Source organism: Paenibacillus sp. SAF-068, assembly GCF_051967555.1.
GTDB lineage: Bacteria > Bacillota > Bacilli > Paenibacillales > Paenibacillaceae > Paenibacillus.
In genome coordinates, this window is sequence record NZ_JBQCJX010000001.1 from 1,815,643 (window position 1) to 2,277,015 (window position 461,373).

Annotated in this window: 365 protein-coding genes, 2 pseudogenes, 2 riboswitches and 1 other annotated feature (2 of these 370 cut by a window edge); of the genes and pseudogenes, 298 read left to right on the forward strand and 69 right to left on the reverse strand. The window is 45.3% G+C overall.

Features of this window, described 5'->3' with window-relative positions; all coding sequences use genetic code 11:
• The 5 genes from ACTHPG_RS08110 to ACTHPG_RS08130 form a co-directional block, all read left to right on the forward strand.
• Positions 1-569: the 3' portion of a 4-hydroxyphenylacetate 3-hydroxylase family protein gene (locus ACTHPG_RS08110; RefSeq protein WP_440388608.1), read on the forward strand. It extends 877 nt beyond the left edge of the window; only the last 569 of its 1,446 coding nucleotides appear in the window; its start codon lies beyond the left edge, outside the window; it ends in the stop codon at positions 567-569.
• Between the two features lie 231 nt (positions 570-800).
• Positions 801-1,508, forward strand: a complete 708-nt coding sequence (locus tag ACTHPG_RS08115; protein WP_440388610.1) for a response regulator transcription factor — start codon at positions 801-803, stop codon at positions 1,506-1,508.
• On the forward strand, positions 1,486-2,943 hold the full coding sequence (locus tag ACTHPG_RS08120) for a sensor histidine kinase (protein ID WP_440388611.1): 1,458 nt from the start codon (positions 1,486-1,488) through the stop codon (positions 2,941-2,943). The genes ACTHPG_RS08115 and ACTHPG_RS08120 overlap by 23 nt, the downstream gene beginning before the upstream one ends.
• A gap of 60 nt (positions 2,944-3,003) precedes the next feature.
• Positions 3,004-4,083, forward strand: coding sequence for an AI-2E family transporter (locus ACTHPG_RS08125; RefSeq protein WP_440388612.1), 1,080 nt, complete (start codon positions 3,004-3,006; stop codon positions 4,081-4,083).
• A 29-nt stretch (positions 4,084-4,112) separates the two neighbouring features.
• Positions 4,113-4,511 carry an Asp23/Gls24 family envelope stress response protein gene (locus ACTHPG_RS08130; RefSeq protein WP_440388613.1) on the forward strand — a complete coding sequence of 133 codons (399 nt, stop codon included), beginning with the start codon at positions 4,113-4,115 and terminating at the stop codon, positions 4,509-4,511.
• Between the two features lie 93 nt (positions 4,512-4,604).
• Here ACTHPG_RS08130 and ACTHPG_RS08135 read toward each other — a convergent pair whose 3' ends face one another.
• Positions 4,605-5,450, reverse strand: coding sequence for an AraC family ligand binding domain-containing protein (locus ACTHPG_RS08135; protein WP_440388615.1), 846 nt, complete (start codon positions 5,448-5,450; stop codon positions 4,605-4,607).
• A gap of 202 nt (positions 5,451-5,652) precedes the next feature.
• On the opposite strand from ACTHPG_RS08135, the gene ACTHPG_RS08140 reads away from it, so the two are divergent.
• The 3 genes and pseudogenes from ACTHPG_RS08140 to ACTHPG_RS08150 all read left to right on the forward strand — a co-directional run bounded on the left by ACTHPG_RS08140 (position 5,653) and on the right by ACTHPG_RS08150 (position 9,779).
• The gene (locus ACTHPG_RS08140) at positions 5,653-6,657 is read left to right on the forward strand and encodes an aldo/keto reductase (protein WP_440388616.1); all 1,005 of its coding nucleotides are present in this window, start codon (positions 5,653-5,655) and stop codon (positions 6,655-6,657) included.
• Between the two features lie 301 nt (positions 6,658-6,958).
• Positions 6,959-8,499: pseudogene (locus tag ACTHPG_RS08145) on the forward strand (acyl-CoA synthetase).
• A 35-nt stretch (positions 8,500-8,534) separates the two neighbouring features.
• Entirely contained in the window at positions 8,535-9,779 is a 1,245-nt protein-coding gene (locus ACTHPG_RS08150; protein WP_440388617.1) for an aminopeptidase, read from the forward strand.
• A gap of 269 nt (positions 9,780-10,048) precedes the next feature.
• On the opposite strand, the gene ACTHPG_RS08155 is transcribed toward ACTHPG_RS08150, so the two are convergent.
• Positions 10,049-10,507, reverse strand: a complete 459-nt coding sequence (locus ACTHPG_RS08155) for an AraC family transcriptional regulator (RefSeq protein WP_440388619.1) — start codon at positions 10,505-10,507, stop codon at positions 10,049-10,051.
• A 164-nt stretch (positions 10,508-10,671) separates the two neighbouring features.
• On the opposite strand from ACTHPG_RS08155, the gene ACTHPG_RS08160 reads away from it, so the two are divergent.
• Positions 10,672-11,832: a leucine-rich repeat domain-containing protein gene (locus ACTHPG_RS08160; RefSeq protein WP_440388620.1), complete on the forward strand. Its 1,161-nt coding sequence runs from the start codon at positions 10,672-10,674 to the stop codon at positions 11,830-11,832.
• 81 nt (positions 11,833-11,913) lie between these two features.
• Here the strand turns inward: ACTHPG_RS08160 and ACTHPG_RS08165 are convergent, their stop codons facing one another.
• A complete protein-coding gene (locus ACTHPG_RS08165) occupies positions 11,914-12,546 on the reverse strand; it encodes a nitroreductase family protein (RefSeq protein WP_440388621.1) in 633 nt (210 codons plus the stop codon).
• 130 nt (positions 12,547-12,676) lie between these two features.
• On the opposite strand from ACTHPG_RS08165, the gene ACTHPG_RS08170 reads away from it, so the two are divergent.
• A complete protein-coding gene (locus tag ACTHPG_RS08170; protein ID WP_440388622.1) occupies positions 12,677-12,916 on the forward strand; it encodes a hypothetical protein in 240 nt (79 codons plus the stop codon).
• Positions 12,917-13,052: 136 nt separating this feature from the next.
• Here the strand turns inward: ACTHPG_RS08170 and ACTHPG_RS08175 are convergent, their stop codons facing one another.
• Entirely contained in the window at positions 13,053-13,826 is a 774-nt protein-coding gene (locus ACTHPG_RS08175; RefSeq protein ID WP_440388623.1) for a M15 family metallopeptidase, read from the reverse strand.
• A gap of 425 nt (positions 13,827-14,251) precedes the next feature.
• Positions 14,252-14,614: an iron-sulfur cluster biosynthesis family protein gene (locus ACTHPG_RS08180; RefSeq protein WP_017688778.1), complete on the reverse strand. Its 363-nt coding sequence runs from the start codon at positions 14,612-14,614 to the stop codon at positions 14,252-14,254.
• Positions 14,615-14,781: 167 nt separating this feature from the next.
• On the opposite strand from ACTHPG_RS08180, the gene ACTHPG_RS08185 reads away from it, so the two are divergent.
• The 6 genes from ACTHPG_RS08185 (at position 14,782) to ACTHPG_RS08210 (ending at position 21,214) form a co-directional block, all read left to right on the forward strand.
• Positions 14,782-15,366 carry a TetR/AcrR family transcriptional regulator gene (locus tag ACTHPG_RS08185; protein ID WP_440388624.1) on the forward strand — a complete coding sequence of 195 codons (585 nt, stop codon included), beginning with the start codon at positions 14,782-14,784 and terminating at the stop codon, positions 15,364-15,366.
• Positions 15,367-15,594: 228 nt separating this feature from the next.
• Positions 15,595-16,455 carry an NmrA family NAD(P)-binding protein gene (locus ACTHPG_RS08190; protein ID WP_440388625.1) on the forward strand — a complete coding sequence of 287 codons (861 nt, stop codon included), beginning with the start codon at positions 15,595-15,597 and terminating at the stop codon, positions 16,453-16,455.
• 222 nt (positions 16,456-16,677) lie between these two features.
• A complete protein-coding gene (locus ACTHPG_RS08195; RefSeq protein ID WP_440388626.1) occupies positions 16,678-17,652 on the forward strand; it encodes an ABC transporter ATP-binding protein in 975 nt (324 codons plus the stop codon).
• Positions 17,645-19,159, forward strand: a complete 1,515-nt coding sequence (gene opuFB / locus ACTHPG_RS08200) for an osmoprotectant update ABC transporter permease/substrate-binding subunit OpuFB (RefSeq protein ID WP_440388627.1) — start codon at positions 17,645-17,647, stop codon at positions 19,157-19,159. The genes ACTHPG_RS08195 and opuFB overlap by 8 nt, the downstream gene beginning before the upstream one ends.
• A gap of 50 nt (positions 19,160-19,209) precedes the next feature.
• The gene (locus ACTHPG_RS08205) at positions 19,210-20,556 is read left to right on the forward strand and encodes a dihydrolipoyl dehydrogenase family protein (RefSeq protein ID WP_440388628.1); all 1,347 of its coding nucleotides are present in this window, start codon (positions 19,210-19,212) and stop codon (positions 20,554-20,556) included.
• Positions 20,557-20,605: 49 nt separating this feature from the next.
• Complete coding sequence (locus ACTHPG_RS08210) at positions 20,606-21,214, forward strand: DUF1349 domain-containing protein (RefSeq protein ID WP_440388630.1); 609 nt, start codon at positions 20,606-20,608, stop codon at positions 21,212-21,214.
• Between the two features lie 228 nt (positions 21,215-21,442).
• On the opposite strand, the gene ACTHPG_RS08215 is transcribed toward ACTHPG_RS08210, so the two are convergent.
• The gene (locus tag ACTHPG_RS08215; protein WP_440388631.1) at positions 21,443-21,922 is read right to left on the reverse strand and encodes an SET domain-containing protein; all 480 of its coding nucleotides are present in this window, start codon (positions 21,920-21,922) and stop codon (positions 21,443-21,445) included.
• A gap of 197 nt (positions 21,923-22,119) precedes the next feature.
• Here ACTHPG_RS08215 and ACTHPG_RS08220 point away from each other — a divergent pair, with 197 nt between their 5' ends.
• Both ACTHPG_RS08220 and ACTHPG_RS08225 read left to right on the forward strand, forming a co-directional pair.
• Positions 22,120-23,676, forward strand: a complete 1,557-nt coding sequence (locus ACTHPG_RS08220) for an ABC-F family ATP-binding cassette domain-containing protein (RefSeq protein WP_315935147.1) — start codon at positions 22,120-22,122, stop codon at positions 23,674-23,676.
• 446 nt (positions 23,677-24,122) lie between these two features.
• Positions 24,123-29,348 (forward strand): S-layer homology domain-containing protein, encoded by a 5,226-nt coding sequence (locus tag ACTHPG_RS08225; protein ID WP_440388632.1) that lies wholly within the window; start codon positions 24,123-24,125, stop codon positions 29,346-29,348.
• Between the two features lie 166 nt (positions 29,349-29,514).
• Here ACTHPG_RS08225 and ACTHPG_RS08230 read toward each other — a convergent pair whose 3' ends face one another.
• Positions 29,515-30,075, reverse strand: coding sequence for an NAD(P)H oxidoreductase (locus ACTHPG_RS08230; protein WP_342572809.1), 561 nt, complete (start codon positions 30,073-30,075; stop codon positions 29,515-29,517).
• A 187-nt stretch (positions 30,076-30,262) separates the two neighbouring features.
• On the opposite strand from ACTHPG_RS08230, the gene ACTHPG_RS08235 reads away from it, so the two are divergent.
• The 4 genes from ACTHPG_RS08235 to ACTHPG_RS08250 all read left to right on the forward strand — a co-directional run bounded on the left by ACTHPG_RS08235 (position 30,263) and on the right by ACTHPG_RS08250 (position 35,467).
• Positions 30,263-30,640, forward strand: a complete 378-nt coding sequence (locus ACTHPG_RS08235; RefSeq protein WP_440390177.1) for a winged helix-turn-helix transcriptional regulator — start codon at positions 30,263-30,265, stop codon at positions 30,638-30,640.
• A gap of 218 nt (positions 30,641-30,858) precedes the next feature.
• Positions 30,859-32,694 (forward strand): assimilatory sulfite reductase (NADPH) flavoprotein subunit, encoded by a 1,836-nt coding sequence (locus ACTHPG_RS08240; RefSeq protein WP_440388633.1) that lies wholly within the window; start codon positions 30,859-30,861, stop codon positions 32,692-32,694.
• Positions 32,695-32,747: 53 nt separating this feature from the next.
• Positions 32,748-34,469: an assimilatory sulfite reductase (NADPH) hemoprotein subunit gene (cysI, locus tag ACTHPG_RS08245; RefSeq protein ID WP_440388634.1), complete on the forward strand. Its 1,722-nt coding sequence runs from the start codon at positions 32,748-32,750 to the stop codon at positions 34,467-34,469.
• 278 nt (positions 34,470-34,747) lie between these two features.
• A complete protein-coding gene (locus ACTHPG_RS08250; protein WP_440390179.1) occupies positions 34,748-35,467 on the forward strand; it encodes a YebC/PmpR family DNA-binding transcriptional regulator in 720 nt (239 codons plus the stop codon).
• A gap of 76 nt (positions 35,468-35,543) precedes the next feature.
• On the opposite strand, the gene ACTHPG_RS08255 is transcribed toward ACTHPG_RS08250, so the two are convergent.
• The 4 genes from ACTHPG_RS08255 to ACTHPG_RS08270 form a co-directional block, all read right to left on the reverse strand.
• Positions 35,544-36,050 carry a DMT family transporter gene (locus tag ACTHPG_RS08255; RefSeq protein ID WP_440388635.1) on the reverse strand — a complete coding sequence of 169 codons (507 nt, stop codon included), beginning with the start codon at positions 36,048-36,050 and terminating at the stop codon, positions 35,544-35,546.
• Positions 36,051-36,064: 14 nt separating this feature from the next.
• Positions 36,065-36,763: a Crp/Fnr family transcriptional regulator gene (locus tag ACTHPG_RS08260; protein WP_440388636.1), complete on the reverse strand. Its 699-nt coding sequence runs from the start codon at positions 36,761-36,763 to the stop codon at positions 36,065-36,067.
• Positions 36,764-36,806: 43 nt separating this feature from the next.
• Positions 36,807-37,232 carry a DMT family transporter gene (locus tag ACTHPG_RS08265; protein ID WP_017688761.1) on the reverse strand — a complete coding sequence of 142 codons (426 nt, stop codon included), beginning with the start codon at positions 37,230-37,232 and terminating at the stop codon, positions 36,807-36,809.
• Between the two features lie 487 nt (positions 37,233-37,719).
• Positions 37,720-38,517 (reverse strand): Nif3-like dinuclear metal center hexameric protein, encoded by a 798-nt coding sequence (locus ACTHPG_RS08270; RefSeq protein ID WP_440388637.1) that lies wholly within the window; start codon positions 38,515-38,517, stop codon positions 37,720-37,722.
• Positions 38,518-38,919: 402 nt separating this feature from the next.
• Between ACTHPG_RS08270 and ACTHPG_RS08275 the strand changes: the two genes are divergently transcribed.
• The 19 genes and pseudogenes from ACTHPG_RS08275 to ACTHPG_RS08365 all read left to right on the forward strand — a co-directional run bounded on the left by ACTHPG_RS08275 (position 38,920) and on the right by ACTHPG_RS08365 (position 76,996).
• Positions 38,920-39,516, forward strand: coding sequence for a biliverdin-producing heme oxygenase (locus ACTHPG_RS08275; RefSeq protein WP_440388639.1), 597 nt, complete (start codon positions 38,920-38,922; stop codon positions 39,514-39,516).
• A 229-nt stretch (positions 39,517-39,745) separates the two neighbouring features.
• Positions 39,746-42,286 (forward strand): diguanylate cyclase domain-containing protein, encoded by a 2,541-nt coding sequence (locus ACTHPG_RS08280; protein WP_440388640.1) that lies wholly within the window; start codon positions 39,746-39,748, stop codon positions 42,284-42,286.
• 201 nt (positions 42,287-42,487) lie between these two features.
• Entirely contained in the window at positions 42,488-44,065 is a 1,578-nt protein-coding gene (locus tag ACTHPG_RS08285) for a TerB N-terminal domain-containing protein (protein WP_440388641.1), read from the forward strand.
• 6 nt (positions 44,066-44,071) lie between these two features.
• Complete coding sequence (locus ACTHPG_RS08290; protein WP_440388642.1) at positions 44,072-45,415, forward strand: ATP-binding protein; 1,344 nt, start codon at positions 44,072-44,074, stop codon at positions 45,413-45,415.
• Positions 45,412-47,631, forward strand: a complete 2,220-nt coding sequence (locus tag ACTHPG_RS08295) for a DEAD/DEAH box helicase (RefSeq protein ID WP_440388643.1) — start codon at positions 45,412-45,414, stop codon at positions 47,629-47,631. The genes ACTHPG_RS08290 and ACTHPG_RS08295 overlap by 4 nt, the downstream gene beginning before the upstream one ends.
• A 76-nt stretch (positions 47,632-47,707) precedes the next feature.
• A riboswitch (purine riboswitch) is annotated at positions 47,708-47,818 on the forward strand.
• A gap of 106 nt (positions 47,819-47,924) precedes the next feature.
• Positions 47,925-48,884 (forward strand): EamA family transporter, encoded by a 960-nt coding sequence (locus ACTHPG_RS08300; RefSeq protein ID WP_440388645.1) that lies wholly within the window; start codon positions 47,925-47,927, stop codon positions 48,882-48,884.
• Between the two features lie 437 nt (positions 48,885-49,321).
• Positions 49,322-49,747, forward strand: coding sequence for a cupredoxin domain-containing protein (locus tag ACTHPG_RS08305; protein WP_017688751.1), 426 nt, complete (start codon positions 49,322-49,324; stop codon positions 49,745-49,747).
• Positions 49,748-49,843: 96 nt separating this feature from the next.
• The gene (locus ACTHPG_RS08310) at positions 49,844-50,866 is read left to right on the forward strand and encodes an SDR family oxidoreductase (protein ID WP_440388647.1); all 1,023 of its coding nucleotides are present in this window, start codon (positions 49,844-49,846) and stop codon (positions 50,864-50,866) included.
• A gap of 155 nt (positions 50,867-51,021) precedes the next feature.
• On the forward strand, positions 51,022-58,524 hold the full coding sequence (locus ACTHPG_RS08315; protein ID WP_440388649.1) for a fibronectin type III domain-containing protein: 7,503 nt from the start codon (positions 51,022-51,024) through the stop codon (positions 58,522-58,524).
• 127 nt (positions 58,525-58,651) lie between these two features.
• The gene (treR, locus tag ACTHPG_RS08320; protein WP_440388651.1) at positions 58,652-59,362 is read left to right on the forward strand and encodes a trehalose operon repressor; all 711 of its coding nucleotides are present in this window, start codon (positions 58,652-58,654) and stop codon (positions 59,360-59,362) included.
• A 182-nt stretch (positions 59,363-59,544) separates the two neighbouring features.
• On the forward strand, positions 59,545-62,874 hold the full coding sequence (locus ACTHPG_RS08325; protein ID WP_440390181.1) for a DUF5107 domain-containing protein: 3,330 nt from the start codon (positions 59,545-59,547) through the stop codon (positions 62,872-62,874).
• Positions 62,875-62,926: 52 nt separating this feature from the next.
• Positions 62,927-65,263: a beta-galactosidase gene (locus ACTHPG_RS08330; protein ID WP_440388652.1), complete on the forward strand. Its 2,337-nt coding sequence runs from the start codon at positions 62,927-62,929 to the stop codon at positions 65,261-65,263.
• A gap of 378 nt (positions 65,264-65,641) precedes the next feature.
• Positions 65,642-66,574 carry a glycoside hydrolase family 5 protein gene (locus ACTHPG_RS08335; RefSeq protein ID WP_440390183.1) on the forward strand — a complete coding sequence of 311 codons (933 nt, stop codon included), beginning with the start codon at positions 65,642-65,644 and terminating at the stop codon, positions 66,572-66,574.
• 179 nt (positions 66,575-66,753) lie between these two features.
• A complete protein-coding gene (locus ACTHPG_RS08340; RefSeq protein ID WP_440388653.1) occupies positions 66,754-68,823 on the forward strand; it encodes a bifunctional aldolase/short-chain dehydrogenase in 2,070 nt (689 codons plus the stop codon).
• A gap of 19 nt (positions 68,824-68,842) precedes the next feature.
• Positions 68,843-70,114 carry an L-rhamnose isomerase gene (gene rhaA, locus ACTHPG_RS08345; RefSeq protein ID WP_433753317.1) on the forward strand — a complete coding sequence of 424 codons (1,272 nt, stop codon included), beginning with the start codon at positions 68,843-68,845 and terminating at the stop codon, positions 70,112-70,114.
• A gap of 149 nt (positions 70,115-70,263) precedes the next feature.
• Complete coding sequence (locus ACTHPG_RS08350; RefSeq protein WP_440388654.1) at positions 70,264-71,937, forward strand: ribonuclease J; 1,674 nt, start codon at positions 70,264-70,266, stop codon at positions 71,935-71,937.
• A 185-nt stretch (positions 71,938-72,122) separates the two neighbouring features.
• Positions 72,123-73,127 (forward strand): annotated as a pseudogene (locus ACTHPG_RS08355) (LacI family DNA-binding transcriptional regulator); the annotation flags it as partial.
• A gap of 384 nt (positions 73,128-73,511) precedes the next feature.
• Positions 73,512-74,987, forward strand: coding sequence for a glycoside hydrolase family 32 protein (locus ACTHPG_RS08360; protein ID WP_440388655.1), 1,476 nt, complete (start codon positions 73,512-73,514; stop codon positions 74,985-74,987).
• 26 nt (positions 74,988-75,013) lie between these two features.
• Complete coding sequence (locus tag ACTHPG_RS08365) at positions 75,014-76,996, forward strand: sucrose-specific PTS transporter subunit IIBC (protein ID WP_440388656.1); 1,983 nt, start codon at positions 75,014-75,016, stop codon at positions 76,994-76,996.
• Between the two features lie 185 nt (positions 76,997-77,181).
• Here the strand turns inward: ACTHPG_RS08365 and ACTHPG_RS08370 are convergent, their stop codons facing one another.
• Together ACTHPG_RS08370 and ACTHPG_RS08375 are read right to left on the reverse strand one after the other, a co-directional pair.
• The gene (locus tag ACTHPG_RS08370) at positions 77,182-78,081 is read right to left on the reverse strand and encodes a manganese catalase family protein (protein WP_440388657.1); all 900 of its coding nucleotides are present in this window, start codon (positions 78,079-78,081) and stop codon (positions 77,182-77,184) included.
• 127 nt (positions 78,082-78,208) lie between these two features.
• Positions 78,209-79,936, reverse strand: coding sequence for a cellulase family glycosylhydrolase (locus ACTHPG_RS08375; protein ID WP_440388658.1), 1,728 nt, complete (start codon positions 79,934-79,936; stop codon positions 78,209-78,211).
• 323 nt (positions 79,937-80,259) lie between these two features.
• Here ACTHPG_RS08375 and ACTHPG_RS08380 point away from each other — a divergent pair, with 323 nt between their 5' ends.
• From ACTHPG_RS08380 to ACTHPG_RS08400, 5 genes are all read left to right on the forward strand, one after another.
• Positions 80,260-81,090: an amidohydrolase family protein gene (locus tag ACTHPG_RS08380; protein WP_440388659.1), complete on the forward strand. Its 831-nt coding sequence runs from the start codon at positions 80,260-80,262 to the stop codon at positions 81,088-81,090.
• A gap of 427 nt (positions 81,091-81,517) precedes the next feature.
• The gene (locus tag ACTHPG_RS08385) at positions 81,518-82,960 is read left to right on the forward strand and encodes a 6-phospho-beta-glucosidase (protein ID WP_440388660.1); all 1,443 of its coding nucleotides are present in this window, start codon (positions 81,518-81,520) and stop codon (positions 82,958-82,960) included.
• 292 nt (positions 82,961-83,252) lie between these two features.
• Entirely contained in the window at positions 83,253-84,083 is an 831-nt protein-coding gene (gene licT / locus ACTHPG_RS08390; RefSeq protein ID WP_440388661.1) for a BglG family transcription antiterminator LicT, read from the forward strand.
• Between the two features lie 216 nt (positions 84,084-84,299).
• A complete protein-coding gene (locus ACTHPG_RS08395; RefSeq protein ID WP_440388662.1) occupies positions 84,300-86,180 on the forward strand; it encodes a beta-glucoside-specific PTS transporter subunit IIABC in 1,881 nt (626 codons plus the stop codon).
• A 482-nt stretch (positions 86,181-86,662) separates the two neighbouring features.
• Positions 86,663-88,132 (forward strand): Msr family ABC-F type ribosomal protection protein, encoded by a 1,470-nt coding sequence (locus ACTHPG_RS08400; protein ID WP_440388664.1) that lies wholly within the window; start codon positions 86,663-86,665, stop codon positions 88,130-88,132.
• A 318-nt stretch (positions 88,133-88,450) separates the two neighbouring features.
• On the opposite strand, the gene ACTHPG_RS08405 is transcribed toward ACTHPG_RS08400, so the two are convergent.
• Positions 88,451-89,041: a biotin transporter BioY gene (locus ACTHPG_RS08405; protein WP_440388665.1), complete on the reverse strand. Its 591-nt coding sequence runs from the start codon at positions 89,039-89,041 to the stop codon at positions 88,451-88,453.
• A gap of 112 nt (positions 89,042-89,153) precedes the next feature.
• Between ACTHPG_RS08405 and ACTHPG_RS08410 the strand changes: the two genes are divergently transcribed.
• From ACTHPG_RS08410 to ACTHPG_RS08430, 5 genes are all read left to right on the forward strand, one after another.
• On the forward strand, positions 89,154-90,008 hold the full coding sequence (locus tag ACTHPG_RS08410; RefSeq protein ID WP_440388666.1) for an ATP-binding cassette domain-containing protein: 855 nt from the start codon (positions 89,154-89,156) through the stop codon (positions 90,006-90,008).
• Positions 89,993-91,735: an ATP-binding cassette domain-containing protein gene (locus tag ACTHPG_RS08415; RefSeq protein ID WP_440388667.1), complete on the forward strand. Its 1,743-nt coding sequence runs from the start codon at positions 89,993-89,995 to the stop codon at positions 91,733-91,735. Before ACTHPG_RS08410 ends, ACTHPG_RS08415 begins: the two co-directional genes overlap by 16 nt.
• 74 nt (positions 91,736-91,809) lie before the next feature.
• Entirely contained in the window at positions 91,810-92,109 is a 300-nt protein-coding gene (locus ACTHPG_RS08420) for a hypothetical protein (protein ID WP_440388668.1), read from the forward strand.
• Between the two features lie 165 nt (positions 92,110-92,274).
• Complete coding sequence (locus ACTHPG_RS08425) at positions 92,275-92,850, forward strand: GNAT family N-acetyltransferase (RefSeq protein ID WP_440388669.1); 576 nt, start codon at positions 92,275-92,277, stop codon at positions 92,848-92,850.
• 45 nt (positions 92,851-92,895) lie between these two features.
• A complete protein-coding gene (locus tag ACTHPG_RS08430) occupies positions 92,896-93,477 on the forward strand; it encodes a GNAT family N-acetyltransferase (RefSeq protein WP_440388670.1) in 582 nt (193 codons plus the stop codon).
• 159 nt (positions 93,478-93,636) lie between these two features.
• Here ACTHPG_RS08430 and ACTHPG_RS08435 read toward each other — a convergent pair whose 3' ends face one another.
• A complete protein-coding gene (locus ACTHPG_RS08435) occupies positions 93,637-93,996 on the reverse strand; it encodes a MerR family transcriptional regulator (protein WP_440388671.1) in 360 nt (119 codons plus the stop codon).
• Positions 93,997-94,096: 100 nt separating this feature from the next.
• Between ACTHPG_RS08435 and ACTHPG_RS08440 the strand changes: the two genes are divergently transcribed.
• Complete coding sequence (locus ACTHPG_RS08440; protein WP_440388672.1) at positions 94,097-94,807, forward strand: SDR family NAD(P)-dependent oxidoreductase; 711 nt, start codon at positions 94,097-94,099, stop codon at positions 94,805-94,807.
• 278 nt (positions 94,808-95,085) lie between these two features.
• Positions 95,086-95,556, forward strand: a complete 471-nt coding sequence (locus ACTHPG_RS08445) for a GNAT family N-acetyltransferase (protein WP_440388673.1) — start codon at positions 95,086-95,088, stop codon at positions 95,554-95,556.
• Between the two features lie 308 nt (positions 95,557-95,864).
• On the opposite strand, the gene ACTHPG_RS08450 is transcribed toward ACTHPG_RS08445, so the two are convergent.
• Both ACTHPG_RS08450 and ACTHPG_RS08455 read right to left on the reverse strand, forming a co-directional pair.
• The gene (locus ACTHPG_RS08450; protein ID WP_440388674.1) at positions 95,865-97,382 is read right to left on the reverse strand and encodes a sensor histidine kinase; all 1,518 of its coding nucleotides are present in this window, start codon (positions 97,380-97,382) and stop codon (positions 95,865-95,867) included.
• Complete coding sequence (locus ACTHPG_RS08455) at positions 97,382-98,065, reverse strand: response regulator transcription factor (protein ID WP_440388675.1); 684 nt, start codon at positions 98,063-98,065, stop codon at positions 97,382-97,384. Before ACTHPG_RS08455 ends, ACTHPG_RS08450 begins: the two co-directional genes overlap by 1 nt.
• A gap of 224 nt (positions 98,066-98,289) precedes the next feature.
• Between ACTHPG_RS08455 and ACTHPG_RS08460 the strand changes: the two genes are divergently transcribed.
• From ACTHPG_RS08460 to asd, 6 genes are all read left to right on the forward strand, one after another.
• Positions 98,290-100,464 carry a glycosyltransferase family 39 protein gene (locus tag ACTHPG_RS08460; protein WP_440390185.1) on the forward strand — a complete coding sequence of 725 codons (2,175 nt, stop codon included), beginning with the start codon at positions 98,290-98,292 and terminating at the stop codon, positions 100,462-100,464.
• A 51-nt stretch (positions 100,465-100,515) separates the two neighbouring features.
• Complete coding sequence (locus tag ACTHPG_RS08465) at positions 100,516-101,502, forward strand: glycosyltransferase family 2 protein (RefSeq protein ID WP_440388676.1); 987 nt, start codon at positions 100,516-100,518, stop codon at positions 101,500-101,502.
• Entirely contained in the window at positions 101,495-101,887 is a 393-nt protein-coding gene (locus tag ACTHPG_RS08470; RefSeq protein ID WP_440388677.1) for a GtrA family protein, read from the forward strand. Before ACTHPG_RS08465 ends, ACTHPG_RS08470 begins: the two co-directional genes overlap by 8 nt.
• Before the next feature lie 57 nt (positions 101,888-101,944).
• The gene (gene galU / locus ACTHPG_RS08475) at positions 101,945-102,811 is read left to right on the forward strand and encodes a UTP--glucose-1-phosphate uridylyltransferase GalU (RefSeq protein ID WP_440388678.1); all 867 of its coding nucleotides are present in this window, start codon (positions 101,945-101,947) and stop codon (positions 102,809-102,811) included.
• A gap of 156 nt (positions 102,812-102,967) precedes the next feature.
• On the forward strand, positions 102,968-103,813 hold the full coding sequence (locus ACTHPG_RS08480; protein ID WP_440388679.1) for a class I SAM-dependent methyltransferase: 846 nt from the start codon (positions 102,968-102,970) through the stop codon (positions 103,811-103,813).
• A gap of 78 nt (positions 103,814-103,891) precedes the next feature.
• Positions 103,892-104,167, forward strand: a binding site (T-box leader).
• Between the two features lie 117 nt (positions 104,168-104,284).
• Positions 104,285-105,370, forward strand: coding sequence for an aspartate-semialdehyde dehydrogenase (asd, locus tag ACTHPG_RS08485; protein WP_074094892.1), 1,086 nt, complete (start codon positions 104,285-104,287; stop codon positions 105,368-105,370).
• A gap of 96 nt (positions 105,371-105,466) precedes the next feature.
• Here asd and ACTHPG_RS08490 read toward each other — a convergent pair whose 3' ends face one another.
• On the reverse strand, positions 105,467-105,985 hold the full coding sequence (locus ACTHPG_RS08490) for a MerR family transcriptional regulator (protein WP_440388681.1): 519 nt from the start codon (positions 105,983-105,985) through the stop codon (positions 105,467-105,469).
• Between the two features lie 173 nt (positions 105,986-106,158).
• Between ACTHPG_RS08490 and ACTHPG_RS08495 the strand changes: the two genes are divergently transcribed.
• The gene (locus ACTHPG_RS08495) at positions 106,159-107,010 is read left to right on the forward strand and encodes an aldo/keto reductase (protein ID WP_440388682.1); all 852 of its coding nucleotides are present in this window, start codon (positions 106,159-106,161) and stop codon (positions 107,008-107,010) included.
• Positions 107,011-107,132: 122 nt separating this feature from the next.
• Here the strand turns inward: ACTHPG_RS08495 and ACTHPG_RS08500 are convergent, their stop codons facing one another.
• Positions 107,133-108,101 (reverse strand): bile acid:sodium symporter family protein, encoded by a 969-nt coding sequence (locus ACTHPG_RS08500; RefSeq protein WP_440388683.1) that lies wholly within the window; start codon positions 108,099-108,101, stop codon positions 107,133-107,135.
• A gap of 141 nt (positions 108,102-108,242) precedes the next feature.
• Here ACTHPG_RS08500 and ACTHPG_RS08505 point away from each other — a divergent pair, with 141 nt between their 5' ends.
• The 5 genes from ACTHPG_RS08505 (at position 108,243) to ACTHPG_RS08525 (ending at position 116,549) form a co-directional block, all read left to right on the forward strand.
• Complete coding sequence (locus ACTHPG_RS08505; RefSeq protein WP_440388684.1) at positions 108,243-108,713, forward strand: DUF6376 family protein; 471 nt, start codon at positions 108,243-108,245, stop codon at positions 108,711-108,713.
• A 324-nt stretch (positions 108,714-109,037) separates the two neighbouring features.
• On the forward strand, positions 109,038-109,793 hold the full coding sequence (locus tag ACTHPG_RS08510; RefSeq protein ID WP_440388685.1) for an SDR family NAD(P)-dependent oxidoreductase: 756 nt from the start codon (positions 109,038-109,040) through the stop codon (positions 109,791-109,793).
• A 490-nt stretch (positions 109,794-110,283) separates the two neighbouring features.
• Positions 110,284-111,081, forward strand: a complete 798-nt coding sequence (locus tag ACTHPG_RS08515) for a sulfite exporter TauE/SafE family protein (protein ID WP_440388686.1) — start codon at positions 110,284-110,286, stop codon at positions 111,079-111,081.
• 188 nt (positions 111,082-111,269) lie between these two features.
• A complete protein-coding gene (locus tag ACTHPG_RS08520) occupies positions 111,270-113,651 on the forward strand; it encodes a polyprenyl synthetase family protein (protein ID WP_440388687.1) in 2,382 nt (793 codons plus the stop codon).
• Between the two features lie 270 nt (positions 113,652-113,921).
• Complete coding sequence (locus ACTHPG_RS08525) at positions 113,922-116,549, forward strand: PAS domain S-box protein (RefSeq protein ID WP_440388688.1); 2,628 nt, start codon at positions 113,922-113,924, stop codon at positions 116,547-116,549.
• 119 nt (positions 116,550-116,668) lie between these two features.
• Here the strand turns inward: ACTHPG_RS08525 and ACTHPG_RS08530 are convergent, their stop codons facing one another.
• Entirely contained in the window at positions 116,669-118,435 is a 1,767-nt protein-coding gene (locus tag ACTHPG_RS08530; protein WP_440388690.1) for an ABC transporter substrate-binding protein, read from the reverse strand.
• Between the two features lie 192 nt (positions 118,436-118,627).
• Between ACTHPG_RS08530 and ACTHPG_RS08535 the strand changes: the two genes are divergently transcribed.
• The 4 genes from ACTHPG_RS08535 (at position 118,628) to ACTHPG_RS08550 (ending at position 124,690) form a co-directional block, all read left to right on the forward strand.
• Positions 118,628-119,863 (forward strand): MDR family MFS transporter, encoded by a 1,236-nt coding sequence (locus ACTHPG_RS08535; protein WP_440388691.1) that lies wholly within the window; start codon positions 118,628-118,630, stop codon positions 119,861-119,863.
• A gap of 448 nt (positions 119,864-120,311) precedes the next feature.
• Entirely contained in the window at positions 120,312-121,043 is a 732-nt protein-coding gene (locus ACTHPG_RS08540; protein ID WP_440388692.1) for a Stf0 family sulfotransferase, read from the forward strand.
• 135 nt (positions 121,044-121,178) lie between these two features.
• A complete protein-coding gene (locus ACTHPG_RS08545) occupies positions 121,179-122,924 on the forward strand; it encodes an ABC transporter ATP-binding protein (protein WP_440388693.1) in 1,746 nt (581 codons plus the stop codon).
• Positions 122,921-124,690 (forward strand): ABC transporter ATP-binding protein, encoded by a 1,770-nt coding sequence (locus tag ACTHPG_RS08550; protein ID WP_440388694.1) that lies wholly within the window; start codon positions 122,921-122,923, stop codon positions 124,688-124,690. Before ACTHPG_RS08545 ends, ACTHPG_RS08550 begins: the two co-directional genes overlap by 4 nt.
• 131 nt (positions 124,691-124,821) lie before the next feature.
• Here the strand turns inward: ACTHPG_RS08550 and cyoE are convergent, their stop codons facing one another.
• On the reverse strand, positions 124,822-125,751 hold the full coding sequence (gene cyoE, locus ACTHPG_RS08555; protein WP_440388695.1) for a heme o synthase: 930 nt from the start codon (positions 125,749-125,751) through the stop codon (positions 124,822-124,824).
• A gap of 463 nt (positions 125,752-126,214) precedes the next feature.
• On the opposite strand from cyoE, the gene ACTHPG_RS08560 reads away from it, so the two are divergent.
• The 5 genes from ACTHPG_RS08560 (at position 126,215) to ACTHPG_RS08580 (ending at position 134,041) form a co-directional block, all read left to right on the forward strand.
• Complete coding sequence (locus ACTHPG_RS08560) at positions 126,215-127,135, forward strand: NAD(P)/FAD-dependent oxidoreductase (RefSeq protein WP_440390187.1); 921 nt, start codon at positions 126,215-126,217, stop codon at positions 127,133-127,135.
• 297 nt (positions 127,136-127,432) lie between these two features.
• Positions 127,433-130,684 carry a bifunctional cytochrome P450/NADPH--P450 reductase gene (locus ACTHPG_RS08565; RefSeq protein ID WP_440388696.1) on the forward strand — a complete coding sequence of 1,084 codons (3,252 nt, stop codon included), beginning with the start codon at positions 127,433-127,435 and terminating at the stop codon, positions 130,682-130,684.
• Between the two features lie 262 nt (positions 130,685-130,946).
• Positions 130,947-131,534 carry a TetR/AcrR family transcriptional regulator gene (locus ACTHPG_RS08570; RefSeq protein ID WP_440388698.1) on the forward strand — a complete coding sequence of 196 codons (588 nt, stop codon included), beginning with the start codon at positions 130,947-130,949 and terminating at the stop codon, positions 131,532-131,534.
• Between the two features lie 99 nt (positions 131,535-131,633).
• A complete protein-coding gene (locus tag ACTHPG_RS08575; RefSeq protein ID WP_440390189.1) occupies positions 131,634-133,082 on the forward strand; it encodes a DHA2 family efflux MFS transporter permease subunit in 1,449 nt (482 codons plus the stop codon).
• A 311-nt stretch (positions 133,083-133,393) separates the two neighbouring features.
• Positions 133,394-134,041 (forward strand): hypothetical protein, encoded by a 648-nt coding sequence (locus tag ACTHPG_RS08580; RefSeq protein ID WP_440388699.1) that lies wholly within the window; start codon positions 133,394-133,396, stop codon positions 134,039-134,041.
• An 84-nt stretch (positions 134,042-134,125) separates the two neighbouring features.
• On the opposite strand, the gene ACTHPG_RS08585 is transcribed toward ACTHPG_RS08580, so the two are convergent.
• A complete protein-coding gene (locus ACTHPG_RS08585; RefSeq protein ID WP_440388700.1) occupies positions 134,126-135,103 on the reverse strand; it encodes an alpha/beta fold hydrolase in 978 nt (325 codons plus the stop codon).
• 202 nt (positions 135,104-135,305) lie between these two features.
• Here ACTHPG_RS08585 and ACTHPG_RS08590 point away from each other — a divergent pair, with 202 nt between their 5' ends.
• Complete coding sequence (locus ACTHPG_RS08590; RefSeq protein ID WP_440388702.1) at positions 135,306-136,283, forward strand: MBL fold metallo-hydrolase; 978 nt, start codon at positions 135,306-135,308, stop codon at positions 136,281-136,283.
• Positions 136,284-136,334: 51 nt separating this feature from the next.
• On the opposite strand, the gene ACTHPG_RS08595 is transcribed toward ACTHPG_RS08590, so the two are convergent.
• Positions 136,335-136,916 carry a LysE family transporter gene (locus tag ACTHPG_RS08595; protein WP_440388704.1) on the reverse strand — a complete coding sequence of 194 codons (582 nt, stop codon included), beginning with the start codon at positions 136,914-136,916 and terminating at the stop codon, positions 136,335-136,337.
• A 132-nt stretch (positions 136,917-137,048) separates the two neighbouring features.
• Here ACTHPG_RS08595 and ACTHPG_RS08600 point away from each other — a divergent pair, with 132 nt between their 5' ends.
• Positions 137,049-137,603, forward strand: a complete 555-nt coding sequence (locus ACTHPG_RS08600) for a helix-turn-helix domain-containing protein (protein ID WP_440388706.1) — start codon at positions 137,049-137,051, stop codon at positions 137,601-137,603.
• A 195-nt stretch (positions 137,604-137,798) separates the two neighbouring features.
• On the opposite strand, the gene ACTHPG_RS08605 is transcribed toward ACTHPG_RS08600, so the two are convergent.
• Positions 137,799-140,216 carry a family 43 glycosylhydrolase gene (locus ACTHPG_RS08605; RefSeq protein ID WP_440388708.1) on the reverse strand — a complete coding sequence of 806 codons (2,418 nt, stop codon included), beginning with the start codon at positions 140,214-140,216 and terminating at the stop codon, positions 137,799-137,801.
• Positions 140,217-140,602: 386 nt separating this feature from the next.
• On the opposite strand from ACTHPG_RS08605, the gene ACTHPG_RS08610 reads away from it, so the two are divergent.
• The 6 genes from ACTHPG_RS08610 to ACTHPG_RS08635 all read left to right on the forward strand — a co-directional run bounded on the left by ACTHPG_RS08610 (position 140,603) and on the right by ACTHPG_RS08635 (position 151,594).
• Entirely contained in the window at positions 140,603-144,343 is a 3,741-nt protein-coding gene (locus ACTHPG_RS08610) for an alpha-L-arabinofuranosidase C-terminal domain-containing protein (protein WP_440388709.1), read from the forward strand.
• 148 nt (positions 144,344-144,491) lie between these two features.
• Positions 144,492-145,397 carry an ABC transporter permease gene (locus tag ACTHPG_RS08615; RefSeq protein WP_047842804.1) on the forward strand — a complete coding sequence of 302 codons (906 nt, stop codon included), beginning with the start codon at positions 144,492-144,494 and terminating at the stop codon, positions 145,395-145,397.
• 15 nt (positions 145,398-145,412) lie between these two features.
• Positions 145,413-146,303 (forward strand): carbohydrate ABC transporter permease, encoded by an 891-nt coding sequence (locus ACTHPG_RS08620; RefSeq protein WP_440388711.1) that lies wholly within the window; start codon positions 145,413-145,415, stop codon positions 146,301-146,303.
• Positions 146,304-146,399: 96 nt separating this feature from the next.
• Positions 146,400-148,148, forward strand: coding sequence for a sensor histidine kinase (locus ACTHPG_RS08625; RefSeq protein WP_440388713.1), 1,749 nt, complete (start codon positions 146,400-146,402; stop codon positions 148,146-148,148).
• Between the two features lie 4 nt (positions 148,149-148,152).
• Positions 148,153-149,832: a response regulator transcription factor gene (locus ACTHPG_RS08630; RefSeq protein WP_440388714.1), complete on the forward strand. Its 1,680-nt coding sequence runs from the start codon at positions 148,153-148,155 to the stop codon at positions 149,830-149,832.
• A gap of 118 nt (positions 149,833-149,950) precedes the next feature.
• Positions 149,951-151,594, forward strand: a complete 1,644-nt coding sequence (locus tag ACTHPG_RS08635; protein ID WP_440388715.1) for an extracellular solute-binding protein — start codon at positions 149,951-149,953, stop codon at positions 151,592-151,594.
• Between the two features lie 80 nt (positions 151,595-151,674).
• Here the strand turns inward: ACTHPG_RS08635 and ACTHPG_RS08640 are convergent, their stop codons facing one another.
• Together ACTHPG_RS08640 and ACTHPG_RS08645 are read right to left on the reverse strand one after the other, a co-directional pair.
• A complete protein-coding gene (locus ACTHPG_RS08640; RefSeq protein ID WP_440388717.1) occupies positions 151,675-151,935 on the reverse strand; it encodes a hypothetical protein in 261 nt (86 codons plus the stop codon).
• A gap of 92 nt (positions 151,936-152,027) precedes the next feature.
• On the reverse strand, positions 152,028-152,156 hold the full coding sequence (locus ACTHPG_RS08645) for a DUF4023 family protein (RefSeq protein ID WP_124114522.1): 129 nt from the start codon (positions 152,154-152,156) through the stop codon (positions 152,028-152,030).
• A 204-nt stretch (positions 152,157-152,360) separates the two neighbouring features.
• Between ACTHPG_RS08645 and ACTHPG_RS08650 the strand changes: the two genes are divergently transcribed.
• The 4 genes from ACTHPG_RS08650 (at position 152,361) to ACTHPG_RS08665 (ending at position 155,822) form a co-directional block, all read left to right on the forward strand.
• The gene (locus tag ACTHPG_RS08650) at positions 152,361-153,113 is read left to right on the forward strand and encodes a TrmB family transcriptional regulator (protein WP_440388718.1); all 753 of its coding nucleotides are present in this window, start codon (positions 152,361-152,363) and stop codon (positions 153,111-153,113) included.
• Between the two features lie 125 nt (positions 153,114-153,238).
• The gene (locus tag ACTHPG_RS08655; RefSeq protein ID WP_440388720.1) at positions 153,239-154,402 is read left to right on the forward strand and encodes an MFS transporter; all 1,164 of its coding nucleotides are present in this window, start codon (positions 153,239-153,241) and stop codon (positions 154,400-154,402) included.
• 218 nt (positions 154,403-154,620) lie between these two features.
• Positions 154,621-155,187 carry a sugar O-acetyltransferase gene (locus ACTHPG_RS08660; RefSeq protein WP_440388721.1) on the forward strand — a complete coding sequence of 189 codons (567 nt, stop codon included), beginning with the start codon at positions 154,621-154,623 and terminating at the stop codon, positions 155,185-155,187.
• A 38-nt stretch (positions 155,188-155,225) separates the two neighbouring features.
• Positions 155,226-155,822 (forward strand): sugar O-acetyltransferase, encoded by a 597-nt coding sequence (locus ACTHPG_RS08665; RefSeq protein WP_440390191.1) that lies wholly within the window; start codon positions 155,226-155,228, stop codon positions 155,820-155,822.
• 195 nt (positions 155,823-156,017) lie between these two features.
• Here ACTHPG_RS08665 and ACTHPG_RS08670 read toward each other — a convergent pair whose 3' ends face one another.
• A complete protein-coding gene (locus ACTHPG_RS08670) occupies positions 156,018-157,448 on the reverse strand; it encodes a glycoside hydrolase family 1 protein (protein WP_440388723.1) in 1,431 nt (476 codons plus the stop codon).
• A 160-nt stretch (positions 157,449-157,608) separates the two neighbouring features.
• Between ACTHPG_RS08670 and ACTHPG_RS08675 the strand changes: the two genes are divergently transcribed.
• Entirely contained in the window at positions 157,609-158,577 is a 969-nt protein-coding gene (locus tag ACTHPG_RS08675) for a LacI family DNA-binding transcriptional regulator (protein ID WP_440388724.1), read from the forward strand.
• 205 nt (positions 158,578-158,782) lie between these two features.
• Complete coding sequence (locus ACTHPG_RS08680) at positions 158,783-159,076, forward strand: DUF3817 domain-containing protein (RefSeq protein WP_440388726.1); 294 nt, start codon at positions 158,783-158,785, stop codon at positions 159,074-159,076.
• A 99-nt stretch (positions 159,077-159,175) separates the two neighbouring features.
• On the opposite strand, the gene ACTHPG_RS08685 is transcribed toward ACTHPG_RS08680, so the two are convergent.
• Complete coding sequence (locus ACTHPG_RS08685) at positions 159,176-159,313, reverse strand: hypothetical protein (protein ID WP_440388727.1); 138 nt, start codon at positions 159,311-159,313, stop codon at positions 159,176-159,178.
• 118 nt (positions 159,314-159,431) lie between these two features.
• On the opposite strand from ACTHPG_RS08685, the gene ACTHPG_RS08690 reads away from it, so the two are divergent.
• The 6 genes from ACTHPG_RS08690 (at position 159,432) to ACTHPG_RS08715 (ending at position 165,936) form a co-directional block, all read left to right on the forward strand.
• Positions 159,432-159,758: a thioredoxin family protein gene (locus tag ACTHPG_RS08690; protein ID WP_440388728.1), complete on the forward strand. Its 327-nt coding sequence runs from the start codon at positions 159,432-159,434 to the stop codon at positions 159,756-159,758.
• Positions 159,759-159,852: 94 nt separating this feature from the next.
• The gene (locus tag ACTHPG_RS08695) at positions 159,853-160,875 is read left to right on the forward strand and encodes a LacI family DNA-binding transcriptional regulator (RefSeq protein WP_440388729.1); all 1,023 of its coding nucleotides are present in this window, start codon (positions 159,853-159,855) and stop codon (positions 160,873-160,875) included.
• A gap of 115 nt (positions 160,876-160,990) precedes the next feature.
• Complete coding sequence (locus ACTHPG_RS08700; RefSeq protein WP_440388730.1) at positions 160,991-161,980, forward strand: ABC transporter permease; 990 nt, start codon at positions 160,991-160,993, stop codon at positions 161,978-161,980.
• A gap of 16 nt (positions 161,981-161,996) precedes the next feature.
• The gene (locus ACTHPG_RS08705; protein WP_440388731.1) at positions 161,997-162,884 is read left to right on the forward strand and encodes a carbohydrate ABC transporter permease; all 888 of its coding nucleotides are present in this window, start codon (positions 161,997-161,999) and stop codon (positions 162,882-162,884) included.
• 36 nt (positions 162,885-162,920) lie between these two features.
• Positions 162,921-164,564 (forward strand): sugar ABC transporter substrate-binding protein, encoded by a 1,644-nt coding sequence (locus ACTHPG_RS08710; protein WP_440388732.1) that lies wholly within the window; start codon positions 162,921-162,923, stop codon positions 164,562-164,564.
• A 22-nt stretch (positions 164,565-164,586) separates the two neighbouring features.
• A complete protein-coding gene (locus ACTHPG_RS08715) occupies positions 164,587-165,936 on the forward strand; it encodes a glycoside hydrolase family 30 protein (RefSeq protein WP_440388733.1) in 1,350 nt (449 codons plus the stop codon).
• A 113-nt stretch (positions 165,937-166,049) separates the two neighbouring features.
• Here ACTHPG_RS08715 and ACTHPG_RS08720 read toward each other — a convergent pair whose 3' ends face one another.
• Positions 166,050-166,454, reverse strand: a complete 405-nt coding sequence (locus tag ACTHPG_RS08720) for a hypothetical protein (RefSeq protein ID WP_440388734.1) — start codon at positions 166,452-166,454, stop codon at positions 166,050-166,052.
• A gap of 311 nt (positions 166,455-166,765) precedes the next feature.
• Here ACTHPG_RS08720 and ACTHPG_RS08725 point away from each other — a divergent pair, with 311 nt between their 5' ends.
• Together ACTHPG_RS08725 and ACTHPG_RS08730 are read left to right on the forward strand one after the other, a co-directional pair.
• Positions 166,766-167,758, forward strand: coding sequence for a hypothetical protein (locus ACTHPG_RS08725; RefSeq protein ID WP_440388735.1), 993 nt, complete (start codon positions 166,766-166,768; stop codon positions 167,756-167,758).
• Between the two features lie 59 nt (positions 167,759-167,817).
• Complete coding sequence (locus tag ACTHPG_RS08730; RefSeq protein ID WP_440388736.1) at positions 167,818-168,924, forward strand: glycosyltransferase WbsX family protein; 1,107 nt, start codon at positions 167,818-167,820, stop codon at positions 168,922-168,924.
• Between the two features lie 40 nt (positions 168,925-168,964).
• On the opposite strand, the gene ACTHPG_RS08735 is transcribed toward ACTHPG_RS08730, so the two are convergent.
• Complete coding sequence (locus tag ACTHPG_RS08735) at positions 168,965-169,810, reverse strand: AraC family transcriptional regulator (protein ID WP_440388737.1); 846 nt, start codon at positions 169,808-169,810, stop codon at positions 168,965-168,967.
• A 122-nt stretch (positions 169,811-169,932) separates the two neighbouring features.
• Between ACTHPG_RS08735 and ACTHPG_RS08740 the strand changes: the two genes are divergently transcribed.
• Both ACTHPG_RS08740 and ACTHPG_RS08745 read left to right on the forward strand, forming a co-directional pair.
• A complete protein-coding gene (locus tag ACTHPG_RS08740) occupies positions 169,933-171,390 on the forward strand; it encodes an alpha-L-fucosidase (RefSeq protein WP_440388738.1) in 1,458 nt (485 codons plus the stop codon).
• 302 nt (positions 171,391-171,692) lie between these two features.
• Positions 171,693-173,066 carry an exosporium glycoprotein BclB-related protein gene (locus ACTHPG_RS08745; protein ID WP_440388739.1) on the forward strand — a complete coding sequence of 458 codons (1,374 nt, stop codon included), beginning with the start codon at positions 171,693-171,695 and terminating at the stop codon, positions 173,064-173,066.
• Between the two features lie 130 nt (positions 173,067-173,196).
• Here the strand turns inward: ACTHPG_RS08745 and ACTHPG_RS08750 are convergent, their stop codons facing one another.
• Entirely contained in the window at positions 173,197-173,643 is a 447-nt protein-coding gene (locus ACTHPG_RS08750; protein ID WP_440388740.1) for a hypothetical protein, read from the reverse strand.
• 982 nt (positions 173,644-174,625) lie between these two features.
• On the opposite strand from ACTHPG_RS08750, the gene ACTHPG_RS08755 reads away from it, so the two are divergent.
• From ACTHPG_RS08755 to ACTHPG_RS08910, 32 genes are all read left to right on the forward strand, one after another.
• Positions 174,626-179,872, forward strand: a complete 5,247-nt coding sequence (locus ACTHPG_RS08755; RefSeq protein ID WP_440388742.1) for a S8 family serine peptidase — start codon at positions 174,626-174,628, stop codon at positions 179,870-179,872.
• 199 nt (positions 179,873-180,071) lie between these two features.
• Positions 180,072-180,833: a YheC/YheD family protein gene (locus ACTHPG_RS08760; protein WP_440388743.1), complete on the forward strand. Its 762-nt coding sequence runs from the start codon at positions 180,072-180,074 to the stop codon at positions 180,831-180,833.
• A 143-nt stretch (positions 180,834-180,976) separates the two neighbouring features.
• A complete protein-coding gene (locus ACTHPG_RS08765) occupies positions 180,977-181,159 on the forward strand; it encodes a sporulation protein Cse60 (RefSeq protein WP_440388744.1) in 183 nt (60 codons plus the stop codon).
• 155 nt (positions 181,160-181,314) lie between these two features.
• The gene (locus tag ACTHPG_RS08770) at positions 181,315-182,487 is read left to right on the forward strand and encodes a GntR family transcriptional regulator (protein ID WP_440390192.1); all 1,173 of its coding nucleotides are present in this window, start codon (positions 181,315-181,317) and stop codon (positions 182,485-182,487) included.
• 223 nt (positions 182,488-182,710) lie between these two features.
• Positions 182,711-184,012: a glycoside hydrolase family 125 protein gene (locus ACTHPG_RS08775; protein WP_440388745.1), complete on the forward strand. Its 1,302-nt coding sequence runs from the start codon at positions 182,711-182,713 to the stop codon at positions 184,010-184,012.
• 96 nt (positions 184,013-184,108) lie between these two features.
• Positions 184,109-185,488 (forward strand): extracellular solute-binding protein, encoded by a 1,380-nt coding sequence (locus ACTHPG_RS08780; protein WP_440388746.1) that lies wholly within the window; start codon positions 184,109-184,111, stop codon positions 185,486-185,488.
• 67 nt (positions 185,489-185,555) lie between these two features.
• The gene (locus ACTHPG_RS08785; RefSeq protein ID WP_091016580.1) at positions 185,556-186,422 is read left to right on the forward strand and encodes a carbohydrate ABC transporter permease; all 867 of its coding nucleotides are present in this window, start codon (positions 185,556-185,558) and stop codon (positions 186,420-186,422) included.
• A gap of 22 nt (positions 186,423-186,444) precedes the next feature.
• Complete coding sequence (locus tag ACTHPG_RS08790) at positions 186,445-187,269, forward strand: carbohydrate ABC transporter permease (RefSeq protein ID WP_076211825.1); 825 nt, start codon at positions 186,445-186,447, stop codon at positions 187,267-187,269.
• Between the two features lie 18 nt (positions 187,270-187,287).
• Positions 187,288-190,095 (forward strand): alpha-mannosidase, encoded by a 2,808-nt coding sequence (locus ACTHPG_RS08795; protein ID WP_440388748.1) that lies wholly within the window; start codon positions 187,288-187,290, stop codon positions 190,093-190,095.
• A 245-nt stretch (positions 190,096-190,340) separates the two neighbouring features.
• On the forward strand, positions 190,341-191,345 hold the full coding sequence (locus tag ACTHPG_RS08800; RefSeq protein ID WP_440388749.1) for a Gfo/Idh/MocA family protein: 1,005 nt from the start codon (positions 190,341-190,343) through the stop codon (positions 191,343-191,345).
• A 24-nt stretch (positions 191,346-191,369) separates the two neighbouring features.
• Entirely contained in the window at positions 191,370-192,293 is a 924-nt protein-coding gene (locus ACTHPG_RS08805) for an AraC family transcriptional regulator (protein ID WP_440388750.1), read from the forward strand.
• Positions 192,294-192,305: 12 nt separating this feature from the next.
• Complete coding sequence (locus ACTHPG_RS08810; protein ID WP_440388751.1) at positions 192,306-193,403, forward strand: Gfo/Idh/MocA family protein; 1,098 nt, start codon at positions 192,306-192,308, stop codon at positions 193,401-193,403.
• Positions 193,404-193,555: 152 nt separating this feature from the next.
• Complete coding sequence (locus ACTHPG_RS08815; RefSeq protein ID WP_440388752.1) at positions 193,556-194,269, forward strand: glycosyltransferase; 714 nt, start codon at positions 193,556-193,558, stop codon at positions 194,267-194,269.
• Positions 194,270-194,617: 348 nt separating this feature from the next.
• Positions 194,618-195,370: a FadR/GntR family transcriptional regulator gene (locus ACTHPG_RS08820; RefSeq protein ID WP_440388753.1), complete on the forward strand. Its 753-nt coding sequence runs from the start codon at positions 194,618-194,620 to the stop codon at positions 195,368-195,370.
• Positions 195,367-196,578 (forward strand): M20 metallopeptidase family protein, encoded by a 1,212-nt coding sequence (locus ACTHPG_RS08825; protein WP_440388754.1) that lies wholly within the window; start codon positions 195,367-195,369, stop codon positions 196,576-196,578. The genes ACTHPG_RS08820 and ACTHPG_RS08825 overlap by 4 nt, the downstream gene beginning before the upstream one ends.
• Positions 196,575-198,140, forward strand: a complete 1,566-nt coding sequence (locus ACTHPG_RS08830; RefSeq protein ID WP_440388755.1) for an ABC transporter substrate-binding protein — start codon at positions 196,575-196,577, stop codon at positions 198,138-198,140. Before ACTHPG_RS08825 ends, ACTHPG_RS08830 begins: the two co-directional genes overlap by 4 nt.
• 106 nt (positions 198,141-198,246) lie before the next feature.
• Entirely contained in the window at positions 198,247-199,164 is a 918-nt protein-coding gene (locus ACTHPG_RS08835) for an ABC transporter permease (RefSeq protein ID WP_339169946.1), read from the forward strand.
• Between the two features lie 16 nt (positions 199,165-199,180).
• Positions 199,181-200,110: an ABC transporter permease gene (locus ACTHPG_RS08840; protein WP_440388757.1), complete on the forward strand. Its 930-nt coding sequence runs from the start codon at positions 199,181-199,183 to the stop codon at positions 200,108-200,110.
• Positions 200,111-200,131: 21 nt separating this feature from the next.
• The gene (locus ACTHPG_RS08845; RefSeq protein ID WP_440388758.1) at positions 200,132-202,150 is read left to right on the forward strand and encodes a prolyl oligopeptidase family serine peptidase; all 2,019 of its coding nucleotides are present in this window, start codon (positions 200,132-200,134) and stop codon (positions 202,148-202,150) included.
• Positions 202,147-202,629, forward strand: coding sequence for a hypothetical protein (locus ACTHPG_RS08850; RefSeq protein ID WP_440388760.1), 483 nt, complete (start codon positions 202,147-202,149; stop codon positions 202,627-202,629). The genes ACTHPG_RS08845 and ACTHPG_RS08850 overlap by 4 nt, the downstream gene beginning before the upstream one ends.
• Positions 202,630-202,792: 163 nt before the next feature.
• Positions 202,793-203,155 (forward strand): Asp23/Gls24 family envelope stress response protein, encoded by a 363-nt coding sequence (locus tag ACTHPG_RS08855; RefSeq protein ID WP_440388761.1) that lies wholly within the window; start codon positions 202,793-202,795, stop codon positions 203,153-203,155.
• A 32-nt stretch (positions 203,156-203,187) separates the two neighbouring features.
• Positions 203,188-203,796 carry a GNAT family N-acetyltransferase gene (locus ACTHPG_RS08860; RefSeq protein WP_440388762.1) on the forward strand — a complete coding sequence of 203 codons (609 nt, stop codon included), beginning with the start codon at positions 203,188-203,190 and terminating at the stop codon, positions 203,794-203,796.
• 213 nt (positions 203,797-204,009) lie between these two features.
• The gene (locus ACTHPG_RS08865; RefSeq protein ID WP_440388763.1) at positions 204,010-204,615 is read left to right on the forward strand and encodes a pentapeptide repeat-containing protein; all 606 of its coding nucleotides are present in this window, start codon (positions 204,010-204,012) and stop codon (positions 204,613-204,615) included.
• A 58-nt stretch (positions 204,616-204,673) separates the two neighbouring features.
• Positions 204,674-205,210: a GNAT family N-acetyltransferase gene (locus ACTHPG_RS08870; protein ID WP_440388765.1), complete on the forward strand. Its 537-nt coding sequence runs from the start codon at positions 204,674-204,676 to the stop codon at positions 205,208-205,210.
• Between the two features lie 385 nt (positions 205,211-205,595).
• Positions 205,596-207,074 carry an Lsa family ABC-F type ribosomal protection protein gene (locus ACTHPG_RS08875; RefSeq protein ID WP_440388766.1) on the forward strand — a complete coding sequence of 493 codons (1,479 nt, stop codon included), beginning with the start codon at positions 205,596-205,598 and terminating at the stop codon, positions 207,072-207,074.
• 209 nt (positions 207,075-207,283) lie between these two features.
• Positions 207,284-207,850, forward strand: a complete 567-nt coding sequence (locus ACTHPG_RS08880) for a TetR/AcrR family transcriptional regulator (RefSeq protein ID WP_440388767.1) — start codon at positions 207,284-207,286, stop codon at positions 207,848-207,850.
• Positions 207,851-208,203: 353 nt separating this feature from the next.
• On the forward strand, positions 208,204-209,358 hold the full coding sequence (locus tag ACTHPG_RS08885) for a glycosyltransferase family 2 protein (protein ID WP_150367354.1): 1,155 nt from the start codon (positions 208,204-208,206) through the stop codon (positions 209,356-209,358).
• Positions 209,359-209,395: 37 nt separating this feature from the next.
• Positions 209,396-210,703, forward strand: coding sequence for an aminotransferase class III-fold pyridoxal phosphate-dependent enzyme (locus ACTHPG_RS08890; RefSeq protein ID WP_440388768.1), 1,308 nt, complete (start codon positions 209,396-209,398; stop codon positions 210,701-210,703).
• A gap of 43 nt (positions 210,704-210,746) precedes the next feature.
• Positions 210,747-211,778 carry a zinc-dependent alcohol dehydrogenase gene (locus tag ACTHPG_RS08895; protein WP_440388769.1) on the forward strand — a complete coding sequence of 344 codons (1,032 nt, stop codon included), beginning with the start codon at positions 210,747-210,749 and terminating at the stop codon, positions 211,776-211,778.
• Positions 211,779-211,870: 92 nt separating this feature from the next.
• Positions 211,871-213,115 carry an MFS transporter gene (locus tag ACTHPG_RS08900; RefSeq protein ID WP_440388770.1) on the forward strand — a complete coding sequence of 415 codons (1,245 nt, stop codon included), beginning with the start codon at positions 211,871-211,873 and terminating at the stop codon, positions 213,113-213,115.
• Between the two features lie 84 nt (positions 213,116-213,199).
• Positions 213,200-213,793, forward strand: a complete 594-nt coding sequence (locus ACTHPG_RS08905; RefSeq protein ID WP_440388772.1) for a DUF1349 domain-containing protein — start codon at positions 213,200-213,202, stop codon at positions 213,791-213,793.
• Positions 213,794-213,832: 39 nt separating this feature from the next.
• Positions 213,833-214,474 carry an HAD family hydrolase gene (locus tag ACTHPG_RS08910; protein ID WP_440388773.1) on the forward strand — a complete coding sequence of 214 codons (642 nt, stop codon included), beginning with the start codon at positions 213,833-213,835 and terminating at the stop codon, positions 214,472-214,474.
• Here ACTHPG_RS08910 and ACTHPG_RS08915 read toward each other — a convergent pair.
• Positions 214,471-215,286 (reverse strand): AraC family transcriptional regulator, encoded by an 816-nt coding sequence (locus tag ACTHPG_RS08915; protein WP_440388774.1) that lies wholly within the window; start codon positions 215,284-215,286, stop codon positions 214,471-214,473. The genes ACTHPG_RS08910 and ACTHPG_RS08915 overlap by 4 nt on opposite strands.
• Positions 215,287-215,579: 293 nt before the next feature.
• On the opposite strand from ACTHPG_RS08915, the gene ACTHPG_RS08920 reads away from it, so the two are divergent.
• The 3 genes from ACTHPG_RS08920 (at position 215,580) to ACTHPG_RS08930 (ending at position 218,461) form a co-directional block, all read left to right on the forward strand.
• Positions 215,580-216,722 (forward strand): NAD(P)/FAD-dependent oxidoreductase, encoded by a 1,143-nt coding sequence (locus ACTHPG_RS08920; RefSeq protein WP_440388775.1) that lies wholly within the window; start codon positions 215,580-215,582, stop codon positions 216,720-216,722.
• A complete protein-coding gene (locus tag ACTHPG_RS08925) occupies positions 216,719-217,006 on the forward strand; it encodes a hypothetical protein (protein ID WP_440388777.1) in 288 nt (95 codons plus the stop codon). The genes ACTHPG_RS08920 and ACTHPG_RS08925 overlap by 4 nt, the downstream gene beginning before the upstream one ends.
• 222 nt (positions 217,007-217,228) lie before the next feature.
• Positions 217,229-218,461: a cytochrome P450 gene (locus ACTHPG_RS08930; RefSeq protein ID WP_440388778.1), complete on the forward strand. Its 1,233-nt coding sequence runs from the start codon at positions 217,229-217,231 to the stop codon at positions 218,459-218,461.
• A gap of 100 nt (positions 218,462-218,561) precedes the next feature.
• On the opposite strand, the gene ACTHPG_RS08935 is transcribed toward ACTHPG_RS08930, so the two are convergent.
• A complete protein-coding gene (locus tag ACTHPG_RS08935; RefSeq protein WP_440390194.1) occupies positions 218,562-220,001 on the reverse strand; it encodes a DHA2 family efflux MFS transporter permease subunit in 1,440 nt (479 codons plus the stop codon).
• 281 nt (positions 220,002-220,282) lie between these two features.
• Here ACTHPG_RS08935 and ACTHPG_RS08940 point away from each other — a divergent pair, with 281 nt between their 5' ends.
• The 20 genes from ACTHPG_RS08940 (at position 220,283) to ACTHPG_RS09035 (ending at position 241,399) form a co-directional block, all read left to right on the forward strand.
• On the forward strand, positions 220,283-220,888 hold the full coding sequence (locus ACTHPG_RS08940) for a TetR/AcrR family transcriptional regulator (RefSeq protein WP_339242450.1): 606 nt from the start codon (positions 220,283-220,285) through the stop codon (positions 220,886-220,888).
• Between the two features lie 86 nt (positions 220,889-220,974).
• On the forward strand, positions 220,975-221,508 hold the full coding sequence (locus ACTHPG_RS08945) for a GNAT family N-acetyltransferase (RefSeq protein ID WP_440388780.1): 534 nt from the start codon (positions 220,975-220,977) through the stop codon (positions 221,506-221,508).
• Between the two features lie 65 nt (positions 221,509-221,573).
• Positions 221,574-222,248 carry a response regulator transcription factor gene (locus tag ACTHPG_RS08950; protein WP_124114570.1) on the forward strand — a complete coding sequence of 225 codons (675 nt, stop codon included), beginning with the start codon at positions 221,574-221,576 and terminating at the stop codon, positions 222,246-222,248.
• A complete protein-coding gene (locus ACTHPG_RS08955) occupies positions 222,245-223,615 on the forward strand; it encodes a sensor histidine kinase (RefSeq protein WP_440388782.1) in 1,371 nt (456 codons plus the stop codon). Before ACTHPG_RS08950 ends, ACTHPG_RS08955 begins: the two co-directional genes overlap by 4 nt.
• A 218-nt stretch (positions 223,616-223,833) precedes the next feature.
• Positions 223,834-224,817 carry an alpha/beta fold hydrolase gene (locus ACTHPG_RS08960; RefSeq protein ID WP_440388783.1) on the forward strand — a complete coding sequence of 328 codons (984 nt, stop codon included), beginning with the start codon at positions 223,834-223,836 and terminating at the stop codon, positions 224,815-224,817.
• Between the two features lie 86 nt (positions 224,818-224,903).
• Complete coding sequence (locus ACTHPG_RS08965; protein ID WP_440388785.1) at positions 224,904-225,878, forward strand: alpha/beta fold hydrolase; 975 nt, start codon at positions 224,904-224,906, stop codon at positions 225,876-225,878.
• A 141-nt stretch (positions 225,879-226,019) separates the two neighbouring features.
• On the forward strand, positions 226,020-227,411 hold the full coding sequence (locus tag ACTHPG_RS08970) for an alpha/beta hydrolase family protein (protein WP_440388786.1): 1,392 nt from the start codon (positions 226,020-226,022) through the stop codon (positions 227,409-227,411).
• Between the two features lie 34 nt (positions 227,412-227,445).
• Positions 227,446-229,536, forward strand: a complete 2,091-nt coding sequence (locus ACTHPG_RS08975; RefSeq protein WP_440388787.1) for a serine hydrolase domain-containing protein — start codon at positions 227,446-227,448, stop codon at positions 229,534-229,536.
• Positions 229,537-229,751: 215 nt separating this feature from the next.
• Complete coding sequence (locus ACTHPG_RS08980) at positions 229,752-231,875, forward strand: serine hydrolase domain-containing protein (RefSeq protein ID WP_440388788.1); 2,124 nt, start codon at positions 229,752-229,754, stop codon at positions 231,873-231,875.
• A gap of 36 nt (positions 231,876-231,911) precedes the next feature.
• Entirely contained in the window at positions 231,912-232,841 is a 930-nt protein-coding gene (locus tag ACTHPG_RS08985; RefSeq protein ID WP_440390196.1) for an alpha/beta fold hydrolase, read from the forward strand.
• A gap of 176 nt (positions 232,842-233,017) precedes the next feature.
• Positions 233,018-233,392 carry a hypothetical protein gene (locus ACTHPG_RS08990; protein WP_440388790.1) on the forward strand — a complete coding sequence of 125 codons (375 nt, stop codon included), beginning with the start codon at positions 233,018-233,020 and terminating at the stop codon, positions 233,390-233,392.
• A gap of 2 nt (positions 233,393-233,394) precedes the next feature.
• Complete coding sequence (locus ACTHPG_RS08995; protein WP_440388791.1) at positions 233,395-235,113, forward strand: ABC transporter ATP-binding protein; 1,719 nt, start codon at positions 233,395-233,397, stop codon at positions 235,111-235,113.
• A gap of 260 nt (positions 235,114-235,373) precedes the next feature.
• Positions 235,374-235,796, forward strand: a complete 423-nt coding sequence (locus ACTHPG_RS09000) for a MarR family winged helix-turn-helix transcriptional regulator (protein ID WP_440388792.1) — start codon at positions 235,374-235,376, stop codon at positions 235,794-235,796.
• Positions 235,793-236,872, forward strand: coding sequence for a threonine aldolase family protein (locus ACTHPG_RS09005; RefSeq protein ID WP_440388794.1), 1,080 nt, complete (start codon positions 235,793-235,795; stop codon positions 236,870-236,872). The genes ACTHPG_RS09000 and ACTHPG_RS09005 overlap by 4 nt, the downstream gene beginning before the upstream one ends.
• Before the next feature lie 170 nt (positions 236,873-237,042).
• On the forward strand, positions 237,043-237,822 hold the full coding sequence (locus ACTHPG_RS09010) for a class I SAM-dependent methyltransferase (RefSeq protein WP_440388795.1): 780 nt from the start codon (positions 237,043-237,045) through the stop codon (positions 237,820-237,822).
• The gene (locus tag ACTHPG_RS09015) at positions 237,819-238,448 is read left to right on the forward strand and encodes a pentapeptide repeat-containing protein (protein WP_440388796.1); all 630 of its coding nucleotides are present in this window, start codon (positions 237,819-237,821) and stop codon (positions 238,446-238,448) included. The genes ACTHPG_RS09010 and ACTHPG_RS09015 overlap by 4 nt, the downstream gene beginning before the upstream one ends.
• A 69-nt stretch (positions 238,449-238,517) precedes the next feature.
• Positions 238,518-238,621, forward strand: a riboswitch (guanidine-I (ykkC/yxkD leader).
• A 100-nt stretch (positions 238,622-238,721) separates the two neighbouring features.
• On the forward strand, positions 238,722-239,060 hold the full coding sequence (locus ACTHPG_RS09020; RefSeq protein WP_440388797.1) for a DMT family transporter: 339 nt from the start codon (positions 238,722-238,724) through the stop codon (positions 239,058-239,060).
• On the forward strand, positions 239,060-239,374 hold the full coding sequence (locus ACTHPG_RS09025; RefSeq protein ID WP_440388798.1) for a DMT family transporter: 315 nt from the start codon (positions 239,060-239,062) through the stop codon (positions 239,372-239,374). The genes ACTHPG_RS09020 and ACTHPG_RS09025 overlap by 1 nt, the downstream gene beginning before the upstream one ends.
• Before the next feature lie 116 nt (positions 239,375-239,490).
• Complete coding sequence (locus ACTHPG_RS09030) at positions 239,491-240,912, forward strand: DEAD/DEAH box helicase (RefSeq protein WP_440388800.1); 1,422 nt, start codon at positions 239,491-239,493, stop codon at positions 240,910-240,912.
• Between the two features lie 130 nt (positions 240,913-241,042).
• On the forward strand, positions 241,043-241,399 hold the full coding sequence (locus ACTHPG_RS09035; RefSeq protein ID WP_440388802.1) for an MmcQ/YjbR family DNA-binding protein: 357 nt from the start codon (positions 241,043-241,045) through the stop codon (positions 241,397-241,399).
• 30 nt (positions 241,400-241,429) lie between these two features.
• On the opposite strand, the gene ACTHPG_RS09040 is transcribed toward ACTHPG_RS09035, so the two are convergent.
• Positions 241,430-242,299, reverse strand: a complete 870-nt coding sequence (locus tag ACTHPG_RS09040) for a MurR/RpiR family transcriptional regulator (RefSeq protein WP_440388804.1) — start codon at positions 242,297-242,299, stop codon at positions 241,430-241,432.
• Between the two features lie 180 nt (positions 242,300-242,479).
• Between ACTHPG_RS09040 and ACTHPG_RS09045 the strand changes: the two genes are divergently transcribed.
• From ACTHPG_RS09045 to ACTHPG_RS09070, 6 genes are all read left to right on the forward strand, one after another.
• Complete coding sequence (locus ACTHPG_RS09045) at positions 242,480-243,499, forward strand: Gfo/Idh/MocA family oxidoreductase (RefSeq protein ID WP_440388805.1); 1,020 nt, start codon at positions 242,480-242,482, stop codon at positions 243,497-243,499.
• A 276-nt stretch (positions 243,500-243,775) separates the two neighbouring features.
• Positions 243,776-244,660 (forward strand): alpha/beta hydrolase, encoded by an 885-nt coding sequence (locus ACTHPG_RS09050; RefSeq protein ID WP_440388807.1) that lies wholly within the window; start codon positions 243,776-243,778, stop codon positions 244,658-244,660.
• A gap of 255 nt (positions 244,661-244,915) precedes the next feature.
• Complete coding sequence (locus tag ACTHPG_RS09055) at positions 244,916-246,073, forward strand: type III polyketide synthase (protein WP_440388808.1); 1,158 nt, start codon at positions 244,916-244,918, stop codon at positions 246,071-246,073.
• Positions 246,060-246,779, forward strand: coding sequence for a methyltransferase domain-containing protein (locus ACTHPG_RS09060; protein ID WP_440388809.1), 720 nt, complete (start codon positions 246,060-246,062; stop codon positions 246,777-246,779). The genes ACTHPG_RS09055 and ACTHPG_RS09060 overlap by 14 nt, the downstream gene beginning before the upstream one ends.
• Positions 246,780-246,785: 6 nt before the next feature.
• On the forward strand, positions 246,786-247,934 hold the full coding sequence (locus ACTHPG_RS09065; protein ID WP_440388811.1) for an NAD(P)/FAD-dependent oxidoreductase: 1,149 nt from the start codon (positions 246,786-246,788) through the stop codon (positions 247,932-247,934).
• Between the two features lie 178 nt (positions 247,935-248,112).
• Complete coding sequence (locus tag ACTHPG_RS09070) at positions 248,113-249,303, forward strand: PLP-dependent aminotransferase family protein (RefSeq protein ID WP_440388813.1); 1,191 nt, start codon at positions 248,113-248,115, stop codon at positions 249,301-249,303.
• Between the two features lie 80 nt (positions 249,304-249,383).
• On the opposite strand, the gene ACTHPG_RS09075 is transcribed toward ACTHPG_RS09070, so the two are convergent.
• The gene (locus tag ACTHPG_RS09075) at positions 249,384-249,809 is read right to left on the reverse strand and encodes a MaoC family dehydratase (RefSeq protein ID WP_440388814.1); all 426 of its coding nucleotides are present in this window, start codon (positions 249,807-249,809) and stop codon (positions 249,384-249,386) included.
• 163 nt (positions 249,810-249,972) lie between these two features.
• On the opposite strand from ACTHPG_RS09075, the gene ACTHPG_RS09080 reads away from it, so the two are divergent.
• The 9 genes from ACTHPG_RS09080 (at position 249,973) to ACTHPG_RS09120 (ending at position 259,371) form a co-directional block, all read left to right on the forward strand.
• Complete coding sequence (locus ACTHPG_RS09080; RefSeq protein ID WP_440388815.1) at positions 249,973-250,968, forward strand: LacI family DNA-binding transcriptional regulator; 996 nt, start codon at positions 249,973-249,975, stop codon at positions 250,966-250,968.
• Positions 250,969-251,085: 117 nt separating this feature from the next.
• A complete protein-coding gene (locus tag ACTHPG_RS09085; RefSeq protein ID WP_440388817.1) occupies positions 251,086-251,967 on the forward strand; it encodes an AraC family transcriptional regulator in 882 nt (293 codons plus the stop codon).
• 85 nt (positions 251,968-252,052) lie between these two features.
• Positions 252,053-253,318, forward strand: a complete 1,266-nt coding sequence (locus tag ACTHPG_RS09090; RefSeq protein ID WP_440388818.1) for an ABC transporter substrate-binding protein — start codon at positions 252,053-252,055, stop codon at positions 253,316-253,318.
• Between the two features lie 54 nt (positions 253,319-253,372).
• Positions 253,373-254,263 carry a carbohydrate ABC transporter permease gene (locus tag ACTHPG_RS09095; RefSeq protein ID WP_440388820.1) on the forward strand — a complete coding sequence of 297 codons (891 nt, stop codon included), beginning with the start codon at positions 253,373-253,375 and terminating at the stop codon, positions 254,261-254,263.
• Between the two features lie 15 nt (positions 254,264-254,278).
• Entirely contained in the window at positions 254,279-255,160 is an 882-nt protein-coding gene (locus ACTHPG_RS09100; protein WP_440388822.1) for a carbohydrate ABC transporter permease, read from the forward strand.
• 188 nt (positions 255,161-255,348) lie between these two features.
• Complete coding sequence (locus ACTHPG_RS09105; protein WP_440388824.1) at positions 255,349-256,758, forward strand: spore germination protein; 1,410 nt, start codon at positions 255,349-255,351, stop codon at positions 256,756-256,758.
• Between the two features lie 40 nt (positions 256,759-256,798).
• Complete coding sequence (locus ACTHPG_RS09110) at positions 256,799-257,914, forward strand: GerAB/ArcD/ProY family transporter (RefSeq protein ID WP_440388825.1); 1,116 nt, start codon at positions 256,799-256,801, stop codon at positions 257,912-257,914.
• 19 nt (positions 257,915-257,933) lie between these two features.
• On the forward strand, positions 257,934-259,109 hold the full coding sequence (locus ACTHPG_RS09115) for a Ger(x)C family spore germination protein (protein ID WP_440388827.1): 1,176 nt from the start codon (positions 257,934-257,936) through the stop codon (positions 259,107-259,109).
• A 43-nt stretch (positions 259,110-259,152) separates the two neighbouring features.
• Complete coding sequence (locus tag ACTHPG_RS09120) at positions 259,153-259,371, forward strand: hypothetical protein (RefSeq protein ID WP_440388829.1); 219 nt, start codon at positions 259,153-259,155, stop codon at positions 259,369-259,371.
• Positions 259,372-259,459: 88 nt separating this feature from the next.
• On the opposite strand, the gene ACTHPG_RS09125 is transcribed toward ACTHPG_RS09120, so the two are convergent.
• Positions 259,460-260,734 (reverse strand): stalk domain-containing protein, encoded by a 1,275-nt coding sequence (locus ACTHPG_RS09125; RefSeq protein ID WP_440388830.1) that lies wholly within the window; start codon positions 260,732-260,734, stop codon positions 259,460-259,462.
• A 180-nt stretch (positions 260,735-260,914) separates the two neighbouring features.
• On the opposite strand from ACTHPG_RS09125, the gene ACTHPG_RS09130 reads away from it, so the two are divergent.
• Together ACTHPG_RS09130 and ACTHPG_RS09135 are read left to right on the forward strand one after the other, a co-directional pair.
• Positions 260,915-261,283 carry a hypothetical protein gene (locus ACTHPG_RS09130; protein ID WP_440388831.1) on the forward strand — a complete coding sequence of 123 codons (369 nt, stop codon included), beginning with the start codon at positions 260,915-260,917 and terminating at the stop codon, positions 261,281-261,283.
• Between the two features lie 18 nt (positions 261,284-261,301).
• Positions 261,302-262,534 carry an exo-alpha-sialidase gene (locus ACTHPG_RS09135; protein WP_440388833.1) on the forward strand — a complete coding sequence of 411 codons (1,233 nt, stop codon included), beginning with the start codon at positions 261,302-261,304 and terminating at the stop codon, positions 262,532-262,534.
• Between the two features lie 83 nt (positions 262,535-262,617).
• Here the strand turns inward: ACTHPG_RS09135 and ACTHPG_RS09140 are convergent, their stop codons facing one another.
• Together ACTHPG_RS09140 and ACTHPG_RS09145 are read right to left on the reverse strand one after the other, a co-directional pair.
• Complete coding sequence (locus tag ACTHPG_RS09140; protein WP_440388834.1) at positions 262,618-263,043, reverse strand: hypothetical protein; 426 nt, start codon at positions 263,041-263,043, stop codon at positions 262,618-262,620.
• A gap of 42 nt (positions 263,044-263,085) precedes the next feature.
• Positions 263,086-264,321, reverse strand: coding sequence for an ATP-binding protein (locus ACTHPG_RS09145; RefSeq protein WP_440388835.1), 1,236 nt, complete (start codon positions 264,319-264,321; stop codon positions 263,086-263,088).
• Between the two features lie 162 nt (positions 264,322-264,483).
• On the opposite strand from ACTHPG_RS09145, the gene ACTHPG_RS09150 reads away from it, so the two are divergent.
• The 9 genes from ACTHPG_RS09150 (at position 264,484) to ACTHPG_RS09190 (ending at position 276,814) form a co-directional block, all read left to right on the forward strand.
• Positions 264,484-264,792, forward strand: coding sequence for a hypothetical protein (locus ACTHPG_RS09150; protein ID WP_440388836.1), 309 nt, complete (start codon positions 264,484-264,486; stop codon positions 264,790-264,792).
• A gap of 189 nt (positions 264,793-264,981) precedes the next feature.
• A complete protein-coding gene (locus ACTHPG_RS09155; RefSeq protein ID WP_440390198.1) occupies positions 264,982-265,554 on the forward strand; it encodes an esterase/lipase family protein in 573 nt (190 codons plus the stop codon).
• A 289-nt stretch (positions 265,555-265,843) separates the two neighbouring features.
• Positions 265,844-266,842 (forward strand): helix-turn-helix domain-containing protein, encoded by a 999-nt coding sequence (locus tag ACTHPG_RS09160; RefSeq protein ID WP_440388837.1) that lies wholly within the window; start codon positions 265,844-265,846, stop codon positions 266,840-266,842.
• 130 nt (positions 266,843-266,972) lie between these two features.
• Positions 266,973-267,767, forward strand: a complete 795-nt coding sequence (locus ACTHPG_RS09165) for an SDR family NAD(P)-dependent oxidoreductase (RefSeq protein WP_440388838.1) — start codon at positions 266,973-266,975, stop codon at positions 267,765-267,767.
• A gap of 191 nt (positions 267,768-267,958) precedes the next feature.
• Positions 267,959-270,778, forward strand: a complete 2,820-nt coding sequence (locus ACTHPG_RS09170) for a glycoside hydrolase family 2 TIM barrel-domain containing protein (protein WP_440388839.1) — start codon at positions 267,959-267,961, stop codon at positions 270,776-270,778.
• Between the two features lie 230 nt (positions 270,779-271,008).
• Positions 271,009-271,749: a LytR/AlgR family response regulator transcription factor gene (locus ACTHPG_RS09175; protein WP_440388840.1), complete on the forward strand. Its 741-nt coding sequence runs from the start codon at positions 271,009-271,011 to the stop codon at positions 271,747-271,749.
• 1 nt (position 271,750) lies between these two features.
• The gene (locus ACTHPG_RS09180) at positions 271,751-273,052 is read left to right on the forward strand and encodes a GHKL domain-containing protein (protein WP_440388842.1); all 1,302 of its coding nucleotides are present in this window, start codon (positions 271,751-271,753) and stop codon (positions 273,050-273,052) included.
• A gap of 111 nt (positions 273,053-273,163) precedes the next feature.
• On the forward strand, positions 273,164-275,215 hold the full coding sequence (locus tag ACTHPG_RS09185; protein ID WP_440388843.1) for a serine hydrolase domain-containing protein: 2,052 nt from the start codon (positions 273,164-273,166) through the stop codon (positions 275,213-275,215).
• A gap of 195 nt (positions 275,216-275,410) precedes the next feature.
• On the forward strand, positions 275,411-276,814 hold the full coding sequence (locus ACTHPG_RS09190; protein WP_440388844.1) for an outer membrane protein assembly factor BamB family protein: 1,404 nt from the start codon (positions 275,411-275,413) through the stop codon (positions 276,812-276,814).
• 186 nt (positions 276,815-277,000) lie between these two features.
• On the opposite strand, the gene ACTHPG_RS09195 is transcribed toward ACTHPG_RS09190, so the two are convergent.
• Positions 277,001-277,147, reverse strand: coding sequence for a hypothetical protein (locus ACTHPG_RS09195; RefSeq protein WP_440388846.1), 147 nt, complete (start codon positions 277,145-277,147; stop codon positions 277,001-277,003).
• Positions 277,148-277,391: 244 nt separating this feature from the next.
• Between ACTHPG_RS09195 and ACTHPG_RS09200 the strand changes: the two genes are divergently transcribed.
• The 12 genes from ACTHPG_RS09200 to ACTHPG_RS09255 all read left to right on the forward strand — a co-directional run bounded on the left by ACTHPG_RS09200 (position 277,392) and on the right by ACTHPG_RS09255 (position 295,826).
• Positions 277,392-278,372, forward strand: coding sequence for an SDR family NAD(P)-dependent oxidoreductase (locus ACTHPG_RS09200; protein WP_440388847.1), 981 nt, complete (start codon positions 277,392-277,394; stop codon positions 278,370-278,372).
• Positions 278,373-278,638: 266 nt separating this feature from the next.
• Positions 278,639-279,529: a UDP-N-acetylmuramate dehydrogenase gene (gene murB / locus ACTHPG_RS09205; protein WP_440388848.1), complete on the forward strand. Its 891-nt coding sequence runs from the start codon at positions 278,639-278,641 to the stop codon at positions 279,527-279,529.
• A 146-nt stretch (positions 279,530-279,675) separates the two neighbouring features.
• Positions 279,676-280,371, forward strand: coding sequence for a hypothetical protein (locus ACTHPG_RS09210; protein WP_440388850.1), 696 nt, complete (start codon positions 279,676-279,678; stop codon positions 280,369-280,371).
• A 267-nt stretch (positions 280,372-280,638) separates the two neighbouring features.
• Entirely contained in the window at positions 280,639-281,598 is a 960-nt protein-coding gene (locus ACTHPG_RS09215) for an ABC transporter permease (protein ID WP_091016421.1), read from the forward strand.
• Between the two features lie 2 nt (positions 281,599-281,600).
• Positions 281,601-282,470: a carbohydrate ABC transporter permease gene (locus ACTHPG_RS09220; protein WP_440390200.1), complete on the forward strand. Its 870-nt coding sequence runs from the start codon at positions 281,601-281,603 to the stop codon at positions 282,468-282,470.
• A 23-nt stretch (positions 282,471-282,493) separates the two neighbouring features.
• Positions 282,494-284,032, forward strand: coding sequence for an extracellular solute-binding protein (locus tag ACTHPG_RS09225; protein ID WP_440388852.1), 1,539 nt, complete (start codon positions 282,494-282,496; stop codon positions 284,030-284,032).
• Positions 284,029-285,363, forward strand: coding sequence for a Gfo/Idh/MocA family protein (locus ACTHPG_RS09230; protein ID WP_440388854.1), 1,335 nt, complete (start codon positions 284,029-284,031; stop codon positions 285,361-285,363). The genes ACTHPG_RS09225 and ACTHPG_RS09230 overlap by 4 nt, the downstream gene beginning before the upstream one ends.
• Positions 285,360-287,591 (forward strand): glycoside hydrolase family 88/105 protein, encoded by a 2,232-nt coding sequence (locus tag ACTHPG_RS09235; protein ID WP_440388855.1) that lies wholly within the window; start codon positions 285,360-285,362, stop codon positions 287,589-287,591. The genes ACTHPG_RS09230 and ACTHPG_RS09235 overlap by 4 nt, the downstream gene beginning before the upstream one ends.
• Before the next feature lie 87 nt (positions 287,592-287,678).
• Positions 287,679-289,973 carry an AraC family transcriptional regulator gene (locus ACTHPG_RS09240; RefSeq protein WP_440388857.1) on the forward strand — a complete coding sequence of 765 codons (2,295 nt, stop codon included), beginning with the start codon at positions 287,679-287,681 and terminating at the stop codon, positions 289,971-289,973.
• A gap of 44 nt (positions 289,974-290,017) precedes the next feature.
• Positions 290,018-292,075 (forward strand): glycoside hydrolase family 65, encoded by a 2,058-nt coding sequence (locus ACTHPG_RS09245; protein WP_440388859.1) that lies wholly within the window; start codon positions 290,018-290,020, stop codon positions 292,073-292,075.
• A gap of 68 nt (positions 292,076-292,143) precedes the next feature.
• Entirely contained in the window at positions 292,144-293,289 is a 1,146-nt protein-coding gene (locus ACTHPG_RS09250; protein ID WP_440388860.1) for a glycoside hydrolase family 88/105 protein, read from the forward strand.
• Positions 293,286-295,826 (forward strand): glycosyl hydrolase family 95 catalytic domain-containing protein, encoded by a 2,541-nt coding sequence (locus tag ACTHPG_RS09255; protein WP_440388862.1) that lies wholly within the window; start codon positions 293,286-293,288, stop codon positions 295,824-295,826. Before ACTHPG_RS09250 ends, ACTHPG_RS09255 begins: the two co-directional genes overlap by 4 nt.
• Before the next feature lie 164 nt (positions 295,827-295,990).
• On the opposite strand, the gene ACTHPG_RS09260 is transcribed toward ACTHPG_RS09255, so the two are convergent.
• Positions 295,991-296,803, reverse strand: coding sequence for a DUF817 domain-containing protein (locus ACTHPG_RS09260; RefSeq protein WP_440388864.1), 813 nt, complete (start codon positions 296,801-296,803; stop codon positions 295,991-295,993).
• A gap of 235 nt (positions 296,804-297,038) precedes the next feature.
• Here ACTHPG_RS09260 and ACTHPG_RS09265 point away from each other — a divergent pair, with 235 nt between their 5' ends.
• From ACTHPG_RS09265 to ACTHPG_RS09300, 8 genes are all read left to right on the forward strand, one after another.
• Positions 297,039-297,374, forward strand: a complete 336-nt coding sequence (locus tag ACTHPG_RS09265) for an antibiotic biosynthesis monooxygenase (RefSeq protein ID WP_440388865.1) — start codon at positions 297,039-297,041, stop codon at positions 297,372-297,374.
• A gap of 133 nt (positions 297,375-297,507) precedes the next feature.
• The gene (locus tag ACTHPG_RS09270) at positions 297,508-297,852 is read left to right on the forward strand and encodes a YojF family protein (RefSeq protein ID WP_440388867.1); all 345 of its coding nucleotides are present in this window, start codon (positions 297,508-297,510) and stop codon (positions 297,850-297,852) included.
• A 23-nt stretch (positions 297,853-297,875) separates the two neighbouring features.
• The gene (bshB2, locus tag ACTHPG_RS09275) at positions 297,876-298,550 is read left to right on the forward strand and encodes a bacillithiol biosynthesis deacetylase BshB2 (RefSeq protein ID WP_440388868.1); all 675 of its coding nucleotides are present in this window, start codon (positions 297,876-297,878) and stop codon (positions 298,548-298,550) included.
• 316 nt (positions 298,551-298,866) lie between these two features.
• Entirely contained in the window at positions 298,867-300,255 is a 1,389-nt protein-coding gene (locus ACTHPG_RS09280) for a right-handed parallel beta-helix repeat-containing protein (RefSeq protein ID WP_440388870.1), read from the forward strand.
• Positions 300,252-300,833: a nitrous oxide reductase accessory protein NosL gene (locus ACTHPG_RS09285; RefSeq protein WP_440388872.1), complete on the forward strand. Its 582-nt coding sequence runs from the start codon at positions 300,252-300,254 to the stop codon at positions 300,831-300,833. The genes ACTHPG_RS09280 and ACTHPG_RS09285 overlap by 4 nt, the downstream gene beginning before the upstream one ends.
• Before the next feature lie 28 nt (positions 300,834-300,861).
• Positions 300,862-301,683 carry an ABC transporter permease gene (locus tag ACTHPG_RS09290; protein ID WP_440388874.1) on the forward strand — a complete coding sequence of 274 codons (822 nt, stop codon included), beginning with the start codon at positions 300,862-300,864 and terminating at the stop codon, positions 301,681-301,683.
• On the forward strand, positions 301,676-302,389 hold the full coding sequence (ccmA, locus tag ACTHPG_RS09295; protein ID WP_440388876.1) for a heme ABC exporter ATP-binding protein CcmA: 714 nt from the start codon (positions 301,676-301,678) through the stop codon (positions 302,387-302,389). Before ACTHPG_RS09290 ends, ccmA begins: the two co-directional genes overlap by 8 nt.
• 2 nt (positions 302,390-302,391) lie before the next feature.
• Positions 302,392-302,943: a TlpA family protein disulfide reductase gene (locus tag ACTHPG_RS09300; protein ID WP_440388877.1), complete on the forward strand. Its 552-nt coding sequence runs from the start codon at positions 302,392-302,394 to the stop codon at positions 302,941-302,943.
• Positions 302,944-303,112: 169 nt separating this feature from the next.
• On the opposite strand, the gene metE is transcribed toward ACTHPG_RS09300, so the two are convergent.
• Complete coding sequence (gene metE / locus ACTHPG_RS09305; protein WP_440388878.1) at positions 303,113-305,407, reverse strand: 5-methyltetrahydropteroyltriglutamate--homocysteine S-methyltransferase; 2,295 nt, start codon at positions 305,405-305,407, stop codon at positions 303,113-303,115.
• 170 nt (positions 305,408-305,577) lie between these two features.
• On the opposite strand from metE, the gene ACTHPG_RS09310 reads away from it, so the two are divergent.
• The 3 genes from ACTHPG_RS09310 to ACTHPG_RS09320 all read left to right on the forward strand — a co-directional run bounded on the left by ACTHPG_RS09310 (position 305,578) and on the right by ACTHPG_RS09320 (position 307,249).
• A complete protein-coding gene (locus tag ACTHPG_RS09310; protein ID WP_440388879.1) occupies positions 305,578-305,976 on the forward strand; it encodes a DUF3888 domain-containing protein in 399 nt (132 codons plus the stop codon).
• Between the two features lie 16 nt (positions 305,977-305,992).
• Positions 305,993-306,616, forward strand: coding sequence for a hypothetical protein (locus ACTHPG_RS09315; protein WP_440388880.1), 624 nt, complete (start codon positions 305,993-305,995; stop codon positions 306,614-306,616).
• 162 nt (positions 306,617-306,778) lie between these two features.
• Entirely contained in the window at positions 306,779-307,249 is a 471-nt protein-coding gene (locus ACTHPG_RS09320; RefSeq protein ID WP_440388882.1) for a GNAT family N-acetyltransferase, read from the forward strand.
• Positions 307,250-307,354: 105 nt separating this feature from the next.
• On the opposite strand, the gene ACTHPG_RS09325 is transcribed toward ACTHPG_RS09320, so the two are convergent.
• On the reverse strand, positions 307,355-307,720 hold the full coding sequence (locus ACTHPG_RS09325; RefSeq protein ID WP_440388884.1) for a winged helix-turn-helix transcriptional regulator: 366 nt from the start codon (positions 307,718-307,720) through the stop codon (positions 307,355-307,357).
• A 200-nt stretch (positions 307,721-307,920) separates the two neighbouring features.
• Positions 307,921-308,733, reverse strand: a complete 813-nt coding sequence (locus ACTHPG_RS09330; RefSeq protein WP_440388886.1) for an undecaprenyl-diphosphate phosphatase — start codon at positions 308,731-308,733, stop codon at positions 307,921-307,923.
• Between the two features lie 211 nt (positions 308,734-308,944).
• Here ACTHPG_RS09330 and ACTHPG_RS09335 point away from each other — a divergent pair, with 211 nt between their 5' ends.
• Complete coding sequence (locus ACTHPG_RS09335; protein WP_440388888.1) at positions 308,945-309,973, forward strand: ABC transporter substrate-binding protein; 1,029 nt, start codon at positions 308,945-308,947, stop codon at positions 309,971-309,973.
• Between the two features lie 128 nt (positions 309,974-310,101).
• Here ACTHPG_RS09335 and ACTHPG_RS09340 read toward each other — a convergent pair whose 3' ends face one another.
• Positions 310,102-311,007, reverse strand: coding sequence for an AraC family transcriptional regulator N-terminal domain-containing protein (locus ACTHPG_RS09340; protein ID WP_440388890.1), 906 nt, complete (start codon positions 311,005-311,007; stop codon positions 310,102-310,104).
• 216 nt (positions 311,008-311,223) lie between these two features.
• Here ACTHPG_RS09340 and ACTHPG_RS09345 point away from each other — a divergent pair, with 216 nt between their 5' ends.
• Complete coding sequence (locus ACTHPG_RS09345) at positions 311,224-311,805, forward strand: TetR/AcrR family transcriptional regulator (RefSeq protein WP_440388892.1); 582 nt, start codon at positions 311,224-311,226, stop codon at positions 311,803-311,805.
• A 93-nt stretch (positions 311,806-311,898) separates the two neighbouring features.
• Here the strand turns inward: ACTHPG_RS09345 and ACTHPG_RS09350 are convergent, their stop codons facing one another.
• Positions 311,899-312,312, reverse strand: a complete 414-nt coding sequence (locus ACTHPG_RS09350; protein ID WP_440388893.1) for a MerR family transcriptional regulator — start codon at positions 312,310-312,312, stop codon at positions 311,899-311,901.
• A gap of 193 nt (positions 312,313-312,505) precedes the next feature.
• Here ACTHPG_RS09350 and ACTHPG_RS09355 point away from each other — a divergent pair, with 193 nt between their 5' ends.
• Complete coding sequence (locus tag ACTHPG_RS09355) at positions 312,506-313,546, forward strand: NAD(P)-dependent alcohol dehydrogenase (protein WP_440388895.1); 1,041 nt, start codon at positions 312,506-312,508, stop codon at positions 313,544-313,546.
• A 103-nt stretch (positions 313,547-313,649) separates the two neighbouring features.
• Here the strand turns inward: ACTHPG_RS09355 and ACTHPG_RS09360 are convergent, their stop codons facing one another.
• Complete coding sequence (locus ACTHPG_RS09360; protein ID WP_440388897.1) at positions 313,650-314,168, reverse strand: hypothetical protein; 519 nt, start codon at positions 314,166-314,168, stop codon at positions 313,650-313,652.
• Between the two features lie 209 nt (positions 314,169-314,377).
• On the opposite strand from ACTHPG_RS09360, the gene ACTHPG_RS09365 reads away from it, so the two are divergent.
• Positions 314,378-314,851 (forward strand): HIT family protein, encoded by a 474-nt coding sequence (locus ACTHPG_RS09365; protein WP_440388898.1) that lies wholly within the window; start codon positions 314,378-314,380, stop codon positions 314,849-314,851.
• Between the two features lie 125 nt (positions 314,852-314,976).
• A complete protein-coding gene (locus ACTHPG_RS09370) occupies positions 314,977-315,348 on the forward strand; it encodes an iron chaperone (protein ID WP_440388899.1) in 372 nt (123 codons plus the stop codon).
• Between the two features lie 76 nt (positions 315,349-315,424).
• Here the strand turns inward: ACTHPG_RS09370 and ACTHPG_RS09375 are convergent, their stop codons facing one another.
• Entirely contained in the window at positions 315,425-316,405 is a 981-nt protein-coding gene (locus ACTHPG_RS09375; RefSeq protein WP_440388901.1) for an aldo/keto reductase, read from the reverse strand.
• 410 nt (positions 316,406-316,815) lie between these two features.
• Between ACTHPG_RS09375 and helD the strand changes: the two genes are divergently transcribed.
• Both helD and ACTHPG_RS09385 read left to right on the forward strand, forming a co-directional pair.
• A complete protein-coding gene (helD, locus tag ACTHPG_RS09380; protein ID WP_440388902.1) occupies positions 316,816-319,233 on the forward strand; it encodes an RNA polymerase recycling motor HelD in 2,418 nt (805 codons plus the stop codon).
• 259 nt (positions 319,234-319,492) lie between these two features.
• On the forward strand, positions 319,493-320,191 hold the full coding sequence (locus tag ACTHPG_RS09385) for an SDR family oxidoreductase (RefSeq protein WP_440388903.1): 699 nt from the start codon (positions 319,493-319,495) through the stop codon (positions 320,189-320,191).
• A gap of 131 nt (positions 320,192-320,322) precedes the next feature.
• Here ACTHPG_RS09385 and ACTHPG_RS09390 read toward each other — a convergent pair whose 3' ends face one another.
• The 3 genes from ACTHPG_RS09390 to ACTHPG_RS09400 form a co-directional block, all read right to left on the reverse strand.
• Positions 320,323-321,153, reverse strand: a complete 831-nt coding sequence (locus tag ACTHPG_RS09390; protein WP_440388904.1) for a carbohydrate ABC transporter permease — start codon at positions 321,151-321,153, stop codon at positions 320,323-320,325.
• A gap of 1 nt (position 321,154) precedes the next feature.
• A complete protein-coding gene (locus ACTHPG_RS09395; RefSeq protein WP_036670879.1) occupies positions 321,155-322,027 on the reverse strand; it encodes a carbohydrate ABC transporter permease in 873 nt (290 codons plus the stop codon).
• Between the two features lie 68 nt (positions 322,028-322,095).
• Positions 322,096-323,409 (reverse strand): ABC transporter substrate-binding protein, encoded by a 1,314-nt coding sequence (locus ACTHPG_RS09400; protein ID WP_440388905.1) that lies wholly within the window; start codon positions 323,407-323,409, stop codon positions 322,096-322,098.
• Positions 323,410-323,616: 207 nt separating this feature from the next.
• On the opposite strand from ACTHPG_RS09400, the gene ACTHPG_RS09405 reads away from it, so the two are divergent.
• The 3 genes from ACTHPG_RS09405 (at position 323,617) to ACTHPG_RS09415 (ending at position 329,153) form a co-directional block, all read left to right on the forward strand.
• Complete coding sequence (locus ACTHPG_RS09405; protein ID WP_440388906.1) at positions 323,617-325,380, forward strand: sensor histidine kinase; 1,764 nt, start codon at positions 323,617-323,619, stop codon at positions 325,378-325,380.
• Between the two features lie 17 nt (positions 325,381-325,397).
• Positions 325,398-326,924, forward strand: a complete 1,527-nt coding sequence (locus ACTHPG_RS09410; protein ID WP_440388907.1) for a response regulator transcription factor — start codon at positions 325,398-325,400, stop codon at positions 326,922-326,924.
• 243 nt (positions 326,925-327,167) lie between these two features.
• Positions 327,168-329,153, forward strand: coding sequence for a methyl-accepting chemotaxis protein (locus ACTHPG_RS09415; protein ID WP_440388908.1), 1,986 nt, complete (start codon positions 327,168-327,170; stop codon positions 329,151-329,153).
• 89 nt (positions 329,154-329,242) lie between these two features.
• Here ACTHPG_RS09415 and ACTHPG_RS09420 read toward each other — a convergent pair whose 3' ends face one another.
• On the reverse strand, positions 329,243-330,115 hold the full coding sequence (locus ACTHPG_RS09420) for an AraC family transcriptional regulator (RefSeq protein WP_440388909.1): 873 nt from the start codon (positions 330,113-330,115) through the stop codon (positions 329,243-329,245).
• A gap of 244 nt (positions 330,116-330,359) precedes the next feature.
• Between ACTHPG_RS09420 and ACTHPG_RS09425 the strand changes: the two genes are divergently transcribed.
• Positions 330,360-331,562, forward strand: coding sequence for an MFS transporter (locus ACTHPG_RS09425; protein ID WP_440388910.1), 1,203 nt, complete (start codon positions 330,360-330,362; stop codon positions 331,560-331,562).
• Between the two features lie 213 nt (positions 331,563-331,775).
• Positions 331,776-332,531, forward strand: coding sequence for a gamma-glutamyl-gamma-aminobutyrate hydrolase family protein (locus tag ACTHPG_RS09430; RefSeq protein ID WP_440388911.1), 756 nt, complete (start codon positions 331,776-331,778; stop codon positions 332,529-332,531).
• Between the two features lie 115 nt (positions 332,532-332,646).
• On the opposite strand, the gene ACTHPG_RS09435 is transcribed toward ACTHPG_RS09430, so the two are convergent.
• Positions 332,647-334,974: an MMPL family transporter gene (locus ACTHPG_RS09435; RefSeq protein ID WP_440388912.1), complete on the reverse strand. Its 2,328-nt coding sequence runs from the start codon at positions 334,972-334,974 to the stop codon at positions 332,647-332,649.
• 19 nt (positions 334,975-334,993) lie between these two features.
• Entirely contained in the window at positions 334,994-335,641 is a 648-nt protein-coding gene (locus ACTHPG_RS09440) for a TetR/AcrR family transcriptional regulator (protein WP_440388915.1), read from the reverse strand.
• A gap of 240 nt (positions 335,642-335,881) precedes the next feature.
• Here ACTHPG_RS09440 and ACTHPG_RS09445 point away from each other — a divergent pair, with 240 nt between their 5' ends.
• The 4 genes from ACTHPG_RS09445 to nspC all read left to right on the forward strand — a co-directional run bounded on the left by ACTHPG_RS09445 (position 335,882) and on the right by nspC (position 341,348).
• Positions 335,882-336,775: a TetR/AcrR family transcriptional regulator gene (locus ACTHPG_RS09445; protein ID WP_440388919.1), complete on the forward strand. Its 894-nt coding sequence runs from the start codon at positions 335,882-335,884 to the stop codon at positions 336,773-336,775.
• 226 nt (positions 336,776-337,001) lie between these two features.
• Positions 337,002-338,261 carry a cytochrome P450 family protein gene (locus ACTHPG_RS09450; protein WP_440388920.1) on the forward strand — a complete coding sequence of 420 codons (1,260 nt, stop codon included), beginning with the start codon at positions 337,002-337,004 and terminating at the stop codon, positions 338,259-338,261.
• Positions 338,262-338,980: 719 nt separating this feature from the next.
• Positions 338,981-340,219, forward strand: a complete 1,239-nt coding sequence (locus tag ACTHPG_RS09455; protein ID WP_017688530.1) for a saccharopine dehydrogenase family protein — start codon at positions 338,981-338,983, stop codon at positions 340,217-340,219.
• A gap of 1 nt (position 340,220) precedes the next feature.
• Positions 340,221-341,348, forward strand: a complete 1,128-nt coding sequence (gene nspC / locus ACTHPG_RS09460; RefSeq protein ID WP_440388922.1) for a carboxynorspermidine decarboxylase — start codon at positions 340,221-340,223, stop codon at positions 341,346-341,348.
• Positions 341,349-341,528: 180 nt separating this feature from the next.
• Here the strand turns inward: nspC and ACTHPG_RS09465 are convergent, their stop codons facing one another.
• On the reverse strand, positions 341,529-342,302 hold the full coding sequence (locus tag ACTHPG_RS09465) for an SDR family NAD(P)-dependent oxidoreductase (protein WP_440388923.1): 774 nt from the start codon (positions 342,300-342,302) through the stop codon (positions 341,529-341,531).
• Positions 342,303-342,413: 111 nt separating this feature from the next.
• On the opposite strand from ACTHPG_RS09465, the gene ACTHPG_RS09470 reads away from it, so the two are divergent.
• Positions 342,414-342,770: a MerR family transcriptional regulator gene (locus ACTHPG_RS09470; RefSeq protein WP_440388924.1), complete on the forward strand. Its 357-nt coding sequence runs from the start codon at positions 342,414-342,416 to the stop codon at positions 342,768-342,770.
• A 92-nt stretch (positions 342,771-342,862) separates the two neighbouring features.
• Entirely contained in the window at positions 342,863-343,735 is an 873-nt protein-coding gene (locus ACTHPG_RS09475) for a YitT family protein (protein WP_253435530.1), read from the forward strand.
• Between the two features lie 66 nt (positions 343,736-343,801).
• On the opposite strand, the gene ACTHPG_RS09480 is transcribed toward ACTHPG_RS09475, so the two are convergent.
• Positions 343,802-344,473, reverse strand: a complete 672-nt coding sequence (locus ACTHPG_RS09480; RefSeq protein WP_440388925.1) for a cyclase family protein — start codon at positions 344,471-344,473, stop codon at positions 343,802-343,804.
• A gap of 161 nt (positions 344,474-344,634) precedes the next feature.
• Between ACTHPG_RS09480 and ACTHPG_RS09485 the strand changes: the two genes are divergently transcribed.
• The 8 genes from ACTHPG_RS09485 (at position 344,635) to ACTHPG_RS09520 (ending at position 354,198) form a co-directional block, all read left to right on the forward strand.
• Positions 344,635-344,829 (forward strand): hypothetical protein, encoded by a 195-nt coding sequence (locus ACTHPG_RS09485; protein WP_440388926.1) that lies wholly within the window; start codon positions 344,635-344,637, stop codon positions 344,827-344,829.
• Positions 344,830-345,032: 203 nt separating this feature from the next.
• Complete coding sequence (locus ACTHPG_RS09490) at positions 345,033-345,209, forward strand: hypothetical protein (protein WP_440388928.1); 177 nt, start codon at positions 345,033-345,035, stop codon at positions 345,207-345,209.
• 246 nt (positions 345,210-345,455) lie between these two features.
• Positions 345,456-346,151, forward strand: a complete 696-nt coding sequence (locus ACTHPG_RS09495; protein ID WP_440388929.1) for a response regulator transcription factor — start codon at positions 345,456-345,458, stop codon at positions 346,149-346,151.
• 2 nt (positions 346,152-346,153) lie between these two features.
• Positions 346,154-347,428 carry a HAMP domain-containing sensor histidine kinase gene (locus tag ACTHPG_RS09500; RefSeq protein ID WP_440388930.1) on the forward strand — a complete coding sequence of 425 codons (1,275 nt, stop codon included), beginning with the start codon at positions 346,154-346,156 and terminating at the stop codon, positions 347,426-347,428.
• Between the two features lie 80 nt (positions 347,429-347,508).
• Positions 347,509-348,198 (forward strand): ABC transporter ATP-binding protein, encoded by a 690-nt coding sequence (locus tag ACTHPG_RS09505; RefSeq protein WP_440388931.1) that lies wholly within the window; start codon positions 347,509-347,511, stop codon positions 348,196-348,198.
• Positions 348,191-350,845, forward strand: coding sequence for an ABC transporter permease (locus ACTHPG_RS09510; RefSeq protein ID WP_440388933.1), 2,655 nt, complete (start codon positions 348,191-348,193; stop codon positions 350,843-350,845). Before ACTHPG_RS09505 ends, ACTHPG_RS09510 begins: the two co-directional genes overlap by 8 nt.
• A 294-nt stretch (positions 350,846-351,139) precedes the next feature.
• Positions 351,140-352,273 carry a serine hydrolase domain-containing protein gene (locus ACTHPG_RS09515; protein ID WP_440388934.1) on the forward strand — a complete coding sequence of 378 codons (1,134 nt, stop codon included), beginning with the start codon at positions 351,140-351,142 and terminating at the stop codon, positions 352,271-352,273.
• 782 nt (positions 352,274-353,055) lie between these two features.
• Complete coding sequence (locus tag ACTHPG_RS09520; RefSeq protein WP_440388935.1) at positions 353,056-354,198, forward strand: DUF4309 domain-containing protein; 1,143 nt, start codon at positions 353,056-353,058, stop codon at positions 354,196-354,198.
• A gap of 114 nt (positions 354,199-354,312) precedes the next feature.
• On the opposite strand, the gene ACTHPG_RS09525 is transcribed toward ACTHPG_RS09520, so the two are convergent.
• Entirely contained in the window at positions 354,313-355,287 is a 975-nt protein-coding gene (locus ACTHPG_RS09525) for a DMT family transporter (protein ID WP_440388936.1), read from the reverse strand.
• A gap of 269 nt (positions 355,288-355,556) precedes the next feature.
• On the opposite strand from ACTHPG_RS09525, the gene ACTHPG_RS09530 reads away from it, so the two are divergent.
• From ACTHPG_RS09530 to glyA, 9 genes are all read left to right on the forward strand, one after another.
• Positions 355,557-356,546, forward strand: coding sequence for a LacI family DNA-binding transcriptional regulator (locus tag ACTHPG_RS09530; RefSeq protein ID WP_440388937.1), 990 nt, complete (start codon positions 355,557-355,559; stop codon positions 356,544-356,546).
• A complete protein-coding gene (gene rbsK, locus ACTHPG_RS09535; protein WP_440388939.1) occupies positions 356,539-357,417 on the forward strand; it encodes a ribokinase in 879 nt (292 codons plus the stop codon). The genes ACTHPG_RS09530 and rbsK overlap by 8 nt, the downstream gene beginning before the upstream one ends.
• On the forward strand, positions 357,417-357,818 hold the full coding sequence (rbsD, locus tag ACTHPG_RS09540; RefSeq protein WP_440388940.1) for a D-ribose pyranase: 402 nt from the start codon (positions 357,417-357,419) through the stop codon (positions 357,816-357,818). The genes rbsK and rbsD overlap by 1 nt, the downstream gene beginning before the upstream one ends.
• Positions 357,819-357,832: 14 nt before the next feature.
• Positions 357,833-359,314, forward strand: a complete 1,482-nt coding sequence (locus ACTHPG_RS09545) for a sugar ABC transporter ATP-binding protein (protein WP_440388941.1) — start codon at positions 357,833-357,835, stop codon at positions 359,312-359,314.
• Positions 359,315-359,324: 10 nt separating this feature from the next.
• Positions 359,325-360,287, forward strand: coding sequence for an ABC transporter permease subunit (locus tag ACTHPG_RS09550; protein WP_440390202.1), 963 nt, complete (start codon positions 359,325-359,327; stop codon positions 360,285-360,287).
• Positions 360,288-360,300: 13 nt separating this feature from the next.
• The gene (gene rbsB / locus ACTHPG_RS09555; RefSeq protein ID WP_440388943.1) at positions 360,301-361,233 is read left to right on the forward strand and encodes a ribose ABC transporter substrate-binding protein RbsB; all 933 of its coding nucleotides are present in this window, start codon (positions 360,301-360,303) and stop codon (positions 361,231-361,233) included.
• Between the two features lie 318 nt (positions 361,234-361,551).
• Positions 361,552-362,295 (forward strand): YggS family pyridoxal phosphate-dependent enzyme, encoded by a 744-nt coding sequence (locus ACTHPG_RS09560; RefSeq protein WP_440388944.1) that lies wholly within the window; start codon positions 361,552-361,554, stop codon positions 362,293-362,295.
• 19 nt (positions 362,296-362,314) lie between these two features.
• Positions 362,315-363,520 carry a benzoate/H(+) symporter BenE family transporter gene (locus ACTHPG_RS09565; protein WP_440388946.1) on the forward strand — a complete coding sequence of 402 codons (1,206 nt, stop codon included), beginning with the start codon at positions 362,315-362,317 and terminating at the stop codon, positions 363,518-363,520.
• 25 nt (positions 363,521-363,545) lie between these two features.
• Entirely contained in the window at positions 363,546-364,790 is a 1,245-nt protein-coding gene (glyA, locus tag ACTHPG_RS09570; protein WP_440388948.1) for a serine hydroxymethyltransferase, read from the forward strand.
• 135 nt (positions 364,791-364,925) lie between these two features.
• Here glyA and ACTHPG_RS09575 read toward each other — a convergent pair whose 3' ends face one another.
• On the reverse strand, positions 364,926-365,546 hold the full coding sequence (locus ACTHPG_RS09575; RefSeq protein WP_440388949.1) for an NAD(P)-dependent oxidoreductase: 621 nt from the start codon (positions 365,544-365,546) through the stop codon (positions 364,926-364,928).
• Between the two features lie 44 nt (positions 365,547-365,590).
• Positions 365,591-367,021, reverse strand: a complete 1,431-nt coding sequence (gene pdxR / locus ACTHPG_RS09580) for a MocR-like pyridoxine biosynthesis transcription factor PdxR (protein WP_440388950.1) — start codon at positions 367,019-367,021, stop codon at positions 365,591-365,593.
• Between the two features lie 285 nt (positions 367,022-367,306).
• Here pdxR and ACTHPG_RS09585 point away from each other — a divergent pair, with 285 nt between their 5' ends.
• The 7 genes from ACTHPG_RS09585 (at position 367,307) to ACTHPG_RS09615 (ending at position 375,815) form a co-directional block, all read left to right on the forward strand.
• Complete coding sequence (locus tag ACTHPG_RS09585) at positions 367,307-369,412, forward strand: serine hydrolase domain-containing protein (RefSeq protein WP_440388951.1); 2,106 nt, start codon at positions 367,307-367,309, stop codon at positions 369,410-369,412.
• A 345-nt stretch (positions 369,413-369,757) separates the two neighbouring features.
• Positions 369,758-371,206, forward strand: coding sequence for an amino acid ABC transporter substrate-binding protein/permease (locus ACTHPG_RS09590; RefSeq protein WP_440388953.1), 1,449 nt, complete (start codon positions 369,758-369,760; stop codon positions 371,204-371,206).
• Positions 371,199-371,927 (forward strand): amino acid ABC transporter ATP-binding protein, encoded by a 729-nt coding sequence (locus ACTHPG_RS09595; RefSeq protein ID WP_440388954.1) that lies wholly within the window; start codon positions 371,199-371,201, stop codon positions 371,925-371,927. Before ACTHPG_RS09590 ends, ACTHPG_RS09595 begins: the two co-directional genes overlap by 8 nt.
• A 131-nt stretch (positions 371,928-372,058) precedes the next feature.
• Positions 372,059-372,421, forward strand: a complete 363-nt coding sequence (locus tag ACTHPG_RS09600; protein WP_440388956.1) for a hypothetical protein — start codon at positions 372,059-372,061, stop codon at positions 372,419-372,421.
• Between the two features lie 129 nt (positions 372,422-372,550).
• Entirely contained in the window at positions 372,551-373,579 is a 1,029-nt protein-coding gene (locus tag ACTHPG_RS09605) for an NAD(P)-dependent alcohol dehydrogenase (protein ID WP_440388957.1), read from the forward strand.
• A 203-nt stretch (positions 373,580-373,782) separates the two neighbouring features.
• Positions 373,783-374,373, forward strand: a complete 591-nt coding sequence (locus ACTHPG_RS09610; RefSeq protein ID WP_440388958.1) for a TetR/AcrR family transcriptional regulator — start codon at positions 373,783-373,785, stop codon at positions 374,371-374,373.
• Positions 374,374-374,444: 71 nt separating this feature from the next.
• A complete protein-coding gene (locus ACTHPG_RS09615) occupies positions 374,445-375,815 on the forward strand; it encodes an MFS transporter (RefSeq protein WP_440388959.1) in 1,371 nt (456 codons plus the stop codon).
• A 67-nt stretch (positions 375,816-375,882) separates the two neighbouring features.
• Here the strand turns inward: ACTHPG_RS09615 and ACTHPG_RS09620 are convergent, their stop codons facing one another.
• From ACTHPG_RS09620 to ACTHPG_RS09630, 3 genes are all read right to left on the reverse strand, one after another.
• Complete coding sequence (locus ACTHPG_RS09620; RefSeq protein ID WP_440388960.1) at positions 375,883-377,163, reverse strand: glycoside hydrolase family 27 protein; 1,281 nt, start codon at positions 377,161-377,163, stop codon at positions 375,883-375,885.
• A 108-nt stretch (positions 377,164-377,271) separates the two neighbouring features.
• A complete protein-coding gene (locus ACTHPG_RS09625; protein WP_440388961.1) occupies positions 377,272-378,153 on the reverse strand; it encodes a helix-turn-helix domain-containing protein in 882 nt (293 codons plus the stop codon).
• Positions 378,154-378,179: 26 nt separating this feature from the next.
• Complete coding sequence (locus tag ACTHPG_RS09630; protein WP_440388963.1) at positions 378,180-378,791, reverse strand: TetR/AcrR family transcriptional regulator; 612 nt, start codon at positions 378,789-378,791, stop codon at positions 378,180-378,182.
• Between the two features lie 137 nt (positions 378,792-378,928).
• Between ACTHPG_RS09630 and ACTHPG_RS09635 the strand changes: the two genes are divergently transcribed.
• The 4 genes from ACTHPG_RS09635 (at position 378,929) to ACTHPG_RS09650 (ending at position 382,581) form a co-directional block, all read left to right on the forward strand.
• Positions 378,929-379,690 carry an alpha/beta hydrolase gene (locus ACTHPG_RS09635; protein WP_440388964.1) on the forward strand — a complete coding sequence of 254 codons (762 nt, stop codon included), beginning with the start codon at positions 378,929-378,931 and terminating at the stop codon, positions 379,688-379,690.
• Between the two features lie 197 nt (positions 379,691-379,887).
• Complete coding sequence (locus ACTHPG_RS09640) at positions 379,888-380,322, forward strand: ribonuclease domain-containing protein (RefSeq protein WP_440388965.1); 435 nt, start codon at positions 379,888-379,890, stop codon at positions 380,320-380,322.
• A 14-nt stretch (positions 380,323-380,336) separates the two neighbouring features.
• Entirely contained in the window at positions 380,337-380,612 is a 276-nt protein-coding gene (locus ACTHPG_RS09645) for a barstar family protein (protein WP_440388967.1), read from the forward strand.
• 274 nt (positions 380,613-380,886) lie between these two features.
• Positions 380,887-382,581 (forward strand): ABC transporter substrate-binding protein, encoded by a 1,695-nt coding sequence (locus tag ACTHPG_RS09650; RefSeq protein WP_440388968.1) that lies wholly within the window; start codon positions 380,887-380,889, stop codon positions 382,579-382,581.
• Positions 382,582-382,715: 134 nt separating this feature from the next.
• Here the strand turns inward: ACTHPG_RS09650 and ACTHPG_RS09655 are convergent, their stop codons facing one another.
• On the reverse strand, positions 382,716-383,576 hold the full coding sequence (locus ACTHPG_RS09655; protein WP_440388969.1) for a helix-turn-helix domain-containing protein: 861 nt from the start codon (positions 383,574-383,576) through the stop codon (positions 382,716-382,718).
• A gap of 164 nt (positions 383,577-383,740) precedes the next feature.
• On the opposite strand from ACTHPG_RS09655, the gene ACTHPG_RS09660 reads away from it, so the two are divergent.
• The 5 genes from ACTHPG_RS09660 to ACTHPG_RS09680 all read left to right on the forward strand — a co-directional run bounded on the left by ACTHPG_RS09660 (position 383,741) and on the right by ACTHPG_RS09680 (position 392,048).
• On the forward strand, positions 383,741-385,258 hold the full coding sequence (locus tag ACTHPG_RS09660) for a glycoside hydrolase family 43 protein (protein ID WP_440388970.1): 1,518 nt from the start codon (positions 383,741-383,743) through the stop codon (positions 385,256-385,258).
• Between the two features lie 7 nt (positions 385,259-385,265).
• Entirely contained in the window at positions 385,266-386,816 is a 1,551-nt protein-coding gene (locus ACTHPG_RS09665) for a glycoside hydrolase family 43 protein (protein WP_440388971.1), read from the forward strand.
• A 127-nt stretch (positions 386,817-386,943) separates the two neighbouring features.
• Complete coding sequence (locus tag ACTHPG_RS09670; RefSeq protein WP_440388972.1) at positions 386,944-388,623, forward strand: extracellular solute-binding protein; 1,680 nt, start codon at positions 386,944-386,946, stop codon at positions 388,621-388,623.
• Positions 388,624-388,680: 57 nt separating this feature from the next.
• Positions 388,681-390,438: a sensor histidine kinase gene (locus tag ACTHPG_RS09675; protein ID WP_440388973.1), complete on the forward strand. Its 1,758-nt coding sequence runs from the start codon at positions 388,681-388,683 to the stop codon at positions 390,436-390,438.
• Positions 390,423-392,048 carry a response regulator transcription factor gene (locus ACTHPG_RS09680; protein ID WP_440388974.1) on the forward strand — a complete coding sequence of 542 codons (1,626 nt, stop codon included), beginning with the start codon at positions 390,423-390,425 and terminating at the stop codon, positions 392,046-392,048. Before ACTHPG_RS09675 ends, ACTHPG_RS09680 begins: the two co-directional genes overlap by 16 nt.
• A 113-nt stretch (positions 392,049-392,161) precedes the next feature.
• Here the strand turns inward: ACTHPG_RS09680 and ACTHPG_RS09685 are convergent, their stop codons facing one another.
• Positions 392,162-392,929 (reverse strand): helix-turn-helix domain-containing protein, encoded by a 768-nt coding sequence (locus ACTHPG_RS09685; RefSeq protein ID WP_440388975.1) that lies wholly within the window; start codon positions 392,927-392,929, stop codon positions 392,162-392,164.
• A 274-nt stretch (positions 392,930-393,203) separates the two neighbouring features.
• Between ACTHPG_RS09685 and ACTHPG_RS09690 the strand changes: the two genes are divergently transcribed.
• From ACTHPG_RS09690 to ACTHPG_RS09755, 14 genes are all read left to right on the forward strand, one after another.
• Positions 393,204-394,559, forward strand: a complete 1,356-nt coding sequence (locus ACTHPG_RS09690) for an extracellular solute-binding protein (RefSeq protein WP_440388976.1) — start codon at positions 393,204-393,206, stop codon at positions 394,557-394,559.
• A 105-nt stretch (positions 394,560-394,664) separates the two neighbouring features.
• A complete protein-coding gene (locus ACTHPG_RS09695; RefSeq protein WP_440388977.1) occupies positions 394,665-397,562 on the forward strand; it encodes an extracellular solute-binding protein in 2,898 nt (965 codons plus the stop codon).
• Between the two features lie 19 nt (positions 397,563-397,581).
• Positions 397,582-398,538: a carbohydrate ABC transporter permease gene (locus tag ACTHPG_RS09700; protein ID WP_440388978.1), complete on the forward strand. Its 957-nt coding sequence runs from the start codon at positions 397,582-397,584 to the stop codon at positions 398,536-398,538.
• Positions 398,539-398,540: 2 nt separating this feature from the next.
• Positions 398,541-399,416 (forward strand): carbohydrate ABC transporter permease, encoded by an 876-nt coding sequence (locus ACTHPG_RS09705; RefSeq protein ID WP_440388980.1) that lies wholly within the window; start codon positions 398,541-398,543, stop codon positions 399,414-399,416.
• Between the two features lie 15 nt (positions 399,417-399,431).
• A complete protein-coding gene (locus ACTHPG_RS09710; protein WP_440388981.1) occupies positions 399,432-400,895 on the forward strand; it encodes a hypothetical protein in 1,464 nt (487 codons plus the stop codon).
• Positions 400,879-401,514: a YIP1 family protein gene (locus tag ACTHPG_RS09715; protein WP_440388982.1), complete on the forward strand. Its 636-nt coding sequence runs from the start codon at positions 400,879-400,881 to the stop codon at positions 401,512-401,514. Before ACTHPG_RS09710 ends, ACTHPG_RS09715 begins: the two co-directional genes overlap by 17 nt.
• A 17-nt stretch (positions 401,515-401,531) precedes the next feature.
• Positions 401,532-404,108 carry a DUF5696 domain-containing protein gene (locus tag ACTHPG_RS09720; RefSeq protein WP_440388983.1) on the forward strand — a complete coding sequence of 859 codons (2,577 nt, stop codon included), beginning with the start codon at positions 401,532-401,534 and terminating at the stop codon, positions 404,106-404,108.
• Between the two features lie 53 nt (positions 404,109-404,161).
• On the forward strand, positions 404,162-405,007 hold the full coding sequence (locus ACTHPG_RS09725; protein ID WP_440388985.1) for a carbohydrate ABC transporter permease: 846 nt from the start codon (positions 404,162-404,164) through the stop codon (positions 405,005-405,007).
• A gap of 17 nt (positions 405,008-405,024) precedes the next feature.
• Positions 405,025-405,972: a carbohydrate ABC transporter permease gene (locus ACTHPG_RS09730; protein WP_440388986.1), complete on the forward strand. Its 948-nt coding sequence runs from the start codon at positions 405,025-405,027 to the stop codon at positions 405,970-405,972.
• Positions 405,973-406,256: 284 nt separating this feature from the next.
• The gene (locus tag ACTHPG_RS09735) at positions 406,257-407,960 is read left to right on the forward strand and encodes an RICIN domain-containing protein (RefSeq protein ID WP_440388987.1); all 1,704 of its coding nucleotides are present in this window, start codon (positions 406,257-406,259) and stop codon (positions 407,958-407,960) included.
• 296 nt (positions 407,961-408,256) lie between these two features.
• Entirely contained in the window at positions 408,257-410,611 is a 2,355-nt protein-coding gene (locus ACTHPG_RS09740; RefSeq protein ID WP_440388988.1) for a helix-turn-helix domain-containing protein, read from the forward strand.
• Between the two features lie 156 nt (positions 410,612-410,767).
• Positions 410,768-411,742, forward strand: coding sequence for an ABC transporter permease (locus ACTHPG_RS09745; protein ID WP_440388989.1), 975 nt, complete (start codon positions 410,768-410,770; stop codon positions 411,740-411,742).
• Between the two features lie 27 nt (positions 411,743-411,769).
• Entirely contained in the window at positions 411,770-412,699 is a 930-nt protein-coding gene (locus ACTHPG_RS09750) for a carbohydrate ABC transporter permease (RefSeq protein WP_440388990.1), read from the forward strand.
• A 68-nt stretch (positions 412,700-412,767) separates the two neighbouring features.
• Positions 412,768-414,375, forward strand: coding sequence for an ABC transporter substrate-binding protein (locus ACTHPG_RS09755; protein WP_440390204.1), 1,608 nt, complete (start codon positions 412,768-412,770; stop codon positions 414,373-414,375).
• 175 nt (positions 414,376-414,550) lie between these two features.
• Here the strand turns inward: ACTHPG_RS09755 and ACTHPG_RS09760 are convergent, their stop codons facing one another.
• On the reverse strand, positions 414,551-415,693 hold the full coding sequence (locus tag ACTHPG_RS09760; protein ID WP_440388991.1) for a glycosyl hydrolase family 8: 1,143 nt from the start codon (positions 415,691-415,693) through the stop codon (positions 414,551-414,553).
• A 290-nt stretch (positions 415,694-415,983) separates the two neighbouring features.
• Between ACTHPG_RS09760 and ACTHPG_RS09765 the strand changes: the two genes are divergently transcribed.
• The 13 genes from ACTHPG_RS09765 to ACTHPG_RS09825 all read left to right on the forward strand — a co-directional run bounded on the left by ACTHPG_RS09765 (position 415,984) and on the right by ACTHPG_RS09825 (position 430,536).
• A complete protein-coding gene (locus ACTHPG_RS09765; protein WP_440388992.1) occupies positions 415,984-417,267 on the forward strand; it encodes an SGNH/GDSL hydrolase family protein in 1,284 nt (427 codons plus the stop codon).
• 41 nt (positions 417,268-417,308) lie between these two features.
• Positions 417,309-418,082 (forward strand): alpha/beta hydrolase, encoded by a 774-nt coding sequence (locus ACTHPG_RS09770; protein WP_440388993.1) that lies wholly within the window; start codon positions 417,309-417,311, stop codon positions 418,080-418,082.
• 78 nt (positions 418,083-418,160) lie between these two features.
• A complete protein-coding gene (locus ACTHPG_RS09775) occupies positions 418,161-418,796 on the forward strand; it encodes a glycoside hydrolase family 11 protein (RefSeq protein WP_440388994.1) in 636 nt (211 codons plus the stop codon).
• 130 nt (positions 418,797-418,926) lie between these two features.
• Positions 418,927-419,766: a formylglycine-generating enzyme family protein gene (locus ACTHPG_RS09780; RefSeq protein WP_440388995.1), complete on the forward strand. Its 840-nt coding sequence runs from the start codon at positions 418,927-418,929 to the stop codon at positions 419,764-419,766.
• Between the two features lie 284 nt (positions 419,767-420,050).
• On the forward strand, positions 420,051-421,166 hold the full coding sequence (locus tag ACTHPG_RS09785; protein WP_440388997.1) for a response regulator transcription factor: 1,116 nt from the start codon (positions 420,051-420,053) through the stop codon (positions 421,164-421,166).
• Positions 421,167-421,170: 4 nt separating this feature from the next.
• Positions 421,171-422,952, forward strand: a complete 1,782-nt coding sequence (locus ACTHPG_RS09790) for a sensor histidine kinase (protein ID WP_440388999.1) — start codon at positions 421,171-421,173, stop codon at positions 422,950-422,952.
• Between the two features lie 13 nt (positions 422,953-422,965).
• Positions 422,966-424,507 carry a response regulator transcription factor gene (locus tag ACTHPG_RS09795; protein ID WP_440389000.1) on the forward strand — a complete coding sequence of 514 codons (1,542 nt, stop codon included), beginning with the start codon at positions 422,966-422,968 and terminating at the stop codon, positions 424,505-424,507.
• A 138-nt stretch (positions 424,508-424,645) separates the two neighbouring features.
• The gene (locus tag ACTHPG_RS09800) at positions 424,646-426,301 is read left to right on the forward strand and encodes an ABC transporter substrate-binding protein (protein WP_440389002.1); all 1,656 of its coding nucleotides are present in this window, start codon (positions 424,646-424,648) and stop codon (positions 426,299-426,301) included.
• 110 nt (positions 426,302-426,411) lie between these two features.
• Positions 426,412-427,377: an ABC transporter permease gene (locus ACTHPG_RS09805; RefSeq protein ID WP_421889614.1), complete on the forward strand. Its 966-nt coding sequence runs from the start codon at positions 426,412-426,414 to the stop codon at positions 427,375-427,377.
• 12 nt (positions 427,378-427,389) lie between these two features.
• Complete coding sequence (locus ACTHPG_RS09810; RefSeq protein ID WP_278295159.1) at positions 427,390-428,292, forward strand: carbohydrate ABC transporter permease; 903 nt, start codon at positions 427,390-427,392, stop codon at positions 428,290-428,292.
• 283 nt (positions 428,293-428,575) lie between these two features.
• Positions 428,576-428,950: a response regulator transcription factor gene (locus ACTHPG_RS09815; protein WP_440389003.1), complete on the forward strand. Its 375-nt coding sequence runs from the start codon at positions 428,576-428,578 to the stop codon at positions 428,948-428,950.
• Entirely contained in the window at positions 428,940-429,575 is a 636-nt protein-coding gene (locus ACTHPG_RS09820; protein WP_440389004.1) for a chemotaxis protein CheC, read from the forward strand. The genes ACTHPG_RS09815 and ACTHPG_RS09820 overlap by 11 nt, the downstream gene beginning before the upstream one ends.
• On the forward strand, positions 429,568-430,536 hold the full coding sequence (locus ACTHPG_RS09825) for a diguanylate cyclase domain-containing protein (protein WP_440389005.1): 969 nt from the start codon (positions 429,568-429,570) through the stop codon (positions 430,534-430,536). The genes ACTHPG_RS09820 and ACTHPG_RS09825 overlap by 8 nt, the downstream gene beginning before the upstream one ends.
• Before the next feature lie 157 nt (positions 430,537-430,693).
• Here ACTHPG_RS09825 and ACTHPG_RS09830 read toward each other — a convergent pair whose 3' ends face one another.
• Positions 430,694-433,222 carry a tetratricopeptide repeat protein gene (locus ACTHPG_RS09830; protein WP_440389006.1) on the reverse strand — a complete coding sequence of 843 codons (2,529 nt, stop codon included), beginning with the start codon at positions 433,220-433,222 and terminating at the stop codon, positions 430,694-430,696.
• Positions 433,223-433,351: 129 nt separating this feature from the next.
• Here ACTHPG_RS09830 and ACTHPG_RS09835 point away from each other — a divergent pair, with 129 nt between their 5' ends.
• From ACTHPG_RS09835 to ACTHPG_RS09885, 11 genes are all read left to right on the forward strand, one after another.
• The gene (locus ACTHPG_RS09835; RefSeq protein WP_440389008.1) at positions 433,352-433,735 is read left to right on the forward strand and encodes a tautomerase family protein; all 384 of its coding nucleotides are present in this window, start codon (positions 433,352-433,354) and stop codon (positions 433,733-433,735) included.
• Positions 433,736-433,794: 59 nt separating this feature from the next.
• Positions 433,795-434,430, forward strand: a complete 636-nt coding sequence (locus ACTHPG_RS09840; protein WP_440389009.1) for an FMN-dependent NADH-azoreductase — start codon at positions 433,795-433,797, stop codon at positions 434,428-434,430.
• Between the two features lie 74 nt (positions 434,431-434,504).
• Positions 434,505-435,188, forward strand: coding sequence for a metal-dependent hydrolase (locus tag ACTHPG_RS09845; RefSeq protein ID WP_440389010.1), 684 nt, complete (start codon positions 434,505-434,507; stop codon positions 435,186-435,188).
• A 243-nt stretch (positions 435,189-435,431) separates the two neighbouring features.
• Positions 435,432-437,747 (forward strand): glycoside hydrolase family 95 protein, encoded by a 2,316-nt coding sequence (locus ACTHPG_RS09850; RefSeq protein ID WP_440389012.1) that lies wholly within the window; start codon positions 435,432-435,434, stop codon positions 437,745-437,747.
• Between the two features lie 378 nt (positions 437,748-438,125).
• On the forward strand, positions 438,126-439,712 hold the full coding sequence (locus tag ACTHPG_RS09855) for a response regulator (protein WP_440389013.1): 1,587 nt from the start codon (positions 438,126-438,128) through the stop codon (positions 439,710-439,712).
• Complete coding sequence (locus ACTHPG_RS09860) at positions 439,694-441,433, forward strand: sensor histidine kinase (protein ID WP_440389014.1); 1,740 nt, start codon at positions 439,694-439,696, stop codon at positions 441,431-441,433. The genes ACTHPG_RS09855 and ACTHPG_RS09860 overlap by 19 nt, the downstream gene beginning before the upstream one ends.
• A 121-nt stretch (positions 441,434-441,554) precedes the next feature.
• Entirely contained in the window at positions 441,555-443,216 is a 1,662-nt protein-coding gene (locus ACTHPG_RS09865) for an ABC transporter substrate-binding protein (protein ID WP_440389015.1), read from the forward strand.
• 41 nt (positions 443,217-443,257) lie between these two features.
• On the forward strand, positions 443,258-444,934 hold the full coding sequence (locus ACTHPG_RS09870; RefSeq protein WP_440389016.1) for an ABC transporter substrate-binding protein: 1,677 nt from the start codon (positions 443,258-443,260) through the stop codon (positions 444,932-444,934).
• Positions 444,935-444,989: 55 nt separating this feature from the next.
• Positions 444,990-445,931: an ABC transporter permease gene (locus tag ACTHPG_RS09875; RefSeq protein ID WP_440390205.1), complete on the forward strand. Its 942-nt coding sequence runs from the start codon at positions 444,990-444,992 to the stop codon at positions 445,929-445,931.
• 15 nt (positions 445,932-445,946) lie between these two features.
• Complete coding sequence (locus ACTHPG_RS09880) at positions 445,947-446,867, forward strand: carbohydrate ABC transporter permease (RefSeq protein WP_440389017.1); 921 nt, start codon at positions 445,947-445,949, stop codon at positions 446,865-446,867.
• Positions 446,868-446,965: 98 nt separating this feature from the next.
• Complete coding sequence (locus ACTHPG_RS09885) at positions 446,966-449,227, forward strand: glycoside hydrolase family 3 N-terminal domain-containing protein (RefSeq protein WP_440389019.1); 2,262 nt, start codon at positions 446,966-446,968, stop codon at positions 449,225-449,227.
• A gap of 101 nt (positions 449,228-449,328) precedes the next feature.
• Here the strand turns inward: ACTHPG_RS09885 and ACTHPG_RS09890 are convergent, their stop codons facing one another.
• Complete coding sequence (locus ACTHPG_RS09890; RefSeq protein WP_440389021.1) at positions 449,329-449,979, reverse strand: TetR/AcrR family transcriptional regulator; 651 nt, start codon at positions 449,977-449,979, stop codon at positions 449,329-449,331.
• Entirely contained in the window at positions 449,966-451,168 is a 1,203-nt protein-coding gene (locus tag ACTHPG_RS09895) for an MFS transporter (RefSeq protein WP_440389022.1), read from the reverse strand. Before ACTHPG_RS09895 ends, ACTHPG_RS09890 begins: the two co-directional genes overlap by 14 nt.
• A gap of 193 nt (positions 451,169-451,361) precedes the next feature.
• Between ACTHPG_RS09895 and ACTHPG_RS09900 the strand changes: the two genes are divergently transcribed.
• The 5 genes from ACTHPG_RS09900 to ACTHPG_RS09920 all read left to right on the forward strand — a co-directional run bounded on the left by ACTHPG_RS09900 (position 451,362) and on the right by ACTHPG_RS09920 (position 457,240).
• Positions 451,362-453,365 (forward strand): glycoside hydrolase family 2 protein, encoded by a 2,004-nt coding sequence (locus ACTHPG_RS09900; protein ID WP_440389024.1) that lies wholly within the window; start codon positions 451,362-451,364, stop codon positions 453,363-453,365.
• Positions 453,362-453,781, forward strand: coding sequence for a DUF3237 family protein (locus ACTHPG_RS09905; protein WP_440389025.1), 420 nt, complete (start codon positions 453,362-453,364; stop codon positions 453,779-453,781). The genes ACTHPG_RS09900 and ACTHPG_RS09905 overlap by 4 nt, the downstream gene beginning before the upstream one ends.
• A 231-nt stretch (positions 453,782-454,012) precedes the next feature.
• Positions 454,013-455,593, forward strand: a complete 1,581-nt coding sequence (locus ACTHPG_RS09910) for a histidine-type phosphatase (RefSeq protein ID WP_440389027.1) — start codon at positions 454,013-454,015, stop codon at positions 455,591-455,593.
• A 184-nt stretch (positions 455,594-455,777) separates the two neighbouring features.
• Positions 455,778-456,272: an RNA polymerase sigma factor gene (locus ACTHPG_RS09915; protein WP_440389028.1), complete on the forward strand. Its 495-nt coding sequence runs from the start codon at positions 455,778-455,780 to the stop codon at positions 456,270-456,272.
• A complete protein-coding gene (locus tag ACTHPG_RS09920) occupies positions 456,269-457,240 on the forward strand; it encodes a hypothetical protein (protein ID WP_440389029.1) in 972 nt (323 codons plus the stop codon). The genes ACTHPG_RS09915 and ACTHPG_RS09920 overlap by 4 nt, the downstream gene beginning before the upstream one ends.
• 90 nt (positions 457,241-457,330) lie before the next feature.
• On the opposite strand, the gene ACTHPG_RS09925 is transcribed toward ACTHPG_RS09920, so the two are convergent.
• Positions 457,331-457,897, reverse strand: coding sequence for a GNAT family N-acetyltransferase (locus ACTHPG_RS09925; RefSeq protein WP_440389030.1), 567 nt, complete (start codon positions 457,895-457,897; stop codon positions 457,331-457,333).
• 34 nt (positions 457,898-457,931) lie between these two features.
• Positions 457,932-458,807, reverse strand: coding sequence for a LysR family transcriptional regulator (locus ACTHPG_RS09930; protein WP_440390207.1), 876 nt, complete (start codon positions 458,805-458,807; stop codon positions 457,932-457,934).
• Between the two features lie 108 nt (positions 458,808-458,915).
• Here ACTHPG_RS09930 and ACTHPG_RS09935 point away from each other — a divergent pair, with 108 nt between their 5' ends.
• Both ACTHPG_RS09935 and ACTHPG_RS09940 read left to right on the forward strand, forming a co-directional pair.
• Positions 458,916-460,310 carry an MFS transporter gene (locus ACTHPG_RS09935; RefSeq protein WP_440389032.1) on the forward strand — a complete coding sequence of 465 codons (1,395 nt, stop codon included), beginning with the start codon at positions 458,916-458,918 and terminating at the stop codon, positions 460,308-460,310.
• Between the two features lie 399 nt (positions 460,311-460,709).
• Positions 460,710-461,373 carry the 5' portion of a cytochrome ubiquinol oxidase subunit I gene (locus tag ACTHPG_RS09940; protein ID WP_440389034.1) on the forward strand. The gene runs 701 nt beyond the window's last position, so 664 of the gene's 1,365 nt are visible here — the first part of the coding sequence; its start codon is at positions 460,710-460,712; its stop codon lies beyond the right edge, outside the window.

Here is a 461,373-nt window from a genome sequence, read left to right on the forward strand (position 1 = left end):
AGAGCGTCATTCGATTACACTCGAAACTGGAGTTTATTACATCCGTGACCTCAGCCATTGCCAAGGAGATCGGGGTGGATTCTTTCTTGAATGTGCAGGAACAACTCGGAGAGCTAATCAGTCAGATGCAGACCATTGAGGGACTGATTATTGCTGCTGAAGCGCAATCCAAGCCGGATACATTTGGCAACTGGCTGCCGGAATTCAAATATATTGAAACGGCACGTAATCTGGGCAATCGTTATTATCCCCGCGCGGTGGAGATTTTGAAGACGATTGCTGCAGGTGGTCTGATTCAGATTCCCTCAGGTACGTTGGAAATGAATGAAGCGATGGGCTCTATGATGGGCCAATATCTTGGTGGAGTAACGATGCAAGCCCCGGAGAAGATTCGACTTTTTCAACTGGCATGGGAGTTGACCGGAAGTCCGCTCGGAGCAAGGCATGATCTATACGAACGTTTCTACGCGGGTGATCCTGTGCGTAACCGGGCCAGTCAATATGTGCAATATGACAAGGAACGTTTATGGGACAAAGTTGAACCGTGGCTTCGGTCAGATAAGAGATGACTTCATGTGAATAGTCTGAAAGAAGAATGAACAGTTTGAATCAACAACTTGGATCAAGAATGAAAACAGTCCTACTATATTTGAATTATTCTTAAAGCCTTGGCCTGTGCCGGGGCTCTATTTTTTATTTATTTAGATTATCTTTAGAAATGGTTTAGGTTGAATTAAGAGACGTAGTATATAGTAATAAGGTATAGATAGGCATAGAGTATAGGAAATGAGAGGAATAACATGAGATACACCATATTGATTGCAGATGACGAACCAGAGATTGTGGAACTGCTTCAGCTCTATCTGGAGAAGGACTATAGCATTAAGACTGCGGTGAATGGAGCCGAGGCGTTACAATGCATACGTTCAACACAGATCGATCTGGTCATACTGGACATTATGATGCCCGTACTGGACGGATTGCAGTTAATCAAACAGATCAGAGCTACACATCACATGCCTGTACTGTTCCTATCCGCCAAAAGTCAGGATCACGATAAAATCCTTGGACTCGGACTTGGGGCAGATGATTATATAGCGAAGCCATTCAACCCGCTTGAGATTGTCGCCAGAGTAGAGGCATTGCTCAGAAGAGTGAATCAATTTGATGCAGCAGAGATCCCGGCAGCGAAAGAACAAAATCTGATATTGGGTGATCTGACGCTGGATCGATCCCAATGTATCCTTTTTCGTTCAGGGACACCTGTAACATTGACCTCCACAGAGTATAAAATTATGGAATTATTGCTGGATCAACCTGGCCGAGTATTCACCCGCAAAAAAATATACGAAGCCGTCTGGGGCGATTATTATGCGCACGAGGACAGCACGATTATGGTACATATCAGCAATATTCGGGAGAAGATCGAGCGTGATTCCAGACAGCCGGAATATCTCAAAACGATAAGGGGACTGGGATACAAAATTGAAGCGCCCATGGAAAGCTAGAGAAAAACGACTGTTGCAGACATCCCTGACACTGGATTTCTTGCTGTTCAACTTCTTTTTACTGTTACTGGTATTGATCGTGTACCTCATGGTGTCACTGGATGTCGTTGATTTTCGCATTTCGGATCAGGTGGTTGATCCGGATCTGAATGTTGAAGCCCACGTGTATGTGGCAGAGCTGGAGAACGAATTATACTCCGGTGGAGGTTCAGTGTCGAAAGGGAAAGACACAGAGATCCAACGTCTCAAGGACAGCGGCGGCTGGATCGAGATTCTGGATGCGAATCGCAACGTCATTCAGCATGTGGGAGACAAGCAAGATTCGTTCACACGATACAGTGAAGCGGATCTGTACGCAGGATTGGAGAACCGAAGCGACCAGCCGTATTATTACTCCATTACTCCGTTTAAGGCGGAAGGAGCGGCAACGTATGTGTTGCTGAAGATCCCGCGTGATCTGGTCAGCGTAAGGATTAATGATAATCAGTTGATTACCAATCTGAAGCACCCGTTATCCTTTTACATTATGATTGGCATCGGTTTGGTTTTGTTGTTGATCTTTGTATATAGCTATTGGGTCGCACGGAGAATCAAAAAACCACTCAGTATACTCTCCTCGGGTCTTACGCAGATGATCCAGGGAAATTATAATACACGGATGTCGATCTCCGCCGAGAGAGAGTTTGTCCAGATTGGTGAGACCTTTAACTACATGGCAGACGTCATTGAGAATACCTCGGCGGAGAAACGTTATGCCGAAGAGAGCAAACAGCGACTGATTGTAGACTTGTCACATGATCTGAAGACACCGATAACATCTATACAAGGATATGCTCAGGCTTTGGTGGAAGGGCGCGGAGAGGACAAGGACAGGCAGCAAAGATACCTGGGATACATCTATAACAAGTCCGTTCAGGTTGCACGCATGATACAGAATATGCTGGAGCTGCTCAAGGTGGATTCGCCTGATTTCCGCATGCATATTCAGAGAAGAGAAATTGGAGAATTCGTGCGCGAGATTATGGCAGATACGTATGGGGAGATTGAGCAGAAACAGTTTGTCCTGCATGTGCTTGTTCCTGATGAGGAGATTTACGCAAGGTATGATCCGGAGCTGCTATCCAGAGTCATCCAGAATCTGATCACGAATGCGCTTGCTTACAATCCGATCGGAACAGAACTGCGTGTGGAACTCATTCCGCTGGATACCCATGTGGTGATTGAAGTAGCAGACACCGGAGTGGGCATACCACAAGAACTGTGGTCAACGATCTTTGACCCGTTTGTACGAGGGGATGAGGCGCGGACAGCGACTGGAGGCACCGGACTTGGTTTGTCCATCGCACGGCGTAATACGGAGAAAATGGGCGGGCGGTTGATCCTTTCCGGGCGTGGTCGGGAGACCACCGTATTTACCATTCAGATTCCGAACTAAAGACCAGACCAAGCATTAAATGATTCAACGTAAAGAAAAGGTTATGTGGAGGGAAACGACTTGTTAAAAACAAATTCATTTGTCCGGTTCAGTATCGCACTGGCGCTGATATTGGTTAATATCTATTTATTATCACGTGTGAGCTTCATCTTTCAGCCGCTTGTTACTATGCTTACGGTGATCACCGTGCCGATGATGTTATCGGTATTCTTTTATTATCTGCTGAGGCCGCTTGTGAATTATATGGAGAAAAAGAAAATCAATCGCACACTAAGTATTTTGCTAATCTATCTGGTTATTGCTATTCTGGGTGTGTTCTTCATCATCGGATTATGGCCATCATTACGTGAGCAGCTGATCAATCTGGTTGATAACGCACCGAATCTACTGAATTCATTAAGTGAACAGCTGAGAGAGCTGGAGCAGAATGGAGCCATTCAAGCATTATTCCCTGAAGGCTCGACACCTTTCTCTCAGATCACGGAGTATATCAACAAAGGGTTTAACTTTGTAACCAACTACGTAAGTGGATTTATCTCACTCGTTTCCAGTTTTGCAATCATCTTGTTTACATTACCAATTCTCTTGTTCTATATGCTGTTACAAGGTGAGAAATTTGGTCGTAAACTGGCACATATCGCTCCCAAGCGTTTTCAAAATGACAGCCGTGAAGTCGTAATTGAGATTGATCAGGCGTTGAGTGGTTTTATTGTGGGAAGAGTTTTGGTCAATCTGGCATTGGGTGTACTGATGTATATCGGTTTCTTGATTATTGGACTGCCGTACGCATTACTGCTTACGGTGATCGCGGTCATCATGAACTTTGTTCCGTTTATCGGAGCAATTGTGTCGTCTGTACCCATTGTCATCATGGGCCTCGTGGTATCCCCATCGGTTGCCATCTGGTCTCTGATTATTATTCTTGTCGCTCAGCAGATTCAGGACAACCTGGTGGCACCCTACGTATTCGGCAAGAAGCTCGATATTCACCCGCTCACGACGATTATTCTGGTCTTGGGTGCAGGGGACCTGGGTGGAATTATTGCCATCCTGATTATTATCCCGGTCTATATGATCGTTAAAATTCTTTTGGTTCGAATCTATAACATGTTCTTCAAGGACAAATGGCAGAATGCATAAAATCTAAATTATTCGAAGGAGTGGAGTACATGTCTGAAATTATCGAAAAACCATACAACGAACCCGAATATATTGCACCTCAATCTGTTCAAATGGGTACCATTCACATCTCGAACGATGTGTTGTCCAAGATCGTGGGCATGGCCGCTCAATCAACGGCTGGGGTATCCTCCATGTCTGTTGGTCTGACTGAAGGCATTGCCAAAAGCATTAGCGGCAAGAGTCTGCAGAAAGGAATCGATGTGCACGTCAAAGACGATCAGGCCACCATTCAATTGCGCATCAACATTCAGTATGGCAACAAGATGCATGAGGTCTGCCGTGAACTTCAACATAATGTTCAACAGGCTGTAGAGCAATTAGCCGGCGTTATGGTCAATGAAATTAAAGTGCAAGTTGTCGGCATATCCATGCCAGAGACCGTATAAACAAACGTAAGTAACGAACGAATGTAAATAATAAAGGAATGTAAGTTTGAACAAATGTAAGTGATATGGATTGGCAAAAACAGCACCTTCCCATTAACAACTTAACTGGGAGGGTGCTGTTTTATGTTTGCGGTAGTAGGTGGGGGCTTCGCCCATCACTTTTTTGAACATTTTGGAGAAAAGTAATTGATCCGTGTAACCCACCGAGCGGGCAATATCACCGATAGTCAGAGCCGGATCAAGGGTCAATTCGGCTGCTCTGCGCATCCGGTAATGGACCAGATACGACTGAATGCTGCTTCCCATCTGATCCTTGAAGAGAGAGCACAGGTAACTGCGCTGCAAACCGACATGGGCGGCTATGGATTGAACTGTAATGGCATTCGCGTAGTTCATTTCAATGAAGTCCATGACCTGTGTCACATACGTTTCCTTTGAGTAATCGTGCACGGGTTGTAGCTGCTCTGGATTAGCCTGATCAATTAAAATCGAGAAGAATTGATACAGCAACCCCGTCATGCTTATTTCCCAGCCTTTAAGAGTATTGCGCGAATTGACCATTCGGTGTAAACAGGACCGCATCTCGTCATCCTCATTGCCCAGCTCAAAGATGGGGTGATGCTCCGACAGACAAGCCTGCTGTAGAAAGGATGAACTATTACTGCCTTGAAATGCAACCCAACTGTATTCCCATGGGTCATCCTGATCGGCTTCGTAATGAACAACAGAATGCGGAACGATGAGAAAACCTTGCCCTTTGTGCAGGGTGTACGTTTTACCTCCCACTTCGAAGGTGCCTTTGCCATACAAAATATAATGAATTTTGTAATAGTCTCTCATGGCAGGCCCAAAGTGGTGACCTGGTGTACAGGCTTCGGTGCCATAATGAAGGAGCTGAAGCTCCTGAAAATGATTGTTCTTGAACATATACGTAATCAAGGGTATTCACTCCTGTATGATTTCGTCTCATCTTGCATTTTAACATATTAATTGGTATGAAAGATAAATAAATTAAGATTACTTCAAGTGTATAACAATCATTTTTCCATATGGTTATAGTGAAATGCCATATCGTTTTGGCTGGAAAATGGCTAAGATGAAAAGGAATTCAACAAACCTTTACAGGAAAGCGAGAATAACGATGCCCTATACTGCGAGTGAACAACGATATGATGAGATGAAATATGTACGTTCCGGCAAATCCGGAATTAGACTGCCGCAAATTGCGCTGGGTTTATGGCAGAACTTTGGTGGTAACCGTACATTGGATATTCAGGAAGAGATGATTTTGCGTGCGTTTGACCTCGGAATTAACCATTTCGACTTGGCCAATAACTATGGTCCACCTCCAGGTTCTGCGGAAGAAAACTTTGGTGTGATCTACAAAAAACATCTGCGCCCTTACCGGGATGAATTGCTCATCTCCTCGAAGGCAGGCTACCATATGTGGAATGGACCTTATGGCGAATGGGGTTCCCGCAAAAATCTGGTTGCAAGTCTCGATCAAAGTCTTGGCCGGATGGGACTGGACTATGTGGACATTTTCTATCATCACCGCCCAGATCCGGATACGCCATTGGAAGAAACGATGACGGCGCTGGATCATATCGTGCGGCAAGGTAAAGCTCTATATGTGGGCTTATCCAATTATAATGCAGAACAGACGCAAGAAGCGGTAACCATTCTTCGTCGTCTGGGAACGCCATGTCTGGTTCATCAGCCAAACTACTCGATGCTCAATCGCTGGATCGAAGACGGTTTGCAGGACGTTCTGGATGAGCAAGGCGTAGGTTCAATTGCATTCTGTCCACTCGGCCGCGGTCAGTTGACGAATAAATATGTCGACAAGATCAAGGAAGAACGAGCCAATCCAACAGGCAATTTGAAAAAAGAAGCATACGCGGACGCACGGATTGCCAAGTTCGATGCGCTTCAGGCGGTTGCGGAAAGAAGAGGTCAAACGATCTCCCAACTGGCTTTGAACTGGATTTTGCGTGGTAACCGTGTTACTTCTGCACTGATTGGTGCAAGCCGTGTGTCCCAGATTGAAGAAAACGTAGCTGCGCTCCAAGCTCCTGATCTGACAACGGAAGAGTTGAATGAGATCGAAAGCATTTTGGACGGCATGGGCAATTATCCGTGGTAATCGAAAAGTTAAGTTAGAAAAAGTGATGATAATATAAAAATTAAACTGAAATGGCACCTTCCTGATGCACAGGAAGGTGCCATTTTTTTATATGTCATTTTCTTTATAGGAAAAGATCTATTATAATAGTTAACATTAATTGACCTATGTTTATTTTTTCAGAATGAGCCTAGTTCATAGCACCTGGTCCTAGGATTTAGGGTATAATATATAGAAGCTTTACATTTGAACTATAAAGGAGAGGCTCCATTTGAACTTTGAACAGTGGATTTCGCCTGAAAGCTATAACCTGACATCCGAGATGGAGAATCACCCATCAGACCGGATTGCACTTAGATGGCTCAGCGATCATCGAGAATTGGAAGAGATCACATATGGTGATTTATTCAAGCAGGCGAATCGTCTTGCAGGAGGTTTGCGTGAACTTGGACTGGAGAAGGGTGATCGGGTGTTGGTCATGGTACCACGCCGTATCATTGCCTATGTCATTTACATTGCTTGTCTGAAACTGGGGATTGCCGTTATTCCTTCCTCCGAGATGTTACGGGCAAAAGATCTGGAATATCGTCTGCGTCACTCCGAGGCACGAGCTGTTATTGTATGGTCCGAGACGACTTCGGAAGTGGAAAAGATGGACGCGGATCTCCCGTCACTGGCACATCGCATCGTGGCATCACCCAATGGTGAAGTGGGCGTACCTGCCGATGGCTGGGTCAATGTGCATCAGTTAATGCAAGATCAACCTGAGGAGATGGCTGCGGTGGAAACTCACCGTGATGATACAGCTATTCTTGCCTATACATCGGGCACCACAGGTAATCCCAAAGGAGTTGTACATAGCCATGGTTGGGGATATGCCCACCTGCGGATCGCTTCTACATTATGGTTGGATATTCAGCCATCTGATACGGTATGGGCAACAGCGGCACCTGGATGGCAAAAATGGATCTGGAGTCCGTTCCTGTCGGTACTCGGAAGAGGTGCGACAGGCCTGGTCTATAATGGCTCATTCCAGCCCAAACGTTATCTGGAGCTGATGCAGGAACATCAAATTAATGTTCTTTGCTGTACACCAACCGAATATCGATTGATGGCCAAAGCCGATGATCTTGGACATTATGACCTGTCCCATCTGCGCAGTGCTGTTTCAGCGGGTGAACCGCTCAATCAGGAAGTCATTGAAATCTTCCAGCGTCACTTCGACCTCACTATTCGGACGGATATGGACAGACCGAGAGCACGTTGTTAATCGGCAGCCTCAAAGATGCGCCTGTACGCATTGGTTCGATGGGTCAGTCCATTACACCTGGATTGATTGAAATTATTGACGAAGAGGGACAACCTGTTCCTGCGGGTAAAGTAGGAGATATCGCGGTGCACAAAGAGATGCCAGCTCTGTTCCGGTCCTATTATCAGGATGAGGGACGGAAGGAAGCGAGTCAGCGTGGCGATTATTTTGTAACCGGGGACCGCGCACGTAAAGATGAAGAAGGTTACTTCTGGTTTGAAGGCCGCAGTGACGATATCATCATCAGTTCGGGTTATACGATTGGACCCTTTGAAGTGGAAGAAGCACTTATGAAACACGCCAGTGTGAAGGAATGTGCGGTGGTTGCAAGTCCGGATGAGATCCGTGGCAATGTGGTGAAAGCATTTGTCGTACTGCGAGATGATTCACTGGCTTCACCAGAACTGATGCGTGAATTGCAGCACCATGTCAAGGAAATCACAGCACCTTATAAATATCCGCGCAAGATCGAATTTGTTACGGATCTGCCGAAGACCAACTCAGGTAAAATCCGCCGGATCGAACTGCGTGAACAAGAAAAACGAAATGGTTAAGGCCATTAATATATGAAACGGGAGTGAACACAACCATGAGTCAATTTGAACAAACCTTTGAAAAGTCATTGGAACAATACGCAGAACTGGTTGTCAAAGTCGGCGTAAATATTCAAAAAGGACAGGACTTGCTCGTTACCGCACCGATCGAAACGCTTGAATTCACACGTCTGATTGTACAAAAAGCCTATGCGGCTGGTGCAAACTATGTGCAGGTGGACTTCGATGATGACAACATCACCCGCAGTCGTTTTGAACATGGCTCCAATGACAGTTTTGACTACTATCCAGCCTGGAAAGCGGATATGATGGAGAAATTTGCAGAAGCAGGCGGCGCTACTCTGACGATCAAAGTCCCAGATCCTGAACTGTATAACGGAATTGACTCAGACAGCGTTTCCCGGGCTACGAAGGCAGCTGCACATGCACGTCGCGGATATGCCAAATATACACGCAACCATGAAATTAGCTGGTGTCTGATCAAAGCACCGACCAAAGCTTGGGCCAACAAAGTGTTTGCAGACATCCCGGAAGAAGATCGAATCAACGTGATGTGGGAAACCATCTTCAAAATGAACCGTGTCGATGGCGGAGATGCCGTACAAAATTGGAGAAAACATCTGGATACTTTGACTACCATGAGTGATCTCCTGAACAAGAAAAATTATAAGAGCCTGCATTACCGTGCGCCAGGTACAGACCTGAAAATCGAACTGGTTAATAATCATATCTGGGGCGGCGGTGGCAGCGAAAATAAACAAGGCGTATACACCGTTGCGAATATGCCGACTGAAGAAGTATTCACCATGCCCAAGCGCAGCGGAGTGAGCGGGTATGTTAGCAGCACCATGCCTTTGAACCTGAACGGGCAGCTGGTAGACCAGATGAGAATCACATTTAAGGACGGGCAGGTTGTAGCGTTTACGGCAGCATCCGGTGAAGAGCATCTGAAGAACCTCTTTGCCACCGATGAAGGCGCACGTTATCTGGGTGAAGTCGCACTCGTACCGCATGACTCCCCAATCTCCAACCTGAATCGCATATTCTACAATACGGGTATTGACGAGAATGCATCCTGCCATTTGGCCGTGGGAAGTGCGTACCCTTTCAATATGAAAGATGGTACAACGATGTCTAACGAAGAATTGCTGAAGCATGAGTGCAATGTGAGCCTGACTCACGTTGATTTCATGATCGGTTCCGCAGAGCTGGATATCGATGGTGAGTTACAGGATGGCACAATTGAGCCGGTGTTCCGCAAAGGCAACTGGGCATTTTAATTTAGTTTTATAAGTTGAACTAAAGGTTATTTACACTGACACTACGATGACAGAATAACCTTCCAATCGCTGTTATCCCCAGATTTTTTTGATTCCTTTTCTAAAGGGGAAAATCCGGGGATAAAGGCGAACGCTTCGCTTTTTCAGGTTTTTTCTGTCCTCTCCGTTATCGTGTAAATGATTAGTTCAATTTATTAGTAGCAGTAGTAGTGTTTAACGAGAAAGTGACTTCAACATGAAGTCACTTTTTTGTTTCCTCGTAACGCGGATTACACAGGTCTCACAGGCACACATATTTCGCACCAATGCTGCTGGAGCAGTTTCCAACGATACCGCTCTATAACTGGTTTGTTGTCCATCATATAACCACTTGCATGCAAATGGGGGATGAGCACATTCCAAGCCTGCTGAATATCTTCTGCCGTATGTCTCACCTTACAGATGAGATAATCTCCACCTGATAACTGACCAATCTCAATGGGGTCATCTAGCCGACGTTCAGATTCAGTAATCACAATACAGGCATCATATCTGCAATTCTCAGGCGGTGTGATAGTCGGATCATCTTGAGGAATACCGAGTAATGTTGCTGATTCATTCAACAGTTGCTTGTTATCTGCCCATTGCTTCAGCGTATTCATCGCTTGGGCATTGGCTGGCCCGTATGGACCGACTTGTCGAACATAAGCTATACGATATGACGGGAGGTTTTCAATAACCAGTTTCATGAAAATCATCCTCTCTGTACGATTTCTCTTACATGTTGGATGCTAACATGGTATAAAAAAAATTGCATAGGTAATATTGATTCCCTGCGATGTAACTCATAGAATAGGAATAATATGTTGGAAGACTGTTCCAAAAGAAGAAAACGAGAGAGGAGGAATTGAATATGGATATTACTTATGCCTTCAAGGATGAACGTTTCAGGCAAGTTGTGTTGGAACGTTATTGTAATCAGCGCGGGTTCATTCAGGAGAGTGACATTTATGAGGTTGAGACATTGCAACTTTCCAATCAAAATATTAGCAATCTTGATGGAATCGAGTATTTCAGGAGTCTTCACGAACTGGATTGTGCCTATAATCAATTGACAGATCTGGATCTGACTCAGAACCACAAGCTCAGCACGTTAAGATGTAGAGAAAATCAGCTTCTTACACTGGACCTTACCTCCAATTCCGAATTGCAGGTGCTGGATTGCAGCTTTAATCGACTTCGTCAATTGGATATTTCTCATAATTCCAAGCTTGTCACGGTGGAGTGTCATTGGAATATGTTGTCGAAGCTGGCTTTGGAGCGTCTTGAGCAGTTGGAGGAACTCAGTTGCAGTTATAACGCTCTATTCTCTCTTGATCTTGAATACAATATACACCTGCGGCGACTAGATTGTGCGAACAATTACATGATGGAACTTGATGTAACCGGTTGTCCAGCCTTGCTTGAAATTCGGTGTAATCACAACCATATCAAGCAGTTGGATCTTCGTTCGAATCTGGTTTTGGAAAGTGCCCGGTGTTTTAACAATCATATTAGTGAGCTGGATATCCGCCACAACGTGCAACTAAGAGAGCTGTACTGTTCCGAGAACAAATTAACCGGGTTGGATTACAGTCATAATCTGATACTGGAAAAGTTGGAGTATGCCGACAATCTAATATTTGAATCCAATCATGAAATTCAGGGCATGGGTGTATTTCAGTATGATACATCCATGTCCAATTATCAGTTATACTTGCTTATTCAGGATAAAGAGCTCGTAGTTACTGCACAGGTTTCAACTAAGGCTGAGATGGAAAGCTTATCTCCATACATGGAAGAGACTTGGAAACGGTGGGACATGCTTCAGGAGCAGGCCCTTAAAACCATTGCCGAGGCCCATCCGGACGAGGATATCAGTGAATTGGTTTTGGCTGATGCAGAATTTCAGGGAGATCAGTATTTCCGGTTGGGTTATGATGCGGGGGATACACCTGCTGGCCGACTGTACATATACGCTGAGTTTGACAATGAATTTCAAATGTTGGACACATTAATCTATGAAACGTATTAAAGCCACGATATCGTGGCTTTTTTGCTTAATTAGTTTATCATTGTATTAATTTATCATTAAACTAGTTTGTCATGTTATATGTTATTCAGCGTGCATTTTGTTGAAGCTAACATATTCATGGATTGGTTTGCGGTAACCGCGTGGGCGCTGTTTGGCTTCCGACTTTTTGCCGATCGTGATCATCATGACCGGTACGTAATGGTTAGGAATTTCCAAGCTTTGCTGTAGTTCTTCGGCGTCAAAGCCGATCATTGGACAGGTGTCCCAACCCCGATCCTGAGCGATTAGCATCAATTGCATGGCAGACAGGCTGGCATTGCGAATGGCATCCTCACGTTGGAAGAATCTGCCGCGAGACTCGTAAAATTCGGTGACACTTTGGGATTCATGCTCATATTGAAACGGAGTGAGAGCGCCCAGGTTCAGCAATCCTTCGTTAATGGTGCGGATGTGATGATGTGCGTTGACGTCACCCAATACGATAATGACTGCAGAAGCTGTTTTTACTTTGTATTGCTGGGAAGCTTCATAGACTTTCTCTTTCTGTTCTTCATCTCTAATCACAAGATAATGTGTATGCTGCAAGTTGAAGGCAGAAGGGGCGAATTTGTTCAGGGCAAACATCTCTTGCAGCTCAGACTCTGAAATCTCAATTCCTTCTTCAAAAATAACGGCCGATCTGCGGTTTTTAACCAGGTTCTCAAACTCACTCATGATGGTTTCCCTCGCTTATGTATGATTTATAAACTGACTATAACACACTTAGTTACTTTATGTAAGTATTATTTTTGAATAAGACAAGGTTCGCTTGCCATACGCTAGAATAAAACACTAGAGGTGATTCATGAAAGCTCTCATCACAAGATTTAAGGGAGGACATGACCCGCATGAATTTCGGGTATATGTGATCCAATCTTCGACGTTAAAACGTTTTGTCGTTATGGAGATTATTTTGGGTTCCATCGTGTACAATGTTGCACTATATTTGTGCCATAATGCACTACTTGCTGGCGCAGGCTCTTGGGCTGGAACCGAAAGTCTGAAGAGATTACCTCTTGTCTTTAGGAGAATCGTCGGGACGTGATGATGTGTTCAAATGAAAAAGATTGAAGCAGAAGAGGGGGCGTTGCGGCCCCATATTCAATTTCAGCCTTGATATCTATAGTTATCCTTCTTTTATCTGATCGGATAGCTGACTACGGATGAGGTAGATACCTTCCTTATTTGGCACGTTCCAAATATTGCTCCAGTGTAAGTTTCTGATTGGTAATTTCACCTGCAATATATACTCCGACATAACGTACATGCCAAGGCTCATAGGAGTAACCCGTCAATTTCTCTTGGTCTTTGCCATAACGAATGATGAATCCGTACTTGTGGGCATTGGCTTTCAGCCATTTGCCCTCTTTGGTGTTTCCGAAGCTTTGTTCTAGACCATAACCGGCCGAGGCACTGGAGATATCCATTGCAAGACCTGTTTGATGTTCACTTTGTCCTGGACGAGCACTTGTTTTGTTAGCAACAGCTTCACCTTTAATACTGGCATTGCGGTCAAAGATTGATTTCTGAGTCGCATAAGAGCGATAGCCTGACACGGCTTTGATATCAATGCCGTCTTTTTTGGCAGCGGCAAATAATTTCTCTATAGCTGTTGCAGCGACTTTACGCATCTGCTTCTTCGGACTGGAGCCTGAGAAGCTAAAAGGAATGTTTGGTACAACCAAATCCTGAGGTGCATAAGTCGAAGGCAGATTTCTCTTTTTATTGACAAGTACAACTGTACTGGACACATTGGTCACGGTTGCCACATTTTTGATGGTTTTAATCGTACGACCAGGTGCATTATCATGCAGAAATTGAGTGAAGCTGGAGCTTGCAGCAGATGCGACGGGATTCAGGCTTGAAGTGATGGGGAGCGTAGTAAAAGCAGAACCTGCTACAACAGAACCTATGAGCATTGTAGATATGATGGATTTACGAGTAAAAGGTTTCATGATGTGTGTTCCTCCTCGGAATATATGAATCTATATACCGAGTATACTAGAGGATTATATCCATAGGTTCTCCAATTGTTTCCGAGTTGTAAACAAAGTTTGCTATAAAATCTAACTAGAGGGTATTTACCCTGCCACTTTGATGACAGAACAACCTTCCGATCGCTGTTATCCCCTGATTGTTTGATCAATTTATAATGGTGAAAATCCGGGGATAAAGGCGAGCGTTACGCTTCTTCAGGTTTTTTCTGTCCTCTCCGTTTCGTGTAAATGTTTAGTTTATCTATCTTTTATAGAGTCTTTTTTGCAACTCTGATAAGAGGTATATAAAGAAAAGAACATTAAAAGCCGTTGCATTAGTAGATGCAACGGCTTTTGTTGTGAAGAGATAATGCTAGATTACTGCAATTATGCTGGAGACTGTGTTACAACATGCAGGCGTCAGATCCACCGGAGCTTCCCACAGTTACGGCCCGTGTATCACGAACGCGAACGTTGGCGCTGAGCACTCCGGAATCACTGCTTAATTTGAAAGAAGGATAATTCTCTTCTGTATCCAGTTTCATGTGTTGTTCGAGATTCAACTGTTGCTTCGGATCAACATAGAACGGAACCAGATTGGTTTCAATCTGAGCATCAAGAGCCGCGAGTTCATCGACAATGATGATCGCGATAACTCCGTTACATCCGCAACCTTCCAGATCATAGATTACTTTGAAGTATCCAGGTTGATCATTCAGGCTTTCCGTCAATCGTTTTGCAGCCAGGTCAGTAATTTGAATATACATATGGGTACACTCCTTTATATGTGGTCATGGTTGTAAATGGTAAAAGAATTCATTCAGCTTCTATTCTCATTATACCACTTTGTCCAAAATCAAAGCATTTATTTTCTTGACTGATCAGTCTGGAAAAGGTATTCTTTATTTAATGAATAGGGAGGTGAGGTCTGAAATTGGGAAGAATTAAGGAATTTGACACGGAGGCTGTTCTAAGAAAAGCAACGTCTGTATTCGGAACGTACGGTTATGAAGGTACATCATTAAGTCTACTGCTGAGTGAACTTGGCATTGCACGACAAAGCTTGTATGACACCTACGGCACCAAACATGATCTGTTTGTCTCAGCGCTTAAATTCTATATACAGCAGAAGACAGAGGCAGGCATCACATTATTAAACGAATGCACAAGTGTGAGGCAAGGCGTGGCACAGTTGTTCAACGAAGTGGTTAACGTGCTTACAGACGATGAACGTCGTAATGAATGTTTCATCATTAATAGTGCGGTGGAGCAGGCACCACAAAATCACGAAATCGCAGCCTTTATTCAAACCACTAATCAACAAATGGAAGATGTTATTCATACTGCGCTGTTACGGGGCCAGAGGAGTGGCGAATTGAAGCACCCAGAGGAAGAATTGCCCGGTCTTGCCCGTTTTCTGAATTATTCCCGACTCTCATTGACCTTTACGGCGAAGAGCGGTGCAAGTGCAGAAGCGCTGAGAGATTTTGTACAGATGACTTTAAGGGCTATGGATTAACGTTTTACATGATGAATTCTATAATGGTTTTTTGAAAATGAACGCATAGGCGTTTATTTTTTGACTATTTTAGACTGATTGGTCTGGAAAAAGAACGCCAAACAAAACTGAAGGAGGAAGTAGGATGACACAATCTCAGCAGTGAGCCATAAGAATGAAAAATTACACATTATAAAGACTATTGGAATCCGATGATCGTACTTGAATCGAACCTAGGAGGAAGTAAACATGAATAATGATAAACCGGTGACACTGATTACAGGGGCTAATGGAAAGACAGGAAGCCGTGTTGCGGCTCTACTTCAAAAACAGCAATATCCAGTGCGTTTGGCAGGAAGAAGCAAACCCTTTCTTTCTGATTCTGGTGATAACTATGTCTATTTCGATTGGTATGATTCCGGGACATATGCTCAGGCACTGAAAAATGTAAACCAGGTGTACCTTGTCGTGCCAGTTATGGACACGAATCCGGGAGGCGTCATGATTCCGTTTATGAAGGAAGCATTGTGGAGCGGCGTTAAGCGATTTGTCTTGCTTGGCAGTGCTTCAGTTAATGAAGATGGTCCTATATTTGGCGAAGTACATCAGTATTTAAAAGCGCATGCTCCCGAGTGGGCTGTACTCCAACCATCTTATTTTATGGAGAACTTTACAGAGGGACCGCATCGGGAGACGACGAAGCAACTCGGTAAAATCTATAGTGCTGCGGGGGAAGGTAAAATCGGTTTTGTCAGCGCAGATGATATTGCAACTGTTGCCTTCCGAGCACTGACAGATGTTATTCCTCATAATACAGAGCATATTATTACAGGGCCGGAGACGTTGTCCTATGGGCAGGTTTCCAACATCATTAGTCGTATACTGGGTCAATCCATCCAGCATGAATCGTTGTCCGATGATGAATTGAGGAACAGCATGATTCAAGCAGGGATGCCCGAAGATTATGCAACAGCTCTGGCAGGGTTGGATATTGCCATCCGTGAAGAAGGCCGGGAAGATCAAGTAACGGATACCGTGCTGAAATTGACGGGGAATGGCCCAATCTCAATGGAGCAATTTGTTCAAAATCATATGGCAGTATGGAAATAGTGGAAGAAACATATTGTATTTAATGAGAAGACGGTGCCTGGTGCCCGTCTTTTTGCCTGTCTACCAGTATGTTGACATCGTTGATTTGGTATATGGATCTCTGCTTAACCTTAGGCACTACGGACGGCAGTGATTATACGAACACACTTTTGGGGAAATAGATGAGAATGATGTTAGGGCGATTTTTGAGACACGCCTTAGATAAAGGAGCGAAGAGAGCGGATGATTCAGTTCGAAAATGTATCAAAACAATATCCTGATGGAACTACGGCTTTGCGTCAGGTTAACCTCAACATTAACAAGGGTGAATTATTCGTCATGATTGGTCCGAGTGGATGTGGCAAAACCACCATGCTCAAAATGATCAATCGCCTGATTGAGCGAACAGATGGAACAGTCCGCATCAATGGACGCCCAATTGATGAATACAACATTCACGAATTGCGCTGGAATATTGGGTATGTACTACAACAGATTGCACTATTTCCACATATGACGATTGCCGAGAATATTGCGGTTGTTCCTGAACTGCGAAAATGGAAGTCAGATCAGATCAAGCAGCGCGTACATACGCTACTGGACATGGTTGGTTTGCACGGAGATACGTACAGTGAGCGCAAACCTGCCGAACTATCAGGTGGACAACAGCAGCGAATTGGTGTGTTGCGTGCACTCGCTGCCGATCCCGAGATTGTATTGATGGATGAACCGTTCAGTGCACTTGATCCTATGAGCCGCGAGAAATTGCAGGACGATATACTGGATATCCAGCGTCAGATGAAGAAAACAATTGTGTTTGTCACCCATGATATCCAGGAAGCGATGAAGCTGGGCGATCGCATCTGCATTATGAAGGATGGAGAAGTATTGCAGGTAGGTACTCCGGAAGAATTGATCCAGCAACCAGCTAATGACTTCGTACGTGAGTTTGTCGGGAGTCCTGATGCGGACTCGATCTCACCATTCGTATTTGATCTTGAATCCATCATGACACCACTCTCACCTGGTCATGTGCCCAAATCTGCGAAAACTGCCGTTCCTGTATCAACTTCGCTACCGGAGTTGGTTGAGATTATGAGTGCTCACGACCATTTGCTGGTTGAACGTAACCGACAGATTATTGGCGAGATCGATCGGGCCGACCTGATGAAATACTGGTCTGATCAGTTACAGGAACGAGGTGAGGGACATGAGTAGATTCACGGAGGTGTTCAGCGAGCGCAAAGGCCAGTTATTGTCTGCTCTCCTGGAACATATGCAGATATCTTTCATCGCATTGTTCTTTGCTGTCCTCATCGCTATTCCGCTTGGTATATACCTTACACGCAAACCTAGAGTGGCTGAACCGATTATCGGGATTACGGCTGTGTTGCAAACTATTCCGTCCCTGGCGCTTCTCGGCTTACTCATTCCGTTATTCGGCATAGGAACACTTCCAGCAATTATTGCACTGGTTGTGTATGCGCTGCTTCCTGTGCTCCGCAACACGTACACAGGCATATCCGAAGTTGATCCTTCCATGGTCGAAGCGGCGAATGCGATGGGCATGAATAGTAGACAACGTCTAATTAAAGTGGAATTGCCACTGGCGATGCCTGTCATCATGGCCGGAATTCGAACTGCTATGGTCCTGATTGTAGGAACCGCGACACTTGCTGCCTTGATCGGCGCAGGAGGTTTGGGTGCATTAATCTTGCTGGGTATTGATCGGAATGATACGGCACTGATCATCCTGGGAGCCATTCCAGCCGCCTTGCTGGCTATTTTGTTTGATGTACTATTACGTCAGTTCCAACGGTTATCCTTCAAGAAAACACTGGTCACCCTTGGTTCGCTGGCTCTAATCGCAATACTTGTGATTACCATTCCCTTTTTGGCACGTGGAGGGCAGAAGGATCTCGTTATTTCCGGGAAACTGGGGGCGGAACCCGAAATTCTCATTAATATGTACAAGTTATTAATTGAAAAAGATACAGACTTAACGGTTGAATTGAAGCCCGGATTAGGCAAAACGCCATTTCTTTTCAACGCACTCAACTCAGGTGATATTGACATCTATCCCGAATTCACAGGGACCGCGATCTCTGAATTCATGAAGGAAACAGCTGTTAGCACCGATCGGACGGAGGTGTACGAACAGGCAAGAGAAGGAATGCTGAACCAGTTCAACATGATGCTTCTTAAACCTATGGATTACAACAACACGTATACGTTAGCCGTTCCACAGAGCACCGCAGATCAATACAATCTCAAGACCATTTCGGATCTCAAGCCAGTGGAACAGCAGATGAAGGCAGGATTCACGCTGGAGTTCTCGGATCGGGAAGACGGTTACCTTGGCATTCAGAAGAAGTATGGGATTAAATTTCCGAACGTTGCAACCATGGAACCGAAGCTTCGCTATGGAGCTGTTCAACGTGGCGATATCAATCTCGTAGATGCGTACTCCACCGATAGTGAGCTGAGACAATATGAACTGGTTGTGTTGGAAGATGATCAGGAATTGTTCCCGCCGTATCAAGGTGCGCCGATGCTTCGTCAAGAAACGGCAGATCAATATCCACAACTGGTTGAGGTGCTGAATCAGCTTGCTGGAAAGATTACGGATGACGAGATGCGTCAGATGAACTACGACGTGAACGTAGAAGGAGCCAATCCTGAGCAGGTGGCTATGGAGTACCTTAAACAAGCTGGATTACTGTAACTTTAGGCGTCTCTACAACAGATGTACCAAGAAGACGAGGAGGAACCGTAATGACACAAGAAACCTATGACTTGATTTCGATTGGCACAGGAAGCGCTGCAAGCTCTGTCATCACCCGTTGCGCTGAAGCTGGCTGGAAAATCGCTGTGATTGATGAACGTGAATTCGGAGGAACCTGTGCACTGCGCGGCTGTGATCCCAAGAAGGTGCTGGCAGGAGCGGCTGAACTGATCGACTGGAACGAAAGGATGCAAGGGAAAGGAATTCAGGGACAGGCGACCATCAACTGGTCTGAACTTATGGCCTTTAAGCGCACTTTTACCGAGAGCATACCTAGAGCAAGTGAAGATAAATTCAAGCAAGCCGGAATGGACACGTTCCATGGTAAAGCTTCATTTGTCGATGAAAATCATATTCAAGTTGGAGAAGAAGTCCTTCATGGCAAACACATCCTGATTGCAACCGGTGCAAGACCTGCGCCACTTGAAATTGAGGGCTCAGAGCATCTTATATATAGTGATGAATTTCTGGAACTGGAACAGCTGCCGAATCGATTAGTGCTGGTAGGCGGTGGATATATTGCATTTGAATTTGCACATATTGCGGCCAGAGCCGGGACGGAGGTCCATATCCTGCATCGGAGTGAACAGCCGCTAAAATCATTTGATGCGGAGCTGGTGGAATCTTTGTTGCAAAAGTCGAAAGAGATTGGCATCCATGTTCACTTGAACGCGGAGGTGAAGTCCATACGGCAAGAGGGGAACACCTATGTTGTTCATGGCACACGCAACGGTGCAGATCACCAGTGGCAGTGCGGACTTGTCGTGCATGGAGCGGGGCGGGTTCCCAATGTGGATGGGCTGGAATTGGAGAAAGGCAACGTCAGCTACAGCAAAAAGGGTATTACGGTCAATGAGTACATGCAGAGTGAAAGTAATCCGGGAGTATATGCTGCTGGCGATGTAACGGACACCCGAGGGTTGCCTTTAACCCCGTTAGCAGGTCAGGAATCCCGGGCTGTATCGTTCAATTTGTTGGAGGGAAATCAACACAAACCCAATTATAAAGTGATGCCTTCCATTGTGTTCACTGTCCCTGCACTTGGTGCTGTAGGTATGAGCACGGAACAAGCCAAAAAAGAGGGCTACGAGGTGCAGGTAAATGATATGTCGAAATGGTATACTTACAAGAGAACTCATGAAAAATTTGCCATGGCCAAAGTGGTAATCGACAAGTCAACCGGTCGCATTCTGGGTGCGCATGTGCTCGGGAGCAAAACAGAAGAACTGATTAACCTTATTGCAATGGCGATTCAGTTCGATCTGACCATCGATCAGTTAAACATCATGAATTTTGCATATCCTACTGCTGCATCGGACCTGGGTTCTCTATTGTAAAAGTGATGATTAACGTCCCTTGGGACGGAAGGAAGGATGGAAATTAACGATGTCATCGGATTTTATAGGACTTCTTGAAGGCAAGTGGACGAAGGAACCTGTTGCTGCACGGATGGATGGGGATCGTTTCATTGTGGAAGCTCGGGAAGGCAGTGACTTCTGGGAGAAAACATTCTATGGGTTCTGTCATCGGGATGGACACGCCATACTTGCTCCATGGGACGGAACGGAAGCGATCGAGGTATCGTTTGATCTAAGTTCATTCACCGAACTATATGATCAGGCGGGCTTAATGTTATGGTACGGAGAAGACCAATGGATCAAGGCCGGAGTTGAGGTTAACGATGGTGTGGCACATGTTGGAGCCGTCGTGACGGATATGTATTCGGATTGGTCGCTCTCTCCGGTGCCAGAGTGGGGTGGACGAATTGTAACGATCAGAGCCTCCTACGACAACGAGGCCGTTATCATTCGTGCGCGCACAGATGAGCATGCTTGGCGTACGATTCGCGTTGCACGGTTTGCCCATCCGACGAACAAACACGCAGGCCCATTTCTGTGTGCACCGAAGCGTGCTGGGTTCGAGGTCGCTTTTACCAAGTGGAGAACCACGGAACCCGATGCTGATCTGCATACAGATCCACCGATTACAGATTAAAATAATTTGAGATGCACGATAAACAATGAATATGGACAAGCATATTTGGCTTAGAAAGAAAGACAACACACAAAAAGCAAGTCTTCCGTTAACGGAGAGCTTGCTTTTTGTGTTTAAACTTTTACCCATGAAGAGTTCTCTGGGTATTCATTTCATAATTTATCGCGGACAACGCGAAATTTTTTTATCCATAGCGAAGGTTTTTGCAAAATTTCTTGTGTGTAACGTTTATTTACTCGTGTCCGTATCCGAGGAGTGGATTTCGTTCTCTTGTTCAACATCATCCTCATCCTCATTGGACTTATTGAACTCACGCATACGCTCCTCATAATCATCCAGGAACCATAACGGGTCCATGCTGTCTTCTTCACCGTTGTAATTAATCACGATTTCTTCGCCAGCCTTGATGTCTGTATACGCGTAGAAGTCAAAGGTGTGGTTGTCAAAATTAATATCATAGGTAGCGTTAGGTTCATAGGAGTGGTTGATCAGACTGCCGTAGCCGAGCAGAATGGCAGTATGATTCGCCCCATATTCGAACACGTAATCTTCCAAAATCGTTTTTTCGACATGTTCATGATCTTCATTCGGGTAAGGCACAACGGGTGCCTGATGGATAAGCGTTCCTTTGGCAATGTCAACGGTAGCAAATACCCCACGGTTAAATTCACCGCCGTCACCCAACTTGGATTGTTTCACTTCAATCATATTGTTCACCTGATGCTCTTCAAAGAGCTCCGTTCTATATAGTAGTAATTCGTTAAGGCAAAATTTTAACCCATACTTTCATATAAGGCAAATTTCAGCCCGAAAGGTGCAATAATTTTGAATATGGCGTTGAGTTGTAAAGGAGATAACGCTTATAATATACAAAGAATTAAGTCTATATAGAAAAGGTGTCATGAATGAGCATATTAAATGTAGAAAAATTAAGTCACGGTTTTGGTGACCGTGCTATCTTTAACGACGTATCATTCCGCCTGTTGAAGGGCGAACATATTGGTCTGATTGGGGCCAATGGTGAAGGTAAATCAACCTTCATGAACATTATTACAGGCAAACTTCAGCCAGATGAAGGCAAGGTAGAGTGGTCCAAACGGATGCGTGTTGGTTATCTGGATCAGCATGCTGTATTGAACAAAGGCCAATCCATCCGTGACGTGCTTCGCGGCGCGTTCCAGTATTTGTTCGACATGGAACAGGAAATGAATGATATGTACGGCAAAATGGGCGATGTGACTCCTGAGGAGCTTGAACAACTTCTTGAAGACGTGGGTACGATCCAGGATACACTGACAAACCAGGACTTCTACATGATCGACGCCAAAGTGGATGAAACCGCACGTGGTCTTGGTCTGACGGATATCGGTCTGGATAAAGACGTCAATGACCTGAGTGGTGGACAGCGTACCAAAGTACTGCTCGCCAAGCTATTGCTGGAAAAACCCGATATTTTGCTGCTCGATGAGCCTACAAACTATCTGGATGAATTGCATATCGAATGGTTGAAACGTTATTTGCAGGAATATGAGAATGCTTTTATCCTGATCTCTCACGATATTCCGTTCCTTAACAGTGTGATCAACTTGATCTATCACATGGAGAATCAGGATCTGACCCGCTATGTGGGGGATTATGATCACTTCCAGGAAGTACATGAGATGAGAAAACAGCAGCTGGAGTCGGCGTACAAACGCCAACAACAAGAGATTGCTGACCTCAAGGACTTTGTAGCGCGTAACAAAGCAAGCGTAGCTACACGCAACATGGCAATGTCCAGACAGAAGAAGCTCGATAAGATGGATGTTATCGAACTCGCGAAAGAGAAACCGAAACCGCAATTCAATTTCCGTGATGCAAGAACATCCGGCAAGCTGATTTTCGAAACCAAAGGTCTTGTGATTGGTTACAACGAACCGTTGTCCAGACCACTGGATCTGCGTATGGAGCGTGGACAGAAGATTGCCCTCGTTGGTGCGAACGGAATCGGTAAAACAACCCTGATGCGCAGTATTCTGGGTGAAATTCAGGCTCTGGAAGGAACCGTTCAACGCGGTGAACATCTGGAGATCGGTTACTTCCAGCAAGAGATGAAGGATGCAAACTATAATACCTGCATTGAAGAGATCTGGCAGGAGTTCCCTTCCTATACCCAATTCGAAGTGCGAGCTGCACTTGCAAAATGTGGTTTGACTACAAAACACATTGAGAGCAAGGTAGCTGTACTGAGTGGTGGCGAGAAAGCCAAAGTACGTCTCTGTAAATTGATCAATAACGAAACCAACCTGCTTGTACTCGATGAGCCGACGAACCATCTGGACGTTGATGCCAAGGAAGAGTTGAAACGTGCGCTCAAGGCTTACAAAGGCAGTATTCTTCTGATCTCCCATGAACCGGAATTCTACCGTGATGTAGTTACGGAGACGTGGAACTGTGAGTCATGGACAACGAAAGTATTCTAAACAGAGGTTGTTCAAAAGTCACTCACTAATAATTCGAGCGAGCTGGCAAACAAGCTCGAACGGTGAAAAAAGGCGCGAATTTTGCTTGCAAAACAGGCAGAACTCGCGCCTTTTTTGCGTGGTTTTAACGAAAAATGTTTGCACCCAATTCACAGTTGACAGCTTGAATAAGGCAATAATATAATTCAGGAAAGCGATTACATTTATATAATAGAAACCTGTTTCACTGTATAGGGGCAAGGAAGAGACGGTATTCCGTATGGGTATCATTGCACTTAGAAGGGAAGACAGGTCTTTTTTTGCACTCCAATGAAACCGGTTTCATTAAAATGAGGAGGTGGAAAACGCTCTGTACTGACCGCCGGCTGCTGAGGATAGGCTGATCAACACCACCGCGCCTTCAGGAACCATGCTTTCATCTTTCACGCCAAAGGAGAGAATGAACATTGGATAAACTCAGAAAACCCATGATATTCATGTTATCTGCAACACTTGCGCTGTCTTCGGGACCGTTAATGCTGCCGAGTAAGGCGTATGCCAATCTGGGTAGTGTACCCGTCACGTTGCTGCAGGACGATTTTTCGGATGGGGAATATACGGAAGCACCTGCGTGGAATGTAAGTTCAGGCAACTGGGAAGTGATCGCGGACCCGACAGACGCGTCCAACTTCACGCTGTTCCAAAGCGATACCAATGAAGGCATTATCTCTACAGGAGACTCCATATCGGACATGACCGTGTCCATGCGCTTTTATACGGGAGCCAGTCAAGGATATCCGGGAATATTGCCGCGGTTTCAGGATAAGAGCAATTTTTACTATTTTCAAATGCAGGTTCCCAATAATAAACTCGTTTTCTCAAAAAGGATGAACGGTTCAGATACCACTTTGAAAACGGTGGACTATGCATTTGCCAAAAATACATGGTATACCCTCAAAGTGGTGTTATCAGGTAGCACCATTCGAGGGTATATCGTGGAAAACGGCTCCGACCGGTTGGTATTCGATCTGGTTGATACTACATATGAATCAGGTACCGTGGGCATTCGGAATAAGTGGCAGTCGGTCCATGCAGATGACGTGACCATTGCCGAGCGACCGCCAGAGAACGATATTCAGCTCTCTATTGCCGAGCAGACGGCGTCTTCGGTTTCCTTACAATGGTCTGAACTCGCGGGTGCATCAGGTTATCGCCTGTACCGTTCCTACACGCCTGAAGGGGGCTATTCCCTGGTAACCAACACCGGAACTTTGGGACACACAGATGAAGGATTAAGCGGGGATACGGTCTACTATTACAAGCTCGCCTATGAATATGGAGGATTAACTGAATCATTATGGACTGCTCCACTGGAAGTTCGAACGACTGTGGCGGCACCACAGGCTCCGGCTGAATTAAAGGCTACAGCACTTAACGCGACCAGCGTTCAGCTGACTTGGCCCGCTGTGGATAAGGCGACTGGTTATCGCGTGGTTCGTGCCGAGATTGGCAGTGACCAATACGAGCAGGTTTACGAAGGTAAAGGACTAACTTTCACGGATAAGGCACTTGAGCCTGGGAGCAGCTACAGCTATCGCGTAACGGCCTTCAATACAGCTGGTGAGTCAGCAGCCACTGTTGCAGAAGCCACGACATACGCCATTGACTCTCCTGCAACATTTGCTGCGACGGCCGTGACGGATACATCAATCTCTCTGGAGTGGGATGCCCTTACTGGATCTGATGTAACATATAAGCTTTCCAGATCCACGAGTGCTACGGGCACGTATCAGCAGGTCTATAGTGGAAATGAAAGCATGTTTAATGATAGTGGTCTGACGATGGGCACAGGATATTTTTACACCATTCAGGCGACCGTGGACGGCGTAACTTCTCCAGCATCCGCACCATTGAGCGTTGCCACAGTTCGCACAAGCATTACACCAGGACAATTGTGGCCAGATCTGGACGGGAAGCCGATTGATGCGCATGGGGCTGGTTTCTTCTACGATGAACAGACGGAGACCTATTACTGGTATGGCGAATATCATAAGGGTGGCTGGCCAGCTGTTGGTGTGCGTGTGTATTCTTCCAAGGATCTGATGAACTGGACAGACGAAGGCATGGCTCTATCGACACTTCAATCCATGGATGATTTTGACAATGACCCGTTGATCTCCAAACTGTATGCGGGGCGTGATGACCGCGTGGATATCTGGGCAGATATCCGAAAAGGACGGATCATTGAACGACCGAAGGTCATCTACAACGACAAAACAAAGAAATACGTGATGTGGGCCCACATGGACGGTGATAAGGACCCGTATAACGATAATGCGAACTACGGTAAAGCGCGGGCCGGTTATGCGATCAGCGACTCACCAACTGGACCTTTTGTGTATCAGAAGAGTTACCGAATGGACAGAGCTCCGGAAGGGGAGAAAGATTACTTCCCAAGTGATAAGGGCATGGCACGTGACATGACATTGTTCAAGGATGATGACGGCACCGGTTATCTGATCTACTCCAGCGAAGAGAACCTGACGCTCTATATCTCCAAACTGAATGAAGACTACAGTGATGTAACAGGTTGGCATAAGGAAGGACGAACGGATGACAAAGGCAATCCGGAACGTGATTCCACCTATCAGGCCGAGTACGGCGTAGATTACGTGCGGGTGTTCCCTGGAGGGCAACGCGAAGCACCGGCAATGTTCAAGTATCAGGGTAAATATTATATTTTGACTTCCGGAGCTTCCGGCTGGGCCCCTAACGAAAACAAAGTGACGGTGGCGGATAACATTTTTGGCCCCTGGTCAACGCAAACCAATCCGTTCGTACGCACGTTGCCGAGTGATCCCGATCCAGGCAAGGCTTTCGGCACTCAGACCACATCCGTCCTTCCGGTCGATCCGGAAAAAGGAAAATTCATTTACGTGGGGGATACGTGGAATGGTGGCAATTTCTCGAATGATGCTGCAAAATACGTGTTCTTGCCCATTGAGTTCGGTATAGGCTCCGACATCGCGATCAAGTGGTATAACAGTTGGACACCGGATCTGCTGGATTCGATGGGCAAGGTGGATATCGCTGATCCGTTGCCAGAAGCGGTGGCGCTTGGCAAAGTGCCATCTCTGCCAACGATATTGAATGTGCGCGACGGTGGTGAATTGGTGTCAACGCCAGCAGTATGGACAATTGACAACCGGGCCATGATGGCAGAAGATTTTGCTAAGCCAGGACCACTCACGTTACAGGTAACAACACCGGAATATAACAACAAAAAACAGGCGGTTCGTGTAAACGTCATTCCAGAGAATGCCTTATATTTTGTGAATAGCGGAGGGTACGAAACAGCTGATTACAATCTTATGGGTGCATATATGAAAGGAACACTGGCTAACCCGGGTACGGCTGACCAGATGTATGCGGCGGCAGAGGGTCGCCATTGGGGGTATACCAGCGTAGATGCTCTGTCATCCGGTTCGAATGGCGGAGATATATTCTCGACCGTACGTTATCTGAACGGTGGCAATGTCAGCAATTCACCTAAAGGCACGGACTTAACCTATAGATTTGATGTGCCAAACGGGACGTATGATGTGTATGCAGGATTCAACGATCCGTGGACGAATACATCGCGCAGAGCCAATTTCATCATCAATGGCACGAATACCGGTGCTGTCACTTTTACACCTGCCAGTGTGAGAGCACATCAAGGTATTAACGTGTCTGATAACAAGTTGGAACTGACCGTGCGCAATACGGCATCACAGGACCCGATGATTAGCTGGATTATGATCGTTAAGCCAGATGCTACGCCACCTGTTAATGACAGTGCTGGTCTCAATGCGGATACAGTGGATTCAACGAGTGCAACGCTTCACTGGGATGCTCATCTTGGTGCAGCAAGCTACAAGCTCTACCGCGCAGATCGTGAGCAAGGTGAGTACAAGGTGGTTTATAGCGGCAATGGACGAGAGTACAGGGACAGTGAACTGAATCCCGGCACGGCATATTATTACAGAGTGGAAGCTTTGGACGCGACGGGGCAATCTGTGAGAGATGTATCTTCTGCATATCAGGTACACACGGCTCAGCAGAGCGCTGCAGATGTAGCTACAGGCATTACGGCACTGGAACAGCCTTCCGCAGGAGCGAAAAAACTGAAGTTACCATCCGTGCCGCAAGGTTTCACAGTGAAGATTGCTTCCAGTTCGGTACCGTCCGTCATTCAAACCGATGGAACGATTGTTCCACCATCGAAGGAAACAACAGTACTCCTTGCGTTGGAAATTACTCGAACTTCTGACGACACAAGAGCCTTGACTGTACCTTTGACAGTGAAGGTGCCTGCGTCTGTTTCTTCCCCCGGAGGATCGGACCCTGGTTCGGGTAGCAACCCAGGCGGCAATTCCGGTGGCAATTCAGGGAATAGTTCTGGTTCAAACAACAATGGCGGACAATCAGGAGGTGTTAGCCCAGGTGCAGGGAATGCTATACCACAACCTAAACCGGAGAAAGACCGTTCCGTTCTGGAGTTGCAGGCACAGCCTGACCAGAAGGGGGTAGTGCAGTCCAACGTGGATGCTTCAACGATTAAAGAGGCTTTTAAAGTTGCCCCTGTAACAGATGCGGGTCGGCGCTTGGTCGAACTACGGTTGAAGCCGGTTTCGGGAGCAACGGCATATGAAGTATCTCTGCCTGCCTCTGCGTTGATAGCTCAGGGAGAGTCCCGTGTGTTCAGCATGGTTACAGAGCTGGGCATGTTGGAGCTTCCTGCGATACTGTTAACGAAGGATATCGTTGGTGATGGGATTGCATCCATCCGATTGGTCAGAACGGAGTTACCAAAAACAGTCGCAGATCAGCTCGGCACGAAATATGGAGTCCAGCTTGAACTTCAACTGGATGGTCAACCATGGCCATCGGAAAGCAAGTTGAACCTTCGTCTGCCTTTCCAATCATCCCATAATGCTCAGCAGGATCGGATTGTAGCATTTGCCCTTGGCGCGAACGGTGTGGCAACCCCATTGCCGCAAAGTTACTACGAACCAAAGAGCGGGCAGCTTGTATTTTCCCTAACGTCACTCACAGGAAATTATGCTGTTGTGTCTGTGGAGCAGGCATTCGCAGATCTTGCAGAAGTGCAGTGGGCCAAGAAAGCGATGGAGGCTTTGGCTGTCAGAGGTGTAATTGATGCAGAGGCAAAGGGTGATTCCACGCAGTTACATCCAAAACAGGAGATGACCCGCGGCCAATACATGCAATGGTTGATGACTGCGCTCGGCTTGAATGCTTCTTCCGGGAATGCGTTCTCTGATGTAAACGAAAAGGCTCCGTACTACGAAGCAGTTACAGCTGCGCGTTCACTAGGTATCACCAGTGGTACTGGTGACGGGCGCTTCCTGCCAGAGTCCACGATCAGTCGTCAGGAGATGATGACGTTGACAGTGAGGGCACTTGCAGCGGCTGGACTGATTGACTCCGAGAAGGCTCCTACAGATGAACTTACTCGCTTCCGAGATGCTTCCGAGATTCGCTCCTATGCCAGGGAAAGTGTGGCATTACTTGTGGATTTGGGTATCGCACAAGGGTACAACGGTGAGGTGAAACCACTTGCCGAAGCGACCCGAGCCGAATCGGCTACGATGCTGTATGCGATGATGAGCAAGCTGGTATGGAAGAAATGATGATACGCCCGGATTACAGCGTGTGAAAAAGAAGGCTTACTTTGACCTGGAACTTAGGTTGGAGTAAGTCTTCTTGATTGTGCGCCCTTCATGTGCGAAAAGTCGGATACTCAACGCACGAACTTCCTATCGTATTGCAGTTGTCATGTGTAATGTCTACGAATTGTTAATTGTAATGTTTGCCGATTTGATAGGCTTGCTCCAACAAGCCTTCGATATGTTCTTTGGATTCTGAAATGGTTTCATAGAGGAATTCGACTCGGGATTCCTGCATTCTTGCATAGCCTGCAATCCCGTTATTCAGATAATTGGAGATCATGTTGTAATAGTCGTATTTATGGAATGAAGCCTCCGTTCCTCCAGCTAGTGCAATCCACAGTGCCTTTTTGGAGTTAGCCTTGTTCAGCAGCCCCATGTTCCATACCTTGTCCAGATAAGCTTTGAGCATGGAGGGGACGTTGTACCACCAGATCGGGAAAACAAATACAATGGCATCAGCCGCAAGCACACGATCCAGCTCTTTGCGAATCACAGGGGCATGCTGTTTATCAGGATTTTGCCAGTCTCGCTCATCTTCTACACCATATAATGGATCGAATCCGTCATGATATAGATCGAGGATATCGATCTCATGTGAATTCTCCTGCATACCTTCTATAAAACGATTCATCACGGCAAATGTTAAGGAATCCTGTCTTGGGTGAGTAACGACAAGTTTAACTTTCATGTAGGAGTAACCATCCTTTTTTCTTTTTTTTGGTTAAACATTCTGACCAATGTTATTATAAGTTTCATGACATCTTATTGAGAAGTACGCACCTTCGAGTGCTGTAGATACCTTGAGGTTCTTCGGTTACTTTTAATAATAGGTATACATATATGTGAATTATGGGGGAGTACACGTGGAACCAGAAATGAAAAAATATGAGAGTGGTGTGCAGGCGATGCTGGAACTGATCGGTGGAAAATGGAGAATTCTTATTCTGCATCAGCTGATATCAGGTAAAAAACGAACAAGTGAACTTCGCAGGGCCATTCCTGGCATAACCCAGAAGGTCCTTACCCAGCAGCTTCGTGATTTGGAAAAGAATGAAATCATCCGTCGAATTATTCATCCTGAGATTCCGCCCAAGGTAGAGTATGAGCTGACCGAATATGGCCTGACACTACAGGACATCATTGATCGCATATGTCTGTGGGGAGAAAATCATTTGGACAGAGTATACGGAGATAAAAGCAGCGTGCTGGGAGATCATTTTAGTGACTATATTCCACTTTCAACTTCAACTTGAGCTGACCGTGCAGTTAAAAATAAATCAAAACCGTCCTTGATTTGTAAAGGAGGGTTTTTGTTGTTTTTTGTCCTTTATCAGTGAAACTGATAAATGCTATAAAATCATTGAAATTGACCCTCAACACCCGGTGTGTTAGGTTTTAGAGAGAAGAAATTAAATTAATATGATAATTTTAGTCGGAATTAAAATCGAAGCAATGCGCGAGGTGGCAAACAGTGGAACTTCAAGTGACAAACAGCCCTTTTAATCAAGAACAAGTTGAACTGCTTAATCGTCTTATTCCCACATTAACCGATGGACAACGGACTTGGTTGAGCGGATATATTGCAGCAATTCAGGCAAGCGCAACAATAGCGGCTCCAGCGAACCTGGTACAGGCTGCATCAACTACAGGTATTGCACCAGTCAGTGCTGCGCCAGTATCTCGTGAAGTTACCGTGCTCTTCGGTTCACAAACTGGGAATTCCAGCGGCCTATCGAAGAAGCTGGCCAAGAAACTTGAAGAGCAAGGCCTTCAGGTAACGTTGTCATCGATGGGAGATTTCAAACCGAACGGACTCAAGAAAATTGAAAATCTCCTCATCATCGTCAGTACGCATGGCGAAGGCGAACCACCGGATAATGCGATTCCGTTGCATGAATTCCTGAACAGCAAACGGGCTCCGAAGCTCGAAGGGCTTCGTTACTCGGTGTTGGCTCTGGGAGATACCTCCTACGAGTTCTTTTGTCAGACAGGTAAGGACTTTGATAAACGATTGCAGGAATTGGGGGGTACAGCTCTTGTACCGCGCGTGGACTGTGATGTTGATTTTGATGAACCGGCTGCGGAGTGGATGAATGAAGTATTGGCATCCCTAAGCAGTACATCTGCCGCTGCGAGCACGGTAACTACTGAGGCTGTTACAGCTGCGGTGAGCGGCGGGGAATCCGAATATGATCGCACGAACCCGTTCAAGGCTGAAGTATTGGAGAATCTCAATCTGAATGGCAGAGGATCGGACCGTGAAACACGCCACATTGAATTGTCTTTGGAAGGCTCCAGCCTGGACTACGAGCCCGGTGACAGCCTTGGGGTATTCCCTGAGAATCACCCGCGCCTTGTCGATGAATTGATTGCGGCCATGGGATGGAATGCTGATGAGCGCGTGACCGTAAATAAAAACGGGGACCAGGCATCTGTGTACGAAGCGTTGCTGCGTTATTTCGAGATTACAGCGGTGACGAAACCGGTCGTGGAGCAACTTGCGAAACTGAATCCTGGGAGTGGCCTGACAGCGTTACTCGCCGATGATTCCGAATTCCGTACGGTCATGAATAGCTGTGATCTGCTGGATCTGGTTCAGGATTATAACCTGAAAGGAATTCCTGCTGCAGAATTCGTAGCTGTTCTTCGCAAAATTCCGGCACGTCTGTATTCGATAGCAAGTAGTTCGAAGTCTTTCCCGGATGAAGTTCATCTTACCGTTCGCTCGGTTCGTTATGAAGCACGTGGCAGAGAACGTTACGGAGTTTGCTCGGTACATCTCGCTGAACGTATCGAGGCTGGCGACACCTTGCCTGTATATATACAGCATAACCCGAATTTCAAGCTGCCTGAGAATCCAGATACGCCGATCATTATGGTTGGGCCAGGTACAGGTGTAGCGCCGTTCAGATCTTTCCTTGGTGAGCGTGAAGAAACAGAAGCAGAGGGCAAGACATGGCTGTTCTACGGAGATCAGCATTTCTCCACCGACTTCTTGTACCAGACAGAATGGCAGCGCTGGCTCAAAGATGGTGTGCTCACGAAGATGGATGTAGCCTTCTCACGTGATACGGAACAGAAAGTATATGTACAACATCGTATGCTGGAACACAGCAAAGAAGTGTACCAGTGGCTTCAGGAAGGTGCAAGCGTATATATCTGTGGTGACGAGAAAAAAATGGCACATGATGTGCATGCTGCGCTCATCACGATTCTTGAACAAGAAGGCGGCTTATCGCCTGAGCAGGCATCGGAATATCTGACACGGTTGCAGCAGGAGAAACGTTATCAGCGGGACGTCTATTGATTACCGGTTAAGCCGGATTGTATCATCCCGCAGAGACGAGAGGAGAAAGCAGCATGGTTTATAATAACTTACTTAACCCGCAGCGCACGAATAGCGATGTGGAAGATATAAAGATCAAAAGTGATTACTTGCGCGGAAGTCTGACCGAAACGTTGGCTGATCGCATCACGGGTGCAATTCCAGAGGACGACAATCGTCTGATGAAACACCACGGCAGTTATATGCAGGATGATCGTGACCTGCGTAATGAGCGTCACAAATCCAAGCTGGAGCCTGCATATCAATTCATGTTGCGTGTACGTGCTTCCGGTGGGATTGTAACTCCTGAGCAGTGGTTGATGATGGACAGAGTGGCACATAAATATGCGAATCAGACCATTCGTCTGACCACACGTCAGTCTTTTCAACTGCATGGTGTACTGAAGTGGGATCTTAAGAACACAATCCGTGAAGTGAACGATTCGTTGCTAAGCACACTGGCTGCATGTGGTGACGTAAACCGTAACGTGATGTGTAACCCGAATCCAAATCAATCTGATGTGCATGCTGAAGTGTATGAGTGGGCATGTCAGGTGAGCAATCATTTGGACCCTCGCACGCGGGCTTATCATGAGCTGTGGCTGGATGGCGAGAAAGTGATCGATTCCCAGGACTCTGACGAAGAAGTTGAACCAATCTATGGCAAAGTGTATTTGCCGCGGAAGTTCAAGATCGGTATTGCTGTACCACCATCGAATGATGTGGATGTCTATTCACAGGATCTTGGCTTCATTGCTATTGTGGAGAACGGCAAGCTGCAAGGCTTCAATGTTTCCGTTGGCGGCGGCATGGGGATGTCTCATGGTGACGCCAAAACCTATCCTCAGGTGTCCAAAGTCATTGGTTTCTGTACTCCGGAGCAAATGATTGATGTCGCAGAGAAAACAGTTATGATTCAGCGTGATTATGGAGATCGTGCCGTTCGTAAACACGCTCGTTTCAAATATACGCTGGATGATCGCGGTGTGGAGTGGTTTGTCGAAGAACTGACCAGCCGTCTGGGATGGAAACTGGATGCGGCACGTCCGTATCATTTTGAGACGAACGGAGACCGGTATGGTTGGGTAAAAGGCAATAATGGCAGATGGCACTACACGCTGTTCATTCAAAATGGACGTGTCAAGGATGTTGATGGATATCCTCTCATGACGGGTTTACGTGAAATTGCCAAAGTGCATACGGGTGATTTCCGTCTGACTGCCAATCAAAATCTGATCATTGGTAACGTTAGCAGCCAGAAGAAGAAAAAGATTGAAGCACTCATTCAGCAGTATAACCTGACCGATGGGGCACATTACTCTGCCCTGCGCAGAAGTTCGATGGCGTGTGTTGCGCTACCGACCTGTGGCCTTGCGATGGCTGAATCCGAACGTTACTTGCCGTCCCTGATCGACAAACTGGAGCCAGTACTGGATGAAGCCGGGCTGAGAGACGAAGAGATTGTCATTCGCATGACAGGCTGCCCGAACGGATGTGCAAGACCGATGCTAGCCGAGATTTCATTTATCGGTAAAGCACCAGGCAAATACAATATGTATCTTGGTGGCAGCTTCACTGGCCATCGACTGAATAAGCTGTACAAAGAAAACATTGGTGAAACCGAGATTCTGGACACGTTAACGCCAATGGTGAACCAGTATGCCAGAGAGCGCAATGAAGGTGAACATTTCGGAGACTTTGTCATTCGTGCGGGATATGTTCCTGAAGTGTTGGATGGTCGACAATTTCACGCTTAATGGACCGGGTAAGATGAATTGAAGTTAGGACTGATTCAGGGACGGAAGCATTCCTTATGGGGTGCTTCTTGTTTGTTATATGTGGAGTAAGTAGAGCTAAGTTAGTTGCTGCTGAGAGATTTATGAGAGGATAAACTGAGGCTAATCTTCGAATGGGGTTGAATAATCACCGCAGTTACTCCCATTATTTCGTGGGTATTAACTTGTTGAAGTACGTACAACAAGATATAATGACATAGTAGAAAGCAGATTACATGTTGAAAGTGAGCGGAAACGATATGGGTCGTAAGTGGAATAATATCAAGGAAAAGAAAGCTTCAAAAGATGCAAACACGAGCCGGGTCTATGCTAAATTCGGCGTTGAGATCTATGTGGCTGCCAAGAAGGGCGAACCGGACCCGGAAGCGAACCGTGCACTGAAAGTCGTGCTGGAACGTGCCAAAACGTATAATGTACCCAAAGCCATTATTGATCGTGCAATGGAAAAAGCAAAAGGCAGCGGGGATGAGAACTATGAAGAGCTGCGTTACGAAGGCTTCGGACCGAACGGTGCGATGGTCATCGTTGATGCACTTACCAACAACGTCAATCGTACAGCACCGGAAGTACGTTCTGCGTTTAACAAAAACGCTGGTAACATGGGTGTCAGCGGTTCTGTTGCTTACATGTTTGATCCTACAGCGGTTATCGGTGTAGAAGGCAAGAACTCCGAAGAAGTACTGGAAATTCTGCTTGAAGCTGACGTAGATGTACGAGATATTGTGGATGAAGACGAAGCTGTGATTGTATATGCAGAACCGGATCAATTCCACGCTGTACAGGAAGCATTCAAAGCTGCCGGAGTTACCGAGTTCACTGTAGCCGAGCTGACGATGCTTGCACAGAACCATATTGAACTTCCAGAGGATTCACAAGCTCAGTTCGAGAAACTGATTGATGCGCTTGAAGACCTTGAAGATGTTCAACAGGTCTACCATAACGTAGAGTTTGCAGAGTAAGCTGTACGTTACGTGGCTTGAAAAAAAGAGTGTCTATCCAATCAGCGGGATTGGAAGACACTCTTTTTTTGTTATTTTAGGAGTTGGATTGCAGGGAGCGGGGAGACTTGTCAGATGTATCTGACGGATCTGATTTATCCGATTTAGCCCCACCGAACTTGAATAACACAATTCCGCCGACAATAACAAGCACACCAAGCAGTTGATTCCACGAGAAAGGAATTTGCTCCAGACCCAGCCACCCCATGGAATCGAATAGGAGTGCAAAGCTCAGTTGGGATGTCAGCACGATCGAGATGGCATATGTGGGGCCAAGCAGCTTCATGCCTTGTACGAGACAGAAGACTACACCAACGCCGATGGCTCCACTGAGCCAATACCAGGGTTGCATATGATGGAAACTAAATGTATTTTTTCCCTCCACGAGCAGAGAGATGAGGAATGAAGCAATGAATCCAGTGAACAGCACCAGTGTTGTTGTGGACCATGAACCGGTGCGCTCATTGACTTTGCTATTAAAAATCGTTTGCAGACTGACCAGTGCACCTGCCAAGAGTGCAAGCGAAATGCCTGTGATTAACATGGTTGTCGGACTCCTTATTCATAAATGTTGTGACCTGCTATTTCGCGTAGACCCGCACGGTCCTTAATCATAATCAATCCCTGATGTCGTTCAATCAATTCGTCTGCACACAGTTTCTGGATCACCCGGTTGAGATGCCGATAACTGGTGCCGATCAGATTCGCGATGTCGGTCAGATTGAACGCGTCCAGTTCTTCATGAACCACATTGCCTGCCTCTTCTGTCGAGATGGAGAGCAGGTAGCTGGCCAGACGAACCTCTACCGGGTACATGAGGTTGAAATTGGAGAAGTTCGAGTCAATATAGAATTTGTGTGAGATAATTTTGAGCAAAAACTTAAGTAAAGGTGCATAATCGCCGGCAAGCTCAGCGAGCCATTGATAGTGAATGCGAAGCATAATAACAGGCGATACAGCCTGAACCGTATTGACAATATCGCTTTCACGGACATACTCTATGTCTCCGACGACTTCAAGCGGTGTTTTAAAGCAAAGCACCAGCGTTTTATCCTGAGCGGAGGTGGTAAAAATCTTGATTTTACCCTCGACCAGCACGTATAAATATTCGGAGACTTCCCCTTCACGACAGATCAGTTCACACTTTTCGAAGTGGCATATCGACATATGTGGGCGAAGGGGCTCATAAAATACCTTTTCGAGTTGATATTGTTTCAGATAATGTAATAATTGTTGCTCATCATGAATTTCTTCCACGTGGTTGTTCACCCCCGAAAATGTGTCCCAATCGTTCTCATAACTATAGTTTCATAATGATGACACCTGTGATCATCAAGGCAATGCCAAGAAATTGTGGCAGTTTCATCTTTTGTTTCACCACGCCGAACCATCCATTACTATCCACCAGAAAAGTCAGGAACAGCTGAGCAATGAGCAGGGCCGAGATCGTGAACGTAACCCCAATTTGCTGGATGGCCGTCACTTCACTGAAAATAATGACAGCGCCAAAAGCACCTCCAGCCAGGTACATGGGTTTTACTTGTTTGAGTCCTTGAAGGTTGGTGTCTCTAACGAACATGAGGATCAGCGCAGCTAATATGAATCCTGTCAGTTGTGTAATCGTAGCGGCCTGCCATGTGCCCATGTCGGTGCTAATCCGAGTATTGGCAACACCTTGGAGCGTGATACACGCGCCGCCCAGTAATGCAAAAATAATTCCTCTCATATGTACGCTCCTTATTCAATCACTTCGACTTCTATTTAATGATAAACTCGCCCCAAACGCCAAGGACAAATGTCCTGAGCTTTGAAGTCACAGCATTTAGAGTACAACAAAGAACCCTGAAAAACCAGATGGGGCGTGAAGAAATGCGCGGCAAATGTGCTCAGTACACTTTTTACATAATCTCTAACGAACCCGTAAGACCTTATTGTATTGATTTGTCTGAATTGAGAGCTCTAACGAACCTTAGCAACGTTAATTGGGCTCAGGCAGGTAGGAATGGGGGGAAAGGTGGGAAAACGAAGGAATAGTGTGTCTACAATTCGTTACTTTTGAAAATCGGTAAATATGAAGCGAGAGTCTGCCGACTCGACCCCGGAACATAGAACAGATGTACAGCTCCAGGGTACGCTGGGCAATGAGATTTTGAATTAATTAGCTAGATTCCTCTCGATACCAATTCAGTCCATACTAACCATCAATAGTATGCTCAGATCACAGTGTACACAGGCCGCTCGCCTACAAAATGAACGGACAGTTCTGTAAATTGTTTTGCCAACCTGTCTGCCAAAAGCTTCATCCCTGATGCCTCGCTTTCGGCATGTCCCAACATGATGAGTGCTTTGGACTTGCCTTGTTGCACGGCATCACGGATATATTCCGGTGTCTCCCATTCAAATCCTTCTCCGGCTATAATGAGATCCAATTGTTTGTTCTGAATCAGGGGAATCGTCACAGGGCCATTGCCACGAAAACCTACCAATACCGCTGCACGTTTACAGACTAAATCGGCATTACCTGCGACGCGTACATAATCGATCCCAAGGCAGTTTTTCACATGGTGAGCAATAGCTTGCACACTCTGTCCTTCCGGCAATGTAATGATGTCTGCTTCCGGTTGTTGTTGCTCCACATAAGAGGACCACCCCAAGGCCTGTATCAGTCCTTCGGTAATACCATCCGGTTGGAAGCGATGGATGATATCATGACAGCGATAGATGGAAATGCCTGCTTCGTCAATTAACTTCCTTTTGTCCATGTAAACAGGATCACTTGCGAGCCAGTCCGTATGGCTATGATGATTATAAAAGGGAGATTCATGCGCAATAATCAGATTGGCGCCATGTTTGATGGCTTGTTCAATGACATAATGTGTCGGCATAAAAGCAAGGATAATACCTGTGACCTTACGATCAAGTGAGCCCGTAATAAGCTGATCAACCGTATTTTCCGGCAATTCAATGTGATCTGTGAGATGAAGTACGATGTCTTGAACAGTAATGTTCATAGGGGGCATTCCTCCAATAACAGGATATAACGCTAGTGTACCATGTTGACATCTCAAAGACAGATTCAACCATGAAAACAATTTCCAAGGAAAAAATGATTAGGGTTAAACTTATGCATTCGGATGTAAAGTGAGGTCATTTTACGTTTTTCGGTTAATATTGGTAGATAGAGCCACCAAGTTAGTTAAGATAACAACGAAAGTGTGTAATGACTGTATACAGATGTTGGATTCATGTAGTTTTCTCTAACAAGAATAAGTATACTTACGTAGAGTCTTTGTCTGCGTTAAATGGAGCTGATTGCAGCGCAAGTCGTTTCTATTTTATAAAAACAGGAGATTCAATTGCGGATAAGCATGAATTTGCATATACAGAACAGATTATGAAAGGGGATAACTACGATGACAGCAACAACGATTATGGAACGTCTGAAGAGCGAGACAGCTCACTACCACAGACAAGTAGAACAGAACCCTTATGCGAAAGCCATTATGAATCAAACTGTGACTATAGAAGAATATAGAACATATTTAGAGAAATTTTATGGATTCCTCAAACCGCTGGAAGACCAGGCTGTACAGCAGCCTTTCTGGGGGAGTACGGGATTGGATATCGAGATTAGAGGCAAGGCTGGACTGCTGGAGAAAGATCTGCACAATCTGGGTGCAAGTGAAGAGAAAATTAGCCAACTTCCGCTCTGTAAAGAACTGCCGGATATTACGACACCTGCCCGTTTGTTTGGATACCTGTATGTCATTGAGGGGTCCACGAACGGTGGACAGATTATGACTAAACGTTTGTCGCAGTTCCTGCCGATTGAAGCGGATCGTGGATTGGAATATTTCAACGCCTATGGCTCAGAGACAAGAACCAGATGGAGCGAGTTTATGACTTTGCTGCAACAGTCCATCAGCAGTCCAGAAGATCATGACAACATGGTGCACAGTGCATCAGAGACATTCCGACTGCTGGATCAATGGATTAATACGGACAAGTAATTAAAAGAAATCTATATAAGTTGAACTAATCATTTACACCTAACGGAGAGGACAGAAAAAACCTGGAAAAGCGAAGCGTTCGCCTTTATAACCGGATTTTTCCTTTAGAAAAGGGAATCGATAAAATCTGGGGATAACAGCGATTGGAAGGTTATTCTGTCATCGTAGTGCAATGTAAATAATCATTATTTCAACTTATATAACATCATGAGAGGGGATTTTTCTGGCCATGGCCGAACCGAAGTCCAAGAAAGAACAAAATATGTTGAACCGCACATTGCTTCATCAGGGAACATACACAAATGATCCGATAGATTTGAATAACTGTGATAAAGAACCGATTCATATCCCCGGCTTTATTCAACCTCATGGTGTTCTTTTGGCCATCAATACCAGTCTTACGCCAACCATTGTTCAGTGTAGTCAAAATACGGAGGACCATCTGGGCATTGCCTATGAGGATGTTCTGGACATGCCTTTGGAGAACCTGATTGGCGAGCAAGAAGTAAGCAAACTGTTGGGCAGCAGTTTCAATGCGGATGTAACTTCTGATTTGCATTATATGAATCTAACTATTCGAGTGTCCGGCGAAGACCGGATTTTCTCCTCTGTTCTTCATGAAAGTGAAGGTCTGCTTATTCTGGAGATCGAGCCTTATTATGAAAAGGAAGATATGGAGACCACTGACTTTGAGTGGATATCCAGATTCTTTGGCCGGATCAAAAGTACAGACAGTCGCGTGGAAGCGAGTCAGATCGCTGCTGAACAGGTGAAGGAAATGCTCGGTTATGACCGGGTTATGATCTACGAGTTTGACGAGCAATGGAATGGTAAAGTAATTGCTGAAGCGCGTGAACAAGAACTCGAACCATTCCTGGGACATCACTACCCTGCTTCCGATATTCCCAAGCAGGCTCGCGAATTATATCTTCGTAATTGGTTGCGCACCATTGTGAATGTCAATTATAAACCTGTGGAAATTGTGCCTACATTACAACCGCTCACTAACAAACCGCTAAATTTGAGTCTTTCGGTTCTGCGTAGCGTATCTCCTCTTCACATTGAATATTTGCAGAATATGGGTGTAGGTGCGACCGTTACAATCTCGCTCATTCATAATAATCAACTGTGGGGACTCATTACATGCCATCATTATTCGGCAAGATATGTACCCCATCGTGTTCGAAATCTCTGTAATTTCCTTGGAGCTTTTTTCTCCAATGAATTGTTCCAGCGCCAGCAGTTGGATGATTATCAATCGGAGATACAGTCCCGTGAAGCCGCTTCACGAATCGCCAACATTTTTATCGGAAACACAAGCCCTGCACGTGTCCTCGAGGAATTGCAGGAAGAAGGAGAGACCGTATTAAAACTGATGGGTGCTACAGGAGCGGCAATCTGTTACCAGGACAAGCTGTTATTGTATGGTGAAACCCCGAACAGCGGACAGATTCGTGAACTGGCAGGTTGGCTTGCCGGAAAGGCAGAGGATTACAGTTATTATACTTCCAAACTGAGTTTGGAGTATGAAAGTTCCAAAGCTTATCAGGATAAGGCTTCCGGGGTTATTTATGTCGCCATTTCGCCTGGACAGCATAACTACATGCTCTGGTTCCGACCAGAGGTCGTCAAGATTGTGGATTGGGCGGGTGACCCAGCCAAAGCGGTGCTCAAGACGGATGACGGCATGCGAATGTCCCCTCGTAAATCATTTGAAAAATGGCGTGAGGTTGTGAAGGGAAGTTCATACCCTTGGACTACCAAAGAGCTGAGTGTGTTACCTTTACTCAAAACCATTGTACGTCGGCAGACAGAAAACCAACTGGCTCAGGCAGAGGAGCAGGCGTTGCAGAACGCACGTATTTTGCGACAAAATGAACAGCGTTATCTGCAATTAATGGATTACTCGCCCGTGGCATTCTTTACTCTGACAGACAGTCAGATCATCTATTGTAATACGAAGGCTGCTGAATTGCTTGGATTTGAAAGTTCCAAAAACCTGATGGGTAAAGACTTCCAAGAATTAATACCAGACCAAACGAGAGTTACGTTGCAACAGAGCTTTGAGGAATTGGAGCACAACAACACGAGTTTGATTACCAGCCAGTCCTATTTCACAACAGCGGGGGGCTCCTCATTGTTGCTTGAGATAACACTTGCTTCTGTTACACATGCAGGTAAACCTTCTGTAATGGTGCTACTGCACAGTGGAGCTTCTCACCATGAGCAAAACCATTACTCTGAAACGGCAAGTCAACTGCAGAACTATCTAACCACAGATCCATTAACGGATATGCCGATTCAGACGGTATTCAAGTCGCAGCTCCAGGATGACTGGGATGACTGTATGCAGAATGAATGCACGCTGGGATTGCTTATCATAGATATTGATGATTTCCGTTCGTATAATGCAGCATACGGTCTTCAGGGTGGCGACTTGTGTCTGCAATGGATCGGTGAAGTGCTTACCGTAGTTAGCGAACAACATGAAGCCCAGATTTCCCGTCTTCGTGGTGGAACATTCATGCTGAAGCTGAAGAGCACAACATCTGAATATGCTGCAGAACTTGCGGAAGAGATTCGACAGCATGTTCTGGCACTTCAGATTCAACGGGAATTATTAGGCCAAAGTGGAGTCGTTACGGTTAGTGTTGGAGCTGCAGTGTTGGTACCAGATGAACGGAATGATGTGTCCGACCTGATTGAAGAAGCGAGTCGCGCGCTCGCTCAAGCGAAAAGTGAAGGGAAGAATCGTGCAGTTGTTGGTTGATTAAGCCTAAGCAGCGTTCGTTTGACCAAGATTTGATGAATAGCAGTTAATAGACTGGATGAAAGAGGGCAGCGATGCCTTCTTTTTTTGTGCTCAGGAATGTCTAAATTTCGTCACCGCGGACACAGGACAAGTGATATAATGATCCCTATGGATACACCTGTTCGTATTCTGTCTTGGAGGAGGATGAGATAACGTTTTATGAAAGACGATTCAAGACAACTGGAATTTATGGAGATAGATCTGAGTGAAAAAGCGGAGGCAGCTGCAGTTCCTGTTCCTGATCGTTCAACCATTGCGCAGTCTGCTCATAATACAATGCAGCATCGTGGAGGCGTATTGTCCTCGGAGGCGAGTTTTGTGGAGGAAGCAAAGCGGTGGGCAGATGTGGAGGGGGAAGTCTCTCCCTGGATACCCTTCATGAGTTATTGGCCAACGTATGGTGTGATGAGCGAAGCCCAGCGCAAGTGGTATTTGTATTGGAGGAAGGAAGTACGGCAGGGGAGATACCCGGATACCGATCTGTCCTATCTATTTGTTCATATCTATGAGTTAATTAACGGCATTGGCTGGCAGAATTCTCAGGAGGGGTATGATCAATTAAAACAGCTATGGGTGAACTACCGTGAACGGCTCCCTCAATTAAATATATATATGCAAGAGTGGATGGTCGATTATGTGTTGGTCCATGAGATGGAGAGGTCATTATCCGAGATTATGGACCTTTCGGGCGGATATTTGCCAGCAGAGATGCTGGATATGGAGCTGCAACGTATTTTACAGAATAAAGTCTCGGAAATTTCACTGAATATGCTGCAAAGATACTATGATTACGATATTACACTCAGTAAGTTCTATAGAGATGGCGGCAAAGAAGTGATGGAGCAATATATCCCACGGGTCATGGCCTTGGTTCAATCGTACCTGGAACGTACGCGGCAAGTTGGACTGTTGCCAGAGTTTCAACCCAACGAAGAACGTACGGTGGAGCGCGTCCTGTTTCGCAAAGCAGTCTACGATGATTCCATCTATGGAAGATCGGTATCGTTCAGATATATGCCTGTAGGTGAACAGGCTGAATTTGTGCAGATGGTTACCCGGATCTATCGATGTACTGAAAATAAACTTCGTGAACTGCTTGGATTCAGAGGCCGATTGCGAGGACAGACACTTGAACCCGAACTTGCCAATCTGATTGAACGTTACCTGGACAAAGCCTATGCAGTCGAGCAGGCTGAGACTGTGGAACAACCGATGATCCGTATTGATACGGAGAAATTGGCATCGTTACAGCTGGAAAGTGAGTATGTGCGCTTGGCACTTACAATTGAGGAGAATTACGTTTCTGAAGTGAAGGATGACGAGGTTAACAACGCAGATATTACAAGTAATCCAGTAGATGCGCTACATGCCAGGGATGAGAGCACTACAACTGGGGTTTCCATGGATACAGATCCATCCATAGTAGAGATTGCAACATCAGCACCACCAGGATTGATAAGTTTGCAGTGGGACGAGATTGCTGAGGCTGATTTGGATGCGGAATGGCTACTTTTTGCCAAGGAACTATCCCCTCAGCAGGTGCAAGCGATTCATGCTCTTCTTGGAGAAAATCCTGATACTGAGCTGATACGTCTGGCTGAACAATATGGAACGATGCCTGCACTTCTGCTGGATGAGATTAATGATGTAGCTATGGAAACGATCGGTGATCTTCTGATTGATGGTGACCGGATTGTTCCTGATTATATAGATGTGTTCGAACATGTGAAGAGGTGATACGCAGTGACAGAACTTAAAATACCGAAGCGGCTGACCACCGCACTTGTAAATTCATTGACAGCTGGTGTTGTCCCGCGCATAGGACTGGAGCAGATTGCAGTTGGTAGGAAACCGGAAGTGGAAGCCATCTTGCGGGATATGGACAATATCGCTGAGGGAGGCGCAGCGTTTAAACTCATTACGGGTCGTTACGGCAGCGGTAAAAGCTTTCTTTTGCAGATGATTCGTAACTATGCGATGGATCGGGATTTTGTTGTGGCAGATGCCGATCTTTCACCAGAGCGTCGATTGGTGGGAACCAAAGGCCAGGGACTTGCCACTTACCGCGAACTGATGACTCGTCTGTCTACACGCACACGCCCGGATGGGGGAGCGTTGGAGCCGATTTTGCAAAAATGGATCGCAGGGCTGCAACAATCCACGATGCAGAGTCAGAACTTGCGCCCGGATGATCCCGCTCTGCCGCTTGAGGTAGAGAAACAGATTTATGCGGTGACGGGGGAAATGCAGAATCTGGTTCACGGCTTTGATTTTGCCAAAGTACTGGCGTCATACTGGAACGGGTACAAGCTCGCTGATGATGATCGCAAACAGGCGGCTCTACGCTGGCTTCGAGGAGAATTTGCTACCAAAACGGAAGCGAAAAAAGAACTGGCTGTTGGCGTTATCATTGACGATGACAACTGGTATGACTACTTCAAATTGTGGTCTGAATTCACAGCGCGCATTGGTTACAAAGGATTGCTGTTGTTCATTGATGAGGCGGTGAATCTGTACAAAATTACAAACAGTGTCTCCCGTCAAAGCAACTATGAGAAATTGCTGACCATGTTTAATGATACAATGCAGGGCAAGGCAGAGCATCTGGGCATATTTGTAGGTGGTACGCCGCAATTTGTGGAGGATGAACGGCGCGGACTATACAGCTATGAAGCGCTTCGCTCCAGGCTTATTGATGGTCGTTATGCAGCCAAAGCGTATGCAAATTATACGGGTCCGATCCTGAAGCTTGCGATGTTATCGCATGAAGAGATTCTGATACTGCTTCAGAAGCTGCGGCAGATTCATGCATTGCATTTTGGATACAGCGCAAGTCTGACGGATGAACAATTGGTTGATTTTATGCAAACGGCGGTGAACCGACTGGGTGCGGATGAGTTGCTGACCACGCGTGAAGTGGTACGAGACTTTATGGATGTACTGCATACGCTCCACCAGAATCCCGAAGTGACTTATACTCAATTACTTGGTGAGCGGGCTGCCAAACCTCAGGAAACGGGCAAAGGGGCGGATGCTTCCGCAAATTCGGATGATCTGGACGACTTTCTGGCCGAGTTTGAATTATGAGTGATAATCCATTCTATCGGCTGGCGCCATTCGTGCAGGAATTTATTTATAAAAAAAGATGGGAATCGCTTCGGCCTGCTCAGATCGAGGCCTGCAATATCTGTTTTCATACCCCGCATCATATGCTGATTGCGGCAGGCACGGCCTCCGGCAAAACGGAGGCGGCTTTTTTTCCTGCATTGACCGAGCTGCATGAACGGCCTTCCAAATCAGTGGGCATTTTGTACATCGGACCTCTGAAAGCCCTGATTAACGACCAATTCGAACGTCTTAAGGATCTGTTAACCGAAGGAAATATTCCGGTTTGGCATTGGCATGGGGATGTGCCTCAGGCGGAGAAAACAAAACTGATGAAAAATCCGTCCGGTGTGCTTCAGATTACGCCAGAATCGCTGGAAGGTCTGCTCATGAATCGACCGAATGCGATCCCGGCGCTGTTTCATGATCTGCGCTATGTCATCATTGATGAGGTACATGCCTTCATGGGAGCGGATCGGGGGATTCAAGTACTCAGCGAGCTTGCCAGAATCGAGCGTATGGCTGGCTGTGCACCTCGAAGAGTTGGCTTATCCGCTACACTGAGTGACTATGATGCAGCTACATCCTGGCTTGCTGCCGGAACACAGCAGGGAGTGGATGTGGTCTCTTCTCCGGGTGGTCGCAAGCTGCGACTGCGGGTGGAACATTTCTCTTTTCCAGATGCGCAGGATGAGGAGCAGGCGGAGCAGCTTCATAACGCACGCAAAGCGTACTACGACTTCATTTATGAGAGCACACATCGTAAAAAAGCGTTAATCTTCACCAACAGCCGTACCGACGCCGAGGTCACTATACTTGAGATGCGGCGGGTCGCGGCTCGCAGGCAAGAGCGTGATGTGTTCCATGTGCATCATGGAAGTATCTCCGCCATGCTGAGGGAGGAAACGGAAGCTGCCCTGCGCACCGGATCAGGTCCCGCGGTTGCTGCGGCAACGGTCACGCTTGAACTGGGTATCGATCTGGGCGAACTGGAGCGTGTGGTTCAGCTCGGTGCACCGTATAGTGCGTCCAGTTTTGTACAGCGTCTGGGACGTTCGGGGAGACGAGAGGACATGGCATCGGAGATGCTTTTTGTATGTCCGGAGGAAGAGGATGAGGAAGCCCAATTGCCAGCACGTATGCCGTGGACGTTGATGCGTGCGATTGCTGTTATCGAACTATATGTAAAAACAAAGTGGGTCGAGCCGCTTGAAGCTCGTAAAATGCCCATAGGTGTGCTCTACCATCAGACGATGAGTATGTTGAAAAGTATGGGGGAGGCTGAGCCGAGAGAACTTGCGGAAGCTATCCTTTCGATAGCCCCCTTTGCGTTGATTAGACCTGATCAATATCAGGTTTTCCTGAATTACCTCATTGAGACGGATCATCTGCAATGGACAGAGGATCGAACATTGATCATCGGTCTGACTGGTGAGAAAATCGTGAATAATTATCGCTTCTACGCGGTGTTTAAGGACGATGAGGAACATAAAGTGCTGAACGGTTCCGAAGAAATTGGTTCGATTACAACCGTTCCCCCGCCTGGCTATTGCTTCTCGCTTGCAGGCAAACTGTGGAAAGTGGAAGAGGTCGATCACAAGCACAAGGCTGTGTATGTGAAATCTGCGAAAGGTAAAGTGGATACGTTATGGCTTGGAGCGGGCGGAGACATTCACACAACGGTGGTACAGAAGATGCGTGAGGTATTATCCGATTCGGTCATTTATCCGTATCTGTCTCCACAGGCCGTCAATCGACTTGAACGGGCGCGCCGCCTAGCTCGTGAAAGCGGACTGTTGAAGCAGGTTGTCATTCCGGCAGGGGGAGATTCGATGTATGTTCTTCCTTGGGTGGGAAGTAAATCATTCCGTACATTGGAGCGCCTGATGAAGCATAATCTGTCCAAGAAACTTGCCTTGCGGTCCGTTGTGCCCATGGAGCCATATTATTTTGTAGTGTCTGGAAAGGTCGATGAACGAACCTTGTTAGCCGAGATTATGAGTGAGTGTCGCACGGCTGAAGATGCATCTGCGCTACTGGCTGAAGAGGAAGCACCTTATCTGGGCAAGTATGATGAATTTGTCGCGCCGCCTTTGATCCGTGAAGCTTTTGCTGTGGATGGGCTGGATCTGGAAGGGTTGAAAGCAGGTTTGCGGCAAACATTGGAGTGGGATTCCTCGGGCTCTAATCATACATGACGTTTTTTATGCGGAATAGGGTTGACACCATCTCACCTCCCATGTAATATATGAAAAGTCGTCACACACGAATTACATCAAATTGCATATATCATTTCGTATAACCTCGCAGGCCGAAAGTGTACACAGGGCGAGGGTCTCTACGGGAAGCCTATACTTCCTAACTACGATGCCAAGGAATTCATTTATTCCTTGCTCGTAGTTAGGATTTTTTGCATTTGTATGGTGTCTGTGACCTTGGCATGATCAAATATGCAGGCTTATTTTTCTTATCATCAGGAGGTTTATTCACAATGAAATATTATCTGTCCGTTCTCGCGGGAGCGATGAGCTATGGCATATTATCCACGATTGTGGTTCTGGCGTACGGCGAAGGCTATAAACTTGGAGAGGTTGTGGGAACACAGCTGATCACGGGTTTTCTTCTATCCTGGATGCTGGCGCTATACACAAGATTTAGAACTAAACGCCAGTCACAGGCAAATGGCAAAGCGTCAGGAGCCGTGGCACAGGTATTCAAGAGATTGACGTGGAAACAACGTCTGTTATTGATGGCTGCCGGAACACCAACGGTAATTACAGGTCTCGTGTATTATCAGTCTTTGCGTTACATCCCGGCTTCACTTGCCATTATCCTGCTGTTCCAGTTCACATGGATTAGCGTATTGATACAGGCGATAAGCAAACGTCAACGTCCAGACAAAGTCACGTTCCTGACGTTGATCATTCTGTTTGGCGGAACCTTGCTGGCAGCAGGTTTCCTGGAACAAGGATTGGGTGAGTTTAACGGTCTGGGTATCGCTCTTGGACTAATGGCAGCCGTAAGTTACTCGCTGTTTGTATTGTTCAGCGGCAAAGCGGTTCCTTCAGCCCATCCGGCCTTCCGCAGTGCTTGGATGGTTACAGGCGGATTGATCCTGCTGTGCATTCTGTTCCCGCCAACATTCCTCTTTAACGGCTTGATCTGGAGCCAGTTGCTCGTATTTGGATTACTACTTGGATTCTTCGGAGCATTTATTCCACCGGTGCTGTTCGCTATCGGCGTTCCGCATATTGGAGGCGACATGGCCGGAATTCTGGGTGCAGTGGAGCTTCCAATTGCAGTACTGCTATCCTCTATCGTGCTTCATGAGCATGTCAGCGGATTGCAATGGATTGGAGTTATCATTGTACTTATCGGTGTAGCCCTGCCAGAGTTGTATAAATTACGCATGAGACGAAGTCGAAGTCGAAGTAAACCAATCTATTCCTGATCCAGACGAAAAGGGATATGGCGGAGCATGAACGGGAATAACCGAAGTAAAGCCTGAGAAATCAGGCTTTTTTTATTGAAATATTCTAGATAAATTGAACTAAACATTTACACGAACGGAGAGGACAGAAATAACCTGAAGAAGCGAAGCTAAAAGCTTTCTGAAAGAAAGCTGCATCGGAAGCATATACTGCGCCTTTATTCCCGGATTTTACCATTTGAAAATGGAAATCAAAAAATCTGGGGATAGCAGTGATCGGAAGGTTGTTCTGTCATCGGAGTGTCCAGTGTAAATATTTTTTAGTTCAATTTATATTGCTCAACCACAATAGCCCAGAGGGGTCATTTTCATTGTCATGCGAATCAGGTATGCTTATAGAATACATCCATCCGTCTGTTGATTGAATATGGATGGGACATCGAATGAGGAGTGTTTAGATGAAAAGCTGGTTTGGAAAGACATGGCCCTGGTTGACGCTGGGTCTGACCGTTGTTGTATTGCTTGGATCATTTTTAGTTTATTTTATGGGCAAAGATGTATCCCCGGGATCGGGAAGTGCGGTAACTGCACAAGCCGAGACTCCGGAGGATCTGAAGGGATATGAAGTCATTGATGTGGACGTAAGCAACGATGGTTTTGGACCAGACGTTATTGAGGTGAAAGCTGGCGTACCGACCAAAATCAACTTTATTCTGACACGGTCGGTGACACATGTGAAATCAGTCGGATCACAGAAGCTGGGTATGGATCTATACATGCAAAAGGGACCCAATTATTATACGGTCGACAAAGATCTGCCCAAGGGAGAATACGAAATTCACTGTGGTATGTACATGATATACGCAACGATTAAGGTCGTATAAGCAGAAGGAGCATGGTTTCGGTTTACCGAGCTTTGCTCCTTTATTTGGTGCGTGATATCATGGGAAAGTGGGTAAATTCGATCAGGAGGTGGCGACATGAAAGCGTTATTTATTGGAGGGACAGGCACCATCAGTACGGCCATTACGGAGATGCTTGCGCAGCAAGGCTGTGAACTGTATTTGATTAATCGAGGCAATCATAACCATGACTTACCTAAGGAAATCAACGTACTTCAAGCGGACATTAATGACGAGGCACGTGTAGCGGAACTGATCGCTGATCTGGAATTTGACGTTGTTGCAGACTTTATCGCCTTTGTACCGTCTCAATTGGAGAGAGATTACCGTTTATTTAAGAATAAAACGAAGCAGTTTATTTTTATAAGTTCAGCATCAGCGTATCAGACACCTTTGGCTGATTACCGGATCACGGAAGGAACGCCATTATCGAATCCATTCTGGGAGTATTCGCGCAACAAGATTGCCTGTGAAGACTATCTGATGAAACAATATCGTGAACATGGATTTCCGGTGACCATTGTGCGTCCGAGCCATACGTATGGCGACAAATCGGTACCTCTCGGTGTTCATGGTGCTCAAGGCAGCTGGCAGGTTCTCAAACGCATACGTGAAGGCAAACCCGTTATCATCCATGGAGATGGTACCTCACTGTGGACCATTACTCACAATACTGATTTTGCCAAAGGTTTTATCGGGCTTATGGGCAACATCCATGCAATTGGTGAATCTGTACATATCACCTCGGACGAATCCGTCACCTGGAATCAGATTCATGAGATTATTGCCAGCGTGTTGGGAGTTAAGCTTCACGCCGTACATGTACCCTCCGAGTTCTTGGCAGCATGCAGTGACCAGGATCTTCGCGGCGGATTGCTGGGAGACAAAGCCAATACGGTGGTGTTTGACAACAGCAAGCTGAAACGGCTTGTTCCGGAATTTGTAGCAACGACAAGAGCCGATCAGGGCATACGAAGTACGATTGAGTACATTCTGGCGCATCCTGAATTACAGACCGAAGATCCGGAATTTGATGGTTGGTGTGACAAGGTCGTTGGCGCATTGGACGAAGCGTTATTAAAGATCAGAGATGAGAAATGAGAAGTAAGGCGTTCGTGATCAAGTGTTTACATTTATGAGCTGAATCGTTATAATCAAGAAAAAATGACACTTGTTAGGGGAGGCACCCCAACTTAGGACATCGTTCCTTTGTTGGGGTGCCTCCCTTTTTTGTGTGCCAAAAAGGAGAGCAGACGTTGAAGAAATCAGGAAAACGTGTGAAGAAACAAGCGGAACAGCTAACCAAGGTGGTACTGGCATTTGCGTTATTATCGCCTCAAGCCCTGTTGCTTGAATGGAGCGCAACCCCGGTAATGGCGGAAACGCTTGAAACGATCGGGATTGTATCCGATACGTCCAGTATGAAGGCGGTACAGTCTTCCAAGGTGAAAGTGGAGATGAACAGTGACGGTAAATACAGAATTGTGTTATTGCCAAACACGAATGTATTTTACGGCGGCGATACCGGGAACGTGTCCACCATTATAGACCACAACGGTTCTCCCGTGAATTTCAAATCATTGCCACTTAATTATTACCGAATTAACAATAATGTGATTGAAATGTCCCGGCAAAAGGACAATGTGGAATATATTTTGCGTGTATCTATCGTTAATGCTACCTCACAAGGCGGGTACATGAAGGTTGAGCTTGAAGCCATCAACCGTAGCGGAACGGAACTGAATTTGGGTGGAACATTTTATTGGGATACGATGGTGAATGGCAATGATGCTTCTCCGTTTGAAGTCATCGAGAATGGATGGCGTAATTACAGCGGCGGTGTTCAGGTCACAGCTTTTTATGCCAATACCTACAACGTAGTAAATGCAGATCGCATATATATGGGGCAGTACAGCAGTCCAGATAGCGCCCAACTCACAGGAGGGTCTTCACCTTCAGCGTTTACTCCAGGCCAGACCGTTACGGCGAGTGATACAGCTGCACAATTTTGGTGGGACGCCAAGGCAACAGCGAATCAGGCTTCACGCAAATTTTCAACCATTGTGGGGATTGGCCCCAAAAATGCGCCACCTTCATTTACTTTAACAGCCCCCTCTTCGGGTCAAACCTATTACAAAGGCGAGCAACTTCAGATCTCTGGTACTACACGAGATACGGATGTAGGTGACCTGCTGACTGTGAAATGGTCCATTGATGGTGGGGCCGAGAATATTCTGACACAGATGACCGCAACGGGTTCTAATCAGTCTTTCAATACCAATTACACCTTGCCTGACACCCTGCCAGATGGCACACACGCATTGCAAGTATGGGTCATGGATGATAAAGGTGGGGTTTCCTCAGCAGGGACCGTTAACTTTACGGTAAGAAGTTTTGTTGTGCCCGGAACGCCGACATATACATTGGTTAATTCTAATAACTTGACGGTGAATTGGGATAAGAAGGCGAATGACGCATCCGTTACGTATGAACTGAAGAACATGACGACGAATCAGATTGTGGACACAGGGACATCAAACAGTCGGCAGGTGACTGGACTCACACCGAATACCAGTTATACTTTTGCCGTACGGGCCAAAAACTCAAGTGGTTCCTATACGGGTTACTCCAGTCCAGCTTCCAAGTATACACTGGCTAATCCACCTGCTGCTGCGGCTGTGACACAATCAGGCAACTCTGTTACAGCGAGCTGGAATAATAACAGCAACCCTGCGGGCACCCAATACAAAACGGAAATACGCAATCAAGGAGGTCAAGTCCTTGCAACGGGAACAACAACTTCGACACGTACAGCGTTTGCCCTGACCGGACTCGCGGACGGAAAATATGAAGTATTTGTGGCAGCACTGAATGGAGAAGGAATACAGACTCCATATATATCCGCTGGAGAGATGATGAAAGATACGACGGGCCCAACTGCTCCTTCTGTTACACTCACGCCATCCTCATGGACCAAGGAAGATGTTCTCGTCACGGTTGAAGAGGGAAAGGATACCTTGAGCGGAACTCAAAAGACGGAAGTGAAAGTCGGTCAGGCAGGAGAATGGCGTGAATACAATACTCCGTTTACCGTAAGCAGTGAAGGCAACACAACGGTTATGTCACGCAGTATTGATGCGTTTGGTAATACAGGACAGGAAACGGCTGTGACAGCCAGGGTAGATCGGACGGCACCAACGCCACCTGTTATCTCGATGAATCCGCCCGAGTGGACAAAAGCGGCAGTAATCGTGACATTAACGGAAGGTACGGACGCAGCAAGTGGTATTGGTCTGACGCAATATAAGCTGGGAGGCGAGGGTGAATGGATCGACTACAGAACCCCTTTTACACTCAGTGAGGAAGGGGTAACCAAGATTTATGCACGAAGTATAGATCAGGCTGCCAATGTCAGTGCTTCGACTTCGGCAACAGCAAGAATTGATAAGACTGGGCCTGAGCAACCAACGATTACATTAGGTGAAGAGAATTGGACGAATCAGGATGTAACTTTTGTAATAACCAGTGGTGAAGATGCAGGCAGCGGGCTTGCCAAAAGCCAATATCGACTGAGCGAAGAAGGTCCCTGGATCGATTACACGGGCGAAGTGAAGGTTACCAATGAGGGAGAAACAATCGTATATGCACGCTCACTTGACCATGTAGGCAATAAAAGCACGGTCGCTCAGGCTACGGTTCGAATCGACACGACAGCGCCAACCGAGCCAGTAATTAGTTTAAGTTCTGCTGGATGGAGTAAAGAACATGTGGAATTCACAATCGCTGGTAGTGTAGATGAACGAGCGATATCCTATGAATACAGCATGAATGATGGTCCGTATATGACAGGAAATAAAGGTACAGTAAGTAGAAATGGAGCTACCATCATTCGGGCCCGAGCAAGGGATACTGTTGGCAATGTGAGCAAGGAAGTCAGTCGAATCGCCTATGTGGATCAGATGGAGCCAACCATTACATTTGCTCCGAACGGACATGACTGGACAGACATGGACATGTCCACTACCATCCAATATGCCGATGCTCACTCAGGCATTCAGGAACGGGAACGATTCTATCAAGTTACGAATAGTGCAGAATCACCGGATCATTGGCTTGAGGCTCGCTCTGACGAGCATAAAATATCCATCGAATCGGAAGGCATATGGTACATCCATGCCAAAACTATGGACATAGCAGGTAATACATATGAGACAACATCATCACCTTACCGTATTCAACGCAAGCCTGAGCAACCGAGTCATGTGAGAATGTCACAGATCAGTGAGACATCAGCTGAACTTACAGTGGATTTGCCAACGGGGGAAAGGTACACCGATGGATATCAGTATGAGATAACGAATAAAACAACAGGACAGTCATGGGCACTCGATTATCCTACCCACACTATAATCGATCACTCCCTGAGCGGTGGTCAGGTTTATGAATATGAAGTTAGAGTGAGAAACCATACCGGAGTAAGTGATGCAGTAATCGCTCAAGTATTAACGATCCCGGCAGCTCCCGGAACGTTGCACGTTCGGAAAGTAGATTCACAGCCCGATTTGGCCGAAATTCAGTTTGATTCAGTAAGGGGAGCCGATGCTTACCGCATCATTGCGACAACTTCAGATGGTGCCACCGTGTTTGATCAGACGGTAACTGATCCTGGTAGCCTTCCCTATGTCAGCAATCTCGTTCCAGGAACCATTCATAACATCTCGGTAACGGCAATGAATGAAAGCGGATCAGGTGGTAGCAGTAGAACCGGATTCCTCACACTGCCTGCAATGCCCGGGGAGTTTATGGCCGTTCAAATTAAGGAGCATGATATTTCGTTAAAATGGGAGACAGTGACTTCTGCAACGTATTATGGTCTTTCACGTGATGGAACAGCCATATATGAAGGAGAGCAGACGGAGTATCTGGATTCGGGTCTGGATAGCGGAACGGAGTACAGTTATGCGTTAATTGCCGGTAATGAGACAGGACCAGGGCCGTTGGCAGAAATACCTCAGCTCAAGACTTTACCTGGGCAAGTGTTCGGCTTACAGGTATCAGATGCTTCCACAGCGAGCCTTCATCTGAATTGGGAAGCAGTCCGGGGAGCTGATCGCTATGAGTTATGGTTGAATGGAGAGAAGACTGGAACGGTTCCTGCCGGAACCCAAGAATGGGTCTTTGCGGGACTGAGTTCAGGAACCTCTTATCAACTGGATGTACAAGCAGTGAACGGGAGTGGACAAGGTATACGAAGCTCAGTATCAGGAACAACACTACCAGAGAGCCCGTCGGGACTTCACGTTGTTCAAGTCACTGAACAGGGAGCGATCTTGAGCTGGGAACCTGTTAATGGGGCAACGAAATATCAGGTGGTTATTGATGGACAGAGCCATGAGATATCAGATACACAACTCATCGTGCAGCATCTGTCAAGCAGTCGTGAGTATACCTATGAAGTACAGGCAGGCAATGCCGCCGGGTACGGTGCATCCACCAATAGTACGATTCTTACGCTACCCAGCAGTCCGGAAGGATTGAATGTGACATGGACTGGTGAAACAAGCATGGGGCTTGCATGGCAAGCTGTAGATACGGCGAATCTTTATATTGTGAAAATCAATGGAACAGAAGTGGGCAGAACATCAGGACTGACCTATACGGCGGAGGGATTGTTGCCAGGTACAGAGTACACGTTGGAAGTTCAGGCTGGGAATACTTCTGGTTCAGGTGGGAGAGCGCAACTCATCCAATTGTCCAAACCTATGTCGCCTGATGAAGTATTCGTTGATTCAGAAGTACATCGTGCATACGTTTCCTGGTCTGTTGTGGAGGGGGCCGCTGAATATGTGATTGAGCAGAATGGCAAGGAGATCTATAGAGGCATGGAGAATGAAGCAACAATTACAGGGCTTCAGGATGGGACGTGGCATCACTATCAACTATTGGCGGTCAACAGACAGGGGACTCGTTCTGAAGTGACGGATGTATCCCTGCTGACTTTGCCTGAGAAACCCGTTAAGGTTGTAGTATATGATGTGGCAAAAAACAGCCTGGGTCTGGATTTCAGTAACACTGGTGTCCAAGGAGCGGATCATTACGTCATTGAACGGGATAGAAGAGAGATCGCTCAGATGGATTCAAGTGAAACCCAATTCGTAGACAAGGGTCTGTCACCAGGAACGAAATACACTTATGTAATTCGGGCAGTCAATGCGAGTGGAACGAGTGGACCGCTTACTTTCAGTGTAATGACTCAAACGTTGCCATTGATTGCAGAAAGTATAACAGTGAAAGCCGGAACACATGCGGTGGATCTGGCTTGGGATGTTGTTAAGGGAGCGGCTGCATATGAGATTCGTAATCCGGTAATGGGAGATGTACAGAGCGTCTCTGAACCGTCTGTACATCTCAATAGCATGCTGGATGGCACAGCGTATGAATTCGAACTCGTCGCGATTAATGAAGATGGTCATCGGTCAGAGTCTATTCAGATTCAGGTTTTAACGAAACCTGTATCACCTCAGACGGCAGGCATAACATACATCACAGATCAGACTGCGGTGTTGGATCTGACTGGAAGCTCTACACGGGGAGCAGAGCAATTGATCATTATGCGGGATGGTGTTGAAGTTGCTAGGATTCCAACAGATCAAACTTCATTTGAAGATCACGGACTCACACCGGGAGAGTATTACACCTATACCATCAAAACCTCGAACGCAACGGGTCAGAGTGATTCCGGTTTCGAAGTTTATTTGCGGACGTTGCCTGCGACCATGAATGAACCTTTACATGCAAGCATGATTGGGGAAAAAGAGGGGACGATCTCTTGGCCGAAAGTACAAGGTGCGGAGGGATTTACCATACGTATTGGCGATCAAATCTTCGCCACGATTGAGGATGGTGATATCACAGAGGTGAAGTTAACTCACCTGGAGAGTGCAACCCGATTTGATCAGGTACAGATTATTCCTTATAATACGGCTGGCTCAGGAAGCCCGATGACTGTGACTCCTTTTTACACCTTGCCACATGTTGATTCACTGGAAATGAAAATAGTTCCGGAGACAGATCATGCCAAACTGGAATGGGACTTCCCTTATGTGAACGAAACTTTCGTTATATTGCTGGATGGTATAGAAGTATACCTCGGCACACAAAAAGAGTTTATCGTTGATCAACTGGATGCCGGCAAGCAGTACGGGATTGAGATCTACACAGAGAATGATCAGGGAGATGCATCGGAGAAGCTGGCGTATGCTGTCCTGACCAAGCCAGTAGCTCCTGTAAAAGTGGAATATCATTCGGCGAAGGACCACATTCGTCTTTTGTTGGAAGAGAGCCGAGTCGTAGGTGCCGAGCAGTTCATCATTGAGCGGGACGGTGTGGAGGTTGCTCGTGTTCCTGCAGACGAATTGTTCTATGACGACAAGGAACTTGAACCGGGTGTGAACTATATCTATACAGTCAAGACCATGAACGCCTCGGGCAGTAGTGATGGTGGTTATTACCTTCATGCAATGACTTTGCCAGGTAATGCTGCTTCACTTCCTGTAGTCGAGGGACGTTCAATATATGGTGCGGACATTATATGGGAACTGATTCCAGGTGCTGCGGGTTATCGAGTCTATCGAAATGAAGAGCTTGTGGGAACGACCACGGAGACATCCATACATGTGTCTGAATTGAATAGTGCAGAGCGCTATACTGACTTTGCCATCATCCCATTCAATGACGCAGGGGAGGGTGAGGCTCTACAGGTTCCGGAATTCGAGACATTACCTTCCGGTGATCTGACAGTTGCAGCTGTAGTGCAAGGCACAAGTACGATTAAACTAACTTGGGAACTGGATTCAATGAATGAAGTGTTTGTGATCACGCATAAAGATCGGGAGATCTATCGTGGCACACAGCGCAGTTATGTATGGACAGGACTAAACGCCGAGCAGCATTATGAGGTGGAAGTATGGACGGAGAATTCAGAGGGTGAAAAAAGCGAAAGCAAACGGGCAGCCGCCATGACTTTTCCGTATCCATCCACCGCCTGGAGCGGTGGCGGTGCAACCCCGAGTCCAAACGGTACATCGGAACAAGGCGATGAGTTGAGTTCACAACCTGAACCGACCAAGCAACCTGATTTACCTGCGAAAAAAAATATCAAATTTATTGATATCAGCCAAACATTCAATAAGGACCAGATTACCTGGCTGGCGGAACAAAATATTATTCAAGGTGTAAGTGAAACTCACTTCGAACCACGCCGTCCGATCACACGTGCAGAGTTTACCGCATTGATCGTGCGTTTGATGGGGGTGGACACAACGGTTAATCAACAGCATGGATTCCAGGATGTGAACGATGAAGATTGGTTCGCTCCTGAGATTAAGGCAGCCGTTCATCATGAGATGGTTCAGGGTATGGGGCACGGGAAATTCGCTCCACATGCGCTAGTGACAAGGGAACAGGCGTCCAAAATTATAGCGAATGTGGTCCGTAAAATACGACCGGAACCGCTGACTTCCCCAAAAGCGTTTACCGACCAGACTGATGTATCCGATTGGGCCAAAGAAGAAGTGCAGGAACTTGCGGGTTTGTACATGATTACAGGATATGAAGACGGCAGTTTCCGCCCCATGCAGCACTTAAGCAGATCCGAAGCTGCAGCGCTGATCTTCCGCTTAAATAAGCTCATTCAAGTCATGGATGAGAACCGTACAGACCAAATGGATAGAGTCTCGGCGTTTGATCGTCATATCTAGACTGATTCGAATCTTGCATGTGGTACTTCAATCATGCCCAGTAATGAAATTACCGCCCGAATGGTTTTTAATGCTATAATAGGTTGCCAATATGATAAAAAAGGGTAATGAACAATGGTGATGAATAATGAATAATAAATTTATCCGGATATATGAAGATATTGCAGATCGTATTCGGACCGGAGAGATTGAGGCAGGGACGCTACTTCAATCGGAACTGGATCTATCGGAAAGTTATCAAACGTCTCGAGAGACTATTCGCAAAGCACTGAAAATGTTGTACGAAGAAGGTTATATTCAGAAGATTCAAGGCAAGGGATCGATTGTACTGGACATACGCAAGATCGATTTTCCCATCTCAGGTCTGGTTAGCTTCAAGGAATTAGCCAAAAAAATGGGTCATCGCGCTCAAACGTATGTGAAGATTTTCGAGGAGCAACAGGTCGATCAGACGTTGCACAAGAAAATTAACTTTGGTCTGAATGAACAGGTCTGGGAGATCAGACGTGTACGCAAAGTGGATGGAGAGCATGTCATACTGGACAAAGATTACATTAGCCAGCGGCTTGTTCCTGGGCTCAGCAAAGAGATCTGTAATGATTCCATCTATGAGTACATTGAGCAAGAGCTGGGGCTTTCCATTTCGTTTGCCAAAAAAGAGATTTTGGTGGAAGAACCTACCGCTGAGGACAGGGAACTGCTTGACCTTGATGGGTTCCATAATGTAGTTGTGGTGAGAAGCCAGGTGTATCTGGAGGATGCCAGCCAATTTCAGTATACGGAGTCGAGGCATCGACCGGACAAGTTCAGATTTGTGGATTTTGCACGCCGTAGATGAGTTAATCAAGATTGATCAGAGAGTACCTTTCACTGTATTATTCGGTGGAAAGGTACTCTCTTTGGTTATGGGGTAATCCGAAGATCGTCCATCAAGAACCGCTTAATGTCAATGTTCTTCCTGCATTTCGGAGCGTATGATCATAATATATACGAGGCCAAGGAGTGAGGGAATTGAATCACATGTCAGCGACATCAGATGTTCGCATATGGGAAGAAACCAGAGATATTCCAACCTATGGTACAGGTAAACCTGACCAAAATCCGATGTTTCTTGAAAAGAGAATCTATCAGGGAAGTTCGGGGAAAGTATACCCGCATCCCGTGATCGACAGCATTGAAGATGAAGCAAAAATGAAGTCCTATCGATTAATTATTCTCGAAAATGAATATGTGCGTATCGAGATGATGCCAGAACTGGGTGGACGGATCTATCGTGCGCTGGATCGGACCAACGAGTATGATTTTGTATATTATAACCGGGTGATTAAACCTGCACTAGTGGGTCTGGCAGGCCCATGGATTTCCGGAGGAATTGAATTCAACTGGCCACAGCATCATCGGCCCAACACGTTTGGTCCAGTCGACTATACATTTGACAGTAACGAAGATGGAAGCGCTACCGTGTGGGTGGGTGAGATTGATCGCATGTATGGCACCAAAATGACCGCTGGCTTCACATTACATCCCGGCAAAGCCTATCTGGAAATCCACGCCGAGGTATACAATCGCACCAGCGCCCCTCAAACTTTTCTATGGTGGGCTAATCCGGCTGTGGCCGTCAACGATCATACGCAATCCGTGTTTCCACCTGATGTAACGGCTGTGCTGGACCATGGAAAACGGGACGTATCCCGCTTTCCCATCGCAACCGGCACCTATTACAAAATGGACTACTCCGAAGGTGTGGATATTTCGCGATACAAAAACATACCGGTTCCAACATCCTATATGGCGTATAAGTCGGATTATAATTTTGTAGGGGGTTATGACCACGGGGTTGAGGCAGGTTTGTTGCACGTAGCCAATCATCACATTTCTCCGGGCAAGAAGCAATGGACCTGGGGGAACGGAGAATTCGGGCAAGCCTGGGATCGCCAGTTAACGGACGAGGATGGACCTTATATTGAATTAATGACTGGGATCTATACCGATAATCAGCCTGATTTTACGTGGCTACAGCCCTATGAAGCCAAATCATTTTCACAGTATTTTATGCCGTATAAAGGAATTGGTATGGTCAAAAATGCAACGATTGATGCAGCGGTTAATCTGGAAATGGATGAAACGACCGGAGCGGTAACCGTGATGGTGTATGCAACATCGGTTTTTGAACAAGTGACTGTTGAAGTAATAGGACCATCCACGATATATCTCCATGAGACATGTAATATCTCACCTACGCAACTATTTAAGTCTTCATTCCCGTGGAGCGGACAAGATGAATGGCATCAGTTGAAGTTAAGTGTTCGAACTGCGGAAGGAAAAGTACTTGTGGCCTATCAGCCTGAACGTACGGAGATTCAGGAAGTTCCAGACGCGGCCAAACCACTCCCGCTGCCATCCGAGATTCGTACGAATGAACAACTATATCTGGCTGGTCTTCATTTGGAACAATATCGCCATGCCACGTATGAACCAGAACCTTATTATCTGGAAGGCTTGACGCGTGATGCAACGGATATTCGTCTAAATATTGCGTATGGCACATTGCTGCTGCGCAGAGGATTGTTTCAAGATGCAGAGAAGCATTTCAGACAGGCTGTACAATCGCTGACGTGGAAAAATACGAATCCATATGATACTGAAGCTTTTTACCAACTCGGTCTGAGTTTGAAGCTACAGGGGAAGCAGGAAGAAGCCTACGCAGCACTATATAAAGCCGTATGGTCCGCACAATTTCAGGATACGGGATATTACATGCTTGCTCAGATTGATACAGCGTTGCATCGGGACACGGAAGCGCTGGATCACATCGAACGTTCGCTGATCCGTAACACTCGAAACTACAAGGCTCGGCATCTGAAGGTGGCTCTGTTGCGCAGATTGGGTCAGGATAAACGGGCCATCCAATATGCGTATGAAACGTTGGACCTGGACCCGGTTGAATTTGGAGCCGCACATGAATTAGTCCTGATCTACAACCGAACGACTGCATCTTCAGAGAGCGAGCAAGCGGAGCAAGCGCGTGAGCATTTCCATCGTCTGATGCGAGGAGACGTTCATAATTATCTAAACCTGGCCGCAGATTACGCGGATTGTGGGTTGTGGGAAGAAGCACTGACGGTACTATCGTATGTTGAATCCGAGAATTCACAGCTGTATCCCATGGTTGGTTATGCTCAAGCCTACTTGCTTCGTCAACTGGGGGATATGGAACAGGCCCGGGCATTTCAAAAGCAGGGGAAAGCTGCTCCAACAGATTATTGCTTCCCTAATACGATATTTGAATTCATGGTGCTTCAGGATGCATTGGCGGTGGATTCGAATGATGCGCGTGCTCACTATTACCTGGGAAATTGGTTGTATGATCATAAACGCTACGAGGAAGCAATCACCCATTGGGAAACTTCGCGCGAGGCGAATGCGTCATATTCAACTGTACATCGGAATCTGGGACTGGCTTATTATAACAAGCTGAATCGCCCTGATCTTGCACAGGCTTCATTAGAAGAAGCTTTCCGGTTGGATTCAAAGGATGCCCGAATCTTCTACGAGTTGGATCAATTACACAAGAAGATAGGGCACTCTGGCGAGCGTCGAATCAAATTGCTGGAACAGCATATGGAGTTGGTTCACCACCGTGATGATCTGTATATCGAGTGGGTAACTCTATTGAATATGCAGGGTAGTCATCAGGAAGCATGGGATGCTCTTCAGGCACGGCGGTTTCATCCCTGGGAGGGCGGAGAAGGCAAGGTTACAGGACAATATGTTACAGCACTGACGGAACTTGCGAAGCAACATTTGGAGAAACAACAACCTGAGCTAGCATTGGAGTTGTTGCAGAAGGCTTTGGTTTATCCGGAGAACTTAGGTGAAGGGAAGCTAGAGGGAGCCGGAGACAACCCCGTTTATTTTTATCTTGGCTGTGTCTACCAGCAATTGAAGAATAATCAGGCTGCAGAGGAGAGCTTTCATAGAGCTTCAATCGGTCTTGACGAACCGGCAAGCGCGATGTTTTATAATGATCAACCGCCGGAATCCATCTATTATCAGGGTCTGGCCTGGCAGAAACTTGGCAATGTGAAGGAAGCCAACCGACGCTTTAACAAACTCATTGACTATGCGGAAAGAAATATGCATGATCACATCCGAATGGATTATTTTGCGGTATCTCTGCCCGATTTCCTGGTGTTTGACGACGATCTCAACCAGCGTAATGAAGAACATTGCCGATATATGCGGGCATTAGGTCTTCTTGGCCTTGGTCGGACAAATGAAGCCGAACTTGAGTTGGAGCGGGTTCTGAAGAAGAACCCCAATCATCAAGGGGCAATCATTCATCGATAATTGATCATCGATTCAACCCTATCCCATCTATACCTAAGGAGTGATATAAGCCATGAACGATAGTATAGCAGGAAGCCAGATTCGTTTCGTACTGGATGCAGAAGATAAAGAGATTCGTGCGGGTCGCATGACTGGCAGTGGAGGCAAAAACCCACGAGGAGAATCGTATGATTTTACTAACTATTATATGACTCGTAATGCTAAACCCCATATTCCCGTGGTAGGTGAATTTCACTTCTCCAGATTCGCTTACTTGCAGTGGGAAGAAGAATTACTGAAGATGAAGGCAGGCGGAGTGAACATCGTCGCTTCGTATGTTTTCTGGAATTTTCACGAGGAGCAGGAAGGGGAATTTAATTGGTCAGGGAACCTGAACTTGCGGCACTTTGTGGATCTGTGCGGCAAACATCAGCTGCCATTGATCGTGCGGATTGGTCCATTCTGTCATGGGGAAGTTCGTAATGGAGGGATGCCAGATTGGTTATTCAGTTATCCATTTGAAGTAAGATCGAATGATGAAGGATATCTGTATTGCGCCAAGCGATTATATCGGGAGATTGCCCGTCAGCTCAACGGCTGTTTTTATCAGGAGGGTGGCCCTATTATCGGGGTACAGTTGGAAAATGAGTATATGCACGCTGGCGCACCCATGGATGCCTGGGGGTATACCCGCGAAAAATACATTTCATCTGGCAGGGATGGACGAGAACATCTGAAGATGCTGCGCCGTATTGCCGAAGAAGTCGGCATGCACCCCATGTTCTATACTGCCACGGCCTGGGGTAATGCTGCGGTGCCTGAAGAAGGAACGTTACCCATGCTCGCAGGGTATGCGTATACCCCCTGGATTCCTAATCAGCCCCCAAGCCGAGAGTATTTATTCCGGGATCTGCATATGAATCCTGTTGAAGAAGTGGATTATGCCAGTCTGGAGTACCCTGCTGCGTATTGCGAACTCGCTGGCGGCATGCAGGTCAGTTATCATGCCCGGCCAGTTGTAGATGCGGACAGTGTTGAAGCGATGACCATTGTGAAGCTGGCGAATGGCAGCAATCTGGTCGGATATTACATGTATCACGGGGGTACCAATCCGGTAGGGCAAAAATCATATATGAACGAACAGGCATTGCCGAAAATGACGTATGATTACCAAGCCCCGCTGGGGGAATTCGGACGTATTGGTGAATCGTATGACCGCATTCGAACCTTGTCCATGTTCCTGGAAGCCTACGGTGAGATGCTTGCACCAATGGGCAGTGTTATACCGGAAGATCAACATGCGATAACACCGGAGAACATGATGGATCTGCGCTGGTCTGTTCGACAACGAGAAGGCTCGGGATTCCTGTTCATGAATAACTATCAGGATCATATGGCGTTGCCTGATCGAGATATACAATTGGAGTTGCATACCAGCAAAGGAACTGCTTTTTATCCAAGAGAAGGCACGATGGAGTTGAGATCCGACATGGCGGCGATTATGCCTTTCCATATGAATTTGAATGGCATGAAGATCATTAGTGCCACCGTTCAACCGCTTACTCGATTCACAGTGAATAATGAGCTTACGGCTGTCTTTTATGCTCATGAAGGCATGAAACCTGAGTATGTTATGGATACATCGTCTGTTACGAACGTGGATATGTCCGAAGGTACAGTATCTGACCATGGTAATGAAGTTGTGATTCATCCGATTGCAGGCAAGGAGCATCATATGCAAATCACAACATCGGACGGTACAGTCATACGTATCATTACATTGACTCGTGAAGAGGCATTGCATGCCTATCGTTTCCAAGTGGGCGGAGAAGAGAGGCTTGTGATTAGCAGCAGTCATCTTTATGTACAGAATGAGGTGCTCATGTGCACATCCGTAGAGCAACCAGAGATGGAGATATCTATCTATCCAGCCCCAGAGCATGTTTCAGCTTCTAAATATGCTGTGTCGTCCCAATCAAAGCAGGGCATATTCGGTACGTACACATTGCAAGTTTCGCCTTACGAGCCTGTAGTAGAGGTGGATTATCCCCAAGCGTATGCAGCAACATTGAGATTGGATACAGCTTGGCCGGAACAAGTAGATGACGTGTGGATTGAGATTGATTATGAAGGAGACGTTGCAGCAGCACATATTCATAATCAGATGTTAACAGATCATATTCACTATGGGCATAGCTGGATGCTTGGTTTGAAGCAATCCCGTCATTTGCTGGCCGATCACGCGCTCCGTCTGTCCATAACCCCAATTCGAAGAGGAACGATCGAGAGTTATGTGAATCAGGCTTATGTGGAGCGGTTTGAGGGTGTGGAGATCGGAAAGTTCAATGAGGTTCGGGTGATACCCCATTACCGGGTTGGGTTGGTGCTAGCAGGTAGAGAAGATGTTTAGTTCGCATCAAGCAATGATCAAGAGTTAACTTATTTTAGGATGCAGAAGGTTCTTTCTCCGAACAGTTGTGAGGGGAAAGAGCCTTTTTGATGCGTGTAAAAAGAAAAGATACATAATCATGGTAAAAAGGACTTGATTAGTAAGCGTTTTCATTTTATTATGAATTCATAACCTTATCGATAAAGTTTATTTTAACTAAAAATTAATAATTACTAAGGTTATTATGTGGGTTTGTCACCAAACATCTTTACTAATGATTTTAGTTAACTTATTGCCTAGAGCAGGGTTAATTGAAATAAAAAAAATTAAAACTCAGGAGGTTCCAAACGAATGGTTAATCTGAAAAAGTGTACCATCTTCACGGTTATTGCTGCTCTCATGTTCATGGCATTGGGGAGTGCAGCCCCCAAAGCATCTGCTGCCACAGGATTTTATGTAAACGGAAACAAGTTATATGATTCCACAGGCAAGGCTTTTGTCATGAGAGGTGTTAATCACGGACATTCCTGGTACAAGAATGATTTGAATACCGCTATCCCTGCCATCGCCAAAACAGGTGCCAATACGGTACGCATTGTTCTTTCGAATGGTAGCCTGTACACCAAAGATGATCTGAATGCGGTCAAAAATATTATTAATGTGGTTAACCAAAATAAAATGATTGCTGTACTCGAAGTACATGATGCCACAGGAAAAGATGACTATAATTCACTGGATGCGGCAGTGAACTACTGGATTAGCATAAAGGAAGCTCTGATTGGCAAAGAAGACCGGGTAATCGTCAATATCGCCAATGAATGGTATGGTACGTGGAATGGAAGTGCGTGGGCTGATGGATACAAAAAAGCCATTCCAAAACTAAGAAATGCCGGAATCAAAAATACGCTCATTGTAGATGCAGCCGGATGGGGACAGTTCCCTCAATCCATTGTGGACTATGGACAAAGTGTTTTTGCAGCCGATGCCCAGAAAAATACTGTCTTCTCGATTCATATGTATGAGTATGCCGGCAAGGATGCTGCAACAGTTAAAGCCAATATGGAGAATGTGCTGAATAAAGGATTGGCTCTGATCATTGGTGAATTCGGGGGATACCACACGAATGGTGACGTGGACGAGTATGCCATCATGAGATATGGTCAGGAAAAAGGGGTAGGCTGGCTTGCCTGGTCATGGTACGGAAATAGTTCAGGTCTGAACTATCTGGACATGGCTACAGGTCCGAACGGAAGCTTGACGAGCTTTGGCAACACCGTAGTTAATGATACCTACGGTATTAAAAACACTTCTCAAAAAGCAGGGATTTTCTAATCCCCCCGATGAATCGGAACACTCTGACGTTCACGTCAGGGTGTTTTTTTAATAAAAAAGCTTAATCTATGATGGCTTTTGAATATTTCCGTTTGGTTTTAAAATATTTTGTTTTCAAAATAAAACAAAGATGTTAAACTCGGATTAGGAATAAAACAAACATTATCGGAGGGAAACAAATGGTACAGAGTTTATGGAATGCATCGCGGGCATCTGAGAAAACGACAGGACTTGAGCAGTTGGTTTACCGATCCAATCTGATTGGATCTGATCGCAGTGTATGTAACATCTACGGTGGTAATACGTCTACCAAAACGACAGTGAAGGATTTTCGTGGTCGTGATGTAGAAGTAATGTATGTGAAGGGAAGCGGCTCTGATCTGGGTTCCATGGAAGCGAAACATTTTACCGGACTTGGGCTTGAAGACATTCGACCATTAATTGAACGTGAATTCATGTCGGATGAAGAGATGGTTGAATATCTGGGACATTGCATGATTGATGCCAAGCACCCGCGTGCCTCCATCGAGACTCTGCTGCATGCGTTCCTTCCATATAAACATGTGGATCATACACACCCGGATGCGATTATCAGCCTGTGTTGTGCGCATAACGGCAAGGAATTGGCGAAAGAGATCTACGGTGATCGATTTGTATGGGTGCCTTACGTACGTCCAGGGTTTACGTTATCTAAAATGATTGCTGAAAGCGTATTCTCGAACCCCAATGCCGAACTCGTACTGATGGAAAAACACGGACTTGTCACTTGGGGTGAAACATCCGAGGAATGTTACGCTCAAACGATCAAGATTATCAATGAAGCAGAAGCTTTCATCGAAGCACGAGTGAACGAAGAAAGTTTGTTTGGTGGTGTGAAGCACCCGGCACTTGCCGCTGATGTTCGTCGTCAGATCGTATCACGTGTGATGCCAACGATTCGTGGAGCAGTATCGGATAGAAAAAAAATGATTTTGTCCTTTGATGATCAAGAGGACGTACTTGCTTTTGTGGGCGGAGCAAATTCTCCGGAATTGTCTCAGGTGGGTGCAGCTTGCCCGGATCATCTGGTACATACCAAAGTGGTACCTCTGTTCATCGATTGGACACCGGATGCGGAAGATATCGAAGGCTTAAAATCCAAGCTGGTAGAAGGTGTGGCTGCTTACAAAGAGCAATATCAACAGTATTTTGAGAGCAACAAAAACGAAGGTGATGTCATGTTCGAAGCGGCACCACGCGTTATCCTCATTCCAGGTGTGGGTATGATCAATACAGGCAAGAGCTGGGCGCTTTCCCAAGTAAGCGGAGCGTTGTATCACAGAGCGATTGCTGTTATGCGTGGAGCTACTAGCTTGGGTCAATTTGTATCACTCAGCGCAAACGAATCTTACAATGTGGAGTACTGGCCGCTGGAATTGTATAAATTGTCTTTGGCTCCGGCCGAAACCGAATTCTCCCGTAAAGTGGCGTTTATCACAGGCGGCGCAGGTGGTATCGGAAGTGAAACAGCGCGGAGATTGGTATCTGAAGGCGCACATGTGGTGCTTGCTGATCTCAATCTGGAGGGCGCACAGAAGGTAGCACAGGAAATCAATGATCAGTACGGTGCGAATCGTGCTTATGCGCTGAAAATGGACGTAACCGATGAGGAAGCCGTTCAATCTGCGTATGCAGATGTTGCGGTGCAATATGGCGGAGTGGATATCATCGTGAACAATGCTGGACTAGCGACATCAAGCCCGTTTGACGAAACGTCCCTGAAGGAATGGAACCTGAACATGAATGTACTGGGTACAGGGTATTTCCTCGTGGCTCGTGAAGCGTTCAAGCTGATGAAACAGCAGGGTATTGGGGGAAGCATGGTATTTATCGGGTCCAAAAACTCGGTGTATGCGGGTAAAAGTGCTTCCGCTTACAGTTCAGCGAAAGCGCTGGAAGCGCATCTGGCACGCTGCATTGCAGCAGAAGGTGGAGAGTATGGCATTCGTGTCAACACGATTCTCCCGGATGCCATTCTACAGGGGTCGGCCATCTGGAATGGTTCCTGGAGAAATGAACGAGCAGCTGCATATGGAATTGAACCGGATCAATTGGAAGAGTATTATCGCAAACGGACGACATTGCTTGTGAATATCTATCCAAGAGATATTGCGGAAGGAATTGCATTCTTTGCTTCTTCGAAATCCGAAAAAACAACCGGTTGCATGATGACCATTGATGGCGGTGTACCGGCAGCATTTACACGTTAAAATAGGAGGGTTCTTGCGGATGGATAACCAAGTCAAGCAAGCGTATGAAGCAGCCAAGGCATTGTATGCCCAACACGGAATAGATACGGACGAGGTGCTGAATAAACTCGCGGAGATCAAAGTATCCGTACACTGCTGGCAAGGCGATGATGTCAAAGGTTTTCTGAATAAAGATGGGGAGTTAACAGGGGGCATTTCAGTTACAGGTCAATATCCGGGGGCTGCGACCACACCTGCAGAACTTCGTAACGATCTGGAGCAAGCCTTTGCTCTGATTCCCGGCAAACATAAGGTTAATCTGCATGCGATTTATACGGATACTGACGAGCAGGTTGAACTGGATCAGATTGAGCCGAAGCATTATGAGAACTGGGTGAAATGGGCCAAAGAACAAGGACTCGGTCTGGACTTCAACCCAACATGTTTTTCCCATGAAAAATCAAGTGACGGCTTCACGCTTAGTCATCCGGACCCTGAGATTCGCAAATTCTGGATTGATCACTGCAAGGCATCCCGCCGGATTGGCGCTTACTTCGGTGAACAGCTTGGTCAGACTTGTGTAACCAATGTATGGGTACCGGACGGATTCAAGGATAATCCGGTTGATCGGCTGACACCACGTAAACGTCTCAAGGCATCACTGGACGAGGTATTCGCCGAAGCGCTTAACCCGGAGCATAACCTGGACGCGGTAGAGAGCAAGCTGTTTGGTCTGGGTTCGGAAGCCTATGTGGTGGGTTCTCATGAATTTTATATGGGTTACGGTTTGCAAAATGATACGTTAATCTGCCTGGATGCGGGCCATTTTCATCCAACAGAGGTTATTTCCAATAAACTGTCGTCCTTATCTTTGTTTACAAGTGGCATTCTGCTTCATGTGAGCCGCCCGATGCGCTGGGACAGTGACCATGTAGTGATCATGGACGATGAGTTGCTGGAAATCGCACGTGAACTGGTTCGACATGATCTGCTTGGGACCACACATATTGGACTGGATTTCTTCGATGCGAGCATTAACCGTGTTGCTGCATGGGTTGTGGGGACTCGCAACACGATCAAAGCCCTTCTCCGTGCGATGCTGGAACCAGTGGATGCTCTGAAACAAGCCGAGTTGGACGGAGATTACACCCTGCGTCTTGCGTTAACGGAAGAGTTCAAATCCTATCCGTTTGGTGCAATCTGGGACTACTATTGTGCTCAGCAAGGCGTTCCCGTTCGTGAAAAGTGGATCACAGATATCAAAACCTATGAACAAGACGTACTCCTACAACGTGATAAATCTCTAGTGTAGGGCTAACCACTGCGGAATGAAAGTTCCGTGGTGGTTTTTCCTTTTTTGGCATCAAGCACATTGAAATGCATAAGTGAGGTGATTCTTTCCATACTAGGGATATAGATCCGTGTCGCATACGATGGCCACGCAGAGGAGGAAGAGCAGAGTTGAATCTAGCCCATAACAAACTGTATATCGCTGCACTTGGCGGCGTGAATGAGATAGGGAAAAATATGTATTTCATCCAGTATAATCAGGATATCATCGTCATTGACTGTGGTTCGAAGTTTCCCGATGAGACTTTGCCTGGTATTGATCTGATCATTCCGGATGTCGCGTATCTGCTGGAGAATCTGGATAAAGTAAGAGGTCTTGTGGTTACCCATGGCCATGAAGATCACATCGGTGGCATTCCCTATTTGTTAAAAAAAATGAACATCCCGGTGTATGCATCCAGGCTCACACGTGGGTTGATTGAACTAAAACTGAAAGAGCATGGGCTGCTGCGCAAGGCGGACCTGCATACGATCGATGCTCATTCCAGCATTACGCTGGGAGGAATTGAGGTTTCTTTCTTCGCAACCAGTCATAGTATACCGGATTGTCTTGGTATTTTCTTTCAGACCCCAGCGGGTAATGTCGTGCATACAGGAGATTTCAAATTTGATATGTCACCTGTACATGGACCTTTCCCTGATCTGCACCGCATGGCCGAGATTGGTAAACAGGGCGTACATATTTTGCTCTCCGAGAGTACCAATGCAGAAAGACCCGGATTCACACCTTCCGAGCGTGTTGTAGGAGATCACATTCTGGATGCCTTTATCCGTGCAAAACAAAAAGTATTTATCTCTACTTTTGCATCAAATGTCAGCAGGGTACAGCAGATAATTAATGCAGCATTCGAGACGGGGCGCAAACTGGCATTGTTAGGCAGAAGTATGGTGAATGTAGTATCGGTGGCCAGTGAATTGGGGTATTTGCAAGTTCCTGACGGATTGTTGATTGAAGCCATCGACTCGGATCAGTTTCCACCCGAACAAGTCGTTGTGTTATGTACCGGTAGCCAGGGAGAAGCGATGGCGGCATTATCACGTCTGGCATCCGGTAAACATCCTCACGTAAGAATTAACGCCGGGGATACGGTGATCATTGCCGCCGGAGCTATTCCGGGCAATGAGAGGAATCTTGCACATGTGATTGATAACCTGTATGTTCTCGGAGCACGTGTGATATATGGTTCAAGTGGTGCAGCAGGAATGCATGTATCGGGACACGGGAGTCAGGAAGAACTTAAATTGATGTTAACCTTGATGAAACCGGATTATCTGATTCCAATCCATGGTGAGTTCCGCATGTTGTATCAGCACAGACTGCTCGCCGAGTCCGTAGGTATGGAGCGTGATCATGTGTTTATCGTGAACAATGGGGATATGATCCAATACAAAGATGGTGCAGCCTCGCTCGGTCCGAAAATTACTTCAGGAAACAGTCTCGTAGACGGTCTGATCATGGGTGATGTTGGCAATATTGTACTGCGTGATCGCAGACAGCTATCATCCGATGGCATGTTGGTGATTGTAACAACACTTAGCAAAACGGAGAAACAAATGGTCACGTCACCCGAAATCATCTCCAGAGGGTTCATATTTGTCAAGGACTCGGAGGAATTCATGCACGAGATTCATGAGCTGGTTCTGAACCGGATGGGTGAGTTGACTGGGGCTGGTGTGAATCAATGGAATGTGATCAAAAGAAAGCTGAAAGACGAGATTGGTCACTACATTTACGCTCAAACCAAGAGAAGACCTATGATCTTGCCTATTATTATCGAAGTCTGAGATGTAGGGAAATAGCGAGCGTTCTTGTGTCAGCAATCGAAGCTAACGTGTATATGAAAGTTTAACAGCCTGATGAATGTGGAGTCATACTTTGGTATGAACATCACATGGATATCGGGCTTTTACTTTTTCATCTAATTCGCCATAGCTTTGCGATTCGAAGTATAATATAAGGTAAACTAGTTAAAGAAACAAGAGGAGTCTCTATGAATAAAACGATTTCTGATATCGCTCAGATGGCAGGTGTGGCAAAAAGCACGGTCTCTCGCTACCTGAATGGCGGATCGGTTAGTGAGGATACACGCCAGAAGATTGAGCGTATTATCAAACAATACAATTATGTTCCCAACACGTTTGCACAGAGTCTGAAGGCGAAGAAGACCAGCATCATCGGTACGGTTGTGCCACGACTTGATTCTTTTGCGACATCCCAGACATTGATCGGAATTGATGAAGAACTGCGAAGTAATCAGTATCAGATGCTGATCGCGAATACGAGTCAGGACATGCAGCGCGAGATTGATGCCATCTATGATTTTGCACGACAGAAGGTATCGGGTATTATTCTGCTGGCTGCTGAGGTGACCGAAGCACATCTGAAGGCCATTGAGGATATACGGCTTCCGGTGTTATTGGTGGGGCAGCAGCATGAGCAACTACATAGTCTGGTTCACAATGATGATCAGGCTGGCTATGAGATGGGCAAATATGTTGTCGAACAGGGTCACCGCAAGATCGTATATATGGGAGTTAGCGAGAAGGATCGGGCGGTAGGGATCTATCGCAAACAGGGGTTCCAGCGAGCAATCGCCGAGTGTGCAGGATGTGAAGTGAAGTATTATGAAACTAGTTTCAAGATGTCTGAAGCCATCGTTACCGCTGAAGCTATCCTGAAAGAGATTACCCCAACGATCATTGTAGGGGCCACGGATAATATCGCACTGGGTGTGATGAAGATTGCATTCTCCAATAAAATCCGCATACCGCAAGATTTGTCCGTTACCGGATTTGGCGGATATGATATTACGGAGATGATTCACCCCACGCTGACGACTGTGAAATATCATTATTTGCAGGCTGGTCAAGTAGCAGCGAATCACATTATTCGTCTCGTCAAAGGCGAGTCAGTGGAGGAACGAACAACACTGGACGTAGAACTAATTCCTCGAGAAAGCGTTGACAAATTATAAAAACATCCTTTATGATAATTCCATCGAACCGGTTCCATTCCGAATGTGAAATTCGGGTATGCCAACTTGGTCAGGCATTTTATGCCATATGGAATTATTTTTTTGTGTCCGTTGGAACCGGTTCCTATAATTGATTTTCGTATAAGTTAAATTAGAAATAAACATTTACGGAGAGGACAGAAAAAATCTGAAGAAACGTAGTGTTGGCTTAAAGCTTTCTGTAAGAAAAGCTGCTTCGGAAGCATAGGCTATCACCGGATTTCACCCTTTTGAAAAGGGATCAGGAAATCTGGGGATAACAGCGATCGGAGGATTGTTCTGCCATCGTAGTCCCAGTGTGAAATTTCTTGGTCTAACTTATATAAGCAAGAATGGAGAACAGCTATGAAAATGACTAGAGAGCAACGCTACAGACGAATTGAGCAAGCTGAGCCTGGTGAGATTGCGAAGCTTGAAGCACAGATATCCGAGTGTCCATGGAGACAGAGTTACCACATTCAGCCGATAACAGGTCTGCTTAATGATCCTAACGGCTTTGCATATTATCAAGGCTATTATCATCTCTTCTATCAGTGGTTTCCGCTTGGAACAGAACACGGCATGAAATACTGGTATCATACCCGCTCGAAGAATCTGGTGAACTGGGAAAATGTCGGGATTGGAATCGAACCAGGTAGCAGGTATGACTCACACGGAGCTTATTCAGGCAGTGCAATTGAAAAAGACGGCAAGCTGCACTTGCTGTACACGGGCAATACGAGGGATGAGGCTTGGGTCAGACATCCGTATCAATGCTTGGCAGTCATGGGTGAAAGCGGTTCAGTAACCAAACTGACTCAACCGGTGATCTCGTCTGTGCCAGTCGGATACACCGAACACTTTAGAGATCCCAAGGTGTGGCAACAAGAAGACACGTATTATTGTGTCATTGGTGCACAGAGAACAGACAAGACGGGATGTACGGTGCTATATCGCTCAATTGATCTGAAAAACTGGGAGTTCCTTGGTGAGATTCGTACACAATTAATTTCCTTCGGTTATATGTGGGAGTGCCCGGATTATATGGAGATAGACGGGAAAGGTATGCTTGTCTTTTCCCCACAAGGATTAGATGCTGCGGGAGATCAATATCAGAATATTTTTCAGTCCGGTTATCTGATTGGTGAGCCGCTTAATCTCCAGACGAGAGAGTTAACACATGGTGAATTCCAGGAGTTGGATCGTGGATTCGACTTCTATGCTCCGCAAACCATGCAGGGTCCGGACGGAAGACGTATGCTGGTTGGTTGGATGGGACTCCCCGATCTGGCGTATCCGACAGATGATAGCGGTTGGGCTCATTGCCTGACCATTCCTCGACAGTTGTCACTCCGAGACGGGAAGTTAATTCAACAACCAGTTGCAGAAATGGAGCAATTGCGCAAGCGAGAGGAAGGAACTCATTTTCGTGCAACAATCGATAGTGAAAGTCGTTCTTTCGCTGGTTTCAATGGAATTGCCTATGAGCTGATATGTGAGATAAGTCATGTAGATGCAGAGATTGTAGGCATCGAGTTCAGAGCAAGTGAAACGGAGAAAACGGTTCTTCTGTATGATCGCATCCAAGAGAAAGTTATTCTGGATCGGACGATGTCTGGTGCCCAGCTGTCAGAACAAAATGGCACGATACGGCGGTGCACGCTTACTGCGGAAGTGATGAAGTTCCATCTGTTCGTAGATGCATCTTCCGTCGAGGTTTTTGTGAACGACGGGGAAGAGGTCTTTACCAGCCGGATTTTCCCAAGTCGGGACAGCGTGGATATTCGGTTCTTTGCACGCGGAGGCAGAGCTGATTTTGAAGCAACACAATGGCATTATTAAGGATTACGTGAGAGGAATGAGATAACATGTCGGAGAATCAACGCATTGCCCAGGAAGTCATTCATGCCATAGGGGGCAAAGAGAATATTGCATCATTTGCACATTGTGCAACACGTCTTCGCATCATGGTGAAAGATAAAGAGAAGATTGATCAGAAAACGGTCGAGAACATCGAGAAGGTGAAAGGCGCTTTTTTCAACTCGGGTCAATATCAGATTATCTTTGGTACAGGAACGGTGAATCGAATTTTTGAAGAGGTTGAGAAGCTGGGAATCGAAGGATCGTCCAAGGAGGACGTGAAGAGTCAGGGGAAAAAGGAAGGAAACGCTTTTCAGCGGGCTATCCGCACATTTGGTGACGTATTCGTTCCCATCATTCCCGTACTGGTAGCTACAGGTTTGTTCATGGGATTGCGCGGATTACTTACCCAGAATGAGATTTTGGCGTTGTTCGGTGCAACACCTGAGGATATCTCGGCCAATTTCCTGTTATTCACTCAGATTCTGACGGATACGGCATTTGCATTTCTGCCTGCACTTGTAGCGTGGTCTGCATTCCGCGTATTCGGTGGAAGTCCGGTACTTGGTATCGTGCTAGGGCTGATGCTGGTCAATCCGGCATTACCCAATGCTTACTCGGTGGCAGATGGATCAGCACAGCCGCTGCATATGTTCGGTTTTATACCTGTCGTGGGTTATCAGGGATCGGTTCTGCCTGCGTTCTTTGTAGGTTTGATTGGAGCCAAGTTTGAAAAGGTATTAAGAAGACGGGTGCCTGAGGCACTGGACTTAATTCTGACTCCTTTTATTACGTTAACGGTCATGATTACGCTTGGACTATTTGCGATTGGTCCCGTGTTCCATTCCCTGGAAGAGTGGGTACTGCATGGAACAACTGCCGTATTGGATCTTCCGTTTGGCATCGCAGGTATTATCATTGGATTCTTCCATCAGATTATTGTCGTTACTGGTGTACATCACATCTTTAATTTCCTGGAGATTCAGCTACTGGAAAAAACGGGATTCAATCCGTTCAACGCCATCATTACCTGCGCCATGGCAGCACAAGGAGCGGCTTGTCTCGCAGTCGGTCTCAAGACCAAAAATATGAAACTAAAAGCACTCGCATTACCTTCTTCCTTGTCCGCATTTCTAGGCATTACTGAGCCAGCCATCTTCGGAGTTAACTTGCGTTACATGAAACCATTTATTATGGGACTGGTTGGTGGTGGTGTAGGTGGTTTCATCGCTTCCCTGTTCCATCTGCAAGGTACAGGCATGGCAGTAACGGTTATTCCGGGAACATTACTCTATTTGAACAGCCAACTGCCGTTGTATATCTTGTCCAACGTGGTTGCCATGGCCATTGCTTTTGCACTTACCTGGTTCTTCGGATATAGGGACCAACCGGTTGCAGAGGAATCGGTGAGCGATGAAAACAGTGGAGTAACATCAACTGAAGTTAAAGCAGAGGAATCTAATCCGCTTATTAATTCAGTTACCGATGCCGTTACAAGCAATCGTCCTAAAGTAGATTTGCTCGAAATAGCTTCGCCAATGAACGGTACCGTCGTTGCTCTGGAGCAGGTTCCTGACCCGGCGTTCTCGGAAAAACACATGGGTGAGGGCATTGCCATTGAGCCAACAGAAGGAAAAGTGTATGCACCATTTGATGGTGTCATCGCACATGTGATGCACAAGAGTAAACATGCGGTGATTCTGGAGCATGAAACAGGTGTACAGATGTTGGTTCATATCGGAATTAATACGGTTGGACTCAAAGGAGAGGGTTTTACCGCACATGTGAATAGCGGAGATCGTGTAACTGCAGGACAGTTGTTGATTGAATTTGACATGGACGTCATTCAGTCTGCGGGTCTGCCGGTGATTACACCTGTCTTGATCCCAAGTGGAAACGAAGCGATAGCAACTGTTACAGCAACCTCAACCGGTCGTGTGCAAGCCAATGGGGAAGCGGTACTTGTAGTGAATTTTACTGAGCCACAATAGAGGCGTGTAAAGTGGGAAGCGGAGAGAGATTCATCTCACCCGTTTCCCTTTTTGTGTGCGCCATAAGAAATCAAAGAAACAGATCATCGGTGATCTAAGTAATCCAAGTGAGTTAGTATGCAAGAGAGCACCAGTTTACAGTGATCCAATCGACGGCCTATGAAAAACAAACGTTAATCGTGATCCTACAGACCAGCGTGACGTTTCAGTCGCTCTGCAATCTGCATTAGATCTTCTGCGGATATCCCTGGCGCAAATTCTTCCGGCAGATCAGGCAGCTCAGGTACTGGCCCTCCATACCCCGGCAAGCCTGCAAAAGCCTCCAGTTTACCGCCATCGGTTGGGTGTGTCCCTTTCCAAATCTGAGCAATCCCCTGATAATCCTTGTCACTGAACGTGTACAGCCTGCGATGTTCTCCCATCGCTTCCCACTTACGTGTCGTTTCAAAAGCTTTGTTATCCAGCCTTGGAATAGGGAACATCTTCGTTACATCCACACCCGTTGCAATCTCCAATGCCTTGGCATAAGCAAGAACATGCACACCTCCGCGTACAAGCAGGTAACCTGTCATTTCTCGGGCTGTCTTGTTGTCCGTCATTTCGTATACTCTCATTTTGTGGGTTCTGGCCCCGCATTCCAGAAAGAAATTATGCAGAAGATCGAAGATCAGATTGCCACTGCTCACGACATATGAACCATTCCAGGGTCTTCCCATGGAGTCATAAGGAAGCGCTGTCTGGGCCGATTCAATAAAATGTGAAGTCATACGTGCATCTTTGCCTACCCGCAGAGGAGTGGAGTCCGGGTCACCTGGCGAAGTCGAACCTTCAAGCATCAGGTTAATCGTATTGGCAACAAGTTCGACGTGGCCGAATTCTTCAGCAGTTATACTGGCGACGATATCGTAGAATGGACGTAGCTTGGACCTGCCTCTGAAATTGAAAGATTGAAACATGTAGTTGTTCAAGGTGGACATTTCTCCGAATTTTCCACCCATCAACTCTTGAACAGCGCTGGCTCCATTGGGATCCGGATTATTCGATATGGGTAGTTCGATGGCAAGACGGTCTACACGTTTAAACATGACATTTCCCCCTCAGTCCTAGTTAGTGTAAAGGTATGAAGGGTTACTTGTACGTTATTCGGTTGTTTACAAAACAAAACGTTCTGCCAGAGCTTTGGCTCTGAACAGAACGTTAGTTAAAACAGTATTATAAAGTTACGCCAACAACGTTGGTTCCATTTTTCGTGATTTTGTACGTCAGCACATCTCCGTTCCAGAAGTGGAACTTGAGTGTGACTTCGCCATCATTGGTTTCATTGAAGAAGTTAGGTTTCAGCTCAATCACATTACGTTCGTAATCTGGGCTAAATGTGTAGGAGAATTCTTTGAACGAAGTCCAGTTCTGTGGACCGGCGTTTTCTCCGTTTGCATATGTTGCTTCCATCGTTGCCAGTTGGTTGCCGTTAAACGTAGTTGGAATGGCAAATGCACTGGTTGTACCCGTTGCATCGTTTAACTTAGGCGTGTCATATTTAATGATGTTAAAGTTCCAGTCGGCTCCTTGGTTGAATCCTGCTGTGAGTGTGGCATTTACGCCTAAATCACCAGAGGCTGTCAATTTGGTTAACAGATTGGATTTTAACGTAAGCACATCTTTTCTGATTGTATAGTCTTTACCTCTAACAAGAGGGGTAGTGCCATTTTTCAACGAATTGAATTTGTTCCCATTCAGATTGAGTTTTACTTTTTTATCTTGAATGGTTTCATTTTGTTTAAGGTATACGAGGTCCGTTTCAGCTGTGGATGAGCGACCAGTCCAGCTGGCTTGCATGGTATTGAATAGTTCCTGATCAGACCAAGTAAAGTTTGTGCGCCCGAAGTGCTGTCCGTTGTCCCACAACATCGTTGTCATCTGTTTTTGACGCAGATATTGTCCAACAAATTCGAAGAATTTCAGTTTTTCGCCTTGCTCAATGACACCTGTGTGCTGGTCAAAACCAAGCAAGCCATACTCACCGACGATAACCGGAATGCCTTTGGCTGTAAAAGCATTGTATACCCGATCGAATGTATCGGTAATGTCTTTCTGGACTTCCTCGTTATACTTGGTGTAACCTGCAATATTCACACTGAATGGCCAGAACCCGTAGTAGTGAACGGTTGCAATAATATTGCTGTCATTCAATTTTTGAATGGTCTTATTCAGTTCATCCAGATCAGGTTGAGCGGAAGAGGTATGCATCGTTGGAAGCACAAGTGGACGGGTATTGTTGTTTCCACCCGAAGTTCTTACAATCTTGTGAAAAGAAGTATTTAACTCGTCCAGCATGCGATATCCAATAGCCGCATCTGTTGTGCCGCCTTCGGAGAAGCGGGGTTCGTTAACACTTTCGAACATGAGCTTGTCGGATGCATCTTTGAACTTGTCGGCAATCTGAGTCCAGGCAGCGTTGTAACGTGCAAGTACGTTGTCATGATCTTTCTCCATGTAACTAATCCAGCGCCAAGAATCATGGTGAAGATTGATCATGACATAGAGATCGGCATCGAGGGCCCAGTTTACCACTTCTTGAACCCGATTCATGTAAGCGGCATCAATTATATAGTCGGGTGCGTCACCGATGTGGGCTTCCCAGGTTACAGGGATACGGATACTGTTGTAGCCTTCACTCGCGATAGATTGAATCAGTTCCTTTGTAATGCGCGGGTTGCCCCAGGCTGTCTCATCTTCACCAACGGCATCGAGAGAGTTACCCAGATTCCAGCCAGGCTCCATGGCGTTCACGTATGCCTGCATTTTGCTTGGCGCGGCTGAGGTAATGGCCTGTTCACTGTTGTCTGTTGCAGCGGAAGCCATAGCCGAAGAGAACAGGGACAGAATCATGGCCGTTACAAGGGTAAGAGAGAGGACCGCTTTACGGTTTTTTTTCATCAACGTAATCTCCTTATCAGATAGAATGATTGAACTTGAATAGAAGTCAAGCAATAGTGAGAACGGAGCTCAACTCGAACCAAATTATGACTTGTTCAATACTGGGATCACCACCGAATTATGTATTGAAAGCGTTTTCGGAATTTAATATATCATGATTACAAATAGGGGGATACCCGCACAATTGAAATAAAATTCATGTGATAATTAGTGATTTGCTTTATCTATCGTTTGTGAGAAGATCATGATTGATTGTACTTCGAATGAAGATGATATAATTGCATCTAAACAATAATTAGATTCAACTACCCTTGGAGGGATATAAAATGAAGCTGGATGCACATCAACATTTCTGGGAATACAATATCGCCGAGTATGGATGGATTGGAGAAGAAATGAAAGCCATTCGTCAGTCTTTTCTTCCACAAGATCTGGAACCTATATTAGTGCAATCGGGAATGGACGGATGTATTGCAGTACAAGCCAGACAATCACTGACAGAAACCGAGTGGCTTCTGCAGCTGGCAGATCGACATGAATGTATCAAAGGTGTTGTCGGATGGGTAGATCTTTGTTCAAATGAAGTTCGGGATCAGCTTGAACTGTTCGCGTCCAATCCATATCTGAAGGGCGTACGTCATGTCATACAGGATGAACCTGATCTTCAGTATGTATTGAGAGAAGATTTTCAGCGGGGGATCTCATTGCTCAAAGAGTATGATTTGGCCTATGATCTATTGGTATCCAAGGAGCAGCTGCCCTATGCCGTTGAACTGGTTAAGGCGTTTCCTGAACAGCGATTCGTACTTGATCATCTAGCCAAACCCGACATAAAATCAGGTATGCTCTCACCATGGCAAGAAGCACTGGAGTCATTGGCCGCACAACCAAATGCGTACTGCAAACTTTCAGGGATGGTGACAGAAGCAGACTGGGCAAATTGGACTACAAAGGACTTTACACCCTATCTGGATATCGCCATAAAAGCCTTTGGTGCGGAACGATTAATGTTCGGGTCCGACTGGCCCGTAAGCAACGTTTCAGCTGCGTATGCTGATGTATACGGTATCATTGTGGCCCACATTCATTCCTTCTCTGTGGAAGATCAACAGATGATTCTTGGCGGTACCTGTGCTGCGTTCTATCAAATATCGTAGTGGGCAATCCGAAGCTAAACTGGTTTCAAGAAGTTGACAACGGTTCTGATTCTTGCTAAAGTTTTATCCAATCCGCATAATCATGATCTGGGAATGTTACCGATATGGGCATAACCTGAGCTGGCTTGTTTACACGTAATCGTGTACCCAGGCTGGTTCGGGTTTTTTCTATTTAAGTTGAACAACCGATTTACACGTGACGACTGCGCGGCCAGAACAATCTTCCAATCGCTGTTATCCCCAGATTTTTTGATCCCTTTTTTAAAGGGGAAATTGGGTGATAAAGGCGAACGCTTCGCTTCTCCAGATTTTTTCTGTCCTCTCCGTTTATGTGTAATTGTGTAGTTCAATTTAAATATTTTGTCTTATTAATGTTTCTTACGATTGGAGCGGTTAGCTTAATTACATATTTGGAAGGAGAATGATGATGACGAATTTTAAATTTCCTACAGATTTTCTATGGGGTGGAGCCATTGCTGCGAATCAGGCGGAGGGCGCCTATCTGGAAGATGGCAAAGGACTGAGTATCGTTGACTTGCTGCCAACAGGAGAGAACCGCAGAAGCATTATGAAAGGTCATGTCCCGGCTTTTAAGCCACTCGCTAACGAGTTCTATCCTTCACATGAAGCGATCGATTTCTATCACCGTTACCCTGAAGATATTGCGCTGTTTGCCGAAATGGGATTCAAGGCACTGCGTGTCTCCATTGCCTGGGCACGGATTTTCCCGACAGGAGAAGATGCACAGCCGAATGAAGCCGGATTGCAATTTTACGATAACCTGTTTGATGAATTGCTGGAGCACGGTATTGAACCTGTAGTTACATTAGCCCACTTCGATGTGCCTGTGCACCTGATCGAGAAGTATGGGAGCTGGAGAAGTCGTGAACTGGTAACCTTATTCGAGAAGTACGCTAGAACGGTATTCACACGGTACCAAGACAAGGTGAAATACTGGATGACATTCAATGAGATCAACATGCTGCTTCATCTTCCGTTCCTTGGAGCGGGGCTCGCGTTCAATGAAGGGGATAACATCAAGGAAATTCAATATCAGGCTGCTCACCACCAACTGGTTGCAAGTGCACTGGCAGTCAAAGCATGTCATGAGATTATCCCTGGTGCCATGATTGGCTGTATGCTTGCGGCAGGAAGCTTCTATCCGTATACCTGTAATCCGGAAGATGTATTCCAAGGTATGGAGAAAGATAGAGAATCCTATTTCTTTATCGATGTGCAGTCACGTGGGGAATATCCAGGTTACGCCAAACGTTTCTTCAAGGATCACGAATTGAACATTGTAATGCAGCCGGGTGATGTAGAAATCTTGAAGAATCATACTGTAGATTATATCGGTTTCAGCTACTATTCAAGTCGTACAACGAGTACCGATCCCGAAGTTATTAAAAATATGACAAGCGGTAATGTATTTGGCTCGGTAGCGAATCCATATCTGGCGAAGTCTGAATGGGGTTGGACGATTGATCCGAAAGGGTTCCGTATTACCGCCAATCAACTACATGACCGTTATCAGAAACCGCTGTTTGTCGTAGAGAACGGATTTGGTGCCAATGACGTGGTTACGCCAGAAGGTGAAGTGGATGATGCGTACCGGATTGACTACTTGAAGCGGCATGTAGCTGAAATGGGTGAGGCCATTCAGGATGGGGTGAACATCATCGGTTATACCAGCTGGGGACCTATTGATATTGTAAGTGCATCCTCCGGTGAGATGAGAAAACGCTATGGCTATATTTACGTGGATCGTAATAACGAAGGACATGGTGAGCTGACACGACTGAAGAAGAAGAGTTTTGAGTGGTACAAAAATGTGATTGCATCCAACGGAACAAACCTGGGTGACGAGTAGTCAAAAAGGTAAATCGTTTAGTTCTGACATCAAACAAACGGAAGAAACATGAACTCATGGAACTTCCGTTTGTCCCCGCATTGAAAGCGTTGACATATCGTCGGGTTCGCGCTATACTTGACGCAATTATATCGTTTCTGGGATTGTTACTACTTGAAGTAGGCAAAACCTAAGCACCAAAAAAAGCAGACCACCATGTCTTGTTTATTTTGTGATGCTTCAGGTTTTTTTTGTATGCCCGAAAAGACGATGTAAAACTGCCAAGAGAGTGGAACGTGACGGGGGGATTGAAGTGAAAATAGCAAAGGTTATCAACAATAACGTCATTAGCATCTATCAGGCGGATGGAGCAGAGCTTGTGGTGATGGGACGTGGGATTGCCTTTAAGAAAAAGCCGGGGGACAAAGTAGACGAGACCCGCATCCAGAAAGTATTTGCATTGAAAAACAAACAAACATCCGATAATTTCAAAATGTTGCTGCGCGAAGTTCCGATGGAACTGATTGAAATTGTGGAAGAGATCATCACGTATGCGCGTGAGAACTTGGGACGCAAACTGAATGAGAACATCTATGTTTCCCTTACGGATCATATTAACTTCGCGATCGAGCGTTATCGGGAAGGCGTGGAGATCAAGAACGCATTAATGTGGGAGATCAAGCAGTTGTACAAGCCTGAATTTGAACTGGGCATGAGGACGCTGGAACAGATCAATACTCGAATGAATATTGAGCTTCCACCAGATGAAGCCGCTTTTATAGCTCTTCATATAGTCAACGCAGAGATGAACGAAGAAGTCATTACAACGATGAATATTACGAAGTTTATCCAGCAAATTATTAATATAGCGAAATATCATTTCAAAATGGAATTTGATGAGGACTCTCTCAGTTATTTCCGCTTCATTACACATTTGAAGTTCTTCTCCCAGCGAGTGCTCAGTGGTACGCATTATGACAACAACTATGATCATTTCTACGACATGATTAAGGAGAAGCATCCGGATGCCGCAGCGTGTACGGAGAAAATTGAGTTGTTTGTCAAAAAAGAGTACAACCATGAGCTGACCAATGAAGAAAAGTTGTATTTGACGGTTCATATTGAACGGGTGGTTAATCGTTAACATTTAAATGTTGACAAATATGGATTAATTATAATAATATGTGATTAACAGGAATTGAATACGATTTAACTGGGATTGTTACTGGTTATGCAGGCAAAACCTAAGTCATGAGAAGGTCAGGACTATTGTGTCACTGTCCCCTTACTCAAGACTTAGGTTTTTTGCGTGCAAAAAATCGGTAAAGGGCCTGTTTGAGAAAAAGTGGGGGTGCAGATTATGAGTCAAGAGAAACTGGCCAAAGAGATTGTAGAACTCGTCGGCGGTGAGAAAAATGTGGAATCGCTTGTTCATTGTGCAACACGGTTACGGTTTGTATTGAAGGACGATGCCAAGGCAGACAAGGTTAAGCTGGAGAAAACAGAAGGCATCATCGCAGTCAAAGAAAATGGAGGCCAGTTCCAGGTTGTTGTTGGTAACAAGGTGCCTGAAGTCTATAGTGCCATTGGACAGATCAGTAACATTCTGGATGATTCGTCAGGTAAAGAAAAACCTCGCAAAGCAGCCAAAGGCCTTGGAGGTATTATCGATATCATATCCAGTATCTTTGCACCACTTCTGGGTGTTATGGCGGGAGCCGGTATTCTAAAAGGATTATTGTTGATTGCAAGCAATATCGGATGGCTGGAAACGACAGAAACAACATATACAATCCTGTATGCAGCAGCAGATAGTCTCTTCTATTTCCTGCCTTTGTTGTTAGCGGTTACAACAGCGCGTAAATTCCAGGGTAATATGTTTGTAGCGATGACGATTGCAGGAGCATTGATCTATCCATCCATCGTCACGTTGAAAGCAGAGGGTACACCGACGGATTTCTTCGGTATCCCTGTGATTCTGATGAATTATTCATCGACGGTTATTCCTATCATTTTAGCTGTCATAGTCATGAGCAAGTTGGAAAAGTTCTTTAATAAGACACTTCACGATAGTGTGAAAAACTTTGTTACACCCTTATTTTTGCTAGTGATTATGGTACCGCTGACACTATTGGTATTCGGACCATTTGGTGTGTACGTTGGTAATGCAATTGCAGCTGGACTCGTTGCTGCATTTGGATTCAGTCCATTGCTTGCTGGAGCCGTTATGGGTGCAAGCTGGCAGTTGCTCGTGATCTTCGGAATACACTGGGGTCTTATTCCGGTATTTATCAATAACGTTGCCGTGTATGGACAGGATGGCGTTAAACCGGCTGCGACAGCTTCGATCTTTGCTCAAACGGGTGCAGCTTTTGGGGTTATGCTGAAAACCAAGAACAAAAAACTGAAAACGCTGGCTGGATCATCCACGCTGACCGCATTATTCGGTATTACGGAACCTGCCATCTATGGGGTGACATTACCATTAAAACGTCCGTTCATCGCAGGGGTAATCGGTGGTGCAGTGGGTGGAGCGATCATCGGTCAAGCGGGCACATTAGCATTCGCGTCCGGTGCACCGGGATTGCTGACTTTGCCAATTTTCTACGGACCAGGTGGACAAGGCTTCCCCGGATTGATTTTGGGTATCGTAGTATCCTTTGTCGTTTCGGCTGTACTGACGTACATCATGGGCTTCAAAGATCCGGTCGAAGAAGAAACAAAGACGGAATCTACGTCATCCGCCGAGCAATCTGACCGTACAATGAATGCTTCAGACGAAGAAGTATTTAGCCCAATTCAGGGAACGATTGTGGAATTGTCGGAAGTTCCAGATCCGGCATTTGCATCGGGAGCAATGGGCAAAGGGATTGCGATTGAGCCAGCTGTGGGCAGAGTGGTAGCGCCATTCGACGGTACAGTTACCGTTGCATTCAAGAAAAAACATGCTTTGGCTGTTGTATCAGACACCGGTGCTGAAATATTGGTTCACGTCGGAGTGGATACGGTTAAATTGGATGGGGAGCATTTTGTCTCTCATATCAAAGAAGGGGACAGGGTCAAAGCGGGAGATCTGCTGCTTGAGTTCGATATTGCACAGATTAAGGCTGCGGGGTACCACACGGTAACGCCGATTATAGTTACGAATTCCGCCAACTACGAGGAAGTCATTCCGCAGGCGAGAGGTCAGGTTCATAGCCAGGAGCTTCTAATGAAGTTGAACAGTGGAAAGGGAGCGTAATAAAATAGAATCATTACCTATTCAATGATTTAGAGTTTTGTTGCTTTCGTTGACATGGTGGAATTGGAAAATTATAATTATAAATGTACATCTATTACATGATAATGAAAGGTGGATTATTGAACATGACACATGCGATGAGACTGCGTTTCCTTCCTTTGAATCGGTAATTGAATACGTTCAAAGGCTCTGACGGTTCGTTCAGAGTAAACGGGATCAGTCTGTCATTTTCAATTATTCTGACCTTATATACATGGTTTAACGTGTTTTCCCGTTTACATTGAATCACAGGCCTTGGCCTGTGATTTTTTGTTTTGCCTATCACTCGTCTGATCAGACCTGATGTTCAGTTGAGACTACAGGAGGTACACCGCTATGATGACGTTACTGTTCTATTGATACGAGCTGGCACGATAAGCTCGTATCGATAGAAGTGTCTTCGCTATCGATACGAAATAAATCTTATTTCGGAGGTAGCGAATATGAAAAAGATATGTTTTGAATTAGAGCAGGTTGAGATGACCTATATGGATAAAGATGTATTGAACATTGAACGACTGGCCGTGCATCAACTGGATTGCATTGGTATAGTGGGTGGGAATGGTCAGGGTAAAAGTACGTTGTTGAAACTCATTGCGGGACAGATCCAGCCGACAGCCGGAAGGGTAAAATGTTACGCAGAGTTTGGTTATTTGGAACAAGTGGAACCACCGCAACCTAACGGAAATCTGGAAGTTGATGGCACTTTACTCAGCAAATTAGCGATTCCTCAACATGATAGAACATGGAGTGGCGGTGAACAGACCCGTCTAAAACTGGCTCAAATGTTCACGCATTACCACGAAGTATTGTTGCTGGATGAACCAACAACCCATCTGGACCATGAGGGGATTACATTTTTACTGGATGAATTACGTTATTACTATGGCGCAATTGTGCTGATCAGTCATGACCGTGCGGTTCTGGATGAACTGGTGACCACGATCTGGGAAGTTCATCAGGGAGAAGTAAAGGTTTATTCCGGCAACTATAGCGATTATCAGGCACAGAAGAGGTTAGAGCGTGAAAAGCAAAACCAGGCCCATGAACAATTCTCGAAAGAGAAAAGAAGATTGGAACTGGCTGCCCGGGACAAGATGAAGAAAGCCGAGAAAATAACGCAGGCCGGAAGCATGTCCAAAAAAGAATCCAAGGCGAAAGCAAATCGTATGTTTGAGACGAAATCCAAAGGCACCAGCCAGAAAGCGGTGTACCGCGCTGCCAAAGCAATTGAACAGCGGGTGCAACAGCTTCATGAGGTAAAAGCGGTACAAGAGGATCGGCCGATTATTATACGTCAACCGAAAACATTGAAGCTGCACAACCGATTTCCAATTATGGCAGATCGCCTTACGCTTGAGTTGGATGGAAACATATTGTTGCAGGATGTAAGTTTTCAAATTCCATTAAATCAAAAGATAGCCATAACCGGAGCCAATGGTAGCGGGAAAAGCACATTGCTTAACCATGTTTTCCATGCTGGAGATCATATCACCATGTCTCCAAAAGCGAAGCTCGGTTATTTTCAGCAAATGAGCTATCGTTTCACGACAACAGAGACCGTATTACAATTCCTGAAAGATCGTTCGGAATATGAGGAATCAGAGCTGAGAAGTGCGTTGCACGCGATGCAGTTTACAGGGAATGACTTGCTCAAGAATGTTGGGACATTAAGTGGGGGAGAAGCGATTCGTCTTCAATTATGTCATTTGTTTCTTGGACAATATAATATTCTGTTGTTGGATGAGCCGACGAATTTTCTGGATATGCATGCGTTGGAAGCGCTGGAGCGTTTTATCAAGGCGTATGAGGGGACCATTCTGTATGTATCTCATGATCAGAGGTTTATTGAAAATACAGCGGATCAACAATTTCAGATTACGGAGCGTCAATTAATTCAGGTGAATATATAAGTTGAACTAAAGAATATTTACACTGGACACTACGATGACAGAACAACCATCCGATCGCTGTTATCCCCAGATTATTTTGATTCCTTTTATAAAGGAGTAAATCCGGTGAAAGCGTATGCTTCCGATGTAGCTTTCTTGCAGAAAGCTTGTAGGCGAACGCTTCGCTTCTTCAGGCTCTTTCTGTCCTCTCCGTTTCGTGTAAATGTTTATTTCAATTTATATAGAATATAAATTTATAGGGGAAGAAAAGTAACGAAAACCGCCAAGTGATTTTGGCGGTTTTGTCGTTTTCAAATCGGATACCTAATGGAGCTTCTATTAAGACTCCGCTTTTACAACCGTTGAATGCATGTTACCTGTGAGACGTTGAGGTGGGAATACCATGCGCACAGGTGCAATGATGATCGTGGCAAATACAGCTTTGATCAGATCCCCAATAATATATGGATAGAATCCTTGAATCATAGCCTCGGGCAGGTCCATTTTGTAAGCATACGCAAGCCAAGGAACCCCTGAGACATAGACCATCAATGAACCAAATACCTCAAATATGATGAAAGCGAGAACAAATCCTGTGACACCTTTGATGTTAAATCGTGCAAGCAGCAGTCCAATCAATAATGCGGAGATTGGCCACATCATCACATATCCTCCGGTAGGTCCAAGAAGCACCGCAAGTCCTCCTGTCCCGTGCAGTAAAGGGAATCCAAGCGCAGTGAGCAGAACAACCATCGTTACACTAAGGAAACCATAGAGTGGGCCAAGCAATCCTCCCGCCAACATGACAGCCAAGGTTTGTAATGTTATCGGTACAGGGGAGAAGCCAATAGGAATGCTTATGTAACCAAAAAGTACTAATATTGCGGCCATAAGTGCACTGAATACAATGCCTCGCAAAGATAATTTCATGATTGAACAATCCTCTCCATTTTGTTAATATGATTGTTAACCTAGTTGGTAAATGTGGTTAACGATTAGGATCTTACCACATAGAAATAGAAAGGGAAAGGACTAAATTACGATGCAAGGCAACCTGCCCATAATTACATTAGAAGATGTCCGGGTGCATTATGCTTTGGAAGATGGTCAAGTGAGAAAAGCGCTGGATGGTGTCTCACTTAAGCTGCATCAAGGAGAGTGGATTAGTATTGTTGGAGCGAATGGCAGTGGGAAAAGTACGCTCGCCGGGCTACTCATCGGATTCATTCCACTATCGGGAGGGGTACGGAATATCTCAGATGAACTTACCGTTCGGGGGGTATTGCAGCAACCGGATGCACAGGTATTGGGGGACACGATTGAAGAGGAATTTCATTATGCATTGTCACCATTCATGAATACTGTAGAAGAACAATTGGAGCACAGGCAGGACGCATTACATACAGTAGGACTTCAATATCCCCCGGATATGGCCATCTCACAGTTATCGGGTGGACAGAAACAACTGCTTAACATTGCCGTAGCGCTCGCGTCCAAACCAGACGTATTAATTCTGGATGAGCCAACAGCCATGCTTGATCCCGGAGCAAGAGACCGCATCGAGGCCATAGTTCAGAAGATCACCCAGCGAGGTACAACGGTAATCTGGATTACACATCATCTGGAAGAAGCGACCTTGTGTGATCGAATGATTGCTATTGACCGAGGGCGTTGTGTGTACGACGGGCAGCCTGAGTCTTTTTTCTATGAGACAGAGACGAATGAGAAGACTATTCTGAAAAATGAGCAGCTATCCCCCTGTGAACGGTTAGGGTTGGACCCTCCGTTTACTGTTAAGACTGCGTTATTGCTTAAGCACAAAGGCTTGAGTCCAGAAGCCGTGCCACTGCGGCCCGAGCAACTGGCTAAGGAGGTCGCACGTTGGAGATCGAATTAACCAGTATACGCATTGAAGCATCGGAATTGAGCAGACGAGCACTGCTTGAAGATATAAATATTCAGTTGAACAATGGGGAAATCACTCTGTTGCTGGGCTGTACGGGTTCGGGAAAAACAACTTTACTACAGACCCTGGCGGGTCTGAGGCCTCCCGATGCAGGCAGTATTAAGATAGATGGCATCCCTTTCTGGAAAGAAGGAAAAGTGCCGCAGTCCATTTTATTGCAAATGGGGCTGATGTTTCAATTTCCGGAACAACAACTGTTTGCCCGAAGTATTCAACGTGAATTCGCATATTCTCTGCGTCCATATCAACTTACAGAGAAACAACAACAAGAGCAGATCACAAAAGCACTGAACCAATGGGACCCACCATTAGCCTCGGACGTGCAACGACGTTTTCATCTGGACAGGTCACCATTTGCTCTGAGTGGGGGAGAGAAGCGCAGACTCGGTCTTGCTCTCGGCATGGCAACTAACCCAAACTGGTTGCTGCTGGATGAGCCGAGCGCCGGGTTGGAAGCACAAAGTGTCGGGCTACTGCTGGATGTATTGGAGCAACATCGTCAGGCAGGTGGCGGGGTCGTCGTAGCAACCCATGATCTGGATACATTCTTGCCTTGTGCGGATCGGGTATTGTTGTTGCAGGAAGGTCGACTAATCGCCGATCTTACTCCGAGAGAACTTCACGATAGGCCTGAGTTGCTGGAGGAGACAGGGATCGGACTGCCACCTTCGATGCAATTAGCGCTGCAGTTTAGGGCTGCGGGTCTTGATCTGCCTATTACCGCGATGACGCCGGAAGAGATGGCTGAAAGTATAATTCAGTCTACGTTAGTAGAGGTGGGAGTAGGGAACGAATCAAAAGCGGCATTGGGAGCAGCAATTACGGTGGCAGAGAGCGACGATTTGGCTGCGAATATAGAAGGGTCCAATCCGAAGCTTCTTCCAAACACATGGACTCATTCAGGCGGACTATATGGCGTCATGGACCCGCGTCTAAAATGGATTTTGTATATTTTGCTGGTCACCGCAGCGATGCTTCAACAGCGCTGGCTAGGATTGACGTTAACACTGGTGCCGGTAGTGGCCTCACTTGCTGTGCTGCCCCGTCAGACTTTGGCTGGATGCATGAAGTTAATGAAACCCCTGTTATTCTTTTTCATCATATCAACGGCGCTATCGGGGACAACCCTTTCAACAGAGGGAGGAGGCCTTCACTTTGGCTTTTCCTTTATGCAGGCAGAGGGTACGTTGCTGAATGTGTATCGATTGTTTATCGTCACGTTGGCAAGTCTTTGGTTTTCACTGACGACGCCTTATGGGCGAATGGTAGAAGGGCTGAACTGGGTACTCGGTATCGGTAAAAAGTTCAGGTTGCCTGTCGCTTCGTTTGCTCTGGCTGTATCGTTAATCTTTCGGTTTATCCCGATGATCTGGAGTGAGTGGCAGCGGTTCTCACTCATTGTACGGGCACGTGGAAAGGTAGCATTAAGACCAAATACCGTTCGGATTCGCGACTTGGGTCCGATGGTGATTCCCTTGTTAATGGCGCTGTTTCAACGTGCAGAGGATATGACCATTGCGATGGAAATGCGTAAAGTTAGAGAACATTCTTTGCTTGGAGCACGTTCTTCGTTATTGGTATGGTCCAAGCGTGATACCTGGATTAGCATGGCTGGCCTCATTGGTTTTGTACTATTAGTATGGATTCGCGAATGGTGATGCATAATTTTGTGAGTGCTCGTTCACAATAAGTGTGCGTGGTTTATCTGGAAGCCGATCAGGAGGGACGAACGATGAAAGATAAGTTTTTGCGTGAAGAACGGCAAGAATATACCGATGTGTCAACGGTGGAGTCGCAGCGAAACGATATCACACTCGAAGAATTCCCTGAGGGTCCTTACGGTTCATCTCTGTTATCCGAGTCTCTCGGAAAGAGTTCTCCGTGGCGGGTGGATCAGAGGTCTGCACATCGTTTCGATTATGAAAATCATGAGCTTCATGAAGGACAAATACGGGATTATCCGGGTCAGGATGTTTTTGACGAAACGGTACCGGATAATGTGTCCAAGCCTCAATACCCGGAAGAATCGTAATGAGATATGGATATAAAATAGAGCGTAACCTCCAACAGGTTTGGTCCTGTTCGGGGGTTATTTTCGTTGTGTCTAATGAAAAACAAATCTCCTCCAATTCCACATTATGGGTTATTATAATTGTAGATCGGAGTAAAATTTGGTTGAATAGGCGGAGGACTCGGAATGAGAGAGATCGATTATAGTCAATATTTCTGGCAGGATGATAAGGTCAGATTGCGCGCTTTGCGTGAGGATGATTGGGAAGACCATTATTATAACCGCTTTGATACACCTGCCCGTCGGTTATTGGAGTGTGCAGTAGAGTTACCGCCAACTCAAGTTGAGGCTAAGAATTTCACGGAAAACTTCTCTGATTTTTCATTAGCCAATGGACGGATCATGTTTACGATTGTAAATATGGATAGTGAGAATGTCGGAGCCGTGAATCTGAACAGCATTGATGAGAGAAACGGTACCTTTAGCATTGGAATTCAAATTGACAGGGATCATCGGGGAAAAGGATATGGAACCAGGGCCGTTCGAATCTTGCTGAACTATGCCTTCTTCGAGCGCAGGCTCAACAAATTTAATGATTATGTACTTCAAGGAAATGAACCTTCCGCAGCCATGATGAGAAAGCTTGGATGTATTCAGGAAGGTGTGCGTCGTCAGGTGATCTATACCGATGGGAAATATCAGGATCTGATCCTCTTTGGATTAACCAAAGACGAGTTTATGGTTAAAGAGGGGCTTGTTTGAAATATAAGCGAAAAAGCTGAAATGAAGTGTGTAGTAGGAGGAACTATGAACCAACCCATACTAACCGATGAATTAATCATCGACTGCAAGGATATTTATTTGCGCGAGTATCGACTCGAGGATTTGGAGAAACTGCAAGAAATCACTTGGCAACCCGAGGTGTATGAATTCCTGCCAGGATGGAACGCTACGATTGAAGAGAGGACCCTGTGGCTCGCCGAATATGAAATCCCTGAGAATCAGCGTTTTAAACAAGCTGTATTGGCGGGAGGGGATATCGGAGATTTATATCTACGTATGGCTATCGTACTCAAAGAAAATGATGAGTTCATCGGATGGTGCTGCTCAGGGATCAAGGACGAACTGCCAGCACCCAATCGGGAGATTATGTACGGTATATCAAAAAAATTCAGGAACCGTGGTTATACAACGCAGGCAGTAAAAGGAATGGCAGAGTATTTGTTTGAACATACCAACGTGGAAATATTAAATGCCATCGCTTTGATTGCCAATCAAGCATCCAACAAGGTCATACAGAAATGTGATTTTGAACCGTTAACGTTAATCGAGATTGAAAATGAATCATATAACCATTATCGATTAAGTAAGTGCCAAGGTCATATTTGATGCATTTGTCTCAAGATGAATGTGTTGACGTAATCACGTCAGGGCTAGAACATCGTTTCATTGGATATCGCTATAACATCAATTTTTCGGATCAGGTTAGACAGTGATTACTGGCTGCCTGATTTTTTTCTGTCTTTTAATCTGTAAGAGAGGACTATATTAATAATTTTCTCCGCGATAATAGCGCTCCAGTTTGTTATCCAAATGAACAAGCTGCGCTTTTTTCTCCTCGATATCATTCAACAACTTCTGCTTCTGATCCTCAATCAGCTTGGTTCTTTCCTGCAGAGTGGAGGTTCCTTCATTGACCTGATTATAATACGTTTTGATGTCTTCCACACTCATGCCGGTTTCGCGGAGACATTTGATAAAGACCAGCCAGTTCAGATCATCCTCCGAATATAGACGGTTATTCTGTTCACTTCGTACAGCGGGTTTCAACAATCCCTTTCTTTCGTAAAAGCGGATCGCTCCGATTGAGACCTCAACTTTTTTTGCTACTTCTCCAATGGTTAACATGTTAATCCCCTTCTATAAAAAAAGATTTGACCTACACTAAGTGTAGCATAGTAACTTATACATTGTTACATATAAATCAATCAGGGAAAGAAGGATGACTATGAAAAGGACAGTCTTTGTAACCGGAGCCAATAAAGGAATTGGATATGAAATCGTCAAGCAGTTGGGTGAAGCAGGTTGGAAAGTTATCCTTGGGGCACGCAGTGCCGAACGGGGGGAAGCGACTGTTTCCGAGTTAACTTCCAGAGGATTAGATGTAGAATTTGTACAGATCGACATGTGCGATCTGAAGAGCATCGAGCAGGCAGCAGAAACAATTTACAAGACTTATCCCGCAATAAACCTTCTGATCAATAACGCGGGGATGCCTGGTGCATTCTCTCATTCCTTCACGGATACGAAAGAGGAAGATCTGCGGAATGCCTTCGAAGTGAACTTTTTCGGCACGTTCCGTTTGAATCAACGCTTGTTCCCGTTAATCAAAGATAATGAAGGTACAATCATTAATGTATCGACCGACATGGCTTCTCTGGACCATATGCAAAATGCGGAATTCACTCTAAATGCCTTTGACTATAACTCATCCAAAACGGCCAACAGTGCCATGACACTTTCGATGGCTTATGAAGTCAGAAACACCAGGGCTCAAGTCTTTGCAGTAACGCCCGGATTCACATCAACGGATCTTAACGGCAATGCCGAAGGCGGTAAATCAAAAGAAGCCGGTGCTGCAATCATCGTGCGCTATGCGACAGACGGTAAACGTCATAATGGAGAATTTCTAGATGAAAATGGCGTGTACCCTTGGTAATCGACCGTTGCCAGAAGCAGCCATAGAGCGAAATAAATTCTAGCGTATATTTGACAAGCTCAAGCCTCGGCTCAAACTCAGGAAATCGAAGTTAGATAAAGATATTGGCGTGGTTACGTTACTTAGAAAGCAAGGAATATGAGAATATAACGTCGAATAGGAAAATAAGTTAGTTCTAACTTGTTTATCTGCTGTAAATGAAACAAACACCAAAGGTCGACGAACATTTTTCTTGTACTAAGTTAACAGAGCCTGTATTAGTCGGAGGTATATATTTAATGGAGGTTTCATTATATAAAGCAGACTTAAAAGATGCAGTGGATGTTCATGAAATGAAAGTCAAAGCATTTATGCCTTTGTTGGCAAAATATCAGGATTTTGAAACAAGCCCCGCCAATGAAACCGTAGAAAGAATTATTACTCAAATTAATCAATCTTTTACAGATTATTTCATCATTCATCATCTTGAGATAGCTGTTGGTGGAATTAGAATCGTGAAAAAAGATAATCAAATCTATAGTATTAGTCCCATTTTTATACTCCCAGAACATCAAGGAAAAGGAATTGCTCAAAAAGTTTTTGCAATGGTTGAGCAGATATATGATGATGCAAAGTCATGGAAATTAGGTACCATCTTACAAGAGAAGGGAAACTGTTACTTGTATGAAAAGATAGGCTACAAAAAAACGGGTGCAACAAAAGCAATTAACGACAAAATGACAATGGTATTTTATGAGAAGCATTTATAAGCGTCAAAGCCTTACACGTCAGATTCTTTAGACTGAAAGCCTCAAACCAATTGTACTGCAACTCTACACACTATCCATCAGATACCAAAAAAAATCCTCATTCGTTTCATAACCGAAATGAATGGGGGATTCTTCATGCAATGAAATGCCGGAATTGAGATAAAGGAGAGCAGCATTTCATTTGGAGAGCTTGCCTATAGCTTCGATAAGCTATAAGTAGATATTACGTAGGGCTACGTACAACTAACTTTTAACCTTCGTATAGCCAACTTTTCGCTTTCGTAGAGCGATCAATCAATTAGCTCAGCCTAGACATCTGCCTTATACAGCGGTATCAAAACCATAAATTCCGTTCCCGATCCTACCTGACTTCGTACCGTAATTTTCCCACCATATGACTCGACAATCGAACGGGTAATGGCTAAACCCAGACCTGCGCCCCCCTGTTTGCGCGAACGAGAACTGCTTGTGCGGTAAAATCGTTCAAAGATATGGGGAAGATGTGCAGGTTCAATGCCTGTGCCATTATCCTTCACCGATAATTCAGCCTGATGGTGCGTGGCATACAACGTTATGGAGATGGCTCCATGCTCGGGATCGGTGTGCTGCACCGCATTATGGAACAGATTTAGCACAACCTGCTTTAGCTTGTAAGGGTCAGCCAGCACATATACTTCAGCCGTCAGATCGAGATGAATGCATCTTTGCTGAGCCATTATGGCAAGTTGTGGTTGCATGTTGAGCAGCAGACTGTCCAGCTGAATGACCTCCCGTTCCTGCTTCGGAGCTTGATCCAGCTTGGTCAGGAGCAGTAAATCTTCAACCAGCTTGTTAATTCGTACGGATTCGCCGTGCATGCTGTCCAGTGCTTTATACAATTGATCTTGGTTGGTCGCTGCACCCCTCTGTAGAACCTCAATGAAGCCGTGAATGGAGGTAAGCGGGGTACGGAGCTCATGAGAAGCATCGGACAAGAAACGCTGCATGCGCTCTTTCGATTCCCGCTCCGCTTCAAACGAGTTTTCCAGCCTTTCAAGCATGCCATTAAATGAAACTGCGAGCTGATCCACTTCCTCTTGTCCCTGAATGACGGGAAGACGTTCTGCGAGGCTGCCTGCATCGATCTGCTGTACTTTATTCACCATATTGGACAGGGGAACCAGCGTCTGGCGTAATACCTTGGTGTATAGAATAAGCCCGGCTATCATGGCTAATAGCGATAACATGATGAAGATCAGAAGTTGTTTAATAATCAAGTCTCTCAGTGGCTTCGTAGCTGTGCCCATCTGGACCATCGGTAAGCCGCGGTTGCGAGGACCCGGTGAGGCGAATACAATCAATTGCTCATTCCCATGGCTATCCGTTACGATCCGGTAGGGAATATGTTTTTGTTCTTTTAACTCATCTGTAATGTCTTGATATTCAACGGTTGACAGATGAGGGGCTTTCAGACCGTCTTCCCCAAAAACATCCTCGAACGTACCTTGGTTATCAAACAGGGCCAGAGAACGGTCCGGAATAAACAGCACACGATTGCCAGCCCCGTTTCCTGCCTGTCCACCGAAAGGATTGTTGGAAGAACCGCTGCGTGACTGGATTCCGAGCCAGACCGGGGGCATGGACATAAGCTGTTCTTCCATGGTTTTTGCCTGATTCCGGTAGAGAAAGCTCTCCATGATCCAGAATTGCAGGATACCGATTAACAATAGTAGCCCCGCCAGCACGAACAGCGAACGTGAGAGCAATTGAGAACGCAATGAACGAGGCCAAATCCATTGGCGAAGACGTCCTAAACGAAGTTTATTTTTCTTAGGCGCCGAGTTCATCAGAGGTCCACCCTGTACCCGACACCCCGAAGCGTGCGAATAAGTCTATGCTCTTTATCCCCGAGTTTGTCGCGCAACGAGCGAACGTATACTTCCACAATATTTTCTTCTCCGCCAAAGTCATACCCCCACACCCGGCTTAGAATAGTCGCTTTGCTAAGTACAATCCCATGATTTAACACGATAAATTTTAATAGTTCGTATTCGGTTGGAGATAACTCCAGGACCTGATTCTGATAGGTGATTTCTTTGCGCTGATCATCAATTCGGAAAGGACCGTGGGTGACGGCTCCTATTAATAAAGGAAACTGATTACGTAATCTGGCCTGAATCCGGGCGAGCAGCTCGTCGAAGGCAAAGGGCTTGATCATATAATCGTCAGCACCAAGCCAAAGGCCCTTAACCCGATTCTCGACCTCATCCTTCGCTGTCAGCATAATCACGCCAACTTGGGCTCCATTCTTACGCAGACGTTCGACCACTTCGAATCCATCCATCTCTGGCATCATGACATCCAGAATAGCCATATGTGGCTTGAATTCAAGCGCCAACTCAAGTGCGGCTGCTCCATCGGGGGCGGTGCGTACATCGAAACCTTCATTGCTTAATCCCAGCTCAAGAAATTGTAAAATATGCGGTTCATCATCAGCCAAAAGTATTTTAATTCCGCTGCTAAGCTTCATAATATGCTGTCTCTCCTTACTTCATCTATCTAAATTCTCCCTCCATTTGGAGGGACGGTATGTAGTATTATCGCTTGCCAAACTGAAATTTAGCTGAAAGGAATGTGAATTTTCCTCAGACAACATTCAGCGGGCACTCATCCCAGCTTTATTTTGGCATGTCACAATACTAGACATGAAGAATGAATAAGGAGTGAATAACATTGATTAATACCAAAAGAAGGATGGACCTTGTTCTTCTGCCGATTGTATTACTGGCGGCATTTCTGAATGGGTACGGCATCTGGAACGATCATTATGCCAATTCCTACTATACGACTGCTGTGGGGAGTATGCTTAGTAATTTCCATAACTTTTTCTATGCTTCTCTCGACTCGGCAGGCTCGGTGACTGTGGACAAACCACCGGTTGTCTTCTGGATTCAGACGGCCTTTGCCTATGTCTTCGGATTGCACGGATGGAGCGTTATTTTGCCACAGGTATTAGCGGGAATCGGTTCGGTGCTTCTGATCTATTTCATGGTGAAACCTACATATGGTCTTGCAGCAGCACGAATCTCTGCACTTGCGATGGCAACTGTGCCAGTCGTGGCGGCGGTCAGCCGGACCAATAATATTGACAGCATGCTGGTGTTTACACTGCTGCTGGGTTCATGGTTTTTGTTCAAAGGCAGCAAACAGGGCAGTGCTTGGTGCATTCTGGTTGCCTTTGGGTTGATCGGCTTAGCCTTTAATATGAAAATGCTTCAAGCTTACATGATTCTGCCAGCCTTCTACTTGTTCTATCTGCTCGCATTTCAGGCGAAGTGGAGAAGAAAGATCCTAATTCTGATCAGCAGTACAGCAGTTCTGGTGGTGGTTTCCTTATCCTGGGCGGTCACTGTGGATTCCATACCCGAAGACGAGCGGCCTTATATCGGAAGCAGTGAAACGAACTCGGTCATGGAACTGGCATTTGGATACAACGGCCTGGCACGGTTAACCGGTCAGCAGAATACTTCAGGTGACTCGGGTATGCCGAATGGTATCGGACAGGGAAATAATCGTGGCAGTCGTGGGGATTCGACCTCTGCGCCTAATCAGACGGATAGTGGTTCTCCAGGCTCTGGGCAAGCTGCCAATGCACCGGATAACGATAATCCAAATGCTTCTGGCACAAACACCATGGGTGGCATGAATGGGCCGAATGGTAATTTCCCGAACGGACAGATGCCAAATGATATGGAAATGCCAAACGGAAGAAATTTTGGCGGTAATGGTGGCGGAGGCATGGGCGGAATGTTTGGTACAGGGGAGAAAGGTCCTTTGCGTCTGTTCCAGACTGAACTGTCAGGTCAGGCAAGTTGGCTATTGCCAGTTGTGCTGCTTGGGTGCATTGCCATATTTGCAGGGTTAAGAAGGAGAAATATAACCATTAAGCACAAGGAGGCCTTATTCTGGTTGGCCTGGCTGCTGCCGGTTGCTGCCTTTTTCAGTGTGGCAGGATTCTTCCATCAATATTATCTGATCATGCTTGCACCTCCAATTGCTGCGCTGACTGGTGCAGGATTTGTAGCGATGTGGAAGTCATATCGTGATCGCAATGGCTGGCAGGCTTGGTTGCTACCGGTGTCCGTACTGCTGACGACTCTGTTCGGCTGGTATATTATGCAGGTGTATAACGATACGATCGGTGCAGGCTGGTCCATTAGTGAATTAATCGCAGGCATTCTGATCACGGTTATCCTGGTCGTTATGCTTCGTCGCACACATCGATGGAAACAGGGTTTCATTGTCGCGGGATTCGTGGTCATGCTGATCGGTCCGATCTACTGGGCATTCACCCCGATTACTTATGGTGGTAACAGCATGATTCCGGCAGCAGGACCTACAGGTTCCAATAGCATGTTTGGAGGAGCCGGAATGGGCATGCCAATGGGTAACGGTCCAGGAGACGCAGACATGCCGACGACGGGTGGACGTGGCGGAATGGGTAACCGTAACGAAGAGGTGGATACAGCCACGTTAAATTATCTGAATGAGCACAATACAGGCGAAACGTATCTCTTCGCCACTACAGACTATAATCAGGCAGCACCTTATATCATTGATGCGAGAGCAGCTGTGATTACGCTTGGAGGTTTCTCCGGCTCAGACCCAGTGTACACAACTGAGGAACTGGAGCAACTCGTCAAGAGCGGGCAAGTGAAATACTTCATGGTTGGTGGCATGGGTGGCCGCGGAGGAAACTCAGAAGTTACCGATTGGATCAAAGAGCATGGAACCGAGATTCCAACGTCAGAATGGAAGACAGGCACGGACACCGGGTCCATGAATAATGGAGATACAGAGAATGAAGCTGGACTCGGATTTGGATTCGGGTTCAGTGGACAGACCACCTTGTACGAAGTGAAATTGTAAACTTTAATGAAAATCTCGAACGAAGTCCATTGGAAAAAGGAGGGGACGAATATGGCTCACGCGTACCGATACAGCATTATTATTCCCATGTATAACGAGGAAGCGGTGATTGAGGAGACTTATCGGCGTTTGAAGAAAGTCATGGGCAGCACAGGAGAGAGCTATGAACTGTTGTTTGTCAATGACGGCAGCGTGGATCGAAGCGCACAGATGATACGTGATTACGCCCGTTGGGACGAGAGTGTGAAACTGATTGATTTCGCCCGTAACTTCGGACATCAGATTGCGATAACAGCGGGTATGGATTATGCAGTGGGGGATGCGGTGGTGATTATTGATGCGGATCTGCAGGACCCTCCCGAACTGATACTGGATATGATCAGCAAGTGGAAAGAGGGCTATGAAGTCGTATATGCCCGCCGTACCAGACGAAGTGGGGAAACTCGCTTCAAGAAATGGTCGGCCAGTCTGTTCTACCGTGTACTTCGTGCCTCAACGGATACGGATATCCCGGTAGACACCGGAGATTTTCGCCTGATTGACCGCAAAGTATGTGATGAGATGAAACGTCTTCCGGAGAAAAACCGGTTTGTGCGCGGATTGGTTAGTTGGGTCGGATTTCGTCAGACTGCTATTGAATATGAACGCGATGAACGTCTGGCAGGCGAAACAAAGTATCCGCTGAAGCGCATGCTGAAGCTAAGCCTGGATGGCATTACTTCATTTTCGTATAAACCACTCAAGCTTGCAGGTTATGTTGGTGCGATCCTGTCGTTAGGTGGATTCATCTACATGTTAACGGTTATTGGTTCAGCCATCTTTACGGATTCAACGATTAAAGGATGGCCATCCATTGTGAGTATCATGCTGATGTTTAACGGATTCATCCTGATCATGCTGGGCATTCTGGGCGAGTACGTTGGCCGAATCTATGATGAGACCAAGGCGCGTCCGCTATACATTGTGAGAGATGTGGTTCAAGCCGAGGGCCAGCAAGCGCAATCCCGATTGACAGCACGAGTTGCTCATCATGACTAAACGTCTGGCTACACTCTTCAAGTTCGGTGTTGTGGGTATTGCGAATACGGCAGTGGATGCTGTGGTATTTGCTATACTCGCTGTGGTCGGTGTGCCGGTTCTGATAGCTCAAGTAATCTCGTACAGCTGCGGAGTTGCGAACAGTTATTGGATGAACGGCAGGTGGACTTTTCAAGATACGGCGCGAGGGAGCAGTGATAGAGCCAAACTTATTCGTTTTCTCATCACCAATCTCGTCGTTCTCGGGTTATCCGCACTAATTCTGATGACTTTGCACGATATGCTGGGTTGGAGTCTCGTGATGAGTAAGATCCTGGCGACCTTGATGGGGATGGTTCTGAACTATATGGCCAGCAGATATTGGGTGTTTCGTATAGCAACTTAGCTGCCCGCAGCGTGCAATATGGGTTATATGAAGCGAAGGAAAGGATTGTATGATGAAATGCAAATTAAAAAAGCAGTTATTCCGGCAGCGGGTCTCGGAACCCGTTTCCTGCCAGCAACCAAAGCGCAACCGAAAGAGATGTTACCCATCGTGGATAAACCGGCTATCCAATATATTGTTGAAGAAGCAGTGCAGTCAGGCATTGAGAATATCCTCATTGTGACCGGACGCAACAAAAAATCCATAGAGGATCATTTTGATAAATCAGTTGAACTTGAACATTCGTTATACGCCAAGGGCAAACAGTCTTTGTTGGAAGAGGTGCAGGCGATCAGCGAGATGGCCAATATTCATTTTATTCGTCAAAAAGAACCGCTGGGTCTGGGGCATGCTATTGGATGTGCACGGCAGTTTGTAGGCGATGATGCCTTCGCTGTACTGCTCGGCGATGACATTATGGTATCTGATCCGCCTGCTCTTGCCCAGATGGTTCATCTCTATGAAAAGACAGGCAATCAGATCATCGGTGTCCGTCAAGTAGACGCGGCAAATGTGAGCAAATATGGCATCATTGATTCGAATGGTCTAGAGGACCGGGTTCACCAAGTCACCAATCTGGTCGAAAAACCTTCCCTTGCAGAAGCACCATCCCGAACAGCTGTAATGGGAAGATACATTCTGAAACCTTCCATTTTTCCAATCCTGGATCAGATTGAGAGAGGGGCTGGAGGGGAATATCAGTTAACGGATGCCTTGAAAGTAGTGAGTCAAGTGGAGGAACTGTTGGCCCTTGAATTGGAGGGACGCCGCTACGATATTGGTGATCAATTCGGATATATTCAGGCGATCTTGGAGATCGGACTGATGCGCAAGGAATTACAGCCCATGCTGACACCCTATCTTCAGAAGCTTGCAACCCAATGAGCATAGGCATTGATATGTAGCAGAAGCCACATCTGCTACTGTAAGAAAGCTTCTCCTTCGTACATGGTTCTTTCGTAGAATCCAGCATTGTACAATGTTTCCAGTAACGTTACAATGAGCAAGAAGTTCAAGTTGCTCTTTGAGGGGTGAGGAAACATGAATGAAACTATCATCAGAGACCTTATTAAGTATATGGACGTGGAGGAGAACGCCGCCATTCAATACATTCAGACCGAACATCGGATGAAATTGGGACTCTTTTGGGGAATACAGAAAGGCAGCCGCGTGCTGGAGATCGGGTGTGGTCAAGGAGATACAACAGCCGTGCTTGCACATCTGGTGGGGGAGCATGGGTACGTTCATGGTGTAGATATTGCTCCAGAGGATTATGGTTCACCGCTGACCGTAGGCGAAGCGGCTGCCAAGTTGCAGAGATCTCCGCTGGGTGATCGAATTCGAATGGATTATGATTTTGACATTTTAAGCGATCAAGCCCAATTTGCCGAGAATGAGTTTGATGTGATCGTACTTTCCCATTGTTCCTGGTACTTGAAATCGTTTGACGAACTCGCCCGGATTCTTAGCAAGGTCAGGACATGGGGACATCAGTTATGTTTTGCCGAATGGGATGCACGCGTTACAGATGTGAGCCAGCTCACGCACGGGTTATCTGTTCTGATTCAGTCCCAGGTCGAATGTTACAAGGAGAACAGTTTCTCCAATGTGCGTACGCTTTTTACACCGGAGGATATACAAGAACTTGTCACTTCGGCAGGTTGGAGGATCAAGGAAGAGGCTTCAATCCATTCTCCTGAGCTGCAAGACGGCCGATGGGAAACTGAAATGACACTGGCAGAAGCACCTGTGGAACTGAAACTGCTTCCGATCCCGGACAAAGTAAAAACACTTCTTCTTTCCGAACTGAAATTACTCAGAACATATCATGCGTTGGGCCCTGGGAGTCCACTGGGGACGTATGCAATTGTTGCCAACAAACAGTAAGGAAATCACGTATTAATTTCAATATCCAAAAAAATGTGTTTACTTCATCACGGTAATTTTGATATTATAATCGCAATATCAAATGCGACGAAGAGACGAGTAGATAAAAACCATTCTTTCAAAGAGAGCTCCGGTAGCTGAAAAGGAGTAAAGAATCTTTTATTGAATAAAGACTCAGAGCAGCACATCGGAACTTAGCATTAAGGGATGGTGTGACAGGCGCTCCTGTTACAGAGCTAGAGTATGGATGGTCTACAGTATGCAACATGGTTGTAAACCTTTACTTGAAGAGGCGAATATGGTGACATATTGGCGAATCTGGGTGGTACCACGGAGTTCAATCTCGTCCCTGAGACTATTGTCTTGGGGATGGGATTTTTTGGTTTTTCCGGGATGTTGGCTACACGCTTTGGAAACGCCTGAATAGTGTTTAATAAGAGGAAACTCACACCGAAAGGAAATGATGATTAAATGTCAGCAAAATTGAAAGTTGGTATCGTCGGAGGAACGGGAATGGTAGGTCAGCGTTTTGTGGACCTGCTCGATCAACATCCATGGTTTGAAGTGACAGCTATTTCTGCAAGCGCCAATTCGGCAGGTAAAACATATGAAGAATCCGTACAAGGCAGATGGAAACTCGCAGTTCCTATTCCGGAAGCTGTGAAAAAAATCGTTGTTCAGGATGCTTCCCAGGTCGAAGCTTTTGCCAGTCAGGTTGACTTTATTTTCTGCGCGGTTGATATGAAAAAGAATGAGATTCAAGCGCTCGAAGAGGCTTATGCCAAAACAGGAACACCTGTCGTGTCCAACAACTCGGCTCACCGATGGACAGCAGATGTACCTATGGTAATCCCTGAGATTAACCCGGGACATCTGGATGTGATTGAAGCTCAACGCAAACGTCTGGGTACCAAAACCGGATTCATCGCCGTAAAACCAAACTGCTCCATTCAGAGCTATGTGCCAGCACTGCACGCCTTGCGTGAGTTCAACCCTACTCAGGTCGTTGCTTCCACATATCAAGCCATCTCGGGAGCAGGTAAAAACTTTACGGACTGGCCAGATATGCTCGATAACGTCATTCCATACATCGGTGGCGAGGAGGAGAAGAGTGAGCAGGAACCACTACGCATCTGGGGCAGCATCGAGAACAATCAGATCGTCAAAGCTTCTGCTCCATTAATTACAACACAGTGTATTCGTGTACCGGTAACGGACGGACATCTGGCTACCGTGTTTGTAAACTTTGAGAAAAAACCAAGCAAAGACGAAATTTTGGAGCGTTGGTTGCAGTTCAAAGGCCGTCCACAGGAGTTGGCTCTGCCAAGTGCACCAAAACAATTCATTACGTATTTTGAAGAAGAGAACAGACCACAGACGAAACTGGATCGTGACATCGAACGCGGAATGGGTGTATCCACAGGCCGACTGCGCGAAGATTCACTCTATGATTACAAATTCGTTGGATTGTCCCACAACACGCTCCGCGGAGCGGCAGGTGGAGCGGTTCTGATTGCAGAACTGCTCAAAGCTGAAGGGTATATTCAACCGAAATAATTTAAATGATTTATGGGCAGCAACCGATTTTTGAAAAGAAGATTGAGATGAAACCATCACTAGTTGATGGTTTTTTCTATTGTTGGCGTTTTGGGATTAAGAAACTATGCCCGTTTGTTGTTTCATAGCAGCTGCAGGGCATTGAGCCATGGTTTCGGTTTCAGGAAGGCTGCGACTTTTTAACCGAGAAGCTGGACAACTGCCTTCTTCGTCACGTTTGGTTTCCCAATTAACAGGATTGGTCATATCCGGGATACGTTGCTCCAAGATGGCCTGATATTGACGCGCTTTCTCTTCCAAATGAGCAACACGGCTCTTGGCTTCTTCGAGCTGTATCAGTGCTGCTTCCTTGTACTCCATCATAAGTGCGAAGCGCTGTGCAACGGTTGAATCCCCTTCAAGACAGAGATCGACGTACGTTTTAATGTTCTCAATCGGTAAGCCAGTCTGTTTGAGGCATTTGACGCCATGTAGCCAGTTGATGGACTCCTCATCAAACACCCGAATGTTATTTTTATTGCGTTGAATGCTTGGAACCAAACCTTTATCTGTGTAAAAGCGTACCGCGTGCTCTGTGAGTCCCGTAAGCTGGGCAGCATCCTGAACCGTATACATATGTATTCCTCCTTGTAAAAAATATATTGGAGACCGCTTGACTTCGTGTAACACGAAGGAGCTAGGGTTATTGTAACGCAAGTCGGACGGAAGTGGAATAACTGCTTTTTTTGCTGGATTTCAGCAATTCGTGAAGACTTGCGATTCACAATTGAACCCTAGGAGGCGTTAATATGCAAACTGTAACTTTAAATAATGGAGTGAAAATGCCGATCATCGGCTTTGGTGTCTATCAAGTTCCCGATGCTGATGAATGCGAGAACACGGTATATGAAGCATTGAAGGCAGGTTACCGCTTAATTGATACGGCCGCCGGATACCTGAACGAAGAAGCGGTTGGACGCGCAATCAAGCGCAGTGGTATTCTGCGGGAAGAACTGTTTATCACGACCAAGCTATGGATTCAGGATGCCGGATATGAAAGTACGAAGCTGGCGTTTGCCAAATCGTTAAATAAGCTGCAGCTCGATTATCTGGATATGTACCTCATTCACATGCCCTTTGGTGATTACTACGGCGCGTGGCGTGCGATGGAAGAACTGTACCGGGAGGGCAAGATCAAGGCAATCGGCGTCAGCAACTTCCTGCCAGACCGCCTGATGGACCTGATCGTTCATAACGAAATTGTGCCTGCCATCAATCAGATCGAAACACATCCGTTTCAACAACAGATCGACAGTGCTGCTTTCATGAAAGAACAGGGCATACAACACCAGTCATGGTCACCGTTCGCTGAAGGTCGCTATAGTCTGTTCAGCAACGAATTGCTGGCCTCCATTGCGGTCAAACATAACAAATCCATCGCCCAGGTTGTACTGCGCTGGCTTGTGCAGCGGGACATCGTGGTTATTCCCAAATCGGTACGCAAAGTGCGGCTTATAGAGAACTTTGATATTTTCGATTTTGAACTGAGTCCAGAAGAGATGGCAACCATTTCCGCACTGGATACCAAGGAGAGTCTATTTATGAAGATTGACGACCCTGAAGTTGCCAAGATGCTAGGTAATATGAAAGTGAATTTGTAAAAACAGAAACGAATGACTAGATTTACGAAACGGAGCACTATCGTAGCGACATTGTAATCATAGCAACAATAATCAAAACGCCGACAATCATGTCGGCGTTTTTGGAACACTCCAGTATGTTGTTAAGCTGCAGACGTTTTATCCGACTTTTGCAGAAGTTGCGAGCGACGGCCGAGCAGGTAACCTGCCAGGGAAGCAAGCATCTGTTGGAATACCATGCCGAGCACGACAGGGACGGCAACAGGTGGCGGAAAATATGATACAGCGAGTACTGCGCCTGCGCTGATATTGCGCATGCCTCCATTGAACACGAGAGCTACCTGATCGGCCTCATTCCAGCCCAACAATCGAGCAATGAGGTAACTTAGTGCATAACCGAAGGATGCCAGAAAAATAATGATGACCGCAAGACCAGCCAATTTCCAGTTGAAATCGGCCAAGTAGGGTGCAACGACAGATCCGTTAATTGCGACCACAGATGCCATGAACAATTTGGATAATGGATTCAATCTCGGTCCCCAGACCGGGACAATGCCGCCTTTGGTCCACTCATTCAAAAGCATACCTAGCAGGGATGGGACAACAATCATCCAGAACAGACTGCTCATCATGGATGCCGTATCCAGTGTGACACTGGTGCCAATTAACATGGATAACACTCCGGGCACTACGAAAGGAGCAAGCATCGTATCAATCAGGATGATGGAAAGCGTAAGTGCGATATTGCCCCGATAGATGCTGACCCAGATGAAGCTGCTGATTCCTGTCGGAATCACGGCTGCCAGAACCAGGCCGGTTATAGTGTACGCATCTGTGGGGAAAACCAGATGACCCATACCGAGAGCAATTAGAGGCATTGCCAAATGCAAAATAAACAGACATACAAACAAGGGGAACGGCTTCTTCAGCACGTTTACAAAATCCCGTATCCCCAGACTGATGCTTCCAGCGAACGTCATGAACGCAAAGAGCCAGGGAGATAAAAAAGTATAAGAAGAAAGAAAACTCCCGCATAACACGCCAATAATAATGCTGATTGGGGTAATCAGTGGCATGATGCGGTTCAAGCGTTGGTTTAAGGCTTGAAGCATAATCATGACATCCCTTTACCGTGTGATTTTACTATTATACATGTTAATCAGGCTGGCTGCAGACCCATTTGCAATGAAGCAGTCGGAACAGGTATCATGGACTTGGAACAAGGATTCCGAATAGGAGAAGGGGAGATGATCATGTTCATAAGAAAAAGAAAGCACACATTAATGATGACAGGCCTTATGGCATCAAGTATTCTTTTGATCTCGGCCTGTTCTGTCGTAGAACAAGCCAACCAAAGTTTAAATTATGTGAGTGGGGCTACTGATTATATAGAACAGGTATCGAACGCCGGGTCTGATCTGCAAGAGCTGGCATCGGGTGCGGTGAACAATCCGGAGATAACCACTCAGATTCAGGAGAAAATCGATCTGATCCAAGCAGAAGCAAGCGAATTTTCTCAACTGGCTGCTCCTGCAATAGGAGAGAGCATTCATGAAAATCTGGTCAGCTACAATACGCAATTAACGGAAGTTGTGGACCATTTCGAGAACACCATTGCGGAGCAAGGTTTTACGGTAGAAAATTGGGAGAAGACAGGCATTCCTGAGTTGATCACCAACATTAATAATCTGAAAGATCCGCTTAGCGGACTTCAGGGTGAATAAGTTGAATTAATTTCAATATGGAAGACAAAACAGTTTGAAATTCTCATATTTTATAAGGGCGAGATATCGGAATGATTGAATTACCGTTATGCTCGCTTTTTTATTTTCCTAAAACTCATGCATATTTAATATCCCAGGAGCTAGACTATATCGTGTAAATAGGAGATGTATATGACATTTATCTCATATTTATGTGAAGATGATCTATGGTTTGACAAGGTTGGGACAGAGGCGTATGATAAGTATATAAGTTAATAAAATATAGTTACTTACTATAAGTTTTGAACTGCGCTTAAATATATTTTGCCAAAGGAGAACTGAGTCATGACTGAACACAATGGAAAAGTAATCATTATTACAGGTGGAGCCAGTGGTATTGGTAAAGAAACAGCACTACAACTTTCGGATCAAGGTGCGACTATTGTGGTCGCTGACTATAATGAAGACGGAGCGAAGAAGCTTGCGGCAGAGATTGAAGCAGCAGGCGGAACAGCGGGCGCGTACAAAGTGGATGTATCCAAAGGGGACGAGATCAAAGCCCTCATCGACTGGACAGTTGAGCAATATGGTACATTAAGCGGTATTTTCAATAATGCGGGCATTGGACTTGTGAAGCCATTTCTGGAGATGGACCCGGAATCCTATCACAGAGTCATTGATGTAGACCAGCACAGTGTGTACTACGGCATGTATTATGGCGCGAAAAAAATGGTTGAATTAAATGTTCAAGGTACCATTGTTAATACGGCTTCGATCTATGGAAGTGTTGCTGCAGTAGGTAGCTTCAACTACAATGCAGCCAAGGCTGCTGTTGTTATGATGTCCAAATCCGGTGCACTGGAACTTGCTGAGCATGGAATTCGTGTCGTTGGTGTTGCACCTGGCTTTATCGAAACGCCGATTCTGGGTGACGACCAAGCCATGAAAGATGCGCTTGCTACTCAACATATGCGTGGAAAGCTTATTCAACCAGAAAAAGTAGCCAGTGTGGTTACATTCCTGTTCAGTGATGCAGCCAGTGCAGTGAATGGGACAACCGTAGCGGTAGATGATGGTTTCCTCAGCTTCAAAACCAAATAAGTACTCTTTCTTGAATGAAGGGGAGTCATCCTCAAAAAAACAGAAAAAACGGTGCAGAACGATTGATTCGTTTTGCACCGTTTTTTTATTTTCATACATACAGTAATCGTGGCATATGAGATGGGAAGAAGTTTGTCGAATTATCCCGAAAATATTGAGATCGTGATACAATTAACAAGGCTATAGCTTTTTTATCATTTTGTGGTGTCATACACAATACGTACTCCGAGAGAGCCATAGCTCTCTTCTTTGTAATGACATTGAGAACAGGATTTGGTCGAGCATAAAGCATCATTATGAACGTGCAATTTTTCGTTGCACTGTGGACATTTATTTTCAAAAAGAGTCTTCAACACGTTAAACATGCTTAATCACTCATTTCGGATTAATTTACTTGGTTTTTATTATAGCGGATCATATTCGCTTTGTATAGCACTTTTGATTGATATTGAAATGAGATTTATATTGCACGAAAGGGAGCGTATAACCGATGGATCTTCTGCTTTTTGTCATCATGTTTATACTGGGTCTGGTCGGTTCATTCTTCTCAGGTTTGTTGGGTATCGGTGGGGCCATTATCAATTATCCGTTACTGTTATATGTTCCATCCTGGATGGGACTGGAGCCATTCTCGGCACATGAGGTATCGTCGATTAGCATGTTTCAAGTATTTTTCGCTTCACTTGCCGGTGTGATTGCATTCCGGAGAAAAGTAAAAATGGGTAGAAGTGGTGGGGCGATTGTTCACCGCGGATTAGTGCTGTACATGGGCTCCAGCATTCTTGCTGGCAGTCTGATTGGCGGGTTCATCTCCGGTCATTTGGATGGAAAGGTTATTAATCTGATCTATGGTATTTTGGCAATTCTGGCGATTGTGCTCATGCTGATTCCGGGAAAGGGGAAACTTGATACCTCAGCTCCTCTGGTGTTTAACCGATGGATTGCAGCAGGCACTGCTTTTGCAGTAGGTATTGTATCAGGAATTGTTGGTGCGGGTGGTGCCTTTATCCTTATTCCCATCATGCTGACGATTCTCAACATCCCGGTGCGAACGACGATTGCTTCTTCACTGGCGATTGTATTCATCTCTGCCATTGGAGGCGTTATAGGGAAAATTACCGGTGGAGACATTCCTATGGAACCCATCATCTATACGGTCATCGGCAGTCTGCTGGGGGCATCCCTTGGTTCAAAGGTTAGTTCGATGATCAATGTAAGGGTGCTTCGGTATGCATTAATTGTACTTATTGCCATCACAGCGGTTAAAGTCTGGTCTTCCATTCTGTAAAATCACGTACGTAGGAATAGAACAGTGACGATTTCGTAACCAAACGGTCGAATCACCGTATTAAGGTTATGAACATGAGCTGACGCGTTGAATACACCTTCAAATGAGTTCAGTTTTCGTCCATGGAGTACCTCATCTCCTTTCATGGATACATGTTTAACATTACTAGAAGTTGAGGTATCCACCCTATGAATAACGTACTTACAGAACAGGCTGATGCAGGATATCGGCTAGCTGAGAAGAAAGCCTCTCAGTATTTTACTTCTCTTAGACAGCAACTTATGGATCATAGTTATACAACAGCACTTACCCAAGATATTCATGTGTGGCAAAAAAAACATATTCATCGTTTTTCCTGGCTTTCTCTTTTGTCACCAAGCAAACGAAAACCCGATCCCAGGGATGTTCATAGGTATATCCATTGGCTGAATACAACGGGTAAGCTGGATGATTACCTGGATCGGAGTATCTCATATATTTATATGCGAGATCTGGGGCAAGCCCTTGACTCTCCAGATACGCAGGGTCGAATTCAGCACGTTGTCCAGAATACCAAAAAATATTTTATGGGTTCTGCCGATGGGCGCAAAAGACAGCCCGATTATATCAGTCTCGCTGCGTTGTACCGGTGGGGCCGGAAGGAGCACATTGAAACGGCTGTCATCTGGGTGATGAACAAATTAAAGAACGTAGCATCCAACATCCCTAAGGAGCTGGATGCAGAGCAGGCGCAGCGCAAGCTCATCAAAATTATTCTCGGCGTGGTCCTTCATGTGGACGATGAGATGAACGAGCAGACACCGCCTGAAGAGCGGGCCCGGAGATTTGATGCGGCAATCCGACTGGGTTATTCGTACGGGTTGACGTATCCATTTGTGGATGACCTCCTGGATTCTCAAGCCTTGACTGCTCAGGAAAAGGAACAATATTCCCTAATGATACGCGAAGCACTCCTTACTGGAGTTGTTCCTGATCTGGGGGAGTGGAAAGGCAGCAATCTCGAAGTGATTAAATATGTACATTCCGAGCTTCGGGAAGCATTTGAGTACATCAAGAACTATCAGCATCCAGATAAACAGCGCACCTTTTTAGAGCAATCGTATGTGTTCTTTCAGTCGCAGGAGATGGATCGCAGCAAGAAATTAGCGAATGCGAATTATACCAATGAAGAACTGTACATTCCCATTATTATTAAATCTTCCTCCTCCCGATTAATTGTTCGATCTGTTCTCAGTGCGCCAGTGGATGAAGGGTTCGATCTGCGGACGTTCTATTACGGGATATATAATCAGTTGGCAGATGACTTTGCCGATATGTTTGACGATATGGAAGAAGGGGCAGTAACTCCATATACGTACTATTTGAAGTATCGAGACTTGCGCCCTGATCTGATTAATCCATATGAATTGTATTGGACAGTAATCTCTCACCTAATCCATGATGTATATAACTCGGACGCCAAGACTCGTGAAGTCATACTTGATCGTGCTATCAACGGTCTGAAGCGTTGTAAAGAACGGTTGGGGCAGCAGAAATATGATGAAGTGATGGCGATCTTTGCCTCGGGGCAGCCTGAATTCAATCAACTGGTGCAACAGATGGTACGAAAGGCAGATGACGTTGATTTCCTAGATAAATTGTTACGGGACCAGGTCGTACTTCAATTGAAAAATGACAAGCAGGAGAAAGAGGAGTTCAAGCAAACCATTCGTATGGTTCGTGAACAGATTAATGTGGAGTTGCAGATTGCCAAACCTGGTGGACTTCATGAGATGAAAGAAACGCTGATCGATGCAGCCAATTACAGCTTGCAGGGAGACGGAAAAAGGCTACGTCCCATATTGACTTGGGTGATGGGTGTACGCGAGTATGGTTTACCTGAATCCTCCATTGTTCCGCTGCTTAGGTCGCTGGAGTACATGCATACCGCTTCCCTGATCTTTGATGATCTGCCTACGCAGGATAATGCTTCCACAAGGCGTGGACGTTCCACGCTGCACCAGGTACACAATAGCGCGACAGCAGAGCTTACAGGTCTGTTTCTCATTCAGAAGGCGATTGGAGAGCAATCTTCACTGAATCGCTTTGATGCGGCAACCGTACTCACGCTTATTCAATATTCGGCTGAAAAAGCAGAGGACATGTGTATGGGGCAGGCGATGGATCTGAACTCCAAAGGCAAGGCATTAACGCTGGAGCAGTTGAACATGATTTGTTTTTACAAAACAGGCATTGCATTCGAAGCTGCCCTGGTCATGCCAGCCATACTTGCCCAAGTGAAGGAGCCAGAGATCGCTAAGCTCAAAAAGTTCGCTTATCATGCGGGGATCGCCTTTCAGATCAAAGATGACTTGCTCGATTTCGAGGGGAATCACCTCATTCTAGGGAAACCTGCCGGTCAGGATGAGCGTAACAACAATTCAACCTTTGTGTCCATTCTTGGTGACGAAGGCGCGAAGAAAGAGATGTGGGAGCATTATTGTCTTGCTACAGATGCATTGAACGAGATGACGAAATTGATTCCATTCTTGAGACATTTATTGGATTATCTTGTTGGTCGTGAGCGTTAAACCAATTTTCTCGCGATTCCTGCCTGCATATGACTTATAATGATAGATAACGACAAGGGTCGGGACTCCATAGTGGTGGATTCCAGACCTTGTTTGACGTTATAGACACAAATTTCTTAAAAAGTTTTGTTTCAACCATTGAATTTCTGGGTATTAAGCAGGTACTGTTGTTTTAAAACTGACTAATTCTATGCAACATTTTTTATCCGGAAAAACTGTAGATTTTGACAATGTTTACATGGACTCTATATGCCAAAAGGAGAACTTACAATGCAGGTTCAAAAGGTCGATCATCATGAATTGTTTGAGCAGATCTACAACCAGGCGCCTATTGGGATTGCACTCGTTGCTCCAGCAGGGCAATGGATGAAAGTGAATCCTGCCTTTTGCTGTATGTTAGGTTATACAAGTGATGAATTAATGGATCTCACGTATCAGGATATTACACATCCAGGTGATTCGCCACAAGATATGATCTGTAGTTACGAGTTATTTGAAGGTAAATCAAAAGAAAATCAATATGAAAAGCGTTACATTCATAAAAATGGTGACATCTTATGGTGTTCAATACATGTTTCCTTGGTTCGAAGCGAGTTTGACAATGAACCTCTTTATTTTATTTGCCATATTGTTGATATTTCCAATCGTAAATTGTCTGAACAAAAACTTCTACATAGTGAAGAAGTGTTCAAACTGATTACAGATCATGCCCAGGAGATCATTTACATTTCCAATTTAGAGGGAGTTTGTCGGTTCTGCTCACCGTCAGTTCAACAAATACTGGGTTATTCCCCGGAAGAAATAATTGGCCAAAACAATAATGCTTCATTTCATCCACAAGATCTGGAGCGGATCTCACAGATGGATTTGACGCAAGGTAATCTGTTGAATATTAGAGTCCGCCATAAAGATGGTCATTATCTTTGGTTTGAAACCACATACAAGATCATTGGTGATGCGGAGCATGAACAACAGATTCTTACGATTGGACGAGACATATCAGAGCGAAAAAAACAAAAGGATATCAGTGCTGAGGCTGAACGTATTGCCTTAATTGGTAGTTGGGAATGGGATATGGTTAAAGATCATATTACATTTTCAGATCAGATCTTTGAGATTTTTGAACTTGAACGCACCTGCAAACCATATCGTATAAGTGATGTTTTTAATGTTATGGATTCCGAAGATATCATCTCTTTTCAAAAACATATTACGGGCGTAAAACAAGGGGAAGCGCTCGATTTTGAGTACAAACATATCAGCTCTGATGGTAATGAGAAGTATCTTCACTTACGCGGGTTGATTACGCTTGATGAGCATCGTCAGCCAGTTCAGCTAAACGGAACACTACAGGATATTACTGAACGTAAACGCATCGAATTTAAATTGCAGGAATCGGTGGAGCGATACACTTCACTTAAGAAATACAATCATGACGCCATTATCTCATTTAACATGGATGGTAATATTATGAATGCGAATCCAGTAGCGGTGAACATGACGGGCTGTCCCGTGGCTGAAATGATTGGCACAAGCATAAGCCGATTTATTGGAGCCAACAATCTGGGTCTGATTCTGGGCAGTAATTATGAGATGGCCGAGAAGGAGATTAACGCTGTTTGGCACACGGATGGATCTGAGACAGAAGTTTTGGCTACGCTTGCTCCAATCATTGTTAATCAATCCAATGTCGGGTTTTACCTGATTGCCAAGGATATTACGGAGCAGAAGAAACTGCTTGTAGCCAAAGAGACAGCGGAGAGAATGAATAAGGCCAAAAGTGAATTTTTGGCGATGATGAGTCACGAAATCCGCACACCTATGAACGGTGTAATTGGGATGACGGATTTGCTTTTGGATACTCCTGGACTTAGCGGGGAACAAAAGGAATATATCGAAATCATCCAGAAGAGTGGAGATTCCTTGCTCGCCATCATTAATGATATTCTTGATTTTTCCAAAATCGAATCAGGCAAAACCGATCTGGTAGAAGATCCTTTTGATCTCGTAGAGATCGTGACCGAGACGGTGCAAATAGTAAAACCACTCGTTCGTGATAAGAAGCTGGATATTCGCATGTGCGTAGAAGATGCTATTCCAACTCCGGTGTATGGTGATGCTTATCGTCTTAAACAGGTACTTACCAATATCATCGGCAACGCGGTCAAATTCACTTCAGAAGGCGGCGTGGAAGTCAAAGTGGGAGTTAAGGAGCATAGCGCTAATCGTGTGCAACTTTATTTTCAGGTTAAGGATTCGGGCATTGGCATTCCGGCTGAGAGGAAACAACAATTATTTGAACCTTTCTACCAACTTGAGAATTTTATGACCCGCAAACCTCAAGGTACCGGTCTTGGTCTTGCCATTAGCAAGAAACTGGTGGAGCTTATGCAGGGAGAAATCTGGATCGAGGAGTCGGATGAACCGGGTACAACATTTATATTTACCGCCCAATTCAAGTTAGATAGCGGTGAAGAGAGCAACAGGTTAGATCAACAACAGAAGAAGAGCAGAACATCAGCCTTGCGAATATTAATCGCAGAAGACAATGAGGTGAATCAGCTCGTCCTTAGCAGAATCGTTGAGAAAAAAGGGCACTTCGTGGATCGTGTGGCGGATGGTGTTGAGGCTGTCGAGGCGGTCAAACACCATTCATATGATATTGTCTTCATGGATGTGCATATGCCAAGACTTAATGGATTCGAAGCGACGAAATTGATTAAAAATTCTTTGAACCCTGAGAGTTGTCCATACATTATTGCGGTAACAGCAAATGCCGTAAGAGGAGATATGGACAACTGCTTAAGGGCAGGCATGGATGCATATGTCAGCAAACCGATTAAAATCGAGTCCATTATGCAAGTATTGGAGACCTATTACGTCAAAAATAATCTCTGATTGCGCTAAAAATGGATCGGCAATAGAGCCGCTAGCTTATCGTGATAGGCTGGCGGCTTTTTGCTGTTTTATGATGTTGTCCAGCCCTGTATCCCACGGATGTTACTCTGCACCAAAGCTTAAGGGTTTTTGATCCACAATTTGGAGATATCCAGATAACCGAATTCTGCGATCTGCATGCCGAAGATGCTCTGATCCAGTTCAGCCTGTTTGTTCATGTGACAGCCATGCAAGATCCAGCAGTGATCACGCAGCAAGGCTTCGGCTTCATCCAGAAGCGCAGTACGGTCTGCCCGATGAAGGCTTGCGAAATGATCCAGCTTGTTATCCAGCAGAGACTGGAATGTAGGAGACATGCACATATGAAAATGATTGGACAGGTTTTTGAAAAAATGAATCATGCCGTACTGCCAATCTTCTTCCAGGATTTCTTCAGCGAGGATCAATTGCGCGTTCGTGGTTTCCTCTGAGTTGAAATAATCCACAACGGCCTGCATGCTGATGTTCAGACCGATGGACTCTGCGCGACACTGGAACCATTCTGCAACGTCTGCATCTTTATTATGCTTATAGGATAAAGTTATGGTCTCTCCCTGGTATCCACAGTTATGAAGCAATTCACGAGCATCTTCAAGAGAGGCAGCTGTCCAGTCTTGGGCCGCACTTCTCCAGGGAAGGAAGCTGCTGGCTGGTGTAATCCGATTCCCGCCGAGATCTCTGACAAGCGCGACCGAATCATAGACCATACGCAGCGCTTGCCGAAATAGGGGATGATGATGAATTCCTTCTTTGTGAAAATTAAACAGCATATACTGACAACCCAGCGCCGGATAATTGATGCTGTTGGTATGATCACATCCTGTTGCCAGACTTAATCGATCTGTACCCGGTAGCTCATAATAACGATCATTCGGACTCAGGTCAGGTACAAACCAGAAATGGACTTGATCCAGATGAGGCCGGATGCCGTAGTACGCTTCAAAAGCGGCAAGCTCCAGCACATCTTCATTCTGCTGTGTGATCTGAAAAGGGCCGGTGCCGATCAAGGTATTGGCTACATTGTAATCATGGGGCAGGATGGTCATCCGAATACAGCTGAACAGATGCAAGAAAAAGCGACTAGGACGATGTAGAACAAACTTGATGCAGTAATCACCAGCTACTTCAGCACGTTCAATATCCCGATACAACCAGATGGACGGACTATGCACATCAACCAACCGTTGCAACGTTGCTTGCACATCCCGGGATGTCATGACACGGCCGTTGTGGAAACGTACACCTTTCCGGAGATAGAAGGTCCATAAGCGATGATCCTCACTGCACTCCCACATGTGAGCCAACGCGGGCAGGAATGATTCCGTCTTGGCATCATAAGTGATTAATGTATTACAGACCTGGCTGAGCAGGTAGGTTTCAAATGCTGTATAGACAAAGGCTGGATCCAGATCACCTAACTGGCGTGACCTCATGATACGCAAAATATCCTGACCTGATGCAGTTTCATCATGGCTGTGAAATCCCATCTGTTGATGAAGGGAGAGCATGAGCTGTTCTCGAAGTGAGTCATGCATCTGAATGGTTCCGATGAGTTCAATGGCATCTTTCATTTTTCCTTTAGCCAAAAGTTCGCTAAAACTCGCTTCCAGCGCTCCATGCATGCTACGCAGCAACGTTAGCTCTGAGTGGTGTCCACGTCCACGACCGGGTTGCCAGTGGATGAAGCCTTGTTCCTCCAATTTCCTAAGAATGAATTTCACATTGCGAGGGGTGCAACACAAGGCAGCGGACAGGCTATCGATCGTTACCGCTACAGGTTCATGAAGCTTGAATGCAAGTTGTTCGGCCCCGGCGAGCCTTATAAAGTGTGTATGTAGAGTATCCATGTTCGTAACTCCTCTATTAAAGGTGAAAAGTGTGCTTATATGTTTACACTTTTACTTCCCCCTTTTATCCTTACAATTATACATGAGCAGAGGTAGTTCAAAAAGTACTGAAAACCGGACTTTTTGAACACTCAATAGAAGAGGTTGGTAAATCAGCCCGCATTGGAGCATTTCAGAATAGGAGAAGTTTACATGAAGCAATATTTAAGGCAAATTCATCCTTTGGCATGGACTATCATTATCGGAACCATGTTTGGACGTCTTGTGACGTCAATGAGTATCCCGTTTTTATCTATTTATCTGACTCGTGTACTAGAGGCTACACCGACCCAGACCGGTATTACTGTGGCTGTTAGCTCGCTGGCAGGTGTCATGGTCAGTTTTTATGGAGGTTACATTTCGGACCGAATCGGTCGCAAAATTGTGATGTTAATTTCAGTATTTAGCTGGGCAGGTGTGTTTTTCATCTTCTCAACAGCAGAGCATCTATGGGTGTTTTTTGTAGCCAATACGTTAAACGGTTTATGCCGCGCGGTATTTGAACCTACCTCCAGAGCACTGTTATCGGATATTACGTCTCCGCAAAACAAATTGCTGGTGTTCAACCTCAGATATGCTGCCATTAATCTTGGCGTGGTCTTTGGGCCAATTATCGGATTTCAGCTGGGATCATCTGAGTCAACGTTTCCATTTGTGATTTCCGGCTTGGTATACATAGCATATGGACTTGTATTATTTCTTCAATTCAAGCTACAGCATGCCAATCTGCCAGAGCGTCTTCAGGCAACCGCACCACGTTTGCGTGAAGCACTCATGACCACCGGTCGCGATCGGGTGTTTCTGCCGGTATTAATTGGTACTACCTTTTGTGTTCTGGGTTACGGGCACTTTAGTTCTACGTTGGCACAGTACTTGGCGAGGAGTCCGATCTTTGAAAATGGAAGCCAGATGTTCTCGTACATGCTTTCCCTGAATGCCGTAACGGTATTGATTATTCAGTATCCGCTTGTGCGAACATTCCGAAACTTTGCACCGCTTGTTCCTCTGATTGTGGGTAACCTGCTGGTCGCAACCAGTCTGATGATGGTTGGAATCGCTGAAGGTGTACTCATGATGATGATGAGTGTCATACTATTTACCATTGGGGAAGTATTGTTGTTCACGATGATGGATATGCTCATCGACCGGATTGCAAAGCCGGAATGGAAAGGGACGTATTTCGGTACCATCGGCTTCAATAATATCGGCAGTGTCATCGCTCCTGTAATGGGAGGGGTGCTGTTAAGTCAATTTGGGGCGGAGAACGGGCTCGCTGTCTTTGTACCGATTGCACTGACAACAGCACTGGGAGTACCTTTTCTTCTGATCGCACATAGACGTCTTGTAGTTAGAGAGAAGAGAATGGATCCCACATCATTGAGTATGTAGCAGAAATGGAAAAGATTAATGACATGAATTAAATAACAATTCAGTTAAAATTATCTTGACGGATGTTAATCCAGCGAATACAATAAACAACAAATATGTGAAACGGGTGGGATGATGAATATGTTTATGCCGAACCAGATTTTGAATCAATAACTGAATACGCATAAGCATAGTGACATTAATCCAATTTTTTGCAATGATCGCGTTGGGACAGTCATGTTTGTGCACCCTGTCGTGGACGCTCATCATTATTGCGATGCAGAGGAGATAAGGGAAATGCTTTGCATTTCATCCGGTCTCTTTTGGTTACAAGCTGTAGATGAACTTTAGTTCATCTATGGCTTTTTTGCATGCATTCCACCAATTTGTTCGCATGGAAAGGAGCGTTTACTTTGCTTTTTGCAATGAAAATATCCTTAAGTCAAGAAAGAGAAAGAGAGGTTATCCTATGAAACAACCTGCGCAAAGTTATACCATCTGGTTCTCCCAACGTACGGGAAGTACGCTGTTGGGCGAAGCTTTAAGTTCTACAGGTGTAGCTGGTTATCCGAGAGAATGGCTGCATTATCAGTTTAAAAGTCCAGATAATCTGAAGATTGAAGATCTGGAGCAGATTTGGAGCCACGGGACAACGTCGAACGGTGTATTTGGCATAAAGATTAATTTTGAACAACAATGGGTTGACGCGTTCCGTAATCTCTATCATCTGCCGACAGAGTTATCGCGAGCTGAGGTATGGAGTAAGGGTTTTCCGAATTGTAACAAGCATATATACATGACACGTCGCAACAAAGTCAGATTGGCGGTGTCGTGGTGGAGAGCCATTGTTTCGGGGGAGTGGCATCGCAAGCATAGAGATCGCCCTCACCTACAAGATATTGCAGATCAATATAACTTTGATGCGATTAAACATCTGCTTGTCGAGAGTAACATGTGCGAAGCTGCAATCGAAGATTTCCTGTCCGAATCAGGCATTGAACCGTTGACAATTGTTTATGAGGATTTTATACAAGATTACGAGGGGACCGTCATGGATGTGTTAGCATTTTTGGGCGTTCAATCCGACGGCGTTACGGTATCAGCCCCTTCCTTTGACCCGATTGCAGATGAGATCTCAGAACAATGGGTACAACGTTTTCGGGAAGAATGCCAGAGAGAATGGGAGAATGTAAGATGGTAAACACACTTGGAAAGATTAATCCACGGGTCGGAAATGTTGCATTTATTGTTATTATGTATGATTCATCATAGGAACTAAGTTGATTTGAAATCACTAAAAACGGAAAAGAATTGTTAAGCGAAGGGGTGAGGGGTTATGCCCAAAACAGAGAAACGCTCCATGTCATGGCTGCTGCGTTACCTAAAACCAGTCAAAGGACGGCTGGCCTTACTATTGATCATGTTGCTCACATCAACAGGGCTTCAGCTTTTGAATCCACAGATTATCAAACGATTTATTGATACAGCAGCGAGTGGGGGGATCCTCACCAATCTTGTTCAGCTTGCAGGGCTGTTCCTGGTGATCGCAGTGTTTAATCAACTCATCACAGTCGCGGTCAGTTATTTGGGGAATGATGTAGCCTGGCGGGCCACGAATCAACTGCGCGGGGATCTGCTGAAGCACTGTCTGCGTCTCGATATGCATTTTCATAATGTGAAAACACCTGGTGAGATGATTGAACGCGTGGATGGTGATGTAACGAGTATTTCCAATTTTTTTGCGATGTTCATTGTGCAGGTGATCGGGAGTTTTGTTCTGCTGGCCGGAATTCTCGGGTTCATGTTCAGTGTAAATGTGCCTATTGCTTTGGTCATGACCGTGTTCACACTGTTATCCATCCTGTTCATGGTCTTCATTCGAAATCTGGGCGTAGACTCTTCCAAAAATGAGCGGGCGGCAAGTGCCTCTCTGTTTGGATTAATTGAAGAACGTATTGCCGGGATTGAAGATGTACAAGCGAATGGTCATGTGCCCTATGTGATGAACCGCTTTTATCGTACAATGCGCACGGTATTCCTTAAGGGGAGAAAAGCCTGGCTGCTTCGGGTTATTCCCTGGAATACCACTGTAGTTCTGTTCGCTCTGGCAGTCACTGCAGTGCTCTTGCTGGGTGTTCATTACTATATGGAAGGTCTAATTAGTATCGGAACATTATTTCTGATCTACCAATACACGCAGATGCTGAATGATCCCATTGAGATGCTTGGCGATCAGGTACAGGAGTTTCAAAAGGCAAAATCCGGCATGCTCCGTTCCAGAGAGCTGTTGTCCATGCAAAGCGTGATTGAAGATGGCAAAGAGGAGCACTTGCCAGAAGGACCGCTTGGTCTGGAATTCAGTCAGGTTCACTTCAGTTATAACCAGGATAAACCCGTATTGCAGGATATTAATTTTGCCATTAATCCTGGAGAACGTCTGGGAATCATCGGTCGCACAGGTAGCGGAAAGTCGAGTCTTAGTCGTGTTCTTCTCCGATTGTACAATCTGGATCGGGGAACGATCCGTGTAGGTGGAACGGATATCACGAAGCTTTCATTACAAGCGCTCTATCGCCGGGTGGGTATGGTAACCCAGGATGTACAGCTGTTTGATGGCACACTGCGTGACAATCTGACCCTGTTCAATGGGGATGTATCGGATCATATGATCAAGGAAACGACGGATCGGCTTGGACTTAGCCAATGGATTAATTCACAACCAGAAGGACTTGATACGTATCTGGCAGCAGGTGGAGCTTCGTTGTCGGCGGGGGAAGCACAGTTATTTGCCCTAACCCGCGTATTCCTGACCGAACCAAGTCTGGTCATTCTGGATGAGCCTTCGTCACGTCTGGATGCTGCGACTGAAGGCATACTGCAATCTGCGATTGACCAGTTAATGAAACAATCCACAGGAGTTATCATTGCTCACCGACTGGCTACACTGGAAAAAGTTTACCGGATTATGGTGCTGGGGGATGGCAAGGTACTGGAATTTGGAGCGAGAGAAGAACTTGCCAGTAACCCGGCATCTCATTATGCCAGACTGCTCATTACAGGCCGAGAGGAGGAATTGGCATGACTGTAGCAGGATTTATAGGCCGTTTGTTTCGATTTAGGCCATTCTTGTTTGTAATCAACGGATTGTTATGGTGTATATTTCATTCCTTGCCGTTAGCCATTGGTATTGGGATGCAGTGGTTTTTTGATCGCACAACAGTGGGGTCAAATGACTATATGTGGCTTGCTGTTCCGCTTATCTTTATTGCTTTGGTCCGAATGGCTCGGGTGGGCACATTTTTTGTAGCTTTCTATGCATGGGTTACGTATCTGTATCATGTGCAGGCGATTCTGCGAACCAACATGCTCGCAGCGATCATGCGCTGGCCGGGCCGTAATCTGCCCGCTTCACCAGGGGAAGCGATGAGTCGCTTTCGGGATGATGTGGATGAAGTCGTCGAGTATGTAGAATCATGGGTGGACTTCTGGGGGCGGCTTGTGTTTGCTGTCGTGTCCATTGTCATTATGGCAAACATTAATTGGCAGATTACATTCGTTGCCGTACTGCCATTGGTCGTCGTGACCTTGCTCAACAACCTGTCCGGAAATCGGGCTCGGAAGTATGCACAGGTTAATCGCGAAGCGACCGGGCGAATTACCAGTTTTATTGCGGAAACGTTTGGAGCTGTGCAAGCCCTGAAACTGGGTCAGGCCGAAGAGAATGTCTCTTCACGTTTTAACCAGTTGAATGAAGATCGTCGCCAGGCTGCACTCCGAGACAATCTGTTCAAGCAGTGGATGAGATCAATGAATCAGCATGTGCTCAGTATCTGTACCGGACTGATTTTACTGATGTGTGCAGCTGAGATGAAAGCCGGGAAGTTTACCGTAGGTGATTTTGCCCTCTTCACCAGTTATCTGGCTAATATCGGATTTAGCATTTCACTGTTTGGTTATATGGTGTTTCAGCACAAAAGGCTTAAGGTATCCTATGATCGTATGCGCAAGCTATTTCGCCCAGGAGAAGAAGATCAAATCATGGATTCGAGAGAAATCTACCTGTATGAAGATCCGCCAGAGCTTGTAAGTGAACAGAGAGACCCCAAGGAGAAACTGCAATCGCTTGAGGTTAAGAATCTGACTTATCAATATCCGAATTCTGCAAATGGCATAGAAGAGATCAGTTTCCGTCTGAATCGCGGACAATTTCTTGTCATTACGGGACGGATCGGATCAGGCAAATCAACGCTCGTACGAACACTACTGGGACTGTTACCCAAGCAAAAAGGGGACATTCGCTGGAATGGAGCAGCTGTTGATCCAGCTACGTTCCTGATGCCGCCTAGAGCAGCATATACCCCGCAAGTACCCCGATTGTTCAGTGATACGTTGAAAGAAAATATCGTCCAGGGCAAGCAGGGTAATATCGAGCAAGCCCTTGAAAAAGCCATTCGTCTGGCTGTGATGGAGAAAGATATCAAACATCTGGATCAGGGGCTTGAGACCCCGGTTGGTCCAAGAGGGGTGATGCTGTCAGGCGGGCAGATTCAACGGGCGGCCACAGGGCGCATGCTGATGACTGAGGCAGACCTGTTTATCTTTGATGATCTGTCCAGCGCACTGGATGTGGAGACAGAACAACAAGTGTGGGAAGGGCTCTTCCAAGAGCCGGATGTCACCTGCATCGCGGTTTCTCACCGCAGGGCTGCACTTTCCAAAGCAGATCATATTATCGTGATGAAAGATGGACGCATTGAAGCCGAGGGCAGCTTGACCGAATTGCTTGCCACCAATGAAGAGATGCAGTTGCTGTGGCAAGGAGAACAGACCCCCGCCAAAGTCGGGTAGCGTTGGAGGTTTAGAAAAGGTATACAATAAAAAAAACATGTAAAACGAAAAAAAGCCTTACAGACCACTCCTTGAAAGAGTACAGTCTGTAAGGCTTTTTTCGTTATAACGAGTGGAACGATGGAATATGTTTATCTCATCATTTGAGCAATCAAGGAATACGCAATGATCACCAAGAAGATAATAGTGATATGGTTGATGGAGAAGATAAACATCCGTTTGGACCATTTCTCTGTTTCTTTTTTATCAAAGGTAGCCACACTAAGAATGAGCCAAGCCAAGGTAACCAAAAATGCTACAATAGCAATAAATGGGCTCATCGGCCAGAATAAAAAGCTGGAGATCAATAACAGTACCAGATACACATTCGTCTGAATATATGTCCGTCTAAGACCTTTAACGACAGGCAACATAGGAACGCCAGCAGCCTTGTACTCTTCAAAACGACGAATCGCAATTCCGTAGAAGTGAGGCATTTGCCATAAGAGCATCGTAACGACCAATGCCCAGATCTCAAAATGACCCAGTTCCGGTGAAATGGCTGCCCAACCGATGAGCGGAGGCACAGCACCCGAAAGACTTCCCACTTCGGTGTTGTAGATCGTGGTACGTTTGGTCCACATCGTGTAAGGGAACACGTATAGCAACAGACCCAAAATACCAAATACAGCAGCGGACGGGGAAGCGATGTACAGCATGATGCCCCCGATGATGGTGATTGCAATCCCGAGAATCAGACCCGACTTGGTATCTACGCGTCCCGTAACTGTAGGACGTTTCTTCGTACGTTCCATGATCGCATCGATATCACGATCATACAGATTGTTGAACACCCCTGCAGCTCCGATAATGAGAGAAGACCCAATAAAGGAAAGGATGATTGGTACAATATTAGCTAAGATTGAAGCATCAAATACATATAAAGCCAAACTTAAACCCGCAAACATGGCGATCAGGTTGGACTTGATGATTCCGATTTTGATTGTATCGAAGAAAACTTTCGGAATCGAGCTATACTCCAGGCTGATATTGGTCTGTGAACCATTATTCAATGTTTTCAAGAACTCACTTCCTATATCTATACTTGTATATTATGTCGCTATTATACCATTCAATACACTATGTGATTTAATTAACGTTTTAGTATTTAAAATAATGTCATTTGATTGTGAACAATTTAAAAACAAGGTTCTTTTTAATTGTTAAATCATTATTTCTGTGCTACAGGAGAAAATCAGAAAATCCGTGGATAAGAGTAATTTAAGGTTTGTTCTATCGTTGTAGTGTAAGTGTAAATCATCTTTTGTTCAACTCACATAGGCTGGATTGAAAAAGGTAGTTAAAGATATATGTTGCAAATTGCTTAGCTTTTGTATATTGTAGATATAAGATATCTTTAATAGTTTTGTTTAAGTGGGTTCTTGTAAATCTCCGAATGACTTTCCTTAAGAGAGAATGGGAAGTATTTTTTAAAGCAGAATTAGAGATATTAAATATCTTGAAAGGGTGAATAATATGAGTAATATGAATCAACTCCTGGATGTACTTATTGTTGGTGGAGGACCAGCGGGGCTTAATGCAGCACTTGTACTCGGCAGGGCCCGTAAGAACGTTGTCGTCATCGATGATGAGACACCGCGTAACTGGGTCACAAGGGAGACCCATGGGTTTTTGACAAGAGACGGGGCTAGTCCACGTGAATTCCGCAAAGCCGCCAAAGAGCAGATGGCAGCATACCCTTCCATTCAATTCGCATCCGATACGGCAACAACGATAACAGGTCAGGATGGCGATTTTAAAGTAACGACTTCTCTGGGCACAAGCTATCGCACGAAAAAGATTTTGTTTGCAGTGGGTAAGAAAGATCTGCCTCTGGAGATTAACGGATTAACAGAAGTTTACGGCAAAAGTGCGTTTGTGTGTCCATATTGTGATGGTTGGGAGTTAAGAGACCAGTCGCTGGTCATCATCGTTAGCGGAGATAAGGCATTACATATGGCAAAAGTCATATCCGGATGGACAGAACGTTATACGATCTGTACAAATGGATCAGATTCCTTAACAGATGAGCATCGTGAAGAGCTGGAAAAGCATAAGGTTACTGTTTTCGATGCACCGGTTCAATCCATTGATTCGGAAGAAGGAATGGTAAAGCAAGTTGTATTGAGTGACGGTACAGCGATTCCATGCACAGGCGTCTTCTTCCAACCGAAACTGTTTACCGGATCAGAACTGCCAAAGGCCATCGGTTGTGAAATTACAGAGTCCGGAACGGTTATCGTTGATGCGTCTGGCAAAACATCCGTAGCCGGTGTATACAGTGCTGGTGATGCAGCATCCGAGTTGTATCAGGCAATTACGGCTGCTTCTCTGGGGGCATTATCTGCGGTAAGTATTAATACTGAATTGAATTTTGAGAAGTGGGATGAGCCAAGTCATCATTAGATTAAACAGAAGCACCATAGAACCATAGCGTCATCGCTTCATACAGTAGGGGATTGCACATGCAATCCTCTATTTGCAGTGTTTCAACCCAAACGTTGAACGATGCAAATGAAAGTAGTATAGCCGGAATAAAATTTGATATTAAGTTTATTTTGGTTTATTGTATTATCAAATGATACATTTAACTATCAATTATATTATCGTCGAAGGAGAGATCACTTATGAATGAAAGCATTACAGCCATCTATTGGCTAAAGAACAATTTGCTCCAAGGCGTACAGATAAGAGGTGATCATCATGAGTGATGCAACTTACATTCCACAACCCAAAATGTATGGGCCACTTGGCAATCTGCCTTTGATCGATAAAAATAAACCAACGTTATCGCTAGGTGTCCTGGCTGAACAGCACGGACCGATTTATCGACTTACGGTACCCGGTTATTCCGGTTTAATTGTATCTGGGCCAAATCTTGTCGCTGAATTATGCGATGTTTCACGTTTTGACAAGTTTGTATACAATGAACTCGAAAATGTACGTGCCTTTGGAGGCGATGGTCTTTTCACGAGCAGAACATCAGAGCCCAACTGGAAAAAGGCCCATAACATTCTGCTTCCGACCTTTAGCAAGCAGGCCATGAAAGGCTATCATCCGATGATGGTGGATATTGCCGATCAGTTGATCAATAAGTGGGCGCGCCTCAATTCTAATGATACGATTGATGTTGCGGACGATATGACACGCCTTACGTTGGATACCATCGGGCTATGTGGATTCAATTATCGGTTTAACAGCTTTTACAGACAGGACCACAGTCCCTTTATCGAAAGCATGGTTCGGGCATTAAATGAAGCTATGCAGAAGAGTTCGCGTTTGAAAATTCAGAATCTGCTAATGGTCCAAACCAAACGACAGTTCCAGAAGGATATTCAGACAATGTTCTCTCTGGTAGATCGGATCATAGAAGAACGTAAAGCGAGTTCAGCACCAGAAGAGGTCGACTTGCTCACACGTATGCTGAATGGCAAAGATCCGGAGACTGGAGAAATGCTGGATGATGAGAACATCCGTTATCAGATTATTACGTTTCTTATTGCCGGACACGAAACGACGAGTGGTTTGTTATCTTTTGCGCTATATTTTTTACTGAAAAATCCTGAATCGCTTCAAAAAGCTTATGACGAGGTGGATCAAATATTGGTCAATGACTCACCACAGTACGAGGAAGTTCTTCAGCTTTCCTATATTCGCATGATTCTTAGTGAATCGCTACGTCTCTGGCCAACCGCTCCTGGATTTGATGTATATGCGAAAGAAGATACGGTCATAGGAGGCAAATATCCTTTGAAGAAAGGGGAAAGTTGCAGTATTCTTCTGCCGCAGCTTCACCGTGACAGAGAGGCTTGGGGAGAGGATGCGGAGCTGTTCCGACCAGAGAGATTTGAAGATACGACGAAAGTGCCTCATCATGCATATAAACCTTTTGGTAATGGAGAGAGAGCGTGTATCGGCATGCAGTTTGCTTTATATGAAGCAACACTTGTGCTTGGCATGGTCCTCAAACAATTTGAGCTGATCGATTATGGCAATTATGAATTGGATGTTAAACAGACGCTGACGTTGAAGCCGGGAGACTTCCGGATCCAGGTGAAAGCGCGCGCGGCTTCGCAAACGATGAATAAGGCTACTGTGTATGCAAAAGAGAAACCTGCTGTTGTTCATAAGAATGTAGCAAGTGACAGTCAGATGAGAGAAGATGTGGTCGTTGAAGCAGGTGGTGACCCATCACTCCTGGTGTTGTATGGTTCCAATCTGGGAACAGCAGAAGGCATTGCGAGAGAGCTTGTGGAGAAAGGCCGTTCGTATGGCATCCCAAGTGAAGCAGCCACTCTGAATGAGTGGGTGGGGCACTTACCCCGTCAGGGGGTGGTTCTCATTGTCACTGCTTCGTATAATGGTAAACCGCCGCAAAATGCTGCGGCATTTGTAGACTGGCTGAGGGAAGCGGAATCAGAGGAAGCACGGGATGTGAACTATGCCGTTCTGGGCTGTGGCGATCGGAGCTGGTCCGGGACGTACCAGAGTATTCCGCGATTGATGGATGAGAAGCTTGAAGAATTGGGAGGTAAAAGAGTGATATCCCGCGGAGAAGCCGATGCCGGAGGTCATATGGAGAAGCAAGTCGAAGTGTGGCAGCACATGTTGTGGCCCCAAGTATTGAATGCCCTGGGGATCAACGGGGAAGTAGTGAAGCCAATCCTGCCAAGCACAAGCGGACTTCAAATGGAAATTGTCCATGAGAAAGCAGAGATGCCACTCGCACAAACATATAATGCTAGCCATGCCACGGTAATCGTTAATAAAGAACTTCAGGCGCTGGAAAGTGGGAGAAGCACACGTCACATCGAGGTGATACTGCCTGAAGGCATGAGTTATAGAGAAGGCGACCATCTCGGTGTGTTGCCTAACAATCAGAGCCGGAACGTGGATCGGATACTCAGTCGATTCGGACTAAGTGGAGATGTTCATATCCAATTAACTTCGGACACGACACATCTTTTGCATCTTCCACTGAACCGTCCTGTCAAGGTGCAGGATCTGCTCCGTCATTGTGTTGAAGTACAGACACCTGTGACCAGATCACAGTTGCAGGAGTTAGCTCATCATACAGTATGCCCCCCTCATAAGCGTGAACTGGAAGGCTTGTTGGATGAAAACAGCTACAGGGATGATATTCTCGCGAATCGAATCACCATGTTGGACCTGCTGGAAAAATATGAGGCGTGTGAACTGCCATTCGAAAGGTTCCTTGAACTGTTGCCGCCGCTCAAGCCCAGATATTATTCAATATCCAGCTCGCCAAGACTGAATCCCGAGCAAGCGAGCATAACTGTATCAGTAGTAAGAGAGCCTGCATGGAGTGGCCGGGGTGAATACCTTGGAGTGGCTTCATCTTATCTCGCTGGTTGTCCAGCGGGCGAACGTATTCTGATGTTTGTCGGTACACCCGAATCCGAGTTTCATCTATCGGAAGCCGCTGACGTTCCAGTGATCATGGTGGGACCGGGGACGGGGGTTGCACCGTTCAGAGGATTCCTTCAGGCCAGGGCTGTCATGAAACAGAGAGGTTTGCCACTAAGTGAGGCACATTTGTTCTTTGGGTGCCGGAATGATTCAGATTTCATCTATCGTCAAGAACTTGAACAATACGAACGAGAGGGGATCGTAAAGCTACACACTGCTTTTTCTCGTGAGGATGGCAAGCCCAAAACCTATGTACAGCATCTAATGAAGGAGGATTCCGAGCAATTGCTTCACATGCTGATGAACAAAGGAAAACTCTACGTATGCGGGGACGGAAGCCAGATGGCTTCTGCGGTGGAAGAGACTTTGCAGCACGCGTATCAGGAGCTGCAGGGAGCAACGAGACAGCAAGCGAAAGACTGGCTCATCCAGCTTCAGGCTGAAGGACGATATGTGCAGGACGTGTGGGCAGGTAATAAACGAACGGTTGGATCTCCACAAATAATGCATCAGGAGATTCATTAAGACGGGGAAGACTACGATGTCCACGATATCCTGGACTACAAAATCTCCTTCCAATCAAACAGTCGCTAATCTGGAGTCATGTATCCGGATTAAGCGACTGTTTTAATAGTCCAAATACTGCAATTGTTTGGTTTGTTTTTCTCACTTTCGAACTGGTAGCGTTTACATTAAAATTTGAAATAAAAATGATTGACAGCACCGATCTGAGCGAGTTTAATTATATAGACCGATTGTTATAATTATTTGAAGGAAGTGGCTTTCGTTGAGTGAAAAGTCTAATGCTAGGGAGTCCATTGTCAGCACAGCAGCGAGACTGTTTTTTTCACAAGGATATCATGCGACTGGTCTGAATCAGATCATCAAAGAGAGTAGTACGCCGAAAGGATCGTTATATCACTATTTCCCGCACGGCAAGGAAGAGCTCGCGCACGAGTGTATTCAAAAGGCCAATGAACATATTCTGCAGACATTTGAGAGAACATTTGCAGCCCATGACAATACGGGGGACGCCATTCAGCAATTTATTCATGATTTGGCTCATGAGACAGAAGCAGCCGGGTTTACCGGATTTCTGCCATTCAGCTTCTGGGCAGCTGTGGAGACATCATGTATTAGTCAGCAGTTGCGTATTGCATGTCAGGGTGTATTTGCAGATTGGCAGAATGTCATTAAGAAACATCTGATTCTGGATGGCGTTGGCGAAGAGAAGGCGCGGGAGACGGCACTTCTGATCATTTCTTTGATGGAGGGAGCACTGATTATCAGCCTGACGAATCAGGATAAACAGCCTCTGCTGACGGCTGCTGAGTATTTGTCGGTTGTGACGAAGAACGCCAAACAGCTTCAATAAGTTATACCAAGAGACAGAGAAAGAAAGTTTGATACGTTTGAGGAGGATGGGATCGTGGAGGTTTCCATGAAGGCTGATTCTGCACAGAATCAACAAGAAATGAAGCAATACAAGGTATTTCCGATTTTGTTCGCAATGCTGCTGAGCGGCTTTATTGGCCTGTTTGGGGAAACGGCATTAAACGTGGCTTTGACACCACTTATGGGTCTGCTTGAAGTAGGACCTACAACGATTCAATGGTTAACCACAGGCTACTTGCTTGTGTTGGGAATCCTGGTGCCGGTATCCGGTATGCTGTTGCAATGGTTTACAACCAGACAGCTGTTCACAACGTCCCTGATTTTCTCGATTGCAGGCACATTTGTTGCTGCGCTTGCACCTAGCTTCGAAATTCTGTTGGTGGCCCGGGTACTTCAGGCTGTAGGTACAGCGCTGTTGCTGCCACTGATGTTTAATACCATATTGGTTATTTTCCCGATTGAGAAACGTGGTGCTGCCATGGGATTAATCGGTTTGGTTATTATGTTTGCGCCAGCAAGTGGTCCGAGTATCTCCGGTCTGATCCTGGCTAATCTGAGCTGGCATTGGATTTTCTGGATTTCCTTGCCGTTCTTCCTGATCTCACTGGTATGTGGCTTGCTCTTCTTGCCAAATATTTCGAAATTGACCAAGCCCAAAATTGACGTATTATCCATTATCCTTTCTACCTTGGGTTTTGGTGGTATCGTGTACGGCTTCAGTAGCGCAGGGGGACACGGAGAAACTGGCGGAGGCTGGACGAGTCCGGTCGTTGTTGCCACTCTCGTTATTGGTGTGTTGTCCTTGCTGTTATTCAGTATCCGTCAGCTAAGAATGAAGCAGCCAATGATGGATCTGCGTGCATTCCGATATCCGATGTTTACGATTGGTTTGATCCTGATCTTCATCTCGATGATGATGATGTTGTCTTCGATGTTGATTCTGCCGATGTACCTGCAACAAGGTATGGCAGTTACAGCATTGACTGCCGGACTAGTCTTGTTGCCAGGTAGCTTGCTGAATGGATTCTTGTCTCCAATCATGGGACGTCTGTTCGACAAGTTTGGTCCAAAATGGCTTGTTATTATCGGGATGGCTATCGTATCCGTTGTTTTGTTCCTGTATACAGGCATTGAAGCAACAACTTCCCTTGGCACGATCATTACGTTGCACGTGTTCATGATGGTCGGTATTTCGATGATCATGATGCCTGCACAAACGAACGGTTTGAACCAGTTGCCTCCTGAGTTTTACCCTCACGGCACTGCGATCATGAATACACTGCAACAAGTCTCCGGAGCTATTGGTACGGCTGTGGCAGTAAGTATTCTGAGCGCAGGACAGACTCGCTTCCTGAGCAATGTGACGGATCCGGAGAGCCCTGAGAATCAGTTGGCTGGTTTCACGTCAGGTGTACAAAATGCGTTTGTCTTTGCATTGGTTCTTGCCGTAATCGGACTGATCATTTCACTCTTTGTGAAACGGGTCAAAGTTGGAGCTCAAGCTGGACAACAAGGTCCAATGCATTAATTCATTAACTAACATAAACAAGTCAGTATGGTATCAGAGCGATGTGTTCCTTAACCTTAAGGAAGCATCGCTTTTTTTGCGTATGTATTCTATCTTTTTTAGGGTTGACGTGAAACGGGTTACAGCTATTAAAGTAATAAAATAACCGGAATACGGCGGTTCGAAGAATAAATTTCAGAGCAAATACTTCATGTTCCGGCAAAATTGTATATGTTCATACTAATATAAAAGGGTAATATAGAATGTAATAGTGCAATTTTTAACGAATTCGAAAACGGTTTATATTTTATTTTACGCAAGGAGACATCGTTATGATCATCATCAATCCCATTGGCAATACCATTGAAAAGATGCTGTTGCACTACGAAAAAAACGGCCATCTCACTCTACAGGCTTCGCTTGTTAGTAATAACTCGGTTGTATATAGATTGCAAGACTATTGTCTCAAGGTATACGCTTCACGTGCAAGATTGGATGGAGAGATGGAAAGTGAAGCACTTAGTTCATTGCAGAGATATCCTTACGCACCTAAATTGTATGCGTATTCACCCGGTGAGTACACCCTGACGGAATGGATTGAAGCGTTCAATCTGAAACAGTACCGTGAGAGATATGGACACATTCCTCCCAACTTGATATACGATATGTTTACGACGGAACTTCAGCAGATTCACGCTGGATATTGGGACTGGGATGTTATCCGATATGAGAATTTGCTCTGGACGGAGACAGCTGATGTAAAAAGAACGAACTTCTGGCTGTGTGAACCTGCGCAATCCAGATGTGAGTGCTTCTATAACCAGGTCATTCGGAAAATTGATAACATTTACAATGGGGATCGCACTGAAATGGAGGCGATGGAGCAGTATTTTTATCGTCACCAGTTGACGTCATCAGAGATTGAACAAGCCTTCAGCGATTTCAGATCCCAACGGCCAAGACTGGCGATAGCACAATAAATTCATAGCCAAAACCCCAAAGAGTTCGAGAATCTTTGGGGTTTCTTTCGTGTTATAAAGTTGCCTATTTTAATCGAGTGAAAGTTACTTCTTCACCAAGGCCAATATTTCATCGGCAACGAGATCAGGACGAAATTGATGGATATAATGATCGGTATCTTTAATGGTTATTTGTTTGGATTCATTAGACCAGGATTTGAATTCTACTTGTGATTTATCCCAGTCGGGTTCACTGGCACCAAGGTAGTCAGCCGTCAGTATCGTGAGTGGAAACGAAAACGGTTGCTTGTGATCTGCGACCACTTTGGCATTTTCAGCTATTTCACGTAATTCATCCAACGTATTTGCATTTCCATAGTTGTGCAACAGAGCAGTTGTATCGATTTTCTTCAGTGCGTCGGGTACAAGTTTCAATTTGTTACGATTGGCATTGGATGTCTCGACAACAAGGTCTGATTGCATGGAGAGGCGGAACAGTCCGGTTTGGATGCGGAATTTATTCGCAAAACCACCAATTGTATCTGCCAAAGAGTCATCGTCTTTCGCATAATATTCGGGGCTTCCGCCATCAATCATGACGATACCCTTGACGAGTTCCGGGTATTTTTGTGCAAAACGAATGGTTTCCAGCGAGCCGAGTGAATGTCCAACCAATACATAAGGTGGTTTCTGGCCGGACACTTGTAATAACTCATGCAATTCCTCAGCGACGGTATCGACATCACGTTTGTGGTCGGTTCGATCGCTATATCCATAGCCAAACCGGTCATATACTGCGAATTTCGTATTGGGAGCAAGTTTTTCATATAACGGATAATAGTCTACATAGGGATTAGCGGTACCCCAGCCGGAGGCGAGCACTACGGTTACATCGCCTTCTCCACCCGTATATAAATGCATATTTTCACCATGTACTTTGTACAATTTCCCAGGGGGGACGAGTACTTTGGCATCCTGCCTTGCACCCACTTGTTGATAGATTACACCAGTACCCAAAAGTAAAATAACTAACGCGAGGTCGAATATCAAAAACTTAACCAATCTTTTGCGCCATTTCTTCATGTTTTCTCACACACTCTCTCGATGTATTTTCTCTATCATATATGCCCAATCTTATACGAGAGAAAACACAGTCTTAATTCTGTCTTAATTAACCGAAAATTGAATATCAACGGTCAATGAATTAATATATAGCTACGATATGAATATATTTTATCCAAATGTTGAATCACAGATTGATAATATAGAACAGAAGGTATGTACAATGACAAAATACGAAAATCAGCTCCCTACTTCAGCCGGCATGAACTTCAAGTCCTTGATCAGTATATTGAGAGATTCCATGCGTGGAGATGTAGAGCGGAGGCCATCAGGCACGATGCCCGTGGAGAGTTGTGAACCTGCAGACTCATTCAGTGCATCCGATAATCCCCAGGTTACATGGTTTGGCCATTCTGCCTTTTTGCTTGAAATCGAGGGTCACAGGTTACTCTTTGATCCAATGCTGGGCAATCGTCCATCCCCCGTATCCTGGGTGGGTACCAAACGTTACAGCACGAATCTACCGATTCATCCGGAGGATTTTCCGGCTCTGGATGCAATCATTATATCGCATGACCATTATGATCATCTGGACTATGACTCCATTCGCAGATTGAAGGACAAAACAAAACGATTTATCGTGCCGCTTGGGGTACGTCGTCGACTGATTCAACTGGGTGTGCCTTCGGAGCAGATTACCGAGCATAACTGGTGGGATGAGTTGTCGTTCAAAGGTCTAACATTGGCTTGTACGCCAGCACGTCATTTCTCAGGCAGGGGGTTGTTTGACCGTAATTCTACGTTATGGTGTTCGTGGGTCATCGCGGGACAAGATACGAAGGTGTTCTTTAGTGGTGACAGCGGTTATGGCCCTCATTTCAAGGAAATTGGCACTAAATACGGGCCATTTGACCTCACCTTGATGGAATGTGGGCAATATGACGAGCGGTGGTCCAACATTCACATGATGCCGGAAGAGACGGTTCAAGCGCATCTGGATGTAGGTGGCAAGTTGCTTATCCCGATTCATTGGGCCGCATTTACGCTGGCCTATCATGCCTGGAATGAACCGGTTGAGCGAATTACGAAGGCTGCACTTGCTTTGAATGTGAAGATTGCAACTCCCAAAATCGGTGAGAAGGTTGTACTTCATACGGAGCATTATCCTACACATGCATGGTGGAGACCCGAATTAGGATAAAAATAAAAGCGTTCAGCTCATCCAATGAGTGGACGCTTTTTCTATTAGATTTTACATCAGGATCGAGAGTGCACTGTAAATTAACAACATCCCCATTACGATATTAACAGGACGCTCGTATCTTAATAGAAAGCTCTGAAATAACAGACCACCGAACGCCCAGGTCATATTGGCACTAATACCGATGAAGGTGAGTAGTAAGGAGTAGGCGATGAGTTGAACATGGGATTGTCCAAGAGGCAGGACAAAAACGGATATGGCCGTAAGCCCGTACAGAATGACTTTGGGATTGATGAATTGTAAAGTGAACCCGAATAGAAATGAATAATGATTGACCTTGTTCTCTTCCGTCTCGGCAGGTGTACTTCGCATAATTTTTAGTGCCAGATAGAGCATGTACACACATCCCAACACGTTCAAGACGGGTGTAATCCTAGGAATATACTGATGAAGAATAAGGTTGAAATAACAGGACAGAAACATAATGAGCAGGCAGCCGGCTACAACTCCGCCAATAAACGGAAGGGTCTTGCGGAAGCCTTTATTCCTAGCATGCGTCATGGAAATGATATTGTTGGGTCCGGGTGTAAATGATGCGATGATAGCGTATGTTACCAAAGGTGTGATGTTCATGAATCCTCCACGTCTTCTCAAGGTGTGTGATATAATAACCTAAAGTGTGCGCTATAGAGCACACTCTTTATCATTGTACAATATGTGCGTTATAAAGCACAATATGTTTATAAACATGAGGAGGATCGGATTTTGCAAAACATTAACAGTATTCTTGCTCAAAACTTGAAACAGCTTAGGGAACAAAGAAAGCTTAGTCTGGACAAGGTTGCCGAAATGTCCGGCATTAGCAAGACCATGCTTGGTCAGATTGAACGTGGCGAATCCAACCCATCAATTGGTACCGTATGGAAGATTGCCAACGGCCTGAAAATTTCCTTTACCAGGTTAATCCACGAGCCGAAATCAGATACTACTGTTGTAACGGGCAGTGATATTCAAGTATTGATGGAGGATGAGGGAAGGGTTCGAATATATCCGCATTTTCCCTATGAAGAGGGTCGTCGTTTTGAAATATATATGATGGAGATGGACCCGCAGTCCGCGTTGAATGCTGAACCTCATATCGAAGGTGCGGAAGAATTCATTACGGTCTTTGAGGGCGAAGTTACGATTCGGGTAGGGAACGAAGAACATACGTTGAATCAGGGGGAGTCGATCCGTTTTGGAGCGGACAAACCTCACGCCTATGTTAACTCCGGGGTTAAGACGAACCGATTAAACATGGTTATTCATTATTCGAAGTGAACTCGAAGAGCCAATGTTAATGTAACGAACGATGAATGTATGCATACATGAATGGAATGACAATAAAGCGGCCTGGTAATGGAACGGCATCCTCATTGTTAGACGTGTCTGACAAATGAGGATGCCGTTCAAACCATTGGCTGTTTTATTGTTGAATGTGCTACTGGAGCCCAGCGCCTAAGATATGACTATGAGTTAAGGCTTTTCTTTGGCCTGACGCTGTATTTCCTTCGCTGTTAATGCTTTATCATATACTCTTACATTATCCAAGCTGCCTTTGTAGAATGGATCAGCCGTATAACGACTCTTGCCCACATAAGCTTCCGTCGCATGCAGATCTTTTGGATTAAAAGTAATATCAGAGCTGCTCGCAACCGATGTGCCATTCACATATAGAGTGCCCACATCACCCTGTAGGGTTACAGCCACGTGAACCCATGCTTTGGAAGGCAGTGGATCTGCGGCAATGATGCTCTGATCCCGTCCCTCATTATGAATGGTGAATTGTAACGCACCATTATGCTGGGATGGAGTAAGGAACATATGTCTCGTCAATCCATTTCCAAAGTCGAAAATACGCTGCCAGGACCCGCCGCCATCCCAATTGACCCAAGCGCTAAACGTGAAATCCGTGGTATCTGTAAGGAGTCCAGGCAACTGGATGTAACTGTCGGTTCCGTTAAATGTGGCAGCCTGATTTTTGCCACCTGCAGCAGAACTCACCACATTATAGGCTTGTCCATGATATTTGTTCTTACTGTAATCCTGTGCGATTTTGGCAATTTTCTTGTGTTCAAACGTATACTCTCCGAGCAATGGGCTTACCGCTTGCTGTGGGATGATAACGTTGAACGTTTTGGAGTTTACTGCAGCTCCTTTACGAATCGTAGCGGTTAATTTCACTTTGGCATCCCCCTTGCCAGCGCGTGGTCGCTGCACTACGCCTGTAGTGGATAGAGCCGATGTGTTGGAGCTTTTCCATGTAATGTCTGCATCACTTGATCCCTTTCCAGGCAAAGACAGATTGAAGAATACATGATCCGTATTACCAATACTCAGATCTTTTTTCACCGCATCTACAATGGCCTGATCACTCCGTTCAACACCTTGACTTCCCCAGATGGCAATCCCGGAGGAGGAGAGGACGCTAAAGGTCAGAACTGCACTTTGAGAATCCGAATTCCACTCATGTGTGAAAACGCCGTTGTACACAACGTTATTCGATGTAATCTGAACTTGGTTGTCTGTGCCAAGACTCCATGTTCCTGTCACGGCACCATTAATCTGCCCATCTGCTGTGAACTGAACAGTCTGTGAGGACTTGATGTCCGCCGTGATGTCCTTACCATGATTCACCCACTGGTACTGACCGGCGATATCCTGAGCTGTTAGTTGGGCTGTATCCTCTCCCAAGGCAGCATAGCGATACGGAGAAACGACGGGCCAACCGTCTGCATTCATATGCATCTCGTGTACGCGGACTTCATGTTCTTCACCACGTCCCGGAAAACGGGAATGGAAGATCAGATATTGTTTGCCTGTCTCCGCATCAAAATAAGCTGAGTTGTGTCCCGGTGATACATAGCCGGTTCCGAGGCCTGTGCCCGGATCACCAATCTGTCTCTCAAACAGGAAGTTCCCCATTAATTTGACTCCAAAAGGCTCAATGGAACGATCGTCAAATAAAGGTTTATCCTTGTCCGCTTTAACGTTGATCATATCGTTTCCTTCGGCATCAAGGAAAGGCCCATCCGGTGTTTGGGAGCGAGCAACACGTATATTGTATCCTCCGTCAGCACCCAATCCGCCGTAAGACAGGTACAGATAATAATAGTCGGTTTCGGGACTGTAGAGCATATAAGGAGCCTCAATACGACTATGGTTGCCTCCCGTCAGCTTTTTGCCATAACCTTGATTGGGCAGCGGTTTGCCTGTTGTCTCATCCATCTCCAGAATGAAAATCCCCCCGGAGTAGGAGCCATACACCATCCATAACTTGCCGTTTTTATCATAAAAGACATCAGGATCGACCACATTGGGATGAATCGTTGCATCGTAGATGGTACCATCCTCACTGATCTGGTCCCACATGCCGGATTTCAACAGAATACCTTGATCCTTATAAGGCCCTTCGATGTTGTCTGCAACAGCGATGCCAAGGGCTGATCGGGGAGAGTCCCCTTTACAAGCATTGTAGTACATATAGAATTTGCCATCTGCGAGCTGAATGACATCTGCCGCCCATAACGTGTCTGTCTGCGCCCATTCCAGCGCTTCAGCGAATTCCTTGGTTACATTCGGGACCACAGGATTATTATCCGTAACACCGGAGGCGACGAGATCCCAGTTCAGAAAATCTTTGGACTTGGCCACTTGCAGATGAGATCCAAAAATATAAAAGGTATCATCCACCTTAATGACAGAAGGGTCATGAACGGAAACATTTTTGAATGATGGAGCCGGATTAGCGATAGGTGTGATGGAAGTCTGCGAGTTACCCGCGGTTGCCCCTGAACCATTGGCGAACACCGAGACTGGCGTCAAAGTTGTTGCCGTAAGTAATGCGGTGCTTAGTACAGAAATGTTAAGTGCGTTTATCCAATAACGTTTCATACGTTTCCCCTTTCCTAATCCCCTGAATGAAAAATAAACCGATACTTGGCAATACACGATATAAGGTTCGGCAGACCTCCTTTGGATATTTTATATTATCAAGCGCTTTCATTTGATATATTATCAATTGGTTTATATGTTTGTAAACCATAAATGTAAAGGTTTTATAGAAAAATGACAGATTGTAAGAGAGGGAGAAAAGACTGCTAAAGCTTTTTGTATTCAAATAAAAGACAAATAAAACAGGAGTCATTCTCAAATTTAGGATTGAAATTGGACTCTGTAATGCGATAGTATTACGTTTAGATCATCTATTTAACTATTTATCAATCATTTTATGTTTATGCGAATCAAACGATCATTCAGACTACATAGGAGGTAAGAACATGACTACATATCAAAAGCAATTGATCGCACAATACACGTTCGAAGAGGCCAATCAGATCGGGAAAGACAGATCCGGGAACGGGCATGACAGTTTGGTAAAAGGCGAGTTACCCCCTATAATATCCAAGTTAAAAGGCAGGTCGGCGGTCACTTTTAACGGGGGAGTGAATGGAACTTCTTATCTGCAATTACCTTCGGATTTGCTTCAGGATGTAAGCGATAACACTGGCGTTACTGTTGCAACTTGGGTGTTTCTGGGCAAAGGCTCCAATGTGTGGGAACGCATTTTTGACTTTGGCAAAGGGGAGAAGGGACCGTATATGTTTCTGACCCGTCAGCTCCTGGGTACGTTATATGCCGGAGATAATCTGGTTGTTCACCCAAGTGGAGGCGTTGCAAGTGGAGAATGGATCCATATTGCACTTTCTGTGTCAGGCAGCCAAGGTGGGACGCTCAGCAGTGCGGGTCCGATTGTGTATGTGAACGGGGAGATGGCCGCAGACGGTTCGATCAGTCAGACGTCCAGTGGCAATTATGCCAAACTGCGTGAATGGTTTGATACCTTCAAGGACCCTGAGAATTATAACCAAAATTATATTGGACGCTCCCAATACGCAGCAGATGTGGATTTTGAGGGTTCGTTATCCGATTTTCGCATTTATGGGGCAGCACTTACCATGGATGAAGTCATTGAAGTGATGTGTGAGTCACTGACAGATGAAGCGATTGTGAAACTTGCAGCAGACAAGTATCTTTCCTTCCCCAACCGAATTATCACCAAAGATGTATCACTGCCTACAGATGTGTTGGGTGGTAAAGTAATGGTGAATTGGAGTTCCAGTCAGCCGGAAGTCTTGTCGGAGAACGGAGTACTTCAGGGAATCACATCGCCACAAGAAGTTACGCTCCGTGCGCTGCTGACCAGAGGTGAAAGCAAATTGAGTCAAAGCTTTGACGTATCTGTTGTGCCAGCGCATGTCCCGCCTTATACGGTCACCATCCATGGAGATCAGAAGGTGGCTGACATCAGTGAAGTCATGTACGGGCTGTTCTACGAGGATATTAATAACGCGGCAGATGGCGGGATCTATGCGGAGCTTGTTCAGAATCGATCCTTTGAATCCTTTGCATTCGATACCTATTCACATGACTCTGGGGAATGTGGTTGTTCGACAGGTCGAAATCGTGAACCTTTGTTTGCCTGGTCAGGCGATACGGGGAGAATGCTCGTGCAGCATACGGATGGATTGAACGCTCACTTTAACGTGCAAGATCCTGAAGTGAATGCTTATTATGTGACAGTTCAGGATGGGGCAACGATTCGAAATCGCGGATTCTCTGACTCCAATCAGCATTGTGCCATGTCCATCAGGCAGGGCGAAACGTATGATTTTACCGTATGGGCAAAAGCAGAATCGGCAGGAACGATCACGGTTCAATTGCAGGATGGAGAAGACTCTTCCCTCAGCGATCCGGTAACGTTACATATTGAAAGCGGGAACACATGGAAGAAATACGGCTTGTCTCTGATTGGAACGGAGACTGTACCTGGTCAATTGGCACTTACCTTTGCAGGCGACATCTCCGTCGATATGGTGTCCTTAGTGCCTCAGAATGTATGGGGAGCTGATCCGGAAGAAGAAGGGATATCCGCTACAGCACATGCCAACTACACAGGTAATCCGAATTATCGATTGAGAAAAGATCTAATTCAGGCACTCGCTGATCTGCATCCCAAGTTCCTGCGTTTTCCAGGGGGATGTATCTCTGAGGGGTCTTTTATATGGGATAACGTGTATGACTGGAAGGATTCTGTCGGACCCGTTGAGCTTCGCAAAGAGAATTATAATGTCTGGGGTTACATGATGACGATGGGGCTTGGTTATATGGAGTACTTCCAGTTGGCGGAAGATCTGAATGCTGCTCCGGTTCCAGTCATGGCTTGCGGTGTGTTATGTCAGGCACGCTCGGATTATGCTCACCCTGCGGGTGGAGCTTTGAGGGATTATTATATCCGCAACTTCACAGATCTGATCGACTTTGCGCTCAGTACAGATACGGAACACAACGAATGGGCGGCGGTACGAAGCCAGATGGGGCATCCTGAACCGTTCGATCTTCGTTATTTGGGCGTAGGCAATGAGAACTGGGGCACTGAATTTTTTGCCAACTTCGAAGTATTCAAACGTTCGATTGATGAGTATATGAAACGGAACTATCCGGATCATGAGCTGCACATAATCTCAACGGTTGGTGCTCAGGCCGATGATGATGCGTACCAGGAGGGATGGAAGTTCCTAAGTGGAAACCTCACGGGATCAGCTCAAGTTGCTTTTGCTGATGGTACAGAGGTGATTGAAGAGACCGTAAACTGGTATGAGAATCAGGACAATTACATGGACACCATCGCAGATGAGCACTACTACCGATCCAATGAATATCTGTTGAACAACGTGGATCGTTACAATTACTATGATCGGGCCTATCGGGAAGACGGAAGTATCGATTGGAAAGAGACATCCAAAGTATTTGTGGGTGAATATGCGTCCACGGACAAAAACACATTGGCAGGGGCAGTTGCGGAAGCCGCGATCATGACCGGATTTGAAAACAACGCGGACGTTGTTCGTTTGGCTGCCTATGCACCATTATTCAACAAGGTATTGACGGATGGAACCTACCGGTGGACGCCGGACTGCATTTGGTTTGATGATGAAACGGTGTGGTATACACCCAATTATTATGTACAGCAGCTTTTTGCAAAACATGTAGGGAATCAGGTACTTGCGACTTCGTTCTCCACCTATAGCAAAGGCAAACCATTGGAGCTCATTCCGCGTGGCGGAATTGAAATTGCGACAGGAAATGCAGATATTGTGGTAAAAAAAGTAACCGTTACCTCCAATGCCGATGACAGCGTCCTCTTTGAAGAAGATTTTAGGGAACGTACAGAGCTTAGTGAGGCATGGAATCCGATTCCTGGATCGGAAGGATACACGGTAACCGTAGGGAAGGGACTCGTCCTGACTGCCCAAACAAGCGGCCGGAATGGACTGTATCTGTTGAATGACGAATGGACTAATTACAAGGTTCAAGTTGAGGCTGAACGAATTTCAGGTGAAGATGGTTTTTACATCGGTGTGGGACTGACGGATATCTCGCCCGAGAACAAGGATGTCATCGAGTACGCAATTAGTTACGGCGGAGACGCAACGGGAGTAAAGGTGTACAAACAGGGTATTGAGGGTTACACCTTGGGTGACTATTCATCCAGTTCGGCAGCAGGTAACCTGAGGGCGGCCAACTATGAACCACTGGAGAACGGGACCCATTATACGATCACGGTTAACTTCGGTGGAGATACAGGTAAGCATCTTGTTTGCTCCTATACGGACGGGCAAAATACTAGCAAAATCTTGGATTACAAGCTCGAAGCTTACAATAGGGAAGTATTCCATTCCGTTACAAGAGATACACAACATGTCTATGTGAAACTGGTGAATGCAGATAGTGCGGATAAAGCAACACGCATTTGCCTTCAGGACCTGAAGGTCGATTCTTCAGCGAGACTGATCACGCTTACGGGAGAAGATCATCTAGTGCACACCCCAAATGTGAATCAGAAGAATGATGAGAAAGTAATTCCCCATGAACAGGAGATAACACTGTCCGATACATCAGTAGTGGTTAACCTAACTGCTCATTCAGTGAATGTATTAGTTATGGATATCCAAAATTAAATCCTTGACGTGAACAAGAAACCGCGGATATCGCGGTTTTTTGACGTTCCAGGGAAGAGGGTCAACAAAAGATACCCAAAGTAAATACCCCACACTATTGTGGGGATCAGCCAGCTCCTATAATTAACGTTGAAGGAGGAGTCAGCTTATGCGTTCCAACTACAAACAATTTATACGAAATGTTCCGCTTCATCTTATGATTCTGCCTGGACTGCTGATTATTATTGTATTCGGTTACATTCCGATGGCGGGTCTATCCATTGCCTTTCAGAATTTCTCTCCCATTGCCGGATTCAAAAATATGAACTGGGTGGGCCTAGACAATTTCAGGTATCTGTTCGATCTACCGGGGTTCTCGCAGGTTGTATGGAATACGGTATTTATATCGACGATGAAAATTGTTTCGGGCTTGGTCATTCCGGTGCTCGTGGCCTTATTGCTTAATGAGGTTCGCAAGACAGGATTTAAACGAACGATCCAGACCGTAATCTATATGCCTCACTTTTTCTCATGGGTTATTCTGGCGGGAATCATCGTGGATGTGTTATCTCCAAGCACAGGGATCGTTAATATGTTGTTGAAAGCCGTGGGAATTGACCCGATTCAATTCCTGGCCAGTAATGAGTGGTTCCCTTACATACTTGTCATCACGGACCAATGGAAAGAATTCGGATTCGGGACCATTATCTATCTGGCTGCCCTCACTAATATTGATAAGTCTCTCTACGAGGCATCTGTTATGGATGGAGCGGGAAGATGGAAGCAGACATGGCATATCACACTGCCAGGTATTCGCCCGATCGTAATTTTGATGGTAACGCTTAGTCTGGGTAACGTACTTAACGGTGGCTTTGACCAAGTGTTCAACCTCTATAATCCATTGGTGTACGAATCAGGAGATATTTTGGATACGATGATCTATCGGATCGGATTGCAAGATGCACAGTATTCTGTATCGACAGCATTGGGTCTAATCAAATCCGTCGTTTCCTTCATTTTTATCGGACTCGGTTATTTCTTGGCCTATCGGTTCGCGAATTATCGGATATTCTAGAAAGGAGGCAGAATCATGCACCACGCTTCAAGAGCCTATCGGTGGTTCCTAGGGTTTAACTACGTCATCCTGACGATTCTTGCCTTGTTATGCCTGTTCCCGATTGTGAATATATTAGCGATTTCATTTAGTTCGAGCGATGCGGTAAAAGCGGGAAGCGTCACATTCTGGCCTGTGGATTTTACGTTGTCCTCATACCAATACATTCTGGAAAATCAGCAGTTCCTCAACTCATTCGGCACAAGCCTTCTTCGTGTCGTGCTGGGGGTTGCAACCAATCTGATCTTCACAATTCTGGTAGCTTATCCGCTCTCCAAAGAGGCTGCCAAATTCCGTTCAAGAACGTTCTATGCCTGGATCTTCGTATTCACCATGTTATTCAGTGGAGGGTTGATCCCGGGTTATCTGGTGGTTAAGGAAGCAGGCTTGTTGGATTCGATCTGGGCATTGATTCTGCCAGGCGCAGTTCCAATCTTTAATGTGCTATTGATGCTTAATTTCTTCCGGGGATTGCCGAAGGAACTTGAAGAAGCCTCCTGGATGGATGGGGCAGGACATTTCCGCACCTTATGCAGTATCTATCTTCCTATTTCACTTCCTAGTATTGCGACCATTACGCTGTTCGCCATGGTGGGACACTGGAATGCTTGGTTCGATGGCATGATCTACATGAAGAACCCGGAAGGCTATCCGCTTGCTACATATCTTCAGTCGATGTTACAGCAAGTGACGATGATTCAGAGTGAGATGATGACCCTTGAGGATGCGACGCTCTTAAGTCAGGTATCGGATAGAACAACCCAAGCTTCCCAGATCTTTTTGTCTGTTATTCCGATTCTGCTTGTGTATCCATTCCTGCAGAGGTATTTCGTCCATGGGCTTGTCGTCGGAAGTGTAAAGGGATAAGATCGATAGAAGGAAAACCGATCGATGGAAGGAGCCGATTTCTGGCTCCTTTTTTGCTATTAAGGTGAGAAGAAAGAGGAGAGGGGAGATGGAAATTTGAGATTCATCCGGGGGAGCTGGAGAGAGTCATCGATTGTTGTCAAACTGATGATTGCTTTTGTACTGGTCATTCTGCCCCTTTACGGGATAAGCATTATGATTACGCAAGTCAGCTCCAAGCAAATGCAGACGGAGGTGGAGAAGGCACACGAGTCCAAATTGCACTTCTACCATAACCATCTGCAATTCGAATTGGAGCGAATGAGTGCGCTGGTAACCGAATTTTCATTTGATGAACCCATGTCCACGCTAAGTACACGAGCCGCAATTATGAGCAGGTATGAAGTCACGTCCAGTCTGAACAACATTCACAACAAGCTGGGTCAGATTATGGTGACGAGTCCCTACATTAGTGATGTTGTGTATTATGTTCCCGCTCTGCATAAACGAGTCAGTGCGGCGGACGGGATTCGGGACGTAGAGGATGCCGAGTGGAAGAGTCTGCTCGCCACAATGGGGAATCTGAATGGCGAATTATCGCATTCCAATAACGATCTCTATTTCCTGAAAAGTAACCCGTACAACATGAACCATGAGGAGCCGCCCAATTTCATATTAGGGATACGCTTGTCTGCTGAAGAACTTAAAAAGCGTTTGCAGCAGCTGTCGGAAACGGGTGAAAGTGAGATTACACTGAGTTTTGGTGAACAGCATCATGTTGTGATCTCTTCTTCTGAGCAGCCCGCACCTGTTAAACCCATTCAAACGGTTTCTGCAGAACCAACCGAGTCCATGCAGGTTACAAAGTTCCAATCTGATCCATATCTCTACTTTTCGTTACATGATAAGGATCACGCGTTCACGCTGACAGCTACTATACCGCAGGATGTGCTGAGGGCACCGCTGGAACAATACAACGTATGGTTATGGATGGTAACCTTTATGTCCGTTGTGATCATCATTGTCTTCTCGTTGTCAATCTACAGATCGATTCACCAACCCTTAGGGGTACTTATTCGAGGATTCAGAATGGCAGAGCAGGGCCAGACAAGCGTACATATTCCTTCATCCAGAAGGGATGAATTCGGTTATTTGTACTCCCGCTTCAACCATATGATAGAGCGCTTACATATCTTGATCGATGAGAATTATGTAGCACGGATTCGAACAAGTGAGGCGGAACTCAAACATCTGCAATCCCAGATTCAACCTCACTTTCTATACAACAGTCTGTTCAGCATCAAGCAAATGGCTGAAGTGGAGAATGTGGAGCTCATTCAGGAATTTACCGACTACCTGGGTCAATATTTCAAATACATGTCTCGGGATTCTCATACAGAGGTATCGTTGGGGGCTGAGATTGACCATGCCCTGGTCTATGCATCCATTCAGAAAATTCGATTTGGTTCGAGGATTCGATTGGAATTGCAAGATTTGGATGCAAGATACAGAGTTATTTCCGTTCCCAGAGTCATGATTCAACCGATTGTAGAGAATGTGTTTGAGCATGCACTAGCCAAACGTAGTCAGGGAGGTATTCTACAGATATCGTACCAACAGGATCAGGATAATCTATCCATTCGCATTGAGGATGATGGGGATCAATTAAACGACGAGACATTGAATTACCTGCAATCTGCCTTTGCGGAAACAGAGCGAAAATATGGAAACGAAGAGATAACCGGGCTTATGAATGTCAACCAACGACTGAGAATCAAGTTCGGGGCTGCCTATGGTCTTACAGCGCAGCGAAGTGAGCTCGGCGGGTTGTGCATGATAGTGAAGATTCCATGGAGAGGGGAGTAGTGTTATGCAACGGATGCTTATTGTAGATGATGAACCCGTTATTCTGGACGGGCTGTATGCGTTCTTCCAAAAAGCAAATCTTCAGGATATGGAGATTATCAAGGCATACTCTGCCTATGAAGCTATCGATTGGTTGAACTCGGTGAAGATTGATATTGTGCTCAGCGACATCTGTATGCCTGGCATGGATGGTATGCAGTTGATTGAGCAGATTATGGATCGATGGCCAAGATGCAAAGTTCTTTTGCTGACGGGTCATAACGAATTCGATTATGCGCACCAAGCTATTCGAAATCCTTGCGTTGTTGATTACCTGTTAAAGACAGAGGGTATGAATCACATTCGAGCTGCGGTAGAACGGGCGTTAACACAGATCTTGGAGGAAAATGATTTTCGCTACCAAGCGGCCTGGTTTCGCGGCAAATTGCCACGAGCGCTGCCCCAGTTGCAGCGTCAATTGCTGCTGGATGTGCTGAAGCGAACGGATAGACCTGATATCGCTTCACTTCAGGAAGAGCTGGATGCCGTGCAGCTCCCCTTCCAATCAGATCAACTTGTTATTCCTGTGATTATAAGGGTGGAGGAGTGGAACAACTACCAGTCTCAGGCGGATCGCAGTCTCATCCGGTATGCCGTTGCCAATGTTGCGGAGGAGTTGCTGCAGGACAAGGCCAAGGTGAAGGCAATTGATCTGGATGCTCAGGTCATCGCGTGCTTTATTCAATCCCAGGAGAGGCCTCCGTCCAATGGATCCAATACGCAAGAGGAGCGAGGGAGTCAGCCGGATAGCTGGAAACAGACCCTTCGTTTTGTCTATGGCACATTGGAGTCTGTGCAGCAATCCTGTGCGGACTGCCTGAACCTCTCGGTATCGATCATGGTTAGTGAGCAGGCGGTAGAGTGGAGCAGGATTAATCAGGCGATCGCGCAGTTACGCCTGTCGATTCATGAGAGTCCCGGGCTTGGGATGGAGAAGCTCCTGCGTGTAAATATTCAGGATGAATTGCCTTACACCCCAAGCATTATGAATCAACAGGGTGTTGTCGCGCTGCATCTGGATCAGATCAAACAGCGAATAACCGCTGGGGATCGGGAGTGGATGGAGTCCTTCCGTAAATGGACCGAGGCTGCGAAGGAGGGACTTCAAGATCCATTCTTTCGCATGAGAACGTATATGGGTGCAGCAAGTGTGCTCATTGAAGTCCTGCACGAACTGGGGTTATATGAATCGGCAATGGAAGAGATATCACTGCCACGAATGCTGAATTTTGACATCCATACGGCGTGGACGGATCTGGTCCTATTTTATCAATCTGCATATGAATGGATGATCTCGAAACGTAGTGATGCCCACCTGAACGATCAATCACAGATTCTGATCACGATCCATCTCTACATTAAGCATCATCTGGAAGATGACCTCTCGCTCACACGAATTGCACAGGAAGTCTCTCTTAATCCGTCTTATCTGTCACGGTGGTACAAACGAGTTACAGGTAAAGGCATATCTGACTATATCCATGATCGCAGAGTGGAGCGAAGCAAGGAGTTGCTTCTGGGTTCGACCTGCAAGATGCATGAAATATCCGCGAAGGTTGGATTCAGTGACCAGCATTATTTTTATCGTTTTTTCAAAAAAGCAACAGGCTGTACCCCTCAAGAGTATCGGGATCAGAAAAGTTAATCGCAGTCTCAAATGGTAAATCAAAGATACCAGATGTCAACGGGGTACACTCGAATTGATAACGCTTTCTTAATAAAATGAAATTATACCTCACGGGAGGATTAAAAGGGGGATTCGCATGAATATATCGTTCAAGAAGTTCTCATTGTTAACGTTAACCATGGTACTGGCCACTACGCTTGCAGCCTGTTCGTCCGGTGCGGGAAATACCGAGAATGAAGCAGAACCGAACACTCAGCAGGATGCGGGAGGACCACTTACGAAATATGACCCACCCATTAAATTGACTTCCACCATGAATGAAACGGGGAAAGAATCGCTCGCCCAAGGAGATACCCATGCCAATAACATCTGGACCAGAGGGTACAAAGATGAGCTTGGTATTGATGTAACGTACGAATGGATTGTTCCCGATGCCAATTATAACGATAAGATGAATGTTACGCTGGCGAGTGGTGATCTGCCGGATGTTCTGAAAGTGAGTGCTGTTCAATTCGAACAACTTCATGAAGCGGGAATGCTGGAGGATCTGACCGAAGTATATGACAAGTATGCATCCGAATTGGTTAAGGAGTTCATGTCTGCTGAAGATGGAGCCGGCTTGAAACCCGTAACGAAGGATGGGAAAGTATATGCTATGGTTAGCTTCCCAGGCTCGCTGGATTCTTCGGATATGATCTGGATCCGTCAGGATTGGCTGAAAAAGGTTGGTCTTGAGGCACCGAAGTCCATGCAGGATGTTATCCGGATTGCAGAAGCCTTTACCTTCGAAGATCCTGACGGAAATGGTAAAGATGACACGTACGGCATTGCCTTAAACAAGGATTTGCCTATCAACGCGTTTTTGCTCGGCTATCATGGTTATCTCGAAACCTGGATTAAGGATACTTCTGGTCAAGTTGTGAATGGAACGATTCAGCCGGAAGTCAAAGAAGGCTTGCGAGAGCTTCAAAATCTGTATCAGAAGGGTGTTCTCGATCCCGAGTTTGGGGTGAAGGATTTTGCTAAAATGATGGAGGATGTCAATGCAGGCAAGTCAGGCATGTTCTTTCTGCCACAATGGGCACCTTTTCAGGTTAGCAGTATGATTAAGAAAGATAAGAACATTGACTGGATGCCTTATCCGGTTCAATCGATTGATGATCAGCCAGCCAAAACTCAGAATCATCTTAGTCTGGGAGGCATATTTGCCGTTCGCAAAGGATACGAGCATCCGGAAGCGTTAATCAAGTTGCTTAATTTTCAGGCTGAAAAAATGTTCGGTGAGTCTGCCAAGGAAGAACGTGCTGCTTATTTGAATGGACTGACTGGTCTTGGTTTTCATAATGCAACGGTCTCCAACCTGCCAGCCAACAAAAATGTGAAGGCACAGGATGAAGTGGAGCAGGCGCTCAAAACAGGAGATACGTCCGGATTGGAACTCGAAGCGAAGCTGTTCTATGATGATATTATGGATTATCGGAATGGAAATCTCGACAAGTGGCATATGGAGCGAATCTTTGGCCCAGAGAGTTCACAAGCTGTGATTAAACATTACCGGGATAATGATCTGATTGTCATGAATGAATTCATCTATGCACCAACGAGAACGATGAATACTAAGCAGGCAACACTGGATAAACTGAGAGCCGAGACGTTTTTGAAAATCATCTATGGTAACTTGTCGATTGACGAGTTCGATAACTTTGTAGCCAATTGGAAGAAACTTGGCGGGGATCAGATTACACAAGAAGTGAACGATACCATCGCAGCTAATCAATAGAAAGATTGATTGATTCATGTAATCAAAGAATGAAAAATGGTGCACTCCTTAAGGAGCAGCACCATTTTTCATAGTATTGTTTATTTACGCTTCAATAACAGAATTCCGCTAATTTCTGACGTTTTGTAGCGGTATACCACTCTGAATCCAATGTCATTGTCCAGCAAGCAGTTCAGTGCATCAATCAGACGTGCACCAGGAACCAGGGTGAATGTGCACGGAGAAGTATTGCCAATCACACGTACACTTTGGATTCTGCGCGCAGAACCGGGAACGAGCGGATTTCTGGACCAATAGATTAATACCAGATCCGGTTGTGGAACAGCATTGACACGAGCCATCCTCATCATCTCTTTTCTATTAAAGGTTCTTAATAGTAGATGAAAAGTAGATGAAAAGGTGTTAGACGGAAGACATGCATTCAATAAATAGTCTATTTATTCGTAGAGTGCTGTTTTGATGGCAACTTGTCCCCTGGCGTTCCCTTGCCGTTGTTTTTGTTCTGACGGGCTTTTTCGGCATTTTCATTCACTTTCTTCACAAAATCTTGCGTGCTCTCCACTTCAGATTACATCTCCTTTCACAAGTGAAATGTGTATTCCCGATTGTTAATATAACCATTGGAAGGTCATTTTATTTTTGGTGATCGTTAAATTGAATTAGAGTCCACCTTTTCAGGTTAGTATGGGACATACTGGACAGGGAAAGTGTAGCCGTCTAAACTAGATAGACCAGACATAATAAGAAGGGATGCGCCGATCCAAATATGTTGCAGAAATTCGGTTTTACACAATATGAGAGCCAGGTATACGAGGCTATATTTGCACAAGATGAACCGCTTGATGCCACATCCATTGTTAATTACTCCAACGTTCCCAAAGCTAAAATTTATGAAGTACTTAATCGCCTGATCGACAAGGGAACGGTGCTGACAACGATGGATGGGAAGAAAAAACTATATATGGCTGTGGATCTTCAGTCCATTATTCATAAGATCAAGGCTGATTTTGAGAAAGATATTGAGGAATTGAAAAGTTACAAAATCAAACGTACATTTACGGATGAGCATATTTGGACGTTAAAAGATGAGTCGTCCATCGGATCAAATATTGAACAGCTCATCGAGGAAGCTGACTCATCGATTCTTTTTCTGGCCTGGAATGAGCGAATGGAGAAATATAGAGAACTGCTGGAGCAGAAGGAAAAGCAGGGCGTGTACGTTGAAGTGCTTGCCGTTGGGGGAATGGAGACATCCTTAAATCGGATATACTCGTTGATTCCATTGCTTGATGCCCCGGAACCTTCACAACTGCTCATTGTGGATCACGCGTATCTGCTGTTTGCCGGTGTAGAGCACGATTCATGGCGAGCCATTAAGACGATGTCCAAACCGATTGTCAAAGCGATGACCGATTACTTCTATCATGATGTTGCACTTACTCAAATCACCAAAAAATACGGTGACCAACTGTTACAGGATGCTGAGATCGAGCGATTGCTCACCAGGTTGATCTATTGAAACTATTCTCTTGGAGAATAGTTTTTTTGTTGTATCTTCGTATGAAAACGATTATGAAAATAAGTATTGAAACTTTCAAATTTATAGGTTACTATCGTAGTTGTAACTTTTGAGGAGGATTCAGAATGAATAAAAAAGTATATGTGCTTGCTATCGCAGCATTTGTGGTCGGAACCGTTGAACTGATCTTGGGCGGAATTCTGGACCTGATTGCTACGGATCTTCATTTAACCCTGGCGAAGGCCGGATATTTAATTTCTATTTTCTCACTTGTCTATGCGTTATCTGCGCCCATTTTGTTAAATGTAACAGCCAGATTTGAACGTAAAAAGGTATATATGTGTACGCTATTTGTTTTTCTGATCAGTAATCTGATCTCCGCGTTCAGTACCAGCTTCTACATGCTGATGGCGGGTAGAGCGCTCGGAGCCGCGACTGGCTCACTTATTTTTGTGCTCTCCTTGACCCTTGCAGCGCGCATTGTGGAACCACAGTATAAAGGACGCGCCGTGGGGACCATTACCATGGGAGGCAGTGCATCACTTATCCTGGGTGTACCACTTGGAATCTTTGTAGGTAACTTGGCAGGTTGGCGTGAGGTGTTTATGCTGATTGCTATTCTGACTGCAGTGGTGATGGTAGCCATATGGTTTGCAATGGATCGTGTGCAGCCTATTCCGGCGGTATCCCTGAAGAAACAGCTTACGGCTCTGTGGAATCCCAAAATGTTGGCGATCCATGCTACAACTTTGTTTGTTCTGGCGGGTCACCTGACTTTGTATGCGTATTTCACACCATTTCTGCAGGAAACGCTGGGAGCCAGCGCCACGATGGTGACCTTTATCTACATGATGTTCGGTATTGCCGCTGTCGCAGGGGGAGGCATCGGGGGCATGTTATCCGACCGTTTGCACCCCGCTAAAGCCATTGTTATTGTGCTCATTCCCTTTATTGTGAGTATGGCTGTCATTCCGTTCAGCGCAGGATTACCTCTGATCGCCTTCTTGCTGTTGTTAAGCATATGGAGTGCATTGAGCTGGACCGTTACGCCTGTGCAGAATAGCCTCATTATCAAAACCTCGCCGGAAACAGCAGAAACGCTGATTAGCACCAATTCCGGTATTGCACATGCCGGTATTGCACTGGGTACCTATATCGGTGGTATGGTGATTGATCGTTCATCAATTCTGAATACCGGATGGGTTGGTTCTGTATTGATTTTGCTTGGTTTGGTGTCTGCCATTTACGCCATTAGTGTTAAGGAAAAAACCGTTCAGGCGGTTGCTTAGGATAAAGAAATTAGCCAAATAGCTTGAACCTCTGCATTCCAATATTTAATTGGATATAGAGGTTTTTTTGTTATCTACGAGAGTTCGCGAGAGTAGTAGAAAGCATTTTTATAAAGAGCAAGACTTGCTTTATTCATGGTTATCTATATAATTAAAAGAGTTTTAAAAAGTGTTATCTAATGTTGGGATATATGATGTTTTTCAAGGGAGCGATGATCATGACCACAAAGACGGAGAAACAAAAGATGCTGGATGGCGAGCTGTATATGGCTTCGGATCTTGAATTGTCCGAGGACAGAGAATACGCAAGAAAAATGACGCGGACATTCAATCAAACGACGGAAACGGACGGTGAACTTCGCCTCAAGTTATTGAAGGAATTGTTGGGGTCCACTGGGGAACACTTGAGCATGGAACCTAATATCCATGTGGATTATGGATATAACATTCATGTAGGTAACCATTTTTATGCCAATTTTAACTGTACGATATTAGATGTGTGTGAAGTTCGTATTGGAGATTATTGCTTAATGGGGCCAGATGTACATATCTATACGGCTACTCATCCACTTCATCCGCATGAACGTAATACGGGTGCAGAGTACGGCAAGCCTGTCGCGATAGGAAATAATGTGTGGATTGGTGGTAGGGCCGTTATTAACCCAGGAGTTACGATTGGGGATAACGTCGTTATTGCTTCCGGGTCGGTGGTTACGAAGGACGTACCGGATAATATGATCGTGGGCGGTAATCCTGCTAGAATCATCAGAGAGATAGAGCTTTAACTTATTAATAGCTAGAAGACGGGAAGTGCTGAACAATGATGACTGAAAAAGAGAAATCGCAATTAGGGCTCTTATATAATGCCAATTATGATCAAGAGTTAATTGAAGAGCGTTTGTATGCCAAAGGACTTTGTTACGACTATAACCAGCTCCATCCAGGCAAGATCAATGAAAGAGAAGCGTTAATTAAGAAACTGCTCGGGAAAACGGGTGATCGTTTCCTGATGGAACAGCCATTTGTATGTGATTATGGTTATAATATTGAAATTGGTGAGAACTTCTATAGCAATCATAATATTGTCATGCTGGATGGAGGCAAAATTAGTTTTGGAGATAACGTTTTTATTGCTCCCAATTGCGGATTCTACACTGCAGGCCACCCTTTTGATGTGGAGCAGCGCAATGAAGGTCTGGAGATTGTTGGACCGATCACGGTGGGGAATAATGTGTGGATCGGCGGCAGTGTGACTGTTCTTGCCGGTGTGACGATTGGAGACAATACGATCATTGGAGCAGGGAGTGTCGTAACCAAAAGTATCCCTTCTGGTGTGATTGCTGCGGGGAACCCATGCAGGGTCATTCGCAAGATAACGGAAGAAGACAAAACAAAGTACAGCAGGGATGTAGTAAAGTAAAACATATAGTGAGGAATAAATAGTGAACAACGTGATAGTAGCCAATGATAATACCCGATGTATATCATCGGGTATCGTTATTAAAAATCCCCCACACAGAACACATGCCAAGGTATCGTATAATCGACACTTTCTCATGTGATATGCTGGGGGATTGACGGACGTATCTGTTACAAGTTTATTTGCTGAAAAACTTTAACGCTGCAAGCTTTTTCCGTTACTGCTGATTACTTCTTTGTACCAATGGAAGGATTTCTTGCGGTAACGTTCGAGTGTGCCAGATCCATCATCATGACGGTCAACATAGATATAACCATAACGTTTTTTCAACTGGGCAGTAGACGCACTGACTACATCAATACAACCCCATGAAGTATAACCCATGATCTCCACACCATCTTCAATGGCTTCGCCAACCTGAACCAGATGATCGTTCAAATACTTGATCCGGTAGTCATCCTCAACCGTTTTCTCGCCGTCTGCACCTGTGATTAATTCATCCACTGCTCCAAGGCCATTTTCCACAATGAACAGGGGCTTCTGGTACCGGTCATAGAACATATTGAGTACATAACGCAATCCTTGCGGATCAATCTGCCAACCCCACTCACTTGCATCCAGATATGGATTAGGGTAACCACCAAGCAAGTTCCCTTCACCGGCAATCTGTTTAGCTGGATCAGCAGTCTGACATAGGCTCATATAGTAGCTGAAGGAGATAAAGTCTACCGTATGAAGCAGCATTTCTTCGTCGCCATCTTCCATATGAATCTGAATTCCGTTCTCACGGAAGTAGCGTTTCATGTATCCTGGATAGCGGCCTCTTACATGCACATCACCGAAGAAATAGTTGCTATGTTCGAATTCCATTACCTGGATCATGTCGTCTGGATGCGGCGTCAGCGGATACGTTGGCATGCTGAGCATCATACAACCAATCTGAGCATCGGGAATAATCTCATGACAGAGCTTAACGGCAGAAGCACTGGCTACAAATTCATGGTGAATGGCTTGATATAGGTCCTGCTTGCTCAGTTTCTCTTTGGGTGTGTATATACCTCCGCTCATGAATGGTTCTTCAAGAATGGAATTAATTTCATTGAAAGTGAGCCAGTATTTCACCTTGTTCTTATACCGGTTAAAGACAGTAGTTGCGTAGCGCTCATAAAATCCAATCATCTTGCGGTTCACCCAGCCGTCGTATTCTTTGGACAGATGAAGAGGGGTCTCGTAATGGGATAACGTAACCAATGGCTCAATTCCATATTTATGGCATTCGTCAAAGAGATTGTCGTAGAATTGCAAGCCTTCTTCATTCGGTTCGGGCTCGTCACCTTTCGGGAAGATTCGGGACCATGCAATGGACGTACGGAAAACTTTGAAGCCCATCTCGGCAAACAGTTTCACATCTTCCTTGTAACGGTTGTACAAATCAATACCAATCAGTTTCATATTATCTTCAGTCGGCTCTTCCGTAATGGGACCCTTGATGCCTTGGGGAGCTACATCCTGAGTAGAAAGACCTTTGCCACCTTGATTGTATGCACCTTCAGCCTGGTTGGCTGCAATTGCGCCACCCCACAGGAAGTTTTCCGGGAATTGATATTGATTCAGAGCTTTGCTCATGTGTATCGCTCCATTCGTCATAAATTTTAATTTTTCTATTCATTATGCTTGGCATAAAAAAAGCTTAATCGTTGTAACGGGTTACACGTCAAGTTTTACTTTTGACCCACGTTTGAGGCATACTATTATTCGAAGTAAGTTAGCAAGAAGGGAGTCTCCGATGTCCAAGTTTGATGAAATTATGAAGCGGTCCGGTTACTCAAAAGCGACAGTGTCACGCGTGATTAATCATTCTCCACATGTTAGTGACGAAGCTAGACAGATCATAACGGATATTATGAAACAGTTGAATTATATTCCGAACCGGAATGCTGTATCATTATCTACAGGCAAGACCAAACAAATTGGCATCATAACGTCAACCATTGACGATCTCAGTCTCACCTTCATGAATCAGTTTATGGAAACAGCGATGGATTTCGGGTTTCAGACGATCGTCTATACTTCCCGTGGAAATAAGGAAATAGAGTTACAAGGATTTGAAGACCTGCGTAGCAAGCGGGTGGACGGAATCCTAATTGTTACTTGTGTTAACGATCCTCGAAAATTAAAAGCGTATATGGAATACGGACCTATTGTCTCCTGGCAGCGAATGGGGAACGACGAGATTCCATCTGTTGCGATGGATCAGGCGGAAGGGTATAAGTTAGCTTTGGAGCATCTGGTATCAAGAGGATACACCCGAATTGCAAATGCATTTGGAAGGGCTGAAAGTCTGAATACACAGAGCCGCCGTGAAGCCTATGAAACTTTTATGAAGAGTAGAGGGTTACCTGTGTGGACTGAAGCATATCAATATTCCGTATTTAGCTCCTCTGATGGTGAAGAGGCTATGCGAAGAATGGCAGATAAAGCAGAACTTCCACAGGCCGTATTATGTTCGAATGACTATGCAGCCATCGGCATTCTGAGTGAAGCACGCAGACGGAATATTCAGGTACCTGAGCAACTTGCCATTGTGGGGTTTGATAATATCGAACTTTCCCGTGTTCTCGGGATTACGACCATACACAATCCGATCGCGGAGCAGGCGACCCAGGCATTCCATCAATTGTGGGCTGTATTGGGTAAAACAGCGTTGAAGACAGAGCAGCTGACATACCAGCTGATTGAGCGTGAGACGACTTGAATCCATAAGACCTGAAGTGGGAATCGGGTTATATGGATTCAATAATTATTCAAATTTGAAGCATTTACGAATCAAACTCATACGTTATACTGTAGATGAGCTTCAGCATGACATAGCTTTACAGAGAAGTGGCGTGAAGTTCCGGTATCATGTTACAAGTTACATATTTCACAAACGATTAGCGGGAAAGGTGAGAATGGACGTTATGAAGACAGTGACAGGGCGATTCAGAATTGCAGGCATATGGGAGGGTGTATCCTTACTTCTGTTGATTTTTATTGCTATGCCTCTGAAATATTTTGCAGATATTTCTTCTGCTGTAGCTGTAATGGGCATGATTCATGGTGTTTTGTTTCCTTTATACCTGATTGCGCTAGTGCATTTGGCTGTGGTCAAAAAGTGGAAGATTACGCGCTGGCTAATGGGTGGAGTGGCCGGTCTTCTGCCATTTGGAACTTTCGTTTTTGAGTCCTATCTTCGGAAGAGAGATTGGAAGTAATCATTCATTAAAAAAGGAAAATTCAATAGAATACGAATCAAAGCAGGCGACTCAGTACGGATGTTATCCGAACAGGTCGCCTGCTGAGTTCTAGCGCTTTTATTTCACTACGCCTGTTTGACGATCGGACAACAGGCTGACTCCAATATCGGCAGAGGCATTTGACACAGGTGCATACGCCGAGAAGGACGTTACAACAACCAGGGCAGTGAACAGAAACAAGAATGATTTCTTCATACCATAACCTCTTTCATATGGGGATATATTCCATTTAATCTTAACGCACTTAGGCTATACTTGAAAAGAAAAATTTTAAATGAACACACCATCGAGTGACGGAAAGGACTGAGTTTCAGTGAAAGATATTCATGAGTTAACATCGATAGAAATGGTTGAAGAGGCGATTCAACAACATGAATTGGTTTTTTTGTATGTATCTCGGCCAGAGTGCAGTGTATGTCACGCTTTATTCCCCAAGATTAGTGCGTTGCTTGAACCTTATCCCTCAATATACCTGGGTCACATAAATGCTAACGAAGTGGAAGAGGTTGCGTCCAAGTTTCTTATTTTTACTGTTCCAACCATGCTTATGATAGTGGAGCAGAAGGAATATATTCGAGAGGATCGTTTTGTTCGCTTGGAACGTCTGGAAGAGCAATTGCAACAGATTCACTCGATGTGATGTCTGAACTGATAAATTAAAGTGTTGCCATGAAAACGGTTTTATGGTAATTTAAACATTATAAAAACGTTTTTATAGCAAAGGAACAAAACTTATGGCAAAGATAACGATTAAAGATGTGGCAAGGGAAGCTGGTGTATCGATATCTACCGTCTCCAACGCTTTAAATGGTGTAGATGTCTTGAACCCGGAGACGAAATCACATGTTCTCAAAGTGGCGGAGCGATTAAATTATGTACCCAATCTGAATGGCAAGCTGTTGAAGTCCGGTCAAACCAAAATGCTTGGTTTTTTCACCACAAGTGTATCGGGGCCATATTTCTATAAGCTGGTCGAGTCGATGTCTCGCGAATGTGATCGTCTGGGGTATGGTTTGAATGTATTTGTGACCAAGGATAAACACGTTATTATGAGTAATATTCTGGGTCGGCGGGTGGACGGTGTCATTATCTACGAAGAGCTTCGGATCGATGAGCAAGATATTGTCGCCATGGAGAAAGACAAGATCAAGGCAGTTTTTCTGGATCGGGTCTATCAGAGCGATACGATGGGAAGTGTTATTTTCGACTCGTATGTTGCGTCTTATGAAGCAACCAAGTATTTAATTGGACTGGGCCACAAGAAAATTGCTTATATTTCGGGTGTGGACACGATGTTTGACAGTGTGCAGCGTAGAGATGGCTATTTGGCTGCGTTGCGTGAATACCAGCTTCCAATGGATGATGATTACATCATACAGGGGTATTTTGAGGAGGAAAGCACGTATAGTGCGATCAAATCTTTTCTTCACTTACACCCTGGCAAGCGACCTGATGCATTTCTTGCAGGGAATGACTTGAGTGCAATTGGCTGTATGCATGCGTTGAAGTCTGAGGGTTTTGAAGTTCCTCAAGATGTGAGTGTCGTGGGTTTTGACGATATTGATATCGCACAGTATTTTTCTCCACCGCTCACAACGGTAAGAAATCAAATTGCAAGACAGGGTATCCTGGCCATCAATCAACTGGTGGGCATGATCAAGGAAAAAGAACAAGGGGCTGCACAGAAATTGGCGGGTGAGCTCGTAGTTAGGGGTTCAAGTCATGTGAAGATCGACCGGAAAGACTATCGTACATAAGTTGAATCAGCTGTTTCTCCGGTCTTTTTTTACATAAATACAAACAGAGGGGGTTTTTTGTCAAAAAATAAAAACGTTTTTATAATCGATACAAGATGGAGGAGAGCAAAAGAACGTGGATAAATTAGCCGTAGAACCATCAACCGGTAAAAATACGATAAATCCCAATGGAAAAAAAACCGTCGGTCAGCGGGTCAAAGAATTCGTAGTGGATTATCGAAGACAATGGGAGATTCAATCAATGATTATCCCTGGCATTATCTTTATGATTATTTTCTGTTATATCCCGATCTACGGTTTGACGATTGCTTTCAAAAACTACACGGTCATTGATACGTTGGCCACGGCTCCATGGGTAGGACTGGATAATTTCAGAATCATATTGTCAGACAAATACTTCTGGGATGCAGTCGTGAATACACTTGGGATCAGCTTTTTGAAACTGGGTATTGGCTTCGTCATCCCCATTATTCTGGCGATCATGATCTATGAGTTAAACAGCGGACGATTCAAGAAGTTTGTGCAAACGGTTTCATATTTACCCCACTTTTTGTCCTGGATCGTACTTGGGGGAATGCTGATTACCTGGTTTTCAACAACGGGGTTATTTAATCAGTTGTTGCTTAGCCTGGGAGTGATCTCGCAACCACAGAACATTTTGCTCGATGCAGGGAAGTACTGGTGGATTGCTACGTTATCGGATATTTGGAAGGAGGCAGGTTGGGGAACCATTCTGTATCTGGCGATCATGGCGAAGATAGACCCTACGTATTATGAAGCTGCCAAAATCGATGGCGCAAGCCGTCTCAGACAAATCTGGAATATCACGTTGCCTAACATGAGATCCATCATCAGCCTAAATCTGATTCTAACTGTAAGCGGTTTATTGGGGTCGAATCTGGATCAGACTCTGGTTCTCATGAATTCCCAAAACCGCGATAAAGCGGAAGTCATTAACTCGTACGTCTATCGTATGGGGATGTCTCAGGGTGATTTTTCATATGCTACGGCCGTTGGTTTGGGTGTCTCAATCATCTCTGTCATTCTGCTCGTCACAGCGAACAAAATCACAAGCAAATTAAACGATAATCAATCTGTGTTGTAAGAAGGAGGCATCCCGCGTGAATGGAAAGGTGGCAAGAGAAGATCTGGATAGTCGGATCTTTGATACCTTAAACATGATTTTGTTAATCATCTGTACGGTCGTTATTCTGGTTCCTCTTTGGAATGTCATCATCTCTTCCTTTAGTTCGGGGAAAGCGCTGGCGGAAGGTGGCTTCATCTTCTGGTCACCGGAATTCTCGCTGGAGAATTACAGAGCGGTATTCAATGATCAGGGCATCTGGCAGGCCTTCTTCATATCGGTTTCCAAAACAACAATTGGTGTTGTTACACATGTATTCTTTTGTGCCATGGTGGGCTATGGTCTGAGCAAAAAGTACATAAGAGGCCGCAAATTATACGTTGCCATGGGTGTTATTACAATGTTCTTCTCGGGAGGCATGATTCCGACCTATCTGTTGATCAAATCACTTGGCCTGCTTAACAGCTTCTGGGTGTACATTATTCCAGCGTTGTTCAGCTTCTATGATGTCGTGATTCTGATGAATTTCTTCCGTAATGTACCGGATTCTCTCGAAGAGTCGGCGAAGATTGACGGCGCAGGAGATTGGCATATTTTCCTGAAAATCTTCATTCCACTCTCCATGCCTGCCATGGCCACTATTGCGCTATTTAATGGGGTGGGGCAATGGAACGATTTTATGACAACCAAGTTATACATTACGGATCAATCACTGTATCCACTTCAGATGATGCTGTATGAGATTATCGTGCAGTCCCAGACCCAATCCATGCAAAATGTTGGGGGTTCGGCTGTGATCGAAACAACGACGAAAGGTGTGCAATTGGCCACCATTGTCATTACAACACTACCTATCGTACTGATCTATCCCATCGTTCAGAGATACTTTATCTCGGGAATGATGCTCGGAGCAGTCAAGGAATAGGAGCAACAATCACCCCAATATGAGGAGGAACAAAACATGTTGAAGTTGAACAAGGCATCAGGAAAAAAAGGGATTACATTGTTCGCGACATTGCTTGCAGCCGTGATTATGATAACAGGTTGCAGCGGTGGATCCGGGGGCTCCAGTGAAGGGAACTGGGTGTCCATTGAAGATCGTTATACGGTTGATCCGGAAAAGCCGGCTTGGCAGCTGGATAAAAAAGAAGAGGCGACCGACCTGACCTGGTATGTCAATGCAGACTGGTGGAACACCGATTTTGGCAAGGACATCGTCACCAAGAAAATCAAAGAGGATCTGAATATCAATATTAAATTCATCACGGGTGATGACACGAAGTTAAATACCTTTTTCGCGGGTGGAGATATGCCTGACTTGCTGACCGTATTTGACTCCAATTCTCCTGTGGTACAAAAAGCGGCAACCTGGGCGATGCCGCTGAACGATCTGGCTGAAAAATATGATCCTTACTTCAATAAAGTTGCGGCTGCAGATACATTGAACTGGTTCCAGTTGGCGGATGGTAAAACCTATGGTTACCCGAACTATTCCAATACACAGGAAGATTATGATAGCGGTAACATTCCTGCCAAAACGGCATTTATCATTCGTAAGGATGTGTATGAAGCTCTGGGTAGTCCGGTCATTGGAACGCCAGAAGAATTCCAGAGTGTAATGAAACGAATTAAGCAAGAGTTCCCTGCGCTGATTCCGTTTGGATTCAACTCTATTGGTGAAGGAACAGGGTCACTCGGGGATACATTGCAAGATTTCATCGGCGTTCCGCTGGAGACCGAATCGGGAGAATTCTACGATCGTAATCTGGATGAAGATTATCTTACGTGGCTGAAAACACTGAACACCGTGTACAGAGACGGCAATATCAGTGATGACAGTTTTGCCGATGATGGAACGGCTTTTGAGGAAAAAGTAAAGTCCGGCAAATACGCGACCATGTTGCTGGACGGGACACCACAACAAGGCGGGAACCTGCAAATCTACATGAGTGCCAATCCGGGCAAAGAATATGTCGCTATTGATGGACCGCAGAGCACCAAAGGCAATGCACCAACATTGAATCAATCGGGGATAACGGGGTGGATGATCAATTACATCTCCAAGGATTGTAAAGATCCAGCCAAGGCTATTCAGATATTCACTTATTTATTAAGTGAAGAAGGCCAGACACTCATGAATTACGGGATTGAAGGCGAAACCTACCAAACCAAGTCGGACGGTAGTGTAGAGTTGCTGCCGGCGGTGAAAGACCTGCAACTGAATAACGCAGATCAATTCAAAAAGGATTATCGGATGGGTGAGTTTATGTTCTTCGGTCATGATCGTCACAAAGCACTCAGTGCCGATGCATTTCCGGAAGCGATTAAACAGATGCAGGAGTGGGGCAAAGGCAAGCTGAAACCACATTTCATTCTGGAGAATATTAGCCCGGATCAAGGTACACCTGAAGCTCGTGCGTTGTCAGCAATCAATACGAAATGGAATACTACGCTGGTCAGTATGGTACGGTCCAAGGATGATGCCTCATATGACAATGCATTAGCTGCCTACAAATCATTTTTAGGTGAAAATCGCTGGGAAGAGATTGTGAAGGTACGCAGTGAAAAGATGAAACTGAACAAAGAGAAACTGGGCATTCAATAATTGAAATATGAAGGAGAATCCTATGACTACATTCAAAGTGTACAAATCAACAGGAGAAGATGAATTATTCGTATCCGTGTCCCTGGATCAATTGCAACCGCACGCCCCTGATCTGGAGACAACGACCATTCTTCTGGATGATCAGCTAACGTATCAGGAGATGGACGGATTTGGTGCTTCTTTTACCGATTCTTCTGCTTATCTGATCAATCATATCTTGAATGAGGAGCAGCGGGATGAGCTCATGTCCCGGCTGTTCCATCCGGAGAAAGGGATTGGGCTCTCGGTCATTCGCAATCCGATGGGGGCTTCGGACTACGCCCGAACAGTATACAGTTATAACGATATGCCAGAACAGCAAACAGACGCAGAACTAGCTCAATTCAGCATTGCGCATGATGAAGAGGACGTTATTCCTTTAACCCAACAAGCATTAGCATTGAATCCTGAATTGAAACTGTTCGCTTCACCATGGAGTGCACCCGGCTGGATGAAAACGAGTGGCTCCATGATTACCGGACAATTGAAGACGGAGTGGTATCCCGTATATGCCGAATATTTTGTGAAATACATTCAAGCATATAGAGAACATGGATTACCAATCCATGCCATCACACCCCAGAATGAGGCGCTATATGAACCGGGGCATTATCCCGGTATGTTGATGCCGGCCGAAGCACAAGCAGACTTTATCCAAAACCATCTCAAACCAGCCTTTATTAAAAACGACATTCTAACCAAAATTCTCTGTTACGATCACAACTGGGATCAACCGGACTATCCACTCACCGTGCTGGAACAAGCGGGAGAGGAAGTTGACGGCGTGGCCTGGCACTGGTACGGGGGCGATGCATCTGCTCAAACGAAAGTATACGAAGCCTTTGCGGGCAAAGAAGTGCACTTCACCGAAGGCTCGGGCGGCGAGTGGATCCCGCCATTCGAACAGGCCTTCTCGAATGTGATACGAACGGGAATTCAGATTCTTCGTAATTACAGCAAGTCGTTTGTACTATGGAATATGGCACTTGATGAAAACAACGGGCCAACCGTTCCGGGATTTGGCCGCAGTACGTGTCGCGGGATCGTTCAGGTAAATCAGCAAACCAAGGAACTTACGTATACACTTGATTATTATGCCCTGGCACATTTTAGTGCTTTGATTCGTCCCAAGGCTGTTCGGATTGAATCGACGTCCAGTGATGATGGAATTTATTCTGTGGCTTTTAAAAATGTCGATGGTTCCATAGCAGTAGTCCTCTTCAATGATGGGGAGGAGACGGGCAACGTACAGGTTAAGCTGCGCAACGATGTGTTGATGAAGTTCGAGCTGGTAAGCAAGAGCGTCTTGTCCGTATTAATCACAGATGTATAGATAGATGAATTTATACTAGGCTATTATCATTAGAGAAGAAACCAAAAGAAGCGATATCCGGAGTATAGACGGATATCGCTTCTTTTGCTGACATTGTCTGTGGATGGTTCATTTTATAACGGTTGAATGGCCAGATGGGGTGTTCCACTACTCTCATCAACGAACAGAATATATTGGTTGCCAGCGGTTCCGGTTAAGACCAGACCGGGTTGACCCGCAACACCAGGATTGTAATATCTGAACTGTTGTAGAGTTGGTAGAGACACGGGAAGAGAAGGCTGATTGAGTGCCATTAATTGTGTAGCAGCCTTAACGCTATCTCCAGCTTGGATTACTCCGCCTACACCCAAATGATTGACAATTGAAGAGCTGGCGTTGATTTGCAGGCTGCCTGCTATGGTCTGGCTGCCATTGACATGTAGATCAACACCAACGGTTTGATTACCATTAACCTGCAAATTCTGATTAATCGTCTGATTGCCGGTGACAAGGATACTATCAAATGTTGGCAATGACATCATCTCCTATATAGTATTCTTATATTCTATGAGGACAAGATTTGAACCGACCCGGGTGACCACACATTATATGTACGAGTTAAGGCCCGTTTTGCGAGGAAGAGCGAGTGAAGCGGTCAACAGAAGAAACCATGCCACTAACTTGTGCATATTGTAGGCAGAGAATGTTTTCGTATGGAACGGGAGGGTTTGTTATCCGAAAGAAGTCAAAAATGCAAGTTAAGGCGATCAAAAAGAATCGTTCAGTTCACGATGCAAACCAGTTATTTCTGAGACAAATGCATGCAGTGCTAAACAGAAAACTCAAATCCATGCGCAAACATATGGCAGTACAGCAGTTGGATCTCAAGCAACAATGGTTGAAAATGATGCAGGAGGAACATGCATCTAGCCGAGTAAAATCCAAAGTGATCTATAAGGAGTTAAATGTGCTTCTGATTACACCGTGTAATGACCGGGAAATGTCATCACATTGTGTACTGATTGAACAAAGCCTTAAACATCTCGTGAGGCATGTAAATGAGATTAAATATATAGAATCCGTTTCGGCCAGTCTGTCTGCGATGGAGGTTGACCTGATTCTGATCGTGGGAAGTGATGAACATTTGCCAAATGAGAATATCACTGCATTAAAAGCATCAACCGCCAAAAAAGCAATCTGGTTGTCTCCGAATCAAGATGGAAGTCAAAGTGATGCGATGTTGCCGTGGTTAGATCACGTGTTTGTGCAGAGTTCATGGTCAATGAGCGACCATCAGCAGCATCTGGCCGGTTCTGCTCTTAATGAACTGTTCATGCCGCCTGATCCCCATATATTTTGTCCGCAAGTTGTTCCCCCGGAGTACGAATCGGATGTTTATATCATCGGAGATGTGGAACCGGATGATATCTTTACGACGTTTGCCACATCCGGCATTTTGAATGACAAAATAGTTCGGGTGGATGGGAAGGGCTGGTCACACCTTGGTGAGTTCTATCCAGTTCTCAAACATGAAGCTCGTCAGATGTTGTATAACGGAAGCAAAATTGTTATTCATAGTGGAGCATCGATCAAACACATGATGGAAATTGCCGCCTGCGGGACGTTTCAACTCATAGGACCATCGGCGAATCAGAGTAACCTGGTAGATCTTAGCATCTTCCAACAATTCGCCTCCTGCGAAGAACTCATTCAGAAGTTTGAACATTACTGGCAGAGTATTGATGCAAGAAGACTGGCAGCTAGTCACGCCTTGGCATACATGAAATACAATCAATCCCATCTGCAAAAAACACTGCGACTGTTGGATATCATTTTCATATAAACCATCAAGAATCGCAGGAGTGTAGGCTGCATCATGTTGCTGCATTGGAGGCGTTCAAATTGAAGGTTATTGCTCTGCATCTACCCCAATTTCATCGGATTGAGGAGAATGACCGTTGGTGGGGAGACGGTTTTACGGAATGGACCAATGTAAAAAAAGCTACTCCTTTATATTCAGGTCACCATCAGCCTAACCGGCCATTTCAGGGGAGATATTATGATCTTTCCGATCCAGATGTACGAAAGTGGCAAGCAGAAACTGCGAAACAACATGGCATTTATGGATTTTGTTATTATCATTACTGGTTCAAAGGCAAGCGTTTGCTGGAAAAACCGGTTAATGAAATATTGAATAGCGGGGAGCCTGATTTTCCATTTTGTTTGTCCTGGGCCAATGAAACATGGACCAGAAAATGGGATGGGCAGGAATCGGATATTCTGATGGCGCAGAACTATGGGGATCGGGATGATTGGGAAGAACATTTTAATTATCTGGTAAAGGTATTTAAAGACAACCGATATATTCGAGTGAAAGGCAAACCATTATTTCTGATCTATCGGCCAGCCAGCATTCCTCGATGTGATGAAATGATACAGTTTTGGCGAGAATTGGCTCTGGAACACGGTCTGGAAGGCATCCATTTTGTGCAGACTATTGGCGGATTTCCTACATTTAATCACCAGACTTTTGATGCAAGCATGGAATTTGAACCTCATTATACCTTTGCACATGGACATATGAATGGAATCTGGATCGAAATGAACATCAAGGGCCAGCAGCATATTGCTGTAAATTACGATAAGGTATGGTCCTCCATTCTCGAACGAACACCGCACCGTAACGGAGAAATTGTCTATCCAGGCGCTTTTGTCAATTGGGACAATACACCGCGGAGAGGCGTTGACGGACAGAGTACGCTCGGTTCTACTCCAGAGAAATTTGGGCTGTATCTATCAAGACAGATGGAGAGAGCAAGGACACTGTACAAAAGTGAATATCTTTTTGTTAACGCATGGAATGAGTGGGCGGAAGGGGCGTATCTAGAGCCGGATCAAAACTATGGTTATGCTTATTTGAGAGAACTCAAAAAAGTAACTCTGCATGAATTGGGAAATATAAACAGGTCTGCAGATATAAACAGGACTTTAGGAGGGAGTTCCGAATGAGGGAACTCTCTCTCTCTCTCTCTCTCTGATATGAGCTTATTTATAAACCATGTTTCGTTGTGACTATCGTTTTTTGTCTGCGGTAATCTGTGGGCGTGAGTCCTGTATGCTTTTTGAACTGTCTGGAGAAATAGTACAAATCACTAAAACCGAGATGCTCGGCGATGGCGGTGATTGTGTTCGGGGTGCAGGTCAGCAGCTCCTTGGCTTTATCGATTTTTTTGCCAGCAATGTAGAGGATCGGAGGAAGGCCAATCTGCTGCTTGAAGAATCGAATGAAATAATTGGGATGCATGTAAGCAATCTGGGCCAGATCCTGTACTGAAATATTCTCCTCGATATTGGAATCAATGTAAGCCAGAATGGCAGATAATTTCTCCATGACAGGCACGTTGATAAAAGAAATCTGTTCCAGATCCAGATTCATAAGATAGTGGGACAGTAACTCGGTCAATTTGCTCTTGGCCATCATATGAGCATAGACTTCACCGGATTTTGCATATGTAAGGATACTGCTGAAAATCTCTTGGATCAACTCAGGTTGATCTATCGTGCAGATGTGAGGGAATTTCAGAATTTGGAATAGATTGATTCCCCCAACCTTCGCGCTAAAGTGACACCAATATTTGAGAAAAGGGCGGTCATTAATGGCAGAGTAGGATTGTTTGATTCCCTCAGGCATTAAAATAAGCTGATTAGGCGCAGGGTAATATTCCTCATCCCCAATCTTGAGCCAACCTTCACCTTCACATATGAAATAAAACTTGCTGTAATCGGGCGTGTAATCCAGATCCCGCCAATCCGTATCGCAACGATTGTAATTGACCATAAATAATTCGACTTGGAGATTAGACAGGTAGTTCGTAAGCAAAGTTTGGTGATTCATACTTTTCATCTCCATACAAGGTTATTATTGTCCATCTAAAAGTTAGTGTTCTGCATGTTTATCCTTCGGCCGGAGCACTACAATACAACTACAGACGATATCAGAAGGGATGAGAACATTTCATGGACAAACACGAATATATGCAACAGATTGAAGCAACGATTGCGAACGGTAAATTCAAGGACAATTGGAGTTCACTGAGCGCTTTTCAAGTTCCCGAATGGTATCCCAAAGCAAAGTTTGGCATATTCATTCACTGGGGACTGTATTCTGTACCCGCTTTTGATAGCGAATGGTATTCGCGAAATATGTACATACAAGGCACCAAAGCTTATGAGCATCACCTTGCGGTGTATGGACCTCATAAAGAATTTGGATATAAAGATTTCATACCGATGTTTCGTGCAGAGAAGTTCGATGCAGACGAATGGGCAACGTTATTCAAAAAGGCCGGAGCCAAATATGTTATGCCAGTGGCTGAGCATCATGATGGATTTCAGATGTACAAGAGCTCTATCTCTCACTATAACACATATGAAATGGGCCCCAAACGGGATCTTCTGGGTGAGATGAAGACTGCGTATGAGAAGCAGGGGCTGACCTTATGTGTGTCGTCTCACCGCGCCGAACACTGGTTCTTCATGTCTCACGGGAAGGAGTTTGATTCCGATATTAAGGAACCCCTGGAGCGCGGGGATTTCTATTGGCCAGCCATGCCTGAGCCGGATCATCATGATCTGTATGGTTCGCCTCCAACCGAGGAGTATCTGGAAGACTGGTTGATTCGATGCTGTGAACTGGTGGATCAATATCAGCCGAAGGTCTTCTATTTCGATTGGTGGATTCAAACGGTTGCGTTCAAACCCTATCTTAAGAAATTTGCAGCTTATTATTATAACAAAGGTGAAGAATGGGGCGTGCCTGTAGCTATCAATTACAAACATGAGGCTTATATGTTTGGAAGTGCCGTTCCGGATGTGGAGCGGGGACAGTTCGCCGAGCTCAAGCCCTATTTTTGGCAAACCGATACGGCTGTCGCTAAAAACTCATGGTGTTACACCGAAAATAATAACTATAAAACGGCTGAGGAGATCATTCGGGATCTCGTCGATATTGTAAGCAAAAACGGAAATTTGCTGCTGAACATTGGACCCAAAGCAGACGGCAGTATACCGGATGAAGATCGCGACATTCTGCTCAGCATCGGCAAGTGGCTGGAAGTGAACGGGGAAGCGATCTATGACACGTCTTTCTGGCGCACGTTTGGCGAGGGACCGACAGAGGTGAAGGAAGGTCAGTTCACAGATGGAGATACGAAGATATTTACAAGTGAAGATATACGGTTTACGGTAAAAGAGAGCAATCTGTATGCCACCGTTCTTGCCTACCCGGATAACGGAGTGATTCACATTAAATCGCTGAAGGAAGGTTCTCATCATTTTCAAGGTGTTATTCAAGACATTCAGGTACTTGGATACGAAGAAAAACCGCAATGGGAGAGAACTGCGGACGCACTGACAATCACAACGACAAATGTGAGTAGTAATGCACCGATTGTTTTCAAAATTGAATTGGACTAATCAACAAAGATCATTTTCAATACGGTTATATAAAGAGGGCGCATTCAGGAGTTTCGTACTCATCGGATGCGCTCTTTGGGTTGCTCTTCAACGATTTACTCTCGTTTCCGAGTTTGAACTGTTGATGGGTGAGACTTGCGCTTTATTCCGAATTCGGGGTGAAAGCGAGATGTGTATGTTCACACGCGGTTAGAAATATTCAGTTTATATTGCGAATATAATTTGTGTAAGTGCTGTCAGTATGGCTCGACCGACTTCGTATTAAGTAGTAAATTGACTCACTAAGGAGGAGGAACCGACAGATGAAGCCAAAGAAACGTATACGATTTGGTGGAAACATATTTAAGAAAAATAGGGGAGAAGAACCACACAAGTGCTTTGAAGTCAATGCTGAATTACTCTTCAAGCTGATTGGTGAGTTGAAAGGAGCCATTGTACAGGTTTTTGCCAATCCCACTCCGCACAATGTTTCACTTCTGATCGAGGTATTGCGTAAATTACTTGCCCTGATTCATCATTCGGACTTGAAAAAGGGAACCCGGGCAGACCTCGAAGCAGTCTTGGAACTTACAATTGTATCTGCAGAGGCCGTTCCACTTTCTCCAATCAGTGTGGGAACCAATTTGCAGCAATTGCTGGATGTGCTACTCTCTGTCGTTTTACAGGGAAATATCGAATCGGATGAGAAAGATCAACTGGTTATTTTGATCCGGGCGACCGAATTAGCTATCACAACAGGGCTTAGAAACGTAGGGAGTCAAGGTCTGGCAGGACCTGCAGGACCTGCGGGTCCTCAGGGCGTACCTGGTCCACAAGGCCCGGCTGGCGCTGCAGGATCTCAAGGGAGTGTAGGTCCTGCTGGTACACCGGGATCAGCAGGGGCCACGGGAACTACCGGAGCAACGGGTGCGGCAGGCTCGGCGGGTGGAGCAACAGGAGCGACAGGTGCAACGGGGAGTACTGGAGCTGTTGGGGCAGCAGGTGTTACAGGAGCAACAGGTGATCCAGGCATAGCAGGAACCGCGGGGGTCACAGGCAATACGGGCGCAGCCGGAATCGCAGGGATAACCGGAGCTACCGGGGTGACTGGCGCACCCGGAATTACGGGAATTACGGGAGTGACTGGCAGCACTGGCGTAACAGGCGCTACGGGTTCGGGAGCTATCATACCGTTTGCTTCCGGCGGACCTGCCATATTGACAACAATTGCTGGTGGATTGGTAGGAACGACAAGTCTCATTGGTTTCGGAAACTCGGCAACCGGAGTCAGCATTCTGGGTGGCACGATTGATTTGACGGGGACGGTTGTTGGCCCACTCATTAACTTTGCGTTCTCAACCCCACGTGATGGCGTTATTACTTCCATCGCTGCCTATTTTAGTACCACAGCATCCTTGGCCTTGGTCGGTTCAACGGTGACCATCACCGCGCAATTATTCAGTTCACCTACTCCGGATAATGCATTCACTGCGGTACCAGGGGCCATCGTTACACTGGCGCCGCCACTCACTGGTATTATTGCTTTGGGTAGCATCTCCAATGGCATAACAACCGGATTGGCCATACCGGTGACAGCAGAGACGCGTCTTCTGCTCGTTTTCTCCGCAACGGCAGCTGGACTTACCCTTGTGAATACTGTTGTTGGTTATGCAAGTGGTGGCGTGAACATTACATGATGAGATATACATGTTGATTTGGGGCCGAATCAATCGTTTCTTTCAAAATCATAAAGTAACCCCATGACTCATGAGAGCCATGGGGTTTGAACTTTTTATAAATAGCTGTGATATCTGTTACTATCAAGCATTAGTAGTAAATGTCATAGCTTCCACCATAACTATTTGGTGAGTAAGCTACAATTTTATGATAACCATACAAGTTACCAAGTGTAATGCTTTTCGTTCCAAAATCAGACACGATTACTCTTCCACTTCCCTTCAGATTTCCACTCATATCTTCAACATTAAACACATATTCCCCTGTTGTAAGCGGAGTAAACATAAAGGTGACATTTCCACTCAAGTATATATCGGTACTGTATCCTCCATTGAAATACTCTCTTAAGGGATTTTGGGCAAAAATATTAATTTCATGTGCTTGGGACTGCGGTTGTGTCTGAATTTGTGTCTGAACTTCCTGGGAGGAAGGGTTAGTTACCGTAAGAGCTTCATCCGCGAACACTGCTGGAACAGATGCCAATAGCATCGCCATGGAAGAAAGAGCTGCAATTGTTGTTTTTTGATATTTTTTCACAATCAAACATCTCCTTATGGTATATAAAATTTAAATTAAAGTAGAGTTCGTACTTTTCACAAAAAGACAAAAGATCAGTAGAGCAGTAGCTTTCCTCACAGTCATTTCCTAGGATGAGAGTGAGGTTGATCTGGCGCCAAATGTATGATGCAAGATAATCCTACATTTAATTCCAGATATATACAATACAGTTTACAGGATTTTCTATACTATTTTTGTTAAATATATACTTTATTCATATATAGTTCACAAATTAACATTTATAAGATCAGACAATTAAGAGGGGATACAAGATTCGAACACGCTATTAAAACGAAAAAGGACACGGCAGGATAAATCTCTGTGGCTCTTTTCTGGAAAAGTAATCTTGAACATCAGATCGTAGTTTCATAGAACTACTATTAAACAAAGCGGGATGCATAAATGCGAAATGAGGGTGTAAATGCTTAAGCGACATGAGACACATAAAAGCATTAAATAGGCTTATTTTCTAAAATTTTCAATAAAAGTGCTTGTATATATCGAATAATGATTCTATACTATACCAATAAAATCCAATTAAATTCCTAATTGACTATTATATGTAATTTAAAGTGTCTCTAACTCACTCGAAACACAATCCAAATTCATATTCACTACTCCTTGGCAAGCGTTCTGCTAACGCTCCAGATCACCCTTCCACATGAATGCTTATAGACATTCACACTCGTTTGCACAACTCAAACACTCAAATCTTTTACTTTCTTGGCTTAACTCGACTTATTCAATCTCCTAAACTTCCAAGTGAAAAATCATAGACTGATCCGTTATCTCTTCTGACCCCTATAGTTCCCTAACCAGACCTGTAAAGGAGGTGAGGCTTTATGTGAGATCCAGGGCGCTTATTCCGTCCACAATAAAGGATAGTTTACCGTTTTATTCTGCAGAGAAGGGCATAGGTACCAGACTAAATTACAAAACCGGGTAAAGGGAGTGGAAAAGTTTGATAAAGATTAATCGGTTACGCAAGCCCATCTCCATGGGGCTCTCGCTTCTCCTTGCATTTTCGATCATTCATCCGGTTTCAGCTGAAAACTCCACGTCATCCAAATTGGATATGAAATCTGGACTCGCCAAAGTTTCGGAGTCTAAAGTAAACGCCAAGTTGACAAAAGAATTTGAGGGTAGTGAATATGTTACCTATTTGGTGAAAATGAAGGAACAGGTGGATACAGCGGCAGTCTCCAAGCAGGCCCTCGAAAAGGCGACTATCGCCAAACAAACGGCTTCAGCCACAAAGCTGTCCGTTCGGAATTCGGTCGTCAGCTCTCTGCGGGAAACGGCCTCACGTACACAATATCCATTGGAAACTTATCTGGAAAAGGAAGTTGACCAGGGCAAGGTCAAAGAATATAAAAGCTATTTTATTGTCAATTCACTGGCAGTGACGAGTACCAAAGAAGTCATGGAACAGATTGCGCTGCTGCCTGAGGTAGAGAAGATTCTACCGAATGAGACACGATACTTACAGAAAGCCGAAGTGAGCAAAGAATCAGCGAATGCGGCATCAGCCAAAGAGGCTGTCCAAACGCCAGCCAAAGACTCTTCAGTTGGAGTCAAAGACAATGAGCCTGCTGCCAAGGACAAGCTTGCAACAGAGAACGTGGAATGGAACCTGGACTACATCAATGCACCAGCCGTGTGGGATCGGGGCATCGATGGAACAGGGATTGTCGTTGCAAATCTGGACAGCGGTGTGGACTATACCCACCCTGCGCTTCGCAGCAAATGGCGGGGACTGGATGCTTCAGGCAATATCGTTGATCCCGAACTGAGCTGGTATGATCCGCACAGTAATGCTTCTCTCCCTGCGGACGAAGACGGACATGGTACGCACACTATGGGTACAATGGTTGGCTCGGAAGCAGATGGCACCAACCAGATCGGGGTTGCCCCCGGTGCAAAATGGATTGGTGTACGGATATTCAATCCGGAGACAACAGATGCCATTATTCTGGATGGCGGACAATGGTTGATTGCTCCGGTGGACGCGGAAGGCAATCTTCATCCTGAACTTGCACCAGATGTCGTGAACAACTCATGGGGCGGAGGCGCAGGACTGGATGAATGGTTCCGGCCCATGGTTCAAGCCTGGCGTGATGCGCAGATCTTCCCCGAGTTCTCCGCAGGGAATGTAAGATTGACAAATCCGGGTGGCCCCGGCTCTGTTGCGAACCCTGCCAACTACCCCGAAAGCTTCGCCACGGGAGCCACAGATATTAATGGTAACCTGGCTTCCTTCTCGCTGTTGGGTCCATCTCCTTATGGTGAGATCAAACCGGAAGTATCTGCTCCTGGTGTGAATATTCGCTCAGCAGTTCCTGGTGGTGTATATGAGGGAGGATGGAACGGAACGTCCATGGCAGGCCCCCATACAACTGCGCTTGCTGCACTCCTGCTTCAGGCCAATCATTCCCTTACGGTGGACCAGCTGGAGCAGATCATTACAGATACGGCCACGCCAAGAACAGATAGCCAGTATCCGACATCACCTAATAACGGCTACGGTCACGGCATTATTAATGCTCTTGATGCTGTGGGATCTGTACTCGAAGGGATCGGCACAGTATCCGGCAGAGTCGTTACAGCCGGAGATGATCTGGAAGAGCCGGTACTGGAACACACCCCTGTCAATTCAGCCTTTACTGGTATTGATATACCCCTAACGGCTCATGTGACAGATAACGTCGCGGTAGTCTCCGTTGAGGCATTTGCCAAAACGACAGGTACTAATCAATATGTCTATCTGCCGATGAATCGGATTGCCGGAGATAACAAAGATGGTACGTATACAGCGACCATTCCAGCATTTCTTATTGAGCTACAAGGTGTAGAATATTATATCCGCGTGAATGACTATGGCAATAACGGATTCGATAGTCAGGTATACAAGGTGTCTGTCTCCAATGGTGTTCAGCCAGGATATCTTCAGGATTTTGAAGAAGATCAGCTAGGCTTCACCACAGGCGGCATCGGAAGTACATGGGTATGGGGAGCACCAAGCAGTGGTCCTGGAAGTGCATACTCCGGTGACAAGGTGATAGCAACCAACTTGCAAGGCACTTATCTGGCGAATAGCAATGCATATCTGCTTGCGCCACCAATTGATCTTACTGAGAGTCCGGAAGGTGCGTTATTATCTTTCAAACACTGGTATGATCTGGAGAATAACATCGACTTTGGCAAGGTATATATCGCTTCCGAGGATAGCGATTATGTGTTCGAAGAGTTGTTAAGCTTCACCGGTACGGGGGGGGACTGGAAGAAACAATATGTGGACCTTCGCGCATACGCGGGACAGCAGGTATTTGTCAAATTCAATCTGACCAGTGATAACTCGGTCCAAAAGGCTGGTTGGTATGTTGATGATTTTGCAGTTGAAGAATTGGATGATCTTGCACCGGGAGCTCCTGCGGGAGTGACTGCAACTGCTGATATTCTGGGCAACGTAGCCTTGAGCTGGACTGGACCGAGTGATGAGGATCTCGAATCCTATGTCGTATATCGTTCCACAACCGCAGGTACAGGGTATGAATCCATTGGAAGTACAACAGGAACAACGTTTACGGATACGGCTACAGTTACGAATTCGACCTATTACTATGCCGTTGCCGCACTAGATTATAGTGGCAATGAAAGTGACAAGTCGAATGAGGTCTCCATTACCGTGGAGGTGCCTGAAGATATCTACATCGATCATTTCGACGGCAGTGATGATAATGGCTGGACTCATTCGGGAACCAAAGATGAGTGGGAACGCGGCATTCCGGTAACGGGACCTGCCAGCGCCGTTTCTCCGCCGAATGTCTGGGCAACTGATCTCGACAATACGTACGAGAATGGCTCCAATTATTCGCTCGTATCCCCGGTCATTGATTTGACGGATGTATCCGAAGGAACACTTACGTTTAATCATTGGTACGAGATTGAGAGCGGATACGATTACGGATATGTGGAAGTTACCAAAGATGGTGGAACAACATGGTCAGAACTGGGCAAATTCTCACATAGTACAAACGGTAAACAATGGACACCGGTATTTTATGACCTGGATGCACTTACAGGCAATGAAGTACAATTCCGGTTCCGTCTGACTTCAGACAACAGTGTTGTGAAGACAGGTTGGTTCATTGATGATTTCCGCGTACTGGGTGTTGCGGCGGAGACGGTTACAGAGGACAATGCGGTTGTGCTTAACAGTGACAAACCAAAACCGTCCTATGATAACCCATGGTACAAAATTACGCGGACAGACAAAGCGGAATTCAACAAAACGAAACAGCAACAACCGGAAGTCGAAAAACCAGGCACAAGTTCGGTTAATCCACAAAGCCTGCCTGCAAGTGCAACGGTTACCGTACTGGAAACCGGACGTTCGGTGAAGACGGATTCGGCTACAGGCAAGTACAGCTTCACACACGTAGCAGGTGATTACACGTTAAAAGCTGAGGCATATGGATATTATCCTCGTACCCAGCAGGTGACGATCACCGATGGCAGTGGAGCCAAAGCCAACTTTAATCTGGAGGCAATCCCGCATGGACAGATTGAAGGTGTAGTAACGGATGAGCGGACAGGACAACCACTGGCTGATGCTTCCGTTCTCGTGGTCGAAGATGCCAATGTAGGTGAAGTTCGCACAGGTTCAGATGGCAGCTTCGTTATTCAGGTATTGGAAGGAAGCTATACTCTATCCATCCGGGCGGCTGATTATTACAGTAAAACCGTCACTGTGACTGTAACTGGTAATGGTACGGCAGAGGCGAATGTTGCCTTGAAACCATTCATCGGTTTCCCAGGGGAAATTGCTTATGATGATGGAACAGCAGAGAACGCACGAGCTTTTAACGCTGCGGATAACGCTTGGGCAGTTCGAATGACACCAGAGCTGGAGACCGCTCAACTGACAGGTGCATCATTCCGTTTCTGGAACACCGAGTGGCCTGTACCTGGAGGCACAGCGTTCCAATATGCCGTATATGATGCATCGGGTGCGGGCGGAGCTCCGGGACGACAGCTGGCTGGACCATTTGACGGTACTGCACTTCGTAACGATCAATGGACAACTGTTGAATTCCCGGAACCGGTTATTGTAACGGGTGATTTCTATATCGTGTATGTACAAAGTGTAGCTGGAACTGGCGCTCCGGGACTCGCTACCGATGAGGATGGTACGAATGCAGGTCGAAGCTGGCAGCGAGTAGGCGGGGCGTGGAGCACTTCACCTGCAGAAGAAGGTAACTACATGATTCGTGCAGTTGTGAGATATCCGGTAAATGCACCTGTGCTCACAACACCTGCCAACACGTATACGAATCAATCAACCTTCACCGTGTCGGGAACGTCTCCGGCATCCGGCGCTCAAATCAAGATCTACAACGGCAAAGATCTGGCTGGTACGACAACTGTGGCAAATGGGAAGTTCTCACACGGTGTGAAACTCCGTTCTGGTATCAATGCGATTACTGCCGAGGCAGTGGTGGACGGAAAAACAACCGACCGTTCACTACCCGTTGTCATCATTTTGGATCAGACCAAACCGCAGTTGACGATTGTGACGCCAGCTCAGGGGGATCGCATTAATGCAGAAGTTGTTCACGTAACGGGGAATGTCGTGGAACAATTCCTCGATAAGGTAACCGTCAACGGACAAACCGTACAAGTGGGCAAAGACAGAAGCTTCAGTCACCGCGTATTGGTTAATGAAGGCGAGAACACGATTACCATTACAGCAACCGATATTGCTGGTAACAAAACGACCGCAACCCGAACCGTCTATGTGGAAACGGCGTTGCCAGAACTTACGAATATTACTCCGGCTGAGGATGTTCGAATCACATCAGGGGAGAGTGTTACCGTTTCATTTGACAGTAAACCTGGTCTGCAAGCCTCTTTCCGTATTCAATTACCTTTGAATCTGAATGCCCAAGGGGCAGGAGAGATTCCATTGGTAGAGACTGAACCCGGTCGTTACACGGGTGCGTACACAACACCTTCATCCCTTGTTCTGGATGGTGGAATCATTGTGATTCGTGCTCAGGATGCAGCTGGCAACAAAGTAGAAGCTGAAGCAGCTGGACGATTGTTCATCAGCACAGCACAAGAACAATCCGTTCCAGAACCAGATTCCAGCCCTGAAGAAACTGAAACGGAAGTGGGTCCACCGACCGCTGAGGGTCTGCAACCTTAATTACTCAAAGTGTGTCATAGATGATAACTGCATTTTGACGATCTGAATAAGAAGCCGATGAGCCGAGATACCCGGGCTTGTCGGCTTTTTGTTGCGTCCCGATTCATATCTGACGCCTAAGATTCGTTCGGGACGATTGCATATACTACATGGTTCGGAGCATCAGGATTAACTAATACGTTAACAGGAGGAATGAACTGTGGGAGTTGATGCATTACAACGATCCCAACCGTTACGAAGCAAATGGCTCAAAACCAAAATGTTGCTGAATAACGCATCTATCACGCCGTGTATCCCTGACACGCAGCGATTTAACCAATCCAACCTGAAGTCCATGCTGGATAAATATGGAATGGTGTATATCAAACCCGAGATAGGCACCTTTGGAATGGGAGTCATTAAGGCTGAGATGGACAATCATCAGCATTTTGCCTACCAGATTCATCAAAAGCGTCTAACGTTCAACAGCTTTGAATCGTTCAGTCGAAGTTTGACCCACCTGGTGAAGCAGAAAAGCTATCTTATTCAGCGAGGTATTCATCTCTTGAAACATAACAACAGGCGCTTTGACATAAGGGTAATGGTCCAGTTGAATCCAGGGCAGAAATGGGAAGCGACAGGGGTCATCGGCCGACTGGGTCACCCGAAGAAAATCGTCACAAACTATCATAGCGGTGCCAAGCCAATGAGCATTCACACCTTGTTGAAATCACATGCTTCAGATAAACGGGTTCAAGAATTGATCCAAGAGATGAACCGCTTGGGTGTTGATATAGCTCGACACATGAGTAAGAAATACACACGTTTAAAGAGCATTGGCGTGGACATCGGGCTGGATCGAAGTTTAACGCCATGGATTATTGAGGTAAATGCCAAGCCAGACCCCTATATTTTCAATCAGTTAAAGGACAAGACGATGTATCGCAAGGTGATGCGATATTATAGCCAGAGCCGACTATAATGGATGGCGGTGTCAAAAAGAAGTTAGAAAATATAAGGTTTTGCAAGGGGCAGATGGGAGTGCAATAGTTTGATATGCGACCTAAATGCCTAAAAGACGTATAATACCCCTAAGTCATTATCAAATGGATAGGGAGATGAACGATGAGAACACAAGTGAAAATATTTGAAAATGCAAGTACTTTAGAGTTGGAGAAAGAACTGAATGAATTTTTAAATGGGATCAATACTGTAAATGTAGTGGATATAAAGTATTCTCAAGTAGCCGTTTCTAACGGTGGTTATGTTATAAATCATTTCTCGGCTATGGTTATGTACGCCAAATAAATTTAATCATGAACTTAAGAAAATGAAGCATTCCATTGGGATGCTTTTTCTTTTGCTCTCATATGACAGCAGGGGAGTAGCCTTCTTTCTTCACATTAATGATATAACATGATATATTAGGATGTAGAACATGAGAAGTATGGGTATTTATGGAGGTGCTTGTATTGGGGAAAGACTCGGCATCCAAGCCGATGTATGAACAGATCTTTGAATCCTTGCGCGAACGGATACAGCTTCATGAATATCAAGTGGGTGAGCGTGTTCCATCGGAGAAGGAATTATGTGATGAATTCGGAGTTAGCCGGATTACAACAAAAAAGGCACTTGAGATGCTGGCGAGTGAACAATTAATTGTTCGTCAGCCGGGACGGGGTTCTTTTGTAGCCGACACAGCAGATGTGTTACAAGAAAGACCTAACAGGCCCGCCCCGCGTGCTGCGGTTAAAGATCCGGATAAGAAGCTGCTCATTGGTCTGGTCATGACCAACTTCAGTGACATGTATGGCACGGAACTGTTATATGGCATGGAAGAAGCTTCGCGAGAACATGATTGTTTTCTCGTACTTAGACGCTCCTTCGGGATTCCCGAGCAGGAGGAACAGAGCATTCAGGAATTGCTGGAACTGGGTGTGGATGGATTGATTATCTTCCCCGCACAGGGAGAATATTTCAGCGATGAGATTCTTAAACTGGTCGTTAACAAGTTCCCGTTTGTCCTGATTGACCGGTACCTGAAAGGTATTCCGGCTTCATCTGTCAGTACGGATAACGTAGGCGCGGCAAGAGAAGGGATGAATTATCTGTTCGATCTCGGTCATCGAAACATCGCTTTTCTGACACAGCCTCCGGCGAACACCACACCGATTGAAGAACGAATTGAAGGCATTATTGAGGCACATCAGGATCAAGGTGTACTGGTGAACAGGGAATTGTGGTTGGAATCTTTTCTTTCGACACTGCCTAGCGTGTTCGACCCTCAAGTTGAGGTTCGTGATGTGGAGACGCTGGTGGAGCATCTACAGAAATACCCGCAGATTACCGCACTCTTTGCCGCGGAGTACCATATTGCTTTACTTGCAGAACAGGCAGCCGATCGACTTGGTCTGAGAATCCCGGAAGATTTGTCCATCATTTGCTTTGACAGTCCGAACGCTGCCGAAGGAAGCCGTGTAACACATATGAGACAAAGCCAGTTTGATATGGGGAAACAAGCATTCGAGATGGTGCTTCAAAGTATGCAGAACAATGAAATGGCAGTGAACAGAGTTGTTTTGCCTGCCCGCTTGGTGAAGGGGAAATCAACAAGTTCGCTGAAACAAAAAGGTTAATTTTAGCGGCTATATCATTATTGGGTTCAGACAGGGACTTCGTGGAAACGAGGTCTCTTTTTGGCGTGGATTAAAAAAGGAGGATTATCTCAATTGGTATACTATTTAGTGACGAAAAATAAGAATAACATGCTAATATACAAATAAATATATTGACATAACATTATATTCGTTTTAGGATGATGAAAGCGGTTAACAAACTGGATTACATAAGGAGGACAACATGCTGACACCCAGAGATGATCAAGACATTTCCCTCTCGATCTACGACATGATTGATCGGGTTAACACACGTATGCCGGATTATTCGGAACTTAACCAAATGTTCAAAAATTGTTTTACCAATACGATGGCGACCACAATTCAGCGCAAAGAAGATGGAACGACTTTTGTGATTACGGGAGATATCCCTGCCATGTGGTTGCGTGATTCTGCTGCTCAGGTCAGACCTTATCTGGTTCTCGCTTCAGAGGATGAAGATATCGCAGACATGATCGCTGGACTGGTTGAGCGTCAGCTGAATTATATTCTCCTGGACCCTTATGCAAACGCTTTTAATGAGACGGAGAGTGGAAAAGGACATCAGGAAGACCTGACGCAGATGAATGATTGGATCTGGGAACGGAAGTATGAGATCGACTCACTGGCTTATCCGATTCAGCTCAGTTATCTCTTGTGGAAGAACACGGGCAGAACAAGTCAATTCAATAATACGTTCCGTAAAGCAGCCCAGATTATCATGCAGTTGTGGCAAGTGGAACAGCATCATGAGACGAAATCACCCTACACGTTCCAACGTCTAGATGCTCCCGAAACCGATACGCTCAGTCGTGAAGGACGAGGTACTGAAACAGTCTATACCGGCATGACCTGGTCGGGATTCCGTCCCAGCGACGATCGCTGTGAATATGGTTATCTGATTCCATCCAATATGTTTGCCGTTGTAGCGCTTCGATATCTGCAGGAAATTGCTGAAACTGTGTTCGAGGATGAAACGATGGCTGCCACTGCTAAGGAGCTGGAGGAACAGATCAACAAAGGTATTCAGGATTATGGCATCGTGGAGCATCCGGAATACGGAACCATATATGCATACGAAACAGACGGGAAAGGCAATTACAATCTGATGGATGATGCCAATGTGCCGAGCCTGCTGTCTTTACCGTATCTCGGGTATGTGGATGAGAACAACGAGGTGTATCAGAATACGCGCCGTTTTATTCTATCCTCGCAGAACCCGTATTTTTATGAGGGTACAGCAGCTGCTGGAATCGGAAGCCCACATACACCAGAAGGGTACATCTGGCATATCTCTTTATCCATGCAGGGGCTGACTACAGAGGATCGTAACGAAAAACTGCGATTGCTCCAGCTTATTCAGAAGACGGATGCGGGCACCGGATTGACCCATGAAGGCTTTTCGGCTAACGATCCACATGAGTATACCCGCCCATGGTTTTCATGGTCCAACATGCTCTTTAGTGAGCTGATGATGGATTATTGCGGATTCCGCGTACAGAAATAGGATTGCCTTCAGGAATAGATAGGCAAGCAAGAGATAACCTGCGAGTACATCATAACGTTTGGAGTTCATTGAATTCCGACAAGAGGAGAGCGAATCATGAGAAAAATATCATTGAAAATGCCGGTAGCAGCAGTTATGACATCCTTGCTCATTCTTACTACTGCCTGTTCAGGCGGAAGTTCAAGTACAGGCACAACCAGTGATGGCAAGAAGGAAGTAACCGTTTCGTTCCGTTCTTCAGGATCTGAAGATACACTTACGAAATTCTTCCAATCCGGTTTGGTGGATCAATTCGAGAAAGAAAATCCGGATATCAAAATCAATATTGCGCCTGTACTGGCTAGTGAGGGAGATTATACGTCCAAAATGGTTTTGCAGATGAAATCCCCGGATACGGCGCCTGATGTCATTGCCGAAGATACATCCATCATCAAATCGGATGCTGCTGCGGGATATCTGGAGCCGCTGGATACACAGGTTCAGGGATGGTCTGATTGGGAAGATCACATCATTGACAACCTGAAGGCAGGGGTTACAGGTGAAGATGGCAAGGTATATGGCGTTCCGGCTACCTCGGATACACGGGGAATTTGGTACAACAAGGAGCTTTTTCAACAGGCGGGACTTGAAGTTCCATTCAAACCTGCAAGCTGGGCAGAAGTTCTCGAAGCAGCACGTACCATCAAGCAAAAGCTTCCGGGTGTGACGCCACTTAATATGATCGTGGGCAAAGCAAACGGTGAAGGTGTCACCATGCAAACGCTGGAAATGCTGCTCTATGGTACGGCGGATACGCTGTATAACGACACGGGCAAGAAATGGGTCGTTAACAGCCCGGGCCTGCTGGATTCTTTCAAATTCATAGATCAAGTGTTTAACACGGATAAAACAGGCCCGACCATGCAGGTCGCTTTGAATGGACAAGCTGGCAGTATTGCATTCCAGCAACAGTTCCCGCAAGACAAACTGGCGATGGCTGTAGATGGTAGTTGGGCAGGTTCGACATGGGCCGAGAATGGTGCTGCTCCAATTGCCAACGTTGAAGAGAAAATAGGCTTTGCACCATTCCCAACACAAAATGGCGAAGAACCTGGGGCAACGACGATGTCTGGAGGATGGGCTTGGTCTGTTCCTGCACAAGCGAAAAATAAGGAAGCAGCTTGGAAATTTATCGAGTTCCTGATGAATAAGGAAAATGCGACTGCTCGTGTAGTGGCGGAAGGCAGCCTCAGCCCACGTAATGATTCCACGGAAGTTGAAGGTTATACGGATCGTCCATATACCAAAGAAGCACAGGAACTCTTGAATGTGGCCCACTTCCGTCCAGCGAACGATCAATATGCAACGGTATCCGCGCAATTGCAAAGCATTGTTGAGAGTATTGCATCTGGCAAGCTGACGCCGGAAGAGGGAATTACACAATTAAAGGACAACGTATCCCGTTCCCTTGGCGCGGACAGCATCGAAGAGAAATAAGGATATCGATATATTCGGAGGGGGAGGCACAATCTCCCCTTTTTCCGGTTCGAATGGAGAGTGACTTATGAAAAGGAAAGCACCAGGCTCATTTCTGTTTCTAATGCCTTCCGTACTGTTATTACTTGTGTTTTTCATTGTTCCCATCATTCTGACGATCTGTTTTGCCTTTACGAATATGGCTCTGACCGGGGCGGCAGCCAAGAGTTTGGAGTTTGTCGGATTCCAGAATTTCATTAATATGTTCCATGATCCGGACTTTCGGATTAGTGTCTGGCGCACACTGGTCTTTCTCATCTTCTCCGCAGTGATTGGGCAGGTACTGCTTGGATTCATTCTGGCTCTTCTAATGAAAGAAAAAAATGTGACGTTCCGCCGGGTCATCGGCATCATCGTTATTGCCGGTTGGGTGACACCCGAGATTGTTGTGGCATTCTGTATGGTTGCCTTTTTCAGTGACAATGGTTCATTGAATCAGATTCTCGGCTGGTTTGGGGCGAATCCGATCTCCTGGTTGTTCAGTTTCCCTATGGTGAGTGTCATTATCGCGAATATCTGGCATGGCACAGCCTTTTCGATGATGGTCTATCAATCGGCTCTGGATGATATTCCGAAGGAAGTCGAAGAAGCTGCCATTATTGACAGTGCTACGGGGTTCCAGATCGTCAGACACATTACGATTCCAATGGTAAAGGGGTCCATCGTGACCAATATGATGTTGGTTACCCTGCAGACACTGGGTGTGTTCACGCTGATCTATACGATGACCGGTGGTGGCCCGGGTACTTCAACACAAACCTTGCCGATCTTCATGTATAACCAGGCCTTTGTGAACTATCAATTTGGGTATGGCACAGCCATATCGCTGGTCCTGCTGTTTATTGGTATTATCGCCAGCCTGTTTTACATGCGATCCATGAAAGTGAAAGTGTAACCATGAAGGAGGTTCGATCCCTATGGTCAAACATGGGCTTCAACGTAAAATCCAGTACGGGATTCTAGTCTTTCTAGGGCTCTGTTTTTTGTTGCCGCTGCTCTGGATCATTCTGGCTTCATTTGATCCGAACGCACAACAGGGTATCAAAATGCCCAGTACCTGGACCATTCAAAATTTCAAGGATGTACTCGGGGATTCGAGCAATCTTCGTTCATTCGGTGTCGGCCTGATTCTGTCGGGTGGGCAAGCGATATTGGTTGTTCTGGTATCGGTTCTTGCCGCGTATCCTCTATCCCGTTATGAAATGAGATTCAAGAAGAGCTTCCTGTTATCGATTCTGTTCATGACAGCTCTTCCGATTACCGCCGTGATGGTTCCGGTATTCCAGATGTTTCTGTTCTTCAAAATGCAAAATAGCATCATTGCCACGATGCTGTTCCTGACTGCATCCTCACTTCCTTACGGCATCTGGATGATGAAAAATTTCATGGATTCAGTGCCGATTGATCTGGAAGAATCGGCTTGGATTGACGGCGCGTCCGTATGGAATGGATTAAGACGAATTGTGGCTCCGCTAATGTTGCCAGGTATTGCAACCATAGCGATATTTACCTTTTCGGGAAGTTGGGGCAACTTCTTCGTGCCCTATATCTTGCTCCAGACACCGGAGAAACTTCCGGCATCGGTCACGATTTATCAATTCTTCGGCAGCCACGGTATGGTTGAATACGGCAGATTGGCTGCATTTTCACTACTTTATACGATGCCTTCGGTTGTGCTGTACATCTTCTCCCAGCGTTACATGTCCAAGGGCTTCAGTATGGGCGGGGCAACCAAAGGTTAATGACAGGAGGTACGTAACATGACAACCAAAAAGACGGCACATCTTATCTCGCATACCCATTGGGACCGCGAATGGTATATGCCTTATGAACACCATCATGTCCTGCTCATTGAGCTGATGGATAAACTGCTGGACACGCTCGATCAGGACCCGGAATATCGTTATTTCCATCTGGATGGACAGACGATTATTCGTGAAGATTATTTGCAGGTTCGACCCGAACAACAGGAGAGACTTGACCGCTATATTCGTGAAGGGCGCATCCATTTTGGTCCATGGTATGTGTTACAGGATGAGTTTCTGACCAGCAGCGAGGCTAATTTGCGTAATCTGCTGATCGGTCATCGTGATGCTCGACCTTTCGGTGTGATATCCAAGACGGGTTACTTCCCGGATTCGTTCGGGAATATGGGACAGGCACCACAGATTCTGCAACAGGCGGACATTCAGAACGCGATCTTTGGGCGTGGGGTGAAGCCTACGGGATTCAACAATGCCGTGGTTGATGCCGACAGTTACGAATCTCCCTATTCCGAGATGATCTGGCGTTCACCGGATGGTTCGGAAGTGCTCGGTATTCTGTTCGCGAACTGGTACTGTAATGGGATGGAAGTTCCGGTTGATCCGGAGAAAGCCAAAGTATACTGGGATAAAAATCTGGAGGATGCCGAGAAATTCGCCTCGACCCCACATCTGTTGTTCATGAATGGTTGTGATCACCAGCCGATCCAGACGGATCTGCCAGAGGCTTTACGTACGGCAGCTGCCCTGTATCCGGATGTGGAATTTATCCACTCCAATTTTGACGATTACATTGAGGCGGTTACGAAAGATGTCCCTGAAAATCTGGCGACCATCGAAGGCGAACTTCGCAGTCAGCACACGGATGGTTGGGGAACACTGGTGAACACGGCATCCGCACGGGTTTATCTAAAACAGTTGAATCAGCAGGGGCAGACGTTGCTCGAAAAAGTAGCTGAACCACTGGCCGCCATGGCCCATGTAGCCGGAGTTAAAGATTATCCGCATCATCTGTTGACGCATGCATGGAAGATGCTGATGCAGAATCATCCGCATGATAGCATTTGCGGATGCAGTGTGGATGAGGTTCACCGTGAGATGGTGACCCGCTTCGCCAAGAGCAGACAGCTTGCAGAGAAATTGGTTTCCCAGAGCGCGCAGGCGATTGCTGAGTCCATTCATGTGCAACCTGCTGAGGTTTGGGGAGAAGAAGCGGTACTGTTCACTGTATTCAACACGAGTGGATGGAATCGAAATGGCATCATGGAGATGGATCTCATTGTGGACAAAGCCTTTTTCCCGGAAGGGCCTAATCCTCAGGCGCTTGCACAGAAGGTGGAGAAAGATGCACTTCCAGCGTATCAACTGGTCGATTCGGATGGACACACGTACTCGGCAGAAATCAAGGATTTGGGTGCACATTTTGGCTATGAACTTCCGAAAGATCGCTTCCGACAGCCTTATATGGCTCGTAAAGTAAGAGTGATCTTTCAGGCGGTGGATGTACCTTCGCTGGGTTATAAGACGTATGCTCTCATTCCAGTTCAGAAGCAAACAGAGAGTGCTGAGATTGTTGAAGCGCCCGGTACGAGCGAACTGATTCAGGTGCAGGGCATGATGATGGAGAATGGTCATTTACGTGTGACAATCGAAGAGAATGGTACGGCAACGATTGAAGACAAGGTCTCCGGTGCTGTATACAGGGGATTGAATTCATATGAAAATACCGGTGATATCGGCAATGAATACGTCTATCGTCAGCCTGACGGAGAGATAACGCTGACCACGAAGCATCTGAAGGCAGACCTGCGGATCGTGGAGCAGTCACCGTATCGGGCAGTCATGGAAAGTGTATTACGCTGGGATATTCCGGCTGGAGCAGATGAACTGTTCGAGCTGGAGAAGCGTCAAATGGTTCCTTTTACAGAACGGAAGGCACAGCGAGTCAAGAACACTATTCCGCTTGTGATTACGACAACGTATACGCTGGAAGCGGGCAGTAATATAGTCAAGGTAAAATCTGACTTTAACAATCAGGCCAAGGATCATCGACTGCGCGCGCTCTTCCCATCAGGAATCGTGACAGAGGATCATTATGCAGATTCCATCTTTGAAATTGCCAAACGTTCCAATACACCGGCCAAAGAATGGGTGAATCCGAGTAATGCGCAGCATCAGCAGGCATTGGTACATGTGACCGATGGTGATCATGGCTTGATGATTGCGAATAAAGGGCTGAATGAATACGAAATTTTACAGCAAGAAGAGGGCAGTACTACGATTGCGGTTACGCTACTGCGTGCCTCCTCGGAACTGGGAGATTGGGGTGTGTTTGAAACACCGGAAGCCCAATGTCTGGGACCACAGAGCGTGGAATATGCGATTATTCCATTTGCAGGTGATGCTGCACAGTCAGGAGCATGTGCATCTGCGTATGTGTATCCCATTCCGTGGACGACAGTGCAGTTAGGGGCATTAGCACGCACGTTTGAGCAAGAAGGTCATGCCGGAGGAGCTGATGGGCAAAAGGTTGAACTACCTTTGTCGAAGCAATGGCTTGCATGGAATGCACAAGGTTCGACTCTGGCGTTCTCCACACTGAAGATCGCAGAGGAAACCGGAGATGTAATTGCTCGCTGGTACAATCTGAACTCTGGACCTAGTGAGTTGACCGTGCAAACTGGATTCGAATGTGCTTCCGTCTATGAGAGCGATGTGCTGGAGCGGGTTAAGGATACGTTCGAGGGGCGTAGCCAGACGGTATCTGGATACAAAATCGTTACGCAAGGGTATGCGTTAGGTTGAGTCGATTCTGAACATCATAACTTTTAGAACCCTCCTGTTCACGGTAGTGTGGACAGGAGGGTTTGTCATTTGCCCGTTAAGTGCACCTACACTAAAGTGTTATGGGAAAATGCATACATGCCTAATGATACTCATGTCGTGATTTTATACATTAATTGTCGTGAGTTTCTATTAAAAATACATTAAGTCTGTGATAACTTATAGATAAATGTCAGAATATTATATAGTATGGAGGTAAAACAACAGTGACCATTCGAATTGGTAAAATTAGCTTGTGGCATGTTCATGCATGGGATTACATCAAGCAGGCACAGGAACATGAGGATACAGTCATCGCCGCTGTGTGGGATGAAGATGCCAAGCGTGGACAGGAAGCCGCTGAACGTTTAAATGTACCCTTCTATGCTTCACTCGAAGATATGCTGGCCAAGGATGACATCGATGCCGTCATTGTAGATGCGCCAACCCGCATTCATGAAGAGGTGATCACCGCTGCTGCAAAAGCGGGCAAACACATCTTCACCGAGAAAGTGATTGCTTCGACTCAGGCGGAATCCAACAGAATGCTTCATGAGGTAAAGGCAAACAAAGTCAAGATGACAGTCTCCTTACCACGTCTGAATGCGGGGTATACACTCACGATTCAGGATGTGCTTAACCAAGGATTGCTTGGCAAAGTGACTTATGTTAGAGCGCGTTTATCACATGATGGAGCGATATCCAACTGGTTGCCTGAACACTTCTATGATCTGAAGGATTGTCAGGGCGGTGCGCTGATTGATCTGGGCTGCCATCCAATGTATCTGGCCAAACTGTTTTTGGGTCAGGAAGTAACAGCAGTTAACGCGAACTTCGGATATATTACAGGCAAAGAAGTGGAAGATAATGCAGTCGCAACCTTGTTCACGGATTCGGGAGCAGTCGGCGTTGTTGAAGCTGGTTTTGTGAACAGCCATTCTCCATTTACGATTGAGGTTCATGGTACGGAAGGTACCCTTCTGTACGGGACACCTGATGATAAGCTGTTGATTCGTACAAAAGCAGCACAGGGACAGTATGAAGAGTGGACTGAGCTTCCTTTGGCAGACCAAAGAGAAAGCGCATTCAATCAGTGGGTTGCACATATACAAAATGATACGGATGCAACTGAAAACGTGCAAATTGCTATGGAGCTGACCCGTTTGATGGAAGCAGCGAATCTCTCTGCCAAAGAAGGGCGCAGAATCACTCTGAATGAATTGAAGGGTTAGGTTTTATTAAGGAGGTGTGCAATCTTGAGCCTGTATCCTTATGAGAAAATGCTTGAACGGCAGGATCTCCTGGAGAGACTGGATATTCTAATGGTTTGGGGACATTATGAGATTCGTGTGATGCGATTTCATCTGACTTCTTTTCCAGCGGGCCGAGTTGTGGATTTCCATAATCATGCGGAGTTTGAGTTTCATTTTATCCCGAGAGGTAAAGGTAAAGTTATTCTGGATGATCAGACACATGCACTCTCGGAAGGTATGCTGTATTTGACTGGTCCGGGTGTCGTTCATTATCAGGAAGCGGACGCCAAAGAGGATATGGATGAACTCTGTCTTCATGTGGATATCGTTCACAAGCCAAGAGAGCATGTCGATCCTTGGGAAGCCGCTGAATCCGAGGAGACGATTGAAAAGCTGAGAACGCTTCCGCATACTCCGGTGAATGATTATCATCGCGCGATGCAGTGTTTTTTGGAAGCTTATGAGGCATGTGATCAGAAATTGTTAGGTTATTATACATCGATCAAGCAACTGGTCATCAGCATATTACTCAAAACCGTGCGAGCATATGACACCGGAGGCAACCGGCCGGAAGCCCCAGTCCGGGACATGTCGGCGTATCGGTATGAGTATGCAGTACAGTATATGGAGGCAAATCATCCTACCGTGGTCACGCTGGAGCATGTAGCTGAGAAACTCCATATCAGCAGCAGACAATTGCAGCGAATCTTCTATCAAGTACAGCCGGAGATGCCGTTCAGCCGTGTACTGGAGGATATTCGTCTGCGCGCCGTGTGCCGCAATCTGGAGGAAAGCAACGTATCCATTGAACAGATCGCTCTCGCTTCAGGCTTCAATAATGCCAACTATCTGCATGCTGTATTTCGCAAACGTCTGGGGATGACCCCGTCGGCTTTTCGTAAAATGAGACAACCAATACTTAAGTGAGGGTGAATATATATGAGTAAAGTATATCGTATCGGAATTATCGGTTGTGGTGGAATAGCGAATGGTAAGCATCTACCGAGTCTGAGTAAACTGGATAATGTTGAACTGGTGGCTTTCTGTGACATTGTGGAGGAACGTGCCACCGAAGCTCAGCAGAAATATGGTTCTACGGATGCTGAAGTCTATACCGATTATCAGGAATTGCTCAAGGATAAGTCTCTGGACATTGTGCACGTACTTACACCGAATATTTCTCATGCCGAGATTTCCATTGCTGCCCTGGAAGCAGGTAAACATGTCATGTGTGAGAAGCCAATGGCGAAGACATCTGCTGAAGCACAGCTCATGCTGGAAGCGGCAGAACGTACCGGTAAGAAACTGACGATCGGATACAACAACCGTTTCAGAGAAGACAGTCAGTATTTGAAGAAGGTGTGCGAAGCGGGAGATCTGGGGAATATCTATTTTGCCAAAGCACATGCGATTAGACGTAGAGCAGTACCAACCTGGGGTGTTTTCCTGGATGAGGAGAAGCAAGGCGGCGGTCCACTGATTGATATCGGTACGCACGCACTCGATCTGACACTCTGGATGATGGATAACTATCAACCAAAGGTTGTTCTCGGCACGACCTATCATGAGCTTTCGCAACGTGAAAATGCAGCTAATGCCTGGGGTCCGTGGGACCCAAAACAATTCTCCGTAGAGGACTCGGCCTTCGGCATGATTGTGATGGAGAATGGAGCAACGATCATGCTGGAATCCAGCTGGGCGCTTAACTCCCTGGACGTGGATGAGGCCAAATGCAGCTTGAGCGGTAGCGAAGCGGGGGCTGATATGAAGAACGGACTGCGCATTAATGGCGAGAAATTCAGCCGTCTGTATACCAATGAGATTGAACTGAGTGCAGGCGGGGTAGCTTTCTATGATGGCAAGAGCGAGAGCGCACCAGATGTGGAGATGAGAAAGTGGATTGAAGCGATTGAGAACGATCAGGAGCCGGTGGTCACACCTAAACAAGCACTGGTTGTATCTCAGATCCTGGAAGCACTCTATGAATCTGCTCGCACAGGCAAGGCTGTATATTTGAATAATAATAACGAAGCATAGAATTGACATAAACCAACAGATTACAAAACCCTTTGTCCCGTTAATGGAGACAGAGGGTTTTTTTGGTGTTATGGCTACTAGCTATTGGTCCATACCAGACTCTATTTCGGCACATATGATGAGAGAAAAATGAGCTGAAAAGAGGTTGTGTCTTGACTAAACACAAAACGGGTCACGGTGTTTCCATTGTTGTATGTACCAATCGTCCGCAATTTTTTGAAAATATACTGCAAAATTACAATCGACAGCTTTATCAAAGCAAAGAGTTGATCATTGTTCTGAATCATGACCGTATGAATCTGGCATTATATCAAAAGCGTGTTCGAAACCTTGCCAATGTCCATGTATATCAGGTTCCGGAGAGCATTTCATTAGGACAAAGCCTGAACGCCGGGATCACTAGGACTCGCTTTTCGTTGATTGCCAAATTTGATGATGATGACTACTATTCGCCGTATTATTTGACAGAACAGGTGAGAGAACTTAAACGTACCAAAAGTGATATAGTGGGTAAACACTCGTGCCTGGTTTACTTGGGTGCGTCGAAGACACTGTTGGTCAGATCTCCCGCTGAAAAAAATAAACCGGTTGAATTTGTACAAGGGGGCACGATTTTATTCAAAAGGGAGGTCTTGAAAAAAGTCCGCTTCACGGACCGTTCCATAGGGGAAGATGTGACCTTCCTGAGACAATGCAGGAAAAGAGGATTCAAAGCGTACGCGACCTCTCCTTATAATTATGTCTATCACCGCAGACAGAACAAAAAGAGTCATACGTGGAGAGCGGATGACAACTTCTACCTAGAGGGAAGCACCAAACTTGCGGTTACGGACGATTTCAGACCCTTTGCTAATAAGAAGTTATAGAGGACAGGAACTAAACATTTACACAAAACGGAGAGGACAGAAAGAACCTGAAGAAGCGGAGCGTTCGCCTTTATCCCTGGATTTCCCCCTTTCAAAAGTGCTTCAAAGAAATCCGGGGATAACAGCGATCGGAAGGTTGTTCTGTCATCGTAGTGAACAGTGTAAATAAACTAAGGGGAAGATGCATTTGCTGCGTGCAGATGCGTCTTTTTTGTGCCCGAATGGTTCAAATTGGAGGTGGCAAGAAAAAAAATATGAATATACTTGAAAAAAAGTATTGCATATAAGTTTAGTCGGAATTATATTAATGGTATAAGGTCTAGACCATATACAGATCGGAGTGTTTGGATGTCCAGTACGTTTTCATTTCGTTTTGAGAAAGTATCTACCAAAAAGGTTAGTGAGTTCATTAGAGAACAACTGGAAGAAGCCATTATTCTGAAGGAATTAATGAGTGAAGAACAACTTCCAGCCGAGCGAGATCTGGCAGAAATTTTTAATGTAAGTCGCATTACCGTTCGAGAGGCACTCTCTTCACTGGAAGAGAAAGGTTTGATTGAGAAAAGGGTGGGTGCCAAAGGTGGAACGTTTGTACTGCCTCTGACAGCCAATTCGCATAAACGGACCAGAGAAGAAATCAAACGGGATTGGGCACAGATGCTGAAGGTGTTTGAATATCGAACCATCATCGAGCCGGAGGGAGCTTTTCTGGCTGCTGAGCGGATCACCGCAGGCGAACTGGAGCTGCTTGAGGGCTATATGCAACAAAGTATAGAGCCAGACTGTACAAGGGAATGGTTCAGGGCACTGGATGTGAAGTTTCATCTGACTATCGCCAAAGCCTCGGGGAATCCATATTGCGAGAGAGCCGTCAGACAGATCCGGACCAAAATTAATCCGGCGCTCGACTTAATGCCTTATGATGACCGGATACGTACCGTCAACCACGGTGTACATATGGAGATTCTTGAAGCACTGAAGGCACATGACCAATCCAAGTCCCGGGAGACGATGAAAAGACATATTGAATTCTCGGCTGACGCGATCTATGCCCGTTTGGTATCTGAATCGGACAAAAATGAAGGGGATGACAGCAAATGAATCGTTCAGAACTAATACAGCTGGCTCAGCCACTACAAGCCCAGTTAAGCGCCTGGCGCAGAGATTTGCATCGCCATCCGGAAATTGGCTACGAAGAGCATCGCACATCTGCTATTGTAGCTGAGCATCTGGAGAGCCTGGGGCTGGAAGTTACACGCCATGTCGGACAGACGGGGGTTACAGGCCTGCTGCGCGGAGAGACTGATGGACCGACTTTTGCTTTGCGTGCAGATATGGATGCCTTGCCCATCCAGGATCAGAAAGCGGTGGAATACCGCTCGCAAGTGGAAGGCAAAGCGCATCTGTGCGGACATGATGCCCACACCTCCATCCTGATGGGAACCGCCCAGCTGCTTACTGGTCTGGGAAAACCGAAATCAGGCAACATCAAATTCATTTTCCAGCCAGCGGAAGAGGGACTTGCAGGGGCAAGAGCCATGATCCAGGACGGTGTTCTGGAGAATCCGAAGGTTGATGCGATCGCAGGGTTACACATGACTCCTGGACAGGACACGGGAACTTTGGGTGTAAGTCAGGGCGTTGCATTTGCTTCAGCTGATCCCTTGATTATCAAGGTGTTTGGCAAGGGTGGACATGCAGCTCGTCCGCATGAAGGCATTGACGCGATTGCGGTATCTGCTCAGGTCATCACCGCCTTGCAAAATATCGTCAGTCGCATGGTCGATCCGCTTGAACCCGCTGTAGTCACCATTGGCAAAATCACTGGAGGTTACATGGGAACAGCCATTGCCCCAGAGGTGGAGATGATTGGTACGGTTCGTACACTCTCACCTGCCATTCGTGAGCGGATGCCAGCTTTGATCGAGCAGGTTGTTAAAGGGGTCTGTGATTCTTTTGGAGCAGGATGCGAAGTTGTCTACGGCGATGGATACCCTGTTGTCGTGAATGATCTCGGCATGGTTGACCTGCTAACAGAGACTTGTGATCAGGTTAATACGGAGAAGGGATGGAGCTATATCAAACCCTCCACAGGGGGCGAGGACTTTGCGTTTTATTGTGAGCAGATTCCGGGTGTGTTTTTCAGACTAGGATCTGGTAATGATGAGGAACGTACTCGCTATCCACTCCACCATCCCATGTTTGATCTCGATGAGACAGCGATGCCTTATGGTGTGGGCATGTTGTCAGCAGTAGCTCTTGAATTTTTGGCAAGGAATACAACTTCTGAGGGGGAGCAATCACAATGAAAAAAAGACAATGGACAGGCTTGTGGATCACGTTACTGGCAGTCGTCATGGTACTCAGCGCTTGCGGAGGAAAAACGACAAGCACGAATGATAGTTCCGCAACAGAAGGAACGGGCAGTGGAAGCGCAAGTACAACACTGACCGTTGCTGCAGCAACAGATATTGAGAGTTTCGATCCGCACAACAACAACAACACCTCCAGTGAGGCAGTTCTGGTCAACGTTTTTGATTATCTGATCAAAAATGACAGTGAACAGAAAAAAGTGGCGGGACTTGCGACATCATGGGATCAGGTTGATGATACAACATGGAGATTTAAGTTGCGGGAAGGTGTAACCTTCCACAACGGCGATCCTTTCACTTCAGCAGATGTAAAATACACGCTGGAGCGCGTAGCCAAGGATGAGACACTGAAACAAAACAGTTATTTCAAAAATATCGTAGAAGTTAAAGCGGTGGATGACTATACCGTAGACATCATCACGGATGGTCCAGATCCGTTGCTCCTGAATCGTTTGTCCAAGATGGGTGCTGGCATTCTGCCGGCAAAATATATTGCAGACAACGGATTGGATGCTTTCCTGAAACAACCAGTAGGAACCGGTCCTTACAAGTTCAGTAAATGGACCAAAGACGATCGTGTGGAACTGGTGAAAAACGAGAACTACTTCGATGGTGAACCAAAATGGAATGAAGTGGTATTCCGCGTTATTCCTGAAGCATCCACACGTGTATCCGAATTGCTTGCAGGTGGTGTAGATGTTGCGTCTTCCATTCCGTCCACTGACATTGCCCGGATTGAAGGTGAAGCAGACAAGAAGATTGTCAAAGCGCCGATCCAGCGTGTGCTTCAGTTGATCTTCCGTCAGACAGAAGGCAGCATCACGGCTGATCCGAAAGTCCGTGAAGCGATTGACCTGGCTATCGACAAACAAGGTATTGTAGACAGCATTGCCGGCGGAGCGGGTATCGTAACCCGCACATCCGTAACGCCAGGCAACTTCGGTGCTGATCCCTCTTTGTACAAAACTTCACTCTATGATCAAGAAAAAGCGAAACAGCTCCTGCAAGAAGCTGGCTATGCAGAAGGTGAAGCCGAGATGACCATCTCCGTTTCATCACAGTACAAAGAACAGGCTGAAGTTGTTGCAGCGATGCTGGAACAAGCCGGATTCAAAATCAATCTGGATGTCCTTGAAGCAAGTGCATTCAGTGAACGTTACAGCTCCAAATCATTCAAAGAAATCTTCATGATCGGTATTGGTAACTCCTTGTTCGACGCTTCGAATAACTACAATCGTTATATGTTGGAAGAAGCAAAAGGCGAATCGGATTATAACAATCCTGAAGTAGAAAAACTGCTTCAATCGGCATTGGTGAACATGGACCCTGCAGCTCGTGAGAAAGAGTATCAGCAAGTACAGCAAATTTTCTCTGAAGAGCGCCCAGCCGTATATCTGTACCAAATGGAAGGTGTTTACGGAACAAATGCTAAAGTGAACTTCGCGCCGCGCAGTGACGAGATGTTCTATGCTGACGAGATTACACCTGTTGCACAGTAACATCGGGTATAGTAACCGGTCATTGAGAAGATAAGGCCGTGAACGGCAGGGACTGGATAACCATGTTCCTGCCGTTCTTTTTCTTAATAAGGGAGGTGAACAAGGAATGGGCAAATACGTACTTAAGTCATTACTACAGATCATTCCGGTGCTGTTCATTGTTTCATTAATTGTGTTCATTTTGGTTCGAGTTACCGGTGATCCGGTTGCGCTAATGTTGCCTGAAACGGCTACCGCTGAAGATCGTGCTGTCTTGACTCAGGCACTCGGTTTGGACCAGCCTTTATATACGCAATACGTGAAGTTTCTGGGCAGTGCAATACAGGGAGACTTTGGACAGTCTTTTCGCTACAATCAGCCTGCATTAGAGCTTGTGCTGGAGAGATTGCCTGCCAGCTTTGAATTGGCGGTAGCCGCCATGTTCTTTGCCGTGCTAATGGCTGTTCCACTTGGGGTCATTTCAGCTGTCAAACGCAATACGTTTACCGATCTCATTATTTCTGGAATATCCGTCATTGGTAAGGCAATGCCAAACTTCTGGATGGGGATCATGCTGATCCTCTTGTTCTCCGTCATGCTGGGTGTATTACCCGTATCTGGCCGCGGAGGATTTTCACATCTGATCTTGCCGGCATTCACACTTGGCGTTGGACTGGCTGCTCAGATGACCCGACTGATTCGCTCCAGCATGCTGGAGATTCTGAATCAGGACTATATTCGAACAGCCCGCAGCAAGGGGCTTGGCCGGATGGTCGTCATCGTTAAGCATGCGTTTCGGAATGGGTTGATCCCGGTCGTGACGATTATGAGTTTGCAGTTTACAAGTCTGATCGGGGGAACCTTGATTACGGAAACGGTATTCTCCTGGCCGGGACTGGGTCAATTGCTGGTCGTTGCAGTCAACACACATGATATGGCGATTGTACAGGCCGCGGTGTTCGTCATTGCCGTTATCGTTGTAGTAACCAATATCTTGACGGATGTAGCCTACAGGCTGCTTGATCCGCGCATCAAATACGACTAGAAGGAGGTGCAATCATATGACAGGCAGCAATGAAATGCCAATTCCCGGTACAGAACAGGAACAAGACAATGGGCGTGCACCGACGGGATTTCGTTATATCTGGCAACAACTGATCATCAGCAAGACCGGAATGTTTGGTGCGGTGCTTGTATTGTTGGTTGTGTTAATTGCCATAGGTGCACCTCTATTGACGAGTCATGATCCGGCGGCGGTGAATCCGCTGGGCCGTCTGAAACCACCAGTATGGCTTGAGGGCGGCACGGCCGAATACTGGCTGGGTACCGATAATCTGGGCAGAGACATGTGGAGTCGAATTGTATATGGTGCCCGAGTTTCCTTAATTGTGGGTATGGGTGCCGTGATTGTATCGGGAATCATTGGCGCCATTCTGGGATTGGTATCCGGTTTCTATGGTAAATGGCTGGATGCTGTCATCATGCGTGTAGGTGATGCATTCATGGCGATTCCAACCATTCTGTTCATGCTCGTTGTGATGGCGATTGTTGGTCCGGGTATTACGACGCTGATCTTGGTCATCGGTGTGACCAACTGGGTTCCATTCACACGTGTGGTCAGAAGTGAGGTGCTTAGTATCAAGGAGCGGGATTTTGTTCACGCGGCCAGATCGATTGGTGCCAAGAATGGGAGATTGATTCTAAGACACATTCTGCCGAATATCCTTTCATCTTTTATCGTGATCTGCGGTATGAATGTGGGCACGACGATTATTATGGAAGCTTCACTCAGTTTCCTTGGTCTGGGTATCAAACCACCCGATGTATCCTGGGGGGGTATGCTCAGTGATGGAAGACAATACGTTGCAACAAGCTGGTGGGTCGCTACATTCCCGGGACTAGCCATTACATTTACCGTACTCGGTGTTATTTTCCTTGGGGATTGGCTGCGTGACGTGCTTGATCCACGTACGGAGACAACCCATAAATAAACGGAGAAGGGAGCCATGAATATGAATCAAAGACCAATTATGCCGGAGGATCTGCTTCACTATCGTTGGATCAGTCAGCCAGTGATTAGTTCGAACGGACAAGTGGCATATGTGGAACAGACCATAGATCAGGATAGAAACGAATATAACACGCAGATTCGAGGAATCTCCCTCGATGGTGATGATGACATTGCACTTTCGGATGGTACGAAAGATTCTTTGCCTGCTTGGTCGCCAGATGGCACACAGCTCACCTTCATTCGCTCAGTGGATGGGGGGAAGGGACTATGGGTACTCGATTCGGATAAAAAAGAACCTGTCATGCTGATATCTCCCGCACGTAAAATATTGAATTATATCTGGTCGCCGAACGGGCAGTACATTGCGTTTACCAGCAAAGTGCAACCGGAGGATCAACAGAAGACAGCTGAGGTCCAACAAGAGCCTGCACCTGTACTGCGAGGCAAGGTGTTTGAGCGTACAACGCCGAAGGCGGAAGGGGCTGGCTGGTGGGATGGTCAATACAGCCATTTGTTTGTATATGAGATCGCAAACGGGGAGATCACGCAGGTGACATCCGGGCAGTGGAATATCAGTGCTCCGGCATGGTCGCCAGATAGCCAATACCTTTCCTTCATATCCAAGCAGGTGAAAGATGAGGAACTCGATGCGGATCTGCTGTACTATACAGATGTATACAGCCTTCGATGGGGAGAGCGTGATCTCTTCAAAGTGACGGATTCCAGTCTGACAATAAGCCAGTTTTCTTATTCACCTGACGGACAGCAACTGATCCTGATCGCCAGTGATCGCGAATACGGGAGCGGGAGTCACAACAGTTTATATGCTGTCCCTGTTCATCGGGGGGAACCCAGGATAATTGCACCGCAGTTAGATATGCAGATCGGTAATGCAGCACTGGGAGATATGAAGTCAGCAGGTGCATCACCTTCTCCGGTCTCGGATGTCCATCATCCGGAACGCGGTGTGTATGTACTCGGAACGTATAACGGGAATGTGGACGTGTACCGCATTCAAGAAGATGGAGCTTGTCAAATGGTGACGGGTGCTGGTGAAAAGGATGTGTATCAGTATACCTTAACGCCAGATGGCACGTCGCTGGTTATCGCTGCGTTGACTGACGGACATCCAGGAGAGTTATATCGCGTGAATATCGACAGTGGTGAAATGTTCAGGCTTACCCGGCGGAATGATGAATTCATGGCTGAATTAGAGGTGAATGTACCTGTTCGTTTAGAGTTTAAATCTTCTGATGGTTGGCCGATTCAAGGATGGTTAGCGACACCGGCTGCACGTGCATCCAATGGAAAACTGCCGCTGATTCTGCAGATTCATGGTGGACCTCACGCGATGTATACGGGAACATTCAGTCATGAAATGCAGACACTGGCTGCGCAAGGTTACGCTGTGCTGTGGATCAATCCTCGCGGAAGTATGGGATACGGTCAGGAGTTTGCCAGAGCTTGCCGTGGTGACTTTGCCGGAGGCGATTACCGGGATCTGATGGAAGCTGTTGATTATGCCCTGGCTACCTATGATTTCCTTGATGCATCACGTCTGGGAGTAGCAGGTGGCAGTTATGGAGGAGTGATGACAAACTGGATCGTAGCACATACGCACCGATTCAAGGCAGCTGTAACCCAGCGTTGCATCTCCAATTGGTTGTCCATGTATGGAACCAGTGATATCGGAATTTCCTATGTCGAGGGTGTCATTGGTGGCAATCCTGCGGCAAACGCTGAGTTCCTGTGGTCCCGTTCACCTCTTGCTCATGCACACCATATTGAAACGCCACTTCTGATCATGCACGGAGAGAAGGACTATCGCACACCGATTGCACAAGCCGAGGAATTATATACCACGCTGAAACGATATGGTAAAAAGACCAAGCTGATTCGTTATCCGGGCTCCAACCACAGTTTGCTCAAAAGCGGTAAACCTTCACTTCGGATCGATAGCTTCGAACAGGTGAATGCCTGGTTCAATCAGTATCTCGGGAATGAGGAGGGAGAGCAATGAGTCGAGCTCAGCTGTCCATTCCAGTAGGACTCCTTGTAGAGAATGTGCTGACAAGTGGGTTACCGGGGGACGAGATTATAGAATGGTTACAACATCGGGACTATTCCCAGTTGTTGCCTTTGGTTAAGGAGTCCGCGATGGATTTCGATGAAAGACTACAGACAGCAGCGGATATCGGAGACGATTGGGAAAAGGCGATACGTCAAGGTTATGAGTTCAAGTTTTTGCATATTAACGGGTTGAAGCGATTACTCGATTTTCGGTTTGATCGTAAGATGGATCGGGATTATATTCAAGACGAATTGACACTTAGGCATATTCATCTGACTACACATGAGATGGAATTGCTTCAATCCATAATAGGCAGACAGTGGATCGTGCAAGCAGAAGTAACAGAGGTATCAGAGGATGGCAAAACAGAGAGCAAGATCAAGTCATCCTCTCACATTCCTGTCCGTATTCAATTGAAATTTCCATAAGATAACCACTAGGAAAACCGCGATGCTCGCGGTTTTTTTGCCATGTTCAGGTAGGAATGTGGACGACAGAATTCAAAAGTTGAAATGGCGCTTTGGATGATTTATATTTATATTAAATGATATTATTATCTATCAAAAAACAATTGAAAAGAGGAGATAGGGGATGTCCATTCAACATGTTCTGGGTAAAATTCAAATATCGGATGATGTGATCTCCAAAATTGTCGGCAAGATCGCGAATACTTCCAATGAGATTTCCTCCATGTCGACAGGGTTTGTAGAAGGACTTACCAAAAAGTGGAGTGGGAAAAGTCTGCAAAATGGCATAGCCGTCCGTAACGTAGAATCCAGACTGGAGATTAACTTAAAGGTTGTCGTGCGTTATGGATCAAAAGTGCATGAAGTCTGCAGGGAACTGCAGAACAATGTGAGAGTGCATGTGGAACAGCTGACCGGATTAACGATTGATACCGTGAATGTGATCGTTGAGGGCATATCATTCACCCAACCTGATGTAAGAACTTAATCCAATTTCAGCTACTTAGAGGAGTGACAGCGATGAATAAGATTTCCATATTAAAAGCCAGCCCGCAATCTTTGGTCGGTGGGCAATTGAATCAGATGGCACTTGAATATATGGCCTATTCGCTTGCAGGTACCAAAGATAAAGGCATTATAGAGAAAACATTCAACAAGTTATGGCGTTCAAATCGAAACCGATTCAGTCACCAATACGCTTATGAAGCCAAAATGGGGGGCCAAACGCTGGGCATGATTGTATGTTATCCGACCACCTTGATGAACAAACTCGCTTTGCCAACGTTCACCAAGCTGTTTGAACTTCGTCAATGGAGTCTGATTAAGTATAATCTTCAACATTGGAAAGAGTTCTACTCCATGGTGACATTAAAAGAAGCGCAGAATGACGAGTACCACATCGGAACATTGGCTACCTTGCCAGAAAGCAGAGGACTTGGCGTGGGGACGCAGCTTATTCAATTTGCTGAACAGCAGGCTATTGCACAAGGTCTGTCCAAATCTTCGCTCACGGTTAAAAAGGAAAATCTATTAGCGATTAAACTATATAAACGTTTGGGTTACCAGCGAGTGGGGGAAATCAACAAACCTTCGCTGTCCCTGTACCGAATGTCCAAAATACTGGTGTAATACACGTACATAAGCTCACTTTGTGATATGCAAAGGTGTAGGTTGGAGGGACGCAAATTGCGTTCCTTTTGTAGTTTTAAGATCTATTTTTTACAAAAAAAGATACTTGACTTTCAATGGTGTTTAAGCAGGTACTTGACAGGGGTGTGGTATAGTATAAAAAGTTCTTTTAATGAAGAAAGACGGAGAAATATACAATGTGGGGTGTAACCAGTGTATCAATATAAGGATCAGGAATATGAAGCAGTACATTTTGAGGGACGTGATCTGCGCTATGGAGAACTCATAAGCTGTGTTTTCAAGCAGTGTACATTTATGAACGCTTCTATGGAAGAAATCGAAACGAGTAACTGTCGTTTTATCGAGTGTGACTTCAAAGGGGCTTCCATGAATGGTTCGATTCATACGGAATCGGCTTTTGAGAACTGCACCTTCGGGGGTGCGAATCTCTTTGCTTCCAAATTCAGCACCTGCAAGATGACAGGTTCGGACTTTTCAGGTGCCCAAATGGATGGCATTACCCTGAGTCATGGGGATTGGTCTTATACCAATCTGAGACATACCCGATTAGGCAAACAGGATTTGCGAGGAATTCGTTTCTTTGAGGCTGACTTTACGGACACGGATTTCACCAAAGCGGATTTGAGAGACTGTGATCTGACAAGAGCCGTTATGAGCAGAGCCAAGCTGCAAGGGGCTGATCTTAGAGGAGCTAATCTGGAAGGGATCGATCTAAAGTCACTGGATATCAAAGGCGTACGTTTGGATCGCGAACAAGCCGTTCTGTTTGTACGCTCGTATGGTGCGAAAGTAGATTGAGTTGAACATACACAGCAGCAAGCCGCCCTTAAGGCGGCTTTTTGGTAGGAGGATTTTATTGAAAATAATTAAAACAAATGATGTGGATCTAAGTGAAGAATGGTCAACTCTTCTTCAAGAATTACTGTTTGCCAGTTTTCCAGAGGTGTATCCGAAAGATCGATTGTTTTTTAAGCAAATACCACAGGGCAGAGTATTGGCTTTTACCCCTGATAACCAATTCGTTGGGCATGTGGGACTGGATTACAGGATGATGAATTTAAATGGTAAACCCATAAGAGTGTTGGGGATCATCGATTTGTGTGTTTCTCCGGCTGCTCGCTCTCAAGGAATCGCTTCATTGTTAATTTCCGAAGTGGAGAGGATGGCTAAAAAGCGTGTTGATTTTGTCCTTTTATTTGCGGATCATGAGGAATTGTATCGCAAAAATGGATTCAAAACGGTAAGCAACACATGTACGTGGTTGAAAATTGATCATGAAACCTTAACTACGGTTGGAGTCGGGACTCAGAAGGTGGAGGGATTAATGATCAAAGCAGTTGGAAGCCAGCCATGGGAAGAAGGAGAACTCGATTTCTTAGGATATTTATATTAATCAGGGAGGGTTATATGGAGAGGTTTTATCTGATTTCTCGCCTTGACCCGTGTTGTTGTTCCATGTTAAGTTTTCTGTATTAAATTTTAAGCTTCGAAGGGGTGATAAAGTGATGACAGAATTAGAGGTTGTAGATGTTTATGTGGACCTGTCAACGAACTTGAACAATGGCATGGTTCACAATATTACTAATCAGAATCCGACACTTTATCCTCCTATGCATAGATCTACTTGGCGCTGAAGGTTTTATCGCCAGTTTCATGATCGCATAAGCGAATCTAAATTCTGATTATGTCCAAATATTAAAGTGAGGGAATCCATGCCGTGTTCAGTGGTGAAATCCCGTCAGTTTACTTTTATATTTCACATAAAAAGGATGATCTGCATGTCTTTAATTAACGTTACCAACCTGACATTTGCCTATGAAGGCAGTTACGATAATATATTTGAAAATGTAAGTTTTCAGTTGGACTCCGATTGGAAATTGGGTTTTACGGGAAGGAACGGCAGAGGCAAAACAACCTTCCTCCAATTGTTACTCGGCAAGTATGATTATAGTGGGCATATCTCTGCGAATGTCAGCTTTGAATACTTTCCTTTCCCGGTAGAGGATAAGGGAGCCATGACCGTCGATGTCATCGGCGAGATTCATCCTGAATATCTGCATTGGCAAGTAGTGCGCGAGCTTAATCTGTTGAAGGTGTCGGAAGATGTACTGTACCGGCCTTACGATACGTTATCCAACGGAGAACAAACAAAGGTGATGCTGGCTGCCTTGTTCCTGAAGGATAATCGGTTTCTGCTTATTGATGAGCCTACCAACCATCTTGATCTTCATGCGAGACAGATTGTAGGTGATTATCTCCGCAGCAAGAGTGGATTTATTTTGGTGTCTCATGATCGATCCTTTCTTGATCAAAGTGTAGACCACATCCTTTCCATCAATAAGAGTAACATCGAGATTCAGAAAGGCAATTTCTCCGCTTGGTGGGAAAATAAACGAAGACAAGATCAGTTTGAACTTGCGAGTAATGAGAAATTAAAGAAGGACATCAAGCGTTTATCCGATTCAGCCAAACGGACCGGTGGATGGTCGCATGAAGTAGAAAAGACCAAAAACGGCACGAGAAATTCCGGTTCCAAGGTGGATAAAGGATATATTGGGCACAAGGCTGCCAAGATGATGAAACGTTCCAAAAATATTGAACAAAGACAGCAATCTGCGATTCAGGAAAAGTCCAAACTTCTCAAAAATATTGAATCTGCAGAATCTCTGCAGATTCATCAGCTGGACTTTCACAAGCATGAACTTGTCGAATTGGAACATGTATCGATAGCCTATGGCTCCAATACGGTGTGTAAGGATATCCGTTTTACGGTTGGAAAAGGGGATCGAATTGCCCTATATGGTAAAAATGGTTCGGGCAAATCAAGCATTCTTAAACTGATCTGTGGTGAAGATATCGCTTATACAGGTCTTCTGCGTAAGGATCATCAGCTTAAAATCTCGTATGTGTCGCAGGACACGTCCGATCTCGGAGGACATTTATCTGAGTATGCAGCCACACACGGTATTGATGAGAGCCTGTTCAAATCGATACTCCGAAAGTTGGATTTCTCCAGACAGCAATTGGAGAAAGATATCTCGACATTTAGTGCAGGTCAAAAAAAGAAAGTGCTTATTGCCAAAAGTCTTAGTGAGAAGGCTCATCTGCATATATGGGATGAACCACTGAATTTTGTGGATGTCATCTCACGTATGCAGATCGAAGACCTGCTGCTGGAATATTCGCCGACCCTGCTTTTTGTAGAGCATGACAGTGAATTTTGTGCCAATATTGCAACAAGAATCATTGAACTATAAGCAACAGGCTGCGTTAAAAGATAACGATGCTAAGAGCCGCCGAATGGCGGCTTTTAAGCTTTATATGTACAACACGAGTTTAGCAGGTAGCATGTAACGTTCAAACTGCGATATGGTGAGAATCTATGCTATAATTTTATGAACTTATCCAATCATATGATGGATGAATCGATCATTTGTAGACTAATTCGCCAAGAGGTGTAATACCGATGAAAAAGGAAATGACAACAATTAAACAAACCAGGCTTCATTCCATTTTGGACGAGGCTACCAAGTTGCTGATTGAAAAGCCGAATGCTTCCATGAATGAAATTGCTGAATCTGCCAAAATCGGGATCGCTACATTACATCGTTATGTGGAAAGCCGCGAACAGCTCATGGTTCATCTGGGATTACGCGCAATCGAGGTGGTCAGTGAGACCATGCAACACATCCAACTGGATGAGGAGCACTGCGAAAAGTACATACCTGAGCTGATCGAAGCGCTGATTCCATTAGGCGACAAAATATATTTTTTGGCTCATGACACGACCATTAACTATAATCCTGAGATTGAGGGAGCAGATCTGAAACTGAGAGAACCGGTGCTTCATGCGGTCGGTCTGTTACAACAGAAAGGTTATTTTCGCTCCGATCTCGATAAAACCTGGATTGTAGATGTGCTGTATTCCATCATGTTCCTGACGTGGCAGCAGGTTGTTAGTGGTCATATCGCGAGAAAAGCAGCTCCTGCGCTTGTGGTAGACACGTTTTATCATGGGTTTAAGCTGCGTTAGGTCAGGTCCAATTCAACGGAAAATAATCCATTTTTAGTACAAAAGCACTCTTAAACAGTCAATCGTATCGCTAGATACGCAGACGCTTTGAGGGTGTTTTTTTGCGTTCCCAACAACGTTTCTCAGTACAGAGGCATCATGGACTTGATTTTTGCTGATATTCAAATATTAACAGGGTTCAGAATTTAAGATTTCAAGTTTACAAAAAATGATATAAATTTCTAGTAGATTCAAATCATTACCAAATAAAGACAAAATATTCAAGCGAGGGGGACGGACTGAACGACCTGCAATGGTGCAGTTTAAAATCAGCTCAAGTACTCATTCCATCAACCCAAATCAGGAGGGATTCCATGCTTTACACCATTATTGTGCCAGTCAACCAGGACTATAACATTTTGAACCTGTTCACAGATTCGTTGCTCCGGACGGTAAGTCCATCCACTCAGATTATTTTCATCAACGATGGTTCAGGCTCAGCAGTCTTTCAACATCTGGATAAACTGAAGCAAGAAGTAAGAGAAGGTGTGACCATCGAGATTCTTCAGCATGATTTTCCACTCGGTTGCGCCGTGTCGATTAATAGCGCACTGAGTCTAGCCAAGGGAGAGTACATTTTCTTCCTGGATTCCGACACCATTCTTCAACCGAACTGGCAACCGATGATGAAAGAGACACTGGATAGCGATATTACGATCGGCATGATTGGAGGGGTTCTGTTGTATCCGCAAACAGGCGGGGTGCAGCATTGCGGCATTGCTTTTGCGGACACCATCGGCCGACACCTGTTCCTGAATGCATCTCCTGATGATATCCCGAAAGAAACGTTCTCCGTTCAACTGGTGGTATTCGCCATGTTCGGCATGAAGCGAGAAGTATACGAAACGATTGGCAACCTCGATGAGAAATTCTTTAACGGGTACGAGGATTTTGATTATCAGATGCGAGCACGAGCTGCCGGATACGATACGGTCATTAACCCGAATATTCAAGCCTATCACTGGGAACGCAGCAGCGGTATTCACCGCAATTTCAACCGCAAGAACAATCTGGCACGTTTTTGGAAAAAGTGGGGCGGTCAAATCGAGGCCGATGTGTGGCCTTTCGTTTTCAGTCATCTGAAAGCGCAGCTGGAAAGCCAAGGGGAATATCAGCATCTTCCTATTGTCGGCATTGATCTGGCGGAAGTTCGAAGTGATGCCGATACGTTCTGGACCAAGTTGGAAGAAGCCGAATTTGCTAATGTAGCCGAAGTACGTGACTATTCCAACCGCTTCAATTCCAACGGAGCCATCTGGCTGCCACAGGTACTGGGCAAGGAACTGATCCATAGTGAGAATCGGTTACTGTTTTTGGTGGACAATTTCGCCCGTTTGCTGGAGAACCGCTACTGGATTGAGATGAGACACGCTCATCGGGCCAAGGATCTGATCATCGATCTGTATGGCAATGTAATCACGATGGATCGCATCTACGATGGATGCTGGCCTGGAACCAAAGTTCGGTAATTCACTCACAACGTAAATAAACAGGGAGGTACTTAAGGTGAAAGAAAAAGAGAGCACGCTCGATCGTGCCGTACGATTTAGCCGTAATCTGGAGTGGTTGGAGCAAGTCGAAAAGGTAATACCGAGCGGATGCAGCACTTTAGCCAAAGCACCTGAACGTTTATTTCCAGGGCATACACCTGTATGTTGTGCAGAGGCTTACAAATCCCGATTTACAGATATTGACGGTAATGAATGGCTGGATTGCGAAATGGCTATGGGTACGGCATCCTGGGGCCATGCGAGACATGAAGTTCAACTAACCGTCATTCACCAGCTCAAAAAAGGGACAAGCTTTTCGGTTCCGGCCGACATCGAGCTTGAATGTGCCGAGTTGATTCTGGAGCGGTTCGAGGGTCGTTATCCGTCGCTGCGCTTCACCAAAAGTGGTGCGGATGCAGTGAGTGGGGCTGTACGACTTGCCCGTGCTGCAAGTGGCAAAAGCAAGGTGATTGCGACGGCTTATCACGGGTGGCATGATTGGTCCGCATACGGATATTACGGTGGCCAGACAAAAGAACGGGGCATTCCTGTAGATATTGAGCGTTCAACGATCTGGGTTAACAAACCGACTGCGGAGCGAATTGAGGCCCAGATTACCTCATCTCCCGAGGATATCGCATGTATTGTTTTATGTCCCAATGAGTGGAAACGGGATGCGCTGGATGAAGTTGTCAATCTATGCCGGTCTCTGGACATCATTATCATATTCGATGAGGTCACTTCCGGTATTCGAATGGGCAAACAGGCTACAGCAGGAGAATATGACATCTGGCCTGATCTGCTCTGTATCTCCAAAGGTATGGCAAACGGGTTGCCGCTCGCAGCAGTTTTGGGACCAGAGCACTTGATGTCTCTGTCAGGACAGGTTCGATTCAGCAATGCGCATTCCAGCGAAACAACAGCGCTTGCGGCAGCCATTGCCTGTGAACGATTAATGAAGAATGCGAAAGTATGGCCGTCCTGGCGTGATCCGGCAACCCGGATCATGGATCGTCTGGAATCTGAGCTTGTGTTGCTCGGTTTAACGGATCAATTGGAATTGAAGGGGACGTATGCAAGCTTCTGCATTCAATCCTTGGCCGAGGATAACTTCCAAACGGACCCTTTCCGCGAGTTCATGGTGAAGAGAATGGCTCACTTCGGCATTTTCACCAAAGGTTACTTTATTTTCTCGGATGCCCATACACGGGAAGAATTGCTGTGGGTCGAGGAAGCTCTGTTGCAGATCCTGTCAGACTGGAAAGAGATTCAGAAGCAGGAACATCTTCATTCGATGCAACTTTCGAAAACGTTGAAAGCTTAATCCATAAATTAGAAATCGACAATCGACTAGGAGGAATTATTCAATGAAAGCACTCGTATATCAGGATCTCAAACAGGTGACGTACCAGGAGATTGAGGAGCCAACCATTCAGAAGCCAAACCAGGTAAAAATTAAAATCTATGGTTCAGGTATCTGCGGGACAGACCTGAATATTGTCAAAGGCAAAGTACCTGCGAATAAAGGAACGATCATTGGTCATGAAGGCGTAGGCACCGTGGTTGAGGTGGGCGAAGAAGTACGTGGTTTCAAGATCGGCGATCGGGTACTGGTTGATCCCACACAATCTTGCGGTACCTGCTCTTATTGCCGCGAAGGTCTGTTCATCTACTGCGAGAATTTTGATGACTATCAGGTGGGGATGACGACGCACGGAACCTTTGCCGAGTATTTTGTAGGGGACGAAAAGTATATCTATGCCATCCCGGATTCCATGAGCTGGGAAACAGCCATGATGATTGAACCACTGGGATGTGTGCTTCAGACATTCATGAAAGCAGGCACTAAGCCAAGTGACTCTGTACTGGTCCTCGGTTCGGGTGCAATCGGTTCCTTGTGTCAGCTTGTGAGCAAACGATTGGCAAGGCTTACTGTAGGCACGGAAGTTGATCCATACCGCAAAGAGTTTGCTTCCGGAATCGCGGATCATGTGTTCTATCCTCAGGACCTGACGCTTGATAAAGTATACGAGATTAATAATAACAAGAAGTTTGATATTGTAGTGGACGCGGTGGGTAACCAGCTTCATGTAGGGTTTGAGATGATTGCCAAAGGCGGCAAAATCATCCCTATGGGATATGACGACAGCTATGAGGTGACGTTCAAATCAACTGCCGTGATTAATGATGGTATTAGTATCATTGGTGCAGTTGCTAATCACTCCATGATCAGTACGGCATTGAAATTTGCCCAAAGCATTCCGGAACTGGAACAGATGGTGACAGCGAAGGAACTGCTGAGTGATTATGAACAGGCCTTTAATGGAACGATTGGTTATGACTTGCATACTGGAGCGAAGTTACCGATGAATTCGGTCAAAACAGCTCTTATCCTATAAGAGGTACTATAAGCATGTAGACATTAGCAGGTTTGCCGCTGCGAGAAGTTGGAATTCGCAGCGGTGAAAACTGCAGAAGGAAGGGATATCGATTGAAATTGCTTCAAGATTTGCCGAAGAATCCACGCTACTCCATTTTACTCGAACCGGTATGGGCAATTCCGGGCACGATCGTTCTCTTCTACGCTCCTTTATATATGAAGGAAGCCGGACTTTCGGACATCGAAATCGGTTTAATCAATTCGGTAAATCTCTATTTTGCCTTTATCTTTCAATTGTTTGCGGGTTCCATTACGAATAAGCTGGGTCGGAAGCGAACAACGCTGATCTTTGATCTGCTTGCCTGGAGTGTTCCCATGTTCATCTGGGCATTCTCACAGAACTTCTGGCTGTTTTTGATCGCCTACTTGCTGAATGCAACTTCGAAGTTTGTAACGGTCGCATTTAACTGTCTGATTATTGAGGATGTGGAGGAACACAAACGATCGAAAGTGTTTGCCATTCTCAACATGATTATTACAGGTGCCGGGGTATTAACCCCCATTGCCGGGGTGGTCATTGCTGATTTTGGTATTGTGCCAACACTGGCCAGCATTTACTTTGTGGGGGGCATCCTCATGACGGCCATGTTCTTCATTCGGAACCGATACACGGATGAGACTGAAGTCGGCAAGGAACTTATGGGGTTGCATAGTAAAACCCGTGTACTTCAGAGCTTGGGTGCCAGTCTGCGTCTGTTCGGCAAATCGTTTTACAAACGGCGACTTTTTCCGATTATTTTGATCACAGTGTTATCCAATCTGATTTTGCAGCTGAATTTCTTTCAGGTTATTTTCTTCAAAGAACAGTTGAAATTCGATGACCGTGTCATTTCGTTTATCCCGGTAGTGACAGCGTTAACCGTCATGCTGCTCTATCTGGTGATCATTCCGAGACTGAAACGGCGTTCAGAGGAAAAGTATGTTGGTTTTTCCATCGTGCTTAGTACGGCCGGGGCCATCCTGTTTCTATTGATCCCCGTGGGGAATATAGGGATGTTGTTTCTCACGCTGATCGTGCTTGCTGCGGGTAACTTCATCCTACAGACGTACCGGGATTCCTTGCTGATGAACCGATTGGGTACGCATGAGAAAGCCGACATGTTCTCCGCTGTGCAGACGGTTATGACGCTTACAGCCATTCCATCGGGTTACCTGACGGGCTTGCTCTACCATCACAATCCAACACTGTTGTTCAGTGTCATTCTTGGTCTGTACGTCGTACTTATGGTCATCATGTTCTTCCTGCCAGATCCGCAAAAGCACTCCCAAGTGCTGGAAGCTTACAAAAATATGTAGAAAAAGGGGTTTACTGTATCTGGAGCGAATATGTAGTACAGAAAAAAAACTAGATTAAATTTTAACTTGGGAGGCTACTTACAAATGACTAACGTTATGACAACAGAAGCGCGGAAGCAATGGACATGGATGAACGAGCCTAAGATCTGGTCTTATACGGATCAGGGAGGTGTACGGGTGGAAGCACAGGCGGATACGGACTTTTTCCAAGATCCAGCGGGGAAGCACATTCGTGCAACTGCGCCGTTCTTGTCCATGCCCGTGCCTGGAGACTTCGAAATTACGACCCAATTAACGGTGGATATGAAAAATCAATATGACTCCGGTTGTCTGATGATAATGGCGGATGATCGCAACTGGTGCAAAATCTGTTTTGAATATGATGGGAAAGCACCTACGATCGTGTCGGTGGTCACTCGTGATGGTTCATCTGATGATTGTAATTCGGTTGAAGTCTCCGTACCTAATCCCTATCTGCGTATACGCAAAGTAGAGGGCTGCATATCATTCTTTTATTCACCCGATGGGGATGAGTGGAAACTAATTCGTTATTTCGGGATGCCGACACAGGGGGAACTTCGAGCTGGATTAGTCGTTCAGTCGCCGACGGGAACGGGCTGTACGTGTCACTTTTTATCAGTGGACGTTACTCATCCGGACTTGACCGCACGCTTCTAAACCGCTTCCCTGGCCGATCAATGGAGGGAGAACAGGATCATGGTAAAAGCATTTATATTTGATTTTGATGGACTCATTGTCGATACAGAGACACCTTGGTACTATGCGTTTCGCGATATTTATGAAGAGCACGGGGTTGAACTTGGCCTGGAGCTATGGTCGAAAAATGTAGGGACATCCTTTGAGGAATTTCATCCATTCCTGTATCTGGAGCAAGCGCTCCAACAAAAGATAGATCATGATCATATCAAACTGCTTTCTGAACAGAAATACGAAGCCTATCTGGGACAGGCGGCTATTCTGCCAGGCGTGTATGAATTGCTTCAGTCTGCGAGGGAACAGGGGATTCAGCTTGCCGTTGCTTCCAGCTCCACACGGGACTGGGTTCATGGTTATTTGAAGAAACTAGGCATTTTTGATTATTTCACCGTTGTTCATACTTCGGAAGATGTGAAGCGTGTCAAGCCTGATCCTGAACTGTATCTTCTTGCTCTCCAGAGTCTGGGAGTCGAGGCTTCCGAAGCGATTGTGTTCGAAGACTCACCTAACGGACTGAAGGCAGCCAATGCCGCAGGGATTCGTTGTATCATCGTGCCTAACGAGGTAACGCGTGGTCTGGAATTCACCATACATGAACTGCGGTTATCCTCGCTGGCCGAGATTGATATGAAGGCTCTTTAACCCAGATACTGCTTGCGCAGCTCGATAGGAGAGATGCCTTCGTATTTTTTGAACACTGATCCAAAGTAACTGGCACTGTTAAAACCAACTGCTTTGGCTATTTCATGAGCCGTAGTTGCATTGTTTTCAATGAGCATTTCCTTGGCTTTCAACAACCGGTATCGCATGAGATACTCCAGTGGCGTCATTTGAAATTCTTTTTTGAATATCCGGTTCAGGTGTTGTTCGGTTACGTCCATCTGCTCAGCCAACATGGGGAGAGAGATATCCTGATGATAATTTTGTTTGATAAAAGTAATGAGTTCATCCAATCTTAATCGAGCATCCGAACGTTCATAAGCACTATAGCGTTCACCTTCAATGGTTAATCGGACCAAAAGCATGTACAGTAATGCGGATACGTGCCAGATCTGATCCTTGTGCCGGGACTGCAGCGCCAACGTAATTTCATGCAACAGGATATGAAGCATTCCGTCCGGCTTGAAGGCGCGCAGCTCCCCGATCTGCAAGGTATGCAAGAAACGTGGCAATAAATAGCCATTGAAAGACAGACAATCAAATCGTAATGAATCACTCAGATTGTGGTAATGGTAGGTTACCTCCGGGAACAAAATAAGAGCGGTTCCTTTTTTGATCGAAAATTCATGATTCTTAGCTGCGATTCGCCCTGTTCCTCCGATGCACTGTACAATGCTGTAATCCCGTGAATGGTCGCTCCAATTCATCAATTCATCAACGGTCAACTGGTTTTGCCCTGTAATCATGAGCGGCATATCGGCATCCAGTGGATTCCCCATGCTAGGTTTCGGCATCGTCGTGTTATTCCTCTTTTCGTTAAAGAATCATGTGCGTAAGTGGCGTGGTTACAGCGTTAAAAGAAACCTAGGAAGAATTATATTACATAAATGGAATAATTTTAATTAAATGACCAGCGATAATAAAACGTTTTCAAAAAATGATTTCAACAATTGTATTTTGGATAGATTAATGTGAACCGCAGTCAGATCAGTCTCTATTTATGGACTAAAAGTACGCCTGCCTTGCCAACAGAATGCGAAACAGTATACGCTATAACGGATGAGTAATTAAGGAAAGGGATGCAAACATGAAGAAAGTCATCGTAGTCGGATCGGGTATTCTGGGGGCATCAACAGCCTATCAATTAGCCAAACGGGGCGCAGAAGTAATCATCATAGATCGAAAAGATATAGGACAGGCAACGGATGCCGCTGCCGGGATCATCTGTCCATGGCTGTCGCAGCGACGTAACCAGGACTGGTATCAACTCGCCAAGGCTGGTGCGCGGTTCTACCCTGGTATCATAGCGGAGCTTGAGGATGAAGGAGAAACGGAGACCGGATATGCTCAAGTGGGTGCGCTCAGCATTCATATGGATGAGGACAAAATCAACAAGATGCAAGAGCGGGCACAACTTCGCAAAGCAGATGCCCCGGAGATTGGTGAGATTACACCTCTTGATGCCAAAGAAACCCAAGAACGTTTTCCACTGCTGGAAGAACATTATCAAGCGGTACATATCAGCGGTGCTGCACGTATAGATGGACGGGCGCTTCGTGATGCCTTAATCCGGTCTGCACAGCGAAATGGAGCCAAATTGATCCATGGAGACGCCACGCTTCAATTCGAAGCAGATCGGGTCATTGGAGTGGCTGTTCACGATCAAAGCTTTCTGGCAGATGAAGTCATTGTCTGTGCAGGTGCATGGGCGAATGCACTGTTGAAGCCTCTCGGCATACACTTTAAAGTGCACTATCAGAAGGCACAAATTATGCATTTACATCTCACGGAGGAGGCGGATACAGGTCGCTGGCCTGTAATTATGCCCCCGTCTGACCAATATCTGCTGGCCTTTGATCAACAGAGGATTGTGATTGGAGCCACTCATGAGAATGATGTGGAAGGTTATGATACAAGAGTAACCGCCGGCGGTATGCAGGAGGTTTTGAATAAAGGCCTGGAATTGGCACCGGGTCTCGCAAACAGTACATTCCATGAAGTACGAGTCGGCTTCCGACCGTTCACACCAGGCTTTCTGCCTGTAATGGGAGGTGTGCCAGGGTGGCGGGGGCTGATTACCGCGAATGGACTGGGCGCCTCTGGCTTAACCATGGGGCCTTTTATCGGGAGTCAACTGGCGAAACTAGCTCTCGGCATGGAACTGGATATCGATATTGGACCGTACATGGTTGACAAAGCAATGGATGAAATGGAAAGAGGTGAGTCATGACCTATTCACAACGTTTATCCGATGGAGCGAACTCGTCCGACATCATATATCTGGAACATGAGATCGGTACGACAAAGGAAGAACTGCGAATAGCTTTGGAGAAACAAGAAACGTACGAACGCGAATTGTCGGAATTGAAGTCATCACCAATCGGCAAAGCATCAAAAGACGGTTCGGACGTACAGGTCTTAATGGAGAAGGCAAGCCAAACGCAGAGCTTGATTGAAGACCTGTCTGCACAGCTGGATCAGCTGCAGGAATCATTGGCGAAACTAGGCGATTGATGATAGATTGTCTCTTATCGCATATCACTCTGAAAATCTGGAATAAATAATATACGATTCGTATAAAAGAAAAACCCCTTTATATAAGGGGTTTTTCTGATTTAGTTCAAATGGTTTATATGAATAAATGAACGGGTGGTATAAAATGGATGTAGGTGCTGAACTGTCAATTCAGGTATCCATGTAACCAATCACGAAACTATTCTGAGAGGTGGCTTCCAAATGTATAAAGAAGTGATACGCGTTGAGGACATTACAGGGTTCCAGTCCAGGTCTGAAGAGTTTTTCCCACTTCACTGGTTTCGAAAAATGCTGTCCGAGCATCCTGTGTACTATCACGAAGATACAGATACCTGGAATGTGTTCAGATACGATGATGTCAAGCAGGTTCTGAGCAATCATGAGTATTTTTCAGCTGAAGGAACTCGAACGACCATTGCGGTCGGAGCGAAGAACAACGAAGGCACACCTCCGGACAAATTAAACATATCAAGTATTGATCCCCCACGTCATCAGAAAAGTCGTTCGTTGTTATCTGCCGCTTTTACTCCGCGAAGTCTGAAAAACTGGGAGCCGCGAATTCGCAATATTGCGCATCAACTTGTAGCAGATATTGAGCCTAATACGACAATTGATATTGTTCAGGCGTTGGCCGCTCCGCTGCCTTCCATGGTTATGGCGGATCTGCTCGGTATTCCTCTCACAGGCAGTCATCGTTTCAAGAATTGGGTAGATATTCTGTTTCAGCCCACTAATCCGAAGACTGCTGAGGAGAGTGAACTGAAAAAGCAGACTGCAGCTCAAGAGTATTATCACTTCCTGCATCCCATTGTGGTTCATAAACGAACCAACCCTGGTGACGATATCATTACGGATCTGTTGAATGTCGAAGTGGAGGGTGAGAAGTTCACGGATGACGAAGTTGTTCGAACAACGATGCTTTTGCTTGGAGCCGGAATTGAGACAACCAGCCATATGGTTTCAAATACGTTCTATTCTTTTCTGTACGATGACCCGAGTTTGTATGACCAACTTAGACAAAATCCAGAATGGGTTCCGCTTGCAGTAGAAGAGATGCTTCGATATCGGTTCCAAAATGCCAAGCGACATCGGACAGTGAAGCAGGATAACCAATTGCTCGGGGTGGATTTGAAAAAAGGTGATGTTGTCATCTCCTGGATGAGTGCAGCCAATATGGACGAGCAGATGTTTGAAGACCCGTTTGAGTTAAACATTCATCGTCGTAATAACAAAAAACACCTTACCTTTGGCAATGGCCCACATTTTTGTCTGGGTGCCCCGCTGGCAAGAATGGAACTTAGCATTGCTTTGACTGCATTTGTGGAGAAAATTGCTCGGATTGAACCAGTGGAGTCCTTTGATCTGGAGAATAATCTGGCTACTTCAGCTCCCGGACAGTCGTTGACCACTCTGCCAGTAAAGATTGTTGGGTAGAAGAAAGGTTCATACGGGATACAACCTAAAAAGCGGCAGATCAGACGTAAACGTCCTGATCTGCCGCTTTGCTATACAAGCAATTATGAGACTGGATGACTTAATTAGAATTCATAGAAACTTTTTGTCTGACAACCTGTTTGACTTCTTCCTCTTTGGCTTGTTTGGTACGTTTGATAAAGAAGGATAGAATCAATCCCACGACAGCGATACCGATGATAACAACATACGCATCATTGATACCCTGAATCATGGACTCTTTAGCCAACTGTTGTTGAGTGAGGCCATTGGCTGCACCAGTTGCCATCATATCCTGTATATGTGCCGTTGTACGGGAGGTCATGACACTCACGAGCAATGATGTACCTACAGCGCCAGCAACTTGTCTGACGGTGTTGGAGATGGCTGTACCATGTGCACCAAGTCTTGGAGGCAGTTGGTTGAGCCCGGCAGTTTGAATCGGCATCATGAGCAGAGCCATACCAATACGACGGCCTGTCGACATTAACACCAGGTAACCATAACTGGTTGAATCCGTTAAGTCGATGAAACCAATGGTCGTCACGATCGTAATGACCATCCCGATAACAGCCAGCCATTTCGCTCCAAACCGGTCAAACAATTTTCCGGCTACAGGCATCAGGAAGCCCATGACAAGGGCACCCGGAAGGAGTAATAATCCGGACTCCAGTGCAGTGTAACCACGTGCATTCTGGAGGTACAGGGGAAGCAACATCATGTCAGCATACATGATCATTGTAATTGCGATACTAATGACCGTGGTCAGGGAGAACATGTTGTACTTGAAAGCCCGCAAATCGAGCAATGGATCTTCCGAAACGAGTTGACGCCATGTAAACAGTGCAAGTGCAACAAGACCAGCAGCAATACAGATAAGTACTTCTGCACTAGACCATCCCAGACTTCCTGCTCTGCTGAAGCCATACAGCAATGCGCCAAATCCGATGGTGGACAGCACGACACTGATCGTGTCGAACTTGGTGTTGACCCGTTCGGATACATTCTTCAGGTATACAAATGCAAAGGCAATAACAATAAGCGTTAATGGAATCATGCCATAGAACATCGTTTGCCAAGAGTAGTTCTCCAGAATATAACCGGCAAGGGTAGGCCCGATTGCTGGGGCGAAAATGATCGCAAAACCAACCATACCCATGGCTGATCCTCTTTTTTCAGGAGCAAACAAGGTCAAAATAACGTGCATCAAGAGTGGCATGATAATACCTGCGCCCGCTGCCTGAATCATGCGTCCTGTCAGCAATGTGCCGAAGTTGGTTGCAAGAGCGGATACGATGGTACCGATTAGGAAAATAAACATCGAAGCTTGGAATAATTGCTTGGTTGAAAAGCGTTGCATGAAGTAGGCTGTAATGGGGATCAGCACCCCGTTTACCAGCATGTAACCTGTCGTTAACCATTGTGCTGTTGCGGCGGAGATGTTAAAATCACCCATCAGTTCCGGTGTAGCGACACTCATGATCGTTTGATTCAACGTTGCAAGGAAGGCTCCCAGAATCATGATAAACAGAATAGGGCCTTTCTTTACGGAAGATTCATCTTGTAACTTAACCTGACTCAATCCTTTTCATCCTTTCAATCCACGCGTGACTAAATTTACAACGTGTTGTATAGTTTACATTGTATTTATTGAATTATATACATATTCGGACAGATTACAATTTACGTTATGAGGTGTTTTCGTCGTTTATTTTACAAATGTTATGATATTGTTGTGTAAATCGAAAATAAACGACTGATTGTTTAAAATTGTAATGTTTCAAATTTGAAGGAGGGATACACGTGAAAGATGAGAAGAAATCGCCTGTGGACCCAAGAATATTGCGAACACGTCAGTTAATTCGAGGTGCATTTGTTGAGTTGCTGCAGGAAATGGATATTGAGAAATTGTCAGTAAACAAAATTGCCGAACGAGCGACGATCAATCGGGTAACCTTCTATCTGCACTATCGGGATATTACGGATATGATGGAGAAGATGGCTGATGAGATGATTGAGCATATTGAACGGATCGTGGAAGAATATGCCCCTCATTTTGAGAAGCAAAGAACAGAAGAGGCCTGGCCGGTTCTGGTCAAGTTACTGGAGCATTTTGCAGAGAACGCATCATTCTATCAGGTGGTACTTGCCACGAAGCGCACGCCCATTTTCACAGAACGACTCCTGAAACTGTTAAGTACCTTGGTCAAAGCTAAGATAGATCGTGCCGAGATGGAAGATGTCCTGGAGGACTCCGGCATTCACAAGGAAATTGCCATCTGGTATGGTTCTTCCGCCCTGATTGGTACCATTGTGGCTTGGTTACGTAACGACATGCCGTATTCCCCGCATTTTCTGGCAAAACAATTCTCGTTGATTCGCTCGTACTCCTATAATGACCTGATATAATTAGAACATAATACTCAAAAGGTAAACTGGCTCCAATGCACAGGCGAGCTCTTTGCACCCATACATAATAGAGGAGGACTAATATAATGAAATATAGTTCAGAACGTATCTATGTAAGATTTTGGAATGTGGAAGACGCCTCATTGCTTCTGGATCTACAGGTTCGTAATCGTGTGGCAATTGAGAGCACCTCAGCGAGTAATCGGGATGACGCTTACTACAGCTTGGAAAGTCAAAGGGCACTCATTGAGAGCTGGAATAAGAAGAGAGAAGAAGGAATTCGCTATTCTTTCGGCATTTTTCTACATAGAACGGATGAACTTGTCGGTGAGATTTCTCTGTTCGAGATTATACTGGATTCAACTCCCAAATGGTTCGTTGGTTATGTAACGGATGTACTGCATCAAGGAAAAGGCTATATGAGCGAAGCCCTGCAATGTGTGCTGGAGTTTGCCGAACATGAGACTAAAATCACTCGCATCGAAGCTGGTGCGGTACCTGATAACACCGGTTCCATCCGTGTACTCCAAAAGGCAGGATTCACAGAGTATGGTTCACAGCCTGTCCCAATCCAGGGGACGTTGAAAGAACATACGATGTTTGCTGTGGATATACAATGAGCAGGATGTATTACTACTTACTAACTTGAACTAAATATTCAAACGTATCGGAGAGGAAAAAAACTATGGCTACTATACTCGTAGCAGACGACGACCCAAACATCCGTGAACTCGTCTGTCTCTTTCTCAAAAATGATGGATTCACAACAGTGGAAGCTGCGGACGGTAAGGAAGCTCTTACCGTGTATGGCGAAACTCCAGTGGATCTGGTTGTGCTTGATATTATGATGCCTGTCATGGATGGCTGGGCACTGTGCAAGGAACTCCGTAGAGCCAATCCCGATCTCCCGTTACTCATGCTGACGGCGAGAGGTGAGACGTGGGAGAAGGTGAAAGGATTCGAATTGGGTACGGACGATTATTTGACCAAACCGTTTGATCCATTGGAACTGACCGCTCGTGTCCGAGCATTGTTGAAACGATACAAAATTGGCTCTACACATACAATCCAGTTTGGCAACGTTATTCTGGACCGTCAGACGTATAAGGTGATGAGAGGCACGGAGTCGCTTACATTACCGCTTAAGGAGTTCGAATTGCTGTATAAGCTTGCTGGAACACCAGGCCAAGTCTATACACGTGAGCAGTTGATCGATCAAATATGGGGTATTGATTACGCCGGGGATGATCGAACGATAGACGTACATATTAAGCGTCTGCGTGAACGATTCGCTACGACACCTGATTTTCGGATTGAAACGGTACGTGGGCTAGGATATCGACTTGAGGTTCATGAATGATCCGATCCATATATATTCGTGTGGTCCTGACCTTTCTCGGGTCTGTCATCGCTGGGACGGTCATTTCATTTTTTGTGTCTACCTGGATATTCGAAGAGAAATTGAACGAAAACGCTCAAATTAACTTACGTAACTTCGGCCAAGACGTTGTGCAGATTTATAAGATCCTCCCAGTGAGTGAAGCAGACTTATACGTTAGTGGAATGAAGCAGCTCAGCTCCTATCATATTCGAATCTTCGAAGCTTCCGGTGAGTTCAAGACTTATGGAAAGCTTAACGGACATAAGTCTTCTGCTGTAACGAGTGAGCAGTTAAAGAAAGTGTTAAATGGGGGCGTTGTTCAAGAAACAACGAGTGGGATTGCTACAGGGTTCTTGGGGTTACCGTTGAAAACGGAGATAGGTACAAAAGCGATATTTTTGGAAACACTCGCACCGCCTTCGACCTCTTTTGTGATTAGATGGGGCTTAATCTTTGCAAGCTGTTCGTTGATTGCAGGAAGCTTGCTGATTCTGGTTGCTTCTGTATATCTGGTAAGACCGATCAAGAAATTGACCAAAGCAACTAAACGGATTGCAGCTGGAGATTTCAACGTCAAGCTGAACATTAAGCAAACGACGGAGATTGGTACATTAGCTCGCAGCTTTGAAGAAATGATGCATGATCTGAAGCAGTTGGAGCAGATGCGCAGGGAATTCGTTACGAATGTTTCGCACGAGGTTCAGTCACCACTCACCTCGATATCCGGTTATGCTTCGGCACTGAAGCAAGTAAACCTCTCCGAACAAGAGCGAAACCGTTACCTGGATATTATCATCTCTGAAGCGAAAAGAATGTCAAAGATGAGCGACAGCCTGCTCAAGCTGAGTTTGCTTGAATCGCAGTCACAGCAACTTCGGCTTAACACCTTAAGCCTTGATGAACAGATCCGGCGGGTCATTGTGGCACTTCAGCCGCAATGGTCTGGGCGTAACATTCATTTTGAGCTTGATTTGGAGAACGTGAAGGTTACGGCTGACCACGACCAGTTAAATCAGGTATGGACCAACATCATCGGAAATAGCATCAAGTTCTCCAAGGATGGCGGTATGATTAAAGTCCGTATCGAAGAGGATATCAACCATGTGAGTGTCCGAATATCTGACACGGGCATTGGTATTCCCATTAAAGATCAGAAGCGCATATTCGAGCGTTTTTTCAAAGCGGATCGTTCCCACAGTCGTAAATATGACGGGAGTGGCATGGGACTTGCTATCGTTAAACAGATCGTGTCCCTTCATCAGGGTGACATCCGAGTGGAAAGCGAACCTGGTCAAGGCACGACCTTTATCATTACGTTGCCAATCCATCCACCAACGGATAATTAGGGTCGCAGGATAGGCCAAAGAATTAAATTTTCATCGGATGATTGAATACCGGATTTTCATACCATGTGTAACATGCAAGTTTCCTTGTATGTTACACATGGTATTTTTTTTTGCTTGTTCATATTCAGTTCATATTACGGTCACGGGGAGTACATCTTTGTTGGTTAGGCTTGCATTAGCAACCTGTTAGGCCAATATACAGATGAGGATAGGAGCAGATGAATGTGAATCAACAAGCAGACAAAACGAGTAAAAGTAAAACAAAAAGAGTGTTAAGCATTTTGTTTAAAGTGCTTGCCGCAATCCTTATAGCGATCTTGCTTTTTGTAGCTATCGTATACACCGTTAACAAAATCAGTAGTTATTCGGAGCAAAAAAGAATGGAGCCGTATGGACAACATGTATCCGTAGATGGGAAAAATATGAATGTGTTCATTCAAGGCGAAGGCGAGGAAACGATTGTACTTCTGCCGGGTTTTGGAACAGCATCACCTGCACTTGATTTTAAGCCACTCATTTCGGAATTATCTCCCCATTATAAAGTCGTCGTGGTTGAACCGTTTGGTTATGGATTAAGTGATCAGACCGAAAAGGAGCGCAGTACAGCAAATATCGTCAGTGAAATTCATGAAGCGTTACAGAGTCTGCATATTGATCGTTATATCTTGATGGGTCATTCCATCTCGGGGATCTATAGTCTGGATTATGTGAACAAATATGCAGATGAAGTAAGTGCATACGTTGGGCTGGACACCAGTGTTCCGACGATTAGTGAAAAGAAGGTTGAAGCATCAGAAATCGTACCCATTAAATGGTACCGCAACTTGGGTTTCCCGCGTTTGCAATTGAAAATGAGTGATGATCCATATGCGGGGCTACCGTATGATGAACAAACCAAAGATCAATTGAACATTTTGATACAGAAGAACATGTTTAACTCAACTCAATTAAACGAAATTGTAAGCATGTATTCCAATTTTAAAGCAGCTGAACAGTTAACCTTCCCAGTCGATCTCCCGGTTCTTTTCTTTGTTCAGAAGAATCATCCGGCAGTGGACAATTGGGTTCCCGAACACGAGAAGTTAATAGAGCACTCTGTGCGTGGTGAAATGGTGCTGCTGGAAGCAAACCATTATATATACCGTTCCCATGCCAAAGAAATCGCCGAAAAATTCAGGGGGTTTATGGGAGGGATTCAATAACTCCATTTTGTACAAGCTCCGTGCCCGTAACGGCATAACATTTCCTTATTTGTTCATATTTCAGTTCAAGACAGGAGAAGATCAGCGTGACACAATCAGAGGGAAAGAAAGCCAGGAATAGAACCAGGGTCAAGAGGATACGAAATATCATACTTAAAGTTTTGGGTGCAATCGGTATCGCTATTGTTCTGTTTCTAGGTATTGTTTATATGACCAATGTGATCAGTAGCAATTCTGAGGCCAAAAAGATTGAGCCCTACGGTCAGCATGTATCTGTAGACGGGAAAAATATGAATGTGCTCATTCAAGGTGAAGGCAAGGAAACGATTGTGCTTCTGCCTGGTTATGGAACAGCAACACCAGCGCTTGATTTCAAGTTGCTTATAGATGAATTATCACCATATTACCGAGTGGTTGCTGTTGAGCCATTCGGTTATGGATTAAGTGATGAAACTGAAAAAGAAAGAACCACAGAGAACATCGTAAGTGAAGTTCATGAAGCTCTGCAACAACTTGATATTCATCAGTACATGCTCATGGGTCACTCCATTGCAGGCATTTACGGCATTGATTATGTGAACAAATATCCGGATGAGGTAACTGCATTTGTCGGTATTGATAGCAGCGTTTCTACCCAACCAAGCATTACCGATGCGAAGTTCCCATTAAAAACGTTTGCTTTCCTCAGAAATACAGGTCTTTTAAGGTTAATGATGAAAGTGAGTGCAGACCCCTATGAAGGACTTGCATTCGATGAACAGACGGTTGAGCAGATGAAAATGATCTCGAATAAAAACATGTATAATTCCACGTCATTAAACGAGATGGATCATATTTATTCCAATTTCAAAGGTGCTCAAGGTTTGAGTTTCCCTAATGATCTTCCACTTCTTCTCTTTGTACAAGCAAATAATGAAGGGGTAGAAGGATGGATCCCATTGCATGAAGGACAGATCAAAGATTCGGTACATGGGAAAGTAGTTACAATGGATGGTTCACATTATTTACATCACACTCAATTCAACAAAATTGCTGAAGACGTTAGAGCTTTTATGAACTAATATGAAAAACCGCCCTGTGGGGCGGTTTCTACAACATGATCAATCCGGACTTTGCCGTGATGAGAGAGAGGAATTTAATTGAGATTATTTGAGATACTTTTAGTTCTGTCCTGTTTTGCTTTACTCGCAGACTTACTTTTTATGAAAAGAAGTGCAAAGAAAACAGGCTTGGGTGTGGATATAGGAAGTGGCGTTATACTTGTAGTTCAATTATTGGTTGAGGGATACCGATGGCAGTTACTTGTGGTATATATCATCACGGCGTTATTCATATTCATTGCTTTATCTAGACATTCCGATAAGATGATCCATCCAAAAATAGGGAAGCTGTTGAAGTATAGTTTATCTTCCCTGATCGTCATTTTGCTTGTTGCTTCTACCCTGTTGTCTGTGTACTTACCTGTCTTTGATTTACCGAAGCCGGATGGTCCAGAGAAGGTGGGGACTCAAATATTTCATTTTACAGATCAGAACAGAGATGAAGTCTTAACTGAAGATCAAAGCGATAAGAGGGAGTTAATGGTCCAAGTCTGGTACCCTACTGAAAACAGCAATAACAATAAGAGGCTAGCTCTTTTTCCAAAATATAAAGCAATGTTCAAAACGTATATTCAGACCTACTCCAATTCTCTAAATCTGCCTGATTTTGTGTTCAATTACTGGAAGTATAGCCGAACCAACTCGTATGAAAATGTTGAAATATTACCTTCTGCAAGTTCTTATCCCGTGGTGCTGCTATCACATGGTATGGGAACCAGTAGCATTCTGCACGCATCACAGGCCGAGAATCTGGCCAGTCATGGGTTCATCGTGTTCACAATTGACCATACGTACAGCACCTTTGCTACGATTTTCCCCGATGGCCGTGTAACAGACTATAAAACCAAATCGGTTACACTGGATGATCGTGCAAAAGTTGGGGCGATCTGGACAGAAGATGTGAAGTTTGTAATCAATCAGATTGAAAAGCTGTCTTCAGGTGCAATGGAGAGTCAATTCAAAGGGCAGATCGATCTAAATAACATAGGTGTGATGGGACATTCATTTGGCGGGGCAACCGCGTTTAATGCAACGTATTTGGATGATCGTATTAAGGCTGGAGTTAATATGGACGGGTCACTGTATGAGGTGAAAAATAGAGAGGATATAAACAAGCCGTTTATGTTTATGAGATCAGGAGCTTTTGAAGACTGGCTGGTCCAATTTAAAAATGATGTCAACTCGGACGAAGAAGTAACTCAATTCCTTACAGATGAGCTGAACATTATCAAAGAAGTTATCGATGATGGTGGAAGTGCGATTTATGTAACAGGCACGCAACACTTTAATTTCTCAGATCTTCAGTTCTATTCACCGTTGATTAAACTGACCGGAATCACAGGAGATATAAGTGGTACAAGAGGATCAAGTATCGTAAACCAATATGTACTCGATTTCTTTAACAAGCAATTGAAAGGAACGGGCGGAAACCTGATTCAGGGACCGAACGACAACTATCCAGAGGTGAAATTTATAGATCCGGAAGAACTCTAATCAGCCAAACATTTAAACTTAGGAGATGATGTGAATGGGACAACAAAAGGGGAAACGTACCTCGATTACTGCCTTGACTCTGATATTAACGATGTTGGCTCCAATATCAGTTATGGCCGCACCAGCTACGAGTAACAACAGTGATCTGACCTATGAACCAACCAAGAAAATAGTAGCGGAGAAAGCGAAGATCCTTACCGAGACGTACGGTACAACCAGTCTGCAATATGCATTAATCGATGCTGGAGAGATTGTGGTGTCCGGTCAAACCGGCAAAAACGATATTAACTACAAGGTTCCTCTTACTTCAGATACAATCTACGGCATCGGTTCAACCAGTAAAATGTTTCTTACAGCTTCTGTTATGAAGCTTGTTGATGATGGCAAGATCGATCTGGACGTTCCAGTTGTGAACTATATCGCTGATTTTACAATGAAAGATAACCGGTACAAGCAAATTACACCCCGCATGCTGCTGAATCATTCCTCTGGGCTTCGAGGTGTGTCCAATCACAACGCAACATTGTATGGAGATAATGATACGTACGCCCATGATACATTTCTGGATCAATTGGCGATACAGACTCTAAAGGCTGATCCAGGAGCCTACTCGGTCTATAGTAATGATAGCTTTACCTTAGCTGAGATACTGGTCGAGAACGTTAGTGGTTTGAGCTTTACAACATTTATACACAAATACTTTACTGAGCCTCTGGACATGCATCATACCAAAACGCCTCAGGACCAAATGGATGCAACAAAAATGGCAGGAATCTATTCCCCTCAATATGAGAGACAATTACCACAAGAGAATTATAATATTATTGCGTCAGGAGGTATTTACTCCACGGCTGAGGATCTGGCGAAATTCTCGCAAATTTTTACGGGACAAGTCGATGGCATTCTTTCCAAAAACGCTGTTGAAGCCATGGAACAAGAAGAATATAAACGAGGCATGTGGCCAGAGGATGGCGATTCGTCCATTTCTTACGGGTTAGGTTGGGATAGTGTGAACTTGTACCCATTTAGCGAGTATGGCATTCAGGCAGTAACAAAAGGTGGGGACACCATTTCGTATCACTCCTCATTGGTTGTGCTTCCGGAATATAACATGGCGGCCGCTGTCACCTCTTCAGGTGGTTCAAGCTCAACGGATCAATTGATTGCGAGCGAACTATTACACAGCGCACTAGAGGAAAAAGGCATGATTAACGAACGGAAACCTGAAAAATCATTTGGTGTACCTGAAAAGGCAGATATGCCGAAGGAAATATCCCAGTATGCAGGCATTTATGGTGGTAATAATTCAATAATGAAAATTGAATTAAATACGACTGGACAAATGTCTATATCTACTCCGACAGCTCCAAATAGTCCTGCTGAAAAATACGCATATACGGCTGATGGTTTTTTCGTCAACGATGAAGGTACAGAAAAGTTGAAATTCGTCGTGCAGAAGAACGATAACGTTTACTTATGGTCCCAATCCTATCTGACCGTACCAGGACTCGGACAGTTAGCCTTCTCACAATATAATGCAGAGAGACTTGAAGCCAATGAATTATCCAAGGATATTAGTGCTGCCTGGGAAAAGCGGGAAGGTAAAAGATATTACATGATGAATGAGAAATATACATCAACGTCCTACTTCAATGCTACACCTGCCCTTACTATGCAAACCTTTAAAGAGGCTCCAGGGTACGTGGTGAATAACAAGATTGTGGGAGAAAACAAAGTAGTGAACGAACTGCAGATTCCTGGAATGGCCGGTCGTGATTCGTTGGAATTCGATTTCTCCAAGAAGAGCGGAGTAGAGTATCTTACAATAGTAGGTAAAATATATGCGAACGAAGAAATTGTAAAACCACTCTATTCGGGCAATCAATCTGTAACAAAGATCCAAGCAGACGGTTATGCCAAATGGTTTTCTGTACCAGCGACTGCCAAAGGCAAGATCATGACGGTGAATATGCCTTCGAACGGTGCGTTTGCCGTATATGATCAAACGGGAGTATGTATCAATTACACCGTAGTTAGCGGGGAAAATGAGATCGTTTTACCGGGAAACGGACGCATTGTATTTGCAGGTGACGTTGGTTCCGCATTTGAAATTTCATTGAAATAAACAAATTTTTTTTATCCCCTTTGAATATCTCATAAAGGGGATATTTTTATGGAGAAAACAGGAAGAATCGTGAATCATCATGTACACAAAAATAAACTTGCCTGTTCATATACGGTTCATATAGACGTCACGAAGAGTACATTTGTATTGGTTAAGCTTGTTTTAGCACCAAGAACGATACTCTAATAAAGAGATAATGACAGGAGAAGATGCAGATGATACAACAAGAGAAATCGAACGTGGTCAAGAGAACATTCAAAAAACGAACTTCAATTGCAGCTTTAACACTAGTGTTAACCATGTTAGCCCCGCTATCTGCAATGGCCGCACCGGCTACCATGAATAACAGCATTAACCTTACGTACGAGACAACAAAGAAAACCGTAATCGAAAAAGCCAAATTACTGACTGAAACGTACGGTACGACGAGTCTGCAATATGCGCTCATTGATGGTGGAGAGATTACGGTGTCCGGTCAAACGGGGAAGAACGATATAAACGACAAGGTACCTCTTACTACGAACACGATCTATGGCATAGGGTCAACCAGTAAAATGTTTCTTACAGCTTCAGTGATGAAGCTGGTGGATGAAGGCAAGATCGATTTGGATGAGCCTGTTGTGAACTATATGCCTGATTTTACAATGAAAGATAAACGATACAAACAGATTACACCCCGTATGTTGCTGAATCATTCGGCCGGACTTCTCGGAACCTCTAGCGGTAGTGCTATATTGTATGGGGACAATGATACCTATGCACATGATACCTTTTTGGATCAATTGGCGACCCAGAATCTGATGGCAGAGCCAGGAGCGTATTCGGTGTACTCTAACGATGGATTTACATTAGCTGAAATTCTGGTTGAGAGACTCACTGGTATGAGCTTTACGGCATTTATACACAAATATTTTACAGAGCCTCTGAAAATGAATCATACCAAAACACCACAGGATATAGTTAATACGGGAGAAATGGCGGGGATCTACTCTCCTGTGTATAAGGGGCAGCTTCCACGCGAGAATTATAATATCATTGCTTCGGGAGGCATATATTCCACCGCTAAGGATCTGGTGAAATTTTCGCAAATCTTCACAGGAGAGGTCAAAGGGATTCTTTCCAACAAGTCGGTAGAAGCCATGGAGCAAAAAGAATACAGAAGAGGCATGTGGCCAGAGGATAGTGATTCTTCTATGTCTTACGGATTAGGGTGGGATAGTGTGGACTTGTTCCCATTCAGTGACTACGGCATCAAGGCCGTTACGAAAGGTGGAGATACGTTATCTTATCATTCTTCACTCGTCGTACTTCCGGAATACAACATGGCTGCAGCCGTGATCTCTTCAGGCGGAGCAAGCATAAACAATCAATTCATTGCGAGTGAGTTATTACTTAGCGCACTTGAAGAAAAGGGCATGATTAAAGAACGGAAACCGGAAAAATCATTTGGTGTACCTGTGAAGGCTGATATGCCTAAAGAAATCTCCAAGTTTGCAGGGAATTATGGTGGCAATAATTCAGTTACGAAGATCAAAATAAATAAGGCTGGACAAATGACGGTCTCCTCTCTCACGTCTCCAAGTAATCCGGTTCAAGAATACACCTATACATCAGATGGTACTTTTGTGAGTAATGATGGTACAGAAAAGTTGAAATTCGTTGTGGAGAAAAATGGGAATACCTACCTGTGGTCTCGATCTTATATCTCCGTTCCAGGACTCGGACAGGTGGCTCTCTCAGAATATAATGCGGAGAAGCTCAAAGCTAATACATTACCCAAGGAGATTAACGCTGCATGGGCAAAGCGTGATGGTAAAAAATATTATCTGGTGAATGCGAAATACACATCAATGTTTTATCTTAATGCTACATCGATCGTGCCTATTTATATGAATAAAGAGAATCCAGGGTATATGTCCAATAATAAGATTATTGGAGCAGGCGAAGCAGCCAATCAATTGCAGATTCCGGGCACTGCCGGACGAGAACCGATGGACATTCATTTCTTCAAAAAGAACGATGGAGAGTATCTTACATTTTCAGGTTATGTATTCATCAGTGAGGAATTGGTAAAACCAATCTATTCCGGTAAACAATCCGCAACAACGATTCAAGCAGATGGATATGCCAAATGGTTTTCGGTACCCGGTACTGCGAAAGGAAAAGTCATGACAGTGAAGTTACCTGCAAATGGAGCCTTTGCTATCTATGATCAGAACGGAATTTGTATTAATCACAGCGTAGTCAGCGGTAAGAATGTTGTTGTTTTACCCGAAAACGGCCGTATTGTATTTGCAGGTGAGGCTGGTTCCCAATTTCAAATTTCATTAAAAAAGTAAACGAACTCAACAGGAGAGAACCATCATGATAAAAAAATATTAATCATTTTGCTCAAAATATTCATTGCGATCGTTATCGCTTTAGCATTATTTATTGCGACTGTCTTTATTGTTAATGTCGTTAGTAACAAATCGGAGGAAGGGAAAATAAAACCTTATGGCCAGTATGTAGCGGTTGACGGTAAAAACATGAATGTGTTGATTCAAGGAAAAGGCAAAGAAACGGTGGTATTGCTTCCCGGGTATGGAACACCCGCTCCAGCCCTTGATTTCAAACCACTCATTGATGAGCTATCTCCATTTTACAAAATCGTTGCCATTGAACCTTTCGGTTATGGATTAAGTGACATTACTGAAAAAGAGCGTACTACGGAAAATATGGTTAGTGAAATTCATGAAGCGTTACAGCAACTTGGTATTCAACGTTACACGCTCATGGCTCACTCCATTTCAGGGATATACGGACTTGATTATGTGAACAAATATCCAAACGAAGTAACTTCCTTTGTCGGCATTGAGAGCAGTGTCCCAACGCAGGGAGGTAACGATGATCCATTCCCAACTGAAACGTACAAACTGCTTAAAAAATCAGGATTCTACCGATTGTTAATGAAACTGGCCCCTGATCAACTGATTGCACCTGATGTTGATGATGAAACCAGAGAGCAAATTAGAATACTTTCACTCAAAAATACGTTTAATCTGAATAACCTGAATGAAGGCGAAAACTTTGGCCCTAATTTCAAAGCAACTGAGAACCTGTCTTTCCCCAAAGATCTTCCGTTGATTTTCTTCTTACAAGCGAATGATACGGAAACGGAAGGATGGATACCCTTGCATGAAGAGCAAGTCAAAGATTCATTGCATGGAAAAGTAATGACTTTCGAGGGAGAACATTATTTGCATCACACCCGCTCCAAAGAAATGGTTCAAGAATATAGGAAGTTTATGAGTGAAATAGAGTAGAGTGTGTCAACAAAAGAAGCCGCGAAATCGCGGCTTTTTTCTTTTACAGATTTGGTGATCATACATGCTTCTTTACTCTATTGGAAAATTAAGGTTGACACCACTTTTTATCGCGTATACAATCGTATGCATGAATATGTTGTATACAAACGTATACACTCAATGGAGGTGGCAGGATGAGAGATCGTCATATTGAAGAATCCGATGGAAGTGTAGGTCAAGCAGAACGTCCGAAACGTGATGTGAGAGACAGTGAGCAACGATCAGAGCGTTCCAGACGTGGCAGAGGACATGGTGAGCATCAGGGAAAACGGGGCCATGGTGCGCAAACATTTCGTCGTGGGCGAATTCTAGTATTTCTGGAACAGATGCAGAATCGAAGAGCAACGCTCGCCAGACAACTTGGTCAGGAGGAGTATGAACATATTCGCCCGATGATCAGTGGGGAGTTGAAAGCCATTGATCAGGTCATTGACGAGTATATCCATCTATTCGAACTGCAACATGAAGATGCAAGTCCCAATAAGGATCTGGAGAGTGAGAGTGAATAAGTATGATTCGTCGTTTTTTTTCGTATTATCGTCCTTATAAAAAACTGTTTTTAATCGATTTTGGATGTGCTGTACTCGCAGGTCTGCTGGAGCTGGCTTTCCCCCTTGCCGTCAGTAAATTCATTAATGAGTTGCTGCCAGGTCAGGATTGGCCTCTTATTTTGCTTGCCTGTATTGTACTGTTATCCATCTATGCACTTAATACGGTGTTGAACTATGTAGTTACATACTGGGGACATATGCTGGGTATCAACATTGAGACGAATATGCGTGAGAAGATGTTCGCTCACTTGCAGAAGCTGTCTTTCCGGTTCTTCGATAATCGTAAAACGGGCCATCTGATCGGTCATCTAACGAATGATCTCAACGACATTGGTGAGGTTGCTCACCATGGACCTGAGGATGTATTCATCGCAGTCATGACATTAATCGGATCGTTCTGGCTGATGGCTAACATTAATCTGGAGCTTGCACTGCTTACATTTATTATTATTCCAATCATGGCTTGGGTCATTATCGTGTTTGGTGGCCGGATGACCAAGACCTATCGGCGACTCTTCGGAGACGTCGGCAATTTCAATGCGCGCATTGAAGATAACGTCGGTGGCATGCGTGTTGTGCAATCGTTCGCTAACGAGGAACACGAGAAAGAGCTTTTTGCGGTAGACAATGAGAATTTCCGTAAAACCAAACTGCTTGCTTACAAAACGATGGCGAAAAGTATCTCAGTCAGTTATATGATGATGCGACTGGTTACGGTATTTGTCATGATCAGTGGAGCCTGGTTTTATATCGATGGCAGAATCAATATGGGTGACTTTATGGCCTTCCTGCTCTTGTCTAATATCTTCTTCCGCCCGATTGAGAAGATCAATGCCGTTATCGAAAGTTATCCGAAGGGCATTGCTGGTTTCAAGCGTTATCTGGAGATCATTGATACAGAACCTGAAATTGCTGATGGTAAAAATGCCGCTGAAATCAAAAGTGTGAAAGGAGATATTCGCTTTGAGAACGTCTCGTTCGGTTATGAATCCGGTCGGCGCATTCTGAATGATATCAGCCTGTCTGTTCGACCAGGGGAAACGGTTGCTTTTGTTGGACCGTCAGGTGCAGGCAAGACGACCATCTGCAGCTTGCTGCCCAGATTCTATGAGGTCGAAGAGGGACGCATCACCGTAGATGGTATGGACATTCGGGATGTTAAACTTCAATCGTTGCGTAAGCATATCGGGATTGTACAACAGGATGTATTTCTGTTCTCGGGTACAATTAAGGAGAATATTGCTTATGGTGACCTGCGTGCAACAGACGAACAGATCTGGGATGCTGCTCGCCGTGCTTCATTGGAGGAATTGATTCTCACGTTGCCAGACGGTATGGATACGGTCATTGGCGAGCGCGGAGTCAAGTTATCAGGAGGTCAGAAGCAAAGGTTATCTATTGCTCGCATGTTCTTAAAAAATCCACCCATTCTTATTCTGGATGAGGCAACCTCTGCGCTGGATACGGAAACGGAAGCACTGATTCAGCAATCACTCGCGGAATTGTCGGTGGGCAGAACGACACTTGTGATTGCGCACCGATTGACGACCATCAAGAATGCAGATCGCATCATTGTCGTAAACAAAGATGGCATCGCTGAGCAGGGGAACCATGAGGAATTGGTCGCTGCTGGAGGCATATACAGCCGTCTTCATCAGGTGCAATATAGTCACTCATAATCCATATAAATTAAACTATAGAATGTTTACACTTGATACTCCGATGACAGAACAACCTTCCGATCGCTGTTATCCCCAGAAAGCCGCGCATATGCGTGGCTTTTTTCTGTTTGGATGTTAAAAATGAGGTTATCAAATGCTAGGGAAAAGATAATGTTGACATCGTCCACTAACCTGATTATTATAATGTTGACAATGTCCACTAAAAAGGAGGGTTTGACATCGACTCTCAGTACATAAATCCAGATATACTGGCTGACATGCGACGTTTTAACCGTTTTTATACGAACATACTTGGTGTACTCGACAAGCATATTCTCGGAACAGGGTATTCCTTTGCAGAAGTACGGGTCATTATTGAGATTGGAATTCGGGGAGAGAGCATTGCGAACAATCTGGTGGATACACTGACCATCGATCGCAGTTACATGAGTCGGATCGTGAACAAGCTGTCCAAGGAAGGTTTGCTGGTGAAAGTGAATTCTGCAGCTGATAGCCGGGTCAGTCTCATTCGCCTGACAGCCAAGGGTGAAGAGCTGTATGCCCAATTGAATGATCGATCCGATCAACAGATCCTGAAATTAATGCAAGACCTCAATGAAGAAGAGATTCAAGAGGTATATACCTCCATGATGAACATACAACAGAAGTTGAACAAGAAGGCAGGAGAGACAACACGATGATACGATTTGAATGTGACTATAACGAAGGTGCGCATGAACGCATTCTACAAAGACTGCTGGAAACCAATATGGAACAGACGAGCGGGTACGGGACGGATGAGCACTGCGAACGGGCAAGAATGCTTATTCGTCAGGCTTGTGACAATGAGCAAGCTGATGTTCATTTCTTGGTTGGCGGTACACAGACAAATACAACGGTGATAGCCTCTATTTTGCGACCCTATCAAGGTGTGATTGCAGCGACTTCCGGACACATTGCAGTTCATGAGACAGGAGCTATTGAAGCCACGGGCCATAAGGTGCTCACAGTTCCGAGCGAGGACGGAAAGATCAGGCCTGAACAGGTTAGGGCAGTTTATGATGCACATATGAACGAATCGTCACCGGAACATTGTGTGCAGCCAGGTATGGTCTACATATCTCAGCCAACGGAGAACGGCACGATGTACAGCAAGGCAGAATTACAAGCTTTACACACAGTCAGCAGCGCGTGTGGTCTTCCATTTTTCGTGGATGGAGCACGTCTTGGATATGCACTTGCCTCCAGAGATTGTGACATGACACTTGCGGATCTTGCGCGTTTGTGCGATGTGTTTTATATCGGAGGAACCAAGATTGGAGCATTGATGGGAGAAGCGGTTGTTATCCTGAATGATGCGCTGAAACCGGATTTTCGTTATATGATCAAACAAAAAGGTGGTCTGCTTGCCAAGGGCAGATTGCTGGGGATTCAATTCGAAACGTTGTTCGAAGATGGTCTATATCTCGATATTTCCCGCCATGCCGTAGACATGGCCTTGAGAATTCATGATTCACTCGAACAGCAGGGAGTACGGTTCCTGTACGATTCACCAACTAATCAGCAATTTCCGATTCTGCCTGATCGATTGCTTGAGAAATTACGCACAGGTTATACCTTCTCTTTCTGGGAAAAGGTTGACGATACTCACAGCGCAGTGCGATTCTGTACCAGTTGGGCAACCCGGCAGGAGAATGTGGATGCACTGACTCATGATATCACCAGATTACTGCACGAAGAGATTCGGATTGAACAACGACTCGAAGTATTGGTATAATTTTGCAAGTGTTAATGCTAAATAAGGACAACCGCGAATGGTTGTCCTTTTTCGTATGCCTTTCGTGAGATGTGGTTATCAAAACATTAAGAATTGAATTGACAGTTCTCTTATATCAAAGTTATTATAGATACATTAGATCCTTAATTGAGGAGGGGAAATTACATTCTATGAATAACGGACATTCATCCGGTCAAACGAACGAATTGTGGAGTGGTCATTCTGCTCCTTTTGCAACGTTACAGGAAACACCTATCTTGGTCTTGCTCCAGCCGTCCCATGGAGAACGAATCCTTGATGTGGGTTGTGGCAATGGGGAGATTACAGCCAAAATTGCGGACGCAGGAGCCCTGCCAACAGGTATAGATTTTTCAGAAGAGACGATCAGGCATGCTAAACAGAAATACCCGGATATAGATATTCAAGTCGCAAATGCTTGTCATTATCGGACAGAAGAACCGTTTGATGCTGTCTTCTCTCATGCTGTTCTGCATTGGATAAAAGATGCTCCAGCTGTAGTTGAATCCATACAGCTAGCTCTCAAAACGGGCGGACGATTCGTGGCTGAGTTTGCTGGAAATGGCAACACAGCTATATTGCTTACGGCGGTGCAGGAAGAACTGGATGCCCGTGGATACGGATGGGAAGGTCGGAACCCGTGGTATCACCCGACCATTGGCGAATATGCTAATCTGCTGGAGCAACACGGATTTCGAGTGAGTCTGGCCCAGCACGTTGACCAATTTACCCCGTATAAGCCAGGGGTTAGAAAGTGGTTGACCAGCTTTGCGGCGTATTTATTCAACGGTATCACACCTGAGGAACAGGGTGTTATTATGGACGCTGTTGAGAAAAAAGTACAGCCACAACTGATGCGGAATGGACAATGGTATCTGGACAGAAGCCGTGTGCGAGTCGTGGCTATTAAGAAATCGGGGAATGCGGTATGAAGGTGGACAAACCCAAGCTTCAGGAGCAATTGCTCGAACCGGAAACGGTTGGTTTTCTCGAATCCAAAGTTGAGTACAAACACAAACTGATCGAGAATATTACATTGGATCACCAGGAAGCAAGCAAGGTTTCTTTTGAAAATGTTGTATTTAGACATGTGACGATCTCGGAGTCTGCCTTGGAACAATTTGAATTCACCGATGTCAGGTTCGAACACTGCGACTTCTCTAATGTCAATCTCTCCAGTGCATTCATGCACCGGATCGAATGGCATAACTGCAAGTTTGTCGGAACTGATTTTTCGAATAGTCGATTGCAAAATGTGAGTTTCCTTGATGGTCTAGGTGACTACAGTAATTTCCGCTTTGCTCATCTGAAACAGGTCTCATTCTCGGAATGTAGCTTGATTGGTGCGGACTTTGCCTATCTGGCACTGCAAAAAATGGAATTCAATCAATGTAATATCGACCAAGCTTTCTTGACGGGGACCAGCATGAAGGGTTTGGATCTTAGCGATTGCCAATTTGACTCCTTAATACTAACCATGGAAGACCTCAATGGTTGTGTGATCTCACCACATCAGGCTGCAACATTTGTAGGCTTAATGGGCGTCATTATCAAATGATGGCATGGACCTTTTCATGGGGTTGCCAAAATAACAGAAGTGTGTATAATTGGAGACACATTAGAATAAATTCAGGTTTTCTAGGGTTCCGCGACGCATCATTTGTCGGTCTGGTCCGAGAGAAAACCCGCAACTTGTTGGTTGTGCCACGGAGGGATAAAAGCCTGGGAGATGAACTGCGATATGCAGTTTGTTTCCCGGGCTTTTTTTATTTTTCCGCTAATGTAGCCATAATGTATGCCAAAAATGAATTAGAGAAGGGGTGTTACAGGTATGAATAAAACCTGGATGTCGGTTGTGGTTGCTGCATTGTTTGAAGTGGGGTGGGTCATTGGATTGAAACATGCCAGCGGTTTGCTGGAGTGGAGCCTTACACTGGTTGCCATTCTGATCAGTTTCTCCTTGATGATTGCAGCTTCGCGTACACTGCCCGTGGGAACGGTGTATGCAGTATACGTTGGCCTCGGTACGGCTGGTACTGTATTTGCAGAGATTATTTTGTTCGATGCAACTGTTCAAGCCGGAAAAATGATACTCATTGGTATACTTTTACTCGGCGTAATTGGCCTTAAAATGCTTAGTAAAGAAAAGAATAAGGAGGTGCAGCTATAATGAACTGGGTATTTCTTATCTTGGCAGGGGTATTTGAGGTGATCGGCGTGCTGATGATAAATAAGTTGCACAAAGACCGTAATCTCATTTCACTGGTTCTATTGATTGCCGGGTTTGGGTTAAGTTTTATGTTCCTGTCCCTTGCGATGAAGACTCTTCCGATGGGGACAGCATATGCGGTATGGACGGGAATCGGAGCCTCCGGCGGTGCCATTCTGGGCATGGTGTTTTACGGGGAACCCCGAAATGCACTAAGAATGCTGTTTATCGCCATGGTGCTTGGATCGGCAGTCGGTCTTAAATTGGTCAGTTGAACAAGTGAAAGTAAAAAGTTAATGTACAAATTACGTTTTTAATGTTATCCTTATACGTTACGTGTGAAATAAAAGATACGTCTTATTGATAGATGTGCGTAAATGAAGGAGACAACATGACATTTAACGACTTAAATATTATCCCCTCTATTATGGAAGGGTTGAACAAAGCAAACTATACTAATCCTACGCCTATCCAGGAACAGGCTATTCCAGCTGTATTAGCGGGCAGAGATCTGCTGGGATGTGCACAGACAGGTACAGGCAAGACGGCAGCATTCTCAGTGCCGATTATTCAATTATTAAGCGAGAGATCCAAATCCAAAGGACCCAAGTCCGCGCGGCATATTCGCTCATTGATTTTGACACCAACAAGAGAACTGGCTATTCAGATCGCGGATAATATCAAGATTTATAGCCGCTATACGGATATCCGTTGTACGGCTATCGTTGGTGGTGTTTCGCAAAAAGTGCAGGAACGCGCGCTTAATCAAGGTGCAGATATTATTATCGCAACACCTGGCCGATTGAACGATCTGATTAACCAAAAGCGTATTGATCTGAAGATGGTTGAGATTCTTGTTCTGGATGAAGCAGACCGGATGTTGGATATGGGCTTCATTCATGATGTGAAACGAATCATTGCCAAGATGCCGAACAAAAAACAGACGCTGTTCTTCTCAGCGACCATGCCTCCTGAGATCACCAAAATGGTTAAAACCTTGCTGGTTGATCCAGTCAAAGTAGAAATTACACCGGTATCTTCAACCGTAGACCGTATCGAGCAGTCTATATATTTGTTGGAGAATGGCAAGAAGCAACTTATGCTGAACCAAATTTTGGAGGATAAATCCATCGTCACGGCATTGGTGTTCACACGCACAAAGCGCGGCGCTGACCGGGTTACACGTGATTTGGCCAAAGTGAATGTTACAGCACAGGCCATTCATGGTAACAAGTCTCAGAACGAACGACAACGGGCACTGAACAATTTCAAGAGTGGGGCTACGAGAGTACTGGTAGCGACGGACATCGCAGCCAGAGGAATTGACGTGGAGGAACTGTCGCATGTTATTAACTTTAACCTGCCTAACATTCCGGAAACGTACGTTCACCGTATTGGACGTACAGGTCGTGCGGGCAAAAGCGGGATGGCCATCTCGTTCTGTGAGAAGGATGAACTTCCATTCCTGAAGGATATTGAGAAGGTAATCAAAAAGACAATTCCTGAAGTAAAAGGTCATCCATATCCGATGACAGGTGTACCTGTGTTTGAGAAAACCAGCAAAGCATCAGGCAGTAAACATGCGTTCAACAAATCGGCTGCAGGCAAACCGGCGAAGTCCAAGGCGAACCCGGCACGCAAGCCCAAATCCGAGTGGTTTGCCAAGAGTGGCAAAACCAATAGCAGCCGTTCAAATGAAGGTAGATCCAATGGCAGTAGACCAGGTAGCAGTAGATCAAACAGCAGTAGCAGTAAACCAAATCAGGGCTCATTCAATCGCAGTAGCAAAACAAGAAATGATAGAGCCAATTAAAAACTGGATAAATCCAGATAAAACCTTCTCCAGAATATGGAGAAGGTTTTATGATGTGTAATGAGCTTATTTACATACGAACTTACATTCGGTATCATTATATCGTCCAATGTGAAAGGGAGGTACCGACTTGAAGGATACGATGATTGAATACAGTTTGAAGAAGAAAGGTGCGATCAAGGATTATCCATTTGGACCTGATCCAGTCGCGATTAAGGTCGCGGGTAAGATGTTCGCCCTTATTTTTGAAAACAAAGAAAAGCACTGTCGCTTGAACTTAAAATGTGACCCGAATATTGCAGAGAACCTGAGAGAACAACATGAAGCGGTTCAACCGGGATATCATATGAACAAAAAACATTGGAATACCATCACGCTGGATGGTTCATTGTCAGATGAGGATGTCTACGTCATGATTGATCACTCTTATGATATGGTTATCCAATCCCTTCCGAAAAGGGTTCGGGAATCTCTGGCCGAATCATGAGGGAATTCATTTAACACAAATTTACTTATGCTATTCGTCACTCATCAGATCACTGACCTGGAGTTTCTTATAGGTTTCGGCTGATGTCTGTCTATTCGTTGCGTAATTGATTTTATAGATACAGGAGTAGATGACGTTTAACACGTAGTCAAAAGCAATCTGTGAAGAAAATGATCCGATCTTGGCAAGCTTCACTTCATCATTGGGAACTCGGATACAGATCGTGCTGAGATTCGCCAGTTCGCTGTGACTGGTAGCCGTGATGGTGATAAAAGGAATATGCTCGCGTTTAAAATGATGTGCAGCTGTAACGTAACTCTGAGATTTTCCATGATAGGTAAGGAAAATGGCGCAATCCCATGTCGTCAGATTGACAGTATGATGTGCCCATTCAGACAGCTCTGTTGCAATGACTACATATTTGTTGATTTTGAACAGTTTATTTTGAAAACTTTTTGCCCGGATCTGAGAATCGCCCAAGGCATAGATGAAGATCCGTTCTGCCCGATCCAGCAATTGGGCTGTGTGAGACAACAAGTCATCGTCCATATAGGCCACATTCTTCTCGATGGTTTCCTTCATTAATTCAGCAATTTCTTTTGCCACCTGTAGCGAAGACTCACCCAGACTGAACGGATAATTAGGATCCACATTGGATATGTTCCGGGCAGAGTCCTGCTCAAATTCCCGGGCAAGTCGGATCATGAATTCTTTGAAGCCAGTGAGTTCAAGTTTGTGAATGAGTCGGTTAACTGCCGAATGAGACGTATAAGTGACTTTCGCAAGTTCTTGCAGATTGAAGTGAAGAATATGGTCTTTATGCGTCAATATGTAGGAAGCTATGCTTTTTTCATTCGGTGTAAAGTTATGCATCTCTGCTAATTGAGCCAGTAATTTCAAATAGGTTCACTCCAAGTAAGTTAAATAACGTCGAATACGGGCGTTTATTAAACATTTTGTTTACAGACAGAGCGTTATGGATAGATAAAAATGGTCGTTTGTACCGTTATGGCGGCAAACCCTTTACGTTAGGCTGTCTTCTTTTATAATAAATGAAAAAGAGCCTTGGGGGGAATCAATATGTTAACCATCGGATACATTGGCAATGGCAAAAGCACGAATCGATACCATCTTCCATTTTCATTAAATCGGGATCAATTGAACGTAAAGACCATATACGCACGCAATTTGGATAAAAACGAGTGGGATCATATTCCTGATGTAAACTACACGGATGATGTCTCTACGTTGATGAATGATGAGGAGATTCAATTAGTGGTGGTATGTACACATACAGAGTCTCATTATTCCTATGCAAAAATGGCACTTGATCACGGCAAACATGTGCTTGTGGAGAAACCATTCATGCTAACACAGGAGGAGGCCATATCCATCTTCCAATACGCCAAAGAGAAAAATCTGGTGATCCAATGTTATCAGAACAGACGGTATGATTCGGACTTCCTGACAATGAAGAAAGTGATTGAATCAGGGAAGCTGGGGGATCTGCTGGAAGTAGAAATGCACTACGATTATTACCGTCCGGAAATCCCGAACAACACTTCTCATTTTTCCAAATATAATAGCTATCTATATGGACATGGAGTGCATACCATCGACCAGGTGTTGTCCTATTTCGGCAAACCGGATACCATCCGTTCCGATGTGCGTCAATTGCTTGGTGAAGGCAGAATGAACGATTATTTTGATTTGGACTTCTATTATGACTCACTCAAAGTGTCTGTAAAATCAAGCTTTTTCCGCTTGAAGCCCCGTCCAAGCTTTGTGGTATATGGCAAGAGAGGTGTGTTCGTGAAACAAACGGAGGACCGGCAGGAGGAACATCTAAAATTGTTCTATCTACCCAAGGGACATGCTGATTTTGGAGTGGATCTCCCTCAGCACTATGGCGTCTTGACCTATCTGGATGATGAAGGAACTTACCATGAAGAAAAAGTGGTTTCAGAGATAGGCGACTACGCCCGGGTGTATGATGATATCTATCAAGCCATTGTACATGGCAAGGATAAGGTCATCAAAGATGACGAAACGATTATGGCGATGGGCATTCTGGAACAAGGGATAGCAGCGTGCCAATAAACAAATACGTAGCAAGTTTACGATTATAGATCAGTTTCGAAGAAATGAGAAATAAAGATGAACGACAAAAAGCCACCTTAAGGTGGCTTTTATTGTGAATTCATAGAGTCGTGATCTATAACCACTCACATGAACATGCTGCTACAGCGCGGAAGATGTGCTGACAACGACAGTGCAGCAGGGAAATCACATCATTGTCTTGAATTCATTGGGGAATGAATGATTCAAATCTCCGGTTGTAGGAATCATTGATAATGCAAATAAGGAGTGATATCTATGGATCACCAACAACAATTGGCAATGGTACAACGTATGCGTCAAAATGTCGTCGATACAAGTGCAGCTCTTCAACCCAGCTCCACGTATGCTGTCACAGTGGAAGAAGTCATGATTCCTACGACCAAAGGCGAGACGCGTGTACTCGTGTATAAACCGGATAGGGATCATCCTGCTCCGCTGCCGGTCTTCTTTAATATGCATGGGGGTGGTTTCATCTTGGGACAAGCGGAGGGAGATGACCCATGGTGTCGCCTGATCGCTGATCGTGCTGATTGTCTCGTTATCAATATCGATTACAGTCTTGCGCCAGAGAACAAGTTCCCAACAGCGGTCCACGAATGTTACGACGTTGTAAAGTGGATTCACACCAATCCCGAATCCTTCTCGGTTAATCCGTCTTTATTCGCCATTGGAGGGCATAGTGCTGGTGGTAATCTTGCTGCAGCAGTGTGCTTGTTGAATCAACAACACGGTAGCGAGCTGCCAATTATTCTGCAAGTTATCGATTATGCCGTGTTGGATGTGGCAACAGATCCGGCCGAGAAACCGAGTTTTGAAGAAGCCATTCCAGCCGATATCGCCAGAACATTCAACGCCATGTACCTTGAGACACCTGAAGATGCGCACGATCCGTTAGCTTCACCTGTGCTCGCAAAATCATTACAGGACCTCCCGGAGGCTTTGATCATTACCGCGGAAAAAGATTCGCTTGCTCAAGAAGCAAGAACTTATGCAGCAAGGCTTGAAGTTAGCGGTGTGAAGGTGACACTTAAGGAATACGAGGGAGCCGCTCACGGATTTACGCATTTTGGAGATCTCGAGATGGCAGAGGATGCCTGGTATCTGATGAGTGACAAGATTAGAGAAGCTTTTTCCACATAACTTGGATCCGAATGACGTAAGAATTTATCTTGCGTAGCACTTATAGTAAGGTTTTTATAAAATTACCCTGAAGTCGCCTATCGGCGGCTTTTTTGGTTGATCTCTGGTTGCATCAATCGTTTGATGAAACCAAGCTTCTGAGCTAACGGATAGGTTAATAAACTAGATTAGGACTGCTCCTAAGATTATAACGATATCGTTAAGGGTAAGAGTTGTTAATTAGCGGAAATAATGACCAATAACAGGAGGTTTATTATGAACCAGTATAACAGTTCGTCCGATATCGCGATTCTTGGCATGGGAACGGCTCTACCTGCTCACACCGTAGCGCAGTCAGATATTGCAGAACTAATTGCTTCTTCTCTTCACGATCGGCCGGATCTGGCCCGATTTGCCAGGCGGATATTCAAATCCTGTGGTGTTGAAACACGATATACCGTGGAACCGAGCTATCTGGGGTCGCTGGAAGAATGCCGTTATCTGCCCTCTCGTGATCAATCGGACATCCCGACAACCGAAGAACGAATGAATACATACAAGCGAGAGGCGCTTCCGCTTGGAATCGAGGCGGCTGAGAAAGCGCTGGAGGATTCTGGCGTGTCTCCCAAGAGCATCACGCATATTATCACGGTCAGCTGCACGGGGCAATACCTTCCAGGTCTTGACGTTATGCTCATCCGTCATTTGGGACTGTCCGCTCGTATTAATCGACTGCCGCTAATCTTTCAAGGATGTGCTGCGGGGTTGAAGGCCATTCAGATGGCACGGGATGTTGTAGAAGGTGCTCCTGGATCACAGGTTCTTGTGGTCTGTGTGGAGTTATGCACAATTCATTTTCAGCCGGTGCAAGATCGGGAAGCGCTGTTTGCAGCTTCATTCTTCGGAGACGCAGCTTCTTCTTGTATAGTGGGCACACCAGAACCTCAACACAAGAATGTTCTGAGTCTGGGAACGGGGTATTCGGTGCTTCTTCCGGATTCAACTGAAGATATGACCTGGGAAGTTGGGAACTTGGGATATGACCTGTATCTATCCCCTCGTATTCCGAAGCTGCTCGGTGTTCATCTGGAAGAGGAACTGCGTCTCTTATTGCAAAGTGAACAGCTTCCTGAGCTGTGGGCTATTCATCCGGGAGGACGCGGGATCGTGGACTCTGTGCAGAATGTAATGAAGCTGCGAGACGAGCAAACGAAATACAGCAGGGATATCCTCAGAATGTTTGGTAACTTATCTTCCAATACCATTTTGTTTGTACTGAAGGCGATGCGTGAGGACATGAAGATACGGAATCAATCTTCCACAGATGGTGTAGCCATGGCATTTGGACCCGGACTTACTGCGGAATTGATGAAATTCACCTATGTGCCCTCATTATCTTCCGTAGTAGAGGAGCACGATCATGTCCTTCTTTAGAACATTGTCCATACGGGCCAAGGAAGATGAACTGATGGATGACTTCTCTTTGGGAGGTGAGGAGCTGCGTGAAGCACTCAGACATCTTAGACGTCTTAACAAAATATTCGCAGCACCCGGCCCAACACTGGCTGGTGTAGAGAAGTTATGGAACTCTGTCGGGAGGCCGGATAAACTGTCTCTTCTGGATGTGGGGGCAGGTTCAGGGGATGTGAACCAGAAACTGCTGTATTGGGCGGATCGTCAGGGCATTCAGTTGGAGATTACATTGGTTGATCTGACAGAAGAGGCTTGTGAGGAAGCGAGACAACTATTCCGTGATGAACCCCGGGTCCGGGTACAACGCGCCGATCTTACACAATTGCCGGATGCTTCAGCCGATATCGTAACCGGTTCCCAGTTTGTGCATCATTTTGACGGAGATCAGCTGGTTGATATGGTTTCTCATATGCTGCGAGCATCCAGGCATGGTGTTGTCATTAATGATATTCACCGTCATCCCGTATCCTATAAAGCGGTCTGGATTACAACACGAATGATCTCGCGCAACCGGTATATTCGTCATGATGGGCCTCTATCTGTAGCCAAAGGCTTTACAGGCAGGGATTGGAAAGAACTGAAACAACGGCTAAATCACGATACGATGACTTATGAGTGGAAACCTTTATTCCGTTACTCTGTTGTTATTCCCGCGAAAGGCAGGTGAGCTTACGTGTCGAAATCGATAGATGTGATTGTCATCGGAGCCGGAATTGCAGGTAGTAGCTGTGCAATTCAACTGGCAGGAAAAGGTCATCGAACCCTTTTGCTGGATCGTCAAGAGTTCCCTCGGCACAAAACCTGCGGTGAGTTCATGTCACCTGAAACCAAGGAGATGCTGGAAGTTCTGGACATTCACCTTCTGGAGCAAATGAAGAAACCCAGCACCATGGATCACGCCAGAATTGTTATGCCAGAAGGCGGAGTGATTGAAGCACCGCTGCCGGGATTCGCATATGGCATAAGTCGGTATGAGCTGGACCAGATTTTGCATCAGAAGGCACTGGCTGCAGGAGCTCAGATTGTGACCAAAGCGGCCATAACGAGTATTGAGCAGCTTGAGGATGCCAGTTATGAGGTTCAGGTGAGGCAGGGAGATGAGCGGATCAGCTACAGGGCCAAAGCCGTTATCGGAGCACATGGAACCAGGAAGCCGCGGGGGATGTCTTCCGCACCTGATCTGCGTGACCAAACCATATATGTTGGGGTTAAATCCCACTTCAGCGGTATCAAAATTCCCGCACGGGTAGAGTTATATTTTTGCGAGGGTGGTTATGTGGGGATTTCCCCGATTGAGGATGGCATTGTGAATGTAGCCGCTTTGTTAACACTGGATACCGTCCAGGGAAGCGGCAAGTCGGTAAACGATATTTTACAGGCGGCATCCCTGACGAACGTGAGTTTGGCAGCCCGTTTAGCCGGAGGAAAGCCTGTAGATGGAACGCAAGTGTCGATTGCGCCGCTGCATCTGTCCAACGTTCCTGAACCGTGGTCTCAATATCCGCACATAGGAGATGCCATGCTGATGATACCTCCCTTATGTGGAGACGGAATGTCCATTGCCCTTCGTTCCTCACTTCTGTGTGCAAGGTGGACTGACAAGTATCTGCAAGGCGATATTGAACATGCCGATTGGCAGAGTAATTACACGCTGGAAGCAAGCCGGGAGTTCACCCAATTGCTTAGACGCGCAAGAAGAATTCAGAAGCTGGCTTTTGCCAAAACCAATAAATTCTATCCTGGTCTGGCTCGGATGATCCCCGGTTTAGCTGCTTATGTCGTGAAGGCCACACGGTTATCCGAGATGAACGCAGCGCGCTAATCCATTGAAACTTGCTCAATTCTTATGTGAAAGGGGTTGCTGACGGCGGCCTCTTTTTTGGTGTATAAACATTAATTTTGTGGAGACAGTTTGGAAATTCGTGAAATGCTCGTATAATAGAATCTAATGTAACGATAGAGAACTAAGTCAGATGAAATGTCGGGAGGCACTATTTAAGATGAACTATTCATTTTCCAATCGTATCGCAGCACTGCAACCATCCATTATTCGAGAGATCCTGAAGGCTTCTTCCGGGCAAAATGTGATTCCATTCTCTGCGGGTAATCCCGCACCGGAAACCTTTCCTATTGAGGCGATTCGCACGTTCACTCAATCCATTCTGGAGCATGACCCGGTCACGGCTCTGCAATATGGAATTACGGAAGGTTATGTTCCCCTCAGGGAAGCATTGACTCAACATTTGAAGACAGGTTTTGATACGGGTAAGGCTTCCGATCAATTGTTTATCGTATCTGGCGCACAGCAGGGCATTGAACTGGCCTGTAAAGTGTTCTGTAATGAAGGGGACACGATTATCTGTGAGAGTCCGAGCTTTATCGGTTCCCTGAACTCCTTCCGGGCATCCGGTGCGAAGCTAGCGGGTATTCCGATGGAGATGGACGGCATGGATATCGAGAAGCTGGAACAGGCACTGCAAACGGAGCCCAATGTGAAACTGATCTATGTGATTCCGAGTTTCCAGAATCCTACCGGTGTAACGACGAGTCTTGCGAAACGTCAGGCCATATACGAGCTGGCCAAGAAGTATGGCGTTATGATTCTGGAAGACAACCCGTACGGAGAACTTCGATTCAATGGAGATGATGTACCAACGATCAAGTCTATGGATGATGAAGGTCTGGTCATCTATGTTGGATCATTTTCCAAAATTCTGTCGGCGGGACTACGCGTCGGTTTTGTACAAGCGCCACATGAAGTGGTGGAGAAGATGGTTGTTGCCAAACAGGGAGAAGACGTACATACAGCCATGCTTCCACAGATTCTGGCATACAAGTTCATGACAGAGTATGACTACGCGGGGCACATTAACAATATTCGTGAGGTATATCGCAGAAAAGCAACATTGATGATGGATAAGCTGCAAGAGCAGATGGGTAAGTCTATTACCTATACTAAACCGGATGGTGGACTGTTCCTCTGGTGTGACCTGCCAGCACATGTGCCAATGCTTGAGTACGCCAAGACTGCGGCAACTCAAGGGGTTGCGGTTGTACCGGGAAATGCATTCCTGGTGAACGAACAAGACCCTTGTAATGCCATCAGACTTAATTTCTCAACCCCGTCAGACGAACAGATTGTCAAGGGTGTAGAGATTTTGGGACAGGTATTGAAAGGCTATAACGCGTAACCTTCCAAAAGACGCAATACATCCATGAGAAGTCGCCAATGGGCGGCTTCTTTTTGTGTTTTTCGAAGCTATTTCACAGCCTAGTTATCAATTAAAGCACTTAATTCTGCCTGAAAAACCTTTTGATTCTTCTGATTAAAAGTACTCAGCAGCACGGTAACGATTCCATTACCTTTTCGTCGCGGAGTAAGCCCGATGACTTCTGCAATGACATGAAGTTCATCATCCGGAAAGACCGGCTTCAGGAATTGAATGTTGTTCATTCCGGTTCCCGCCACAACATGCTCTCCATAGATTCCGACCTCGATCCATAACTTGAAGGAGATGTTCATTGTTTGCATACCAGAAGCAATTAAACTGCCGAAGCGTCCTTTCTTGGCCTTTTCCTCATCCAAATGCATGTACTGTGGATCATAGATTGTGGCAAATTCAATAATATCGCTCTTGGATAATGCCAAGGATGTGGTTTCATAGCGCTGACCTATTACATATTCACTGAATCTCATGAAGGCACCTCGGTTTCTTTAATATGTTTGTGCAGTCGACGTCTTGGAAAGAGACATGACCGGACTGACGTGATAAAATGCTAGTGAAGAGTCCGCTGTGTATTGCTGTGTTCTTGCCATAGGTGGACTAAATAGATGAAACTGTCTTTGAGGAGTATATATCATGATAACGATTAAAGATGTTGCCAAGATGGCGGGTGTAGCCAGTTCGACCGTATCTTGCGTACTCAACGATAAAGGTAATGTAAGTGAGCCGACTAGACTGCGAGTACTTGAGGCAGCAAGCCAGCTCAATTACGTGAAGAATGGACCTGCATCTGAAATGAAGCGGCAGAGTACACAAACGATTGGTGTAATTGTTCATGACATGTCCAGTCCGTATTTCTCGGATTTGGTGAACGGAATAGAGAACGTCGTCATGAGTCACGGATACGATATGATTGTATGTAGTTCGCTGGGTGGAGAGAAATCGACAGCCCATCGCTACATTCGTGAACGAAGAATTGACGGAGCTATTGTCATCGCTCAAAATATTGAAGATCAGTTGCTTGTTGAAGCATCTGAAGCAGGATTTCCGATTGTCGTTATGGATCGGGATCTGGATGCTCAACATATTGTAAAGGTTTTGATGAGTGATACGCAAGGCGGGTACCTGGCTACCCGGTATCTGGTTGATAAAGGGCATCGGACAATAGCTTATATTAGTGGTCCGTCAGAATCGGAATGTAATCTTCAACGTTATCAAGGTTATCTGAAAGCGTTGAAGGAGGCAGGCATTGAAGAGAACCCCGAGTGGAAAATTGGTGGACAATACATGAAGCAAGATGGTTACAATGCAGCCCAAAAACTGCTGGAAGGAGAGTTGCCATCCGCTGTATTCTTTGCCAATGATGAAATGGCGATCGGCGGTTTGGAAGCCTTCAGGGAGCATGGTATTTCAATTCCGGAGCAGTTATCCGTAATTGGCTTTGACAATATACCTGCATCGCAGTATATGAATCCTCCTCTAACCACATTTCGTCAGCCCAAGAGGGATGCGGGCCAGCTTGCAGGTCATGTTCTCTTCCAACTGCTGAACGGAGAGATCGTAGAGACGTTATATACACTGGACATTCAATGCGTGGAACGTGATTCAGTTCGGCTCCTCAACCTGAGTTGAGGAGTTTTTTTTCGTTCGATGGAATTTTAAATGTTTAAAAAGAAAGGAGTGTGGCGATCTATGCATAATAATAAAGACGAGAGATTCTTGCATAGGAAATAAATGGAGGGTGATTAGATGGGCGTACCCACGTTTCTGGAGACAGGCCATATGGAAGAAGGTTTTCCCATTCGGGTGATTCATACAGGGGGTCAGTTCAACTATGCTGCACACTGGCATGATGAAGTTGAATTGGTTGTTGTGAATGGAAAGAGCGCACGAATTGGCGTGAATGACCAAGTCCGTGAACTGGAACAAGGGGATGTACTGCTCATCAAACCAGGGGATGTACACTGCTTTTTGCCGGGGACCGAACACTTAACGATTATCCTGTTCCGCCTCGAATTGTTAACAGGAAGCTTCACGACTGAAGCCGAGATACAGGATCTTGGGGAACTTTTCAACAAAACAACGGTTATTCCATCGAATGCGGGAAGTCGCAACAATCTGGTTCAGTATATCGATGCCATCATTACCGAGAAAAAAAATCGAAAGCCCGGATATCGATGGTTAATGGTCTCCCGTTTGTATGATCTCATGGTTCTTTTGTTGCGTACAAAGCCCCCAGTGACGGATCAATTAACACCCTTGGGGTGGCCCTGTACTTCTTCCAAAAAATTCGAATTTCTTGAATCGGTCTGTGAATACCTGGAGGAGCACTATGCTGAACCGATTAAGCTGGAGCAGGTGGCGGAACATATTAAATTCAGCAAGTTTCATGTCTGCAAATTATTCAAAGAGATCAAGGGCGTGACACTGATGGAATACTTGAATCATTTTCGTATTATCAAATCAGAATGGGCATTATTGTTCCGTCAAGATTCCATTTTGGATATTGCTATCGGGCACGGATTCAACAATGTGAACTCCTATAATCGTCTTTTCAAGAAATATAATGACTGCACGCCCTCCGAATTTCGTAAGAAGCACCGTACGAATATCACAAAATATGAAGGGTAATGCACAATATTTGTGGAGAAAGCCCTCTCCAAAATCAATATACTCTAATAAATTGTAAGCGTTTCCTTTTTGAAGGAGGGGGCCTATGAAGAAGTGGTTTAAGCCAACTATTGTACTGGTGTGTGCAGCGCTGTTGTTAGCTGGTTGCCAGTTCAGTCCATCGAATCAAACCAAGCAACAGGAGATTACTGTGTGGAGTTTTACCGATGAAGCAAAGTATGCCATCGAGAAATTCGAACAGAAATATCCGGACATCAAAGTGAACTTCGTCAACATCCCCGGTAATTTCTATATCACCAAGCTGAAATCTGCGCTACAGACAACCTCAAAGGCTCCAGATGTATTTATGATTGAAAATGCAAATATTCGAGAACTGATTGACGTTCCCTATCTGGAAAATCTATCAGCTTCTCCGTATAACGCCAATGAACTTATCCAGGAACAATATGCTTTTGTGCAGGCCAATGAAAAGGACAGTGAAGGAAATGTCAGAGCGATAGGTTACCAGGGAACACCGGGTGGCATCTATTATCGTCGGGATTTGGCGAAGACATATCTGGGGACCGATGATCCGGAGAAGGTGGGTTCTCAGATCGATACATGGGAGAAGATCTTCGAAATTGGAGAGAAGGTGCAGCAAAGTAGCGGGAATAAAGTACATGCATTGGCGAATTGGAATGCTATATCGAATTCATATGATGGTATACCCTGGGTGAAGGACGGCAAACTCGTCATCGATCCAACTTACCTGGAAGTTCTCGATCTTGTACGTGAAGCACGTGAGCGGAAGGTCCTTGCCGAGTATGAAGATGGAAGTGCCGGTTACGCTGCGTCGATGCAAAAAGGAGAGGTCTTGTTCTATCCCGGGGCAACTTGGGCTTTGCAATATACGTTCAAAGCCAATGCCCCGGATACCGAAGGCATGTGGGGCCTGGCTCAGGGACCGTCAGCGTTTAGTGCGGGCGGAACGTACATCGGGATGTATAGTAAAAGTGACAAAAAAGATCTCGCCTGGAAGTTCATTGAGTTCTATAACTTTAACCACGACTTTCTGTCAGAGCTCGCGAAAGAGCAGGATTATTTCACCAGCAACATGGTTGTGAATGATGAACTTACTCCATCGCTCTCATCCTCTTATTTGGGAGGACAGAAGCATTTTGAGTTTTTCTCAGAGGCTGCCAAGCGGGTTCCTGTATACGAACGCACCAAATATGATGCCACGATTAACAATGATATCTACAAAAATGTACTTCAGTTGTATCTCAATAAGGACATACAGACCAAGGAAGAAGTCGTAAAGCGAATCAAACGTGATGTCACCTTGAGATTTCCGGAGCTGGAAGTGGATTAGCTTAGAAATAAGCGAATGGTTATATACATTCGATGATAACTGGGGGGATAGAACATGTTTGCCAAAACGATTCGCAAGGACCATTACGGCTACTACTTCATTGCTCCGTTCTTTATTATTTTCACCATATTTGGACTTTATCCCATTTTATATTCGCTCTATATCAGCTTCACCAACTTTGACGGCATCACGACTCCTGACTTTGTAGGGATCGGTAACTACGTGGCCGTACTGCAAGATCCGTTGTTCTACAAAACCTTGTTTAATACGTTATTCATCTGGGGGGTCTCCGTGGTTCCGCAGCTGACGATCTCCCTTGTGCTGGCCTTTATTTTGAATGATAAGCTGCTCAAAGGACGGGATTTTTTCAGAGCCGTATACTTTTTTCCGAATATCGTAACGGCTGCATCACTCGGGTTGCTTGTCAGCCTGATCTTTGACTGGCAATCCGGGGGACTGAATCATTTTTTGATGCAAACTGGAATCATACAAGATCCAATTAACTGGAAAAATGACCCCTGGTTTATGCGGCTGATTGTATCATCCATTTTGTTTTTCCAATACTTCGGGTATTCCATGGTCATCTACCTTGCAGGTCTTCAGGGGATAGATCCGTCATTACTGGAAGCTGCCCAGATGGATGGCGCAAAAAAGAAACATATTTTCATCCATATTATCGTACCGATGCTCCGTCCGATCATTCTGTTTCAGATGATTACATCCATAATTGGGGGCATCCAGATTTTTGATCAGCCATTTACATTAACCAATGGCAATGGTGGTCCTGACCGGGCAGCGATGACAAGTATTATGTATCTCTATAATGTGGCATTTCAGAGCACACGTTTTGGTTATGGCGCTGCAATTGCATTTTGTCTGTTTATTATCATCATATTGTTGTCCGTTGCATCCTTCATCATGACCAAGCGGAAGAGCCGATCATAGGGAGGGGGAGTTCTCATGCAAACTGCAAAATCAGTTGAACAACCAAATGCGGCGATTCAGCAATATGCCACCACAAGGAGGCTGACAGCAGGCAAGATCATCATCTATCTGTTATTGATTGGACTTGCCGTGCTGTGCATCATTCCATTCTATCTGATGCTTATCTATTCAACACATAACAATGCAACGATTGCTTCAACGTTCACCTTTCTTCCCGGATCGTTTTTAGTTGATAATTATATGAACATGGTGTCCAAAATCAACATTTGGCGTGGGTTTGCCAACAGTATTTTCATTGCTGGATCATCGACCGTGCTATCCCTGTATATTGGTGCTTTGACCGCATACGGTTTTGCCAAATTCAAATTCAAAGGTCGTAACGGGTTGTTTCTGTTTCTGTTAGCGACGATGATGGTACCGGGTCAACTGGCCCTGATTGGGGTATATCGCCTTTTTAGTACTTTGGGGCTTCTGGATAGTTATGCCGCTATTATTTTGCCTGCTGCAGCTAATGCATTTAATGTATTCTTTATCAAGCAGTTCATGGAGAGCAGCATCCCGGATGAGATTATTGAGTCTGCACGGGTGGACAGTGCTGGTGAGTTCCGGACGTTCAATCAGATTGTACTGCCTATTCTGGGACCGGCAATCTCCGCTCTTGGCATATTTACGTTTATTGGTTCGTGGAATAATTTTCTAACACCGCTTGTTCTGTTTTTCTCCCTGGACAAATATCCGCTTCCGGTGTTGGTTGCGCTCGTGCAAGGTTACTATGGGATGGATTATGGACTCTTGTATTTGGGTGTTGCGATCTCAATTCTGCCTATAATTATTGTTTTCTCCGTATTTTCCAAACAGATTATTGGGAGTGTTGCTTTGGGGGCGGTCAAAGGATAGGCAGCCCTTGTATACCGGAATATCAGGAAGGATTGGAAGAGCCTGAATTTCTGATTATATCTTCAGGGTCGCTCAAGAGGGCGGCTCTTTTGCTATTTAATATTTTGCGTATATATCCCAACTTATAAGTAAAGGATACCTTTAACTGAGAATATCTGGACGATCATGCACAGGAAGGAGAGGGCGGTATGGACACATCACCGATAACACAACAGAACCTGCCGTTAACCGGAACTCTTGCTATTGATCAAGCAATGCTAAACTCCGTTTTTGCAGGTTGCTCGGATGTGATGTTTCATACATTCCAAACCGCATGTCATACTTCAGCGCTATGCGTATATTGTGTTGGTTTATGCGATACAGAACGGCTGGAAAGGCAGGTACTAACGCCCCTTCAGGAAGTTGGGATTGAAGCTGCGCAGGTTCCCCTGGCTTCTGTGAAGAGTGTTGAAACAACCACTCAGGCGGTGCAGGCGATATTGGAGGGGGAAGCGCTGCTACTGCTGGAAGGCTCAATAATTGGAACTACCTACCCTCTATACCAAGCTGCAAATCGTTCAACCGAAGAACCGTTAGCTGAATCGACCGTGCGCGGTGCAAGAGATGGATTCACAGAATCGTTGACCATGAATATGTCTCTTCTGCGCAAACGACTCAAGACACCTGCATTGAAGCTTCATACACGTAACATGGGAGACCGGACGAATACCAGTATTTCACTTGTATACATGGAGGGGATTATTGACCCCAAACTGGTAAAGGAAGTGAAGACACGACTAGCCGATTTAAAGCTTCGGGACGTATTGGAGAGTCAGTACATTGAAGAAGGCATTGTCGATCAGCGATACTCACCATTTCCCCAGATGATTGCAACGGAACGTCCGGATGTCGTTGCTTCCAACTTGCTGGAAGGCCGCTTTGCTATACTCGTTGACGGAACGCCATTCACCCTGATCGCGCCAGTGACCATTTTTTCCATGTTACAATCCCCCGAAGATTATTATCAAAATGTATTCATGAGTGTATTTGTACGCTGGCTGCGATACATTTTTTTTGTTTTATCCATGCTGCTTCCATCGGCTTATGTAGCGATTACGACATTTCATCAGGAGATGATTCCTACCGTATTGCTTCTCAGTATTGCGCGGGCGAGAGAAGAGATCCCTTTTCCTGCACTGGTGGAAGCACTCATTATGGAAATTGCCTTTGAAGCACTGCGTGAAGCTGGCGTCCGATTGCCAAAGCAGGTCGGATCAGCGGTCAGTATCGTGGGCGCATTAATTATCGGGCAAGCGGCGACGAGTGCCGGAATTGTGTCAGCCCCCATGATTATCATTGTCGCGATTACCGGTATCGCTTCATTCATGATCCCTCGCTACGCTGCCAGCATTGCGACCCGATTACTGCGTTTTCCCATGATGTTTCTGGCGGGTACGCTGGGACTTACAGGTGTCATGTTGGGAGTCATTCTGGTTGTTATTCATCTGAGCAGTCTTCGTTCATTCGGAACACCTTATCTGTCACCTGTGGCCCCAACGATGAGCAAAGAACTCAAGGATGTATGGTGGCGACCGGCACCAAGAAACAAACCGGACTAGAACAATCCATACTCAAGCAATCAAGGGAGCGGGATTACACATGTTGACTGACAAAGGAAAAATATCGGAGACGCAATTGGCATTCATGATCTTTCCTGCCATTCTAGCGACCGCCATATTGTCCGTGCCTGGAATTACAATGCACTTTGCAGGGCATGACATGTGGATGACTCCAATAATAGGTTCTATCGTTGGGTTGGCTGCCATTGGTATCTCCTTTGGTCTGAATCGTATGTATCCCGGAAAAACCCTCATACAATCCAGTGTGCTGATTGCAGGACGGATTCCGGGCAAGTTACTGGGTCTGGTATATATCGCTTTCCTGCCCCATCTGACAGGTTTGGTTATTCGGGAATATGGTGAGTTCATTGTCAATAATGCACTTCCACGCACACCTTTATTCATCGTGATGGGTACCATGGTTATTGTATGTGCGATTAATGTCAGACTCGGGATTGAAGTTGTTGGTCGAACCTCACAGGTTTTTGTCACCCTTGTGATCGTGTTACTTAGTCTAATCTTTATCCTGTTAATTGGTGAACTGAATCCTGCCGAGCTGTTTCCTTTCATGGAGAAAGGACCGATTCCCATTATTACCGGGGCCGCTGCACCTGCTGCATGGTTTAGTGAATATATCGTGCTGGCTTTTCTGCTGCCTTATGTGAACGAAAAAAAACGAACAACCCGGGTCATGCTGGGTTCCCTTGTATTTACGACAACCGCAATGACGGTTACCAACGTGTTTTGCCTGTTTTTAATAGGTGATTTGACGGATACATTCGTATTTCCGGTCATGATCGCAGCAAGATACATAACCATTGCGGACTTCCTCCAACATATCGAGTCTCTTATTATTGCAGTCTGGATATTTGGTATCTTCGTTAAAATTTCCGTTTTTCTATATATCTTTTCGACATCAACAGCGGAATGGTTCGGTCTGAGGGACTACAAACCCGTTGTTGCTCCGCTTTCGTTCCTGTGCATGGTATTTGCTTATTGGGTTGTGTCCGGCGGATCGGGTATTTCCAGTCTGGTTAGCGCTTCAGCCAACTTGTATACGATCAGCATTTTATTAGTTCTTCCGGCTATGATCTACGGTGTCGCATGGCTGAAGAAAGGGTGGGCACATTTTCGAAAGAATCAAGCGAACACCTGATTGATGGGGGGAGGAGCACTTGCGAATATATCGAGTACTGCTAATGCCAATCTTGTGCTGTTTGCTCTTGAGTGGATGCTGGGATCGTATCGAAATTAACGATTTGGCTATTGTGCTGGCTACTGGTATAGATTACGAAGACGGCAACGTACAACTGACTTCGCAGATATTTATTCCTCGCAAAGCAGGTGGGGGAGATAGCAGTGGGAGTGGGGGCAGTCCAAGCGGGGTTACGATGATTCGAACGGCGGAAGGACGTACAATTGCCGAGGCATTGAATCGGTTACAGCGTAAAGTTCCCAGGAATATGTTCTGGGGCCACTGCGAAGTCATTATTATTAGTGAGCAAGCCGGCAAACGTGGTATTCGAGAGTACATCGATTTTTTCTTGCGTTACCCTCAGTTCAGGGAGCATGCATATGTCTTTTCCAGCGAAAAAGCGGCGAAAGATATCCTTGCGTTACTTGATCCACTGGAGCGAAGCTCTGCTGAGTCGCTGCGTGAGATGGCCAATCTGAAGCTGGGTACACGTATCACTGCCCTTGAACTGGCTAAATCGATTGAAGGTCCGAGTAGCTCCGTCATCTTGTCTCGCATGTTAATCTTACCCCCGGAGTCCGATCAGGATAAACTGACCACCACACCATATATAAAAGGTTTGAGCTTGTATAAGGAGGATCGTTACGTCAAAACGGTCAAAGAACCAATGAGCGTAGGTGTATTATTACTTGCAAAAGAACTGAACAACATTATCATGCCTGTTGAATTTAAGCCGTTAAAAGGTTCTTTCTCGGTCCAACCCATTGAAATTCAAACTGTCTTGAAACCTCGGATTGTAAACCAACAATGGAGTATGAGGGTTGACATCCAGACCAGGGGAGAAGTGGTGTTAAATACGACCGATGCCGATCTGACTGATCCCGCTGTGTTAACTAAATTGGAACAGGAATGGTCAGCTAAACTTAAAACTCTGGCTCATGATGCTTTAGTCTTGTCCCAGAAGGAGCTGCGCACCGATTTCTTCAAATTTGCCGTTGAATTCCGCAGATACTATCCGCATCAATGGAAGAAGCAGGAGAAGAACTGGGAAACCATCTATCCTGAATTGGACGTGGAAGTCAAAGTGGAAGCCCATGTCGTACGTACCGGAAAATCAACAGGACCGCAGGGGATACCTGATGAGGACGAAAATTGAACAGAAACTGCTCCTGTTACAGCCTGAGATATGAGGTGATTGCATGAAACTAGGCTCAATCCTTGGAATTTTGATGCTGGCGGCTGCGTTAATGTACTGGGAGTGGAAGAGTAGCAAAGAGAAACGAGCCAGAATAGTGAGCGCGGGAATTACGGTTATCGCGGCAGTAATAGGGATCATTCTTCTCTTTCAGCCACGTTTGCCTGGCCCTACCCAGATCGTGAAGCTTGTATTTGGAAGTGTGGATCAATTGATGAAGTAAGATGATGGGATAAGAAGGACCACGTCTCTGCGTACCAGAGACGTGGTCCTTCGTTTGTTTAAACTGAACTGCATTCACTCAGTGATGTCTATTCTTTGATTACAGAAGCGTTAACGGCATCTTCCATCTTTGTATTGTAGGAACGGAACAGACCCAGACGCCAGAACGCGGCTCCTTTGAGGTCATAACGTTTGGCAAGACCGAGCTTATCATCTACAGAGGAGGGCGTTTCACTGCTTAGACTAATACCGAGCAGAAGTTTGCTCTTTGGGACACCGGCCTCTAAGGCTAATTGAATCGCCTGATCTACAAGACTATTCGGCTCAGGTACCTGAGATTTGGTACCAACCGGATTATACTGATAGGCCATAATAATTAGATCATCTGCAACAGAGGCAAGTGTCTTGTAATCATATCCTTTGTAAGCACTATTCAGTGGGGGAACGGCCAGAGATAAAGCTGTGTCTTGAGGCAAGGAACTCCTTAATTGCTTCACATATCCATTGAGCAACTTCTGTTGCTCTACCGCATCCAGTTTAAAACCGAGTCCTTCAAAATCCAGAACAACACCACCAAAACCATGCTCTGTGACAGCAGCAGTTATGCCTTCAATTGATTTCTGCCGCAGATCAGCGTTACTCAATACTTTGGTCAGTTCTCCGTTTCCATCCAAGGCATACACCATGAGCTGTGGCTGGATCTGCTGATCCGCTGCGTCAGCAACAATGGATTGCGGCGTAATATCACCTGCAGCAGCGGGAAGACGATACTCATCTCCCTGAAGGGTAAACTGACCCTCACGATCAATGCGACTCCAGCCAAAGGCTACGGAATTCATGGAAGCGATGAGATCCTTTTCTTGAAAGGATTGCAATGCATAGAAGGCTCTCAGGTGCATCTCACGTTGTGGGGAGACGAGGGAGACCGTCTTGGTTGCCTGATTCCAGCTTGCACTTACACCGAACTGATTGCTAAAAGAACTGAGTGGAATGAGTACGCGTCCCTCCCGCTGAACAGGTGCTGCTGAGAGAGTGACTTTCTTCCCATTTACGGTTGCCGTGGTGCTGCCAACTTGTAAAAGTACCTCGGTTGTCTGACCTTTCACAGTATTCGTCGCTTTTACAGTTTGGGATTTGCTGTTCCAGGTAATATCGATACCAAGGGCTTGCCCAACCGTCCGAAACGGGACATAAGTGACACCTTTATCAATTCGTGGGGCCGCATCAAACTTCAGGGGAACATCATCCAATTGTACTGAGATGGCTGGGGCAGCGTAGGCTCCACTGATCTTGGGCGTGGTTCCAAGGATAGAGAGAGCAATAACAGTAACCGCAGCGATCTTTCCTGCCTGTTTAATAAGCATCGTTTGTTTCCTCCAACTTCTACATAAGTGGTAGAACATGTTTTGAACAGAATCTAGTAATCTAGCATATGTAGCATAACAAATTTTTCATATCGTTCCAATATAAGAGTCGTATTTTAGTCATACTGGAAGCAAGGATCGTAATATAATCTTTTATACAATGCGGAAGGAGTGTGCTTTTTGCCAAACTCTACCGGCCTTATCTACAATCCAACAACGGGTGTAACTCAATCCACTCAGCTCATCGTGACGTGTATTAATGATTCACTTAATGCTTCTGTCAATGTTGAGCTGGAGGTGTTCAGGTGGGATACTACACAATTGGCGAGGGTTCCCATAGGTCATGATTTATTTGAATTATTGCCTCAGGCAACAAGAACCTTGATTTATCCTTTGATTAATGCTGCCTTTTACGAGGTGCAAAGTGATTATTTCAGTGCTACAAGCACCGTAATCCATGTTTACGGTGTTGACTCTACAGGCCAGATCATCCAGCGTGTGCTTCAGTCCGAGATGACATTAATTGACCGATTCACTAATATCCCTTAAAGGAGAAGAGGTGAACAGATGGTAGTTGTGAATATTACTGGAGCATTAGCAGGCAGTCAATTTGAACCTTCAATTGCAGTTAATACGCTTAACCCGAATATCATGTGTGTTGTTGCCGTGGATACCAGTAGCGGACCAACATTGACTGGTTTCTATCGTTCCATTAATGGAGGAAATACCTGGTCCACAACACTACTTCCTCAACCTGCCGGGTATGCAGGAGCAGAGGCACCTACGATAGACTATACGTTTCCGAATACCTTCATCGTTACCGTTCACTTGTTTAACGGGATCAATGACGGGACGATAGCAAGTTATACCTCATTCGATGATGGAGCAACTTGGCAGCCACCGGTTATCGTACAAGCGGGGTTTGGTACCATTGTTCATAATGATGAGCCTTTTATTGCCGTAGATCGTTCCCCAGGCAGTCCGTATAGAGGGAACGCATACGTCGGATATACCCCGCTTGCTACAACGTCCTCCGCTATATTTACTCAAAGGTCAACCAACCAGGGAATCACATGGGAACCTCCAGATCGACAATCGAATCCTCGAGGCATACATGATCGGGCAGCGCTGGCAGTCGGTTTCTCTGGTGAAGTCTACGCAGGTTACATCATTACGGGGCCTGCCAGTCCTTCTGCACTATTGCGCATATCCTACGATGGGGGAATCGCATATCAGCCACCGATTGAAAGGCAAGCAACGTTCATCTCATCGGTTGTACCAGCACCTTCACCTTTACCAGTACCAAATTACGCCTTTCGAGTGCAGACTAACTTAAGTCTGGGAGCAGATATTTCCGTTGGACCTAACAGTGGAACTGTGTATGCCGTATGGAATGATGCACGAGCTGGATATACAGATGTATTACTAAGTGAATCTCCGGATGGCCTCCTGTGGTCAGATCCGATCAGTATAACCAGTGCACCACAGGGTACACAGAATTTTTTTCCGTCGATAACCGTATCACCCTTTGCCGGAACGATCCGGGTTATTTATTACACTAATCGAATAGACGGCTTTCTGTTGGATGTTTTTGTTGCAGAATCATTTGATGGAGGGGCGAGCTTCACCAACCGCCGGATTACAACCACATCCTTTAATCCCAATGGTAACTCTCCGATGCCCACTGTACTGATTGGAGACTATATTACTGCAGCCACGTATGCTCCGGATAATCTGGCGGCCGTATGGATGGCTACAACGCCACCAACGGGTAAATTGGATGTTTATTTTGGAAATTAACTCAGTATAAATAGAACACCCCCATATATCTTAATCTTGTGAACAAACAACAGATTAAGATTATGGGGGTGGAGGTAGTCCTTCTAATCCGAAACGATAAATCCATCGAAACTCTCGGGGCCGACCCGAACAGTTCCTAACAAGTTGGTGCTGATAAATGCAGTGTACGTTATTTGCGGAGCTATCGGCGGATTATAATCATTGGCAGAGAAAATGATCACTTCGGGGACGAGGAGACCGCTCAGACCGTATGTGAAGTTTGCAGAGTACACAATCGGATCGGTAGCCACTGTCCCTCTGACAATAGTAATTCTTACTTGAAAAAGGGCGAGCGGTAATTGTACAGTAATGGTTCCTTTTAATGAAACCCTTGGATTGAGTCCGGCTCCAGCCGTTAGCAGACCAATCTGGGCAAATAATTGAGGCGTGTTGATTACCGGAATGGGTATGGAGATGGAATTGAACAAAGCAGCATTTTGTGATGATCTTGCATCAAGAAATTGAGTCATCGAATATACCTCCTATCTGTTCCAGATAGAATAATATATTCCTCATTCAGAGATTTGCATGGACGTTGGTGCAGCGCTCGTAATACTAAAGGCAAACCGACTGCCCAAGTAACTTGTCTCTTTGAGCCATACAACCCCACCCATTAATTCAGCAAGTTGTTTGCATATGGACAGACCTAGTCCCGCTCCGCCATATTTTCCAGAGTTACCGTGAATCTGCGAATAAGACTTGAACAACAAATCTTGGCGATCTGGGTGGATGCCGATGCCTGTATCTCTGACCTCATAGGACACATCGAGTGTGCCTTCTGAATCAGCAGATATCTGAGTGGAGATGCATACTTCACCTTTCTCCGTAAATTTAAGGGCATTGCCCACGAGATTAATGAGAATCTGATGAACTTTGTGCTGATCCCCTACAAGCATCCGATGATCGTTGATATTGTATTCTGCGTATAATCGGATTCCTTTTTTCTCTGCTTCTGAAGAAAATAACTGAAGTACGTAATCCACTGTGTCAGTGACATTATAGGGATTGATCTCCAAGGAGATTGCACCGGCTTCTGCTTTGGAATAGTCCAGAATTTGATCCATCATAGATAGCAGGCTGGTTCCACTAGACTCAATGACATTAACATATAATTCTTGATCCTCATTCAGCTTGGTAGATTGTAATAGATTTGCCATGGCAAGAACCCCATTCATCGGGGTACGAATTTCGTGGCTAAGGACAGCTAAGAGATTTTTCTTCTCTTCCAGCACTTTTGCAGCAGTATCTTCCGCATGTTTTAACTGTTGTAGCGTCGTTTCCATCTCAAGAAGACCTGTGAAGAATGATGACAAGGAGAGAAGCAGATCCACGTCCTTTTGCTGATATACATAGAAATTCTGATCAAAAGAGCAGAGCGAGCCGTAAATTTCCCCGTTCTCATTATGTATGGGCACACCTAAAAATGAACAACCGCCTACGAATTCGGTAGCATCCATATGTCTGGTTAGTGGATGAGTCAGATTATTATTGATCACCAATGGGCCTTGGGTATGTTCCGTCACAAGTGCACAATATGACTCGGCGTTTTCAACGACTAGTCCCTCACCCAGAATTAGTTTGTCGCGATTATATACGTTCAGAACCTTGGTGGAGAGATGATCCAACTGGGCGATACAAAACGTATTTGCAGGTATTAAGCTGCTTGCCGTGTTCATGACATTAGCAGCCGAATCATATAATTTATGTGAGACTATGGATAGTACATCAATGAATTCTGTTTTCAACATATTGATTTGACTCCTCCTGATTGTAGAAATTCGTTGTGCACTGTATTCAGTATATATGAATTCGAAGAATAGAGCATGCATGGTTTTGACAGTGGAAGATGGAAATGAGAAAATATAGTGCTGTAGAACATGAAAAATATATAAAGTGGTGGAGGCATCTGAATGAATCAGCGTTTTCGTATTACCCGCTCCATGCAAGATAGCAATGCAGAACAAGCCATCTCCCTGGAAGAGTGCAAACTTTACTTCGAGTCCAAGCCCGAATTTACCTATTCAACGGTTCTTCACATTGTCGGAGCAGAGAGCACCATGTCCATTGACGGAGACTTTTTTATGTGGGACCTGGAAGGAACACAGATTGCTTTCCGTTTGTACATGGGGGATATCTATGTAGCTATTTCTAACGAAGCTATTGTCCCCAAAATGATGGAGATTGCAACGGATCTACGTGCAGATATCGTTGAAGGATAAAAGAACCTAAGAACCAGATTATGAAAAATGTAATTATCCTTGGTTATCGCTCCACTTGGATAATCCTGTAAAAATGAGACTAAAGATTCATTTATATTCCATATGTTAGCTTGTAATATATGGAATATAAATCATTTTACAGGAGGTTTAAATCAAGTGAAAAAGACTAAATTAATTCTTGTTGCATTCATGAGTATGATCCTTGCTTTATCAGTAACTGGAATAGGCTCAAGTTCACAGGCTTCCGCAGCATCGGCACGTACACCCATTGTATTGGTGCATGGACTGACCGGTTCAGATAGCAATTTTACAGCGATTGAGAGTTATTTGCGCAGTCAAGGGTGGACGAGAGATGAACTATTTGCGATTGACCTGCCCAGCAAACAAGGAAACCAACTATTGAATTCCGCAGCCATTAGTCGTTTTGTAGATGATGTACTGCAACAAACGGGTCACACGAAAGTTAACATCATAGCGCACAGCATGGGCGGAGCCAATAGTCTCTATTACATACTTAACCGTGGAGGCGCATCTAAGGTGGACAAATTGATCACACTCGGTGGAGCTAATCGATTGACCACAACGACAGCTCCCAGTGGGATAAAGATGACTTCGATCTATTCCACCAGTGACACGATTGTGTCCCCGGCACTTTCCCGATTGAACGGGGCGAACAACATTTCTGTATCCCTTGTGTCCCACATCGGTCTGTTGTTTAATTCACGGGTGAACGCCTTGATCAAAACAGCATTGAATGAGTAGCTGAACATATAAAAATAAAATGTGCATTCATGTATAAGATAAGGAATAATTGACTTGAACACGACTGACCATTTATGGGTAGTCGTGTTTTTGTATTACCGGAATTTTAAATGAACTCTTGTTCCCATCGTTCCACTCGAACTCCATGATCATCCGATATTTGTAAATAAAAACAATATAATACCGGAGGAAGTGTAGGAAAAATTGCTGTAAACTATCAAAGGCAACAGCCTATCAACCTTACCTTGCAATCCTCTGCAAACGAAACAAGCCAAAGGAGTCTGGATGCATGCAATTTCAACCGAATGATCGAATTAAAGTTCATCCAGGATTTTGGGCTGGATTACATCAATTAGGAATTGGTGCTGACGACGTAGCTCGCACTGCACAACTATCTCCTGAGACAATAAATAAACCTGTAGTGACTCAATCCCAGTATTTCGCAATCTGGCAGGCCTACTCTGATCTTATTGGGGACACCGCCGAGGGCATCATCAAACTTGCTACCGGATATGAGATATCGAAGTATCCTCCGCCTGTCCTGGCGATGTATCATGCGCGTAATTATCATGATGCGTTGAATCGGATGGTCCGTTACAAGCAGATGTGTCCTCCCGAGAGTTTGCAGATTACCGAAGCAGGGGAGGAATGTATCATTGAACTCGAATGGTTACATAAGGAGCTACCAGGTCCGCCATTACTGGTCGGTATTACGCTGGCATTTCTGCTTGAACTTGGACGAAGGGGCACAGGCCAGTCTTTGACTGCCAAAAGAGTTGAGTTCTCCCAAGCAATGGGTGATGTAGATAGACTTGAGGTATACTTCGGCTGCCCAGTCGATACGAATTCCGATTATAATCGGCTGACGCTAGAGCGAGGAGATCTGAGTCTTCCATTTCTTTCGTATAACGAGGAGTTACTGGAGATTCTGAGCCCTGCTCTGGATCGGTCGCTGGATGAACAGAAGAGCAGTCGTTCCATTACTGAAATGGTCAAATGGATTATGAAACGCAACCTTACAGGGAAGCGCCCTGACATCCAGTCAGTCGCCAAAGAGCTGCAAATGAGTGATCGTACCTTGCAGCGGCGACTGACGGAAGAGAACACAAACTTCAAGCAATTATTAACCGAATCCAGACATGAGCAGGCCCGGGAGTACCTGGCAGATCCTTCGCTCGATATCAAAGAAATAGCATTCCTGGTTGGGTATGAAGACCAGAATTCGTTCTATCGTGCGTTTCGGACCTGGGAAGGGGATACTCCTTCGAATTGGCGCGTCAGGCAATAACTCTGGCGCAAGGTGCTAGTTACTAAGCCCTCCAGACTGCGTAATATTATACCTATCCGTTGCATGAAGCTGTTGGCAATGTTCAAGAAGCCGCAGCCGGATAGTTGTAATCAAGAAGGAGAAATGCAGGATGGATATGGGACTAAAAGAGAAAACAGCCCTAGTTACAGGATCAACAAAAGGAATCGGTAAAGCAATTGCTTTTGAACTCGCCCGAGAAGGTGTTCATGTGCTGATTAATGGACGCAATGATGAAGAGGTGGAACGGACAGTACGTGAAATCAAATCCACTTTTCCAGACACCTCTCCGCAAAAGGCCTCAGCTGATCTTGTGGACCTGGAACAAAGACAAGCTTTGTTCGAGAAGTTTCCCGAAGTTGATATATTAATCAATAGCATGGGCATATATGAGATCATGAGTTATGAAGACGTGAACGATGAAGTGTGGGAAAAATATTTCCGTACCAATGTTCTGGCGGCCAATGGATTGTCTCAATTTTATTTACCTAAAATGATGAAAAACAATGACGGTCGTATTATATTCATTGCAAGTGAAGAAGCCCTTATGCCTTCAGGCCAGATGCCCCAGTATTGCATGACCAAGTCGATGTTGCTGTCATTATCCAAAAGTTTGTCCAAACTGACAGCAGGGACCGAAGTTACGATCAATACGATCATGCCAGGGCCAACCCTGTCTGAGAATGTGCGTGAGATCATTGATGGCATTTACCCTGATGAGACGTTGACTTTCGAGGAGAAAGAAAAAGACTTTATGAAAAGCAATCTGCCTCAGTCTGAATTACAGCGATTCATCAAGCCGAGTGAAATAGGCAGACTCGTCGCTTTTGTGTGTAGTCCATATGCGCCAGCCTTTAGAGGCTCCCCGATCCGTATGGACGGGGGCATGGTTCCTACGATATTTTAAAGATGCCCACGAAAACAACATATGTATCGATAAGAAGTCGCCTGTATTGGCGACTTTTTTTATTTGTAAATGATCTATGCGAGGAGCATCAATCGAGTTTATAATACAGATATGATTTTTTCGAAAACGGTTTCTATCACTTGGAAGCGATTACTTGTATCGATTATATGAAACTAAAAGGAGACAACATCATGATAGCTGCAATAAATCTGGAAGGTATCTGGAAACTTCAACTCGATGAACATAAGGTAGAACGGGGTCTGAATTTTTCAGATGTCATTACATTGCCCAATACCACATCTCATGCGGCCAAGGGCAAGAAAAACGAGAATGTATTAATCGGTGCGCTGACGGATGAATATTTATTTGAAGGTTATGCCTGGTTTTCACGAGAGATTGAAATTCCTGAACATTTGGCTGGCAAACGCTGCTTCTTGCATCTGGAGCGAACACGAGTTACAACGCTATGGATCGATGGGGTGGAATGGGGCACGCAAAACAGCCTGAACACACCTCACCGTTACGAGATGGAGGAAGGGCTAACCGCCGGGACTCACACCATTACCGTTCGAGTAGATAATACCGATTATCCAACCAAAGGTGGGCACCTTACATCCGAAGACACGCAGACGAATTGGAACGGGATCACCGGGAAGATGGAACTCCAGTTTTTTGAGCGTGTTTATCTGGATAATGTTCAAGTTTACCCGGTTCTGTCGACTCGATCTTTCGATATTAAGGCAGCGCTTGTGGGTGATCTGCAAGGAGTGCGAATCGTCGTATCCGCTGTTGCTGTCAGTGCAGATCCGGTGTTTACGACGGTGGAACAGATCTTCATTCCGGATTCGCAGGAGATCCAGCTGACGTACAAGATTGGCGAAGATGCCATGTTATGGAGTGATGATGAGCCTAATCTGTACCAACTTCACATTCATCTGCAAGATCAGGACGAAGAAGTATTGGATTCTACCGAGGTATGGGCCGGATTACGGGAATTCCGGGCTGCTGGAGACAAGTTCACCATCAATGGTCGCAAAACCTTTCTTCGGGGCAAACATGACGGGCTGATCTTTCCGCTCACGGGATATGCGCCGACGGATGTGGATGAATGGGTTCGTATTCTTGCGATCTCCAAGTCTTACGGTATTAATCACTACCGTTTTCATACTTGTTGTCCTCCAGAGGCTGCTTTTATCGCGGCGGATCTGCTCGGCGTCTATATGGAACCTGAGCTTCCGTTCTGGGGAACCATTACAGACGAATCTTCGGATGCACACAATCAAGCCGAACAGGATTACTTGATCAGCGAGGGTTTCGCAATGCTGCAAGCTTTTGGTAATCATCCTTCGTTTGTCATGATGTCCATGGGGAATGAGTTGTGGGGCAGCAAGGACAGATTGAATTCAATTTTGAAAGCCTACAAAGCATATGATCATCGTCATCTATACACGGAAGGTTCCAACAACTTTCAATTTGTGCCGGACATTCTGGAGGAAAGTGAATTTTTCTGCGGGGTACGGTTCTCCAAAGAACGGTTGTTCAGAGGTTCGTATGCGATGTGTGATGCACCGCTTGGTCACGTGCAGACCGACTTGCCAAATACGCTGAAAGATTACGATTCGAACATTGTACCGGAGCAAGGCAGTGATGCTGAAGCTTCTAATCAAACGGGGGACAAAGAGATTCAGATTCAGTATGGGACAGGTTCGAAAACGGTGCAGGCCGAAGCCGGAAGTGATCAACTCGTCTCACATGTACCAATCATCTCGCATGAAATTGGACAGTACGCTACGTTTCCCAATTTCGAGGAGATCAGCAAGTATACTGGCTCTCTCAAAGCCAAAAACTTCGAAGTGTTCAGAGAACGTCTGGAAGCCAAAGGATTGGGACATCTGGCAGAAGCCTACTTCAGGGCCTCTGGCAAGCTTGCAGTCGCATGTTACAAAGAAGAATTGGAAGCGGCTTTTCGTTCGCAGCAACTAGCAGGTTTCCAACTGCTGGATCTCCAGGATTTCAGTGGTCAGGGAACAGCGTTAGTAGGTGTTCTGGACGCATTCATGGATTCCAAAGGCATGATTACACCTGAGGAGTGGAGAACGTTCTGTTCGGATGCGGTACTGCTCGCAAAATTCCCCAAATATAATTATCAAGCTGGTGAAATATTCGAAGCACGCATTGAACTAAGTTACTTCCGGAGACAAGTATTGGACGGACTCCCATTGAAGTGGGAGCTTCAGAGCGAGCCGATCGGAAGCAGCATTCTTGCAGAAGGTGAAGTTAATCTGCCAGCATTCCATGGAGAACATTATGTGAGTATCACGGATCTCAGCATTCATATTCCCGAAGTCTCTAATATGACCAAAGTGGAGTTGCGACTGTCCATTCCGGGCACAGATATTCGTAAGACTTACGACCTGTGGATTTACCCGAGTCAACAGGAAGTGGACATGAGCGGTTTGAATCTCTTTACTGAGCTATCGGACCAAGCGCTGGAGCTACTTGAGCAGGGCGAGGATATTTTGCTCTTCCCGAATCCCAATCAGATTCAACACGCGATTCAAGGGTTCTATAGCACCGATTTCTGGTCCTACCCTATGTTCCGATCGATATCAGAGAATATGAAGAGAGAAGTACCCGTGGGCACAATGGGCTTGTTGATTCAACAGGACCATCCGGCCTTTGAACATTTTGTCACAGTAGAACATTCGACTTATCCGTGGTGGAGCATCGTTTCCGAGTCGTCATCGATCATTTTGGATGAGCTGGGTAAAGATCTGCAACCAATCGTGCAGACCATTGATAATTTTGAACGGAACCATAAGCTTGGATTGTTGATGGAGTGTCGGGTACGGAATGGGAGAGTGCTGACAGGTGCTCTGAATCTGGAGAGTCTCATGACTACGCTGGAGGGAAGACAATTGTTATACAGCTTCCAGCGCTATGTACAAAGTCCGGCGTACCAGCCAGTTACCCGTCTGGAAGTTGAGGAATTGCGCCAGTTGTTTATTTAAGACTGGTGAAGAAGAGGCTGCAGGTTCCTTATTCTTAAACATTTATTCTTTTAAATATGCGCTTATAAGACCCTTCCATTCGTGGAGGGGTCTATGACATTCTTTATTCTCTTACAGTTTAGGGTCAGAATATTGCATTTCATCCCCATTCGACTCAGAAACCTATGCTAAAATAGTATATTCGAGAGTGAAATTCAGAGTCGATGTTGATGAAAGGCGGATGTCCCTCCATGTTTAATATTGCAATCTGTGATGATGAGGAGCAACAACGAGAACGTGTGAAAACAATGCTGGTCTCCTTGTCACTAAAAACCAATTTTGATTTTCAAATTAGCTTATTCACCTCTGGCGAACAACTGCTCTCACACTACAGAGAGGTTGGGGATACATTTCATATTCTTATCATGGATGTGGAGATGGGCGGGATGAACGGCATTCAGACCGCCAAAGAGATCAGGAACATGAAGTTTCTGGATGTACAGATTATGTTCTTGACCAGTTATCCGGAATACATGGTGGAAAGCTTCGATGTCATCACCTTTCAATATCTGATCAAGCCGATCCAGACGCACATTTTCGAGGAAAAGATGATTAAGCTGTGTCAATATTTTCAGGCACTGGACAAAAAGTATGTACTAATCAAGTCAGACTATGATGAACTGCTGCTGAAATATGATGATATTCTCTGGATTGAGGTTGTCAAAAGTGTAACGATCAAGAACAAGTTGAAGTTTGTGACAGAGGAAAATGTATATGAGACCAAAGGCATTTTATCCAGTTACGCTACCGGTTTGAAAGATCATGGTTTTTTGCAGATTCATCGCTCGATTATCATTAATCTGATGCATGTGCAGAAGTTTTCTGGTACTCAAGTCGTTATGTTAAATGGGACGGAGCTACCCATAGGCAGATCCAAGGTCAAGGAAGTTAAGGATGCTTACACTAAATTTATGATTATGAGGATTCAATGATATGGATACTTATATGATTTTTTCCATCATCTTCGTGATCTTGCTCATGGCGTTTCAGGCAAATTTTTATTTTGATTCCGTGTTGGGCAAGTCCAAGCGGAAGCCAAAAAGAGCGATCTATTTCATGGTATATATTGTGCTGGATTATTTTTATTTGTCAACTTCCTTCTCCGACATCGTTTCAACAGCGATTGCACTGTTATTAATCTTCAGTCTGGCACAATCCTATGAAGTGGAATTTAAAATCAAGCTTGTCTTTACCATTCTGTATGGGGTTTTGATTACAATGGCGAATACGATAGCCGTCTATATTCTTGGCGTTTTGGAATCCACAGGAGACTTCATCTCATGGGAACAATTCAATGGTGAAAACCACTGGATTCTCTCCAAAGTAATGCTGGTTGGTTGCAGTATCATGTTCATTGTTATTCAAATTGTGCGTCTAGTTGCCAAGCGCAGAGGTTTTGCTGTGCATTATCGTTATTATTTGTTGTTTCTCATTGTGCCGATAATTACGATCTATCAGATCAATGTGGCCTCCATCTATAGTGAAAAAAACATATTCTACGTCTTTTCTGTACTAGGCTCTCTATTTCTCAATGTGTTCATTGTTTATGTATTCGATAATATGGTGGAGAAGGTACAACTTACGCATGAAAATAGCCAGCTACAGCGTCAGATGGACTACCAGGATGCCAATTATGAGAAGACCGTCCACAGTTTCAAAAACATTAAATCCATCATTCATGATATCAATCAGCAATTTCTATATATTGATGAATGTATCAAACGTAACGAATTGGCGGCGGCAGGTGACCATATCCAGTCTACGTTAAATACGATTGAAGGTGCGTATCAGCGGGTGAATTCCGGCAATCTGGTGATTGATGCTCTTGTTACGAATACCCTGGCTATGGGGCAGGCTAACGGAATCAAAATCGACACCAAAATCCAGCTCCACTCGCAACATGTCCAGATCGATCGATATGATCTGTGTGTGGTACTCGGCAACATGCTCGATAACGCTATTGAGGCCTCCAAGAAGGTTAGACAGGCGGAGGATCGATATGTCCTCATTGCCATTCACTCCACTTCATCCGCCCTCGTCATCCAGATTATGAATCATGTAGAGCAACCGCTTGTTGATTTGAAAAGCGAGAAGCCCAATCCGGAGTACCATGGAATTGGGCTAACCAATATATCGAGAATATGTGAGAAATATGGCGGACATATGAGTATTGAGCATCAACATCGCACATTCAATAACATGGTCGTGCTTCCGTTTTACACCGACAATCCCTGAACCTACCGTTCGGGGATTGTTTTTTTCCATTCAGGGTTCGTTCCCGCCGGACAAGTCTTTTCTAAGATATGATGAATTCATTCATAAGAATATGTGAGGGAGGACATGAAGATGAAAAAATTAATCAGTCTTTTGTGCACAGCGGTGCTTGTAATTACACCGATGGCAGATGTCAGCGCAGAGGCGAAAAACAATGGGTCGGTCGAGGTACGGGCGGAGCAAATTGCCAAGGAGATGATGCAAAATTACGGTGTCACCAGTGTACAATATGCAATCAGGGATGAAGGGAAGCTCATTTTATCAGATAGCGTGGGAATGCACGACAAGGCAACACAGAAGCCAGTAGACAAGGATAGCATGTATGGCATAGGTTCGGTTAGCAAAATGGTTGTTACGGCAGCAGCCATGAAGCTGGTTGATTCCGGAAAGATAGATCTGGATGAACCGCTTACTTCGTATATACCAGACTTCAAGATGGCAGATGCGCGCTATACTCAAATTACACCGCGTATGTTGATGAACCATTCATCCGGTCTTTACGGCACACATTATGGAAACAGCATGTTGTTTGACGATAATGACAGTCGCAATCATGATGAGCTGCTGCTCAAACTCCAGTCCGAAAAACTAAAATCCAAGCCTGGCGCCTTCTCTGTTTATACCAATGATGGTTTTCAGTTGCTGGAGCTTATGGTGGAACGGGTGAGTGGGTTAAGTTACAGCGAATATATTGCCAAGTTCATCAGCGAGCCACTGAATATGAAATCAACGAAGACACCACTGGATTCCTTTGACAGAGACCAGTTATCCGAAACGTATTGGCCTACACTTGAAATGAAGATGCCTGCCGAAAATGCAAATATAATCGGTACAGGCGGAGTGTACTCTACGGCAGAGGAATTGAGCGAATTCGGAGAAGTATTGATGGGGAACAGACCGGATATTCTGTCCGAAGCTGCTGTGAAAGCCATGCAATCTCATGAATATCGTAAGGGCATCTGGGTATCGGATGAACAAAATACGATCAATTATGGCCTGGGTTGGGATGCGGTTGACCTTGCACCATTCAGCGATTATGGGGTAACCGCGCTTGCCAAAGGCGGAGATACCATGTTGTATCATGCCGTGTTAATCACGATTCCTGAACATGATATTTCAATGGCGGTCTTATCATCCGGTGGATCTTCCGTCTACAATCAGATGTTTGCCAGCAAAGTGCTGCTGGACGTTCTGGCGGATCAGGGCATCATTGACGATGTTCAGCCTGATCAGACATTCTTACCACCTGTCAAAGTGAAGATGCCAACGGAGTTGAATACGTACTCAGGTCTGTATGGTACGGTAGGTGAAACACTGGATATCGTAATCAAGGATGGTGAATTCCAACTCCCTGCCTTGTTGGGAGGAATTATCCCGGAGCAGAACTATGTGTACACAGGCGATGAACATTTTACGAGTACGGATGGTAGTGTGAAGGTCAGCTTTGTGAAAGAAACGAATGACAAGGTGTATGTTAAAGTTCAAGGTGTGATAACGTTACCCGGTGTAGGCCAAACGGTAATGAATACCTATGATTATCAAAAGCTGGAGCATAACGCGCTGGACGCAACAACGAAAGAGAAATGGAAAGCTCGTAACGGCGCGAAATATTACGCACTGGATGAAAAAATAACGTCGATCTTCTATCTGCTTCCATCGATGCTGATCAAGAACCTGTCCGTTGATGCGGAAAAGGGTTACGCTAATGGCACACAGATTATAGATACGAACAACTCAGAGAATGTTGTCCAGATTCCTGTAATGAACGGAAGAGACACGTTCGATCTGCAATTTTATACAAAAAGTGGCGCCGAAATTTTGATTCAGGACGGACAGGAATACATCGCAGAGGATGCCATTACTCCAATCTATGGTGGAAAAAAAGGGATGACAACTATTCCGGCTAACGGTCAGGCCCGTTGGTATGCCATTGACGCCCGATCAGCGAATAAATCCGTTACGGTGAATTCTCCGAACTCCGGAGGTTATGCGGTCTACGATGAGAAGGGCGAGGTAGTTCACTTCTCTGTGGCAACCGGCCAACAATCGACGCAGCTTCCGAAAAGTGGTTTTATCGTTTTTGGTGGGGATGCCGGTGATTTATTCCAGATTGAATTAAAGTAAAGCAGGGACTTCGTTACAAAGCTCGTTCACAGTTTGACCCCTAATTAAAGCAGGATTCAGGAAGTCGCCCTAGGGCGGCTTTTTTGATCTTTTTCTTAGAATAATTTAACAATCTGGTAACTATTTGGACTCACTGCTCGTTATATATATGTAGTTATATACCAGGCTCATTTTATACAGGAGGAATCACGATCTATGATCAATAGACATGAAAGTCAAAACACCAAGCAATGGAAAAGAAGAGTAAGCCGATCCATTGTGGCAAGCCTGACTGCCGGGATGTTGATGGTTCCCGGATTCATCTGCATGTTGCCATCTCAGGCACATGCTGAAGCATCGGATGTATCCATCCGCAATTGGTACGCGTATCAGCGACTCACTGTTCCTGAACTGAAATCTTCTTGGACAGCAAAAGTAGATAACTATTTGAATATGAACGAGACGTACATCGGAGCTAGTGCCATTGCAGAAGAAGGCAAAGTATTCACGTTTGCTGGATCGAAGCTGATTGCACTCGATGCGACAACAGGTAAACGACTATGGACTTACGGCAAGGAACTGACGCCTTATATTACCTATCAAGGTGGCATCCTCTACGGACTGACCAGTGATCATAAACCTTATGCCTTGAATGCAAAAACAGGCAAAGCAAAATGGCAGTCAGGCACATCCACCTGGATTGATACGTATCAACGTACAGAAGTTTTGATTCCAACGATAGATACCCTATACGTGATTAAGGGGAGCACAACGTTTGCACTCGATATCAAGTCAGGCAAACTGCGTTGGAAGGCAGATGAACCATTAGGGGAAGGTCATGGTACGGAGTATCTGGAAGAATCCAATGGTGTTGTGCTGAGAACCTTTTTTGTTCAAGGAGCACTTACGTCCACTCAGCTTAATGCATATGACAAGAAAACAGGCAAGAAGCTATGGGGTCATTTTGGACAAGGGGAAGCTATTAAGATCAAAGACGGTCTTGTATACTCAGCGGACTACTACTCCCCCATGTTGGAAAGTGATGAGTCTTCGCCTGAACGCAAATGGAAAGTCAATGCGTACAATCTGAAGACAGGTGTGTTAAAAGGAAGTCAGGAGTACACCTGGAAGATTCCGGGAGATCCACCGTACGTAAATGGGTATGGCGGAATATTTGCCAACCAAGATAAACTATACATTTTGCAAGGGGATAAGATAGCGGAGTATTCGTTGACCTCAACCAAGTCTGATCCCACGCCACTTCGAACTTTTCAGCGCCCTCACGGAGAAAATATGGTGTGGGTTGGCATTACACAGGAAAGGTTGGTCTTCAAAAACGCCAACACGGGAGAACTCACAGGCATCAAGCTGGCTAATGGTCAGGAGGTGCAGTGGCATGGTGATGCTCCCGTTTCTCAGATTGATGTTTATGGTAAAGGCATGTATCGAGCGCAACGTAACGGCACCCTGCTTGCCCTCAATATGATGACGGGTCAGCCTGCTTTTCGAGTATTCACCGGTGGTGACCTGCACAACACGACATTGAAGACAAACGGGATGATCATCATCCAAGCCGAAGGTAAACTTCTTGGCGTTAAGCTTCCAGCATCACTGAAATAATTGATTCAGAATGAAAATTAGACCGTTCTTACCAGCGTGGGTCAGATGGTCAATAGACAGTGAGGAAATAATCATATCGTAGGGACTGGTGAAGTTAAACTTTGAGTAATCCCCACAAGTACTCTACTTGTGTAACATCAACGAACCTTCGACGTGCCCCTTCGAGCATTTGATCACTGATGTCGATCAGGGATACGTGGCGCATTGAGCGGACTTTCCATTTAGATCCAGAGCCATTCCATAAAAATCATCAAAACAAGGGATAAGTTGTTTACGTTGCACATCATAATTTTGGGCTACTTTATCAAACAGCTGCTTTACTGAGAATTCCATGTGCGTATCACTCCTTGAGGTTTTCTCCATAGTTTACAAAGTGAAAGGCTTCAAGGGAAATATCGATTATGGATAAGTTCATAGGATGGAACTATGGGTTCCGATTCAAAAGTCGCCAACTGGCGACTTTTTTAGATTGAACGGAGACGTTCGGACAAATGGATTCACTGCATTTGACCTAGAGTGTACTCTAAGGTATAGACTTATATTTAGAAAGAAACTATTTTAAAGGGAGACGGATGAGATGAGACAAGAAGATAGCTTTACAACTTCACAACATAAAACCGGTTCAGGATTTGATCTCCATAGTACAGCGGAGGACGTATTGAGGGGTATTGATCTGACAGGACGCCTCGCTATTGTTACGGGTGGTTACTCAGGGTTGGGGCTCGAGACGACACGCTCACTTGTACAAGCAGGAGCCCATGTCGTTGTGACGGCACGCCGACCAGCTGTTGCAAAAGAAGCGCTATCCGATCTGCCAGATGTGGAAATTGACGAACTGGATCTTGCTGATCTGTCCAGTGTCCGTTCTTTTGCCGAGCGGTTCCTCGCGAGTGATCGCAACATCGACATGCTGATTCTTAATGCGGGCATCATGGCTTGTCCGGAGACAAGGGTAGGTCCGGGCTGGGAAGCTCAATTTGCAACCAATCACCTAGGCCATTTTGCGCTGACTAATCTGTTATGGCCAGCACTTGCAAGTCAGGGTGGCGCACGTGTTGTTTCCTTGGCATCAGCGGGACATCATTTCTCACCGATTCGTTGGGATGACATCCAGTTTGAGCATGGTTATGAGAAATTCCCTGCTTATGGACAATCCAAGACAGCAACCATTTTATTCAGCGTTGAGCTGGACAGACGTGGTGCTGAACAGGGAGTGCGTGCGTTCTCAGTTCATCCAGGTGGAATTATGACGCCGTTACAACGTCATATGCCTAAAGATGAGATGATTGCGCTGGGATGGATTGATGAATCTGGACAAGTCGCCAATCCGGCATTCAAAACACCTGAGCAGGGGGCGGCAACGCAAGTCTGGGCAGCAACCTCTCCTCAGCTTGCGGGCAAAGGCGGTGTTTACTGCGAGGATTGTGACATCAGTGAAATGGCTCCAGAGGATGGAGGTTTCTATGGGGTGAAGGAATATGCGATTGATTCTGAGCAAGCTCTTCGTCTATGGAAACTGTCCGTAGAGCTGACGGATACGGATATCCCAACCACGTAAACCCTTATTTGCACAACAATTAAATTGAGATACACACTAAACGCTACTGAAGTTGTCCGTAGCGTTTTTTTATATTTTTGCTCATACGAATTGAGAAAGTAACATCCCTCATGGTTAGGTGAATATCATATATCAGAATAGAGGGAAGAAAGGATACATTATACGGCTCAGTGAAGTGAAATAACTGTGATGGATTGTAATGTGAGTGCTTTTCCATTTAAAATAGAGGAATCATGTTCTTTTTGAGAACGCAGGGAGAGAAAATCATGAATATTTTTGAGCAACACATACCTTTGGAAAAAGTGAAATTTAATGAACCGCTAAAAAATCACACGTTTATTAAAATTGGTGGTAAAGCAGATATCCTCATCCATCCAACAACGATAGACGAAATCACTAAAATCGTAGAGATTGCCAACATACATCAATTGCCGCTGACGGTTATTGGCAAAGGCTCCAACGTCATCATCAAAGATGGAGGCATCCGTGGTGTAACCATTTCCCTTAGTCATTTCGATCAAATTAAAGTGAGTGAGGACAGCATGATTGCCCAAAGCGGTGTTGATATCATTGATGTATCCAGACTTGCTTTGGAGCATAGCTTGACTGGTCTGGAGTTTGCTTGCGGTATTCCCGGCAGCACGGGGGGCGCACTTTACATGAATGCGGGTGCTTATGGCGGTCAGATCGCCGATGTTGTTGAACGTGCGACTGTGATCACCAAAGACGGTGCAGTGTTGGAGATCCCGCGAGAAGAGATGAAGTTTGGATATCGAAATAGTCTCTTCAAGATGGATCACTATATCATACTGGAGGCCGAGTTCGGACTCAAAAAAGGAAACAAGGAAGATATTGCAAGCAAAATGAAGGAATTAACGTTCCTGAGAGAATCCAAGCAGCCGCTTGAATTCCCCTCTTGTGGAAGTGTATTTAAACGACCCGAAGGACATTTTGCCGGTAAACTGATTCAGGATTGTAACTTGCAGGGCACTCGCATCGGAGGGGCAGAGATCTCCATGAAACATGCGGGTTTTATCGTAAATGTGGATCACGCTACTGCCCAGGATTACTTGGATCTGATTCAATTTATTCAGAAGAAAGTGTATGATACGTTCCAAGTTGAATTGGAAACCGAAGTCATCTTTCTGGGAGAATAGCTTCGATGATTATTTGAAAGGTCGCCATTGGCGACCTTTTTTGATTGGACGAATTGGGCTTGGACAAGAATCCATATGCTAATTATGGTAATATTAGAGTGATTGTATTTAATATTTCATCGTGAGTATAAGGAGTGAAGTTGGAGATGTTCAAACGTAACAGGAGAATCCTGTTAATCGCGGCAATGGTAATTTTACTGTCGTCCTTGTCAGTCCTGACATATATGTATATGAATGAACGTGCAGGCGGCCTAGCCGATCAACGGATATCCAAAGTCTGGGGATTAAGTGAACCTATACATATTCCTATAGCGAACAGTCCTGAGAGAGCAGTTCAGGAATTTAGAGGTGAGTTTTATACTTCCCAATTCATTCATCAGGAGGCTGTAGACGGTGGCATGATTTTGTTCACACAAAAAAAGGGGCGGGAAAACAACAGTAATCTTCAAATGGAGTATACCCGCAAGAACATGTTTGGATGGAAATGGGTATGGGGTGGAGGTTATTCCATAAGTGAGGGTCTACACACCAAGTTTGCTTTGGATTATATGAGTATACCGAAACTGGAGCAAGTCTCCACTCCATTTCCCATGTTGTTTGGTAATATTAAAGATTCATCCATTAGAAGTTTATATGTAGAGACTAAGGACGATGGAAAAGTGATTGAAACCGAAGCGAAGCTGGTTGAGGTGAGTCCGGGACATCTAATCTGGTATGTGTTCCTTCCTCCTTCAGCGGCTATCCCATATGTAATGAAGGGATTTAACGATGAAGGGAAGCTGATTGCCCATGAACAAATCAAAGATGCCAATGACAGCGGGTCGTTAACTCTGGGGAAATGAGATATGGACTATCAAGGACATAAAGTGAAAAGTAAACAACACCATAATCACTTCAGAGGTCGCCTATGGCGGCTTTTTTTGTTGCCAATGTAGTACCAACCATTCCGCCAGTGAATGAACCGATCCTGCAAACCCGCGTCACGCAAGCGATTGGCTCATGCTATGGCTGATTGAACGATTGTTGCTGATCCCGCTCTCCCTTAACATGTGAACAGAGGAGCCTGCTCGTCATTCACCATCATTCTGTCAAAGGGGGCCTGCGATCGTATGGCTGAGCTGTCGGAAACATCAACGTTGCAACCCGGGGTTACAGTCAACAAACCCGTCAAACCAAGTTATCTGCGTAACATTCGAAAACACTGGATGTTGTATGTCATGATCCTGCCCGGCATTTTGTTCTATATTATATTCAAGTACATTCCACTTGGCGGAAGCGTGATTGCATTTCAGAACTTTCAGATTATGAAAGGCATATGGAGCAGTCCATGGGTTGGCCTGGATAACTTCAAGTTTATTTTTACGTATCAGGACTTCTATCATGTGCTTCGGAACACAGCTCTGATTGCCTTATACAAACTGGTGATCGGATTTCCTGCTCCGATCCTGCTAGCGTTATTGTTTAACGAAGTGAGAAAAATGCTTGCCAAACGCTTTTTGCAGAGTCTGTTTTATCTGCCTCATTTTCTCTCCTGGGTTGTTGTCGGGGGGATCGTGTTTGAGGTGCTAGCCTCGGGTGGTTTTGTAAACGCTGTCCGTGGATGGTTCGGGTTCGAGCCGATCCTGTATATGCAGCAGGAGCAATATTTCCGACCTATTGTTGTGCTGTCCTCTATCTGGAAAGAGGTAGGGTGGGGAACGATTATATATCTCGCTGCGGTAAGTGGCATTGATCCCACGCAATATGAAGCGGCAGTGATGGACGGAGCGAACCGCTGGAAGCAAACGATTTACATTACATTGCCTGCGTTGTTCCCGACGATCTTAACCCTGTTCCTGCTGAATATCGGCAATTTCCTGGAACTTGGCTTTGATCAGATCTATAACCTGCTGACACCGATGACCTACTCGGTAGGGGATATCATTGAAACGTACGTATACCGCTCTGGTGTCCTGCAAGGGCAATATAGCGTAACAACAGCGATTGGTCTATTTCAGTCGGTGATTGGCTTCATTCTGCTCTGGGTCTTCAATCGGCTAGCGAGAAAATCAGGAGAGGGGTTGTGGTAATGATCAAGCAGACGATTGGAGAAAAGCTGTTCCAAACCGCCAACTACATTTTCCTGACACTTGCGGCCTTTACGATGCTCCTTCCGTTGCTACATCTGCTTGCGGTTTCCCTGAGTTCGCCGGTTGCGGCAGACTCCAAAGAAGTATTTCTGTGGCCCGTTGGCTTTACTTTCGCGTCATGGAAACACATTCTACAAAGCTCGGGCTTATGGCAATCGTTCGGTGTAACCGTATTCATTACGGTAGTTGGTACTGCGCTTAGTATGTTATTTTCGGTGTTGACCGCTTTTCCGTTATCGCGCAGAGAATTTATGATTCGCAAACAAGTGATGCTGGGCATCGTAATTACAATGATTTTCAATGCCCCGATGATTCCATTCTTTCTGACGGTAAGGGAGCTGGGCATGATGAATTCCATCTGGTCCCTGATTATTCCTGGTGTAATTGGCACATTTAATATGGTCATTCTGCGTACCTTTTTCATGAGCTTGCCCAAAGAACTTGATGACACGGCCCGAATCGACGGTTGCCATGACTTCCGGATTCTGTTTCAGATTTATTTGCCGCTATCCAAGCCGGTTCTGGCTACGGTCAGTCTGTTCTATGCTGTGGGATACTGGAACACGTTCCAGCGGGCGGTACTGTTTCTACGTGATCCAGGGCTCTGGCCTTTGCAAATGAAGTTGCGAGCGTATTTAACCAGCCCGGAGGAACTGGCCCAGGTAAATATGTTTCTTGAGGATTACAACTTCAATACAACCACGTTAAAGGCAGCGACGATACTTTTTGCAAGCGTTCCCATTATTTTGGTGTATCCTTATTTACAGAAGTATTTTGTGAAAGGTTCTTTGCTCGGATCACTGAAAGAATAAACCATGTCCAGGGGGATGATTCCATGAGAAAACAACTGAGTCGCAAGATGATGCCGCTATTGCTCAGTCTAGCCATGCTGTTGGTCGCTGGTTGTGGATCCGCTACTACAAATTCCGGAAATGACATTGGTAACGGCGAAGGCAGTGGTGGAGCTGTAAAAGTCAAAGTATTCAAAAGCCATATGGGCGTTGGCAGCTTGCCAACTGCGGATAATCCACATGTGAAATACATCGCTGAACAGACGGGAGTCCAATATGAACTCATTACAACGCCTCCCGGTTCGGAGCCATCCGAATACTTGAACCTGATGATTGCCTCGGATGACCTGCCAGATATCCTCCGTCCGATTGGAGGCATTGAGCAGACACTGATTCAGCAGGGAGGCGCGTTGCCACTGGATGAACTGCTGCCTGAATATGCCCCCCATGTGTGGGAAAGCATTCCTCAGGAAGCTTGGGATATCGTACGCTCTGCTTCCCCTGATGGCAAAATCTATTATGTGCCCAAGGTATTTCTTGTGCCTGAACGTGCACCGTTAATTCGTCAGGATTGGGTGCATAAGGTGGGCATGGAGATGCCAAAGACCACTGATGATTATGTCGAGTTGCTCAAAGCTTTTCGTGACAAGGACCCGAATGGCAATGGGAAACCGGATGAACTGCCAACAAGCGGCAGGGAATTCGGCAGATGGATGGACCATTTGTTTGCGATGTACGGGGTAGCGATGTGGGAAGGGTATCCCGAATGGGATGAATACGATGGAAAAATCCAGTACGCTGGGACTACCGATAATATGAGGGAAGCCATCAAGTTCATTCGAATGTTATATGTGGAAAAACTGCTGGACAACGAAACCTTCCTGAACAAAGGGGAAGTGTGGCAGGCCAAAATCAATAACAACCTCGTAGGTAGCTGGTACCATTTGCCTGCAAATGTGCGGGATCGGTACAATGCGATGCTGACCCAGGCTCCAGATGCCTATATTGCAGCAATGCCGTTGCCCAAAGCCGAAGGGTTTGAAGCTTTTGTCACCCAGAAAAGCATGGGTGAACCGGAATGGATGATCCCATCCACCAAACAGGACAATGCGCCAAATGCGCTGAAGCTGTTGGATTTCTTTTACAATCCTGAAAATGATGAGTTTGGTCGCTTTGGTCTTGAGGGTGAGCAGCATGAAGTCAAGGATGGACGCAAAGTCATTCTTCCACCTGCTGACAACAAACCGCTTGCCTTGGGTATGAAGAATCTAACTACAGCAGAAGACATGAATAAGCGAATTGAGGAGACATATCCGGAAGATCAGCAGCAAATGGTCAAAGACATGTTCAAAGTCAGCACGGCCGATGCACGGCAAATTGCAGGTGACGGTCTGCCTGCCTCTGTGTATGAAGGTTTTCCTGATATCCAGTCTCACAAGTTGTTTCAAGAGGTATTGACCAAGATTGTCATCGGCGAGCTACCGATTGAGGCTTATGATGAATATGTGAAGAAATGGAATGCTTCCGGGGGAGAAGTGGTCACCCAGCGTGTACAGGAATGGTATGAGAAGGTGAGAAAATGAAAAAAAGATATGCCCTATGCGGGGTCAGCGGCAGAGCATTGGGACAATTTGCAAAACCAATTCATGAGCTGTTCTCTCATAGTTCAGAGGTTGTCGCCCTGCTGGATAGCGATCCTGCACGGTTTGAAGTCTATCGCGCCCGTTTTCCTGAGCACACAGAAGTACCGGTATATGGAACTTCGGATTTCGAGGTCATGGTCCATGAGACGCGGCCTGACTGTATCATCGTGGCTGGCAGGGACGATACTCATGCCCACTATATTGTTGCCGCGTTGGAGCGGAATCTCGATGTTATCACCGAAAAGCCGATGACAACTACTGGAGCTGATGCCAGACGCATTCTGGAAGCAGAAGCAAGGAGTAAGGGCAACGTCATCGTAACCTTCAATTATAGGTATATGCCAATACACATGCGCATCAAGGAAATGATCCAGGAGGGCAAGCTTGGGCGCATCACGTCCATAGACCTGAACTGGTATATCGATACCCATCACGGCTCCAGTTATTTTAAACGCTGGAACCGTGAGCGAGCATTCTCGGGAGGTCTGTCGGTCCATAAAAGTACTCATCACTTTGATCTCGTCCAGTGGTGGATCAATCAAAAGCCGGTTGAAGTTTTTGCTTATGGAGCACTGAACTTTTATGGGGCTGAAGGAGAATGGAATCCAGCGCAGGAGGACGGCAGACATTGCCGTACATGTAATGTCTCAGAAGATTGCGCCTATTATTCACGCTGGACATCCCGCAGTCGTCAGATCCGGGTACCGGATGATCATCTGAACCTGCTCGGTACAGCAAGCCAAAAGGATTTTCCGTACACATCATACCGTCCTGACCAGTGTATCTTCGATTCCACCATTGAGATTGAAGATACGTATGCTGCAACTGTTAAATATAGCGGAGGTGTGCTGATGAGTTATTCGGTCAATTTCTCGCTTCCATACGAGGGTTACCGTCTGGCGGTAAATGGCACGAAGGGCAGGCTGGAAACATTGGAGTATCATATGCCGGCCCGGACGCCTTTTCCCACACCCGTCCAGACGATCGATTACTTTCCGCTCTTTGGTTCAAAAGAAACGATCCATGTTGTTCATCGTGAAGGCGGACATGGAGGAGGAGATCCACTTCTGCTGGAGGATATTTTCCTCGGCGAAGATAAGAGACGCCCTTACCGAATTCTGTCTGGCGCTGAAGACGGCGCTTATTCCGTTGCCGCTGGAGAAGCAGTGTGGCGATCTGTGGAAGAGCATCGGCCTATTTCCATAGACGAAGTGCTGGGTGGTTGGAACAGCAGAGTGCCCACTCCACAAAGGGAGGGAGAAGCGACATGACCAGACATGGTTATTTTGAACCGGAGGAGAGTATGGCTTATCAGAGTGGTGGAGACATTATGCACGCTCTGATGAGCATTGCGGGAAGGTATATTGGAGCTAATCCACCGCATCCGCCGGTTTACAGAGTGAGTAGAGTAGGTATCGTACGCAAGTGTGATGATCACCGCTATGACTTTCCACTGGAGGATATATTCCCCCACATGCAGAGAAATCAACAGGTCTATGCGTGGGCCAAACTGTGGAGTGACAACGATCAGGATTTTATTTTTCATATCACCTGCTTCGGACCTGTAAGGCTATATCATAATGGCGTGTTGATCTATGGTTCGGCAGCTGAAGAGGAGTATCCAGCGAATCCTGTTCTGAAACTGAAATGTGGATTGGTTAAAGGCTGGAATCATTTCGTTCTTGAACTCAAATTAGGTGAAAAGGGGGGAGGTGCCCAGTTTGGGACCGGCTCCCGGAAGAACAAACCACTTCACTTCATTGTGCCTTCGCTGGAACGAGATGGGGAAGAAGGCTGGCTCTACAGCGAGCCTTTGGATTTTCCGTTGTCGGAAATTCCTTCTGGCCCCATGCGAGAGAAGGCCACTGGCGTTAACTGGTTGCCTCAGGAGGAAGACCCTGAGAAGGCATCGCCTTATGGACAGTTGGCACGGATGTATGAACTGACCAGCGGCATGTCTGCGTATGCATGGACGAAGATAGGTGGTACGAAATGTGGCAAGGAGACTGTGCTAATCTCTGGTGAGGCCTACAGCCCAATTGAATTCTCGGTGGAGGGCAAGGTGGTATTCCATCAAGAGCATGCCGGACGCTTTCGCTTCGAACTGCCATTGTCAGCTGGCGTGCAAGATCTGACAGCGAACTGTGTAGGTGGAGACCGGGATTGGGGATTCCGTATGGATGCAACTACAGATGAGATGTTGACACCCGCACTGGATGTGAAGGGGCACAGAGGCAAGTGGCTGTACCTGGGTCCTTTTCAAGCGGAACAGGAGATTGATTTGGCTTCCTGCCAGAAGATGAAGCGGACTGCTCGTAGCGGAACAGGTGAAGACGTATACTGGCGAACAGAGCTGCCAGACGGAGAGGTACGTCCATTTCTGGAAAATGAATGGTTCGGCCGATGGAACTATCCCCTGGGCGTCACGTTATACGGATTGCTTCAGCTTGGCAAAGCGGGTCAACGATCGGATATTCGAGATTACGTGCTGAATCACATTGAATTTGCCTCTTCACGTTTCAGCTACTCCTTATGGGACAGAGAACGTTATGGTGCAGCTGGGCTGAATAATCAGCTCTCCCATATCGACAGCCTGGACGACTGTGGATCTTTCGGCGCCACCATGCTGCTTGCCGATCGGGAACGCAAGTTGGACGGCGTTTCAGAGGCGGCAGCTCATATCGCGGACTATATTTTGCATCAACAGTCCCGTCTGGAAGATGGCACTTTATACCGCAAGATTGGTGTCTCCAGATCAATGGATAACACGATGTGGTGTGATGATCTGTATATGAGCATCCCGTTCCTGTGTAGATACGCCGAATGGTCGGGTGACGATAAGCTGCTGGATGAAGCGGCAAGACAGGTTCTTTTGTATAAAAAGTATCTGTATATTCCAGAGCGTCAAATCATGTCCCATGTATTCGATGTGGAGCGAGGTGAGCCAACACGGACCCCTTGGGGCCGAGGCAACGGCTGGGTATTGTTCTCTTTGTCGGAGCTGCTGACGGCCCTTCCTCATGACCATCCATCCTATACAGTTCTCATTCAGTTCTACAGGGAATTGTGTGAAGGGTACTTGGTATTGCAGGGCAGAAACGGACTGTGGCATCAGGTATTAACGGACCCGGAGTCGTATGAGGAAACATCCTGTACTTCCATGTTCATCTATGCGTATGCCCGAGGGGTGCGAAAGGGTTGGCTTTTAGATCCAAAACCCTATGCACAAGCGGTGTATCAAGGGTGGAAGGGGCTATCGGAGCGTACAATTGATAAAAGAGGCAATGTATACGGCGTATGTCGTGGCTCCAGCTACTCCTTCACAAATCACTATTACAAGCATGAGCTGGGTTGGAATCTGAATGATACCCATGGGATCGGCATTGTACTTCTTGCTGGGCTTGAAACTATTGCCATGCAAGAATGGCAGACAAACACGCCGGTTTTCACTGCGGAAAGGGTCGGAACACCGGGGAAATTGGAGAAATCATCTTTTTAGAGGGAGAAAATAGGCTGTTGGACCGGGTCGTATTGGGCATATGGGAACGGTATAATATCGGTATATTGCATATGAGGTGGGATAATTGTGACCCTTTCCTTCTTGAAGTGGCTAAAATTCAATGTCACCAATACCCAGACCCGGCTGCTGCTGATTCTGACTGTTGTTGTCTTCATGATTATTATTGCGGTGGGGATGACGACGTATTATTCTTCCAAATCGGTGTTACAGCAGGAATTAAGTGAGCCGCAACACCAGATGCTGCGTATCAGCATGAATGATATTGATGAAGTGATCCGGGAAAGTGACCAGATTGCGGTGAAAATTGCACTGAACAGTAATGTATACCGATTTCTCACCAATGAAGTACAGGGATCATACCGCAATATTACGGAACTGGTACAATTTCTGGAAACCTTAATCAGTAGTACGTCTTTTATTAAGAGCGCTTACATTTTTGATATGAATCGAGAAAGCATCGTTGCCTTTCCACAAGGCTACAGCTCCAGCAAGGTTAATTTCCCGGATTCGGATTGGGTTAGCGTTGCCGATGAACTTGAAGAGCGTCCCATGCTGGTCAAGCAACGTGAGATTTCCACTTCTTCTGGTGCATCCATGCCGCAAATTACACTTTACCGAAAAATAATGATCGCTGGCGAGTTGAAAGGGATTATCGCAGTTAATTTCATGACAGAGAAGATGTTCGAGCACATGCTGCTCTCATCCGTCTCCGACCTTGACAGCCATCGGTTCATCCTCGATACCAACAACCAGCCTTTATATGATCTCGGCAATTATGCTGTCGGAGAGGAAGCGGTCAGTCATGTACTCACCCAACTGGATGGTGAAAAGCTTGGTGAGTTTAAACATGAAGGTAAGCTTTTACTGGCTTCACAGACCATTTCACCTTACACCGGATGGCGTTATCTGTCCGTGATATCACAAGACAGTCTCCTGGCTAATGCACAGAAGATCCGCAATATTGTTTTTATCGTATCTTTGTTGGCTCTTGTAGCAGGAGCTGTTACGATCACAGTTTACAATGCAGCTGCTTTTAGACCGGTAAGACGCATGAGACAACTGCTCACCGGGTACGACCAGGAGAGAATCCATCCGGAGCAGATTGATCTGGAGAAAATAACGGGGCAATTGCTAACGGATCATGCTCAGCAGGCCATCAATCTCAGGCAGACCCTTCCGGAAGCTTCATCCAAATTTCTGACGGATATCTATAACGGACATATGACAGGAAGTCGGGAAATTAGCGAGAAATGGTGCCGTTATTTCAAGGATTGGAGCGATGAGCCACTCTCTATTGCCATGTTGTCGATTGATAATTATAAGGCCTGGTGTGAGCGCTTTACGAAGTCAGATCACTCCCTGCTGAAATTTGCCATTGGTAATATCATAGCTGAACTGTTGTCTGGACAATGGCGGGTGTTATCAGCCGATCTGGGCAGAGACCGGATGCTCGTGATGCTTCAACCGCTTCATTCTGGCGGTAGCAAGAGCATAACGACAGCAATACGAGAGAAAATTGGCATGATTCCTCGCTTGCTCAAGTTTCAGGTGTCGAGCGGCGTAAGCGGGGGGCACGACGGATTCATGCGACTTCAGCGAGCTATGCATGAGGCGGAACGTGCGCTGGATTACAGATTCTACCTGGGGTATGAACGAGTTATTTCGTTTGACGAGATCTCGGGGCCGCAACCAACCGAGAACACATTGGAAGAACTTGAATTCATGACTCAATTGACGGAAACCGTCGAAGCAGGCAGGGGTGAAGAAGCCCTGAGGACTTTTGACAAGATAGTTGGTCGAATGACCAACGAGCAATGGCATCCTTCATCGGCGCTGGCCTTTCTTGAAGCTGTTGCAGCTACACTTGAACGAATTCGCCTGAAGCGCGAGACAGAAGGTTTCGGACTCGAAATGGTGGATATGCGGACCATGCATCTGGAGGCTGTCTGTGAAGTGCTACGAAGTCAGATCGAAGTTCTGGCTGATTGGTTCGGGAGCCTCATGCTCAGCAAGGATTTCATAATTTGCCAACGGATGATTGCGTTTATGAACAAGCACCTGGAAGACCCGGTAAGCATTCAGGAGATTGCGGAGCATGCCGGAATCGGAAGCAGTTTGGCAAGCCAGTTGTTCAAGCAGGAAATGGGCGATACCATCCACGGATATTTTACCAAGCTTCGTATGGAACGCGCCTGTAAACTATTGCTGGATACAGATTACAGAATTTCCGAGATCGCAACGATGGTAGGTTATCAGCATGAGAACAGTTTTATTCGGGTGTATCGAAAATACAAGGACATTACACCGGGTAAGTACAGAGAAATAATGCGAAGCCGGAGGGGGGCACTACAGGAATCTTGACCCATACTTGAACGCGATAAAATGACAAGGAGGCAGAGCCATTGATGGATCGACATTCAGTCGTCACCAGGAATCATCCGGTATTAACGGAGCTTGAGCCGAGATCACCTTTATCAGTAGGTAATGGAGAATTTGCATTCAGTGCTGATTTTACGGGACTCCAGACGTATCCAGATCTGTATGAGATACCTCTTGGTACACAATCCAACTGGGGTTGGCATTATACGGGAAGTCATCATGTATTCGGGGATAAGGATATTGTCTATCAGGCATTTGAGACATATGGCCGAAAAGTGCCTTATCCCATGAAGCCGGAAGATAAGGAGGAAGCCTATCACTGGCTTAGGCAGAACCCGCATCGACTTCAACTTGGACGCGTTTCGTTTCGTCTGCTGGGAGAAGATGGTCAGGAGACGGACGTCACCCATGTCGTTCCGGTACGCCAGGAATTGAATCTATGGACCGGAATTCTGCATAGTGAATTTACCGTGGAGGGGGAGGAAGTGCGTGTAGAGACAGCCTGTGACCCACGGCTTGATTGTATCGCCATTCGTGTACAATCCGAATTAATCCGTAAACAGCGTCTACAACTGTTTGTTGTATTTCCGTCTCCTGATATGACACACCGGAGCTGGTCAAAATCAGTATTCCCCGACTGGAAGAAACATGACAGGCATTCTACTGTGCTGACATCGGTCACTTCGACTTCCGCATCGTTGAAACGTGTGCTGGATGAAGATGAGTATGCATTGGAATGGATCTGGGACGCAGGCCAACTGGAACAGACGGGAACTCACGAATTCACACTATCTCCCAAGGCCATACCAAACTCGGACATCTGGTCGTGCAGTGTAGCTTTTGCTGCACATAAGCCGGAAACCTTGCCAGCAGATACAGTGTTGCGATCAAGCTCGGTCCACTGGAATCAGTTCTGGAATGATGGCGGAGTGATTGATTTTGAAGGCAGTTCAGATCCGCGTGCCGCTGAACTGGAGCGTAGAGTGGTCCTATCCCAGTTCCTGAGTGCGGTGCACAGTGGTGGGTCCATGCCACCACAAGAGACCGGATATATGTATAATAGCTGGTTCGGAAAAATGCATCTGGAGATGCATTGGTGGCATGCAGCGCATTTTCCGCTCTGGAATCGGACCGATCTGTTGTGCAAGAGTATGGACTGGTATCTGACCATCCTGCCAGAAGCACACGAACTGGCACGCTCTCAAGGTTATGTCGGAGCGCGATGGCCTAAAATGGTGGGTTATAACGGGCATCAGACTCCGTCGCCAGTAGCTCCGGGATTGATCTGGCAGCAACCACATCCCATGGCACTAGCTGAGATGTGTTATCTGTCCCGGCCTGACCCTGCTATATTAACAAGGTATCAGGATATCGTATTTGAGGCGGCTGACTTTATGGTGTCCTATGCCCATTGGGATGGGATAAGGCAAGCGTATGTGCTGGGTCCGCCGCTTATCCCTGCGCAGGAGAATCACCCCATGAACGATAGTTTGAATCCGCCCTATGAACTGGAGTACTGGAAATTCGGTTTGGAGATAGCCATCCTTTGGGCAGAGCGTTTGAATCATCCAGCCAATCCAGACTGGCGAAGAGTGGCTTCGCATATGGCTAAACCTCGGCATGAGAACGGAGTTTATCTCGCACACGAGAATTGTCCGGACACTTACACTGATAAAAACCATGATCATCCCTCGATGGTTGGAGCACTTGGAGTACTGCCAGGTTCATTAATCGATCCGGAGATCATGAGAAATACGTTGCACAAGGTCAAAGAATGCTGGGACTGGGAATCTGCCTGGGGTTGGGATTTTCCGATGTGTGCAATGACAGCAGCCAGATTAAATGAGCCGGATCTCGCAGTCGATTTCCTGTTGATGGATGCTACAAAGAACACGTACTTGCCTAACGGACACAACTATCAGAGAGCAGGGTTGTGGGCTTATCTTCCCGGGAACGGTGGTCTGTTAACCGCTGTTGCCATGATGGCTGCTGGCTGGACAGGGGCAGAAGAACAAGCGAATCCGGGATTTCCGCGGGATGGAAGCTGGAGTGTGAGATGGGAAGGTCTTCATCCTTTGATGTAATCGTCAGGACGTTAAACCCTCGAAATAACGGGTCAGATGGCATAACTTATCCGAAGGAGGATTTCGATATGGTTGGAACTTCGACAAAGTCAGTGTCACAGGAACGCAGAATGTCTGTCAAAATAGCAGATACCTTGCTTTCCGAATGCCAGAATGGCAATCACCCCAAGATTGCAGGCAAATGGGGCTATGTAGGGGGGATGACGCTGATGGCACTGGAGCGCGCCGCTGAATGGAATCAGGAATCTCTCTATGCCGAACTTGTTCAGCGTCACATGGATGACCTCATCGAGAATGACGGCACAATTCGAACCTATCAATTAAATGATTACAACCTGGATATGATCAATGAAGGCAAAAATCTGTTCAGTCAGTGGAAGAAATCCGGCAATAACAAGTATGTTAAGGCGATTCTGCATCTCGTTGACCAGCTTAAAGGACAGCCCCGGACAAGTGAAGGTGGATTCTGGCATAAGAAGATATATCCGTTTCAGATGTGGCTGGATGGCATTTATATGTCATCACCCTTTCTGGCGGAATATGCGAACACCTTTGATCATCCAGAGAGCTTCGATGAAGTGGCCCGACAGATTTTGTTGATCGAGCGAAAGACCCGTAATCCGCAGAATGGCCTACTCCATCATGCCTGGGATGAGAGCAGGGAACAACGTTGGTGCGATCAAGCTACTGGTCGATCATTTCATGTCTGGGGCCGGGCCATGGGATGGTATGCAATGGCCGTGGTGGATGTACTGGAGTACTTTCCCGTGGATCACCCACAGCGAGGACAGATCATGGGCATATTTGAACGAATGGCCTACGCGATTGCTCATGCTCAGGATCATGATAGTGGACTCTGGTACCAAGTCATGGATCAGAACGGCAGGGCGGGTAATTATCTGGAAGCCTCTGCTTCCTGCATGCTGACCTATGCGCTTGCGAAAGGCCTCAGGTTACATTATTTAGCTGAATTGGACCGTGAAGTTGTTGATCATGCCTATGCTGGAATATTGAAGCAGTTAGTCACTGAAGATGAAAAAGGGGTGCATCTGCACCACATCTGTCATGGTGCCGGACTCGGCGGGAAGAAGTATCGGGACGGTTCTTATGAATATTACATCAGTGAACAGGTCGTTAGCGATGTGCAGATGGGCGTAGCCCCATTCTTGCTAGCCAGTATAGAGATGGAGAGACTTAGGGCGGAAAAAGCGTGAACCAACACACTAATCACACAGACACTACAGGCATACGGCCGGACAGGAACAAGTTGTTGCTAAAATATCCTTCTTCCTGGTGGCAAGGGTTGTGGCGAGAAGCGCTTCCTTCCGGAAACGGTAAGCTTGGTGCTTCAGTGCAAGGCGGAATTCAGACGGAAACTGTGCTCTTGCAGCACAGTGAATTATGGCATTGGGGGCGCAAAGATGAACTGCCCGATGTCAGTCATACCTTATCAGAAACCCGTAAGTTAATGGATGAGGAACGATATTTGGAGGCAAGCTGGCATCTGACCCGTACACTGCAAGCAGAAGGTTACGCGTCCAAGTTGTCTTCCCGATATCCACTGGCTACAATGACGGTGGAAATGAAGTGTAATAACGCTTTTCGCAAATATCGGCGGGAACTGGATATGGACACAGGGGAAGTTCAGGTGCGCTGGCAGGACGGAAGTGACAACTATACAAGAAGTCTGTTCGTCTCGCGTGCAGACGATTGTGTTGTCTATGAGATCGAGACTCATAGAGTGAAAGATGGAACAAGTGCGCAGGGAACAGATTCGGCTGAGCATTCATTGCTGTCGGGGACGATAGGCCTGCATTTTCCGCTGGGCGACAGGGTGAGAGAAGATGAGGAGTTCAACGCACTAAAGTCGTCTATAACGATAAGAATTGATCGGGATGATAGTGGAGACTATCTGTGCTATGGCGGGCAAAATGACGATGGACAGGACTACGGAGCGGTGCTGCGACTGATCCAATTGAACGAAATACGTGGTGTGAGTCATGATCAACAAAAGGAAAGCGAACCTAACGAAGACATGCTTAGCAGGCAACTTCATTTCCAGACCTCTGGAAAAGTGCTTGTGCTTGTTAAAATGTTTGCTACGGGCAGACGAGCGCAGGAATGGACACGGTTGAAGCAGGAACTCGCATCGCTTGAGAGCGACTACAATACGTTGCTGGATCGGCATATCTCACTGCATCAACCGTTGTTTCGGTCCGCTGAGCTTGATCTGGGTGATAAAACGGATGACGGGCGCTGTAATGAAGACTTACTTCTGGAAGCCTATGAAGGTGAAGCACCTACAGGGTTTGTGCGCAAGATGTGGGCCTATGGTCGATATCTATTTATCAGCGGAACCTCTGAACATAGCGGATTGCCATTTGGATTATACGGCTTGTGGGGTGGTGATTATCGCTTGATCTGGGGTCACAATATGGCGAATGAGAATGTGCAAATGATGTATTGGCACACCGACGTGGGTGGCTTATCCCATCTGAATCGTTCGTTGTTCCGCTATTACAATGGATTAATGGATGACTTTCGCAACAATGCTCGCAAGTTATACGGCTGCCGAGGGATTTACATTCCCGCTGGAACAACACCGGGTATCGGTGTGCCTAACCAGATTGTTCCGGTAATTATGAACTGGACCGGAGCAGCAGGATGGATCGCCAGGCATTATTATGCACATTATCAGTTCACTGGAGATAAGCAGTTTCTGCTCGAGGAAGCCCTGCCTTTCATGAAGGAGGCTCTTCAGTTCTATGAAGATTTTCTGGTGCTGGGTGAAGACGGAAAATACAAGATATACCCGTCTGTTTCGCCAGAGAATACACCTGAGAATTTTATGCCTAAGCATGGACAGCCACTGGCACATCCTATGCCTACAGCCATTAATGCCACCATGGACATTGCTATTATTAAAGAACTGCTACAGCATGTCATTGCAGCAAGTCGTCTAGCTGGATTGCATACGACTAAGATTTCGTGCTGGGAAGCCATGCTGGAGCATATGCCCGACTATCTAATTGAAGCAGAGGGAGCTGTGAAAGAATGGCTGCATCCTGCGTTTGAAGATCGACGTGATCATCGTCATCTTTCGCACCTGTATCCTGTTTTTCCAGGACAGGAGGTCACCCGTGAGGAACAGCCAGAACTGTTCCAAGCGTTCGAGAGAGCAGTTGTTCAGCGAAGGCTTGGTGCTCAGAGTGGTTGGTCCCTTGCACATATGTCGTCCATATATGCTCGACTTGGCAATGGTGAGCGAGCGCTGGAAAGTCTCGATATTCTTGCGCGCTCCTGTGTTCTGAGTAATGGGTATACCTTGCATAATGACTGGCGCAATATGGGGGTATGTATGTCCATGCCCGCTGCTCCAATTCAGCTGGATGCCAATATGGGCTGGGTTAATGCAGTACAGGAAATGCTGCTCTATGTGTCAGAACTATGGATCAAGCTGCTGCCGGCTTTGCCAGAACGCTGGGTACGAGGTTCCATACACGGCTGGCGTATTCCCGGAGGTAGTCTGTCCTGTACATGGGATCAGAGCTCTGGTTTGTTCCGGGCAGAAATCAGCGCCTGTCGCCGGATCATGACGAAGCTTCATATTCCTGAATGGGTAAAAGCATGCGAGATGCTCAGTAGAAATGCCTGCCTATGTGAACCTGATGAGAATGGCATCTATGAGCTTGAGATTGAAGCTGGAGGGGAACTCATTCTGGAGCAGATAGCATCTGGACATATGCAATAAAAAGTCCACATTAGGAACCTTGTTACGTAGCAATTATCAGTTGCTGCGAATACTTTCAAAGTACTGAACAGTTTGAAGAGCAAAAACAGCGGCACTCAAAGACTTATTTTCCAGTCTAGAAGTGCTGCTGTTTTTGTGATAAGGGGATGTAATGTCTCGTCAGGCTATGATTCATCTGTTGTTCGATTGGCCTTCACATATTTGAGCTGCGCAACGATGATGACGCTGATGATCACCAGCAGGAACCACGAACTGATCTTACTGAAGCTAACCAGTTGCCAGGCATCATGCTGATCAGGATATTTCCAGGCATTGAAGAATGTAGCGATGTTCTCTGCAGTCCAGATGAAGAAACCGACAATGATAAATGCGAGCGATAACGGCATTCGATAGGTCGTTGCCCGTACCCGGTAGATAATCCACGTTTTCCAGAAAACAATAAATACTAGCGCCGTCAACCACCAGCGAAAATCGGGAATAAAATGATGGGTAAAAAAGTTGATATAGATGGCTGCTCCGAGCAGAACTGAAGGTAATAAACCAGGCCATCCGGTCATGTCCATGCGCAGTCTTCGCCACACCTGACACATAAAACTGGATACACTTGCATACATAAATCCACTATACAGAGGGACACCAAGGATTTTCGTGTAGGCTTGCTCAGGGTATGACCAAGATCCCATCCATACTTTATAGATTTCCAGCACCAGGCCAATAATGTGAAATACACAGATGACCTTGATTTCATCCCGGGTTTCCAAGCCGCTTCGATACATCAGATACTGCACACCAAGCAATACGAGCAGAATGGCATCATATCGATGCAGGAAAGGAATCGGGATTACGCTGGAGAGAGCCAATGTTCCAAAGATCGCTACAGGAAATATGCAGCTCATGGCCTGATGATAGCCAAAATGAAGTAGTTGTATTAGAGGTTTCAATTCAAGTGTAACTCCTTTCCAAGCACGTTTGAGCATAATTCAATGATATGATTTAAGGGTGTTCATCGTGGGCGTATTTTTGCCTACACTCCATAATATAGAGTTCATCGGTGAATAAAAAGAGAAAAAAACGTGCTAATCTGTTCTTGTTTTCAAATGAAATCGACTCCCTTTCGTTGATAATGATTTTCAATTAGATTAAAATAAGAGAATAAAAAGTTCACATGTCTCGTATAACGCTAGGCATGTGACTCTACCAGGAGGAATGAATATGTTGATTCAAACTCGAAGCATCATTGTCAAAAAAGGAAATAGCGATAAGATCGTGGAACGTTTCAGTGGTCCAACTCCTGTTGTGGACATGCCCGGTCTGATTGACTTTAGTGTCATGGTCAACAAGAAAAGTACAGAGAACGAGGAAGTGATGGTCATCATTCGCTGGGAATCGGAAGAAGCATGGAAGAATTGGGAGAAAAGTGATGTACATATCAAAGGACACCGTGAGAAGAGAACAGAGGAGAAACCTGATTATCTGATCAGTACGACCGTAAATATGTATCAGGTACAGACCGTGAAGACCGGCAGCGGTTCCGAACAAGCGTTGTAAGCGGACACCATTCTTGGAGTGGGCTGGTTCTAACAGAAAGCTACATGAGATGGCGAAGCGTCATTCCGTGTATATTCTTGCGTAGTTATGTTAAAATGAAATTCTTACAATTACATTAGACAAGGAGGCCGCTATGCAACCGATACAACCTCAAGACATTCAGCTCCGGATCAATGAACTTGCTGATCAGGACATATACGTACACCTCGAACTCACATCAGGAGCGTATGCACATCACTACGACAGTTCGAAGCATCCGGCATCGGCATTCATTTCCAATGCGGCCATACGATATACGCAGGGGTCCATTTCCGGTACGGGTCCATACCGGGTTGGTCTAAAAACAACTCAGGGATGGATATACGCCGAAGGCCTTACACATATTGACGAACAGGACCAAGAAAGACTGATTCTGGCTGGTCACGACACCCAGGGCAAGCTGGTTGTGGCATTACAACTGAGTCGGGAAATGTTCTGAAGAAAGCGGAGGATCAAATAACGATGAAAACTATAGATAATGAGCATGAGCGCATCTTGGTGGTGTATCCTCACCCTGATGATGAAGCTTTCTCGGTGTCCGGAACATTAGCCAAGTACATAGAAGGTGGCTCTCACGTTACCTATGCTTGTCTAACATTGGGCGAGATGGGACGTAACATGGGGATTCCTCCTTTTGCTAACCGCGTCACATTGCCTGAAATCCGCAAACAAGAACTGATTGAAGCTTCCGCAGCTATTGGAATTCAGGATTTAAGAATGCTTGGTTTCCATGATAAAATGATTGAATTCGAAGACCCGAAACTGCTGGACGACAGCATAATGGCACTGCTTAAGGAACTGAATCCATCCCTTGTGATTACTTTCTACCCGGGGTTCAGTGTACATCCCGATCATGATGCGACGGGAGAAGCCGTCATTCGCACGATTAGTCGTCTTCCTGTGGGAGAGCGTCCACTGGTTCATTGCGTTGCATTTGCCCATAACCAGGAACAGTTCATTGGTAAAGCGGATGTAATCGTTGATGTATCTGGATTTTTGAAACAAAAAATGGCGTCAATCCGGGCCCATCGTTCACAGTTTCAGGCAGCGGAGCTTGTCGGGGATCGAGAGTTGAATCAAGAAGAGATCCAGGCCCGTTTCGGAAGAGAAACATTCTGGACCTACCCATTTGCTTAACACCATTACGTAGAAGTCGCCAATTTGGCGGCTTTTTTGTTTACATCACAATATCGACACAAAAATGTAGGGTCTATAGCCTGATTGAGCTATATGGAATAAATACCATTTTAAGTACACTGTGAACAGGATTGTGATAACGCTTCATTTATTGCGTCGCTTCAATGGATGAGGAACATGGAGGGTTGATGCGGAGTGGAAAGGAGGGATGGTGTGTACAACCAACGTATACTTGGGGTAAACGAAAGACCTGTTGAACACAATGCCACAGCAATGAGCATCTGCAACAAGGAGCTGGAATTGCGCAGGAAGTTACATGCGTAATCCTTGGGTGAAGTTAGGCACATTCGACTGCTGCAGGAAGAGTCGGGTTCGGGGATTGATTTTTCTAATTGGCATGATGATTTTCTTATTATTTTTCCCGCATGGTGAGGCAATGGCTGGCTCCGGCGAGCGTGATCTCATTCCCCTTCAGCCTATAATTGACCGTTCTGCACCTGGAGATATCATTCATCTTGCATCAGGCCGATATTCCGGCCCTGTAACGATTGATAAGAACATCACCATTCAGGGTGATCCTACGGTCATAGTTGTGAATGAGAAAACCACCTCTACGATAACCATTCAGTCGGATGGGGTGAAGTTGAGCGGGTTTACAATTGAGCATAATGCGAATGAACAGACCGCAGCGATTCAGGTTGAAGGTGAAAAAAGTGAAATCACGGATCTGCATATTCAGACCCAGGGTTATGGGATGATCATTCGGAATTCGATTCATGCGACGATTCAGCGGAACCACATTACTTGGGTCGGGTCTGATTCTGCAACCAGCAGCCAGAAGGGCAATGGTATTGATCTGTACAACTCCCACGACAGCTACATTGAAGATAACGAGATCACCGGCATGAGGGATGGAATCTATCTGGAGAACAGTCGCAAGTCTACTGTGCAAAATAACAGGCTGTCACATACAAGGTACGGCATCCACTGTATGTACATTGACGGCTCTTCTGTCATGGACAATACCGGAGAGCACAACATGACAGGTGCCATGATTATGGGCGTCAAGAATACGGTTATATCGGGGAATTCTTTTCGCAAACAGAGTACCAATGTTCACTCCCAAGGGATTCTATTGTATGACGTACATCAATCCTCTGTTCATAACAATGTAGTGGAGGGTAATCGTGTCGGCATGAATATTGCAGAATCCTCTGGCAATGAGATCCGTGGCAATGCGGTGCTTCGGAATTTTATTGGCATCCAGCTGGTTCTAGCAGAAGCTAACGAGTTTACACGTAACCGAATGGTGTCTAATGTCATCGAAGCTTCCGCGCTGGATAGCCCGAATAATCTCCTGATGGAGAACTACTGGGATTCCTTTCAGGGACTTGACCTGAATCAGGATGGAATCAGTGAAATTTCTTATGCCATCAATCCTTTTTATGAGCAACTGGTCAGTCGAAATTCAGCGTATCAGCTCTTTTTCCAATCGCCGGGCATGGTCTTTCTGAGTGACTTGTTTACAGAAGGCAGAGAACAATGGACTACCGACAATTCGCCACGAATGAGCGTGGATACGGGATCTGATCTGAACATGTCAATGGAAAGGGCAGCATGTTCCAATGTGGTGTGGATCCTTGGTTTAATTCTGTTGGGTATGGCAACTTTTATAATCATCTATATGGGGGTATTACGAAAATGAACAAAAGCTTGAACAGAAGATGGACATTGGTCATGGTACTTATGTTTGGCATGGTACTGTTAACCGCTTGCGGAACAAAATACGCGGCATTGCCGATCAATGAGGACGTGGATATCTGTGCGATCTGTAAAATGCAGGTGAAGGACGATGCGTATGCAACCCAGCTCACTACGAAAGACGGCCAAAATTACAAGTTCGATGACATCGGGTGCATGAACCAGTGGAAAAAAGAAAATGGCACGGACAACATCGGCATGGACTATGTACGTGATTACAATGATAAAGAATGGATTGAATACAGCAAAGCCACGTATGTATACGATGCTTCATTGCGCACGCCTATGGCCTATGGAATTCTTAACTTTAAGGACAAGCCTTCGGCCGAAGCTTTTATTGCAGAGCAAGGTGTAGGAACCATTATGACCGCTGAGGATCTTGCTTCTCATGACTGGAAACAGAATACAGAGAACATGGACATGATGGGTGAACATGGACATGATGCACACGGACATGGTGAAGAAGGGGCAAGTGAGGGAACACACCAGGAAGGTGAGATGGAAGAAGAGTCGGGTCACTAGGTATGACAATAGAAAATGGTGATCAATGATGGCAGATATGATACAGATTGCAAGACGAGAAGTGAAGATGGGATTCCGTAATCCCTGGGCATATTCGTTTTTGATCCTTTTTTGCACATTTAGCTTAAGCTTGTTACTCCTGAATTCACAGAATCTGGTTGAAGGATATTCGGGCACGACAGGTTCGATGTTAAATCTTGTTCTTTACCTTCTACCATTAATGACGCTGTTCCTTGGGTCGTTCTCACTAACCTCCGAAAAGGAAGACGGTAGCTGGCAATTGCTGTCCACGTATCCCATTGGCACGATGTCCTTTATTGTTGGCAAGTATGTTGGGCTGTCGATTGTTTTAATCACCATTGTTGCATTTGGATACGGCCTGATGGGGATCATTAGCGGAGTGGTTGGAAACCCACTGGATGCCGTGACATATCTTCTCTTTCTGGCATTTTCTTGTGGACTGGTGTTGTTATTCCTGACGCTGGCTCTATTTATCGGTTCGTTGTCACGCAATCGGTGGCAGGCGTTAACCATATCCGTGACCGTATGGTTCTTCGCTGTCATTGGATGGCCGACGTTATTGCTCTCTGTGCTGGGATTAATGCCTTATCTATGGGTTAAACCGCTGTTGATTATACTAACGCTCATCAATCCGGCTGAACTGGTGCGATTGTTTGTCGTGATCAAACTGGGAGGCGGCTCCATTCTGGGACCGGAGTATTATCAATGGGTGGAATGGGTGCAGCAACCAAGTGGCAGTTGGATTTTCATCGGGATATGCCTGTTCTGGATCACCTGCTCTGTCCTGGCTGTATACGCGATCTGGGAGAGGGGGCGTTCTCATGGATAAAGTGGGTCTCGAAGTGAGAGGATTGTGCAAATCCATTAAAAAGCAACCCATTGTTGAGGATATCTCCTTTCACATGAATTCTGGACAAGTCCTTGCCCTCTGTGGAGGGAATGGCGCGGGTAAGAGCACGGTGCTGCGTATGATCGCTGGAATTCTTCGGCCGACCACGGGTGAAGTTGTCGTGAATAATGTTCGTTGGTTAAAGGAACGCAAGCGTTATTCGAAGCAGATTGGATATATGCCGGATGATTATCAATTTAATCAGGGACTGACTGCAGAGGAAGTACTTCTATTCTGGGCTTCTCTCAGGAAAGTACCGAAGGAGAGAGTACAGGAAGTGCTGACCATGGTCGGGTTGGCGGATCAAAAGAACAAACGGGTCACGACCTTCTCCAAAGGCATGCGCCAACGTGTGTTATTCGCCCAGGCTGTGCTCTCGAAACCTCCACTGCTCATCATGGATGAGCCAACAAATGGATTGGACCCGTTCTGGATGCAGGAATTAGCTCAGCTGCTCAAGGATATCAAGCAGGATGGCCACATGGTCGTGTTCTCGACCCATCAGCTGGAGATTGCAGATGATATTGCGGATCAGGTGATATTCATGAACCATGGACGTAGTGTGGGAGAGGGTTCCACCCATGATTTTCGTGTTCAATATGGTTCGCTTCATGCAGCATTTCATCAAAGTCTTGGATTAAAGTGAAGGTGAGTTCATTGCAGAAGAAGAGGTTTATAAGTAGACGTACACTTACAATCTTGATTGGTTTGGTAGCATTGTTCACGGGTGCATGGGCCATTTTTGAAAATATATCCGAACCTGAGTCTGGGCGAGGCAACACTATTCAAGAAGGTGCAAAGGCCCCTGAGTTCACCGCGGTTAATTCAATAGGTGAACAAGTCCGGCTGTCTGATTATCGGGGCAAAGCGGTCATGATTAACTTTTGGGCTTCGTGGTGTATCCCTTGTGTAAGGGAGATGCCGCTTGTTCAACAGATTGCTCAGGACTATCAGAACGATGCGGAGACCCTGTTTGTTAACGTGGGGGAATCGAAGGGCACGATCCGTGAGTTTATGGATAAGCAGGCATTTGATTTTCCGGTCATCATTGACGTGACGGGCAACATATCAGGTATGTATCGTATTATGGGTTTGCCCGCAACGATGGTCATTGATAGGGAAGGGGAGTTTAGTCACATATTGCTCGGCGAACTAACCGAAGACATACCATTGCAGCAATGGCTGGAAGAGAGTATCTAGTCGTATGAAATCGTTGGTGAGATTAGGGGCAGAAGCGCCTGAGATCTCGCATGTTACGTGTGTAAATGAAGTTTAGTAAGTTAAAAGTAACTATAGCAAAAAGCCGGACACCCATTAAACATAGGGTGGTCCGGCTTTTGCTATAGAAGATATGCTGCTTCGCAGCCGATTACAATACAGCAGCGGAAGCGTGATTGGCACGGGCGATTCGGGTTGCGTCAACCATGTTGCGCAGAGAAGCAACCGTTTCTTCCTGTCCACGGGTTTTCAATCCGCAGTCCGGGTTAATCCAGAACAGCTTCGGATCAAGAACACGCAGGGCGCGTTCAATCATGCTGCTCATTTCATCCACACTCGGAACCCGTGGACTATGGATATCATATACGCCAAGGCCGATACCGAGCTCATACGTATTTTCTTCAAAGCTATGAATGAGTTCACCGTGACTACGGGATGTCTCAATGGAGATAACATCTGCATCCATAGCTTCGATGGAATCAATCATGTCATGGAATTCGCAGTAGCACATATGCGTGTGAATTTGAGTCGTTTCGTGTACCGTGCACGTCGAAATGCGGAACGCTTTGACCGCCCAAGCCAGATAATCGGCTTGTTCATTTTCCTTCAGCGGAAGCCCTTCGCGAACCGCGGGCTCGTCAACCTGGATCATGCCGATGCCTGCCTGTTCAAGTGCTTCGACTTCCTGTCGCAACGCATACGCCAATTGATAGGCGATCTGCTCCCGAGCAATGTCTTCACGTACGAATGACCAGTTCATGATGGTGATCGGGCCAGTCAGCATGCCTTTGACAGGGCGTTCTGTCTGCGATTGGGCATATTTTGTTTCTTCTACCGTCATTTCACCCGTAAATGCAACATCACCGAAGATAATAGGTGGCTTCACGCAACGTGAACCGTACGATTGTACCCAGCCGAACTGTGTAAAGGCAAAACCGGCCAGTTTCTCGCCAAAGAATTCAACCATGTCGGTACGCTCAAACTCACCATGCACCAACACGTCAATTCCAATCTCTTCTTGAAGCTTAATCCAGATATCAATCTGTTCCCGGATGAAAGCAGCATACTGTTCGTTGTTCAACTCGCCTTTGCGCCATAACTGACGTGCTTTTCTGACTTCAGCAGATTGCGGGAAACTGCCAATCGTTGTCGTCGGGAAAAGTGGCAATTGCCATTTGGCTTGTTGAGCTTCATGACGCTCGGCAAACGGACGGGAGCGCTCTGGCTGTTGAACACTAATGGAAGCAACGGCTTGCTGTACAGCCGTACGATTCCGATCTTCGGATTGCTGAAGCACCTGAAGTGGAAGCTCTGCTTCGTCGATTTTAGCGGTAATTTCTGCATTTGGTGAAGATAAGGCTGTAGTCAAAAGAACAATCTCATCCAGCTTTTCATCTGCAAATGCAAGAGCATTCTTCAGTTCGGATGTAAGTTTGGTCTCCCGTTCAGTCGTAACTGGCACATGCAACAGGCTGCACGAAGATTGCACGATGATACGATCAGGCGTCACGATTTCAGCCAGTTCATTCAATAACTTCAGTTTCCCTTGAAGGGAAGCCTTCCAGATTCCACGCCCATCAATAATACCTGCACCGAGCACTTTGTCTGCCGGGAAACCGGATGTTTGAATGGATTGGCTGTTGCCAGAAAGTCCGTGTAGAAAATCGAGTCCTACACCTTGAACGGGCAGTGCAATAATATCGTTATAGTTTTCAACAGATTCAAAGTACGTTTGCAGCATGATTTTCAGACCTGGAACAGCTGCTGCAAATGTCTCATATATTTTATTCAAACGCTGCACATCTTCATCGCTTAATTTGGTCACCAGGATAGGCTCGTCGATCTGCACCCACTGAACGCCTTCGCTTGCAAGTTCTTGAAGCAATTGAGTGTATAGCGGCAACAAGCGGTCCAGCCAAGCGTCCGTCTCGGATTTATCATAGCCTTTGGAGAGTTTCAGGAAGGTTAACGGTCCAACGATAACCGGTTTTCCTTCAATGCCTAGTTTTTCTTTTGCTTCACGATATGCGAGAAGGGGTTTATTCTCCGTCAGAGTTGGGGAAGCCCCGTCGAGTTCAGGTACGATGTAGTGATAGTTGGTGTTAAACCATTTTGTCATTTCGCTCGCTGCGGCATCTTTCGTCCCCCGGGCAATGCCATAATATACGGACAACGGAACCGAGCCACCATCATAAGCAAAACGTTTGGGAATAATGCCGAACATCACAGCCGTATCGAGGATATGATCGTAATAGCTGAAATCATTCACCGGAATAAGGTCGATGCCTTTCGCTTGCTGCTTGCGCAAATGATCGATACGAATCTCTTGCAAACGTGCGTGAAATTCATTTTCCTCCAGCTTGCCTGCCCAGAACGCTTCCAACGCTTTCTTCCATTCCCGATCAGCACCAATACGCGGATATCCCAATACACTACTTTTCGTCATTGTTTATAACCCCTCTGCTTTTATGTTACACAAAATTTATCACAGATCCGGAGTTATAATGTAATTCCATTAAATTATACCTAGTTATAGCCTGGGGCTATATCAAAAAGTGTATTATGGCATGAAGTATAGAACTTAAAGTCATACTATGCTAAAAAAGGTGATGAAAGATGATGCTTAAAAAGCTGCTTTTATTCATTACGATCACAGTGACAATACCCTATCTGAATATCTGTTCAATGAATACAGATGTTACATATTCAGTTCCTGAGAGCGTACAGGAAGATGACTATAGAGCATTAGCACTTACGATGCTCAACCCATACATTGGCCGTGAGATTAGCAGCTATTATCAGGAAAATCATATGCCAATTCCTAGCTACGGACTATATGACATCCACGTATTGGAACTCAAAAGGCATACACAAGGTGGTTATCGCTTTCGAACCGTTCTGGAAGTGAGAACTTTCTACGGTCCACACAACCCGCCATATGGAAAAGAGATCATTACGTTTGAAATAGACACCACTAATGTTACAATGGTTAACTATGTTCATATGAAGGATTGAAAGGAAGGCTGTACACATGAATCTGTATCATATCCAGTCCAACGTGCATGGAATCAACAGAGTAGTATCATTTCTGGAGGATAATTACATTGGAATCGCTTGGTCAGGTACAGGAGATCTGGAGCAAACACCCCCGGAATTATGGAAGGAACAACTGGTCGAACACTATGACTTGGATGAAACGGAATTGGCTCGCAGTCTCGCGACATTACATATGTTTGCTAATCTTATGCAGGATGGAGATTATGTTTTAATTAGTGATGATGAATGGACGTATGTTGGGGATATCGGGGATTATTATTACGATGATTCCGCTGGCACGGAAGAGGACTTGATCTGTCATCGGCGTGGAGTTACCTGGTTGGGTCGCATTCCCCTTGCTGAGCTGAATGACAAAGTACAGGCACTGCAAAGTGACTCATCCATCCTTGCAAAGTTTGAATATCCCATATCACATGCACAGCTGGATCGCGGGCTTGCAATCAGCGTAGCATCCGAAGCAGCCAACGTTCCCACAACAGTAGTCGATGAAGCGACGATTCAAACAGCTCTCCACGTGCTGAGAGAAGCGTTACACAGTGAAGAAGAAGAGCTGCGAATTCGTGCGGCTACAGCCATATTACAGTTTGCCAAACAATAGAACCATGCGTCGTGATAGAGAAGTGTCGTATGTAGGTATGTTACGCTCAGATACTTATAGAAATATTCAATGGGTAGGGGAATTGACGCTTGGTGTTGGGAATGATAATTTAGATATATTATCAAAACCAATAAGTCCAATAAGATAAAGGGGGTATACGGGGTGACACATATCGTTTATGCAGCAGCAGAAGATATTCGCAGCGAGGATTCGCTGCAATTGATCAAGGAACTTAGTGAAGAGCTTGGTTTGCTCTATGGCGGTGATGGAACAGCGGGATTTCAGCTCTCAGACGTTGAAGTACCACGTGCGGCTTTTATCGTTGCCAGAATTGACGGGTATCCGGTTGGTTGCGGAGCACTTCGGCCCCTTGATGAAACATCTGTGGAAGTCAAACGCATGTATACACGCAGTGGTTACCGCCGTAAGGGGATTGCCCAGGCTATATTGGCCGAGGCAGAGCGTCTTGCGAGCGAACTTGGTTACAGCAATCTAAAACTGCAAACAGGCCCACTGCAGCCGGAAGCAGCCGCACTGTATGAGCGTGTAGGGTATTATCGAATTCCTGTTTTCAGTGGCAATTGGGACAAAGTGTTGGCCTACCAGAAAGATCTGGTACACGAAAAAGTATAAGTATACAAATGTATAAATACAAAAGTCGCCGCTTGGCGACTTTTTTGCGTTTTAACATACGCCATATACATCAATGATTTAATCTGAAAATATAGACACAATCGTTTAATCGGTTGCGATGTTATTGACCGATGTGTCTTGATGTTGGGCGCCCCATTCGCATAGTCCTTCCAAAACGGGCAATAACTTCTCAGCTTTGGCTGTCAGTCTGTACTCGACTTTAGGAGGGACTTGCGGGTATTCTTTCCGTTCAACCATACCATCTGCTTCGAGCTCTTTGAGCTGTGAACTCAGCGTTTTATAAGTGATTGCACCGATCTGCCTTTTCAGTTCATTGAAGCGGACAGGCGGATTTTCTGCCAGAAGGTACATAATCACCATTTTCCATTTGCCACCAATAACAGACAACGTATATCCAAAGGGGGTATCTTCAATGTTTTTCACTTTACCGTGGTATTCAGCCATACTCATGAGTAACACTATCCTTCCGGGTAGTACCTACCCTAAAATACCGTACTATTTATTGGTTCGGGCTCAGTTTATACCAACCTTGCTACGAAGTAAAGAAGATTCACGATGATTCATAAATTAATTCTTTTCATATGGCTCTGGTACAATACAACAAAGGAACAACCGTCGCGGGTTGTTCCTTTTGTGTGAGTTGTCTGTTTTTACAAAAAGATCAGTAATAATGTCCCTGCGGCAAAACAGTAATACGAAAAGTATTTCAGGTTGCCTTTGGCCATAATGCCCATGAACCATCTCATGGAGAAATAAGTAACAAAAAGGGTTGTGATGAATGCGATCAGATAAGGAATAGCCAGCTGTGATCGATTCGGATCATTGGCAATGTCCGATACACCCATGACGAGTCCACCAATGCTTATGGGAATGTACAGCATAAAGGAGAACTTCAAAGCCGTTTCCTGTTTCATGCCGACAGCGATAGACGCAATTACCGTTGCCCCTGAACGGCTTATGCCTGGAATAAGAGCGACAGCCTGAGCCAAACCGACCAACAGCGCATCTTTTGTAGACAGATCTCCGTCTTGCTTACGACCACGAAGATTACGAATCAGCCATAAGGCAACCCCGGTGATCAATAGCGCAATGGAAACGGTATATACGGACGAGAAGATTTCTTCAATCCGATCCTTGAACAGGACTGCAACGACAGCAGCAGGAATCGTACCAATAACTATGTATAAGCAAAACATGAAGTCTGCACGATATTCTTCTTTACGAGTACGCATGTAACCTAATGCACCAATGATCAACTTTTTAATGTCTTCCCGGAAAATAAAAATAATAGCGATAAGCGATGCTGTGTTCGTTAAAATCTCGAATGACAATCCATTCTGCTTGATGCCCATTAGTTTCTGGGCAATGATCAGATGACCGCTTGAGGAGACGGGAATTGGCTCCGTTGCGCCTTGAACAATACCTAAAAACAAATACTTTAACCACAATATAATCTCTTCCATGTTGTCCTCCTTGAATACGTTTCATTGGCGTTCCAATGATCTCTCTTTTTATTAGAAATGACATGTCTACTCTATTGATGATAGCTGTTTAAGTTGGTGACTTGCAAGTTAGAGTTCATAGAGGGAGAAAAATAAACGTAGCTTGTCAAATTCTGCAGAGCATGATATCGTTGATAACGATTATCAATATCAATGAAGAGGTGGGTTTATTTTGCGTAAAGAGAGAAAATCAATATGGATCATGATGGCACTCATATTGCTACTTGTACTTAGTGCATGTGGTCAGTCTGCCACGACCAAGGATACAACCGGAGACAGTACGAATGCAGCTAAGGAGACTGAATCTCAGAGTGATTCGAATTCAGCTTCTTCTGCTGGTTCAGAGGCTGCTGCTGAAGATGAACTCGTTACATATCAATCGGATGCAGGGGAAGTACAGGTACCCAAGAATCCTAAGCGTATTATTGACTTGACATCATTTTCGACGGGGTACTTTGTTGCTCTGGATGCACCGGTAGTCGGCGCTTTATCAGGAGCAATGAATAACAAGTATATTAAAGATCAACTTGCAGAAGCGGGCACCAGCGATCTGGGTGAAAAGCCTACGCCAGAGAAACTAATCAGCTTAAAACCCGACCTATTTATTGTGTACACTGGCACAGAGGGGATCGACAAGCTGGAGCAGATAGCGCCAGTCGTACAGATTGACTATGGTAAGCGCAATTTCAAGGATCTCATGCTCGAGATGGGTAAGCTCACCAATAGAGAAGACGCAGCTAAGGCTTGGAATGCTAAATGGGAAGCGCAGATCAACGAACTGAAACCCAAGGTTCAAGAGGCTGTTGGGGATCGCACCGTTTCCATTCTGAATCCGTACGCAAAAGGATTATATGTATTCGGTCATAATTATGGTCGTGGCGGTGAGATTATTTACGGGGAGTTTGGTCTAAAAGCACCTGCGAAGGCTCAAGCTGAAGCGATTGACAGTGGGACTGGATGGGCTTCGATCTCGATGGAATTATTACCGGAATATGCGGGTGATATTATCTTCACCAGCCCGTGGTCCGGAGATACAACCGATCCCAAGATCGTATATGACAATACATTATGGAAGAACTTGCCTGCGGTGAAGGCAAATCATGTGTTCCAGCTCGACCCGACCTCTGACTCATATAACGATCCGTTAACATTGGAAGGTCAGCTGCAGTTTATTTCGGATAGCTTGCTTTCGGAAAACTAAAATTTGACTGCATAATATAGTAGAGTAGTATAGGAGCATTTCCTAGCGTCGTTAGAAGACGGGGAGATGCTCCTATTTAGTTATGCGGAACGGTTTAGCCAGCATCGTGACAGGAGAAGGCAATTGTTTCATTGATCCATGCCTCTCAGGCGTTTAATGTCTTCTCTGGGTGGTAAACCAAACATGCGAGAATATTCACGACTGAATTGGGAAGGGCTCTCGTAACCCACCTGAAATGCTACATCTGCTGCATCGGTGGACTGGGATATCAACAAGCGCCGCGCTTCTTGCAGGCGAAGTTGTTTTTGAAACTGAATTGGACTCATGGCAGTCACTTCTTTAAAGTGTCTGTGAAGCGAGGCAGGGCTCATATTCGCCAAACTCGCCAATTCACCAATCCGAAAATTCTGATCAGCATGATTCATTATATATTTAATAACGTCTCTGATTCGATAGGTATGGCTGCCCTCCATCGTAGCTTGTTCCAGGGCAATCCCGTGGGGGCCTTTCAGAACTTTGTAGAGTATTTCCTTCTTGTACAAAGGAGCGAGTAGTGGGATATCCTCCGAATGATCTTCCAGCAAACGGGCTAACCTGACGACTGCATCCAAAAGAGATGGATCAGCTTGACTGACAAACATCGCACGTCTGGCCGTTTTGCGCGGTCTTGCCGGGAAATCGGAATGGTTCAATACCTCCAGAATCTCACTGGATGTGAATTCAAGTTTGAGGGCCAGATAAGGAGTATGAGACGAGGCTTGAATCACTTGTCCACTAACCGGCAAGTCAACGGTTGCCACGATATAACTTCCTGGACCATAACGAAAACGATCTTGTCCCAGCAGAACCTCTTTCTGACCTTGTAGGACAATGCAGAAGGAGGGTTCATTCACTCTAAATATAGGTTCAGTAACAACCGATTCACGGATTAGAAACAATGAAGGGATCTCCGTCGAGTGCACCCCATCCTTGTTGGAATAGCGGTCAATACGTCTGGCTAATTCGTCTTGATGTTCGTGTGTTCGTTGAGACATACGTAGTTCCCCTTTTTTTGCACAATATAATAATAAAGCACATTCTATCGTATATTGAACCACCATGGTAGTAAACGAATAGGAATAGGCAAACATCTGATGTGATTGGATAAGAACAGCGGATACATGATCAGACTGTAAATGAAAAGAGGTATCTGCCTCTTATATTTACTGATCGTTCTCAATGTGTTAGATTGATTCTGGGAGGGAAGTCGAATGGCTAGAAGTAAAGAGTTTGAAGTGAACGAAGTATTGGATAAAGCGATGAAGATCTTCTGGGAACAAGGTTACGAGAAGACATCGATGAGTGACCTGGTTGAGCATATGGGAATTCATCGTAGAAGTATATATGATACGTTTGATGATAAACATTCGCTTTTCTTGCAGGCAATGGATCGTTACAGCGGTAAGATCAGCACCACATTACTTGCAGAAATTAAGGTATCCAAGACAGCAATGGAAGCACTGCATAAGATTTTCGATGTTATGATCAGTGAGGCAGACGATACACCAACGGGTTGCTTGATCGTGAACTCGGCGGTGGAGCTAGGCACACGTGATCCGGACGTGGACAGCCGATCTCTTGAATCTTTTAACGAAACGGAGCGAATGTTCGAGCAGATTATTCAATGGGGACAGCGGGATGGAGAATTCTCCTCTGATCATGATGCGAAGGAAATGGCAGAGTACCTGCACAATATTTCTGTCGGCATCAGAGCCATGGCGAGAACCTCGACGGATAAGGAAAAATTAAATCGGATTGTCAATGTATCCATGAAGCTTTTGGAGAACCGATGAGCAGAGATGTACGAAAAAAGTAGCTTAAAATCCGTTAGCGGACTTCAAGCTACTTTTTTTGCGCTGTTTTTTGAAAATAGCGAGTAAAAACCATCAATTGGTTATGGCATTTTCAATCGGTTTGATTTTATGAATTTCTTCGGTTCCAGCTTCCAAAGCAGTTTCGTAGTAAGAGCATTTGTGCTCAATAACTTCCATGGTCCTTCTTAGTTCCTCCATTTGTGCTTCCACAATCGCTTTGCGCTCCGTAAACATGTCATATCTCTGCTTCAGCGTGGTGTCCCCTTCGGAGCACCATTCAATAAAGTCCTTAATGTCTTTAATAGGCATTCCGGTCAGCTTCAGACATTGAATGATCTTTAAAAAGTCGATGTCGGAGTCTTTGAACAACCGTGTTCCGCTCGTGGTTCGTTCTACAAAAGGCATGAGTCCTTCCTTATCGTAGTAACGCAATGTATATACCGTAAGGTCTAATTTTTTGGCAACTTCACCGATTGAATAGGTCATTTAGAATGAATTCCTTTCTACTGGGGGTAGACTTCGAGTTAACTCTAGGATTGATCCGAGTGAATTCTAACATGTTGAATTACTGGCTGTCAAAGTACATTGGAGATAAAAAAAATAAGATAAACATTTGACCTAGAGTTAACTAGAGGGCGTAAGATTACGTTGAGCTTTAAATTACGAGGAGGTTATTCCATTGATTATAGCTAAAGCCAGAGCCGTTGACGGACCAGACCAACAATTCAGAAGTGCTGAAATTAAACGACGTGATCTGGATACCAACGATGTATTAATTGAGATTAAATATGCAGGTATCTGCCATTCCGACATCCATACTGCTCACGGCGAATGGGGTCCTGTGAACTATCCACTTGTTCCTGGACACGAAATTGCCGGAATAGTAACCGATGTAGGAAGCGGAGTCTCCAAATACAAGGTCGGTGACCGGGTAGGTGTCGGATGTATGGTTGGCTCTTGTGGCGAATGTGAGAACTGCCGCAAAGGTGAAGAGCAATACTGTCTCAAAGGAAATATTCAAACTTACGCTGGAGTAGACAAATACGGTGAGCCTACGCAAGGTGGATATTCAACTCATATTGTTGTCGTAGAGAATTTCGTCGTTCGTATCCCTGATAATATCGCACTTGATGCTGCTGCACCTTTGCTGTGTGCCGGTATTACAACATATTCACCACTTCATCACTGGGGAGCTGGCCCAGGCAAGAAAGTTGCCGTTGTAGGTATGGGTGGTCTTGGTCATATGGCTGTCAAAATCGCACATGCGATGGGTGCCGAAGTAACGGTTCTTTCCCAATCCTTGAGCAAAAAAGAAGATGGACTGCAATTCGGTGCAGATCACTACTACGCCACAAGTGAACCGGAAACGTTCGAGAAACTTGCAGGCACCTTTGATCTGATGATTAACACGGTGAGTGCCAATATAGACATTAATGCTTATTTCTCACTGCTTACGCTGGATGGTACACTCGTGAACGTGGGTGCTCCTGCGGAACCATTGGCTGTAAACGTATTTTCTCTCATCGGTCATCGCCGTTCATTCGCAGGTTCCATGATTGGTGGCATTCGTGAGACACAGGAGATGCTCGATTTCTGTGCAGAACATGATATTGCGCCTAACATTGAGGTCATCTCCGCTGATCAGATTGATGAAGCTTACAAACGTGTATTGGCTTCCGATGTGAAATATCGCTTTGTTATTGATATCAGCACCATGTAAGTGGAAAGTTTTATGATTGTTAGGGATAGTTAAGGTTAGAAGAAAGCAGCTGCCGATAAGGTCAGCTGCTTTCTATTTTGTTTATAACGGCGGCTCAAAGAGATTAAAAGTTAAGATGTAGTAATGGCTTAATATGCTTGGCTGCGGCACTAAATTGATCAGAAAATTCTTTTGAATCGTGGTATTCTTCAGGCAAGCCTTTCAGGAATAATTTGATCTGTTTGACCACTTTTATGCGTACTTCAGAATCTGCAAGGTTACCTTTTAATTGATCCTTTACAAGATAACCATATTCATTTCTAAATATTAAAAAGTCATTGATAAGAACATCAAGATTATCAGAGAAATTTTTAGTATTTTCTTTGATGAGTGTTAATCGGTCATTGACTAAAAAAATGGAAGTATAAACATCAAACATTTGCTCGATTTCTCCATTAGACCCTACCTCACTGATTTGAGAAAGTGTATCATCTAATTTCTGTACTCTCGAAACAAAGCCAGTATAATAATCCGAATTAACTGCAACTTCATTCTTTCTAATTGAGTTATGAATTAAAATAAAAGCTGAACCTATGATCAATAGAACCAGAAGGACTATAATGATATTAGAATATTTTTTCATGCAGCTGTATGGTTTACGTTAGTAACACTGAAGTGTAATTCTACAACTCTGAGAACCAATAGTCCTTCCAATGAAATAATAACTTTCAATTAAGTAAACCCCCATATTTTTTTATACTGAACATTAGAGATGTTAACACAACAAAAGGCAGTAGATACATCCGCACAATTTACCAATTGGAAAAACATGAAAGGAGTGGAAGGAGAAAGATGACAGCTTTCTTTTCACATCAGCCCGAAGGGTATGAATGTCCATTTTGTCGTATTTGGGGTATCGAGCAACCTGATCAGGGAACAAAACAAAGGGATATTATCTATCAAAATGAAAAGGTAACGGCATTTATAGCAGGCAAATGGTGGCCAAACAATAAAGGACATGTTCTTATTGTTCCGAATCAACATTTCGAGAACATCTTTGAACTCCCTGCGGACTACGCTGTTGAGATTCATCGCACGGCTCAACTTACAGCATTGGCGATGAAAAGTACATATGGATGTGACGGAATCTCTACACGACAACATAATGAGCCTGCTGGTAATCAAGACGTATGGCACTATCATCTGCATGTTTACCCCCGATATGTGAATGATCAACTTTATCTGACCCATGGTTCACCGTCCGATCCAGATGAACGAGCACTCTATGCAGAACAGTTGCGTTCTTGGATGAAGGAAAACATTTAAAGTCTGGAAGCTGCTGTTTTTTTGATTAATCGGGCAGATAAGAGATTCTGAATTAGATATTCATGATAGAATGAGTTTGAACGGGGCAAATTAAATAGTATATTTCATGATACAGGGGGAAACCAATGGAGACCTTTGCAGAATTTATAGCACGCATCGATCACCCGGAACATCAGGCACGAACGGAAGAAGTTTTGAACTGGATCACTGAGAAATTCCCGAATTTAAAACAAAAAATAGCATGGAACCAGCCGATGTTTACCGACCATGATACCTTCATCATTGGTTTTAGTGTATCCAAGCAACATTTGGCGGTTGCTCCAGAGAAAGCAGGTATTAATCGTTTTTCCGAAGAAATCTCTCAGGCGGGTTATGATCATACCAAAGAGTTGGTGCGAATGAAGTGGAAACAGGAGATTGATTATTCGTTACTTGAGAGAATGATAGAGTTTAATATAAAAGATAAGGCAGAATGTTCAACGTTTTGGCGCAAATAAATTACGACATAAAAAAGGAGACCCCCAACTTCCGGATGCGGAAAGAGGAGGTCTTCTATATTTTAAGCAAAAGCAATTATTGTGCACCTACTACGGGGTGAGGTACATAAGGCTCTTCAAGGAATGTGACATCTTCTGAGGTCAATTTAACCGAAAGAGCACCTACCGCATCTTCCAGATGAGATAATTTGGTGGCACCGATAATTGGAGACGCTACAGTGTCTTTTTGTAGTAACCAGGCAAGTGCAATGTGTGTGCGAGGGACACCGTATTTTTCTGCAATGGATGCAACTCGCTCAACGACAAGTCGATCAGCATCGCTTGTCGCATTGTACTTGGATTTCTGAATTTCGTCTGTCTCCGATCGGAGTGTCGATACGGACCAGTCGCGGGTTAACCGGCCTGAAGCAAGAGGGCTGTAGGGAGTCACACCAATCTTTTCTTCCTTGCATAAAGGCAGCATTTCTCGTTCCTCTTCACGATAGATGAGGTTCAAGTGGTTCTGCATGGAGACAAACTTGGTCCAACCCTGTTTCTCTGCTACATGTAATGCCTTCTGGAACTGCCAAGCGTACATGGCTGAAGCGCCAATATATCTTACTTTACCGGACTTCACCACATCATGTAAGGCTTCCATGGTCTCTTCAATAGGTGTATTGTAGTCCCAACGATGTATGATATACAGATCGACATAATCCGTCTCCAATCGGTTCAGGCTTTTATCAATTTCACTCAGGATGGCTTTTCTGGAAAGGCCAGAACCGTTGGGTCCTTTATGCATTTGCCCATGTACTTTGGTTGCAATAACTACCTCATCCCGATTGGCGTAATCCTTCAACGCCCGACCAAGGTACTCCTCGCTCGTACCCAGAGAGTATACATTGGCTGTATCAAAGAAATTGATGCCCAGATCCAGTGCCTTTTTGATTACGGGGCGAGAGTCCTCTTCATTCAGAACCCATTGATGAACCCATTTACTGGCGTCCCCGAATCCCATACACCCCAGGCAAAAGCGAGATACGTCCAAGCCTGTGTTACCAAGTTTCGTATATTCCATGTGATGTTCAAATCCTTTCTCATGTTTATTATTGCCACCCATATGGCGACCTATTTACGTATTATTATGTCACAACGAATGAACCAGCGTGTACCACATTTCTATCAAAGTTTTGCCTAAAACTATCACAATCTCTGAATCCGTTAGATAGAGGACATAAAAAAAGATGCCCCCCTGTAAATCAAGGACATCTTATGCATGATCAATTATTATTAAAATCCAACTCAGACAGTGAAAAAAAGATTGAACGTAAAAAAGAGCCATGATATAATCTATAGCGCAATTGACATTTTTGTTGGATATAAAAGATGAATCATTATTTCTCCTAATTTAATTTTACATCCGATATTCCGATTTGTCAATGCTCTTTTTTTGGTCCTAATAAATGGAAAAAGGGAGTGGACGTATTGATGGATAAAACAGTTGAATGGAAGTTGGAAGAAGAACGACTGGTGCAGGTGAGGAACAAACTTCAGGCAAGACTCGAAGAATTAGAACCAAAGGTTGCCGGACTGCATGAACAGGCTGCCGAAATTCGTAAACGTTTCTGGGAAGAAGTGACTATAAACACGAGTTCATACACGGATTTTGAAGATGCATTCTACACCATTAATCAGCAATCCAGAGTGTTGGCCGAGCGGGAGCGCGGACACAAGCTATTAACTCAGCAATGGAAAAATACAAAGAGACTGCTTCCTGCGCCGTATTTTGGGCGCTTCGACTATAAGGAAAAAGGCATGACATATACTGAACAGATCTACATCGGCGTATCTTCCTTTATGGATGAGGATGGTTTGAACTTTCTAATCTATGACTGGAGAACGCCAATTGCGAGTCTGTACTATGATCACTCTCCCGGGCCGGCAGGCTATGACACACCTTCAGGACGAATCGAGGGGAAAATGGAGCTTAAGCGTCAATTCCAGATCCAACACGGGCAGCTGCTTAGCATGTTTGATTCAACTGAAACGATTGGTGACGAGTTGTTGCAGCATGTGCTCGCCAAGGGTGCAAACTCACAGATGAAGAGCATCGTTGCAACCATCCAGAAGGAACAAAATGCCATTATTCGTGATGATCGAAGTCGGATGCTCATCGTTCAGGGGGCAGCTGGCAGTGGCAAGACGTCCGCTGCGTTGCAGCGAGTGGCTTACTTACTATACAAACATCGCCAGACCGTCAAGGCAGATCAGATTGTACTTTTCTCGCCAAATCCGATGTTTACCAGTTATACTTCCACCGTACTTCCGGAGCTTGGTGAAGAGAATATGCAGCAGACGACGTTCCAGGAATATCTCAATTATTGGCTGGATTCCTCCTTGCGACCGGAGGATGCCTTTGATCAGATTGAATATGTGCTGACAGCCCAGGAAGATCCGGGATATGAAGCTCGTCTGGAGGCGATCAAGTATAAGGCTTCCGAGACATTTCTACAAGTACTCCAGAACTACGGCACGTGGCTAGGGCGCGAGGGAATGCGGTTCAACGGGATTCAATTTCGAGACCGTGAATTCATCTCTGCCGACCGGATCAAGACCCAATTCTACAGTTTGGATCAAAATCTGACATTGTCCAACCGTATTCTTCTAGTGCAGGAATGGTTGCTGAGAGAACTCGTTACGCTGGAACGTCTGGAGCGGGAAGCAGACTGGGTTCAGGAGGAGTTGAATTATCTGGACACGGATGAGTATGTGGAAGCTTTCGGCATGCTGCACAAAGAAAAACCTGTGTTCGATGTGGCGGAAAAATATGCTGCACGAGCTAATGGTAATAACAGCGCAGAGCAAGATGAGGGTGCCTTTAACTATGCAGTGCGGGAAGAGGAACTGCTTCGTCAGAAACTGGTGAAAGACATGTTCAAACCTTTAAGAAAGAGTGTGCGAAAATTCCAGTTCGTGGATGTGAAAGGTATTTACGAACAACTTTTTGTAAATGAAGTCGCATATCGAGAACAAACGGATGGGGCAATCCCCCCGCTGCACTGGGCTGAGATTTGCAAACAGACGAAGGAAATGATTCTCCAGAACAAGCTGTTCCATGAAGATGCTACTCCTTATTTATATGTAAAAGAACTGATTGAAGGCGTCCGGACGAATACGGAGATTCGTTATGTCTTTGTGGATGAAGGCCAGGATTATTCGGCGTTTCAATACGAATATCTCAAGAAACTGTTTCCTCGTGCTCGCATGACCGTACTTGGCGATTTCGGGCAAGCGATCTTTATGCAGGCTACGGAGTTAGCAGCATCCAACTCGCCGTTGGTCCACCTTTACGGAGAAGCCGAAACCACAGTGATCCGTCTGGTACGCAGTTATCGTTCAACCAAAGAGATCGTTGAATTCACGAGACACATGTTACCAGGGGGAGAAGAGATCAGACCTTTTGAAAGGGGAGATCAGAAGCCCCTTTTAACAAGATTGAAGGACGATAAGCTGCGTGTGGCACAGATTCTGGCAGACATCGCCTTGCTCAAAGCAGAGGGGTTCGGTTCCATCGCTGTGATTACGAAGACCGCGGCTGAAAGCCGGGAAGCCCATGAATGGTTACAAAGTCAAGGAGGCGAAGGGTTACAGCTCATAACGAAGGATACGCAGATTTTTGAGAAAGGAATCATGATTATTCCTGTGTACCTCGCAAAAGGTGTCGAGTTCGATGCTGTCCTGGTCTATGATGCTTCACCGGAAACGTACAGCGAGGAATATGACCGCAAGCTTCTGTATACGGCCTGCACACGGGCCATGCATCGACTTCAGCTCTATACGACGCTTGAGTGGTCACCATTTGTGCAGGCGTTACCTGCGAATCTGTATGATACAAGATCACAGTGACTTCGGAGGGCTGATGTAGGTCATTCCGTAATCAATAAGTAATCCATTAATTGTATATGTAGAATCAAAAAAAAGATGCTCGTAGCCTGTTAACAGAGGTTGCGGGCATCTTTCTTGCAATAAAGACAAGAGTGATTGGAATTTATTCTTTACTGATCGTTCCCGATATGATAAATTGTTATTGGGAGTTACGAGAATGATCGTTCTCATAACATTCTCAAATATGAATGAATTCTCAAATGAGAGGGAGTAATGATAAATGGACATTTCCAAACAAGTTGCTATCGTAAGCGGGGCTAATCGTGGGTTGGGTAAGAAACTTGCTCTTGAGTTGCTAGCGAGGGGGGCCAAAGTATATGCTGGCGCGCGCAACCCTGAATCCATTGATCTGCCTGGGGCTATTCCACTGCAACTCGATATTACTGATCCTCAATCTGTCTTGGCTGCAGCTGAGCTAGCGAGCGATGTAACCCTTCTAGTCAATAATGCTGGTTCTGCTACGGGTGCTTCCCTTCTCACGGGTGAATTGAACGATATTCACTTGGAATTTGATACACATGTGTTCGGTACACTTTCCATGATTCGTGCGTTCGCACCGGTAATGGAGAAGAACGGAGGCGGTACGATACTGAATATTCTGTCCGCGCTATCCTGGCTCAGTTTGGGGAACTCAGGTGCATATTCTGCTGCAAAATCTGCTCAGTGGGGAATAACGAATGCACTACGTCTGGAATTAGCACCTAAAAATGTTCGCGTTGCCGGATTACACGTTGCATTCATGGATACGGATATGACAGCGGGTATTGATGCACCGAAAACAAGCCCGACGGATATTGCCAAAATTGCAATGGATTCAATCGAAGCGGATCTCTACGAGATTGTTGCCGATGATACCAGTCGAAATGTACAACAAGGTCTCGCGGGTGGCGTTGCTGCCCTTTATCCGCAATTGTTCTAATAATAGAGCAGTGTAGATGCTTGTTCTAGATATATATGCAAACAAACCCCTACCAGACAAGGTGGGGGTTAGGTCTGTCGTTGAAAATTTCTCAATGTTCTTATGCATTAACGTTCAGGAGAATATAAGGTTTAGCCTTTAACTGCACCGGCAGTTAAGCCGCTGACAATATATTTTTGCCCAAATAGATACAGGATGAATACAGGTAACGAAGTAAGCACAAGATTGGCGAAGATCAGATTCCAGTCCCGGCTGTATTTGCCATAGAAATTGTAGATCGATAGTGGCATCGTCCAAGTGGAGCTGTCTGTCAGGAAGTACACCGGAATGGTGATGTCATTCCAGACGGACATGAACACCATGATCGCTACCGTTGCGTTAACGGGCAGGATGAGCGGTGTGACGATGCGGAAGAACACGCCGAACACACTTGCTCCTTCCAGAAATGCGACTTCGTCCAGCGCTCGTGGAATGGTTTTGATGAATCCACTGTACAAGAATACACTGAAGGCCGTATTTAGCGCGGCATAGATCAGGATAACGCTTGTGATGCTGCCGTAGAATCCTAATCCCTGTACAACCCGTATGGTCGTGATAATGGACATTGGCGCAATCAGTCCCATGAAGAAATACATATAGATGGTACCGGATAATTTGGTTTCCCGACGTGCCAGAATGAATGCCGCTGCTGAAGAAGCAACGATATTAATGATGGAAGATACGCCAGTAATCAAAATGCTGTTGAAGAATGCTCGTGACAGACCGCCTTCCTCGAAGACACGAACATAGTTCGAGAACTGCCATGTTTCCGGGAAACTCAGGGAAAAGCTGAGCACTTCAGCGCTGGTTTTGAATGAACCAAAGATCAGAATGACAAGCGGCAACAGAACGATAAGAGAGGCCAGAATCAGGAACCCTTCCACGATATAGTTGCGGATGGCGAGTTTGCGTGTATAGCCCATGTTATTCCGTAACCTCCTTACGCCGCATGAAGATCAATAGCGGTATAGCGATAATGGTAACGACCACGAACAGAAGGGTGTTGACAGCCGTACCAAGTCCCCAGTTACCTTCACCGAAAGATCGAAGAATGATCGTACCGACGACCTGGGAAGCGTTACCCGGGCCACCACCGGTCATGACGTACACTTCGGAGAATACTTTCAGTCCACCAATCAAGGTCAGCATCAGGTTAATGTTAATGGCCGGCAGCAAGAGGGGCAGTGTGATTTTGAAAAAACTTCTCCATGAACTTGCCCCATCAATCTTGGCCGCTTCGTAATACTCCTGGGAAATGGACTGCAGACCAGCCAGATAAATGGCCATCTGGAACCCCGCGCTCTGCCAGATCGAGACGATGGCAATCGTCCAGATCACAATCGATGGATTGGTAAGCCAAGCTTGGCTTAACGAATGCAATCCTACCGATTCCAACAAATTGTTGATTGTACCTTCGGTACGCAACATGGGAGTGAACAGAATGCTGATCACAAGTATGCTGAGTATGGAAGGAGAGTAGAAGATCGCACGCAGCAGGTTCTTCGTTCTTAATCGCATGTTAAGTCCTACGGCGAGCAATAGGCCGATGACATTCTTGCCAACAACGGTGACAATCGCAAATATCGCCGTGTTTTTCAGCGCCAGAATCAGCGTTTTGTCAGAGAAAATTTTCTGGAAATTATCCCATCCAATGAACTTCAGCTCCAGTCGATCCAACCGCCAATCCGTGAATGAGTAATAGAAGGCGGCGAGAGCAGGCACAACGAAAAAGATGGAGTAGATTATTAGTGCGGGAAATATCATGTAATACGAGTACAGATTTTTAGTCCTTTTCATGTCTCACACTCCGTTATAGCCAGGCAGCATAACAATTGATCATGTGATGCTGCCTTATATTTCACTCTTTAGAAACCTTCTGCACCTTTATCCTGCATTAACTGACTGAACTTCTCATCCCAGGATTTCAGTACTTCTTCTGGTGATAATCCACCCGCGAATTGATCCTGCAACAATCGGTACAGTTCGCTGCGATCAACCAGCATGTATGCATCGGTTGTCAGCACCGTTTTCTTCGGCGTAATGTAATTATCTACAATATCCTGTTTGTAAGCTGGCAGTTCCGGTGTAGTAACGTCACTGAAATTGGATACGTATCCTTTGGAATCCACAATCTGTTGTGCGACATCTTTGGAAGCGATATAGTCCAGGAACTGTTTGGCTTCATCCAAATGTTTGGATTTCTTCGGAATGAACAGTTGTCCGCCAAGTGGACTTGCACCCAGACTGGCATTGTCCGACGATGGAATCGGGAATACGCCCAGTTCCATACTTGGATCTTGCTCGGCTACACCTTCAATTAACCAGTCACCCATAAACATCATGGCCACTTCCTTGTTGAGGAATTTACCTACTGCCATGTCATAACTATCGCTGAGTACATCGGTATTGGTGTACCCTTTGGTGTACACTTCATATTGTTGTTCCAGGAATGTTTTGAACTCGGGAACATCGGACCATTTTTTCTTGTTGCTGTTCAACTCATCAAAAAACGTTGGGTCATTTTTGGCTACAAAATCGGCAAAAGCTGCAGCAGGCCAGATGTTGGCAGCCCAGGCATCTTTGTAAGGCATGAATACAGGCGTAATGCCACTTGCTTTGATTTTTTCACAGATTGCCAGGAATTCTTCGTAGTTGGTTGGAATGGACAACCCGAGTTCTTCAAAGATTTGTTTGTTATAAACAACACCTTGCATCCCCGTATCTTGGCTGACATGGAAACTGTAAAGGTGACCGCTAGAAGAGAGGACGTCTTTATTCACGATTCTGCTCGCCCAAGGTTCGCTATCCAGAATCTCGAAGTTGCGTTCAAGGTTGAGGTCCGTGACTGCGCTCGCCAGATTGTACTGAATAATATCAGGTGTTTCATCTACAGCCAGTTTGGTCTGCAGTACAGTCGTCGTTTGTTCAGCTGGAATCAGTTGCAGATTGACGCGAATGTTCGTTTGTTTTTCGAATGCATCAAGAATGTCCTGCTGGATGAAAGCAGAGTCCTGTGAACTTTTGGAGATTGCCAGCTCCAGTGTGACTTTGCCACCCTTGCTGTCCCCGCCAGCAGCTGTACCGGAATCCGTACCGCCTGATCCACAAGCGGTTAACGAGATGGATAATAAGCTGGCTAGAATAATGGAAATCGCCTTTTTTCTTTTTATTGTTTTCAATGCAAATCCCCCTCTAAAACATTTGTTGAATCCGTTTACAAGTCCGATTATAGATTCTTTTCTCACCCCGGTACATGTCTGTGCTTGAACGTTGATGTGTAAAATCCTGAACTTGAAATCGCTATCATTTCATGAGAGACCGTGATACAGTAGGACATAAATCGAAGGGATCTCACATCATGTCCGAACAGGAGGGCACTTCTAAGAATGGTGAAACTTATACATAAAGCAACTCAATTCAGTTTGCAGACGAAGGTGTTTTTGACGTTTCTGGCTCTGCTTTTGTTTGTGTTGGGCTGTTTTATCGTTTATGTGAATGTGATCGTTATCCGCCCGCTCAAACTGAAAACGGAGCAGGATACGCTGGTGACCGCTACAAAGGTAAGAGAGCAAGTTGATCTCTATGTGGAGCAACAGAATCAGATGTCGCAGCGAATATTATCCAGCAAAAATATTTTTGCGGCCATGGACAAAAGCTCTTCAGCGCATAGTAATTATGAAAGGCTGAAACAGATTCGGATTATCAAAGACATCATGTTTCAGGCAATCGGACCAAGCATGAATATTAAGGACATGTCCATCTATGACAATCACGGTGTTCTCCTCACGTCATATCTGGGTTCGGGCAATCCGCCCGCAATCCTGAACACCATGATGAAGAGTAGCCAGATCGGACGAGATTGGACGGAAAGTGGTTTTGTTCTGCTGCGCCAAGTTGATACCATTTCCTTTGTTCGCACGATCAATGATCAGAATGGCAAGGTGTACGGTTATCTTAGCATTCAGATGGAACAGGCCTATATACAGAACCTTACGGAAGGTATCACAGCAGGAGAAGTCTATATTCTGAATGAACAAGGAGAGCAGATGACAGGCACGGAAGCGGGGATGACATTTGCCAATTGGACGAAGCCTGCATCAGACGAGGGTCTGGATGTGGACAAAGAGGATAATTACATTACCCATTCCACGTCACCGAGTACAGGTTGGATCACGTATATCATAACACCCAAAAAGTCTGTTCTAGGCTCGATTCATTCGGTTCAGACGATGTCCATCCTGCTGATTACAGCACTGATGCTGGTTTCGTTCGTGTATATCTTCCTGTCCACGCGTAACCTGCTGCTGCCAATCCGTAAGCTCCGCAGCCAGATCTGGCGCATGAATTACAGCAACATGAATCTGAAAGTGGATGAAACGCCGAAGAACAATGATCTTTTATTGCTGAATGAAGCCTTTCAGGATCTGATGGAGCGATTGCAACAATCCATTGACCGGGAAAAATCGGCACTGCATGAAGAAGTAAAGGCGCGTAATTCGGCATTGCAAGCCCAGATCGCACCTCATTTTATTCATAACGTTCTATATCTGATCAGTATTGCTGCCCAAGAGGGAAGAACAAAAGTCGTATCGGATATGTGCAAGCATCTCTCCGACAGTTTGCGTTATATTGTATCCTCACCATACGCGCATGTGACTTTGGCTGAGGAGCTTCAACATACGAGACATTATCTGTCTCTTGTACAACAAAAATATGAAGAGGATCTGGAATGGGACATCTGTGCTGACGAGCTGGCCAGCGAAATCCGGTTGCCGCGGTTGGTCATTCAGCCGTTTGTGGAAAATTGCATTGAACATGCCTTTGCCAACACCGCGCCGCCTTGGCGTATCCGGATTACCGTGAAGCAGTATAACGGATTATGGGCTCTGGAGATTAAAGATAACGGAGAGGGTTTTCCACCGGATAAGATCCAGAAGATATTAGCCAATATTCAGGCATCGGGTTCCGGAATGAACCAGACGGCCGCTCAAGGCACAGCCCTTGGTAACATGGGTATTATCAACAGTGTCAATCGACTCAAACTAATGTATAACAACCGGCTCTTTATTAATATATTTAACAATTATACGGAAGAGGATCGTGGAGCGACGATTCAGATCATCGGCTCACTTACGAAGGATTTTTACTAGCTTAGGAGGTACAGACGATGTATAACGTTATGATCGTTGAGGATAGCAAACCCATATTACGTAATATCAAAATGCTCTTGGAAACGCTGGGCTTTCCGATTCGTATAGCGGCTACGGCAACGAATGGAGAGGAAGCCTTGGCAGCGATAAAGCAAGAATCGATTGATCTGTTGTTGACCGATATTCGAATGCCCAAAATGGATGGTCTGTCCCTGATTGAGCAAGCCAAGCTTGCCAACCCGGATCTTAAGGTCATTCTGATTAGTGGGTACAGCGATTTTGAATACACAAGAAAAGCATTAAACCTGCAAGTGTTCGACTATTTGCTCAAACCTGTCGAGCCAGAGGCGCTTGAAGAGGTCATGGGTCGGGTCATTGACCAACTTGATGTACAGATGTCCAAGGAACTGCTGGATTTGCAGGAAATCATTCATTCCCAATATGAGACTACACCGAAACAAGGGGAGGCTTTTCCGCCCTTATTCAGCCAGATGATGATAATTATGAGCAAACAACCCTTTACCATAGGACATGAACGATGGGTGCAGGTGGAGCTTGAGGCTATCATGCAGGAATTTTTTACATCCCATGCTTGTCGTGTGTACACCAGTCAAACCCCATTTCAATTTATCGCTTTTGTTAACAAAAGCGCACTTGAGCTCTACTCTTCTGTACATGAATGTCTTGAATCGTTGCGACGGCATCTCATTGCGCATCACATCGATGCGATCATTGGAGGACAACTCCTATTCGCGGAGTCTGGTAATCTGCCTGAACTCTATCATCGCATGTCGTTCATTGTGTCTGAGCAGCAACGGTTGAAACAGGGAATAGCGGTGGATACCGGAAATCCGGTGTCGATGGCCAGATCCGAGACGTGTTGTCTGGATTCGGTGCAGGAATCTTTGTTTGTACAGATGATACAAGCCCGGCAGAAAGAACGGTTTGCTCTTAAATTGTCCGAATTGCTGAATCGATGGGCAGAGGAAAATGTACATATGACCGAGGTGGAGCGGTTTATCGGATTGGTCGTAGACACCTTCGCACATCTGTACGAGGAGCAGGGGTCGGGCATGAGATTGGGGCTGGAGCTTCGGTCAAGACAATTCGTTCAGGCACAGTCCTATGGCGATTTTTGCCGGGAACTGACGGAATGGACGGGACAATGCTTCGACATGCTGCAATCCCATGTTCGTAAAAGCAAGGCGATCCTGTTTGAACAGATTGACGATCATGTAAAACTAAATAAATACTCTCAATTGTCCATCAACGACATTGCCATGAAGTTTCATGTCAGTCCGTCATACGTCAGCAGAGTGATCAAGGATGCCACGCAAATAACGTTTGTTCAGTATTACACACGGCTTCGCATTCAGGAAGCATGCAGACTGATGGAGAGTCAACCAGACATGAAGTTTAAGGAAGTATCCGACCTGCTGTCATTTAGCGATCAGCACTATTTCTCGAAGGTGTTCAAAGAGTATACGGGGCTAAGTCCTACCGAATATAAACAACAGCTGTCTGGTATAAAGACCCAATCATAGTTAACAAACCCTTTTTAATTATGTTATAATACGAAACAAATACGGCTTGTTACTGAATTCATTCAGGCAATACCTATGTATATACACGCTCAACGTTTCTTTGGGTGTGCATATATATGGGTTTTTTTGCGTTTGCTTGCCGATTGATTCTACCGAAAATGAATAAAGAGAGGAAGATTCACTTTGGAAAAGAAAAAGAAAAAAAGGTCAATTTATAAGAAAGGAGGAGCCAGTTTACGATTAATGAGTACTAGACTCATTGCAGCTTTCCTTGCAGTGCTTATTATCCCAACTGCACTTATCGGTTATTTCTCGTATCATAGTGCCAAAGATCAGGTACAACAGAAAATGACTGAGCCCATCCATACAATATTGACAATGACAGGACAGCATATTAACAATCTGATCGGGGAAAAAGCAGAATTTTTGAGTTATATAGACAGTATCTATGGCTCCGCTCCCAGTCAGTCGAACAACGAAGCAGTACAAGTAGGAATCGAGCAATTAGCTGATACATATCCTGATATTCTTGCCATAACTGTGGGCAGCGACCAAGGTAGTGTGATATCATCTCCAGCAATAGATGAAGTGACATATGATCCACGCAGCACGGAATGGTACACCAATGGTATGAGTAACAATGGATCACTCTATTTTTCAAGCATTATGACAGAACCGGTATCCGGGAAGATTTATGTAGAAATTTCAAAGGCTCTTTCAAATCAACAAGGTGTAGCAAGTATTAAACTTGATCTGGGGCAATTAGCCAAAGAAATATCTGATGTGGATGTAGGAGGCAATGGGAGCCTGATTGTAGTTGACTCCAATCGAACAATCGCAGCTTGGTCCGGTGCCATTGTAAAAGGCGGGGGAGGAGAGCTCGGCGGAGCGCTTATCGAGGGGATTCCAGTTCATCCAAATACGGCTTCAAGTTCCGATGACCCGATGGCATTTTCCCAATTTGTTAGAACAGATCTGGCGTATGATTTGGAGGTGTATAATGGTGTTAATGCCTTGACGGGGTGGAATGTCATTGCTTTGATGGGCCATGAAGACTTCATCGCCGCAGCGAAACCCATCATGGTATCGAGTCTAATCGTCATTGCTGTATCCGTACTCATTGCTGTAGTTATTATTTTCTTCATTCTGAGATCTTTTATTGTACCTATGCAAAAACTGCGTAAGGCCACTCGCAGCGTAAGCGAAGGGAATCTGTCCGAACGAGTTAATCTTAAAACCGAAAACGAATTTGGCATATTGGCAAGTGATTTTGACCAAATGACCATCTCTCTTCAATCGGTGGTTGCTGAACTGCATCAGACTTCATCATTGTTAAGCCACTCTTCCCAAATGATTCAGGAAAGTACGGAACAAACCACCCGATCGGTTCAACATGTAGCGGAAACCATGCACGAGAGTGCAGAATCAGCTAACGTTGGGGCGGAAAGTTCGGAACAAACCGCGAATGCCGTAGAAGAGATGGCGAGAGGTATCAGTACCATTGCAGAATCTGCGAGTGCGATCGTTGATTCGGCTGAAGAGACGGAGCGTGCTGTTGCTAATGGTGGGAAAACCATCAACCAGGTCGGAGAACAAATGGAACATATTCTCGGAGCTGTTGAGGAGACCTCGGCATTGATTAATGAGCTGTCCAGTCTATCCGCCGAAGCCAATCGAATGAATGAAGCTATTGCGGATATCTCACGGCAAACCAACCTTCTATCACTGAATGCCTCAATTGAAGCATCAAGAGCAGGAGAACACGGTAAAGGTTTTGCTGTTGTTGCTGGTGAGGTGCGCACGTTATCCATGCAATCCAAACAGAGTGCGGACGACATTGGCGCTACCATTGGCAAAATGCTCGATCTGATTGCCAAATCCACGTCTCTTATGAATGATAAGGTTCGAAATCAAGTCGGAGAGGGAATGCGGATCAGCCAAGAAGCTTCTGCGACCATATCTAATATTGAACAATATACAACTCATATCGTGGATCAAATTCAGGATATCTCCGTTGTCTCCGAACAGTTGTCAGCCAGTACGGAAGAAGTCTCGGCTACCGTTGCCGCGATGAGTCATATCTCTAAAGTGTCGGCTGAGAGCGCTCAGACAACTTCAGCAGCAGCCCAAGAGCAAATGGCGGCGATGCAGGAGATATCCGCATCATCTGCACAGCTATCCAAAACAGCTGAGAATATGCAAGAATTGGTTCGTCGATTCAAGCTTTAGAGAAGTGTGTATGTGGGCAAGGAACCGTGTAAAGCAAAAGGCGCTCCTCAAAATGGAGCGCCTTTCTGCGTTTAAAGAGATTGGTAAGGTTAGTAAGAAGGTGATACCTCATCACCGAACATATCCTTTTGATTCTTTTTTCGGAAACTTCGCGGTGATTCACCGACTGTTTTGGTAAATAGAATCGTAAAGTAGTTGGGGTTATCGTAACCGACCAGTTTGGCAATTTCCCATATTTTTTTGTTGGTTGAAACCAATAATCGGGTGGCTTCACCCATTCTTCGTTGAATCAGGTAATGATAAGGTGAGGTGCCATAGTGATTTTTATACATATGAATTAAATAATAAAAATCAATATGAAATTGATCTGCCAATTCCTTGAGTTTAATGTTTTGGCGATAGTTGGTATCCAAATAGTCCTTAATGCTCTCGGCAAGAGAGTTGCTCTGTACACGATCTCCATCAGGAAGCTGCTGACTGGACTGCCGATCGATGATCATAAGTATAGCTTTCAACACATGCCCAGAGATCGACTCGTATCCACGTTCACGGATTGAAAATTCATTGAAGAGAGTCTGCATTAACGAATGGAGCTCATCGGAATATCGGTTGGCTCGAATGATCGGCTTATTAGAGGGAGGGATGACCCAATCCTCAAGAGTCGGGGTGCCTTCTGTAAAACGAAAGCCGCAATAAAAGGTGGATAACGGGAATTCTGGATTGGATTTCTCCTCGTGAAGAGTCCCTCTATTATAAATGAGCATGTCGCCTTTTTGAGCCCAGTGTTTGGTACCGTCAATGGTAAACAATCCTTTGCCTTCCGTGACGTAGATAATCTCATGCAGATCATCATGCTTATGATTTGGAAAGCTCCAATGGGGATTGTCAGCCAGCTTTCCTACATAAATAATGGTGCAATCTCGGTTTGGATGCATTTGGCCGGATTCGTGGTGTGTACTCATCTATGTCTTCCCTTCAGAATCTGTAATGAAAGTCTGTGTTGAAATGACAACATACATAATGTTTTGAAATAATACCACAACAACCTTGATTGTCTTCATGGCATATCTGCCAGTACAATTTCACTATTAAAATGTACTATATATCGAAAGTGAAGGGACGGGAAAGCAGAAAATACATGAATTCATGATTGCAGACAGAATTGAAGCGCTTGCAACAATAGAAAGGATTAGTGAGTATTGATTTATGACTAGAAATAGAGAGAACCTACTTATTTTAACGCTTACGCTGGTCAGCTTTGTACTGGGGACAACCGAGTATGTCATCGTGGGTGTGTTGAAGGAAATTGAAAGTTACATGAAAGTATCCCTCGCTGCTGCGGGCATGCTTGTGTCCGGTTTTGCGATTGCATACGCAGTCGGTACCCCATTTGCCGTAGCCTTCTTGGCGAAAATATCCAGAAGAAGTTCCATATTAATTGGATTCGGAATCGTATTAGCATTAAATCTGTTGACGGTGTTCTCGACAACGTTCTATTCTCTGATGGCGATTCGCATCGTTTCGGCCGTTGCTTGCGGACTTACGATATCGCTCTCGATATCGATCGTAAGTGACGCAGTGAACCGGGAGCGAAGAGGGGAAGCCATCGCCTGGATTTTGGGCGGATTTTCAATCGCGAATGTCCTGGGTGTGCCGCTCGGTACATTTATCGGACAACATCTCAGTTGGTCCATGACATTCGTCGTTACCGCATGCATTGGCATTGTGCCATTGATGTTCATGTTCCGTATTCTGCCACGTCAAACTACAACGATTGCTGGTTCATTCAGCGATCAGATGTCTCTCTTTATAAAGCCCCGGATATGGCTGGCCTGTCTGATTCCGGTACTGGGAAACAGCTGTATTTTCGTAGTTTTTACATACATTACGCCACTGCTAAGTGAGACAATGGGTGTGCCAGTACGCTGGATTAGTGCCATACTCCTGATCTATGGTGCCTGTAGCATCCTGAGTAACTGGATTGGTGCCAAAATAGCCAAGGGTGAATTCCTGCCCAAGCTCAAGCGGCTTTTCGTAATCCAGGCTATCCTCTTCCTGGGCATGAGTTTTGCCGTTTCCAACCTGTGGATCGGCTTGGCATTCCTGTTCCTGATTGGATGTCTGTCATCCTCCATGAGCGCGGCATCCCAGTTGTATTTGTTTGATGTGTCTGGAGCGATCGCACCGGGATCCAAGGCATTCGCATCTACACTCCTGCCTGTGGCAGCCAACGTGGGTATAGCGCTAGGCTCCGGTGTCGGCGGAATTGCCGTCAATATGGGTGGTGTACAGTGGGTGCCTCCAGTGGCTGTAATACTTGCTTTTCTTGCTTTTGTCATTACACAAATATGCCAGCGTTCCATCCAATTGAATTCAGACGAAGCAACCACCACTGTAGAGGCTGCCTAGATGGTGATTTTAGACGAATCAGTGAATGCATATATATATGGTAGTTGACCAACAAACAAAGTCGCTGTTCTAGTGGCTTTGTTTGTTTTTACGTTTCCCAGCATTTCGGATGGAACGAGCTCGCAGGTCACAGAGGTAGGATAATGCAATAATTCAGTGAATTTGTATAGGAAGAGATCTGATAAAATGAATGAAAAGATAGGAGGGGGACCTATGAAAAAGCCGATGATCGGTGTTCTGCCACTGTACGATACCGACAGAAAAAGTTACTGGATGCTCCCGAATTACATGAACGCCATAGAGGAAGCCGGCGGGATTCCAATTATGCTTCCTTTGACAACGGATATCGAGATCCTAGCAACGTTGGCTCATGATTTCGACGGGTTCCTGTTCACTGGAGGACATGACCTCAATCCTGAGCTATATGATGAGTATATAGAGGTTACCTGTGGAGAGTTATGTATTGAACGCGATATCATGGAGTCCATATTATTACAGAAAGTAATCGAGCTTGATAAGCCTGCCTTTGGCATATGCCGGGGACTACAATTATTTAACGTTGTTTTGGGTGGAACATTGTATCAAGACATTCCGACCAGCCTTCAACTTCATGGGAACAAGATCATTAACCATAAGCAAACTCCGCCGTATACGAATCTTGTACATGATGTACATATTGAAAAAAATAATATCCTGTACGATATTTTGCAAACCGATACGATAAAAGTGAACAGTTATCACCATCAAGGGATCAAGAAGTTGTCGGAAAAATTAACTGCCGTTGCAATTGCAGAAGATGAACTTGTCGAGTCGGTTGTTATGCCGAGTCAGACATTTGTTTTGGCGGTACAATGGCATCCGGAGTACAGCTACAAAGCAGATGCTTATAGTCAAAAGTTATTTGCGGCGTTTGTTAATGCTTCTAAATCCGCAAGTCATAATAGCCATATTGAAGACATTACTGCATAAAAATACGGGGAACAAAAAAAGACCTCCTGTTAATAAAACAGAGGAGGTCTTTGTATTGGTGAATGTAGTCGTGATGAGTAGCCGTGGTATGACTATCACCATTGTTGTCGACTGTTTATTTTACTCCAGACTTGGTGTTGGCTTGTTCTTCAGCATGAAGGGAAGCGATTAGCTTCTCACCCTCAACATCCAGGTTCGGCAGGATACGATCCAGCCATTTCGGAAGTGCCCAAGCTTTGTCTCCGAAGATAGCCATGATGGCAGGGACCAAGCCCATACGGATGATGAAAGCATCGATCAGAATGCCTACCGCCAAGGTGAAACCAATCTGCTTGATCATGACATCATCGGTGAAGATAAATCCCGCAAATACAGAAACCATGATCACTGCTGCGGCAACGACCACGCGGCTGACCTGGTTGTACCCATGAACGACGGATTCGGTCCCGCGATGACCGTGAACATAAGATTCCCGCATGGAGCTAACCAGGAAGACCTGATAGTCCATCGCGAGACCGTAAAGGATACCTGTCACGATGATCGGCATAAAGCTCAGCAACGGGCCGCCGGTATCAAAACCAAAGAGCGAATGCAGCCAGCCCCATTGGAATACAGCAGTTGTAATCCCGAATGTAGCCAGGATACTAAGCAGGAAGCCGATCGTTGCTTTAATGGGAACGATGATTGAACGGAATACAAGTAATAGAATGATCAGTGACAACAGGATGATGATGCCTACGTAAATAGGGAACACCTGCGCCAGTTTGGCTGACATATCAATGTTAACAGCTGTAAGTCCAGTAACCCCAAGTTTCACATCATAGGTCTGTGCGATATTTGAATCAGCCGAGCGCAGATCACTGACCAGTGTTTTAGTGAGCGTGTCGTTAGGACCCGTTTTTGGAATGAGACTAAAGATAGCCAAATCTTCTGTCATACCAAGGGGTGTAACCTGTGCAACGTTGTTTTGACCTTGCAGTTCCATCATCAGGCCACCCAAGAGTTCCGGCGTGACTTTGGCAGAAGTTTGATTAGGCTCTGCGACCAGAATAAGTGGTCCGTTGAATCCTTCTCCGAAACCTTCCGAGATGGCATCATAGCTCTGTCTTGCGTCTGTATCGAGATTGGCTGAGGAAGCGCCAGGAATACCCATTTCCATTTTCGCGATCGGTGTCGCCGCAAAACCAAGAATGACGATGATGGCGATAATGGTAGCCCAACGATTCTTAATTACGAATTTCACCCATCTATCCGCCACTCCGTGACTGGAGGCTTTAGGATGTTTCGAGCTTTTCTCACGAGCTTTGGCGGAGCAGATGCGTTCGCCTACCAATCCCAGTAAAGCTGGCAACAGGGTTAAAGCAACGAATACGTTGATGAGCACGGTGGCAGCTGCTACCAAAGCCATCGTAGACAAGAATGTGAGACCGATGACAAGCATACCGCACAGTGCAATAATGACCGTTAAGCCGGCAAAAAATACTGCGCTGCCTGATGTACCAATGGCTCTTGCCGTTGCTTCTTTTGCGCTCAAGCCTTGATCAATAATCATGCGACGCTGGCGATTGACAATGAAGAGTGCATAGTCGATTCCGACAGCCAATCCAACCATAAGAGCCAGAACGGAAGTGACACTCGGCATTTCAATGAATTTGGAGATTGAGAACGCACCACCAACTCCAATGGCAACACCGAGGAGTGCGGTGATCAGAGGCAGACCTGCTGCAACAACAGAGCCAAGAGTGATCAACAGTACAATGACAGCAATAACCAGTCCGACAATCTCTGCCGAGCCGACCCCAATCGATACCGTTTTGAGCGTTTCGCCCGGCAATACCGTAATATGGGTTCCTTGCTCAACCGTCATAACAGACTGAATAACGGAATCAAATACATCTTGTGTTATGGCAGATTGTTCGATGGTAAATTGGAACTGGAACAGTGCAATACTGCCGTCGGAAGAGATCAGCATACCAGGTACAGGAACACCATCCACCATCAAAGGTCCATAGGGAGGAGGAGTGGTTGTTGTGGATTGCGCCGCCATATCAGCAGCCTGAGCATTCTGAGCCATTTCAGCCGTAGCGCCTGAATTACCTGCTTCAGCCGCGTAGTCCGCAGGGTTAATGACTTTGTCTAATCCGTAAACTTCATTAACACCTTTCATCATTGCCGCTAGACGTTCAGGCGTATCCAAACGCTCGTTGTCTGGTGCCTTAAAAACAACACTTCCTTGACCGCCGGAGGCGGCTGGCAGTTCTTTTGCCAATTGATCCAGAACCTTCTGTGACTCTGTGCCTTCGATCTTCATTTCAGAACTAATGTGGATACCATTGATACTGATCATGGAGATGACAATTCCCAGAATTAAAACCCAGCCAATGATGAAGTAGGCAGGTTTGCTAAAAGCGGTTTTCCCCACTCTGTATAATAATGTAGACATTTCTCTATTTTACACTCCTCTATGATGAATGTGGATGGTTGGCATGTTCGAATCCTGCCCGCAAATGACTAAACATGGTTTCTAAAAATTGATCGAACGTTACAGCACCGGGCTTGGTATCTTCAGTAATAACTTGTCCGGGCAGCAACACATTGAGTCTTCCATCAATTAATGGCAGTATGGTGCCGTACATTGCATTAATTAGAAGATAAGTATAGATCTCGTCATGCTTTCCGTTAGATAAGTCTAATAAAGTCTCTTGTGCTTGCGTCTGCATTCGATGCATGGCCCCAAGGTAATGCGGTTCAAGCACGGGATAAGTATGAGATAGCGAGAGTAGCTGATGAAGCCTTCCAATTAGTTCTGTTGTAAGTTGCATCTGGATCAGGTTATACAGGACATCAAGCAAGGAGGCATTTTCAGGCATTTCGGTAAGTAACTCTTCGAGTTCTGTTGTATTCTGGACGGATATTGCTCCTCTTGCTACGGCTTCTTCTTTGCATGTGAAGTAGTTTGCAAATGTTCTACGTGAACATCCCACCTGATGCACGATATCTTCGACCGTAAAGCCATCAAGCCCATGTTCGAGAGTCAGTTCAAATGCAGTACCGGCAAGGGCTTTTTCAGTGGCTTCTTTCTTCAAGTGTCGCAAGTTTCGTTTGATCATGATTTTCCGCTTAAGCGTTCACCTCCAACACCATTGACAATGGTTCAAGTCGTTTAATGAAGAACATACTCGTAAGCATAAGTATGAACTCAGTGGATTTATCATAACAATAAGTTGCCCATTGTGCAAATTTACTCATTGTGCAATTATTTTGTGTGACGGCTATACTGCGAATCCATGCTTCAACTCCTAAGGAATGAATGTTAAAATCAATAGAAAAACTTGGAGCGATAACGAGACATGAGTAGTCGTAAACAAAGTTTATTGGATACAGCACTTGCACTATTTTTAGAACATAGCTATGCAAATACAACAATCCAGATGATCCTGGATCAATCGGGTGTGTCCAAAGGCACATTCTACAAATTCTTCAGTTCGAAAGAAGATTGTTTATATTCGATTATGGATCAGCGCATGCAAGAGGATGTTTTCATTCGTAAACAACTTGAACAGAATTACTATGCATCGGATTATGAATTGCTCGTAGACCAGATCGCGATTCCCATGTCTGTACCTAATAAAGAGCGAGTATGGGAATTATATTGGACGGGATTTTATTCAGGGGAGATTAACTCTGCCAAACTGGCTACAGTACATCTGAAATGGCTGTCTACACGCTTGATTCAGGTGTACGGGAATGACATTAGCTCATATGCCAACGAAGGGGCAATATTATGCTACGGCATATTACATCAGATTGCCAACACTTCGAGAAGTCTAAATACGCAAAAACCAGTCTGGAGCGAAGTTGTTCCAAAAGTGTTAACGTACATTGAAGTGATCCTAAGAACCATGCACCAGAGAAATGAACATATTTTCGACTTTCAGTCGCTGTATTTCCTGAATGCGGATGAACGTAACCATGATATGGGTCTGGGCATCGATAATCTATTGAAAGAGTTAGATGAGTTTAACAAACGTGTTCAGAACTCCAAGGAATCTGCTTCATTGAAGCAACTTTCGAAGGGGCTTTTAACCCTATTACAAGATAGGGAGGATATCAATATTGCTGTAATCGAAGCGGTACTTCAGGCGTTTCACAAAGAGGGCAAGTCCAGTACATTACATACCGAAGCCAATAGAGTAACCGAAGTCTGTTGGTGGTATTTAGAACTGGTGAAGCAACGTAATTAATATGGGGGTTGGCTGAAAGCCGACCTCTTTTTTATGCTTTCTCGTAATTGAAGGTATTTTAATATGCTAACAATATACGTATAGTATATTTATGAATTGTTGTTATGACAGTTGTTTTGTGATGTGAAACTATGAAATTTGAAATGAAATATACGAGTAGTATATAATCGGAATGAACATATATTTCCAAAGATTTGAATAACTTCACTTCGAAAGGAAGATTTATATGAATCATTCGGAAAACCAGACATCAGAAAAAGCGCAATTTAATTTGTTTAGCGAAGAAAATAGTAAAGATCCATTTGCCATGTTTGCACAGATGCGTGCCAAAGGCTCCGTGGTCCCAGTTCCTAATCCGATGGGCGGAGCAGGGCAGACCTGGATTGTAACTCGAATGGATGTTGCCATGGAAGTGTTGAAAGATCACTCTCGATTTACGGTAGATATGAACGCTATTGATCATGGCAATGATATTCGTAAGAATCTCTCAGGCGAGCTTGGTTCATCGGAACCCCAGACCTTTTTTACCGGAAAGTCGATGCTCTTTGTTGATGAACCGGATCACCGAAGATTACGTAACCTGGTGTCCAAAGCATTCACTCCAAGATATATGGAAAGCCTGCGTCCACGTGTTCAGGAAATTGCCGATGAGTTGATTGACCAATTCGAAGGAAAAGGGGAGATGGATCTTGTAAAAGACTATGCCTATCCTTTCCCAATTAACGTTATATCCGAGATGTTGGGTATACCTCAGGAAGACCGACCTCAGATTCATGTATGGTCTGAAGCGATTGCGAAAGGTCTTGGTTTCGGTAAACAGGACCCGGCAGTAACACAGCACCTGCGATCATTCGCAGAGTACACCGCACAACTTGTGGCGAAAAAACGGGTAGAACCTTCAGATGACCTCATCAGTCAATTAATTGCGATTGAGGAGGAGGGTGATCGACTGAATGAGGATGAATTAATATCCATGATCACTTTATTAATATTTGCTGGACATGAGACAACATCCAATCTGATTGCAACCGGCTCATATCTTCTTCTGACACACCCCAAACAACTGGAACTCCTTAAACAAGATTCGAATCTGGTTCCTGCAGCGGTAGAGGAGTTGTTACGATATAATGGCCCCGCTACTTCTTCAGGTCCTCGTTATGCAACGCAGGACACGGAACTGGATGGACAATTGATCCAAAAGGGAGATGTTGTGATACCCCTGTTGAAATCGGCGAATCGAGACGAGCAGCAGTTCACTGACCCCGAAGAATTGGATATTGAACGCAAAATAAAACGGCATTTAGCCTTTGGACACGGCATCCATATGTGTCTTGGCGCTCCACTTGCTCGTGTGGAGGGAGACGTGGCGTTTACTACGCTTATAAATCGGCTGCCGGATCTTCAGCTCCGTATTCCCCAGGAAGAAATTCAATGGCATACTGCTCTGTCATCGCACGGATTGGCATCACTGCCTGTAAAGTTTTAACAGAGGTAAACCTTATGAATAAAGATGAATTTTTTATGCATAAAGTCATCGGGACTACAATGCAATCTCGAAAAGAAGGAAGCGACCATTCGGAGCCAATTTGGTGAACGATGTGGAAGTGGTCAAAGCCTTAAAACTCTTCGAAGGATACCGATTTCATTATCAGTCTGAATCAGGTCAAAAAATAAATTTTTGATAATTGCTTGATTTTTTTTTCAACGTCTGATAGTGTAAGACCTGTGATTTTGGGAAGTTGATTTATCAATATGAATTAGAGCTTTCCAGCAGATAATTTTTGACCACTTCACCAGGAAGTTAAGGCCATACGGACAGCCGGGTCAAACGCCGATTGGCAACTTACGTTGCTTTATTGATTGAGTTCAAAGCTCAAATTTTATAAGTTGGTTACTTTACAACCAGTGCAATTGCACATCAACTTGTGAAACGGTCAATAAGAGTGGTAAAGGCGAATTATTTGCTATATAGACTCTGATCCAATATTGATATACATGAAGGAGCTTTCCGCCAAGGAGTTCTTGTGAACTTTTTTGGTCATGGAGACTTCACGTCTTTTTTATGATGTATATCGATAAGCAAGTGTGATGATGCGCGATTGCGGGCATTTTTCACCTTGCTTTTTTTGTTGTCTTGTTGTTGTCATCGTATCAAACCAAATTAAACCAATTAAAAAAATACATATTGGGATAGGAGAATGTAAAATGGGAAAAGCACTAATCATCGGCGCAGGCGGCGTTGCTTCCGTGGCAGTACACAAATGCGTTCAAAACAGCGAAGTTTTTGAGGAAATCTGCATCGCGAGTCGTACAAAATCCAAATGTGATGAGCTCAAAGCCAAGCTGGACGGCGGAAAAACGAAAATTACGACAGCACAAGTAGATGCTGATAATGTTGACGAACTGATCGCTCTGATCAATGAAGTTAAACCGGATATCGTTATGAACCTGGCTTTGCCGTATCAAGATCTGACAATCATGGATGCTTGCCTTGCAACTAAAACAAATTACATGGACACAGCAAATTATGAGCCACATGATACAGCGAAGTTCGAATACAGCTGGCAATGGGATTACAAAGAGCGTTTTGAACAAGCAGGAATCACTGCTTTGCTCGGTAGTGGATTTGACCCAGGCGTGACAGGCGTATTCTCCGCTTATGCCCTGAAGCACTACTTTGACGAGATTGAGTACATCGACATCTTGGACTGCAATGGTGGGGATCACGGTTATCCGTTCGCAACCAACTTCAACCCTGAGATTAACATTCGCGAAGTTTCTGCGAACGGAAGATACTGGGAGAATGGTGAATGGATCGAAACAAAACCGATGGAAATCAAACGTGTCTACGACTTCAAAGAAGTTGGCGAGAAAGACATGTACCTGTTGTACCATGAGGAACTGGAATCTTTGGCGAAAAACATGCCAGGTCTGAAACGCATTCGTTTCTTCATGACATTTGGTCAAAGTTACCTGACTCACTTGAAAGCACTTGAAAATGTGGGCATGACTTCAATCGAGCCTATTGAATATGAAGGCAAACAAATTATTCCACTGCAATTCCTGAAAGCAGTACTGCCTGATCCAGCATCCCTTGGACCACGCACTGTAGGTAAAACAAACATCGGTTGTATTTTCAAAGGTAAAAAAGATGGTCAAGACAAAACATATTATGTGTACAATATCTGTGATCACCAAGAGTGTTACAAAGAAGTGGGTTCCCAAGCGATCTCTTACACAACAGGCGTTCCGGCTATGATCGGTGCGGCAATGGTCATGACAGGCAAATGGAACAAACCAGGTGTATACAATGTAGAAGAGTTCAACCCAGATCCATTCATGGAAGAGTTGAACAAATGGGGTCTCCCATGGGTAGAAGACTTCAACCCGGTACTCGTTGATGAGCTGCCAGAAGAAGTTAAAGAATCGGAGCTTGTTCGTTAAAATGCGGTTCGAGCAATTACCGACGCCATGTTATGTTGTTGACGAGGAGCTTATCGAGAGAAACCTGAAAATCCTGAACGGTGTTATGCAGCGTACAGGTGCCAAAATTGTTCTCGCTCAAAAAGCATTCTCCATGACTGCGATGTATCCGCTGATTGGAGAATACCTGAGCGGCGCTACGGCGAGCGGTTTGTATGAAGCACGCCTGGGCCACGAGGAAATGGGCAAAGAGAACCATGTCTTTGCTCCGGCTTACCGAGCAGAAGAGATCGATGAGATTCTTTCCATCTGCGATCACATTATTTTCAATTCTTTTTCACAGCTTGCCAAGTTCAAGGATAAGGCGCTTCAAGCTGGCCGTAAGGTCGGCTTGCGCGTCAATCCTGAATGCTCTACCCAAGAAGGGCACGAGATCTACGATCCGTGTTCTCCGGGTTCGCGTTTTGGCGCGAAACAAGAGGATTTCGATGCAGAATTGTTGGAAGGTGTCTCCGGACTGCACTTCCACACACTGTGTCAGCAAAATTCCGACGATCTGGAGACTACGTTGAACGCAGTTGTTGAGAAGTTTGGACAGTGGTTACCGCAAATGGAATGGATCAACTTCGGTGGTGGACACCATATCACACGTGAAGATTATGATATTCCAAGGTTGGAAGCCTGCATCAAGCGTATGCAGAATGATTATGGCCTTGAGGTATATCTGGAGCCGGGAGAAGCTGTTGCGCTGAACGCGGGTTATCTGGTGACTTCTGTGCTGGACTTCCATAAAAACGGTATGGACATCGCCATTCTGGATACTTCGGCTACCTGTCATATGCCAGATGTGCTGGAAATGCCATATCGCCCGCCGCTGATCGGTTCGGGAGAAGTGGGTGAGAAGGCTCATCTGTATCGTCTAGGTGGACAAACCTGTCTGTCTGGTGACGTGATTGGGGATTATACATTCGATCAGCCTTTGCAAGAAGGCGACCGTCTGGTATTCGAAGACATGGCGATTTATTCCATGGTGAAAACGAACACGTTTAACGGCATGCCGCTTCCAGCGATTGCTGTTAAGAGAAAAGACGGCGATTGCGAAGTTGTCCGCGAATTCGGATATCAGGATTTCAAAATGAGGCTGGCATAATACTTCATTATATAGAAGATATTAATATAGAATTGACTATATATAAAAAAAGGGAGCCTGGAGACAGGTTCCCTTTTTAACGTTCAGTGATTTTAATGATTAGATTCTTAGATATCTATCTATGAGGTTAGATCATGTTTCAAAGTATTTGGGAGATCTGGCTTCAACTTCAGCTTAGGATTAATTTTGTGGTTTCGAGGCTGCTCTCGCAGCGTATGGAAAGATCGGTTCTCTGAGTTCAAAGTCATACGTCAACCCATCCACAATGCCAACTACGCTTTCGCTGTCATACAACTCCAGTAAAAACTCAGCCATTTGTTCTGCCGTATGGAACTTGGGAACTCTGCCCTCGTATTCAAACTCGTCTACATTAAAGGAATGTTTCGCAAACTCCGTCTCGGTTGCGGCTGGAGCGAGCACTTTGGCTTGCATTGCAGCGTTCTTGCCTTTTAATTCTTGCGCAAGTCCTTCAGTAAAGGCACTGACATAGAACTTGGTTGCGCAGTAAGTTACTGCATCTGCTACAATCGTATATCCCCCACCAGAGGAAATATTAATGATCTGTGTACCATCGACATCTGCATAATCACGTACATACAGGGAAGAAAGAATCGTAAGAGCTTCTATATTCAGATGAAGCATCTGCTCAATCTTGGGCAAATGTTGTTCACCCACGGAAGCAAAATTTCCGAATCCGGCGTTGTTAATCCATGTCTCAATGGAATAAGCCTGGAGACTTTCATAAAATTTATGCACATTAGCGGCAATGGACAGATCAACTGTACGAATGACAACATCCAGATCAGGATTGATTTCAGCTATTTTTACTTTTAACTTGTCCAACTCATCGGTTCTGCGTGCTGCCAGAATCATATTTTTGCCACGAGTTGCAAAAGCTAAAGCCGCTTCATATCCAATGCCTGAGCTGGCACCGGTAATCACTGTGTATTTCATGGGAATTCCTCCTGGATCTGATTTCATTATTTATTGTGATGTGACCACGAGTTGATTATACTGATTAGAGCTTACTCTAAGTCAAGCGGGAAAATGGAGAGGAGGTTGACCATGCATACCATTGGTGAAGTAGCAGAGTTGCTCCATATCAGTGCACATACGTTACGTTATTATGAGAAGGAACAGATCATAACTCCTCTTCGAGATGCGAGTGGAGACAGGCGTTATAACGATTCTCACCTGAAATGGCTGCAATTTGTAATCAAATTAAAAGAGACTCAAATGCCCATTGCTACCATTAAGAAGTATGCATTCTTATTTCAGGAAGGGGAGCATACGGCAGCAGATCGGTTAAAGTTGCTTGAGGATCATAAAGAGTCGATTCAAAAACAGATGCACATTTTTCACACAGCCGATGAGATGCTCCAGCATAAAATCTCGTCGTATCGGGCGTTCATCGGGCAATGATATAACACACACACCAATGCCGATCTATTGCCAAAACAGTGATTTTTATTATAGACTGTTTTTTATCGGTTGTTCATCAAGGGGGAAAAGGAATGCATCAAATCAGAAAACAAAAGTCAAACAAGTTAAAGATCCTCTCCAAAGTATTATTGATTATCATTGGGGGATTTATAACGGCATATGGCCTGGAAGCCATATTGATCCCGAATAATGTCTCAGATGGCGGTGTCACAGGTCTGAGTATCGTAGGATCCCAGCTGTTCGGTTTACCACTGGGGATGCTCATCGGGATTATAAACATTCCGTTTGTGTGGCTCGGGTACAAGCAAATCGGTAAAAGCTTTGCGTTATACTCGATTATCGGTATTGCTTCACTGGCCATCAGCACCAGTCTGATGCATCATGTACCAACCATCATTGAAGGGGATACCTTGCTCGTTACGGTGGTCGGCGGGATTATCATCGGTTTTGGTATGGGACTTGCATTACGTAATGGCGGGGCATTGGATGGCATAGATATGCTGGCTGTACTCCTTTCACGAAAAGTACCTTTTGGAACCAGTGATCTCATTCTGTTCCTCAACATGTTTGTCTTTATTGTCGTTTCTACCGTATTCGGTCTACAAGGAGCGATCTTGTCAGGACTTGCGTATTTTATTGCTTCCAAAGTAATACATATTGTTGAAGAGGGATTGAGCGGCTCCAAAACGTTTAAAATTATTACGAATCAACCTGAGATCATGGTTGAAACCATTCGTGACCGTCTAGGTCGTGGTGCAACGTACACGGAGGCATACGGTGGATATTCTAATGAACAGTTCAAGGAAATCACTTGTGTCATTAACCGGATGGAAGAGAGTAAAATTAAAGATATTATTCATGAGATTGACCCATCTGCCTTTGTAGTCGTATACGATGTAGCTGAAGTCAGAGGCGGCAATTTCAAAAAGAAGGATATTCACTAACCAAAACGCGCTGGCAGGAGGAATTCTTGTCAGCGCGTTTTGGTTTTTCCTTGTTTAATAAATAAATCAAGCTTCCGTAAAAACTGTACTGAAGCTACTGTCAACACCTTCAATATACAATGGCACAGCATAGACCTTGTTAATTCCAGATAAATCCTGATTTAAATTCATATCTTCTATAAGCAGGATGAACTTGCCATCAACCCGATCTTTCCCAAGCATAATCTGATGAAAAGCGATGGCTTCATCCACATGAATCACAGAGCCGGAAGAGATCATATCCATTCCAACTGCTCGCAATGAATCAAAAACCATCAGATAACTTGCAGCATCCGATGCAAACCCTGGGTTATGATCACGATAACGAACAGGGTCAGATGATCGAAACTTTCCAAAACCTGTACGTATGAGCAGTAGATCAGAGCCGGCGATCTGGTGTTCATACGGCTCCAGGTCCGCTTTGGTGATAAGTTCATCATCACCTTTGGGGATATCGAGGAGGGTTGGATGAGTAAAGATAAAGTAGTCTATTGGAATTTCGTTTATCTTTAGACCTTGTGGATTGAAATGCCAAGGCCCGTCAATATGAGTTCCATTATGGTTGAGGGATGTGATGATAAATTGGTTATACAGATCCCCTTGAGCTATGCTGGACTGTTGCTGAATCTCAACAGGAGGGTTATCTTTATAAACAGGAGTATTTACACTAAGAGGATAGGACAAGAGGATCCGCTTCATCTGTTGTTCTCTCCTTTATGTCACAGGTTCATTATCATATTTGAAGAATGTCTGGACTCATATTATGAAATGAATCGGTACTTCATGCATAAGCACAGCTCTCTTATGGAAAACTTCTGTAGTGCGATTAAATAGCATGATTTCTATGGGAGGTAAGCATAGTGACAAAACAGGACCCGCAAGAGCTTTTGAAGCAAAAACACGAGCAGGATGAGCAAAAAAGACAATTCACTAATTTTTCTCGAAACATTTCAGGTCATGGTGAGGTTGAAGCTGGCCAAGAGTTCAGTGTTGACCGTGTACCAGATGATCAAAACCGAATGAAATCGGTTGAAAACAAACGCGCCGGAGTCTAAAAAGTTACAGCTTAAGCTGATCCTTTATGGGATCAGCTTTTTGATGTTACGACGGTGCTACTGTTGTTGATGATGTACTGGTCGTTGTTTTGCTGGCTGAGTTAACCAGTTTTTCTGGAACAGGAGCAACTGGGGAAGCGTCCATACTTCTTTTAGTTGAAAAGATGATTATATTCTTCGCTGTAGTGGGAGTCATCGGTTGGTTGGTCGTTCCTAGAGTGGTGAACTGGTTATCCAGATTACGCGTTACTGAACCGGTATTGACCATCGCTTTGGTGTTTTGCTTCCCATTTGCCTATTTTGGTGAGAAGATAACGGATGATGATATTGATTTATTGGAAAAATATCTTGCAGAATGTTTCGACCAGAAAGATCGATAAGTGCAGAATAGTATCGCTAATTGCCCCTTTGGTAAACTTCAAGTTTAGCCAATAAAATTAAGGGGTGTTTGTGTGGTTAAACACGGTCAGATCCTATTAAAAAGACTGACTTCATTCTATCGGTTGAGAGAGCTGTAACTAGCGGATGATGAGTAAAGTAATCAGCAAGTTACTTTTATAATGTATACTGGATCAGAATCATGTTAGTTTACAGTTAAAAAGTACATGTTAAGTTGAGGTGCAAGAATGAACCGATTATTACTTGTAGAAGACGATGAAAACTTAGTGTTTGGCATAGAGTACACTCTTTCCAGTGAAGGCTATAGAGTTAGTCAGGCCGGAAGCCTGACAGAAGCCAGGCATGTTCTGCATAATGAAGCGATTGATCTCCTCTTGCTTGATGTTAATTTGCCGGATGGTTCAGGTTATCAGTTGTGTCGTGAGATAAGAGAAACCTCACAAGTACCCATCATATTTCTGACGGCTTTGGATGAAGAAGCCAACGTTGTTGCCGGGCTCGAGATAGGCGCTGATGACTATGTTACGAAACCTGTACGTACGAAAGAGCTGCTTTCACGAATTAAAGCCGTTCTAAGACGGAACCAACGTAGTCAGCAAGAAGTGAATATATGGTGCTCTGGTGACATTCAAGTGCGTCTGTTGGAAGGAACCGTATTCAAAAAAAATGAGGAAATTACACTAACTGCGCTTGAATATCGGCTCTTGCTTATGTTAATTACTCATCCCAAGCAGATCTGCAGAAGAGATTCGCTTCTAAGCCATCTATGGGATATGTCAGGTGAGTTTGTCGATGATAACACTCTTTCCGTTCATATACGAAGGCTTAGAGAGAAGATGGAAATCGTACCTGCAACCCCAGAGTACATTGTGACTGTTCGCGGAGTCGGCTACAAATGGAACGCAAACGTTGAGGGGAAATGACGATGATGCATGTGATACGAAATCCGGAATGGAAGTCCATTACAGTCAAAGTTATTATAGTCCAAATACTGCTGTCACTACTGATGTTCATGTATATAAACATGCAAGTCGGACGTATTAATCTGGCCATAGTGGATCAAAATGCATCTATGGTGGGGCATCTGTCATTAAAATATCCTGAAAGTGAAAATGAGATTATCCATGATGTTACTCAAGGAGCACAAACGGAAGCCATTATAGAAGGCAAGCGGATTCTCTCTCAATATGGATATACAGGGAACCTGTCCATTCATGACCAACCGGTCTTAGCTGGTACCCTGTTACCGATTAAAACTGGCACTCAGGTGCTGATCTTCGTTATTCCCATCTTGGTATTGATCACATGGGAGTATAGCAAAATGTTTTCCAAAATTAGAGCCATTTCATATGCTGCCGAGCAGGTGGTGGAGCGTCAGTTTACAGGTACCTTGCCAGAGAATATGGAAGGAGACTTTGGCCTGCTTGGTCGAAGTTTTAACGCCATGGCAGGAAGAGTAACCAATAGTCTGGAGCAACTTTATAAGGAAAAGAAGTTTTTGCGCAATCTGTTATCTGATATCTCACACCAACTCAAAACACCACTGTCATCATTGATTTTGTTTAATGAAAATTTGCTTGGTGATCATGGAATGAAAGAAGAGATGAAAACAGCATTCCTGACACGAAGCCGCAAGCAGCTTGACCGAATGGATTGGCTCATCGTTAATCTGTTGAAGATGGCACGTGTTGAGGCTGGCGGTGTACAGTTCCGTCGTGAGCGTTTTCAGGTGAGAGAGACCATAGACAATGTTGTACATGCGTTACGCACCATCATTGAATCGAAGAAACAAGATATTACAATCGCGGGTGGCGAGCAACTGGCTATCCTTGCGGATGAAGAATGGTTAAAGGAAGCTTTGATGAATATCATCAAAAATGCAATTGAATATAGTCCGAAAGAGGGCAGAATTGAGATTGTATTGGAAGAGAGCAATCTATTTCATACGATCATGGTTCGAGACCATGGCGAAGGCATTCTGCCAGAGGATATACCACATATTTTCAAACGATTCTACCGGGGTAAAAGTCGTTCCAAACCTGAAGGTATTGGTATAGGCCTATCTTTGGCCAAATCCATTATTGAAGGACAGGGTGGAATTATTACAGCTGAAAGCATACTTGGGAAAGGTTCTGAATTCAGAATCTCGTTCTTTATACGGAATGAATGGAGTGAAGAAGGGAAGCTTACGAAAACGTAAGCTTCTTCTTCACTTTGTCGTAAGGTAGACCATCTATACTCAATAGAGTAAACAGTTGATCAACAGATGGAGGTATACAGGTGGAAATTTTGAAGACCATGAATTTATGTAAAACATACGGAACCGCTGATACAAAAGTGGATGCGCTCAAAGAGGTTAATCTTTCTGTTAATCAAGGGGAATTTGTCGCTATTGTCGGTGCGAGCGGATCAGGGAAGAGCTCACTATTACATCTGCTCGGAGGCGTGGATGAGCCGACGCAAGGGCGGGTTATTATTGATAATACCGATCTGTATTCACAGAGCGAACTTGAACTCGCCCTATTTCGCAGGCGCAAAATCGGGTTCATCTTTCAATCCTATAATCTCATTCCAGTGTTAACCACGGAAGAAAATATAACGCTACCCATGCTGTTAGAGAACAAAAAAGTGGATAAAAGTTACATTGAAGAATTGTTGGACGTATTGGGACTGAGTGATCGTAGAAAACATCTTCCTTCCCAATTATCAGGCGGACAGCAACAACGAACAGCCATTGGACGGGCTCTAATCAACAAACCATCCATTATTCTGGCAGACGAACCCACGGGTAACCTGGACAGTCAACACAGTAAAGAAATCGTTGATCTACTTACCTTCTCCGTCAAAAAATATAATCAAACTCTGATTATGATCACGCATGACCTAAACATAGCTCAAAAGGCAGATCGGGTGTTGCATATTAAAGATGGCGCGCTATGGCAACAAACCGGGGTGAATTCCATTGAATAACTATACCGGTCTGACAGAGAAATATTTATTGGGGCAGAAGAAAAGATCCTTGCTTGTCATCATAGGTATTATTTTATCGGTAACTCTGATTACAGCCATAGGAACCATCGGTCTGAGTTATAGAGATAAGCTGATTCGTCAGACAACGCATGATTTTGGTGACTACCACGTTTCGTTTAATGGAGTTCCAGGTGAATTCGTCTCCAAAATCGTCAATCAGGCAACTGTAGAGAGTGCGGGAGGCGTTGATCGCATCGGGTATGCGGTTATTAGCAATACCAGCGCTAAAGAAAAACGTGAAAATCCGATTGCGGCTCCCTACCGTTACCTGAATATTAAGGGGTACGATCCTGATGCAATGAACAAGCTCCAAGTTCAGCTGGATTCAGGAAGGCTGCCTCAGAATCCGAATGAAATAATTCTTTCTGCAGAGAGTTTGAGTTACTTTAAGACCAAGCCCACACTCGGCGAGCGCATAACTTTAAATGTGGGAAGTCGTGTTATCGCCTCGACGGGAGAACTCAAGCCCATCAGCGGACTTGGCGATTTCGGATGGGATCTGGATGAGGCCTTCCGTCCACAGTTCCAGAGGCAATTCACCATTGTTGGTTTCACCAAACCTTTTAACAACAGTTCATGGTCTTCCAGATTCATTTTCCAAGCCATTACGTATGATAACCATCAAAAGATAGATCCGGATCAAACGTATTTTGTCTATCTCAAAATGAAATCGATGGATCATATGAAGGAGAAAACAGAAAATATCATTTCCTCATTACAAATGAATGAGGTGGATCAAGGATCTGCACAGGAGCTCAGTCGTGAGAATTATATCAAGAATATGCGAGTGGAGTATAACAATGAACTGCTTAAATTATATGGAAAAAGTACGTACGAAGGTGTAAATCAAAGTATAATACTCGCCTTCATTGCGGTAATCCTTATTATTATTGGCTGTACAAGTGCTGTGATCTATAACACCTTCCATATTTCAGTTTTGGAGCGGACTTCACAGTTTGGGATGCTTCGATGCATAGGTGCTACACCAGCTCAAATACGTCATATTGTGGTCAAAGAAGCTGCTCTTCTGAGCTTGATTGGTATACCCATTGGTTTATTTACTGGAACGATTTTAATGAAGCTTTTGTTCTATAATATCAGCTTGCTAACACTCGGTTTTCTGAATGATATGCAGATGGTGATATCGGTTCCGGTATTAGTTGGTGCAGGTCTTCTGGGATTGTTAACCGTATTTCTGTCTGCTATTGGTCCCGCCAGATCAGCAGCCAAGACATCCCCACTGGAGGCTATAACGAGTACGGGAGTTACGAAAGTAGAGCAAATAAACAAAATTGCCAAGTCGATGTTCATTAAGAAAATATTCGGTATTGAAGGTCAATTTGCTATTCGGAATATTAAACGAAATAAAAAGCGGTTTCGCATCACAGCTTTCTCCATGATCATTAGCATGGTTTTATTTATCGTCTTCAACAGCCTCATTGGGCTACTGTCGCTAACGACACATTCCGGAATCGATTATTCCTATTCAATACAGTACGATGGTTCCTCCCAGCGAATGGATGACTCGGTGTATAGAGATCTGGTCAAGCTGGATGCAGTAGACCAAGCTTATCCATTCTACAATCACCAGATGACAGCAATCATTCCCAAGAACAAAATCAATCCGAAGTACTACGAGCTGAGGAAGGGAATGTACCAGGTGGATGAAGGGCTAGGATATCGTACAGATAATAATTACCTTCAGTCTTACGGTGAACATACCTTGGAGACGATTAATGCCAAGCTGGTGGCAGGAACAGTGGATAAGGAAATCATGGATCGTGAGAATGGAGTCGTTCTGATTCAGAAATTAAGTATGATCACGGAGAACGGAAAACAACTTATCATCGATCAGACTCAGTTTAAAGTTGGGGATTATATTCAAATTCGTTCGAATAGTGGAAGGGGAGAAGTATATCAGAATGTAAAAGTGGTTGGCATTGCGGATCAGGGACCTTTAACGAACAAATATAACGAGAGTGCAGGTATCACTTACCTGACAACACCTAAAGTTATAATGAACTTAACTGGAGATGACACGTATTCTCGGATCTTCATACTTGCCCATCCCGACCTGTCTAATAAACCAGTTACCGATTACCTTAAGTCTTTGACTCAGAAAGACGCCGGTTTCAATTATACGGACCGGGTTGCAGAACTTGAACAAGCTCATAATGATGCTATCACAGCGAAGATCTTTTTCTACGGGTTCATTGGAATCATTGTTCTTATTGCCTTTCTCAATATCCTGAATACAGTCAGTACCAATCTCATACTACGTACCAAAGAGTTTGCTGTACTGAAAGCGATCGGTATGACACAGAGAGAAGTCAACAAAATGATTCTGCTGGAAGGCGTATTTTATGGAGTCTATGCAGCGATGTATGGAAGCATCATTGGAACAGGTTTAAGTTTCGGCGTACACTACCTCTTCCGGGGCATGCTTGATATCGAATGGTCTTTACCTTGGCTCAGTGTTGGGATTGCTGCTTCAGGTGCAGTGGTTACAGCCCTTATCGCGACAGCATGGCCGATGTATAGACTAACCAAGTCAACGATAGTGGATTCGTTAAGGAAGGAAAATTAAAAGGAGAGTCGCTAATATAGCGACTTTTTTCGTTCTATTAATGGATTGTGGATAAACAATGAAATTGATTATTTCTTTTGCAAATCGTTAACATAGGAAACAATGTCAGCGATAGAAGAGCATAAGTTGCTGATAAGAGTCAAGCAGGGAAGATCAAGAGGTTTCTGAGAGACATAAGATTGATGGTGGTCATCACAAGAGAATGGTCGTATATTAATAATATGTGGATTGTGGTACTGAACATGGGCCACATCGCAAAATAATATACGATTATACATAAAAGGACGGGAAAAAATGGACTTTAAACCGCTTTCTTCATTTATTGACCGCATTACATCTTGGCGCATTCCGTGGGCAGAGGTACTGGTGATACATCGAAATGATACCGTTTTCCATTACCGGAATGGTTACGCCAATCTGGAGGAGAAAACACCCATCAGCGATGGAGCGATCTTCAATCTATACTCCATGACAAAAATCATGACCTGTGTGGCAGGGTTGCAACTGGTGGAGAGAGGGGAGATACTGTTAAGCGACCCGTTGTCCGATTATCTGCCAGAGTATGCTGATATGACAGTTAAGAAAACGATGGCAAACGGAGAGATCCGACTGGAAAAGGCGACAAGAGCCATTACAGTCCGAGATTTGTTTACCATGACTGCCGGGTTCTCCTATGACGTGGGTAGTCCAAGCATTCAGGAAGCCGTAAAAAGAACCGATGGAGCATTGCCGACACGGGACTTCGCGAGAGCGCTTGCGAAAGAACCATTGCTGTTTGAACCAGGGACACACTGGAACTACAGCATGTGCCATGATGTGCTGGGAGCCTTGGTGGAAGTGGTAAGTGGCAGACGTTTTGGTACGTATCTGCGGGACGAAATTACTGGACCACTTGGCATGAACGACACATCGTTCAATCTAAACGATGAGCAGCAGGCACGCCTGATTCCTCAGTATGCGTACAATGATGAGCTTGAGAAGGCTGTGCGTATGGATGGAAACGGATTCCGGGTAGGTACGGAGCTGGAGAGCGGCGGTGCAGGGTTATTATCAACCGTTAGCGACTATGCAAGGTTTCTGAACGCGCTTACTGGTCGGGGCACAAGTCCAGAAGGTGTACGTATTTTGTCACAAGCTTCCGTGGAACTGATGCGAACGGATCACTTGAACGAGATGACCCGCAGTGATTATTCTTGGGATCATATGTATGGATACGGTTATGGACTGGGTGTCCGCACACATATCTCCAAAGCAGGAAGTGGCTCGCTTAGTCCCCTTGGTGAATTTGGGTGGAGCGGCGCCGCTGGTTGTATGGCCATTATTGATCCGGATTCAGAGCTTACGGTCATGTATGCGCAACACCTGCTGAACAGTCAAGAGCCTTACATTCAGCGACGCTTGCGTAATGTCGTGTACTCCTGCCTGTAAATCATATCTTATTCGTATTCTCTTGAAGAGCCGCTAACGGATGTAGCGGCTTTTTTGGGTTTAAAGCTACCGATGTTGTTCTCGGTGTTAACTAGAAACACAGCCCTTGTTGATGGAATCTATGATCTCATAACAGATCTTTGCCATTTCTACGGGGCTTGGTTGTCCACCATCCAGAATCCATCGTGAAATAATGCTATAGATAGCTCCAATCCAGAAATGAAATTTGTATACCTCCGTGATCTCCGTTTCATGTATCGCGCGCATGAGCACATACCGTTAATGATCCTGAAGTACAAACAAGCCTTTCTATTATTGGCGATGAATTTGCCAAACTGCTCTCCGACCAACAACTCCAGCCCCCAGCTATTACATCCATTACGATGGACCAAATTCCTGAATACTTAAATAAATTTAAAAATAGTGAAATTCAAGGCAAAGTCGTTGCCATGATTCAAGCCACTTGAACAGATTCTAAGACAGATTAGTAACAAACTTCTGACTGCATAGGTCGCTAATATAGCGGCCTCTTATATGATACCAGTGGTAAAACTATTAATTAGATTGTTATATATTTCTTTATGAGAAAGGGTATGTTATCATTCTTAGGAAAATAGTACTAGTAGGAGGATATGCTTATTAAACATTAACTTATAAGAATTACATAGTTTGATCAAGGTTACACGCTAGCAAGTATCTGTTCGAGTGTTAAGATTGTACACGATTTAAAATTAGAAAATAGCTGTTGTATTTTATTCTGTTACTCAAAGGAGAGTCAATAAATGATACACCCTAAGCACCAAACAAAATGGGCTTCTCTGGCCCTACTTACCTTAATTGGCTATGTTCTGAGCGTATTGCTCCTGTTACCACCCAATGCTGCTGCCAAAGGAGAACAAATCTCTGCCAAACAGCTTGCAAGTATGAGCCGACTTTCATTTACAATTCGTGATGCCAAGCAAACGGCGTATACCGTTTATATTTTCGCTTATGATGAACAGAAAAGCACGTTGACCGAAGAAAATGGTTGGACGAACAATAAAAAAGGCGACAAGAGTTATTCTGGAACGTATCGTGCGGCCTTGGTGAAAAAAGGGGCAGCATACGGAACAGTGCAAGCAGCAAAACTGGATCTGAATACGATTATTTTGCCTCAAACCTGGAACTTCGTTGTGAAAAGCAAAGGGGCTAGTACACCAGACATGCTGATGATCACCGATTGGGGAACTTCCAATTTCAATGAGGTAAAGACGTATATTGTTCGTTCCGGGGAGTTGCGCCGAGTAACATATGTCGATAATAAGGGAAAAAGAATTGACGATTCCTACTCAGCGATCAGAGATGGCGGAATTCGTACTCTTTCAGGGGCCCGAGTTCAGTTCAAAAATTACAACAACCTGCAATTCGTTTATAGCGTTAATACGTTTAAGCTGAATGTGAACAAATTGGAATTGCGGCTGGAAGATACGCGCAACCTCCGTTCAAGAGATTGGCCAAACTCGGGTGTTGGAGATAGTGCTTACCTGAAAAGCCTGAAGGAAGCTGCATTAAAGGGTGCATTGCCAGGCCGAACGGACATCAAGATTGGCATGACGCTTCAAAATGCGCAAAAAAAGCTGGGGAAACCCAATTCTCATTCAAATGAAGAATGGGGAGCGTTCTATTATTATTCTAAATTCGGCGTTGGCTTCGATTCCTACATGCACGAGCTTACCAATAAATCACGTATTGCCGTTTTTGATTTGTACAATGAGAAGCAGAATCTTTCGCCATGGAATGTAAGAATATGGATGGGCAAACCTTCCTCAGAATATTACAATGAAGTCGTGGGTGGATATGAGATGGTATACCAATTGGGTAATCACGCCATTGTATTCAATTATGAAGAAGAAGAGTCCTTGATTGATTTTACAAGTATATATTAAGGTATAAGATCGTAAGAAACGAATAGTATATCGTATGGGAATTTACACAAAAAGCCGCTGATTAGCGGCTTTTTTTCTGTCCATCAGATGGATTGTTGTCCATGAGATTGTTGTCTATTTTATTAAAGTGTCATTAGAGCTTTGCACAGAACGTACACGATTGACTAAATAAATGCCGACCGACACGAACAGCAATGCGGCCAGATTTTTCAGTTCCAGAATCGTTTCGCCTAAGAATAAAGCTGATAACAATGCACCAAACACAGGGATTAGGAAGTTGTATACAGACACTCTTCCGACCTTATTGTACTTGAGAAGCATATTCCATAGACAAAATGCAACGGATGACAGCAAGGCCAAATAGATCAAATTACTGGTGGATTCCAGAGTGAAATGAGTGACTCGTCCGCCGAGCAACAGACCTAACAGTGTAAGTACCAATCCCCCGACGAATAAGCTGACACCTGTGATGATCAGAACATCGATCGTAGCCGTGAGACGTTTAGCATAAAGGGCTGTAACTGAAAAAACAAGTGCAGCTATAATAACGAAACCTTCGCCTGTGAATGAGAAGGAGAAAGCAAGCAAATCTGTATGGAAGTTTACGATGATTACACCAACGAATCCGAGCAAACAGCCAACGATTTTATTTCTGCTTAATTTGTCATTCTTATAGATGAAATGGGCCAGAACCACACTGAAAAAGGTTGTCGTTGCATTCATTATGGAGCCTTTGACACCCGTCGTATTAGCTACGCCAACATAGAAAAACATATATTGCAAGCCAGTTTGCAACACGCCTAACATAATGAGACTTGTCCACTGAGGCTTGGACAATTGCAGCTTCTGTTTTCTGACGACGCGTGAAAGAAGCAAGAGCAGCAAGCCCGCCAAGGTAAATCGGTATCCGGCAAATACGTACTTGGACGCAATGTCTTCGGGTAAAATGTTAAATGCGATATATCCAAGTTTGATGGATGGATACGCACTTCCCCATAACAAGCAACACAGGCTTGCCACAAGCATAACAACAATGGGATCACTAAATTTACTCGGTTTTTGATTTTCAAGGGTATTTCTGTCTGTCACTTTCAATCTTCTCCTCACATTTATGCACATATGTATGTATATAAAATCCTCACTGACCATATCACATATCGCTAATAATTGTAATGATAATTAAATCCGTAATATAGCTGAGAAGACTGAATAAGACAGAAAGTAGCCAGGTTACAGATGAATTTCAATGTACTTTCATGTGTACTTGGAGAAATTTCCAGAATGAAAACGCTTGTCAAATTAAAAATAATATGATAATTTAATGTCTGTAACCGGTTACACATAGAGGAGAGCAACTTATGACAACAATTAAAGATGTAGCTCAACGAGCTGGCGTATCCGTTGCCACCGTTTCCAGAGTCATTAATGATAGAGGTTATGTTCATGCGGATACACGCAAGAAAGTGGAAGATGCTGTGAAGGCGCTTAACTTCTCGCCTAATGAAGTGGCACGTTCATTATATAAGCGCAAGTCCAAACTTATTGGCCTGTTGTTGCCGGATATTGCGAACCCTTACTTCCCGCAGTTGGCTCGCGGTGTAGAGGACGGGATGCAGGAACAGGATTACAGACTGTTATTTGGAAATAGTGATGAGGATGAACAGAAGGAGCAGGATTACATTCAGACGTTTATCCAGAACAATGTGGTCGGTGTGATCTCTTCAACGAACTATCCTCATTCATCAATATATGAAAAACTGAAAATTCCGGTTGTGTTTCTGGATAGAACATCACTGGATCGTCCATCCGTGTATGCGGACGGCAGAGAAGGTGGAAGACTAGCTGCAAGAGAGATTATCCAACGCGGCAGTCGCCAGATCACTGTTATGCAGGGACCGTCACAGATCAGACCCGCACAGGATCGTTTTGAAGGAGCTATTGAAGTCATCCGTGATGCTGGGTTAGACTACCAGGTAATCCAGACCACCTCATTTTCAATAAATGAGGCAGGCGTATGGGCTGAGGAATTATTCAGGAAGTATGCCGACACAGATGGGGTCATTGCCAGCAATGACATCGCAGCCATGGCGGTGTTGCATGAGGCAGCACGAATCGGAAGAAAAGTTCCTGAAGATGTACAAGTGATTGGTTTCGATGATATTCCGATGAGCAGCCTGTTGTCGCCGGCATTGTCCACCATCCACCAGCCAGCATACGAGATGGGAAGAGAAGCGGCGGGATTACTTATACAGCTTGTGGAACAAGCTGCAATAGAGAACAAAAACATACAGTTACCCGTTAGTTTCATTGAACGGGACACTACGAGAAAGGTGAGATCAGATGGCTAAAATATGTGTAATAGGAAGCAGTTCAATGGATCTGGTTGTTACTTCGTCAAGACGGCCGGGGGCGGGGGAAACCGTTCTTGGCGATAGCTTCAAAACGGTCCCTGGTGGTAAGGGAGCCAATCAGGCTGTCGCTGCTGCCAGACTGGGTGCCGAGGTTGCGATGATCGGCCGGGTAGGCGACGATGCTTTTGGGAAAGATATTTTAGAGAATTTCAGAGCAAATGCTGTAAATACGCAAAATGTGAAACCGGTTACACATTTAGAAAGTGGAACGGCTCATATCATCCTGGCGGAAGGTGATAATAGTATCGTAGTGGTTGAAGCGGCGAATCGTGAAGTTACGCCTGTATATGTTGATGATGCGGCTGATGTGATCCGTGATGCAGATATCGTACTCATTCAGCAAGAAATTCCGGAGGAAACCGTTGTACATGTAAGCGCATTGTGTGCAGAATTCGGAACACCATTATTGCTTAATCCAGCTCCAGCGAGAAAATTGCCGCAAGAAGTTATTGATAACGCCGCATATATCACACCGAATGAGCATGAAGCCGAGATTTTGTTTCAGGGTATGAATCCGGCGCAGGCATTGCGCCAATATCCGAACAAACTGTTCATCACGGAGGGTAGTAAAGGGGTTCGATATTTTGATGGCATAGAGGAAGTTCTAGTTCCAACTTATAAAGTGGAGGCTGTCGATACTACCGGTGCAGGGGATACGTTCAACGCCGCATTTGCAGTTGCTTTGGCTGAAGGTAAACCTTTACAAGAGAGTATACGCTTCGCCAATCGGGCTGCTTCGTTGTCCGTCACCAAGTTCGGAGCGCAGGGCGGCATGCCGACGCGTGATGAAGTAGAGGAGAGCTTGTAATGAAAAGAACTGGCATGTTGAATAGTCACATCTCCAAAATTCTATCTGACCTGGGCCATACGGACATGATTGCGATTGCGGATGCAGGTCTACCGGTACCTGACGGGGTAGTCAAAATCGATCTGGCCCTCAAACTGGGAACACCAAGTTTTCGCGAAGTGGTCGAGGCAATTGCAGAAGATATGGTCATTGAGAAAGTTATTGTGGCGAATGAAATTTGCGAAGGCAATCCCGTAGCTATGCAATTCATTACAGAGAGATTCGGGGAAGAAGCCATCGATGCTTCCGTCAGCCACGAACAATTCAAAGCGTTAACCCGACAGGTGAAGGCAGTCATCCGCACAGGTGAAGCGACACCGTATGCCAATTGCATTTTACAATCGGGAGTCCATTTCGGTTAAAAGGAGGTTGCGTAATGCACATTCAGATGCAAAACATTCATAAAGCGTTTGGAACGAATCAGGTGCTGAGCGGAGTGGATTTTGAACTAAAAGATGGTGAGGTTCATGCCCTGATGGGGGAGAATGGAGCCGGCAAATCCACACTGATGAACATTCTGATTGGTCTTCATCAGCGTGATCAGGGAACCATCAGTATCGACGGAGCAGAAACCTATTTTGGAAGCGCGAAGGAAGCAGAGAAATTGGGGATCACCTTTATCCATCAGGAGCTGAACGTATGGCCTGAAATGACAGTGCTGGATAATCTCTTCATTGGCAAGGAACTGACATCATCCTTTGGATTGCTTAATACAAGACAGATGAAAGCGCTTGCCAAAGGGCAGTTCGCTAAGCTTTCCGTAGACATTCCATTGGAACGTCCTGCCGGAGAGTGCTCTGTCGGACAGCAACAGATGATCGAGATTGCCAAAGCGCTAATGACAGATGCCAAAGTCATCATTATGGACGAACCTACAGCTGCCCTCACGGAGCGCGAGATCCAGAAACTGTTTGGTGTAATCAGCTCACTGAAGAAGGAAGGCGTATCCATCGTGTATATTTCTCACCGCATGGAGGAGATATTCACGATCTGTGACCGCATTACCATCATGCGTGACGGAAGAACGGTAGACACACAAGCCATTCTGCAGACAAGCTTCGATGAAGTGGTTCGGAAAATGGTAGGTCGTGAACTTACCGAGCGTTATCCTGTCCGGAATCCTTCTTATGGTGAAGTTGTTCTGGAAGTAAGGAATGCAAGCAGCAAAGGGTTGTTCGAGAATATTAACTTCACCGTGAGAGCGGGAGAAATCCTTGGTTTCTCAGGACTTATGGGTTCTGGACGAACAGAGATTATGAGAACCATCTTTGGTTTGGATACACTGGATACGGGTGAAATTTTCATCCGCGGCAAAAAAGCAAACATTCGCAAACCGGCAGATGCAGTGAAACACGGAATCGGTTTTATTACAGAAGACCGCAAGGATGAGGGGCTGGTATTAGACTTTTCTATTCGCGAAAATATGGCCTTGACGAATCTGTTCAGTTTTTCAAGCAAAGGGTTCATTTCAACTTCGAAAGAGCAAGACTTCGTCGATACATTGATCAAACGACTACAGATCAAAACGCAATCCTCCGAGACGGCAGCAAGGAATCTATCCGGGGGTAACCAGCAGAAGGTGGTTATCGCGAAATGGGTTGGTATTGGTCCAAGCGTACTTATACTGGATGAACCCACACGCGGAGTAGATGTCGGAGCGAAGCGCGAAATCTATGAATTGATGAATGAACTGACAGACCGCGGTGTTGCAATCATCATGGTATCGTCGGAGCTACCTGAAGTGCTGGGCATGAGCGACCGGATCGCGGTTGTGCATGAAGGACACATCAGTGGTGAGGTTGCAAGGGAAGTAGCAACGCAAGAACACATTATGACATTGGCCACAGGGGGACAGTGATATGACAACAATGCAGGAAAACAAAACGGCTAAAAGCGGCTTCCGTTTCTCGAATATGATACAAAAATTGGGACCGCTGCTCGGCTTAATCATTCTTATTCTGATCGTATCGGTGTTGAATCCAAGTTTCTTGGAACCGCTTAATATATTGAATTTATTGCGTCAAGTTTCCATTAATGCGCTGATTGCTTTTGGTATGACGTTTGTTATCCTGACGGGTGGAATTGATTTGTCGGTCGGCTCAATCCTGGCTTTATCCAGTGCTTTTGTAGCAAATATGATGTTGTCCGGTCTCGATCCGATCTTGTCCATCATTATCGGTGTAGCACTAGGCGGTGTCATGGGTATGGTGAATGGACTGATGATTACCAAAGGCAGAATGGCTCCATTTATCGCTACATTGGCAACGATGACGATATTCAGAGGACTTACCTTGGTGTACACGAATGGTAATCCAATTACAGGGCTCGGGGATAACCTGTTGTTCCAACTGTTCGGCCGTGGTTATCTGCTGGGCATTCCGGTACCTGCAATCACGATGCTGATTACCTTCATGATTCTATGGATTGTTTTGCATAAAACAGCTTTTGGTCGCAAAACGTACGCGATCGGCGGTAATGAGAAAGCTTCCATTATCTCGGGTATCAAAGTCAATCGCGTGAAAATTATGATCTACTCCCTGACAGGTATGCTCGCTGCTCTGGCAGGTGCAATTCTGACATCACGCTTGAATTCAGCGCAACCAACAGCAGGTACATCCTATGAGCTTGATGCAATCGCAGCGGTGGTACTGGGTGGAACAAGCCTTGCTGGAGGACGCGGTCGCATCGTGGGTACACTGATCGGTGTTCTGATTATCGGGGTGTTGAATAATGGATTGAACTTGCTTGAAGTTAACTCATTTTACCAAATGGTTGTGAAAGGTATCGTCATTGCCATTGCCGTCCTGCTGGACCGCAAGAAAACAGCATAAGGAGAGAATAGATATGAAAAAGTGGACGTTAACACTCGTAAGTATGCTGATGATCATCGTTCTGGCGGGGTGCTCTCTGGAGCCACCGGAATGGGCCAAACCTGATCCTTCCAAAAGTAACGGACAGAAGAAAATAGGTTTGTCGATATCTACACTAAACAATCCTTTCTTTGTATCATTAAAAGATGGAGTTGTGGCTGAAGCCAAAAAACAGGGAGTACAGGTCATTGTGGTTGATGCACAAAATGATTCAGCCAAACAAACCAATGATGTGGATGATCTCATTCAGCAAGGAGTCAGTGCACTTCTGATTAACCCTGCTGACTCTGCAGCGATCTCTACAGCGGTTCAGTCCGCCAATAGTGTGGGCATTCCCGTGATCACGCTGGATCGCTCCGCAGATAAAGGGGAAGTGGCAGCACTGGTGGCATCGGATAACGTTAAGGGCGGACGCATGGCAGCGGAATACTTCGTGGAACAACTCGGTGAAGGAGCCAAAGTCATTGAACTTGAGGGTGTGCCTGGCGCTTCTGCAACAAGAGAACGGGGTAAAGGCTTCCACGAAGTGGCTGACCAGAAACTTGATGTAGTGTCCAAACAATCTGCTGATTTCGATCGGTCCAAAGGATTGAATGTCATGGAGAACTTGCTGCAAGGTAATCCGGACGTGCAAGCGGTATTTGCCCATAATGATGAGATGGCACTTGGTGCGATTGAAGCGATTCAAAGCTCGGGTAAAGACATTCCGGTCATCGGATTCGACGGCAATGATGATGCAATCAAATCCATTAAAGATGGAAAATTGACGGCAACCGTCGCTCAGCAGCCTGTACTAATTGGTCAACTGGCGCTTCAAGCTGCTCTGGATGTGCTCAGTGGCAAGCAGGTGGAGCCATCGATCCCGGCTGAATTGAAGCTGGTAACGAAGGAAAACGTGAACGAGTAAATCATCATATCCCATTTCTCCGTTTGGGAGATGAACATAGAACTAAACCAAGCCGCTAATCTAGCGGCTTTTTTACATTTTGAAAGTGTTGGCTAACCCATCAAACAGAATTTTGGCTTTTAAAAGCCTACAAAAGGTGCCCCAATTGAAGTGTAGTCTTTTTCATTGTTTTGGATTGCTCCAAAAGAGTATTTTTGGATATGTATAACCAATCCAGTGATTGATATACTAGCATGACGTTCAACACAGTCACAGTACATAAGGAGGAGCTCATCTCAATTATCCATTCCTGTGCGGAATAGAAAGAAGGCGCATGACATGAAACATCTAGTTGAAGAAAATCTCCAATCGGTAAGAAAGCAAATAGCATTGGCCTGTCAGGCTTCGGGGCGTGACATAACGGACATTACATTGTTGCTCGCCACCAAAACGGTACCGCTAGAGAAATTACAAATGGCTATTCAAGCAGGTGAGGTCCTGTTCGGAGAGAACAAAGCCCAAGAACTTCGGGACAAATTTCCACTGATGGAACAAAACAAACAGGTAGAATGGCATTTTATCGGCCATCTGCAAACAAACAAAGTAAAGGACGTTGTTAAATATGTTACCCTCATTCATTCCGTGGATCGTCTGAAACTGGGTCAGGCGTTACATAACCAGCTTCTTAAAGAGAATAAGACTCTAGACATTCTAGTGCAAATTAACACGTCCTACGAGGAAAGTAAGTTTGGTGCTTCTCCAGAAACAGCTGTCGAGCTTGTAGAACAGTTAACTCAATTCGAAACGTTGAACGTAAAAGGCTTAATGACCATCGGAAAACTGAATGCAACGAATGAAGAAACACGGCATTGCTTTCGTTTGTTAAACCGTATTCGCACTCAAATTAAAGAGAAAAACATTCCGCGTGCAGAAATGGATATTTTATCGATGGGCATGTCCGGTGACTTTCAGGTCGCCATTGAAGAAGGAGCTACAATGATACGTGTAGGAACAAGTGTATTTGGTCCACGGTATTTACCAGACGAATATTACTGGAATGAAAACACACGCATCGATGATTAAGTGAGAGGTCGTGTTAAATATGAAGACAGCAGCCCCTTCGTTACGTGGTCGCGATCTGATATCACCGGTGATCGCCGCTTTAATATCCGTAATTGTAAATTACGGGGGTACATTTATTCTTGTGTTTCAAGCTGCAAAAGTGGCTGGTTTAAGCCCGGAGATGACGGCTTCCTGGATTTGGTCCATCTCGATTGGGGTCGGAGTAACGGGGATCTGGCTCAGTTATCGATACAAGGAACCGATTATTACAGCCTGGTCTACGCCGGGTGTGGCATTTCTTGTTTCAGCATTAGCGGTAACCCCTTATCCAGACGCTATTGGCGCTTACATGATTTCAGCAGTTGGATTTATTATTTTGGGTATGTCAGGCATGTTTGAACGTTTTGTTCGACTTATTCCCCCGGGTATCGCCTCCGGATTGTTGGCAGGTATTTTGCTACAGTTTGGAGTATCGGCATTTGGAGGGGCAAAGCTTGATCCTTTGCTTGTAACTGTGCTGTTTGCAGCTTACATCGTGCTAAAAAGGTTTACTTCCCGCTACGCCATTGTTGGCATATTGGCCATTGGTTTGATTTATTTGATATGTATGGGAAAAACAGACTTCAGTACGATCCAATTGGCGGTCGCTTCGCCTGTATTTGTTTTCCCCGCGTTTTCGTTAAATGCTTTACTTGGCGTTGCGCTGCCACTGTTCATTATTACCCTGACAGGGCAATATATGCCCGGAATGCTTGTTCTGCGTAATGATGGATTCAAGACAAGTGCCAATCCTATTTTGACCGTAACAGGTTTGGGATCGCTTCTGGCAGCCCCATTTGGATCACATGCTTTTAATGTGGCAGCTATTACAGCAGCGATTTGTACAGGAAAAGATGCACATGAGGATTCAACGAAACGATATATTGCAGGTATTGCTTGTGGAATATTTTATATTTTTGTCGGCATTTTTGGCGTAACGTTGGCTACCCTGTTTTTGATTCTTCCTGCTACCTTTATTGCAACATTAGCCGGACTGGCGTTACTTGGGACAATTGGCGGTAGTCTCGCGAATGCATTAACGGACCCTAAAGGACGTGAAACCGCATTGATCACATTTCTGGCGACCGCAGCCAATGTGACCTTGCTCGGTGTCGGTGGTGCATTTTGGGGACTCGTTGCAGGAATGATGGCCCATCTAGTAATGAATAGTAGAATTTCAAAAAAACAATTTGGATCGAATAGATAACTTCAATATGGAGAGGAAGATGTTCATGAAGCATTTGGAGAAGCAAGATCAAGTCATAGGAAATGCTATTCAGCAAGAGCTTGGAAGGCAGAAGGATACGATTGAACTGATTGCATCAGAGAATTTTGTAAGTCCAGCTGTGATGGAAGCAACGGGTTCCGTATTGACCAATAAATATGCGGAGGGGTATCCGGGAAGAAGATATTATGGCGGATGTGGACATGTCGATACAGTCGAAGAGATAGCGAATGACCGCCTTAAAGCACTTTTTGGAGCCGAACATGCGAATGTCCAGCCTCACTCTGGTTCTCAGGCCAACATGGCTGTATATTTCTCCTCGGTTGGGATTGGTGACACGATCCTTGGCATGAATCTATCCCAGGGGGGTCATCTAACACACGGGAGTCGTGTTAATTTTTCGGGGAGATTTTATAATTTTGTTTCATATGGTGTGGATGCACAAACAGGCCGCATTGACTTTGACGAAGTACGCAAACTGGCTTATACGTATCGTCCACGCATGATCGTTGCAGGTGGAAGTGCGTACCCTCGGACCATCGAGTTTGAATTATTCGCCCAAATTGCCGCCGAAGTGGGAGCCCTTTTCTTTGTAGATATGGCACATATAGCCGGAATAGTCGCAGCAGGTTTTCATCCTAATCCGGTACCGCATGCTCATTTTGTCTCAACCACCACGCACAAGACTTTGCGAGGACCACGAGGGGGAGCCATTTTGTGCCGGGAGTCCTGGGCCCAGGCGATTGACAAAGCTGTATTCCCAGGAACCCAGGGCGGGCCATTCATGCATGTCATAGCAGGAAAAGCGGTGGCCTTAGGTGAGGCATTGCAATCCGATTTCACAACATATATTGAACGTGTTCTGAATAATGCCAACGTACTGGCAGAAACTTTAATGGATGAAGGACTCAACCTTGTATCGGGTGGGACAGATAATCATATTGTGTTGGTTGATTTACGTACTATGGGCCTTACAGGCAAAGAAGCCGAAGCTTTACTTGATGAAGTAGGGATTACGGCGAATAAAAATGCAATCCCTCACGATACGGCTAGTCCTTTGGTTACGAGTGGTATCCGTTTTGGAACACCGGCTATGACCTCAAGAGGTCTTGGAGTCGCGGAAATGAAAGACATTGCTCATCTTATCGGGCTTGCCTTTAAGAATCCAACGAACTCGGATGTCAAAAAACAGATATTGGAAAATGTCCGAAAAATCACTTCACAATTCCCTTTATATGAAGGGCTTGAATAGTCTGAGAGCAGACACATATGTTGCCTGCAATTGATCCTGAAGGATTACAATTGCAGGCTTTTAGTTTTGCTCGCTTAGATTGAAAACTTAATTTTGAACAGAAGAGATATACTTTAAGTAAATTTAACACATTCCCTAGTAGGCTATTCCTACACGTGACTGTACATACTCATCAGACATTAATTGCTGATAAGCAAACTCTGCCGTATCGATTACAGATATTGAAGTTCCACCGACAGGCAAGTAGTCGCGCTCAACCCGATACTTACCAAGAGATTCTCCGTCAAATAAGTAGGTAGGGCACACAATGGTCCATTCCAGCTCTGAGGCCTTGAGAATATTGTACATCTCCAGATGCTCTTCAGCAGCGCGCGTTGACTTACGTTTGGATTCGGAGGATTGAAAACGAAACAAGCCAGGATTAGTTCGACTTTCCAGTATTCCTGCTGTACCAACGGTAATGATTCTTCTGATATGCTCCTGAGCCATAGCCTCAACAATCAATCTCGTGGATTGTGATAATGTAGTCGTTCCATCTGTACCCAAGGCACTAACAACGAGATCAGCACCCTGAATGGCGTGATGAATATCTGCTTTGGCTAGAGCGTTTCCTTGAAGCAGAACGAAATGGTCATCGCTGATATGTACCTTTTCCGGGCTTCTTAACAGTGCAGTTACATGATGATTGGAACGTAGGGCACTAGCGACGAAATGACTTCCAACCCGTCCGGTGGCTCCTAACACTAAAATTTTCATCACAAAAACATCCTTTCAAATCCGATTGGAGAGCATGTTCTCCATCATAATACAATCTTTGCAAGTCGATGTATGCCTTCCTCAATCTGATCCTCATTCACTTTCGCAAAACCTAATATCCATCCTTTTCGATGACTCTCCAGGCAATATCTACTAAGCGGATACACGCGCACACCTTGATCAAGGGCAGCATTCGTCAACGCTTCTTCGTCAAATGACGTTTCAGATTCCAGAAGCATATGTAATCCCGTCTCCACACCACTTAATGTAAATCGTGAGCCTAGCCCAGAAGCAACAATGGCTTTTGTCAAGACTTCGTGTCTGCGTCGGTATATGTTCCGAACTCTTCTCATATGGCGCATAAAGTGACCACGCTCAATAAAATAAGTTAATGTTAATTGTTCCATAATCGGCAGATGACGATAGGTTAATTCCTGAACTTGGGTAAGACGATCGATGGCTATTCTGGGGCCGATGATGGCGGATAGCCTAATGCCAGGTGCAACCATTTTGGAAAAACTCATCATATAGAGCGTATTCTGAGGTTGCTGACTGAATATAGTCGGAAGTGGATCCCCACGGTACCTAAATTCGCTATCGTAGTCATCCTCAACTATCCAATATCGATGATGAGCAGCCATGTGCATTAATTGTTGCCTGCGAGGTTCTGACATAATAACACCTGCTGCGCATTGATGAGAAGGTGTGACATAAACGAGTTTCGTCTGTGGGTGAATACGATCTACACATAATCCATACTCATCGACTGGAACGGGTTCGACTTGCATCCGGCGGTATTTCATCGCCATCCAAGCGGCAGGGAAGCCGGGATCTTCTACGGAAACTCTGTCTCCCTCAGTTAAGAGTGACTGGGCAATTAAATCAATGCTATGTTGTGCACCTGAAGTTAACAAGATTTGATCCACTTCGATATGAATGCCTCGTTCAAGTGACAAATAACGCTGAATCTGCTCTCTTAACGCCAGTAACCCTCTGGCATCGCCGTAAGCCCAAAGATCCAGATTGGTTTCAGTGGAAGCTTGTAAAAAAGATTGCCTCCAGGCTTTTGTGAAACTTTCATCCAAATAAGGCTCGTGGGGATTAAAATCAATCTCGATCTTGCGACGGTCTCTATTGCCGAACCAACGATGCAGATGACCAATTGATTCGGTTAGTGCAGGCAGTTCGGGAGGAATCGGCCCTTGCATCGTGACATCGTCTGATGAGCGAGGTGTGTATGCCCAATCGCTAACCCTTGTCCCGGCCCGACGTGAAGTGACCGTATACCCCCGGCTGAATAATTCCTCGTACACAATCTGTATGGTTGACCGTGAAACACCAATTAATTGGGCGAGTTCACGTGAGGGGAGCAATAATTCGCCTGGTTGCCATTTCCCGGTTGTAATATTATGAATCGCTTGATCCAGAAGTTGCTGCCAGATCGGGCGAGGGTCATCTCGATTCACTTTTAGCATTAATTCAACTCCATTACTCATGCTGAATTATGGATTGCATGTACATATGTAAGTATGCATGTTATTGGCACTCCACTGATTGATATATTATCATGGCAAAAGTTCAATCTGCAAACCATATAAAGTTAACTAAAGCCTTTATTCCCGTGTGTCGAACCTGTTTCGGTCGCTATTGCCTGGTTCATACTCGATTCACATTCAAGCCACAGACAGTTCATCTTCTTCGGTTACACTACGGGGGTACTTCCACAGAGGAATCCTAATTCATAGACCAGACAGGAGAAGATGAGATTGATACGAAAGAAACGAACAACGATTGCAGCCATAACCCTGGTGTTTGCGATGATGTCCCCATTGTCGGCAATGGCCACTCCCGCTACGAGTAACGGGAGTAATCCTACGTATGATGTGACTAAAAAGGCAGCAATCGAAAAGGCTAAGGTACTTACTGAATCATACGCTACAACAAGTGTGCAGTTCGCACTGATGGATGAAGGTAAGATTGTGATCTCCGGTCAGGCAGGCAAAAATGACCTGAAAAACAACATTCCGCTATCTTCAGATACAATGTATGGCATTGGTTCAACCAGCAAAATGATGTTAGCAACCGCTGTAATGAAGCTAGTGGACCAAGGCAAGATCGATCTCGATGAGCCTGTCGTAAAGTATATCTCGGACTTTAAAATGAAAGACAAGCGTTACCAACAAATCACACCACGCATGTTACTGAATCATTCATCCGGACTTCTTGGAACGTCGAGCAATAGTGCAATATTGTTTGGGGATAATGATACCTACGCACATGATACGTTACTTGAGCAATTGGCAACACAACATCTGAAGGCGGACCCTGGCGTATACTCGGTGTATAGTAATGATGGGTTTACATTGGCTGAGATTTTGGTTGAGCGGGTCAGCGGGATGAGCTTCACCTCATTCATGCATCGGTACATAACCGAACCGTTGGGTATGGAGAATACCAAAACACCGCAGGATACTGTGGATCTTAGCCAGATGGCAGCAACATATTCTCCTTCGAATGATGAGCGACTTCCATTAGAGACTACCAACATGATTGGATCGGGAGGCATTTATTCCACCGCTGAAGATCTGGTTCAATTCTCCAAAATCTTTACAGGTGAGGTTGAAACTGTACTTTCACAGGAAGCTGTGGAGGCTATGGAGCAAGAAGAATACAAGAGAGGCATCTGGCCGGAGGAAGGTGATTCGTCCATTGGTTATGGCCTGGGGTGGGACAGCGTGAACCTGTTTCCTTTTAATGATTACGGCATCCAGGCAGTAAGCAAAGGTGGCAATACGATAACCTATCACTCCTCATTGATTGTGCTTCCTGAATATAATATGGCTGCTGCCGTTACTTCTTCGGGCGGTCACAGCTCAACGGACCAATTGCTGGCAACTGAACTGTTGCTTGGCGCGCTTGAGGAGAAAAATATTATTCCAGAGCGGAAGCCGGAGAAGTCACATGGTACACCAGTGAAAGCAACCATGCCGAAGGAACTTTCACAGCAAACAGGTATGTATGGCGGTGGTGCAAACATGTTGTTGAACTTGGCCGTGGAGGATGATGGACAATTAACAATATCTAATCTGTCATCTCCCAACAGCCCTGATCAGACCTATACGTACACCGCTGATGGCTCATTTGTTAATGATGCGGGTACGGAAAAGTTGAAATTCGTTCACGAAGTCAATGGAAACACATACTTGTGGTCTCGCACGTATCAGTCTGTTCCTGGACTTGGTCAAGTTGCTTCCTCGGAATATAAGGCAGAAAAGCTTGATACCAATGAATTGTCCGAAGAAGTAAAGACCGCATGGCAGAAGCGAGAAGGCAAAGCATATGTGTTAGTCAATGAAAAATACACATCAACACTGTACAACACAGCGATTCCAATGATTCCCATTCATACGTTTAATGAGCTTCCAGGTTATATCTATACCAATAAAATCATTGGAGCTAACCAGGCCGTAAACCAATTGCAAATTCCTGGATTAGCGGGGCGTGACACGATGGAGTTCAATTTCCATGAGGAAAATGGCGTGGAATATGTTACAGCTGGAGGCAACGTATATGCCGCTCAAGAAATTATAAAACCAATCTATGCGGGAAGGCAATCGAAGACAACGATTCAAGCGAATGGCCATGCCACATGGTTTTCAATTCCGGCATCAGTCGCAGGCAAAGAAATGTCGGTCAAGATGTCTTCAAACAGCGCATTTACTGTATATAACCAAGCGGGCATAGGCATTAATCATACAGTGGTCAGTGGACAAAATGAAATTGTATTGCCTGAGAACGGAACCATTGTATTCGCGGGTGATGCTGGTTCGACGTTCGATATTGTATTGACAACCAGAGAAAATTAATAGATGATAAAAAAACTGTACAACAAAAAGTCGCGGAAATCGCGGCTTTTTTGAGTTTTAAATTTTAAATAATATGTTTTAAAGTAAATGTACCTTTTTCAGATTCGCGATGTAATATTGGGTTTCGTAAAGCTTACCTAAAGGGTAAGTATGAAGAGGGCTTTTACGGGTTGGAAAAAAATGATAGAGGAAAATGTTGCAAGTGGAAAGGCAAAGCATTGATTGTTAATATACAGTAAATAATAACAATCAAATAGGCAGAAGATCACAAACAAAAAGTTAACAGCAATACCGATTCCAAAGAAAATAATGATTATTCGGACAACACCGAGACGGGGAGGACACATGAAAACAACGAAGATCTCATTTTTTATACTTTCACTGATGCTGCTCCTAGTGAGCGGTCTATCAGGGTGGGTTGGAAACGCTGCTGCAGCATCCGATTCAGGTAAAACTTATATTATCGGAACTGATGTTACATTTGCTCCATTCGAATATGAAGATGAGAATGGTGATTTTGTTGGTATCGATATGGACTTGCTGGATGCCATCGCTAAAGATCAAAATTTTAAGTATCAAATCAAAGCACTGGGTTTCAATGCAGCTGTACAGGCACTTGAAGCCAATCAGGTTGATGGTGTCATTGCAGGAATGAGTATTACGGATGAAAGAAAAGCAAAATTTGATTTTTCAGATACTTATTTTGAATCAGGTGTCGTCATGGGGGTTAGTGCCAACAATGACACAATTAAAAGTTATGAAGATCTTCGTGGACAAAAGGTAGCAGTAAAAACCGGAACAGAAGGGTATAGTTTTGCAGAGTCCATTGCTTCCGAGTACGGATTTACGATTGTTCCGTTTGATGAATCTTACCAAATGTACGAAGATGTAAAAACCGGTAATTCTGTAGCCTGCTTCGAAGATTATCCTGTGCTGGCTTATGGCGTCAATCAGAAAAACGGATTGAAAATTGTTACTGACAAAGAAGAAGGGGCTCCCTACGGATTTGCAGTAAGCAAAGGGAAAAATCAAGAGCTTCTAGAGATGTTTAATGCAGGTCTTACTAATATTAAAGCTAATGGTGAGTATAAACGCATTACTGAGACATATCTTGGTGAGAACGCTCCGACTGTTGCTAATCAAAGCCGTTGGGAGCTTATTCAGAAATCTCTTCCTGCCTTGTTTAAAGGATTGGGGAACACACTTTTATACACGGTCGTGTCACTCTTTTTCGCGTTTATCATCGGTCTGATATTCGGATTCATGAAGGTGGGACAGAACAAATTCCTGCGCGGTGTTGCCACCGTATTTGTGGATATCTTCCGCGGTATTCCACTGATTGTCCTTGCATTCTTTATTTACTTCGGAATACCACAGGCGATGGGCTTCACGATGCCATTGTTCCTGGCAGCAATACTTACACTTAGTTTGAACGCAGGAGCATATGTAACTGAGATTATTCGTGGCGGGATTCAATCGATTGATCGTGGACAGATGGAAGCTGCCCGTTCATTGGGACTTCCTTATCGCAAAGCGATGATTAAGATCGTTATTCCTCAAGCTGTACGGGTGATGATTCCTTCCTTCATTAACCAGATGGTGATCACGTTGAAGGATACGTCCATCTTATCCGTCATTGGTCTCGTAGAGTTGACACAATCGGGTAAAATCGTCATTGCAAGAACGTTCTCCTCTTTTGACATTTGGCTAACGGTTGCTATTATGTACCTGATTGTTATCATCACATTGACCAAAGTTGCTGATTATCTGGAGGTGAAGGTTCGTCGTGGCTAAAATAAAAGTTGAGGGTTTGAAGAAAAGTTTCGGCACGAATCAGGTGCTTAAGGGGATTGATGTGGCGGTCAACGAAGGAGAAGTCGTCTGTGTCATCGGGCCTTCAGGTTCAGGAAAAAGTACTTTCTTGCGCTGCATCAACCAATTGGATGCCATTACGGCAGGTCGAGTTATCGTGGATGACCAGGATCTGAATGATCCTAAAACCAACCTAAACAAAGCTCGTGAAAATATAGGAATGGTATTTCAACATTTTAACTTGTTCCCGCATTTTAGCGTACTTAAGAATATCATGTTTGCGCCCAGAGAACTTGGGATATTAAATGCTCAACAGGCGCGTGATACAGCACTTCAATTACTTGAGCGTGTGGGTCTGTCTGATAAAGCAGACAGCTTCCCAACACAACTGTCAGGTGGACAAAAACAACGTGTAGCGATAGCTCGTGCGCTTGCCATGAATCCTGACGTTATGTTATTTGATGAACCGACTTCGGCGCTCGACCCTGAGATGGTAGGAGAAGTTCTGGGTGTTATGAAAGACCTCGCGAGCGAAGGTATGACAATGATGATCGTCACTCATGAGATGGGTTTTGCGCGCGAAGTAGCTGATCGCGTAATCTTCATGGACGGTGGTTACATTGTCGAGCAGGGGACCCCAGCAGAGATATTTGGAAATCCGAAGAATGAACGGACAATCAGCTTTTTGGAAAAGGTACTCTAGCATTGAATTGAGACTATACAGTTATTGCATTGAAAGTCGCTAGTTTTAGCGGCTTTTTTTGTTATATTTATGAGGTGATTTAATATTTTTGAATACCGACCAAATAGCGAAGAAAGAGAGGTAAGTACTTTATGGAAAATGTGTCACAAGAAGATCAACTTGAATCCATCCAAGCCTTTCAATCAACCATCCGCAAATCGGAAAATGCCTTAGTGAATATGACTCAGAATAGGAATAACACGACATTGTTACAGAAACGTCTCCAAGCTTTTTACATCGGCCTCGCACTGTTGGATAAACAGTGGAATCAAAAAGTTCATTCATACACCAAGGAAGATATAGCAGAAGCCCGTCTTGTCTTGAGTGGATTGTTTCCATCCCTTGAGAGCATGTATGCCAAGTCCAAAGAAGGTAGCCCTCAAAAGACTCTTCTGGAAAGAAGGATTAAAGCATTTCATCTGGCCGTTCAAGCCATGGATGATCTCGCAATTTAAGTATTCCAACATTCTGCTTATTCTAATTGAAACCACTGAAAATGATTTACGTATCATTGTTTTGACGGGAAGACTGGGTATACGTAATTGACCATGGATACACATATGTCTATCGAATGGAGAATGATCATGGAAGAAGAAACGAATCAAGCAGGATTACCCGGAGTGCAGATCAACTCGATGAATGCTATGGTGTATGATACTTACGGAACCCCAGACGTACTTCGATTGGAAAAGGTGCCCATTCCTGTGCCTAAAGATCACGAAGTGTTAATTGAGGTCTATGCCACTTCAGTAAATTCATGGGATTGGGATCTCCTTCATGGGAAACCATACGTTAACCGCATCGGGGCGGCAAGGCAGCCTCGTTATCGAATTCTTGGCGCAGATGTCGCAGGACGCGTAATTGCCATTGGAGCTTCTGCTACACGGTTCAAACCAGGAGACGAGGTGTTCGGAGATCTTTCCGGTTGTGGGTGGGGTGGATTCGCGGAATATGTATGTGCGGCTGAGAAGGCCCTGACACCCAAGCCCGCCGGTATCGACTATGTGCAGGCAGCAGCTATTCCACAGGCAGCCGTTCTGGCTTTGCAAGGTCTACGTGATCGTGGAAAGCTGCAAAAGGGGCAGCGTGTTCTGATTAATGGCGCTGGTGGCGGAGTCGGGACATTTGCCATCCAATATGCCAAATTGCTTGGGGCTGAGGTGACTGGCGTTGACAGTGCTGAAAAGCTCGACATGTTGCTTGCTGTGGGAGCCGACTACGTGTTGGATTATAGGAAAGCGAATTTCACTGCAGTAGGTGTACAATACGACCTGATTCTGGATGTCATTGGAAAGCATTCGGTTTTTGCTTTGAAACGTGCACTAGTTAGTGGAGGCAGGTACGTGATGATCGGAGGCCCGATGCCGCATATTCTCCTTAATCTGATATGTGCACCGTTCATTGCCAGACTTGAACATAAGAAAATAATGCTTCTCATCCATAAACTGAATCATGAGGATCAAGAGGTATGGAGAGAACTTGTTGAATCAGGGCAAGTCGTGCCGATGGTTTATCGGGAGTATGCATTAAGCGAAGCGGCTCAAGCCATTCGGGATATTGGAGAAGGTCGTGTGAAAGGAAAAGCCGTCGTCACCATCAAGAAAATGGATTAATGAATAGAAGGACATCATGAAGGTAGGTAGTTTGTCGATTCGTTATCAAAATTATAAGACCATTTTCCTTCGAGGTCGCTAAGTTAGCGGCTTTTTTTGTGCACTCAAGTATTATTGGAATACACCTTGACATTAAAAAGCTCTTTAGTTATCATTGTAGCAATGACAGTGGTTACTGACATCCGGGGAGGAGGTATATAGACATGTCCATGAGCAACAATCTTAGCAGTAAAGAAAAATTAATGTTGACGGCCATCGATTTAATCTCAAAAAAAGGCTATAAAAGTGTGACGACACAGGAAATAGCCACAACAGCCGGACTAAGTGAGAAAACCTTGTTTCGTCTCTTTGGAACCAAACAAAACTTGTTAGAGACTGCCTTTGACCAATACCATTATGCAGAAGAGATGACCAGGATCTTCAATGAAAAACTCGTATGGGATCTGTATACAGATTTGTTGCTGATCAGCAACACATATCATAGTATCATGAACCGTAATCGAAAATTGTTTATGATTAGCCTGAAGGAAGTAGAGAATCTACCTGGTTATAGAGAGAGAACGGTAAAGCATCCTCAACAACTTTTGGATATTCTAACCAATTACTTTAATATCATGTATGATAAAGGAAAGTTGGTTAAAATCAATCCTGAAATGCAAGCTTTTTCATTCATGTCATTGAATTATGGCGTATTCATAAATAATCTCGAAGAAGATGTGCTTTTTCCAGGGCTCTCATTGGAAGGCATCATTACAGAGAGTGTATGGACGTTTACTAGGGCATTAACTCCCTAGTTTTTTTAAGCTTATGAATGTCCGTTAGTACTGACAGTCTCGATATATTCTAAAGAATTGAGGAGAGTATGATGAACACCAATAAAGAAGCGTTATTACTCCGTGTTCTTGTTTTCACACTAATTATATCAGTCATGAATGGAATGATGTTTAATGTGGTATTACCTGTGATTGGTGAAGAGTTCGAACTTACTGCTTCTCAAGCGAGCTGGATCGTTACAGGTTATTTAGTTGTATATGCGATTGGTACAGTTACTTACGGGAAACTTACCGATAAATACAGCATGAAGGTTCTAATTTCGTTTGGTCTTTGGATTTTGGCAGCAGGCTCTCTACTGGGGATTGTGGCAACAGAGTATTGGATGGTTATTATCGCACGGATCGTACAGGCTGCTGGTGCAGCGGTCATACCTGCCTTGGCCATGATTATTCCCGTTCGATACTTCGCACCGGAGAAACGCGGGCAAGCCTTGGGTACCTCTGCCATTGGTATAGCGCTTGGAAATGCCCTTGCTCCGATCGTGGCCGGATTTGTATCTAGCGTTTTAAGTTGGGAATTTCTTTTTGTAATCCCATTACTTTCTCTTGCTACGCTTCCTTTTTATCGAAAATACCTGGATGATGAAAAAGGCGGCAGTGAAAGAATGGATTATTTGGGCGGAGCGTTATTAGCAGGAACTGTTGCTGCACTGTTGCTCTCATTAACCCAATCTAATGCATGGTTCCTATTAACCGGGATGGTCTTATTAATACTGTTCATCGTGCGTATTCGTTATGCGGAAGTGCCGTTTGTAAAACCGGCTGTATTTCAAAACAAGGCATATTCAGCTGGAATGGGAATTGCATTCCTTCTGGTCGCTATCAGTCCTGCTATTCCATTTACTACGCCACAATTGCTCTCGGAATTACATGGTCTATCCCCAGCATTGACAGGTGTCATTATGTTGCCTTCTGCGCTCGTAGCTGCACTTCTCGGACGCAGAGGTGGAAGGCTTGCGGATGAAAAAGGGAATCCTTTTCTACTGTATACGGCATCTTCATTACTTGTTGTTGGTTTTATAAGCTTGTCATTAGTTGTAGGTGCTGCACCTGTCTTGATTTCCTTTTTTCTTGTTTTTGGTGTTCTGGGTCAGTCTTATATGCAAATTGCGGTCTCAAATACCATTGCTCAGACGCTTCCCAAAGAGCAAATTGGAATAGGGATGGGGCTGCTATCCATGTTTAACTTCATTGCAGTGTCCGTATCTACTGCTGCCCTAGGAAAGGTGCTTGACGGGGGAACAGCCACCCTTCAACTTAACCCTCTGATTCATGATAAGACAGCTTTTGTGTACAGTAATATATTTATTGTGCTCGCCTTGTTTGTTATCGCAATTACTATGCTATATATGCTTCAATTTGGACGTATGTCCAAAACTGTTCATCATTCGAGTTCATCTTAAAAATGAACATAAAATGAAAGAGAGGTCTGCCTAATGAATGACAGATCTCTCTTTTTCTGATTGAAGCTTAAGAAAACTGATAGAGGCGTACACCATGCGCCGGTACAGTTGTAACTAAGGAATTCTCTGTGAATTCAGCTGCTTCCCCGCTCCACAATTCGCTACCTTTCGTTAATCCGGAGAGACCGAGTTCCTGTATGTCGAGATCCGCGGGAAGAGGTTTCTCACCTGTATTGAATACGGCGATGTAAGAGGAACCATCCGAATGCCGGGCAGTCCATACAATAAGATCTTCTTTGCGTAAGGCTTCCCTTGCTCCATAACTCTCGCGATGCATTCGCAGAACCTCACGATTGGTTAGCAGGGACAGCGTCCAGTCATCGTTATCTCGCAGTTCACCACCAAAAATGAGCGGGGAACGGAAGATGCTCCACAGCGACATCATGGTCAACTGCTCGTCAGGCGTGAACCGAGTCCAGCGATCTGCTCCACCACCGTCAACAGAACGGATACCGATATGACCCAAAGGCAACATATCACAGTCTGGCCAACAGCCTGCTTGGGGAACACCCTGCCACGTCCGGCAGCGGTCAAACATATCCAATAACAGCGGCCAAAGGTCCCAGAAATCGTCCGTGACACGCCACATGTTCGCATGTGCGGCTAGAAATTCCGAATATTCCACCGGAGCAGGCCCAGGAGAGAGACTCAGTACCATGGGCCGCCCGGAGCGCTCAATCGCTTTGGATATCATCTCGATCTCGGGCTGATGGGTATCGTAGAGCCTGGAAGCAGCAATATCGTCTACTTTCACCAAGTCAACGCCCCATTGTGCATACAGTTCAAAGAGCGAATCGTAATAAGCCTGTGCACCTTCTTTTGAGCTATCGACACCATACATATCCGTATTCCAGGGACAGATGGAGTTCGAATGAGCTACATCACGCGCGGTTGCCGTTGAACCCAGGATCGGAGTAGCCGCATGTGCAGCTTGACGTGGAATCCCCCGCATGATATGAATGCCAAATTGCAGTCCAAGACTATGAACGTAGTCGGCTAACGGCTTAAATCCTTGTCCACCTGCAGCGGAGGGAAATCGATTCTCAGCAGGCATAAGTCGTGAATATTCATCCATGATTAGTGGAACGAACGGACGATATTGCGAAGAATTGGCCAAAGGTTCGTACCATTGAATGTCGACTGTAATATAGCTCCAGCCAAATTCTTTAAGATGTTCTGCCATGTACTCGGCGTTGCCACGAATTTCGTCTTCCGTAACGGCAGCGCCGTAACAATCCCAGCTGTTCCAGCCAAGCGGTGGAGTTGATGCTGCAAGCGTATGATTCATGGGAATACTCCTCTACTAATTAATTATTGCTCTCGCTAAATTCATCATAATAAAGGATTTTATTAATATCTACAGTAATGTTGAGTGTGGAATAGCACAATATTGCGGTTAGTCAAAAAACAATTTACGGTATACAAGGCTTTCACCGCCACTACGAAATTCGCCTGGCGTAACCCCGGTTATACTGCGAAAAGCTTTGATAAAATAACTTCCACTGGAATAGCCAACGTGTTCGGCGATGACTTCAACACTAAGCGTAGTTCCGCGCAACAATTCCATTGCTTTCTCTGTGCGTACACGGGTCAGATAAGCACCTGGAGTCAAGCCAGTGCTGGAGGAAAAACGACGTATAAAATGATATTTGGAAAGGGAAATATACTCGGCAAGGTGATCCATACTAATCATCTTGGAGTAGTTGTTTTCTATGTAATCAACGGCTATTTGAATGTTTTCAGACCAATTCTCCCTGTTGCGTAATGTTGTTTTCTGTAATCGGGTCAATTCTGTCATGAACTGATATACGCTGGATGATGCGATCAGAGGATCAGTGATTCTTCCTGCCGCCGCATCAGTCACGATCATACGCAAAAGTCGAATAGGTGTACAATCAGCGGGGAGATAGGGAACTTCTCCTGCTTCCCGCAGAAATTTTTGCCAATGGGGCAGAATAAGAGTGGGCCTGAACAGGAGGAACAGAAAAGCCCAAGGTTCTTCTGATGCTGAATGATAGTAATAGCGATGTGCTCCTGGAATTTCTGCCAAAAAAGCTTGTCCTGCGGTAACATGATGAATGCGATTATTCGACTCAAATACACCTTCACCTGAAATTGTATATTGGAATAACAGGAGAGGTCCGTCTGAACGTTCAAGTCCATCCCAATGATAAGCCGGATCGGTTATTGAATCACTTCCAGCCGCATAGAGTACGCACAGTTGAAGCTCCTTGTCTTCGGCGAATCGAAACCCATACGTTCCTCTGGGGATATTCATGTCAGCTCTCCTTGTTGTCCTGAATTTTACTGCGCTCCGCGAATGAAAATGTCTACTAATCTTTGGCCTAGTGAAAAATTGGAACCATATTTGTGAAGGTTGTCTTCCCGATTACCCATTAACATCAACGTCGAGAAGGTTTCTGCCAGGAAGAACGGATCGTCCTTCCGCAGTCTGTTTTCATCCATTGCTCGTTGAAAATGTGTGGCCAACACGTCGTGTATTTGATGCTCCGCTTCACGGATGTCCTGCATTTGAGCATAGTCAAGAAAAGGCTCCGCTTCCCGGAGCATGGTTTCAATTTCTGCATGTGGATTGGCCAGTCTGGCCTCTGCCAAACGTACAAGCCCCGACTCCAGATTCTCGGCTTGATCAAGCATATGAGAGGTTAAGTTGCTCACATTCTGTAACATCGTTGTAAATGCAATTTTAAACAGCTCTGGCTTGCTACTGAAATGATAATAAATGGTTGGTTTTGACACGTTACATGCTTTACCAATTTGCTGAAGTGTGACTGTTTCGTAGCCATACTCCATGAATAGCTTTGAAGCTGTATGAATAATCGTATGCTGAACTGAGATCTCATCGTCGCCCTGTTTGGGTCTTCCAGGCAAACGTTTGTGTGATTTTTTGGTCATTGGACGTCCCTCCATGAATATTTTATGACAAATAACGATAGTTAGCAAAACGACTTGTAATTATACTTACCGGTAAGTATAATTATTAAGAGTTGAAAAAGACAACATAATATCCTCATAACAAGGTGGTTTTAGGGTTGAAAACAGCACAACGTACAAACAAATGGAAAAAGATAATGATGTGGACGATCTTGTCCATCGTGATCATTGTAGCTGGAGTGTTCGTATATCTCAATTCGGTTACGTATAGTCCCTCTGAGCGAGCTGAAGCGGCGATGACAAGTGATGCTCAGGTTAATGTCACCAAGTTGAAGGACGGTTACCGGTTTGAACCCGTGGATACAAAGGTAACCGAACCGAATATTATTTTTTATCCGGGCGGTCTGGTCGAACCTGAAAGTTATTCTCCACTTGCCAGAGAAATGGCAGAACAGGGACACCGCGTATATATCGCGAACATGCCAATGAACTTGGCGATTTTCGGTCAAAACAAGGCTGATTCCTTTATTGAGGAACATCCTAACGAAGCATTTGTGATTGGCGGGCATTCATTGGGAGGATCATTTGCATCACGATATGCTGCGGAGCACAATGAGAAGCTGGAAGGGGTCTTTTTCTTGGCTTCCTATGCAGATGAAGGGGGGAGCTTAAAGAATACGAACTTGTCTATCTTACAGATTACAGGCTCGAATGATGGGGTTCTTAACAGGGAATCCTGGGAGAGCGCCAAAGCAAATCTTCCGGAAGACACGACTTATGTGAGTATTGAAGGTGGAAATCACGGTCAATTTGGCTCTTACGGTATGCAAAAAGGAGATAATCAACCTGAAGTTACGGAAGAGAAGCAGTTGGAAGAGGTTGTCGCAGCATTGGAAAACTGGATGAATCGATTCGAATAAAATCACAAATTAGTGTGTTGAATGGTAATAATCCATGGTACGATTAAAGTCGCTATTCTAGCGGCTTTTTTTAGTTGAAGGAGATGGTTGTGCCTCAATGGAGCTGGGTTAACTGCTTATATTGATCGAATTTCAGATCAATGATAGGCTTAAAAATGAAGACAGCAAGAGCAAGTACATCAAAAGGAGAAAAGATTATGTTTTTCAGAAAATTTGCTTACACGTTAGTGATCATCCTCGCTGCATTATTGTTCTCGGGTTGCACATCAGACTCTGTGCTTGATATTGGATCACCTCAAGTATCGGAGGATATGGGATTTGATGAGGTTGCCAATTATATCTCGGAGCATCATGAACTCCCACCAAATTACATTACTAAGAAAGAGGCCAGGGATTTGGGCTGGGAACCAAGTGAAGGGAATTTACATGAAGTTGCTCCAGGCAAAAGTATCGGCGGTGACGTGTTCAGAAACCGGGAAGGGCTACTACCCAACAAAAAAGGCCGGATATGGTATGAAGCCGATATCAATTACTCCGGAGGACGGCGCGGGAGCGACCGAATACTATACTCGAATGATGGTTTAATCTACCAGACGACAGATCATTACAAGTCATTTGAACAGTTAAAATAAACGGAGGTCATGATATGAGCAATATTCAGATTGACGGATACCACATTCACAGCAAGGAAGCGCTACATCAAGTGCTTCAGAACCAGCTTGAGCTAGACGAGAACTACGGACGCAATTTGGACGCGCTGTGGGATGTCTTAACCGGGGCTGTAAGCATGCCTCTTACGGTCCAATGGCTGGGATTCGAGAAAAGCAAAGAAATCCTTGGAGATTATGCTGACCAAGTCATCGAATTGTTGCGGGATGTGGAAGCGGAGATCCAAGGATTTACGTTGGAATTATACTACTGAAAAGTATGTTTGTTGTTATAAGGCGATGGGCAACCATCGCTTTTTTGGTCTTCACATTTTACGGAGACTCATGTCTAGATCATGCTATTTTCATGGCTTAATAATCAAGGTTGGGGTTAGTAGACTTCCTTATACTTTAAGCATGGAATAGGTTAGGCAGGAGTGTAATCGTACATTAACGGTTGAATATGTAAGCGTATACTACTCCAAAGCGAACCATCTTTATGTCTGGATAGGTTATTACGACTAACACCATTTAGGGGGCAGAAAAATAATGAGAGCCGTTTCAAAAGTGCTAGGAGCATGTCTCGTAACAAGTGTTGTACTGGTTTCCGCAGGTTGCGGAAACACTACAGAGAATTCAGAATCGAATACCAGTGACCCTAACAGTCCGATCACGTTTACCTTCTTCGGTGCGGATGCAAGTCCCAACTGGAACAATATGCAGGATGCTGTAGGGAAGAAAATTACGGAAGAAACGGGTGTAACCATTAATGCAGAATTCGATATCTCAAGCGGAGGAGGAAACGATCGCATATCCCTTATGGCCGCAAGCGGTGATTACCCGGATCTGATCTTTCCCAAAGGCAACTTAAGCCGACTTGTTGATGCTGGTGCAATGATTGATCTGACGGATCTGATCGAAGAACATGCACCCAATTTGAAAAAGATATACGGTGAGCATTTTAATCGCTTGAAATATAGCAATGAGGACCCATCCATATATTGGATCCCAACAAATGGTGCGATCGATCAAGAAAGCTTTGATGCAACGAATGGTGCTGCTATTCAGCATCGTGTCGTCAAAGAGCTTGGGTACCCTGAGATCAAAACCTTGGAAGATTATGAAAATGTCCTCCGAGAGTTTTATAAGAATAACCCAACGACAGATGATGGCCAACCGACAATCCCTCTGACACTCAGTGCAGATGGATGGCGCCGTATGATTACTGTAACTGATCCGGCAGTCATGGCTACTGGAGGACCTGGGGACGGTGAATATTTCATTAACCCTGACACATATGAAGCTGTTCTTCATTATAAGCGTCCCGAAGAGAAGGAATATTTCCGTTGGTTAAACAAAATGTATAATGAAGGTCTAGTGGATAAAGACAGTTTTGTACAAAAAGATGATCAATATAAGTCCAAGATCGCCAGCGGACGTGTCTTATCCGTGCTTGATCCGCTTTGGGGATTCAGCGATGCGGAAAATGCGTTGAAAAGTGCAGGCAAGGACGATATGACCTATGGCTTCTATCCGGTAACGCTGAACGACAACTTCCAGCGCAAAGATTTTCAGGATATCGGCTTCGATGGATATGGTATCGGCATAACTGTTGATGCTGAAGATCCTGTCCGGGCCATCAAATTCCTGGATTGGCTTTCTTCTGAGGAAGGTCAAGTGTTGAGAAATTGGGGTGTTGAAGGCGAACATTACGTTGTGGAAGACGGAGTTCGCAAAATACCGGCAGATATTCAGGAGCGTAAAAACAAAGACAATAGCACATTCAGCAAAGAAACCGGTATCAACTTATACACTATTTTTGGCGCTCACTATGGAGATGGTGTCAAAGATTCAACGGACAACTATTATACAACCAACTATCCTGAGCAGATCCAGGAAGCTTATTCCGATATAGAAAAAGAAACGCTGAAAGGGTACGGTATTACAACCTGGAAGGAGCTATTCCCTAACGGAGATGAATTCCCGGTGAAAGAGTGGGGTGCAGCTTATAATATGTCGATTCCTACGGATAGTGGAGACTATAACGTGGTGTATCAGAAGACACAGGACATTATCCAGAAACGGATCGCGGAAGCAATTACGTCCTCTCCAGGTGCCTTTGAAGATATATATGACAATATGATTGCAGAACTTGATGCTGCGGGCGCTGTAGCCATGGAAGAGCAGTACACAGAGTGGATTAAAGAACGTGTTAGTCTGTGGTCTGGAAAAGAGATCAAATAACTGGTGAACACGATCTCGTTAACAGATTAAATAGAGATCAAATACGCATCCCAAGCTAATAAAGAACCAAAAAACATCGAGCCACCCTGCATGGCTTGATGTTTTTTGGTCTTCGTCGAACGATCTTGTCATGATCATGTTTCAATAGTGTCTCGTCGTTGTTTGCTAAATTTGCCTGGAGAAGTGCCGACCATTTTGGTGAAACTCCGTATGAAGTTAGCATAGTCACTAAAACCAGATTGAAAGCAAGCATCCGTAATACTCATTCCTTCAGACAGGTGGAATTTGGCGCGTTCAATCCGACGACCCAAAATATAAGAACGAATCGTCAATCCGGTATGCTTTTTGAATTGTCTACTGATATAAGTGCTGTTCATATAAAAAGCTTCAGCAAGTTTGCGAAGCGTAATATCTTGATTAAGATGTATTTCAATATAATCCATCGTTTCACGAACCAGCTCAGGCATGATGTCATTGGGAACAAAAGAATTGTTGTGAAACCAGACGTTAATCATGACCAACAATTGGGCCACCGCTGCATTAATTTTGATGTCCGTACCATAAGCATTGGAATCAAGCAATCCTTCCAGTTCGTTTGTCCATTGCATCATCAGGTTCAACCCATGATCATCCAAATGTATGATATTGCCTGTTCCTTTGGGGCGATGATCAAAACATGACAACAGATTGGTTGATGGTGTAGACAGCTGATAAAGGTAGTTTTTTTTGAGATTGATGGTAATGCGCTCGTATTCAGTTTCATCCAGAATAAAGGCCCGGTGCATCTCCTCGGGTGACATCACAAGCAAATCGCCCGGCTGCACATGGTAACACCGATTTTCTACATAAAAGTGAACGTTGCCACGAAGAAACAGGTAGATCTCGTATGCATTATGGCGATGATAGATTGTTTCCAGCTTATATGTGGTTACGCGGTGCAAATATAAGAGCTCAGGCTGGATGGGATCATAAAAACACTCAGAGGATCCACTCATGAAGTACCTCCCGTCATTTCACGCAATAAATAGAGCGGTTAACGCAATGAAATTGTACTCAGCTTACCTTAAAATGTAATCATCCTATCATGATACCTTTTATATTGCAAACGCTTTCTTGCAAAAAGGCACAACTAAAAACGATTATAGGGGGAATTCTTTCGATGAATCATCATTCTACACCACATGCTAGTGAGCAAATGCAAGACCAAGCAGCCAATCTGGAGAGTATTCCAGGGGAGATTGGAAAGCTTCGCCCCAACGGTAACCCTCTGGTGGCCCACAAATTTGGAGCGGATCCCTATGCTTTGGTATTTAACAATCGAGTCTACTTATATATGACTAGTGATAAGCTGGAATATGACAAGGACGGTCTTCCTCAGAAAAACAGTTATAGTTCAATCAACAAGATTACGGTCATTTCTTCGGATGACTTAATCAACTGGACCGATCATGGGGAGATCAGAGTTGCTGGACCTCAAGGCGCTGCAACATGGGCTTCGCAATCCTGGGCGCCGGCAGCTGCTCATCGGACCTTGGATGGCAAGGACTGTTTCTTTCTTTATTTCGCCAACAATGCCAGTGGAATTGGTGTATTGTCTGCACCAACACCTGTTGGTCCATGGATAGACCCGATAGGCAAAGCGCTTATTACAAGAGAAACTCCGGGAGTGGAGGAAGTAACCTGGTTATTCGATCCAGCTGTAATCGTAGATGATGATCATCAGGCTTACATATACTTCGGTGGTGGGATTCCGCAGGGGAAAGCAGAAAGACCTGATACGGCAAGAGTGATGCGATTGGGAGACGATATGATCAGCGTTGCAGGCACAGCGAAGGTGATTCAGGCGCCTTATATGTTCGAAGATGCAGGGATACATAAATATAATAATAAGTACTACTTTACGTATTGTTCCAATTTTGTCGAGGGTGATCGGCCAGAGGGCAGTCCGCCACCCGGTGAGATTGCATATATGACCAGTGTTCAGCCAATGGGGCCATGGACATATCAGGGAACGTTGCTCCAGAATCCGGGCCACTTTTTTGATGTTGGTGGCAATAACCATCATGCAATATTCCAACTGGCCGATCAGTGGTACATTGCCTATCATGCTCAGACATTAAGCCAGGCCATGAATATTCCCGATGGTTACCGGTCAACACATCTGAATCGAGTCGAGCATGATGAGGCCACGGGTAAGATCCAGAAGGTACATGCAGATTATCAAGGTGTAGATCAAATCAAGTGTTTCAATCCCTATGGCTGGGTAAGCGGTTCAACGATTGGATGGAGCAGCAGAGTAACAACAGAGCAATATCTTGACTCTGCTGAGATGTCTGCATCCGATTCGAATATCATGTCCGCTAAGCTGCAAAATGACAGTTGGCTAGCTATATCCAAAGTCGATTTTGAAAGTGAAGGACCCACATCCTTCACAGCCATTATTGCGAATCAAGGAAGCGAAGGTACGTTGGAACTTCGGCTTGAACGTGCAGACGGGCCGTTAATTGCCGAAATCATTGTTCCGCCTGCGACCGGATCTCTTCAATGGATGGAACTAACAACGAAAGTTACGGGTGCAAAAGGTGTACAAGATTTGTATATTAAAATTAAAAATTCAACAGACAGCTCCATCATCCATTTAAGAGAATGGAAGTTTAACAGAAAAAATGAGGTGTAATTAAAACATGTATCCGAATCCGATTATTTGGGCTGATTACCCGGATCTTGACGTTATTCGTGTAGAGGACACATATTATATGGTTAGCACAACCATGCATATGATGCCGGGATGTGTCATCCTGCGTTCATATGACCTGATCCATTGGGAAGTAGCCACATATGTATACGACACATTGGACGATACACCTGCACAGCGGCTGGTGGATGGTCAGCACATTTATAGCAAAGGCATGTGGGCTGCATCGCTCCGCTATCATCAAGGAATGTTCTATGTGATCTTTGTGGCGAATGATACCCGAAAAACATACTTGTACACGTCACCCACCATCTCGGGAGTGTGGAAGAAACAAGTAGTCGAAGGGTTTTACCATGATTGCTCCTTGTTTTTCGACGATGATGAACGAGCATATCTTGTGTACGGGAATACCGAGATCTATCTGACCGAATTAAGCTCTGATCTGTCCGGGCCGAAACCTGGCGGAGTGCATCGTTTGATTGTAAAAGACGAACAGCCTCATCACCTTGGTTATGAAGGAGCCCATTTCTACAAGATCAATGGGAAGTATATTGTATTCCTGATTCATATATCGAAGGCTTCCGGACGGAGAACACAGGCGTGTTATGTCGCTGACTCTCTGGAAGATGTCTTCACTGGTGGAGAAGTATTCAATGACGATATGGATTATTTCAATTCAGGTGTTGCTCAGGGAGGTATCGTGGATACGCCGGATGGGGACTGGTATGCCATGCTGTTTCAGGATCATGGGGCTGTTGGCCGTATCCCTGTTTTGGTTCCGCTACATTTTGATCAGGATATACCCGTGTTTGCAAGCAAAGCCCCGAAACAGATTGATATCCCTAGCACTAGACCTGAGCACCGTTATAACCCGTTAATAGGTAGCGACAGTTTCGATTATGCAGCCGAAGAAGATGGGAGAGTAAAGCTCCGTGATTTTTGGCAATGGAATCATACACCCAATGATGAACTCTGGTCCGTCACAGAGAAACCGGGAGTTTATCGTGTTCGAACTGGACAGATCAGCCCAAATCTTACGTTCGCCGTAAACACCCTAACCCAGCGTTCCATGGGGCCTGCTTGCGAAGCAAGGGTTACACTTGATGGCAGCCGTCTGAATGATGGGGATTATGCCGGCTTGTGCTTTCTGATTGGTTCATACGGTATGCTCGCTCTTACGAAACAGGATAACCAGTTTTATTTGGTCATGCATGCTAGAATCAGTGAGGACTCAACCATATTTGGCAATCTGATTGACCAGGAGCCAGCCACTGAACATGAACGTATCCCGGTATCAGATCCGGTCGTTAAACTGAAAGCATTCGGAAATTTTGCGAACAATCTGGATGAATGTTCGTTTGCCTATTTTGATGGGGTGGAATGGAGAGATATAGGAATTGCCCATAAAATGGTATATAAACTTGATCATTTTATGGGTTGCCGAGCGGGGTTGTTTGTATATTCAACCCAAATGATTGGCGGAACAGCTGACTTTTCGAATTTTGAATATCGTGTGATTAATTCTGATGAGAAGCCATGAAATATGTAAAAGCCGCCCAACGGCGGCTTTTCGTATTCAATGATTACAAGTTTGTTGTACAATGATATGGATTCAATATGGAGAGAGAGAAGAGAGTTTGTTCAAACCGAACTGGGGGCATGTCGTCATGTATAAGAGATGTCTGGACATAACAAAATGGACTTTTATTCTGTTCCTTGCTGTGTCGATACCAGCAGGTCATACCGAAGGGAATTCCAAACAAAATCAACCGCAGCCAGATGGGCAGCAAATACAACTTCCCGCTACGTTTGAGAAGTATTCTCCTCCCATCGTGGTCTCTTTTGTCAGGGAAACCGGAGATGACCTCGAGCGCATGATTAACCAGTTGCCTGGTGAGACGATGCTGGATAATCGCTGGACTCGTGTGTACGAGAAAGAGTTAGGTATTCAGATTCACTATGACTGGATTGCTAATGGAGATGTATACAATCAGAAACTGGGTGTATCTCTTGCTGCAGGACGTTTCCCGGATGTGGTAAAAGTAAATCCATATCAACTTAGACAATTGAGCAACGCTGGAATGATCGAAGATTTAACCCATGTCTACCAAGAGCACGCTTCACCACTGACAAAGAGTATATTAGAGGCAGAAGGCAGAGGAGCATTTGATGCGGCAACCATAGATGGCAAACTCATGGCTATTCCTGAATCCTCCTCCTCCATTGAGACTGCACAGTACCTGTGGATTAGAACCGATTGGTTGGAGAATCTGGGGCTACGGCCGCCTGAAACGATGGAAGAGCTTCTTCAAGTTTCGAAAGCGTTTACAGAGGGGGACCCCGACGGGAACGGAGTGCAGGATACCTACGGACTTGCGTTAACAAACCATCTATGGGATCCAGTTATGGGAGCTGCGGGATTAATGTCTGGTTACGGTGCCTACCCAAATATATGGGTTAAAGATGCAGAAGGAAATCTCGCTTATGGAGGTATACAGCCTGAAGTTCGCGAGGCGCTGAAAGCACTGCAAACCTTGTATCGTGAAGGCCAACTTGATCCGGATTTCGGCTATAAAAGTGGCAGCAAGGCGTCTCGTCTGATTCAGGACGGAAAAATAGGGATGCTATATGGAGAACAGTGGACATCCTTTATGCTCCAGACCACCCGTGACACAGATGCAGATGCAGAATGGCAGGCATATCCCATTGTTGCCAAATCGGACCGGAGTCTGTTCGTACCGCTACGTTCCAATACGGGGCAATACTTTGCTGTAAAAAAGGGATTCGCTCATCCGGAGGTCGTTGTAAAGCTCATGAATCTGCATCTGGACATCAACTGGGGGAATCAGGCACAGTATGAAACATATTACAACGACGATTCCCGTGCTGTGTGGATGCTTTCACCGGTGACTCCTTTTCCAGGCAACAAAAATATAGATGCTTACAAACAAATTCGTGATGCCAGAAGTACAGGAGACTTCTCGGCTCTGGAGAATGAAGCTCTCGCCATTCACAAACGAATCGTGGCCTATGAGTTGGAACATGTAGAGAGCGGCTGGGGCTGGAAACAGACCTATGGGCCTTCGGGCGCTTTTAGCATTGCAGATGCGTACGAGAAGAACGGTCAACTTCTCTATGATGAGTTCACTGGCGGCATTACAGACACAATGGTTGATCGACAGATTATTCTTCGAGATCTTCAGCTTGAAGCGTATATGAACATCATTCTTGGCAGGTCGATCGATGAGTTTGACCAATTCGTAGAGAATTGGCGCAAGTTGGGGGGAGATCAGATCACCTCGGAAGTTAACGCGTGGTTTCGCACCAGCAAGCCAAAGGAGCGCTAATGTTCACTTTATTCATACAAGGAACCCACTCAGCCTTTGGCATTGGAGGTGAATGCATTGATCAAGATCCCTGCTAAATCATGGTTTAACAGTATATTTGCGCGATTAATAATCACCTATTTGGTATTTGTGCTTCCCCTGATTCTCCTTGGAGTGTATCTGTATCACTGGAGTTATGACAATGCAAGCCAGGAAATATCTTTGTCAACAGAGAGACGACTGAACCAATATGTCTTGGAATTAAACAGAGAGATGGAATGGATGGAATTACAGCAGTTTGATATCGTTGAAGACAGAAAGTTGAATCGTCTGGCCATTCTCTGGGATATGATGGATCAGGTTGATCGACGGGATACATTAAATTACCTGACTGAAGTACTCGCTTCATTTAAGAATAGTACGGCTTATATCAAAAACGTATATGTACATATCCCTTCCGTTGGCAAGAGTATATCCGCGATCCAAGGCATCGATGATTTTGATAAAAGTTCATATGTATACTTCAGTTCAGGCATGCAAGGAAAAGGTACACGTTTCACTGTGAAGGAGGACACCATGAACCTCAGTGCCGTCAGACTGACGGGTACGAGAGGAGAGCCCCCGCTTTTTGTCATTCAAGTGGAGCTGGATACAGCTCATTTTCAAAATGAACTCACGCGACTTAATTTGTACCCGGAGAGTTCAACTTTCCTGATTGAGGACAAAACAGGGCATGCCATCACAGATAACCATCAAGCTAGTGTTATTCTCGCGAATTATCGTGAGCACAGTGTGAAAGGTACACTTGATGGCTTTCGGATGAAGGTGGGGGACACCATGTATCATGTTAGTCAGTTGCATATGGATTCCCTGGGCTTATCCGTAGCTACATATCTACCCGAGGCCATTGTCACCAGACCGCTTAGCAAGTTCTATCACTGGGCTTGGCTGTTTGCAATTACATCATTTGTTGCCATCACGGCGTATCTCTATTCAAGCTACAAGTTGATTCATATTCCGTTACTGTTATTGGTGAAAAGATTTAAAAAAATGGAGGGAGGCATGCTTGATGTTCCCATCGCGCATAATCGAAAGGACGAATTCGGCTTCCTCTACACCCGTTTCAACCTAATGATTGAAAATCTTCAGTCCCTGATCGATCGGGATTTCAAGAAAACACTGATGATGCAACGGGCCGAGTTGAAACAGCTCCAATCCCAGATTAATCCTCATTTCTTGTACAACAGCTTCTTTATTCTGAATTCACTTGCAAGAACAGGGGAAACAGAACGTATTGAGCAATTCACGAACATGCTTGGAGAGTATTTCAGGTTCATTACCCGGAATGAAACAGATCATGTGAAGTTAAAAGTGGAAGTTGAGCATTCACGAATCTATACAGAGATTCAACAATTACGATTCTCCAGACGAATCAAAGTCGATTTTGGGTCACTACCTGCTGAGATGGAACATATTCACGTTCCCAGACTCATTATTCAACCCATTATTGAGAATGCATATGAACACAGCCTTGAAAAGAATACGGACTCAGGACTTCTAATTATCGGGTTTCATATGGAAGGTTCATATGCCGAGATTACCGTAGAGGATAATGGAAATGAGTTGGCAGAGCAACATATTCAAGCTCTTCAACAACGCTTGCATAAGGATGAAAGTACGGATGAAATGACGGGCTTAATCAATATTCATCGGCGTCTGGTCCTGACGTATGGCGAAGGAAGCGGCCTTTTCCTATCCAGAAGTGAACTGCAAGGATTAAAAGTCACAATTCGAATCCAGTGGAAAGAGGGAGAGAACGAATGTATCGACTTTTGATTGTAGATGACGAGGAGATTATTACAGATAGTCTTTATGAAACGTTCGCCAGACATATACCTGAGCAGCTTGATGTATGTAAGGCCTACTCTGCAACAGAGGCATTGTCCTGGATGCAACGTTCGAGAATTGATATTGTTCTAACGGACATTCGCATGCCCGGCATGAGCGGCTTGGAATTGACAGAGCGGATTCAAGCCAGTTGGCCGAATTGTCGGGTCATTTTTCTGACAGGGCATAGCGATTTTGATTATGCCTATCAAGCCTTTCAGATGGCCAATGTGCGGTACTTGCTCAAAACGGAAGGTTATGACAAGGTGATGTCTGTTGTCGAAGATGTGATGGAGGAGATCCGGCAAAGTCACAGCATGCTTGAGTTATTGGAATATTCTCATCAAGTCAACTCACAGCTTGCACTGATTCAACAGGAAGAGTATTTGCGGAAGTTGCTTCAAGATTGTACAGCAGTTATGGCTTCTACGGTTGATATGCAGGATGAATTATTCAAAAGAGACATCAGATTACAGATCAACTCGCCTGTTTATCTCATATTGGGTCGGTTCAATCATCCGCCAGAGAAAGGTTCGGAACTTACACAAGTCCAGGAATCTGTTCGTATTATTGGCTCTTCATTAATGCATGAGCGCACGGTGTGCGCAAGTGTAACAGACCATTACGGGGATACGATCTGGCTGCTTCAACCGAAGCAGGAGGAGGAGATGACCAATGATCAACTTGTACGATTCCTAGAAGGCACCCTAGAATTGGTACAAGAAGCTTGCATGGCGTCACTTGGCGTATCCATTGCTTTTTCATTAAGTAGTCGAAGCTGTAATTGGTCGGAGCTAACCAAACAATATGAACGCCTGAGATTACTCCAGTGGATGAAAATTGGGGATGGCGTATCCATGGTACTCACAGATCATCGTAATGATCTCTCATCTGATGTACCCAAAGAATCCATGCGGATCTCGAACCGGATCGAGATTATGTCAGGGTATTTGGAAACAGGCCGAATTCAGCCATTTTACGATAGTTTTGAGGAGCTTGCAGGTGAATTGCTTCAACAGGATATTACGATGGAACGTGCCATGGAAACCTATTACAATCTGGCTTTATTATTGCATTCAACAATCAATCGCTGGGGTCTTCAACAGAAGATTCCGGATCAACGAAGTTTGCTGCATTTAGGGGAGTATACTTGCATGAAAGATGCAGTACAATTTTTATATCGTGCTGCCGATGAATTAGTCCGCTACAAAAGATCAAATGAACAGGAACGCGCTAATGTTGTCATTCATTCCTTATGCAGTTACGTCAAGGAGAACCTTGAGAAAGATCTTTCTCTGGTGAGACTCGCAGAACTTCATCATTTTAATCCATCCTATCTGTCCCGATTCTTTAAGCAGGAAATGGGAATTAACCTGTCAGAGTTCATTGATGACTGCCGAATAAGAAGAGCCAAAGAATTGCTGCAGAACACAAATCTTATGGTACGTGAGGTAGCAGTTCAAGTGGGATACGAGGCCGCACATTCGTTTACCCGGCTCTTCAAGAAAATAACGGGAATGACTCCCCAAGAATACCGAGAATCCCTTATGGTTCGTTGATTTTGATTTCTGTGGAAATGACCAGCTCAATCAACCACAAGAAACGCAGGGAGAAAACCTCCTGCGTTTTTTGTAGTTATTCACTTGATAAACAAAGCGATCCGGCTCTCCATTTAGGCCGTATAAATTTTTTGTCGTCTATAAGCGTTGGGACTTGATCCGGCATATGCTTTGAATTTTTTATAGAACCAATCAATATCCTTATATCCTACCTCAATAGCAATCTCATAAATTCGCAGATTCGTGGAAGACAACAACTGCTGTGCCTTTTCCATCCGTTGCTGGAGCATATAATCATTGAAAGACATCTTTTCTTCCAGCTTAAACTTCTGTCCAAGGTATGCACAGTTAAAATGAAGCATGTCAGAGATTTTCTTCAGCGTGATTTCATCACCCAGATGATCCCGTACATAGGCTTTGACGATTCGAATAACATGACTGGAGTGCATGGGCTTACCGTTCATTTGAACGGGCGTTTTGAAGAACGACGACGTTTTATGTGCCGGGTCGGTTTCAAGGTGGGATCTAAGTCCATGCAGACTGTTAAGTAAAGATGAGGGACTAACAGGATACGGGAGATAATCATTCACCTGATACGTCAAGGCTTTGCGTACGAACCTGAAATGATCTCTTCCACCCATCAGGAGGATGGGGATCTGACTTTTTTGTCGAATGTCGTTGCATAACCAGAGCCCCGCGGTATCAAACCTCTCTGTATGTACCATAACAAGGGAAAAGTCTCGTTCTGACAATGCGGTCAAAGCCTCGGCCGATGAGAATACACAATTTGCGATAGTATATTGAGCTTTGCTCCGTAGCAACATCTGTTGCAACTCTCCGCACAAACGACGGCTGAAATCCACAAGTAAAATATCATACATGAAGCAATACCCCACCTTCTGTTGAATTGTAGTCCGCCAGATTAACTGAAATATGACTTGATTTCATTATGGTTTTAAAAGAAAGCGCATACAATGTGCATATTTTTGTAGAGAGTGCATTTCTTTACCAATTAGATCCTATACTGCGCTTTGCTCGAGCAAAATTACGAAAATCTATATTCAGCCCGGGTAAACATCTGTATTCCGGCGGGTTGTTTGCGCTTTCATTTGAACGATACACTGTGAGAGCAAAAGACAATCAGGGGGGAAGACGATGAGAAAAAACAAGTTCATGCTACTGAGCCTGGTGTTTGCGGTTTTGTTGGTGATTGCTGCATGCAGTTCTGCACCTACCGCTCAACCCGAGCCGGAACAGACAACACCACAGGAGGAACAAACACCCGCAGAAACCGAGGCAAAGAATGAAAACTCTACGCCAGAAATGGATTTTGACATGGGCGGCAGAACGATTAAAGTGGTTGCTTGGTGGGACATGGAAATACAGGGAAACAACCCGGACAACATTCAACGCCTTGAGAATCTCGAAGCGCTGAAGAAAAAACACAACTTTAATATTGAATACGTCTCCATCGATTTTGGCGAATATCAGGAAAAGGTTGTTGCTTCCCTGATGGCCGGTGAACCACTTGGCGATCTTGTGAGACTGGGCAAAAACTATGCCATCCCGGCATTGACCAAACAGGATCTGTTATGGCCGGTGGATGATTATATTAAAAACGACAAGGTATTCAACCAGAAAACGACCAAGGAATACATGCAGTATGAAGGCAAAGGTTACGGCTTTACCGAGGACCAATCCTCGTTTATCAACGGAATCTTCTATAATCGTACGCTTATGCAAGAGCTCGGCTTGAAGCCGCTGCAAGAGTATGTAGATGCTGATGAATGGAACTGGGATACGTTCCTCAGCGTTGCCAAACAAGCGAACAAGGATCGGAACAATGATGGCAAGCTGGATACTTGGGGACTCGCTCAAACGGGCTTGCTGGAACCAATTCTGTATTCCAACGAGGCTTCTCTGACCAAAGAGGATAAGCAGAACCTGGAAGATCCAAAAACGAAAGAAGCGTTGAACTTCCTGTCCAAACTGGCTACCGAGAAGGTCGGAAGAGCTTCTGAGGGCGGCGACTGGACAGAGCCTTCCACGTTCTTCCGTCAAGGTAACACCTTGATGTATTCAGGTGCAATGTACGAAGTTGAAGGCATTATGACGGATATGAAGGATTACGACATCGGTTTTGTACCGTTTCCCAAAGGTCCAAGTGCAACGGCGTATCACTCCGGTGAGTCACGTTACCAGGCTATAACGATTCCTAAAGCGGTAGAGAATCCGGAACAACTGATGTACATCTGGGAGAAAATTAACGAGATTGAATCGATCTATGAGTATCCGGGGCAATCCACACTGGAGACACATCTGACCGATGAAGCAGATATCAACAACGCCAGAGAAGTTGCGGAAGGTATGCTGGTTCTCGACCATAACACATTCCCGTCTTTGCCTTTCTGGGACTTTGATGGGGAGCTCAAAGAAGGGGTATCTGTATCTACGCTGATTGAGAAATACAAGGCTCCTTTCCAGGCTGCGATTGATGAGGTATACAAATAAGCATTACGTTACACGGGCAGAACGCACCCATGCAGGTGCGGTCTGTCCGGGTTAGTCAATCGTCCAGTTCTCGCAACGTTTAGAGGAAAGGGGATACATTCAAACATGCGGTCACGTAAGAAAAAGGGACTAATCCTGGTGCTTGTCCTGGCCTTGGTGCTCTCCATATGGACACTATATCCATCGCGGGATCGTAATCCGGGAACGGTACATGCGCTTGAGGACTTTGAAGCGGTATCGGGAACCGAGGATTCATTCAGTTATGAGCATTATCTGACTGTTCATGACAATACGGCCAAACCCGATGAAACGGTACGCATCGAAGGGGAATCTTATGTTCAGGCAGAGAATGGGGAATTTGAGGTTGTGCAAGGGTACGCCGGATTAGACGGAAGCGCCGTAATTACACCGGAAACCGGAACCATTCGCTGGGATGTTCCCGTTCAGGTGAGCGGTTTGTACAACATTCGCATTCACTATTATCCCGTAGAAGGCAAAAGCTCCGGAATCGAACGCAGGCTTGAGGTTAACGGTAAGGTCCCGTTTAGAGGGGCCGATATTCTTCTGTTTGACAGGGTATGGGGGAATCGCGAGGATAACGTCCGACAGGACGATCGTGGCAATGACCTCAGACCAAGACAAGTGGAACAACCCGAATGGCAGCTGACTTCGTTCAAGGACAGCGCAGGGTACTTCGAGGAACCGTTTCAGTTTTATTTTGACAAAGGCAATCAGCAGTTATCGCTCACTTCATTAAGAGAGAGCATGGCAATTGATTATATCGAGTTGTATCAGGAAGGCGAAGTGCTGTCCTATGCAGAGCTGGAGCAGACCTATGACTCACTCGGCTTGAAACAAGCCGCTTCTGTCATGCTGAAAGTGCAGGGCGAGGAGGCTGTCAGCAAATCATCTCCTACACTGGCACCAATCTCGGACCGATCAAGCCCTTCACTGGAGCCTTATAATGTATCCAAAATTCGGATGAACGCCATTGGAGGCATTAACTGGAAGCTTCCTGGCGAATGGATAGAGTGGGAAATCGACGTGCCTGAAGACGGACTGTATCAACTCGCGCTGAAGGTGAAACAGGATCAATTGCGTGGCATCTATGCCACCCGCAGTCTGACGATCAACGGCGAAGTTCCGTTTAAGGAAATGAAACGCATTCGATTTAACTACAGCCCGGCCTGGCAAACTCAGGTGTTGGGATCAGGGGAAGATCAGCCATATCAGTTTCATCTGGAAAAAGGAAAACACCGAATCCGAATGACGGTTACACTCGGCGATATCGCTCCGCTCCTTCGGACCGTGGAATCCAGCGTGCTGGAACTGAATGAGATGTATCGCAAAATATTAATGATTACCTCCAATAGTCCGGATCCATTGCGGGATTACCAGCTGGAACGGCGTATTCCGGAGATGACGGAGGTGTTTGAGCGACAGGCTGACACCTTGCGCTCCGTTGCAAATTATCTGGAAAAAGCCACGGGTGAGCAAAGTGACAAAGTGGCCGTACTACACGCCATGGTGTTGCAGCTGGAAGATATGGCGGCCAGACCGGAGACGGTTCCCAAACGACTGGATACATTCAAAATTAACGTAGGCGGTCTCGGTACATGGATTCTATCGGTGCGTGAACAGCCGATCACGCTGGACTATCTTGTCGTATCTCCGCCAGGTGAATCGCTGCCTAAAGCGGAGGCAAGCACCATCCAGCAAGTCAAGCACGAACTGGGCGCATATGTCGCCTCGTATACCGAAGATTATGACAGCATTGGCAATGTGGAACAAAAGAAAGATGCCATTACCGTATGGATCACGACTGGACGGGACCAGGCCCAAGTACTGAAAGGCATGATCGACGATTCGTTTACCCCGGATACCGATGTATCCGTGCAGTTACGTCTCGTACCGCCCAACATTTTGCTGCCCGCTACACTCTCGGGGGAAGGGCCGGATGTAGCGATGCAGATGGGCGAAGACATTCCGGTGAATTATGCGATGAGGAATGCAACAGCCGATCTGAGCCAGTTCCCCGATTTTGAGGAAGTTTCGGGCAGGTTCCGCGAAAGCGGGTTGACACCTTACCGTTACAACGACGGAGTGTACGCTCTGCCGGAGCAGCAGCATTTTCCAATGCTTTTTTACCGCAAAGACATTCTGAATGAGCTGGGCCTCGAACCACCAAAAACGTGGCAGGACGTATATAACGCCATCGCCGTGCTGCAGAAGCATAACATGGAGTTTTATCTGCCGATCGAGGATACGCTGAACAATGCCAACCTGGTTCCGAATTCAACCTTTGCCATGTTGTTATATCAGAATGACGGAACGTTCTATACCGAAGACCAGAAGAAAAGTGCACTGGATTCGGAGATTTCAATGGACGCGTTCAAACGCTGGACGCAATTTTATACCAATTACAAGTTTCCGCTCAAAGCTGACTTTCCGAACCGTTTCCGTACCGGGGAAATGCCGATCGGGATTGCTGATTACACCACGTATAACATGCTGACGGTTATGGCTCCGGAAATCCGCAACCTCTGGGACTTTACGATTGTTCCGGGTACGCAGCTTCCGGATGGGTCCATACGGCACGAAGTGGCTAGCGCAACGAGCGCGGTGATGATGCTCGAAAATGCTGACGACAAGGAAGCGGCGTGGAAGTTCATGAAATGGTGGACTGATGAGCAGACCCAGATTGAATACGGGAGAGAAATGGAAGGCCTTATGGGGGCGGCTGCCCGTTACCCGACGGCCAATATCGAAGCCTTGAAGCAACTGCCTTGGCCTGTGAAGGACTATCAAAATCTCGAGAAACAATGGGAATGGGTACAAGGGATTCCGCAGCTGCCCGGAGGTTATTTCACAGGACGACATCTGGACAACGCTTTCCGCAAAGTGGTCAATGCGAATGAAAATCCGCGTGAAGCCTTATCGGACTATGTGTTGTACATCGATGATGAAATTGAGTTGAAACGCAAAGAATTTAATCTGAAATAGAGGAAAGGGAGGGTAACGGTTGCAAGCAAAAACAACCAAGACAGCCGCCGCTCCTGCCGTTCATACCCGCCAGGTCGGCTGGTGGTCCCTATTGAAGCGGGATCTGTATCTCAGCAGGCATTATTATGTATTGATGGCACCGTTCATGTTGATTTTTTTCTTGTTTACGGTCATTCCGGTCGGCATTTCACTTGGGCTCAGCTTTTTTCACTTCAATATGCTGGAGCTGCCGCGATTTGTCGGCTGGCAGAACTATTCCCGGCTGTTTCTGAACGACGACGTATTTCTGATCGCGCTCAAAAACACGCTGCTTTTCGCAGTAATTACAGGTCCAGTGAGTTATATTGCCTGCTTTTTGTTTGCGTGGATCATCAATGAACTGTCTCCCAAAATTCGGGCGGTCATGACGCTGGTTTTCTATGCTCCATCCATATCGGGCAACGTATTCTTCATCTGGCTGATCATCTTCTCGGGTGACAGCTACGGGTATATGAACGGTTTCCTGATGCGACTTGGCGTCATACTTGAACCGATCCAATGGCTTGCCGACGAAAAGTATGTACTGGCAATCGTCATTATTGTACAGCTGTGGCTGAGTCTGGGAACCAGCTTCCTGGCTTTTATAGCAGGACTGCAAACCATTGATCGTTCTCTGGTTGAAGCCGGAACGGTGGATGGGATCAAGAACCGGTGGCAGGAGCTTTGGTATATCACCTTGCCCTCGATGAGACCGCAGCTGATGTTTGGTGCGGTAATGCAGATTACCGCCTCCTTCGCCGTAGCCGAGATCTCGATCGCGCTGGCAGGTTTCCCAAGCGTTAACTATGCAGCACATACAGTTGTCACGCATCTGATGGACTTCGGAACGATTCGTTTCGAGATGGGGTATGCCTCGGCCATCGCAACGGTCCTGTTTGCCCTGATGCTGGGCACAAACGTTTTCACGCAAAAAATGCTTAGAAAGATAGGTGAATGACGATGACCAGCAAAGTACGTGCCGTGTTCGGCATGCCAAAAAGGCTTAATCGGTCATTTACCGTCAGCCTGATGTTATTTTCATTGCTGGCTGTGTTCGGATCCTTTATGGTGCTTCCGCTCATCTATGCAGTCAACAATGCATTCAAACCGCTGGATGAGTTGTTTATTTTCCCGCCGCGCTTCTGGGTGAACAATCCCACAACGGAGAATTTTGCCGATCTGATCAACCTCATGGGCAATTCGTGGGTTCCGTTATCCCGTTATATCGCCAACACTTTGCTCATAACGATACTTGGCACAGCAGGACATATCCTTCTTGCATCTGCGGCGGCTTATCCGCTGGCGAAATATCGTTTTCCGGGTTCCAAAGTGTTGTTCACCATTGTCATTCTGTCTCTGATGTTCTCGCCGCATGTTACGGCAATTCCAAACTACATGGTCATGTCCTGGCTTGGATGGATTAACACTCACGCGTCCATTATAGTGCCATCACTGGCGTTCTCATTGGGACTTTTCCTCATGAAACAGTTCATGGAGCAGATTCCCGATGCATTGCTGGAGGCAGCCAAAATCGACGGAGCCAATGAATACCGGATATTCTGGAGCATCGTGATGCCCAATGTGAAGCCGGCATGGCTTACGCTAATGATCCTGCAGTTTCCAGCGTTATGGGGAACGGACGGCGGGAGCTTCATTTACAGTGAAAATCTTAAAACGCTGCATTATGCGCTCAGTCAAATTGTTCAGGGAGGGATCGCAAGAGCCGGTGTAGGTGCGGCAGTTGCCTTGCTGCTGATGATCGTACCGATCACCCTGTTTATCATCTCACAGAGCAGTGTTATGCAGACGATGGCCACTTCGGGCATGAAAGAGTAGAAAGGAGGCAGCGAGGTGCGGAGAAGCACATGGAAAAAACGCAAATCGGTCATCATGGGTATGATCTGCCTCCTGTTGTTCGTTCAAGAGGCATCTTATGTGAGTGCAGACGGGAAGACGGATGCGTATCATTATTCCTTCTGGGGTGACGCAGTTCCGGCACCGGCGGCATACGAAGCAACAACGATTATCACCGACAAGAAGCTGAACACGATACCTATGAAAGAGCCAAGTGACATGCATGTCACCGCCAATCAGCACGTCTTTGTGCTCGATTCGGGTAATGGCCGCATCATTGAGATGGATCGCAACTTCAAGCTGATACGGACGATTGATTCGTTTGTGCAGGAAGGCAAGGAAGATCATTTTAAAAATCCACAAGGATTGTATGTCACGGAAAAAGGCCATCTGTTGGTCGCTGATTCGGATAATCACCGAGTGGTGCATCTGGATGAACAGGGGAAGCTGGTCAAGATCGTGTCTGAACCGAAATCGGATCTGTTAAAAGCAGACTTCCAGTTCAAACCGATGCGCATTGTTATGGACAAAGGGGAGCGTATCTACGTCATGGCCGAAGGCGTATTTGATGGATTCATGGAGTTCAGCGCCGACGGTACATTCTCTTCCTTCATTGGAGCGAACAGAGTTCAGGTGGACCCGGTGGAGTATCTGTGGAAACGGTTTGCAACACGGGAGCAGCGCAGTCAGATGGTGATGTTCACTCCAACGGAATTTACCAATCTGGATATGGATGAAGAGGGTTTTATCTACGCCACTAGCGGCGATCGCGGCAAAGATCCGGTCAAGAAGCTGAATGCCCAAGGTACGGACATTTTGCGCAGAGAAGGCTATCAGACCCCGCAAGGTGACTTGCTATACACCCAGGAAGCCGGTCCATCCCGACTGATTGATGTGGATGTGGGGGACAGCGACATGTTCTCCGTATTGGATTCCAGCAAGGGCCGAATCTTCACCTACAATGGAGACGGATATCTGCTTCACATTTTTGGCGGCATCGGGAATCGCCTGGGTCAGTTTAATACACCTGTTGCCCTGGAACGGGCGGGAGACCGGATGTTGGTTCTGGACAAAGCGCTTGGTGAAATCACCGTGTTTCAAACAACCGAATATGGACGTACGCTCCACGAAGCAGTGCGCAGCTACTATAACGGTGATGAAGATCAATCTTCAGTGCTGTTTGCCCAAGCTGCCGAGATGAACGCGAACCTGGAATATGCGTATGCGGGAATTGGCAAAGCATTGCTTCGTCAGAAGGAGTACGCCGAGTCTGCGAAATATTTCAAGCGCAGCATGGAGCCCAAAGGGTATTCCAAAGCTTTTCTTTTGTACCGCAAAGAGCTGATGCGTGAGCATTTTTCATGGATGATGTCCGGACTATTCCTGGCTGTCGCTGCGTTTGTCACCATCATCATCGTTCGCAGGCAGAAAAGGAGGACTACGAATGCAGGCATCAAGTAAGCAATTGTACCAGTACCCGCTGCATCTGATATTTCATCCGTTTGACGGATACTGGGAATTGAAATATGAACGGAACCAGAGAAACTCACTGCTGATTGCCTTCATGATCCTGGTGCTTCTGGTCATCACCAAAATTTTGCATGCCCAGTACAGCGGTTTTCTCATTAATCTCAGTAATCCAAAGTACCTGAACAGTCTGCTCGAAATGGTATATGTCATTATACCGGTGCTGTTTTGGTGTGTAGCCAACTGGTCATTAACCACATTGATGGACGGGGAAGGCAAGTTCTCCGAAATTTTCATGTCAACGTGTTTTGCACTGGTACCGTTGTTCCTCATTCATTTCCCATGGATCTGGCTGAGTCTTGTAATCTCTGCGCAGGAAACTGCTTTTTATTATTTCTCCAATGCACTCGCCGTCGTATGGACGGTATATCTGTTATTTGTGGGAAATATGACAGTTCATCAGTATTCACCAGCCAAAACGGTGCTTACGATGATGCTGACACTTGTAGCGATGGCGTTTATGGCATTTCTGTGCCTGTTATTCTTCAGTCTTGTACAGCAGATTGTATCGTTTGTCGTAACTATCTATCAGGAATTAGTGCTTCGGGGCTAAGGGAGGAGGAATCGGTTATGAAATATGCCGTAGCCAAAAAAATAACAGGAATGCTGCTCGCGAGCAGTCTGCTACTTGGCGGGTGTCAATTCTCGCCAACACCGCTCGCTCACGAGACAGTGACTGCCGCAGATCAGACGGAATTTCCCTCCCTGCCTCCCGGAGAGAAATTGAAATCATCGTTCAGCGATGTCCGCCTTCCGGGTATGGTAGGCATTGCGCAGAATGCTGCGCTGCAGTTGTTCATTCACGAAGAGACAGCCGAGATTGCAGTGATTCATACAAAGAGCGGGCAAATCTGGCGCAGTAATCCAGCAGATCGTGAGCAGGATGGGGTTGCAGCCGGGATAAATAAAGACCTGTTGTCATCACAAACGAAGCTCAGCTTCTTCAACAGCCTTGGACAGAGCAGCACCGTGAATTCCTTCACGGATAGTGTTGCACACAAGCAGATAAGCTATGAGGTGTTGCCAGCTGGCGTGCGTGTTCACTACCAGTTTGGAAGCACTGAGCGATCCATTGAAGACTTGCCGATGAAGATCAGCAAGGAGCGATTTGAGCAAAAGTTGCTTGCACAGCTAGACAAAGCAGGGCAGCGGGCCTTGAAGGTCGGATATGCGGAAGACAAGGATGAAGGCACTTACGTCCGGATTGATAAGGCGATGCAAGGATTGCAGCTGTCCCGGGCCTTGAAGGCTTTTGATACAGCCGGTTACACACCGGAGGATCTGGTTCAGGATCATGCCGAATTCGGCATTGAAGAGGAACGAAGCGGACCACGGCTGTTTATGCTCACGATGGAATATGAACTGGATGGAGAGGATCTGCTTGTGCGTGTTCCATCCTCAGGCATTCATTTTCCGGAGGAATATCCGATCAACAGCATATCTGTGCTGGATTATTTCGGAGCCGGGGGTTCGGATGAAGAGGGTTCCATACTGGTGCCGGACGGTTCGGGAGCGCTGATCCATTTTAACAATGGCAAGCTGCAATATCCATCCTACCAACAAGACATATACGGACCGGATATGACCATGAAGCTGCGGGAAGCAAGTTCGAATGAAGCCAGAGCCAGGTTGCCGGTATTTGGACTGATTCGAAAAGAGGGAGCTTTCCTGGGCATTATTGAAGAAGGGGATGCCGTTGCAGTTGTGAATGCCGATATCAGCGGCAAGCTGAACAGCTACAACAACGTATATCCAAGCTTCTATGTCGTGAACAAGAGCGATGTGACGCTTCAGGCAAGCGATATGGTTCGTACACTTCCCAAGTTTCAGAAGAAACCAACCGTGTCCGACTTTGTCGTTCGATATGCTTTTGTAGGGGAAGATAAGGCCTCTTACTCGGGGCTCGCCTCTCTCTATCGGGATTATCTGTTGCAGAATGGCGGACTTCCCGAGCTGAATGCCAGCAAGGAGCAGATCAACGTTCCCTTTTACCTGCAACTGTTCGGCGGCATGACAACAAGGAAGCATATGCTGGGCATACCGTACGATTCGACGGAGGCTTTGACCACGTTTGATGAAGCTAAAAGCATTCTCTCCGCCTTGACGGAGAAGAAAGTATCCAATATTCAGGTTCGTTATGCGGGATGGCTTAATGGCGGACTTCATCATGGACTGCCGGATACCATTCAAGTCGACGGCGCCGTAGGCGGGAAAAAGGGATTGCGGGAATTCAGCGCATACGCACATGAAGCGGGTATCGGCTTCTATCCCGATATCGCTCTGCTGAATGTGCAATCCAAAAAAGGGTTCAAACCGTCCAAGGAAGCTTCACGCACATTAACTCAGGAACCGGCGGTCATGTATCCGATGAACCAGGCCATCCAGCGACGGGACCGGGATCGTTCACCTTCCTATGTGCTATCGCCCAACTTGCTGGAGAACGTGACGGAAGACATGCTGGATGAACTCAGTTCCCTGCAAAAGGATGGACTCTCGCTGAGCCTGAATGACTTGGCAGGGCAGTTAAACAGCGATATGAATCCGAAAAAACTGGTGGACCGAACGCAAGCGCTCGACTCCGTAAAGAAGGCACTTGAACAGATCCGGCAGCAGGCAGGCTCGCTTGTTGCTGAAGGCGGGAACGCTTATGCCCTGCCGTATGTAACCGGTCTGACAGATGCGCCGATGACCAGCAGCCGTTTCAAGCTGGAGGATGAAGAGATTCCGTTCTATCAGCTCGTTGTACACGGCAGCATCAGCTATACAGGTACTCCATACAATCTCTCCACATATACCAACGCAAGGCAATATGTGCTGAAGCTGATTGAATATGGAGCCAGTCCTTACTTTGCATGGTTCAATGCGCCAAACCATGTCGTGAAAGAAACGGATTATGATGATCTATATGCAGCGAATTATGAACAGTGGATCGATCTGGCTGCCGAGATCTACAACGAGGTAAACCAGGTGAACCTTCCGTTTGGCGGACGTTCCATGATATCACATGAATCTCTGGAAGAGGGTGTCTTCCGGACAACATATGAAGGTGGCGGGTTCGTAATCGTCAATTATAACGACTTCCCTGTGAAAGTTGACAACGATACAGTGGAAGCCCAAAGCTATGTGACTGGTGGTGAGCAGCTCTGAAGACGCTCCTGAAATGGAAATGGGGAAGTCGTACGTATGCTCAGCAGAAAGCCATGTGGGGCGTAATCTACGTGCTTCCCTGGCTGATTGGTTTTGTATTGTTTTTCTTCATTCCGCTGTTAGCCTCTCTGCGATACAGCATGAGTACAATTCAAGCCAACGCAGAAGGCATAGCAATTCAGTTCACCGGTGTCGCCAATTACATTCAGGCACTGACTGTTAATACAAGCTTTAACCGTGCATTAATAGAGGCGGTCACAGATGTACTAATCAACGTACCGCTTATTGTAATATTCAGTCTATTTCTTGCCGTTGTTCTGAATCAGAAGTTCAGAGGGCGGGCTGTAGCGCGGTCGATTTTTTTCCTGCCGGTTATTCTGGCATCTGGAGTAATTATGACGCTGGAGAGCACCAGCCTGATTGAAGCGGTTAATCAGAGCAGCACCGGTGGAAGTTCACTCGGGACATTTGAACTCGAAAATCTGATGGTTAACGCCGGAGTGAGCGATTGGATCGTCACCTATCTGAGTAGCGCCGTAGATCGGATCTATCAGATCGTCAGTCAATCCGGCGTACAGATTTTGATCTTTTTGGCAGGCATCCAGACGATCTCCCCTCAACTATATGAGGCTTCGAAGATGGAGGGAGCGACGGGGTATGAAGCTTTTTGGAAAATTACATTCCCAATGGTCAGCCCGCTTATTTTTGTCAATGCGATCTATACCATCATTGATTCGTTTGCCAGTAACGCCATGACGGAACTGATCCGGGATACCGGCTTCGTCAAGTTTGACTTTGGATTGAGCTCTGCCATGGCATGGGTCTACTTTCTGGCCATTGCCATCATTCTGGTTATCGTATCCATCATTTTCTCGAAGCGAGTCTTCTATCAAGATTAGAAAGGAGGGTGTCCCACGTGACAACATCACGATTATTATCGCTGGAGCATTGGAAAGGCTGGCTGTGGGCCATAATCCGATTCGTTCTGATTACCGGGCTTTCCTTCGTTATCCTGTTTCCCATATTCCAGAAGGTTTCAACATCCGTCAAAGATAAAGGTGATCTGTATTCGGCAGTGGTGGTATGGATTCCACAGAACTTCTCCATCGACAATTTCAAGCAGGCGATACGCGTAATGGATTACTGGGCAACACTGTTTAATACGTTTGCCCTGTCTGCAACGACAACACTGCTGACTACAGCATCCTGTGCACTTGCAGGATATGGATTCGCCAGACTGAAATTCAGGGGAAGCAATTGGCTATTTGCCGGTGTCATTCTGACGATTCTTGTACCGCCAACGACCATTCTTATTCCGGTATACCTGAATCTGAAAAGCTTTGACCTGATGGGGCTTGTAACGCTCTTGACCGGCAAGCCTGTTAATCTGCTCAATACGTACTGGCCGTTCATTCTGACGGCGATTACAGCAAATTCGCTCAAGGCTGGCTTGTATATCTTTATTTTCCGGCAATTCTTCAGAGGCATTCCGAAGGAAGTGGAGGAGGCGGCTTATGTGGACGGCGCGGGCATCGGGCGAACATTTTCAAGAATTATGCTGCCCAATGCCATACCGTCCATGGTAACAGTCATGCTGTTTTCCTTTGTATGGCAGTGGAACGATAGCTTTTATACAACAACTTATCTGACTTCGAGTAAAGTCATGTCGACCCAGTTATCGTCCCTTCCGTATAATCTGGCCCAGCAAGTTACTGACGGTGCAGCTTCTCAGGCCGATCCGTTCTATCTGAGCATGATCCAGGATACAGGAATTCTACTTGCCATTTTGCCTTTGATCGTCATCTATCTGTTTGTGCAACGATATTTCGTAGAGAGTGTAGAGCGTACGGGAATCGTCGGTTAAGCTAAGTTCTCCTGTACAATCGAACTGGTTCAGACTGGGAAGGAAGGAGGAACTTCATGCAACATGACATCTGTAAACAGCGCGCATGCAAAGATCTCAAAGAACTTATGAACGTCTGCTCGCAGCAGAACCAAGAACCTTCCCTGCGAAATATTCCCTTGCTGGTGTGGAACGGACTGCGGGAGCGAGCGCCGACCTAGGCGGTACGTGTGATCATATATACTTTCTGACGGAGTTTACCTCGCAATATTGCAAGGCAATATATCAGATCAGGAGGAATTATAGTGAAGAAGTTCATGACATCTTGTAAACTTTTACTGATTCTAGCTTTATTGGTCACCATTGCGCCATGGGGAGGCAGCCGCGCCGAAGCATGGGTGGGCATGCCAATGGGCAAGCTTCACGTAAACGGCAAAAACCTGGTAAACAGCAACAACCAGCCTGTGCTTCTGAACGGTTGGCATCAACCTTCAGGGGCCTACTGGACATATCAGGACAGCAATTATTATCTCAATCTGCACGGCAATAACCGTCATGCAGCTACACTGGCTTATCTGAAAGACATTACGGATACGTTTGCGGACACCAGCCCGAAATACGGAAGCAATCATGGCTGGAATATGAATCAGGTGCGTCTATTCATCGATCGTCAGGACATGGGAGATGTGGCTGCTGGTACATATAACTTTGCCGGTGTGCAGACTGTTACTCAAAATGTAATTATTCCATACATTCAATACGCCAAAACAAAAGGTGTCTATGTTGTCCTGGGACTGGACTTCACATTGAAGGATGATCAGGCAACAACACCTGCCAACCTGCAAAAATTTAACGAAATCTGGGGTTATCTCGCTTCACGCCCGGAGATCAAAAGTGCAGACAACGTTCACTTCGAACTGATCAACGAACCGGTGAAATCCTATGCCAATGGACATTGGGGTGGATACAACGGGGAGAATGACTTTGTGGATCACTGGAATGACTTGCGTAATTTCCAAAATTCCATGATTTCAACAATTCGCAGCAAAGGTGCGGACAACGTGATCTGGGCGGCAGGTCTGGGGTACAACCAATTTTACAGCTTGACGGCAAGCCATCCATTGACTGATCCGCTCAATAACTATGGATATGCTGTTCACTGGTACCCTGGTTATGGCGCATATGACAACTTCTCCATCCTGCAAGACCAGTGGAATACCAACGTAAAGGCAGCCGCTGACAAATATCCGATTAACATTACCGAGGTAACCTGGTTCAAAAACAAACCTGGTGATTCGGCCTATTGGAACTTGTTTAATGGCAGCAATGAAGGTTTCGGTACGAATACCAAAACGATCTTCAACGCAGCAGGCAACGTCAGCATTGCAGCACATATGAACGGTTTTATTCTAAGTGAAGGACCACGAAGCTCCTTTGCCGATCCTACGGCAGGCCTGAAGTGGGACGGGGATGCTTCACGGAGCGCGATGGGACGGTTCCTGTTTAACTGGTACCATGAACGTGCTCAGACTTACCCGGGCAGTGGATCAGGCGGGCCAACAACGGGTCTGGTATCCGGTGCAACCTATAAAATAGTAGCCCGGCATTCCAACAAGGTTATTGATGTCCCAGGTGGCCAAAACGAAAACAATCTTCAGCTCCAACAGTGGAGCGATCTGGGAGGCAATCCTCAGAAGTGGGTTCTGACCTCGATCGGCAACGGTAACTACACTTTGACAAGTGTGAACTCACCGGACAAAGTCATCGACATTCGTAACGGTACCAACACCAATGGGGAAGTGGTCCAACTCATGAGCAACCTGAACACTACCGCTCAGCATTTCAAAGTGAATGACCTTGGAAACGGACACTGGAGTATCATCAACGTGAACAGCAACAAAGCGATTGAAGTCGCAAACGCTTCCACGTCGGATGGTGCCAAGTTGCAGCAGAATACCTACACGGGTGCAACAAACCAACAATGGAAATTTGTTGCCGTCAGCAATTAAAAAGTACCACGTTAAACAAAAAACCTCCCCAAGCCATCCCTTGTCTTGGAGAGGTTTTTTTTGTATTTATTTTGGATACTTTGGCATGGCGGCCGTGCCAAGGTAAAATACGACTATATTTGTGCGCCAAGCAACAGAGAGATAATTATTTTCAAGTAAGCATTGTACGCTCTAGTAAGTAAATGTACCATAAGGAAGAAGTTGTACCTTCACCAGAAAGAAATGTCCGGTGTATCATTGAACAGCTACCTTATCACAGAGAAATGAAAGCGCTTGATAAAAAAGGGAGGGTACATATGCAGCTCCTATGGTCCAAATTTTCACCCGTGTTCCGCCGATTCCTCATTTCGTACCTCATCATTCTGATGATTCCTCAAATTGCGGGATATGCCTCTTACCGAGCTTCCATTGAAGCGGCTCGTTCCAGCTCCATTGAGAACAGCTTGAAGTCGCTGAGTCTTGGCAAAGAGATCATTGAACGTAACCTTCTTCAAGTTGAAGCCTTTACCAGGCAACTTGCTGTCAATCCCGATTTGCAAAATTTAATTGCTGGCCCGAAGCCGCAGGATCTCTACAACGTCTATGGTATGAACCGCATGCAACGGAGCCTCTCCATGTACAGCAGTACCAATGATTACTTGTCACATTTCTTCATTCACATTCCGAACTACAATGCCATTATTACACCAAGAACCGTGTATTATCGCCCGGAGCATTATTATGCTGCCAATCAGCTGGAGGGCATGTCGTTTGAACAATGGCATGACCAAATTCTGAAACAACCGCACTTTAACGAAATCATACCGCTTCACAACTATAAACGTGAAATACTCGGCACAGTTCTTGCAGACGTTCCCGCCATTACGTTTCTGCAATCTCTGCCTTTGAACAGCTTCAACAAACCGCAAGCGACAATTGGTATTATGATTGATCAGGATCAGATGGCCAGCCTTACACAAAACATTGTAGATCAATATGGTGGCTGGACTCTCGTCACCGATGCGGAAGGACAGATTATTTTCTCCCTCGGCATTGAACAAGCCGAAGCCGAGCAATTGGCACAGAAACGTCGGAGTGAAGGTAACGCTGCAGAAACGGAGCGAAACGGGCAGAACGTACAGCCTGGAAGCGATGGTCGGCAGCTGATATCAATACAGTCCAGTCAAAATGGATGGAATTACATAGCAGGGATTCCGGAAAAGGCACTCATGACAAAAGCGGATCAAATCAAACAGGTCACGCTGGCCTTTACATTGGCAACCATTGTCTTGGGCTTGCTGTTTGGGCTGGTTTTGGCCTATCGAAATAGTGCACCTGTTTACAAACTGTTGGCCACTTTTCGGGAACAAATCACCGATTTCCCTGGCAAACGGGGCAATGAATACGATTTTTTGGCAAGCCATATTAACAATCTAATTGCAAATAATGACTCACTTAAAAACGCCATGAATGAGCAAATTCCGTTATTGAGAGACGGTTTTATCAAACGCCTGTTAACCGGAGAAGTCTATACGTCGCTTGAGTTGGAGGTTATCTCTTCTCAAGCGCACATTTCTCTTAGTAGCAGCAAGGGCTTGGCAGGTTTAGTGAAGGTAAACGGATATGCCAATCCGGACAGTGAAGAAACCATTCATGAACTAGGCGTCGCAAGGTTGCTCATCAAACAGGTACTTACCGAGTGGAATTCTCAGTTGCTGATCACGGATTGGGGAACCGATCAGATCGCTTTTGCCTGCCCGTTGGATGAAAACAACCCACTGAATGAAGCTATAGGGAGATGTGAAAAGGAGCTGAACAGCTTGATGGAAGTCATTTATCAGGAGCATCGGATATCCACAACATTTGCCACTGGTTCAGCCTATGAGGTCTGGAACGATGCGGGGCGCTCCTTCGACGAAGCCAAACAAGCTCTCGATTATGCCATTCATATGGGAACAGATCACCTGGTGAGATTTGAAGATACGGTGAAGGAAAATGAAATGTTCTATTATCCGATCGAGTCTGAACAGCGCCTGCTGAACACAATCAAAGTTGGCGATCCTGAGGAGGCAATACGCATTCTGGAGCAATTATTTCTTCGTAATTTTGAAGAGAGGGAACTCTCCTACGAGATGGCTCAGCAGTTCATCATGGAGCTGAAGGGAACTTTCCTGAAGCTGGACGAACCAAAATTCAAGCTGGATTCCTCCCTGCTGGAGGAATATAAAACTCGGGTGACATCCATTCAGATGACAGAAACGATCGCTTCGCTGCGTGAAAAATTCAAACAGTTAACAGAAGACATCTGCGGTGATTTTCAGAGGAGAAGAACAGGAGCGCATGCAGATACGGTAAGTGAAATGATTCGTTTTATCCAGCAAAATTATGGGGATGCAAACTTGACGATCTATCGGATTGCCGAGCATATGAGCAAGTCCGAGAAATTTATATCCCAACTGTTCAAAGAGCATACAGGAGAGAATCTTTCCGATTATGTAGAACGGGTACGTATTGATGCTGCCTCGAACCTGTTGCAGTCCACCGGTCAGACCATTGACGAAATAGCGGAGGCCACGGGGTATAACAGTGCACATTCATTCCGTCGAGCGTTCAAGCGGGTACGCGGCATTTCCCCGAGTGTGTTTCGGAAAATGGACGTTCATAGCGGTTAATGTAGGGGGCTTCTTGTGATATACATTCGCTTTTTGTACTTTTCCAGCGCAACTGTACCTTTACGCATCCCCAGCCCAATCTTATGATTACTCAAAAAAGTAAGCGCTACCAAGTTGAGCTGAAATTCAGCACGATTGGGAGCCAAGAATGGGGGGATGATTCTGAGAACAACCATGACCAGTGAATCAAAGACCGTGGAGAAAACAAGTAAAACGTCTGTCTTGAAGCAAGCATTAGCCAGAAGCTGGAGGCGACATTGGCAGCTATACCTGCTGATTCTGCCACCGATTGCTTACTTTATTATTTTCAAGTATGTACCCATGGTGAATGCGGTCCTGGCGTTTAAAGATTACAACGTCATCAAGGGAATCTGGGGTAGTCCATGGGCCGGAACCAAATATTTCGAATTACTTTTTCAGAATCCGGCGTTTGTCACGCTGATCAAGAACACGCTCTACATTTCGTTTTACAGTCTGATCGTTGGTTTTCCGATTCCTATATTACTGGCGCTCGCGCTGAACGAAATCAAAAACATACGATTCAAAAAAACAGTCCAAATGGTGACGTATGCTCCATATTTCATCTCTACCGTTGTGATGGTCTCCATCATTATGCTGTTTCTGTCCCCTAGACTGGGTATTGTCAACACAATTGCAGGCGCCCTTGGTTTCGAATCGGTGAATTTTCTCGGTGAGCCCGGACTATTTCGATCCATCTACGTATTCTCCGATGTATGGCAGGGGATGGGGTACTCCGCAGTCATCTATCTGGCTGCCTTGGCTGGTGTTGATCCATCCTTGTATGAAGCCGCCAAAGTTGATGGAGCCAATCGAATACAGAAAATCCTCAATGTTGATCTGCCCGGACTGCTTCCGGCAGCCGTTATCATTCTGATTTTGAGTGTAGGGAATATCATGGCTGTCGGATTCGAGAAAATCTATTTGCTGCAAAATCCGCTCAACCTGTCTGCTTCGGAGATCATCTCCACGTATGTCTATAAAATAGGGTTGCTGAATGCCAATTACAGCTTCGCTACTGCGGTTGGCCTGTTCAACTCGGTGATTAACCTGATTCTGCTATTAATCGTGAACGAAGTTGCCAAACGACTATCCAATACAAGCTTATGGTGACGGGAGCGAAAGGAGGAGAACCAATTCATGCCTAACACACAGACAAATGCAGGTCGTTCACGAATCAAGAGCAGAAGTACGATCCGTGAATCATGGGGAGACCGCGTATTTATAACGGTTGTTTACTTCATGCTGACAGTGGTACTGATTGCCGTGTTGTATCCCTTGATATATATTGTGAGTTCTTCGCTCAGCAGCCCTGCTGCCGTCTCCTCGGGAAAAGTCTGGTTGTGGCCCATTGACCTGACGTTCGACGGTTACAAGTCTGTATTGCGGAATGATCAAGTCCTTACGGGGTATGCCAATTCCCTTTTCTATACCGCTTGCGGCACCTTCATCAGCGTGGCTCTGACGATTATGATTGCATATCCGTTATCCAAAAAAACATTTGTCGGCCGCAGCTCGTTAATGATGTTTATTACCTTCACCATGCTGTTCTCGGGCGGCTTGATCCCTACCTATCTGGTGGTCAAAACCATGGGACTGATTGATACCCGCTGGGCGCTGTTGATTCCCAATGCCGTCTGGGTATGGCAAGTCATTATTGCCCGTACCTTTTTTCAGAATTCAATACCGGAAGAGTTGTCCGAGGCAGCAGACATCGATGGCTGCAGTGACATCCGTTTTATCTTCAGCATTATCCTGCCACTTGCCAAACCGATTATCGCTGTGCTGTCGCTGATGTACGCTGTCGGTCAGTGGAATGCATACTTTGACGCTCTCATCTACCTGAAATCACAATCGCTCTATCCGCTACAGCTGATATTGCGTAGTATTCTTATTCTGAACAGTAGTACGGGGAACATGGATGCATCGGAAATGATCAAACAGCAGCAAATGGCTGAACTCATGAAGTACTCATTAATTGTCATGGCCAGCTTGCCGGTTCTGGTTATCTATCCGTTTGTCCAACGGCATTTCGTGCAAGGAATGCTGATTGGATCAGTCAAAGGATAAGTTCATTTCTATTTTATATGAGGGAGAGGATTGTATTGAAAAAAGTGGGATTCATCATTCTTGCCTGTATGCTGTTCACCTCGTTGGCACTGGCCGGATGCTCAAGTTCTGATAAGGGGAACGGGGAAGGCAGCAATCCATCAGGCAAGACAGCCATTAATGTATTTGCTCACCAGGGTTCGGATACCAATCTGTCCACAAACAAATTTACAAAGAAAATGGAAGAGAAGTTTGATATTCAATTCAACTGGACCACGGTTCCTTTTGACGGTGCAGCGGAGAAAAGACAGATTTCACTGGCTTCCGGTGATTATCCGGACCTGTATCTGCTTATCCCTTGGGTAGACCGTTTCTCCCAGACAGATTTGTTGAAGTTTGGTCAACAAGGGGTTATTTTACCACTGAATGATCTGATTGAGGAGTATGCCCCTAATATTAAAAAAGTGCTTGAGAGCAACGATTATTATCGGGCCATGAATACCGCCCCGGACGGAAATATCTACGGTCTGACGGGACTGAATGAATGTTTCCACTGTTCATACCCGAACAAGATGTGGGTCAACACCAAATGGTTGGAACAACTCGGTTTGACGGAACCTGCTACGACAGAGGAGTTTAAGGAAATGCTACAGGCTTTTAAAACGAAGGACCCGAATGGAAATGGTAAAGCCGACGAAGTACCGCTTAGCGGTTCGACTGAAAATTTCGGCGTGCACATTATCCCGTATTTAATGAATGGTTTTATCTATGACGATGATCGGAATTACTTAATTGTCAATCAGGGGAAAGTGGAGACGGTAGTGAATAAACCGGAGTGGAAAGAAGGACTTACTTATATCAAATCGCTATACGATGAAGGACTGATTGATCCGGGTGCCTTTACTCAAAACGTGGGTGCTTTCAAAAAAATCGGTGATAACGCTGATGCGCAGCTTCTCGGTGCAGGAGCAGCGATGCATCCATCGTTATTTGTAACCACTTCGGAAGGTTCGCCTTACGGGAATGATTACAATCCCATCCCTCCACTGAAGGGACCGAATGCCACGTATGCTACGTATAACTATCCGATTGATCCTGGAGCATCCTTTGTACTGACGAACAAGGCCAGTGAGGAAACGCAGATCGCAGCTATAAAGTTGCTTGATTATTTCTACACACAGGAAGGTACCATGGCATCTTATCTGGGAGAAGAGGGCACAAGCTGGCGCAAACCACAGGAAGGCGAAGTGGCGCTTAATGATCAGATAGAGCCCCTCTATAAAGCCATTCCGCTTCCTTCCGGAGAAGAACCTCGTAATGATAGCTGGGCTGCATTAAGTCAGTATAATCATCACCGGGCATATCGGGACGCGGAAGTACAGGGAACAGACATCTATGCCAATGATGGTTATGAGCGACGGCTCTATGAGGCGACATTGTTAATGGAGGGCAAGGAACCGAAAGACGTGTTCCCTCATTGGGCATTGTGGGTTAATCCGTCTCTTGCCGATGAAGCCAGCATGATGCAGACTAATCTCAAGGATTACATCGATCAGAACGCTCTGCAATTTATTACAGGCGCCAAAAGTCTGGATAAGGATTGGGATGAATATGTAAAAGGTCTGGAAGGACTGAACATTAATCGCTATCTGGAGATTATGCAATCTTCCTACGATACTTCTTCAGTTACCAAATAATTAGATGTTGTTGAATGTATTTGTACATGCAAATGTTCTCGGTTCGCAGTCAGTATATGCGCGCCGGGAACATTTTTTTATTTCATATACCCAAAGCTGAGCTTCATGCCATGTTTGCACCTGTCCTGTAGACCAAACGTTCGCAGGACAGGTACAACGGCTCGGGCAGAGGTGATTAGTACATGCGATATCTTCCACTTAGGGCCAGCAAGCTGAAAAAATACAGGCAATTGTCGTAATAACGTCGTTCTCCTTGACGCAGAGGTGTGTTCCAAAACTTGCGAACAAAGGAGTCAGCATGTGGACCATCCGCAGCCAGTGAAGCCATGGCATTGGTAGCCAGTAAACCTACAGGATGCAGTGCAGGTTCGTCAAAAGCTTCTCCATCTATGGTATAACGACGATAATCGGAAACTTCGATATCACTGAAGAAGGACTGAATTCGATTGGATTGTTCGATCTGCCATGGATCCTTGCGGAACCATTCCCAGTCCAGCGCTATATTTGCGGCAACACGGTAGGCATCACTGTAAAAATGTCTGAAATCACCATGTGGCTGTATTGGAGTGGGAGAGCCGTCATAGTTCGCATATTCAGGTGATAGTCCGGTTACAGGATGACAGGCTGTATGCAGGTAAGCCCGACTAGCGGCCGCCGCTTCTTTCCAAAAAGTCTGATCTTCTTCATCCGCATATTTCGCGAATAGTTCATAAAACTGAGGAAGATGGTAGGACGGGTCGCTAAACGGTGTTTCTGGAATGAACTTGATCAGTTTTGTATCCGGGTCCCACATCGGGTCACCTATGCCGTCTTCGCCCTGATGTATACATGCACGAAGGATCTTTCGGGCTTGTGCCTTGTAATCATAAGGTTCAGCGTCATCGCCCCAGCGGTTGGAGGCAAAAAAAAGCGCCATGGCGAAAAACTCTTCACCATCAGGAGCTGGTCCTTGCGAGAGCCGGGTACCGTCAGGCTTGCAATGCCAAGCGAAGTAATCTTTGTATCGACCCTCGGTATGCTGCATAAACGTATGGGAGAAAGTCCAGAGTCGATCAAATTCTTCCTTCTTGTCCATCTGAACAGCCATCATCATGCCATAAGACATGCCCTCGGAACGAACATCAAGATTACCGGTGTCCAGCATATATCCCATGTCCTTGCCCTTAGGGTAATATATTCGAGTATTTTCATCGCCATAAAACAACTCGTTCCATGTTACTTCCAATCTGGTCATAATCTCTTTCTCATCGTAGCCTAGCTTCAGAAACACATTCTGATAAGTGCCCGTATCCAACGCGCCTTGACCCGTAATATTCATGTGTGTCCTCCTTTATCAATGCGGTTTTTCAAAATTATAACATGGAAATAGTATACAAATTAAAGCGTTTACATGAAAAATTATAGGTGTTCTAATCAGCATGTGATTATCCTCAAATTAAAATGATATAGTGGTTGAAATCCTATACTTTGTCAGGTTGTTGTAAAATTATGTAAGGGATACACTTTGGGAGAAGGATCACAAATGATCTAATCATAGTACAAGCCGTGATCCTTTAAATGCTGTTTGAGGATGACCAGAATCTAGCCGAAAGGATGTGATGATGATTTATGCTCCAGGATTCAGAAGATGCAGGTGAAAACACCGAATTCACTGCACCGCGCGATCCAGTCGGAGTGACAGCATCGGTGGTCAAACCGACTATTGACTTTGAATCAGACGGATATCGCGATATGATTGGCCGGTCTCTTCTGAACAAAGGGAAAAATGTCAGATTAAAACGAGCCATTGAGAAGGCAAAAAACGGCGAACCTGTCGTTATTGCTTATATTGGAGGCTCCATTACTCAAGGTGCTGGTGCAATACCTATTCATCTCCAAAGTTACGCTTATCGGTCGTATGAGTCATTTAAATTTATGTTTGCGCTTTCAAAGGATAGTCCGATTCACCTGATTAAAGCAGGTTTGGGAGGAACTCCTTCGGAATTGGGGATTGTACGTTATGATCGTGATGTATTAAGGGGAGGTACGGTTGAGCCTGATATCGTCGTAATCGAATTCGCAGTCAATGATGCAGATGATGAGACCCAAGGTAAATGTTATGAGAGTCTGGTGCTCAAAGCACTTGCTGCCGATAACAAGCCAGCAGTCATCTTGTTATTCAGTGTATTTGAAAATGACTGGAATCTACAGGATCGTCTCGCCCCGGTGGGCTGGCATTATGATCTGCCCATGGTAAGTGTGAAAGACGCTGTCGTGGATCAGTTCAACAAGACAAAAGGTGAGGGCAACATTATTTCCAAAAAGCAATTTTTCCATGATATATATCATCCGACGAACACAGGACATCGGATTATGGCCGATGGTTTGGAATATTTGTTCGACATGACGAATCGTTCGGAGTGGGATGAGAAAGATCATGTTATTGAAAAGGCTCCGCTAATTGGAAATGAATTTGTTCATGTGAAGTTGTTAGATCGAAAAAATGGCAATACCATTGCCCGTATCGATGCGGGCTCGTTTTGCAAAACGGATATGGATCTGCAAATGGCTGAGATGGATGCTCATGATTATGGTACACCCCAATTCCCCAACAACTGGATGCGTACAGGAGAGGGAACAGAGGCTCAGAGCAGCTTTAAAATAAGTTTGAAGTGCAGTCGCCTCATTCTGATCTTCAAGGATTCTGGTAACGACGAATTCGGAACCGCACATATCAAGGTAGATGGGGAATTTGTCCAAAAAGTCGATCCGCGTAAAATCAACTGGACTCATTGCCATGCCACACTTCTGCTTAACGAAGAACATGTTGGGGAGCACTCCATCGAGATCGAAATGGCGGAAGGTCATGAACATAAATGTTTCACCATACTGGGGTTTGGCTATGTGGATTAACCGAAAACGGATTGTCATTCATATGTTCGGAGGAAAAGAGAATGAAATTGATCTCATCAGCAGTAACGGGATATGACCAATATCGGGAGAATATACCACGTGGAGTCATGGAGACGGTAGAGTATCCTTCCAGGACGGTTGGCAATTCCCGTAAAGCGATGGTGTACACCCCACCAGAATTTTCTTCGACAACGATGTATCCTGTACTTTTTCTATTGCATGGTATTGGTGGAGACGAGTCTGAATGGCATACTCATGGTTCTCCGCAGATTATTCTTGATAATCTGTACAACGATAACCTGCTTGAGCCAATGGTTATTGTTTTCCCTAATGGTCGCGCAATGTTGAATGACCGGGCCGAAGGGGACTTGTTTGAACCTGAGAAAATCAAAGCATTTGAACGATTTGAATCCGATCTGCTTCACGATTTGATCCCTTACATGGAGTCGAACTATCCTGTTCACACAAGCCGGGATAAAAGGGCGATTGCTGGTTTATCCATGGGCGGAGGCCAATCCTTGAATATCGGATTAAGTAATCTGGACCATTTCGCATGGATCGGCGCTTTCTCCGCAGCCCCGAACACCAGAGAGCCAGAGCTACTTGTCACCGATGTTACGAAAGCGCATTCATCGCTCTCGCTGTTGTGGATCTCTTGCGGCGAGCAGGACAATCTTATTGAGATTAGTCTTGGGGTTCACCGATATTTGGCGCAACAGGGAGTACCTCACATCTGGCATGAAGAAAGTGGGGGACATGATTGGCCTGTGTGGAAGAACGATCTGTATCTGTTTTCACAACGTTTATTCAAGTGAATGTGCTGAGGAACATTCATATCGAATTCGGATTGTAGCATCAACCAAATCTATTAAAATATCAGGAGGTATTATTCTATGTTCAAATTCGGTAAAAAATTAATGACTGTTGTTCTTGCAGCTTCCATGAGCTTTGGTGTCTTTGCAGCTACATCCAGCGCTGCAACAGATTATTGGCAGAATTGGACAGATGGTGGAGGAACGGTCAACGCCGTTAACGGATCAGGCGGGAATTACAGCGTGAGTTGGCAAAATACCGGGAACTTTGTTGTCGGAAAAGGGTGGACATATGGCAACCCTAATCGGGTAGTCAATTACAATGCCGGTGTTTTTGCTCCTTCAGGTAACGGCTATCTCACCTTCTATGGTTGGACTAGAAACGCTCTGATTGAATATTACGTGGTGGATAGCTGGGGAACGTATCGTCCAACCGGAACGTATAAGGGCTCGATGACTAGTGATGGTGGCACATATGACATCTATACAACGATGAGATACAATGCACCTTCCATTGATGGTACTCAGACTTTCCCTCAGTATTGGAGTGTTAGACAGTCCAAGAGACCGACAGGTGTCAATTCTACCATTACGTTCAGCAATCATGTGAATGCGTGGGCGAGCAAAGGGATGTACCTTGGTAATAGTTGGTCCTATCAAGTGATGGCAACAGAGGGTTATCAAAGCAGCGGAAACGCAAACGTGACGGTTTGGTAAAAATGTAATGCGGTTCAACGTCTGCACCTGCATTTGAATTCAGATTTCCGGAAGCGTTGAGGATCGTTATTCACCAGACTAACGGACCTCGACGTTGCCGGATGCAAGCCTAGCAAAGGAGAATAATTGAATGAGGAAGCTGATATGGTTAACTTTAATCGCAATAGTTGTTAGTCTAAGTGCATGTTCAGCGAGTAATTCAGAATTAAACGATGGCTTGGTATTTGTCGAAGGTGGAGCTTTCAAGAGCAGTAAGTCGAGTCAGCATGATAAAAATGAAACGCTGGATTCCTTCTATATTGGCAAATACGAAGTGACTCAAAAAGAATGGATGGAAATTATGGGAGAAAACCCATCTGGCTTCAAGGGAGATGATCTGCCCGTTGAAATGGTCAGCTGGTATGACGCAGTGGAATACTGTAATCAAAAAAGTATAAAAGAAAACCTGAAACCTTATTACAATATAGACAAGGACAACCAGGACACGAATAATCACAATGAAAACGACAATATAAAATGGAATGTAACCATCAACGAGGATGCCAACGGTTACCGTCTACCCACAGAGGCAGAATGGGAATACGCTGCAAGCGGGGGCCAAAAGAGCTTGAATTACACCTATAGTGGAAGTGATAATCCGGATGAAGTTGCCTGGTACTGGAAAAATGCTGGCGACAACATTCTGACGGGTGACTGGAGCTGGCCCGCTATTGAGAGCAATCGTAATCAAACCCAAAAAGTCGGAACTCAGAAGGCAAATGAGTTAGGTATCTATGATATGTCCGGGAATGTGAGAGAATGGTGCTGGGAGTGGTACAGCGATTCGGAGGGACCCAAACAAACTTGGCGAGTTGTAAAAGGCGGAGGCTGGATGGGTGGTGTCAATAACAATGAAATATCATTCCGGGGCAAATTTGATGCAAATGGTTTTGGTCCCGATCAAGGATTCCGTGTCGCGCGTGGAAAATGAAAATCCTTTTACTGACCGTGGATGACTACGGGGCTAAACCTATAGTTTGTCGGGTGAAAACCTATAGTTTGACAGGTTGTTGTACCAAAATGTAAGCGTTACACTTGAATTGTTATCTGGCGCTTCGCTACAATCGGAGCGTTCTAATGTGTTCTCCAAGTTGTACGAGCAGACAACATTCCTGCTGTTGTTCTGCTGTTTAGCATTTTCGCAACAACTGAAATCTACCTTTAGATATAGATAATATACATGCAGCTGATCATGGACAAAAGAGAGGTGAGCTAATGTACAAGGTCATTGTCGCGGATGATGAACCCTTTATGCTAGAAGGATGGAGAACGATGATTGACTGGCGAGCATGTGGATATGAACTTTGCGGAACAGCAACGGATGGGGAGGAAGCGCTCGCTTTATTCAACGCTGTTGAACCGGATCTTGTCGTCACTGATATTCAAATGCCTGTTATGGATGGTCTCGGTTTGATTCACACGTTGCGAGAAGATCTCGCCTATACCTCTAAAATTGTTATCGTTACAGGATACTCGGATTTTAACTATGCCAAGCAGGCGATACGGTATCAAGTCGATCAGTATGTGCTTAAACCTCTTGTTCCCGAGGAAATTCATCAAATTCTTATGGAAATGATTGAACCTCTGGACAAACGCAGAAATGAGTATAACCAGCAGAATGAAACCAAGGCTACTGATGAAGCCCATGAAAATGATCTTAATCAATACCGTGTAAGCGAAGAATATGATTTAGAGCAAATGATGAACATCTCCAAAGAGATCCTGGCATTGATTGAAGCAGGGAACACGAATTCCATCCATCATGCTGTGAGTCAATTACTAGAGAAGAGTGAGAAAGCAGAAGTTTCGCTGGAATGGGTACATCATGTCATCCGATATATCCATGGAGAGTTGCTAAGGAAATATGGTAAAAGAAAGGTTTGTACTGAGATACTATGTGAAAAAGAATGGCACGAGGCTGTGAGTTGGTCTTCTGGCACATTGCAGGACCTGTGTATTCGACTGGCTGAGCAACTTTGCGAATCCGAATTGAAACAAAAGTCGGGTACAGGTGGACTTGTTGCAGAAGCAGTGAATGAATTGAAGCAACACTATCGAAGTAAAATTAAATTACAAGATGTAGCTAATCGTATTCACGTGAATTCTGCCTACCTGGGTCAACAGTTCAAGCGGGAGATGGGAGTCAGTTTCAGTGACTATGTGCACCAGCTTCGTGTTGAGGAGGCTCGCAAACTCTTGCGACGTACCAATATGAAGATCACTGACATTGCATTCAGGCTAGGATATCATGATGCTGAATATTTCACCCAAAAATTCAGAGCGCACACAGGGGAGCTTCCATCCGTCTATAAAAACAAAAACCAAGGGTGATCATATGCGTCATAAATTCTGGATGTTCCGTAAGGTTAATGATATTCCTCTCCGCTCCAAATTTCTGCTTATTTATGTACTTAGTATTCTCCTTCCTGTAATAACGATTAATATCTTCTTCTATCAACGAACCTCTGCGGATATCAAGATTAGAGAACAGGAAAATCTGCGTAAATCCATCGACAGGGCTGCGGGGGAACTGCTTGGGATGATTGATGAGAGCGTTGCTCTGAGCCGAATTATCGCAGCGGACGATTCACTCTACGAGGCATTGGATCGGACCTATCGCTCCCCCGTTGATTATTACAACGTGTACCATGCATTTCTGCGAGATAAATTAACAAGGTATATGTCAGCAAATATTCTGGAGGTGCGTATCTACACAGATAACGATACCATCCAAACGGGCAGTCATTATATCGTGATGAAAGACAAGAATGTACTTCCTGGATTGAAACAACTGAAATCCACCAGTGGAGGCATTCTTGTCGTTGATTATGTTGAGCCATCCGGATTTAACGCGGGAAGACGGATCAGTGTAATTGGCAAAATGGATATCTATACTTCCTATGCCAATTACAACAAATATTCCAAGATTGACCTGGAACTTAGCCGGGTGTATAGCATTTTAAATCGGGAATCAGACAGTCTTCAGCTGCGTCTGGTAGACAGCAACAATCGAACTGTCGTCTCAAGTGGGGAATTCAGCGAAACCGATGTATCCAACCCGGATAACGATTCAATAGTCGAGCAAACTGGCAATTCTGCTTACACGCTCGAAAAGTCGTTGGGGAATCTAGCCTACCTCAAGGGTTGGAAATTGATAGGGGTTGCCGATACGCGTCACCTTGACCACCTGCTGCGAGAAGCCTTTAAATCCATCCTGGGGTTGCTCGCAATTAGTATCGTGGTTCCGTCTGTGTTGATCTACATTATTTTGCGCTCCTATCACTATCGGATTCGTAAGCTATCGAGGCATATGGAGAAGGTTCGCAATGAACGATTCGATCTGATTGAAATTCAGGAAGGCCGTGACGAAATAGGCGGGCTTATTCGTACATTTAATATCATGATTGGTAAAATTCATACGCTGATTAATGACGTATATAAACTGGAAATCCGCCAAAAAGATTTGGAGTTGGATCAAGTTAGGACCGAATTGTCCATGCTTCAGAGTCAGATGAATCCCCATTTTTTATTTAACACATTGAATGCCTTGCTGGTCGTTAGTACGAAGAATGGATATACGGAAGTCGTCGAGATTATTAAAAGTCTGTCCATGCTGATGAGGCAGTTGCTCAGTCATTCTGACAATCTGATTCCTTTGCAAGAAGAGTTGCAATTTACGAATTTGTATCTCCAGATTGAGAAGTTTCGCTTTGGAGAGCTGTTTGATTACACCTTCGAGGTTGATCCTGATGCTGCTTCGATGCTCATTCCCCGAATGAGTATTCAACCGCTCGTTGAAAATGCCTGCAAACACGGCTTGCAGGCGCGAAAAAATGGAAGACAAATCAAGGTGACGGCGACACGAAACGCTTCTGAACTGGTTATCCGGGTGATCGATAATGGAATCGGTATGGATGCAGGGAGACTAACCGAGCTCCTGAGAGATATTCGTTCTGAGAGAACCAGGAATGGCGAGCATGTAGGACTTCGCAATGTCTACCGCAGGTTGGAGCTCTTCTATGAAGGAAATGCGATATTCGATCTAAGCAGTGTACCCGGAAAGGAAACCATTGCAGGATACCGTATACCAATCTCCAGGATGGAACAGAGGAAATAGGAGGTAAACTCTCATGTATAAAGTACTGTTAGTTGATGATGAACCTTATGCGATTGAAGGGTTGCAGCTTCTGATCAATTGGGAAAAGCATGGTTTTGAAATTAGAGGTGTGTGCGCCAATGGTGAGGAAGCCATCCGTATGATACAAGAAGATCGGCCTGATCTCGTGGTGACAGACATTCGTATGCCCGTCATGAATGGGCTGGAACTTGTGGAAGAAGCCCGCCGATTGGAACTTGAATCTGTAATATTCGTTATCACGAGTGGATACAGTGACTTTAATTATGCCAGACAAGCTATTCGATTGGGTGTCTCCAATTATTTAACCAAACCCGTTGACAGTACAGAAGCAGAAGATATGTTGGTCCGCCTCCGTGTGCAATTGAAGGAGCGTGAAGATCAGGAGCGCATTCGGGAACATGCCAACGAGCAAAGGATCAAAGCATTTTTGTCTGCACTGATTAAGGATAAGCAGGATATATCGAAGCAGGAGATGTCAGAGATCTCTCCTCGTTTGAACAAGTCTCATTGGGCATACTTGCGGATCACTTTTCAGGGAGATATTCAGGAAGCTAGTTCAATAGCCGAACAAATGGCTGACGTAACAACTTGTTGTTATGTAATAGACAGAACAAGAGACTCTTTGGGACTTGTATGGGGGGAGCAAGTGGATGATGGAATAGGGACATCTGACTCCATTAAGGCTTTTGCCCAGCGTTTGATGAGCAACATGCAACATATCGGCTGTGAAGATATTCATATCGCGGTTGGAATGACGGTTGACCAACTGGAGCATCTGTCTGAATCCTTCCGCTCCGCTCAGGAAGTTGGGCGTTATTTGTTTTTTAATCAAGAGCGCCTTTTGATTGCCGAAGAAATTCAGTTGGAGAATTGGCAGTTTGATCCGGAAACACTGTCAGAGGTGGACCATATTAGCGAATTGCTTGAAAACGGTTCTGTAGAAGAACTCTCGGGTTCCATTCGCAGTGCCTTCGAACTGTTTATACAGATGAAGGCTGCGCCAGAGATTGTACATATTTTCTCTACCCACATTATATTCCGCGGACTCTCCCTGTGCAGAGAATTAGGAGGAGAACCTAATGCACTAATGAACGAATTGGCGAGCGGAATACTGGAGAAAGGCCATCGAAATGTAGAAAAGGTTGCTAACAATTTGGAGCATTTCTGTCTGCAATGCAAGTCAGAACTGTCTATTTTCCGGGAAAGGCAACTTGGAGGCATTCAGGCAACAGTAGCTGAATATGTGCAGATGCATTACAGAGAGACATTTACGATCCAGGAGCTTGCAGAACGATTCTATGTGAACCCAGTCCATTTGGGGCAATCCTTTTTGCGAAAGTATGGCAAGGGTGTGATCGAGGTAGTACATGATCTGCGAATGGAAGAAGCAAAGCGTTTGCTTCAGGAGACGAATCAAACATCAAGTGCGATTGCAGAGCAGGTAGGGTATCGCAGTTACCAGCATTTTCTCAGACACTTCGAAAAACGTACAGCCATGAGACCATTAGAATACAGGCAAAAGTATGCGAATTGATCTTTGAAAATAAGAACTTCTCCTGAATAAGACCTGAAATTACAGGGGGGTGGACCTTAAATATATATATTTTGTAACCGCATACATTTCTTCATACTAAAAACAGTAAGACATACCACTTCCAAGGAGGGCAAGTACATGGGGGGACTGAAAAAAAAGAAGCTTTGGGGTTCCGTATCACTCGTTCTGGCTTTGAGTTTGGCACTTGCAGGATGCAGCGGTGACAATGAGAAAGCGACTACAAAGGACGGGAAAGAGGTACTGAACATCACGGCCTTTATCGGAACGCCGAATCAGGCGCCATCTAAAGACAACCGAATCTACAAGAAAATTCAGGATGAACTTGGCGTCAATCTGGAGATGGAATTTCTGGTGGGTGATCTTCAACAGAAGCTCGGGGTTATGATTGCCGGTGGCGATTTCCCTGACTTGATCACAGCGGACACCAAATTGGTCTCAGCCGGTGCAGTTATCCCGCTCGAAGATCTGATCGAGGAGCATGCACCCAATCTGAAGAAACATTTTGCTAAAGACTGGAATCGGATGAAAGATTCCAGTGACGGGCATATTTACTGGTTGCCTAACTATGGAGTGTATACAGGGGAGTTCATTAGTAACTACTATTCTGGTCCTGCATTCTGGATCCAAAAGTCCATTCTGAAAGATGCCGGGTACCCGACTCCCAAAACGTTGGATGATTTCACAAAATTGGTTCGTGACTACGCAGCCAAGAATCCGACTATTGATGGACAACCGACGATTGGCTTTACTACACTGGCTTCTGACTGGCGGACGTTCCCCTTGCTTAATCCACCAGAACATCTTACGGGTCACCCTAATGATGGGGGCGTAGTCGTGGATGAGAATGGAGTGGCGAGCGTTTTTGCCGATAAGGATATCTCCAAACGGTATTATAAGGAACTAAACAATCTGTATAATGAGGGATTGCTGGATAAAGAAGCCTTTGTTCAGAACTACGATCAATATCTGGCCAAAATTTCTTCGGGACGTGTGCTTAGCATGTTCGACCAGCACTGGAATTTCCAGGCTGGAGAGGACCCGCTCGTAGCACAGGGCAAGATTGGCCAGACATACGTAGGCTTCCCGCTAGTCTATGATACAAGTATCACAGATCATTATCTGGATCGACCGGTTATCAACTTGAACAATGGTTTTGGTATCAGTAAAGATGCTGAAGATCCCGTTGCACTCATCAAATTCCTCGATAAGCTCATGAGCGAAGAGTATCAGAAGCTCTTGTCATGGGGAGAAGAGGGTGTGGATTATCAGGTGAATGAAGAGGGAAGATTCTACCGTACGCCAGAGCAACGGAAAGAGCAGGATGATCCGGCATGGAGACTGATTAACAAAGCAGAAGGTTTCTACGCTGCTGCACCGAAGCTTGAAGGAACATTTGAAGATGGCAATGCGATCGGAGCAATCAACCAGCCTGAGGAATTCTATGACAACCTTAAACCAGAAGACAAAGAACTTCTGGATGCTTATGGCTACAAAACGTGGAGTGACTTCTTCTCTCCTGCACCAGAGAATCCGGTGTACTATCCTGCATGGCAGGTCGATCTGAAAGAAGGCTCTGATGCTGCGGTAGCCAACAAGCAAATGACAGATACTTCATTGAAATTCTTGCCTAAGGCGATCATGTCGAAACCAAATGAGTTCGATAACATTTGGAATGAATATGTGGATGCCTACAAAAAAATCAATGTCAAATCCTACGAAGACCGAATTAATGAACAGCTGAAATGGAGAATCGAGAACTGGTCTGTTAAATAAAAATGCGGCAATGATTCTCTCGGAAGGTATCAACCAGAGCATGACTCAGGCGAGTGCCTTCCGGGGAATTCATGCATAAAGTCGCTGCAAGCCAATAGGAGGAGTGAAAGATGGCGAACACGCCTGGAGCCATACCAGAGCAAACTACCCGTACAGTCGTTACCAAAACACCACTGTTAAAACGGTTGCGCGGACAAAGACAACTGATGTTCATGTCATTGCCCATCGTTGCGTATATTCTCGTATTCTCGTATTATCCCATCTGGGGTTGGGTTATGGCCTTTCAGAATTACAGTCCTGCCAAGAGTTTCTCCCAGCAGGAATGGGTCGGGCTCAAGCACTTCAAGTTTTTGCTAACAGACGATGCATTTCTTAACGTGCTTCGTAATACCATTGCGATGAGCGTAATCAATATGGTACTCGGATTTGCGACAGCAATTATATTTGCCATTTTACTTAATGAGATCAAGCACAAATTATATAAAAGAACCATTCAAACCATATCGTATTTACCTCACTTTCTCTCATGGATCATTGTGACAGGCATCGTAGCAAGTTCACTATCTGTTGATGGTGGGATTGTCAATGTGGTACTCATGAAGCTGAATATCATTCAAGAACCTATCATGTGGCTTAGCGTTCCGGAATACTTCTGGGGCATTGTAGGAGCATCCCACGTATGGAAAGAAGTAGGCTGGAATGCCATTATTTATTTGGCGGCCATCACGTCGATCGATCCTTCCCTTTATGAAGCGGCAGAGATTGATGGGGCGAACCGATATAAGAAAATGCTGTATGTGACCTTACCCGGGATCAAATCCATTGTTATCATTCTGCTGATCATGAATATGGGCTGGATTTTGGAAGCTGGATTCGAAGTTCAGTATCTGTTAGGTAATGGTGTGGTTGTCGACTGGTCACAGACGATAGATATATTTGTCCTGAAATACGGACTACAGATTGGGAATTATTCTTTGGCTACTGCGGCAGGTATCTTCAAGACAGTAGTGAGTATTACGCTGATCTTTGCAGCGAATTCTATTTCCAAACGGCTCGGGGAAGACCGATTAATATAAGGGGGACTAGAGATGGGAATCAATAAATCTCGGCTTGAACCGATTGTCTTCCATACGTTAAATGGTATACTGATGATCGCAATCGCGATTGTTACCCTGTATCCGTTTGTGAATACACTCGCCGTATCGTTCAATGCCGGTAACGACACCATCCGGGGTGGAATTTATCTGTGGCCTCGGGTATGGACAGATCAAAACTACAGAGCAGTATTTGCAGGAGGGACCATCTTCAGCGCCTTTGGTATCTCTGTGGCGAGAACGGTTTTGGGGACAGTCTTAAGTCTATTCTTAACCTCCATGCTGGCTTATACACTAAGCCGAAAAGATTATATTCTGCGCAAGCCGATTACCATTGTAGTTGTTCTTACGATGTATTTTAGTGCAGGACTTATCCCAACTTACTTCCTAATGAAAGATTTGCATTTGTTAAACAACTTCCTGGTGTACATTATTCCTGGGCTGATCAGTGCCTTCAATATGATTGTTATTCGAACCTATATCCAGACACTACCCGAGGGATTGATTGAATCGGCCAAAATTGATGGTGCTGGAGATTTCAGAACGTTCATGTCTATTATTCTACCGCTCTGCCAACCGGTGCTGGCTACGGTTGCACTGTTTATTGCAGTCGGTCAATGGAACTCTTGGTTCGATACGTTTCTGTATGCGTCTTCCAAACAAAACCTGAGCACGCTGCAATATGAGTTGATGAAACTATTATCGTCTTCCATGAATTCCAACAGCAGTGCAGCCGTTGCCAACGGTGCAGATCTTGGCGCTGCGCGTAACATGGTCACTCCTGTATCTATTCGGGCAGCCATTACGATTGTAGCGGCATTACCCATCTTGGTCGTATATCCATTCTTGCAGAAGTATTTCGTTCATGGCTTGCAGCTTGGAGGGGTAAAAGAGTAAAATTAATGCAGTTCCGGATAACCGATCAAAAACGGTCACTAGGGTGACCGTTTTTTCATGTTCTTAATCGGCGGGTCAGTGTATGTCAATTGCACACAAATCTAGCTTATTCAATAATGTTGTTGACAATCAAATTAAAGTTAATATAATTTATATATTTACTCGATTCACCAGTCAGTCTCTTTTCAGGGTGCCACTGCGCGCGAAAGCCCTCTATCAAGAACTGTCCACAGTGCCTGACATCCCGAGCTATTACCATTCTATCAAGGAGACTGAAGAGAAAATGAAAGTATTAATCGTGGAAGATTCCATTTTCGTGCAGAAATTGCTTACAAAATTGATTGTTGATCATATTCCAGCATGCGAGATTCAGATCGCTAACAATGGAGAGCAAGGATACAACATGTTCACGGAATTCCAACCTGATCTTATCACTACAGACCTGCTGATGCCTGGTTTGAACGGACAAGAAATGCTTCGAATGATCCGGGAAACGGATAGTAATGTCAAAATTATTATCTTATCTGCAGATATTCAGAAGACAACTAGAGATGAAGTTGAATTACTGGGCATTTCCGGGTTTCTGAATAAACCGTTAACTGCAGAGAAGGCAACTACCATGATTCAACTCATTCAGGCGGCCTGTCATGCTGAATGATTTACAGAAGGATCTGCTGACTGAACTTGTGAACGTTTACGTGGGACAAGCGGCTAACATGTTGTCGGAGATTGTAGATAAGCGTATCGTATTAAGTATTCCTGAAGTAGAACTAATCTCCATATCCGATGTAGATCCTGGAGATCGAAGATATAACATTTTCTTTAGTGAAGGTCACCTGTTCAGATCATCCTTACAGTTTGGATACGAATTTCAGGGGAAAGCATTCTTAATGTTTCCTGTTGAGCAGGCTAAAGTACTCGCGAACATCTGTCTTGGAGAACTGGGCGAGAGCGTTATACCTGAAGATCCGAACCTGATGGACACAGATTTGGACGTTTTGAAGGAAGTTAGCAATGTCCTGCTTAACGCCATTATTGGAGAATTCGGAAATTTCCTGGAGATCAAACTGGAATACGTTCTGCCTGATATTGAACTGATCTATGTCACCAATTCCGATCAACAAATTTTGCTTCAGAATGAAGTCTATGTGCTGGTTTTACATACCTCGTTTTTACTTGCCGATACAGATGTGACAGGTATCATTGTCATAGCATTAAGTATGAACTCCATATCCAGCCTGCTGGCCAAAATGGACGCTATGTTGGAGGCGGACAATGGATAATCTCATTTCGCAAGCCTTGAACAAAGCCCATATGGGAATAATGATCGTGGATAGACACTTGAAAGTTGTTGTGTGGAATGGATGGTTGGAACGCCTTACAGGCAAAAATAAAGAAGAAGTTGTTGGCCTGAATCTGCTTGAAGTATGTCCAAGGTTTAAGTCGAATGTATATTTGAATATTTTGCAAAATGCGCTGTATCATGGACAAAGCAGATTTTGCTCAAGCGCTCTACATAAGGCTTTTATTCTTCCCAAGGAAGGCGAGGATGAGCATTTATTAAGACAAAACATGAATGTGGACCCGCTCTATCTGGAAGATCGCAGTTATGCCCTCATTCAAATTAGTGATATGACAAATGTGAATACAAGGGTATATAAACTTAAAAACCTGATTAAGGAACTGGAGACGGAATACACCAAAATCAAGATCTCCGAGAAGATCAGCAAACATTTGTCTTTACATGATCCTCTTACAGGTCTGCCCAATCGTCTTGCTTATAATGACCGCCTTGCCTGGGCGATCAGTAATGCTCAAAGAAACAATAGTAAACTTGCCGTTATGTTTGTGGATGCGGATGGGTTTAAACAAGTGAATGATACGTATGGGCACCATGTTGGTGATCAAGTGCTGCTGGAAATGGCAAAGCGATTAAGCGAAACAATTCCGAGTACGGACACTGTAGCACGGCTTGGCGGGGACGAATTCATCATTCTAAGTCACTTGAAAGATGATCGAGATGCTGAAGTGATTGCCAAAAAACTGGAAGCTGCATTCAGTACCCATTTCAAAATTGCCGGAAACTATATCAACCTTTCGATGAGTATTGGCATCAGCCTGTTTCCCAAGCATGGACAGGAGCCTTCCGAACTTCTGAGGCATGCGGATGGAGCCATGTACAAGATTAAAAAGAACGGCAAGAATGGTTACGGAGTTTATGAAGCAGGAGAAGTTCACAACTGATATAACTGATAAAGATGCTCTGCCAACTGAAATGGTGTTGAACAAGAATAATGCACATATTAACTTCTAAAAATCAAATCGAGCGCATGATTCCTTCGAACCGTCGAAGGAATCATGCGCTCGATTTGGTAATCATGGTGATATGCAATATAACCCTCTACATCTCCAAAGCATGAGCTAGTGCTTGAGCTCGCGTCATCTCTGTACCTATACTCCACCATCTGTGTAATTCCTGATCGGACATAGCCTGCTGGAGTATGAGCACGGTCTCCTGATGTTCTACTGGGAAGTTCGCTATGTTCTCCCTGTCATAGCTGTGGCGGCCTTTCTCAGCGGCACCAAGAAGCAGCGTGGCCTCAGAGAACCTACCCTTGGCACATAGTGTGATGCCTAATCCTTCTAATCCCCGAGAAAGTACCCATGATCCTCGATAAATCTGACTCGCAGCGATACTTTTTTTGAAATATTCGATGGAGAGAGAGAGTTCTCCAAGTTTCAAGGCAGAGAGACCCAGACACTCGTATGGACCCGATACTTCCCATTGATCTTGGATCGCTTCAAACAACTGCACACTCTCTTTCAGAAGTGTAGAAGCTCCGCTATAGTTCTTTTTCTCCAATTGGAGTTTTCCGTACGCATGCAATGAGGATGCCAGATTCCATAAATCCCCCGTTGTTCTTGCCATTTCCACACTCTGTTCAACCAATGGCTGGGCTTTCTCAATACGCTTTTGATTGATATGGATGAATGCGAGTAACCGAAGGGAAGAGGACATGAGCGAGTGTAGTTTCAGGTCCCGGGCCAGTTCAACACTACGTGTTGCTGACGTTATGGCATATTCAATATTTCCCTGTATGAATTGAATGACACCTTGTCCATGCAACGCTTTGGCAGTATTCACGTCTGCCGGCTGATTATCCACATCTTGGCCCAGAAAGTGATCCAGCCAATACAAACCTTCCTTCAGTCTACCCTCGTGAAGCCAGAACCAATAAAGATGTGAGACCATATGTAGCCCGAACGCATAGGTCCGGCTATGCTGATATGACCATTGAAGAGCAGAGCGCAGATTGGTATACTCTCGTCTCACCTCTTCAATACAAGCCTCTCGCTCATGAGTTCTGAACTTGGATTCTTCACGAATCAGGCATTCATTGTAATATCGAGCATGCCGCTCCAAGAGCGCCTGGTGCTTGCATTCTTCCGATTCTTCACGTAGCTTGCCAGCGGCATATTCCTTAATTGCTTCCAGCAAGGAATAACGAACGAAGCCGTAATCTGCGGCAATCTCATAGGATACAAGGGATTTGTTGACAAGACCGGATAGAAGATCAAGCATATCCTCCGGAGTGATCCGATCTTCCCGATCAGGCATTCCGGGCTCACAGATACAGATTTCCTCCGCCGCTGCCAATGTAAACCCTCCTGCAAATACACTAAGTCGCCTCAGCAAAAGTCGTTCCTTGCCTGTAAGCAGATTATAACTCCAATCGATCGTGGATTTCAGTGTCTGCTGCCGAGGGGCTGCCGTTCGTTTGCCGGTGGTCAACAACGTTAACAGATTAGCCAGACGTTCATCGATCTGTTCCAGTGTCAACATATTCATTCTAGCAACCGCAAGCTCTATGGCCAACGGGATTCCCTCTACCTTGTTGCAAATGGAACAAACAAGTCGGAGATTGGGCAGGGTGGGCTGAAATTGGGGAGCAATCATACGCGCCCGTTCCAGAAACAATTGCACCGCTTCAAAGTCCAGAACCTCTCGTTCGGAGAGTGCATTTAGCGAATCATTATCCGCAGGGAAGGTGAGCGGTGGAATTCGGTAGACGGACTCCCCCCAAATATTAAGTGGCTCTCGGCTGGTAGCAAGAATAGTTAATCCCGCTGCTCCTGCCAAAAGAGATTCTGCCATTGCTGCAACGGAATCAATAATATGTTCGCAGTTATCGAAAATAAAGAGTATTTTTTGTCCTGCGATCGCATCCAGCATGGTTTGAATATCGGTTCGTTTTGCTTGATTTGGAAGTCCCAGCGTGGATAGAAGCAGTTGTCCCAAGCCTTGTGGTTCAGTAATATTGCCGAATTCAAACATCCAGACCCCTTGTGGATATAATTCCACCAATGTAGAAGCTGTCTCAATGGCAAGAGACGTTTTGCCGATTCCTCCCGGCCCTATAATGGAAACCAGAGCGTGTGCATGTAACCGTTCCCTTAGCTCCTCTCGGGAGTGGCTTCGTCCAACGAAGAGTGTGGGAAGTTTTGGCAATCGACTTGCCGTTTTGATCGATGTTGATGGTATACTGCTGGCTTGTTCGTCTACCATTCTCTCCATAGTCGCCAACATTTCGAACCAGTTAACGTCAAAGTCCGGAAATTCCCGATGAGTTGCCGACCGCGCTTCCGAGAAGCGTTTAACAGCAAACCAGAGTTCCTGCGCTTCTTGATGCGGGTTGCTTTCCAGAAAAAGTCCCTCTTCCCAAAAAGCCTGGATGATACGCTTGAGGTTACCTACGCTGGGAAGCCGATCTCCGTTTTCCCATTGTTGAACGGTACGCGGGTCAACACCGACACGCTTGGCCAGATCCACCTGGCGCATCCGTTTGGAAGGGCCCTGCCTCGCAGGTCTGGAGCGTATCTTTTTAATCCATTCATGAGGCCAATCTTTCGAAAATTGCCCTTCTACCATATGATCACCTGAATTTCATAGTCTGAGCTACTAAGACACGAACAAACACGAACTCATATACATTCGTGTTCTGGATTTTAGCAGATAAAATAAAGCATATCAACAAAAACAAACAAGGAGGCAACGGACATGCCATTAACACGCATCGTTACTATAAAAGGCCGTTCAAGTGAAGAGAAATCCCAGATCGGTGAAGTTGTTCTGCAAACGATCGTGGATAAACTGCACGTACCTGCAAACGATCGGTTTCTGATCATTGAAGAAGTGGAACGTGAAAATTTCAGTTTTGATCCGAATTGTCTGGATATCGAAAGAAGCGACGGTTTCCTCATTGTTCAGATTACTTTGAACGCCGGTCGTTCTGACGAAGTGAAGAAAGAGTTCTATACGGTACTTGCCGAGCAGCTGAATCAGAAGAATGGCATTCGTAAAGAAGATGTATTCATCAATCTGATTGAAGTTACCAAAGAAAACTGGTCATATGGGAATGGGCTCGCCCCATTCATCGCTTAATTTTACAACTTGCAAGATTCAAGATAAAAAAAATGTTTAAACGAGAGGAAGATATAATCATGTCAACACTACTGTATATTACAGCTCACCCAGGTAACCCTGAAGCTTCGTATAGCCTGTCCGTCGGAGAACAATTTGTACGATCTTACCAAGAAAGCAACCCTGAAGACAAGGTTGTACGTGTAGATCTGTATGAACGTGACATTCCCCAGATTGATGCTGATGTATTTAGCGCTTGGGGCACATTGCAAACCGGTGGTTCGTTTGATCAACTGACAGCTCCGCAACAGCAAAAGATTACTCAATTGAATAACTTGCTTGAGGAATTCGTAGCAGCAGACAAATACGTGTTCGTTACACCTATGTGGAACTTCTCTTACCCACCTATAGTGAAAGCCTACATTGATTCCTTCTGTGTTAGAGCAAAAACATTCAAATACACTGAGAATGGTCCTGTCGGTTTGCTTGAGAACAAAAAAGCATTCCATATCCAGGCTACTGGAGGTGTTTACTCAGAAGGTCCTATAGCTGATCGGGAGAATGCCAGCCGTCATTTGAAAACAGTCCTGAACTTCGTAGGTATTACTGACTTCGACAACCTGTTCGTGGAAGGCATCTCCACAGCGGGAGATCGTGCCCCACAGATCAAAGCTGATGCAATTGAAAAAGCAAGGAACGCAGCTACAGAATTCTAAGCACCTAAATAAATACAAGCAGCGTACGCGCACTAACTGTGGAAAAATCGTCACATTAAGAGGAGACTCTGTCAATGAAAATATCTTATCATGCACATTCTGTTGTGAAAATTGAGACAAACGGCAAGACCATTTTGATTGATCCGTTTATTACAGGCAACTCCAACACAGATCTTAATGCGGCTACCGTGCAAGCGGATGTGATCCTGTTAACTCATGGACATGGGGATCATGTAGGCGACACGGTGGCCATCGCAAAACGAAATGATGCATTGGTCATTGCTTCTCCAGAACTTGCTGACATGTTAGGCTGGGAGGGCGTCCGAACTCATCCAATGAGCATTGGCGGAGCGTACACATTTGACTTTGGAAAAGTGAAACTGACTCAAGCATTCCATAGCTCAAGTTATGTAAACCCCCAGGCCCAAACGATCATCTACACGGGGATGCCTACCGGGATTTTGTTTTCTTCTGAAGGCAAAACGATATACCATGCAGGAGATACGGGTCTCTTTTACGATATGAAAGTGATTGGGGAGCGCAACGATATTGATTTGGCTTTTCTGCCAATTGGAGATAACCATACCATGGGACCGGAAGACGCTGCGCTCGCCACAGATTGGCTTCAAGCGAAACAAGTCGTGCCGATACATTTCAATACATTTCCGCTTATACAGCAAGATCCCCATTCCTTCGTTGAACTACTTCCGAACGGGGTAGGACAGGTTCTTGAGCCTGGCGAAGGGATTGAATTCTAATTCCCTGAACCTTTGATCTGAAATAGGTAGGACAAAGAAATATATGAAAAGTCGCTTTATAGCGGCTTTTTTGAATTTTATTAAACAAGTTGAAGACGGAAAGCTGGGATAGAATTATGATAATTCAAGTTAGTTTTGTTCATTTCGTTACTATTAAGCTTGAGGTACACTGAAACAACATATAAACGGAACACACTACATACGAAAAATTTAGAATTATAATTCGTTGGAGGGTTCGATGTAATGACTAACAAAATCTGGTTTAATCAACCTGCTGGAGTATGGGAAGAGGCATTGCCTATCGGGAATGGAACTCTTGGCGGAATGATTTTTGGGGAAACACAGATCGAGAGAATTCAGCTCAATGAAGATAGTCTGTGGTATGGTGGTCCGATGCAGCGGAATAATCCTCAAGCATTTGAATCTTTATCTCAGATCAGAAACCTGATTTTTGATGGCAAGATTGGGGAAGCAGAAGAACTCGCGGCAGTTACTCTGGTAGGAGTTCCTGACGGACAAAGGCATTATGAGCCATTAGGGGATTTCTATATGGCTATGGATCATGGTGAACGAGAACCGAATGAATATCAACGATATCTCGATCTGGAACAAGGCAAGGTAAACGTAAACTATATCGCAGATCAATCCATTTATACCCGTGATTTTTTTGCCAGCTACCCGGATCAAGTACTTGTTGTACATCTCAAATCCAGCGTACCGGGAAAGTTATCGTTCTCCACTATTTTTGGCAGGGGAACTGTTCTGAAATCAACACACTGGTCCAGTAGTCTTAAACATCCTGTTGGGTTCCAATCCAATCTGGACCGAATCGAAAAGCGTGGAACGAATGACGTGATCATCCGGGGAAGAAGTGGAGGAGAAGAAGGAATTCGATTTTGTTGCGGGATTCGCCTTATGTCCGAAGGGGGGCAGATTCATTATTCAAGCGGTCAGCTCTCACTGAAGGATGGTAATTCAGCGACTATTCTAATCTCGGCTTGCACGGATTTCCGAGTACCCAAAGAACAACTCGAAGCGGAGTGCCTCCGAAGAATTGAGGCCGCTTCAACCAAGCCATACAGCGAACTGCTCGCCAATCATGTCTCGGACTATCAGGCTTTATTCAAAAAAATGGATATACATCTCGAAGATGAAAATAAAGAGGTCATATGTTCTGAACTTCCAATCAATCAGCGTCTTGAACGGCTTAAAGATGGCAAGCATGATCCGGAACTGATGAGTCTATACTTTCAATTTGGTCGTTATCTGCTTATCTCAAGCAGTCGTCCAGGTTCTTTACCGGCAAACCTTCAAGGGATATGGAATAAAGACATGCTTCCAGTATGGGATAGCAAATATACAATTAATATTAATACACAGATGAATTACTGGCCTGCAGAAAGCTGTAATTTGTCTGAATGTCACGTTCCATTGTTTGATTTTATAGATCGACTGCACGTCCGAGGAAAGGAAACCGCCAGAACCATGTATGGATGCAAGGGATTCGTTGCTCATCACAATTCGGATATTTGGGCAGACGCTGCTCCGCAGGATGTATGCATGACATCGACGTTTTGGACCATGGGAGGAGCATGGCTCTCGTTACATCTGTGGGACCACTACGAATATAATAAAGATGTACATTTTCTCAAGAAAGTGTACTCCACGATGAAAGATGCGGCGGTGTTTATTCTGGATTATCTAATCGAGGATCCTTCCGGCAATTGGGTGATATGTCCTTCGTCCTCACCGGAAAATCGCTATATATTAGATAATGGGGAGTCGGGGGCTTTATGTTTTGGTGCTTCAATGGATAATCAGATTATTAGAGAACTGTTCACGCGTTGCATTGAAAGTACCCGGATCTTGCAGGAAGATCAGGAATTTGGAGAAGTGCTCCGTAATGCTTTAACCAAAATACCGGAGACCTCCATTGGAAAACATGGCCAGATCCAAGAGTGGAGTAACGATTATGATGAATTGGAACCTGGCCACAGACATATTTCCCATTTATTCGCTTTGCATCCAGGAACGCAAATTACGTTGCAATCAACGCCTGATCTGGCTGTAGCAGCTCGCGTAACACTCAACAGAAGATTGGAACACGGGGGCGGACATACAGGATGGAGCAGGGCGTGGATTCTCAACATGTGGGCACGATTAGAAGAGTCGGAACTTGCGCACGATAACATCGTGGAACTTCTACGTTCCTCTACGTTACCCAATCTGTTTTGTGACCATCCTCCATTTCAAATTGATGGGAACTTTGGAGGTACTGCAGGTATAGCAGAGATGCTTCTTCAGAGCCATGACGACGTGATCAGATTGTTACCTGCTTTGCCTGCAGCGTGGCCGAAAGGCTATATTCGTGGTATTCGGGCTCGTGGCGGATTTGAATTAGATCTGGAATGGGAAAAGGGCCGTCTCTTGAATGCGAGAATTCGCTCTATTGAAGAATCAAGAGTAACCGTATCCTATCAGGAACACACAATGGAACTAACCTTCCCTGGCCCCAATTCTATGATTGAATTGAAAGGATACGATTGGATTAATCAATAAGAAAATGTAAATTTACATGAGCGAATATCGGCCGACAAAATTGTCGGCTGAATTCGCTCTTTTTCTTTTCATAGCTAAGAAAAAGCTATTGATTCAAGCTGAATCAATGGCTTTTTGGTGTGGTGTCAATGTCCTTAATAGTCCTTTCGCGCAATAAATATAACGATCTATGCAATGAAATTACAGATCGCAACCTATAAAATGTAAGCATATTACATATTTGAGCGTAATTTTTGCAAGCGCTCCCAGGTGGGGCCCTAGTTTCTGCCGAGGCACTTCTTCATAAGGGTTTGCAGGCAAAAAAACATATTGGATTCCGCCGATAGGGAGAACTTGCTACCGGCGGTTTATTTTCGTTGGAGGAGAGGGGACACATCGATGTTAAAAATATTACTGGTAGATGACGAGATGTATGTACGAAAGGGGCTATATGAACTTATAAATTGGATTGATCTTGATATGGAGATTATCGGAGAGGCAGAGAACGGTGTTGAGGCACTGAATCTGATTGAACGCCTGCAACCAGACGTGATTATAACGGATATCCGTATGCCGATCCTGGACGGACTGGAACTTATACGGGCCGTAGAGAAAATGCCGCATCTGGAACCTGTGTTCATTATCATCAGTGGATATCATGACTTCAAATATGCACAGCAGGCCATCCGGTATGGTGTTCAAGACTATATTTTGAAACCTATTGATGATGAAGAACTGACAGCGACGTTGCAGAAGTCGGCTAATCTCATTGGCGATAAACGAAAACATATGCTCTTGGCTGAGGAACAAGCCAGTAACATCATGCTGGAGGATATGATCAAAGGCCATGTACAGCAGGAGGATGAACAACGATATGCCGAGATGTTAGGGATCAATCGTAGTTCCAGCCTGCTCATGACATTGATTGAACTTCAGACAGGATTAGACGAAATTAAAATCACCATTGAACAACTACGTGAAGTAATACATTCTTCGGAGAGCAATGTATGTAAAATGTTTATCAGTGAGCAACAACGCGGCATGTTTGCGTTATTACTATTGTTGCCTAAACATGATCGAGCGGGCTCGGCGTTACAAGATAAACTGCATAGTATTCATATAACACTGAGCAAAAGGTTGAACCTGGACATCGGCCTTTACGCAGGAACGCTTGTCAAAGAAATCGGTGATGTCCCACAATCCCTTATGGCGGCTGAAGAAGCAGCCAAGCATAAGTATGCGGAAATCGGTGGTGTCGTGTGTTATACGGAGATCAAGGACAAACCGTTGTTTGTTTTCAATGTATACCAAGACGAGGTGGATCAATTAATCTTGAGCCTGGAAGAGGGGAATAGACCTGCCTATCACAAAATGGTAGAAGAGAATTTCAAATTGTTTCATAAGAATCGATTTTCTCCTCAGGCTGTATCGGGTTCTCTATTGCGCTGTATTACGGGTATTCTCGCTGTTGTTCACGAAATGGGTGGTAATGATGAAGGGCTGCAGCAGCTAAAGGAACTGGCGCAGCAAAGTCATGAAGGTTGGAATTTACGACTATTGAAGAATGCTTTTCTCATCGCGCTGGAGGAAGCCGAGGATTATGTCTCTCATTTGCGGATGGAGCGATCCAAAGGGGACATCAGCAAGATCAAACGATATATTGATGCAAATTATACAGAGAACATCAATCTCAAAAGCATCGCTGCACTATTCTACATGAATCCCGTATATCTTGGGCGGTTATTCCGCAAAAGCTACAATCAATACTTCAATGACTACTTGCTGAACCTGCGGATTCATGAGGCGAAGAAGTTACTGCGTCAGACAGATCTGAGAATGTACGAGGTTGCTGCACGCGTAGGATTTCAGAATGCAGATTATTTTGTAACCCAGTTTGAGAAACTGGTTAAGTTATCGCCTACAGAGTATCGCAATCTCCTTATGGGAAATGAGCAGCGAGGTGCACAATGCCAAGATGGAACCTGAACTACATGAAGCTTCGAGATAAACTACTGCTGATGTATGTCCTGTCCGTGTTTATTCCCATCGTTGTTACCAATGTGGTGTTCTACAATGTCACATCTGCCAATATTCGTAGTCAGAAAACTCGTGATGCCGACATGGCCTTGAACAATCTGAAGAATGATCTGCGGGTAACCATCGATCAGGGTGTCGGTCTCTCTTACTCGTTATATATGGATCCTGTATTCAATGACACCATCTCTCGTTCATTTCGAAGTCATTTTGAGTACATTGACGCTTATAATTCGTACCTGAAAGGGCAATTCTCCGGTCAATTGAATCAGGGGATTCGCTGGTATCAAGTGTATACCGATAATTCTACCATTTTATCTTCCGGTTATATTGATCGTTTAACTGACCAGGTCCGAAGTTCTAACTGGTACGTTCAATTTCAGGCATACTCCGCTCCTTATCCCGCACTGATCTCAACGGATCAGATGTTAAGTCTGGTTCAACGGCTCGACAGTTTTGACACTGGGGGGAGAGAGCAGTTACTTAAAATTGACCTGAACATGGATATGATCAAGACGTATTTTCACAACAGCGGATTTGACGGAAAAGTGTATCTTCTTGATCCGGGAGGACACATCCAATTCTCAAATGATTCTACAGCAGAAGCATCTCAGATAGGGAAACGTTATAGCGAGATCCAGTTTCCGCACAAAATGATTCCCTTTGAACTTACGTATACAGGTATTAACTATCTGGAAGGGTGGTCCCTGCATGGCGTCATGGATGAAGAAATTGTCCTGAAAGAGGTACGGAAGTCCCGTTCCTTCGTGGTTTGGCTTGCTTGCATTAATTTTGTCTTGCCTTCCATCATCATCGCGACGATGTCCAGAACCATTCATGTCAGGCTGGTGCGTATTCTGAAACATATGAAAAAAGTAAAAACACAGAATTTCCAGACGATTCCGCCTGAAGATGCAAGAGATGAAATAGGTCAACTCACGATGGAATTTAATCGAATGACCGAGACGATTCATAACCTGATTCATGAGGTATATCTCGCTGACATCCAAAAGAAAGACTTGGAGCTAAAGCAGCAGCAAGCGCAGCTTCATGCACTTCATAGCCAGATCAACCCTCACTTTTTGTTTAATACCTTGGAATCAGTGCGTATGCGGAGCCTTATCAAAGGAGAGAAAGAGACCGCCAAAATCGTGCATCACATGGCCAAGATGTTTCGCAAGTCGATTAGTTGGAATCAGAATGATGTGACAGTGAAGGAGGAATTGGAACTCATCGAGAGCTTTTTGCAAATCCAGAAATATCGCTTTGGCGAAAAACTCCAATACCACATTGAAGCTGATCCTGCGATACTGATGTACCGAATCCCGAAGATGGTAATCCTCCCCTTTGTGGAAAATGCAAGTATTCATGGTATTGAGTCATCTCCGGGTGTAGGCATCATTCAACTCATCGTTTCAACGGGAAATGGGCAGCTCCTGATCAGACTAACGGATAACGGTATAGGCATGTCACAAGCAAAATTGGAAGAGTTGCTGAGCTACCTGGGTCAGAACACCGATATGGGAGAGCATGTTGGCATGAAGAATGCGTATAGTCGCTTAAAACTTTGCTATAAGAATCACTTTTCATTCGTCATCCAGACATGGGAAGGAGAAGGAACGCATATCCAAATTCAGCTTCCACTTGATGTATCATCCATGCCAGGCGACTAATTGCGAGGGATATACTTTTCAAAGTAGGATGTACACTTTCATGGGTAACTTTGAAAGCGCTATCTTGATATATTGAGAAGGCTTAAAGATACTAACCATACGTTAAGGGGGCATTAGCTACATGTTCGGAAAAAAGAACATTATAACAGGTCTGGCCATTTTACTGGCCGTAACGCTGGCGGGTTGCAATAAAGCCAGTCCGGAAGCCTCTTATCCAGACAGTAATGACAACACCCCGGTCACCTTCAAATATTTCACATTTGGCGGTGGCAAGAAAGACACTCTGGCAAGCAGCACGACCATTGGCAAGAAGCTACAGGAACAAACAGGCGTTGACTGGAAAATGGAATATCTGGTCGGCGACGGTGCAACCAAGGCAGGTGTAATGATTGCGAGCGGGGATTACCCCGACATCATCGACTCCAGTGGTGAAATGGCCAAGTTGATGGATGCAGGATCTTTTATTCCCCTGGATGAACTGATCGATCAATACGGGCCGAACATCAAGAGAGTATACGGGCCTTATATGGACAAATTCAGACAGCAGGATGGAAAGATATATTTCTTGCCATACACTGCCAACATCGGTTATGTGTCAGAGCCTAACTTCCAGACAGGCTTCTACATTCAGCGGGCTGTGCTCAAAGAGTTTAACTACCCCAAGATCAAAACGCTGGACGAATATTTTGATTTGATTGAGCAATACAAGCAAAAGTATCCGCAGATCGATGGAAAAGAAACGATTGGCTTCGCCACACTTGCAGGTGAATCGGGCAGCTTCTTCACCCTGCTAAATCCGGCCATGCATCTGGCAGGTTATCCGAACGATGGCAGTGTCATGGTGGATATGCAGAGCCATGAAGCCAAACTGGTAGCCGGATCTGATTATCAGCAACAATGGATTCAGAAGCTAAGCGAGGTTAATGCACAGGGATTGTTTGATCCCGAATCTTTCACAATGAACCAGGATCAGTATCTTGCCAAGTTGACATCCGGTCGGGTGCTGGGGTACTTCAGTTATTCCTGGCAGGTTGGCGACGCAACGAACAACCTCAAGAAGGCTGGTATTGATGATAAACGGTACGTATCTCTGCCGATCGTATTTGATGACAGCGTCAAAGACCAGTATGTGGACCCGCCAGGATTTGTGAACAACTATGGTGTTGGAATTACCGTTAATGCCAAAGATCCCGTGAGAATTATTAAATATTTTGATAATCTGCTCAAGGAAGAAAACCAGATTCTGGTTCAATGGGGCATTGAGGACGAGACGTATAGTGTGAATGATGAGGGCCGTTTTTATTTCGAGAATGATGACCAACGCAAAGCACATGAAGATCCGGAATTAAGCCGTAAATTCGGCTTTGACTATTTTAATTACAGCTGGCCCCGTTACGGAAATAACTCCGTACTGGAAGATGGCAACGCCTATGGACCAGGAAATCAGCCAGAGGTGGCTACCTTTACCTACACGGATGGTGACAAGTTGTTGTTAGAGAAATATGGCGTGGAGACATTCACAGAATTATTCAGCACGCCGGATGAGCGTCCTTGGTCTCCTGCATGGTCCATTGCACTGGAGCAAGGCTCTCCTGAACAGATTTTCATTACCAAGGCAGAAGATCTCCAGAAGAAATACTTACCCAAAATGATTATGGATTCGCCTTCCACTTTCGAGAATACGTGGAATGAGTATATGGGTCAATTGAATCAACTGGACAAGCAAACATATGAAGCTACGATAACACAGGCAGTGAAGGATCGTGTAGCTGGCAAATGGTGAGTGTAATCCATAGAGACCATACGGAACGGGGGAATATTTACATGTTAAAAGCGAAATTTAGAATAGCAAGTTTAGCTGTATTACTGACCGTTTTGCTGGCTGGCTGCAGTCAGAACAATTCGTCAACATCACCCTCAGCTACAGGTGATGAGGAGAACAGTCCAGTCACATTCTCGTATTACATGTTCTCACCAGGCAAGAAGGATACTCTGGCAAGCGAAACAACAATCGGTAAAGCGTTGCAAGAGCAAACGGGTGTGGACTGGAAGTTGGAATATCTGGTAGGTGATAGTGCAACAAAAGCCGGTGTCATGATTGCCAGTGGAGATTATCCTGATGTCATTAGCTCCAGTGGCGAGATGTCCAAGTTGCTGGATGCGGGGGCCTATATTCCGCTGGATGATCTGATTGAGGAATACGGCCCTAATATCAAAAGGGTATATGGACCATACTTCGATAAAATGAAGAATGCAGAAGACGGAAAGATCTATGCCCTGCCTTATACGGCTAATCAGGGTGAGTATTCAGGTAGTCCCAATGTGGGCGGGGGAGCCTTTTGGATTCAGCGTTCTGTTCTCAAGGAGTTCAACTATCCCAAGATTACTACACTCGATGAATACTTTGATCTGATTCAGGATTACAAGGAAAAACATCCAACGGTTGATGGTGCGGATACGATCGGATTTGTGTCACTTGCAGGTGTGGCCAATAACTTCTTCACACTGCAAAATCCAGCCATGCATCTTGCCGGTTATCCGAACGATGGCAGTGTCATGGTAGACATGACTACCCATGAAGCGAAAGTCGTTGCCGGAACAGATGCTCAGAAAAAATGGGTTCAGAAGTTAAATGAGATCAATGCGCAAGGCATGCTTGATCCGGAATCCTTTACGATGAACAAAGATCAGTACTTGGCCAAGCTGACTTCTGGTCGTGTGTTAGGATATTTCAATTATGGCTGGCAAATTGGGGATGCGTCGAAAAACCTGCTCTCGGCAGGCATTGATGAGAAGCGATACGCTCCACTTCCGATTGTGTTTGATGAAGGAATCAAGGATCAGTATGTGGATCCTCCCGGCTTCGTCAACAACTATGCAACAGGTATCTCGGTGAATGCCAAAGACCCTGTTCGGATCATCAAATATTTCGATAATTTGCTGAAGGAAGAGAATCAGGTTCTGGTGCAATGGGGAATCAAGGATGAGACGTACAGTGTGGATGAAAAGGGCCGATTCTATTATGCAAATGAAGATCAACGCAAGGCTCATGATGATCTGGAGCTCAGCCGTAAATTCGGGTTCACCTACTTTGGGACAGACTGGCCGCGATATGGCGGAGAATCTACACTAACCGATGGTAACGCTTATAGCCCTGGCAACCAGCCGGAAGTAGCCGCTGCATCTTACACCGAGGGAGACAAGAAATTCCTTGAAGCCTACGGTATTCAAACCTTTAGTGAATTATTTAACAAACCGGAAGAGCGGCCATGGTTCCCCGCGTGGTCCATCGCCCTTGAGCAAGGATCACCTGAACAGATCTTCACCACCAAATCGGATGATCTGCAACGTAAATACTTACCGGAAATGATCTTGGGAGCACCCTCGAATTTTGATAAGCTGTGGGATGCTTACATGGCTGAATTGAACAAATTGGACAAAGCTGGTTATGAAGCGACCATTACCAAAGTTGTGAAGGATCGTGTCGCAGGAAAATGGTAATAGCCTAGGAAGGAGCAGGTTCACCGTGGAGAAACCGAATGTCTCCTTTAACTCGATGCCGCAAGCGCCGAGTCCGAAGGGAAAGAGAGCACACTCGTTTTTCAAGCGACTTGTGCAGCAACGAACGCTTGCCTGGATGTGTATTCCTTTTGTCATCTGGGCTTTTATCTTCAAGTACCTGCCGCTATGGGGATGGACCATGGCTTTTCAGAATTTCAAACCGGCGAGGTCCTTCTCGGATCAGCAATGGGTAGGCTGGCAACATTTTAGTACGTTATTTGAAGACAATACCTTCTACCGGGTGCTGCGCAATACGCTTGTCATGAGTTCCATTAAACTGGTGTTGGGATTTGTAACAGCAATTACACTGGCCCTCTTGTTGAATGAACTGAAAAATGTCATATTTAAACGCTTTGTGCAAACCGTGAGTTATCTGCCTCACTTTATTTCATGGGTTGTTGCCTCCAGCATTGTATTAACCGTACTGTCACCAGACGGAATTATCAATCTGTTGTTAATGAAGCTTCATCTAATTGACAGTCCGGTACTATGGATGGGGAAAGGTGAATATTTCTGGGGTATTCTGGGGGCAACCGAGGTGTGGAAAGATGTCGGGTGGAACACCATTATCTATCTGGCAGCAATTACAGCGATTGATCCAGCACAATATGAGGCTGCCGAGATTGATGGAGCCAGTCGCTTCAAACGGATGTTATATATCACATTGCCTGGCTTGAAACCGGTTATTGTGATCTTGTTGATCATGAACATGGGAAGTATTCTGGAATCCGGATTTGAACCACAATATCTGCTGGGTAACGGGATGAATATGGACTATTCGGAGAATCTGGACATCTTTGTGCTGAAATATGGATTAGGGATGGGGAACTTTTCCTTGGGTACAGCAGCAGGCATATTCAAAACTGTGGTCAGCTTCATCTTCCTTTTCTCCGCAAACTATATAGCGAAAAAAATGGGAGAGAGCAGACTATTCTAAAAGGAGGCCTATGCCATGCGAAAAGGAAACACATCCCGCTTGCGTAATAGCAGCACCGGGGATCGAGCGTTTGACACCATTAACATGATCTTCATGTTATGTCTGATGATTGTGACGATCTATCCCTTTGTTAATATGATTGCCGTATCCTTCAACAATGCGAACGATGCCATTCGGGGCGGAATATATCTATGGCCCCGTGTATGGACACTGGACAATTACAAATACATTTTTGGAGAATCCGATATCTATCACGCCACTCTGATCTCGGCCCTGCGTACGGTCATTGGGACCGTTGTCTCCGTATTCTGTACAGCCATGCTTGCATATACGGTTAGTCGTCAGGAATTTGTGCTTCGCAAGTTTGTTACGATGTTTTTTGTATTCACCATGTACTTCAGCGGTGGGTTGATCCCCGGTTATCTGCTGATTCGAGACCTTGGATTGATCGGTTCCTTCTGGGTATATATTATTCCGGGTGTAATCGGTGTATTCAATATGATTGTCATCCGTTCCTTTATTGAAGGTCTACCTGAAGGCATTCTGGAGTCAGCCCGTATTGACGGGGCAGGGGAGTTCACGACATTTATCCGCGTTGTCCTGCCGCTAACCATTCCTGCAATGGCAACCGTATCGCTCTTTGTAGCGGTTGGACAATGGAATTCCTGGTTTGATGTATTCCTGTACAACTCTTCCAATAAAGAATTAAGTACGTTGCAATACGAATTGATGAAGATCCTGCAAACTTCGACGACCTCAGCAACTTCATCAGCAAGTGATGCTTATCAGTCTGCGGAGAGCAATGCAACGGCGGTTACACCAACCTCGATTCGAGCGACGATGACCATTATTGCAAGTGTGCCCATTCTGATGGTGTATCCGTTCTTGCAGAAATACTTTGTACAGGGCATGACGATTGGTGGTGTGAAGGGATAGTTATGACCTGCATATCATCTCATTAAATAATTAAAACGCAACAAAATATACGGTAGTAGCGTCTATTCATCCATAGAATAGCAACAGGAGTGAAACAAATGCATGCAAAATGGATGACGATGATTGGTGCCGTTCTAGGCTCTATGCTTATAGGGGTGGGATCGGCAGCTGCCGAAGAAACCTTTGTTGATCTTAAGCATTCAAAGTGGGCAGAGGATGGCATCACTTACATGGCGAAACGGGGAACTGTAGCCGGATACGGCAATGGGATATTCAAGCCGGAAGCACTTGTAACAAGGGCACAAGCCGTCACTTTTATGGTGCGGGAGCTTTATCCAGATCAGCTTCAAAAAGCGGTGGAAGGCACAACCTATGCGGATGTTCCAACGACACACCCCTTCCATCGAGAAATTATGATAGCTGCCAAAAATGGACTTGCGAGCGGTTTCCCTAACGGAACCTTTCGTCCAGACGCACCGCTTAGCCGCGCAGAGACTGCGGCCTTCCTTACACGGGCATATTCACTCGCGGAAGGTAAGCATTCCGCAAAATGGAACGATACGGACTTGCATTGGGCAGCAGCACCTATTCTTATCATGAGTTCCAACGGTTTGGTCGGTGGTTATGCGGGTGCCACTTTCCGTCCGAATCAAGCTGTCACGCGTGCTGAATATGCCGTATTCATGGCGAGAGTCATTCGCTTCGAACGCGAAGCGGCCATTCGGACGCAAGATTGGGATAAGCTAATATCCTATATGACGGTAAGCGAGCAAGTGGGTCAGATGCTGATGCCTGATATTAGGCAATGGAACGGTAGAGCGACGACGACTGTTAATGAGGGATTGAAACGCAGCATCCATGATCAAGACTTGGGCGGACTTATACTTTTTGAGAAAAATATTGTCGATGTGAGACAGCTTACAACGTTCACATATGATATACAAAGAGAAGCAGGTGACATTCCGCTATTTCTCAGCATCGACCAAGAAGGTGGCGTGATTAAGCGAATACCAGGCGGAACGAACCTGCCAGGTCAGATGGCACTTGGTGCAACTGGGGATGCAACGCTGGCCGAGGCAGCAGGTCAGCTGACAGGGGAAGAGCTGAAAGCACTGGGACTTCAGATCAATTTTGCGCCAGTGCTGGACATTAACAGCAATCCAGATAACCCCATCATTGGTATGCGTTCGTTTGGCTCAAATGCGGATTTGGTAACGCGGCTTGGTCTGGCATCCATACAGGGCTTGCGTCAATCCGGGGTGATGGCAGCAGTGAAGCATTTTCCAGGACACGGAGATACGAAGGTCGACTCCCATCTCGGAATGCCGGTACTAACTCATAACCGCGAGCGACTTGATGCGGTAGAATTAAAACCGTTTCGGGCCGCGATTGAAAACGGGGTAGAGATGATTATGACCGCACATATTGCTTTTCCTGCCATCGATAACGAACAGGTCACTTCGCTCAAAGACGGTGAACGTGTGCCGATTCCTGCGACCTTATCGAAAAAAGTACTGACAGGACTTCTTCGCGAAGAGATGGGATATGAAGGGCTCATCATTTCCGATGCATTCACCATGAATGCCATAGCGGAGCATTTTGGGGAGAATCAATCGGTAGAACGCGCCGTTTCCGCAGGTGTTGATATCATCCTTATGCCAAAAGACTCAGCAGCGGCCCATCGAACGCTGGTGAATGCGGTGAACAATGGAACGATCAAGGATGAAACCATACATGCATCTGTGAAACGAATTATGGAGCTGAAAGCGAAATATGGTTTGTTTGAACGCAACCAAACTCTTGCGCAAAAGCTAAATCAGCTCAACGGTATCATCGGCTCGAAGGAGCACCGAGCGGTGGAGCAGACAATCGCAGAGCGAGCCGTCACCGTACTCAGCAGCCGTGAAGGTAAGCTTCCGGATCCCATTCAGCAAGGCGACCGGGTTGTTATTGTCGCAGCCGAGCAGGAACAAGCGAAACAGCTTGAAAAACAACTGTTGCAATCCGCTAATAACCTGTCGTTAAAGACTGAAATTTCAATTGTTGGACCAGGGAAAATGAATGAAACGCTAAAGGCAATGGGGAAGGCCGACTACGTTATTCTTGCTTCTTACCAATTCCGCAATGTAGCCAGCCAGTTCGGTTGGAGCGATTATCAAACTTTGATTAATGCAATGAACATGAGTAATCAGCGTTACACGCTGTTGTCACTTGGGAACCCTTACGAGATGATCTATTTGCAGAACGTGCGCTCAGGGCTTGCAGTGTATGGAAAGCAGGAGCCAAATACGTCTGCGGGGATCAAAGTTATACTTGGTCAACTGCAAGCTGAGGGACAGTTGCCCGTACAAACGGATTAAGGCTTCATTAAATGAAAAACAAAAAGACGGATTCCAGCATACGGAATCCGCTTTTTTGTTTTAAACTAAACGTTGATTTTACCGATCCATCTACCATGCCCTCATTGAGGTAGTTCCTCGCTACACACAAAATGGAGCAGCATCTTCACAAATTGCTCCGTCATCCGCATATCCAATGAATGATCCTGAGCAGCACGAATGGTTACCATGCGCTGGAGCATGCCCATCATCGTGGTGAAGATAAACTGAGCCAGATCGAGCGGAGGGGATGGATTCTTGATACTGCCGTCAACCATGCCTTGGGACAAAGCGCCCATCAGGAAATGCTTTTCTTTCCCGTTCTGGTTGAACGTATCATACACTTCTCTTAATTCAGGACTAAAATCATACATCTGATAGTTGATATCAAATAATTGAATAAACCGGATGTAGTCTGGATGATCCTGGGCATAAGCAATCCATGCATTCAACATGACCCTCAGTTGTTCTCGCCCGTTCATGTCCATCATCGATGCACGGCTAACCTCATCCGTTAGATGTTCAATCAGTTGCATCTGAATGGCTAGAAGAAGCTCATCCATTGACTGAAAATGTTTATAAAAGGTCACTCTACTAAGTTCAGCTTTCGTACATACATCCTTAATCTTCACTTGGAGCAATCCATATTTCAAAAAAAGCTCCTTACCTGCTGCGATCAAATCATCGCGATGTTTATTTCCCAATTGTTGATGCCAATTTTCATTCACTTGCATACCGTTGTCCTTTCTTTGAACGAAATGCGTTCAAGGTAAGTCCGAGAGAAGCGAGCAGCATAATTGCACCAAAAATATACGGGAAGTTTATGTTTTTGTCAAACAATAGTCCTGCAATCAGTGGGCCAATCACCGTTCCGAGACTGGAAAATGTCGTATTTAGACCTGATGCATAACCTTGCCGATCTCCTGCATTTTTGGATATTAACGTGCTGACCGAAGGTCGCAAAAATGAATTAAAGGCAAAGAATAACGCAGAAGCGAATAACAGAAAGACAAGGTTGACCTTAATTAACATTAACAACAAAGCTATGGGTGTGATTATTAAGGAGAGACGGATCAGCTTAACTTCACCAATTCTCTGTACGAACCAGTCCAAAAGCCAGATCTGCACAACGATACCGATAATTGCGCCCAAGGTAATAATGATGGAGATCGTTGCAGCGTTGAATCCATATTTTTGTTCAGCAAAAAGTGCGAATACGGTTTCATAACTCATAAGGCCAAAGGTCATAACGAGCAGCACAAGCAAGTATTTAAAATAGGGTACTTTAAACGAACTCCAGATTTTCTTACCCAGGTGATCTCCCTTTTGAAGTCGGATGGAGACAGTTCTTTTTTCCGGGGGAAGTGTCTCAGGCAGCAGCAGCGTCATGAATGCCGCAATCAGTCCCAGACCAGCGGCAAAGAAATAGGGCATGCGAATACCCATCTCGGCGATGAGCCCACCAAGACCAGGTCCGAGAACCATTCCCAAATTCATTGCTGCGCCGAAATAGCCCATGCCTTTCGCACGAGTCTCCGGTGTTGTAATATCAGCGACATAAGCAAGGTTCGCAGGAACCATTAAACCGAGGCTGATTCCCCCGATAAATCGTGCAACATAGAGGAACGGCAATGATGTCGATAATGCAAATATGATATCTGAAACAACAGACAGAAACATACCCGCCATGATCAACTTTTTGCGTCCAAATCGATCAGACAATTGTCCTCCCAGAGGTGAAAAGAAGAATTGAGCGGCACCAAATGCCGCTACGAGAAATCCTGCGACAGTGCCTCCCGCATGAAAAAGCTTCAAATACTCCGGCAATATGGGGATGAGCATGCCCTGCCCCAATAAAGCGATAAACAGATTTAACATCAGAATGAACAGTGGGAAGCGAATTGATTTTGGTAATGTACTCATGTACGTCATAATCTCCTTCATTTACATCATGTTAACCTTTACAGTATGTAAACCATTTTAAATGGTTTGATGGAGATATGTAAATCTTTTTTTGTCCCCAGATTGTCCATGACATTCAGCGGATGTTGAATGGCCCTACAGAGAAGTCTTCGATATCATATTGAAAAACAGCATGAGAAAGTGAGGAATCAGAATGAGTGCTAGAACAGTAGTTTTATTGGAAGAATCATGGTTGTTTCAGGCAGATACCGAGAATCAGGGCATGGAACTACAATGGTATGAACAAGGTCCGCCGCTGGGCGAAATCATTAATATCCCCCACACTTGGAACACACAAAATGGATTAGAGGAGTTTCGCGGAACAGGGTGGTATAGTCAGGATGTGTACGCTCCGTCGGCATGGAAGGGTAAATTGCTGCGTTTACAGTTTGATGCAGTTTATCGAGACGCGGTGGTATGGGTAAACGGTAAATGTGTAGGAGAACATACGCAATCGGGTTACACTCCATTTATTATTGAGATCTCAGATGCAGTTAACTTTGATACAACCAACCGAATCGTGGTATCTGTGAATAATGAAAATAGTTCAACGGCTCTTCCCTTGGGCAATAGCTTTGATTGGGCAGACGACGGAGGAATTATTCGTGGTGTATCGCTAGTGATTAGCGGTCGTACCGCAATAGACTATTCCAAACTTCAAGCTGTCCCTTACTTCACGGACGTTACGGATGGAACTCGCCCTCCATACGGCATGTTATCTGGTGAGATTTATTTGTGGGAGCAAGTACAAGAGTCTGAGTGTACATCTGTCCAACTGAAAGTGATGATTGCGTCTGAAGGAGAGTTGTTGACTTCGAATGAATGGGAACTGTCCGGCGATAAAAAAGTCTTAAGCTTTCGGGACATCAAGGTGGAAGGCCTTAAGTTATGGCATTTTGATCATCCCCATCTATACACGGTAACCATTGCTATAGACGCGGATGGCGTCCCTACAGACGAGGTATCCATAGCAATAGGATTTAGAGAGATTCGCTCAGAAGGAAATACATTGTTGCTTAACCGTGAGCCGGTTCGTCTCATGGGGGTGGAATGGATGCCCGGATCGAACCCTATGAGTGGCATGGCGGAATCGGTAGCGCAGTTGGAAGAGATGCTTCATCATATAAAACACGCGAATTGTGTAATTACCCGCTTTCACTGGCAGCAGGACAGCAAGTTGCTTGAATGGTGTGACCGTAACGGTTTGTTGGTGCAAGAGGAGATTCCACATTGGCAGACACCACAAGATCCGGATAATGAGTGGTTGAACATTTCAATAAAGCACGCCCAAGAAATGGTTCATCGTCATTACAATCATCCGTGTATCTATGCATGGGGTATCGGGAACGAGGTGAACGGACAGTCGGCTGTTACGGTTCAATATTTTGCGGAGCTCAAAACACGGGTGCACGAACTCGATGACACGAGATTTATTAATTATGTGTCCAATACTGTGCATGAAGATCCCGCTCAGGATGCCACAGGTGTAGGCGATATTGTGATGTGGAACGATTATATCGGAACATGGCACGGTGATCTGAACAGGCCGGAAATTATTAGGAATATCACCAGGAGTTTCCCAAATAAACCTCTTGTGGTAGCTGAATATGGACTATGTGAGCCTGCTTATGAGGGCGGGGATGATCGTCGTACACAGATCCTGGTGGAAAACACAAGGGAATACCGTAAGCATCCTGCTATTGCAGCACTCATATACTTCAGCCTAAACGATTATCGAACGCAAATGGGAGAGGAAGGCGAGGGCAGGTTGCGCCAAAGGGTGCATGGTTCCATGAGTTTAGATGGCACGCCAAAGCCTTCTTATGAAGCTTTACGCCAATTAGCTTCACCAATTAACGTCAACGTGGAGCTGAAGAAGGAGGAGTCCCAAGTTGTAGTCGCCGTGAAGAACCGGAATGACATTCCATGTTATCGGATATCGGGTTACACGCTGAAACTGGTTGACCCGCTGGGGGATGTCATGACTGAACTGATCCCGGATTTATCACCTGGGGAGCAGCATGTGTTTTGCTTTACCGACATACCCGAGAGGCGATGGAAAGAACTAATGTTAGAACTCATCAGACCCACCGGATTTTCTGTAAGCAGTGATTTGCTGTTAACATATCAGGAGCAGAGTGGAGGTGGAAACGCGTGAAATTAGAGGAATTGTTTACAGTACATGTGAACATTGAGAGATCATTTGATTTACAGAATAACGAAGATGATTCGGTTGTCATGATTACCTTTACAGGCAGCGTAACCGGAAAGTACTTTGAGGGAATTGTGCTGGGTGGAGGAGTGGATACACAGATCATCGGGAAGAATGGCGAACCGCATACGCTATCGGCAAGATACATGATTCAAGGCAAGGACTACACAGGACATGCCTGCAAAATTTATATCGAAAACAACGGAAACATCGATAAAACGCTAGAAACTGCTTTATTTCACACTTCTCCCAAAATGATTACGGATAGCAAGGCATTATCTTTTTTGAAAAGTGAAACGTTAGTTGGAGAAGGTCATTCGACGGAGTCCGGAGTCGATATAAAAATATATAGGACGTTATGATAACGAATTTGTTCATATGTATCGGATCATGATAGGCTGTAATGCAGATTAAGATTAAGAGTCGCTAAGGAGCGGCTCTTTTTTTCGTTTATGCGATTTTACGTCAATATTTATATGTATTCCTTTACATTTAATTAACAAAGGGTTGATACAGCGCAGACACTTCTCACCTATAGTATGATGAGCGAAAATAAACCAATATCAGGCAGACTAAGGAGAAGAATAATCAATATGATGATCAAAAAAATCGGAATTTCTGTAGTATCGCTCACCATGCTAACGTCTGTAAGTATGTTTGACGTATATGGTGCAGGCTCCAAACGCATGATCGAAGTTTCTGAACAATCGGCTAATGTAGTCGTGAACGGACAAAAGGTGGAGGGCGAATCATTTCTCTACAATGGGGTCACTTATGTGCCTGCAAGAGCGATAGGGGAAGCTTTGGGACAAGAAGTAGACTGGGATAATAACACCCAATCGGTCTTTGTCGGACAAAAAATCAACGAGAAGCAGGGATACCGCGGTACCAAAACGCCATATCCTTTTAAGGAAACAAATTATACCAAAGCTCCTGATGGATATGAGCCCGTATTTATTAACTACATAGGGAGACATGGTTCCAGACATCTATCCAGTTCCAAGTACGACAAGACGCTCTATGAACTGCTCGACATCGCTGAAAAAGATGGGCAGGCTACCAATCTGGGTAAAGAGCTGAAGAAAGAGATTGGCAAACTGATGAAGGTTGAAAAAGATCATTATGGCTTGTTATCCACTACAGGTGGAGAAGAGCTGAAAGGAATAGGAACCAGAGTCGGACAGAATTACAAAGAACTGTTTACATCAGATAAAAAAGTAATTGCGCAGGCCACCTTCAAAGATCGAACGCCTCAAAGCAGAGATCAGTTTATTGACGGATTAGAGGAAAGCTTGGGAGATAACAAGGTGGACATTCTGGCTTCAGCCTTTGAAGAAGGGAAAGATCCTTATCTGCGGCCTTACGATCTAGCGACAAAGTATAATGAATACGTTGAAGATGGAGACTGGGTTAAGTTATACGAGGATTATGTCACACAGAGCACGGGAACGCGTTATGCAAAAGATGTCCTTTTGCAATTTTTCACTGAAGACTTCTACAAGAGATTGAATTCGGGAGAGTTCGAGCTGAAGGATGAGAAAGGAAAAGTGAAACTGAGCAACCCAACCGAAGCGGCTTCTAATTTATACGAACTGTACATTATATCTTCGAATATAAAAGGAGAAGGTGACTTCGAATTCGGGCGGTATTTTACGACCAATCAGTTAAAATGGTACGAGAGCATTGATAATATCAATGACTTCTACGAAAAAGGTCCATCCTTAACTTCAACAGATCTGCCGCAGAATATCATTGCACCCCTGGTCAAAGAATTGATCGTGTCTACCGAACAGTCCATTCAGCAGAAAGACACGGCTGGTATATTTCGTTTTGCTCACGCAGAAACCATCATTCCACTATCTTCGTTCCTGGATATCGCCGGAGCTAATGTGAGTATCGATAAACCGCAGGATGTGACCCAAAACTGGAATGGTTCGGTTATTTCACCGATGGGAGCAAACATCCAATGGATTTTGTACTCCAATGGTAAGGATGTTCTCGTAAAGATGCTTAGAAATGAAGAAGAAATCGCGTTCCCGATCGAAACAAAGACCTATCCATACTATAAATGGGATGATGTGAAGACATATTACCAAAACAAACTGCAGAAAGTAGGCGTTGAGCTGGATAGCAGCTTGGAAGATAATATTGAGCTTTTACAGAAGAAGTTCTAGTCGGGGAAACGATATACGATTTAAAACAAGATAAAGACGAAGATGAAGAAAGCGACTCTATCCATGGAGCTGCTTTCTTTTTTTGCTTTTTAAATAAAATGGACAATTAAAAAAAATTCAAAACAAAATGTGACCAAATGCCGTCCTTAGGAGTGTTAGAGGTATAAAGGAGGGCATAACAACCATGCAGCGATCAGTGCCCCAGCTGGGCGATCATGTGATGAAAGTCTACGAGACATACGCGGATACACTGTTCCGGATTGCCATGGTGCACCTTGGCAGACGGGAAGACGCGGAGGAAGCCACTCAGGATACCTTCATCAAACTAATAGAAAAAGCCCCTACATTCAACGATGCAGAGCATCAAAAAGCATGGTTGATTCGGGTCATCACCAATCATTGCAAATCCTTATTAGGCAGAGGCTGGCGCAAACGGGAGGTCAAGCTGGAGGGGGTCGATGCTCTTACAACGGACAACCCGGAAGATCACGCGCTGATCGAACTCGTGCTGTCACTGCCCCTCAAGTATAGATCGGTGGTTCATCTGTATTATTACGAAGATTATGCAATTCGAGAAATCAGCGAGATTCTGGAGATTAGCGAGTCAGCGGTGAAGATGAGATTAAAGCGAGGAAGAGAGCTGTTAAAGCTGGAGCTGAAAGGAGAGGAACTGGAATGAACGAAGAACAATTCAAACAAAACTACAAGAAAGCGGTGGATCATATGAAAACAAACGAACAAATGAAAAAACGGGTAGAGCAAGCTTTGAATACGCAACATCAGGGGCCAAAACGTCAACGCAAACCATTATACATTGCAGCAAGTGTTGTTATCGCCGCCAGCATTGGCTTGGCTGCGCCGAGTGTATGGCAACAATTCAATGGACCCGCCGCACCAACTCCTCAGGTGGCAGAGGTGAGTCCGGGCGCGTCGTTTGATCCGATTGTGATTCCAAAGATGGAGTTGCCGGATTCACAGGGTAAAGGCGCGATGGCAGATATGATGCAACTGGTTGTGTATGGAGGGAACGTCTATACACAATCCCCAACATTGCTTGAAGGTGCAAATGCACTCAACCTGCGTGGTGAGAAGCTTGGCACAACAACTGGCGGCATCGATGAGCTGAGTGGTCAGGATAAATACACGGAGCTTGCTTCCAACATTGGAGAAGCAGACATCTATGCGGTCAATGGCTACGATAAGGACTTCCGCATCATGTCTTACACCGAGATCGATGGTCAGGTGTATGCTCAACTATTCGACAAGAACAACGGAATCAGCATCGGTAGCGGCGCCGACTTGATTGGCAAGCTTCATCTCGAAGGAAATATTGTTACAGGGCAATGGGAGACGTTTGAAAGCTGGAACAACGGATTGCAACAGCTTCAACCGTTAGCAACGGATGAAGCAATGAACAGCTTTATCGCATCGCTAAATGCGGCCAAACCGATTGCAACGAGTCCGGAATTGGAAGAGAACCTCTACGGCAAGGAAGATCGCAAGATCATCTACCTCACGCTGAAAGATACAACGCAAGTCCCATTGGTTCTGTTCGGTGAAGGTCTGGTTCGTTACGGTAATGTACCGGCATTCCTTGAAGTTGAGAAAGGTGCGTTTCAAGCGTTCTGGAACAGCCTGGGCGAGTAAGGTGAACACTGCCATACGAATGAATGGAGAAGAGCGAACAGGGCACGCAAGTGTGCTTTGTCCGCTCTTTTGATTGTAGGTGCGAGAAGGTCAATTAGAATTTTTATAATAGACCAAATGATCTGTCCACTCATCATTTTCGTGTATGAAACCTTTACGCACACATTCAAATTCCATACCAACGCTTTCAGCTAACTTTACAGAAGGGGTGTTGTCCAGATTAATATGGGCTTCTATTCGGTGGAAATTCAGATGATTAAATGCAATATAAAGGGCCGCATTCACTGCTTCTTTGCCATATCCTTTTCGCCAATGCTGATTATGGATGGTATATCCGAAGCTCCCCCATTGAAAGTCATCTCTTGCCAAGGTTGCAATATCAATCATACCCAGATGCGTACCATCTTCTTTTCTAAAGACACCAAATACATAAACGGCATCTGTACGCGCTAACTCCTGGTGTCGATCCACCAGATCATGAAACCAATCCGGTGTACATTCACGCATGTCCATTTTCCCTTTATCATGACGGTGCTGGGAGGGCAAGCGGCCTTCAAATTCATTCAACCAATTCGCATAATCGTCCTTCTGTAATGGTCTGATTACTAATCGTTCTGTCTCTGCAATATAATTAAATTTTTCTGCTTTTAAGTTCAAAAGTAATAACAACTCCTCTGGATTAAATTTTCCCTCAAGTCATAGCACCGAAATAGTTCATAACCACGTTGCGAAACTCCAAAGCTGCTTTTGAAATATACCTGTTTTTGTGTGAAAGTAGAGCGATCTCCCGAACGAGTCTGTGTTCCTCTACCTGAAGGTATTTAATGCGCTCATGCGGGTTTCTGGCTGTGCTGGGTATAAACGCAAGACCGATCTCCGCTTCAACAAGGGCTGTTAATCTTGCAGGCTCATCACCTTCATATACATATTTAGGTACAAAACCAACAGATTGACAAGTGGAATCAACCATATCCCGAACACCATAGCCTTGCTTGACCCCAACAAACCACTCATCCTGAAGATCAGCTAATTGAATGCTGCTTCGGTTTGCATATCGATGACTCATAGGAACAGCGACTACGATCGGATCATCGTATAGTATCTGACATTCGATATCTTCACCTTGAATCGGAGGGGAAGAGAGACAAAAATCCACCTCGCCCCGATGTAGAAGCCTGGACATGTTTTCTAACGAAACCATTTGCACATGGAACTGAATGTCTGGCTTACTTTTTCGAAACTCCCGCAGTATTCCTGGCAAAGTGCTTGCCGTAGTCACCGCCAATTGCAGTGTCCCGCGATCCGGGTTGGAGAGGTCGCCAATCTCCCGCTGTCCCTGTTCCAATTCAAATAAGGCCTTTTCAGTTCGGTGAAGAAATGTTCGTCCAAAGTCATTTAGTCTCAGCTTTCTCCCGATTCGATCAAATAAAGGGACTCCCAGGTCGTCCTCTAATCGTTGTATCGTTTTGCTCAGGGAGGATTGCGTGACATGCAGCTTGCCTGCGGCTTCGGTAACATGCTCGCATCGTGCCACCGTCAGGAAATATTTTAGTTGAAGAAGCTCCATTGGCACCATCCCTTCATTCCTTCTAGTTCATCAAATCATAACATACAATGCGTTGGAATGAATAAATGTTTTCGAGTAAAATGACAGCAGATGAAGGAGTGATACCCCATGAACGTTCGAAATAAAGGATTAATGTTAGCTGTTGGACTCGGAATTATGTTGAATCCGTTGAATTCCTCCATGATTTCTGTGGCTATCTCCAGGCTACAACAAGTATATCTTCTTGATTTTACAGCCGTTTCGTGGATTATTTTATCGTTCTACATTGCCAGTGCTGTTGCTCAACCCGTCATGGGCAGGTGTAGTGATCTGTTTGGTCGCAGGAAGATCTTCCTGATGGGTCTTGTTATTGTTTTCGTATCATCCATGCTTGCTCCGTGGTCTTCGAGCTTTTCGTGGCTTATCGTATTTCGGATTATTCAATCGATTGGCACAAGCATGATGGTGGCCGTAGGAATGGCGATTGTAAGAATTAACGTGACTGACAAGCAAGCATCCGCACTGTCCATTTTGGCGATTTTTCTTTCCGGAGCAGCTGCAATCGGGCCCTTTATTGGTGGAGTATTGATTCATTGGTGGGACTGGCACAGTATATTCATCGTTAATATTCCGTTTGTGATGGCAAGTTTTTTGTTCGCATGGAAAACAATTCCGAAGGACGAGTTATCCCCATCGGTCTCTGGACATATGTCCATTCGGCAATGGCTTATGTTAATTGATGCACCAGGCATCCTGTTGTTCATGGTAGCCTTGGTGACTCTACTTGTTGGTTTGTTTTCATTGAATTCCACAGGAGATCGTTCAACTTGGCATCTGCTGACAGGAGGGATCGGTATATTCGCACTCGTTATGTTCATCCGACATGAATTAAAAGCGGCCACGCCTTTCATTCCTCTGCGAACATTTGCCACATATCCCGAGATGACGTGGGTGAATATGCAATACATGTTGGTGAACATCCTTTTTTACGCACTTTTTTTTGGGGTTCCCACGTATTTGAAGCAGGTACGTCATCTCAATGAAGTTCATACAGGAATAAGTATGCTGGCTTTGGGATTATGTTCAGTCATTATAGCCCCGATCGCAGGGCGCTGGATTGACAGATCAGAATCACGGCCAGCTCTGATCGTATCAGCTTCCTTAATGACATTCGGGTCTATATTGATCGCCGTCATGAATGAAACTTCTCCAATGTTCATTGTCATTGTTACCTTAGCTTTATTTGGGATAAGTAATGGCTTAAACGCCGTTGGCATGCAAGCAGCTCTGTTCAAAAGCACACCCAAAGAAATGATTGGTGTCGCATCCGGTATTTTTAATACATCACGCTACCTGGGGACCATCTTATCGTCGCTATTGATTGGGATGGTCATGGGAGATACATTCAATGTGACAGGATTTCAGGTGCTGGGAATCATCCTTACGGTATTAGCTGCATCATTGATCATTATGAGCGTGCGCAGCGAGGCTGGTGCGGTGAGTCCCGAACAAGTCAGCAAGTAATAAAGCAAATTGCCGTGCAATAGCACGGTTGCACCCAATGAATCAATAGCTCCATTGGGTGTTTTTTTTGTTTTTCACCAAGTTGTCAGAAAGAGTTGATCCTTTCTTGAACGTTTAGGGTAGAACACGTGTCATGGATTGAATTAGTAAAAAATAAAGATATAATAATTTTGATTAATAGGCTTGGTTAGTACTTTAAGTGCATCAATATCAGATTTCACTAAGCATGCAAGGTTCATTTTAAACGGGAGCGAGCAGGAGTAAACACATTAAAGGTGTGGCAAGATATCGTCATATCTAACTTTGTGAAATTTTTCGCAACTTTGCATTGAGCTTGGCAGAAGCTGATATTGAATGTTTCGAAATTTGAACTGAGTTTGAAGGGAGACAGTATCACGAATGGCTATTGATACGGTGTTATGGAGCAGACTGGTGACTGGCTTGACACTCGGGTTCCACGTTATTTTTGCAACGCTGGGTGTCGGTGTACCTTTGATGATCGCTATCGCAGAATTCATCGGTATTCGGAAGAAGGATCACCACTACATACTTATGGCGAAGAGGTGGTCCAGAGGGTTTGTCATTTCTGTGGCGGTGGGTGTCGTGACAGGTACCGCCATATCACTGCAGTTGGCCCTGGTATGGCCGAATTTTATGAAACTGGCCGGAAATGTCATTGCACTGCCCCTATTTATGGAAGTGTTCGCGTTCTTTTTTGAAGCGATCTTCCTGGGTATCTACTTGTACACGTGGGATCGGTTCAAAAATCCCTATATCCACTGGTTGCTGACTATACCGGTTGTTGCCGGGGCAGGCATGTCTGCTGTTTTTATTACAACAGTGAACGGATTCATGAACCAGCCTGAAGGTTTTGTCATGGAAGCAGGGCAATTCATGGCAGTGAATCCCGTGCAAGCAATGCTGAATACGGCGACGTTCTCCAAGGTGTTCCACGTGCTAAGCTCGGCCTATCTGACAGGAGCTGCTCTGTTAGCAGGAATTGCAGCCTTTGCGATGCTGAGAAAAGGCGTGTCGGCCTATCACAAGAAAGGCTTAAACCTGA

What these genes read in the sequence shown, in the direction of transcription:
- ACTHPG_RS08715 (WP_440388733.1), top strand. Translation starts at nt 164,587, where the DNA reads ATGACTACATTCAAAGTGTACAAATCAACAGGAGAAGATGAATTATTC.
- ACTHPG_RS08895 (WP_440388769.1), top strand. Translation starts at nt 210,747, where the DNA reads ATGAAAGCACTCGTATATCAGGATCTCAAACAGGTGACGTACCAGGAG.
- ACTHPG_RS09590 (WP_440388953.1), top strand. Translation starts at nt 369,758, where the DNA reads ATGAAAACAACGAAGATCTCATTTTTTATACTTTCACTGATGCTGCTC.
- ACTHPG_RS08885 (WP_150367354.1), top strand. Translation starts at nt 208,204, where the DNA reads ATGCTTTACACCATTATTGTGCCAGTCAACCAGGACTATAACATTTTG.
- ACTHPG_RS09020 (WP_440388797.1), top strand. Translation starts at nt 238,722, where the DNA reads ATGAATAAAACCTGGATGTCGGTTGTGGTTGCTGCATTGTTTGAAGTG.
- ACTHPG_RS09740 (WP_440388988.1), top strand. Translation starts at nt 408,257, where the DNA reads ATGCAGCTCCTATGGTCCAAATTTTCACCCGTGTTCCGCCGATTCCTC.
- ACTHPG_RS09515 (WP_440388934.1), top strand. Translation starts at nt 351,140, where the DNA reads ATGGACTTTAAACCGCTTTCTTCATTTATTGACCGCATTACATCTTGG.
- ACTHPG_RS09005 (WP_440388794.1), top strand. Translation starts at nt 235,793, where the DNA reads ATGATACGATTTGAATGTGACTATAACGAAGGTGCGCATGAACGCATT.
- ACTHPG_RS08160 (WP_440388620.1), top strand. Translation starts at nt 10,672, where the DNA reads ATGGATATTACTTATGCCTTCAAGGATGAACGTTTCAGGCAAGTTGTG.
- ACTHPG_RS09575 (WP_440388949.1), bottom strand. Translation starts at nt 365,546, where the DNA reads ATGAAAATTTTAGTGTTAGGAGCCACCGGACGGGTTGGAAGTCATTTC.
- ACTHPG_RS08825 (WP_440388754.1), top strand. Translation starts at nt 195,367, where the DNA reads ATGAATCGTTCAGAACTAATACAGCTGGCTCAGCCACTACAAGCCCAG.
- ACTHPG_RS09585 (WP_440388951.1), top strand. Translation starts at nt 367,307, where the DNA reads ATGAGATTGATACGAAAGAAACGAACAACGATTGCAGCCATAACCCTG.
- ACTHPG_RS09440 (WP_440388915.1), bottom strand. Translation starts at nt 335,641, where the DNA reads ATGATCAAACGAAACTTGCGACACTTGAAGAAAGAAGCCACTGAAAAA.
- ACTHPG_RS09060 (WP_440388809.1), top strand. Translation starts at nt 246,060, where the DNA reads ATGTCCTTCTTTAGAACATTGTCCATACGGGCCAAGGAAGATGAACTG.
- ACTHPG_RS08850 (WP_440388760.1), top strand. Translation starts at nt 202,147, where the DNA reads ATGAGTCGAGCTCAGCTGTCCATTCCAGTAGGACTCCTTGTAGAGAAT.
- ACTHPG_RS08725 (WP_440388735.1), top strand. Translation starts at nt 166,766, where the DNA reads ATGCGCAAACATATGGCAGTACAGCAGTTGGATCTCAAGCAACAATGG.
- ACTHPG_RS09385 (WP_440388903.1), top strand. Translation starts at nt 319,493, where the DNA reads ATGGACATTTCCAAACAAGTTGCTATCGTAAGCGGGGCTAATCGTGGG.
- ACTHPG_RS09670 (WP_440388972.1), top strand. Translation starts at nt 386,944, where the DNA reads ATGTATAAGAGATGTCTGGACATAACAAAATGGACTTTTATTCTGTTC.
- ACTHPG_RS08585 (WP_440388700.1), bottom strand. Translation starts at nt 135,103, where the DNA reads ATGAAGAAATGGCGCAAAAGATTGGTTAAGTTTTTGATATTCGACCTC.
- ACTHPG_RS08495 (WP_440388682.1), top strand. Translation starts at nt 106,159, where the DNA reads ATGCAAACTGTAACTTTAAATAATGGAGTGAAAATGCCGATCATCGGC.
- ACTHPG_RS08540 (WP_440388692.1), top strand. Translation starts at nt 120,312, where the DNA reads ATGAAACAACCTGCGCAAAGTTATACCATCTGGTTCTCCCAACGTACG.
- ACTHPG_RS08575 (WP_440390189.1), top strand. Translation starts at nt 131,634, where the DNA reads ATGAAGCAATACAAGGTATTTCCGATTTTGTTCGCAATGCTGCTGAGC.
- ACTHPG_RS08465 (WP_440388676.1), top strand. Translation starts at nt 100,516, where the DNA reads ATGGCTCACGCGTACCGATACAGCATTATTATTCCCATGTATAACGAG.
- ACTHPG_RS09430 (WP_440388911.1), top strand. Translation starts at nt 331,776, where the DNA reads ATGAAAAAGCCGATGATCGGTGTTCTGCCACTGTACGATACCGACAGA.
- ACTHPG_RS09160 (WP_440388837.1), top strand. Translation starts at nt 265,844, where the DNA reads ATGCAATTTCAACCGAATGATCGAATTAAAGTTCATCCAGGATTTTGG.
- ACTHPG_RS08765 (WP_440388744.1), top strand. Translation starts at nt 180,977, where the DNA reads ATGAGAACACAAGTGAAAATATTTGAAAATGCAAGTACTTTAGAGTTG.
- ACTHPG_RS09930 (WP_440390207.1), bottom strand. Translation starts at nt 458,807, where the DNA reads ATGGAGCTTCTTCAACTAAAATATTTCCTGACGGTGGCACGATGCGAG.
- ACTHPG_RS08680 (WP_440388726.1), top strand. Translation starts at nt 158,783, where the DNA reads ATGAAGACAGTGACAGGGCGATTCAGAATTGCAGGCATATGGGAGGGT.
- ACTHPG_RS09870 (WP_440389016.1), top strand. Translation starts at nt 443,258, where the DNA reads ATGTTAAAAGCGAAATTTAGAATAGCAAGTTTAGCTGTATTACTGACC.
- ACTHPG_RS09840 (WP_440389009.1), top strand. Translation starts at nt 433,795, where the DNA reads ATGTCAACACTACTGTATATTACAGCTCACCCAGGTAACCCTGAAGCT.
- ACTHPG_RS09170 (WP_440388839.1), top strand. Translation starts at nt 267,959, where the DNA reads ATGATAGCTGCAATAAATCTGGAAGGTATCTGGAAACTTCAACTCGAT.
- ACTHPG_RS09725 (WP_440388985.1), top strand. Translation starts at nt 404,162, where the DNA reads ATGTGGGGCGTAATCTACGTGCTTCCCTGGCTGATTGGTTTTGTATTG.
- ACTHPG_RS08410 (WP_440388666.1), top strand. Translation starts at nt 89,154, where the DNA reads ATGCAAGGCAACCTGCCCATAATTACATTAGAAGATGTCCGGGTGCAT.
- ACTHPG_RS08385 (WP_440388660.1), top strand. Translation starts at nt 81,518, where the DNA reads ATGACGAATTTTAAATTTCCTACAGATTTTCTATGGGGTGGAGCCATT.
- ACTHPG_RS08425 (WP_440388669.1), top strand. Translation starts at nt 92,275, where the DNA reads ATGAGAGAGATCGATTATAGTCAATATTTCTGGCAGGATGATAAGGTC.
- ACTHPG_RS09325 (WP_440388884.1), bottom strand. Translation starts at nt 307,720, where the DNA reads ATGAGTATGGCTGAATACCACGGTAAAGTGAAAAACATTGAAGATACC.
- ACTHPG_RS08435 (WP_440388671.1), bottom strand. Translation starts at nt 93,996, where the DNA reads ATGTTAACCATTGGAGAAGTAGCAAAAAAAGTTGAGGTCTCAATCGGA.
- ACTHPG_RS09755 (WP_440390204.1), top strand. Translation starts at nt 412,768, where the DNA reads ATGCTGTTCACCTCGTTGGCACTGGCCGGATGCTCAAGTTCTGATAAG.
- ACTHPG_RS08735 (WP_440388737.1), bottom strand. Translation starts at nt 169,810, where the DNA reads ATGAATCACCAAACTTTGCTTACGAACTACCTGTCTAATCTCCAAGTC.
- ACTHPG_RS08905 (WP_440388772.1), top strand. Translation starts at nt 213,200, where the DNA reads ATGACTAACGTTATGACAACAGAAGCGCGGAAGCAATGGACATGGATG.
- ACTHPG_RS08535 (WP_440388691.1), top strand. Translation starts at nt 118,628, where the DNA reads ATGAAGCAATATTTAAGGCAAATTCATCCTTTGGCATGGACTATCATT.
- ACTHPG_RS08875 (WP_440388766.1), top strand. Translation starts at nt 205,596, where the DNA reads ATGTCTTTAATTAACGTTACCAACCTGACATTTGCCTATGAAGGCAGT.
- ACTHPG_RS09075 (WP_440388814.1), bottom strand. Translation starts at nt 249,809, where the DNA reads ATGAGATTCAGTGAATATGTAATAGGTCAGCGCTATGAAACCACATCC.
- ACTHPG_RS09290 (WP_440388874.1), top strand. Translation starts at nt 300,862, where the DNA reads ATGGCAGATATGATACAGATTGCAAGACGAGAAGTGAAGATGGGATTC.
- ACTHPG_RS08500 (WP_440388683.1), bottom strand. Translation starts at nt 108,101, where the DNA reads ATGCTTCAAGCCTTAAACCAACGCTTGAACCGCATCATGCCACTGATT.
- ACTHPG_RS09050 (WP_440388807.1), top strand. Translation starts at nt 243,776, where the DNA reads ATGGATCACCAACAACAATTGGCAATGGTACAACGTATGCGTCAAAAT.
- ACTHPG_RS08975 (WP_440388787.1), top strand. Translation starts at nt 227,446, where the DNA reads ATGGGACAACAAAAGGGGAAACGTACCTCGATTACTGCCTTGACTCTG.
- ACTHPG_RS09375 (WP_440388901.1), bottom strand. Translation starts at nt 316,405, where the DNA reads ATGGAATATACGAAACTTGGTAACACAGGCTTGGACGTATCTCGCTTT.
- ACTHPG_RS09820 (WP_440389004.1), top strand. Translation starts at nt 428,940, where the DNA reads ATGCTGAATGATTTACAGAAGGATCTGCTGACTGAACTTGTGAACGTT.
- ACTHPG_RS09340 (WP_440388890.1), bottom strand. Translation starts at nt 311,007, where the DNA reads ATGTCTCAACGAACACACGAACATCAAGACGAATTAGCCAGACGTATT.
- ACTHPG_RS08995 (WP_440388791.1), top strand. Translation starts at nt 233,395, where the DNA reads ATGATTCGTCGTTTTTTTTCGTATTATCGTCCTTATAAAAAACTGTTT.
- ACTHPG_RS08790 (WP_076211825.1), top strand. Translation starts at nt 186,445, where the DNA reads ATGGTCAAACATGGGCTTCAACGTAAAATCCAGTACGGGATTCTAGTC.
- bshB2 (WP_440388868.1), top strand. Translation starts at nt 297,876, where the DNA reads ATGAAAACTATAGATAATGAGCATGAGCGCATCTTGGTGGTGTATCCT.
- ACTHPG_RS09145 (WP_440388835.1), bottom strand. Translation starts at nt 264,321, where the DNA reads ATGTTGAAAACAGAATTCATTGATGTACTATCCATAGTCTCACATAAA.
- ACTHPG_RS09390 (WP_440388904.1), bottom strand. Translation starts at nt 321,153, where the DNA reads ATGGGCTATACACGCAAACTCGCCATCCGCAACTATATCGTGGAAGGG.
- ACTHPG_RS08780 (WP_440388746.1), top strand. Translation starts at nt 184,109, where the DNA reads ATGAGAAAAATATCATTGAAAATGCCGGTAGCAGCAGTTATGACATCC.
- ACTHPG_RS09270 (WP_440388867.1), top strand. Translation starts at nt 297,508, where the DNA reads ATGCAACCGATACAACCTCAAGACATTCAGCTCCGGATCAATGAACTT.
- ACTHPG_RS09210 (WP_440388850.1), top strand. Translation starts at nt 279,676, where the DNA reads ATGTTCAAACGTAACAGGAGAATCCTGTTAATCGCGGCAATGGTAATT.
- ACTHPG_RS09480 (WP_440388925.1), bottom strand. Translation starts at nt 344,473, where the DNA reads ATGAAGCGGATCCTCTTGTCCTATCCTCTTAGTGTAAATACTCCTGTT.
- ACTHPG_RS08150 (WP_440388617.1), top strand. Translation starts at nt 8,535, where the DNA reads ATGAGTCAATTTGAACAAACCTTTGAAAAGTCATTGGAACAATACGCA.
- ACTHPG_RS08640 (WP_440388717.1), bottom strand. Translation starts at nt 151,935, where the DNA reads ATGGCTCGTGTCAATGCTGTTCCACAACCGGATCTGGTATTAATCTAT.
- ACTHPG_RS09025 (WP_440388798.1), top strand. Translation starts at nt 239,060, where the DNA reads ATGAACTGGGTATTTCTTATCTTGGCAGGGGTATTTGAGGTGATCGGC.
- ACTHPG_RS09090 (WP_440388818.1), top strand. Translation starts at nt 252,053, where the DNA reads ATGAAGAAGTGGTTTAAGCCAACTATTGTACTGGTGTGTGCAGCGCTG.
- ACTHPG_RS09780 (WP_440388995.1), top strand. Translation starts at nt 418,927, where the DNA reads ATGAGGAAGCTGATATGGTTAACTTTAATCGCAATAGTTGTTAGTCTA.
- ACTHPG_RS09845 (WP_440389010.1), top strand. Translation starts at nt 434,505, where the DNA reads ATGAAAATATCTTATCATGCACATTCTGTTGTGAAAATTGAGACAAAC.
- ACTHPG_RS09245 (WP_440388859.1), top strand. Translation starts at nt 290,018, where the DNA reads ATGGATCGACATTCAGTCGTCACCAGGAATCATCCGGTATTAACGGAG.
- ACTHPG_RS09250 (WP_440388860.1), top strand. Translation starts at nt 292,144, where the DNA reads ATGGTTGGAACTTCGACAAAGTCAGTGTCACAGGAACGCAGAATGTCT.
- glyA (WP_440388948.1), top strand. Translation starts at nt 363,546, where the DNA reads ATGAAGCATTTGGAGAAGCAAGATCAAGTCATAGGAAATGCTATTCAG.
- ACTHPG_RS09030 (WP_440388800.1), top strand. Translation starts at nt 239,491, where the DNA reads ATGACATTTAACGACTTAAATATTATCCCCTCTATTATGGAAGGGTTG.
- ACTHPG_RS09055 (WP_440388808.1), top strand. Translation starts at nt 244,916, where the DNA reads ATGAACCAGTATAACAGTTCGTCCGATATCGCGATTCTTGGCATGGGA.
- ACTHPG_RS08840 (WP_440388757.1), top strand. Translation starts at nt 199,181, where the DNA reads ATGACAGGCAGCAATGAAATGCCAATTCCCGGTACAGAACAGGAACAA.
- ACTHPG_RS09475 (WP_253435530.1), top strand. Translation starts at nt 342,863, where the DNA reads ATGCATCAAATCAGAAAACAAAAGTCAAACAAGTTAAAGATCCTCTCC.
- opuFB (WP_440388627.1), top strand. Translation starts at nt 17,645, where the DNA reads ATGAGTAGATTCACGGAGGTGTTCAGCGAGCGCAAAGGCCAGTTATTG.
- ACTHPG_RS08915 (WP_440388774.1), bottom strand. Translation starts at nt 215,286, where the DNA reads ATGCCGAAACCTAGCATGGGGAATCCACTGGATGCCGATATGCCGCTC.
- ACTHPG_RS09625 (WP_440388961.1), bottom strand. Translation starts at nt 378,153, where the DNA reads ATGAATATCCCCAGAGGAACGTATGGGTTTCGATTCGCCGAAGACAAG.
- ACTHPG_RS08560 (WP_440390187.1), top strand. Translation starts at nt 126,215, where the DNA reads ATGAATCAACTCCTGGATGTACTTATTGTTGGTGGAGGACCAGCGGGG.
- ACTHPG_RS09695 (WP_440388977.1), top strand. Translation starts at nt 394,665, where the DNA reads ATGCGGTCACGTAAGAAAAAGGGACTAATCCTGGTGCTTGTCCTGGCC.
- ACTHPG_RS08520 (WP_440388687.1), top strand. Translation starts at nt 111,270, where the DNA reads ATGAATAACGTACTTACAGAACAGGCTGATGCAGGATATCGGCTAGCT.
- ACTHPG_RS08300 (WP_440388645.1), top strand. Translation starts at nt 47,925, where the DNA reads ATGAAATATTATCTGTCCGTTCTCGCGGGAGCGATGAGCTATGGCATA.
- ACTHPG_RS09140 (WP_440388834.1), bottom strand. Translation starts at nt 263,043, where the DNA reads ATGACTCAATTTCTTGATGCAAGATCATCACAAAATGCTGCTTTGTTC.
- ACTHPG_RS09190 (WP_440388844.1), top strand. Translation starts at nt 275,411, where the DNA reads ATGATCAATAGACATGAAAGTCAAAACACCAAGCAATGGAAAAGAAGA.
- ACTHPG_RS09125 (WP_440388830.1), bottom strand. Translation starts at nt 260,734, where the DNA reads ATGCTTATTAAACAGGCAGGAAAGATCGCTGCGGTTACTGTTATTGCT.
- ACTHPG_RS08860 (WP_440388762.1), top strand. Translation starts at nt 203,188, where the DNA reads ATGAATAAGATTTCCATATTAAAAGCCAGCCCGCAATCTTTGGTCGGT.
- ACTHPG_RS08280 (WP_440388640.1), top strand. Translation starts at nt 39,746, where the DNA reads ATGGCCGAACCGAAGTCCAAGAAAGAACAAAATATGTTGAACCGCACA.
- ACTHPG_RS09195 (WP_440388846.1), bottom strand. Translation starts at nt 277,147, where the DNA reads ATGGAATTCTCAGTAAAGCAGCTGTTTGATAAAGTAGCCCAAAATTAT.
- ACTHPG_RS09660 (WP_440388970.1), top strand. Translation starts at nt 383,741, where the DNA reads ATGAATCATCATTCTACACCACATGCTAGTGAGCAAATGCAAGACCAA.
- ACTHPG_RS08180 (WP_017688778.1), bottom strand. Translation starts at nt 14,614, where the DNA reads ATGTATATTCAAATTACTGACCTGGCTGCAAAACGATTGACGGAAAGC.
- ACTHPG_RS09200 (WP_440388847.1), top strand. Translation starts at nt 277,392, where the DNA reads ATGAGACAAGAAGATAGCTTTACAACTTCACAACATAAAACCGGTTCA.
- ACTHPG_RS09685 (WP_440388975.1), bottom strand. Translation starts at nt 392,929, where the DNA reads ATGTATGATATTTTACTTGTGGATTTCAGCCGTCGTTTGTGCGGAGAG.
- treR (WP_440388651.1), top strand. Translation starts at nt 58,652, where the DNA reads ATGAATAATAAATTTATCCGGATATATGAAGATATTGCAGATCGTATT.
- ACTHPG_RS08655 (WP_440388720.1), top strand. Translation starts at nt 153,239, where the DNA reads ATGAATAAAAAAGTATATGTGCTTGCTATCGCAGCATTTGTGGTCGGA.
- ACTHPG_RS08830 (WP_440388755.1), top strand. Translation starts at nt 196,575, where the DNA reads ATGAAAAAAAGACAATGGACAGGCTTGTGGATCACGTTACTGGCAGTC.
- ACTHPG_RS09920 (WP_440389029.1), top strand. Translation starts at nt 456,269, where the DNA reads ATGAACGAAGAACAATTCAAACAAAACTACAAGAAAGCGGTGGATCAT.
- ACTHPG_RS08635 (WP_440388715.1), top strand. Translation starts at nt 149,951, where the DNA reads ATGAATATATCGTTCAAGAAGTTCTCATTGTTAACGTTAACCATGGTA.
- ACTHPG_RS08665 (WP_440390191.1), top strand. Translation starts at nt 155,226, where the DNA reads ATGACTGAAAAAGAGAAATCGCAATTAGGGCTCTTATATAATGCCAAT.
- ACTHPG_RS09120 (WP_440388829.1), top strand. Translation starts at nt 259,153, where the DNA reads ATGAAACTAGGCTCAATCCTTGGAATTTTGATGCTGGCGGCTGCGTTA.
- ACTHPG_RS09350 (WP_440388893.1), bottom strand. Translation starts at nt 312,312, where the DNA reads ATGACCTATTCAATCGGTGAAGTTGCCAAAAAATTAGACCTTACGGTA.
- ACTHPG_RS09875 (WP_440390205.1), top strand. Translation starts at nt 444,990, where the DNA reads ATGCCGCAAGCGCCGAGTCCGAAGGGAAAGAGAGCACACTCGTTTTTC.
- ACTHPG_RS09760 (WP_440388991.1), bottom strand. Translation starts at nt 415,693, where the DNA reads ATGAATATTACGGGTCAAGGCGCGTTGGATACGGGCACTTATCAGAAT.
- ACTHPG_RS09415 (WP_440388908.1), top strand. Translation starts at nt 327,168, where the DNA reads ATGAGTACTAGACTCATTGCAGCTTTCCTTGCAGTGCTTATTATCCCA.
- ACTHPG_RS09865 (WP_440389015.1), top strand. Translation starts at nt 441,555, where the DNA reads ATGTTCGGAAAAAAGAACATTATAACAGGTCTGGCCATTTTACTGGCC.
- ACTHPG_RS09105 (WP_440388824.1), top strand. Translation starts at nt 255,349, where the DNA reads ATGGACACATCACCGATAACACAACAGAACCTGCCGTTAACCGGAACT.
- ACTHPG_RS09495 (WP_440388929.1), top strand. Translation starts at nt 345,456, where the DNA reads ATGAACCGATTATTACTTGTAGAAGACGATGAAAACTTAGTGTTTGGC.
- ACTHPG_RS09365 (WP_440388898.1), top strand. Translation starts at nt 314,378, where the DNA reads ATGACAGCTTTCTTTTCACATCAGCCCGAAGGGTATGAATGTCCATTT.
- ACTHPG_RS08395 (WP_440388662.1), top strand. Translation starts at nt 84,300, where the DNA reads ATGAGTCAAGAGAAACTGGCCAAAGAGATTGTAGAACTCGTCGGCGGT.
- ACTHPG_RS08580 (WP_440388699.1), top strand. Translation starts at nt 133,394, where the DNA reads ATGATCATCATCAATCCCATTGGCAATACCATTGAAAAGATGCTGTTG.
- ACTHPG_RS08920 (WP_440388775.1), top strand. Translation starts at nt 215,580, where the DNA reads ATGAAGAAAGTCATCGTAGTCGGATCGGGTATTCTGGGGGCATCAACA.
- ACTHPG_RS08550 (WP_440388694.1), top strand. Translation starts at nt 122,921, where the DNA reads ATGACTGTAGCAGGATTTATAGGCCGTTTGTTTCGATTTAGGCCATTC.
- ACTHPG_RS08930 (WP_440388778.1), top strand. Translation starts at nt 217,229, where the DNA reads ATGTATAAAGAAGTGATACGCGTTGAGGACATTACAGGGTTCCAGTCC.
- ACTHPG_RS08620 (WP_440388711.1), top strand. Translation starts at nt 145,413, where the DNA reads ATGCACCACGCTTCAAGAGCCTATCGGTGGTTCCTAGGGTTTAACTAC.
- ACTHPG_RS09450 (WP_440388920.1), top strand. Translation starts at nt 337,002, where the DNA reads ATGAATCATTCGGAAAACCAGACATCAGAAAAAGCGCAATTTAATTTG.
- metE (WP_440388878.1), bottom strand. Translation starts at nt 305,407, where the DNA reads ATGACGAAAAGTAGTGTATTGGGATATCCGCGTATTGGTGCTGATCGG.
- ACTHPG_RS08195 (WP_440388626.1), top strand. Translation starts at nt 16,678, where the DNA reads ATGATTCAGTTCGAAAATGTATCAAAACAATATCCTGATGGAACTACG.
- ACTHPG_RS09850 (WP_440389012.1), top strand. Translation starts at nt 435,432, where the DNA reads ATGACTAACAAAATCTGGTTTAATCAACCTGCTGGAGTATGGGAAGAG.
- ACTHPG_RS09895 (WP_440389022.1), bottom strand. Translation starts at nt 451,168, where the DNA reads ATGAGTACATTACCAAAATCAATTCGCTTCCCACTGTTCATTCTGATG.
- ACTHPG_RS08695 (WP_440388729.1), top strand. Translation starts at nt 159,853, where the DNA reads ATGGCAAAGATAACGATTAAAGATGTGGCAAGGGAAGCTGGTGTATCG.
- ACTHPG_RS08795 (WP_440388748.1), top strand. Translation starts at nt 187,288, where the DNA reads ATGACAACCAAAAAGACGGCACATCTTATCTCGCATACCCATTGGGAC.
- ACTHPG_RS08685 (WP_440388727.1), bottom strand. Translation starts at nt 159,313, where the DNA reads ATGAAGAAATCATTCTTGTTTCTGTTCACTGCCCTGGTTGTTGTAACG.
- ACTHPG_RS09435 (WP_440388912.1), bottom strand. Translation starts at nt 334,974, where the DNA reads ATGTCTACATTATTATACAGAGTGGGGAAAACCGCTTTTAGCAAACCT.
- ACTHPG_RS09890 (WP_440389021.1), bottom strand. Translation starts at nt 449,979, where the DNA reads ATGCAAGTGAATGAAAATTGGCATCAACAATTGGGAAATAAACATCGC.
- ACTHPG_RS09935 (WP_440389032.1), top strand. Translation starts at nt 458,916, where the DNA reads ATGAACGTTCGAAATAAAGGATTAATGTTAGCTGTTGGACTCGGAATT.
- pdxR (WP_440388950.1), bottom strand. Translation starts at nt 367,021, where the DNA reads ATGCTAAAAGTGAATCGAGATGACCCTCGCCCGATCTGGCAGCAACTT.
- ACTHPG_RS08820 (WP_440388753.1), top strand. Translation starts at nt 194,618, where the DNA reads ATGTCCAGTACGTTTTCATTTCGTTTTGAGAAAGTATCTACCAAAAAG.
- ACTHPG_RS09520 (WP_440388935.1), top strand. Translation starts at nt 353,056, where the DNA reads ATGATACACCCTAAGCACCAAACAAAATGGGCTTCTCTGGCCCTACTT.
- ACTHPG_RS08115 (WP_440388610.1), top strand. Translation starts at nt 801, where the DNA reads ATGAGATACACCATATTGATTGCAGATGACGAACCAGAGATTGTGGAA.
- ACTHPG_RS08610 (WP_440388709.1), top strand. Translation starts at nt 140,603, where the DNA reads ATGACTACATATCAAAAGCAATTGATCGCACAATACACGTTCGAAGAG.
- ACTHPG_RS09445 (WP_440388919.1), top strand. Translation starts at nt 335,882, where the DNA reads ATGAGTAGTCGTAAACAAAGTTTATTGGATACAGCACTTGCACTATTT.
- ACTHPG_RS09680 (WP_440388974.1), top strand. Translation starts at nt 390,423, where the DNA reads ATGTATCGACTTTTGATTGTAGATGACGAGGAGATTATTACAGATAGT.
- ACTHPG_RS08590 (WP_440388702.1), top strand. Translation starts at nt 135,306, where the DNA reads ATGACAAAATACGAAAATCAGCTCCCTACTTCAGCCGGCATGAACTTC.
- ACTHPG_RS08505 (WP_440388684.1), top strand. Translation starts at nt 108,243, where the DNA reads ATGTTCATAAGAAAAAGAAAGCACACATTAATGATGACAGGCCTTATG.
- ACTHPG_RS09640 (WP_440388965.1), top strand. Translation starts at nt 379,888, where the DNA reads ATGTTTTTCAGAAAATTTGCTTACACGTTAGTGATCATCCTCGCTGCA.
- ACTHPG_RS09235 (WP_440388855.1), top strand. Translation starts at nt 285,360, where the DNA reads ATGACCAGACATGGTTATTTTGAACCGGAGGAGAGTATGGCTTATCAG.
- ACTHPG_RS09565 (WP_440388946.1), top strand. Translation starts at nt 362,315, where the DNA reads ATGAAGACAGCAGCCCCTTCGTTACGTGGTCGCGATCTGATATCACCG.
- ACTHPG_RS09705 (WP_440388980.1), top strand. Translation starts at nt 398,541, where the DNA reads ATGACCAGCAAAGTACGTGCCGTGTTCGGCATGCCAAAAAGGCTTAAT.
- ACTHPG_RS09650 (WP_440388968.1), top strand. Translation starts at nt 380,887, where the DNA reads ATGAGAGCCGTTTCAAAAGTGCTAGGAGCATGTCTCGTAACAAGTGTT.
- ACTHPG_RS09800 (WP_440389002.1), top strand. Translation starts at nt 424,646, where the DNA reads ATGGGGGGACTGAAAAAAAAGAAGCTTTGGGGTTCCGTATCACTCGTT.
- ACTHPG_RS09425 (WP_440388910.1), top strand. Translation starts at nt 330,360, where the DNA reads ATGACTAGAAATAGAGAGAACCTACTTATTTTAACGCTTACGCTGGTC.
- ACTHPG_RS08530 (WP_440388690.1), bottom strand. Translation starts at nt 118,435, where the DNA reads ATGGATACTCTACATACACACTTTATAAGGCTCGCCGGGGCCGAACAA.
- ACTHPG_RS08190 (WP_440388625.1), top strand. Translation starts at nt 15,595, where the DNA reads ATGAATAATGATAAACCGGTGACACTGATTACAGGGGCTAATGGAAAG.
- ACTHPG_RS09260 (WP_440388864.1), bottom strand. Translation starts at nt 296,803, where the DNA reads ATGCTCAAACGTGCTTGGAAAGGAGTTACACTTGAATTGAAACCTCTA.
- ACTHPG_RS08285 (WP_440388641.1), top strand. Translation starts at nt 42,488, where the DNA reads ATGAAAGACGATTCAAGACAACTGGAATTTATGGAGATAGATCTGAGT.
- ACTHPG_RS09155 (WP_440390198.1), top strand. Translation starts at nt 264,982, where the DNA reads ATGAGTATGATCCTTGCTTTATCAGTAACTGGAATAGGCTCAAGTTCA.
- ACTHPG_RS09550 (WP_440390202.1), top strand. Translation starts at nt 359,325, where the DNA reads ATGCAGGAAAACAAAACGGCTAAAAGCGGCTTCCGTTTCTCGAATATG.
- ACTHPG_RS09015 (WP_440388796.1), top strand. Translation starts at nt 237,819, where the DNA reads ATGAAGGTGGACAAACCCAAGCTTCAGGAGCAATTGCTCGAACCGGAA.
- murB (WP_440388848.1), top strand. Translation starts at nt 278,639, where the DNA reads ATGAATATTTTTGAGCAACACATACCTTTGGAAAAAGTGAAATTTAAT.
- ACTHPG_RS09600 (WP_440388956.1), top strand. Translation starts at nt 372,059, where the DNA reads ATGGAAAATGTGTCACAAGAAGATCAACTTGAATCCATCCAAGCCTTT.
- ACTHPG_RS08440 (WP_440388672.1), top strand. Translation starts at nt 94,097, where the DNA reads ATGAAAAGGACAGTCTTTGTAACCGGAGCCAATAAAGGAATTGGATAT.
- ACTHPG_RS08810 (WP_440388751.1), top strand. Translation starts at nt 192,306, where the DNA reads ATGAGTAAAGTATATCGTATCGGAATTATCGGTTGTGGTGGAATAGCG.
- ACTHPG_RS09100 (WP_440388822.1), top strand. Translation starts at nt 254,279, where the DNA reads ATGCAAACTGCAAAATCAGTTGAACAACCAAATGCGGCGATTCAGCAA.
- ACTHPG_RS08370 (WP_440388657.1), bottom strand. Translation starts at nt 78,081, where the DNA reads ATGTTTAAACGTGTAGACCGTCTTGCCATCGAACTACCCATATCGAAT.
- ACTHPG_RS09815 (WP_440389003.1), top strand. Translation starts at nt 428,576, where the DNA reads ATGAAAGTATTAATCGTGGAAGATTCCATTTTCGTGCAGAAATTGCTT.
- ACTHPG_RS08155 (WP_440388619.1), bottom strand. Translation starts at nt 10,507, where the DNA reads ATGAAACTGGTTATTGAAAACCTCCCGTCATATCGTATAGCTTATGTT.
- ACTHPG_RS09790 (WP_440388999.1), top strand. Translation starts at nt 421,171, where the DNA reads ATGCGTCATAAATTCTGGATGTTCCGTAAGGTTAATGATATTCCTCTC.
- nspC (WP_440388922.1), top strand. Translation starts at nt 340,221, where the DNA reads ATGCGGTTCGAGCAATTACCGACGCCATGTTATGTTGTTGACGAGGAG.
- ACTHPG_RS08945 (WP_440388780.1), top strand. Translation starts at nt 220,975, where the DNA reads ATGAAATATAGTTCAGAACGTATCTATGTAAGATTTTGGAATGTGGAA.
- ACTHPG_RS09720 (WP_440388983.1), top strand. Translation starts at nt 401,532, where the DNA reads ATGAAATATGCCGTAGCCAAAAAAATAACAGGAATGCTGCTCGCGAGC.
- ACTHPG_RS08925 (WP_440388777.1), top strand. Translation starts at nt 216,719, where the DNA reads ATGACCTATTCACAACGTTTATCCGATGGAGCGAACTCGTCCGACATC.
- ACTHPG_RS09645 (WP_440388967.1), top strand. Translation starts at nt 380,337, where the DNA reads ATGAGCAATATTCAGATTGACGGATACCACATTCACAGCAAGGAAGCG.
- ACTHPG_RS08990 (WP_440388790.1), top strand. Translation starts at nt 233,018, where the DNA reads ATGAGAGATCGTCATATTGAAGAATCCGATGGAAGTGTAGGTCAAGCA.
- ACTHPG_RS08605 (WP_440388708.1), bottom strand. Translation starts at nt 140,216, where the DNA reads ATGAAACGTTATTGGATAAACGCACTTAACATTTCTGTACTAAGCACC.
- ACTHPG_RS08360 (WP_440388655.1), top strand. Translation starts at nt 73,512, where the DNA reads ATGAAAATGACTAGAGAGCAACGCTACAGACGAATTGAGCAAGCTGAG.
- cysI (WP_440388634.1), top strand. Translation starts at nt 32,748, where the DNA reads ATGGTTTATAATAACTTACTTAACCCGCAGCGCACGAATAGCGATGTG.
- ACTHPG_RS09750 (WP_440388990.1), top strand. Translation starts at nt 411,770, where the DNA reads ATGCCTAACACACAGACAAATGCAGGTCGTTCACGAATCAAGAGCAGA.
- ACTHPG_RS09280 (WP_440388870.1), top strand. Translation starts at nt 298,867, where the DNA reads ATGCGTAATCCTTGGGTGAAGTTAGGCACATTCGACTGCTGCAGGAAG.
- ACTHPG_RS08450 (WP_440388674.1), bottom strand. Translation starts at nt 97,382, where the DNA reads ATGAACTCGGCGCCTAAGAAAAATAAACTTCGTTTAGGACGTCTTCGC.
- ACTHPG_RS08740 (WP_440388738.1), top strand. Translation starts at nt 169,933, where the DNA reads ATGGACAAACACGAATATATGCAACAGATTGAAGCAACGATTGCGAAC.
- ACTHPG_RS08545 (WP_440388693.1), top strand. Translation starts at nt 121,179, where the DNA reads ATGCCCAAAACAGAGAAACGCTCCATGTCATGGCTGCTGCGTTACCTA.
- ACTHPG_RS09395 (WP_036670879.1), bottom strand. Translation starts at nt 322,027, where the DNA reads ATGAAAAGGACTAAAAATCTGTACTCGTATTACATGATATTTCCCGCA.
- rhaA (WP_433753317.1), top strand. Translation starts at nt 68,843, where the DNA reads ATGGATAACCAAGTCAAGCAAGCGTATGAAGCAGCCAAGGCATTGTAT.
- rbsD (WP_440388940.1), top strand. Translation starts at nt 357,417, where the DNA reads ATGAAAAGAACTGGCATGTTGAATAGTCACATCTCCAAAATTCTATCT.
- ACTHPG_RS09885 (WP_440389019.1), top strand. Translation starts at nt 446,966, where the DNA reads ATGCATGCAAAATGGATGACGATGATTGGTGCCGTTCTAGGCTCTATG.
- ACTHPG_RS08745 (WP_440388739.1), top strand. Translation starts at nt 171,693, where the DNA reads ATGAAGCCAAAGAAACGTATACGATTTGGTGGAAACATATTTAAGAAA.
- ACTHPG_RS08510 (WP_440388685.1), top strand. Translation starts at nt 109,038, where the DNA reads ATGACTGAACACAATGGAAAAGTAATCATTATTACAGGTGGAGCCAGT.
- ACTHPG_RS08250 (WP_440390179.1), top strand. Translation starts at nt 34,748, where the DNA reads ATGGGTCGTAAGTGGAATAATATCAAGGAAAAGAAAGCTTCAAAAGAT.
- ACTHPG_RS09070 (WP_440388813.1), top strand. Translation starts at nt 248,113, where the DNA reads ATGAACTATTCATTTTCCAATCGTATCGCAGCACTGCAACCATCCATT.
- ACTHPG_RS09405 (WP_440388906.1), top strand. Translation starts at nt 323,617, where the DNA reads ATGGTGAAACTTATACATAAAGCAACTCAATTCAGTTTGCAGACGAAG.
- ACTHPG_RS09045 (WP_440388805.1), top strand. Translation starts at nt 242,480, where the DNA reads ATGTTAACCATCGGATACATTGGCAATGGCAAAAGCACGAATCGATAC.
- ACTHPG_RS09000 (WP_440388792.1), top strand. Translation starts at nt 235,374, where the DNA reads ATGCGACGTTTTAACCGTTTTTATACGAACATACTTGGTGTACTCGAC.
- ACTHPG_RS08880 (WP_440388767.1), top strand. Translation starts at nt 207,284, where the DNA reads ATGAAAAAGGAAATGACAACAATTAAACAAACCAGGCTTCATTCCATT.
- ACTHPG_RS09225 (WP_440388852.1), top strand. Translation starts at nt 282,494, where the DNA reads ATGAGAAAACAACTGAGTCGCAAGATGATGCCGCTATTGCTCAGTCTA.
- ACTHPG_RS09345 (WP_440388892.1), top strand. Translation starts at nt 311,224, where the DNA reads ATGGCTAGAAGTAAAGAGTTTGAAGTGAACGAAGTATTGGATAAAGCG.
- ACTHPG_RS08630 (WP_440388714.1), top strand. Translation starts at nt 148,153, where the DNA reads ATGCAACGGATGCTTATTGTAGATGATGAACCCGTTATTCTGGACGGG.
- ACTHPG_RS09455 (WP_017688530.1), top strand. Translation starts at nt 338,981, where the DNA reads ATGGGAAAAGCACTAATCATCGGCGCAGGCGGCGTTGCTTCCGTGGCA.
- ACTHPG_RS09310 (WP_440388879.1), top strand. Translation starts at nt 305,578, where the DNA reads ATGATGCTTAAAAAGCTGCTTTTATTCATTACGATCACAGTGACAATA.
- ACTHPG_RS09180 (WP_440388842.1), top strand. Translation starts at nt 271,751, where the DNA reads ATGGATACTTATATGATTTTTTCCATCATCTTCGTGATCTTGCTCATG.
- ACTHPG_RS08615 (WP_047842804.1), top strand. Translation starts at nt 144,492, where the DNA reads ATGCGTTCCAACTACAAACAATTTATACGAAATGTTCCGCTTCATCTT.
- ACTHPG_RS08210 (WP_440388630.1), top strand. Translation starts at nt 20,606, where the DNA reads ATGTCATCGGATTTTATAGGACTTCTTGAAGGCAAGTGGACGAAGGAA.
- ACTHPG_RS09655 (WP_440388969.1), bottom strand. Translation starts at nt 383,576, where the DNA reads ATGAGTGGATCCTCTGAGTGTTTTTATGATCCCATCCAGCCTGAGCTC.
- ACTHPG_RS09185 (WP_440388843.1), top strand. Translation starts at nt 273,164, where the DNA reads ATGAAAAAATTAATCAGTCTTTTGTGCACAGCGGTGCTTGTAATTACA.
- ACTHPG_RS08420 (WP_440388668.1), top strand. Translation starts at nt 91,810, where the DNA reads ATGAAAGATAAGTTTTTGCGTGAAGAACGGCAAGAATATACCGATGTG.
- ACTHPG_RS09175 (WP_440388840.1), top strand. Translation starts at nt 271,009, where the DNA reads ATGTTTAATATTGCAATCTGTGATGATGAGGAGCAACAACGAGAACGT.
- ACTHPG_RS09610 (WP_440388958.1), top strand. Translation starts at nt 373,783, where the DNA reads ATGTCCATGAGCAACAATCTTAGCAGTAAAGAAAAATTAATGTTGACG.
- ACTHPG_RS08175 (WP_440388623.1), bottom strand. Translation starts at nt 13,826, where the DNA reads ATGAAACCTTTTACTCGTAAATCCATCATATCTACAATGCTCATAGGT.
- ACTHPG_RS09860 (WP_440389014.1), top strand. Translation starts at nt 439,694, where the DNA reads ATGCCAAGATGGAACCTGAACTACATGAAGCTTCGAGATAAACTACTG.
- ACTHPG_RS08220 (WP_315935147.1), top strand. Translation starts at nt 22,120, where the DNA reads ATGAGCATATTAAATGTAGAAAAATTAAGTCACGGTTTTGGTGACCGT.
- ACTHPG_RS09900 (WP_440389024.1), top strand. Translation starts at nt 451,362, where the DNA reads ATGAGTGCTAGAACAGTAGTTTTATTGGAAGAATCATGGTTGTTTCAG.
- ACTHPG_RS09825 (WP_440389005.1), top strand. Translation starts at nt 429,568, where the DNA reads ATGGATAATCTCATTTCGCAAGCCTTGAACAAAGCCCATATGGGAATA.
- ACTHPG_RS08515 (WP_440388686.1), top strand. Translation starts at nt 110,284, where the DNA reads ATGGATCTTCTGCTTTTTGTCATCATGTTTATACTGGGTCTGGTCGGT.
- ACTHPG_RS09770 (WP_440388993.1), top strand. Translation starts at nt 417,309, where the DNA reads ATGAAATTGATCTCATCAGCAGTAACGGGATATGACCAATATCGGGAG.
- ACTHPG_RS09805 (WP_421889614.1), top strand. Translation starts at nt 426,412, where the DNA reads ATGGCGAACACGCCTGGAGCCATACCAGAGCAAACTACCCGTACAGTC.
- ACTHPG_RS09360 (WP_440388897.1), bottom strand. Translation starts at nt 314,168, where the DNA reads ATGAAAAAATATTCTAATATCATTATAGTCCTTCTGGTTCTATTGATC.
- ACTHPG_RS08330 (WP_440388652.1), top strand. Translation starts at nt 62,927, where the DNA reads ATGAACGATAGTATAGCAGGAAGCCAGATTCGTTTCGTACTGGATGCA.
- ACTHPG_RS08265 (WP_017688761.1), bottom strand. Translation starts at nt 37,232, where the DNA reads ATGAGAGGAATTATTTTTGCATTACTGGGCGGCGCGTGTATCACGCTC.
- ACTHPG_RS09500 (WP_440388930.1), top strand. Translation starts at nt 346,154, where the DNA reads ATGATGCATGTGATACGAAATCCGGAATGGAAGTCCATTACAGTCAAA.
- ACTHPG_RS08310 (WP_440388647.1), top strand. Translation starts at nt 49,844, where the DNA reads ATGAAAGCGTTATTTATTGGAGGGACAGGCACCATCAGTACGGCCATT.
- ACTHPG_RS09330 (WP_440388886.1), bottom strand. Translation starts at nt 308,733, where the DNA reads ATGGAAGAGATTATATTGTGGTTAAAGTATTTGTTTTTAGGTATTGTT.
- ACTHPG_RS08845 (WP_440388758.1), top strand. Translation starts at nt 200,132, where the DNA reads ATGAATCAAAGACCAATTATGCCGGAGGATCTGCTTCACTATCGTTGG.
- ACTHPG_RS09315 (WP_440388880.1), top strand. Translation starts at nt 305,993, where the DNA reads ATGAATCTGTATCATATCCAGTCCAACGTGCATGGAATCAACAGAGTA.
- ACTHPG_RS08595 (WP_440388704.1), bottom strand. Translation starts at nt 136,916, where the DNA reads ATGAACATCACACCTTTGGTAACATACGCTATCATCGCATCATTTACA.
- ACTHPG_RS08480 (WP_440388679.1), top strand. Translation starts at nt 102,968, where the DNA reads ATGAATGAAACTATCATCAGAGACCTTATTAAGTATATGGACGTGGAG.
- ACTHPG_RS09855 (WP_440389013.1), top strand. Translation starts at nt 438,126, where the DNA reads ATGTTAAAAATATTACTGGTAGATGACGAGATGTATGTACGAAAGGGG.
- ACTHPG_RS09810 (WP_278295159.1), top strand. Translation starts at nt 427,390, where the DNA reads ATGGGAATCAATAAATCTCGGCTTGAACCGATTGTCTTCCATACGTTA.
- ACTHPG_RS09470 (WP_440388924.1), top strand. Translation starts at nt 342,414, where the DNA reads ATGCATACCATTGGTGAAGTAGCAGAGTTGCTCCATATCAGTGCACAT.
- ACTHPG_RS08935 (WP_440390194.1), bottom strand. Translation starts at nt 220,001, where the DNA reads ATGATTCTGGGAGCCTTCCTTGCAACGTTGAATCAAACGATCATGAGT.
- ACTHPG_RS09230 (WP_440388854.1), top strand. Translation starts at nt 284,029, where the DNA reads ATGAAAAAAAGATATGCCCTATGCGGGGTCAGCGGCAGAGCATTGGGA.
- ACTHPG_RS08405 (WP_440388665.1), bottom strand. Translation starts at nt 89,041, where the DNA reads ATGAAATTATCTTTGCGAGGCATTGTATTCAGTGCACTTATGGCCGCA.
- ACTHPG_RS08340 (WP_440388653.1), top strand. Translation starts at nt 66,754, where the DNA reads ATGGTACAGAGTTTATGGAATGCATCGCGGGCATCTGAGAAAACGACA.
- ACTHPG_RS08445 (WP_440388673.1), top strand. Translation starts at nt 95,086, where the DNA reads ATGGAGGTTTCATTATATAAAGCAGACTTAAAAGATGCAGTGGATGTT.
- ACTHPG_RS09135 (WP_440388833.1), top strand. Translation starts at nt 261,302, where the DNA reads ATGGTAGTTGTGAATATTACTGGAGCATTAGCAGGCAGTCAATTTGAA.
- ACTHPG_RS08670 (WP_440388723.1), bottom strand. Translation starts at nt 157,448, where the DNA reads ATGAGCAAAGCTCTGAATCAATATCAATTCCCGGAAAACTTCCTGTGG.
- ACTHPG_RS09010 (WP_440388795.1), top strand. Translation starts at nt 237,043, where the DNA reads ATGAATAACGGACATTCATCCGGTCAAACGAACGAATTGTGGAGTGGT.
- rbsK (WP_440388939.1), top strand. Translation starts at nt 356,539, where the DNA reads ATGGCTAAAATATGTGTAATAGGAAGCAGTTCAATGGATCTGGTTGTT.
- ACTHPG_RS08565 (WP_440388696.1), top strand. Translation starts at nt 127,433, where the DNA reads ATGAGTGATGCAACTTACATTCCACAACCCAAAATGTATGGGCCACTT.
- ACTHPG_RS09835 (WP_440389008.1), top strand. Translation starts at nt 433,352, where the DNA reads ATGCCATTAACACGCATCGTTACTATAAAAGGCCGTTCAAGTGAAGAG.
- rbsB (WP_440388943.1), top strand. Translation starts at nt 360,301, where the DNA reads ATGAAAAAGTGGACGTTAACACTCGTAAGTATGCTGATGATCATCGTT.
- ACTHPG_RS09830 (WP_440389006.1), bottom strand. Translation starts at nt 433,222, where the DNA reads ATGGTAGAAGGGCAATTTTCGAAAGATTGGCCTCATGAATGGATTAAA.
- ACTHPG_RS08910 (WP_440388773.1), top strand. Translation starts at nt 213,833, where the DNA reads ATGGTAAAAGCATTTATATTTGATTTTGATGGACTCATTGTCGATACA.
- ACTHPG_RS08400 (WP_440388664.1), top strand. Translation starts at nt 86,663, where the DNA reads ATGAAAAAGATATGTTTTGAATTAGAGCAGGTTGAGATGACCTATATG.
- ACTHPG_RS09620 (WP_440388960.1), bottom strand. Translation starts at nt 377,163, where the DNA reads ATGAATCATACGCTTGCAGCATCAACTCCACCGCTTGGCTGGAACAGC.
- ACTHPG_RS08295 (WP_440388643.1), top strand. Translation starts at nt 45,412, where the DNA reads ATGAGTGATAATCCATTCTATCGGCTGGCGCCATTCGTGCAGGAATTT.
- ACTHPG_RS08470 (WP_440388677.1), top strand. Translation starts at nt 101,495, where the DNA reads ATGACTAAACGTCTGGCTACACTCTTCAAGTTCGGTGTTGTGGGTATT.
- ACTHPG_RS09665 (WP_440388971.1), top strand. Translation starts at nt 385,266, where the DNA reads ATGTATCCGAATCCGATTATTTGGGCTGATTACCCGGATCTTGACGTT.
- ACTHPG_RS08430 (WP_440388670.1), top strand. Translation starts at nt 92,896, where the DNA reads ATGAACCAACCCATACTAACCGATGAATTAATCATCGACTGCAAGGAT.
- ACTHPG_RS08490 (WP_440388681.1), bottom strand. Translation starts at nt 105,985, where the DNA reads ATGTATACGGTTCAGGATGCTGCCCAGCTTACGGGACTCACAGAGCAC.
- ACTHPG_RS08980 (WP_440388788.1), top strand. Translation starts at nt 229,752, where the DNA reads ATGATACAACAAGAGAAATCGAACGTGGTCAAGAGAACATTCAAAAAA.
- ACTHPG_RS08235 (WP_440390177.1), top strand. Translation starts at nt 30,263, where the DNA reads ATGAAAAAATATGAGAGTGGTGTGCAGGCGATGCTGGAACTGATCGGT.
- ACTHPG_RS09910 (WP_440389027.1), top strand. Translation starts at nt 454,013, where the DNA reads ATGATGATCAAAAAAATCGGAATTTCTGTAGTATCGCTCACCATGCTA.
- ACTHPG_RS08455 (WP_440388675.1), bottom strand. Translation starts at nt 98,065, where the DNA reads ATGAAGCTTAGCAGCGGAATTAAAATACTTTTGGCTGATGATGAACCG.
- ACTHPG_RS08380 (WP_440388659.1), top strand. Translation starts at nt 80,260, where the DNA reads ATGAAGCTGGATGCACATCAACATTTCTGGGAATACAATATCGCCGAG.
- ACTHPG_RS09605 (WP_440388957.1), top strand. Translation starts at nt 372,551, where the DNA reads ATGGAAGAAGAAACGAATCAAGCAGGATTACCCGGAGTGCAGATCAAC.
- ACTHPG_RS08675 (WP_440388724.1), top strand. Translation starts at nt 157,609, where the DNA reads ATGTCCAAGTTTGATGAAATTATGAAGCGGTCCGGTTACTCAAAAGCG.
- ACTHPG_RS08165 (WP_440388621.1), bottom strand. Translation starts at nt 12,546, where the DNA reads ATGAGTGAGTTTGAGAACCTGGTTAAAAACCGCAGATCGGCCGTTATT.
- ACTHPG_RS09215 (WP_091016421.1), top strand. Translation starts at nt 280,639, where the DNA reads ATGGCTGAGCTGTCGGAAACATCAACGTTGCAACCCGGGGTTACAGTC.
- ccmA (WP_440388876.1), top strand. Translation starts at nt 301,676, where the DNA reads ATGGATAAAGTGGGTCTCGAAGTGAGAGGATTGTGCAAATCCATTAAA.
- ACTHPG_RS08205 (WP_440388628.1), top strand. Translation starts at nt 19,210, where the DNA reads ATGACACAAGAAACCTATGACTTGATTTCGATTGGCACAGGAAGCGCT.
- ACTHPG_RS09715 (WP_440388982.1), top strand. Translation starts at nt 400,879, where the DNA reads ATGCAGGCATCAAGTAAGCAATTGTACCAGTACCCGCTGCATCTGATA.
- ACTHPG_RS09785 (WP_440388997.1), top strand. Translation starts at nt 420,051, where the DNA reads ATGTACAAGGTCATTGTCGCGGATGATGAACCCTTTATGCTAGAAGGA.
- ACTHPG_RS08270 (WP_440388637.1), bottom strand. Translation starts at nt 38,517, where the DNA reads ATGAACATTACTGTTCAAGACATCGTACTTCATCTCACAGATCACATT.
- ACTHPG_RS09110 (WP_440388825.1), top strand. Translation starts at nt 256,799, where the DNA reads ATGTTGACTGACAAAGGAAAAATATCGGAGACGCAATTGGCATTCATG.
- ACTHPG_RS08365 (WP_440388656.1), top strand. Translation starts at nt 75,014, where the DNA reads ATGTCGGAGAATCAACGCATTGCCCAGGAAGTCATTCATGCCATAGGG.
- ACTHPG_RS08710 (WP_440388732.1), top strand. Translation starts at nt 162,921, where the DNA reads ATGTTGAAGTTGAACAAGGCATCAGGAAAAAAAGGGATTACATTGTTC.
- ACTHPG_RS08660 (WP_440388721.1), top strand. Translation starts at nt 154,621, where the DNA reads ATGACCACAAAGACGGAGAAACAAAAGATGCTGGATGGCGAGCTGTAT.
- ACTHPG_RS08960 (WP_440388783.1), top strand. Translation starts at nt 223,834, where the DNA reads ATGAATGTGAATCAACAAGCAGACAAAACGAGTAAAAGTAAAACAAAA.
- ACTHPG_RS09615 (WP_440388959.1), top strand. Translation starts at nt 374,445, where the DNA reads ATGAACACCAATAAAGAAGCGTTATTACTCCGTGTTCTTGTTTTCACA.
- ACTHPG_RS08460 (WP_440390185.1), top strand. Translation starts at nt 98,290, where the DNA reads ATGGACCTTGTTCTTCTGCCGATTGTATTACTGGCGGCATTTCTGAAT.
- ACTHPG_RS08720 (WP_440388734.1), bottom strand. Translation starts at nt 166,454, where the DNA reads ATGTCATTGCCAACATTTGATAGTATCCTTGTCACCGGCAATCAGACG.
- ACTHPG_RS09150 (WP_440388836.1), top strand. Translation starts at nt 264,484, where the DNA reads ATGAATCAGCGTTTTCGTATTACCCGCTCCATGCAAGATAGCAATGCA.
- ACTHPG_RS08230 (WP_342572809.1), bottom strand. Translation starts at nt 30,075, where the DNA reads ATGAAAGTTAAACTTGTCGTTACTCACCCAAGACAGGATTCCTTAACA.
- ACTHPG_RS08970 (WP_440388786.1), top strand. Translation starts at nt 226,020, where the DNA reads ATGAAAAGAAGTGCAAAGAAAACAGGCTTGGGTGTGGATATAGGAAGT.
- ACTHPG_RS08255 (WP_440388635.1), bottom strand. Translation starts at nt 36,050, where the DNA reads ATGTTAATCACAGGCATTTCGCTTGCACTCTTGGCAGGTGCACTGGTC.
- ACTHPG_RS08950 (WP_124114570.1), top strand. Translation starts at nt 221,574, where the DNA reads ATGGCTACTATACTCGTAGCAGACGACGACCCAAACATCCGTGAACTC.
- ACTHPG_RS08215 (WP_440388631.1), bottom strand. Translation starts at nt 21,922, where the DNA reads ATGATTGAAGTGAAACAATCCAAGTTGGGTGACGGCGGTGAATTTAAC.
- helD (WP_440388902.1), top strand. Translation starts at nt 316,816, where the DNA reads ATGGATAAAACAGTTGAATGGAAGTTGGAAGAAGAACGACTGGTGCAG.
- ACTHPG_RS08785 (WP_091016580.1), top strand. Translation starts at nt 185,556, where the DNA reads ATGAAAAGGAAAGCACCAGGCTCATTTCTGTTTCTAATGCCTTCCGTA.
- ACTHPG_RS08835 (WP_339169946.1), top strand. Translation starts at nt 198,247, where the DNA reads ATGGGCAAATACGTACTTAAGTCATTACTACAGATCATTCCGGTGCTG.
- ACTHPG_RS08650 (WP_440388718.1), top strand. Translation starts at nt 152,361, where the DNA reads ATGTTGCAGAAATTCGGTTTTACACAATATGAGAGCCAGGTATACGAG.
- ACTHPG_RS09285 (WP_440388872.1), top strand. Translation starts at nt 300,252, where the DNA reads ATGAACAAAAGCTTGAACAGAAGATGGACATTGGTCATGGTACTTATG.
- ACTHPG_RS08275 (WP_440388639.1), top strand. Translation starts at nt 38,920, where the DNA reads ATGACAGCAACAACGATTATGGAACGTCTGAAGAGCGAGACAGCTCAC.
- ACTHPG_RS08170 (WP_440388622.1), top strand. Translation starts at nt 12,677, where the DNA reads ATGAAAGCTCTCATCACAAGATTTAAGGGAGGACATGACCCGCATGAA.
- ACTHPG_RS08855 (WP_440388761.1), top strand. Translation starts at nt 202,793, where the DNA reads ATGTCCATTCAACATGTTCTGGGTAAAATTCAAATATCGGATGATGTG.
- ACTHPG_RS09915 (WP_440389028.1), top strand. Translation starts at nt 455,778, where the DNA reads ATGCAGCGATCAGTGCCCCAGCTGGGCGATCATGTGATGAAAGTCTAC.
- ACTHPG_RS09465 (WP_440388923.1), bottom strand. Translation starts at nt 342,302, where the DNA reads ATGAAATACACAGTGATTACCGGTGCCAGCTCAGGCATTGGATATGAA.
- ACTHPG_RS08525 (WP_440388688.1), top strand. Translation starts at nt 113,922, where the DNA reads ATGCAGGTTCAAAAGGTCGATCATCATGAATTGTTTGAGCAGATCTAC.
- ACTHPG_RS08140 (WP_440388616.1), top strand. Translation starts at nt 5,653, where the DNA reads ATGCCCTATACTGCGAGTGAACAACGATATGATGAGATGAAATATGTA.
- ACTHPG_RS08775 (WP_440388745.1), top strand. Translation starts at nt 182,711, where the DNA reads ATGCTGACACCCAGAGATGATCAAGACATTTCCCTCTCGATCTACGAC.
- ACTHPG_RS08325 (WP_440390181.1), top strand. Translation starts at nt 59,545, where the DNA reads ATGTCAGCGACATCAGATGTTCGCATATGGGAAGAAACCAGAGATATT.
- ACTHPG_RS09265 (WP_440388865.1), top strand. Translation starts at nt 297,039, where the DNA reads ATGTTGATTCAAACTCGAAGCATCATTGTCAAAAAAGGAAATAGCGAT.
- ACTHPG_RS09370 (WP_440388899.1), top strand. Translation starts at nt 314,977, where the DNA reads ATGGAGACCTTTGCAGAATTTATAGCACGCATCGATCACCCGGAACAT.
- ACTHPG_RS09775 (WP_440388994.1), top strand. Translation starts at nt 418,161, where the DNA reads ATGTTCAAATTCGGTAAAAAATTAATGACTGTTGTTCTTGCAGCTTCC.
- ACTHPG_RS08335 (WP_440390183.1), top strand. Translation starts at nt 65,642, where the DNA reads ATGTTCATGGCATTGGGGAGTGCAGCCCCCAAAGCATCTGCTGCCACA.
- asd (WP_074094892.1), top strand. Translation starts at nt 104,285, where the DNA reads ATGTCAGCAAAATTGAAAGTTGGTATCGTCGGAGGAACGGGAATGGTA.
- ACTHPG_RS09085 (WP_440388817.1), top strand. Translation starts at nt 251,086, where the DNA reads ATGGGCGTACCCACGTTTCTGGAGACAGGCCATATGGAAGAAGGTTTT.
- ACTHPG_RS09080 (WP_440388815.1), top strand. Translation starts at nt 249,973, where the DNA reads ATGATAACGATTAAAGATGTTGCCAAGATGGCGGGTGTAGCCAGTTCG.
- ACTHPG_RS09765 (WP_440388992.1), top strand. Translation starts at nt 415,984, where the DNA reads ATGCTCCAGGATTCAGAAGATGCAGGTGAAAACACCGAATTCACTGCA.
- ACTHPG_RS08130 (WP_440388613.1), top strand. Translation starts at nt 4,113, where the DNA reads ATGTCTGAAATTATCGAAAAACCATACAACGAACCCGAATATATTGCA.
- ACTHPG_RS08305 (WP_017688751.1), top strand. Translation starts at nt 49,322, where the DNA reads ATGAAAAGCTGGTTTGGAAAGACATGGCCCTGGTTGACGCTGGGTCTG.
- ACTHPG_RS09530 (WP_440388937.1), top strand. Translation starts at nt 355,557, where the DNA reads ATGACAACAATTAAAGATGTAGCTCAACGAGCTGGCGTATCCGTTGCC.
- ACTHPG_RS09795 (WP_440389000.1), top strand. Translation starts at nt 422,966, where the DNA reads ATGTATAAAGTACTGTTAGTTGATGATGAACCTTATGCGATTGAAGGG.
- ACTHPG_RS09560 (WP_440388944.1), top strand. Translation starts at nt 361,552, where the DNA reads ATGAAACATCTAGTTGAAGAAAATCTCCAATCGGTAAGAAAGCAAATA.
- ACTHPG_RS09630 (WP_440388963.1), bottom strand. Translation starts at nt 378,791, where the DNA reads ATGACCAAAAAATCACACAAACGTTTGCCTGGAAGACCCAAACAGGGC.
- galU (WP_440388678.1), top strand. Translation starts at nt 101,945, where the DNA reads ATGCAAATTAAAAAAGCAGTTATTCCGGCAGCGGGTCTCGGAACCCGT.
- ACTHPG_RS09420 (WP_440388909.1), bottom strand. Translation starts at nt 330,115, where the DNA reads ATGAGTACACACCACGAATCCGGCCAAATGCATCCAAACCGAGATTGC.
- ACTHPG_RS09690 (WP_440388976.1), top strand. Translation starts at nt 393,204, where the DNA reads ATGAGAAAAAACAAGTTCATGCTACTGAGCCTGGTGTTTGCGGTTTTG.
- ACTHPG_RS09545 (WP_440388941.1), top strand. Translation starts at nt 357,833, where the DNA reads ATGCACATTCAGATGCAAAACATTCATAAAGCGTTTGGAACGAATCAG.
- ACTHPG_RS08955 (WP_440388782.1), top strand. Translation starts at nt 222,245, where the DNA reads ATGATCCGATCCATATATATTCGTGTGGTCCTGACCTTTCTCGGGTCT.
- ACTHPG_RS09410 (WP_440388907.1), top strand. Translation starts at nt 325,398, where the DNA reads ATGTATAACGTTATGATCGTTGAGGATAGCAAACCCATATTACGTAAT.
- ACTHPG_RS09095 (WP_440388820.1), top strand. Translation starts at nt 253,373, where the DNA reads ATGTTTGCCAAAACGATTCGCAAGGACCATTACGGCTACTACTTCATT.
- ACTHPG_RS09165 (WP_440388838.1), top strand. Translation starts at nt 266,973, where the DNA reads ATGGATATGGGACTAAAAGAGAAAACAGCCCTAGTTACAGGATCAACA.
- ACTHPG_RS09880 (WP_440389017.1), top strand. Translation starts at nt 445,947, where the DNA reads ATGCGAAAAGGAAACACATCCCGCTTGCGTAATAGCAGCACCGGGGAT.
- ACTHPG_RS09745 (WP_440388989.1), top strand. Translation starts at nt 410,768, where the DNA reads ATGATTCTGAGAACAACCATGACCAGTGAATCAAAGACCGTGGAGAAA.